Annotated in this window: 396 protein-coding genes, 2 tRNA genes, 2 other RNA genes, 2 pseudogenes and 1 riboswitch (1 of these 403 only partly in view); of the genes and pseudogenes, 219 read left to right on the top strand and 183 right to left on the bottom strand. The window is 69.4% G+C overall.

Annotated elements, in window-relative coordinates:
- The 4 genes and pseudogenes from EV685_RS02305 to EV685_RS02290 form a co-directional block, all read right to left on the bottom strand.
- Positions 1 to 451, bottom strand: partial view of a PEP-CTERM sorting domain-containing protein gene (locus EV685_RS02305; RefSeq protein WP_130480354.1) — the 5' portion only. The gene continues 281 nt to the left of window position 1, outside the view; 451 of the gene's 732 nt are visible here — the first part of the coding sequence; its start codon is at positions 449 to 451; its stop codon lies off the left edge, out of view.
- Between the two features lie 221 nt (positions 452 to 672).
- A pseudogene (locus EV685_RS21295) lies at positions 673 to 771 on the bottom strand (FxDxF family PEP-CTERM protein); the annotation flags it as partial.
- 759 nt (positions 772 to 1530) lie between these two features.
- On the bottom strand, positions 1531 to 2232 hold the full coding sequence (locus tag EV685_RS20870) for a PEP-CTERM sorting domain-containing protein (RefSeq protein WP_242615379.1): 702 nt from the start codon (positions 2230 to 2232) through the stop codon (positions 1531 to 1533).
- Positions 2233 to 2382: 150 nt separating this feature from the next.
- On the bottom strand, positions 2383 to 3981 hold the full coding sequence (locus tag EV685_RS02290) for an esterase/lipase family protein (protein WP_130480353.1): 1599 nt from the start codon (positions 3979 to 3981) through the stop codon (positions 2383 to 2385).
- Positions 3982 to 4256: 275 nt separating this feature from the next.
- On the opposite strand from EV685_RS02290, the gene EV685_RS02285 reads away from it, so the two are divergent.
- Positions 4257 to 5579 (top strand): UDP-glucose dehydrogenase family protein, encoded by a 1323-nt coding sequence (locus EV685_RS02285; RefSeq protein ID WP_130480352.1) that lies wholly within the window; start codon positions 4257 to 4259, stop codon positions 5577 to 5579.
- Positions 5580 to 5652: 73 nt separating this feature from the next.
- On the opposite strand, the gene EV685_RS02280 is transcribed toward EV685_RS02285, so the two are convergent.
- The 8 genes from EV685_RS02280 to metG form a co-directional block, all read right to left on the bottom strand.
- Positions 5653 to 6219, bottom strand: a complete 567-nt coding sequence (locus EV685_RS02280; protein ID WP_130480351.1) for a CZB domain-containing protein — start codon at positions 6217 to 6219, stop codon at positions 5653 to 5655.
- A 162-nt stretch (positions 6220 to 6381) separates the two neighbouring features.
- Positions 6382 to 7563, bottom strand: coding sequence for an MFS transporter (locus tag EV685_RS02275; RefSeq protein ID WP_130480350.1), 1182 nt, complete (start codon positions 7561 to 7563; stop codon positions 6382 to 6384).
- A 70-nt stretch (positions 7564 to 7633) separates the two neighbouring features.
- On the bottom strand, positions 7634 to 10717 hold the full coding sequence (locus tag EV685_RS02270) for an EAL domain-containing protein (RefSeq protein ID WP_130480349.1): 3084 nt from the start codon (positions 10715 to 10717) through the stop codon (positions 7634 to 7636).
- A gap of 192 nt (positions 10718 to 10909) precedes the next feature.
- On the bottom strand, positions 10910 to 11815 hold the full coding sequence (locus EV685_RS02265; protein WP_130480348.1) for a Dyp-type peroxidase: 906 nt from the start codon (positions 11813 to 11815) through the stop codon (positions 10910 to 10912).
- A 58-nt stretch (positions 11816 to 11873) separates the two neighbouring features.
- Complete coding sequence (locus EV685_RS02260) at positions 11874 to 12794, bottom strand: segregation and condensation protein A (RefSeq protein ID WP_130480347.1); 921 nt, start codon at positions 12792 to 12794, stop codon at positions 11874 to 11876.
- On the bottom strand, positions 12791 to 12991 hold the full coding sequence (locus tag EV685_RS02255; protein ID WP_130480346.1) for a DUF3460 family protein: 201 nt from the start codon (positions 12989 to 12991) through the stop codon (positions 12791 to 12793). Before EV685_RS02255 ends, EV685_RS02260 begins: the two co-directional genes overlap by 4 nt.
- A 70-nt stretch (positions 12992 to 13061) precedes the next feature.
- The gene (locus EV685_RS02250) at positions 13062 to 13838 is read right to left on the bottom strand and encodes a YoaK family protein (RefSeq protein WP_130480345.1); all 777 of its coding nucleotides are present in this window, start codon (positions 13836 to 13838) and stop codon (positions 13062 to 13064) included.
- A gap of 52 nt (positions 13839 to 13890) precedes the next feature.
- The gene (metG, locus tag EV685_RS02245; RefSeq protein ID WP_130480344.1) at positions 13891 to 15966 is read right to left on the bottom strand and encodes a methionine--tRNA ligase; all 2076 of its coding nucleotides are present in this window, start codon (positions 15964 to 15966) and stop codon (positions 13891 to 13893) included.
- Positions 15967 to 16006: 40 nt separating this feature from the next.
- Between metG and EV685_RS02240 the strand changes: the two genes are divergently transcribed.
- Positions 16007 to 16339: a 2Fe-2S iron-sulfur cluster-binding protein gene (locus EV685_RS02240; protein WP_338054423.1), complete on the top strand. Its 333-nt coding sequence runs from the start codon at positions 16007 to 16009 to the stop codon at positions 16337 to 16339.
- A 109-nt stretch (positions 16340 to 16448) separates the two neighbouring features.
- Positions 16449 to 17540 (top strand): iron-sulfur cluster carrier protein ApbC, encoded by a 1092-nt coding sequence (gene apbC / locus EV685_RS02235; RefSeq protein WP_130480343.1) that lies wholly within the window; start codon positions 16449 to 16451, stop codon positions 17538 to 17540.
- Between the two features lie 68 nt (positions 17541 to 17608).
- On the opposite strand, the gene EV685_RS02230 is transcribed toward apbC, so the two are convergent.
- A complete protein-coding gene (locus EV685_RS02230) occupies positions 17609 to 18226 on the bottom strand; it encodes a hypothetical protein (RefSeq protein WP_130480342.1) in 618 nt (205 codons plus the stop codon).
- 125 nt (positions 18227 to 18351) lie between these two features.
- Between EV685_RS02230 and EV685_RS02225 the strand changes: the two genes are divergently transcribed.
- The gene (locus EV685_RS02225; RefSeq protein ID WP_130480341.1) at positions 18352 to 19326 is read left to right on the top strand and encodes a LysR family transcriptional regulator; all 975 of its coding nucleotides are present in this window, start codon (positions 18352 to 18354) and stop codon (positions 19324 to 19326) included.
- 75 nt (positions 19327 to 19401) lie between these two features.
- Here the strand turns inward: EV685_RS02225 and EV685_RS02220 are convergent, their stop codons facing one another.
- Entirely contained in the window at positions 19402 to 19779 is a 378-nt protein-coding gene (locus EV685_RS02220) for a type II toxin-antitoxin system PemK/MazF family toxin (RefSeq protein WP_242615378.1), read from the bottom strand.
- Positions 19776 to 20117 carry an AbrB/MazE/SpoVT family DNA-binding domain-containing protein gene (locus EV685_RS02215; RefSeq protein ID WP_242615377.1) on the bottom strand — a complete coding sequence of 114 codons (342 nt, stop codon included), beginning with the start codon at positions 20115 to 20117 and terminating at the stop codon, positions 19776 to 19778. Before EV685_RS02215 ends, EV685_RS02220 begins: the two co-directional genes overlap by 4 nt.
- Positions 20118 to 20323: 206 nt before the next feature.
- Between EV685_RS02215 and EV685_RS02210 the strand changes: the two genes are divergently transcribed.
- The 4 genes from EV685_RS02210 (at position 20324) to EV685_RS02195 (ending at position 25758) form a co-directional block, all read left to right on the top strand.
- Complete coding sequence (locus EV685_RS02210) at positions 20324 to 20872, top strand: formate dehydrogenase subunit gamma (RefSeq protein WP_130480340.1); 549 nt, start codon at positions 20324 to 20326, stop codon at positions 20870 to 20872.
- Between the two features lie 32 nt (positions 20873 to 20904).
- On the top strand, positions 20905 to 22521 hold the full coding sequence (locus EV685_RS02205) for a formate dehydrogenase beta subunit (protein WP_130480339.1): 1617 nt from the start codon (positions 20905 to 20907) through the stop codon (positions 22519 to 22521).
- 10 nt (positions 22522 to 22531) lie between these two features.
- Complete coding sequence (fdhF, locus tag EV685_RS02200; protein WP_130480338.1) at positions 22532 to 25444, top strand: formate dehydrogenase subunit alpha; 2913 nt, start codon at positions 22532 to 22534, stop codon at positions 25442 to 25444.
- Positions 25445 to 25545: 101 nt separating this feature from the next.
- Entirely contained in the window at positions 25546 to 25758 is a 213-nt protein-coding gene (locus EV685_RS02195; protein WP_242615434.1) for a formate dehydrogenase subunit delta, read from the top strand.
- A gap of 21 nt (positions 25759 to 25779) precedes the next feature.
- On the opposite strand, the gene EV685_RS02190 is transcribed toward EV685_RS02195, so the two are convergent.
- On the bottom strand, positions 25780 to 26142 hold the full coding sequence (locus EV685_RS02190) for a response regulator transcription factor (RefSeq protein WP_130480336.1): 363 nt from the start codon (positions 26140 to 26142) through the stop codon (positions 25780 to 25782).
- Positions 26143 to 26327: 185 nt separating this feature from the next.
- Between EV685_RS02190 and EV685_RS02185 the strand changes: the two genes are divergently transcribed.
- Entirely contained in the window at positions 26328 to 27791 is a 1464-nt protein-coding gene (locus EV685_RS02185; RefSeq protein WP_130480335.1) for a methyl-accepting chemotaxis protein, read from the top strand.
- Between the two features lie 13 nt (positions 27792 to 27804).
- A complete protein-coding gene (locus tag EV685_RS02180; protein ID WP_130480334.1) occupies positions 27805 to 29031 on the top strand; it encodes a sensor histidine kinase in 1227 nt (408 codons plus the stop codon).
- On the opposite strand, the gene EV685_RS02175 is transcribed toward EV685_RS02180, so the two are convergent.
- Together EV685_RS02175 and EV685_RS02170 are read right to left on the bottom strand one after the other, a co-directional pair.
- Positions 28989 to 30122 carry a c-type cytochrome gene (locus tag EV685_RS02175; protein WP_242615376.1) on the bottom strand — a complete coding sequence of 378 codons (1134 nt, stop codon included), beginning with the start codon at positions 30120 to 30122 and terminating at the stop codon, positions 28989 to 28991. The two genes, EV685_RS02180 and EV685_RS02175, sit on opposite strands and share 43 nt — an antisense overlap.
- On the bottom strand, positions 30119 to 31066 hold the full coding sequence (locus EV685_RS02170) for a c-type cytochrome (RefSeq protein ID WP_207224745.1): 948 nt from the start codon (positions 31064 to 31066) through the stop codon (positions 30119 to 30121). Before EV685_RS02170 ends, EV685_RS02175 begins: the two co-directional genes overlap by 4 nt.
- Before the next feature lie 55 nt (positions 31067 to 31121).
- Here EV685_RS02170 and EV685_RS02165 point away from each other — a divergent pair, with 55 nt between their 5' ends.
- The 15 genes from EV685_RS02165 to ccsA all read left to right on the top strand — a co-directional run bounded on the left by EV685_RS02165 (position 31122) and on the right by ccsA (position 48376).
- Positions 31122 to 32294: a 6-bladed beta-propeller gene (locus tag EV685_RS02165; protein WP_242615375.1), complete on the top strand. Its 1173-nt coding sequence runs from the start codon at positions 31122 to 31124 to the stop codon at positions 32292 to 32294.
- A gap of 337 nt (positions 32295 to 32631) precedes the next feature.
- The gene (locus EV685_RS02160) at positions 32632 to 33561 is read left to right on the top strand and encodes a hypothetical protein (RefSeq protein ID WP_207224744.1); all 930 of its coding nucleotides are present in this window, start codon (positions 32632 to 32634) and stop codon (positions 33559 to 33561) included.
- A gap of 13 nt (positions 33562 to 33574) precedes the next feature.
- Entirely contained in the window at positions 33575 to 34645 is a 1071-nt protein-coding gene (locus EV685_RS02155) for a peptidylprolyl isomerase (protein WP_130480331.1), read from the top strand.
- Positions 34646 to 34685: 40 nt separating this feature from the next.
- The gene (locus EV685_RS02150; protein ID WP_130480330.1) at positions 34686 to 36824 is read left to right on the top strand and encodes a porin family protein; all 2139 of its coding nucleotides are present in this window, start codon (positions 34686 to 34688) and stop codon (positions 36822 to 36824) included.
- A gap of 82 nt (positions 36825 to 36906) precedes the next feature.
- Positions 36907 to 37380 carry a c(7)-type cytochrome triheme domain-containing protein gene (locus EV685_RS02145; RefSeq protein WP_207224743.1) on the top strand — a complete coding sequence of 158 codons (474 nt, stop codon included), beginning with the start codon at positions 36907 to 36909 and terminating at the stop codon, positions 37378 to 37380.
- Positions 37381 to 37390: 10 nt separating this feature from the next.
- Positions 37391 to 38581, top strand: coding sequence for a c(7)-type cytochrome triheme domain-containing protein (locus EV685_RS02140; RefSeq protein ID WP_130480329.1), 1191 nt, complete (start codon positions 37391 to 37393; stop codon positions 38579 to 38581).
- Entirely contained in the window at positions 38578 to 39498 is a 921-nt protein-coding gene (locus EV685_RS02135) for a coiled-coil domain-containing protein (RefSeq protein WP_130480328.1), read from the top strand. The genes EV685_RS02140 and EV685_RS02135 overlap by 4 nt, the downstream gene beginning before the upstream one ends.
- An 83-nt stretch (positions 39499 to 39581) precedes the next feature.
- Positions 39582 to 40550, top strand: a complete 969-nt coding sequence (locus EV685_RS02130) for a hypothetical protein (protein WP_130480327.1) — start codon at positions 39582 to 39584, stop codon at positions 40548 to 40550.
- An 8-nt stretch (positions 40551 to 40558) separates the two neighbouring features.
- Complete coding sequence (locus EV685_RS02125) at positions 40559 to 41185, top strand: c(7)-type cytochrome triheme domain-containing protein (RefSeq protein WP_130480326.1); 627 nt, start codon at positions 40559 to 40561, stop codon at positions 41183 to 41185.
- The gene (locus tag EV685_RS02120; RefSeq protein WP_242615374.1) at positions 41182 to 41586 is read left to right on the top strand and encodes a c(7)-type cytochrome triheme domain-containing protein; all 405 of its coding nucleotides are present in this window, start codon (positions 41182 to 41184) and stop codon (positions 41584 to 41586) included. The genes EV685_RS02125 and EV685_RS02120 overlap by 4 nt, the downstream gene beginning before the upstream one ends.
- A complete protein-coding gene (locus EV685_RS02115) occupies positions 41586 to 42662 on the top strand; it encodes an NHL repeat-containing protein (RefSeq protein WP_130480325.1) in 1077 nt (358 codons plus the stop codon). Before EV685_RS02120 ends, EV685_RS02115 begins: the two co-directional genes overlap by 1 nt.
- On the top strand, positions 42659 to 43822 hold the full coding sequence (locus tag EV685_RS02110) for an NHL repeat-containing protein (protein ID WP_130480324.1): 1164 nt from the start codon (positions 42659 to 42661) through the stop codon (positions 43820 to 43822). The genes EV685_RS02115 and EV685_RS02110 overlap by 4 nt, the downstream gene beginning before the upstream one ends.
- A complete protein-coding gene (locus EV685_RS21140; protein ID WP_275938332.1) occupies positions 43819 to 46425 on the top strand; it encodes a cytochrome c3 family protein in 2607 nt (868 codons plus the stop codon). The genes EV685_RS02110 and EV685_RS21140 overlap by 4 nt, the downstream gene beginning before the upstream one ends.
- Positions 46422 to 47498: a cytochrome c biogenesis protein ResB gene (locus tag EV685_RS02100; protein ID WP_130480323.1), complete on the top strand. Its 1077-nt coding sequence runs from the start codon at positions 46422 to 46424 to the stop codon at positions 47496 to 47498. The genes EV685_RS21140 and EV685_RS02100 overlap by 4 nt, the downstream gene beginning before the upstream one ends.
- On the top strand, positions 47495 to 48376 hold the full coding sequence (gene ccsA, locus EV685_RS21135; protein ID WP_130480322.1) for a cytochrome c biogenesis protein CcsA: 882 nt from the start codon (positions 47495 to 47497) through the stop codon (positions 48374 to 48376). Before EV685_RS02100 ends, ccsA begins: the two co-directional genes overlap by 4 nt.
- A gap of 247 nt (positions 48377 to 48623) precedes the next feature.
- Here the strand turns inward: ccsA and EV685_RS02090 are convergent, their stop codons facing one another.
- Positions 48624 to 49172: a tetratricopeptide repeat protein gene (locus tag EV685_RS02090; protein ID WP_207224742.1), complete on the bottom strand. Its 549-nt coding sequence runs from the start codon at positions 49170 to 49172 to the stop codon at positions 48624 to 48626.
- Positions 49173 to 49362: 190 nt separating this feature from the next.
- Between EV685_RS02090 and EV685_RS02085 the strand changes: the two genes are divergently transcribed.
- From EV685_RS02085 to EV685_RS02040, 9 genes are all read left to right on the top strand, one after another.
- Positions 49363 to 50832, top strand: coding sequence for a histidine kinase dimerization/phospho-acceptor domain-containing protein (locus EV685_RS02085; protein WP_130480321.1), 1470 nt, complete (start codon positions 49363 to 49365; stop codon positions 50830 to 50832).
- A 15-nt stretch (positions 50833 to 50847) separates the two neighbouring features.
- On the top strand, positions 50848 to 52362 hold the full coding sequence (locus EV685_RS02080; RefSeq protein ID WP_130480320.1) for a sigma-54-dependent transcriptional regulator: 1515 nt from the start codon (positions 50848 to 50850) through the stop codon (positions 52360 to 52362).
- A 40-nt stretch (positions 52363 to 52402) separates the two neighbouring features.
- Positions 52403 to 52726, top strand: coding sequence for a c-type cytochrome (locus EV685_RS02075; protein WP_130480319.1), 324 nt, complete (start codon positions 52403 to 52405; stop codon positions 52724 to 52726).
- On the top strand, positions 52723 to 53868 hold the full coding sequence (locus tag EV685_RS02070) for a ligand-binding sensor domain-containing protein (RefSeq protein WP_130480318.1): 1146 nt from the start codon (positions 52723 to 52725) through the stop codon (positions 53866 to 53868). The genes EV685_RS02075 and EV685_RS02070 overlap by 4 nt, the downstream gene beginning before the upstream one ends.
- 229 nt (positions 53869 to 54097) lie before the next feature.
- The gene (locus EV685_RS02060) at positions 54098 to 55174 is read left to right on the top strand and encodes a ligand-binding sensor domain-containing protein (protein WP_242615373.1); all 1077 of its coding nucleotides are present in this window, start codon (positions 54098 to 54100) and stop codon (positions 55172 to 55174) included.
- Positions 55175 to 55188: 14 nt separating this feature from the next.
- Entirely contained in the window at positions 55189 to 57846 is a 2658-nt protein-coding gene (locus EV685_RS02055) for a response regulator (protein ID WP_130480316.1), read from the top strand.
- 2 nt (positions 57847 to 57848) lie between these two features.
- Positions 57849 to 58913, top strand: coding sequence for an FAD:protein FMN transferase (locus EV685_RS02050; RefSeq protein ID WP_130480315.1), 1065 nt, complete (start codon positions 57849 to 57851; stop codon positions 58911 to 58913).
- A gap of 120 nt (positions 58914 to 59033) precedes the next feature.
- Positions 59034 to 59498: a hypothetical protein gene (locus tag EV685_RS02045; protein ID WP_130480314.1), complete on the top strand. Its 465-nt coding sequence runs from the start codon at positions 59034 to 59036 to the stop codon at positions 59496 to 59498.
- A gap of 274 nt (positions 59499 to 59772) precedes the next feature.
- Positions 59773 to 62997 carry an EAL domain-containing protein gene (locus EV685_RS02040; protein ID WP_130480313.1) on the top strand — a complete coding sequence of 1075 codons (3225 nt, stop codon included), beginning with the start codon at positions 59773 to 59775 and terminating at the stop codon, positions 62995 to 62997.
- On the opposite strand, the gene EV685_RS02035 is transcribed toward EV685_RS02040, so the two are convergent.
- The 4 genes from EV685_RS02035 to EV685_RS02020 all read right to left on the bottom strand — a co-directional run bounded on the left by EV685_RS02035 (position 62969) and on the right by EV685_RS02020 (position 66782).
- Positions 62969 to 63502, bottom strand: a complete 534-nt coding sequence (locus EV685_RS02035; protein ID WP_130480312.1) for a dihydrofolate reductase — start codon at positions 63500 to 63502, stop codon at positions 62969 to 62971. The two genes, EV685_RS02040 and EV685_RS02035, sit on opposite strands and share 29 nt — an antisense overlap.
- 24 nt (positions 63503 to 63526) lie before the next feature.
- On the bottom strand, positions 63527 to 64363 hold the full coding sequence (locus EV685_RS02030) for a thymidylate synthase (protein ID WP_130480311.1): 837 nt from the start codon (positions 64361 to 64363) through the stop codon (positions 63527 to 63529).
- An 85-nt stretch (positions 64364 to 64448) separates the two neighbouring features.
- Entirely contained in the window at positions 64449 to 64817 is a 369-nt protein-coding gene (locus EV685_RS02025; RefSeq protein WP_130480310.1) for a PilZ domain-containing protein, read from the bottom strand.
- Between the two features lie 108 nt (positions 64818 to 64925).
- Positions 64926 to 66782, bottom strand: a complete 1857-nt coding sequence (locus tag EV685_RS02020; RefSeq protein WP_130480309.1) for an ABC transporter transmembrane domain-containing protein — start codon at positions 66780 to 66782, stop codon at positions 64926 to 64928.
- Positions 66783 to 66911: 129 nt separating this feature from the next.
- Here EV685_RS02020 and EV685_RS02015 point away from each other — a divergent pair, with 129 nt between their 5' ends.
- The 8 genes from EV685_RS02015 to EV685_RS01980 all read left to right on the top strand — a co-directional run bounded on the left by EV685_RS02015 (position 66912) and on the right by EV685_RS01980 (position 74306).
- Positions 66912 to 68939, top strand: a complete 2028-nt coding sequence (locus EV685_RS02015) for a putative bifunctional diguanylate cyclase/phosphodiesterase (RefSeq protein WP_130480308.1) — start codon at positions 66912 to 66914, stop codon at positions 68937 to 68939.
- Between the two features lie 25 nt (positions 68940 to 68964).
- Positions 68965 to 69417 (top strand): hypothetical protein, encoded by a 453-nt coding sequence (locus EV685_RS02010; protein WP_130480307.1) that lies wholly within the window; start codon positions 68965 to 68967, stop codon positions 69415 to 69417.
- Between the two features lie 114 nt (positions 69418 to 69531).
- The gene (locus tag EV685_RS02005; RefSeq protein ID WP_130480306.1) at positions 69532 to 69858 is read left to right on the top strand and encodes a hypothetical protein; all 327 of its coding nucleotides are present in this window, start codon (positions 69532 to 69534) and stop codon (positions 69856 to 69858) included.
- Positions 69855 to 71303: a TolC family protein gene (locus EV685_RS02000; RefSeq protein WP_207224741.1), complete on the top strand. Its 1449-nt coding sequence runs from the start codon at positions 69855 to 69857 to the stop codon at positions 71301 to 71303. Before EV685_RS02005 ends, EV685_RS02000 begins: the two co-directional genes overlap by 4 nt.
- Before the next feature lie 35 nt (positions 71304 to 71338).
- Positions 71339 to 72808 carry a multicopper oxidase family protein gene (locus tag EV685_RS01995; protein ID WP_130480305.1) on the top strand — a complete coding sequence of 490 codons (1470 nt, stop codon included), beginning with the start codon at positions 71339 to 71341 and terminating at the stop codon, positions 72806 to 72808.
- Between the two features lie 105 nt (positions 72809 to 72913).
- On the top strand, positions 72914 to 73429 hold the full coding sequence (locus EV685_RS01990) for a cupredoxin domain-containing protein (RefSeq protein ID WP_130480304.1): 516 nt from the start codon (positions 72914 to 72916) through the stop codon (positions 73427 to 73429).
- A 29-nt stretch (positions 73430 to 73458) separates the two neighbouring features.
- Positions 73459 to 73965: a DUF411 domain-containing protein gene (locus tag EV685_RS01985; protein WP_130480303.1), complete on the top strand. Its 507-nt coding sequence runs from the start codon at positions 73459 to 73461 to the stop codon at positions 73963 to 73965.
- A gap of 20 nt (positions 73966 to 73985) precedes the next feature.
- Positions 73986 to 74306 carry a copper-binding protein gene (locus EV685_RS01980; protein WP_130480302.1) on the top strand — a complete coding sequence of 107 codons (321 nt, stop codon included), beginning with the start codon at positions 73986 to 73988 and terminating at the stop codon, positions 74304 to 74306.
- 590 nt (positions 74307 to 74896) lie between these two features.
- On the opposite strand, the gene EV685_RS01975 is transcribed toward EV685_RS01980, so the two are convergent.
- The 12 genes from EV685_RS01975 to EV685_RS01920 all read right to left on the bottom strand — a co-directional run bounded on the left by EV685_RS01975 (position 74897) and on the right by EV685_RS01920 (position 89423).
- Positions 74897 to 76558, bottom strand: a complete 1662-nt coding sequence (locus EV685_RS01975; protein WP_130480935.1) for an ABC transporter ATP-binding protein — start codon at positions 76556 to 76558, stop codon at positions 74897 to 74899.
- An 80-nt stretch (positions 76559 to 76638) separates the two neighbouring features.
- A complete protein-coding gene (locus EV685_RS01970; protein WP_420820797.1) occupies positions 76639 to 77664 on the bottom strand; it encodes an ABC transporter permease in 1026 nt (341 codons plus the stop codon).
- Between the two features lie 8 nt (positions 77665 to 77672).
- Positions 77673 to 78710, bottom strand: coding sequence for a microcin C ABC transporter permease YejB (locus EV685_RS01965; protein WP_130480300.1), 1038 nt, complete (start codon positions 78708 to 78710; stop codon positions 77673 to 77675).
- A gap of 58 nt (positions 78711 to 78768) precedes the next feature.
- The gene (locus EV685_RS01960; protein WP_130480299.1) at positions 78769 to 80718 is read right to left on the bottom strand and encodes an extracellular solute-binding protein; all 1950 of its coding nucleotides are present in this window, start codon (positions 80716 to 80718) and stop codon (positions 78769 to 78771) included.
- A gap of 171 nt (positions 80719 to 80889) precedes the next feature.
- Positions 80890 to 81468, bottom strand: coding sequence for a YceI family protein (locus tag EV685_RS01955; protein WP_130480298.1), 579 nt, complete (start codon positions 81466 to 81468; stop codon positions 80890 to 80892).
- 49 nt (positions 81469 to 81517) lie between these two features.
- A complete protein-coding gene (locus EV685_RS01950) occupies positions 81518 to 82726 on the bottom strand; it encodes a lipocalin-like domain-containing protein (RefSeq protein ID WP_130480297.1) in 1209 nt (402 codons plus the stop codon).
- Positions 82726 to 85293: an ABC transporter permease gene (locus EV685_RS01945; protein WP_338054422.1), complete on the bottom strand. Its 2568-nt coding sequence runs from the start codon at positions 85291 to 85293 to the stop codon at positions 82726 to 82728. Before EV685_RS01945 ends, EV685_RS01950 begins: the two co-directional genes overlap by 1 nt.
- Positions 85290 to 86051, bottom strand: coding sequence for an oxygen-binding di-iron domain-containing protein (locus tag EV685_RS01940; RefSeq protein WP_130480296.1), 762 nt, complete (start codon positions 86049 to 86051; stop codon positions 85290 to 85292). The genes EV685_RS01945 and EV685_RS01940 overlap by 4 nt, the downstream gene beginning before the upstream one ends.
- 80 nt (positions 86052 to 86131) lie before the next feature.
- Entirely contained in the window at positions 86132 to 86836 is a 705-nt protein-coding gene (locus EV685_RS01935; protein ID WP_207224740.1) for an ABC transporter ATP-binding protein, read from the bottom strand.
- Positions 86833 to 87819 carry a tRNA (adenosine(37)-N6)-dimethylallyltransferase MiaA gene (miaA, locus tag EV685_RS01930; protein ID WP_242615372.1) on the bottom strand — a complete coding sequence of 329 codons (987 nt, stop codon included), beginning with the start codon at positions 87817 to 87819 and terminating at the stop codon, positions 86833 to 86835. The genes EV685_RS01935 and miaA overlap by 4 nt, the downstream gene beginning before the upstream one ends.
- A gap of 4 nt (positions 87820 to 87823) precedes the next feature.
- On the bottom strand, positions 87824 to 88114 hold the full coding sequence (locus EV685_RS01925) for a hypothetical protein (RefSeq protein WP_130480295.1): 291 nt from the start codon (positions 88112 to 88114) through the stop codon (positions 87824 to 87826).
- Between the two features lie 73 nt (positions 88115 to 88187).
- The gene (locus EV685_RS01920) at positions 88188 to 89423 is read right to left on the bottom strand and encodes a multidrug effflux MFS transporter (RefSeq protein WP_130480294.1); all 1236 of its coding nucleotides are present in this window, start codon (positions 89421 to 89423) and stop codon (positions 88188 to 88190) included.
- A 187-nt stretch (positions 89424 to 89610) separates the two neighbouring features.
- On the opposite strand from EV685_RS01920, the gene EV685_RS01915 reads away from it, so the two are divergent.
- The 4 genes from EV685_RS01915 (at position 89611) to EV685_RS01900 (ending at position 92129) form a co-directional block, all read left to right on the top strand.
- A complete protein-coding gene (locus EV685_RS01915) occupies positions 89611 to 89865 on the top strand; it encodes a type II toxin-antitoxin system Phd/YefM family antitoxin (RefSeq protein ID WP_130480293.1) in 255 nt (84 codons plus the stop codon).
- Positions 89866 to 89985: 120 nt separating this feature from the next.
- Complete coding sequence (locus EV685_RS01910; protein WP_130480292.1) at positions 89986 to 90426, top strand: PA2779 family protein; 441 nt, start codon at positions 89986 to 89988, stop codon at positions 90424 to 90426.
- Between the two features lie 5 nt (positions 90427 to 90431).
- The gene (locus EV685_RS01905; protein ID WP_130480291.1) at positions 90432 to 91499 is read left to right on the top strand and encodes a PA2778 family cysteine peptidase; all 1068 of its coding nucleotides are present in this window, start codon (positions 90432 to 90434) and stop codon (positions 91497 to 91499) included.
- 132 nt (positions 91500 to 91631) lie between these two features.
- A complete protein-coding gene (locus tag EV685_RS01900; RefSeq protein WP_130480290.1) occupies positions 91632 to 92129 on the top strand; it encodes a hypothetical protein in 498 nt (165 codons plus the stop codon).
- Between the two features lie 28 nt (positions 92130 to 92157).
- On the opposite strand, the gene EV685_RS01895 is transcribed toward EV685_RS01900, so the two are convergent.
- Positions 92158 to 92589, bottom strand: a complete 432-nt coding sequence (locus tag EV685_RS01895) for a DUF1841 family protein (protein WP_130480289.1) — start codon at positions 92587 to 92589, stop codon at positions 92158 to 92160.
- A gap of 73 nt (positions 92590 to 92662) precedes the next feature.
- On the opposite strand from EV685_RS01895, the gene EV685_RS01890 reads away from it, so the two are divergent.
- From EV685_RS01890 to EV685_RS01870, 5 genes are all read left to right on the top strand, one after another.
- Entirely contained in the window at positions 92663 to 93262 is a 600-nt protein-coding gene (locus EV685_RS01890) for a malonic semialdehyde reductase (protein ID WP_130480288.1), read from the top strand.
- A complete protein-coding gene (locus tag EV685_RS01885; RefSeq protein WP_130480287.1) occupies positions 93259 to 94020 on the top strand; it encodes a sulfite exporter TauE/SafE family protein in 762 nt (253 codons plus the stop codon). Before EV685_RS01890 ends, EV685_RS01885 begins: the two co-directional genes overlap by 4 nt.
- A gap of 75 nt (positions 94021 to 94095) precedes the next feature.
- Positions 94096 to 95118: a Bug family tripartite tricarboxylate transporter substrate binding protein gene (locus EV685_RS01880; protein WP_242615371.1), complete on the top strand. Its 1023-nt coding sequence runs from the start codon at positions 94096 to 94098 to the stop codon at positions 95116 to 95118.
- A 61-nt stretch (positions 95119 to 95179) separates the two neighbouring features.
- Complete coding sequence (locus tag EV685_RS01875) at positions 95180 to 95977, top strand: enoyl-CoA hydratase/isomerase family protein (protein ID WP_130480286.1); 798 nt, start codon at positions 95180 to 95182, stop codon at positions 95975 to 95977.
- Positions 95978 to 96032: 55 nt separating this feature from the next.
- The gene (locus EV685_RS01870; protein ID WP_130480285.1) at positions 96033 to 97565 is read left to right on the top strand and encodes a malonate--CoA ligase; all 1533 of its coding nucleotides are present in this window, start codon (positions 96033 to 96035) and stop codon (positions 97563 to 97565) included.
- Between the two features lie 22 nt (positions 97566 to 97587).
- Here EV685_RS01870 and EV685_RS01865 read toward each other — a convergent pair whose 3' ends face one another.
- The 4 genes from EV685_RS01865 to kefF form a co-directional block, all read right to left on the bottom strand.
- Complete coding sequence (locus EV685_RS01865) at positions 97588 to 98511, bottom strand: SPFH domain-containing protein (protein ID WP_130480284.1); 924 nt, start codon at positions 98509 to 98511, stop codon at positions 97588 to 97590.
- Between the two features lie 30 nt (positions 98512 to 98541).
- Positions 98542 to 98973, bottom strand: a complete 432-nt coding sequence (locus tag EV685_RS01860; RefSeq protein WP_130480283.1) for an NfeD family protein — start codon at positions 98971 to 98973, stop codon at positions 98542 to 98544.
- Positions 98974 to 99047: 74 nt separating this feature from the next.
- A complete protein-coding gene (gene kefC, locus EV685_RS01855; protein WP_130480282.1) occupies positions 99048 to 100862 on the bottom strand; it encodes a glutathione-regulated potassium-efflux system protein KefC in 1815 nt (604 codons plus the stop codon).
- A 10-nt stretch (positions 100863 to 100872) separates the two neighbouring features.
- Entirely contained in the window at positions 100873 to 101523 is a 651-nt protein-coding gene (kefF, locus tag EV685_RS01850; RefSeq protein WP_130480281.1) for a glutathione-regulated potassium-efflux system oxidoreductase KefF, read from the bottom strand.
- Positions 101524 to 101587: 64 nt separating this feature from the next.
- On the opposite strand from kefF, the gene EV685_RS01845 reads away from it, so the two are divergent.
- The 14 genes from EV685_RS01845 (at position 101588) to phoR (ending at position 114458) form a co-directional block, all read left to right on the top strand.
- Positions 101588 to 102256 (top strand): ParA family protein, encoded by a 669-nt coding sequence (locus EV685_RS01845; RefSeq protein ID WP_130480280.1) that lies wholly within the window; start codon positions 101588 to 101590, stop codon positions 102254 to 102256.
- 94 nt (positions 102257 to 102350) lie between these two features.
- Complete coding sequence (locus tag EV685_RS01840) at positions 102351 to 103220, top strand: response regulator transcription factor (protein WP_130480279.1); 870 nt, start codon at positions 102351 to 102353, stop codon at positions 103218 to 103220.
- 10 nt (positions 103221 to 103230) lie between these two features.
- Positions 103231 to 103986 carry a sensor histidine kinase gene (locus EV685_RS01835; RefSeq protein WP_130480278.1) on the top strand — a complete coding sequence of 252 codons (756 nt, stop codon included), beginning with the start codon at positions 103231 to 103233 and terminating at the stop codon, positions 103984 to 103986.
- Between the two features lie 51 nt (positions 103987 to 104037).
- The gene (locus EV685_RS01830) at positions 104038 to 104970 is read left to right on the top strand and encodes a branched-chain amino acid transaminase (protein ID WP_130480277.1); all 933 of its coding nucleotides are present in this window, start codon (positions 104038 to 104040) and stop codon (positions 104968 to 104970) included.
- A 36-nt stretch (positions 104971 to 105006) separates the two neighbouring features.
- Positions 105007 to 105213, top strand: coding sequence for a zinc-finger domain-containing protein (locus tag EV685_RS01825; RefSeq protein ID WP_130480276.1), 207 nt, complete (start codon positions 105007 to 105009; stop codon positions 105211 to 105213).
- A 156-nt stretch (positions 105214 to 105369) separates the two neighbouring features.
- A complete protein-coding gene (folP, locus tag EV685_RS01820) occupies positions 105370 to 106152 on the top strand; it encodes a dihydropteroate synthase (RefSeq protein WP_130480930.1) in 783 nt (260 codons plus the stop codon).
- 105 nt (positions 106153 to 106257) lie between these two features.
- Positions 106258 to 107592, top strand: a complete 1335-nt coding sequence (glmM, locus tag EV685_RS01815) for a phosphoglucosamine mutase (RefSeq protein ID WP_130480275.1) — start codon at positions 106258 to 106260, stop codon at positions 107590 to 107592.
- Between the two features lie 184 nt (positions 107593 to 107776).
- Complete coding sequence (gene pstS / locus EV685_RS01810) at positions 107777 to 108826, top strand: phosphate ABC transporter substrate-binding protein PstS (RefSeq protein ID WP_130480274.1); 1050 nt, start codon at positions 107777 to 107779, stop codon at positions 108824 to 108826.
- A 139-nt stretch (positions 108827 to 108965) separates the two neighbouring features.
- Entirely contained in the window at positions 108966 to 109943 is a 978-nt protein-coding gene (gene pstC, locus EV685_RS01805; protein WP_130480273.1) for a phosphate ABC transporter permease subunit PstC, read from the top strand.
- A gap of 2 nt (positions 109944 to 109945) precedes the next feature.
- Positions 109946 to 110809: a phosphate ABC transporter permease PstA gene (gene pstA / locus EV685_RS01800; RefSeq protein WP_130480272.1), complete on the top strand. Its 864-nt coding sequence runs from the start codon at positions 109946 to 109948 to the stop codon at positions 110807 to 110809.
- A 25-nt stretch (positions 110810 to 110834) separates the two neighbouring features.
- Positions 110835 to 111620 (top strand): phosphate ABC transporter ATP-binding protein PstB, encoded by a 786-nt coding sequence (pstB, locus tag EV685_RS01795; protein ID WP_130480271.1) that lies wholly within the window; start codon positions 110835 to 110837, stop codon positions 111618 to 111620.
- 14 nt (positions 111621 to 111634) lie between these two features.
- A complete protein-coding gene (gene phoU / locus EV685_RS01790) occupies positions 111635 to 112342 on the top strand; it encodes a phosphate signaling complex protein PhoU (RefSeq protein WP_130480270.1) in 708 nt (235 codons plus the stop codon).
- A gap of 21 nt (positions 112343 to 112363) precedes the next feature.
- Positions 112364 to 113065 carry a phosphate regulon transcriptional regulator PhoB gene (gene phoB, locus EV685_RS01785; RefSeq protein ID WP_130480269.1) on the top strand — a complete coding sequence of 234 codons (702 nt, stop codon included), beginning with the start codon at positions 112364 to 112366 and terminating at the stop codon, positions 113063 to 113065.
- 31 nt (positions 113066 to 113096) lie between these two features.
- Positions 113097 to 114458, top strand: a complete 1362-nt coding sequence (gene phoR, locus EV685_RS01780) for a phosphate regulon sensor histidine kinase PhoR (RefSeq protein ID WP_207224738.1) — start codon at positions 113097 to 113099, stop codon at positions 114456 to 114458.
- Between the two features lies 1 nt (position 114459).
- Here phoR and EV685_RS01775 read toward each other — a convergent pair whose 3' ends face one another.
- The 4 genes from EV685_RS01775 to trxA all read right to left on the bottom strand — a co-directional run bounded on the left by EV685_RS01775 (position 114460) and on the right by trxA (position 118510).
- Positions 114460 to 116226, bottom strand: a complete 1767-nt coding sequence (locus EV685_RS01775; protein WP_130480268.1) for a hypothetical protein — start codon at positions 116224 to 116226, stop codon at positions 114460 to 114462.
- Between the two features lie 109 nt (positions 116227 to 116335).
- Positions 116336 to 116593 carry a type B 50S ribosomal protein L31 gene (locus EV685_RS01770; protein ID WP_130480267.1) on the bottom strand — a complete coding sequence of 86 codons (258 nt, stop codon included), beginning with the start codon at positions 116591 to 116593 and terminating at the stop codon, positions 116336 to 116338.
- A gap of 89 nt (positions 116594 to 116682) precedes the next feature.
- Positions 116683 to 117945: a transcription termination factor Rho gene (gene rho, locus EV685_RS01765; protein WP_130480266.1), complete on the bottom strand. Its 1263-nt coding sequence runs from the start codon at positions 117943 to 117945 to the stop codon at positions 116683 to 116685.
- Between the two features lie 235 nt (positions 117946 to 118180).
- Entirely contained in the window at positions 118181 to 118510 is a 330-nt protein-coding gene (gene trxA / locus EV685_RS01760) for a thioredoxin TrxA (protein WP_130480265.1), read from the bottom strand.
- 195 nt (positions 118511 to 118705) lie between these two features.
- Here trxA and EV685_RS01755 point away from each other — a divergent pair, with 195 nt between their 5' ends.
- Positions 118706 to 120487: an HDOD domain-containing protein gene (locus EV685_RS01755; protein WP_207224737.1), complete on the top strand. Its 1782-nt coding sequence runs from the start codon at positions 118706 to 118708 to the stop codon at positions 120485 to 120487.
- A 379-nt stretch (positions 120488 to 120866) separates the two neighbouring features.
- Here EV685_RS01755 and ffs read toward each other — a convergent pair.
- Positions 120867 to 120965: signal recognition particle sRNA small type (ffs, locus tag EV685_RS01750), an RNA gene on the bottom strand.
- A gap of 132 nt (positions 120966 to 121097) precedes the next feature.
- Here ffs and EV685_RS01745 point away from each other — a divergent pair.
- Positions 121098 to 121424 carry an H-NS family nucleoid-associated regulatory protein gene (locus tag EV685_RS01745; protein ID WP_130480263.1) on the top strand — a complete coding sequence of 109 codons (327 nt, stop codon included), beginning with the start codon at positions 121098 to 121100 and terminating at the stop codon, positions 121422 to 121424.
- Here the strand turns inward: EV685_RS01745 and ybiB are convergent.
- Positions 121396 to 122337, bottom strand: coding sequence for a DNA-binding protein YbiB (gene ybiB, locus EV685_RS01740; protein WP_130480262.1), 942 nt, complete (start codon positions 122335 to 122337; stop codon positions 121396 to 121398). The two genes, EV685_RS01745 and ybiB, sit on opposite strands and share 29 nt — an antisense overlap.
- 249 nt (positions 122338 to 122586) lie before the next feature.
- On the opposite strand from ybiB, the gene EV685_RS01735 reads away from it, so the two are divergent.
- From EV685_RS01735 to EV685_RS01720, 4 genes are all read left to right on the top strand, one after another.
- Positions 122587 to 123009 (top strand): rubrerythrin family protein, encoded by a 423-nt coding sequence (locus EV685_RS01735; protein WP_130480261.1) that lies wholly within the window; start codon positions 122587 to 122589, stop codon positions 123007 to 123009.
- Between the two features lie 85 nt (positions 123010 to 123094).
- Positions 123095 to 124459 (top strand): (Fe-S)-binding protein, encoded by a 1365-nt coding sequence (locus EV685_RS01730; RefSeq protein ID WP_130480260.1) that lies wholly within the window; start codon positions 123095 to 123097, stop codon positions 124457 to 124459.
- A 26-nt stretch (positions 124460 to 124485) separates the two neighbouring features.
- Complete coding sequence (locus EV685_RS01725; RefSeq protein WP_130480259.1) at positions 124486 to 125079, top strand: DUF3501 family protein; 594 nt, start codon at positions 124486 to 124488, stop codon at positions 125077 to 125079.
- Positions 125080 to 125237: 158 nt separating this feature from the next.
- Complete coding sequence (locus tag EV685_RS01720) at positions 125238 to 126260, top strand: GGDEF domain-containing protein (protein WP_130480258.1); 1023 nt, start codon at positions 125238 to 125240, stop codon at positions 126258 to 126260.
- A 19-nt stretch (positions 126261 to 126279) separates the two neighbouring features.
- Here the strand turns inward: EV685_RS01720 and EV685_RS01715 are convergent, their stop codons facing one another.
- The 5 genes from EV685_RS01715 to EV685_RS01700 form a co-directional block, all read right to left on the bottom strand.
- Positions 126280 to 127092, bottom strand: coding sequence for a sulfite exporter TauE/SafE family protein (locus EV685_RS01715; protein WP_130480257.1), 813 nt, complete (start codon positions 127090 to 127092; stop codon positions 126280 to 126282).
- Positions 127089 to 127580 (bottom strand): EVE domain-containing protein, encoded by a 492-nt coding sequence (locus tag EV685_RS01710; protein WP_130480256.1) that lies wholly within the window; start codon positions 127578 to 127580, stop codon positions 127089 to 127091. The genes EV685_RS01715 and EV685_RS01710 overlap by 4 nt, the downstream gene beginning before the upstream one ends.
- 18 nt (positions 127581 to 127598) lie before the next feature.
- Positions 127599 to 127778: non-coding RNA, 6S RNA (gene ssrS, locus EV685_RS21320), on the bottom strand.
- Between the two features lie 45 nt (positions 127779 to 127823).
- Positions 127824 to 128159 (bottom strand): cell division protein ZapA, encoded by a 336-nt coding sequence (locus EV685_RS01705; protein WP_130480255.1) that lies wholly within the window; start codon positions 128157 to 128159, stop codon positions 127824 to 127826.
- Complete coding sequence (locus tag EV685_RS01700) at positions 128156 to 128383, bottom strand: DUF904 domain-containing protein (RefSeq protein WP_130480254.1); 228 nt, start codon at positions 128381 to 128383, stop codon at positions 128156 to 128158. The genes EV685_RS01705 and EV685_RS01700 overlap by 4 nt, the downstream gene beginning before the upstream one ends.
- Before the next feature lie 130 nt (positions 128384 to 128513).
- Positions 128514 to 128754: riboswitch (cobalamin riboswitch) on the top strand.
- Positions 128755 to 128824: 70 nt separating this feature from the next.
- On the opposite strand from EV685_RS01700, the gene EV685_RS01695 reads away from it, so the two are divergent.
- Genes EV685_RS01695 through EV685_RS01650 form a run of 10 tightly spaced genes read left to right on the top strand, consistent with a single transcriptional unit; the run spans position 128825 to position 138761 of the window.
- Positions 128825 to 130735, top strand: a complete 1911-nt coding sequence (locus tag EV685_RS01695; RefSeq protein ID WP_130480253.1) for a TonB-dependent receptor domain-containing protein — start codon at positions 128825 to 128827, stop codon at positions 130733 to 130735.
- A 25-nt stretch (positions 130736 to 130760) separates the two neighbouring features.
- Positions 130761 to 131318 (top strand): bifunctional adenosylcobinamide kinase/adenosylcobinamide-phosphate guanylyltransferase, encoded by a 558-nt coding sequence (locus EV685_RS01690; protein WP_130480252.1) that lies wholly within the window; start codon positions 130761 to 130763, stop codon positions 131316 to 131318.
- Complete coding sequence (locus EV685_RS01685) at positions 131315 to 132163, top strand: ABC transporter substrate-binding protein (RefSeq protein WP_130480251.1); 849 nt, start codon at positions 131315 to 131317, stop codon at positions 132161 to 132163. Before EV685_RS01690 ends, EV685_RS01685 begins: the two co-directional genes overlap by 4 nt.
- A gap of 1 nt (position 132164) precedes the next feature.
- The gene (locus EV685_RS01680; RefSeq protein ID WP_130480250.1) at positions 132165 to 133175 is read left to right on the top strand and encodes a FecCD family ABC transporter permease; all 1011 of its coding nucleotides are present in this window, start codon (positions 132165 to 132167) and stop codon (positions 133173 to 133175) included.
- A complete protein-coding gene (locus EV685_RS01675) occupies positions 133172 to 133951 on the top strand; it encodes an ABC transporter ATP-binding protein (RefSeq protein ID WP_130480249.1) in 780 nt (259 codons plus the stop codon). Before EV685_RS01680 ends, EV685_RS01675 begins: the two co-directional genes overlap by 4 nt.
- Positions 133948 to 135501 (top strand): cobyric acid synthase, encoded by a 1554-nt coding sequence (locus EV685_RS01670; protein WP_242615370.1) that lies wholly within the window; start codon positions 133948 to 133950, stop codon positions 135499 to 135501. Before EV685_RS01675 ends, EV685_RS01670 begins: the two co-directional genes overlap by 4 nt.
- A 17-nt stretch (positions 135502 to 135518) precedes the next feature.
- Entirely contained in the window at positions 135519 to 136562 is a 1044-nt protein-coding gene (cobT, locus tag EV685_RS01665; RefSeq protein ID WP_130480248.1) for a nicotinate-nucleotide--dimethylbenzimidazole phosphoribosyltransferase, read from the top strand.
- Positions 136559 to 137362, top strand: a complete 804-nt coding sequence (locus EV685_RS01660) for an adenosylcobinamide-GDP ribazoletransferase (protein ID WP_165396687.1) — start codon at positions 136559 to 136561, stop codon at positions 137360 to 137362. The genes cobT and EV685_RS01660 overlap by 4 nt, the downstream gene beginning before the upstream one ends.
- Positions 137359 to 137958: a histidine phosphatase family protein gene (locus tag EV685_RS01655; protein WP_242615369.1), complete on the top strand. Its 600-nt coding sequence runs from the start codon at positions 137359 to 137361 to the stop codon at positions 137956 to 137958. Before EV685_RS01660 ends, EV685_RS01655 begins: the two co-directional genes overlap by 4 nt.
- A complete protein-coding gene (locus tag EV685_RS01650; protein WP_130480247.1) occupies positions 137955 to 138761 on the top strand; it encodes a cobalamin-binding protein in 807 nt (268 codons plus the stop codon). Before EV685_RS01655 ends, EV685_RS01650 begins: the two co-directional genes overlap by 4 nt.
- 32 nt (positions 138762 to 138793) lie before the next feature.
- Here EV685_RS01650 and nth read toward each other — a convergent pair whose 3' ends face one another.
- Positions 138794 to 139432 carry an endonuclease III gene (gene nth / locus EV685_RS01645; RefSeq protein ID WP_130480246.1) on the bottom strand — a complete coding sequence of 213 codons (639 nt, stop codon included), beginning with the start codon at positions 139430 to 139432 and terminating at the stop codon, positions 138794 to 138796.
- Between the two features lie 218 nt (positions 139433 to 139650).
- Here nth and EV685_RS01640 point away from each other — a divergent pair, with 218 nt between their 5' ends.
- The gene (locus EV685_RS01640) at positions 139651 to 140193 is read left to right on the top strand and encodes a hypothetical protein (RefSeq protein ID WP_130480245.1); all 543 of its coding nucleotides are present in this window, start codon (positions 139651 to 139653) and stop codon (positions 140191 to 140193) included.
- Here the strand turns inward: EV685_RS01640 and EV685_RS01635 are convergent.
- Positions 140154 to 140582: a YchJ family protein gene (locus EV685_RS01635; RefSeq protein WP_165396686.1), complete on the bottom strand. Its 429-nt coding sequence runs from the start codon at positions 140580 to 140582 to the stop codon at positions 140154 to 140156. The genes EV685_RS01640 and EV685_RS01635 overlap by 40 nt on opposite strands.
- A gap of 87 nt (positions 140583 to 140669) precedes the next feature.
- Here EV685_RS01635 and yaaA point away from each other — a divergent pair, with 87 nt between their 5' ends.
- The 3 genes from yaaA (at position 140670) to EV685_RS01620 (ending at position 142988) form a co-directional block, all read left to right on the top strand.
- On the top strand, positions 140670 to 141452 hold the full coding sequence (yaaA, locus tag EV685_RS01630) for a peroxide stress protein YaaA (protein ID WP_130480244.1): 783 nt from the start codon (positions 140670 to 140672) through the stop codon (positions 141450 to 141452).
- 76 nt (positions 141453 to 141528) lie between these two features.
- On the top strand, positions 141529 to 142395 hold the full coding sequence (locus EV685_RS01625; RefSeq protein ID WP_242615368.1) for a 2OG-Fe(II) oxygenase: 867 nt from the start codon (positions 141529 to 141531) through the stop codon (positions 142393 to 142395).
- 65 nt (positions 142396 to 142460) lie between these two features.
- Entirely contained in the window at positions 142461 to 142988 is a 528-nt protein-coding gene (locus EV685_RS01620; protein ID WP_130480243.1) for a hypothetical protein, read from the top strand.
- 28 nt (positions 142989 to 143016) lie between these two features.
- Here EV685_RS01620 and EV685_RS01615 read toward each other — a convergent pair whose 3' ends face one another.
- Entirely contained in the window at positions 143017 to 144414 is a 1398-nt protein-coding gene (locus EV685_RS01615; protein WP_130480242.1) for an MBL fold metallo-hydrolase RNA specificity domain-containing protein, read from the bottom strand.
- 303 nt (positions 144415 to 144717) lie between these two features.
- Here EV685_RS01615 and EV685_RS01610 point away from each other — a divergent pair, with 303 nt between their 5' ends.
- Positions 144718 to 145326: a GNAT family N-acetyltransferase gene (locus EV685_RS01610; RefSeq protein ID WP_130480241.1), complete on the top strand. Its 609-nt coding sequence runs from the start codon at positions 144718 to 144720 to the stop codon at positions 145324 to 145326.
- A 156-nt stretch (positions 145327 to 145482) separates the two neighbouring features.
- On the opposite strand, the gene EV685_RS01605 is transcribed toward EV685_RS01610, so the two are convergent.
- Positions 145483 to 146946, bottom strand: a complete 1464-nt coding sequence (locus EV685_RS01605) for a DEAD/DEAH box helicase (RefSeq protein ID WP_130480240.1) — start codon at positions 146944 to 146946, stop codon at positions 145483 to 145485.
- 406 nt (positions 146947 to 147352) lie between these two features.
- Here EV685_RS01605 and EV685_RS01600 point away from each other — a divergent pair, with 406 nt between their 5' ends.
- Positions 147353 to 148555, top strand: coding sequence for an ammonium transporter (locus EV685_RS01600; protein ID WP_130480239.1), 1203 nt, complete (start codon positions 147353 to 147355; stop codon positions 148553 to 148555).
- 56 nt (positions 148556 to 148611) lie between these two features.
- Here EV685_RS01600 and EV685_RS01595 read toward each other — a convergent pair whose 3' ends face one another.
- Positions 148612 to 150933: a TonB-dependent receptor plug domain-containing protein gene (locus tag EV685_RS01595; RefSeq protein WP_130480238.1), complete on the bottom strand. Its 2322-nt coding sequence runs from the start codon at positions 150931 to 150933 to the stop codon at positions 148612 to 148614.
- 145 nt (positions 150934 to 151078) lie between these two features.
- On the opposite strand from EV685_RS01595, the gene coaBC reads away from it, so the two are divergent.
- Both coaBC and dut read left to right on the top strand, forming a co-directional pair.
- The gene (gene coaBC, locus EV685_RS01590) at positions 151079 to 152353 is read left to right on the top strand and encodes a bifunctional phosphopantothenoylcysteine decarboxylase/phosphopantothenate--cysteine ligase CoaBC (protein ID WP_242615367.1); all 1275 of its coding nucleotides are present in this window, start codon (positions 151079 to 151081) and stop codon (positions 152351 to 152353) included.
- 58 nt (positions 152354 to 152411) lie between these two features.
- On the top strand, positions 152412 to 152864 hold the full coding sequence (gene dut / locus EV685_RS01585; RefSeq protein WP_207224736.1) for a dUTP diphosphatase: 453 nt from the start codon (positions 152412 to 152414) through the stop codon (positions 152862 to 152864).
- Positions 152865 to 152887: 23 nt separating this feature from the next.
- Here dut and EV685_RS01580 read toward each other — a convergent pair whose 3' ends face one another.
- The gene (locus tag EV685_RS01580; protein WP_130480236.1) at positions 152888 to 153409 is read right to left on the bottom strand and encodes an FKBP-type peptidyl-prolyl cis-trans isomerase; all 522 of its coding nucleotides are present in this window, start codon (positions 153407 to 153409) and stop codon (positions 152888 to 152890) included.
- Between the two features lie 46 nt (positions 153410 to 153455).
- Here EV685_RS01580 and EV685_RS01575 point away from each other — a divergent pair, with 46 nt between their 5' ends.
- Together EV685_RS01575 and EV685_RS01570 are read left to right on the top strand one after the other, a co-directional pair.
- Positions 153456 to 154679, top strand: a complete 1224-nt coding sequence (locus EV685_RS01575; protein ID WP_420820796.1) for a JmjC domain-containing protein — start codon at positions 153456 to 153458, stop codon at positions 154677 to 154679.
- A 308-nt stretch (positions 154680 to 154987) separates the two neighbouring features.
- A complete protein-coding gene (locus tag EV685_RS01570; protein WP_130480235.1) occupies positions 154988 to 155170 on the top strand; it encodes a hypothetical protein in 183 nt (60 codons plus the stop codon).
- 131 nt (positions 155171 to 155301) lie between these two features.
- Here the strand turns inward: EV685_RS01570 and bamC are convergent, their stop codons facing one another.
- The 6 genes from bamC to EV685_RS01545 form a co-directional block, all read right to left on the bottom strand.
- Positions 155302 to 156504: an outer membrane protein assembly factor BamC gene (bamC, locus tag EV685_RS01565; RefSeq protein WP_242615366.1), complete on the bottom strand. Its 1203-nt coding sequence runs from the start codon at positions 156502 to 156504 to the stop codon at positions 155302 to 155304.
- Between the two features lie 8 nt (positions 156505 to 156512).
- On the bottom strand, positions 156513 to 157394 hold the full coding sequence (gene dapA, locus EV685_RS01560) for a 4-hydroxy-tetrahydrodipicolinate synthase (RefSeq protein ID WP_130480234.1): 882 nt from the start codon (positions 157392 to 157394) through the stop codon (positions 156513 to 156515).
- Between the two features lie 83 nt (positions 157395 to 157477).
- Positions 157478 to 158011: a class I SAM-dependent methyltransferase gene (locus EV685_RS01555; RefSeq protein WP_130480233.1), complete on the bottom strand. Its 534-nt coding sequence runs from the start codon at positions 158009 to 158011 to the stop codon at positions 157478 to 157480.
- Between the two features lie 10 nt (positions 158012 to 158021).
- Positions 158022 to 158192 (bottom strand): hypothetical protein, encoded by a 171-nt coding sequence (locus EV685_RS20525; protein ID WP_165396673.1) that lies wholly within the window; start codon positions 158190 to 158192, stop codon positions 158022 to 158024.
- A complete protein-coding gene (locus tag EV685_RS01550) occupies positions 158189 to 159412 on the bottom strand; it encodes an MFS transporter (protein WP_130480232.1) in 1224 nt (407 codons plus the stop codon). The genes EV685_RS20525 and EV685_RS01550 overlap by 4 nt, the downstream gene beginning before the upstream one ends.
- An 89-nt stretch (positions 159413 to 159501) precedes the next feature.
- On the bottom strand, positions 159502 to 160221 hold the full coding sequence (locus EV685_RS01545) for a hypothetical protein (RefSeq protein WP_130480231.1): 720 nt from the start codon (positions 160219 to 160221) through the stop codon (positions 159502 to 159504).
- Between the two features lie 186 nt (positions 160222 to 160407).
- Between EV685_RS01545 and EV685_RS01540 the strand changes: the two genes are divergently transcribed.
- The 4 genes from EV685_RS01540 (at position 160408) to parC (ending at position 166468) form a co-directional block, all read left to right on the top strand.
- On the top strand, positions 160408 to 162387 hold the full coding sequence (locus EV685_RS01540; protein WP_130480230.1) for a DNA topoisomerase IV subunit B: 1980 nt from the start codon (positions 160408 to 160410) through the stop codon (positions 162385 to 162387).
- 230 nt (positions 162388 to 162617) lie between these two features.
- Entirely contained in the window at positions 162618 to 163493 is an 876-nt protein-coding gene (locus EV685_RS01535) for an OmpA family protein (RefSeq protein ID WP_130480229.1), read from the top strand.
- A gap of 34 nt (positions 163494 to 163527) precedes the next feature.
- Positions 163528 to 164058, top strand: coding sequence for a hypothetical protein (locus tag EV685_RS01530; protein WP_130480228.1), 531 nt, complete (start codon positions 163528 to 163530; stop codon positions 164056 to 164058).
- 76 nt (positions 164059 to 164134) lie between these two features.
- On the top strand, positions 164135 to 166468 hold the full coding sequence (parC, locus tag EV685_RS01525) for a DNA topoisomerase IV subunit A (RefSeq protein ID WP_420820795.1): 2334 nt from the start codon (positions 164135 to 164137) through the stop codon (positions 166466 to 166468).
- Positions 166469 to 166523: 55 nt separating this feature from the next.
- Here parC and EV685_RS01520 read toward each other — a convergent pair whose 3' ends face one another.
- The 6 genes from EV685_RS01520 to EV685_RS01495 all read right to left on the bottom strand — a co-directional run bounded on the left by EV685_RS01520 (position 166524) and on the right by EV685_RS01495 (position 176553).
- On the bottom strand, positions 166524 to 166829 hold the full coding sequence (locus EV685_RS01520) for a hypothetical protein (RefSeq protein WP_130480227.1): 306 nt from the start codon (positions 166827 to 166829) through the stop codon (positions 166524 to 166526).
- Positions 166830 to 166966: 137 nt separating this feature from the next.
- On the bottom strand, positions 166967 to 169594 hold the full coding sequence (locus EV685_RS01515) for a fibronectin type III domain-containing protein (RefSeq protein ID WP_130480226.1): 2628 nt from the start codon (positions 169592 to 169594) through the stop codon (positions 166967 to 166969).
- 18 nt (positions 169595 to 169612) lie between these two features.
- Positions 169613 to 170989 carry a hypothetical protein gene (locus EV685_RS01510; RefSeq protein ID WP_130480225.1) on the bottom strand — a complete coding sequence of 459 codons (1377 nt, stop codon included), beginning with the start codon at positions 170987 to 170989 and terminating at the stop codon, positions 169613 to 169615.
- A gap of 566 nt (positions 170990 to 171555) precedes the next feature.
- A complete protein-coding gene (locus EV685_RS01505) occupies positions 171556 to 173262 on the bottom strand; it encodes a cytochrome c/ABC transporter substrate-binding protein (protein WP_130480224.1) in 1707 nt (568 codons plus the stop codon).
- Positions 173262 to 174485, bottom strand: coding sequence for an SCO family protein (locus EV685_RS01500; RefSeq protein ID WP_130480223.1), 1224 nt, complete (start codon positions 174483 to 174485; stop codon positions 173262 to 173264). Before EV685_RS01500 ends, EV685_RS01505 begins: the two co-directional genes overlap by 1 nt.
- Positions 174486 to 174552: 67 nt before the next feature.
- Complete coding sequence (locus EV685_RS01495; protein WP_130480222.1) at positions 174553 to 176553, bottom strand: YVTN family beta-propeller repeat protein; 2001 nt, start codon at positions 176551 to 176553, stop codon at positions 174553 to 174555.
- 524 nt (positions 176554 to 177077) lie between these two features.
- Between EV685_RS01495 and EV685_RS01490 the strand changes: the two genes are divergently transcribed.
- From EV685_RS01490 to EV685_RS01480, 3 genes are all read left to right on the top strand, one after another.
- On the top strand, positions 177078 to 181784 hold the full coding sequence (locus tag EV685_RS01490) for a copper oxidase (protein ID WP_242615365.1): 4707 nt from the start codon (positions 177078 to 177080) through the stop codon (positions 181782 to 181784).
- Positions 181785 to 181982: 198 nt separating this feature from the next.
- Positions 181983 to 182729 (top strand): winged helix-turn-helix domain-containing protein, encoded by a 747-nt coding sequence (locus tag EV685_RS01485; protein WP_242615364.1) that lies wholly within the window; start codon positions 181983 to 181985, stop codon positions 182727 to 182729.
- 2 nt (positions 182730 to 182731) lie between these two features.
- The gene (locus EV685_RS01480) at positions 182732 to 184315 is read left to right on the top strand and encodes an ATP-binding protein (RefSeq protein WP_130480221.1); all 1584 of its coding nucleotides are present in this window, start codon (positions 182732 to 182734) and stop codon (positions 184313 to 184315) included.
- A 90-nt stretch (positions 184316 to 184405) separates the two neighbouring features.
- Here the strand turns inward: EV685_RS01480 and EV685_RS01475 are convergent, their stop codons facing one another.
- From EV685_RS01475 to EV685_RS01410, 14 genes are all read right to left on the bottom strand, one after another.
- The gene (locus EV685_RS01475) at positions 184406 to 185047 is read right to left on the bottom strand and encodes a type II secretion system protein (RefSeq protein ID WP_130480220.1); all 642 of its coding nucleotides are present in this window, start codon (positions 185045 to 185047) and stop codon (positions 184406 to 184408) included.
- Entirely contained in the window at positions 185047 to 185547 is a 501-nt protein-coding gene (locus EV685_RS01470) for a type II secretion system protein (protein WP_338054421.1), read from the bottom strand. The genes EV685_RS01475 and EV685_RS01470 overlap by 1 nt, the downstream gene beginning before the upstream one ends.
- A 47-nt stretch (positions 185548 to 185594) precedes the next feature.
- On the bottom strand, positions 185595 to 186089 hold the full coding sequence (locus EV685_RS01465) for a type II secretion system protein (RefSeq protein WP_130480219.1): 495 nt from the start codon (positions 186087 to 186089) through the stop codon (positions 185595 to 185597).
- A gap of 5 nt (positions 186090 to 186094) precedes the next feature.
- Entirely contained in the window at positions 186095 to 188197 is a 2103-nt protein-coding gene (locus EV685_RS01460) for a secretin N-terminal domain-containing protein (RefSeq protein ID WP_130480218.1), read from the bottom strand.
- Entirely contained in the window at positions 188194 to 188817 is a 624-nt protein-coding gene (locus EV685_RS20730) for a hypothetical protein (RefSeq protein ID WP_207224735.1), read from the bottom strand. The genes EV685_RS01460 and EV685_RS20730 overlap by 4 nt, the downstream gene beginning before the upstream one ends.
- A complete protein-coding gene (locus EV685_RS01450; RefSeq protein WP_130480217.1) occupies positions 188814 to 189440 on the bottom strand; it encodes a hypothetical protein in 627 nt (208 codons plus the stop codon). The genes EV685_RS20730 and EV685_RS01450 overlap by 4 nt, the downstream gene beginning before the upstream one ends.
- Entirely contained in the window at positions 189437 to 190006 is a 570-nt protein-coding gene (locus EV685_RS01445; protein WP_130480216.1) for a PilN domain-containing protein, read from the bottom strand. The genes EV685_RS01450 and EV685_RS01445 overlap by 4 nt, the downstream gene beginning before the upstream one ends.
- Positions 190003 to 190866: a hypothetical protein gene (locus tag EV685_RS01440; protein ID WP_130480215.1), complete on the bottom strand. Its 864-nt coding sequence runs from the start codon at positions 190864 to 190866 to the stop codon at positions 190003 to 190005. Before EV685_RS01440 ends, EV685_RS01445 begins: the two co-directional genes overlap by 4 nt.
- Positions 190844 to 192598 (bottom strand): GspE/PulE family protein, encoded by a 1755-nt coding sequence (locus tag EV685_RS01435; RefSeq protein ID WP_130480214.1) that lies wholly within the window; start codon positions 192596 to 192598, stop codon positions 190844 to 190846. The genes EV685_RS01440 and EV685_RS01435 overlap by 23 nt, the downstream gene beginning before the upstream one ends.
- 5 nt (positions 192599 to 192603) lie before the next feature.
- Entirely contained in the window at positions 192604 to 193752 is a 1149-nt protein-coding gene (locus EV685_RS01430; protein WP_130480213.1) for a type II secretion system F family protein, read from the bottom strand.
- A 23-nt stretch (positions 193753 to 193775) separates the two neighbouring features.
- A complete protein-coding gene (gene gspG / locus EV685_RS01425; RefSeq protein WP_130480212.1) occupies positions 193776 to 194261 on the bottom strand; it encodes a type II secretion system major pseudopilin GspG in 486 nt (161 codons plus the stop codon).
- A 136-nt stretch (positions 194262 to 194397) separates the two neighbouring features.
- Positions 194398 to 195177 carry a lytic transglycosylase domain-containing protein gene (locus tag EV685_RS01420; protein ID WP_242615363.1) on the bottom strand — a complete coding sequence of 260 codons (780 nt, stop codon included), beginning with the start codon at positions 195175 to 195177 and terminating at the stop codon, positions 194398 to 194400.
- A gap of 186 nt (positions 195178 to 195363) precedes the next feature.
- On the bottom strand, positions 195364 to 195873 hold the full coding sequence (locus EV685_RS01415; RefSeq protein WP_130480211.1) for a disulfide bond formation protein B: 510 nt from the start codon (positions 195871 to 195873) through the stop codon (positions 195364 to 195366).
- Between the two features lie 15 nt (positions 195874 to 195888).
- Complete coding sequence (locus tag EV685_RS01410) at positions 195889 to 196347, bottom strand: RidA family protein (RefSeq protein ID WP_130480210.1); 459 nt, start codon at positions 196345 to 196347, stop codon at positions 195889 to 195891.
- A gap of 131 nt (positions 196348 to 196478) precedes the next feature.
- Here EV685_RS01410 and EV685_RS01405 point away from each other — a divergent pair, with 131 nt between their 5' ends.
- The 6 genes from EV685_RS01405 (at position 196479) to EV685_RS01380 (ending at position 209494) form a co-directional block, all read left to right on the top strand.
- On the top strand, positions 196479 to 199208 hold the full coding sequence (locus EV685_RS01405) for a ComEC/Rec2 family competence protein (protein WP_242615362.1): 2730 nt from the start codon (positions 196479 to 196481) through the stop codon (positions 199206 to 199208).
- Positions 199205 to 200641: a circularly permuted type 2 ATP-grasp protein gene (locus EV685_RS01400; RefSeq protein ID WP_130480209.1), complete on the top strand. Its 1437-nt coding sequence runs from the start codon at positions 199205 to 199207 to the stop codon at positions 200639 to 200641. The genes EV685_RS01405 and EV685_RS01400 overlap by 4 nt, the downstream gene beginning before the upstream one ends.
- 76 nt (positions 200642 to 200717) lie before the next feature.
- Positions 200718 to 201674: an alpha-E domain-containing protein gene (locus tag EV685_RS01395; protein ID WP_130480208.1), complete on the top strand. Its 957-nt coding sequence runs from the start codon at positions 200718 to 200720 to the stop codon at positions 201672 to 201674.
- A gap of 167 nt (positions 201675 to 201841) precedes the next feature.
- Positions 201842 to 205360: a transglutaminase family protein gene (locus EV685_RS01390; protein ID WP_130480207.1), complete on the top strand. Its 3519-nt coding sequence runs from the start codon at positions 201842 to 201844 to the stop codon at positions 205358 to 205360.
- A 133-nt stretch (positions 205361 to 205493) separates the two neighbouring features.
- Positions 205494 to 208349 carry a circularly permuted type 2 ATP-grasp protein gene (locus EV685_RS01385; RefSeq protein ID WP_207224734.1) on the top strand — a complete coding sequence of 952 codons (2856 nt, stop codon included), beginning with the start codon at positions 205494 to 205496 and terminating at the stop codon, positions 208347 to 208349.
- The gene (locus tag EV685_RS01380; RefSeq protein WP_130480205.1) at positions 208346 to 209494 is read left to right on the top strand and encodes a transglutaminase family protein; all 1149 of its coding nucleotides are present in this window, start codon (positions 208346 to 208348) and stop codon (positions 209492 to 209494) included. The genes EV685_RS01385 and EV685_RS01380 overlap by 4 nt, the downstream gene beginning before the upstream one ends.
- Here EV685_RS01380 and EV685_RS01375 read toward each other — a convergent pair.
- On the bottom strand, positions 209463 to 210173 hold the full coding sequence (locus EV685_RS01375; protein WP_130480204.1) for a glutathione S-transferase N-terminal domain-containing protein: 711 nt from the start codon (positions 210171 to 210173) through the stop codon (positions 209463 to 209465). The genes EV685_RS01380 and EV685_RS01375 overlap by 32 nt on opposite strands.
- A gap of 52 nt (positions 210174 to 210225) precedes the next feature.
- Here EV685_RS01375 and EV685_RS01370 point away from each other — a divergent pair, with 52 nt between their 5' ends.
- Complete coding sequence (locus EV685_RS01370; protein WP_130480203.1) at positions 210226 to 211143, top strand: hypothetical protein; 918 nt, start codon at positions 210226 to 210228, stop codon at positions 211141 to 211143.
- Positions 211144 to 211162: 19 nt separating this feature from the next.
- On the opposite strand, the gene EV685_RS01365 is transcribed toward EV685_RS01370, so the two are convergent.
- From EV685_RS01365 to lptF, 6 genes are read right to left on the bottom strand one after another with little or no spacing between them, the layout of a single operon-like run.
- Positions 211163 to 211867 carry a Crp/Fnr family transcriptional regulator gene (locus EV685_RS01365; protein ID WP_130480202.1) on the bottom strand — a complete coding sequence of 235 codons (705 nt, stop codon included), beginning with the start codon at positions 211865 to 211867 and terminating at the stop codon, positions 211163 to 211165.
- Positions 211868 to 211886: 19 nt separating this feature from the next.
- The gene (locus EV685_RS01360; protein WP_130480201.1) at positions 211887 to 213074 is read right to left on the bottom strand and encodes a methionine aminotransferase; all 1188 of its coding nucleotides are present in this window, start codon (positions 213072 to 213074) and stop codon (positions 211887 to 211889) included.
- Between the two features lie 28 nt (positions 213075 to 213102).
- A complete protein-coding gene (locus tag EV685_RS01355; protein WP_130480200.1) occupies positions 213103 to 214068 on the bottom strand; it encodes a CysB family HTH-type transcriptional regulator in 966 nt (321 codons plus the stop codon).
- Positions 214065 to 214448, bottom strand: coding sequence for a sirohydrochlorin chelatase (locus EV685_RS01350; protein ID WP_130480199.1), 384 nt, complete (start codon positions 214446 to 214448; stop codon positions 214065 to 214067). Before EV685_RS01350 ends, EV685_RS01355 begins: the two co-directional genes overlap by 4 nt.
- A 53-nt stretch (positions 214449 to 214501) precedes the next feature.
- Positions 214502 to 215608, bottom strand: a complete 1107-nt coding sequence (gene lptG / locus EV685_RS01345) for an LPS export ABC transporter permease LptG (protein ID WP_130480198.1) — start codon at positions 215606 to 215608, stop codon at positions 214502 to 214504.
- 15 nt (positions 215609 to 215623) lie between these two features.
- Complete coding sequence (gene lptF, locus EV685_RS01340) at positions 215624 to 216700, bottom strand: LPS export ABC transporter permease LptF (RefSeq protein ID WP_130480197.1); 1077 nt, start codon at positions 216698 to 216700, stop codon at positions 215624 to 215626.
- 27 nt (positions 216701 to 216727) lie between these two features.
- Here lptF and EV685_RS01335 point away from each other — a divergent pair, with 27 nt between their 5' ends.
- The 5 genes from EV685_RS01335 to EV685_RS01315 all read left to right on the top strand — a co-directional run bounded on the left by EV685_RS01335 (position 216728) and on the right by EV685_RS01315 (position 220614).
- The gene (locus EV685_RS01335; protein WP_130480196.1) at positions 216728 to 218209 is read left to right on the top strand and encodes a leucyl aminopeptidase; all 1482 of its coding nucleotides are present in this window, start codon (positions 216728 to 216730) and stop codon (positions 218207 to 218209) included.
- Positions 218210 to 218247: 38 nt separating this feature from the next.
- Positions 218248 to 218691: a DNA polymerase III subunit chi gene (locus tag EV685_RS01330; RefSeq protein WP_242615360.1), complete on the top strand. Its 444-nt coding sequence runs from the start codon at positions 218248 to 218250 to the stop codon at positions 218689 to 218691.
- 1 nt (position 218692) lies between these two features.
- On the top strand, positions 218693 to 219079 hold the full coding sequence (locus tag EV685_RS01325; RefSeq protein ID WP_130480195.1) for a hypothetical protein: 387 nt from the start codon (positions 218693 to 218695) through the stop codon (positions 219077 to 219079).
- A 129-nt stretch (positions 219080 to 219208) separates the two neighbouring features.
- The gene (locus EV685_RS01320; RefSeq protein ID WP_130480194.1) at positions 219209 to 220402 is read left to right on the top strand and encodes a branched-chain amino acid ABC transporter substrate-binding protein; all 1194 of its coding nucleotides are present in this window, start codon (positions 219209 to 219211) and stop codon (positions 220400 to 220402) included.
- A 122-nt stretch (positions 220403 to 220524) separates the two neighbouring features.
- Positions 220525 to 220614, top strand: a tRNA-Ser gene (locus tag EV685_RS01315).
- 71 nt (positions 220615 to 220685) lie between these two features.
- Here EV685_RS01315 and hpaR read toward each other — a convergent pair.
- Positions 220686 to 221186 (bottom strand): homoprotocatechuate degradation operon regulator HpaR, encoded by a 501-nt coding sequence (gene hpaR, locus EV685_RS01310; protein ID WP_130480193.1) that lies wholly within the window; start codon positions 221184 to 221186, stop codon positions 220686 to 220688.
- Between the two features lie 77 nt (positions 221187 to 221263).
- On the opposite strand from hpaR, the gene EV685_RS01305 reads away from it, so the two are divergent.
- The 9 genes from EV685_RS01305 (at position 221264) to EV685_RS01265 (ending at position 228419) form a co-directional block, all read left to right on the top strand.
- Positions 221264 to 221929 carry a fumarylacetoacetate hydrolase family protein gene (locus EV685_RS01305; protein WP_242615359.1) on the top strand — a complete coding sequence of 222 codons (666 nt, stop codon included), beginning with the start codon at positions 221264 to 221266 and terminating at the stop codon, positions 221927 to 221929.
- Positions 221926 to 222693 (top strand): fumarylacetoacetate hydrolase family protein, encoded by a 768-nt coding sequence (locus tag EV685_RS01300; protein ID WP_130480191.1) that lies wholly within the window; start codon positions 221926 to 221928, stop codon positions 222691 to 222693. Before EV685_RS01305 ends, EV685_RS01300 begins: the two co-directional genes overlap by 4 nt.
- 26 nt (positions 222694 to 222719) lie before the next feature.
- Complete coding sequence (hpaE, locus tag EV685_RS01295; protein WP_130480190.1) at positions 222720 to 224177, top strand: 5-carboxymethyl-2-hydroxymuconate semialdehyde dehydrogenase; 1458 nt, start codon at positions 222720 to 222722, stop codon at positions 224175 to 224177.
- A gap of 1 nt (position 224178) precedes the next feature.
- Positions 224179 to 225102, top strand: coding sequence for a 3,4-dihydroxyphenylacetate 2,3-dioxygenase (gene hpaD, locus EV685_RS01290; protein WP_130480189.1), 924 nt, complete (start codon positions 224179 to 224181; stop codon positions 225100 to 225102).
- Between the two features lie 25 nt (positions 225103 to 225127).
- Complete coding sequence (locus EV685_RS01285; protein WP_130480188.1) at positions 225128 to 225595, top strand: 5-carboxymethyl-2-hydroxymuconate isomerase; 468 nt, start codon at positions 225128 to 225130, stop codon at positions 225593 to 225595.
- A 12-nt stretch (positions 225596 to 225607) separates the two neighbouring features.
- Positions 225608 to 226411: a 2-oxo-hept-4-ene-1,7-dioate hydratase gene (gene hpaH / locus EV685_RS01280; RefSeq protein ID WP_130480187.1), complete on the top strand. Its 804-nt coding sequence runs from the start codon at positions 225608 to 225610 to the stop codon at positions 226409 to 226411.
- Between the two features lie 29 nt (positions 226412 to 226440).
- On the top strand, positions 226441 to 227211 hold the full coding sequence (locus EV685_RS01275; protein WP_130480186.1) for a class II aldolase/adducin family protein: 771 nt from the start codon (positions 226441 to 226443) through the stop codon (positions 227209 to 227211).
- Between the two features lie 81 nt (positions 227212 to 227292).
- Positions 227293 to 228072: a 4-hydroxy-2-oxoheptanedioate aldolase gene (hpaI, locus tag EV685_RS01270; protein ID WP_130480185.1), complete on the top strand. Its 780-nt coding sequence runs from the start codon at positions 227293 to 227295 to the stop codon at positions 228070 to 228072.
- Between the two features lie 74 nt (positions 228073 to 228146).
- Positions 228147 to 228419 carry a type II toxin-antitoxin system HicB family antitoxin gene (locus tag EV685_RS01265; RefSeq protein ID WP_130480184.1) on the top strand — a complete coding sequence of 91 codons (273 nt, stop codon included), beginning with the start codon at positions 228147 to 228149 and terminating at the stop codon, positions 228417 to 228419.
- A gap of 15 nt (positions 228420 to 228434) precedes the next feature.
- On the opposite strand, the gene EV685_RS01260 is transcribed toward EV685_RS01265, so the two are convergent.
- From EV685_RS01260 to EV685_RS01245, 4 genes are read right to left on the bottom strand one after another with little or no spacing between them, the layout of a single operon-like run.
- A complete protein-coding gene (locus tag EV685_RS01260) occupies positions 228435 to 229061 on the bottom strand; it encodes a YitT family protein (RefSeq protein WP_130480183.1) in 627 nt (208 codons plus the stop codon).
- Complete coding sequence (locus EV685_RS01255) at positions 229058 to 231034, bottom strand: bifunctional chorismate-binding protein/class IV aminotransferase (protein ID WP_130480182.1); 1977 nt, start codon at positions 231032 to 231034, stop codon at positions 229058 to 229060. The genes EV685_RS01260 and EV685_RS01255 overlap by 4 nt, the downstream gene beginning before the upstream one ends.
- Complete coding sequence (gene recJ, locus EV685_RS01250) at positions 231031 to 232782, bottom strand: single-stranded-DNA-specific exonuclease RecJ (protein WP_130480181.1); 1752 nt, start codon at positions 232780 to 232782, stop codon at positions 231031 to 231033. Before recJ ends, EV685_RS01255 begins: the two co-directional genes overlap by 4 nt.
- On the bottom strand, positions 232782 to 233789 hold the full coding sequence (locus tag EV685_RS01245) for a hypothetical protein (protein WP_130480180.1): 1008 nt from the start codon (positions 233787 to 233789) through the stop codon (positions 232782 to 232784). Before EV685_RS01245 ends, recJ begins: the two co-directional genes overlap by 1 nt.
- A gap of 124 nt (positions 233790 to 233913) precedes the next feature.
- Here EV685_RS01245 and EV685_RS01240 point away from each other — a divergent pair, with 124 nt between their 5' ends.
- Together EV685_RS01240 and EV685_RS01235 are read left to right on the top strand one after the other, a co-directional pair.
- The gene (locus EV685_RS01240; protein ID WP_130480179.1) at positions 233914 to 235170 is read left to right on the top strand and encodes a lipoprotein-releasing ABC transporter permease subunit; all 1257 of its coding nucleotides are present in this window, start codon (positions 233914 to 233916) and stop codon (positions 235168 to 235170) included.
- The gene (locus EV685_RS01235; protein WP_207224733.1) at positions 235163 to 235906 is read left to right on the top strand and encodes an ABC transporter ATP-binding protein; all 744 of its coding nucleotides are present in this window, start codon (positions 235163 to 235165) and stop codon (positions 235904 to 235906) included. The genes EV685_RS01240 and EV685_RS01235 overlap by 8 nt, the downstream gene beginning before the upstream one ends.
- On the opposite strand, the gene EV685_RS01230 is transcribed toward EV685_RS01235, so the two are convergent.
- Complete coding sequence (locus EV685_RS01230; RefSeq protein ID WP_130480178.1) at positions 235907 to 237235, bottom strand: class I SAM-dependent methyltransferase; 1329 nt, start codon at positions 237233 to 237235, stop codon at positions 235907 to 235909.
- A gap of 106 nt (positions 237236 to 237341) precedes the next feature.
- Between EV685_RS01230 and EV685_RS01225 the strand changes: the two genes are divergently transcribed.
- The 5 genes from EV685_RS01225 (at position 237342) to EV685_RS01205 (ending at position 242847) form a co-directional block, all read left to right on the top strand.
- The gene (locus tag EV685_RS01225) at positions 237342 to 237851 is read left to right on the top strand and encodes a Crp/Fnr family transcriptional regulator (RefSeq protein ID WP_242615358.1); all 510 of its coding nucleotides are present in this window, start codon (positions 237342 to 237344) and stop codon (positions 237849 to 237851) included.
- 43 nt (positions 237852 to 237894) lie between these two features.
- Entirely contained in the window at positions 237895 to 238314 is a 420-nt protein-coding gene (locus EV685_RS01220; RefSeq protein ID WP_130480177.1) for a hypothetical protein, read from the top strand.
- Positions 238311 to 239321 (top strand): CapA family protein, encoded by a 1011-nt coding sequence (locus EV685_RS01215; protein ID WP_207224732.1) that lies wholly within the window; start codon positions 238311 to 238313, stop codon positions 239319 to 239321. The genes EV685_RS01220 and EV685_RS01215 overlap by 4 nt, the downstream gene beginning before the upstream one ends.
- 171 nt (positions 239322 to 239492) lie before the next feature.
- Positions 239493 to 241247: a DUF1800 domain-containing protein gene (locus EV685_RS01210; RefSeq protein ID WP_242615357.1), complete on the top strand. Its 1755-nt coding sequence runs from the start codon at positions 239493 to 239495 to the stop codon at positions 241245 to 241247.
- Positions 241248 to 241260: 13 nt separating this feature from the next.
- Positions 241261 to 242847: a DUF1501 domain-containing protein gene (locus EV685_RS01205; protein ID WP_130480176.1), complete on the top strand. Its 1587-nt coding sequence runs from the start codon at positions 241261 to 241263 to the stop codon at positions 242845 to 242847.
- An 85-nt stretch (positions 242848 to 242932) separates the two neighbouring features.
- On the opposite strand, the gene EV685_RS01200 is transcribed toward EV685_RS01205, so the two are convergent.
- Positions 242933 to 243739 carry a SapC family protein gene (locus tag EV685_RS01200; RefSeq protein ID WP_165396684.1) on the bottom strand — a complete coding sequence of 269 codons (807 nt, stop codon included), beginning with the start codon at positions 243737 to 243739 and terminating at the stop codon, positions 242933 to 242935.
- A complete protein-coding gene (locus EV685_RS01195) occupies positions 243736 to 245043 on the bottom strand; it encodes a hemolysin family protein (RefSeq protein WP_130480174.1) in 1308 nt (435 codons plus the stop codon). The genes EV685_RS01200 and EV685_RS01195 overlap by 4 nt, the downstream gene beginning before the upstream one ends.
- Before the next feature lie 64 nt (positions 245044 to 245107).
- Between EV685_RS01195 and EV685_RS01190 the strand changes: the two genes are divergently transcribed.
- Both EV685_RS01190 and EV685_RS01185 read left to right on the top strand, forming a co-directional pair.
- Positions 245108 to 245929 carry a symmetrical bis(5'-nucleosyl)-tetraphosphatase gene (locus EV685_RS01190; protein WP_130480173.1) on the top strand — a complete coding sequence of 274 codons (822 nt, stop codon included), beginning with the start codon at positions 245108 to 245110 and terminating at the stop codon, positions 245927 to 245929.
- 36 nt (positions 245930 to 245965) lie between these two features.
- A tRNA-Ser gene (locus EV685_RS01185) sits at positions 245966 to 246053 on the top strand.
- A gap of 178 nt (positions 246054 to 246231) precedes the next feature.
- Here the strand turns inward: EV685_RS01185 and EV685_RS01180 are convergent.
- Positions 246232 to 246867, bottom strand: a pseudogene (locus tag EV685_RS01180) (IS3 family transposase); the annotation flags it as partial.
- Positions 246868 to 247089, bottom strand: a complete 222-nt coding sequence (locus EV685_RS21290) for a hypothetical protein (protein ID WP_420820794.1) — start codon at positions 247087 to 247089, stop codon at positions 246868 to 246870. It abuts the pseudogene before it with no gap.
- A gap of 475 nt (positions 247090 to 247564) precedes the next feature.
- On the opposite strand from EV685_RS21290, the gene EV685_RS01175 reads away from it, so the two are divergent.
- The 12 genes from EV685_RS01175 (at position 247565) to EV685_RS01120 (ending at position 257525) form a co-directional block, all read left to right on the top strand.
- Positions 247565 to 247792: a hypothetical protein gene (locus EV685_RS01175; protein WP_130480172.1), complete on the top strand. Its 228-nt coding sequence runs from the start codon at positions 247565 to 247567 to the stop codon at positions 247790 to 247792.
- A gap of 65 nt (positions 247793 to 247857) precedes the next feature.
- Entirely contained in the window at positions 247858 to 248331 is a 474-nt protein-coding gene (locus tag EV685_RS01170) for a DUF3293 domain-containing protein (RefSeq protein WP_165396683.1), read from the top strand.
- A gap of 617 nt (positions 248332 to 248948) precedes the next feature.
- A complete protein-coding gene (locus tag EV685_RS01165; protein WP_130480170.1) occupies positions 248949 to 250280 on the top strand; it encodes a PcfJ domain-containing protein in 1332 nt (443 codons plus the stop codon).
- A 54-nt stretch (positions 250281 to 250334) separates the two neighbouring features.
- Positions 250335 to 250760, top strand: a complete 426-nt coding sequence (locus EV685_RS01160) for a hypothetical protein (RefSeq protein WP_130480169.1) — start codon at positions 250335 to 250337, stop codon at positions 250758 to 250760.
- Positions 250761 to 250843: 83 nt separating this feature from the next.
- On the top strand, positions 250844 to 251116 hold the full coding sequence (locus EV685_RS01155; RefSeq protein ID WP_130480168.1) for a Rap1a/Tai family immunity protein: 273 nt from the start codon (positions 250844 to 250846) through the stop codon (positions 251114 to 251116).
- Between the two features lie 236 nt (positions 251117 to 251352).
- Positions 251353 to 252213, top strand: coding sequence for a restriction endonuclease (locus EV685_RS01150; RefSeq protein ID WP_130480167.1), 861 nt, complete (start codon positions 251353 to 251355; stop codon positions 252211 to 252213).
- A 118-nt stretch (positions 252214 to 252331) separates the two neighbouring features.
- Positions 252332 to 252517: a hypothetical protein gene (locus EV685_RS01145; RefSeq protein ID WP_130480166.1), complete on the top strand. Its 186-nt coding sequence runs from the start codon at positions 252332 to 252334 to the stop codon at positions 252515 to 252517.
- Positions 252518 to 252606: 89 nt separating this feature from the next.
- Complete coding sequence (locus EV685_RS01140) at positions 252607 to 253374, top strand: hypothetical protein (protein ID WP_130480165.1); 768 nt, start codon at positions 252607 to 252609, stop codon at positions 253372 to 253374.
- 264 nt (positions 253375 to 253638) lie between these two features.
- The gene (locus EV685_RS01135; protein WP_130480164.1) at positions 253639 to 254142 is read left to right on the top strand and encodes a hypothetical protein; all 504 of its coding nucleotides are present in this window, start codon (positions 253639 to 253641) and stop codon (positions 254140 to 254142) included.
- Complete coding sequence (locus EV685_RS01130) at positions 254139 to 254708, top strand: hypothetical protein (protein ID WP_130480163.1); 570 nt, start codon at positions 254139 to 254141, stop codon at positions 254706 to 254708. The genes EV685_RS01135 and EV685_RS01130 overlap by 4 nt, the downstream gene beginning before the upstream one ends.
- Before the next feature lie 34 nt (positions 254709 to 254742).
- Positions 254743 to 255978, top strand: a complete 1236-nt coding sequence (locus tag EV685_RS01125; protein WP_130480162.1) for a GTPase family protein — start codon at positions 254743 to 254745, stop codon at positions 255976 to 255978.
- A 41-nt stretch (positions 255979 to 256019) separates the two neighbouring features.
- Positions 256020 to 257525, top strand: coding sequence for a GTPase family protein (locus EV685_RS01120; protein ID WP_165396681.1), 1506 nt, complete (start codon positions 256020 to 256022; stop codon positions 257523 to 257525).
- Between the two features lie 204 nt (positions 257526 to 257729).
- Here the strand turns inward: EV685_RS01120 and EV685_RS01115 are convergent, their stop codons facing one another.
- Positions 257730 to 258194 (bottom strand): hypothetical protein, encoded by a 465-nt coding sequence (locus tag EV685_RS01115; protein WP_130480160.1) that lies wholly within the window; start codon positions 258192 to 258194, stop codon positions 257730 to 257732.
- 199 nt (positions 258195 to 258393) lie between these two features.
- Here EV685_RS01115 and EV685_RS01110 point away from each other — a divergent pair, with 199 nt between their 5' ends.
- Entirely contained in the window at positions 258394 to 260064 is a 1671-nt protein-coding gene (locus EV685_RS01110; protein ID WP_130480159.1) for a GmrSD restriction endonuclease domain-containing protein, read from the top strand.
- A 57-nt stretch (positions 260065 to 260121) separates the two neighbouring features.
- Here the strand turns inward: EV685_RS01110 and EV685_RS01105 are convergent, their stop codons facing one another.
- The 12 genes from EV685_RS01105 to EV685_RS01050 form a co-directional block, all read right to left on the bottom strand.
- Positions 260122 to 262149 (bottom strand): DEAD/DEAH box helicase, encoded by a 2028-nt coding sequence (locus EV685_RS01105; protein ID WP_130480158.1) that lies wholly within the window; start codon positions 262147 to 262149, stop codon positions 260122 to 260124.
- Positions 262146 to 263456 carry a BREX system ATP-binding protein BrxD gene (brxD, locus tag EV685_RS01100; RefSeq protein WP_130480157.1) on the bottom strand — a complete coding sequence of 437 codons (1311 nt, stop codon included), beginning with the start codon at positions 263454 to 263456 and terminating at the stop codon, positions 262146 to 262148. Before brxD ends, EV685_RS01105 begins: the two co-directional genes overlap by 4 nt.
- Positions 263453 to 266218 (bottom strand): BREX-2 system phosphatase PglZ, encoded by a 2766-nt coding sequence (gene pglZ / locus EV685_RS01095; RefSeq protein ID WP_130480156.1) that lies wholly within the window; start codon positions 266216 to 266218, stop codon positions 263453 to 263455. Before pglZ ends, brxD begins: the two co-directional genes overlap by 4 nt.
- The gene (locus EV685_RS01090; protein ID WP_130480155.1) at positions 266215 to 269949 is read right to left on the bottom strand and encodes a DUF6079 family protein; all 3735 of its coding nucleotides are present in this window, start codon (positions 269947 to 269949) and stop codon (positions 266215 to 266217) included. The genes pglZ and EV685_RS01090 overlap by 4 nt, the downstream gene beginning before the upstream one ends.
- A 16-nt stretch (positions 269950 to 269965) precedes the next feature.
- A complete protein-coding gene (locus EV685_RS01085) occupies positions 269966 to 271501 on the bottom strand; it encodes a Fic family protein (RefSeq protein WP_130480154.1) in 1536 nt (511 codons plus the stop codon).
- Between the two features lie 105 nt (positions 271502 to 271606).
- Positions 271607 to 272875 carry a DUF6161 domain-containing protein gene (locus EV685_RS01080; RefSeq protein WP_130480153.1) on the bottom strand — a complete coding sequence of 423 codons (1269 nt, stop codon included), beginning with the start codon at positions 272873 to 272875 and terminating at the stop codon, positions 271607 to 271609.
- A 3-nt stretch (positions 272876 to 272878) separates the two neighbouring features.
- The gene (gene pglX, locus EV685_RS01075) at positions 272879 to 276634 is read right to left on the bottom strand and encodes a BREX-2 system adenine-specific DNA-methyltransferase PglX (protein ID WP_130480152.1); all 3756 of its coding nucleotides are present in this window, start codon (positions 276632 to 276634) and stop codon (positions 272879 to 272881) included.
- Entirely contained in the window at positions 276631 to 281019 is a 4389-nt protein-coding gene (gene pglW / locus EV685_RS01070) for a BREX system serine/threonine kinase PglW (RefSeq protein WP_130480151.1), read from the bottom strand. The genes pglX and pglW overlap by 4 nt, the downstream gene beginning before the upstream one ends.
- Positions 281016 to 281237 (bottom strand): helix-turn-helix domain-containing protein, encoded by a 222-nt coding sequence (locus tag EV685_RS01065; protein WP_242615356.1) that lies wholly within the window; start codon positions 281235 to 281237, stop codon positions 281016 to 281018. Before EV685_RS01065 ends, pglW begins: the two co-directional genes overlap by 4 nt.
- Positions 281238 to 281475: 238 nt before the next feature.
- On the bottom strand, positions 281476 to 282333 hold the full coding sequence (locus tag EV685_RS01060; protein ID WP_130480149.1) for a sugar phosphate isomerase/epimerase family protein: 858 nt from the start codon (positions 282331 to 282333) through the stop codon (positions 281476 to 281478).
- Positions 282334 to 282373: 40 nt separating this feature from the next.
- On the bottom strand, positions 282374 to 284164 hold the full coding sequence (locus EV685_RS01055; protein WP_130480148.1) for an FAD-dependent oxidoreductase: 1791 nt from the start codon (positions 284162 to 284164) through the stop codon (positions 282374 to 282376).
- A gap of 8 nt (positions 284165 to 284172) precedes the next feature.
- Entirely contained in the window at positions 284173 to 284961 is a 789-nt protein-coding gene (locus EV685_RS01050; protein WP_242615355.1) for an IclR family transcriptional regulator, read from the bottom strand.
- A gap of 148 nt (positions 284962 to 285109) precedes the next feature.
- Between EV685_RS01050 and EV685_RS01045 the strand changes: the two genes are divergently transcribed.
- From EV685_RS01045 to EV685_RS01030, 4 genes are all read left to right on the top strand, one after another.
- Complete coding sequence (locus EV685_RS01045) at positions 285110 to 285964, top strand: shikimate dehydrogenase family protein (protein WP_130480146.1); 855 nt, start codon at positions 285110 to 285112, stop codon at positions 285962 to 285964.
- Between the two features lie 73 nt (positions 285965 to 286037).
- A complete protein-coding gene (locus EV685_RS01040) occupies positions 286038 to 287201 on the top strand; it encodes an acyl-CoA dehydrogenase family protein (RefSeq protein WP_130480145.1) in 1164 nt (387 codons plus the stop codon).
- Between the two features lie 16 nt (positions 287202 to 287217).
- The gene (locus tag EV685_RS01035) at positions 287218 to 288834 is read left to right on the top strand and encodes an acyl CoA:acetate/3-ketoacid CoA transferase (protein WP_130480144.1); all 1617 of its coding nucleotides are present in this window, start codon (positions 287218 to 287220) and stop codon (positions 288832 to 288834) included.
- Between the two features lie 50 nt (positions 288835 to 288884).
- The gene (locus EV685_RS01030; protein WP_130480143.1) at positions 288885 to 289499 is read left to right on the top strand and encodes an NIPSNAP family protein; all 615 of its coding nucleotides are present in this window, start codon (positions 288885 to 288887) and stop codon (positions 289497 to 289499) included.
- A gap of 30 nt (positions 289500 to 289529) precedes the next feature.
- Here EV685_RS01030 and EV685_RS20845 read toward each other — a convergent pair whose 3' ends face one another.
- The 5 genes from EV685_RS20845 to aroE all read right to left on the bottom strand — a co-directional run bounded on the left by EV685_RS20845 (position 289530) and on the right by aroE (position 294399).
- Complete coding sequence (locus EV685_RS20845) at positions 289530 to 291212, bottom strand: thiamine phosphate synthase (RefSeq protein WP_130480142.1); 1683 nt, start codon at positions 291210 to 291212, stop codon at positions 289530 to 289532.
- Positions 291213 to 291217: 5 nt separating this feature from the next.
- The gene (locus EV685_RS01020) at positions 291218 to 292030 is read right to left on the bottom strand and encodes a thiazole synthase (RefSeq protein ID WP_242615353.1); all 813 of its coding nucleotides are present in this window, start codon (positions 292028 to 292030) and stop codon (positions 291218 to 291220) included.
- Positions 292031 to 292105: 75 nt separating this feature from the next.
- Positions 292106 to 292345, bottom strand: coding sequence for a sulfur carrier protein ThiS (gene thiS / locus EV685_RS01015; protein WP_130480141.1), 240 nt, complete (start codon positions 292343 to 292345; stop codon positions 292106 to 292108).
- Complete coding sequence (locus EV685_RS01010; protein ID WP_130480140.1) at positions 292332 to 293576, bottom strand: FAD-dependent oxidoreductase; 1245 nt, start codon at positions 293574 to 293576, stop codon at positions 292332 to 292334. Before EV685_RS01010 ends, thiS begins: the two co-directional genes overlap by 14 nt.
- Entirely contained in the window at positions 293566 to 294399 is an 834-nt protein-coding gene (aroE, locus tag EV685_RS01005; RefSeq protein ID WP_130480139.1) for a shikimate dehydrogenase, read from the bottom strand. Before aroE ends, EV685_RS01010 begins: the two co-directional genes overlap by 11 nt.
- A 124-nt stretch (positions 294400 to 294523) precedes the next feature.
- Here aroE and EV685_RS01000 point away from each other — a divergent pair, with 124 nt between their 5' ends.
- Entirely contained in the window at positions 294524 to 295159 is a 636-nt protein-coding gene (locus EV685_RS01000; protein ID WP_130480138.1) for a hypothetical protein, read from the top strand.
- Between the two features lie 12 nt (positions 295160 to 295171).
- On the opposite strand, the gene paaY is transcribed toward EV685_RS01000, so the two are convergent.
- Positions 295172 to 295780, bottom strand: a complete 609-nt coding sequence (paaY, locus tag EV685_RS00995) for a phenylacetic acid degradation protein PaaY (protein WP_130480137.1) — start codon at positions 295778 to 295780, stop codon at positions 295172 to 295174.
- A gap of 154 nt (positions 295781 to 295934) precedes the next feature.
- On the opposite strand from paaY, the gene EV685_RS00990 reads away from it, so the two are divergent.
- From EV685_RS00990 to EV685_RS00955, 8 genes are all read left to right on the top strand, one after another.
- Positions 295935 to 296765 carry an enoyl-CoA hydratase-related protein gene (locus EV685_RS00990; protein ID WP_130480136.1) on the top strand — a complete coding sequence of 277 codons (831 nt, stop codon included), beginning with the start codon at positions 295935 to 295937 and terminating at the stop codon, positions 296763 to 296765.
- A gap of 1 nt (position 296766) precedes the next feature.
- Positions 296767 to 297240 (top strand): hydroxyphenylacetyl-CoA thioesterase PaaI, encoded by a 474-nt coding sequence (paaI, locus tag EV685_RS00985; RefSeq protein ID WP_130480135.1) that lies wholly within the window; start codon positions 296767 to 296769, stop codon positions 297238 to 297240.
- Between the two features lie 32 nt (positions 297241 to 297272).
- Positions 297273 to 298583: a phenylacetate--CoA ligase PaaK gene (gene paaK / locus EV685_RS00980; protein WP_130480134.1), complete on the top strand. Its 1311-nt coding sequence runs from the start codon at positions 297273 to 297275 to the stop codon at positions 298581 to 298583.
- A 35-nt stretch (positions 298584 to 298618) separates the two neighbouring features.
- Positions 298619 to 299236 carry a TetR/AcrR family transcriptional regulator gene (locus EV685_RS00975; protein ID WP_130480133.1) on the top strand — a complete coding sequence of 206 codons (618 nt, stop codon included), beginning with the start codon at positions 298619 to 298621 and terminating at the stop codon, positions 299234 to 299236.
- A gap of 88 nt (positions 299237 to 299324) precedes the next feature.
- Positions 299325 to 300479, top strand: a complete 1155-nt coding sequence (locus tag EV685_RS00970) for an ABC transporter substrate-binding protein (RefSeq protein ID WP_420820806.1) — start codon at positions 299325 to 299327, stop codon at positions 300477 to 300479.
- Between the two features lie 20 nt (positions 300480 to 300499).
- The gene (locus EV685_RS00965) at positions 300500 to 301366 is read left to right on the top strand and encodes an alpha/beta hydrolase (RefSeq protein WP_130480131.1); all 867 of its coding nucleotides are present in this window, start codon (positions 300500 to 300502) and stop codon (positions 301364 to 301366) included.
- A 35-nt stretch (positions 301367 to 301401) separates the two neighbouring features.
- Positions 301402 to 302682: a kynureninase gene (kynU, locus tag EV685_RS00960; RefSeq protein ID WP_130480909.1), complete on the top strand. Its 1281-nt coding sequence runs from the start codon at positions 301402 to 301404 to the stop codon at positions 302680 to 302682.
- A gap of 75 nt (positions 302683 to 302757) precedes the next feature.
- A complete protein-coding gene (locus EV685_RS00955; protein WP_130480130.1) occupies positions 302758 to 303816 on the top strand; it encodes an aldo/keto reductase in 1059 nt (352 codons plus the stop codon).
- Positions 303817 to 303862: 46 nt separating this feature from the next.
- On the opposite strand, the gene EV685_RS00950 is transcribed toward EV685_RS00955, so the two are convergent.
- The gene (locus EV685_RS00950; RefSeq protein ID WP_130480129.1) at positions 303863 to 304318 is read right to left on the bottom strand and encodes a hypothetical protein; all 456 of its coding nucleotides are present in this window, start codon (positions 304316 to 304318) and stop codon (positions 303863 to 303865) included.
- A gap of 70 nt (positions 304319 to 304388) precedes the next feature.
- Here EV685_RS00950 and EV685_RS00945 point away from each other — a divergent pair, with 70 nt between their 5' ends.
- From EV685_RS00945 to EV685_RS00940, 3 genes are read left to right on the top strand one after another with little or no spacing between them, the layout of a single operon-like run.
- Positions 304389 to 305525, top strand: a complete 1137-nt coding sequence (locus EV685_RS00945; protein ID WP_130480128.1) for a tRNA dihydrouridine synthase — start codon at positions 304389 to 304391, stop codon at positions 305523 to 305525.
- A complete protein-coding gene (locus tag EV685_RS20515; protein WP_165396679.1) occupies positions 305485 to 305886 on the top strand; it encodes a hypothetical protein in 402 nt (133 codons plus the stop codon). The genes EV685_RS00945 and EV685_RS20515 overlap by 41 nt, the downstream gene beginning before the upstream one ends.
- Positions 305883 to 307043, top strand: a complete 1161-nt coding sequence (locus EV685_RS00940; protein ID WP_165396678.1) for an acyltransferase family protein — start codon at positions 305883 to 305885, stop codon at positions 307041 to 307043. The genes EV685_RS20515 and EV685_RS00940 overlap by 4 nt, the downstream gene beginning before the upstream one ends.
- Before the next feature lie 22 nt (positions 307044 to 307065).
- On the opposite strand, the gene EV685_RS00935 is transcribed toward EV685_RS00940, so the two are convergent.
- Positions 307066 to 307824, bottom strand: a complete 759-nt coding sequence (locus tag EV685_RS00935; protein WP_130480126.1) for a TetR/AcrR family transcriptional regulator — start codon at positions 307822 to 307824, stop codon at positions 307066 to 307068.
- A gap of 151 nt (positions 307825 to 307975) precedes the next feature.
- Here EV685_RS00935 and EV685_RS00930 point away from each other — a divergent pair, with 151 nt between their 5' ends.
- The 9 genes from EV685_RS00930 to EV685_RS00890 all read left to right on the top strand — a co-directional run bounded on the left by EV685_RS00930 (position 307976) and on the right by EV685_RS00890 (position 317902).
- Entirely contained in the window at positions 307976 to 309157 is a 1182-nt protein-coding gene (locus EV685_RS00930) for an isovaleryl-CoA dehydrogenase (RefSeq protein WP_130480125.1), read from the top strand.
- Positions 309158 to 309183: 26 nt separating this feature from the next.
- Positions 309184 to 310950 carry an AMP-binding protein gene (locus EV685_RS00925; RefSeq protein WP_130480124.1) on the top strand — a complete coding sequence of 589 codons (1767 nt, stop codon included), beginning with the start codon at positions 309184 to 309186 and terminating at the stop codon, positions 310948 to 310950.
- Positions 310947 to 312569 carry a carboxyl transferase domain-containing protein gene (locus EV685_RS00920; RefSeq protein ID WP_130480123.1) on the top strand — a complete coding sequence of 541 codons (1623 nt, stop codon included), beginning with the start codon at positions 310947 to 310949 and terminating at the stop codon, positions 312567 to 312569. The genes EV685_RS00925 and EV685_RS00920 overlap by 4 nt, the downstream gene beginning before the upstream one ends.
- A gap of 45 nt (positions 312570 to 312614) precedes the next feature.
- Positions 312615 to 312929 (top strand): type II toxin-antitoxin system VapB family antitoxin, encoded by a 315-nt coding sequence (locus EV685_RS00915; protein ID WP_130480122.1) that lies wholly within the window; start codon positions 312615 to 312617, stop codon positions 312927 to 312929.
- A complete protein-coding gene (vapC, locus tag EV685_RS00910) occupies positions 312916 to 313320 on the top strand; it encodes a type II toxin-antitoxin system VapC family toxin (RefSeq protein WP_130480121.1) in 405 nt (134 codons plus the stop codon). Before EV685_RS00915 ends, vapC begins: the two co-directional genes overlap by 14 nt.
- 21 nt (positions 313321 to 313341) lie before the next feature.
- Positions 313342 to 314130, top strand: a complete 789-nt coding sequence (locus tag EV685_RS00905) for an enoyl-CoA hydratase/isomerase family protein (RefSeq protein WP_130480120.1) — start codon at positions 313342 to 313344, stop codon at positions 314128 to 314130.
- 52 nt (positions 314131 to 314182) lie between these two features.
- Positions 314183 to 316222: an ATP-binding protein gene (locus EV685_RS00900; RefSeq protein ID WP_130480119.1), complete on the top strand. Its 2040-nt coding sequence runs from the start codon at positions 314183 to 314185 to the stop codon at positions 316220 to 316222.
- A gap of 62 nt (positions 316223 to 316284) precedes the next feature.
- Positions 316285 to 317193 carry a hydroxymethylglutaryl-CoA lyase gene (locus tag EV685_RS00895; protein ID WP_207224763.1) on the top strand — a complete coding sequence of 303 codons (909 nt, stop codon included), beginning with the start codon at positions 316285 to 316287 and terminating at the stop codon, positions 317191 to 317193.
- A 19-nt stretch (positions 317194 to 317212) separates the two neighbouring features.
- Entirely contained in the window at positions 317213 to 317902 is a 690-nt protein-coding gene (locus EV685_RS00890; protein ID WP_130480117.1) for a glutathione S-transferase family protein, read from the top strand.
- A 9-nt stretch (positions 317903 to 317911) separates the two neighbouring features.
- Here EV685_RS00890 and EV685_RS00885 read toward each other — a convergent pair whose 3' ends face one another.
- The 5 genes from EV685_RS00885 to EV685_RS00865 are packed head-to-tail and all read right to left on the bottom strand — an operon-like array spanning position 317912 to position 322597.
- Positions 317912 to 319201: an O-acetylhomoserine aminocarboxypropyltransferase/cysteine synthase family protein gene (locus EV685_RS00885; RefSeq protein ID WP_130480116.1), complete on the bottom strand. Its 1290-nt coding sequence runs from the start codon at positions 319199 to 319201 to the stop codon at positions 317912 to 317914.
- Positions 319202 to 319222: 21 nt separating this feature from the next.
- Positions 319223 to 319687: a CoA-binding protein gene (locus EV685_RS00880; RefSeq protein WP_130480115.1), complete on the bottom strand. Its 465-nt coding sequence runs from the start codon at positions 319685 to 319687 to the stop codon at positions 319223 to 319225.
- A 39-nt stretch (positions 319688 to 319726) separates the two neighbouring features.
- Entirely contained in the window at positions 319727 to 320311 is a 585-nt protein-coding gene (locus EV685_RS00875) for a DUF1415 domain-containing protein (protein WP_130480114.1), read from the bottom strand.
- A gap of 15 nt (positions 320312 to 320326) precedes the next feature.
- Complete coding sequence (locus EV685_RS00870; protein WP_130480113.1) at positions 320327 to 321055, bottom strand: riboflavin synthase subunit alpha; 729 nt, start codon at positions 321053 to 321055, stop codon at positions 320327 to 320329.
- Positions 321056 to 321091: 36 nt separating this feature from the next.
- Complete coding sequence (locus EV685_RS00865) at positions 321092 to 322597, bottom strand: PIN domain-containing protein (RefSeq protein ID WP_130480112.1); 1506 nt, start codon at positions 322595 to 322597, stop codon at positions 321092 to 321094.
- A 178-nt stretch (positions 322598 to 322775) separates the two neighbouring features.
- Here EV685_RS00865 and EV685_RS00860 point away from each other — a divergent pair, with 178 nt between their 5' ends.
- The 3 genes from EV685_RS00860 to EV685_RS00850 are packed head-to-tail and all read left to right on the top strand — an operon-like array spanning position 322776 to position 326145.
- On the top strand, positions 322776 to 323240 hold the full coding sequence (locus EV685_RS00860; protein ID WP_130480111.1) for a DUF2846 domain-containing protein: 465 nt from the start codon (positions 322776 to 322778) through the stop codon (positions 323238 to 323240).
- Between the two features lie 29 nt (positions 323241 to 323269).
- Positions 323270 to 324247: a DUF1993 family protein gene (locus tag EV685_RS00855; protein WP_130480110.1), complete on the top strand. Its 978-nt coding sequence runs from the start codon at positions 323270 to 323272 to the stop codon at positions 324245 to 324247.
- A 14-nt stretch (positions 324248 to 324261) separates the two neighbouring features.
- Complete coding sequence (locus tag EV685_RS00850; protein ID WP_130480109.1) at positions 324262 to 326145, top strand: caspase family protein; 1884 nt, start codon at positions 324262 to 324264, stop codon at positions 326143 to 326145.
- Positions 326146 to 326254: 109 nt separating this feature from the next.
- Here EV685_RS00850 and EV685_RS00845 read toward each other — a convergent pair whose 3' ends face one another.
- A complete protein-coding gene (locus EV685_RS00845) occupies positions 326255 to 328183 on the bottom strand; it encodes a PhoX family protein (RefSeq protein ID WP_130480108.1) in 1929 nt (642 codons plus the stop codon).
- Between the two features lie 110 nt (positions 328184 to 328293).
- Here EV685_RS00845 and EV685_RS00840 point away from each other — a divergent pair, with 110 nt between their 5' ends.
- A complete protein-coding gene (locus tag EV685_RS00840) occupies positions 328294 to 329427 on the top strand; it encodes a DNA alkylation repair protein (protein ID WP_130480107.1) in 1134 nt (377 codons plus the stop codon).
- A gap of 20 nt (positions 329428 to 329447) precedes the next feature.
- On the opposite strand, the gene EV685_RS00835 is transcribed toward EV685_RS00840, so the two are convergent.
- From EV685_RS00835 to EV685_RS00730, 21 genes are all read right to left on the bottom strand, one after another.
- The gene (locus EV685_RS00835; RefSeq protein ID WP_207224731.1) at positions 329448 to 330845 is read right to left on the bottom strand and encodes a sensor histidine kinase; all 1398 of its coding nucleotides are present in this window, start codon (positions 330843 to 330845) and stop codon (positions 329448 to 329450) included.
- Between the two features lie 10 nt (positions 330846 to 330855).
- Positions 330856 to 332346, bottom strand: coding sequence for a nickel-dependent hydrogenase large subunit (locus EV685_RS00830; RefSeq protein ID WP_130480106.1), 1491 nt, complete (start codon positions 332344 to 332346; stop codon positions 330856 to 330858).
- A 10-nt stretch (positions 332347 to 332356) separates the two neighbouring features.
- Positions 332357 to 333361 carry an NADH-quinone oxidoreductase subunit B family protein gene (locus tag EV685_RS00825; protein ID WP_130480105.1) on the bottom strand — a complete coding sequence of 335 codons (1005 nt, stop codon included), beginning with the start codon at positions 333359 to 333361 and terminating at the stop codon, positions 332357 to 332359.
- Positions 333358 to 334956, bottom strand: coding sequence for a sigma-54-dependent transcriptional regulator (locus tag EV685_RS00820; protein ID WP_130480104.1), 1599 nt, complete (start codon positions 334954 to 334956; stop codon positions 333358 to 333360). Before EV685_RS00820 ends, EV685_RS00825 begins: the two co-directional genes overlap by 4 nt.
- Before the next feature lie 52 nt (positions 334957 to 335008).
- On the bottom strand, positions 335009 to 336067 hold the full coding sequence (gene hypE, locus EV685_RS00815; RefSeq protein ID WP_130480103.1) for a hydrogenase expression/formation protein HypE: 1059 nt from the start codon (positions 336065 to 336067) through the stop codon (positions 335009 to 335011).
- A gap of 15 nt (positions 336068 to 336082) precedes the next feature.
- Positions 336083 to 337258 (bottom strand): hydrogenase formation protein HypD, encoded by a 1176-nt coding sequence (gene hypD, locus EV685_RS00810; protein ID WP_130480102.1) that lies wholly within the window; start codon positions 337256 to 337258, stop codon positions 336083 to 336085.
- Positions 337255 to 337548 (bottom strand): HypC/HybG/HupF family hydrogenase formation chaperone, encoded by a 294-nt coding sequence (locus EV685_RS00805; RefSeq protein ID WP_130480101.1) that lies wholly within the window; start codon positions 337546 to 337548, stop codon positions 337255 to 337257. Before EV685_RS00805 ends, hypD begins: the two co-directional genes overlap by 4 nt.
- Complete coding sequence (locus tag EV685_RS00800) at positions 337539 to 338684, bottom strand: Kae1-like domain-containing protein (protein ID WP_130480100.1); 1146 nt, start codon at positions 338682 to 338684, stop codon at positions 337539 to 337541. The genes EV685_RS00805 and EV685_RS00800 overlap by 10 nt, the downstream gene beginning before the upstream one ends.
- Positions 338685 to 338698: 14 nt before the next feature.
- Positions 338699 to 339694, bottom strand: coding sequence for a hydrogenase nickel incorporation protein HypB (gene hypB, locus EV685_RS00795; protein WP_130480099.1), 996 nt, complete (start codon positions 339692 to 339694; stop codon positions 338699 to 338701).
- 119 nt (positions 339695 to 339813) lie between these two features.
- Positions 339814 to 340155, bottom strand: a complete 342-nt coding sequence (gene hypA / locus EV685_RS00785) for a hydrogenase maturation nickel metallochaperone HypA (protein WP_130480097.1) — start codon at positions 340153 to 340155, stop codon at positions 339814 to 339816.
- On the bottom strand, positions 340148 to 341320 hold the full coding sequence (locus EV685_RS00780) for a nickel-dependent hydrogenase large subunit (RefSeq protein ID WP_130480096.1): 1173 nt from the start codon (positions 341318 to 341320) through the stop codon (positions 340148 to 340150). Before EV685_RS00780 ends, hypA begins: the two co-directional genes overlap by 8 nt.
- Before the next feature lie 4 nt (positions 341321 to 341324).
- Positions 341325 to 341828 (bottom strand): [NiFe]-hydrogenase assembly chaperone HybE, encoded by a 504-nt coding sequence (gene hybE / locus EV685_RS00775; protein ID WP_130480095.1) that lies wholly within the window; start codon positions 341826 to 341828, stop codon positions 341325 to 341327.
- Between the two features lie 7 nt (positions 341829 to 341835).
- On the bottom strand, positions 341836 to 342078 hold the full coding sequence (locus tag EV685_RS00770) for a rubredoxin (RefSeq protein ID WP_130480094.1): 243 nt from the start codon (positions 342076 to 342078) through the stop codon (positions 341836 to 341838).
- Entirely contained in the window at positions 342075 to 342998 is a 924-nt protein-coding gene (locus tag EV685_RS00765; protein ID WP_130480093.1) for a hydrogenase expression/formation protein, read from the bottom strand. Before EV685_RS00765 ends, EV685_RS00770 begins: the two co-directional genes overlap by 4 nt.
- Before the next feature lie 35 nt (positions 342999 to 343033).
- Entirely contained in the window at positions 343034 to 343531 is a 498-nt protein-coding gene (locus tag EV685_RS00760; RefSeq protein ID WP_130480092.1) for a thioredoxin domain-containing protein, read from the bottom strand.
- 15 nt (positions 343532 to 343546) lie between these two features.
- On the bottom strand, positions 343547 to 343867 hold the full coding sequence (locus tag EV685_RS00755; protein ID WP_130480091.1) for a HypC/HybG/HupF family hydrogenase formation chaperone: 321 nt from the start codon (positions 343865 to 343867) through the stop codon (positions 343547 to 343549).
- A gap of 11 nt (positions 343868 to 343878) precedes the next feature.
- Positions 343879 to 344523 (bottom strand): HyaD/HybD family hydrogenase maturation endopeptidase, encoded by a 645-nt coding sequence (locus EV685_RS00750; RefSeq protein WP_130480090.1) that lies wholly within the window; start codon positions 344521 to 344523, stop codon positions 343879 to 343881.
- Complete coding sequence (gene cybH / locus EV685_RS00745; RefSeq protein ID WP_130480089.1) at positions 344520 to 345263, bottom strand: Ni/Fe-hydrogenase, b-type cytochrome subunit; 744 nt, start codon at positions 345261 to 345263, stop codon at positions 344520 to 344522. Before cybH ends, EV685_RS00750 begins: the two co-directional genes overlap by 4 nt.
- Before the next feature lie 61 nt (positions 345264 to 345324).
- On the bottom strand, positions 345325 to 345531 hold the full coding sequence (locus EV685_RS00740; protein ID WP_130480088.1) for a hypothetical protein: 207 nt from the start codon (positions 345529 to 345531) through the stop codon (positions 345325 to 345327).
- Between the two features lie 22 nt (positions 345532 to 345553).
- On the bottom strand, positions 345554 to 347410 hold the full coding sequence (locus tag EV685_RS00735; RefSeq protein WP_130480087.1) for a nickel-dependent hydrogenase large subunit: 1857 nt from the start codon (positions 347408 to 347410) through the stop codon (positions 345554 to 345556).
- 26 nt (positions 347411 to 347436) lie between these two features.
- Positions 347437 to 348510 (bottom strand): hydrogenase small subunit, encoded by a 1074-nt coding sequence (locus tag EV685_RS00730; RefSeq protein WP_130480086.1) that lies wholly within the window; start codon positions 348508 to 348510, stop codon positions 347437 to 347439.
- 270 nt (positions 348511 to 348780) lie between these two features.
- Here EV685_RS00730 and EV685_RS00725 point away from each other — a divergent pair, with 270 nt between their 5' ends.
- Complete coding sequence (locus tag EV685_RS00725) at positions 348781 to 349110, top strand: ArsR/SmtB family transcription factor (protein WP_130480085.1); 330 nt, start codon at positions 348781 to 348783, stop codon at positions 349108 to 349110.
- Between the two features lie 14 nt (positions 349111 to 349124).
- Positions 349125 to 349640, top strand: coding sequence for an ArsI/CadI family heavy metal resistance metalloenzyme (locus EV685_RS00720; protein WP_130480084.1), 516 nt, complete (start codon positions 349125 to 349127; stop codon positions 349638 to 349640).
- A 37-nt stretch (positions 349641 to 349677) separates the two neighbouring features.
- On the opposite strand, the gene EV685_RS00715 is transcribed toward EV685_RS00720, so the two are convergent.
- Positions 349678 to 350265 (bottom strand): TlpA family protein disulfide reductase, encoded by a 588-nt coding sequence (locus tag EV685_RS00715; protein WP_242615352.1) that lies wholly within the window; start codon positions 350263 to 350265, stop codon positions 349678 to 349680.
- A gap of 201 nt (positions 350266 to 350466) precedes the next feature.
- Between EV685_RS00715 and EV685_RS00710 the strand changes: the two genes are divergently transcribed.
- From EV685_RS00710 to arsB, 4 genes are read left to right on the top strand one after another with little or no spacing between them, the layout of a single operon-like run.
- Positions 350467 to 351510, top strand: coding sequence for an ArsJ-associated glyceraldehyde-3-phosphate dehydrogenase (locus EV685_RS00710; protein WP_130480083.1), 1044 nt, complete (start codon positions 350467 to 350469; stop codon positions 351508 to 351510).
- Positions 351511 to 351512: 2 nt separating this feature from the next.
- Positions 351513 to 352829: an organoarsenical effux MFS transporter ArsJ gene (gene arsJ, locus EV685_RS00705; RefSeq protein ID WP_130480082.1), complete on the top strand. Its 1317-nt coding sequence runs from the start codon at positions 351513 to 351515 to the stop codon at positions 352827 to 352829.
- Between the two features lie 16 nt (positions 352830 to 352845).
- Entirely contained in the window at positions 352846 to 353340 is a 495-nt protein-coding gene (locus tag EV685_RS00700) for an arsenate reductase ArsC (protein ID WP_130480081.1), read from the top strand.
- The gene (arsB, locus tag EV685_RS00695) at positions 353341 to 354396 is read left to right on the top strand and encodes an ACR3 family arsenite efflux transporter (protein ID WP_130480080.1); all 1056 of its coding nucleotides are present in this window, start codon (positions 353341 to 353343) and stop codon (positions 354394 to 354396) included.
- Here arsB and EV685_RS00690 read toward each other — a convergent pair.
- Genes EV685_RS00690 through EV685_RS00675 form a run of 4 tightly spaced genes read right to left on the bottom strand, consistent with a single transcriptional unit; the run spans position 354366 to position 358358 of the window.
- Positions 354366 to 354725, bottom strand: a complete 360-nt coding sequence (locus EV685_RS00690) for an ArsC family reductase (protein ID WP_130480906.1) — start codon at positions 354723 to 354725, stop codon at positions 354366 to 354368. The genes arsB and EV685_RS00690 overlap by 31 nt on opposite strands.
- A 37-nt stretch (positions 354726 to 354762) precedes the next feature.
- On the bottom strand, positions 354763 to 355662 hold the full coding sequence (gene queF, locus EV685_RS00685; RefSeq protein WP_130480079.1) for an NADPH-dependent 7-cyano-7-deazaguanine reductase QueF: 900 nt from the start codon (positions 355660 to 355662) through the stop codon (positions 354763 to 354765).
- 1 nt (position 355663) lies between these two features.
- The gene (locus tag EV685_RS00680) at positions 355664 to 356701 is read right to left on the bottom strand and encodes a ligase-associated DNA damage response exonuclease (protein ID WP_130480078.1); all 1038 of its coding nucleotides are present in this window, start codon (positions 356699 to 356701) and stop codon (positions 355664 to 355666) included.
- A 40-nt stretch (positions 356702 to 356741) separates the two neighbouring features.
- On the bottom strand, positions 356742 to 358358 hold the full coding sequence (locus EV685_RS00675; protein ID WP_130480077.1) for an ABC transporter permease: 1617 nt from the start codon (positions 358356 to 358358) through the stop codon (positions 356742 to 356744).
- A gap of 115 nt (positions 358359 to 358473) precedes the next feature.
- Here EV685_RS00675 and EV685_RS00670 point away from each other — a divergent pair, with 115 nt between their 5' ends.
- The 5 genes from EV685_RS00670 to rocF all read left to right on the top strand — a co-directional run bounded on the left by EV685_RS00670 (position 358474) and on the right by rocF (position 363872).
- On the top strand, positions 358474 to 359553 hold the full coding sequence (locus EV685_RS00670) for an ABC transporter ATP-binding protein (RefSeq protein ID WP_130480076.1): 1080 nt from the start codon (positions 358474 to 358476) through the stop codon (positions 359551 to 359553).
- Positions 359554 to 359705: 152 nt separating this feature from the next.
- On the top strand, positions 359706 to 361163 hold the full coding sequence (locus EV685_RS00665) for a S41 family peptidase (protein ID WP_130480075.1): 1458 nt from the start codon (positions 359706 to 359708) through the stop codon (positions 361161 to 361163).
- Positions 361163 to 361933: a HesA/MoeB/ThiF family protein gene (locus EV685_RS00660; protein ID WP_130480074.1), complete on the top strand. Its 771-nt coding sequence runs from the start codon at positions 361163 to 361165 to the stop codon at positions 361931 to 361933. The genes EV685_RS00665 and EV685_RS00660 overlap by 1 nt, the downstream gene beginning before the upstream one ends.
- Positions 361934 to 362014: 81 nt before the next feature.
- Positions 362015 to 362935, top strand: coding sequence for an LOG family protein (locus EV685_RS00655; RefSeq protein WP_130480073.1), 921 nt, complete (start codon positions 362015 to 362017; stop codon positions 362933 to 362935).
- A gap of 1 nt (position 362936) precedes the next feature.
- Entirely contained in the window at positions 362937 to 363872 is a 936-nt protein-coding gene (rocF, locus tag EV685_RS00650; RefSeq protein ID WP_420820793.1) for an arginase, read from the top strand.
- A 33-nt stretch (positions 363873 to 363905) separates the two neighbouring features.
- Here rocF and EV685_RS00645 read toward each other — a convergent pair whose 3' ends face one another.
- On the bottom strand, positions 363906 to 365786 hold the full coding sequence (locus tag EV685_RS00645) for a TolC family outer membrane protein (RefSeq protein ID WP_242615351.1): 1881 nt from the start codon (positions 365784 to 365786) through the stop codon (positions 363906 to 363908).
- 182 nt (positions 365787 to 365968) lie between these two features.
- On the opposite strand from EV685_RS00645, the gene EV685_RS00640 reads away from it, so the two are divergent.
- Both EV685_RS00640 and EV685_RS00635 read left to right on the top strand, forming a co-directional pair.
- A complete protein-coding gene (locus EV685_RS00640; RefSeq protein ID WP_242615350.1) occupies positions 365969 to 366736 on the top strand; it encodes a transglutaminase-like cysteine peptidase in 768 nt (255 codons plus the stop codon).
- A 25-nt stretch (positions 366737 to 366761) separates the two neighbouring features.
- Positions 366762 to 368663 (top strand): bifunctional diguanylate cyclase/phosphodiesterase, encoded by a 1902-nt coding sequence (locus tag EV685_RS00635; RefSeq protein WP_130480071.1) that lies wholly within the window; start codon positions 366762 to 366764, stop codon positions 368661 to 368663.
- Positions 368664 to 368732: 69 nt separating this feature from the next.
- On the opposite strand, the gene EV685_RS00630 is transcribed toward EV685_RS00635, so the two are convergent.
- The 4 genes from EV685_RS00630 to EV685_RS00615 form a co-directional block, all read right to left on the bottom strand.
- The gene (locus EV685_RS00630) at positions 368733 to 371870 is read right to left on the bottom strand and encodes a tandem-95 repeat protein (protein WP_130480070.1); all 3138 of its coding nucleotides are present in this window, start codon (positions 371868 to 371870) and stop codon (positions 368733 to 368735) included.
- 261 nt (positions 371871 to 372131) lie between these two features.
- Positions 372132 to 373643, bottom strand: a complete 1512-nt coding sequence (locus EV685_RS00625) for an HlyD family type I secretion periplasmic adaptor subunit (RefSeq protein ID WP_242615349.1) — start codon at positions 373641 to 373643, stop codon at positions 372132 to 372134.
- On the bottom strand, positions 373640 to 375850 hold the full coding sequence (locus EV685_RS00620) for a type I secretion system permease/ATPase (protein ID WP_130480069.1): 2211 nt from the start codon (positions 375848 to 375850) through the stop codon (positions 373640 to 373642). The genes EV685_RS00625 and EV685_RS00620 overlap by 4 nt, the downstream gene beginning before the upstream one ends.
- A gap of 64 nt (positions 375851 to 375914) precedes the next feature.
- Positions 375915 to 376460 carry an NUDIX hydrolase gene (locus EV685_RS00615; RefSeq protein ID WP_130480068.1) on the bottom strand — a complete coding sequence of 182 codons (546 nt, stop codon included), beginning with the start codon at positions 376458 to 376460 and terminating at the stop codon, positions 375915 to 375917.
- A 58-nt stretch (positions 376461 to 376518) separates the two neighbouring features.
- On the opposite strand from EV685_RS00615, the gene maiA reads away from it, so the two are divergent.
- On the top strand, positions 376519 to 377160 hold the full coding sequence (gene maiA, locus EV685_RS00610) for a maleylacetoacetate isomerase (protein WP_130480067.1): 642 nt from the start codon (positions 376519 to 376521) through the stop codon (positions 377158 to 377160).
- Positions 377161 to 377246: 86 nt separating this feature from the next.
- Complete coding sequence (gene pgeF, locus EV685_RS00605; protein ID WP_130480066.1) at positions 377247 to 377993, top strand: peptidoglycan editing factor PgeF; 747 nt, start codon at positions 377247 to 377249, stop codon at positions 377991 to 377993.
- Here the strand turns inward: pgeF and EV685_RS00600 are convergent.
- Positions 377916 to 378221 (bottom strand): hypothetical protein, encoded by a 306-nt coding sequence (locus EV685_RS00600; RefSeq protein ID WP_130480065.1) that lies wholly within the window; start codon positions 378219 to 378221, stop codon positions 377916 to 377918. The two genes, pgeF and EV685_RS00600, sit on opposite strands and share 78 nt — an antisense overlap.
- Positions 378222 to 378386: 165 nt before the next feature.
- Between EV685_RS00600 and phaC the strand changes: the two genes are divergently transcribed.
- Positions 378387 to 380144, top strand: coding sequence for a class I poly(R)-hydroxyalkanoic acid synthase (gene phaC / locus EV685_RS00595; RefSeq protein ID WP_130480064.1), 1758 nt, complete (start codon positions 378387 to 378389; stop codon positions 380142 to 380144).
- A 172-nt stretch (positions 380145 to 380316) separates the two neighbouring features.
- Complete coding sequence (gene phbB / locus EV685_RS00590) at positions 380317 to 381054, top strand: acetoacetyl-CoA reductase (RefSeq protein ID WP_130480063.1); 738 nt, start codon at positions 380317 to 380319, stop codon at positions 381052 to 381054.
- 119 nt (positions 381055 to 381173) lie between these two features.
- Here the strand turns inward: phbB and mnmH are convergent, their stop codons facing one another.
- From mnmH to lexA, 3 genes are all read right to left on the bottom strand, one after another.
- Positions 381174 to 382238, bottom strand: coding sequence for a tRNA 2-selenouridine(34) synthase MnmH (mnmH, locus tag EV685_RS00585; protein ID WP_130480062.1), 1065 nt, complete (start codon positions 382236 to 382238; stop codon positions 381174 to 381176).
- Between the two features lie 35 nt (positions 382239 to 382273).
- Positions 382274 to 382651 carry a hypothetical protein gene (locus EV685_RS00580; RefSeq protein WP_130480061.1) on the bottom strand — a complete coding sequence of 126 codons (378 nt, stop codon included), beginning with the start codon at positions 382649 to 382651 and terminating at the stop codon, positions 382274 to 382276.
- Positions 382652 to 382831: 180 nt separating this feature from the next.
- The gene (gene lexA / locus EV685_RS00575) at positions 382832 to 383521 is read right to left on the bottom strand and encodes a transcriptional repressor LexA (RefSeq protein ID WP_130480902.1); all 690 of its coding nucleotides are present in this window, start codon (positions 383519 to 383521) and stop codon (positions 382832 to 382834) included.
- A 90-nt stretch (positions 383522 to 383611) separates the two neighbouring features.
- On the opposite strand from lexA, the gene EV685_RS00570 reads away from it, so the two are divergent.
- On the top strand, positions 383612 to 384622 hold the full coding sequence (locus EV685_RS00570) for an asparaginase (RefSeq protein WP_130480060.1): 1011 nt from the start codon (positions 383612 to 383614) through the stop codon (positions 384620 to 384622).
- A gap of 17 nt (positions 384623 to 384639) precedes the next feature.
- Here the strand turns inward: EV685_RS00570 and EV685_RS00565 are convergent, their stop codons facing one another.
- The 5 genes from EV685_RS00565 to mltB form a co-directional block, all read right to left on the bottom strand.
- Positions 384640 to 385068 carry an organic hydroperoxide resistance protein gene (locus tag EV685_RS00565; protein ID WP_130480059.1) on the bottom strand — a complete coding sequence of 143 codons (429 nt, stop codon included), beginning with the start codon at positions 385066 to 385068 and terminating at the stop codon, positions 384640 to 384642.
- A 98-nt stretch (positions 385069 to 385166) separates the two neighbouring features.
- Positions 385167 to 385637, bottom strand: a complete 471-nt coding sequence (locus EV685_RS00560; RefSeq protein ID WP_130480058.1) for a MarR family winged helix-turn-helix transcriptional regulator — start codon at positions 385635 to 385637, stop codon at positions 385167 to 385169.
- An 89-nt stretch (positions 385638 to 385726) separates the two neighbouring features.
- The gene (locus EV685_RS00555) at positions 385727 to 386965 is read right to left on the bottom strand and encodes a radical SAM family protein (protein ID WP_130480057.1); all 1239 of its coding nucleotides are present in this window, start codon (positions 386963 to 386965) and stop codon (positions 385727 to 385729) included.
- A 79-nt stretch (positions 386966 to 387044) separates the two neighbouring features.
- On the bottom strand, positions 387045 to 389030 hold the full coding sequence (locus EV685_RS00550; protein ID WP_130480056.1) for an ABC-F family ATP-binding cassette domain-containing protein: 1986 nt from the start codon (positions 389028 to 389030) through the stop codon (positions 387045 to 387047).
- 31 nt (positions 389031 to 389061) lie between these two features.
- The gene (gene mltB, locus EV685_RS00545) at positions 389062 to 390156 is read right to left on the bottom strand and encodes a lytic murein transglycosylase B (RefSeq protein WP_130480055.1); all 1095 of its coding nucleotides are present in this window, start codon (positions 390154 to 390156) and stop codon (positions 389062 to 389064) included.
- Positions 390157 to 390303: 147 nt separating this feature from the next.
- Between mltB and EV685_RS00540 the strand changes: the two genes are divergently transcribed.
- The 4 genes from EV685_RS00540 (at position 390304) to bcsG (ending at position 397295) form a co-directional block, all read left to right on the top strand.
- On the top strand, positions 390304 to 391980 hold the full coding sequence (locus EV685_RS00540) for an acyl-CoA synthetase (RefSeq protein ID WP_242615348.1): 1677 nt from the start codon (positions 390304 to 390306) through the stop codon (positions 391978 to 391980).
- Positions 391981 to 392058: 78 nt separating this feature from the next.
- Positions 392059 to 392841 (top strand): enoyl-CoA hydratase, encoded by a 783-nt coding sequence (locus EV685_RS00535; protein WP_130480053.1) that lies wholly within the window; start codon positions 392059 to 392061, stop codon positions 392839 to 392841.
- Between the two features lie 195 nt (positions 392842 to 393036).
- Positions 393037 to 395727: a UDP-forming cellulose synthase catalytic subunit gene (gene bcsA, locus EV685_RS00530; RefSeq protein ID WP_242615347.1), complete on the top strand. Its 2691-nt coding sequence runs from the start codon at positions 393037 to 393039 to the stop codon at positions 395725 to 395727.
- 2 nt (positions 395728 to 395729) lie between these two features.
- Positions 395730 to 397295, top strand: coding sequence for a cellulose biosynthesis protein BcsG (gene bcsG, locus EV685_RS00525; protein ID WP_130480051.1), 1566 nt, complete (start codon positions 395730 to 395732; stop codon positions 397293 to 397295).
- Between the two features lie 34 nt (positions 397296 to 397329).
- Here bcsG and EV685_RS00520 read toward each other — a convergent pair whose 3' ends face one another.
- The 4 genes from EV685_RS00520 to EV685_RS00505 form a co-directional block, all read right to left on the bottom strand.
- Positions 397330 to 401262 (bottom strand): cellulose synthase subunit BcsC-related outer membrane protein, encoded by a 3933-nt coding sequence (locus EV685_RS00520; RefSeq protein WP_130480050.1) that lies wholly within the window; start codon positions 401260 to 401262, stop codon positions 397330 to 397332.
- Positions 401250 to 402407 carry a cellulose synthase complex periplasmic endoglucanase BcsZ gene (gene bcsZ / locus EV685_RS00515; protein ID WP_130480049.1) on the bottom strand — a complete coding sequence of 386 codons (1158 nt, stop codon included), beginning with the start codon at positions 402405 to 402407 and terminating at the stop codon, positions 401250 to 401252. The genes EV685_RS00520 and bcsZ overlap by 13 nt, the downstream gene beginning before the upstream one ends.
- Before the next feature lie 3 nt (positions 402408 to 402410).
- Positions 402411 to 404777 (bottom strand): cellulose biosynthesis cyclic di-GMP-binding regulatory protein BcsB, encoded by a 2367-nt coding sequence (gene bcsB, locus EV685_RS00510; protein WP_130480048.1) that lies wholly within the window; start codon positions 404775 to 404777, stop codon positions 402411 to 402413.
- Positions 404778 to 405099: 322 nt separating this feature from the next.
- Positions 405100 to 406770: an electron transfer flavoprotein-ubiquinone oxidoreductase gene (locus EV685_RS00505; protein ID WP_130480047.1), complete on the bottom strand. Its 1671-nt coding sequence runs from the start codon at positions 406768 to 406770 to the stop codon at positions 405100 to 405102.
- A 389-nt stretch (positions 406771 to 407159) separates the two neighbouring features.
- Here EV685_RS00505 and EV685_RS00500 point away from each other — a divergent pair, with 389 nt between their 5' ends.
- The 6 genes from EV685_RS00500 (at position 407160) to EV685_RS00475 (ending at position 414223) form a co-directional block, all read left to right on the top strand.
- Entirely contained in the window at positions 407160 to 409295 is a 2136-nt protein-coding gene (locus EV685_RS00500; RefSeq protein ID WP_130480046.1) for a putative bifunctional diguanylate cyclase/phosphodiesterase, read from the top strand.
- A gap of 124 nt (positions 409296 to 409419) precedes the next feature.
- Positions 409420 to 410202, top strand: a complete 783-nt coding sequence (locus EV685_RS00495) for an SDR family oxidoreductase (RefSeq protein WP_130480045.1) — start codon at positions 409420 to 409422, stop codon at positions 410200 to 410202.
- Positions 410199 to 410903, top strand: coding sequence for a YceH family protein (locus tag EV685_RS00490; protein WP_242615346.1), 705 nt, complete (start codon positions 410199 to 410201; stop codon positions 410901 to 410903). Before EV685_RS00495 ends, EV685_RS00490 begins: the two co-directional genes overlap by 4 nt.
- An 84-nt stretch (positions 410904 to 410987) precedes the next feature.
- Entirely contained in the window at positions 410988 to 411413 is a 426-nt protein-coding gene (locus EV685_RS00485) for an acyl-CoA thioesterase (protein ID WP_130480044.1), read from the top strand.
- A gap of 87 nt (positions 411414 to 411500) precedes the next feature.
- Entirely contained in the window at positions 411501 to 412832 is a 1332-nt protein-coding gene (locus tag EV685_RS00480) for a DNA recombination protein RmuC (protein ID WP_130480043.1), read from the top strand.
- A complete protein-coding gene (locus EV685_RS00475) occupies positions 412829 to 414223 on the top strand; it encodes an MFS transporter (RefSeq protein ID WP_130480042.1) in 1395 nt (464 codons plus the stop codon). The genes EV685_RS00480 and EV685_RS00475 overlap by 4 nt, the downstream gene beginning before the upstream one ends.
- 10 nt (positions 414224 to 414233) lie before the next feature.
- On the opposite strand, the gene mnmC1 is transcribed toward EV685_RS00475, so the two are convergent.
- Positions 414234 to 415985, bottom strand: a complete 1752-nt coding sequence (gene mnmC1, locus EV685_RS00470; RefSeq protein ID WP_165396677.1) for an FAD-dependent 5-carboxymethylaminomethyl-2-thiouridine(34) oxidoreductase MnmC1 — start codon at positions 415983 to 415985, stop codon at positions 414234 to 414236.
- A 179-nt stretch (positions 415986 to 416164) separates the two neighbouring features.
- Between mnmC1 and rimO the strand changes: the two genes are divergently transcribed.
- Positions 416165 to 417550, top strand: coding sequence for a 30S ribosomal protein S12 methylthiotransferase RimO (gene rimO / locus EV685_RS00465; protein WP_130480040.1), 1386 nt, complete (start codon positions 416165 to 416167; stop codon positions 417548 to 417550).
- 19 nt (positions 417551 to 417569) lie between these two features.
- Positions 417570 to 418847 (top strand): PLP-dependent transferase, encoded by a 1278-nt coding sequence (locus EV685_RS00460; RefSeq protein ID WP_130480039.1) that lies wholly within the window; start codon positions 417570 to 417572, stop codon positions 418845 to 418847.
- Positions 418848 to 418862: 15 nt separating this feature from the next.
- Here the strand turns inward: EV685_RS00460 and smpB are convergent, their stop codons facing one another.
- Positions 418863 to 419330 carry an SsrA-binding protein SmpB gene (smpB, locus tag EV685_RS00455; protein ID WP_130480038.1) on the bottom strand — a complete coding sequence of 156 codons (468 nt, stop codon included), beginning with the start codon at positions 419328 to 419330 and terminating at the stop codon, positions 418863 to 418865.
- Between the two features lie 57 nt (positions 419331 to 419387).
- Between smpB and EV685_RS00450 the strand changes: the two genes are divergently transcribed.
- Together EV685_RS00450 and EV685_RS00445 are read left to right on the top strand one after the other, a co-directional pair.
- Positions 419388 to 419855 carry a type II toxin-antitoxin system RatA family toxin gene (locus tag EV685_RS00450; protein ID WP_130480037.1) on the top strand — a complete coding sequence of 156 codons (468 nt, stop codon included), beginning with the start codon at positions 419388 to 419390 and terminating at the stop codon, positions 419853 to 419855.
- A complete protein-coding gene (locus tag EV685_RS00445; protein WP_130480036.1) occupies positions 419842 to 420285 on the top strand; it encodes an RnfH family protein in 444 nt (147 codons plus the stop codon). Before EV685_RS00450 ends, EV685_RS00445 begins: the two co-directional genes overlap by 14 nt.
- Before the next feature lie 12 nt (positions 420286 to 420297).
- On the opposite strand, the gene EV685_RS00440 is transcribed toward EV685_RS00445, so the two are convergent.
- On the bottom strand, positions 420298 to 420813 hold the full coding sequence (locus tag EV685_RS00440) for a DUF4124 domain-containing protein (RefSeq protein ID WP_130480035.1): 516 nt from the start codon (positions 420811 to 420813) through the stop codon (positions 420298 to 420300).
- A 68-nt stretch (positions 420814 to 420881) separates the two neighbouring features.
- On the opposite strand from EV685_RS00440, the gene guaB reads away from it, so the two are divergent.
- From guaB to EV685_RS00420, 4 genes are all read left to right on the top strand, one after another.
- Complete coding sequence (gene guaB, locus EV685_RS00435) at positions 420882 to 422354, top strand: IMP dehydrogenase (RefSeq protein ID WP_130480034.1); 1473 nt, start codon at positions 420882 to 420884, stop codon at positions 422352 to 422354.
- Between the two features lie 97 nt (positions 422355 to 422451).
- Positions 422452 to 423738 (top strand): TCR/Tet family MFS transporter, encoded by a 1287-nt coding sequence (locus EV685_RS00430; RefSeq protein WP_130480033.1) that lies wholly within the window; start codon positions 422452 to 422454, stop codon positions 423736 to 423738.
- 53 nt (positions 423739 to 423791) lie between these two features.
- The gene (gene guaA / locus EV685_RS00425; protein ID WP_130480032.1) at positions 423792 to 425396 is read left to right on the top strand and encodes a glutamine-hydrolyzing GMP synthase; all 1605 of its coding nucleotides are present in this window, start codon (positions 423792 to 423794) and stop codon (positions 425394 to 425396) included.
- A 442-nt stretch (positions 425397 to 425838) separates the two neighbouring features.
- On the top strand, positions 425839 to 427125 hold the full coding sequence (locus EV685_RS00420; protein WP_130480031.1) for a tyrosine-type recombinase/integrase: 1287 nt from the start codon (positions 425839 to 425841) through the stop codon (positions 427123 to 427125).
- Between the two features lie 268 nt (positions 427126 to 427393).
- On the opposite strand, the gene EV685_RS00415 is transcribed toward EV685_RS00420, so the two are convergent.
- From EV685_RS00415 to EV685_RS00405, 3 genes are all read right to left on the bottom strand, one after another.
- Positions 427394 to 428182 (bottom strand): IS30 family transposase, encoded by a 789-nt coding sequence (locus tag EV685_RS00415; RefSeq protein ID WP_165396676.1) that lies wholly within the window; start codon positions 428180 to 428182, stop codon positions 427394 to 427396.
- A 97-nt stretch (positions 428183 to 428279) separates the two neighbouring features.
- Positions 428280 to 428519 (bottom strand): hypothetical protein, encoded by a 240-nt coding sequence (locus tag EV685_RS00410; RefSeq protein WP_130480029.1) that lies wholly within the window; start codon positions 428517 to 428519, stop codon positions 428280 to 428282.
- A gap of 42 nt (positions 428520 to 428561) precedes the next feature.
- The gene (locus EV685_RS00405) at positions 428562 to 428888 is read right to left on the bottom strand and encodes a hypothetical protein (protein ID WP_130480028.1); all 327 of its coding nucleotides are present in this window, start codon (positions 428886 to 428888) and stop codon (positions 428562 to 428564) included.
- Between the two features lie 419 nt (positions 428889 to 429307).
- Here EV685_RS00405 and EV685_RS00400 point away from each other — a divergent pair, with 419 nt between their 5' ends.
- A complete protein-coding gene (locus tag EV685_RS00400; RefSeq protein WP_130480027.1) occupies positions 429308 to 433084 on the top strand; it encodes a ComEC/Rec2 family competence protein in 3777 nt (1258 codons plus the stop codon).
- A gap of 1023 nt (positions 433085 to 434107) precedes the next feature.
- On the opposite strand, the gene EV685_RS00395 is transcribed toward EV685_RS00400, so the two are convergent.
- A complete protein-coding gene (locus EV685_RS00395) occupies positions 434108 to 434854 on the bottom strand; it encodes an IS5 family transposase (protein WP_242615345.1) in 747 nt (248 codons plus the stop codon).
- Between the two features lie 24 nt (positions 434855 to 434878).
- Entirely contained in the window at positions 434879 to 435034 is a 156-nt protein-coding gene (locus EV685_RS20840) for a transposase (protein ID WP_242615344.1), read from the bottom strand.
- A 472-nt stretch (positions 435035 to 435506) separates the two neighbouring features.
- On the opposite strand from EV685_RS20840, the gene EV685_RS00390 reads away from it, so the two are divergent.
- The 3 genes from EV685_RS00390 to EV685_RS00380 all read left to right on the top strand — a co-directional run bounded on the left by EV685_RS00390 (position 435507) and on the right by EV685_RS00380 (position 439470).
- Positions 435507 to 436805, top strand: a complete 1299-nt coding sequence (locus EV685_RS00390; RefSeq protein ID WP_130480026.1) for a T6SS phospholipase effector Tle1-like catalytic domain-containing protein — start codon at positions 435507 to 435509, stop codon at positions 436803 to 436805.
- A 1180-nt stretch (positions 436806 to 437985) separates the two neighbouring features.
- The gene (locus tag EV685_RS00385) at positions 437986 to 438504 is read left to right on the top strand and encodes a single-stranded DNA-binding protein (protein ID WP_130480025.1); all 519 of its coding nucleotides are present in this window, start codon (positions 437986 to 437988) and stop codon (positions 438502 to 438504) included.
- 72 nt (positions 438505 to 438576) lie between these two features.
- Entirely contained in the window at positions 438577 to 439470 is an 894-nt protein-coding gene (locus tag EV685_RS00380) for a DUF932 domain-containing protein (protein ID WP_420820792.1), read from the top strand.
- A 193-nt stretch (positions 439471 to 439663) separates the two neighbouring features.
- Here the strand turns inward: EV685_RS00380 and EV685_RS00375 are convergent, their stop codons facing one another.
- From EV685_RS00375 to EV685_RS00365, 3 genes are read right to left on the bottom strand one after another with little or no spacing between them, the layout of a single operon-like run.
- Positions 439664 to 440125 (bottom strand): hypothetical protein, encoded by a 462-nt coding sequence (locus EV685_RS00375; RefSeq protein WP_130480024.1) that lies wholly within the window; start codon positions 440123 to 440125, stop codon positions 439664 to 439666.
- Complete coding sequence (gene stbB, locus EV685_RS00370) at positions 440122 to 440871, bottom strand: StbB family protein (RefSeq protein ID WP_130480023.1); 750 nt, start codon at positions 440869 to 440871, stop codon at positions 440122 to 440124. Before stbB ends, EV685_RS00375 begins: the two co-directional genes overlap by 4 nt.
- On the bottom strand, positions 440868 to 441236 hold the full coding sequence (locus EV685_RS00365) for a hypothetical protein (RefSeq protein WP_130480022.1): 369 nt from the start codon (positions 441234 to 441236) through the stop codon (positions 440868 to 440870). The genes stbB and EV685_RS00365 overlap by 4 nt, the downstream gene beginning before the upstream one ends.
- Before the next feature lie 623 nt (positions 441237 to 441859).
- Here EV685_RS00365 and EV685_RS00360 point away from each other — a divergent pair.
- The 5 genes from EV685_RS00360 to EV685_RS00340 all read left to right on the top strand — a co-directional run bounded on the left by EV685_RS00360 (position 441860) and on the right by EV685_RS00340 (position 447142).
- Positions 441860 to 442123, top strand: a complete 264-nt coding sequence (locus EV685_RS00360; protein ID WP_130480021.1) for a hypothetical protein — start codon at positions 441860 to 441862, stop codon at positions 442121 to 442123.
- 7 nt (positions 442124 to 442130) lie between these two features.
- Positions 442131 to 442292, top strand: a complete 162-nt coding sequence (locus EV685_RS00355) for a tannase/feruloyl esterase family alpha/beta hydrolase (protein WP_165396675.1) — start codon at positions 442131 to 442133, stop codon at positions 442290 to 442292.
- 165 nt (positions 442293 to 442457) lie between these two features.
- Positions 442458 to 443702 (top strand): helix-turn-helix domain-containing protein, encoded by a 1245-nt coding sequence (locus EV685_RS00350; RefSeq protein ID WP_130480019.1) that lies wholly within the window; start codon positions 442458 to 442460, stop codon positions 443700 to 443702.
- Between the two features lie 181 nt (positions 443703 to 443883).
- A complete protein-coding gene (locus EV685_RS00345) occupies positions 443884 to 445647 on the top strand; it encodes a GMC family oxidoreductase (RefSeq protein ID WP_130480018.1) in 1764 nt (587 codons plus the stop codon).
- Between the two features lie 43 nt (positions 445648 to 445690).
- Positions 445691 to 447142 (top strand): aldehyde dehydrogenase, encoded by a 1452-nt coding sequence (locus EV685_RS00340; RefSeq protein ID WP_130480017.1) that lies wholly within the window; start codon positions 445691 to 445693, stop codon positions 447140 to 447142.
- Positions 447143 to 447227: 85 nt separating this feature from the next.
- Here the strand turns inward: EV685_RS00340 and EV685_RS00335 are convergent, their stop codons facing one another.
- A complete protein-coding gene (locus tag EV685_RS00335) occupies positions 447228 to 448139 on the bottom strand; it encodes a LysR family transcriptional regulator (RefSeq protein WP_130480016.1) in 912 nt (303 codons plus the stop codon).
- Positions 448140 to 448260: 121 nt separating this feature from the next.
- On the opposite strand from EV685_RS00335, the gene EV685_RS00330 reads away from it, so the two are divergent.
- The 4 genes from EV685_RS00330 to EV685_RS00315 all read left to right on the top strand — a co-directional run.
- Positions 448261 to 449244, top strand: a complete 984-nt coding sequence (locus tag EV685_RS00330) for a 2Fe-2S iron-sulfur cluster-binding protein (RefSeq protein ID WP_130480015.1) — start codon at positions 448261 to 448263, stop codon at positions 449242 to 449244.
- Positions 449245 to 449255: 11 nt separating this feature from the next.
- Positions 449256 to 450305, top strand: a complete 1050-nt coding sequence (gene gtdA / locus EV685_RS00325) for a gentisate 1,2-dioxygenase (RefSeq protein WP_130480014.1) — start codon at positions 449256 to 449258, stop codon at positions 450303 to 450305.
- Between the two features lie 39 nt (positions 450306 to 450344).
- Positions 450345 to 451040 (top strand): fumarylacetoacetate hydrolase family protein, encoded by a 696-nt coding sequence (locus EV685_RS00320; protein WP_130480013.1) that lies wholly within the window; start codon positions 450345 to 450347, stop codon positions 451038 to 451040.
- 35 nt (positions 451041 to 451075) lie between these two features.
- Positions 451076 to 451563: Rieske 2Fe-2S domain-containing protein (locus EV685_RS00315; RefSeq protein WP_165396674.1), on the top strand; the 488-nt coding region annotated here is incomplete at its 3' end.

Below are 451563 nucleotides of genomic sequence, written 5' to 3'. Positions count from 1 at the left end.
TGCTGGCCAGCGTGCCAGCGAGATCCTGCGTGGCCAGCACGTTGCTGGTGATGCGCAAGGCCATGCCGTCGCCACCGTCGTTGGCGCGGTGCGCGGCATAGAGGAAGGACAGGCCGAGGTCGTAGACCGTGCCGGCGACCAGGTGCGCATAGGTGTAGCGCACCCGCTCGCCACCATCGAGCCAGAGGAACTGGTTGCCGTCGACATCGGCCAGCATGAGCGTCGAACCGGCTTCGCTCACCTGCGGGCTGCTCCAGCCATTGCCCGAAGAAAAGGCGCCGAGCGTGGTGACCGTGTCGGTGTCCACCGGCAGCCATAGCTGGCCCGGCTCGAAGGTCGTCAGGACCGTCTCGGACTGGGCCTGTGCCGGTCCGGCCAGCGCCAACATCGCCAGCAGGGCCAGGCCAGTCGCTGCAGCGCGGGCTCGCGTGCGCAAGGGGCAATGCGTCATCGTCGGTCTCCTCGTTTAGGCAGAGGGCGGAGGGGCCGCAAGGCCGATCCGAACAAAACCATCATGAGCGCGTGAACCGTTGCTGAACATCCCCGAACAAGGTGGTCGGGTCGGCATGACGGTGGCATCTTCAGCACAAAAAGCTGAAGGCGTCCCGAAGGACGCCTTCACTTGTCTCGTGGTCGAGAAGCTCGGTCCGGCGCGCGCTGGCGCCGGTCGAATCAGGCCTGCAGGGCCTTGCGGCGACGCGACAGGGCGCCAACGACGCCCAGGCCGGCGAGCAGCATGGCGTAGGTCTCGGGTTCCGGCACGGCGGTGACGGTGGCCGAGAAGTTCGTCGATGCGACCGGGTTGTTCGTCAGGTTGTTGCTGTCGAGCAGGCGCACGCTGTAGGTGCCAGCGGTCAGGCCGGTGAACGAGGCGCTGAAGTTCGTCAAGTTGCCCAGGACCGGGAAGCCGAAGAACGTCAACGTGGCGGGGACGCCAGACGAGCCCATGCCCAGCAGCTGGCCCGGGCCGCTCGGGGTCAAGGAGATCGACAGCGTGGGGCTGACGCTCGACAGCCCAGGGACCGTGAACAGCGAGAAGCTGACCAGCGCATCGCTGAGAGCCGCCGCTGCGATGAAGCTGCCGATGGGCAGGTTCACCGTGGAGTTGCCGTCGATGTCGGAGTAGAAGTTGCTGTCGACGGGTGCCGCATGGGCACCGAAGCTGCCGACCGCGAAGGCGGCAGCGAGGATGAGTTTCTTGAACATGAGGGGGTCCTTTCCCTGGCCGTGGTGGAGGCGGTTGGGCCTGGGGCCGGTTCCGCTGGAATCGTGACGGACTGCGCGTGCAGCCTGAACGAAGCTGAAGGCATCGTAGGTGCGGGACCTGTGACCGGGTCGCCCGGGAAGGCCCATGAACACGGGGTGTTTCGTGGGTCACGCGCCACGCAGCCCATGAACAGGGGGGGCTTGGGCCGCCAGATCGGGCATCGCCGCACGGGAGCGTGGTGGTCGGCCATGAAAAAAGGCGTCCCGAGGGACGCCCTTGAACCACCGCCAGGTCAGCGTCGGCGCGCGTGCGCGCCGGGTCGATCAGCCGTGTGCCGGCTTGCGACGACGCGACAGGAAGCCGATGGCACCGAGGCCCGCCAGCATCATCGCGTAGGTCTCGGGCTCGGGCACGGCCGTGACGGTGGCGCTGAAGTCGTCGATGCGCAGCGTGCCGCTGTTGGCTTGGTTGCTGCGCGCCCAAGTGAAGAAGTGGTTGCCCGCGCCCAGGCCGTTGAAGGCTCGCGTGTAGGTCTGCGAGTTGTTGCTGAAGCTCGGGTTGCCGGTTCCAGCAATGGCCGTGTTGTCCAGCGAGCTGCTTTCCGAGTCCATCGTCCACGAGTTGGTGGCCACGTTGACGGTGATCGGCTGACCTTGCGCGTTGGTCGGGTTGCCGTTGGTGTTGGAGTACGCAAACGCGATCACCACGTTCGACACCGGCGCCGTGAGGCTGAAGTTGAAGGTGAACGAGTCACCGCGGCCCAGGACCAGGAAGTTGTCGGCTTCGATGCCGCCGACCGTGATCTGGGTGTTCTCGAACCACGAGCCGTTGACCAGGCCGTAGGAGAACGTCGGCAGCACGTTGGCGCCGTCGTAGGCATTGGTGGTGCCACCCGTGATCGGTACCAGGGCCGACAGGCCGTTGAAGTTCTCGCTCACGACCTGCTGCGCCTGTGCGCCAAAGCCGATGAACAGGGCGGCAGCGGCCAGGGCTGCGGCGCGGATGGGGTGATGGATGGACTGCATGCTTCCCTTTCGGAGGAGTGGGGTGTCGCCGCCGTCCTTCAGCCAAAGAGCCTGTGGCGGCGACCTGTCCTCAGATTAAGGAAGCCTTGCGGGTGTCGCCATCCCCGAATGGGGGTTGCCCCCCGCGTTTGCGGGGTCGGCGTGTCGCGCTCAGCCCTCGTTCCAGCCGCTGACGATCAGCCGGACCTTGCCCTTGATGCCCGGTGCCTTGCTGTTCTCGAAAGGCACCAGCACCTGGACCTTGCCCTGCTTGAGCTGCTTGAAGCTCAGGTCGGCCTTGGCGCTGGCCTCGGGCTGGCCTTGCCAGGTGGCTGTGAACTGCCACGTCTCGCCAGCCACCTTGGGCGGCACCAGCTCGATCACGGCGGTGTCGCGGAACAGGTGGTTGCCTTCGTAGTGCTGGTCGGGCCAGAAGGTCTTGACCTGCTGGTAGTCGGGCGTGCGCACATTGAGCGTCATCGCGTAGGCCAGCGATGGGCGCTCGCGGTTGACGCGGGCGTTGTTGGACAGGAAGACGGTCGACAGGTAGATGCTGCGGCGGTCCTTGGCGGCCGGGTCGGTCAGTTCCTGGTGGGTGCGGCAGGCCGGCGAGTCTTCCTCGGTGACGCGACGTGTCAGATACCAGCGCTTGCCACGCGGGCTGGCCAGGAACTCGATCTGGTAGAGCGCCTGGATGTTCTTCTCGCCCTGCAGCGGCGTGGGCAGCGTGACCGCGTCGATGTCCAGCCAGATGTCGACCCGCACGTCGCCGAACAGGAAGCGGGTCAGGTTCTGGTAGCCCTCCTCGCTGTTGACGATGCCGTAGACGCCCGAGTGGGCCCGGTAGGCATAGGCGCAGGCGGCGGGCTCGACCGCGTCGCCCTTGGCGTTGGCGCCCCAGACGGTGGCGTTCTCGATGCGCACCAGGCCGTCACTGCCGTGGCCGGCGAAGGCGCGCGACAGGCCCATCGCGACCTCGTAGTCGCTGCGGTTGGTGCCGACCATGCAGAAGAAGCGGCTGGCCGGGAAGGTGGCCGGCGGCAGCAGGTCGACGCGGCCGCTGCGGGTGTGGGCCGGGTGGTCCTTGACGCCGAGGTAGTCGGCGATGCGGCTGCGGTTGAAGTTGTTGATGTCGTTGACGCCCAGCCACTTCGGCACGTTGAAGCCCAGCGTGTCGATGCCGTTGTGCGGCGTGCCGTAGGTGAAGACCTTGTCGACGCTCTTGCGCAGCTCTTTGTCGCCCAGTGCGGGGTTCTGCAGAAAGGCCCGCACGACCAGGCCACCCATCGAGTGGGCCACCAGGTAGCAGCGGAAGTCCTGGGGCTTGACGGCGTTGGCCGGCCGCGCGCAGACCAGCTCGCGCACCCGCGCGATCAGGTCCGACAGGCCACGGGCGTAGTGCTCGACCGACTCGGCCTCGCCTGTGCCGTGCAGGCGCGAGCCCTCGTCGTAATAGCGGTAGACCACGATGGAACGCGCGCCGATGCCGGGCTCCTGCGTGCCGTCGTGGGCCACCGGCGGGGCCCAGTCGGGGTCGAGGATGTCCAGGCCGTTCTCGTAGATGTCGCGGTAGCCGTGGTCCGAGCCCAGGCGCAGCACCGGCGACTCGAAGATGAACTTCTTGGGCGGTGCCTTCTTGTCGGGCGTCGCCCGGTAGGCGGTCGATCCCAGGTTGAAGCCGCAGAACGGGTCGGCGGCGGTTTCGTCGCGTTCGCCGGCGGTCATGGCGTAGCCACGCACGTAGATGATGGGGAAGAACGGTGCGTCCATGGTGTCTCCTCGGGCGGTCGGCCCGGGTCCGGGCGTGCGCCGCATTCCAGCGCGGCTTTGCCGCTTTGGGAACCACCAAGGGGACGGGCGGCCTGCACGGCTTCATCGGTTTGCCACAGATGCCACGGCATGATTGCTCACCTACCGGCCTTCACCGCGCGGGGCGGTCGGCATGAGGGTTCACACGGGGTGCGATCTGCTAGAACCTCGGCTGTCCGCGCCGGACCGCCTCGTGCAGGTCGGCGCCACTTGAACTTGATGAGGGAATACCGCGCATGAAAGTCACCGTCGTCGGCACCGGTTATGTGGGCCTGGTCACGGGCGCCTGCCTGTCCGAAATGGGCAACCACGTGCTGTGCCTGGACCTGGACGCCAGCAAGATCCAGACGCTGCTCGATGGCGGCATCCCCATCCACGAGCCGGGACTGGAAGAGGTCGTGCGCCGCAACGTCAGCGCCGGCCGGCTGGAGTTCACGACCGACGTCGAACGCGCGGTCTCGCACGGCACGATCCAGTTCATCGCCGTGGGCACCCCGCCCGACGAGGACGGCTCGGCCGACCTGAAGTACGTGCTCGCAGCGGCCCGCAGCATCGGCCGCACGATGACCGACTTCAAGGTCATCGTCGACAAGAGCACCGTGCCGGTGGGCACCGGCGACAAGGTCCATGCGGCGGTCGTCGACGAGCTGGCCAAACGGGGCGTCAAGCTCGACTTCGCGATCTGCTCCAACCCCGAATTCCTCAAGGAAGGTGCGGCGGTCAAGGACTTCATGAGCCCCGACCGCGTGGTGATCGGCGCCGAGGACGAGCGCGCCATCCTGCTGATGCGTGCGCTCTACGCGCCCTTCATCCGCAACCGCGAACGCATGATGGTGATGGACGTCAAGAGCGCCGAGTTCACCAAGTACGCCGCCAACGCCATGCTGGCCACCCGCATCAGCTTCATGAACGAGCTCTCGCGCCTGGCCGAGAAGGTCGGCGCCGACATCGAGCTGGTCCGCCAGGGCATCGGCTCGGACCCGCGCATTGGCACGCACTTCCTCTACGCCGGCGCCGGCTACGGCGGCAGCTGCTTCCCCAAGGACGTCAAGGCGCTGGCCCGCACCGCTGCCGACAACGGCATGCCGAGCAAGCTGCTGACCGCCGTCGAGGCCGTCAACGACGAGCAGAAGCAGGTGCTGGTCCAGAAGGTCGTGGACCGCTATGGCGATGACCTGAGCGGGCGCACCTTCGCGCTCTGGGGCCTGGCCTTCAAGCCCAACACCGACGACATGCGCGAGGCCCCGAGCCGCGTGATCATCGAGGAGCTGGCCATGCGCGGTGCGCGCATCCAGGCCTATGACCCAGTGGCGATGCCCGAGGCGGCCCGCGTGATGCCGGCCAGCGAGGCGCTGAACTACGCCAGCGGTGCCATGGCGGCACTCGAAGGTGCCGACGCGCTGGTGATCGTCACCGAGTGGCGCGAGTTCCGCACGCCGGACTTCGACGCCATCCGCGAGGCTCTGAAGGACAAGCTGGTGATCGACGGCCGCAACATGTATGACCCGACCCTGATCCGCACCTTCGGGCTGGAGTACCGCTGCATCGGCCGGCCCTGAACTGCTTGCAAATCGCAAGCATTGAATGAACAACGCCGGCTTCGTGCCGGCGTTGTTGTTTCAGATTGGGCGGTCAGGCCATCAGGCGGTCGCCCGGCCGCTGCGCCGCATGCACGGCCGGGTGGGCGGCGTCGAGGTCGTCCAGGCAGCCGAAGCTGCTGACGCTGATGCGCCCGCCACGGTCCAGGAAGAACTGCGACAGCTGGGCGCAGACCTGTTCGGCGTAACGCGCGTAGAGGCCGTTCTGCATCAAGGCGCGGGCCTCGCGCGGCTGACCGGCGCGCAGCAGTTCGAGCACGTCAGCGGCGGCCAGGTGCAGGTTGCGGTGGCTGACGATCAGGCGGCGGTAGGCGGGCAGCACGCCGTAGAGCATGTAGCCGTCGCCGTGCAGCCAGCGACCGAGCCGGCCGGTGTCACAGCGGCGAATCAGGTCGATGTCGAGGCGGGGATCGTCCTGCCCGGCCAGCGCCGATTCGAGCCGGCGCGTCAGGGCGCCGTGGGCGCGCATGGCGGTGCCGAAGTCCATGCCGTCGGCACAGCGGGTGTCGTTGCGGCGGCGGGAGTGCACCGACTGGCTCTCCAGGGGATCCAGCAGGTAGAGCCTTGCGGCGATGCTGGCGAGTCCGTGGATCATGCTCATGTCGAAGCCCCTCAAATCGGTAGTTGCTGCCCCTGAAACAAGGGGTGGCAGACAGCTACAAATTGTGTATTTCAGGCTGACGCGAAACTTGCAAAACCAGTTTGTTTTTTGCGGCTTGCTTACCGAGGGGGCTATCGCTCGCCCTTGATATGGCGCAACCGTTCAGGTTTCGTCCAGTGTTTGTCGAATCTTGGCCAACCACAGGATCGCCGCACCCAGCAGCAGCAGCGGCAACAGCGTGGCGGCGTTCATCGCTTGCCAGCCACCCTTGACCACCAGGGCGCCCGAGCCGAAGGCGGTCAGCGTCATCACGACATAGACCCAGAAGTCGAGACCGGCTTGGGCGGTGGTGCGTTCCTCGGGCCGGTAGCACTCGGTGGCCAGCGCGGTGCCGCCGATGTAGAGGAAGTTCCAGCCCAGGCCGAGCACAAACAGCGCGACCAGGAAGTGCATCAGGTCGACACCGGACAGCGCCACCTTCACGCAGGCGACGTTGAGGACCAGCCCGGCGCTGAGGATCTTGACGGTGCCGAAGCGCTTGATCAGGTTGCCGGTGAAGAAGCTGGGCACGAACATGCCCAGCACATGCCACTCCAGCACCAGCGCGGCGTCCTTGAAGGGCAGGCCGCACTGCGACATGGCGATCGGCGTGGCCGACATCAGCAGGTTCATGACGCCGTAGCCCATCGAGCAGGCGGCAATCGCCACGATGAACTTCGGCTGCCGGGCGATCTCGCGCAGCGGCCGTCCGCGTGCCACGCTGCCATCGGCGGCCAGCGGTGCGGCGATCGTCGGGAAGTGGATGAACTGCATCACCACGATGCCGGCGGCGGCCAGCACCATCAGCGCCAGGTAGGGGCCGACGAAGGGCACGACCAGCGCCTCACGGGTGGCGCTGGCCAGGTTGGGGCCGACCACCGCGCCGATGATGCCGGCGGCCAGCACCCAGGAGATCGCCTTCTCCTTGTAGGACGGCTCGACCAGTTCGGCGGCGGCGAAGCGGTAAAGCGAGGCGTTGGCGTTGAAGTAGCCGTTGATCAGCGTGGCCAGCGTCAGCAGCCAGAAGCTGCCGATCCACGCCGCCCAGGCCGCCAGTCCGGCCGCGCCCACACCCACCAGCAGGCCGGCCTGAAAGGTCCGTCGACGGCCCCAGGCCCTTTGGTGACGCGCCACCAGCGGCGTCGCCAGCGCGCCGCCAGCGACATAGGCGGCGATCGGCAGCGTGGCCAGGAAGGCCGACGGCGCAAGGCTCAGGCCGAGCAGGCCATTGACCGCCACCAGCGTCACATTGGTCGACAGGAAGAGGCCCTGGCAGATCGCCAGCAGCAGCAGTTGGGAATTCATCGTGCGCCTTGGTTGAAGCGGCGCAGTGTAGGAGCGGGGGTAACGCAGGGCTGTCGGCCCGTGGCCGTCGTCAGGCGGGCAACAGATCCAGCGGTGCCGGCTCGGTCGGTGCGGGCAGGCTGCGGGCGCGGGACATCGGCAGGCCCCCGGCGACACGCTCGCGGAGCAGGGCGGCGATGGTCTCGCAGTCCTGCGCCTGGGCGTAGAGGTAGCCCTGGGCGATGTCGCAGTGGTGTTCGGCAAGGAAGGTCATCTGGTCCTCGGACTCGACACCCTCGGCCACCACCGGCAGGCCCAGGCCGTGGGCCAGCGCGATGGTCGCGCGCACGATCGCCGCGCCGTTCGGGTCGCGGCTGATGTCGCGCACAAAGCTCGGGTCGATCTTGATCTGGTCGACCTGGAAGGCGCGCAGGTGCGACAGCGACGAGAAGCCGGTGCCGAAGTCGTCCATCGAGACCTGCACCCCCATCAGGCGCAACTCGGCGAGCAGGCTGCGCAACTGGCCCAGGTCGGCCATGGCGGTCGATTCGGTGACCTCGATCTTGAGCAGCGATGCGGCGATCTGGTGTTCGGCCAGGGCTTGCGCGACGACACCGACCAGGCGGCGGTCCAGGCACTGGCGGGTCGACACATTGACCGACACCGGCACCAGCGGCAGGCCTTGCGCGCGCCAGCGGGCGAGCTGGCTGACCGCCTCGCGCACGACCCATTCGCCGATGCGCAGGATCAGCGAGGTTTCCTCGGTGACCGGCAGGAAGCGCGCCGGTCGCCACAGCGATCCGTCCGGCTGACGCCAGCGCAGCAGGGCTTCGAGGCCGACCACCTGACCGCTGCGCAGGTCGACCTGGGGCTGGTAGTGCAGCACGAAGGTGTCGAGGTCCAGCGCGTGGCGCAGCCGGGTTTCCAGCGCCAGCCACTCGCGCGTCCAGGCCGGCGTGTCACTGGCGTGGAACTCGAAGCGGCGACCGCCACGCGCCTTGCCGCGGTACATGGCGGTGTCGGCCTTGGCCAGCAGCGCATCGGCGGCGAGACCGTCGTGGGGCGCCATGGCGATGCCGATGCTGCAACCGCAGGCCACGTCGATGGCACCGGTCTCGGCCGACTCGATCCGGATCTCGCGCGTGACCGCATCGATCATCTGCGCGGCCCGGGCGGCGACCACCTCACGGTCGAGGGCATCTTCGAGCAACACGACGAACTCGTCGCCGCCCCAGCGGGCCAGCGTGTCATGCGCCCTCAGGCAGCGTTGCAGCCGTTCGGCGATGGTGCGCAGGACCTGATCGCCCTGACGGTGGCCCAGGCTGTCGTTGATGCGCTTGAAGCGGTCCAGGTCGATGAAGAGGATGGCGACGCTGCGGTGCCCCGCGTCTGCGCCCAGCACGGCCTGCTGCAGGCGGTCGCTCAGCAAGGCGCGGTTGGGCAGGCCGGTGAGCGCGTCGTGTGTGGCGTCGCGCTGCAGTCGCTCGGCGACGGCAAGGCGCTCGGTCACGTCCGACAGCGCCAGCACGACCGCGATGACCCTGCCGCCCAGATCGGTCGGCAGGCGGCTGTCGCGTGGCGACCGATGCCGCGTGTCACCGCCCCGGAGCGCCGATGGCGCGGCGGCCTGCTCGAAGACCGGGCTGACGACGACCTGCACCCGGCAGTCGCCCCGTTCTGTGCGCAGGTGCAAGGCGTGGCCGATGTCGACCACCCGGCGGCCGGTCCGGCAGCGTTCGAGGGCCTCCGACAAGGTCTTGGCGTCGTCGGCTTCCCACGGCAGCGCGAGCGTCACCGACAAGCCCAGCAGCCGTTCGGCCGCTTGTCCGCACAGGCGTTCCGCGCTCGGATTGAGGTAGCGCATCCGCCCGGTTGGGTCGACCGTCAACACGCCGTCGGTGATGGCCTGCAGCGTCGCAGCGGCCTGTCCGCGTTCCTGGCGCAGGGCCCGTCGGGCAAGCCGGAGTTCGCGGTTGCGCACCAGCAGCAGCCCGAGCCCGATGCCCAGCGTCAAGGCGGCGGTGGGCATCCACACATGCGTCAACGTCAAGACCGCTGCGCTGGCCAGCGTCGGCAAGGGCAACAGCCAGAGGCCGTGCTGGCGCAGCCGGGTCGGGCGCAGCGACTGCCAGACCGCCAGCAGCGCGAGAGGCAGCAGGTTCAGGACATGGCACAGCCATTCGGGCAGGGGCCGCACGAGCTGGCCCCGCTGATGGGCCAAGCTCACCAAGGCCTGCCACTCGACGCCGCTCAGGCGCTGCTGAGGCTGAGCGGCCGGCACGCCCAGCACGGGCGAGAGGCCTTGGGCGGTCAGTCCGACCCAGACCACGGCGTCCTTCAGGCGCGACGCCAGCGCAGGGTCGGCAAGGACCCGGGCGGCGGCATGGCGTTCGATCTCGGGCAGCCGGCCGGGCAGCATCAGCATGGCTGGCGGGTTGGCCGCGCTGGCGTTCGAGGCCAGGGATGAGGCCAGGGACGAGGCCAAGGACGAAGGCGAAGCGGGTGGCGATGCCGCACCGGCTCGTGCGAGCGTGTCGCCGAGCACCAGGGGCAGGGCACGCCAGCGCGCGTCGGCGGGGCCGATCGAGGGCTGAAAGCGCCGGACCATGCCGTCGTCGTCGATCTGCACCGCCACATGGCCCAGGCCCGCCAGGGACTGTTGCAGCAGCGGCCCAGGGGCCAGCGTGCGCGCCAGGCCGCTGACGGCGTCGTGCGACGCGGTGACCGGCATGAACACCTGCCCATGTCGCGCCACGGCCGCCGCGAGCACATCCTCATCCTGGGCGGGCGTCGTGAGCAGGACGTCATGCACGATGGCGCGCGCACCGGCCGCCGTCAGCCGATCGATCAGACGGGCCTGCAGCGCCGCCGGCCATGGCCAAGGGCCCAGTTGCTGCAGGCTCGTGTCGTCGATGGTGACCAGCACATGGCGCGGCACCTCGTGGGCCGGGGCCCGGCTTGGCAGCCAGGTCGCCAGTGCGTCATGGCTCTGAAAGTCCAGCCGATGCACCAGCGGGTCGGCCAGCAGCAAGGTCAGCGCGACCGACAGCAGGGCCAGCCACCAGGGCCGTTGCAGGCCGCGCCAGACGGTGGACCCGCAGGTCCGAAAGCGATCAAGGGTCGACGCGAAGAGACGCGGAGTCTGAGGCGGCGTGCTGGGCTGGAGGGGTGACATCGAACGACCATTAACCTGAAGCGCAGGTTAATGCGGGAGGGTCGTTCGGGCCGGTTCATCCCTTGGGGGGATTGCCGGATTTATCACATATGGGGGCGACTTCTATTTTTGCCGGTTTGATCTTGCGCAAGCTGGCGTCGCGGAAGCAGGGGCTGCACCGTCGGCCCGACCCGATCGCGCGATCCGCCGGGCTCAACGTGGCGGGCGGTCCGGCGACAGTGCCCGCAGGTCGATGCGGCCGTCGTGCATCGGCGGGCACCACAGCGTCGCGCCGGTCAGCGGGTGGCTGAAGGTGAACAGGGCGTCCACCTCGCCGTCCTCGGCCCCGCTCATGCGGGCGAGCTGGGCCTCGAAGGCGTCCAGGCTGCGGGCGAAAGCCGTGAAGTAGAGGCCGCCGGCAGCGCCGTCCAGCCAGGGCATCGAGCGCCGCAGCACAAAGGCCTCGGGGTCGAAGTCTTCCTGGGCGGTGCGCTTGACGTGGGCGGTGGCGGGCGCGTCCTCGATCTCCTCGTTGTCGACGAGGCGGCGGCCGATGGCGAGGTCGCGGCGGGCGGGCGTCATGGCCCGAAAGGCGCTCAGGTCGTGTTGCCAGCGTTGCAAGGCCAGCAGGCTGGCGCCGTCCAGGCCCGGGCCTTGGTGGTCGACAAAGGCGGCGGCCAGGGCGGCCTCGCCGACCGGGTTCTCGGTGCCATCCTCGTAGCCGGTCAGGTCACGGCCGTCGCCGTGGCGGAAGGCGGCCAGATCCTCGACGACGACAAAGGCCGGCGCCAGGCGCTCGCGCAGGGCGTCGGCCTGCCACAGCAGGGCGGCGGGGTCCTCGCCGCGCAGCCACAGCCACAGGTCGAAGCGGGTCTCGGGCAGGGCGACCCGGCTGTCGGCCGGGGCGTGAAAGTCATGCAGGCCGGGCACCGCATCGGCGCCAGCCAGATGCGTCACCAGCCCGGCTCCGAGGCCGAGCACGATCTGCCGGCCGTCGACCTCGGCGGCCAGCGCCTGCAGCAACGCGCGCACGTCGGCCCGGTCAGCAGACGGCTGGCGCGCCAGGCCCAGGTAGCGGCCGTGGGCCGGGATGGGTTCGAAGATGCCGGTCTGGTACATGGGGAAGAGACGTTGAAGAACGTGGCGAGAGTGTCGCGAGAGGGTGTCTTGGGCAGGTTCAGCCGCTGACGAGCGCGTCGTCTTCGTCGTCAACCTCGGCCGCGAGGTCCTCGATCACCGTGCTCTGGTAGGCCAACCGGACATAGACCGGCGCAAAGGCCTCGGCCTGGGTGATCTCGAGCAGGCGTTCGCGGGCCAGTTCCAGCATCGCGATGAAGGTGACGACGACGACCTGCGTGCCGTGGCCGGTGTCGAACAGGTCCTGGAACTCGACGAAGCGCTGCCCCTGCAGCTTGCGCAGCAAGATGGTCATGTGCTCGCGCACCGACAGCTGCTCGCGGCTGATGCGGTGGTGCTGGGTCAGCGTGGCGCGCTTGAGCACGTCGGCCCAGGCGTCGCGCAGCTCGGCGATGCCGACCTCGGGCCAGCGTGGTTCGAGGGCCTGCTCGATGGCGACGTCCGCGCGCAGGAAGTCGCGGCCCAGCACCGGCAGCCGGTCCAGCCCGGCGGCGCCTCGCTTGATGCGTTCGTATTCGAGCAGCCGGCGGACCAGCTCGGCGCGCGGGTCCTGGACCTCGTCCTGGCCCTCCACCTTCTTGGGCGGCAGCAGCATGCGCGACTTGATCTCGATGAGCATCGCCGCCATCAGCAGGTACTCGGCCGCCAGTTCGAGGTTGTGCTCGCGGATCTGGTCGACGTAGTCGAGGTACTGGCGCGTGACATCCGCCATCGGGATGTCGAGGATGTTGAAGTTCTGCTTGCGGATCAGGTAGAGCAGCAGGTCCAGCGGCCCCTGGAAGGTCTCCAGGAAGACCTCCAGCGCATCCGGCGGGATGTAGAGGTCCTGCGGCATCGAGAACAGTGGCTCGCCGTAGAGACGTGCCACCGCGACGTGGTCGATCACGTCGGGCGTGTTCTCGCCCGGCCCCTCAGCCAGAGCGCGGGCGCTGTTCGCCGGGGCGCTGTCGGTTTGGCTCAAGCCTTGGTCTGGTAGACGTAGGGTTGCTGCGGCACGCGGGCGTCCTTGAAGTCGGTCTCGGCCACGTGGTCGATCGGGCGGTCCCACAGCAGGTTGCGGCCTTCACGCTGACGGGCCTCGAGCTTCGGGTCCTGCTGCTTGAGCGACTCGATGAACTGGGTCGTCTCGGACTTGTAGTGCTTCCAGAAGAGCGGCATGTCGGTGCGGCCCGTGGGGCCGTTGTGCGTTAGGGGGAAGCCCGCGATTTTAGGACGCCGGACCCTGCTGTCAGGCTGACGTTCGTGGTGCCGCGCGCAGATCGTCCAGCACGGGCAGGGCGGCCAGCACGACCAGCACCAGCGCCAGTGGCACCGTGGCGACGAAGCCGAAGTGCTTGAAGGCCAGCGCGCCGGTCAGGCCGCCGACGAAGAACAGGCCGGCGATCAGCGCCAGCAGCGCCAGCCGGGGCCGGTTGGCCAGCACCGGGGCGAGCGCCGGGTCGGCCGGCATGGCGCGGTTCCAGTACACCAGCCGGCCCAGCTCGATGCCCAGGTCGGTGATGACGCCGGTCATGTGGGTGGTGCGGATCTCGGCCTGCGAGATCTTGGTCACCACCGCGTTCTGCAGACCCATGATGAAACACAGCAGCAGCACCGTGGCCGGCAACAGGGCCTGCGCGCCGACATGGGCTGACCAGAGCGCCAGCGTGCCACCCAGCAGGCCGAAGACCAGCAGCAGCAGCGCTTCGAGCAGCAAGGCCAGCGCGTACTCGCTGTGCATGGCGCGGCGACGCGCCCAGTTGGTCAGGATGGCCGTGACCATCGCCCCGCCGATGAAGGCCAGCAGGGCCAGCAGACCGGCACCGGCGGCGACCCAGGCGCCCAGCACCAGGTCATCGGCCAGGGCCGAAACCACGCCGGTCATGTGCGAGGTGTAGCGCTGCACCGCCAGGAAGCCACCGGCATTGATGGCGCCCGCGTTGAAGGCCAGCAGCGCACCGAGCTGCCGGTTGGCGCTGCGGGTGCGGTGGCGGCCGGTCAGGCCGCGCAGGAAGGCGGCAGGCATCGGGTTGGCGGGCGGGGGTCGTGGGCGTGGGGGCGTTGGCGGCGAGCGCGCCTCAGCGCACGCGCATGCCCGGCACAGCACCCGCGTGGGGTTCGAGCACGAACAGGCCCGGCGCGGCCTTGCCGTCGGCATGGCTGGCGGCCAGCACCATGCCTTCGCTGAGGCCGAACTTCATCTTGCGCGGTGCCAGGTTGGCCACCATCACGGTCAGCTTGCCTTCCAGGTCCTCGGGCCGGTAGGCGCTGCGGATGCCGCTGAAGACGTTGCGGGTGCGGCCCTCGCCGACGTCCAGCGTCAGGCGCAGCAGCTTGTCCGAGCCGTCGACCGTCTCGGCCTTGACGATGCGGGCGATGCGCAGGTCCACGCGGCTGAAGTCGTCGATCTTGATTTCCTCGGCGATGTCCTCGCCGCCCGGCACCTGCTTGTCGACCACGGCGGGCGGGGGCTCGAACAGGGCGTCCAGCAACTTCGGGTCGACCCGTTGCAGCAGGTGGCTGTAGTTGCCGATGAGGTGTGCGCCCAGGCGCCGATCGGCGTCCGCGAAGGTCATGGGCTCGACCTGGAGGAAGGCCTCGACCTGCTCGACCACGCCCGGCAGCACCGGCTTGAGGTAGATCGTCAGCAGCCGGAAGGCCTCGATGCAGACGGTGCAGACATCGTGCAGCACGGCGTCCGCGCCGGCTTGCTTGGCGAGTTCCCAGGGCTTGTTGCGGTCGACGTATTCGTTGACACGATCGGCCAGCGCCATGATCTCGCGCAGCGCCTTGCCGAACTCGCGCGTCTCGTAGAGCGTGGTGATGGTGTCGCGGTGGGCCTGCAGGCCATCGAGCAGCACATTGCCTTCGACGCCGACCTCGCCGGAGAGCTGGCCGCCGAAGCGCTTGGCCAGGAAGCCGGCCGCGCGCGAGGCGATGTTGACGTACTTGCCAACCAGGTCCGAGTTGACGCGGCTCGTGAAGTCCTCGGCGTTGAAGTCGATGTCCTCGACCCGGGCATTGAGCTTGGCCGCGATGTAGTAGCGCAGCCAGTGCGGATCCATGCCCAGGCTCAGGTACTTCAGCGGGTCCAGGCCGGTGCCGCGGCTCTTGCTCATCTTCTCGCCGTTGTTGACGGTCATGAAGCCGTGCACAAAGACATTGGTCGGCGTCTTGCGGCCGCTGAAGTGCAGCGTGGCCGGCCAGAACAGCGTGTGGAAGTAGGTGATGTCCTTGCCGATGAAGTGGTACTGCTCGACGGCCGGATCGGCGATGTAGGCGGCGTAGTCGCGTGTCTCGCCGTACTTGGCCTTTGGGCCACCCTTGTCGAAGTAGTTCTTCAGCGAGGCGAGGTAGCCGATCGGCGCGTCCAGCCAGACGTAGAAGTACTTGCCCGGCGCGTCCGGGATCTCGATGCCGAAGTAGGGCGCGTCGCGGCTGATGTCCCAGTCACCCAGACCGCCCTGGCCGTTCTCGTCCTTCGTGAACCACTCGCGGATCTTGTTGAGGACCTCGCTCTGCAGCTTGCCGGACTCCTGCGTCCACTGCTGCAGGAACTCGACGCAGCGCGGGTCGCTGAGCTTGAAGAAGTGGTGATCGCTGGTGCGCAGCACCGGCGTCGCGCCCGACAGCGCCGAGTACGGGTTCTTCAGTTCGGTGGGGCTGTAGACCGCGCCGCAGGACTCGCAGGAGTCGCCGTACTGATCCTTGGTGCCGCACTTGGGGCACTCGCCCTTGATGAAGCGGTCGGGCAGGAACATGCCCTTCTCAGGGTCGTAGAACTGCTCGATCGGGCGGACCTCGATCAGGCCGTTGGCACGCAGGCCGCGGTAGATGTCCTGGGCCAGCTCGTGGTTCTCGATGCCGTCGGTCGAATGCCAGTTGTCGAAGGCGATGCGGAAGCCGTCGAGGTATTCCTGGCGACCGGCCGCGATGTCGGCGACGAACTGCTGCGGCGTCTTGCCGGCCTTCTCGGCGGCAATCATGATCGGCGCGCCGTGGGCATCGTCGGCGCCGACAAAATGGACCTGTCGGCCCATCAGCCGCTGGTACCGCACCCAGATGTCGGCCTGGATGTATTCCATGATGTGGCCGATGTGGAACTTGCCGTTGGCATACGGCAGGGCGGTCGTGACGAAGAGCTGGCGGGTCATGATGGAGGCTCGGACTGCGCGGGGAAGGGCGGGATTCTAGGTGGGCGATCTTCAGCAAGACACCGCACGGCGGACCTGGACGGTGCGGTTGGAACCGGCCGGCGTGGCCTTTGACGTCCCGCCCGGCATGGACCTCGTCAGCGCCGCCCGCGCGGCCGGCTGGCGCTGGCCGAAGTCCTGCCGCAACGGCACCTGCCGGACCTGCCGCGCGCGTGTCGTCGAGGGCCACGCGGTGCACCGCATCGACTGGCCGGGCCTGAGCCGCGAGGAGCTGGCCGAGGGCTGGGTGCTGGCCTGCGTGGCCGAGCCGCGTTCGGACCTGGTGGTCGACGCGCTGTGCCAACCTGACACGATGTCGCTCAAGCCCCGCTGAACGCTGGGGTCTGTCCCTGGGCGGCGGGCCGGGGGTGTGCCGGTAGACTGACCGGTTGTCGTTTGCATCACTTCAACGTCGACCCTCCAACTGCCGACCGCCACCCATCATGTCCCTGACCGATAGCGCGATCCGCGCCGCCATCCAGACCGTCACCGATCCCAACACCGGCCGCGACTTCGTCAGCGCCCGGCAGGTCCGCAACCTGAGCATCGACGGCCAGGACGTCGCCTTCGACATCGAGCTGGGCTACCCCGCGCGCAGCCAGCACGCCAGCCTGCGCAAGCTGCTGATCGACGCCGTGCGCACCGTGCCGGGCGTGGGCAACGTCAGCGTCAACGTGTCCAGCAAGATCATTGCCCATGCCGTCCAGCGGGGTGTGCAACTGCTGCCGGGCGTCAAGAACATCGTCGCCGTGGCATCGGGCAAGGGCGGCGTCGGCAAGAGCACGACCGCCGTCAACCTGGCGCTGGCCCTGGCCGCCGAAGGGGCGCGTGTGGGCATCCTCGACGCCGACATCTACGGCCCCAGCCAGCCGATGATGCTGGGCGTCTCGGGCAAGCCCGACAGCCACGACGGCAAGACCATGGAACCGCTGGTCGGCCATGGCATTGAGGTCATGTCCATCGGCTTCATGGTCGACCCGGACCAGGCCATGATCTGGCGCGGCCCGATGGCCACCCAGGCACTGGAGCAGCTGCTGCGCCAGACCAACTGGCACGACCTCGACTACCTGATCGTCGACATGCCCCCGGGCACCGGCGACATCCAGCTCACGCTGTCGCAGCGCGTGCCGGTGACCGGCGCGGTGATCGTCACAACGCCGCAGGACATCGCGCTGCTCGATGCTCGCAAGGGCGTGTCGATGTTCCAGAAGGTCAGCGTGCCCATCCTCGGCGTGGTCGAGAACATGGCGGTCTACTGCTGCCCGAACTGCGGCCACACCGCCCACATCTTCGGCGCTGACGGTGGCAAGAAGATGGCCGCCGAACAGGGGCTGGCCTACCTGGGCGCACTGCCGTTGACGCTCAGCATCCGCGAACAGGCCGACAACGGCCGGCCGACCGTGGTGGCCGAGCCCGATGGCGAGATCGCCGGCCTGTACAAGGGCCTCGCCCGTCAGGTGGCGATCCAGATCGCCGACGCGGCCAAGGACTACTCGTCCAAGTTCCCGACCATCACGGTCAGCAAGTCGACCTGATCGGAGGCGCGGGGCTCTTGGCGCTGGGCGCCGATCCCCCCCTCGACCTCCGCGCTCCCGTGACGGCCTCACTGGCCGTCGCCGTTCGCCCCGGGCTTGAAGACCCGCACACGGTGCCACTGCGCCCGGCTCACCGCCGCGATCACGCAGGGCCGCATCTTGGGCTGCACACCCGTGTGCAGCGGGTTGCCGGGCAGGTCCCGCACGGGCCACCACAGCACGCCCGACTTCAGGCGCAGCAGGTCGGTGGCCGATGCCAGCTGGCGGCCAGTTGCCGGCTGCAGGTCCTCGGCATAGACCAGCACCTTCTCTCGCGACCACAGCACGCGCCGACCGAGGCCGCCGGACTCGTCGGTCGTCAGCGTGTCGGACCACTCATTGCGCGAGTCGATGGTGCGCACCGTGCGCGAGGTGCCGCCGATCGGGCAGAAGCCGTGCGCGCGGCTGGCCAGCACCTTGATCGGCCGGTTCAGCGCCGCCTTGCGGGCGCGTGCGTCCGGCTGGGCACGCGGGCCGGATGGCGTCACCGTGTCGGCCCGCGCGGCCTTGCCCGTCAGGCCCATGCCCAGACCGAGGCCCAGGCTCAGCACCAGCAGCAGCCAGATCCGGCGGCGTGCCGGTCGGCGACGTGTGGCGGGCGATGAACGTGCCCGGGGCACGGCGATCGACATGGCGATTCGAGTCATGGCGGTGGCCGGCCGGGGCCGGTGAAGTGTGAAGAAAATCATAAACGGTCGACCCGGCCAGGCACTGAACCACAGGGCCTGGAAGGTGTGGGGGCCCTGCAACCTCAGCCGCGACAATCTCGTGCATGAACCTCCTGGACGCCATGCGCTACCTCGCGGCGCTTGAACAGCACCGCCATTTCGGCCGCGCCGCGCAGGCCTGCCACATCACGCAGCCGGCGCTGTCCAACGCGCTGCGGTCGCTCGAGACCAGCCTGGGCGTGCCCATCGTGCGGCGCGGTCGCCAGTTCGAGGGCCTGACGCCCGAAGGTGAGCGTGTGCTGGCCAGTGCCCGGCGCATGCTGCACGAGCAGGAGCGCCTGACGCAGGACCTCGCCAGCTTCATCGGCCGGCCGCGCGGGCGCCTGCAGATCGGAGTGGTGCCCACCGCCTTGCCGGTGGCGATGCGGCTGGCCGCGCGCCTGCATGAACGCTGCGACGGCATCCAGCCGGTGGTGCGCTCGCTCAGCTCGCAGGCCATCGAGGCCGGGCTGGAGAACCTGACGCTGGACCTGGCGCTCGGCTACACCGACCGACAAGAGGTCGCCCAGCGGCGCCTGACCGTGTGGCCGCAGTACACCGAGCGCTACTACCTGGTCGAACGCGATCGGGCCGAACGCCCTGGTGACGCTGGCCCGTTGGAGGCCACCGGCGCGACCTGCCGCTGGTCGGATGCCGCCGCGCGGGCGCTCGTGCTGCTGACCCCCGAGATGCACAACCGCGCCATCGTCGACCGCGCCCTTCAGTCCGCCGGAGCCCAGGTCCAGGCCGCCGTCGAGACCGACACCGTGCTGGCCTTGCTGCAACCACTGCTGGACGACGGCCCCGGCGCGCTCGCCGCCATCCTGCCCGGCGCCCTGGTGGCCACGCTGCGCAGCGTGCCCGGCCTGCGCGTGCGTGCGCTGGTCGACCCGCTGGTCGAGACCCCCATCGGCCTGTTGAGCGCCTCGCACGTCCAGCCCACACCGGCCCTGTCGGCGGCACTGGCGCTGGCGGGCGAGGCCGAATGGCTGGTCGACGTCGCGGCACGCACCGGGGGTGGGGTGCTGGCGGTGGGCTGAGCTGCCAAGCCGGCCATCGCAGACCCTGCCAAGCCAGGATCCGCACGCGGACTTGTGCGAGCCGAGCCGCTCAAGCTAGCCGATCTGGACGATCTGGTTCAAGCCGGAGCAGGCTTCCTGGAACAGCGTTTCCGGCACCTGCTGCCATGGGTGCGGCCGTGCGCCACGCAGTCGCCAATCGAAGGACTTGGGCTGATGGGTCAGCACATAGCCAGCCAGACCGTCACCGCTGATGTACTTCAGTGCAAAGGGATTGCTCTCGTTGCTCGTCGCGTGGGTCATCGGCAAACCGATGACCCAACCGGTACGGGCGTTGAAGGCGGCGCTCGACAGCACCAGCATCGGGTGCTCGTCGCGCATCTCCTGGCCGACCTGCGGGCTGAACGCGATCCAGATCATGTCGCGGCGCTCGGGCACCCAGAGTGCCGGTGTCGTCTGACGGCGGGTGCTCACGGCGCTTCGACGCCGACCGGTCCGTCGGCCATGGCCTCACCGCCGTGCAAGACGGGGTCATAGGCTGCGAGTTTCTGTGCCAGCGTCAGCCGGTTCAGACCGACGGGCCGGATCAACAGGCCGTCCTCGACCACCTCGACCACGACGGCACTGCCGCGGCTCAGTCGCGCCGCCTTGGCGACAGCTGCCGTCACGCGGATGCCAAGGCCGTTTCCCCAGGCTTGCACCGTCTGTTCGGACGTCTTGAAATGGCTCATGTCGATGTTCCGTGGTCGCGTGTTTATACGAATATAGACATGACGATCCAGGGCATCCTTGTCGCGCCGGGTCGCAGGCATGGGTGGATCCTTGGGCATGTGGATGAAGCCGAAGAACTTAGCGCCGGCTTGGCGGGCACGGTCTCCCTCCAAAGAGGGTGGGCGGGCTGTTTTGCCACCCTCGATTCACGCCCCGAATGCCCCCTTGTCCTTTTCCCATTGGACAGGTGCTGCCCCTCGGCGGGATAGTTGTCGACGGTCCGTCGAGGCGGAATCCTGGAGACACGATGACGACAAACCAGAGCGCGGATGCGCCGACCTTCCCCTTGAATCCTGCGCAGGAACAGGCGCTGGAACAGATCCTGGCGGCGCACGCCGGGCAGCCCGGGGCCTTGCTGCCCATCCTGCATGACGTACAGCACGCCTTCGGCCATGTGCCGCGTGCCAGCCTCGCGGTGATCGCCCGGGCGCTGAACCTGTCGCGGGCCGAGGTGCATGGCGTCGTCACCTACTACGACCACTTCCGCACCGAACCGGCTGGCCGGCATGTGATCCAGGTCTGCCGGGCCGAGGCCTGCCAGGCGCGCGGCAGCGAGGCGCTGTGGGCACACGCCTGCCAACGCACCGGTTGTGACGAGGACCGCGCCCACTCCGCCGACGGCCAGTGGACGCTGGAGCCGGTCTACTGCCTGGGCTTGTGCGCGTCCGGGCCTTCGGTGCAGGTCGACGAGCGGCTGCATGCCCGCGTCAGCCCGACCAGTTTCGATGCCACGCTGGCAGCGGTCGAAGCGGCCGATGCGTCCTTGGCGAACCAGGGTTCGGAGGTGTCAGCATGACAACGGGCATGAAGGCGGGCATGAAAACGGGCATGAAAGCCATCCAGGTGTTTGTGCCGCGTGACAGCGCGGCGATCGCGGTCGGTGCCGACGAGGTCGCCGACGCCATCGTGGCCCAGGCCGCTGCGCGTGGTGCCTCGGTCGAACTGGTGCGCAACGGCTCGCGTGGCCTGCTGTGGCTGGAGACGCTGGTCGAGGTCGCCACGCCCGCTGGCCGCGTGGCCTACGGCCCGGTCGGTGTCGACGACGTCGCCGGGCTGTTCGAGGCCGGCTTCCTGAGCGGTGCGGCCCATGCCCTGTGCCACGGCCTGACCGAGCAGATCCCGTATCTGGCGCGCCAGCAGCGCCTGCTGTGTGCCCGCATGGGTGTGACCGACCCGCTGTCGCTGGCCGACTATGCCCAGCATGGCGGTTGGGCCGGCCTGCAGGCCGCCCTGCAGATGCCGGCCGACGCGGTCTGGCAGACCGTGCTCGATTCGGGCTTGCGCGGTCGTGGCGGTGCGGCCTTCCCGGCCGGCATCAAGTGGCGCACGGTGGCGCAGGCCCAGTCGCCGCAGAAATACGTGGTCTGCAATGCCGACGAGGGCGATTCGGGCACCTTCGCCGACCGCATGGTGCTGGAGGACGACCCCTACATGCTCATCGAAGGCATGACGCTGGCCGCGCTGGCCAGTGGTGCGACGCAGGGCTATGTCTACATCCGCAGCGAGTACCCGCTGGCCTTCGATGTCTTCAGCCAGGCGATCGCGCGGGCCTCGGCTGCGGGCTTCCTGGGCGACAACATCCTGGGCAGCGGACTGGCCTTCCATCTGGAAGCCCGGCTGGCCGCCGGCAGCTACGTCTGCGGCGAAGAAACCGCGATGCTGGAGAGCCTGGAAGGCCGCCGCGGCATCGTGCGGGCCAAGCCGCCAATCCCGGCGCTGTCGGGCCTGTTCGGCCAGCCCACCATCATCAACAACGTGCTGACCTTCGCATCGGTGCCGTGGATCCTGGCCCACGGGGCCGCCGCCTACAAGGCCTACGGACGCGGGCGTTCGACCGGCACCTTGCCCTTCCAGCTGGCCGGCAACATCGCCCGCGGCGGCCTGGTCGAGCTGGCCTTTGGCACCACGCTGCGCGAGCTGGTGTTCGACTGGGGCGGCGGCACCGCCAGCGGCCGGCCGGTCAAGGCGGTGCAAGTCGGTGGCCCGCTGGGCACCTACCTGCCCGCGTCGCAATGGGACATCCCGCTGGACTACGAGGCCTACGCCGCCGTTGGTGCGGTGGTCGGTCACGGCGGTCTGGTCGTGCATGACGACCGGGCCGACCTCGCCAAGCTGGCCCGCTACGCCATGGCCTTCTGCGCCCACGAGAGCTGCGGCAAGTGCACGCCCTGCCGCATCGGCAGCACGCGCGGCGTCGAGGTGATCGACCGCATCCTGGCCTTGCAGCCAGTCGCGCTCCCCGACGGGGGCCACGCCGAAGGCGCCATGGCGCAGCAACGTCAACAGGTCCATCTGCTGCGCGACCTGTGCGACACCATGGTCAACGGCAGCCTGTGCGCGATGGGCGGCATGACGCCCTATCCGGTGCTGTCGGCGCTGAACCATTTCCCGGCCGACTTCGGCATGGGCCTTGCCCCTGCCACCGCCGACCGCACGACGGTCTGAGGAGACTGCGATGAACCATCCCTACCCGGTCTTCAAGATCCACGAGATCGACCATGGCACGCCCGCGCGGGTGTCCGACCAGCTCGTGACGCTGCAGATCGACGGCAAGTCGGTGACGGTGCCGCGAGGCACCTCGCTGATGCGCGCAGCCGTCGACGCGGGCGTGCAGGTGCCCAAGCTCTGCGCCACCGACAGCCTGGAGCCGTTTGGCTCCTGTCGCCTCTGCCTGGTCGAGATCGACGGCCGCAAGGGCTATCCGGCGTCCTGCACCACGCCGGCCGAGGCTGGCATGACCGTGCGCACCCAGAGCCCGAAGCTGCAGGAACTGCGCAAGGGCGTGATGGAGCTCTACATCTCCGACCACCCGCTGGACTGCCTGACCTGCGCGGCCAACGGTGACTGCGAGCTGCAGGACATGGCCGGCGTGGTCGGGCTTCGCAACGTCCGCTACGGTGTGGGCGACCAGGCCGTCGCCGGCGTGACCGGCAGTCACCACACCAAGAGCAAGAAGGACGAATCCAACCCCTACTTCACCTACGACCCGAGCAAGTGCATCGTCTGCAACCGCTGCGTGCGGGCCTGTGAAGAGGTGCAGGGCACCTTCGCGCTGACCATCTCCGGGCGCGGCTTCGACTCACGCGTGTCACCGGGCATGGACGAGCCCTTCATGGACAGCGAGTGCGTCAGCTGCGGCGCCTGCGTGCAGGCCTGCCCGACCGCGACGCTGCAGGAGAAGACCGTCATCGAGCTGGGCCAGCCCGAGCACAGCGTCATCACCACCTGCGCCTACTGCGGCGTGGGCTGCGGCTTCAAGGCCGAGATGAAGGGCAACCAGGTCGTGCGCATGACGCCCTGGAAGGATGGCAAGGCCAACGAGGGCCACAGCTGCATCAAGGGCCGTTTTGCCTGGGGCTATGCGACCCACAAGGACCGCATCACCCAGCCCATGATCCGCGAGAAGATCACCGACCCGTGGCGCGAGGTGTCGTGGGACGATGCCTTCAACCACGCGGCCAGCGAGTTCCGTCGCATCCAGAAGAAGCACGGCAAGGACTCGATCGGCGGCATCACCTCCAGCCGCTGCACCAACGAGGAAACCTACCTGGTACAGAAGCTGATCCGCGCGGCCTTCGGCAACAACAACGTCGACACCTGCGCCCGCGTCTGCCACAGCCCGACCGGCTACGGCCTGGGCCAGACCTACGGCACCTCGGCCGGCACGCAGACCTTCAAGTCGGTCGAACAGGCCGACGTGATCATGGTCATCGGCGCCAACCCCAGCGAGGCCCATCCGGTCTTCGGCTCGCGCCTGAAGAAGCGGCTGCGTCAGGGCGCCAAGCTGATCGTGGTCGACCCGCGTGTGATCGACCTGGTCGGCTCGCCGCATGTCCAGGCCGATGTGCACCTGCAGCTCAAGCCCGGCACCAACGTCGCGGTCATCACCGCGCTGGCGCATGTGGTCGTCACCGAAGGCCTGATCGACGAGGCCTATGTGGCCGAACGCTGCGACGCCCACAGCACCGGCATCTGGCGCGACTTTGTGTCACGTCCAGAGAACTCGCCCGAGGCCCTGAGCGCCGCCTGCGGCGTACCGGCCGAGCTGCTGCGCCAGGCCGCTCGCCTCTACGCCACCGGCGGCAACAGCGCCATCTACTACGGCCTGGGCGTGACCGAACACGCGCAGGGCTCGACCATGGTCATGGGCATCGCCAACCTCGCCATGGCCTGCGGCATGGTCGGCCGCGAGGGCGTGGGCGTGAACCCGCTGCGCGGCCAGAACAATGTGCAGGGCAGCTGCGACATGGGCAGCTTCCCGCACGAGTTGCCGGGCTACCGCCACATCTCCGACACGACGGTGCGCAGCCAGTTCGAGGCCGCCTGGGGCGTGACGCTGGCCGCCGAGCCGGGGCTGCGCATCCCCAACATGTTCGATGCCGCGCTCGAAGGCAGCTTCATGGGCCTGTACTGCGAGGGCGAGGACATCGTGCAGTCCGACCCCAACACGCAGCACGTCGCGGCGGCGCTGTCGGCGATGGAATGCATCGTCGTGCAGGACATCTTCCTCAACGAGACCGCCAAGTACGCCCACGTCTTCCTGCCCGGCGCGTCCTTCCTGGAAAAGGACGGCACCTTCACCAACGCCGAGCGCCGCATCAGCCGCGTGCGCCAGGTCATGCCGCCGCTGGCCGGGCTGGCCGACTGGGAGGTCACGCAGCGACTGGCCAATGCGCTGGGCTATCCGATGGCCTATGCCCATCCCGAGGAGATCATGGCCGAGATCGCCGCGCTGACGCCGAGCTTTGCGGGCGTCAGCTACGACAAGATCGACCGCCTGGGCAGCGTGCAATGGCCCTGCAACGAGCACACCGACGAGGCCGGCACCGCCACCATGCACATCGGCAGCTTTGTGCGCGGCAAGGGCCGTTTTGTGCCGACGCAGTACGTGCCGACCGATGAGAAGGTCACCCGCAAGTTCCCGCTGTTGCTGACCACCGGCCGTGTGCTGAGCCAGTACAACGTGGGCGCCCAGACCCGTCGCACCGAGAACAGCCAGTGGTACGACGAGGACAGGCTGGAGATCCACCCGGCCGATGCGCAGGAGCGCGGCATCTCGGCCGGTGACTGGGTCGGCATCGCCAGCCGGGCCGGCCAGACCGTGCTGCGGGCCGATGTGACCGAGCGGGTCCAGCCGGGCGTGGTCTACGCGACCTTCCACTTCCCCGAGTCGGGCGCCAACGTCATCACCACCGACAGCTCGGACTGGGCCACCAACTGCCCCGAGTACAAGGTGACGGCGGTGCAGGTCAGCAAGGTCAGCCAGTTGAGCGCCTGGCAGCAGCAATACGCCCGCTTCGACCGCACCCAGCAGGAACTGCTGGCTCAGGCCGGGCAGGGCGTGCCGGCGATCGTGGAGGGCAAGTGATGAGCCGCGCACCGTTTGATGCACCCGATGCCTCCGATGAGGCGGCCGACGCCGGCCATGCCCACGACTTCCATGCCGGCGTGCTCGACAACCTGATCCGCATGGCCAACCGCATCGGCCAGTTCTTCGAGATCTACCCGGACCGCGAAGAAGCGATCGACGGCGTGGCCCTGCACATCCGCAAGTTCTGGGAGCCCCGCATGCGCCGCCAGCTCTACGCCCACCTCGACGGCCCGGCGCAGGGCGCGGGTCTCAGCGCCTTGCTGATCGAGACGGCGCAGGCGCGGCGGGGTGAGTTGCTGCCCAAGGGCTGATCCGCCTCGGGCGGCGCTGTCTCAAAGCACCTTGTTGACAACCTGCAAGAGCTGGCGAGGGCTGAAGGGCTTGGCCAGATGTTCGTCGGCCCCTGCGCGCAGGCCGGTGGCGCGGTCGGCGGCGCTGTCGCGGGCCGTCAGCATGACGATGCGGGTGCGCTTGAAGCGGGCATCGGCGCGCACGCGCCGGCAGACCTCGTAGCCGTCGATGCCGCCGGGCATCATGACGTCGAGCAGCATCAGGTCGGGCATCACACGCCCGACGAGATCCATGGCGACATCGCCGCGTTCGGCCTCGTGCACGTCGTAGTCCTCGATCTCCAGGGTCATGCGGATCAGCTCGCGGATGTCGGGCTGGTCTTCGACGATCAGGATCTTCTTCATGGCAGCGCTTGTGGGGGACGGGGGGGCGGGACAGGGCGGACGACATCGAGGATGGCGTGATCCGCACTCTAGGCATCCGGCGCAAGAAGCAAGGCAGGAAACGGCCGGTCAGAGCGCCCCACTTCGGGGCTTGGATCGCGCGGCATCGGCCGTAAGGTGGCACCTGTTCACCGAGCAGGAACCCGATGCCGTCCAGTTCAAACCCCTTCTTTCGCAACAGCAACCAAGTCGATCTGCTGATCGCCACGGTGCTGGGCTGCCACGCCGCGTTGGCGCTATTGCTGTGCGATCGGGCGGGGCTGACGACGTATTGGTGGTTGTGGGTCGCAGCCATCGCACCGTTGACCTTGTTGGCGCTCTGGCGTTGGCGCGGGACGGTCACGTCGCGCTCACTGCTGGGATTCGGTCTGGTGTCGGCCATCTTCCTGCAAGGTGCAACTGGGGCTTCATTGACCGGCGGCGATCACGAGATCTACATGGGCATGCTGGTAACAGCCGGCCTGCTGTCGTTCTACCGGAGCTGGCGCTACATCGTCGCAGTCACCTTCTGGCTGCTGGTCTCGACGGCGGTGATTCAAGCCGGTCTGGTGCCAACCGTCCATCCGGGCATGAGCTACTCGGTGCTGGCATTGCTGGCGACGCAAGGGGCCTTGCAGGCCTTGATCGCGCGCTGGGACGAACACCGCGAGCGCGAGCGCTTTGACATCGAGTTCCTGATCCGCGCGATGGGCCGCGAAGGCCCGATCCGCCTCAGCCTGGACGTGGTCAAGGCCGAGTCGGCGCTGGGTGCGCGCCTTAAGCATGTGCAGGAACGCATGGCCGCCGCGATGCGCCAGGTGAGTCTGGCGGCCGGCGGCGTCAGCGACGCGTCGGCCGTGCTGGGCGACAGCAGCCGCGAGCTGATGAACCGCACCGAGACCAGCGCGGCCGGTCTGCAGGATGCGGCCATGTGCCTCGACCAGATCACCGTGATCGTGCAGAGCAGCGCCGAGGCCACGCAGGAGGCCCGCAAGATGGCCGCGCGGGCGTCCGGGCTGGCGGCCGAGGGCGGCGAGATCTTCGAGCAGGTGATCGCCAAGATGGCGGCGATCGACAGCGCCTCGCGCCAGATCACCGACATCGTCGCGGTGATCGACGGCATCGCCTTCCAGACCAACATCCTGGCGCTCAATGCCGCGGTCGAAGCCGCCCGAGCCGGTGAGCAGGGCCGTGGCTTCAGCGTCGTCGCCGCCGAGGTCCGCAACCTCGCGCTGCGGGCGTCCGAGTCGGCCCGTGAGGTCAAGCAGCTGATCGGCCACACGGTCGACACGGTCGAGAGCGGCACCTCGCTGGTCAACGCGGCGGGCCAGACCATGAAGGACGTGGTCAGCTCGGTCCGGCAGGTCGGCGAGGTGTTCGAGAACCTGTCGGCCGACACCAGCGAGCATGCCGCCGGCATCAACGCGGTGACGCAGTCGGTCAAGGAACTCGACGAGGTCACGCGCCAGAACGTCGCGGTGGCCGAACGCGCCAACGAGATTGCCAAGCAGTTGCACGAACACGCCGAACGCCTGACACGGGTGCTCAGCTCCTTCCAGCTCGGCACCGCGCAGACGAGCGGGCGTGCGCTTGATGACCTGCTGATCGGCGCGCCAGCGCAGGTCCGTTAAACGGCCACGGACCATGCCGAACGTCACCCCGCCGACCGACGCGATCGAGGCCCTGAGGCTGCAGATCGAGGACATCGGCGGGCCGCTCGACCTGCCGGCGCTGTTGCCGGACCAGCCGCCGGTCGACGCGATCCTGACGCGCTTCGAGCAGCTCACGCTGCAGGCCAGCGTCCACCGGGACCAGTTCGAGGCCGTCTTCGCCCTCAGCCCCGACGGCCTCGTGCTGTTCGACGAGCACGGCCGCGTGCGCCGTGTCAATGCCGCCTTCTGTGCCTTCACCGGCCTGCCGGCCGACGCCTTGCAGGGCCTGGAGGAGGTGGTCTTCCTATACCGCCTGAACGCCCGTTGTGCGCCGCCCTCGATGGTTCACAGCCTGGAGGACCTGCGCGAGATCAGCACCGCCGGGCCGGCCGACCGCGCCGGCCGCGACGTGCTGCAGTTGCTGCGCCCACAGGAACGCACGCTGCGGCTGCGCCTGTACCGCGGCTTTGACGCCGCCTGGTCGCAGGTGCTGCAACTGCGCGACATCACCGCCGAGGCGCAGGTCGACCGCCTCAAGTCCGAGTTCCTCGCCATGGCCGCGCACGAGCTGCGCACGCCCATGGCCAGCATCTACGGGTTTGTCGAGCTGATGCTCACCCGCGAGCTGTCACCGGCCAAGCAACGCGACATGCTGGAACGCATCCACCGCCAGTCGGGCGTGATGGTGCGCATCCTCAACGAGTTGCTCGACCTCGCCCGCATCGAGTCCGGCGGTGGGCTGGACTTCGCCTTCGAGCCGCTGGAGATCGGCCGCTGGCTGGAACACCTGAAGCACCAGCACGCCGCGCCGCCGGGCCGCGAGGCCTTCCGGCTCGAACGCCCGCAGCATGAACCGATGCGGGTGCGCGCCGATGCGGCCAAGCTCGAACAGGCCTTGGGCAACCTGCTGTCCAACGCCTACAAGTACTCGCCGCCCGGCAGTCCGGTGCGCGTCACCGTCTGGAACGACCGCGACACCAGCGGCGGCCCCTGGGTCGCCATCGCGGTCAGCGATGCCGGCATCGGCCTGAGCGACGAGGAAAAGGCCCGCGTTGGCGAACGTTTCTTCCGCGCCGACAAGTCCGGCCAGACCCCCGGCACCGGTCTGGGCATCAGCATCGTCCAGCAGATCGTCGAACTGCATGGCGGTCGCCTGTCGATCCACAGCGTCCTGGGTCAGGGCAGCACCTTCACGCTCAGGCTGCCGCTGCAGGACTGAGCGCCGGCTGTGCTTGCGCCTTGGCTGCTGCTGGCGCAGGCCAGCCGGCGACGCAGGTAGGCGACCAGATCGTTGACTTGCCGCTCCGACAGGACCGAACGCCAGGCGGGCATCGAGGTGCCCGGCAGGCCCGCGCGGATGACCGCGCGCAGGTGGCGGGGCGTGCGGGCGCTGGCGCTCAGGGTGGTCAGGTCGCGGGCGGGGGGCTCGATGAACTGGCCGATCCAGTTGCGGCCGGTCGCATCGGCGCCGTGGCAGAAGGCGCAGTTGGCCTGGAACAGGGCCTCGCCGGCCCGTTCGCGGCGGCTCAGGCCGGGGATGTCCGGGGCGCGGTCGTGGCGGGCGTAGGCGCTCGCGGCGCTGATGGCGTCAACCTCGCGGGCGGCCGGCGAGTCCGGCCCGATCGCATGTTGGCCCGGGGCAAAACCCGGGCGCGGATAGGACAGCGGGCGGGACTGCCAGACCGGGCCGGGGTCGTCCTGGCGGCTGCGGTCGTGGCAGCTGATGCAGGCCGACAGGAACAGGCTGCGGCCGGCGCGCTGGCTGTCATCGAGCGTGTCGACCGGCACGTCCAGGCCGATGCGGCCATCGGCAAACGGGTAGGCGGCGGCATGGCGGTCGTGCGCGGGCCAGCCGTTCTCGGCGCTGTGATAGCGCGACCGCCGGGCGCGCTGCTGGACGAACTCGCGCACCACATAGTCGGCCAGCACGGCCATGCCGTCGGCATCCAGCCGGCTGGTGAAGGCGGTCATCGCGGTGCCGGGCCGGCCTTCGCGCAGGGCTGTGACGATGCGGGCAGCGTCCAGATCGGGCGTGGCGGTGAAGTCGCGCGGTGGCGGGCTGAGCAGCGTCGCCGCCAGCGTACGGGCGTCGCCGGCATAGCCGTGGCAGAAGTAGCACAGACCGTCGTAGAGTCGCCGGCCGCGCTCGTGGCGGGCCTCGGCGGCCGGGTCCGGTTCGAGCGCCTGGGCGGGCAGGGCGGTGAAGGTGGTGAGGGTGGTGACGACGGTGAGGACCGTCACAACGGTGTGGGCGTTCAGCCAGGCCAGCCACAGTGCGGACCGGCGGGCCAGGACATGGCCGACGCTCACGGCGTGACCGGCCGGCGCGGTGCCTGGATGTAGCGCGTCAGCACATGTTCGGCCAGGTCGGCGATCTGCTGGGCGTCCAGCACCTGCCGCCAGGCCGGCATCTCGGTGCCCAGCCGGCCGTCGGCGATGGCCTGCCAGACCCGGGCGCGGTCCCAACTCGCGGCATCGGGCAGGTTGACGAAGTCGCGCGGCACCGGGCGGATGAAGTAGGCCCGTGGGCCTTGCCCGTCGCCACGTTCGCCGTGGCAGGCGACGCAGTTGAGCCGGTAGTAGGCGGCGCCCCGGCTGGCATCGCCTTGCAGGCCGTCGGGATAGGGCCTTGGCGCGGCACCGGCCGGCAAGGCACCGGGGGCGGCATGGCCGCCGTGGGCCCGGGTGCCGGATATCGCGTTCGGGCTGGTGCCGGTGCCTGTGCCGGTGCCGGTGCCGGTCCCCATGCCGCCATGGGCCGCTGCGGGTGCCGGCCGGGGTTCAAGGAAGTTGACGCGCAGGTGTTCGGCCAGCGCATCGATGTCGGCGGCCGACAGCTGGGTGCGCCAGCCGACCATGGCCGTGCCAGGGACGCCGAAGGTGACCGAGCGCACGATGCGCGCGCGGTCGAGGTCGCGGCGCGAGGCGGCCGAGGTGAAGTCGCGCGGCGGCGTCGACAGCGCGGCGGTGGCGCGGCTGCGGCCGTTGCCCTGGTCGCCGTGGCAGACCGAGCAGTAGTGGTGGTAGAGCACCGCGCCGTCCGCGCCGCTGTGGCGCCGCTCGCCGCGGTCGCCGCCGTTGGCTGGGGCCAGCGCCGCCCCGGTCGGCTGCGCGGCGGCCGGCTCCGGCGCGCCCAGTGCCAGGACCACGGTCAGCAGGCCGGCGGCCAGGCGGCAAACATGTGTCGGCAGGTTCATCGGATGCGGTGGGGTCGGGCGGTCGGCACGCGCCGTGTCGAGCAAGTTGCCTGCCATGTGGCGGGTTTTGGCCAACACCTTGGCTGGCACCCCGGAGACATTGGCACATGGCGTGCATGTTGTCGTCTTGATGACGCAGATCAAGACCCCGCACACACGCTGGCCGGCAAGCAGCCGCCGGACCTGTCTGACGACGCTCGGCCACGCGCTGGCCTTGGGCGCCGTGGCCCCGCTGGCGGGTTGCATGTTGCCGCCGAAGGCGCCGGTCGCGGCCGGGCCGGCGACGCTGCCGGTCTTCCCGCCTGCACCGGACGAGCCGCGCTTCCACTTCGAACGCAGCATCCGCTCCAGCGCCGACATCCTGCCCGGCAGCCAGGCCAGCGAGCTGCGCCGCTTCGTGACCGGCGAGCAGGTCGTGGGCGAGCCGCTGGCCAAGCCCTATGCGGTGGCGGTCTGGCGCGGGCGCATCTATGTCTCCGACACGGTCGCGCGGCATGTGCGTGTGTTCGACGTCGGCGCCGGCCAGCACCACCGCATCGGCGAGGAGGACGGCGAAGGCCAGCTCGTCAAGCCGATCGGGCTGGACGTCGATGCGGCCGGGCGGCTCTATGTCGCCGACATCGGCACCCGCACCATCCAGGTCTATGGCCCGGACCGGCGCTTCCTGCGCCGCATCGGCGGGGCCGGGTGGTTCTCGCGCCTGACCAGCGTGACGGTCGATGCGGCCGGCGAGCGGGTCTATGCGGTGGACATCGGCGGTGTCGGCAGCGAGCTGCACCGGGTCCGCGTGTTCGACGCCCGCAGCGGCGCGCACCTGCAGGACATCGGCCGGCGCGGCAGCGGCGAAGGCGAGTTCAACCTGCCGCGCGACATCGCCATCGGCCGCGATGGCCGGCTCTATGTGGTCGACGGCGGCAACTTCCGGGTCGTGGTGTTCGACGCGCAAGGCCGCTACCTGCGGCACTTCGGCAGCGTGGGCAAGCAGTACGGCCAGTTCGCCCGGCCCAAGGAGATCGCCACCGACCGCGACGGCAATGTCTACGTGGTCGACACCGCCTTCGGCAACTTCCAGATCTTCGACCCCGACGGCGCGCTGCTGTTGTTCGTGGGCGAACGCTCCGAGCGCGACGCGCCGGCGCGCTACATGCTGCCCTCGGGCATCGCGGTCGACGAGGACGGCCGGGTCGTGCTGGTCGACCAGTGGTTCCGCAAGATCGACGTCTACCGGCCGGCCGCCCTGGCCGCCGGGGCCGGGCTGCTGGCCGGTCCGGCACGGCCGCGCTGAGGCCCTGCGTCGCCCGCGCCGGTTCCCGATCTCGGGAAGCCCGCTTCCTGATTGCGGGAGCTTGCGGCTCGGCATTCCCGGCCTTGCACACCGCAGAGCGCAGACCCATCCGGGGCACCGTTTGGGGCTTCGGGCGAGTCAAAAAGCCCATGTCACAACTCGTCCGCATGGGGTCTTCGCCGCACTGCAACACAAGACACGTCGGGTCACACGGGTGGCGCGGACCTGACGGGGTCGCGTGACGAATGGCACAGAAGGTGCAGAAACAGGCCTCATGTCGCGGGCTGGGATCGCCTCGAACGGGCGAGGTCCGCGACGCGCCGTGCGGAGGCATGGAATGCAAAGACTACTCAACCGTCCCCAGGTTCACGACGATCGTGCCGGCAGCGTGCCGGCCTGGCGTCGCCTGCTCGTCGCGGTCGGCGCCTTGCTGGTGCTGGCCACCGGGGTGATGCAAGCCGACAGCGTGTCGGCCGGCATCGCCGACACCCGTCACAACCTGGGCTCCGGACCGGGTCTGGCGGGTCGCAACAGCACGTCCGACACGGCCGAGGTCTGCGTGTTCTGCCACACCCCGCACGGCGCGGACGTCAACGCGCCCGCGCCGCTGTGGAACAAGCGCCTGGGCGCGGGCGGTGCGCCGGCCGGTGGTGGGGCCTACACCACCTACGACACGCTGCAGACGCCCTCGCTGGACGGCACGGTCGCGCCGGTCGGCTCCATCTCGATGGCCTGCCTGTCCTGCCACGACGGCACGCAGGCGATGGACAACGTCATCAACGCACCCGGCTCCGGCGGCTTCGTGGCCGACGGCGGTGGCGTCGACGGCCGGGCCTACACCTGGACCGGCAGCAGCGTCAGCGCCACCGGCCGCATCAGCGGCGGCCCCGGCCTGCTGGGCACCGACCTGTCCAACGACCACCCGATCGGCATCCAGTACTGCGGCGGCGGCCTGACCGGCAGCGGCACCACGGTCTCGGGCACCTGCAACGACGGCGACTTCCGCCAGCCGCAGACCCAGTCCATCAATGGCAACCAGGTCTTCTGGGTCGACACCGGCGGTGCCGGCAAGCAGCGCACCGACCTGCCGCTCTACCAGCGCGCCACCGGCGGCCTGGGCCCGCTGGTCGAATGCGCCAGCTGCCACGACCCGCACGTCTCCAGCGGCCAGAGCGGCCCGGCCGGCACCGGCCAGGTCGCGGGCGAGACCTTCCTGCGCATCTCCAACGCCTCCAGCGCGGTCTGCACGACCTGCCACGTGAAGTGACGGGGCTGGCGGCATGACACGACGACCCAGCGGCCTGCGGGCCAGGCGGACGCTGCGGGCCGGCCTGCAAGCCGTCCTGCTGTGTCTGCCGCTGCTGGCAGGCGCGCAGGCCTTGCCGGCACCCTCCGCCGCTGCCACCGCCACCGCCGCCGCCGCCGCCGATGGCTTGCCCTTCGCCCGCATCGGCGAGCAGGTGCTGACCCGCGGCGACTACCGCCGCGCGCTGGGCGTGGCGATGCGCCAGAAGTACTACCACGCCCAGCCGCCCGAGGCCGAGGTGGCGGCCTTCCAGCGCGAGATCGGCCAGGCCCTGGTCGACCGGGTGCTGCTGCTGGCCGAAGCCCGTCGACGCGGCCTGACGCCCGATGCCGCCCGGGTCGAGGCCCAGCTTGCCCCGCAGGCTCAGCGACTGAGCCAGGCCGCCGGCCTGGATGCCAGCCACCGCGAGCGCATGCTGTCGGCGTGGCGGACCCAGTTCGAGGGCGACTCGCTGATCGGCCGCCTGCAGGCCGAGGTGCGCCGCCCGGACGCGCCCGACGAGGCCACGCTTGCGGCCTGGCATGCCCGCCACCGCGAGCGCTTCACCGAGCCCGAGCAGGTGCGCCTGAGCGTGATCTTGCTGAAGGTCGAACCCAGTTCGAAGCAGGCCGTCTGGGATGCCGCCCATGCCGAGGCCCGCACCCTGCACACCCGCCTGCAGGCCGGTGCCGACTTTGCCGAGACCGCGCGGCTGCAGTCGGCCGATGCCTCCGCCGCCGCCGGTGGCCGGCTGGACTACATACACCGGGGCATGCTGCCCGAGGCGCTGCACGGCGTCGTCGACGGCCTGCAGCCGGGCCAGCTGTCGGCGCCGGTGCAGGTGCTCGAAGGCGTGGCGCTGCTGCGCCTGGACGATCGCCGCGCGGCGCGCGAGCGGCCGCTCGCCGAGGTGCGTGGCCGGGCGGTCGACCTGTGGCTGCGTGACCAGGGCGAGGCCGACTGGCTCGCGCTGATCGAGCGCCTGCGGGCGGCCACGCCGGTCCAGATCGACGAAAGCGTCTATGCGCCGTTGCCGGCCCAGGACACGAAGGCGCGGGCCGGCTGAGCGCCGGTCCGGCCGCAACCCGGTGTCACGGATGGCAGCGATGCACCGGGGCTCATCCTGCAGCGTGCCCGGACGGCGCGGGCGCGGTGCCGTGCGCCGCTTGCCGATCGCGGCGGCGGTCACCCTGCTGTCGCTGCTGATGCTGCGTGCCGGCGGCGTGCAGGCAGCGGCGTTCGCGCCGGGGCCGGTGATCGGTGCCGTCGACGCGGCCGCCGCCGACGCGCTGGAGAACGGCTCACCCGGCGTGGCCGACCCTGCGGGCGTGGCGCCGGCCGGCAACGGCATCGTCTGGGGCTTCGCGCCGGTGCGGCTGGGCGGCAGCGTCTCGCTCGACCTGCGTCGCCAGCGCCTGGAAGACGGCCGCCGCAACACCCAGGGCCTGAGCTATGCCGAACTGCAGTGGTCCACCCACCTGTGGGAGCCTTGGTTTGTGCAGCTGCGGGGCGGCTTCGGCGCGCTGGTGGCACGCGACGTCTCGCGCCAGGTGGACAGCTCGACGACGTCGACCAGCCGAGGCGGCACCGGCCATGTGGCGGTGTCGGTCTTCCCGCAGAGCCGCTTCCCGTTCGAGCTGCGCGCGGACGTCAGCGACAGCCGGGTGCGTGGCGACCATGTCGGCAGCGACTACCGGCTGCGCCGGCTCATCGTCGACCAGAGCTGGCGGCAGCTCAACGGCACCGACAGCTATGCGATCAACCTTGAACACAGCACGCTGGAGTCGCTCACCGGCACGCTAGCGGGCGTCGCCGACCGGGTCGACAGCCTGCGTGCCCAGGCGCTGCAGCAGCGCGATGACCACCGCTTCGAATGGAGCGGCCAGCTCAGCCGCAACCAGCGCAGCGACAGCGAGAACCGCAGCCGCTACGCCAACCTCAGCGCCCGCCATGCCTGGCAGCCGGTTGGCGATGTCCAGCTCGACACGCTGGCGACCTGGAACGAGGTGCGCCTGCACGCCGGCCTGCTGGGCAACCGGCAGGACAGCGAGACGGATATCCGCCAGATCGCCAGCTTCGCCAGTTGGCGCCCGGCGTCCGACCGCAGCGACGGCGAGCCGCTGCGCTCGCCGCTGCAGCTGACCGGCAGCGTCCGGCTGATCGAGGCCGACACCGGCACCGACAGCCTCAATGCCGGCCTGTCCAGCCGCAGCCGCACCGGCCTGCGGGCGGCCAATGTCGCGCTCGGTGCGTCGCGCGAGCTGTCGCCAGCCTGGCGCCTGTCGGGCGGCTGGTCGGGCACCCGCATCGAGACCGAGGCCGGCGGTTCGGCGGCGTTGACCCCGTCGACCGCGACGGCGGCAAGCACCGTGCAGACCGGCAACCTGACGCTGGCCTGGGCGCCGGTCGGCGTGTTGCTGGGCAACGCCCAAGGCGGCGCGGCCTGGCGCTACACGCCGGGCGTGTCGGCCAGCCTGGGTGCCAGCCGCAGCAGCGGCGTGGTCGCCACGCCCTCGGGGGCGGCACCGGCCGGTCGACGCCTGACCCAGGGCCTGCAGCTCAACCACGGCCTGGGCCGCGACTGGCTGGGCGACGACGGCGGCAGCCTGTCGCTGCAGCTGGGCCAGAGCCTCGGCGCACTGCACGACAGCCAGGTCGCCGGCACCGTGCGGGCGCTGGCCCACACGCTCGGGCTGGCGTGGCAGGGCGGCCTGAGCGGCGAGGGCAGCACGGCGTCCTACGGCTATGCCAGCGCGTCCTACAGCGACTCGCGCACGCTGGGCGGTGGCGCGCCGGGCCTCGGATCGACAGGCGGACGCTTCCAGCTCGTCAACCTGCAGCTCAGCCGCCGCACCGGCCTGAGCCGCCACAGCAGCTGGAACGGCAACCTGACCGCCCAGGGCAGCCGCAGCGACACCCAGCAGCTCGATGTCTTCACCGGCCAGACGCGGCTGGGCGGACCGGGCTGGCTCCCCTTCTACAGCGGCTCGCTGAGCTATGAGCACCTGCGCGTGGCCGACGTGCCCCGGCTGCGCTACACGGCCACGCTGACCGTCAACAGCCAGGCCTTCGAGAGCCGCTCGACCGGCGACATCGACGCGCTGCATGAACGTGTCACCGCCTCGGTCGAGAACCGGCTGGACCACAGCATCGGCCAGCTCGAACTGCGCCTGCTGGCACGAGCCGCGCGGGTCGACGGCCGGCCGGTCGGCCTGATCGGCGCGCGGGCGCTGCGGCGGTTCTGACCGCACGAACGTCGAACGAACGTCACCCGAACGTCACCCGAACCTTGATCACCCACCCCACCCGAACCGCAGGAGAGCTTCCTTGACACCACACCGACCCAGCCCCTTGCGCCTGCTGCGATGGCTCGCGCTGGCCCTGCTGACGCTGTGGCTGGGCGCGGCCGGCCCGGCCCGGGCCGAGTACGGCGACATCGTCATCAACAACTACTCGGACGCGGCCGGCATGCGCCCGGTGGTGTTTCCGCACTGGTTCCACCGGGTGCGCTTTCGCTGCAAGGTCTGCCATGCCGACCTGGGCTTCCAGTTCAAGGCGGGCGGCAACCAGATCAACATGCTCAAGATCATCGACGGCCAGTACTGCGGCGCCTGCCACAACGGCGAGGTGGCCTGGTCGGCCGAGAACTGCAACCTCTGCCATGCCGGCAAGCCCGGCACGCCGACCCAGGTGCACGAGAGCACTCTGCAGCGCTTCGGCGTGCACCTGCCGTCGTCGGCGGCATCGGCCGCGCTGCCTGCGGCACCCGCCGCCCCGGCCGCTCCGGCCAACAAACGCTAGGTCGACCGCGATGCAAGCCCACCTCACTCCCGCCTCCCGCGCCCCGCACACGGGCCGTCTCCGCTGGGCCGTCGCCGCTGCGGCCGCCCTGACCCTGTGGTCCGGCGCGGCGCTCGCCCAGGCGCCCGATCGCGCCTTCGCCAAGCAGGTCTACGACGGCATCTGCGCCGGCTGCCACGCCAGCGGTGTGCTCAACGCGCCCAAGTTCGGCAACGCCGCCGACTGGGGGCCCCGCGCCAAGGCCGGCATCGACGCCCTGGTCAAGAGCGCCACCGCCGGCACCGCCAAGGGCATGCCACCGAAGGGCGGCCGACCCGACCTGTCGGCCGAGCAGCTCAAGGCCGTCATCGGCTACATGATGAGCGGCGGCACCCAGCCGGCCGATGCGGCGGCGGCCAAGCCGGCCACAGCGGCTGCAGCGGCTGCAGCGGCTGCAGCGGCCAAGCCAGCGGCAAGCCCGGTCGCCAAGATGAGCGCGGCGGCGGCGACCGCTGCAGCTGCCGTGGCACCTGGCGCGGCAACGACGGCTGTTGCGGCCGCAGCAACGACCGCAGCGCCTGCAGCGGCACCCGCCGCCGCAACGGCCGTGACCACGGCTGCCGCGCCGGCCAGCACCGAGCCGCCCGCCGCGCCGCCGGCCACCCGGGCGGTGGTGCCCACGCCGACGCCATCGCGCGAGGTCAATGCCTTCAACCGCCTGCTCAAGCCAGCGGCTCGGCACAACCGGCCGGCGGTCGACTCCGGCATCCACGACCCGGCCAACGACATGACGCTGCAGCTGCAGCCGCCGGCCACCGCCTTCGCCGACTTGCCCAAGAGCCCGGCCGGCAACCACGTCGACTGGGTCAAGGCGCTGGACGGCAAGACCATCGCGCCGCGCTGGGACCGGCTCGACCCGACCGCCAACGCGGTCGTGATGGACCTGAACATCGTGCGCGAGGTCAAGGGCTCGATGCCCGACGTGGTCTACCCACACAAGCAGCACACCGAATGGCTGGACTGCTCGAACTGCCACCCGGCCATCTTCGTGCCGCAGAAGGGCGCCAACCAGATCAGCATGGCCGCCATCCTGCTGGGCCAGAAGTGCGGCGTCTGCCACGGCAAGGTGGCCTTCCCGGTGTCCGAATGCCGGCTCTGCCACTCCAAGAAGAAGACCGAGCCGGCCGCCGCCAGCGCTGCCGCCGTGGAGCGCAAGCCTTGAGGCAGACGGCGCGACCGCATCGACCCCGCAGCGGCTGGGGCTGGCAGCGCATGGCGGCGGCCTGCCTGCTGGCCGCCTCTGGCGTGTTGCCGGCTCAGGCCCAGGAAGACGCCGCGCAGCGTGCCCAGCTGGAGCAGAAGCTGCGCCTGGCGGCGATGCTGATCGCCGATTCGCCCACCGCCCAGCGCATCGTCGCCAGCGGCCATGCCGAGGCCCGCGCCCACCTGGAGGAAGGCCGGGCCCACCACGCCCAGGCCGCCGAACTGCTCGCCCGCGGCGAGCTGGCGGCCGCCCGCAAGGCCATCGACGACGCCCTCAAGCACCTCGGCAGCGCCCGCCGCCTGGTGCCCGACCATGCCGCGCGACAGGCCCAGTTGCAGCGTCGCCATGCCGAGCTGCAGGCCAGCACCGAGCGGCTGGTGGACGCCTGGCGTGGTCGCCAGGCCGATCTGTCGGCCCAGGACAGCGCCGACCTGGCCAGCGCCGCCGACCTGCTGGCGGGCGCCCGCCAGCAAGGCTCGCAAGGCCGCCACGAGGAGGCCATCGCCACGCTGTCGCGGGCCGAGAAGCTGCTGCTGGCCGGCTACTACCGGGGCGTGCAGAACGCCACGCTCGACTACACCCAGCGCGCCGGCACCCCGGCGGAAGCCTGGACGCTGGCGCTGACCCAGTACCACGCGCTGGCCGATCTGGTGCCACTGGCCGTGCGCGACCTCAAGCCGGCGCCGGCCGCGCTGGCGCTGGTCGAACGCTATGGCGCCGCCGCATCGGCGCTGCTGGGTCAGGCCCAGCAGCGCCACCAGGCCGGCGACCTTGACCAGGCCCTGGCCGACCTGCGCCTTGCCGTGCTGCAGATCCAGCGCGCCCTGTCCACCGCCGGGTTGGCCACACCCGCGCCCACCGGGATCTCGCCATGAAGGCCACAACCTTCGCTGATGTCTGTTTTGTTCGCGTTGTTCGCGTTGCCCGCGTTGTTCACGTCGGGCCTGTCGTGGCTGTCATGGCACTTGCCATGGCGCTGTCGATGCTGACCGTGGCGGGCCTGCCCGCACAGGCGCAATCGGCGAGCCCGCCGGCCGCACCGGCCGCCGCGACCGCATCAGCGCCCCCACCCCCGCGTTCGGCCCAGCCGCACGATCCCGTCATGCTGGCGCGTCGGCTGCAGTCCATCGGCATCCTGATCGAGCGCTCGTCGGCGGCCCAGCAGATCGACCGCAGCGGCGATGCCGCCGCGCGCGAGCGGCGCGACGACGCCCGGCTGATCCACCGCGAGGCGGGCCAGGCGCTCGATGCCGGCGAGGTCGAACGCGCCGCCCGGCTGCTTGACGAGGCGGCCCGCGAAATGATGGCCGGGGTGCGTCTGGCCAGGCCCGAACAGGTGGCCGGCGAGAAGGCCCGGCGCGACTTCGACGCCCGGCTGGACAGCACCCGCGCGCTGCTGGCCGCGCAGCAGCGCATCACCGACGAGAAGGCCGCCAGCGCACCGTCGGCAACCAGCCGCCCGATCACCCGCGAGGCCCGCGACGCGACCCGCGAGATCGAACGCCGGCTGGCCGAGGCCCAGGCGCTGGCGCGGCAAGGCCGCATCGACGAGGCCCGTCCGCTGCTGGACCGGGCCTACCTGACGGCGCGGGTGTCGATCGAGTCGCTGCGGCGCGGCGACACGCTGGTGCGCTCGCTGAACTTCGCCACACCGCGCGAGGAATACGACTACGAGATCGACCGCAACGACACCCACCGGATGCTGATCACCGTGCTGCTGGCCGACCGCAAGGACGCCCAGGGCACCCCGTCGGCCGCGATGCCGCCGGTCATGCAGCCCTACGTCGACAAGGCCGCTGCCTTGCGCGCCGAGGCCGAGGCGCAGGCCAAGGCCGGCGATCACCCGGCGGCGATCCGGACGCTGGAGAACGCGACCCGCGAACTGGTCCGCGCCATCCGCGCCGGCGGCATCTACATCCCCGGATGAGACCCGCCATGGCACCGACGTGGCTGACCTGCACCGTCGCCCTGGCCGTGTGTCTGGGCTTCGTGCCGCTGCCGGTCCAGCCCCAGACCCCGGCGGTCCGGGCGGCGGCGGTGCCGGCGTCCGCGCCCCGGCCGGCGTCGCCGTGGACGGCGCTGGCCGACGACGGCCTGCATGACCCGGCCAACCCGGCCCTCGGGCTGCTGCAGCAACCGGCCGAGGCGCTGTCGACCTTGCCGCGTGACACGGCCGGCAACCAGGTGCGCTGGGTCCAGGCGCTCGACCAGGGCGTGATCCAGCCGCGTGCCAACCTGAGCGCGGCCACGCCGGTGCGGGTGCGCGACCAGGACATCATCATCAGCAAGTACGGCTCGATGCCGGCGGTGCTGTTCCCGCACCGCCAGCACACGCTCTGGCTGGACTGCGCCAACTGCCACGACGGCCTGTTCAAGCAGCAGGCCGGCGCCAACCGCTACAGCATGCAGCGCATCCTCGACGGCGAGCAGTGCGGCGTCTGCCACGGCGCGGTGTCCTTCCCGCTGACCGAATGCAACCGCTGCCACAGCGTGCCCAACAGCGCCTTGCGCGGCCGGCCCGATGTCGGCCCGGTGCGGCCGGTGGTGGAGGGCCGGCCATGAGTCGCATGTCCGGATGGCTGCCACTCACCTGGCCCCTGTTGCTCGGGCTGATGGCGTTGTGGCTGGCCGTGCTGCCGTCAGCGGCGCGGGCCGAATACGGCGACGTCGTCATCAACCAGCGTTCGGACGCCGAGGGCGTGCGGCCGGTGGTCTTTCCGCACTGGTTCCACCGCATCCGATTCCGCTGCAAGGTCTGTCACCAGGAACTCGGCTTCGAGATGCGGGCCGGCGCCAACGCCGTGCGCATGAACGACATCGTCGACGGCAAGTTCTGCGGCGCTTGCCACAACGGCCAGGTCGCCTGGGGCCCCGACCGCTGCGACCTCTGCCACTCGGGGTTGAAGGGCCTGTCCAGCGGCATCCAGGGCGGCGCACAGACGTCAGGGCCGGGGAGATGGTGATGGCCTCTGAAGACTTGCCTCGCATGACCGGCGACACGACGCGCCGCCGCTGGATCGCGGGCCTGGCGGCGCTCGCCGCGATCGGGGCGGGCCCCGTGTTGACCGGCTGTTCCGGCCCGCCGACCCGGCCCGACGATGCGCCGCCGCCGCGCCCGCCCGGGCCTGCCGTGCTGCAGCACTGGCGCACCATCGGCAGCGGCCAGCTGGCCTTGCCCGGTGGCGCCTTCGGGGTGCCCACATTGCCGGGCCTGCCGGGCCTGCCCGGCCTGCCGGCGCCGATGGGCGGGGCGCCGATCCGGCTGGTCGGCCCGGTGGCGCTGGCCTTGCGCGCCGGTGAACTGGTGGTGGCTGATGCCGGGCTGGGCCGCCTGATCCGCATCCCCCAGGCCTCGGCGGTGGCCAGTGCGCCGGCCTGGACCGTGCTGCCGCCGATCGCCGGCCTGGCCATCTCGCCGCGCACGGTGCTGGCGCTGGGTTCGGACGCCAGCCTGTGGGCGCTCGACGGGCCGAGCCGGGAGCTGCTCCAGCTCACGCCGGGCGGGCAGTTGATCCGGCGCGTGTCATTGGCGGACCTGACCTCGCCGGTCGGCTTCGCGCTGGCGGGTGTCGCCAACCGCGTCGTGGTGGCCGACGACGCATCGGGTCGCTGGGCCGAGTGGCGCGGTGCGACGCTGGCCGAGCCGCTCGGCACAACCGGCGAAGGGGGCGCTGACGCCATCGCCGCCAGCCTCGACCGCGTCTACCTGCTCGACCGCCGGCAGGCGCGCATCCGCGTGTTCGCCCTCGGCGATGGGCGCCCGCTGGGCCTGATCGGCGCGGGCGAGCTGCGACAGCCGGTGGCGCTGGCCGCCGATGTGCGTGGCCGGGTCGCGGTGCTCGATGGGCAGGACGGCTCGGTCGTGTTCTTCGTGCCCGGCCAGCCCGCGCTGCGCCTGTTGCCCGCCGACCTGCGGGTGATGCAGCCGGCCGCCCTCGCGCTCGACGACGGCTGGCTGGCGGTGGCCGACCGGGTGGGTGGCGTGGTGCAGCTGTTCCGGGTGCGCGAAGGCCGCGTCGGTGAGGGGCTCACGCAATGAGCTTGTGGCGACGCCTTCCGCGCCTGCTGGCCATGCTGGCAGCCAGCGTCTGGATCGGCCTGGCCGGTTGCGCCAGCGAGCCCGTGCGTGGCACCTGGCGCTACGCCATGGACGGGGCGCTGGGCACCGAGGATGCCGGCCCCGCCGCGCCCGCGCTGGTCTGGCCGGCGGCACCCGAGCCGCCCCGTTACGCCTGGGCCGGCCACCTGACCGGCGAGCCCGAGCTGCACCGGCCTGAGTCGGCCGGCAGCGCCAGCGTGTGGCGGCGCGTGGGTCGCTGGATCGCCGGGCTGGACGGCGCCGACGAGGCGCCGCTGCAACTGCAGCGCCCGAGCGCCGTCAGCGGCGACGGCGCGCCGGGCGGTGGCCGGGTCTTCGTCAGCGATGCCGGGCGGCGCGCGATTTTTGTCTTCGACCTGGCCGGCGGCACGCTGGCGCTGTGGGAGCGCGCCGGCCCGGGTCTGAACTGGGTCTCGCCGGTGGGCCTGGCGCCGACGCCGGACGGCGGCCTGGATGTCGCCGATGCCGAACTCGGCTGGGTCGTCCGGCTCGACCCGCAGGGCGAGCCGCGTGGCCAGATCGGCCGTGGCGTGCTGCAGCGCCCGACCGGCCTGGCGCGCGATCGGGCGAGCGGCCGGCTCTATGTCGCCGACACCCGCGCCCACGACATCAAGGTCTTCGATGCGGCTGGCCAGCTCGAAGCGACGCTCGGCGGGCCGGGCAGTGCGCCTGGCCGCTACAACGCGCCGACCCACTTGGCGCTGGCGGACGGCCTGCTCTATGTCACCGACAGCCTCAACGCCCGCGTACAGGTGCTGCGCGCGGCCGATGGCCAACCGCTGCGGCAGATCGGCTCGCGCGGCGTCGTGCTCGGCCAGCTGGTGCGGCCCAAGGGCGTGGCGGTCGACCGGGCCGGGCGCGTGCATGTGGTCGAGTCCTACCACGACACCGTGCTGGTCTACGACGCCGACGGCCAGCTGCTGCTGCCGATCGGCCCGGCCTCGGCGGCCATGCCGCCGGTGGCCCGCTTCCTGCTGCCCTCGGGCGTGTGGGTGGCGCCCGACGGCGATGTGCTGGTCGCCGACATGTTCAACGCCCGGTTGGCGCGCCTGCGTCCGACCCCAGAAGTGAGCGCGCCCCCGCGCGTGCGCCTGCCGTGACCCTGCTCGCCGCCGTCTTGCCGAACCGCCGTGCCGTGCTGCTGCTGGCCAGTGCCGCCGTGGCGCTGCTGCTGGCCGTCGCGAGCGTCGACGCGCCCCGTGCGCAACGGGTCTCGGACGTGCGGGGCACGCGCCACAACCTGTCGGTCGACGGGCCCGGCGCGGCCCATGCGGGCTCCGGCGGCACCGACCAGGTCTGCGTCTTCTGCCACACCCCGCACGGCGCCAGCCAGACCGACGACGGCGGCGCGGCGCTGCGCTCGCCGCTGTGGAACCGGCGCGTGCCGGCCGGCTCGACCTACACGCCCTATGCGTCCGAGTCGCTCGACGCCCAGGCCATCGTCGACGGCTTCAGCGGCCTGCCCGGTGGCAGCAGCAAGCTCTGCCTGTCCTGCCACGACGGCACGCTGGCGCTGGGCAACGTCAACGTGCTCAACGGCCTGGCGGGGGCCTCGATCCCGATGGTGGGCACCGGCCCGGGCGGCACCATGCCGGTGGGCGAGGGCACCGCCAGCGGCTTCACCCGCAACCTCGGCACCGACCTGCGCAACGACCACCCGATCTCGCTGACCTTCAACAGCGCGCTGGCCCAGCGCGACGGCGAGCTGCGCGGCGTCGACGCCCAGCAGCGCTGGCCCGGCGGCAGCGGCAGCGTGGTGGGCGTGCGCGCACCGGGCTACAAGCCGCAACTGCCGCTGCAGCCCACCGGCGTCAACGGCGCCGGCCAGGTGCAGTGCGCGACCTGCCACGACCCGCACATCCGCGAGCTCGACAGCGCGCGCGGCAACCAGAAATTCCTGCGTGGCCAGCGCTTCCAGGAGGCCGCACCGTCGGCAGCGCACAACCCGGCCACCGACATGGTCTGCCTGGGCTGCCACGACAAGAACCTGGCCTCGGGCAGCTGGGCCTATTCGGCCCACGCCCGGCCGGATGTCGCCGACGAGACCTACCGCGACGCGGCGGCCACGCTGCGCGAGTTCCCGCTGGCCTTGCCGGTCTGGAAGGCCGGCTGTCTGAACTGCCACGACACCCACACGGTGCCCGGCGCGCGCCGGCTGACCCGCGAAGGCACCGACGCGCCGCGTCCGGCCGCCAACCTGCTGGCCGCCCGCCAAGGCGGCAACCCGGCCCAGGAACAGACCTGCTTCCAGTGCCACACCAGCACCGCCCGCTCGGTGCTGAACAACGGCCTGCAGGTGCCCGACATCGAGACCGATTTCAGCGCGCCCATCCGCATGCCCATCACCAGCGCCGACCAGGGCAACGCGGGCGAGGAGGTCCACGACATCGGCGGCAGCTTCATCGACCCGGGCGTGGACTGCACCGGCCCGGCCAACCGCTGCGGCGCCGACTTCATCGAGTCGCGCGCCCGGCTGGCCCGTCGCCACGCCGAGTGCACCGACTGCCACAACCCGCATCGCCTGATCAAGGCGCGCCTGTTCACCGGCGGTGCCGGCGGCCTGGCCGGCCCGCCCGATGCGGCCGCCACCCACCGCCACGACGAGGCACCCGGCTACACCCACACCAACCTCGCCTCGGGCGCGCTGCGCGGCACCTTTGGCGTCGAACCGGTCTATGGCTCGACCTCCTTCCAGCAACTGCCCAGCGGCTACACCGTCAAGCGCGGCGACCCGGGCAACAGCGTGGACACCGCCGTCACCGCGCCCTATGTGACCCGCGAGTACCAGGTCTGCCTGAAGTGCCACTCGGACCACGCCTACCCGGACAACAACGCCCACCCGCTCGGCAGCCGGCCGGCGCTGGGCCATCCGGGCGGCACGCCGCCGGGCACCAACAACCTGACGGTCTACACCAACCAGGCGCGCGAGTTCCAGGCGCCGCTCACGCACAAGGGCGACACCACCTCGGCCAACTCCGGCGCGGGTGCCAACTTCGCCACCAACAACCACCGCTCCTGGCATCCGGTGATGGACGGCACCGGCCGCAGCGGCGCCAACGCGGCGGCCTTCCGCGCGCCGTGGGGCAATGCCATCGGCAGCCAGACCATGTACTGCAGCGACTGCCACGGCAGCAGCACGGCACCCACCACCGTCGTGCCCAACGGCGGCGAGGACGGCTCGGCCTGGGGGCCACACGGCTCGTCCAACGCCTTCTTGCTCAAGGGCGTCTGGAACAGCAACGTCGGCAGCGGCGGCGCGGCCAATGCGCTGTGCTTCAAGTGCCACAACGAGTCCACCTATGCCGGTGCCGGCGCCGGGCAGACCGGCTTCTCCAACACCGACAAGGGCAACCTGCACGCCTTCCACACCGAGAAGATCGGCCGCATCCGCTGCAACTGGTGCCATGTCGCGGTGCCACACGGCTGGAAGAACAAGGGCCTGCTGGTCAACCTCAACGACGTCGGCCCCGAGGCCGGTCGGGCCGGCAACGAAGAATGGCGCGAGAACGCGCCCGGCCAGGCCTACAACCAGGAGCCCTACTACCTGAACGCCAAGCTCAAGGTCCGCACCTTTGCCACCAGCGGCAACTGGACCGACAGCAACTGCGGCTCGGCGGCGTCGGCCACCACCTTCGGCACCAATGGCAACGCCGCACTGAGCGGCAAGGACTGGATGAAGGACGTCTGCAGCAACCCGCCATGAACCCGCCATCGTCCAGCCCCACGTCCCCGCCCACGTCTCCACCCACGCCGCCGGCCTGGCTGGCCCATTTCGGCTCGCTGCGCACGGCGCTGGCGGGCATGGCGCTGCTCGGCGTGGCCGTGCTGATCGGGCGTTTCCGCAGCGACTGGCTGGGCGTCGGCCTGATCGTGGCGCTGCTGTTCCTGGCGCTGAACCTGCTGGTCGCGCTGGTCGTCCACCCGTCGCTGCGGCGGCGCGTGCCGCTGCTGGTCTTCCACCTGGCGCTGCTCGGGCTGGTGCTGGCCAGCGGTCTGGGTCGCATGACCGCGCTGGACGGCCGCTTCGAGCTGACCGAGGGGGTGCCCTGGGACGGCGTGCTGATGGACGGCGTGGCCGGCCGCTGGCACCCCGACCGGCTCGGTCAGCTGAGCTTCGTGCACAGCGGCTTCGAGATCGACTACGCGCCCGGCCTCAAGCGCGGTCCGACCCGCAACCGCGTGCACTGGACCGATGCCGACGGCCAGCCGCAGGATGCGGTGATCGGCGACCACCACCCACTGGTGCTGCGCGGCTACCGCATCTACACCAGCCCCAACAAGGGCTACGCGCCGCTGCTGCGCTGGACACCGGCCGGCGGCGAGGCGGCGATCGGCGCTTTGCACCTGCCAAGCTACCCGGCCCATGCGCTGCAGCAGTCGCTGGACTGGCAGCCACCCGGCGGTCCGGCCCTGTGGCTGCAACTGCCGGTCGACCCGTCCCTGATCGACCCGGACCGCGCCGGCCGCTTCCGCCTGCCCGAAGACCGCACGCTGGTGATCCGCCACGGTGGCAACGGCGGGGCGGTCGAACAGCGCCTGACGCTCGCGCCGGGCGGCTCGCTCGACCTGCCCGGGGGACGGCTGGACTACCTGGAGCTGCGCACCTGGATGGGCTACCGCGTCAGCTACGACCTCAGTCTGCTCTGGCTGCTGGGTCTGGCCATGCTGGCGGTCGTCGCGCTGGGCTGGCACTACGCACGGCAGTTCACGGCAGCGCCCTCGCGTGGCGCCAGCCCGGCCCGCGCGGTTGATGCCGGCGCGCTGGAGGCCCGATGAACACGGACCTGTCGGCCCCTCTAGCCATTTTGGCGCCGCTGTCGCCGAGCCTGATCGACCAGCCCTGGCTGCATGCGGCGCTGCTGCTGTATGCGCTGTCGGCCGTGCCGGGCCTGTGGTCGCTCCTGGCGGTTGCGGGTGGGTCGCGGCGGCCGGACTGGACGCGCTGGAGCCTGGGCCTGGCGACGCTGGCCGTGGCCGTGCACACCGTGTCGCTCGGCCTGCGCTGGGTCACGCTGGGGCATGGGCCGTTCACGACCATGCACGAGATCCTCAGCAGCAACCTCTGGAGCCTGTCGCTGGTCTATGGCGTGTCGGCCTGGGCCCTGCCGCCGCTGCGCCGGCTCTGGCTGGTGGTGCTGCCGGTGCTGGCCCTGCTGGCGGGCTGGCTGCTGATGGCCGATGCCCGCCCCGGCCACCTGCCGCCCACCTACGCGACCGTGCTGCTCTACCTGCACACGCTGGTCGGCAAGCTGTTCCTGGGCCTGCTGCTGACGGCGCTGGCCTGGTCGGCCGTGCCGCTGCTGCGGCTCACGCCGATCGGCCGGCGTCTGGGCATGTCATTGCCCGATGACCGCCGCTGCGACGCGCTGGCCCACCGCTACGCCGCCTTCGCCTTCGTCTTCGAGGGCGCCATGCTGATCGTCGGCGCCGTCTGGGCCCAGGACGCCTGGGGCCGCTACTGGGGCTGGGACCCGCTGGAGACCTGGGCCTTCCTGACCTGGCTCGCACTGGCCGCCACGCTGCACGCCCGCGTCACCTTTCGGCCGTCACCCGTGCGCTTCTCGCTCTGCCTGATCACGGTCTTCGTGCTCGCCTTCCTGACCTTCTTCGGCGTGCCCTTCGTCTCGACGACGCCGCACCAAGGGGCGATCTGAGTGCGCTGAAGATCACCCGAAAAACGTCACCAGAACCCATGCGGCCCCCACTCGCCGTCCCACCTGACCGCCGGCTCGCCGTGCTGCGCCGGTCCGGGCCGTCGCGGCATGCTGGGCGCGGGCCTGATCGGTCCGCTTGAGCCGGCGCGGGTCCTGCCCACAGTCGGGAAGCGCGTCCTGTTTCTTCCCGTTTCCGGGAAGCCGATTCCCGACTGTGGGTCGGGCGCTGGCCTGATCCCTGGGGGCGTCAGCGTCCCTTGAGGTAGAGCCCCGCGTCGGCGTGGCCCTGTTCGGCGGCCTTGCGGATCCAGCGCTCGGCTTCCTGGGCATCCTGGATCACGCCGGTGCCGGTCAGAAAGAGGATGCCCAGGCTGTACTGGGCGTTGGCATGACCCTGCCGGGCGGCCTCGAAGTACCACTGGGCGGCCAGCCGGGCCGGGTCCCGGTCGTTGCCCGGGTCGGCCAGACCATAGGCATACATGTTGCCGAGGTGGACCTGCGCCTCGGCCTGACCTTGCCGGGCGGCGCGCTCGAACCAGGTCAGCGCGGCGTCGTTGTTCTCGGCCACGCCGTGGCCGTGGTAGTACAGCTCGCCGAGCCGCAATTGCGCCACGGCGTGGCCGTTGCGGGCCAGCGGTTCGAGCAGCTTGACCGCGACGGCGTAATCCTTGCGGCGGATGGCGGCCTGACCCTCGTCCAGCGCATCGGCATGCGCGGCGCCGCCGAGCGCCAGCAGGCAGGACAAGACGGCGCCACACAGCGTGGTGCGAACCAGGGACCGAACGACAGACGTCATGACAGGGCTCTCCGAAACGTCACCGGACGTTGCAAGCGGTGTACCCGCGGCACGAGTCGGTGCTTCATCCAGCACCTCACCCGGTCCTTCACGCGGTCCTTCACCCGGTCTTGCACCCGGTCTTGCACCCGGCACCGCAGCCGGCGGCTGGCGAGCGGCCCGTTCGCTGCGGGCGCAGGCCGGCTGGGCCTTGCTGATCCTGCTGGTCTGCCTGGCCGGCTCGGCGCTGTTTGTGTCGGTCGAGCGCTCGCAGCTGGACGCGCAGTTGCAGGGTCTGCAGTCGGTCAGCCGCCATGAGCGGGCGCTGGCGCTGGCCTTGGCCGCCGTGGAGACCGCCCGGCTCGATGCCAGCGAGGACCTGGCGCTGGTGCACCCGCTGTCGCCGGCCGAGGCCGCCGCGCAGCATGGCCGCTCCCGCGCCGCGCCGCCGGATCTGGCGGTCTACATCGAGACCTGCGAGCGCCTGTTCGAGGATCTGCGCCCGTGGGATGCCGGCTACCTGCTGCTCTACCGCGAGGTCGAGGACCGCTGGCAGGCCCTCAAGACAATGCCCAGCGACGCCGCCTGGCAAGGCCTGCGCACGGCGCTGGCCGACGCCAAGGCCGACCTGACGCTGCGGCATGACCGCCTGCTCGTGCTGCGCGAGGAGCAGGCCCAGGTCTACCAGCGCCAGTTCGACGCGGTGACCGCCGAGACCGGCCTGCTTGCCGTTGCCGGCGGGCTGTTGATGGGCGTGCCGGTGCTGCTGTTTGCCGGCCGGCTGGCGCGTGACATCGGCCGGCTGGAGGCACACGCCCGTGGCCTGGTGGGCGGTCTGCGAGGGACGCCGCTGGCGGTGACCCGGCGCGACGAGGTCGGCGCGCTGATGGCCTCGGTCAACCAGCTGGCCGAAGACCTCGCCGCCCGCGAACAGGCCCTGGAGGCCGACCGCGAGCGGCGCGCCCACGACGACAAGATGCATGCGCTGGCGGCCCTGGCGGCCGGCGTGGCCCACGAGATCAACAACCCGCTGGCGGTGATCGCCGGGCTGGCCGACCAGCTGGTTGACGACGCCGAGAGCCGCCCGCAGGCGCCGGTCGACCCGCAGGCGGTGGCCGCCGCTGCCCGAGAGATCGTGCGGCAGACCCGCCGTGCCGCCATTGCCGCGCAACGCCTGACCGAGGCGGCCACGCCGCAGCCAGGCGATGCGCGCTGGCTGGACCTTGCCGCGCTGCTGCGCCAGGCGATCGTGCTGACCGGCCACGACCGGCGTTTTCGGCATCTGCAGGTGGAGGTCCGCGCCGATCCGGACCTGCCTGCCGTGCACCTGGAGGCGGCCCGCCTTCAGCAGCTGCTGATGCAGTGGCTGCAGGTCATCGGCGAGACGCTGGCCGACCGGTCGACCGACCGGCCGCTGTGCCTGTCGCTCGATGTGGAGCCTGCCGGTGGCCACCCGGCGGCCCAGGTCCGGCTGAGCGTGCCGCTGAACATGCCACTGAGCGTGCCGCTGAACGTGCCACCGAGCGGCGCGGAACGCGCGCCGTCCTGGTCGGCCTGCATGGCGGCGGCTGAAACACTTGGCGGAACTCTTGCGTTTGCTCAAGATGTCGCTTCGGTTCCGTGCATTACGCTGCGGCTTCCCGTCGATGGCGTCCGGCCTGAAGGCGCCCACGCAGAGTGATCCAGGAGTGTTCCCATGCCCGAGCTGCAGGTGCTCGTGGTCGACGACGAGCCCGCCGTCCGCCAGGTGATGGCCGCCGCCATCGGCAAGGCCGGCTACACGGTCGACAGTGCCGCGAGCGCCCAGGAGGCGCTCAACCGGCTCGACCAGACCCCCTACGACGTCGTGCTCAGCGACGTCTTCATGCCGGTGATGGACGGCATCGAGCTGCTGCGGCGGGCGCGCGAGCGTGGCCATGCGGCGACCTTCATCATGGTGACGGCCTTCAGTTCGGTCGATTCGGCCATCGACGCGATCAAGGCCGGGGCCTGGGACTACATCACCAAGCCGGTCCGGCGCGAGGAGATCGTGCACCGGCTCGAACAGATCGAGGCCATGCGCGGCCTGCGCGAGGAGAACCGGGCGCTGCGCTCGATGGTGCTGGTGGGCGGCGCGGCCGGTCAGCCCTACACCTTCCAGGCGCAGGCGATGCTGGCCACCGAACGGCTGATCAGCCGGGTCGCGCCGACCGATTCGACCGTGCTGGTGACCGGCGAGAGCGGCACCGGCAAGGGCGTCACCGCGCGCCGGCTGCATGAGCTGTCGGCCCGTCGCGAAGGGCCTTTTGTGCCGGTCAACTGCGCCGCCATCCCCGACAACCTGCTGGAAAGCGAGCTGTTCGGCCACACCAAGGGTGCCTTCACCAGCGCCGACAAGGCCCGTCGCGGCCTGTTCGTGCAGGCCGACCACGGCACGCTCTTCCTCGACGAGATCGGTGAGCTGCCGCTGGGCCTGCAGACCAAGCTGCTGCATGTGCTGGAGGCCAAGGAGGTGCGTCCGCTGGGGGCCGAGCAGAGCCGCAAGGTCGACGTGCGCATCGTCGCGGCGACCAACCGCGACCTGCCGGCGATGGTTGAAGCCGGCACCTTCCGCGAGGACCTGTTTTTCCGCCTGTCGGTCTTCCAGATCCCGATGCCACCGCTGCGCGAGCGCCGGGCCGACCTGCCGGCCCTGCTGCGCCATCTGCTGGCCCAGCGCAGCCAGCCGTCCGGCGCCCGTCAGGTGCTGGGCATCGACCCGGAGGCCGAGGACCTGCTGCTCGCCTATGCCTGGCCGGGCAACCTGCGCCAGCTTGAAAACGTCTTGCACCGCGCCGCCATCCTGGCCGACGGCGACAGCATCACCGTGGCCGATCTGGCGCCGGAGGTCGTGCGCGCCGCGACCCTGGCCGGCGCCGTGACCTCACCCGGCGCAGCCCCGGCCACCCGCCCTGCGGAGGCCGGCACGGGCCTCGATGTGGCCGATCCGCCGCCCGAGGCCACGCTGCGCGAGCGCGTCCGGCGCTTCGAGATCGGCCTGATCCGCCGTGCCATCGACGAGGCCGGCGGCGACCGGCGGCTGGCCGCGCAGCGCCTGGGCATCGGCCTGTCCAGCCTGTATCGCAAGCTGGAGGAGGACGAGCGCGGCGACAAGGCCGACCGGCTCCGCAAGGACGAGGACGATCCGCGCGCGGCCCTCATCGGCGAACGCCCGGTGCTGGCTCGGGACTGACCCGGGCCAGGCTGGCACGGGATTCGCAAAACGGCGCTGGATGCCTCGATTCCGCCCCCTGTTCACCACCACGGTCTGGACCGCCCTGGCCGTCCTCGTGCTGCCTGCCCATGCCGCCGATCCGTCCAGCGGCGGCGCGACCTACCAGCGCCTGTGCGCCCAGTGCCACGGCAGCCGCGGTGTGCCGGTGCTGCCGGTGGCGCCCGACTTTTCAGCCCCGACCGCCTTGATGAAGGGCGACGGCGCGCTGCTGGCCGTGATCCGCGATGGCCGCGGTGCCATGCCGGCCTACCAGGGCCAGCTCAAGGAGCGCGACATGCTCGACGTCGTCGCCCACCTGCGCACGCTGCGGGGCCGGCGATGAATGCGGCGTCACCCACCACCCTGAGCCGCCGCGCCGTGCTGGGCACCTTGCCGCTGGCGGTCTGGCCGCTGGCCGCCCGTTCGGCCGACGCACCGGTCAAGCTGCGCGTGCAGGACAGCTTCGAGGTCGGCCCGGCCGTCTATGTGCGCTCGCTGGCGATCGAGCCGGCGCGCGGCGCCGTCTGGGTCGGCACCTCGGCGGGTGTGCACGAGGTCGACCTGCGCGACGGCCGGCGCCGCCAGACCTTCACCCGCGCCGAAGGGCTGGCCAACGAATACGTCTTCGCCATCGGCATCACCCGCGACGGCCACAAGTGGTTCGGCACCAACGCTGGCGGCGTCTCGCGCTGGCGCGATGGGCGCTGGAAGACGTTTTTCCCGATGCACGGCCTGGCCGACTACTGGGTCTACTGCTTCGCCCAGCAGCGCAACGGCGACCTGTGGATCGGCACCTGGGCCGGCGCCAACCGGGTCGACGCCAAGACCGGTGCCTTCACGACCTACCTGAAGGAACTCGTCAACGAATGGGTCTACGGCCTGGCCGTCGATGCGCAGGACCGCGTCTGGTTCGGCACCGAAGGGGGCGTGTCGATGTTCGACGGCCAGCGCTGGCAGTCCTGGACCCATGCCGACGGCCTGGGCGCGCCCAACGACGAGGGCCTGCCGTTCTCGGACAACACCGGCCTGGGCACACGCCGCCGCCATGACCTGACGATCTCCGCCGGCCCGCAGGGCGCGCGGGCGACCCAGGCGACCTACAACCCGAACTACGTCTTCTCGATGCTGTCGGCGGCCGATGGCTCGATCTGGGCCGGCACCTGGGGCGGCGGCGCCTCGCGCTGGGATGGCCAGCGCTGGACCTCGCTCAGCCGGCGCGACGGCCTGGCCGGCAACATCGTCTATGCGCTGGCGCAGACCGGCGACGGCGCGTTCTGGTTCGGCACCGACCAGGGCCTGAGCCGCTGGCAGCCGGGGCCGGACGGCCTCGGTGGCGGCCTCAGTGGTGGCCTCAGTGGTGGTCACTGGCAGACCTTCGGCGTGGCCGACGGCCTGCCCGACCGCCATGTCTACACGATCGCGGTGGCGCCGGACCAGCGCGTCTGGGCCGGCACGCGCGGCGGAGTCGTGAGGGTCGGGCCATGAGCGCGCCGGGCCGCTCCCAAGCGCTCATCCCGGAGCACGCCGTGCGGAGGGTCGTCCAGTGACCGCACACAGCCCGCTCGATCGCCGCCGCCTTCTCGGGACGCTGGGTGCGCTGTGCCTGTCGCCAGGATGGTCCGGGGCGCAGACACCGCCACAGACACAGTCACAGACACCGCCACAGACGCCGCCACAGACGCCGCCCCGGGCAGCGGGCCCGAAATCGCTCGCGGTGCGCCACTTCAACCACTTCCGCGTCGGCAACAAGAACGTCAAGCGGCTCTACCTCGACGGCGAGGTGCTCTGGGCCGGCACCTACGGCGGCGCCGTCCGGCATGACCCGCGCGACGGCTCGGTGCGGCTCTACGACACGCAGGCCGGCCTGCTGTCCAACGGCATCTTCCACGTTGGCCACATCGACCTGGGCAGCGGTGGCCGGCGTCTCGCGCTGGGCACCTACGGCGGCGGTCTGGCCCTGCTGATGGATGAGGCCGAGCGCCCGTCGCGCTGGCGCACCTACAACGTGCCCGAAGGCCTGGGCGATGCCTTCGTTTACGACTTCCTTCAGACCCGCGACGGCGACCTCTGGATCGCCACCTGGTCGGGCGTCAACCGGATCCGCGCCAGCCGGCTGGACGACCGCCGCGCCTGGGGCCTGCACACGGTCGACAGCACGGCCGGTGGTCTGCCCAACGACTGGGTCTATGGTCTGGCCGAAGGCCCGGACGGCACGCTCTGGCTGGCCACCGAAGGCGGCCTGGCGGCTTTCCGCGATGGCCGTTGGCAACACTGGCGCCATGCCGACGGGCTGGGCGCGCCCTACGAGCGGGTGCGGGGCTCGCTGGCGTCCAGCGTCGACCCGGCCAGCGTGTCGCAGCACCACGCCCGCCAGAAGGCCGAGATGGGCCTGAGCGAGGTCAAGGACGCCTACAACCCGAACTACATCGTCTCGCTGGCGGTCGACCGCGTGGGCGTGGTCTGGGCCGGCACCTGGGGTGCCGGGCTGTCGCGCTTCGACGGCCGGACCTGGCGCCACCTGACCGTGGCCGACGGCCTGCCGGGCAACCATGTCTTCATGCTGCAGCTCGACCCGGCCGGTGTGCTGTGGATCGGCACCGATCAGGGCCTGGCGCGCATGACGCCAGCAGGCACCGGTGGCGCGGCCGGCCAGGACCGCTTTGACGTGTTGACCACCCATGACGGGCTTTACGGCAACGCCGTCTTCTCGATGGCAACCGGCCCGGATGGCAGCCGCTGGGTTGGCAGCTACGGCGGCGTGGCGCGCTTGCAGTTGCAGGCCGGCGGCTAGCGCAGGCACGCGACATGGCGCCGCCACCGTCTTCACGCCCGCCGCACGGCCCCTCGGCCCACCGGCTCGACCCGGCCGAGCTGGGCCTCTTGCTGGGCCGGCTGCTGGCGATCGCCGATGACGCGCTGGTGATCTGCGACGCGCAGCACCGCGTGGTGGTCTACAACGAAGGGGCCGAACGCATCTTCGGCCACCCCGCCGAGGCCGTGCTGGGTCATGGCCTGGACCTGCTGCTGCCCGAGGCGGCGCGGGCCGTCCATGCGCAGCATCTGGCGGCCTATGCCCGCTCCGGCGTGCCGGCCCGGCGCATGGCCGAGCGGCGCGAGATCCAGGGCCGGCGTGCCGACGGGGCGCTGTTCGACGCCGAAGCCTCGATCGCCCATGTCGAGCTGGACGGCAGGCCCTACTTCGCGGCCATCTTGCGCGACGTGAGTCTGGTGCGGGCCTCGGCCCGGCTGCTGGCCCAGGCCAAGGCCGAGGCGGAGACCGCCGCGCGGGCCAAGAGCCTGTTCCTGGCCAACATGAGCCATGAGATCCGCACGCCGCTGAATGCCGTCATCGGCATGACCACGCTGCTGATGGACACGCCGATGTCGCCCGAACAGCGCGACTGCGCGGCCACCATCCGCGCCAGCGGCGAGGCGTTGCTGGCCATCGTCAACGACGTGCTGGACTACTCCAAGGCCGAGGCCGGCAAGCTCGATCTGGAGCAGCAGGTCTTCGGCCTGCGTGCCTGCATCGAGGCGACGCTGGACGTGGTCGCCCAGCGCGCCCGCGAGAAGGGCCTGAGCCTGGGCTATCTGGTCGAAGACGACACGCCCGAGTGGCTGGTCGGCGATCTGGGCCGGATCCGCCAGATCCTGGTCAACCTCTTGTCCAACGCGGTCAAGTTCACCCACGAGGGCGAGGTCCATGTGGCGGTGTCCAGCCACCAAGTCGATGGCAGCGACGGCTGCGGCGAGCCGGGCCAGCGCCGGCTGACCCTGACCGTGCACGACACCGGCATCGGCATCGCCGAGGCGCACCGGCCGCAGCTGTTCCAGTCCTTCTCGCAGCTCGATGCGTCGACCACGCGCAAATACGGCGGCACGGGTCTGGGGCTGGCGATCTGCAAGCGCCTGGCCGAGCTGATGGGCGGCCACATCGGGGTGCGCAGCGAGCCCGGCCGGGGCAGCGATTTCCAGGTCGAGCTGCAGGTGCGTGCGGCCGCCCCGCAGGAGGCCGGCCTGCCCGAACCCGACTGCCTGCGCCGCGAAGTGCCGGGGCTGGTCGGCCGGCGCGTGCTGATCGTCGACGCCAACCTGACCCAGCGCCGCATCCTGACCCGCTGGGCGCTGCACTGGGGGCTGGTGCCCGCCACCTTCGCCTCGGCGCTGGAGGCGCAGGACCGGCTGCGCCATGGCGAGCGCTACGACCTGGCCGTGCTCGACCTCGGGCGGGAAGGCCGCGAGCTGCGCGACGGCCGCGACGGCCGTGACGGTCGTGACCTGATCGGGCTGGTCGGCGTGGCCGAGGCACTGCGCCGCAGCGGCGCCGAGGTGCCGGTCGTGCTGCTGTCCGGCCAGCCACTGGGGCAGGGCGGCACGCCGGTGGGCGGCGGCCAACTGGCCCGGCTGGGCGTGTCGGCGCTGCTGACCAAGCCGCTGAAGATGGCCGTGCTGTTCGAGACCCTGCAGGCCGCCTTGCGGCCCGCGCCGCAGGATCGCCGGCCCGCCCCGCCGTCGCGGCCGGCACCGCTGGGCTGGCGCGGGCCCTGGGTCGACCCGCAGCCGGACGGCCGTCTGCCCACCGATCGCCGGCCCACCGAGACAGCGCCGGACCCTGCCGCCTGGCCACATCCCCGCGTGCTGATCGCCGAGGACCAGGACGTCAACCAGCGTGTCGCCCAGCAGCTGGTGCGCCGGCTGGGCTATGCCGCCGACGTGGTCAGCAACGGCCTCGAAGCCATCGACGCGGTCGAGCGGCAGGACTACGACGTCGTGCTGATGGACCTGCAGATGCCGGAGATGGACGGCCTGCAGGCGGCCCGCTGGATCCGCCAGCGGCGTGGCCCCGGCAGCCGGCCGCGGCTGGTGGCGATGACCGCAAACGCCTTGCCCGGCGACCGCGAGGCCTGTCTGGCCGCCGGCATGGACGGCTACCTGCCCAAGCCGATCGAGCTGGCCGCACTGGCCGCCGCGCTGCGTGGCGCGGGCCTTGCACCGGTGCCACCCGATGTGCCGCCCGACATGCCACCCGACGCGCCGCCGGCCCGGGTCAACGAGCTGCCGCCCTGGCGGCGCCTGGACGGCCTGGGTGTGGACGATCCGGTGCTGGACCGCTCGCGCCTGGCCGAACTGCGCAGCCTCGACGACGACGAGGTGGCCGCGCCCCTGCTCATGGACCTGGTCGCCCGCTTCCTGGCCGACACACCCGGCCATGTCGAGCTGCTGCGGCGGGCGCTGCAGGGCGGCGACGGCGCGGCGTTGGCGGCCAGCTCGCACCGGCTGCTGTCGGTCACCGACAACCTCGGCGCCCGCCGCATGGCGCTGCTGTGCGCCGAGATCGAACAACACGCCCGGATCGGCCGGCTGGCGGCTGCGGCCGTGCTGTTCGAACGCCTGGAGCACGAGCACCTGGCCGCCTGCGCGGCGCTGCAATCGGGCTGGCACCACAGCAGCCGGGCCGGCTGACGATGGCCGATCGGGCGCGGCGCCGGCTGCTGGGCGCGATGTGGCTGGCGCCGGGTCTGTGGTCGACGCCTGTGTCTGCCGCTGCGGCCGCCGGCGGGGTTGCCGACACGATCTGGCGGCATCAGCCCTGGCGGCATGACCGCCGGGCCCTGTTCGGCAGTTGGGCCGAGCTGGTCGTGGTCGCACCGGACGCGGTCGCCGACCGGGCGCTGGCCGCCGCCTGGGACCACCTCGCGCGTTTCGACCGCCACGGCAACGCCTGGAAGCCCGGCGCGCTGCAGCGCATCAATGCCGCCTTGCGGTCCGGCCGTCGCACGCCGCTGCCGGCCGGGCTGGCGCCGCTGATCGAACAGGCCCGGCTGCTGGAGGCCGCCAGCGGCGGCGCCTGCAACATCGCCCTGGGCGCGGCGGTGGGTGCCTGGGGTTTCCATGCCGACCGCCTGACGGACGGGGCACCGGCGCCGTCCATCCAGCGCTTGCGGGACTGGCAGGACAACCCGCCGTCGACCCGCTCGCTGCGCCTGCAGGGCGGCCAGATCGCCAGCGTCGACACGCGGGTGCAACTGGACCTGGGGGCCATTGGCAAGGGCCATGCGGCCGATCTGGCGCTGGACACGCTGCGCGCGGCCGGCGTCACGGCGGCGCTGGTCAACCTCGGCGGCAACCTCGCGGCCATGGGCGAACCCGCCGGGCGGCCCTGGCGCATCGGCATCCGCCACCCGGCTTCCGAAGGCCGACTGGCCGCGACGCTGGAGGTCGACGGCCGCGAGGCGGTCATCACTTCGGCGCAGTCCGAGCGCCGCCGCCGCCTGCCCGATGGCCGCTGGATCGGCCATGTGCTGGACGCCCGCACGCTGCGGCCGGTCGACAGCGCCGCAGGCGTCACGGTGGTCGACACCGACGCGACCCGCGCCGACGCGATGGCGACCGCCTTGCTGGCCGCCGACCCGGCCGAACCGTGGGTGGCGCTGGCCGCCCGCCTCGGCGTCGCCCAGGCGCTGCGGGTGCAGGCCGATGGCCGCATCGAGGCCACGGCCGCGCTGGCGGCTCGGCTGCGGCCGGTCTGATCGGCATCAAGGGCAGGTCCGAAAGGACGGACTTCACGGCCGGCCCGCCGGCGTGCGTGGCGCCGCTCAGGTCGAGCACGGTGGTGGCCGAAACAGCGGCACCAGCCCTGGAGTGCCGCCATGCCGACCTTGTCCGACCGTTCCTCTGTTGACCGTTCCTCGGCCGACCGTTCCGCCGCCGCCCAGGGTCCTGCACAGGCCGCGCTGCTGCGCTCGATGCCGGTCTGGATGGGTGTCAGCCTGGCCACCGCCCTGATCGCACTGGCCAGCGTCCCGGCACCGGCCGAGGCGCAGGAAGCCGCCGCCCGGCAGGCAGCGGCCGAAACCACGCTCTGGCGTTGCAGCCTGACCGAACAGGCCACCCGGCTGCTGTGTGTGGCCGAGCGCGCACCGGAGCCGTCGGCGGACACCGGCACCGCCACGGTCCGCAACGCCAGCGGCATCCCGGCGCGCTACCCGCTCGACCCGGCCCGCCCTTACACCATCGACCTGCTGGGCCCGGCCACCGACATGCCGCTGGTCGAGCAACTGGCGCAACTCACCTTGTGCGTGAAGACGCCGAACTGCCGGGCGGTGTTGGGCTGAAGCGCTGGGTTCCCGTCTGCTGTCCGGCCTGATCGGCGCTTGTCCAGCGCGTGTCGGGTACGTGTCGGGTGCGTGTCCGTCGTGTGTCCAGCGTGTTCAGGCCGCAGCAGGCCGTCCGGCCACGCGCCGGGCATGGCGTGAGCGCCGGCATGAAGGAATCCGCAAGGCCCCGGTCCTTGTCCTGATCACCCTCGTGTGATGGGCGTGTCGGGCCCAGAATTTGCGCTTTCGCCGCGATGCCCACCTGCTGCGCCCTCACCCCCGCGTCCGCCCGATGCTGACCTTGCTTGCTCGTCTGGTTGCGCGACTCACGGTCGGTCGCAAGCTGATGCTGATCTACCTGCTCGACCTGAGCTCGGTGTTCTATGTCGCGGGTTTCCTGATCAACGAGAAGTACCTGGCCATCGACTTCGCGCGCAAGGAGCTGGCCGGCAGCGCCTATGTGGCGGTGGTGGCCGATGCGCTGGTCGATGTCGCGGGAGCGACGCCGGCACAGCGGCTGGCCGATCACCTCGCGCGGCTGGAGGCCGTCGCCGCGCAGCACGACGCGACCATGCGCAGCGCCGATGCCAGCGGGCTGTTTGCAGCGGCCTTGCGCAGCCGCGTCGAAGCGGCCACCACCGCCACCACGGCCGACACGGCGCCGTCGCCCGGACAGGCGCTCGCCATGGGGCGCGACCTGCTGACGCGGCTGGGCAACCAGTCCAACCTGATCCTCGACCCGGACCTGGACAGCTACTACACGATGTCGATCGTGGTGCTGCGCCTGCCCGAATTGCTCGATGTGGTGCAGGGCATCGCCGAGCCGCCCCCTCTCGGTCGTGGCGTGGACCTGTTGAGCACCTATCTGGTGCTGGAAGGGCGTCTCGATGCGGTGCGCAAGGGCCTGCGCAGCGACCATGACGAGGCCTATGCGGCTGGCACCGCCGAGCTGGTCGACGAGCTGCGGCCGGTGCATCTGGCCCTCGAAGGGCGCATCGAGGCCTTCCGCGTCCAGGCGCGTGCCTGGGTCGACGCCGGCATGACTGCGTCAGGCCGGCCGGCGATGCTGGCCGCGCGAGATGCCTTGCTGCAGGCGCTCGACCTCGCCTGGCAGAACGACCTGCAGGCACTCGACGGCCTGCTGCAGCGGCGCATCGACACCCTGTTCGGTCGGATGTGGCTGCACCTGGGCACGGCGCTTTTCCTGCTGCTGTGCATCTTTGGCCTGGTCAGCTTCGTGGCGGGCCAGATCGCCCGGCCGCTGCGCCGCTTGTCGGACCTGGCCGACACGGTGCGCCAGACCGGCCAGCTCGACGGCCGCATCAGCTGGCAAAGCCATGACGAGATCGGCCGGCTGATCGATGCCTTCCACGACATGCTCGGCCAGCTCGACGCCGAGCGCGAACGGCAGAAAGAACGCGCCGCCCGGGAACGTGCCGCCGAGGCCCAGCGCAGCCTGCTGGAGACCCTGCCCGTGGCCCTGCTGGTGACGGCGGTGCCGGGCCACGAGGTGCTGCATGCCAACACCCCCGCGCGGGCCTGGATCGGCGAGCGTGACGACGACCCCTGGGCGCGCTGCCTCGATGCGACCGTGCGCGCCCGCTTCTTCCAGTCCCTGCACGACCGCGATGCGATCGACGAGTTCGAGGTCCACTGGCGCGGCCCTCAGGACCTCGCCTGGGCGGTGCTGTCGGCCCGGCGCATGACCTTCCAGGGCCGCGACGCGGTGCTGACCGCGCTGGCGCCGATCAACCACCTCAAGCAGCTGGAGCAGCGGCTGGAGCTGTGGGCCAAGGTGTTTGAGACCTCGGGCGAGGGCATCTTCATCGTCGACGCGCAACGCCAGCGCCTGCTGACGGCCAACCGGGCGCTGACCCACGGCACCGGCCACGACCTGGTCGACCTGATCGGCAGCGACCCGGCCGAGCTGCTCGGTGGCGAGACGGCCGCACGCGCCTGGCAGGTCGTGGTCGACGGCTTGCGCCTGCGCGGCAGCTGGCAGGGTGAACTGCGCATCGCGCGGCGCGACGGTGGCCACTACCCGGCCTGGCTGATCGCGAGTTCGGTGCGAGACCGCGCCGGCGCGGTCTCGCACTGGGTCTGCACCACCATCGACATCAGCGACCGCAAGGAGAGCGAGCGCCGCATCCGCTTCCTGGCCGAACACGATGTGCTGACCGAACTGCCCAACCGCGCGCTGTGCCGCGAGCGGCTGCGCCTGGCGATCCAGCAGGCCGGCCGCAACGGCCAGAAGGTGGGTGTGCTGTTCATCGACCTGGACCGCTTCAAGAACATCAACGACTCGCTCGGCCATCACATGGGCGACGGCCTGTTGCGCTCGGTGGCCCTGCGCCTGACCGAGGCAGTGCGTGCCGGTGACACCGTCAGCCGGCTGGGTGGCGACGAGTTTGTCGTGGTGCTCAACGGCGTCGTCGACATCGAGGAAATGGCCCATGTGGTCGAGCAGCGCCTGATCCCGCTGGTGCGCCGGCCCCATGCGGTGCAGGGTGCCGAGATCCACGTCTCCTGCAGCGTTGGCGTGGCGGTCTTCCCGGACGATGGCAACGACCTTGACGAGCTGATGCGGCTGGCCGATGTGGCGATGTACCAGGCCAAGGCCCAGGGCCGCGACAGCGCCCACTTCTACACGCCCGAGCTGAACCAGCGGGCCCAGCAGCGTGCCCTGATCGAGACCCAGCTGCGCCATGCGGTGCAGGCTCAGGAGCTGAGCCTGCACTACCAGCCGCGCATGGCGGTCGATGCCAGCGGCGAGCGCTGCGTCAGCGGTGTCAGCGGCATGGAGGCGCTGCTGCGCTGGCACAGCCCGGTGCTGGGCCAGGTCGGGCCGGACCGCTTCGTGCCGATCGCCGAGGAGACCGGCCTGATCGTCGAGATCGGCAACTGGGTGATCGAGACCGCCTGTGCGCAGATCGCGGCGTGGCGTGCGGCGGGCGTGCCCGGCCTGGCGGCAAGCGCCGCGCCGCCCTTGTGTGTCTCGATCAACCTGTCGGCCGTGCAACTGGGCGCGCCCGACCTGATCGAGCGCCTGCGGGTCAGCCTGCACCGCCACGCCATCCCGGCCGGCCAGCTGGAGATCGAGATCACTGAGTCGACGCTGATGGACCGCGTCGACACCCACCTGCGCACGCTGCACGCGATCCGCGCGCTGGGCGTGCGGCTGGCGATCGACGACTTTGGCACCGGCTATTCAAGCCTGAACTACCTCAACCGCTTCCCGATCGACCTGCTCAAGATCGACCGCAGCTTTGTGCGCGACATGCTCGATGACCCACGCGACCTGGCCATCGTCAAGGCCATCATCGGCCTGGGCCACACGCTGGACCTGCGCGTGGTGGCCGAAGGTGTCGAAGGCGAGCTGGAAGCCCAGGCCCTGCGTGCGGCCGGCTGCGATGAGCTGCAGGGCTACCACTACGCCCGGCCGATGCCGGCCGAGGCGCTGGCGGACTGGCTGGGCGCGAGCGCTGACCTCAGTCTGCGCGAACCCGCTGCAGGCTGACGAAGGCGTAGCCGAAGTCGTTGGGCGCGCCGGCCTGGTGGTGCTCGCGCGAACGTTCGCGCCAGTCGGCCGGATCGAGCGCGGGGAAGCGCACATCGCCGTCGTAGTCGCGCTCGATCACGGTGAGTTCGAGCCGGTCGGCCTGGGCGATGGTGGCGGCGTAGAGCTGCGCGCCGCCGATCACGAAGACCTGTTCGACCGGACCCGCCGCGCTGGCTGCGGCCCAGGCCTTGTCCAGCGTCGTCACCGCCGTCGCCCCTTCGGCGCGCCAGTGCGGGTCACGGGTCAGCACGATGTTGTGGCGGCCGGGCAGGGGTCGGAAGCGCGCGGGCAGCGAGTCCCAGGTCTTGCGGCCCATCAGCACCGGCCGGCCGGTGGTCAGGCGGCGGAAGTGGGCGAGGTCCTCGGGCAGGTGCCAGAGCAGCTGGTTGTCGGCGCCGATCGTGCCGTTGCGGGCAAGGGCGGCGATCAGCACGATCTCGGGGCGCGTCGGCGAGGGGCTCATGGCGGGCGCTTCCGGGTCGCCCGCTCAGACCGCCACCGGCGCCTTGATGGCCGGGTGATGTTGGTAGTCCAGCACCTCGAAGTCGTCGTAGGCGTAGTCCAGGATGGACGCCGGCCGGCGCCGGATCTGCAGCGTCGGGTAGGGGTAGGGCGTGCGCGCGAGCTGGGTCTCGACCTGCTCGACGTGGTTGTCGTAGATGTGGCAGTCGCCGCCGGTCCAGATGAAGTCGCCGACGTCCAGGTCGCATTGCTGCGCCAGCATGTGGGTCAGCAGGGCATAGCTGGCGATGTTGAAGGGCACGCCCAGGAAGATGTCGGCGCTGCGCTGGTAGAGCTGGCAGCTGAGCCGGCCGCGCCCACCGGGCTCGGTGGCCGGTGCGACGTAGAACTGGAAGAAGGCGTGGCAGGGCATCAGCGCCATCTTCGGCAGGTCGGCGACGTTCCAGGCGCTGACGATGATGCGGCGCGAATCGGGGTTGCTGCGCAGGGTCTGGACGACCTCGGCGATCTGGTCGATCGCGCCGCCATCGGTGGTCGGCCAGCTGCGCCACTGCACGCCATAGACGGGCCCGAGGTCGCCGTCGTCGGCGGCCCATTCATCCCAGATGGTGCAGCCACGTTCCTGCAGCCAGCGCACGTTGCGCTCGCCACGCAGGAACCACAGCAGCTCCAGGATGATGGACTTCAGGTGCACCTTCTTGGTCGTCACCAGCGGGAAACCTTCGTTCAGATCGAAGCGCATCTGGTGCCCGAACACGCTGCGCGTGCCGGTGCCGGTGCGGTCGCCCTTGGCCACGCCGTGGTCCCTCACATGGCGCATGAAGTCTTCGTACTGGCTACGGGCGGGGCGCGTGTCGGTCATGGTCGGGCAGGTGAGCAGGGCGGTTGGCCGCAACGGTGCAGCGGGGCGTGGCGCGCAGGGGCGGGTCCGACGGCGTCGGGCGGTGTCAGCCGTATCTTATTTTCTGGATCCACTGCTCCAGCAGCTTGCGTGCGGGTGGCGTGAGGTGGGCCCAGGTGCCGCCGACGCGCCACTCGCCCTGGCTCATGACCAGGAAGGCCACGTTCATCGTGCCGGGCACGGCCTGCAGCCGGCGCGGGTCGACCAGGTCGGGCACGCCCAGGGTCAGGTCGAAACGTTCGCGCTGCGGGATCGGATGCTCGCTGCGCAGGCCGATGCCGTTCTCGGACAGGTCACGCACCTTGACGTCGATCTCCTGTCCCGGTGCCAGCGTTAGACGGGCCGGCCAGGCGACCGGGTAGCGCGGTTCTCGACGGTTGTCGATGCTGTCGGGGGTCAGCAGGTTGCGGCTCATGTCTCGGGTCTCCGGGGCGGGCTCGGGCGGGTCATCCGCCGGTCATCCGTGATTCTTCGACCGGCCGGCCGGGCGCTTGAGCGTGATGCCGCCTGGGCTTGTTGCAGATCAAGAGGCGACCGGCGCCAGGGCTTCTTCGGTGTCCTCGGCGCTGGCCGTGTCGACCTGGAACTGCTGCGCCGCCAGCTTGGCGTAGACCCCGCCTTGCGCGACCAGCTCGGCATGGCGGCCGGTTTCGACGATGCGGCCCTCGTCCAGCACGACGATGCGGTCGGCCTTCTGCACCGTCGCCAGCCGGTGGGCGATGACGATCGTCGTGCGGTGTGCCATGGCCGCTTCCAGCGCGGCCTGGACCAGCCGTTCGCTCTCGCTGTCCAGCGCGCTGGTGGCCTCGTCGAGCAGCAGCAGCGGCGTGTTGCGCAGGATCGCGCGGGCGATGCTGATGCGCTGGCGCTGGCCGCCCGACAGGCGCACGCCGCGTTCGCCCAGGAAGCTGGCATAGCCCTCGGGCAAGGCGCGGATGAAGCCGTCGGCATGGGCGGCGCGGGCGGCGGCGATGACCTCGGCCTCGCTCGCGTCCGGCTTGCCGTAGCGGATGTTCTCCAGCGCGCTGGCCGAGAAGATCACGCTGTCTTGCGGCACCAGGCCGATGCGGCTGCGCAGGTCCTCCAAGGACACCGCGTCGACACGCCGACCGTCGATCATCACGTCACCCTGCTGGGCGTCGTAGAAACGCAGCAGCAGCTGGAAGATGGTGGTCTTGCCCGCGCCGCTGCTGCCGACCAGCGCGACGGTCTCGCCAGGCGCCACGCTCAGGTCGATGCCCTGCAGCGCGGCGGTCTTCGGCCGCGACGGGTAGTGGAAGGTGACGCCGCGCAGCGTCACCGACGAGCCACCGGTGACCGGCGGCAGGGCCAGCGGCGCAGCGGGTTCGGCCACTGGCGACTCGGCCGCGAGCAGCTCCATCAGGCGCTCGGTCGCACCGGCCGCGCGCAGCAGGTCGCCCCAGACCTCGGACAACACGGCGATGCTGCCCACCAGCAGCACAACGTAGACGACGGTCTGGCCGAGGTGGCCGGCGCTGATGTCGCCGCGGATGACGGCTTGCGTGCCCTGATACAGGCCCCACAGCAGCGCGCCGAAGGTGGCGCTGATGATGAAGGCGACCAGCATCGCGCGGGTGCGGGTGCGGCGGCGGGCGACGTCAAACGCGGCCTCGGTGGCGGCGTGGTAGCGGGCCTCTTCGCGCGCTTCCTGGGTGTAGCCCTGCACCACCGGAATGGCATTGAGCACCTCGGCGGCGATCGCGCTGGTGTCGGCGACGCGGTCCTGGCTGGCGCGGCTCAGGCGCCGCACGCGGCGGCCGAAGTACATCGACGGCGCGACCACGATGACCAGGATGCCCAGCACCTGCACCATCACCGTCGGGTTGGTCAGCACCAGCATGATCAGCGCGCCGATGCCCATCACCGTGTTGCGCAGGCCCATGCTCAGGCTGGAGCCGACGACGGTCTGCACCAACGTCGTGTCGGTGGTCAGGCGCGACAGCACCTCGCCGGTCTGGGTGGTCTCGAAGAAGGCGGGGCTCTGACGCAGCACCCGCGCGTAGACGGCGTCGCGCAGATCGGCGGTGATGCGCTCGCCCAGCCAGCTCACCGTGTAGAAGCGCGCCGCCGAGAACAGCCCGAGCGCCACGCCCACGCCGAACAGCGCCACGAAATGCTCACGCAGCGCCATCACGCGCGCGCCAGGGTCGCCGCTCATCACGTCGCCGCTGACGAGGCCCTGGTCGATCAGCTGACGCATTGCCACCGGCACAGCCAGCGTCGCGCCGGCCGCCAGCAGCAGGAACAGCAAGGCCGCGCCGACCTCGCGGCGGTAGGGTGCGATGAAGGGTGCCAGTCCGCGCAGCGATCGGGGTGTGTGCGCGCGGGGGCGTTCGGTGACAGTGCTCGTCTTGGCCATGGCCGGGCAGTTTACGCAGTGCCTGCTGCATGCAGAATCTGCGGCTCTGTCCGACCCTGCGTGATCGCCTCTGCCGTTCTCGATGTTCACGTCTGAAGCTTCTGACCTGCGAATCGAAAGTGGCCGCGCATGAGCGTGCTGCGCGTGACCTTGTCGATCCGCACGACCCTGGTGCTGGCGGTGCTGGTGGCCGTGATCGCGCCGCTGGCGATCTGGCTGACGGTGCAGCAGAACCTGTTCCGTTCGGCCTTCCAGCCCCTGGTGGTCGAGAACCGCCAGGCCCAGCTCAACCTGGCGGTGTCGGCCCTGGTCGAGCCGCTGTGGACACTCAACGAGACCGGCATCACCGCCGTCCTGGACCGCACCGTCGCGCAGCCTGGCGTGCTCAGCCTGCGCCTGGAGGAGACCCGGCCGACGGACGATTCGCATCTGGTCGTGCACCAGCGGGTCCGGGCGGACCTGCCGCCCGGCACGGTGCCGCCACCCGGCGCGGTCTGCCTGCAGGCGCCGGTGCTGCGCGAGGGCCAGTCGCTCGGCGAACTGCAGGTCTGCTACGACCCCGATCAGCTCGATCGTGCGATGGCCAGCCGCCGATGGGAGCTGTTCAAGCTGGCCGCGCTGCAGGCCGCCATGGCCGCCTTGCTGGTGATGGGCGTGCTCTACCACCGCCTGATCCGGCCGCTGGACCGGCTCAAGGCCCAGGCCAGCCGCATCGCGCTGCGGGGCGAGGAAGCCACCATGAGTTGGCGGCACATGGACGAGATCGGCGAGCTGGGTGAGCACCTCAACGACGTGCACCGCCAGTTGCACACGCTGTTCGGCCAGATCGAGCGCCAGCAGCAGGCGCTGGAGAAGCTGGCGCTGCACGACCACCTGACCGGCCTGCCCAATCGCCTGCTGTTCCGTGAGCTGGCCCAGGCGGCCTGCGCCACCGCCCTGCGCGACGGCCACGCGCTGGCGGTGCTGTTCATCGACCTGGACCGCTTCAAGGTCGTCAATGACACGCTGGGCCATTCGGCCGGGGATGCCCTGCTCAAGACCATCGCGCAGCGCCTGAGCAGCTCGGTGCGGGCCTCGGACGCCGTCTGCCGCCACAGCGGCGACGAGTTCCTGCTGCTGCTGCAGGACTACGGCTCGCTCGAACAGTTGATGCAGACCGTCGAACGGATCCAGCGCGAGGTCGCCCGGCCGATGATGCTGGAGGGGCGAGAGGCCCATGTCACCGCCAGCATCGGCATCGCCCTGCTGCCCGATGACGCCCGCGAGCCCGACGAGCTGGTGCGCCACGCCGATCTGGCCATGTACGAGGCCAAGAAGGCCGGCAGCAACGGCCACGGCTTCTACCGGGCCGAGCTGAACCAGCGCGTGCAGGCGCAGATGGAGGTCGAGCGCGAGCTGCGCGAGGCGCTCGCCCGTGATGAGTTCGAGCTGCACTTCCAGCCGCAGATCGGTGCGGCGCGCGGCGAGCTGCTGGGCTGCGAGGCGCTGATCCGCTGGCGTCACCCGCAGCGTGGCCTGGTGCCGCCGCTGAGCTTCATCCCGGCGGCCGAACAAGCCGGCCTGATCGGCGAGATCGGGGTCTGGGTCGTGCGGGCGGCCTGTGCCCAGATCGCGCGCTGGAAGGCCGAAGGGCTCGCCTTCGGCTGCGTGGCGGTCAACCTGTCGGCCAACGAGTTCCGTGACAGCGCCCTGGTCGACACCGTGCGCGACGCGATGCAGCAGCACGGCGTGCGACCCGACGAGTTCGAGATCGAGATCACCGAGACCGTGCTGATGACCGAGGCCGCCGCGCTGCGCATCGTGGCCGACCTGCAGGCTCTGGGCATCAGCATCGCGGTCGACGATTTCGGCACCGGCTATTCCTCGCTGGCCTACCTCAAGCGGCTGCGCCCGCGCACCATCAAGATCGATCGCGGCTTCCTCAAGGACCTGCCCGAGGACGAGGAGGACCGCGTCGTGGTCGAGGCCATCGTCGGCATCGCCCAGGCCCTGGGCATCGAGGTCGTCGCCGAGGGCGTCGAGACCGAGGCCCAGCGTGACTACCTGTGCGGCGCCGGCTGCCACATCCTGCAGGGCTACCTGATCGCCCGGCCAGCCGATGCGCAGCAGTACGCGCAATGGCTGGCTGCGCGTCCCCCTGACATCGTGTCCGCCTGACGCGCCTGCTTATACTTTTCGGGTGATGTCCACCTTCCTTCGTCCCGGCTGGCGCCTCCTGGTCGCCGCGCTGCTGCTGCTGGCCCTGCCGCTGCAGGCGGCCGAGCTGGCGCGCATGGTGGTCTGCCCGCCGGCCGCATCCAGCGCGGTCCACGAACACGCCCCAGGCCTAGACGACGCGGGCGCGCATCACCACGACGACCTGCAGGCTGCCGAGGCCGACCTGGCCGAAGGCGATATCCAGACCGAGAGCCATACCGGGAGCCAGACCGGGAGCCAGACCGAACACCATGCCCATGCGGGCAGCAGCTGCTGCAAGACCTGCCTGGCCGGCTGCGGTGGCTGGGTCTTGGCCACGCCGCTGGACTGGCCGGCCCCTGGCTGGACCATGGCGAGCTTTCCGCGCCTGACCACGGCCAGCGTGCCGGAGCCGCTGCCGCGCGGCCTGGAACGACCTCCTCGGACCTCGACGGCCTGACGCCGTGGTGGCACCGCACCTGACCCGGGAGGGGCAGGGTGTTGCGGTGGTCCACCGTCGTTCGACCCGGCCGGCGGCCCTGTGTCGCCGTGGCCGTCGCAGACCGAGGTCTCCATGTTTCCTTTCCTGTCCGCCGCACGCGGCCTGCTGGCTGTGGCGCTGCTGGGTGCAGCCGGCCTGACGCTGGCCGCGCCCGCCGGATCGCCGCCCCGCGTCGATCCGCTCGACCCCGATGCCCCGAGCCGCCCGCTGCCTCACCGCAGCGTCTGGCACCACCAGGGGCCGCTGGCCGAATCCGAACCCGTCGACTGGCGGGCCGCGCACACGGCGGTCCAGAAGGCGGGTGGCTGGCGGGCCTACGCCCGTGAGGTCGCCCGAGAGAACGCACGCCAGAACGATCGCCAGAACGCGCGCCAGAACGACCTGGAGGGGCGACCATGACGCGCCGCACCGTTCCCCGATCCCTGCCGATGCGGGCCACTGTGCTGGCCGTGGCCTTGACGCTGGCGGGCTGCGCCACGCTCGACGACGCGCCTGGCGGCCGTCGCGCCGAAGGCCCGGTGGCCGACGCGGTGCAACGCCAGCTGCGCCTGCCCGCCGATGCGCTGCGCCTTGCCCGTGACGAGCAGGCCCTGGCCGAGGTGCGCCGCGAGGTCGATGGGCTGCTGGGCCAGCCGCTGACGTCCGACGCCGCCTTGCGCATCGCCCTGATCAACCACCGCGGCTTGCAGGCCCGGCTGGCCGATCTGGGCGTGAGCCAGGCCGACTGGCTGGCCGCTGCCCGTCTGCCCAACCCGCGGTTCAGCTTCGGCAAGGTCCGGCGTGGTGATGAGCGCGAGATCGAGCGTGGTCTGTCCTTCGAGCTGGGCCACTGGCTGATGCTGCCCTGGGCGCGCGAGATCGAGGCCCGCCGGCTCGGTGCCCAGCAACGCAGCGTCACCGCCGACGCGCTGGCGCTGGCCACGCAGGTCCGCAAGGCCTGGGTCCAGGCGGTGGCCGCGCGTCAGCTGGAGGACGCCGCCGCGCAGGTCCGCGACAGCGCCAGCGCCGGTGCCGAGATGGCCGACCGGCTGCGGGCGGTGGGCAACTGGAGCCGTCTGCAACAGGCCCGCGAACAGGGCTACAAGGCTCAGGCCGAGCTGCAGCATGCACGCGCACGCCAGGCCGCATTGGCCGCGCGCGAACGCCTCAACCGCCTGCTGGGCCTGTGGGGCACGCAGACCGGCTATGCCTTGCCCGATCGCCTGCCCGACCTGCCGCAGAGCTTGCCCGACCGGGGCGATCTGGAGCGCCAGGCCATGGCGCAGCGCTTCGACATCCAGGCGGCCCGGCTGCAGCTGGAGGCGACCGCCCGCAGCCTGGGTCTGGCGCAGGTCGAAGGCTGGGTCAACGGCCTGGAGCTGGATCTGGCCCACAACACGTCCAACGAAGGCCCGCCGCAGGATGTCATCGAGCTGAGTCTGGAACTGCCGCTGTTCGGCGGCGGACAGGCCCGCAGCGCCCGGGCCGAGGCGGTCTGGCTGCGCAGCCTGCACCAGGCCGCCCAGGTCGCCATCGAGGCCCGTTCCGAGGTCCGCGAGGCCGACGCCGCCGCACGCTCGTCCTGGGAGATCGCCCGCCACCACAGCGAGGTGCTGGTGCCGCTGGCACGGCTGGTCTCCGAGGAAAACGTGCTGCGCTACAACGGCATGTTCATCGGCGTGCTGGACCTGCTGGCCGATGCGCGCAGCCAGGCCGTGACGGTCGCTGCGGCGATCGAGGCGCAACGCGATGCCTGGCTGGCCCAGGCCGATCTGGAACTGGCGCTGGTCGGCAAGCCCGACCTGATGGTGGGCGGCGGATCCGCCCTCTCCGGTGCCACCAACAACGGCGGAGGTGCGCATTGACCGCCGCCCGCCCACCTGAACAGGACCACCCCACCATGGTGACTCGACGCGATTTCATCCGCGGTTCCGGCGTGAACGTGGCCGCCACTGCTGCGGTGATCACCGCAGCGGTCGGCACCTCGGCCGTCAGCCGCGTGGCCATGGCCGCGCTGCCCGAGCCGGTCAGCCAGACCAGCGCCGCGACCCAGGGCCCGCTGATGCCACCCGACGGCCGGCCCTATGACCCGGTCGTCACGCTCAACGGCTGGACGTTGCCGTGGCGCATGGTCGATGGCGTCAAGGAATTCCACCTCGTCGCCGAGCCCGTCGTGCGCGAACTCGCGCCGGGCATGAAGGCCCATCTGTGGGGCTACAACGGCCAGAGCCCCGGCCCGACGATCGAGGTGGTCGAGGGCGACCGCGTGCGCATCTTCGTGACCAACCGCCTGCCCGAACACACCAGCGTGCACTGGCACGGCCAGCGCCTGCCCAACGGCATGGACGGCGTCTCCGGCCTGACGCAGCCGGCCATTCCGGCGGGCAAGACCTTTGTCTACGAGTTCGTGGCGCGCCGTCCCGGCACCTTCATGTACCACCCCCATGCCGACGAAATGACGCAGATGGCGATGGGCATGATGGGCTTCTGGGTCACGCACCCGAAGCGCGACGGTGCGCGCACCTCGCACCCGCTGATCGACCGGGTCGATCGCGATTTCTGCTTCCTGCTCAGTGCCTACGACATCGAGCCGGGCAGTGCGACGCCCAAGATCATGACGATGACCGACTTCAACCTGTGGACCTGGAACAGCCGCGTGTTCCCGGGCATCGACAGCCTGAACGTGCGGCTAGGTGACCGGGTCCGCATCCGGGTCGGCAACCTGACCATGACCAACCACCCGATCCACCTGCACGGCCACGAGTTCAGCGTGACCGGCACCGACGGTGGGCCGACGCCGGTGGGCAGCCGCTGGCCCGAGGTGACAACCGACGTTGCGGTCGGCCAGATGCGGCAGGTCGAGTTCATCGCCGACGAGGAGGGCGACTGGGCCTTCCACTGCCACAAGAGCCACCACACCATGAACGCGATGGGCCATGCGGTGCCGACCATGATCGGCGTCGACCACAGTGGCCTCGCCGGACGCATCGCCCGGGTCGTGCCCGACTACATGGTGATGGGCGAACGTGGCATGGCCGACATGGCCGAGATGACCATGCCCCTGCCCGACAACACCCTGCCGATGATGACCGGCACAGGTCCCTTCGGCTCGCTGGAGATGGGCGGCATGTTCACCACGCTGAAGGTGCGGCGTGATCAGAAGCCCGGTGAATACGGCGATCCCGGCTGGTTCCAGCATCCGGCCGGCACCGTCGCACGCGAATGGACCGGCAGCCTGGCCGAGCCGGTGCGCGCGCCGGCCACGTCTGCAACCACCACGACGCCGAACGCCTCGACGACCCCGACCCAACCGGTCACCCCGGCCGTCGAACTGAAGGCCCGCAAGCCTTCTGGCCATGCCGGGCATTGACGCCACCCCCTGGCAGCAGCAACACACCCCACACCCCACACCCCACACCCCACACCCCACACCCCACACCCACACCCACACCCCTCAAACCGAACAGGAAACCCGATGAACACGCACAACCCGACCCGGCGACACCTGGCCCTGGCCGTTGCGCTGGCCTGCACCGGCCTGGTCAGCCTGCCCGCCAACGCCCATGGCGAGAAGGCCCATGCCGATGCGCCCAAGGAACTGCGGCTCGAACAGAAGCCCTGGGGCATCGCCGCACCGGCCAAGGCCGCCACCCGCACGATCGAGATCCGCATGAGCGACAAGATGCGCTACAGCCCCGATCGCATCGAGGTCCGCGAGGGTGAGACCGTTCGCCTCGTGCACCGCAACCGCGGCAAGCTGATGCATGAGTTCGTGCTCGGCACGGCCGACGAACTGGCCGCCCATGCCGAGCTGATGAAGAAGTTCCCGAACATGGAACACGACGAGCCCTACATGGCGCATGTGCCGGCCGGCCAGCGGGCCGAGATCGTCTGGACCTTCAACCGCCCCGGCGAGTTCGAGTTCGCCTGCCTGCTGCCCGGCCACTACGAGGCCGGCATGGTCGGCCGCGTGATCGTCAAGCCGCGCTGATGACATCCACCGCTTCGAGGAGAACCCCGATGAACACGCGCAACTCGCTGGACCAGCCCTCTGCGGACCTGCGCCGCAAGCTGCTGGCGCTGGCCGTCTTCGGCCTGGCAGCACCCGTGGTCGGCGCCGCCGGCAAGTTCGGCAAGGACGCCCTGCCGACGGTCGACGTCTGGAAGAGCCCGGACTGCGGCTGCTGCAAGGACTGGGTGCGCCACCTGGAGGCCAATGGCCTGCAGGTGCGCGTCCACGACGACGGCAACCAAGAAGCCCGCGCGCGGCTGGGCATGCCGATTCGCTACGGCTCCTGCCACACCGCCAAGGTCGGTGACTTCGTGCTCGAAGGCCATGTGCCGGCGCGCGAGGTGCTGCGCCTGCTCAAGGACAGGCCGGCCGGTGCGCTCGGCCTGGCCGTGCCGGCGATGCCGATCGGCTCGCCCGGCATGGACGGCCCCGAATACAAGGGCCGCAAGGACCCGTACGACGTGCTGCTGGTCCAGCGCGACGGCGGCGCCAGCGTCTACCAGTCCTACCGATGAATCAACGAGAGACCCCCACCATGACATCCACGATCTCACGCCGCCTGGCCTTGGCAACGATGCTGGCGGTGACGGCCTTGTCCCCCACGCTGTCGACCGCCCAGACAGCCAACGCCGCCGACATGAGCGAGGCCGAGGTCCGCCGCGTCGACAAGTCCGGCGGCAAGCTCACCCTCAAGCACGGCGAGCTGCGCAACCTCGACATGCCACCGATGACCATGGTCTTCGTCGTGCGCGACCCCAAAGGCGTCGAAGGCCTCAAGGCCGGCGACCGCATCCGCTTCATGGCCGGCCAGGACGGCCCGGTCTACACGGTGCAGGCGTGGGAGTTGGTGAAATAAAGGGTCGGACGCGGGGTGATGGATGCGCGGCATGGCGGTGGCAACCGGTTGATGCGACCTGTCATTTCGGCAACAACCATCGGTAGGTCGGACACCCCGTGTCCGACGGGCTGGTGCCGATGGGCCTCCTCATCGAAACCTTGCCGAACGCGCCCGCCGAATGAATACCGCCTTCTTCGTTCGACAGCCCCAACGCATCTGCGCTCGACAGCCCGTCGGACACGGGGTGTCCGACCTACCGGGTTGAGGACATGCGGTGTTCGATCAGATTGAGGACGCGGGGTGCGGGTTGCGCGAAAGGGCGGTGGCAACGGGTTGAAGCGACCGGTCGTTTCGGCAACAACCATCGGTAGGTCGGACACCCCGTGTCCGACGGGCTGGTGCCGATGGGCCTCCGGATCAAAACCTTGCCGAACGCGTCCGCCGAATGAATGCCGCCTTCTTCGTTCGACAGCCCCAACGCATCTGCGCGCGACAGCCCGTCGGACACGGGGTGTCCGACCTACCGGGTTGGGGACACGGGTGTTCGAGCGGGTTGAGGACGCCGGGTGTTCGACGGTCAGGCGACGCGCAGAACGGCCCCCTGTCGACTATTTGGGCTCTGCCGCCAGCGCTGCCGCGAGCAGCGTTTGCGTGTACGCGTGCTTGGGTGCGTCGAAGACCTGGGCGGTGGGTCCGCGTTCGACCACCTCGCCGTCTTTCATCACCAGCACCTGGTGGGCCACGGCGCGGATGACCGCGAGGTCGTGGCTGATGAAGACGTAGCTCAGGCCCTGTTCGCGCTGCAGGCGCAGCAGCAGGGCGAGCACCTGTTGCTGGACCGAGGCGTCAAGGGCCGACGTGGGCTCGTCGAGCAGCAGCAGCTCGGGCTTGAGGATCAGCGCGCGGGCGATCGCGATGCGCTGGCGCTGGCCGCCGGAGAACTCGTGCGGGTAGCGCTGCAGCAGGTCCGAGCCGCCCCGGGTGTCGCTGGCCGCCGCCTGGGTGTCCAGACCGACCTCGGCGAGCGCGGCGCGGATGCGGGTGTCGCGTTCGGCGGCACTCAGGTCCGGGTGGTGCAGGGCCAGGCCCTCGCCGACGATCTGGCCGACGGTCATGCGCGGCGACAGCGCCGCGAACGGGTCCTGGAAGACCACCTGCATGCGACGCCGCAGGGCGCGCAGCTCGCCGCCTTCGGCCAGGTCGACCCGCTGGGTCGAGCGCTGCTGGCTGGTGTTCATGACGTCGCTGGCGACCTGGTTGTGCAGCGTGACCTCGCCAGCGGCCAGCGGCTGCAGCGCCAGCAGGGCCATGCCCAGTGTCGTCTTGCCCGAACCCGACTCGCCGACGATGCCAACCGTCTGGCCGCGGGGCACGCTCAGCGAGGCCTCGCGCACGGCGACGAAGTCCTTGCGGCGCCACCAGCCGGCCGGCTGGCTGAAGGTCACGCGCACGCCCTGGGCTTGCAGCAGGGGCGTCTGGCGGCTGTCGCGTTCGGCGCTGGTCAGCGGCTGCGGGCGGGCGGCCAGCAACTGGCGGGTGTAGGGATGCCTGGGGCGGGCGAAGACGCGGGCGGTGATGCCGTCTTCGACGATCTTGCCGCGCGACATCACCGCGACACGATCGGCGTAACGGCCGACCAGGTTGAGGTCGTGGGTGATGAAGAGCAGCGCCATGCCCATTTCCTGCTGCAGCTCGTCGAGCAGGGCCAGGATCTGTGCCTGGATGGTCACGTCCAGCGCGGTGGTCGGCTCGTCGGCGATCAGCAGGCGTGGCCGGCAGGCCAGGGCCATGGCGATCATGGCGCGCTGGCGCTGGCCGCCCGAGAGTTCGTGCGGATAGGCGTCGACGCGCCGCGCGGGCTCGGGGATGCCGGTGCGATCAAGCAGGGCGATGGCGCGTTCGCGGGCCTCGCGTGCGCTCAGGCCCTCGTGCAGTTCGAGCACCTCGCCGATCTGGTTGCCCACGGTGTAGAGCGGGTTCAGGGCCGTCATCGGCTCCTGGAAGATCATGGCGATGTCGCGGCCGCGCAGGCCACGCATCTGGCGCTCGCTGGCGGTCATCAGCTCGGTGCCGTCGAAGCGGATTGAGCCGCCAATGTGGCTGGCGCCGTCGACCAGGCGCAGGATGGACAGGGCGCTGATCGACTTGCCCGAGCCCGATTCGCCGACCAGCGCGAACTTCTCGCCCACGCCGATCTCGAAGCTGACCTGATCGACCACGGTCTGGCCGGCGAAGGCGACGCTGAGCTGATCGACCTGCAGAAGCGGCATGCCGGCGACTTGCGGCAACTGGCTGTTGGGCGGGGTCTGCGTGCTCACGCTCGGGGTCGCGGTCAAGGTCGAGGTGCTGCTCATGACTTGCGGGTGTCGAAGGCGTCGCGCAGCGCGTCGCCGATGAAGGTCAGCAGCAGCATCGTGACGGTCAGCAGCAAGAAGGTCGGGACGATGATCCACCAGGCGTCGAGGTTGGCCTTGCCTTGCCGCAGCAGCTCGCCCAGCGACGGCACCGAGGCCGGCACGCCCAGGCCGAGGAAGTCCAGCGAGGTCAGCGCCAGGATGGCCGCGCTCATGCGAAAGGGCAGGAAGGTGATGACCGGCGTCAGCGAGTTGGGCAGCACATGGCGCCAGATGATCTGGGCATTGCCCAGACCCAGCGCGCGCGCCGCCTTGACGTATTCGAGGCTGCGGTTGCGCAGGAACTCGGCCCGCACATAGTCGCCCAGGCCCATCCAGCCCCACAGGCTCAGCAGCACCAGCAGCAGCAGCAGCGAGGGCTCGAAGATCGACGCGAAGATGATCAGCAGGTAGAGCTCGGGCACGGCACCCCAGATCTCGATCAGGCGCTGCGACACCAGGTCGACGCGACCGCCGAAGTAGCCCTGCAGCGCACCAGCCGCCACGCCCAGCACGGTGCCGGTCAGCGTCAGCGCGAGCGCGAACCAGATGCTGACGCGAAAGCCGTAGATCAGCCGGGCCAGCATGTCGCGGCCCTGTGCGTCGGTGCCCAGCAGGTTGAGCGCGTTCGGCGGCATCGGGCTGGGCAGTGGGTCGAAGTAGTTGAGCGACGTCGCCGAGTGCGGATTGAGCGTGAACACGGCCCAGTTGCCGTCCTCTTGCAGCTTGCCGGTGATGTAGGCGTCCTTCCAGTCGGTCGGCGTGCGGAAGTCGCCGCCAAAGGCCGTCTCGGGCGGGTTGTCGACGATCGGCAGGCTGATCTGGCCCTGATAGGACACCAGCAGCGGCCGGTCGTTGCTGACCACCTCGGCCAGCGTGCTGAGCACCAGCAGCACCAGGAAGATCCACAGCGAGGCATGGCCCAGCCGGTGGCGCCGGAAGCGCGCCCAGGCGCGGGCGTTGGGAGAGGTCGAAGAGGACATCGGTGACATCACTTGGCCGCCTTGCCGAACTGCACGCGCGGGTCGACCACCACGTAGAGCAGGTCCGACACCAGCTTGACCACCAGCCCGATCAGCGTGAACAGGTAGAGGGAGCCCAGCACGACCGGGTAGTCGCGCCGCACGACGGCCTCATAGCCGAGCTGGCCCAGGCCGTCGAGCGAGAACAGGTTCTCGATCAGCACCGAGCCGGCAAAGAAGGCACCGACAAAGGCCGCCGGGAAGCCGGTGATCAGCGGGATCAGCGCATTGCGGAAGATGTGCTTGTAGAGCACGCGTGCGGGCGACAGGCCCTTGGCACGCGCGACCTTGACGTACTGCTTGCGCATCTCTTCGACAAAGGTGTTCTTGGTCAGCAGCGTCATCACCGCGAAGCTGCCGATGGTCATGCAGGTCAGCGGCAGTGCCAGGTGGTGGAAGTAGTCGGCGATGCGCGCCGGCCAGTCCAGGCTGGCCCAGTTGTCAGACGTGAGCCCACGCAGCGGGAACCAGTCCCAGTAGGTGCCGCCCGCGAACAGCACGATCAGCAGCACGCCCAGCACGAAGCCGGGGATGGCATAACCCACCAGCACCAGCAGGGTGGTCAGCGTGTCGAAGCGCGTGCCCTCATGCACCGCCTTGGCCACGCCCAGCGGGATCGACACCAGGTAGGCGATCAGGAAGCTCCAGACGCCCAGGCTGATCGACACCGGCAGCTTCTCCAGGATCAGCTGCGTCACGTCCTTGTTGAACATGAAGCTCTTGCCCAGGTCGAAGCGCAGGAAGCGGCCCAGCATCTCGACATAGCGCACATGCGCGGGCTGGTCGAAGCCATAGAGTTTTTTCAGCGCGTCGATCTGCTGCTTGTCGACATCCCGGCTGGCCTTATAGCCGCCGCTGTCGCCCCCCTTGTCGGATGTTCGTGCCTCAGCCATCACCTGCTCAACCGGCCCGCCCGGCACGAACTGGATCACCACGAAGGTCAGCGTCAAGGCGCCCAGCAAGGTGGGCACCATCAGGAGGATGCGCTTGAGGATGTAGGCGAGCATGAGGGGCTTCAGGTGGGGTCAGACCGTGCGGTGGGCCAGGCGAGAACGTCGGACTGACTCACGGCCGCTGCTCCCGCTCCACCCACCAGGTCCACAGCGGCCAGGGCTCGCCGCCGTCGATGGAGATGTAGCCGGGTTGCACGGCGGGCTTGCCGAAGCGGTTCCAGTAGGAGACCCGTTCCTTGCTGAGGTACAGCTCGGGGATCTGCCAGTGGTTCCACATGACGATGCGGTCCAGTGCCCGGGCGGCGGTGCGCAGCTGGGCGATGTCTTTGGCGTCGGCGATGGCCTGGATCAGGGCGTCGACGGCCGGGCTCTTCACGCCGCGGAAGTTGTTGCCGCCGGGCTCGTCGACGGTGGCACTGCCAAAACCGGCCTTGAGGTCGGTGGCGCTTGGCAGCGTGAAGTCGCCCTCGACGATGGTGATCAGGTCGTAGTCGTAGGTCTCGAGCCGGCGGCGGTAGAGCGCGAAGTCGACCACACGTTCCTTGAACTCGATGCCGAGCTTGGACAGGTTGTGCTGGAAGTCGGTGTTGCGCCCGGGCTGGCTGGGCTCCAGGTACTCGACCACGAAGGCCTCGCCCTTGGCGTTGCGCAGCTTGCCGTCGTCGGCGACCTTCCAGCCGGCTTGCGCCAGCAGGTCGCGGGCGCGCAGCAGGTTGGCGCGCAGGCGTTGCGCGTCGCCCTGCACCGGGGCGACGTAGGACGGGCCGAAGACCTGCGGCGGCAGCTGGTCCCGGAAGGGTTCGAGCAGCGCCAGTTCCTCGGCCGACGGTGTGCCTTGTGCGGCGAAGGTGGAGTTGTTGAACAGGCTGTGCGAGCGCTGGTACTGGCCGTAGCGGTTCAGGCGCTCGAAGTCCCAGGCCAGCGTCAGGGCCTCGCGCACGCGGGCGTCCTGGAAGATCGGCCGGCGCAGGTTGAAGTGGGTCGACTGCAGGCCCTGGCCCCAGGCGGTCGGCAGCTCCGCCTTGACGATGCGGCCCTCGCGCCACTTCACGCCCTGGTGCTGGCGGACCCAGGCGCGTGCGCTGTATTCCTTGAAGAAGTCGAACTCGCCGGCCTTGAAGGCCTCGGCCGCCACGGCCGGGTCGGCGTACATGCGGTAGACGATGCGCTCGAAGTTGAAGTGACCGCGCCGCACGCCCAGGTCGCGTGCCCAGTAGCGCGGGTTGAGCTTGAACTCGATGCGGCGCGGCATCTCGACCTGGTCGATCAGGTAGGGGCCGCTGGTGATCGGGTGTTCGCTGACGATCTGGTCGAAGGGCTTGGCCTTGCCGCCGACCGCGCCCCAGGCTTTCGAGAACACCGCCATGCCGCCGGCCGCGAAGACCGCGTCGATCTTGCGTTCCTTGAGCGTGAAGCGCACGGTGGCCGCGTCGAGTGCCGTCACCTCGCCGATGTCCGACAGCCCGATGCGCACACCCGGCGAGGACTGCGGGCTGGTCAGCATCTGGTGGCTGTGCACGACATCGGCGGCGGTCACCGGGGTGCCGTCGGAAAAGCGGGCCAGCGGGTGGATGCGGAAGGTCACGCTCGACAGGTCCGGCGCGACCGACATCTGCTCGGCCAGCAGGCCGTACATCGTCTGCGGCTCGTCCATCGAGCGGGCGGCCAGGCTCTCGAACATGAACAGGCCAACACCGGCCGGCGCGTTGCCCTTGATGGTGAACGGGTTGAACTTGTCGAAGCTGGAGCGCCGGTCCGGGTTGCGCAGCCACAGCGTGCCGCGCTTGGGCGCATCGGGCCGGACGTAGTCGAAGTTCGCGAAGCCGGCCGGGTACTTGGGCGTCGTGTACGCCGCGTAGGCATGGGTCCAGGTCTCCAGGGCCTGGGCCTGGGCCGCAGGCGCCGCGATCGGCTGGACCGTTGCCCGTGTCTCCGCCGGCGCGGCTTGCAGGCCCGATGCCAGGGCCAGTCCGAGCAGGGCCGTCAGCCCCATGGCCAGCAGGCGTCCGGCGTGACTCGGCAGGGGGTGGTGCGGCGGGCGGGCAGGGCGCAGGAGGGGCATGGGCCGGACAGTGGCGAGCGTAGGAGCGGGGAAGGGCAACAGGACGCGGGGCGCTGGGCGCTGGGCTTGGGCCGTGAGACGTGAGACTTCAGACGTGGCGTCGCCGCTTCAAATCATTCTAGGCAGCGGCCCCGTGTTGTCTCCTGGCGGAAAGTCCGCGTTTGCGGGGTGTCAGTCACGCGCCACGGCTTCGACCTGGATGCGCAGGGTCGTCTGCATCGAGAAGCCCCAGTCGCGGCCCACGTCGAAGCCCCAGTCGGCCCGCGAGAACGTCGCCATCGCATCGGCGCCGCACCAGTCGCGCTTGTTGAGCGGATGCGGCTGGCACTTCCAGCGCGACACCTCCAGCGTCAGCGGCCGGGTCACGCCGCGGAAGTCCAGCGTGCCGACCACGCGCGGTGTGCCACCGGGCATGAAGCCTTCGAGCGTGCCCTTGTAGAAGGCGTAGGGGTACTGCTCGACGTTGAACATTTCCGGGTTCTTCGCCACGCTGTTCATTTGCGCCATGCCGAAGTCGATGCTGCCGATGTCGATCTTCAGGTCGACCGTGCCGTTGCCGGCGACCTTGTCCAGCCACAGCGTGCCGGAGTTGGTGTTGAACTTGCCGCGCCAGGTCGACATGCCCATGTGGTCGGCCTCGAAGCTCGGGTAGGTGTGGTCCGGGTCGACCTTGTATTCGACCGGCGCGGCGTGGACGCTGGCGCCGGCCAGGCCGGTGGCGAGCAGGGCGGTGACGAGGCGGAAGGTCATGGCAGGTTCCGGGTCGGTTTGAGCGGGCGATTGTGTCGGCTGCCCGGTTTCATCGCAGTGTCAGGGGCTGGGCGTAGCCGGTCATCTCCAGGTAGCCCAGGCCGAGGCGCTGACGGCCGTCGGCATCGAGCAGTTCGCTCAGGCCCTCCCAGTAGACCGTGCCGGTGCTGGCGCGGCTGTCGAGTTCCTGGGCGTCGAACAGGGCCCGGACGGTGTATTCGGTGCGGCCACGTTCGACCTTCCATTCGACCGGATAGCGGGCCTGCGTCGACGGGCTGGTCCAGTGGCGCAGCGGGGTCCAGCGCAGGACGTCGGCTTCCTCGTGGCGAAAGGCGTGGCCAGAGGTCGATGTGGGTTCATACCAAACGTCGGCGCTGGGCTGACGCAGCGAACCGCCCGTCCAGAGTGTCGCGTCGGCCGGATCCTGCCCGACCGCCTGCCGGTTGTGGCGACGCAGCCGGAAGGCCGTCAGGGCATCGCCATTGAAGCGGTTGATGCCGATCCAGTCCCAGCCTACGGCCTCGGGAGGCAGCAGGCTGTCGCTCCACTCGTGGTCCATCCAGGCGCGTCCGGTCAGCATGAGGTCGCGGCCGTCGCGTCGCAGGCGGGCCTGTACCGTCAACTGGGGCTGGCTGTAGTACAGGCTCGCGTGGGAGGGATCGGGCCCCTTGCGTGACCAGCCGCCCAAGCCTTGTCGCAGGATCGGGCTGGTGGTGCTCGCGATCAGCTCGATGCGTTCGGCCAGCGTGCTGCGCCCCAGGTCGATGCGGTAGACGCTGGCCTCCTCGGCGGTCTTGCCGGGGACCGCCTCACGGCGCAACGACCAGTCGCGCAAGCGCATCTCGGTGTCGCCGACGCGCGCAACGGCCTGACCCAGGTTGGCCCGCGCGATGCGCTGGTCATGCACCAGGCGACCGGCCCGCACATCGCTGAGCGCGGCATGCGCCATGACCAGCTGCGTGGCCGCGAAGGCGCTCGGGTGGTTGGCGCGGACTTCCGTGCGAGATCGGAAGAAGGTCAGCTGGATGCCATACAGCGGCTGCCAGGGTTGGGCCGGATCGGCCAGCCAGCCCGTCAGATACCACCACTCGATGCGCTGATCGGGGTGGGCACCGAAGTCGACCGGCACATGCACCCTCACCGGGTCGGGCGGTCTTTGCGGAAGGAGTCGGGAGGCCAGCGCCGGACCCGCCCAGGCGACCTGGGCCAGCATCGCGAGCGCGGTCCTTCGCTGGCTTGGCGGCATCACGTTCACCATCACCAATCCTCCTTCACCGCCCGCACCATGTCGCCCAGATCGCGCCCGGCGGCCATGCGGGCCGACAGCCAGGCCGTGACGCTGCCGGCCAGCACGACCGCGCCGCTCAGGGCGGCCAGCCGGCCGGCGGGCAGGCTCAGGTCCATGGTCCAGTGGAAGCTCTGCGGGTTGACGAGCCAGACCAGCACGCCGCTGACCGCCAGGCCGAGCAACAAGCCGAGCAAGGCGCCGACGCCGCTCCAGAGTGCGCCTTCGGCCGTCACCAGCGTCATCACCTCGCGGCGCGACAGTCCCAGGTGCAGCAGCGTGCCGAACTCCTTGCGCCGGGCCAGGACCTGGGCCGAGAAGCTGGCGGCGATGCCGGCCAGGCCGATCGCGATGGCGACCGCCTGCAGCCACGTCGTGACCGCGAAGCTGCGGTCGAAGATCGCCAGCGAGGTCGCCCGGATCGCCGCTGGCGTGGCGAACTCCAGCAGCCCGGCGGTGTCGCCGGCGACCCGACGGATGCCGGCCTGAACGTCTGACGGATCGGCATCGGGCTGCAGCCACAGCGCCAGGTCGTTGACGCGCCGATCGCCGCTCAGCGCGATCCAGTCGGCCCGGTCGATGGCCAGCGAGCCGTGCTGGCGGGCGTAGTCGCGCCAGACGCCACGGACCCAGACGGTGGCGCTGCGGCCATCGGGCAAGGGCAGGCTCAGCGTGTCGCCGGGCCGTGCCAGTTGGCGGGCCAGCAAGCCTTCGCTGGCATAGACCGCCGGCAGGCCAGGGTGCCTTGAGGGGTCCAGCAGGCTGCCGACCAAGGGCAAGGCCTGCGCCGGGTCGCCGATCTCGCGGGCGATCAGGGGCACGGCCGGCCCATCGGCATCCAACTGCAGCGGCACCACCCGCAGCGCCTGCAGCAGGCGCACGCCGGGCAAGGCGCCGATGGCATCGACCAGCGGCGGCTCCAGGTAGACCGACTCGGCCTGCGACGAGGACGTCGCGGTGCGCGCATACAGGTCGGCCGGCAGCACCTGGGTCAGCCAGTCGCTGACCGAGTCGCGGAAGCTCGCCACCATCACCGTCAGCGCCACGCTCAGGGCCAGGCTGGCGATCACGCCGGCCACCGCCACGGTCGCCTGCTGGCGCTGGTCGCGGGTGCGTTCGACCGCCAGCAGCGCCAAGGGCTGGCGTGGCGGCCGCAGCCGGGCCAGCACCGCGTCGACGCCGGCCGGCACACAGGCGATGCCGCCCAGCAGCAGCAAGGCGACCGCCAGGTAGGCCGCCAGCGGCAGGCCGAACACCGGCGGCGCAGCACACAGCGCCAGCGCCACGACCAGCATCAGCGGACCAGGCCAGCGCCGTTGCGGGCCTTGGCCGTCACCGCCCAGGCCCTTGAGCGCCAGCGCCGGGGCGATGCGTTCGGCCTGCCGCGCCGGCTGCCAGCCGCCCAGCAAGGCCGCCAGCACACCCAGGCCGGCATAGAGCAGCGCCGCGCCGGTCGACCACTGCAGCGGCGGTGGCGTGCCGCCGCCGAACACGCCGCTGCCCAGGTCGCCGCCCAGGCGTTGCAGCGCCAGCCAGGCCAGCGCTGCGCCCAGACCGGTGCCGAGCGCCGCACCGATCAGGCCGATCAGCGCCGACTCGGCCAGCACGCCGCGCCGCCGCGTCGCGGCGTCCAGCCCCAGCACCCCCAGCAAGGCCAGTTGCGGCACCTGCTTGGCGACGGCCAGGGCCTGCACCGCGCCGACCAGGAAGGCGCCGGTGAACAGCGCCACCAGCGCCAGCACCGTCAGGTTGACCCGGTAGGCGCGCGACAGGTTGGACAGGCGCTGGGCGCCGTCCTCGGGTGCGGCAAGGCGCAGGGGCAGGGCGCTGTCGATGTTCAAGGCGGCCTGCAAGGCATCGCGGTCCGTGCCCGGCGCCAGCCTCAGGTCGATGCGGCTGAGCTGGCCGAGCCGGTCGAGGTGCTCTTGCGCACCGGCGATGTCCAGCACGGCCAGCGGCGGGCCTTCGGCGCTGACGCTGCCGCCGACGCGGAGCTCGACCGTTCGGCTGCCGACCTGCAAGACCACGCTGCGGCGGCCCGGTGCCAACAGGGCCTGCGCGGCCGGGTTGAGGAAGACCCGGTCCGGGTCCAGCAGGGCCAGCCGGGGCGCGTCGTCATCCGGTCGCGGGAACAGGTCCGGCGCCAAGGCCGGTGCGATCAGCGCATCCAGGCCCAGCACCTTGATCGGTGTGCGTGCCCCGGTGGCCGTGCGCATCAGCGTGTCGACCTCGATCACCGGGCTGGCCAGCAGCACCTCCGGCCGGGCGGCGAGCGTGGTCAGCAGCGACTCGGGCAGACGTGTGCCGCGCACCGGGCGCAACTCGGCATCGGGCTGGCCATTGACGCTGCGCACGGCCGCGCCGAACTCGGCCAGCGCCGAGCGGTTGATCAGCTGCACCGCCAGCGCCAGCGCCACGCCCAGCGCGATCGCCAGCACCGCGATCAGCAGCCGGCCCGGGTGGTGGCGCCATTGCTGGCCGATCAGGCGCAGCTGGCCCTGCCAGCCCATCCCCGTGGCCGCCGGTTCGGGCCCGATCAACGCGGGACCGTGTAGTGGCCCTGCTGCATCAGGTCGATGCCGCAGGGCAAGGTCTGCACCCAGTCGATGAACTCGGCCACGGCCGGCCCGACGATGGGCGCGCCGTGCTGCGGCACCAGCATCCGGATCGGCAGGGTGCGGACCATCTCGGCCCACAGCCGCAGGATCTTGTTGCTGACCATGTAGCGCCGATGGAAGGGCTCCATGCGCGGGATGTGCGCGTTGAGCGACTGGATCGGCACGCGCGGGTCGACGCCGATGGACGCGCCGAGGTCGCCGGTGAACAGGATGCCGCTGGGCGCATCCCAGAAGTGGAAGTTGCCTTCGGCGTGCAGGAAGTGCGCCGGCAGCGCGACCAGTTCTTGCTTGCCGATGGGGATGCGCGCGCCCCGGTCGGGGATGCCGATGATCCGCCCGCCGGTCTTGCCCGGCTTGCAGAAGTGGGGGATGAAGCGCTCCCACACGGTCGAGATGTAGACCGGCGCGGCGCTGGCGGTCATCCAGCGGTCCAGCGACGCGATGATGTCCGGATCGGCATGCGAGGCCACGATGGCCGACAGCTGCTGCGGCGGGAAGTGCTGGGTCATGCCCAGGTACAGCTCGTTGTAGGCCAGGTTGCCGCCCGGGTCGATGATGGCGCCGGTGTCGTCGTTGACGATCAGGAACTGGTTGGCCTGCACCGCCTCGCCATGGTGCTGGTGCAGGTCACAGAACATGAGGCGCTGCAGGCCCCCTTGGCGAAACAGTTCGACGGGCATGTGGGACCTGTTCTGGACCGGCGCAGGGCCGGCGAAAGTTTCACTTTCGGTCAATTCTGGCGTGGCAGCCTTGACCGTGCTCAATCGATTGGGATCCTAGCGTCGACCCCGTCACTGCGCAGCCGCAAGACGCGGTCAGCGCGCTGCGCGGCGTCGCTCGCATGGGTCACGATCAGACAGCCCGCGCCTTGCTCGCGGGCCTGCCGGCACAGCAGGTCCAGCACCTGGGCGGCGCTGACCGGGTCGAGGTTGCCGGTCGGCTCGTCGGCCAGGATCAAGGCCGGCTTGTGCACCAGCGCCCGCGCGATCGCCACCCGCTGCAACTGCCCGCCCGACAGCTCGCGCGGATGGCGGCGCTGGTAGCCCGTCAGGCCGACGCCGTCGAGCACCTCGGCCACGCGGGCGTCGACGGCGGTGGCCTCGCGCTGGCCCAGCAGCAACAGCGGCAGGGCGACGTTGTCGGCCACGCTCAGGTGCGGCAGCAGGTGGAAGGCCTGGAAGACAAAGCCCAGCGAGCGCCGCCGCAGCGCGGCCGCATCCGGCTCGCTCAGCCGGTCGACCCGTTGGCCCAGCAGCACGATCTCGCCGGCATCGGCCGCGTCCAGCCCGGCGATGCAGTTCAGCAGGCTGGACTTGCCCACGCCCGAGGCCCCCAGCAGCGCCACCACCTCGCCGGCCGCCAGATCCAGGTCGATGTGGCGGAACACCGGCGTGGCGCCGTAGTGCTTGGCCAGGCCGCGCACGGCTAGCAGTGGCGGCGGGGTTCTACGCAGGTCGTCGTTCATGGGCTGGGCATGAGGAAGTCGGCCTGCTCGGCCAGGCTCAGGACCTGAGCCAGCAGGTCCGGCGCATCGCAGGCGAGCACGCGCCGGGCGGGCATGCTGCGCAGCCAGGTCAGCTGGCGCTTGGCGAGTTGACGGGTCGCGGCGATGCCACGTGGCGCCAGCTCGGCGGCGGGGAACTGGCCGTCGAGCATCTCCCAGGTCTGCCGGTAGCCGACGCAGCGCATCGAGGGCAGAGCGGCATCGAGGTCACCCCGCGCGCGCAAGCGCCGCACCTCGTCGACCAGGCCGGCATCGAGCATCTGCGCGTAGCGATCGGCGATGCGCTGGTGCAGCCAGGCGCGCGAGGCGGGCTCCAGCGCGATCAGCGTGCCCGGCCCGGCGGGAGAGGGCGCATCGGGCTGGTGTTGACGCTGGTGCAGGGCCGACAGCGGCTGGCCGGTCAGCGCGTGGACCTCCAGCGCCCGCTGCACCCGCTGCGCATCGGCCGGTGCCAGGCGGGCGGCGGTGACCGGGTCGATGCGGGCCAGTTCCGCATGCAGGGCCGGCCAGCCGAGCCGGCGGGCGCGCTCGTCGATGTCGGCCCGCACGGCGGGGTCGGCGGCGGGCAGCGGGTCGATGCCCTCGAGCCAGGCCTTGAAGTACAGCATCGTCCCGCCCACCAGCAAGGCCCGCGCGCCCCGCGCATGGATCTCGTCGACCAGCCGCGTCGCAGCCTGCGCGAACTCGGCCGCCGAATACGCGCCGGTCGGCTCGATCAGGTCGATCAGGTGATGCCGCACCTCCGAGCGCTCCGCCGCGCTCGGCTTGGCCGTGCCGATGTCCATGCCCCGATAGACCAGCGCCGAGTCGACGCTGATGACCTCGACCTCGGGCCCGCCCCGCGCCCGCTGCGCCCGCACGATGGCGAGTGCGGCGGCGGTCTTGCCACTGGCGGTGGGGCCGGCGATGGCGAGCCAGGGGGGGCGGTGAACAGAGGCGGTCATCACCTCATCGTCCCCCGAGTTCATGGCTCAACAAGTCGCGCAGGCGCGGCAGGTCCACGATCCAGCCCTGTCGAACCACGTCTGCGGACGCCAGCCGCGTGTCAGGGTGGGCCTCGACGTAACGCTCGCTGGCCTGCAGCAGCCGTGAGGACTCGACCGGAAAACGCGATTGAACGACCCGGGCAGCCAAAGGGAACACATGGGCTTCACAAGGGTCCGCCGCTGGCGGCGCGACGTCACGCGCGACGGCGGTGCATCGGATCAAGAGCTGGGCTTCTCGTTGCCGGGCGTCCATGGGTGGTCTCTCATGAGCGGTCGATCGGATGTGGTGCTGGATGGCTTGATTCTCGGGCCGGCCGCCCTGCGCATCAGCCCTGCCCAAACCGTCTCACCATCGTCCACCCCACCCCCGCCGTCAGCACCGACGCGATCGCGATGCCCAGGGCCAGCGGGCGGGTGGTGTGGTCGAGCGTGATGCCCAGCAGGTTGCCGACACCGAAGGCGACGGCGGCGAGCAGGAAGCCCGCGAGGGCTGATGCCGCGCCGGCTTCGCGCGGGAACTGGCTGACCGCGCCCGCCTGACCGCAGCTCTGGTGGGTGGCGTGGGCGAAGGCATAGGCCAGCTGGGGCAGCAGCACGGCCCACACGGTCTGGATGCCGGCGAGCGACAGGGCAGCGAGCGTCAGGCCGCCGGCCAGCGTCCACCAGGCCGCCCGCTGGACCGCGCCGACGGGGCCGTGGCGGACCAGCCAGCGGCGGCACATGAAGGTGCCCGCCAGGTAGGCGACCGAGCTGCTGCACAACGCCAGGCCAAAGGCGGCCGGGCTCAGGCCCAGCACGTTGATGTAGACGAAGGGCGAGCCGGCCAGAAACAGGAACAGGCCGGCGTAGGTGGCGCTGGTCAGTCCTGACCACGCCAGAAAGTTTCGGTGGGCCAGGATGCGCCGCCAGCTTGCCAGCAGCGGGCCGATCTGCAGCGCGGCGGGGTTGGTCTGCGGGATGGTCTCGGGCACGACGCGCCAGATCCAGGCGGCGATGGTCAGGCCGAACAAGGCGACCACCGCGAAGGGCGCGCGCCAGCCCCAGGCCGACGTCACCCAGCCGCCGAGCAAGGGGCTGCCGATGGCGATCAGGCCCAGTCCCGACATGGCCCAGGACATGACCCGCGTGCCTTCGGCCGGCGCGTAAAGGTCACGCACCATGGCCCGGGCGACGACCACCAGCGCGGCCAGCGCCGCACCTTGCGCGCCTCGGGCGACGATCAGGAAACCGATGTTCGGCGCGCTCATGCCCGCCAGCACCGCCAGCGTGTAGAGCACGATGCCCAGCAGCAGCACCGGCCGACGCCCATAGCGGTCGGCCACCGGGCCCCAGACCAGCTGCGCCAGCCCGAAGGCCAGGATCAGCGTCGACATGGTGAGCTGCGCGGTCGACACCACCGTGCCCAGCTCGCGCGTCAGCAGCGGCAGGGCGGGCAGATAAAGGTCGGTGGTGGCCGGCTGCAGGCCCAGGCAGAGCGCGAGGGTGATGGCGGCTTGGGTGGCGGTGAAGGTGGCGCGCGAAGGCCGTGCTGAGGCAGTGTTCGCAGGTGAGGAGAACGACATGCCCGGAAGCGTATCAGCCGGCCTTGGAAGCCCGCGCGAACGTGAGGGTGCGAAGCCGCGTTGTGGGCACGAGGTCCGTCAGGCGAGCGTGTCTGGACCAGAAACCGGAATCGGCAGCGGACTGATCCATTGCGGGCGGATCTTTTGCGGCAACTAGCATGGCTGGTCAAAACATCGAGGGGTCCACATGTCACGCGCCATCATGGCTTCCAGCACCGCCAGCATCTCCGATTTCAGGCGCAATCCTTCGGCGATCCTGGCCGCTGGTGAAGGCTGTCCAGTCGCCATCCTCCGTCGCAACGTGCCGGTCTTCTACTGCGTGCCGGCGCCCGCCTACGACGCCTTGATGGATCGACTTGAGAATTTCGAGCTGGACGAGCTGGCGTCAACAAGACTGGCGGCTGGCGAGGTGCCTGAGGCCGTCGACCTCCAGAACCTTTGACCCGACGAGCGTGCAAGTCGTCACACCCCACCCCTCCCACTGCGCTAGATTCCTGCTCGGATGCCGCTTGGGTTTTCGGGCGGCAAGCATCGCCAACGTGACCGTTTCAGGAGTCTTGCCATGTGTGCTGACCGCACCCCGTCGTTCGCCATCCAACGTCCTTCGATCGCCCGTCGCCTGCTTGCCAGCCTGGTCATCACCAGCCTGAGCTTCGGCGGTGTGGTGGGCACGGCGCAGGCCGGCATGGTGGGCGCCGAGGTCTTGGCCGATGCGCAGGCGCAGGCCAGCCTGGGCCCGGCACAACGTCAGTTGCTGGCTGCCGTCGACCGGCCCGAGGTTGTGCAGGCACTGGTCGACCGGGGCGTCGATCCTGCCCAGGCCCGCTTGCGCATCGCCGCCTTGAGCGACAGTCAGGCGCAGGCCCTGGCCGCCGAGATGGATCAGGCGCCCGCTGGTGCGAGCGGGGTGCTCGACACGGTGGTGTTTGTCTTCCTGGTGCTGCTGGTGACCGACATCCTCGGCTTCACGAAGATCTTTCCGTTCACCCGCTCGATCCGCTGAGCCTCATGCGATCCGCCGTGCCGGCCTGGGTCGGCACGAGCCTGCTGGTGCTCACGCTCGGACTGGGTGGCTGCGCCAGCTTGTTTCCGCCGCCGCAGACGGCCGAACTGGTCGCGCAGATGCGTTCAGCCGGGCGTTCAGCCGGCCCGCCGGCCGGGCGGCCGCTGCGCACCGAACTGGTCGATGTGCCGTTCTTCGCGCCGACCGATGCGGCGCAGGCGCGCCATTGCGGGCCGCTGGCGCTGGCCAGTGCGCTGGCGGCCATCGGTCGACCGGCGGATCCGGCGGTGCTGGCCTCGGCCTCCTACCTGCCGGCACGCGGCGGCAGCCTGACCACCGAGATGCTGGCCGCCGGCCGGCGCTACGGGGCCTACACGCTGCGCGGTCCGCAGACCTTGTCCGGCCTGTTCGATGAACTCGACGCTGGCCGTCCGGTGGTCGTGTTGCAGAACCTGGGCCTGGGCGGGCCGGGCGCCTGGTATGGCCCCTGGTTCGCGCGCTGGCACTACGCGGTGCTGGTCGGCCATGACCGCCAGACCCGCGAGCTGATCCTGCGCAGCGGTGACGAACCGGCGCAGCGCCTGCCGTGGGAGACCTTCGAACACACCTGGGCGCGCGCCGGCCACTGGTCGGCGCTGCTGTTGAAGCCCGGTGAACTGCCGCTCGATCAAGACGTGGTGGCGCTTGAACAGGCCGCGCTGGACGTCGACCGCGTGGCCGCGCCGGCCGATGCGCTGGCGGTGTGGCTGGCCTTGGCCGCGTCGTCGACGGATGCCGCACTGCGTCCCGTGGTGGCGCTGGGCGCGTCCAACCGGCTGGTCGACGCGGGCCGGCTGGACGAGGCTGCGGCGCTCCTTCAGCGCGCGCTGGCCGCGTCGCCCGGCGCGGCGCTGGCCAACAACCTTGCACATGTCGAGGCCCGTCGCGGTCGCCCAGCCGAGGCACGCGCCGCGCTGGCCCGGGCGGTCGAACAGGCCCAAGTCGCTGCTGCGACCGGCGAGCCGCGCTGGCTGACCGTCGTGCGTGAGAGCGCGGCCGAGCTGGGCCTGCTCGACCTGCTCCCGCCGCCTTGATCTGAAAGCTTCCGCAAGCGCCTCCCTAGACCTGGGGAGCCGATGCTCGGGTTTGCCTCAAACGTGTCATTGAGGCCGTTCGTCCGACCGAGAAAAGTTCATCCCTGCTGAAGCACTTTTCGAGGACGGACGATGACGACAACTTTCAGGGCCCGATGGGGTCGGTGGACTCGGGGCCTGGTCCTGCTGGCCACCCTGGCGCTGGCGGCCTGTGGCGGAGGGGGCGACAGCGGCCGAGCTTTCCCGGACGACGACGAACTGGCCCATGCCAACGACGAGCCGAAGAGCCCGGAGCAGCCGTCCTGGACCGCGCCGGTGCAAGGCTCCTGGCGGGTTCACGCCCAGGTGGCGGGCGGCCAGGTCAGCTTCGCCCCGGTCGTGGCCACGGCCGATCCACCCACCCCGCAGACCGAACCGCTCCGGCTGGCTGCCTGGCGGCTTCGGCTCACGCTGGTCGACGGTCAGACGGTCGATCACGAGGTCTGGCCGGTCGACCTCGATCCGCCCGAGATCGGCAGGCGCGACCTGCGGGTCTTGCTGCCCGTCCCGGCTGCCGGCTTGCTGGAGCTGGACCTGTACGACGATCAGGGTCGACGGCTGCCCAAAGCACAGCCCCAAACACTGCGCTGAGGGCGAGGCGACGCGGGGCGGGTGTTGTTCAGCGCGTCGCGCGCCGCCGCACCGCGTCGAGGTAGGCGTGCGGATCGGGCGGCAGGCCGCTGCGCTGGGACTGCCAGAGCATCTCGCCGAGGCAGTCCATCACCTCGTGGTGCGCGTCATGCAGCTCGCCACGTTTGGCGGCCAGCAGCTCGACCGCCTGACGGATGCCGCGCGGCTGGTCGATCGAGCACTGTTCGCTGATCGACAGGTGCATGGACAGGTGCAGAAAGGGATTCGTGCGGCCGTCGTCGACCGTGTAGACGGCGGCCAGCGCGGCGGCTTCGTCGGCCAGGTCGGCGTGGTATTCGGGGTGGCGGGCGATCCACTCGGCGGCCAGCGTCTCCATCGGCGACAGGGGCTCGCTGGCCTGGTGCTGGCGCCAGGTCTTGCAGAAGAAACGGCGGACGTCGTGCTGGCTGGGGGTGAACATCCGAGAATTGTGCAGTGCACCGGTCGCGCGTTCCGCGCGGCGGGCCCTTCCCCCTTCATCCGAACCCATCCCCATGTCCTTTGACACTGCCCTTGACGATGCCGCGCTGGCGCGCCTCTACACCGATGCACGCACCCACGGCACCTGGCTGGACAAGCCGGTCAGCGACGCCCAGTTGCGCCAGCTCTACGAGCTGACGAAATGGGGTCCGACGGCCATGAACTTCTCGCCGCTGCGCGTGCGCTTCGTCCAGAGCCCCGAGGCCCGCGCCCGCTTGCTGCCGCTGATGGCCGATGGCAACCGCGCCAAGACCGGCCTGGCGCCGGCCGTGGCAATCCTGGCCCGCGACGTCGACTTCCACCAGCATCTGCCGACGCTGGCCCCGCACCGCGAAGGCCTGCGCGAGCAGCTGGCCGACAAGCTCGCGATGCGCGAGGGTGCCTCGACCTTGAACGCGGGCCTGCAGATCGGCTACTTCATCCTGGCGGTGCGCTCTCTGGGCCTGGACGCGGGTCCGATGGGCGGCTTCGATGCCCCCGGCGTGGACGCCGAGTTCTTCGCCGGCACCGGCCTGAAGTCGATGGTGGTCTGCAACATCGGCCACGGTGATCCGGCGGCCCTGCGCCCGCGCGCGCCGCGGCTGGACTTCGACACGGCCTGCGCCATCTTGTGACCGGCGTCATCACCGATCCCGCCTTCTGGTGGGTGGCGCTGCCGGCGGTGCTGCTGCTGGGTCTGTCGAAGTCGGGCTTCGCCTCGGGCATGGGCTCGCTGGCGACGCCGCTGCTGGCGGTCGCCATGCCGGTGCCGCAGGCCGCTGCGGTGATGCTGCCGCTGCTGGCGGTGGCCGACGCGATGGCGCTGTGGAGCTTGCGCCGCTCGCTCGACCGAGCAGTCCTGAGGCAGTTGCTGCCCGCCGGGCTGGCCGGCATCGTGATCGGCTGGCTGAGCTTCGGCCTGCTGCCCGGGCATGTGGTGGCCGGCATCGTGGGCGTCATCACCTTGCTGTTCCTGGCCCAGCAGCTGGTGTGGCCGCCGCGCGCCGATGCACCGCTGCCCGGCCACGGCCAGACCGCCACGCTGGCGCTGCTGTCGGGCTACACCAGCTTCGTCGCCCATGGCGGCGGACCGCCGATCGCGATGGCCCTGCTGCCGCGCCGGATGGAACCGCTGGCCTATGCCGGCACCTCGGCGGTGTTCTTCGCCACCATCAACCTCGCCAAATGGGTGCCCTATGCGCTGCTGGGCCTGTTCGACGCCCGCAACCTGGCCACCTCGGCGGTGCTGGTGCCGGTCGCGGCCGGCGGCGTGATCCTGGGCGTCTGGGCAACCCGGCGGGTGTCGACCCGCTGGTTCTATCGCCTGGTGCAGCTGGGCATGCTGCTGACCGGTCTGAAGCTGCTGATGGACGGGATCTGGCCGCACGGCTGAACGAACGGCGGGTGAGCCCGGATGGGCAGGGGCGGGTGGCCTGCCTAGGATCGCGATCCCAACCCAGGAGCCTCCATGCCACCGTCGACGCAGCCGTTCTTCCAGACCCTTGATCGACCGGCGATGCGTCGTCGCTTGCTGCTGGCCACGGGGCTCGGCTTGGGTGCCTTGCTGGCCGCGGGCGGCGTGCAGGCGCAGGCGTGGCCGAGCAAGCCCATCACCTGGGTCGTGCCCTTCCCGGCCGGCGGTGGCACCGATGCGTTTGCGCGTCCGCTGACGGCCCAGCTCACCAAGCAGCTGGGCATGCAGGTCATCATCGACAACAAGGGTGGGGCGGGCGGCAACGTCGGCGCGACGCTGGCGGCCAAGGCCGCGCCCGATGGCTACACCTGGTTCATGGGCGCGGTGCACCACGCGATCGCACCGGCCATGTACCCGAAGCTGGACTACAAGCTGCAAGAGGACTTCGTGCCGGTTGCCCTGCTGGCCAGCGTGCCGCAGGTCATCGTCGTCAACCCGCAGAAGGTGGCTGCGACCAACCTGATCGATTTCCTGAAGGAAGTGCGCAGCAAGCCGGGCAAGCTGAACTACGGCTCGGCGGGCAACGGCACCTCGCACCACCTGGCCGGCGAGCTGTTCAAGCTGCAGACGCGCACCTTCATCACCCACATTCCGTACCGCGGCGCGGGACCGGCCCTGCAGGATCTGATGGCCGGTCAGGTCGACGTGATGTTCGACGGCCTGGGCTCGTCGGCCGCGCACATCAAGGGCGGACGCATCAAGGCGCTGGCGGTGGCCGGCAGCCAGCGCGCACCTGGTTTCCCGGACGTGCCGACCGCCGCCGAGGCCGGTGTGCCGACCTATCAGGTGGCGACCTGGTACGGCCTGTGGGCCCCCAAGGGGACGCCGCCCGAGGCCATCGCGCGCATGACCGAGGAGCTGCGCAAGGCCTACGCCACCCCCGAGATCAAGGCGGTCTGGAACGGCCTGGGCGCCGAGCTGCCCAACCAGTACGGCAAGGCCTATGCCGACTTCGTGACCAACGAGCTCAAGCGCTGGGCCGAGGTGGCGAACGCCTCTGGCGCCAAGCTGGACTGAGGCGGGCGTCGCCGTCCGCGCCGCGATACTGGCGCGCTGTCGTCGACCCAGGAAGTCCCGCATGACCGTCGCCGCCGAGGTCCGCCTCGAACCCCACGCCAGCCTGCCCGACGTGGCGGTGCTGACCTTGTCCCACCCCGGCAAGCTCAATGCGATGAGCGTGGCGATGTGGCAGCAGCTGCGCGAGCGGCTCGACGGTTTGGCCGAGCGCTCGCCGGCGCTGCGTTGCCTGATCGTGCGGGGCGAGGGCGGCACCTTCGTGTCGGGTGGCGACATCGAGGAGTTCCCTGCCTTCCGCTTCGAGCCCGAGCGGCTGCGCCATTTCCATGAGCAGGTGGTCGGCCCGGCGCTGGATGCGCTCTACCGCTGCGACATCCCGCTGGTGGCGCAGATCGAGCGGGCCTGCGTGGGCGGTGGGCTGGAGATCGCCTGCCAGTGCGACCTGCGCATCGCGGGCGCGAGTGCCCGCTTCGGCGCACCGATCGCGCGGCTGGGCTTCCCGATGGCGCCTGACGAGATGGCCGGCGTGGTGCGCGTGGCGGGGCTGGCGACCGCCGCCGAGATCCTGCTCGAAGCCCGCCTGCTGGACGCCAGCACGGCGCGCCAGCGCGGCCTCGTTCACCGCGTCGTCGCCGACGAACTGGTGGCCGACGAGGCCGCCGCGACGGCCCAGCGCATCGCCGCCGGTGCGCCGCTGGCCGCCCGCCTGAACAAGCGCACGCTGCGCCTGGTGGCGGCCCAGTTCACCTTCACCGAGACGCAGCGCGCCGCGCTGGCCGAATACGCCAGCGGCCCCGATCACCGCGAGGGCATCACCGCCTTCATCGAGAAGCGCATGCCCCGCTTCAAGGGCGCGTGAGGCGACGCACGCGCCACTGCATCCACCGTTCCTGCCTGTCCTTCGACGACCCGACATGACCGCCAACGCCAACCTGTTCGCCGCCCTGCGCGCCGCCTTCCCGGCCGACCTCGATGCCGCCGCGATCGAGACCGACACCGGCCTGGTCTATTCCTGGCGCGACCTCGACCGCGCCAGCGCGATGCTCGCCAACCTGCTGGCCTCCCTGGACATCCCCGCCGGCAGCCGCATCGCCGCGCACACCGAGAAGTCGGTCGAGGCGTTGCTGCTCTACCTCGCCACGCTGCGTGCGGGCTTCGTCTACCTGCCGCTGAACACGGCCTACCAGCAGGCCGAGCTGGCTTATTTCATCGGCAATGCCGAGCCGGCCGTCGTGGTCTGCGCCTCGCGCAACTTCCCGTGGCTGAGCAAGCTGGCCTTCCAGCATGGCGTGGCCCATGTCTTCACGCTCGACGACGACCGCAGCGGCACGCTGCTCGAACGCGCCAGCCACTTCAGCGACCAGCATGAGATCGCCCGTCGCGGGCCTGACGAACTCGCCGCCATCCTCTACACCAGCGGCACGACCGGGCGCAGCAAGGGCGCCATGCTCAGCCACGCCAACCTGCTGTCGAACGCGCAGGTGCTCAAGGACGTGTGGGACTGGCAGCCCGGCGATGTGCTGATCCATGCCTTGCCGATCTTCCATGTGCATGGCCTGTTCGTGGCCAGCCACGGCGCGCTGCTCAATGGCAGCAAGATGCTCTGGCTGGCGAAGTTCGACCCGCGCGCGGTGATCGAACGCCTGCCGCGCGCGACGGTTTTCATGGGCGTGCCCACGCTCTACGTGCGGCTGCTGCAGGAAGGCGGCCTGACGCGCGCGGCCTGTGCCCGCATGCGGCTGTTCGTCTCGGGCTCGGCACCGCTGCTGATCGAGACCTTCCGCGACTGGGAGGACCGCACCGGCCACGTCATCCTGGAGCGCTACGGCATGAGCGAAACGGTGATGCTGACCTCCAACCCCTGCCGCGCCAGTGACGGCGAACGGGTGGGTGGAACGGTCGGACCAGCCTTGCCGGGCGTGGGCGTGCGGGTGGTCGACGATGCGGGTGCCAACCTGCCGGCCGATGAGATCGGGCATGTGCAGGTGCGCGGCCCGAACGTCTTTGGCGGCTACTGGCGCATGCCCGAGAAGACCGCCGAGGAGTTCACCGCCGATGGCTGGTTCAAGACCGGCGACGTCGGCCGCTTCGATGCCCGGGGCTACCTGACCATCGTTGGCCGCAGCAAGGACCTGATCATCAGCGGCGGCTACAACGTCTACCCGGCCGAGATCGAGGGCTACCTCAACGACATGCCCGGCGTGGCCGAGTCGGCGGTGATCGGCGTGCCGCACCCGGACTTCGGCGAGGGCGTGGTGGCCGTCATGGTGCCCAAGGCCGGCGTGACGCTGGACGCGGACGCGCTGGTGGCGGCGCTCAAGTCGCAGATCGCCAACTACAAAGTCCCCAAGCGCGCCTTCGTGGTCGCTGACCTGCCGCGCAACGCGATGGGCAAGGTGCAGAAGAACCTGTTGCGCGAACAGCACCAGGGTCTGTTCGCGCGCTGAAAGGGCCGAGAGGGCTGCTGCCTCAGGCCTTGGGTGCTGCGTCGCCCTGCTTGAACAGCGCCATGGCCGTGCCGATCAGCCCGGCGACCTCGCCCATGTGGCCCGGCACGATCATCGTGTTGTTGGTCTTGGCCAACTGGCCGTAGGCGTCGACCGCCTTCTCGGCGACCTTGAGCTGGACCGCCTGCGTGCCGCCGGGTTGCTCGATGGCAGCGGCGATCTTGCGGATCGCGTCGGCGGTGGCCTCGGCCACGGCGGTGATCGCGGCGGCCTCGCCCAGCGCCTTGTTGATTTCGGCCTGCTTCTCGCCTTCCGAACGGGCGATGAAGGCCTCGCGCTGGCCGGTGGCGATGTTGATCTGCTCCTGGCGCCGGCCTTCGGAAGCGGCGATCAGCGCGCGCTTCTCGCGCTCGGCGGTGATCTGGGCCTGCATCGACCGCAGGATCTCGGCCGGCGGCGTCAGGTCCTTGATCTCGTAGCGCAGCACCTTGACGCCCCAGTTCAGCGCCGCCTCGTCCAGCGCGGCGACGACCGCCGCGTTGATCAGCTCGCGCTCCTCGAAGGTCTTGTCCAGCTCCATCTTGCCAATCACGCTGCGCAGCGTGGTCTGCGCCAGCTGGGTGATGGCCATGACGTAGTTGCTGCTGCCGTAGCTGGCCAGCTTGGCGTCGGTGACCTGGAAATAGATGATCCCGTCGACCTGCAGCTGGGTGTTGTCGCGCGTGATGCAGACCTGGCTGGGAACGTCCAGCGGGATCTCCTTGAGCGAGTGTCCATAGGCCACGCGGTCGACGAAGGGGATGACGAAGTTCAGGCCGGGCGTGAGCGTGGCGTGGTAACGGCCCAGGCGCTCGACCACGATGGCGTGCTGCTGGGGCACGACCTTGATGGTGCGCACCACGAAGATGATCGCGACGACCAGCAGGACAAGGGCGATGGTTTCCATGGAGGTTCCAGTCTTGAGTGGCCGGACGCCTCAGCGTCCGACGATGAAGCGGTTGCCGCGCAGCGCGCGGATCGTGTAGGTGCCGGGACCGGGCGGTGGCTCATTCGGTGAGCCATCCCACAGCACCGTCCAGTTGGCACCACGGTGGTGGACGCGGGCGCTGCCATCGGCGTCCCAGCCGGTGACGTGCACCGTCTCGCCGATGTCGAGGTTCAGACCGGGGTCGGCCGTGGCCGCCGGTCCGCCGGGCGTCTGGCCGCGCCGCCAGGTCCACAGCGCGACCGCGCCGGCGCCGACGACGGCGGCGCTGACGATCTGGCCGGTGAGGCCCAGTCCGCCGTGCGCCGCCAGCGCCCCGGCGGCCAGCCCGATCGCGAGCATCAGCAGGTAGAAGGTGCCGGTGGCCAGCTCGGCCGCCACGGCCAGAGCCGCAGCGATCCACCACAGGTGGGCGGGTTGCATCGTGTGTCCTTCCGCGTGGGTTGAAGAGCCGGTTCAGTGTAGGAGGCGGGTCATGACAGCCGGCGCGGTCGGACTCAGTCTTCCCATGCACCCCGCCGTGGTCGTTCGCGGGCGGCGCGTTCCTGGGCGAACAGGTCTTCGAGCTGGGCGCTGCCTTGCTTGGCCAGCGCGATCAGCTTGTCGCGGTCGCCACGGTGGTGGCGACTGGTCTCGAGCATGCCCCGGTTGAAGCGGCGAAAGCTGGTGGCGAGCTGCCAGGCGTGGTGCCGTTCGTGGCCCAGCAGTTCGAGCACGCTGCGGCCACTCGACAGCGCGGCCTCGAAGGTCTCGCGCTCGATGTGCTCGACACCGCGTGCGCGCAGCTCGTAGAAGTGCTGGACATTGCGGGCCCGCGCCACCAGGCGAGCCTGCGGGAAATGGGCTTGCACCAGGTCGACGATCTTCAGGCTCTGCTCGACGTCATCGACCGCGACGACGATGACACGGGCCTCGGCCGCGCCGGCCTTGCGCAGCAGGTCCAGCCGGGTCGCGTCGCCGTAGTGGGTGCGAAAGCCGAATCGGCGCATGACCTCGACCTGTTCGGGGTCGTGGTCCAGCAGCGTGGCCTTGAAGCCGCTGGCGTAGAGCAGCCGACCGACGATCTGGCCGTAGCGGCCGTAGCCGCAGACGATCACCGGCGCCTCGGCCGGTTCGTTGTCCAGCGTCTGCGCGTCCGGGTCGACGGCGGGCGTCTTCGGTGCCGGCAGCCAGCGGTCCAGGGCCACCAGCAGCAGCGGCGAGACCAGCATGGACAGGGCCACCGCGCCGACCAGCAAGGAAGCGGTCGCGGCATCGAACACGCCCGCTCCGGCGGCCTGCTGGAAAACCACGAAGGCGAACTCGCCGCCTTGCGCCAGCAGCAGCACCCAGACCGGCCGCTCGCCCCGCGCGATGCCCATGGCACGGGCCAGGGCGATCAGCGCCACGGTTTTGACCAGCAGGAACCCCAGCAGCAGCCCGGCAACGACCCAGGGCTGTTCGAGCAGCACCGCGAAGTCGATGCTCATGCCCACGGCCATGAAGAACAGGCCCAGCAACAGGCCCTTGAAGGGCTCGACGTCGGTCTCCAGCGCGCGCTTGTATTCGCTCTCGGCCAGCAGCACGCCGCCGAGGAAGGCGCCCAGCGCCATCGACAGGCCGACCGCCTGCATCAGCGCGGCGATGCCGACCACCAGACCCAGCGAGGCGGCGGTGAAGACCTCCGGCGTGCGACTCGACGCCACCCAGCGCAGGCCGTGGCGCAGCAGCAGCCGGCCGCCCAAGACGATGGCGGCGATCACGACGATCGCCTTGCCGGCCTCGACCCACGGATTGCCTGCCGCCGCCTGGCCACTGCCCAGCAGCGGCAGCAAGGCCAGGATGGGGATGGCCGCGACGTCCTGGAACAGCAAAATCGCAAAGGCCGACTGCCCTGCCGGTGCGTTCAGCAGGTTGCGTTCTTGCAGCACCTGCAGGGCCACGGCGGTGGACGACAGGGCCAGCCCGAGCGCGCCGACCAGCGCCCAGCGCCACGGCAGTCCCAGCAGCAACGCGACCCCGGTCAATGCCAGCGTGCAGCCCAGCAACTGCGCGCCGCCCCAGCCGAAGATCGGCCGGCGCAGGGACCAGAGCCGGCGCGGCTCCAGCTCCAGTCCGACCAGGAAGAGCATCAGCACCACGCCGAACTCGGCCACATGCAGGACGGTCTGCGGGTCGCCGATCAGACCGAGCCCCGACGGGCCGATGACGATGCCGGCGATCAGGTAGCCGATGATGGCGCCGAGCCCCAGCGCACGGGCCAAGGGCACGCCGACCACGGCGGCGGCGAAGAAGATCAGGCTGGTCAGCAGCCAGTTGTCGTGGGCGTTCATGGGCAGGTGTTCATGACAGGGCGGCGACGTCGCCGCTGCGGGGGCGGTCCTGATCCGGCGTGACGCAGGCCTCACAGTCCGGCAGGGTGGCCAGTTCGGGCCAGTCCGGGTAGCTGGCCAGACGTTGTGCGAACAGCGCCGCGTGGGCCTCGATTTGCGGCGCGTCCAGCGCATGTGCGCCGTGCAGCACCAGCGGCGGCAGGAAGCGCAGGCCGCACAGCGCGGCGGTCTGTTCCAGCGGCGGCAGGAAGGCGTCGAAGAAGTGGCGGTTGTAGCCGGTGGGGTGGTAGGCCTCCTCGCGGGCGCCGGTGGAGCAGGCCAGCCACAGGTCCTTGCCCTGCAGGGCGTCGCCGCCATGGCCGTAGGCCCAGCCGAGCGTCAGCACCTCGTCGATCCAGAGCTTCATCAACGCCGGTGGGGCGTACCACTGGATCGGGTGCAGCCAGACCACCAGATCGGCCGCGCTCAGAGCGGCCTGTTCGGCGGCCACGTCGAGCGCGTAGTCCGGGTAGAGGGCGTAGAGGTCACGGACCTCAACGCGGCCGGGCGGCAGGTCGCGGGCGGCCTGGGCCAGCCGGCGGTTGACGCGCGAGCGGTGCAGGTCCGGATGGGCCAGCAGCACCAGGACGCGGGCGGAGGAGGGCGGGTCGGTTGGCTTCACGTCGCTAACATAGCTCAGGAATCGGCGGCCGAGCGGCGCTGCCGTCACGAGGAGGAGCGCGGCGATGAGCGTCTACGTGGTGGCGAACCCGAAAGGCGGGGTCGGCAAGTCGACCCTGTCCACCAACCTGGCCGGCTACCTGGCCCGGCGCGAGGCCGATCGGGCGAACGCGTCCCCCGACGACGACCGGACGCCGGTCGTGCTGGCCGACGTCGACCGGCAGGAGTCCGGTGCCTTGTGGCTGTCGCTGCGGCCACCTGAGCTGCCCCGCATCGGCCTGTGGACGACCGACGCCGAGGCGCTGGGAAAGCTGCCCAAGGGCGCGCGCCACGCCGTCATCGACACGCCCGCCGGCCTGCAGGGCAAGCGCCTGGACGCGGTGATGAAGGCGGCCGACGCCATCGTGGTGCCGCTGCAGGCCAGCGTGTTCGACATCTACGCCACGCGCGAATTCATCGTCGAGCTGCGCCAGCGCCGTCGCCATGCCGAGGTGCCGATCGCCGTGATCGGCAACCGCGTGCGTGAGCACACCCACGCAGCCGAGCAGCTCGAACAGTTCCTGGCCAGGCTGCACGAGCAGATCGACGTGCCGGTGCTGGGTCTGCTGCGCGACACCCACAACTACGTCCACCTCGCGGCGCACGGCTCCAGCCTGTGGGATGTCGCGCCCGGCCGGGTCGCGCGGGACCTGGAACAGTGGGCGCCGCTGTGTGACTGGGTCGACCGGCACTGAATCGCCCGGACCCTGCAATCCCCGCAAAGGGGGAAGCCCCCATCGGCAGGATCCCTAAACTGGCTATCCCGCTGCCGCGCCCGAGAGTCCCGCCATGAAGGTCCTGATGATCGACGACCACCCGCTGATCCTGGCGGCGATGCAGAACGTCGTGCGTGGACTGGGTGAGGGGGTTCGGGTGGTCGGTGCCGAGACGGTCGACGAGGCCCGCAACCTGTTGTTCGGCTCACACGGCTTCGACCTGGTCCTGCTGGACCTGTTCCTGGGCGCACACGACGGCTACGACTTCCTGGTCGAGCTGCGCGCGGCCCACCCGCAACTGCCGGTCGTGGTGGTGTCGGCCTCCGAGGACCCGGCCGACCTTGACCGCTGCATCGACGGCGGCGCGATGGGCTTCGTGCCCAAGCGCGCAACCAACGAGATGCTGTTCGAGGCCCTGCTGCTGGTGATGTCGGGCGGCGTCTTCGTGCCCGAGATGTTCAGCGGCGCCGGTGGCCTGGGGCCGACGATGGTCGCCTGGCCCGTCGGACAGGACCCTGCGGTTGACGGCCGCACGGCGCAGGCGGGCGTGTCTGGCGCCGCGCTTGATGTGGATCCACCAGTCGTCGCCAGGACCTTGCGCGCCAGCCCGTCCCAGCCCTTGCTCGATGCCGGGCTGCCGATGGCGCCGACGCCGGTGGACCGGGTTGCCGCCCGGGAGGCGCTGATCAGCCCGACCTCGCTGGAGTCGCTGGGCCTGACCCCGCGCCAGTCCGAGGTGCTGGCGCTGCTGCTGGAGGGCAAGCCCAACAAGCTGATCGCGCGCGAGATGGGGCTGTCGGTCGAGACCATCAAGGACCATGTCGCGGCCGTGCTGCGCTGCCTGGGCGTCAGCTCGCGCACACAGGCGGTGATCGCGGTGCGGCATCAATTCAGTCCGCAAGCCTCAGGCGTGACCGCAACGCCTGTGGCCGCGTCTCACTGAGCGCCTGACGATGCCACCGGATGGCGCCGGCGCGGAGCCCTTGCCCTTGCACTCGCCCTTGCCATTAACCCCGCAACAGGCCGGCGTCCTGTTGCAGGCCGTGGCGGCCGCCAGCCACGACCTGCGCCAGCCCATGCACGCGATCGGACTCCTGGTCCACGCCCTGAAGGCCCGCCCTCTGGATGCCACCAGCGCCGCCATCGTTGGCCAACTGGGTGCGACGCTGGCGGCGCTCGAACACCAGATCGACGACCTGCTCGACTACAGCCGGGGCGCCACCGGCACCTTGCAGTCGCAGAGCGTGCCGCTGCGGCTGGGCGAGCTCTACCAGCGCCTGCAGCCGGCCCTGCAGCCGCTCGCTTTCGACCGTGGCCTGGACCTGCGCTGGCGTGGCGCGCACCTGCGGGTCGACGCCGATCCGCGCCTGCTGGAGCGGGTCATGCGCAACCTGATCGGCAATGCCGTGCGCTACACCGACGATGGCGGCGTGCTGGTGGCCGCGAGGCGGCGGGGCACGCAGGTGTTGCTGCAAGTCTGGGACAGCGGCGTGGGACTGCGCGAGGACGAGGTCCAGCGCCTGTTCGAGCCCGGCCACCGCGGCACGGCCGCAGCACGCCGGCCGGGCGAGTCGCGTCGGGGTGTCGGCCTGGGCCTGAGCATCGTCCGGCAGATGGTCGACGCGATGGGGCTGGGCCTGGCGCTGCGTTCGACGCCCGGTCGAGGCACCGTGTTCACGGTGGTGCTGCCGCTGGCCGCCGAGCCCTGAGCGACGAAATCACCCAAAAGGCCCGACTTACAATCGCGGCCCCGAAAGAGGATGCAACCCATGTCGATGCACGACCGAGACGGAAAGATCTGGATGGACGGCGAGATGGTGGACTGGCGCGACGCCAAGATCCACGTGCTCAGCCACACACTGCACTACGGCTGCGGCGCCTTTGAAGGCGTGCGCGCCTACAAGACGGCCCAGGGCACGGCGATCTTCCGCCTGCGCGAGCACACCGAACGGCTGTTCAACAGCGCCAAGATCCTGCGCATGAAGATCCCGTTCACGCAGGAACAGGTCAGCGCCGCGCAATGTGCCGTCGTGCGTGAGAACGGCCTGGAGAGCGGCTACATCCGCCCCCTGACCTGGATCGGCTCGGAGAAGCTCGGCGTCAGCCCGCGCGGCAACACCATCCACCTGATGGTCGCAGCCTGGACCTGGGGTGCCTACCTCGGCGAAGAGGGCCTGCGGCGCGGCATCCGCGTCAAGACCTCCAGCTACACCCGCCACCACGTCAACATCACGATGACGCAGGCCAAGGCGGTCAGCAACTACACCAACTCGATCCTGGCCAACATGGAAGCGGTCGATGAGGGCTACGACGAGGCCCTGCTGCTGGACCCGTCGGGCTTCGTCAGCGAAGGCGCGGGCGAGAACCTGTTCATCGTCAAGAACGGCGTGATCTACACGCCCGACCTGTCGGCCGGTGCGCTCAACGGCATCACCCGCAACACCATCTTCCACATCGCCCGTGACCTGGGCATGGAGATCGTGCAGAAGCGCATCACCCGCGACGAGGTCTACATCTGCGACGAGGCCTTCTTCACCGGCACCGCTGCCGAGGTGACGCCGATCCGCGAGCTCGACCGCATCGAGCTGGGCATTGGCTCGCGCGGGCCGATCACCGAGAAGATCCAGTCGGCCTTCTTCGACATCGTCAACGGCCGCAACCCGAAGTACGCCGAGTGGCTGACCCCGGTTTGAGCCTCGCTTGAGCAACACGCAGCAAGGAACGCACCCATGAGCACCCCGAAAGCCGTTGTCGAAGTTGTCGCTGCCGACCTGCAAGGTCCCGGCGTGGTGGCCTGCCCGAACCCGAAACAGGACCTCTGGAGCAACCACCCCAAGGTCTACATCGATGTGGTCAAGAACGGCGAAGGCAAGTGCCCCTATTGCGGCACGGTCTACCGCCTGAAGGCCGGCGAGAAGGTTCACGCCCACCACTGATGCCGCGCTGGGCCTGACGAACGACACCCTGCGGGACGGCTGAGCCGTCCCGCAGTCGTTTGTGGCCTTGTATCCATCCGCAACCTGGAGGACGACACGTCCGTGAAGATCTGGCAGACCACCCGGCATGACATCGACCTGAGCCACCCGCGCGTGATGGGCATCGTCAATGTCACGCCCGATTCCTTCTCCGATGGCGGACGCGGCGCCGCTGAGGCGCTGGCGCACGCCGAGCGCTTGCTCGATGAGGGCGCCGAGATCCTCGACATCGGCGGCGAATCCAGCCGCCCCGGCGCGCCGGCGGTCAGCCTGGCCGACGAGTTGGCGCGTGTGCTGCCGGTGCTGCGGGGCGCGTTGACGCTCGGGGTGCCGGTCTCGGTCGACACCTGCAAGCCGGCGGTGATGCGCGCCGCGCTGGACCTGGGGGCGGACATCGTCAACGACATCCGTGCCTTGCAGGAGCCGGGCGCGCTGGACCTGGTGGCCGCCCACCCGCGTTGTGGCGTCTGCCTGATGCACATGCAGGGCGAACCGCGCTCGATGCAGGCGGCGCCGCAGTATGTCGACGTGGTCGCCGAGGTGGCGGATTTCCTCTGGGCCCGCGCCGAGGCCTGCCGCACGGCGGGCATCGCGGCGGCGCGCATCACGCTCGATCCGGGCATCGGCTTCGGCAAGACGGTTGAGCAGAACTTCGCCCTGTTGCCGGGACAGCGTTCGCTGCTGGCGCTGGGCTATCCGGTGCTGGCGGGCTGGTCGCGCAAGTCCTCGGTCGGTGCGGTCACGGGACGGGCGGTCGGCGAGCGGGTGCACGGCAGCGTCGCGGCGGCCTTGGCTGCGGTGCAACATGGCGCCCGAATCATTCGTGTGCACGATGTGGCGGCAACGGTCGATGCGCTGGCGGTTTGGCGTGCCGCCGGCTTGTTCCCCACCGAGGCTTGACCTAGGCTGGCGGCCTGACGGTCGCGAAGGCCGATCACCGGGTGGCGCGCCACCCACCGGCGGACCCGCCTGTCGCGGGCAGCCGCAACGACCCAGCGAGCAGACATGAGCAGAAAGTATTTCGGCACCGACGGCATCCGCGGCGAAGTGGGTGTCTCGCCCATCACCCCCGACTTCGTGCTGCGCCTGGGCCACGCCGTCGGTCGCGTGCTGAGCGGCACCCACGAGCGCCCGGTGGTGCTGATCGGCAAGGACACGCGCATCTCCGGCTACATGCTGGAGTCGGCACTGGAGGCGGGCCTGAACTCGGCCGGCGTCGACGTGATGCTGACCGGCCCGCTGCCCACGCCAGCGGTGGCCTACCTGACGCGGGCCCTGCGCCTGAGCCTGGGCGTGGTGATCAGCGCTTCGCACAACCCCTACATGGACAACGGCATCAAGTTCTTCTCGGCCCGGGGCGAGAAGCTGTCGGATGCCTGGGAGCTGGAGGTCGAGGCTGCCATCGACCTGCCGCCGCAATGGGCCGATTCCTCGCGCATCGGCAAGGCGCGCCGGCTGTCGGACGCGCCCGGCCGCTATGTCGAGTTCTGCAAGTCGACCTTCTCCAACGAGCTGTCGCTCAAGGGCCTGAAGATCGTCGTCGACGCGGCCCACGGTGCCGCCTATCACGTCGCACCGGATGTCTTCCACGAGTTGGGCGCCGACGTCATCCGGATCGGCTGCGAGCCCGACGGCATCAACATCAACGACGGCGTGGGCGCCACCTCGCCACAGGCCCTGGTCGCTGCGGTGGCCCAGCACGGCGCCGACTACGGCATCGCGCTCGACGGCGATGCCGACCGCCTTCAGCTGGTCGACCGTTCCGGCCGTCTCTACAACGGCGACGAACTGCTCTACGTCATGGTGGCCGACCGGCTGGCCCAGGGCGAGCCGGTGCGCGGCGCGGTCGGCACGCTGATGACCAACATGGCCGTCGAACTGGCGCTCGGCCGCCGGGGCGTTGATTTTGTGCGTGCCAAGGTCGGCGACCGCTACGTGCTCGAAGAGCTGGTTCGCCACGGCTGGCAGCTGGGCGGCGAGGGCTCGGGCCACCTGCTGGCGCTGGACAAGCACACGACCGGCGACGGCATCGTCAGCGCGCTGCAGGTGCTGCAGGCGCAGCAGCGCAACGGCCGCTCGATCGCCGAGCTGCTGGAGGGCGTCGAGCTGTTCCCGCAGACGCTGATCAACGTCCGCTTGAAGAACGGCTCGGACTGGAAGACCAACACCGTGCTGGCCGAGGAACAGGCCGCCATCGGCCGCGAGCTGGGGCAAACGGGCCGGGTGCTGATCCGCGCCTCCGGCACCGAGCCGGTGCTGCGCGTGATGGTCGAGGCGCAAGACGCCAGCGTGGCCAGGGCCTGCGCCGATCGTCTGGCCGCTGCGGCCGTCGCCGCATGACGGCTTTGTGACCGTTGCTGCCGGTCATGTGACGGGCCCGGGCGGGGGCCCGGTGTGGTTTGTGCAGCATTCCCGCTGAGGAAGCGGTCATCGTGACAACGACTGTCACATGACCGTCATGGAGCCTTTCTACAGTCCAGACGTCGACGCAAGTTGCGTCCTGGACTAGAAAGGTCGATCCACCATGAAGAACGTCAACTGGCTCTCCTCCTTCGCTTCCGGCCTGACCGCCGTGGCGCTCTTCGGCGCTGCCGGCTCGGTCGCAGCCCAGGACGTGACGGGCGCGGGCGCCTCCTTCCCGGCGCCGGTGTATGCCAAGTGGGCCGATGCCTACAACAAGGCGACCGGTGCGCGCATCAACTACCAATCGGTCGGCTCCGGTGCTGGCATCCGCCAGATCAAGGGCAAGACCGTCGACTTCGGTGCCTCCGACGCGCCGCTGACCGATGAGGAACTGGCCAAGGATGGCCTGATCCAGTTCCCGACGGTCATCGGCGGTGTGGTGCCGGTGGTCAACATCAAGGGCATCCAACCGGGCCAGATCAAGCTGACCGGCGCTGTGCTCGGCGACATCTACCTGGGCAAGATCACCAAGTGGGACGACAAGGCCATCGCCGAGCTGAACGCCGGCGTGCCGTTGCCGGACGCCGCGATCTCGGTCGTGCGTCGCGCCGACGGTTCGGGCACCAGCTTCATCTTCACCAACTACCTGTCGAAGGTGAACGCCGAGTGGAAGGCCAAGGTCGGTGAGGGCACCGCCGTCAACTGGCCGACCGGTGCGGGTGGCAAGGGCAACGAGGGCGTGTCGGCCTTCGTGCAGCGCCTGCCCAACTCGATCGGCTATGTCGAGTACGCCTACGCCAAGCAGAACAAGATGTCGCACGTGCAGCTGAAGAACGCGGCTGGCAACTACGTGTCGCCCGACGATGCCAACTTCAAGGCGGCTGCTGCCGGTGCGGACTGGAACAAGTCCTTCTACCAGGTGCTGACCGAGCAGCCGGGCAAGGACAGCTGGCCGATCACGGGCGCCACCTTCATCCTGATGCACGCCAAGCAGGACAAGCCGGCCCAGGCCAGCGCCTCGCTGAAGTTCTTCGAGTGGGCCTACACCCAGGGCGACAAGATGGCCAGCGACCTCGAGTACGTGGCGCTGCCCGACCCGGTCAAGGCACTGGTGCGCAAGCAGTGGGGCGTCATCAAGGGTGCAGACGGCAGCGCCGTCGCCTACAAGTGACGCGGGCGCTCCGGCGCTGATTTACCCCCTACACGGCCCGGCGGGCGCAAGGCAAGATGCCTCGCCGCCGGGCCTTTCAACGTGATGCGCACCTGGAGGTTCCGTGGCAGCCACCCTACCCGCCGCTTCCTTGCCGACCATGACTTCTGACAACGTGACATCCGGCTCGCCCGCGCCGCGACCGGTCAAGCGACTGCGCTGGGCCGACGCGGTGTTCGCGGGCCTGGCCCAGGGCGCCGCATGGCTGACGCTGGCCCTGCTGGCCGGCATCCTGGGATCCCTGGTGATCGGGGCGATGCCGGCGATCCGCGAATACGGCCTGTCTTTCCTGTGGACGGCGGAATGGGATCCGGTCCAGAACCGCTACGGCGGCCTGGTGATGATCTACGGCACGCTGATGACCTCCATCATCGCGCTGCTGATCGCGGTGCCCGTGAGCTTCGGCATCGCGCTCTTCCTGACCGAGCTGTCGCCCGGCTGGCTCAAGCGGCCGCTGGGCATCGCGGTGGAACTGCTCGCGGCCGTGCCGTCGATCGTCTACGGCATGTGGGGCCTGCTGGTCTTCGGTCCGGTGCTCGCCACCTATGTGCAGCAACCGCTGCAGGCGCTGACCCAGGGCATGCCCTTCATCGGCTCGCTGTTCAGCGGCCCGCCGGTGGGCATCGGCATCTTCTCGGCCGGTGTCATCCTGGCCATCATGATCATTCCCTTCATCGCCTCGGTGATGCGCGACGTCTTCGAGGTCACGCCGCCGATGCTCAAGGAATCCGCCTACGGGCTGGGCGCGACCACCTGGGAGGTTGTCTCCAAGGTCGTCCTGCCCTACACCAAGACCGGCGTGGTCGGCGGCGTCATGCTTGGACTTGGCCGCGCGCTGGGCGAGACCATGGCGGTCACCTTCGTGATCGGCAACATGAACCAGCTCGACTCGCTGTCTGTCTTCGAGGCTGCCAACAGCATCACCTCGGCGCTGGCCAACGAGTTCGCCGAGGCCGCCGAAGGCTTGCATCAGGCTTCGCTGATCTATTTGGGTCTGGTGCTGTTCTTCATCACCTTCGTGGTGCTGACCTTCTCGAAAATCCTGCTGGCCCAACTCAAGAAGGGCGAGGGACGCTGATCATGGACGCCACCCTGCACGCCACCCGTCTGGCCCGGCACCGCAGCCGCAAGCTGGTCAACCAGATCGCGCTGACCCTGTCGCTGGGGGCCATGGCCTTCGGCATCTTCTGGCTGATGTGGATCCTGGTGGAGACCATCACGCTGGGCATCGGCGGGCTGAGCCTGTCGCTGTTCACCGAGATGACCCCGCCGCCGCAGGCCGAGACCGGGGGTCTGGCCAACGCCATCTTCGGCAGCCTGATCATGGTCACGCTGGCCACGCTGATCGGCACGCCGGTGGGCATCCTCGCGGGCATCTACCTGGCCGAATACGGTGTCGACACCTGGCTGGGCCGCACCACGCGCTTCATCAACGACATCTTGTTGTCGGCGCCGTCCATCGTCATCGGCCTGTTTATCTACGCGGTCTGGGTCGCACGCTTCAAGAGCTTCTCGGGCTTCGCCGGCGTGCTGGCGCTCGCGTTGATCGTGGTGCCGGTGGTGATCCGCACGACCGAGAACATGCTCAGCCTGATCCCGAACGCGCTGCGTGAGGCGGCCTATGCGCTGGGCACGCCGAAGTGGAAGGTCATCCTGACCATCACCCTGAAGTCGGCCCGTGCCGGCGTCATCACGGGCGTGCTGCTGGCCATTGCCCGCATCTCGGGCGAGACCGCGCCGCTGCTGTTCACGGCGCTGTCCAACCAGTTCTTCACCGCCAGCCTGGTCGAGCCCATGGCCAGCCTGCCGGTGACCATCTTCAAGTTCGCGATGAGCCCCTACGAGAACTGGCAGAAGCTGGCCTGGGCCGGCGTCTTCCTGATCACCGTGGGCGTGCTCGCGCTCAACATCGTCGCGCGTGTCTTCCTGCGCAACAAGCACTGAACGAACCCGTCGGAGATCCCAGACCATGGACGCCAAGGTGGACAACAGCGTGACCGGCCAGACCAAGCTGGCGGTGCGCAACCTCAACTTCTACTACGGGCACTTCCACGCCCTGAAGAACATCAACCTGGACATTCCCGAGAAGAAGGTCACTGCCTTCATCGGGCCGTCGGGCTGCGGCAAGTCGACGCTGCTGCGCACCTTCAACCGCATGTTTGAGCTCTACCCCGAGCAGCGCGCCGAGGGTGAGATCCTGCTGGACGGCGAGAACATCCTGACCTCCAAGGACGACGTCTCGCTGGTCCGTGCCCGCGTCGGCATGGTGTTCCAGAAGCCCACGCCCTTCCCGATGTCGATCTACGACAACATCGCCTTTGGCGTGAAGCTGTTCGAGAACCTGCCGCGGGTCGAGATGGACGAGCGGGTCGAATGGGCCTTGAAGAAGGCCGCCTTGTGGAACGAGGTCAAGGACAAGCTCGACAAGAGCGGCTCGGGCCTGTCGGGTGGTCAGCAGCAGCGCCTGTGCATTGCGCGCGGCATCGCCATCAAGCCCGAGGTCCTGCTGCTCGATGAACCCTGTTCGGCGCTGGACCCGATCAGCACGGGCAAGATCGAGGAGCTGATCGACGAGCTCAAGAGCGACTACACGGTCGTGATCGTGACCCACAACATGCAGCAGGCCGCGCGCAGCTCGGACTACACCGCCTACATGTACCTGGGCGACCTGGTCGAGTTCGGCGCGACGAAAGACATCTTCATGCAGCCCAAGCGTCGCGAGACCGAGGACTACATCACCGGCCGCTTCGGCTGAAGCGCCAGGAGCCCATCATGGAAAAGCATCTGTCCAGCCAGTTCGACGCCGAACTCAGCGCCATCTCGACCCGCGTGCTCGAAATGGGGGGGCTGGTCGAGTCCCAGGTCGTCCAGGCCGTCTGGGCCCTGGCCAACTTCAGCAGCGACGTGGCCGCGCAGGTCATTTCGACCGAGGAACGGGTCAACCAGCTCGAGGTCGAGATCGACCGTGACCTGTCGACCATCATCGCCCGGCGTCAGCCGACGGCGCGTGACTTGCGCCTGCTGATCGCGGTGTCCAAGACCATCGGCAACCTCGAACGTGTCGGCGACGAGGCCGCCCGCATCGCCCGCACCGTGGAGCGACTGGTCAACACCGGCGTGTCCAGCCGCCTGCGTCTGCCGGTCAGTGACGTGACCTTCGAATCGCAACTGGCCGCCGCGCTGTTGCGCAAGGCGCTCGATGCTTTTGCCCGTCTGGATGCCCAGCAGGCGCTGGAAGTCATCAAGCAGGACAACGAGATCGATGCCGAGTTCGACGGCCTGATGCGCAAGCTCATCACCTACATGATGGAAGACCCGCGCACGATCTCGGCCTCGATCGACCTGGTTTTCGTGGCCAAGGCCATCGAGCGCGTGGGCGACCACGCCAAGAACCTGGCCGAGCAGATCATCTACATCGTCAAGGGCACCGACGTGCGCCACAACCCGCTCGACGTCGTCGAGTCGGTGGTGCGCTGACAAGCCCCGGAGCCGAGACTCATGAGCCGAGTTCTGGTGGTTGAAGACGAGGCTGCGATCGCCGAGCTGGTGGCGATCAACCTGCGCCATGCTGGCTACGAGGTGACGCTGGCCGCCAGTGCCGAGCAGGCCCAGGCAGCGGTCGATGCGGTGTTGCCCGATGTCGCCCTGCTGGACTGGATGCTGCCCGGCCAGTCGGGCGTGTCGCTGGCCCGCAGCTGGCGTGCCAGCGCGCGCACCCGCGAGCTGCCCATCATCTTGTTGACCGCACGGGCCGAAGAAGCCGACAAGGTCCTGGGCCTGGACGCCGGTGCGGACGACTACCTCACCAAGCCGTTTTCCCCGGGCGAGCTGCTGGCGCGCATCCGCGCCGTGCTGCGGCGTCGCCTGCCTGAGGCGCTGGACAGCGCGGTCGAGGTCGGCGCGCTGCGGCTCGATCCGTCGACCCGCCGCGTCACCGGGATGGCCGGACAGGAGATCAAGGTCGGCCCGACCGAGTTCCGCCTGCTGCACTTCTTCATGACCCACCCCGAGCGTGTCCACAGCCGGGCCCAGCTGCTCGACCGCGTCTGGGGCGACCACGTCTTCATCGAGGAGCGCACGGTCGACGTGCATGTCAAGCGCCTGCGCGAAGCGCTGGCGCCGGCGCAATGTGCGCAGATGGTCGAGACGGTGCGCGGCGCTGGCTACCGCCTGACGCGCGCGGTCGCGACGGCCAGCTGATGCCGGTTGTTGTTCGAGAGGCGGGCGTTCCATGAGCGCCCTGTTCGGTCGCTGGCTTTGGCTGGTCACTTGGATGAGCATCGGCGCGGCCGTTGGTGGCTGGCTGGGCGAGTCCTTCTTCCACCGCCTGGAGCTTGGCGCCTGGATCGGCGCGGCGCTGGGCATCGCCGTGGGCAGCGCCCGTGACGTCCTGCGGGCCTACCGGGTGCTGCGTTGGCTGCGTGACCCGAGCGTCGGCTCGGCCCCGCGCGGTGGCGAGCTGTGGGGTGAGCTGGCCTACTACATCGAGCGCGCGCTGCAGTCGCGTGACCGCATGCTGGCTCAGGAAAAGCGCCAGTTGACGCAGTTCCTGTCGGCCATCGAGGCCTCGCCCAACGGGGTGCTGATGCTCGACGCGGACGAGCAGATCAGCTGGATGAACTCGGCCTCGGCCGATCACTTCGGCCTCGATCCGCAACGTGACCGCGGCCAGCGCATCACCAACCTCGTGCGCTCGCCGGGCTTCGTCGGCCATTTGCAGAGTGGTGACTACGAAGAACCGGTCACCGTGGTCAACCACGGCCGAGACCTGACGCTGATGGTGCTGCTGCGCCGATACGGCGACGGGCTCAAGCTGGTCATCTCCAGCGACGTCACCGAACGGCTGCGCGCCGAAGGCATGCGGCGCGACTTCGTGGCCAACGTCTCACACGAGATCCGCACGCCGCTGACGGTGCTCTCGGGCTTCGTCGAAACGCTGGTGAACCTGCCGCTGGGCGATGCCGAGCGCCGCCATGTTTTCGGCCTGATGACGCAACAGACCCAGCGCATGCAGCTGCTGGTGGGCGACCTGCTGACGCTGGCCCAGCTCGAAGGCAGTCCGCGTCCGCCGGTCGATCGCTGGGTCGACCTGGGCGGTCTGCTGGCGCAGGTCGAGGTCGAGACGCGCGGGCTGTCCAACGGTCGCCATGTCGTCGAGGTGCGCCTGGGCATTGCCCCTCAGGGCGACGAGGACGAGCAGGAGCTGTTCCTTGCGGGCAATCCGACCGAGCTGATGTCGGCCTTCACCAACCTTTGCAGCAATGCGGTGCGCTATACGCCCGAAGGTGGCCGCATCGCCTTGGCCTGGAAGCGGCGCGACAACGGCGACGGCGTGTTCGAGGTGCGCGACTCCGGCATCGGCATCCCGCGCGAGCACATCCCGCGTCTGACCGAGCGCTTCTACCGCGTCGACGGCAGCCGCTCGCGCGAAAGTGGCGGCACCGGCCTGGGCCTTTCCATCGTCAAGCATGTGATGCAGCGCCACGGCGGGGCCATCGAGGTCGACAGCGAGCCGGGCGCGGGCTCCAGTTTCCGGCTGGTGTTTCCGGCGGCCCGGATCCGGTCGACCCGGACGCAGGCGACCGAGGACTGATCTAGCGAGCGCGCCGCCGGTAGACGAGCACCGCCTCGTTGCGGTCGGTCGGCCGGCGGACCTTGTCGACGTAGCGCCAGCCAGGCAGTTGCGGCAGCGACACGCCCTCGCGGCTGCGCCGGTCGTCCCAGGACACCAGCAGCCAGTTGCAGCCAGCCGGATCCAGGCTGGTCTCGTCGACGGCGCCATCGTCCGTCGCCTCGGGCGCCTCGCTCGATTCGGGCGCCCGGTCGATGGCCGGCTCAGCCCGGTCGATGCGTGCATCGGCGGGCAGCACCTCGACCCGATGCTGCGTGTGCACCAGCACCGCCGCGATCTGCGGCAGGGTCAGGCCGCGGTGCAGCACGCAGGCCTTGGGCGGCAACACGGTGGCCAGTCGCTGCATCATCGGCCGGTAGCTGCGCGCATAGTCCAGCAGGGGCAGCCACAAGGTCATCAGCAGCATCCAGCACAGCGCCACGCCACCGGCGGGCAGCACGAGGCTTTTCCACAGCGCGTGGCGGTGCCGTCCGGTGCGCCAGCGCACCAGCCACAGCCAGGCCAGCGTGGCCGCCAGTGCCAGCAGGAGCTGCACTGGGTGGCTGCTGGCTTCGAAGCCCGGGGCGAGCTTCGTGACGTTGGCGGCGATCTTGGGTGGCGTGCCCGTCTGCATCGCGGCGTAGATCACCCAGATCGCGATCGCGCAGGCGCTGAAGAAGAAGACCGAGAACCAGTCGATGGCCGCACCGACACTGCGCCGCAGCGTCGGCAGTGCGAAGGCGGCCAGCACCGCCAGCGCCGGCAAGGCCAGCATCAGCGCCCGATCCGAGCCGCCCATCGCGAGGCTGACACCTGTGGCCACGCTGGCCACCGCAAGTGGCACCGCCACATGCCGTCGCAACATCTGCCGGCGCCATTGCCAGAGCGTCCACAAGGCCATCGGCCAGACCGGCCAGGTGAACCAGGCCAGCAGACGCAGGACGCCGACGATGTCGAACCGTGTCGCAACCCGCCACACCCAGGCGTCAAGTGCCCATCCAGTCAGACCCGCCAGCAGGCCGGCGACGGCGACCCAACCCACCAGGCGCCGCATGGCTTCGTCGCGTGAGCCCAGGCAGATCCACAGGCCGGCGGCGGCCAACAGCAAGGCCGTCGTCACCGCCCCGCTGGCGGCCAGGGCCGGCAAGGCCACGACCAGGGCCAGGCGGCTGCGCCTGGGCTTGTAGGGGCCGGCTGCAAGTCCGTAGAGCACCATCGAGGTGGCCAGCAGTTGGGTCAGCTCGGGGGTGGTCTCGTGGCCCAGCTGCAGCAGGCCCAGGGCCGAGATCAGCGCCAGCACAGAGGCGTCGGCGATGGTGCGCGCATAGTCGACCGGTGCGGCTTCGCCCCCGAACGCGAAGGCCAGTGGCTGGGCTGCCTCGGTGCGAGCCAGGTTCAGCGTGCCGTACCAGACCAAAGCAAGCGTGCCGGCCAGCATCAACGCGAACGGCACCCGGGCGGCCACCGTCAGGTCCAGCCACCCACCCAGCAACTGCATCGCGCCGGCGCCGATCCAGTAGGGCAGCAGGCTGCCGGTGCTGCCCACGCCGGCCAGCATCGGCTGCAGCCAGTTCGCATCGCCCTGATGCAGGGACAGCATGTAGCCGACCGCCATCACATCGGCGTTCTTCCACGGGTCACGTCCGAAGATGCCGGGCAGCACATAAGCCGCGCACAGCAGCCACAGGGCCAGGCGCGGCAGGGCCTGGACGGCCCGTTGGGTCACGAGGGCAGGGTTGGGCGTGTTCACGGGGGCAGGCGAGCCTCAGGGCGGCGGGAGATTCTTGCAGCAGCATCCGGCGCGACCAAGAAAAAAGGCAGCCGAGGCTGCCTTCGATCGTTCCGGCGCGAGCGCCGTGTCAGCGCTTGATGCCGACCTTGAACTTGTTGCGGAACTTCTCGACGCGACCACCGAGGTTGTCCACGCTCTTCTGCTGGCCCGTGTAGAACGGGTGGGTCTCGCTGGTGGTTTCCAGCTTGAACAGCGGCAGTTCGCGGCCGTCTTCCATCTTGATCATTTCGCGAGCCGGCGCGCAGGAGCGGGTCACGAACTTGAAGCCGTTGGACAGGTCGACGAAGCAGACGTCGCGGTAGTTCGGGTGGATGCCGTCTTTCATGGGGAACCTCGCTGTGTGCCAGCAGCCACGTCGCACCATGCGAGCGCACTTTCTGACAGCGGAAAAACAAAAATTATAGCTTGTCGGACTCAGCCGCCTCGCCGCATGAGATCGAAGAAGTCGACGTTGCTCTTGGTGGCCTTCATCTTCTCGAGGATGAACTCCATCGCCTCGATCTCGTCCATCGGATAGAGCAGCTTGCGCAAGATCCACGTCTTCTGGAGGATTTCCGGCTTGAGCAGCAGTTCCTCGCGCCGCGTGCCGCTCTTGTTGAGCAGGATCGACGGATAGACGCGTTTCTCGGCCATGCGGCGATCGAGGTGGATCTCGCAGTTGCCGGTGCCCTTGAACTCTTCGTAGATGACCTCGTCCATGCGACTGCCGGTGTCGACCAGCGCGGTGCCGATGATCGTCAGCGAGCCGCCTTCCTCGACATTGCGAGCGGCGCCGAAGAACCGCTTGGGGCGCTGCAGCGCGTTGGCGTCGACGCCGCCGGTCAGCACCTTGCCCGATGAGGGCAGGACGTTGTTGTAAGCGCGGGCCAGACGGGTGATGGAGTCCAGCAGGATCACCACGTCCTTGCGCAACTCGACCAAGCGCTTGGCGCGCTCGATCACCATTTCTGCGACCTGCACGTGGCGGGCGGCAGGCTCGTCGAAGGTCGAGCTGATGACCTCGCCGCGCACCGTGCGCTGCATCTCGGTCACTTCCTCGGGACGCTCGTCGACCAGCAGGACGATCAGGTGCACGTCCGGGTGGTTGGCGACCATCGAGTGCGCCAGGTGCTGCATCATGACCGTCTTGCCGCTCTTGGGCGGCGCGACGAGCAGGGCGCGTTGGCCTTTGCCGATGGGGGCGATCAAGTCGATGATCCGGCTGGTGATGTTTTCCTCACCGCGGACGTCACGCTCCAGCCGGAACTGTTCCTTGGGGAACAGCGGCGTGAGGTTCTCGAACATGATCTTGTTCTTGTTCTCCTCGGGCGTCAGGTCATTGACCCGATCGACCTTCACCAGCGCGAAGTAGCGTTCGCCGTCTTTCGGGACACGAACCTCCCCTTCGATCATGTCGCCGGTGTGGAGATTGAAGCGCCGGATCTGGCTCGGCGACAGGTAGATGTCGTCAGTGCTGGCCAGGAAACTCGCGTCCAGTGCCCGCAAGAAGCCGAAACCGTCGGGCAGGACTTCCAGCACGCCGTCTCCGAAGATCTGCTCGCCCTGGCGGGCGCGCTTTTTCATGATCGCGAACATCAGTTCCTGCTTGCGCAGGCGGCTGGCGGCCTCGATCTCCAGCGTCTCGGCCATCTGGACGAGGGCCGAAATGTGCAGGGCCTTGAGTTCGGAAAGATGCATGGGATTGAACCCGGAAAGTCAGCGTGTGGGGAAGCCCGTGCCGGATCGGTACGAGCCATGTCACCGAGTCGGCCACGGGCCGTTCGGGATGGCAGCGATCCGCAGTGGGATCCGGGGGAAGCTCAGGGATAGGGTTCGATCGACCACCGGATGACCCTGGGAGGGGTCGCCCCGCGTCATGTGCGGGCGGGTGGACGATCGGGCGACGGATGACTCCGACGCCCGATGGAAAAGATTATAGGTGCGCGTCGATGAAGGCCGTCAACTGGGCCTTGGACACGGCGCCGACCTTGGTTGCGGCGAGCTGGCCTTCCTTGAAGATCATCAGCGTCGGGATGCCGCGGATGCCGAAACGTGCTGGCACTTCGCGGTTTTCGTCGACGTTCATCTTCGCGATCTGCAAGCGACCCTCGTAGTCCTTGGCGACTTCGTCGAGGACCGGAGCGATCATCTTGCAGGGGCCGCACCACTCCGCCCAGTAATCCACCAGGACGGGCTTGCCATTCTTGACGACATCGCCGTCGAAGGTCGCATCGGAAACGTGTTTGATGAGATCGCTGCTCATGGGGGATCCGCAGATGGAGTCCGCTCGGGATTGCGGACGGAAGCCCGGATTTTTGCACGTTCACGAAAACGTCGCCGACCTGCGGATGGGACGTGGATGAATCGCCGCCAACGTGGCTGGAATCTGGCGACATTTCCGACCTTGTTCTGCGCTTGAAGTGGGCAGGCCAGGCGGTTCAATCAGGACATCCGAACCGTGCCATCGACGCGCATGCCGCCTCCGTCTCCTCCTTCACGCGCCCCGACCGACGCATCGCCCCGCGCGGCGACAGCGCTGGCGCGCACGTTCGGGCGCTTCGAACTGCGCGAGCTGATGGGGCGAAGCTCCCAGACCATGGCCTGGCTGGCCCGGGATCCGCGCGTCCAGCAGGACGTCTGGCTGCTGATCGCGCGGCATCCCATCGACGACCGTCTTGAACTGGCCGCGGCGGTGGACAACCTGCGTCGTGCGGCGCGCCTGGAACATCCGCGCCTGCTGACGTCGGTGGAGAGCGGTGCGCACGCTGGTCGTGCCTTTGTTGTGTGTGACCGGCCCCAGGGCGCCACGACGCTGGCCCAGCAACTCGCCGAACGCAAGCCGGGCCCTCCGGTGGAGGTGGCTGGCTGGGCGATCGATGCACTCGAAGGGCTGGCCTACGTACACGACGCCGGCTTCGCCCATGGCGACGTGGGCCTGCACACCCTGTTCGTGACCAAGAACGGGCGGCTGATGGTCTGGGGCTGCGGCATGCCCGGCTCGCGCACGCCGCTGTCGGCCGACACCGTCAGCGGGGATCCGGAAGACCCGATCTCGGCCCGCCGGCACCTCACCACCGACCGCGACGTGCTGGCGATCGGCCTGCTGCTCTACGGCTGGATCGCCCAAGCCCCTGCGCTTGACGAGACCGATCTGCCCAGCGCCATCAACCGGCTGGGCCAGGACATCGTGCGGCTGCCCTGGTCCTTGCCAGCTCCAGTCTCTGACGCGTTGCGGGCGATCATCAACCGCGCAACCGACCGCCACGAGCGCCGCCGTTACCTGGGGGCTCGCAGTCTGGAGCGGGCACTTTCGGGTTGGCGCCAGGTCGAGTCTTCCGACCGTGGCGGACCGCTGGCCCTGCTGCTCGACCGCTTGCGCGTCAATGGCCACCTGCCCGCCTTGCCGGGTCTGGCGCAGCGCGTGGTGCAGCTCTCGCGCATGGAGACTCGCCGGCTCGACGAGCTGACCGACGTCGTGCTGGAGGATCCGGCGCTGTCCTTCGAGCTGCTGCGCAGCGTCAACTCGGCCAGCATCGGCCTGATGTCCGACGATGGCGTGACCACCGTGCGGCGCGCCATCCAGCTGATTGGCCTGACCGGTGTGCGGCGGGCGGCTTCAACCCTGCGCGCCTGGCCCGGTCCGCTGCGCGACGGCGCGGCCGAGCGGCTCGAACGCGCCATGCGCCGCGCCTGCATGGCCGGGCATCTGGCGGAGGTGCTGGTGCCGGCGGGCCTCGATGCCGAAGGCGCGCTGATCGCGGCGCAGCTGCAGCATCTGGGCCGTCTCGTGACCTACTACCACTTCCCCGACGAGGCGGTGCAGATCCGCCAGCTGATGCAGCCCGGTCCGCCCCTGCGCGAGGGTGACCCGGTGACGCCGGGCCTGAGCGAGGATGCTGCGGCCATGGCGGTGCTGGGCGTGGACCTGCAGTCCATGGCCAACGCATTGGCGCGCCACTGGGGCCTGGACGAGTCGGTGCAGGAGACCATGCTGCCGCTGCCGCCGGGCCAGTCGGTGGTTGCACCCCACACGGTCGACGGTTGGTTGCGGGTGGTGTCGAGCTGCGCCAACGAGACCCTGCAGGCCTTCGACGCGCCAGTTGCTGCACAGCCGCGAGCCCTGGCCCAGGTCGCCAACCGCTATGCGCGGGCGCTGGGTGTCAGCGTGGAAAGCCTCAAGCAGGCCTACCTCGACGCCCGCGACAAGCTCGCGCGCCACCTGCAGGTCAAGGCCGCCTGAGGCCAGCCTTCAGGCACGTGACAGCGGGCGCCGGTGTGCTGGCGCCCCTTCTTCGGCACATCCCCGAACTCGTCGGCGTCCCCACGCCAGCGCCCCTGCCAGTGCGAGGAAGCCCACTGCCGTCGCGACCGAGACCGCGCAGCCCAGCCGCCCCTCACGAGCGACATGACGAGGTGCCCGTGCGGGCATGAAGCATTCAGGTGGGCGTTCGGTAGAACGATGCGCAGGCAGCAGGGAGCGCCGCGCCAGGAGGGACCTGCGAGCTGTGTTGCGGACGCTCACCATGAAGGGTGAGGTGACACAGCGATGCGATGCATCCGGATCCTCGGGGGCCCGGAGGGGCTTAACCCGTGGATCTGCGCGTGTTTTCTGGAAGAAGGGTGACGAGCCTGAACCCCGGCACTGAACAGAATCGGTTAGGGCTGCTTCGTTCCCGACCTGACCCGTTTGGCCGCCTGCCCATGCGGGGAGGCCCGTCACGGACGATTGTAGGCGAGCCGTCCCGGCCGCTCGCTCCGGCGGGTTTGCGGGGTGTGGCGTGTGCCATGATTGCCGGTCATTGCGGCACACCATCGGTGTGTGCCGGTCAGGCAGCACCTCATCCCAGCAGATGCACGACGACGACGCAGATCTCGAGAAGCTGGCGGCCATCCGCAAGATCCGCCGCTTGATGGAATTCTGGAAGATTGAGCCCGAGGAACTCGCGGGTGTCCCGGTGTCGGCTGCTCCCGTCGTTCGGCGCCGGGTGGTGGCCGAGGTCCGCTACCGGCACCCCGTCAGCGGCGAGACCTGGGACGGCCTCGGCAGCCAGCCCGACTGGCTGCGCCAGGCCTTGATCCGAGAGGGCTACACGGTCGACGAGTTGCGCTGTTCGACCTCGGTTGAGGCGGACCTCGGCGCAACCGGCCTCAGTGATCCGGGGTCATCCTCGACCTGATCGCCAGCAAGGTCTCGACCTGCATGAGGATCGGCGTGGGCACCGGCCTGTCGCCCTCCAGCATCAGGCCGATCAGTGCGGCCGTGCTGGTCGCATCGATCGACGGCGGCAGGTCCGGCACGTCGATCAGAACGCCCTCTTGTGGGGCCACGTCCAGGTCCGGGCGACGTTCGCCCTTCAGGTGAACCTGCAGGCGCGGCTGGCGGCGCGCATCGGCCACCGGTTCCCCTTCGGTGCCGCGCATCAGCACCGCATCGGCGCGGCTGTCGCCCAGGAACTGCGTCAGGCTGACGGCGTATTCGGGATGCGTGTGGTTGACCACCCGCAGCGCGCCCGGCACGGCGGGCAGCAGCTTGGCGACGGTGTGGCCGCTGTTGCGCAGACCCAGCACGCGGCGGATCGCCAGCAGGCCGGCCAGTGGCCGGTTGAGGGCCTCCAGCGCCATGAACGCCGGCTGGCCATCGGACCAGCGTTGCGCGACCGCGCTGGCATCGCCCACGGGTGGAAGGCCGAGGGCCGTGAAGATCGCCGCGCTGGTGATGCGACCGGGATCGTCCAGCACGCCATGAACGAGCACCGGCACGCCCGCACGGGCCAGCAACATCGCCAGCAGCGGGGTCAGGTTGGGCAACTTGCGCGCACCGTTGTAGCTGGGCAGCAGCACGGCCGGGCCCTGTTCAGCGGAGGGCGCAGGCAGGCTCAGCATGTGAGCCATCGTCGCGTCGATGAAGCCCGCCAGCTCGTCGGCACTTTCGCCCTTGATGCGCATGGCCAGCGCGAAGCCACCCAGTTCGAGATCGCTGACACGGCCGTCGAGGATCAGCGCCATCAGGGTGCGGGCCGCCTCGCGGTCGAGTGGACGGGCGCCGTCCTTGCCTCGGCCGATGGTGCGCAGGTAGGGGGCGATGCTCATGGGGATCAGGGTGGATGCAGGGTTCGGGTCAGGCCGGATTCTCGCTGGCATGGGCATCCGGCAGGGCTTGCCGTCGCCTGGCGAGGTCATTGCCTGCAGCCCCATCCAGGCATAGAGAAAACCTAATCGGCCTGTTTTTTCCATCGGCTATCGTGAGGTTCACGGCCCCCAGTCGGTCGTGCAGGCAGCCCCCCGGCAGATGCCGCTGTGGCGCCCCCATCCACCACGCAGGTCCCAACGGAGAGACAGATGAGCACACTCAAGGGTTCCAAGACCGAGCAGAACCTGAAGGACGCCTTCGCCGGCGAATCCCAGGCCAATCGCCGCTACCTGTACTTCGCGAACAAGGCTGACATCGAAGGCCAGAACGACGTCGCCGCACTGTTCCGCTCGACCGCCGAGGGCGAGACCGGCCATGCGCACGGCCACCTCGAGTTCCTGGAGGCCGTTGGCGATCCGGCGACCGGCCTGCCGATCGGCTCCAGCCGCCAGAACCTGATGGCCGCCGTCGCTGGCGAGACCCACGAGTACACCGACATGTACCCGGGCATGGCCAAGACCGCCCGCGACGAGGGCTTCGACGAGATCGCCGACTGGTTCGAGACGCTGGCCAAGGCCGAGCGTTCGCACGCGAACCGCTACCAGAAGGCGCTCGACGCGCTGGTCGACTGAGTCGAGTGGGCGACCGGTGGCGTCCAGCCGCCGGTCGTCCCACCGATCTTCTGATCCTGCCCACCGCCGCGTGGAGGAGCGTCCGATGAGCACCCGTGAAGGCAACCTCGAGGCACCGACCCGTCACCCGCTGGACTGGCTCAGCGCCGACTTCCACGACGAGGACAAGTGCAACGCCGAACTGGAGCGGGTGTTCGACATCTGCCACGGCTGTCGCCGCTGTGTCAGCCTGTGCCAGAGCTTTCCGGCGCTCTTCGATCTGGTCGACGAGACCGATGACGGCGAGGTTCACGGCATCCCCAAGGCCGACTACGGCAAGGTCGTCGAGCAGTGCTATCTGTGCGACCTCTGCTACATGACCAAGTGTCCGTATGTGCCGCCGCACGCTTGGAACCTGGACTTCCCGCACCTGATGTTGCGTGCCAAGGCGATCCGCTTCAAGAAGGGCGAGGTCAGCAAGGCCGACCAGTTCCTGGCCTCGACCGACAAGCATGGCCAGTTCGCCGGCATCCCTCTGGTCGTTCAGGCGGTGAACGCGATCAACGCGACGCCTTTGGCACGCAAGGCCATGGACCGTTTTCTCGGCGTGCACCCGGATGCCTGGATGCCCAGCCTGGCCACGCAGCGCTTTCGCTGGGGCGCGGCCGAGAGCCCCGCCCGCACCGTCACGAACGGCCAGCGCACACCCGGCAAGGTCGCGGTCTATTCGACCTGCTACATCAACTACAACGAGCCCGGCATCGGCCATGACCTGCTCGCCGTGCTCGCGCACAACGACATCCCCTACGAACTGGTCGACAAGGAACGCTGCTGCGGCATGCCCAAGCTCGAACTGGGCGACCTGGACTCGGTGGCCCAGGCCAAGGAAGCCAACATCCCCGTGCTGGACCGGTATGCGCGCGACGGCTGGGCCATCGTGTCGGCCGTGCCGTCCTGCACGCTGATGTTCAAGCAGGAACTGCCGCTGATGTTCCCCGGCGATGAGGCCGTCTTGCGCGTCCAGCAGGCCATGTGGGACCCGTTCGAGTACCTCGCCGCGCGCCACCGCGACGGCCTGCTCAAAACCGACTTCAAGCGTGATCTTGGCCGAGTCAGCTACCAGATCCCCTGCCACGGCCGGGTCCAGAACATCGGGCGCAAGACCGAGGAAGTGCTCAAGCTGATCGGCCAGACCGTCAAGGTGCAGCTCAACACGGTCGAGCGCTGCTCCGGCCACGCTGGCACCTATGGCGTCAAGAAGCCCTACCACGCCCTGGCGATGAAGATCGGCAAGCCGGTGTTCAAGGCCATGGGCAAGCTCGATGCCGAGGGCAACGGCCCCGACTGGATCAGCTCGGATTGCCCGCTGGGCGGCCATCACATCGCCCAGGGCCTGATCGTCAACCAGCTTCCGACGGCGCCACTGGCTCATCCACTGAGCCTGGTGGCGACGGCCTACGGCCTCAAGTGAATCTGACCTTTCCGAGGACACCCGCCATGACCCGCACCGCCTGTGCCATCACCCGCGATAGCCTGCTGACCCTCGAAGCCTATGCCCGCCAGCGCAAGGAAATGCGCGCGGCCGTGATCGAACATCGCAAGCTGCGCTCGGTCCACCTCGGGGAGCACATGACGCTGCAGTTCGAGGACGAGAAGACGATCCGCTACCAGATCCAGGAGATGCTGCGCATCGAGAAGATCTTTGAGGAAGAGGGCATCCAGGGCGAACTGGATGCCTACGCGCCGCTGCTGCCCGATGGCAGCAACTGGAAGGCGACGATGCTGCTGGAGTACCCCGACGTCAACGAGCGCCGGCGCGAGTTGGCGCGTCTGATCGGCGTCGAGGACCGCGTCTTCGTCGAGGTCGAAGGCCATCGCCGGGTCTACGCCATCGCTGACGAGGACCTGGACCGAGAGAACGCCGAAAAGACCTCGGCCGTGCACTTCGTGCGCTTCGAGTTCGACGAGCCGACCCGTGCCGCGATCCGCGCCGGGGCGGGCGTCAAGGTCGGCTGTGATCATGCGAACTACCCGAGCCACGTCAGCTTGACGCCCGAGACCCTGGCCAGCCTGGCCGGTGACCTGCGCTGAGCCCGACATCGGCGGCGACCGCGTCGACCGCAGCGCCGCACCAGTGACCCAATTCACGCCCGCCGCCGGTGAAGGTGAGCGGGCTGGGTGTGCCATGAGCATCTGGCCTTGAGGCGCTGCCTATCATCATTGGCCGCCTTCCCCATCGCGCCACGCCCATGACCGAACTGCCACCCGATCTCGACGTCGCGACCTTGTCCGACCGCCTGCTGGCGATGCTGGATGTGGCCGGCGTGATGGTGTCGCTCAAGGCCGTCGACGGCACGCAGCCCGGCGCCGCCTTGCGCTACCGCTGGGCCAATGCCGCCTGGCTGGGCTTTCTCGGCCGGGATGCGGCGCAGGTCGTGGGGCAGGAAGACATGCAGGTCCTGCCGGCTGCCGATGCAGCGGCGGTGCAGGCGGCCGACCGGCGGGCGCTGGAGGCGCGCGCGGTGGCGGTCGAGCAGCACCGCTTCGAGCGCAGCGGCCAGCGCCTGGACATCCAGACCTGGCGCAGCGAGCTCTCCGGCCCGACCGGTGAACGCCTCTTGCTGACGATCTGGCGACTCGATCCGAAGGCGGCCCTTGAGGTCCGGCTCGACCAGGCGCTGCAGCAGATCGAACGCCAGCAACTGCTGCTGGACCGCTTGCGCGAGGACACCGCCGGTGACCGGCCCGATGCCCTGTTCCGGCGTGACCACTTCGAGGCCACGCTGCAGAGAGAGGCCGCCTTGTCGCAGCGCGAAGGCCGCGAGTTCGCGCTCGTGCTGCTGGCCGTCGACCGGCTGCCGGAGATCCAGCAGCGCCTGGGCGACGCTGCCGTGTCGCGCCTGGGCGAGACGCTGCAAGGGTTGATGCGGGCCAACACGCGGGCGATGGATGCCCTGTCGCAGCTCGGGCCGGAGCGCTTCGCGATCCTGTTCTCCGGCATTGGCCTGGCGACCGCCCATGCCCGTGTCGAACAGCTGCGGCGGGCCTGCGCGGCCGAGGTGCTGGTGCAGGACGGCCAGTCCTATGGCTTCGAGATCTCTGCCGGTGTGGCCAGCTTCCCGCACAGTGCCAAGCGGCTCGACGACCTGAGCGCAGCCGCCATCCGAGCACTCAACGAAGCTCGCCACCGCGGCGGCAATCTTGTGCTGCCTGCCAGCATCTCCTTGGCGGAAAGCCGGCTGGCCATGGGCAAGCCAGCGGCGTCGCCCTGAGCGTCGGCGCGCGAGAGGTTCAGGCCAACGCCCGGCTGGCCATGTAGGCAGCCAGCAGGTAGAGCACACCTGCAAAGGCCTTCTTGAGCTGGGCGACGTCCATCGCATGCGCGACCTTGGCGCCCAGCGGTGCGGTCAGCACGCTGGCACTGGCGATCACCGCCAGCCCCGGCAACCAGAGGTAGCCCATGGCGCCGGGCAGGGCGGGCGGCAGGTTCCAGCCGCCGACGACATAGCCGACTGTGTTGGCCAGCGCGATCGGAAAGCCCAAGGCAGCCGAGGTGGCGACCGCGTGGTGCATGGCCACGTTGCACCAGGTCATGAACGGCACCGAGATGAAACCGCCACCGGCACCCACCAGGCCGGAAACAAAGCCGATCAGACCCCCTGCGCCCAAGCTGCCGGCCGTGCCGGGCATCTGGCGCGACGCGGCCGGCTTCTTGTTGCGCAGCATCTGAGTGGCCGAGAAGGCAACGAAGACCGCAAACACGGCGGCCAGGGCCTGTCCCTTGATCGCCGCGAAGGCGCCCGCACCGGCGACGAGGCCCCCGCCGACGATGCCCGGCGCGAGCTGGCGCACGAGGTCCCAGCGCACGGCGCCCCGGCGGTGATGGGCCCGCACGCTGGAGACGGAGGTGAACAGAATCGTCGCCATGGAGGTCGCGATCGCCATCTTCACCGCAGGCCCCGCATCGACCCCGCGATGCGACAGGATCAGTGTCATGAAGGGCACCATCAACATGCCGCCACCGATGCCCAGCAAGCCGGCGAGGAAGCCGGTGCCAACGCCCAAGGTCAGCAGTTCAAGGACCAGCAGGGGATCGAGGTTCATGTTCGGGAAGGACGGTCGTCGGGGACACCGAGCGTGGCCAGCACCGCCCGCCATTGGGTAGGCGTCACCGGGGTGATGGACAGGCGGCTGCCGCGCTGCAGCACCACCATGTCGGCCAGGCTGGGCGTGGCGCGCATCTCGGCCAGGCCGAGCAGGCGCGTCTTGCGCACGAAGCGCACGTCGACATGGACCCAGCGCGGTGTGGCCGGGTCGGACTTGGCGTCAAAGTAGGGACTGGCCGGGTCGAACTGCGTCGCGTCCGGGTAGGCCGTGCTTGCCACCTCGGCCAGGCCGGCGATGCCGGGCTGCGGGCAAGACGAGTGATAGAACAGCACGCCGTCCCCGATGCGCATCGCGTCGCGCATGAAGTTGCGGGCTTGGTAGTTGCGCACCCCGGTCCAGGGGAGGCACTGGCTCACCGATTGAGCCAGCGTGTCGATCGAGGCCTCATCGGGCTCGCTCTTCATCAGCCAGTAGGCACGTTCCATCGGTGCAGGAAAGAGAGGGTGTCCGCCGCGAACCAAAGGTCGCATTCCTGAACCCAGGGGGATTCAGGTGGGCAAGGTCAGCCAGGCTTCGGGTTCATCTGACGCGAGACGATCACACCAGCCTGGAGATGTTCCAAGCCCTGGCTCGCGAGAGCATCGGTTCAAGGAAATATAAAACCTTCGCGAACGCAGCGGACGAGTCCATTCTAGAACCCGAGCGAGTCCCTGCGGGGCGCATGGGGCTCAAAGCAACTGGCCGTCGTGACCCAATGCAGCATCGACGCGGCGAACCAGCGCGTCGACGTCGATCGCCCCCGATTCAGGGCTTGCGACCGGGCCAGCGGCCGGCGCAGATGCGGCGGCCGACGCGCCGGCGCGGTCCTGTTCGGCCAGCGCATAGGCCAGGTTGAGAGCAGCCAGCACGGCGATGCGCTCGCGGGCCTTGACCCGGCCGGCATCGCGGATGCCGCACATCTCGCGGTCGACGCTGCTGACGGCTTCGAGCAACTCGGTCTCGTGCCCTTCGGGACAGGCGAGCACATAGGTCTGGCCCATGATGCTGACTTCGATCTGCTTCATGCGTCGCTCCCGGAGGCCTGCGCCGCGTCGTTTTCGTTGGCCGGCAGGCGTTCGATCAGGGCGTCGATGCGGTGGCGCGCCGCAGCCAGGCGCGAACGCAGGTTGTCGCGTTCGGCCAGCACCGTGGCGAGCTGCTGTTCGAGCAGCGTGTTGGTGCGCTTGAGCTCGTCGTGCCGCAGCAGCAGGCGGTCGACGCGGTCGGCCAGGTCTTCGAGGTTGGACATGCGCGGAGGGGTTGCGGTGCAGTCGCAACAGCTGCGGGCACCGAGCCCATCGATTGTAGAGGGGGGCCTGCGCCGCCGCGCGGCTACAGCGGCCTTGCCAAGGTCGTCAGCCGGGCGTCGGTGACGCACGGATACACTCGGCTCCGTTGGTGCTCGGGCCCTCCTCAAGGGGCCCGGTTAAACGGGAAGCAGGAAGGCAAAGCCCCACGGGACAAGCCCAACCTGCGCTGCCCCCGCAACGGTAAGCGGACGGTCGAAGGCATGCGCCCAGACCCGCTTCTGCGTTCAACCACTGGTGTCGCTTGCGGCGCCGGGAAGGTCGCAGAGGTTGTTCCGTCAGCCCGGATACCGGCCAACGGGGGGCGGACACGCGTGCGTGTCCTCCATGTGGTGCAGGCCTGCGGGGACGCTGGCGTGCACGTCTGATCCGTGGTTCTTCCGATGTCTTCTACTTTCCGTACCAGCCGCCGCCCGGCGGTCTCTTCGCGCCTGTTCGTCCTCGCGCCGCTGGCCTGGGCCGCCGGCCTGTGTGCCAGTGGCGCCGTCCAGGCCCAAGCCGATCTCGGCACCCGTCTGGCCTTGGCCGACAGATTGCCTCAGGTTGTCATCACGGCCAGCCGGATGCCCCAGCGCATCGACCAGGCGATTGCTGATGTCACGGTCATCGACCGCGACCAGATCGACCGCTCCGAAGGCCTCACGCTGGCCGAGCTGATCGCCCGACAGGCCGGCGTGCAGTTGTCGTCCAACGGCGGTCTGGGTAAGGCCAGTGCCGTGTTCATGCGCGGCCTCGAGGGGCGACACGTCCTGCTGTTGGTCGACGGTGTGCGCTACGGCTCGGCCACTCTGGGGGAGCCTGACTTCGCCAACCTGCCGCTGGCCGGCATCGAGCGCATCGAGATCGTGCGCGGACCGATGTCGGGCCTCTACGGCAGCGACGCGGTCGGCGGCGTCATCCAGGTTTTCACGCGCCAGGCCACGCCCGGCGAAGGCTTGCGCGTCAATGCACGCAGCACCGCAGGTAGCCATGGCCATGGCCAGGTCGGCGCCGGCCTGTCCTTTGCGGGCGATGGCTACAGCGGCGGGCTGCAACTTCTGCACACCGAAGAGGACGGCTACTCGGCGACCAATGCCGGCGTGCCGTTCGGCAACTTCAACCCCGATCGGGACGGCATCAACCAGAACGCCGCTCGCCTGCATCTGCGGCGGGACTGGAACGCTGACTGGTCGACGCGTGCGCAGTTGTTGCAAGTCGACGCCCGCACCCAGTACGACGATGGTCCGGGCGCCGATGCGCTGGCCAGCCTGGGCACGCAGGTGTCGTCCCTGGAGGTCGAAGGGCGCGTGCTGCCCGGTTGGCGTTCGCAGTGGCGCTTCGCCCGCAGCGTGAACGACTACGGCACGCTGGTCTCGGCCCCCACGAGCTTCAATGACCTCGGCACCATCCACACCGATCAGCGCACTCTGGCGTGGGAGAACGTCGTCTCGCTGCCACTGGGTTCGCTCGTCGCCCTGGTCGACCGGCTTGAGCAGCGGGTCAGCAAGCCGGTCCAGAACTACGACGTCACCCGGCGCACGATCCAGGGTCTGGCGCTGGGCTACAACCTGCAAGCGGGCGACCACAGCCTGCAGACCAGCCTGCGCCGCGACCTCAACTCCCAGTTCGGCGGCCAGACGACCGGTTCGGCGGGCTACGGCTACGCATTCACGCCGAGCTGGCAGGGCCATGCCCAGGTGGGCACCAGCTTCGTGGCGCCGTCGTTCAACCAGTTGTACTGGCCGGGCTTCGGCAATGCGCTGCTGCTGCCCGAGCGCGGCCGTCATGCCGAACTCGGCATCCGCCACGTCGAGGGTGATGACCGCTTTGGCGCCACGCTCTACGCCAACCGAATCCGCGGCTACATCACCGAGGGCGCCAACCCGGTCAACCTGCCGTATTCACGCTCGACCGGACTGACACTTCAGGGCGAGCAACGCTGGGGCGTGCTGAACCTGAGCAGCTCGGTCGATCTGCTGCGCCCGGTGAACGACAGCGAGGGCAACGCGAACGAGGGCAAGCTGCTGCCGCGACGCGCCCAGCGCACGTTCAAGCTTTCGGCCGACGTCGACCGCGGCGCTTGGCGCTACGGCACGTCGATCCAGGCTCACGCCCATCGCTACGACGATGCAGCCAACCTGCGCCGGCTGGCGGGCTATGCGACGGTGGACCTGCACAGCGCCTGGAGCGTTACGTCCGACTGGCAACTGAGTGCACGCCTGAACAACCTGGCAGACCGGACCTACGAGACGGCACGCGGGTTCAACCAGGCCGGTCGGGCGCTGTACGTCGGCGTGCGCTATTCGCCGCGTTGATCGAGACCCCGCAGAGGCCCGCGCCATGACCCACACCCTCATCCTCGGCGGCCAAAAAAGCGGCAAGTCGCGTGCGGCCGAGCAGCTTGCAGGGGACTGGCTGTCGAGCGGGCAGGGGCGTGGTGCGACCTTGGTGGCGACGGCCTGGCCCGGTGACGAGGAGATGCGCATGCGCATCGCCCGTCACCAGGGCGACCGCACCGAGCGGGTGCCGGGCCTGGCGTTGCATGAACTGGCGGGAGATCTGGCCCATGCCCTGCAGATGCTCAGCACCGTCGACCGCCTGCTGGTGGTCGACTGTCTGACGCTGTGGCTGACGCAGCTGGCGATGCCGCCGCCGGGTGTGGATGCTGGCGACGTGGACGGCGCCATCGAGCGCCTCTGCGCCGTCTTGCCCGGCCTGCCTGGTCCGGTCGTGCTGGTCTCCAACGAGATCGGCCTGGGCGTGATGCCGATGGGGGCCGAGACGCGCCGTTTTCTCGACCGGCTCGGGCTGCTGCATCAGCGCCTGGCGCGGGTCTGCACGCGGGTCACGTTGATGGTGGCCGGCATGCCGCTGGTGGTGAAGGGCGGTGCGGCATGACGCGCGCTTGGGCCTTGCTGCTGGTCCTGCTGTCGACGCTGACACAGGCTCAGGCCGCGCCGAGCGATGCACCCGTCGACCCGCCACCTCGGCGCATCGTCTCGCTCCTGCCTTCCATCACCGAAGCCGTCTGCGCCCTCGATGCCTGCGACCGGCTCGTCGGCGTCGACCGCTATTCCAACTTCCCGGCGTCGATCGCCGGCTTGCCACGGCTCGGGGGCATGGACGATGCGCAGCTCGAACGCATCGTCGCGCTGCGGCCGGACCTCGTGCTGGCCTCGCCTTCGACCCGTGTCGTCGACCGCCTGCGCGTGCTGGGCCTGCGCGTGGTCACCCTGCAGGCCGAGAGCCATGCCGATGTGCGCCACGCGCTCGAGCGCATCGCCGCCGTGATCGGGCGGCCCGAGAGGGCCGACGCCTTGTGGCGTGCCATCGAGGCCGACCTGAGCGCGTCCGCGCAGCGCGTGCCGGCGGGCTGGCGCGGCCGGCGGGTCTATTTCGAGATTGCCACCACGCCGTACGCTGCGGGCGCCGCGTCCTTCATCGGGGAGACGTTGGCGCGCCTGGGGCTGCGCAACATCGTCGATGCGGGCATGGGCCCCTTCCCGCAGCTCAACCCCGAGTTCATCTTGCGCGCCGCGCCCGATCTGGTGATGGCCGCCGCGCAGCCGCTGGCCGAGATGCCGCGTCGGCCGGGTTGGGGCCGGCTCGTGGCCTTGTCCTCGCGCCAGACCTGCGCCTTCGCAGCGGCGCCCTACGACATGCTGGTGCGGCCCGGTCCGCGTCTGGGCGAGGCCGCCCGGCTGATCGCCGATTGCCTGGCGGCCTTGCCGCCGCCGCGCTGACATGTCCGCCGCCGAACGCCGCCGTCGCCTGCGCCTGGCGCTGATCCTTTTGCTGCTGGGCGCGGCCGGCCTGCTCGCGGGTCTGATGGCCGGCAGCGAGGGCTGGGACCTCGCGGCGTTGAGGCTGTCGCCCGGCGGCGAACTGATCCTGTGGGACATCCGCGCGCCGCGCAGCCTGGGTGCCGGGCTGGTGGGCGCCCTGTTCGGGCTGTCCGGCGCGCTGGCGCAGGGGCTGTTCCGCAACCCGCTGGCCGACCCGTATCTGCTGGGTTCGGCGGCCGGGGCGTCGCTGGGCGTGGTGATCGTGCTGGCGGCCGGCGGGCTGCTGGGTGCGGCCATTCCGATGGCCGGTGCGGACCTGATCCAGCGGCTGGGCCTGGTGGGCGCGGCCTTCGTCGGTGCGCTGGCTGGCGTGTCGGCCACGCTGGCGCTGGCACGCGGGGCCGAACAAACCACCCGGCTGCTGCTGGCTGGGGTTGTGGTTGGCGTGCTGCTGGGGGCGCTGAACGATCTGGTCACGCTGTTCTCGCCCGATGCGCTGCGCGGCAAGCAGTCCTTCCTGCTTGGTCAGACCGGCCTGCTGGGTTGGCCCAGCGTGACGGTGCTGGCGCTGTCGCTGACGGCCACCTTGCCACTGGCCTGGCGGCTCTCGCGGGTGTTGGACGCGCTGGCGCTGGGCGAGGACAGCGCGCGCAGCCTTGGCCTGGCGCTGCCGCGCCTGCGCGTGGCGCTGGTCGTGCTGATGGCGCTGGCCACCGGCACGGCGGTCGCGCAGGCCGGGCTGGTCGCCTTCGTCGGGCTGGTCGCGCCGCACCTGGTCGCCCGCTTTGTGCGGGCGCCGCATGGCTACCGCCTGGTCGCCAGCGCGGCCATGGGCGGCGTGCTGCTGTTGTGGGCCGACGTGATCGCCCGCAGCGTCATCGCGCCGCAGGAACTGCCGGTGGGCGTGTTCACCGCCGTGCTGGGCGGCTGCTACCTGCTGGTGCTGCTGTGGCGCAGGGGCTTGCGATGACGGCGCTGCTCGACTGCATCGACCTCGCGCTGGCGCCGACTGGCAGCGCCGACCCGGTGCTGCAACACGTCCACCTGTCGATCGGCCCGGGCTGGACCGCCATCGTCGGCCCCAACGGCGCGGGCAAATCGACCTTGCTTCGTGGCCTGGCCGGCTTGCTGGCGCCACGCGCAGGACAGATCCGGCTCGAAGGCCGTGACCTCGCCGCGATGACCTCGCGCGAACGCGCCGTGCGCATCGCCTGGCTGGCCCAGCAGGCCGAAGCCGGCGGCGACCTGACGGTGCGCGACGTGGTCATGCTCGGCCGCCTGCCGCAGCAGGGCCTGTTCGGCGCGGCCAGCGCACAGGACCACGCGGTGGTCGCCCAGGCCATGTCCGACACCGAATGCGCCGACTGGGCCGATCGTCGGCTGGTCGACCTGTCCGGCGGCGAACGCCAGCGGGCCTTGCTGGCGCGCGCACTCGCCGTGCAAGCGCCGGTCCTGCTGTTGGACGAGCCGACCACGCACCTGGATGCCCCGCACCAGGTCGCGCTGGTCCGCCTGATGCGCCAGCTGGGCGCGAGCCGCACGGTGGTCAGCGTGCTGCATGACTTGGGGCTGGCGCTGGCCGCCGACCGGCTGGTGGTGCTGGCGCACGGCCAGGTCCGCGCCGTGGGCCGGCGCGACGACCCGGCCGTGCACGCGGCGCTGCGCGAGGTGTTTGGCGGCGCGATCCGCATCGAGCGCCTGGGCGACGAGTGGCTGGCCTTGCCGGACCTGAGGCTCACGCGATGAGCCAGACCGATGTGAGGCGCGGCAAGGCCGTCATGGTGCTGGGCACCACCAGCGGCGCCGGCAAGAGCTGGCTGGCGACCGCGCTGTGCCGCTGGTATGCCCGGCAAGGCCTGCGCGTGGCACCGTTCAAGGCCCAGAACATGAGCAACAACGCGCGGGTCGTGCCCGGCCTGCCGGGGCCGGACGGACGCAGGCGGCTGGGCGAGATCGGCAGCGCGCAGTACTTCCAGGCCCTGGCCGCACGCTGCGTGCCCGAGGTCCGCCACAACCCGGTGCTGCTCAAGCCCGAGGCCGACACGCGCAGCCAGGTTGTCGTGCTGGGCGACGTCCGCCGCGACCTCGCCGAGGTGCCGTGGCGCGAGCGCAGCGAGGCGCTCTGGCCGCATGCCCGCGACGCGCTCGCGTCTTTGCAGGCAGAACACGACGTCGTGGTGATCGAGGGCGCGGGCTCGCCCGCCGAGATCAACCTGCACGCCAGCGACTACGTGAACATGCGCACCGCCCGGGCGGCGCAAGCGGCCTGCCTGCTGGTCACCGACATCGACCGCGGTGGTGCCTTCGCCCACCTCTACGGCACCCATGCGCTGCTGCCGCCGGAGGAGCGCGCGCTGATCCGCGGCTTTGTGCTGAACCGCTTCCGGGGCGACGCCGCGCTGCTGTCGCCCGGCCCCGAGCAGTTGCAGGCCCTGACTGGCGTGCCCACGCTGGGCGTGCTGCCGATGTGGCATGGCCACGGCCTGCCCGAGGAAGACGGGCTGCATGACCTGGGCGGCGGACCTTCGGGCCAGGGCGCGCTGACCCATCGCATCGCCGTGGTCGTGCCGCCGCGCATCAGCAACCTCGACGAGTTCCAGCCGCTGCGCAACCTGCCCGGCGTGCGCCTGGTCTGGGCCCGCACGCCGGCCGATGTCGACGGCGTCGACTGGATCGTGTTGCCCGGCTCCAAGCACAGCCGCGCCGACCTGGCCTGGCTGCGCGCCCAGCGGCTCGATGCGGCCATCGCTCGCCATGCGGCGGCCGGTGGTGCGGTGCTGGGCCTCTGCGGCGGGCTGCAGATGCTGGGCGAGGCGCTGATCGATCTGGCCGGCGTCGAAGGCGCGGCAGGTCCGACCGCCGATCCGGTCGTCGACGCCTGCATGCCTGGCCTGGGCCTGCTGCCGCTGGTCACGCGTTTCGAGCCCGACAAGCTGCTGCGCCCGACGACCGCGACCTTCGAGGCCCTGCATCCCGACGGACCTTGGGCGGCGCTGTCGGGCCTGGCCTGGCAGGGTTACGAGATCCACCACGGCCGCAGCGTCGCTCACCCGGGCATGGCCGCGCCGCAGCCCGCCGTGCGCGATGCCGTCGGCGCGCCGATCGGCTGGCAGGCGGGGCCGCGCGGCAATGTGCTGGGCCTGTACGCGCATGGCCTGTTCGAATCGCCCGATGTGCTGCGTGCCCTGTTCGGTGCAGAGGTGCGCACGCTCGATGCCGTCTTTGACGGGCTGGCCGACTTCATCGACACCCACCTCGGACCTGCGGCGCTGTTGAGCGTGCTGCAAGCCCGTTGAACACGGACCTACCGCCCATGTTTGCCTTCGAACTTCCTGATGTCGCCGCGCTCAACGATCCGGACCTGGCCGCGCGGGTGCGGCACGCCATCGACCACAAGACCAAGCCGCTTGGTGCGCTGGGTCAGCTCGAAGCGCTGGCCCTGCAGCTGGCGCTGATCCAGGGCCGTGACCTGCCGGTGCTCGACCAACCGCAGCTGCTGGTCTTTGCCGCCGACCACGGTCTGGCCGCACGCGGGGTGTCGGCCTACCCGTCGGACGTGACCGCGCAGATGGTCTTGAACTTCCTGCACGGCGGCGCGGCGGTCAGCGTGCTGGCCCGGCAGCATGGCCTGGCGCTGACGGTGGTCGATGCGGGCGTGCGGCAGGACTTCGAGCCACATCCGCGCCTGCGCCGCTGCAAGGTCGCGCCGGGCACCGCCGATGCGTCGCAGGCTCAGGCGATGAGCTTGTCGCAGTGCGCGCAGGCCATCGCGGTCGGCCGCGAGGTGGTCGCCAGCCTACCCGGCAATGGGGTGCTGCTGGGCGAGATGGGCATCGGCAACAGCTCGGCCGCCGCCCTGCTGGTCGCCCGCCTGACCGACAGCCCGATCGCCGCCTGCACCGGCCGCGGCACCGGGCTGGACGATGCCGCGCTGGCGCACAAGACCGCCGTGCTGGCCGAGGTCCTGGCGCTGCATGCCGATGCCGTCGAGCCGCTCGATGCGCTGGCCGCCTTCGGTGGTCTGGAGATCGCGGCGCTGGTCGGCGCGGTGCTGCAGGCCGCTGCCGAGCGCCGGGTCATCGTCGTCGACGGCTACATCGTCAGCTCGGCCGTGCTGGTCGCCAGCCGCCTGCAGCCGGCCGTGCTGCAACGTTGCGTGTTCGCGCACCGCTCGCAAGAGCCCGGCCACCGCCGGCTGCTGGCGCACTGGGGCGTGCGCCCGCTGATCGACCTGGACCTGCGCCTGGGCGAAGGCTCCGGCGCGGCGCTGGCCTGGCCGCTGCTCGAATCGGCCTGCCGCATCCTGGCCGAGATGGCGAGCTTCGAGTCGGCCGGCGTCAGCGGGCCCTCGCCATGAAGCGGTTGGTCCACGAGCTGCGGCTCTACCTGATCGCGCTGCAGTTCTTCACCCGCGTGCCGGTGCCGGCCTGGGTCGGCTACACGCCCGAGTGGATGCATGCCAGCGCACGCCACTACCCGGGCGTCGGGCTGCTGGTCGGCCTGTGCGGCGCGGCGGTGCTGGCGCTGGCCGCGTCGATCTGGCCGGCGCCGGTGGCGCTGGGCTTGTCGATGGCGGCGACCGTCTGGCTCACCGGCGGCTTCCATGAGGATGGACTGGCCGACACCTGCGACGGACTGGGTGGCGCCGTCACGCGTGAGCGGGCGCTCACGATCATGAAGGACTCGCGGTTGGGCAGCTACGGTGCGCTCGGCCTGGTGCTGGTGCTGGGACTGAAGGCTGCGGCGCTGCATGGCCTGATCGGACTTTCGCTGACTCAGGTGCTGCTGGCCAGCGTCTGGGCCCATGCCGCGTCGCGCGCGGTGCCGGTGCTGCTCCTGGCGTGCTTGCGCTATGCCGGCGATGCCGAACATGCCAAGGCCAAGCCGATGGCCCAGCAGGTCTCGCGGGCCGGCCTGCTGACGGCCCTGGCCTGGGTGGTCGCACTGAGCCTGCTGGCCGGGTGGATGGGGGCGGGCTGGCCGGCATTGGCCGGTGCGCTCGCCGCGCTGCTGCTGGTTGCCGCTGTCTGTCGGCGCTGGTATCGGCGCCGCCTGGGCGGCTACACCGGCGACACGCTGGGCGCCGCGCAGCAACTGAGCGAGCTGGGCGCCTTGCTGGGCTGGCTGGCGCTGGCGAGACTGGCGGGCCAGACATGACGGTCGATGGGTTCGAGACCACCCCGATGGCGCTGGCCGAGCTGCGGGTCTGGCGCCATCCACGCGCCATCGCTGCGGCCGGTCGCTGCATCGGCCGCACCGACCTGGCCGTCGACCCGCGCCGCGCCAAGCGCCTGGCGCACCGCATCCGCGAGGCGCAGCGGCGCACGGGCGCGGCACGGACGATCCTCACCTCCGACCTGCGCCGCGCCGCCGACGTTGGCCGCTGGCTGCGCCGCTGGGGCTGGGTCCACCGCATCGATCCGCGTCTGTCCGAGGCCGATTTCGGCGCCTGGGACGGCCGGCGCTGGGCCAACATCGACGCCGTTGAATCGGCTGGCTGGACCGACGACTTCGCCACCTTCCGGCCCGGCGGCGGCGAGAGCGTCGTGATGCTGCGCGCACGGGTCCGTACCCTGCTGGACGACCCCGCGCTGGCCGCCTCGGTCGTCTGGGCGGTCGGCCATGCCGGCTGGCTCAGTGCGCTGCGCACCCTGCAGCGCGATCCACCGCGTGCCGCCGATTGGCCCGCCGCGATCGGCCATGGCGCCTTGTTGACGGTTCGGCCGCCCCCCAACGAAGGAAGCTCGCCATGACCGTCGACCGCCACCCGCGCCGCATCGTCTGCCTGACCGAGGAGACGACCGAGACGCTCTACCTGCTGGGCGAGCAGGACCGCATCGTTGGCATTTCCGGCTACACCGTGCGGCCGCCGCAGGCGCGTCAGGAGAAGCCGAGGGTCAGCGCCTTTCTGAGCGCCAAGATCGACCAGATCCTGGCGCTGGAGCCCGATCTGGTGCTGGGCTTCTCGGACCTGCAGGCCGACATCGCCAGCACGCTGATCCGCGCCGGTGTGCCGGTGCATGTCTTCAACCACCGCACGGTCGACGGCATCCTCGCCTCGATCCAGATGGTCGGCGCGATGGTCGGTGCGCAGGCGCGCACGGCCGCGCTGATCGCCGAGTTGCAGGCCGGGCTGGATGCGGTCGCCGCCCGCGCGGCCCTGCTGCCGCGTCGGCCACGGGTCTATTTCGAGGAATGGATGGATCCGCTGATCTCGGGCATCGGCTGGGTCAGCGAGCTGATCGTGCATGCCGGGGGCGAGGAGTGTTTCCCGGAGCTGGCTGGCCGGTCGCTGGGGCGTGACCGCATCATTGCCGACCCTCAGGAGGTGGTGCGGCGCTCGCCCGAGCTGATCCTCGGATCGTGGTGCGGACGCAAGTTCCAGCCGGCGACGGTGGCAGCGCGACCGGGCTGGGACACGGTGCCGGCGGTGCGCGACGGTCAGGTCTTCGAGATCAAGTCCAGCGAGATCTTGCAGCCCGGCCCCGCCGCGCTGACCGACGGCCTGCGCCGCATCGAGGCGCGCATCCAGGCCTGGGCCGAGCGCGAGGCCTGAGCGTCGAGCCCAGAAGGTCGGCTCAGGCCAGCTCAGCCCGCCGTCGTCTTGGGCGTGAAGTCGCAGCAATCGGCCACCGAACAGGCTGCGCAGCGCGGCTTGCGGGCCTGGCAGACATAGCGCCCATGCAGGATCAGCCAGTGGTGGGCGTCGACCCGGAAGCGTTCGGGGATGCGCTTGACCAGCGTCAGCTCGACCGCCAGCGGCGTCTTGCCGGGCGCCAGGCCGGTCCGGTTGCTGACCCGGAAGATGTGGGTGTCAACCGCACAGGTCGGCTCGCCAAAGGCCACGTTGAGCACCACATTGGCGGTTTTGCGGCCGACGCCGGGCAGGGCTTCTAGCGCCTCGCGGCTGCGCGGCACCTGGCCGCCGTGGCGCGCCAGCAAGATCTCGCAGGTCTGGATCAGGTGGCGCGCCTTGCTGCGGTACAGGCCGATGGTGCGGATGTGCGCTTCCAGCCCGTCCAGCCCGAGCGCCAGGATGCGCGCGGGCGTGTTGGCCACCGGGAACAGCCGCCGCGTTGCCTTGTTGACGCCGACATCGGTCGCCTGGGCCGACAGCAGCACGGCCGCGAGCAGCTCGAACACCGAGCTGTATTCCAGTTCGGAGGCCGGCAACGGGTTGGCGGCCTGCAAGGTCGTGAAGAAACGCTGAATCTGCTGTTCTTGCATGCGTCAAGTCTAGTTTGGCGATCCGGTCGGCCGATATCAGGGCAAGTGGGTGGCAGCAGAGGGCTGTCACCGGTGTTGGAGGTGGGATGACGTAACCTGGGGTGAACACCTGCAACCGTTTGTGGTGGTTGCGTCAAACTACAACACATGTAGGTAGGTTTCATCCGGACGTGCTTCGGTCATCCTGATGAAGATCTCCCCCTAACGGATGAAGCAACATGTCCCGCGCGCGCCTGACCTCGCCTGACCGACACGCCTCGAGCCCTGCCACTCGGCTCGCCGACAGCGACCGCGCCCGCGACATCAGCGCCTTGGCCTGGACCCTGCTGCTGATCGGTCTGGCGGCCCTGGCCGGCGCCCTGGTGCTGCCCGACCGTCCGCCGATGCTCGCGCCGATGGCCGGTGCGCTGGCCCTGGTCGGCCTGGGTCTGCTGCGCCGTGCGCCGTGGTCACGGACCACCGCCATTGCCCTGTTCGCTGCGCTGATCCATGGCCAACTGAGCCGGCGCTGGCTGGAATCGGACCTGATCCACCCCTTCATCGATGCCCTGAGTGGCGTGCACCATGCGAGCGCGGCGATGCCGATGCTGTCAGCGCCGGTCGTGTCGTCGTCGCTGGGCTTGGCCGGCGCGGTCAGCGGGGCCTTGTTGTGCCTGGTGATGGGCTGCTTCGGTGTCCGCCTGGCGTCCCGAGCGGTGCGCTGCGAATTCCAGCCTCGGACTCAGGTCCGGCGTGGCGTCCCGACCTGGCCGTCGAGGTAGAGCCAGCGGCCATCGCGGCGTTCGAAGCGGCTGGTCTCGACGAGTCGGTGGGCCTTGCCGCCGAACTTGCTGCGGGCGACGAAGCTGACCTCCTGGTGATCGGCGTCAATCAGGCGATGACTGCGGATCTCCAGCCCCAGCCAGCGCAGCCCCGGTTCGTTGGCCGACAGGTCGACCGGGCAGCAGGACGCGTCCCAGGTCGCCCGTAGGTAGTCCAGCCGGTCCAGCACATAGGCGCTGTAGCGCGAACGCATGAGGGCCAGCGCGTCCGGGGCCTGCAGGTGCAGCGGGCCGGCGTGGTAGCGCCCGCAGCAGTCGGCCAAGGTGACGCCGCGGGTGGTGCCGAGGTCGCAGGGGCAGGGCGCCCGATCGGGGTCTGGGAGGTTCATGGCGGGATCGTCGGGGACAAGGCCGGAGGCCACGAAGGATAGGACGGCCACCGCGATAATCCGGGCCGCCTTCGCTTGCCTGCCACCATGCTGTTTGTCCTCTCGCCCGCCAAGTCGCTCGACTACGACACACCGACCCGCGTGAGCGCCAGCCAGCCGCGCTATGTGGCCGAAGCGGCCGAGCTGATCGACATCCTCCGCCAACGCAGCCCCGCCCAGATCGCCGAGCTGATGGACCTGTCGGACCCGCTCGCCAGCCTGAACGCGGCCCGCTATGCCGCCTGGCAACCCGAGGCCGACCGCCGCAACAGCAAGCCCGCCGTGCTGGCCTTCGATGGCGACGTCTACACCGGCCTGGACGCCCGCAGCCTGAGCGCCGCCGACCTGCGCTGGGCCCAGTCGCATGTGCTGATCCTGTCGGGGCTTTATGGCCTGCTGCGCCCGCTTGATGCCTTGCAGCCCTACCGGCTGGAGATGGGCACGCGGCTGCCCAATCCGCGTGGCAAGGACCTGTACGACTGGTGGGGTGACACGATCTCGCTCGATCTGGCCGAGCGCCTGGCCGGCGAACGTCAGCCGGTGCTGGTCAACCTGGCCTCGCAGGAGTACTTCAAGGCCGTGCGCCGTTCGGTGCTGCAGGCCGCCGGGCCGGTCCGTGTCATCGACTGCGTGTTCGAGGACTGGAAGGACGACGGCTACAAGATCATCAGCTTCCACGCCAAGCGAGCCCGTGGCCTGATGGCCCGCTACGCGATCACCAAGCGGTTGGCACGGGTCAGCCAGCTGGGCGATTTCGACCTGGGCGGCTATGCCTATGCGGCCGAGGTGTCCGGACCCGACCGGCTGGTGTTCCGGCGCCGTCAGGCTTGAACGGACGGTGACAACTCGTCGCACTCCCGGCCGCGCCGCCCGGTGAGGCAGTGATGGCCGGCGCGACAATCCTTCGATGACGACGACCACCATGACCCGCCAGACCGCGACCCCCGAACTGCGCCAGTGGATCATCGAACAGGCCCGCGCCGGCCACGGGCCGGAAGCTGTCCTGGCATCGATGCGCGAAGCCGGCTGGCAAGAGGACGTCGCCATTGCGGCGCTCGAGGAGACCCTCAGCACCTACCTGGCCGAACAGGGGCGCGAGGCGGAGTTGCCCGCAGGCTCGGCGGTGCCCGAACCTTCGCTGGAGGGCGCACCCGCCTCGCTGGAGGTGCTGGGCCACCGGGTCGCCGTGTTGACCCAGATGCACCTGCCGCGCGTGGTGGTCTTCGGCGGCTTCCTGTCCGACGAGGAATGCGACGCGCTGGTGGCGCTGGCCGATCCGCGTCTGGCCCGCTCCGAGACGGTCGACAACGACACCGGCGGCAGCGAGGTCAACGAGGCCCGCACCAGCGAGGGCATGTTCTTCGGACGCGGCGAGAGCGAGCTGATCAGCCGCATCGAGGCACGCATCGGCGCCTTGCTGAACTGGCCGGTCGAAAACGGCGAAGGCGTGCAGGTGCTGCACTACCGGCCGGGCGCCGAATACAAGCCGCACTACGACTACTTCGACCCGGCCCAGCCCGGCACGCCGACCATCCTCAAGCGCGGCGGCCAACGTGTCGGTACCTTGGTGATGTACCTGAACACGCCCTTGCGCGGCGGCTCGACGACCTTCCCGGACGTGGGCCTGGAGGTCGCGCCGGTCAAGGGCAATGCCGTTTTCTTCAGCTACGACCGGGCCCATCCGGTCACGCGCACGCTGCACGGCGGCGCGCCGGTGCTCGAGGGCGAGAAGTGGGTTGCCACCAAGTGGCTGCGCCAGGGCCGCTTCGACTGAACCGACCAACCTCAGCGGCCACCGCCCGCCCGATTCCCCAACGATCCGATCCTGGACCCTCGCCGATGACCCGAACCCACCTTGCGCTTTCCCTGCTGGCCTTGTTGATGACGACCATGCCGGCGCATGCGCAGACCTCGGGCGGCACGGCCGCCAAGGGCACGACGACCATCGTCCTGCCGACCCCCGTGCCGCCGCAGCCGATCCAGCCTGCGCCGCCACCGGCACCCTCACCAGTACCCGCACCGACCGCGCCTGCGGCGGCGTTGGGCGAGATGCCCCGCCAGGGCGCTGCCGCCGTCGGCAAGACCGGCGCGGCCGCCGATGCGGGCAAGCCGGCCAAGGCCGTGAAGCCTTCAGGGAGCCGGAAGACCGTCAAGGCTGACAAGGCCAGCAAGGCCAGCAAGACGGGCATCGCCAGCAAGAAGAACACCGCGCGCCAGGCGGACCGCAAGGCGACGCGCAAGTCCGCCCGGGCGGTCCAGGCGAACAAGGCCGCCAAGGTGGTCAAGGCCACCCAGACGCCTCGGCCGCAGAAGCCGGCCCGGACCGAACGACAGCGGCCTCCAATCGACGACGGCTCGCGCCCCTGAGGCCGAACGTCGGGCTCGGGTTGCCCTGTCAATCCGGCTGCTCAAGTGCCGACAGGTCAACCGCCAACGGCACGGTCTCGCCAGGCCGTGGCACCCGAGCCGACCAGCCCAGGTCACGCCCGATGCGCAGCCGCAAGGCGTCGGCCGCAGCGGGTTCGCCGTGCACCACCAGCACCTGCGCGGGTGCGGCCGGCAACTGGCGCATCCAGCCGATCAGGCCGCTCGCATCGGCATGGCCGGACATGCCCCGCAGGTGATGCACCTCGGCGCGCACCGGCACGATCTGGCCCATCACCTTGATCTCGCGCGCACCGTCGATGAGTCGTCCACCGCGACTGCCCGCCACCTGATAGCCCGGGAAGACGATGCTGTGGCGAGGCTCCGGCGCCATCGCCGCCAGGTGGGTCAACACCCGCCCGCCAGTGGCCATGCCGCTGGACGACAGGATCACCGCCGGCGTCTTGCGGCGCGCCAGCCGGCGTGAATCGGCCGCGTCCTCGACGGCGGTGACCCCCTCGCACAGCGTGCGCAGCTCAGCCTGCGACAGCCGCATCAGCCGGGCATGCGCCAGGTGGATGCGGGTGGCGGCCTGCGCCATCGGGCTGTCCAGGTAGATCGGCAGCGAGGCGGGGATCTCGCAGCTGCGACGCAGGCGCTGCAGCAGCAACATCAGCGCCTGGGCCCGGCCCACCGCGAAGGTCGGCATCAGCACGCTGCCGCCCCGTTCGACGGTGTCACGAACGATCGCGGCCAGGCGGGCCTGCTGGTCGCTGTCGTCATGCTGGCGGTCGCCGTAGGTGCTCTCGACCAGCAACAGGTCAGGCGCGTCGGGCACCGCCTGCGGCGCGCGCATCAGCATGTCGTCGGAACGGCCGATGTCCCCGGAGTAGACAAGGGTGTGCAGCCGGTCGCGCAGCGTCACCGAACAGGCGCCGAGCAGATGGCCGGCCGGGGTCAGACGGGCGGTCATGCCGGTGACCGGGCTGAAGTCCTTGCCCGGCGTGATCGGTCGCATCGATTCGATGGCGCGGGCGGCGTCACGGCGGGTGTAGAGCGGCTGGGCCGGCAGGTGCCGGCTCCAGCCGCCCCGGTTGGCGCGCCGGGCGTCTTCTTCCTGCAGGTGGGCCGAATCGAGCAGCAGCACCTCGGCCAGATCGCGGGTGGCGGGGCTGCACCAGATCCGGCCTCGGAAGCCCGCGCGCACCAGCGCTGGCAGCCAGCCGCTGTGGTCGAGGTGGGCATGGCTCAGGACGACCGCATCGAGTGACGGCGGCGCAACACCCAGCGGCAGCCAGTTGCGTTCACGCAGCGGTTTCCAGCCTTGAAAGAGGCCGCAATCGAGCAGCACCAAGCCACCATCGACACCCCTCACGAGGTGGCGCGAGCCGGTCACGCAATCGGCTGCGCCGAGGATCTGCACCAGCATGTCGCACTCCGCCTGGACTGGGTGCTGCGAGCTTGGCCCACCGGCGTCGTCCGCCGCAAGCTGGGGCAGGCCCGGGACTGCGCTGCATCAATTTCGGGCTAAATCACGCCGTTTGATTTGCTTGCCACGCCCAGAAGACAATTGGACACGGCATCGACAAAGATGAACGACACCCGAACTCATGGGAAAAACACCCAGCACAAGCCTCTGGTGTTACAGGACGCTACCTGACATGATCCGTTCATTGCAGTTGTGAACAATCGCACAAAGTTCAGGAACGCAATCCCCCATTCGGAGGTACCCATGGCAGCCCTTCCCGCGTTTTCCGACAGCAGCATGTTCCCTCCCGGCGCGCCGGTTCGGGTGCGTGCGGCGCGGATTCGCGACTGGTCGCGTCTGCAGGGCTTGATCGCTGAGCTGTTCCCGGACGTCGAATCGGCCACGATTGGACACTGGTTGTGTGATGAGCGTCACAAATTGGCGGTAGCCTTCAACGAATCGGGCCTCGTCGGCCTGGTTCGGCTGCAGGTGCATCCGGGTGAACGCGTGACCGAGGTGTCGGCGCTGGGCGTGTTGCCTGCGGCCCGTGGCCAGGGGGTCGCCCGTTCATTGATGAACTATTGTGAAGAGGTTGCCTGTGCTTGCGGGGCGCCGAGCTTGGAGCTGGAGTTGCCGGCAGAAGCTCACGACACGCAAGCCTTTTTCGAGCATCTGGGTTATGTGACCCAGATGCGCAAGGGTCGCGAGACCCAGTTGGGGTCTGTGCGCTGGGTGCGCCGGGCGCCGGTGCCGACCTGGCCGGACTGGGAGCTGCGCCGCGAACACGCGCCGCGGGTCCCGCCGGCCACCTTGCAGCGACTGGCCATGCGGGCGCTCTACGGGGCCTGGATCGGCAGCGCAAGGGCGAACTGAGCCCCGTGCGGGTCCCGCCTGAGTCCCGTCTGAGTCCCTTCTGAGCGGGTCCGCAGCGGACAAGAAAAAAGACGCCCCGAGGGGCGTCTTTTGCTTGGGTCCGGCACCTGGATTCCGGGAAACCGCAGCCGCGGCCGCAACCGCAGCGGCAACCGCTCAGCGACTGCCGGTCTTCGGACGGTTCAGCGCCGGGGCCGCGCCGCGCGGGCTGGCCGAGCCAGCGCCCGGGCCACGGCCCTGCGGGGCACGCTGGCCACCGCCACCGCCGCCACCACCTGCCGGGCGACCGCCGCCCGAGCCCTGCGGGCGTGCGCCAGCCTGGGCCGGACGGCCCTGGCCCTGCCCACCACCACCGGACGGACGTGCCGGCGGACGAGCGCCGCCGCCGCCACCACCACCACCTGCCGAACCACCCCGGCGCGGACCGCCGTTGAGGGTGCGGCGACCGACCTGGATCGGCTCCGGACGCTCGCCCGGATCGGGCTCGTAGCCAGCCACGACCTCGCTCGGGATGCTGCGCTTGATCAGCTTCTCGATGTCGGCGAGGAAGCCTTCTTCGTCGACGCAGACCAGCGACAGCGCCTCGCCCTGCGCGCCGGCCCGGCCGGTGCGGCCGATGCGGTGCACATAGTCCTCGGGGACGTTGGGCAGCTCGTAGTTGATGACGTGCGGCAGCTGGTCGATGTCGATGCCGCGCGCGGCGATGTCGGTCGCCACCAACACGGTCAGGTCACCGGTCTTGAACTCGGCCAGCGCCTTGGTGCGGGCACCCTGGCTCTTGTTGCCGTGGATGGCCATGGCGCTGATGCCGGCCTTGTTCAGGAACTCGCACAGGCGGTTGGCGCCATGTTTCATGCGCGTGAAGACCAGCACCTGGTGCCAGTTCTGGCTCTGGATCAGGTGGGCCAGCAGGTCCTTCTTGCGCTCGCGGCCGACCCGGATCACGCGCTGGGCGATGGTCTCGGCGGTGGTGTTGCGGCGCGCGACCTCGATGACCTGCGGCTTGTTGAGCAGGCGGTCGGCCAGGGTCTTGATCTCGTCGCTGAAGGTGGCCGAGAACAGCAGGCTCTGCTTCTTGGCCGGCACGATGGCCAGCACCTTCTTGATGTCGTGGATGAAGCCCATGTCGAGCATGCGGTCGGCTTCATCGAGCACGAAGAACTGGACCTGGCTCAGGTCCAGCGTGCCCTGCTGGTGGTGGTCCAGCAGGCGGCCGGGGGTGGCCACCAGGATGTCAACGCCACGGCGCAGGCGATCCACCTGCGGGCCCATGCCGACACCACCGAACATGACCATGCTGCTGAGCTGCAGGTACTTGCCATAGGTGCGCACGCTTTCCTCGACCTGGGCCGCAAGTTCGCGGGTGGGCGTGAGGATCAGCGCCCGGATCGCCGGGCGGCCATTGCGGTTCTTGACCGGCTCGCCGGCGGCGAGCTGGTGCAGCAGGGGCAGGGTGAAGCCTGCGGTCTTGCCGGTGCCGGTCTGTGCACCGGCCAGCAGGTCACCACCGGCCAGCACGGCGGGGATCGCCTGGCGCTGGATGGGGGTGGGCGTCTCGTAGCCTTCCTCGCGCACGGCGCGCAGGATGGGCTGGGCCAGGCCCAGGTCGTCAAAACTCATGGAGGAGTGGTTTCCCGCTCGGTGGCGGGGCGACGGGCTGCAGGCTTCCAAGGCGGAAGCGCCAGTCGTGGAGCCCATCGGTGCAGGAAGGTCGGAGGTGACCGACGCGGCCAGACTGGAGTGGCTGCATCTGCGCGCGATTGTAGAGGCTTGATGCGGCGCAGCATCGCAACGGCCGAAGGGGAGTTCCCAGGCTGTTCTTCAGCTGCGTGATGCACTTAAACGGTGCAAACGTTCGGCGCTGGTGCGTTTTCCTCGGATGGGTGCCGCGTCATGGTGCGTCTGTGCGGTGATGGTGGCGGTCTGCACCGCTGCGCGGCATGGGGCACCGACATGGGTACGGCACTTGCTATGTTGGTGCGTTTTCCCGCCGCTCCTCGACACAACCTCGCTCCCCACCCACGCCATGACACCGAACTCACCGGGCGCCGACGCGCTCTTCATCCTGCTGGGCGCCATCATGGTGCTGGCCATGCACGCGGGCTTTGCCTTTCTGGAACTGGGCACGGTGCGCAAGAAGAACCAGGTCAATGCGCTGGTGAAGATCCTGGTGGACTTCGCGGTCTCGACCATCGCCTATTTTTTCGTCGGCTACACCGTCGCCTACGGCATCGACTTCTTCACCGGCGCTGACACGCTGGCGCAGAAGAACGGCTACGAGCTGGTCAAGTTCTTCTTCCTGCTGACCTTCGCGGCGGCCATTCCCGCCATCGTCTCGGGCGGCATCGCCGAGCGCGCCAAGTTCGGCCCGCAGCTGATGGCCACGGCGCTGATCGTCGCCTTCATCTACCCGGTGTCCGAAGGCGTGGCCTGGAACCGCCTGCTGGGCTTGCAGGATTGGCTCAACGCGACCTTCGGCGCCGACTTCCACGACTTTGCCGGCAGCGTGGTCGTGCATGCGGTGGGCGGCTGGATCGGCTTGGCTGCCGTGCTGCTGCTGGGCGCACGCGCGAACCGCTACCGCAAGGACGGCGCGATGAGCGCGCATCCGCCGTCGAGCATCCCCTTCCTGGCGCTGGGCGCCTGGATCCTGGCGGTGGGCTGGTTCGGCTTCAACGTCATGAGCGCGCAGACGCTCGAGAAGATGTCGGGCCTCGTCGCCGTCAACTCGTTGATGGCGATGGTCGGCGGCACGCTGGTCGCGGTGCTGATGGGCCGCAACGACCCGGGCTTTGCCTACAACGGCCCGCTGGCCGGGCTGGTGGCGGTCTGCGCCGGTTCGGACCTGATGCACCCGATGGGCGCCCTGATCGTCGGCGGCGTGGCCGGCGCGATCTTCGTGCAGCTGTTCACCCTGACCCAGAACCGCTGGAAGATCGACGACGTGCTGGGCGTCTGGCCGCTGCACGGCCTGTGCGGCGCCTGGGGCGGCATCGCCTGCGGCATCTTCGGCCAGCAGGCCTTCGGAGGCCTGGGCGGCGTCAGCTTCATGAGCCAGCTGATCGGCACCTTGCTGGCGATCGCCTGGGCGCTGATCGGCGGCTTCCTGGTCTACGGTCTGCTGCGCAAGGTCTTCGGCCTGCGCCTGAGCCAGGAGGAGGAATACGAAGGCGCCGACCTCTCCATCCACCGGATCGGTGCGACGCCGGACCGCGACGTCAACTGGTGATCGCGCGGGCCGCCATCCGCCATCCGCCATCCGCCATCCGCCTTGTGGCTTGAAGCTCAGAGCTTGAGTTCGAGCCGCAGGCTGACGCTGGTCCGGCTCGGCTCGAAGCTGGTGGTGGTCGACTGGATCGCATCGGTCGCATCGCTTGACGCGACCGCGGTGGTCGAGGTCTCGTCGCGCGGCACCAGGTTGCTGGCCGACAGGCGCAGCTGGGCCGCCGGGCTGAAGCGCCAGAGCGCGTAGGCATCGAGCACGCGTCGCGCATCGGTCGTGCTGCGCTGGCTGGCGGACTGCTGGACGGCATAGGCCGGTGTCAGCGCCAGATGGCCGCCGATGGTCAGCGGCAGGCCGCGCAGTCGGTAGTCCGCACCCAGACCGGCGGTCCAGCCGGGTTGCTGGTCGAGCCGGTTGTCCGGCCCGGCGATGTCCTCCACGCGCGAACGGAACACCGCGCCATTGATGCGCAGGTCGACCGGCGTGGCTTGGGCCACGGCCTCGTCGAGGCGGAACTTGGCCTCCAGCTCGATGCCTTGGGTGGTGGCGTCGCCGACGTTCTGGGGCCGTGAGACATGGCGCGGCACGCTCGACCAGCTGACCGTCTCGAGCTGGGTCTGGTTGCGGATCAGGTCCTGGATCTGGCGGCGGAACACGCTGGCGCTCAGCACGCCACCGCCGTCCAGGTAGCGCTCGAAGGCGATGTCCAGGCCGGTTGCCAGTTCGGGCCGGATGTCCGGGTTGCCGGCCCGGTCGGGCGTGCTGGCGCTGTTGGCGGTGTTCACCGGCGCGCTGCTGTTGATCGACGGCCGGGCGGCGATGTTCTGCAAGGTCGGCGCGCGGTAGCTGCGGGTCAGGCTGGCGCGGATCTGGTCACGGCCGCCTTCTTCCAGCCGGTAGATGGCATGCAGCAGCGGGCTGAGCACCTGGCTGCGGTTGTTGACCGCGCCGCTGCTCAGGTCGCTGCGGGTGGTGATGCCCTCCCAACGCAGGCCGCCGTGCACGGCCCACTGGCCGGTGATGGACCATTCGTCTTGTGCCCAGGCGGCGCTGCGGGTGGTGCGCGCGCTCAGGTTCTCGCCGAAGTCGGCCAGCAGCGAGCTGCTGGTGCCCGCAGGCAAGACGGTCTGGATGCTGCTGCGGCCGTCGTCGCGCTGGCCGCGCTCCAGTTCCCAGCCAGCGGCGAGTTGGTGGTCGGCGCCCAGGTTGCGGGTGTATTTGCCGCCGGCGCTCCACCACTGCTCGTCCAGCAGGCTGAGGTCCTGCTGGGCCCGGTTGTCGATGCCGCCCAGCGACTCGACGCGGCGACTGTCCCCGTCGAAGTTCGAGCGGCTCAGGCCGGCCCGGGTCTCGAGCCGGGCGCCGCCATCCAGGCGGGTGTTCCATTGACCGTTCAGGCGCAGCAGCCGGTAGTCGCGTTCGGCCTGCTGGCGGGTGGCGTCGAAGGTGCTGGTCCCGGCATCGACCTGGCGCACGCCGTCGGTCTGGCCACCGCCACTGGACAGGATGGCGAACGGCATCAGGGCCAGCGTGTCGCCGCCGCCGAGCTTCCACTGCAGCCGGCCGCCCAGGTGGGCCGCGTTGCGCCAGTCGCGGCTCTCGCTCTGGTCGGTGCGATCCAGGCTGACGACTTCAGCGCCACCGGCCAGCGGCGTGCGGGTCTCCTGCGTGCGGCTTTGGCTGGTGCTGAGGCGGTCGCTGCGCATCAGGTGGGCGTTGAAGTTGTAGCTGACGTCGCCGATCTGGTCGGAGCGGCTCCAGTTGGCGCTCGGCTGCAGGTGGCCGTCCTCGTCGCTGAGGCCCAGGTTGACGTTGTTCAGGCGCTTGCGCACGTCCTCGCGCAGGATGATGTTGATGGTGCCGGCGATGGCCTGTGCGCCGGTTTCGGCGGTCGGCGCGCGCAGCACCTCGATGCGTTCGAGCTGCTCGGGCGTCAGGTCATCGAGCGACAGGCCGGCGCCCAGGCGCTCGCCGTTGATCAGGATCTGCGTGTAGCCACTGCCCAGGCCGCGCATGCGCACCGCGCCGCCCCGGCCGGGTCGCCCGCCCAGCGTCACGCCGGGCAGGCGCTTGAGCACCTCGGCAACGCTCTGATCGGCATAGCGGTCCAGCTCGTCGCGGCCGATGATGGTCTTGGCGGCGGTCGACTCGCGCCGCACGGCCGTCTCGACCGCTGTGCCGGTGATCTCGACCCGCTCCAGGCGGGCGGCGCCATCGTCGGCCGCTTGAGCGGAGTCGGCGGAGGGCGTGACGGGTGTGGGAGGCGTGGTCGGCGTGGAAGGCGTGGCAGGCGCCGTTGGGGCCTGCTGGGCCCATGCGCCGATCGGCAGCAAGGCCGTGGCCAGCAACAAGACGGACGGGCGAGGGAGGAACAGTGGGCTCATGGCGCGGATCGTTGTCGTTCTGTGGATCGGTGGACGCGTTCATTGTCCGTGGCCGGATCTGTCGCTGCAGGCTTGGGTTCATGACAGATGGAACGTTGGCAGGCCCCGTTTAGACTCGCGGCCCATGACTGCGCAGCCCCAGAACGTGCCCCAGAACGTTGCCGAGAACGACGCCCCGAACGCCCCCCGCCGCGATCTGGCCGGTCGGCGCATCGTGCTGGGCCTGAGCGGCGGCATCGCCTGCTACAAGTCGGCCGAACTGCTGCGCCTGCTGGTCAAGGCCGGTGCGGACGTGCAGGTCGTGATGACCGACGGCGCGCGCCGCTTCATCACCGCCGAGACGATGCAGGCCTTGTCCGGCCACCCGGTGGCCACCGAGATCTGGGATGGCCGCGAGCCCAACGGCATGCCGCACATCAACCTCACCCGCGGCGCCGATGCCATCCTGATCGCGCCGGCGACCGCCGACTGCATCGCCCGGCTGGCCCAGGGACGCGCCGATGACCTGCTCGGCCTGACCTGCCTGGCGCGGCCCTGGGGCAGTGGCGCGGACCGCGTCCCGCTGGTGCTGGCACCGGCGATGAACCGCGAGATGTGGGCCCACCCTGCGACCCAGCGCAACCTGCGCCAGGTCGTGGCCGACGGCGCCGTGGCGCTCGGCGTCGATGCCGGCGAGCAGGCCTGCGGCGAGATCGGCGACGGCCGCATGCTGGAAGCCGCGCCGATCGTCGAGGAGCTGATCGCCGTGCTGTCGCCCAAGCCGCTGGCGGGCGTCTCGATGCTGATCACGGCCGGCCCGACCTTCGAGGCCATCGACCCGGTGCGCGGCATCACCAACTTGTCCAGCGGCAAGATGGGTTTCGCGATCGCGCGTGCGGCCCGCGAGGCGGGGGCTGCCGTCACGCTGGTGGCCGGTCCGGTCCACCTCGACACGCCGCGTGGCGTCCGGCGCATCGACGTGCGCTCGGCCGCCCAGATGCACGATGAGGTGCTGCCGGCGGCCTCGCGCCACGATGTCTTCGTGGCGACGGCGGCCGTGGCCGATTGGCGACCGGCGGCGCTGAGTCAGCACAAGATCAAGAAGGACGGCAAGAAGGTCGCACCGACCTTCGAACTGAGCGAGAACGCCGACATCCTGGCCGCCGTCGCCGCCTTGCCGCAGCCGCCGTTCTGCGTCGGCTTTGCCGCCGAGAGCGAGAAGCTGGCGCTGCATGCGCGCGAAAAGCTGGTGCGCAAGAAGGTCCCGCTGATCGTCGGCAACCTGGGTCCGGCGACCTTTGGCCGCGACGACAACAGCTTGCTGCTGGTGGATGCCCACGGCGAACAGCCGCTGCCGGCCGACGGTCGGGCGCTCGACAAACTGGCGCTGGCCCGTGAGCTGGTGCGCGAGATCGCCTCGCGCCTGCCGCGTCGCGTCTGACACCGGCTCGGAATCCCTGCCCGTGACGATCCCTGTGACGCTCCCCGTGACGACCCCCATGACGACCCGCATCGACTTCAAGATCCTCGACCCACGCCTGCGCGAGTCCCTGCCGGCCTACGCCACGCCTGGCGCGGCCGGCCTGGACCTGCGCGCCTGCATCGACGGACCGCTGGAGCTGGCGCCAGGCGCCAGCGTGCTGATCCCCACCGGCATGGCGATCCACATCGCTGACCCCGGGCTGGCGGCGGTGATCCTTCCGCGCTCCGGTCTGGGCCACAAGCACGGGCTGGTGCTGGGCAACCTGGTCGGCCTGATCGACAGCGACTACCAGGGCCCGCTGATGGTCAGCGCCTGGAACCGCAGCGCGACGGCCTACACGATCGCCCCGCTGGAGCGCATCGCCCAGCTGGTGATCGTGCCGGTGGTTCAGGCCGCCTTCCGCGAGGTCGACGACTTCGGCGTGTCGGCGCGGGGCGAGGGCGGTTTCGGGTCGACCGGACGAGGCTGAGGCCGGGCCGAGGCTCCCGGACGTCAGTGCAGGTGCTGGTTGGCCGGCGCGAGGCTGAGCAGGCTGAGGCCGTCCTTGTCGACGCTGCGGTTGTCGGACTCTTCCTCGGTCGCTTCGCGCACGTCGCGGACCTGCAACTGCAAGACCAGCGCGATGCCGGCCAGCGCATGGTTGCCGTCCAGCACGACATGGCTGTCGTAGACCTCGGTGACGGTGTAGATGACGTCGCGCGGCAGGTCGGGCGTCAGGCTGCCTTCGGGCGGACCTTCGAACTGCATGCCGGTGGCGATCGCCTCGGGGAAGATGTCGCGGGCCTCGAAGAAGACCAGCTTGGCGTCGTACTCGCCAAAGGCATGTTCGGGTTCCAGGTGCAGCGTGGCCTCGAAGCCGGCGCCTTGTCCGGCGATGACCTCCTCGACCTTGGCGAGCAGGTCATCGCCGCCGTAGAAGAATTCGACGGGTTCGTCGAGGTGGTCGATCAGGTTGCCGTGGGCGTCTTCAAGTCGCCAGCTCAGGCTGACGACGCAGGGTGCGGTGATGAGCATGGCGGGAATCATCGCATGCGTGCCGGGGCCCGGCAGAATCCGTGCCATGCCCAAGAAGAACCCAACGTCCCCCCAGAAGACCGCTGTTGCCCCGGCGCAGCGCCCCCATCCCGATGCCGCCGTCGCGCCGCTGGACGTGGGCAGCGAGCTGCTCGGCGGTCTCAGTGCCGAGGCCTTCATGCGCCGCCACTGGCAGCGCAAGCCGCTGCTGGTGCGCCAGGCGCTGCCCGGCGTGGTGCCGCCGCTCAGCCGGGCCGAGCTGTTCGCGCTGGTCGAGCGTGACGACGTCGAATCGCGCCTGATCCGGCGTGAAGGCGAACCCGGTCGCGAGGCCTGGCAGCTGCGTCGCGGCCCGATGCCGCGTCGCGCCCTGCCGTCGGCCAGCAAGCCCGGCTGGACCGTGCTGGTGCAGGGCCTGAACCTGCATGTGCCGGCCGCCGAAGCCATCCTCAACCGCTTCCGTTTCGTGCCCCAGGCCCGGCTGGACGACCTGATGGTGTCCTGGGCCAGCGATGGCGGCGGCGTGGGGCCGCACTTCGATTCCTACGACGTCTTCCTGATCCAGGTGCAAGGCCAGCGCCGCTGGCGCATCGGCCGCATGCCCAACGCGGAGCTGCGCCCAGGCCTGCCGCTCAAGATCATCGACGGCTTCGTGGCCGAACAGGAATGGGTGCTCGAGGCGGGCGACATGCTCTACCTGCCGCCCGGCTGGGCGCACGACGGCGACGCGGTCGGCGGCGACTGCATGACCTGCTCGGTCGGCTTCCGCTCGCCGGGCCGCAGCGAGCTGGTGCGCGAAACGCTGCTGCGTCTGGCCGATGCGGTCGACGACGAGGCCGATGGTGGCGCGCGTCCGCCGGTCTACCGCGATCCGGGCCAGCTCGCAACCGATGCGCCCGGACGCATCCCGGCGGCCCTGCACGACTACGCCCAGGCGGCGCTGACGCGCGCGCTGGCAGAGCCGGGTGCGCTGGCGCAGGCGCTGGGCGAGTACCTCAGCGAGCCCAAGGCGCAGATCAGCTTTGACCCGGGCCGCACGATGCCCGAGGGCTGCGGTGTGCGGCTGGATCCGCGCACCTGCCTGCTCTATGACGATCGGCGTGTCTACTGCAACGGTGAGTCCTGGCGCGCCGCCGGGCGTGATGCCCGCGCCTTGCAGCAGCTGGCCGATGCCCGCGCGCTGGACGCCGCCAGCGTCGCCAAGGCCAGCCCGGAGCTTCAAGAGCTGCTCACGCAATGGGTCGAGGACGGCTGGCTGTTGCCCACCTGAACGCCTTGGCCCGCGGCTCTGCTGGCCCCAGCGCACCCCGGGTGTGCATGTCTGCCGAGGTTCTGCACCATCTTCGCGTTTCGGATCAGCAACAACCCGTACTGTCAACCCGTCGCGTTTTGACCCGTTATTCCTCGCAGGTCAGCTTGTCAACCGGGTTGACCATGTATCATCGCGGGCTGGACGCGAATTCATTCTGAAATTTCGCGCCTGACCTGGTCCAAAGCGGACGGCGCAAGCTGTATGCCCTCCAGCCAGGATCGATTCCGCATCGTCACCACTGCAATTTACTGTCTGAGGACACAAGCATGAACAAGTCGCTCCTGATGGCCGCCCTGATCGCTGCCGCTGCCCTGGCCGCGTGCGGCAAGAAGGAAGAAGCCGCCCCGGCCGCGCCGGCCGCTGCCCCCGCCGCTGAAGCTTCGGCTCCGGCTGCTGCGCCCGCCGCTTCCGAAGCCGCTGCCCCGGCTGCTTCCGCTGCTTCGAACTGATCCTCTTCAGTCAAGCAATGCCAAGCCGCCTTCGGGCGGCTTTTTTGCGTCTGCTTGAAGGCCGTTGCAGGCCCTGAAGCGAAAAAGCCACCCCTGGGGGTGGCTTTTGACCGTCTGGTGAAGGCTGTGCTTCAGCGCAGTTCGTTGAGCAGCAGCTGCGCGATGTTGCGGGTCGATTCGTCGCCGGCCTTTGCGGCGACGCCATCGGCCTCCAGCACGGCCACCGTGCTGGCGCTGTTGCCCTGGGCGGAAACCTTGACCCGGTAGCGACGGCCCGTGGCATCCGGCTTGTCCTTGCCAAACAGGCGGGACAGGAAGTTGGGCTGCTCGGCACCGGCGAGCTTCGGATCGATGTAGCGCACGAAGTAGGTGCCCTGGCTGCGGTCACGGTCCTCGACCGTGAAGCCGCCGCGATCGAGTGCCAGACCGACCCGGCGCCAAGCGCGTTCGAAGCCATCGTCGACCTGCAGCGTGGTGGAGCCGGTGGGGCCTTCGAAGCGGGCTCGCGGCGGGCTGACGGGCGCAGAGGCCACAGACTTGCCGGCCTCGGCGACGGCCGCTGCGCTGGGCGCGGCAGCCGTGGCGGGACTCAGGGCGACCAGCAGGCGCGCAAGCATTTCGGCTTCCATGCTGGGATCGCTGGGACGTGACTGCCAGCGGACCTGGTCGGCCGATGACGTGTTGCCCGCCATCACGACCTGCGAGGCGCCTGTGTGCGTGATGGTGATCTCGCTGCCCTGCGAGCTGCGTTCCACCAGCATGCGGTAGCGGTCCCGCTCACCGCTGTCGGTCAGGCTGTCGAAGACGCGGTTGAGCAGCCGGTTCAGGCCGTCTTGCGGCAGCTTGGCGCGGTTCTCCAGCCAGTCGGTCTCCATCAGGCCGAACTGGGGCTGGTCGAGGGTCAGCGTGAAGCCGTTGGCACGCCAGTAGTCCTGCAACTGCGGCCAGAGCTGTTCCGGCGTCTGGTTGCTGACGAGCCAGCGCTGGTTGCCGACCCGTTCGATGCGCAGGCTGGGCGTGCCCGCTGGTGCAACGGGAGCGGTCGCCGACGGTGCGTTTGCGGTGGCGGCCCGGGCGGCTCCTTGCAGCGCGTTGGCGCTGATCGGCGCGCCGGTCGGTGGCTGGTAGCGCGGATCGCTGGACAGCTGGGTCAGGTCCGGGGGCACGTCCAGCGGCGTGGCTGGCTGGGCCTTGGCGCGGTAGTCGACCTTGCTGCTGCCGAAGGTGTTGGAGAGGGCCTGACAACCCACCAGGCCCTGGGCGACCAGCAAGGTCAGCACGGAGGCGGTCAGCGGGCGCAGGCGCGGGGACTTCGTCGAGCGGGACATCGTCATCGTGGTCGTCAGATCAAGCCGGCGTCGTGCATGGCCTGCTCGAGGCCTGCCTCGAGGTGGGCGCTCATCGGCACCATCGGCAGGCGCAGTGCGCCACCGCACAGGCCCATGCGGGCCATGGCCCACTTGACCGGCGTCGGATTGGGCTCTGCGAACAGCAGCTTGTGCAGGCCCAGCAGCTTGAAGTGGATCTCGGTGGCGGTGCGGGCATCGCCAGCGACGGCGGCGCGGCACAGGTCGGCCATGGCGCGCGGGGCGACGTTGGCCGTGACGCTGACATTGCCGTGGCCACCGAGCAGCATCAGCGCGACGGCGGTGCCGTCGTCACCGGAGTAGACCGAGAAGCCCTTCGGCGCCTGCTTGATGAGCCAGCAGGCGCGCTCGATGTTGCCGGTGGCTTCCTTGATGCCGATGACGCCGGGCAGCGTGGCCGCGCGCAGCGTGGTCTCGGGCAGCATGTCCGCGACGGTCCGGCCGGGCACGTTGTAGAGCACCGACGGGATGTCGACCGCCTCGGCGATCGCGCGGAAGTGCTGGTAGATGCCTTCCTGCGACGGCTTGTTGTAGTAGGGCACGACGCTCAGCGTGCAGTCGGCGCCGACCGACTTGGCGAACTTGGCCAGTTCGATCGCCTCGCGGGTGGAGTTGCCACCCGCACCGGCCATCACCGGCACGCGACCGGCGGTCTGTTCGACGGCCACGCGGATGATCTCGCAGTGCTCGTCGACCGACACCGTCGGCGACTCGCCGGTGGTGCCGACCACGCCGATGCAGGCGGTGCCTTCGGCGATGTGCCAGTCGATCAGGCGGCGCAGTGCGGGGTAGTCGACGCTGCCGTCTTCTTGCATCGGCGTCACGAGCGCGACGATGCTGCCAACAATCGGATTCATGGGCTGGGTTCCTTGCGAGCCGGCGATTCTAGCGGTGGGGGTCACACGAGCCTGACGGCGCGCACGGGGCGACAGGTGTCGTGTCAGAGCCGCAGAACGGGCGCGACGCCATCGGCGCCGACACGGTCGAGGACGATGCGCTGGACCCGTCGCAGCGGGCCGTCGAGCAGGCCTTCCTCGTAGGCGCCGACCTGCAAGCCAGGTTCGGCCAGGCCCAGCAGCTCGCCGGGGCGCAGCAGGAAGTCGGGCCGGGTCGGGCGACCGTGCTGCTCATGGCCGAGCGCGAAGGTCTCGTAGACCAGCCGCCCGCCCGGTGCGACGCAGGCGGTGATCTGGCTCAGCAGCGGGCGCCACAGGTAGTTCGTGACGACGACCAGGTCGAAGCGCCGGCCGTGCAGTGGCCAGGGGCCGCCTTCGATGTCCGCCTCGATGCATTCGGCGGCGACATCCGCCAGCGTGGCGAGGGCAGCGGCATCGCGGTCCAGCGCGGTCACCGCATGGCCTTGTGCGGCCAGCAAGCGCACATGCCGGCCGCTGCCGCAGGCGAGGTCCAGCACGCGGCGGCCGGGCGCCAGGTCACGGGTGTGGCGCAGCACCCAGTCCGAGGGCATCGTCATCGGGATCCGATCAGAAGCAGGACCAGAAGCGGTTGGCGAGGTCGACCACCATGCCGGTGCTCAGGTAGCTCAGGCCGACCGCTGTCAGCACCCCTGCGACGGCCAGTCCGGCCATCGCACGTTTGAGCCAGCGGGGCAGGCCGGGCACCGGATCGGGCGTGTGCAAGGGGTTCGGGTTCATGCGCCCGCCACGGCCGGACGCACGATCGCGGTCTCGCGCACCGGCAGGTTGATCAGCGCGGCGAACACGCCCAGCGCGACCGCGATCCACCAGACCACGTCGTAGCTGCCGGTGCTGTCATAGAGGCGACCGCCCAGCCAGACGCCCATGAAGGAGCCGATCTGGTGGCTGAAGAACACGAAGCCGCCCAGCATCGACAGGTAGCGCACGCCAAAGACCTGGGCCACGATCGCGTTGGTCGGCGGCACGGTCGACAACCACAGAACGCCCATCACCGCCGAGAAGACGTAGACCGACAGCGGCGTCAGCGGCACGCTCAGGAACACCACGATGGCGACCGAACGTGCGCCGTAAATCGCGGCCAGGATGTGGCGCTTGGCCAGCTTCTGGCCCAGCGCGCCGGCCGCATAGGTGCCGAAGACGTTGAACAGCCCGATCAGTGCCAGCGCGCCCGTCGCCACCTCGGGCGCCAGACCGTGGTCCTTGAGGTAGCTGGGCATGTGCACGCCGATGAAGACCACCTGGAAGCCGCAGACAAAGTAGCCCGCCATCAGCAGCTGGAAGCTGCGGTAGCCAAACGCCTCGCGCAGCGCCGCGCCGATGCTTTGCTGGACGCCGCCAGGGCCCGGGCCGGCCTTGGGCTCCTTCAGGCCGAAGGACAAGGGGATGATCACCAGGGCGAGCAGGGCCAGCGCATAGAGCGCCTGCTGCCAGCCCAGGCTGGAGATCAGGTAGTTCTCGACCGGCACCATCAGGAACTGGCCGAAGGAGCCGGCGGCTGCCGCCACGCCCATGGCCCAGGAGCGCTTGGCCGGGTCGATCTGGCGGCCGATCACGCCATAGACGATCGCGTAGGTGCAGCCCGACTGCGCGATGCCCACCAACAGGCCGGCGCTGCCGGTGAAGGCCAGGCCGGTCGGCGCCATGGCCATCAGTGCCAGGCCCGCCGCGTAGAACAAGCTGCCGCCAATCAGGACACGCAGGGCGCCGAAGCGGTCAGCCAGCATGCCGGCAAAAGGGCCGGCAACGCCCCAGGCGAGGTTCTGGACCGCCAGTGCGAAGGCGAAGGTCTCGCGGCTCCAGCCTCGCTCGGTGGTGATCGGGCCCAGCCACAGGCCGAAGCCGTGGCGGATGCCCATGGACAGCGTGACGATCAGGGCGCCGCACAGCAGCACCTGTTGCATCGACAGGCGCGGCGTGGAATCTGGGGTTGAACTCATCCGGGCAATGTAGCCAAACAAGCCACGGGGCGCTCGATGGCGCCCCGTGTTGTGTCGTGGCCCCGCGCAGCGCGGGGCACCGAGCAGGATCAGAAGCGCAGGCCGACCTTGGCGCCGTAGCTGGTGGCCTCGCCGGTCTTGTCGGTCTCCAGGGCCAGGTTGACCAGGCCGAGGTTGACGTTGACGCCCGCGAAGATCTTCTTCTGGTTGAAGGACTCGCCCGCCAGCGTGGTGCCGGGTGCGGAGGTCTTGACCTTGACGGTGCCCACGCCCGCGTACGGGGTGAACATCACGAAGCCCTTGGAGATCGAGACGTCCAGGCTGGTCGTGTCGACCTTGAGGCTGTCCACGCCGGCCAGGTTGTTGATGGCCGCACGCACCGCGATCGCCGGGGTCAGCATGCCGCCGCCGACAAAGGCCCAGCGCAGCTCGCCACCGCGGGTGCGCACATTGCTGCCGGGCACCGAGCCGAGCGCGACGCCGACGTCCACGCCGAAGGGCAGGCCCTTGACCGCGCGCACGCTGACCAGCGGCAGCGTCGAAGGAACGTCCGAACCACCGGCTGCGGCGATCAGGGCGCTGACGTTCTCCAGCTTGGTGCCGGTCACGCCCACGCCGATGTCGAAGCCGATCAGGCCGAGGCCTTCGGCCGGCGTCATGGCTTTGTAGGCGATGGCCGAGCCGAGGTCTTCGCTCAACAGGCGGAACTGGCTCTGCGTCAGGCTGCCGACCGCATTGATGTCGGCGGCCTGTGCCGCGCCGCAGGCCAGCAGGGTGGCGCCGGCGAGAAACTTCAGACGAGCTTGCATGGGGGATCCTTTCGGGTTTGCTGCAGGTGCATGCAGGAACGCGCATTTTGCTGCGTCTGCACAAAACGGCCGGAGGCTAGCACCTGGCTGACCGGCGCATGGCCGGCCGGACGGCGCCAGATGTGTCTTGGCGTGACAGGCACAGCGCTTCGGGTGGCCCCAACCGGCTGCCTAGAATCCGCCGCCATGGCGACCCCCCCGAAGTCCACCCCCGCCTATGGCGAAGCCTCGATCCGTGTCCTCAAGGGCCTCGAGCCGGTCAAGCAGCGACCGGGCATGTACACCCGCACCGACAACCCGCTGCACATCGTGCAGGAGGTCATCGACAACGCCGCCGACGAGGCCCTGGCCGGCCACGGCAAGCGCATCGCGCTGACCCTGCACGTCGACGGCTCCGTCAGCATCGATGACGACGGCCGCGGCATCCCGGTGGGCCTGCACCCGGAAGAGCAGGTGCCGGTCATCGAGATCGTCTTCACCCGGCTGCATGCCGGCGGCAAGTTCGACAAGGGCTCGGGCGGCGCCTACAGCTTCTCGGGCGGCCTGCACGGTGTGGGCGTGAGCGTCACCAACGCGCTGTCGACCCGCCTGCTGGTGCAGGTCCACCGCGACAAGCAGGTCGCCACGCTGGTGTTCTCCGGTGGCGACGTGATCGAGCCGCTGCAGATCCGCCCGCTGGCCAGCGGCGAGCGCCGCAGCGGCACCTCGGTGCGGGTCTGGCCGGACGCGAAGTACTTCGAGAGCGCCGAGTTGCCGCGTCAGGAGCTGATCCACCTGCTGCGCAGCAAGGCTGTGCTGATGCCGGGCGTGAGCGTCACGCTGACGACCGAGAAGACCGGCGAGACGCTGACCTGGCTCTACCAGGGCGGCCTGGGCGACTACCTGCGCCAGAACCTGACCGGCGACGCGCTGATCCCGCCCTTCGAGGGCGAGCAGTACGCCGGTGCCGGCGAGACCGAGAACTTCGCCGAAGGCGAGGGCGCCGCCTGGAGCGTGGCCTTCTGCGAGGACGGCGCCAACCTGCGCGAGAGCTACGTCAACCTGATCCCGACGGTGGCCGGCGGCACCCATGAGGCCGGTCTGAAGGACGGTCTGTTCCAGGCGGTCAAGGGCTTTGTCGAGCTGCATGCCTTGTGCCCCAAGGGCGTCAAGCTGATGCCCGACGACGTCTTCGGCCGCGCCAGCTTCGTGCTGTCTGCCAAGGTGCTGGACCCGCAGTTCCAGGGCCAGACCAAGGAACGACTGAACAGCCGCGACGCGCTGCGCCTGGTCACCGCCTTCGTGCGGCCGGCCTTCGAGCTGTGGCTCAACCAGCATGTCGACCATGGCAAGAAGCTCGCCGAACTGGTCATCCGGCAAGCCCAGGCGCGCCAGCGTGCCGGCCAGAAGGTCGAGAAGCGCAAGGGCTCCGGCGTGGCGGTGCTGCCCGGCAAGCTGACCGACTGCGAGAGCCGCGACCTGGCCTTCAACGAGGTCTTCCTGGTCGAGGGCGACTCGGCCGGCGGCAGCGCCAAGATGGGCCGCGACAAGGAGACCCAGGCGGTGCTGCCCTTGCGCGGCAAGGTGCTGAACTCGTGGGAGGTCGAACGCGACCGGCTGTTTGCCAACACCGAGATCCACGACATCGCGGTGGCCATCGGCGTCGACCCGCACGGCCCGGACGACCAGCCCGACCTGAGCGGGCTGCGCTACGGCAAGGTCTGCATCCTCAGCGATGCAGACGTCGACGGCTCGCACATCCAGGTGCTGTTGCTGACGCTGTTCTTCCGCCACTTCCCCAAGCTGATCGAGACCGGCCACATCTACGTCGCCAAGCCACCGCTGTTCCGCGTCGACGCCCCGGCGCGCGGGCGCAAGCCGGCGGTCAAGCTCTATGCGCTCGACGAGGGCGAACTGCAGGCGACGCTGGACAAGCTGCGCAAGGAAGGGGCCCGCGAGGGCAGCTGGACCATCAGCCGCTTCAAGGGCCTGGGCGAGATGAATGCCGAGCAGCTGTGGGAGACCACGCTCAACCCCGACACCCGCCGCCTGCTGCGGGTCGACTGGGGCACGGTCGCCTTTGCGGACACGGTCGAGGCCATGGACAAGCTGATGGGCAAGGGCGAAGCCGCTGCCCGGCGTGCCCTGATGGAACTGCACGGCGACTCGGTCGAGGTCGACATCTGAGCCTGTCGCCACGGCCACCAACCACTGCCCCGAGTGCCCCCACGCCACACCGTTTCTGCCTGAATCTTGCAAACCGGTGCTCCATCACGCCGACAGGCCCCCGTGGGCACGGGGCGGTCGCTTGGGTAGGGCCGAAAATCCCGCCTGAACTCGCTACATTTTGTTGCGGCGGCCCGCTGGGGTGATAAAGCGGCGCCGGAACTGAACAAGCGTGTTGGGGGTAGCAGAACGTGGAAAGAGCCCGAACGGGGCGCGGTGTGGGGTGGGATGTCTGGCTGTGCGCGCTGGGCGTCGTGGTCTTGGGCTGGGCGGTGTTTGCCCACGGCGCAGGCCGACCCGATACCTTGCGCCAGCTGGCAGAAAGCCGCATCAACCAGAGCCTGGCCGATGCGGGCTACGGTTGGGCGAACGTCAAGGTCGAAGGCAGCACCGGTGTGCTGTCGGGCACGGCGCCCGATCCGATCAGCCGCACCGCGCTGGTCGACCTCGCCCATGAGGTGGTCGAGCCCTATGCCGGACTGCCGGGCGTGTTCTGGGCCCTGGAAGACCACACCCGCCTGAACGAACAACTGCCGCCCCGGCCGCCCAAGCCGGCGCCCGAGCCCGAGGTCGACCTGCTGGCCGACCTGCCGGCGCCCGGTGCCGGCAAGAGCCGCGGCAAGGGCCCCACGCTGGCGGCCTGCAGCAAGGCCTTCCAGACCGTGCAGGAAACCCGTCCCGTGCGCTTCAGGCCCGGTTCGGCAAGGCTGGACCGCGCCAACAGCCAGTCGCTGCAGCAACTGGCCGCCCTGGCCCTGCGTTGCAGCAACTGGCGCGTGATCGTCGAGGCGCCGCTGGACAGCACCGGCGCGCGGCGTGGCGATGTCGCGCTGGGCGAACGCCGGGCGGCCGCGATTGCCGCCGCGCTGATGGTCGACGGCGTGCCCGCTGGCCAGATCGAGGCCCTGGCCCAGGCGCCGGAGGCGATCGAAACGGCCCTGGCCGAAGCGGCCGCCAGCTCCTCGGCCCCTGCCGCATCGACCGCGAGCGTCGCGGTCCGCCCTGAAGCCCGCCTGGCCAGCCGCAACCGGGTCGAGTTCCGGCTCGCTGCGCTGACGCCGCGCTGAGGCGTCCCCCACCGAGATTGAACGAGGTTCCGCCATGTTCCTGCTTGCCCAACTCTGGATCTACCTGTTGCTGGTCGCCGTGCTCGGCGTGCTGATCGGCGTGTCGGTCGCGCGTCGTTTCTGGAGCGCCAGGACCGAGGCGACCCGCATGGAGCTGGAGTTCCGACACACCGAGCAGCTCTACAGCGTCAGTGCCGAGAACGACGCGGCGCTGGCCGCCCTGGAAGCCGCGCGCTGGGAGGCCAACGTCGCGCTGGAGCAGACCACCGCCGATGCCGCCGGCATGCAGGCACGCATCAACGAGCGCGATCGCCAGATCCGCGAGCTCAGCCAGATGCTGATGCGCGTCAATGGCGACCTGGCCAAGGCCGAGGGCGTGCGCCGTGCGCTGATGACCGAACGTCAGAAGAACCGAGAGGAACTGGAGACGCTGCGCAAGCAGGTTGCCGCCGGACGCGCCGAACTGGCGCAGGCGCTGGGCCACCACGAGCGCGACCGCCAGAACCTGCAGGAGCAGCTGGCCGCCGAACGTTCCTTCCGCCTGCAGGGCCCCGTCGCGTCCTGACAAGTCGGGACGCTAAGATCCCGCGCCTTTCCAGCCTGGCCCTGCCGCAAGGCACATGGGCCGACCTCGCGGGACGATGCAACAGACTCCGATGGATTTCGCGCCGCCGCCGCCGCCCGCCCCGGGCAGCAGCGCCGACGCCCTCACGCTGGCCCACTACGCCGAGCGGGCCTATCTCGAATACGCGCTGAGCGTCGTCAAGGGCCGGGCCCTGCCCGACGTCTGCGACGGCCAGAAGCCGGTGCAGCGCCGCATCCTCTACGCGATGCAGCGCATGGGCCTGTCCTTTGCGGGCAATGCCGGTGCCAAGCCGGTCAAGAGCGCCCGCGTCGTGGGCGATGTGCTGGGCCGCTACCACCCGCACGGCGACACCGCCGCCTACGACGCGCTGGTGCGCATGGCGCAAGACTTCAGCCTGCGCTACCCGCTGATCGACGGCCAGGGCAACTTCGGCTCGCGCGACGGCGATGGTGCTGCCGCGATGCGCTACACCGAGGCGCGGCTCGCGCCGATCTCGCGCCTGCTGCTCGACGAGATCGACGAGGGCACGATCGACTACGTGCCCAACTACGACGGCTCGACCGAGGAGCCGCGGCAACTGCCGGCCCGTCTGCCCTTTGTGCTGCTCAATGGCGCTTCGGGCATCGCGGTGGGCATGGCGACCGAAGTGCCCAGCCACAACCTGCGCGAGGTCGCCGCCGCCGCCATCGCCCTGATCCGCGACGAGGCCCTGGGCGATGACACGCTGGCCGACCTGCTGCCCGGCCCGGACTACCCCGGCGGTGGCCAGATCATCAGCAGCCCGGCCGACATCCGCGAGGCCTACCGCAGCGGCCGCGGCTCGCTCAAGGTGCGCGCGCGCTGGAAGATCGAGGACCTGGCACGCGGCCAGTGGCAGCTCATCGTCACTGAGTTGCCGCCCGGGACCAGCAGCCAGAAGGTGCTGGAGGAGATCGAGGAGCTCAGCAACCCCAAGATCAAGGCCGGCAAGAAGGCCCTCAGCGCCGAGCAACTGCAGCTCAAGACCACGCTGCTGGCGGTGCTCGACGGCGTGCGTGACGAGTCCAGCAAGGACGCCGCCGTGCGCCTGGTGTTCGAGCCGCGCAGCCGCACCGTCAGCCAGCAGGAGCTGATCACCACGCTGCTGGCGCACACCAGCCTGGAAAGCTCCGCGTCGATCAACCTGACGATGGTGGGCGCCGACGGCCGACCGACGCAGAAGAGCCTGCGCCAGAGCCTGGTCGAGTGGGTCGGCTTCCGCCAGACGACGGTGCGCCGCCGCACCGAACACCGGCTCGGCCGTGTGCGCGACCGCATCCATGTGCTCGAAGGCCGGCAGCTGGTGCTGCTCAACATCGACGAGGTCATCCGGCTGATCCGCGAAAGCGACGAGCCCAAGCCGGCGCTGATCGCCCGCTTCAGCCTGAGCGACCGCCAGGCCGAGGACATCCTCGAAATCCGGCTGCGCCAGCTGGCGCGGCTCGAAGGCATCAAGATCGAGCAGGAACTCGCCGAGCTGCGCGGCGAGGAGGCCAAGCTCAGCGACATCCTCGCCAACCCAGGCTCGCTCAAGCGTGTGCTGATCCGCGAGATCGAGGCCGATGCCAAGGCCCATGGCGACGAGCGCCGCACGCTGATCCAGGCCGAGAAGAAGGCCGTTGCCGAGGTCAAGGTGGTCGATGAGCCGGTCACCGTCGTGGTCAGCCAGAAGGGCTGGGTGCGGGCCCGCACCGGCCACGGCCATGACGCTGGCGCTTTCGCCTTCAAGGCCGGCGATGCGCTCTACGGCACCTTCGAGTGCCGCACCGTCGATCCGCTGATCATCATGGGCAGCAATGGCCGGACCTATTCGGTGCCGGTCAGCCAGTTGCCGGGCGCCCGTGGCGATGGCGTGCCCATCACCAGTCTGATCGAGCTGGAGAGCGGCACCCAGGTGCTGCACTACCTCGCCGCACCACAGGACACCACCTTGCTGATGGCCCACAGCGGCGCGACCGGCCTGCTGGCCAAGGTCGGCGACCTCATCAGCCGCAACAAGAGCGGCAAGGCCTTCCTGACGCTGGAAGCCGGCGAGACCTGGCTGGCGCCCGTGCGTGTGCTGGCCGAACACCGCCAGGTGGCCTGCCTGAGCGTCAAGGGCGCGCTGCTGACCTTTGCGCTGGACGACCTCAAGCACCAGCCCGGCGGTGGCCGTGGCCTGATGCTGATGTCGCTGGACGACGGTGACACGCTGGCCGGCGCGGTCAGCTATGCCGGCGGCGTGCGCATCACCGTGATCGGCCGCAATGGCCAGCCGCGTGACGAGGACCTGCGCACCGTCGCGCTGCAGCCCTATGCCAACAAGCGCGCCCGCAAGGGCCGCGACTGGTCGGGCCGGCTCAAGGTCCAGGCCATCCAGGCATTGGGCTGATCTGGCCTGATCCGGCCTGATCTGGCGGTGCCGGCTCGCTGGCCGGCCGGTGGGTTCAGTGGTGGCGCTGTGCCGCTGCCCGCGGCTTGCGGGCGGGCGCGGCCTTGGGGGCGACCGCTGCGGTGTCCTGTGACGGGACCGCGTGTTGGGTCGGCGGCGTGGCGTGGCGGACCGGCTGAGCCGGCGGCAAGACCGTGCCGGCTGGCGGCCAGTTGACCGGCGGCAGGGTCGACACCCACCAGGACAGCCAGAGCTGGCCGGCCTCCATCCATTCATGCCAGTAGCGTTGCTGCTGCTGGGCCCAGGTCTGCAGGCCTTCGTGCAGATCGTGGGCGGGGTTGGGGGCGGGGCGCTGTTCCATGGTGCGATCTCCTGCGCTTGGGATCTTGGGCAGAACGATGTTCTCACCGTCCCCGAGCGTTTGCACCAAGAAAAAACGCGCCCCGGAGGGCGCGTTCGCAAGAGACCGGGGTGCGGGCACCTGGCCCGCATCGGCGATCAGGGCCGGGTGATGACCGGCGCGCTGGACGACATCGCCCACAGCGAGCTGCCGCCGATGTTGTCGACCGTCAGGCTGCGCACGCGGAAGCGCACGTTGCCCCGGCCCGCCGGCAGGCTGGTGGTGGGCACCGAGACCGTCGTGCCGACCTGCGTGCGGCCGGCGTTCGGGTAGGCCTCCCAGTTGCTGGACGTGGCCGTGCAGGTGTTGATGGTGCCCAGGCAGTACTGAACCTCGTAGGACGTGACCCCTGCGTTTGCAGCACCGGCCGCCACCGTGAACGTCATCGGACCGGTCTGCGCCACCCGGACGGCGCGCGGGACGGGCACGGCGCCGTTGTAGTAGCGCACGGTGGCCGACACGGCGCCAGCCGCAGCGCCGTTCATCGGCGTGACGATGTAGTCGTAGATGCCCGGTGCGGCCAGGCCCGCCGCCAGGTTCGTGCCGGTGTGCGCCGTGGTGGCGTTGTAGGCCGACAGGTTCGGCGTGTTGACCGTGCGATTGGCCAAGGCGCCCGAGTTCGCCAGCGTGTTGGCGGCGTTCAGGGCCAGGCGCTGACGCCCGATCCGGTAGCCGGTTTCGCCGTTGGCGGCGTCGGTCCATGCCAGCGCGACCGAATTGGCAGCGGCGCCAGCGGCGATGCGCAGATCGCTCGGTGCCGTCAGCGTGACCTCTGCCGCACGGGTCTTGCCGCTCATCGTCGCCGACTGGTTGGCGCCGTTCTGGGCCACCACCTCAACCCGGTAGGTGTAGGTCGTGTCCGGGCTCAGGCCCGTGTCGGCGAACTGGAGGGCTGCGCCTGCGTTGCGGGTGCCGGCGAGGACTTCGTTCTGGCCGTTGGCATCGCTGCGGTAGATGTTGTAGGCGCGAAGGTTGGTCGAAGCGCGGGTCCAACGCACCACCAGGGCGGTGGTCGGGTTGGCGGCCTGCGGCACCACCGACGTCATCACCGGGGCGATCACCGGTGTGGCCACCGCGTTGGACAGCGTCGACTCCGCCGTCTCGGCACCGCGAACGGAAACCACCTTGTAGGCGTAGCTCATGTCGTCGGTGACGCCGGTGTCGGCGTATTCCACGACGTTGGTGCCGATCGCGGCGGCCAGCGTGGTGCCGGTCGTCTCGCCGTTGACGAAGCGCTGCAAGCGGTACTCGATCTCGTTGGACGCGTCGGTCCAGGTCACCAGCACGGCGTTGCCCTGCACCGTCGCCGTGGCGCCGGTCGGGGCCTGCAGCACGGTCTGGTCGACCACGCGCACCTGGGCGGTGTCCGAGCCACCGGCCGGCGACTGGACGGTGACGCTGGCCGGCGGAACACGGGTCGAGATCGGCGTGCCGATGGCGGCCGTGGCGGTCTCGTCGATGATCAGCGCGGACGGGGCCACCGCCGCATCGCTGGACGTGGCGCGCACGGTCAGCGTGCCGGCGACGGGGTCGTAGTCGGCCTGGCTGATGACGACCGAGTCCTTCAGGCCACGCACCAGGCGGGTGGTCTGGCCGGCGCTGCCGTTGGCGTTCACGCCGTTGGCGACCAGCTCCAGACCCAGCGGCAGGTTGGCCGCGCCCGGTGCCTTGGCGCCGATGCCCTGGGCGGTCGAGAACACGCCAGCGTCCTTGTCCAGCGTCACGGCCGAGGTGATGCCCGTGCCCTGGGCGGCCGTGGTCGTCACGTCCTTGACCGTGACGGTGCTGTCGACACCGGAGACCGCGAAGGCATCGACGCGGGTCTGGTTGGTGCCGGCATCGCGGCGGTAGGTGATGCGGTCCGAGGCAAGGATGGCCTGGGTGTCGCCGTCCCACTTCTGACCCTGCACCACGAACAGCGGGTTGAAGATGGTGTTCGTCGGCAGGCCAGCCGCGTCAACCGCGAAGTTCACCGGCGTCTCGTCGAGCAGACCGACCGCTTCGATCATCACGTGGTTGCGATCTGCGCCCTTGACGGTGTGCGGCGTGCCGCCGTCACCGATGAAGCCGGGGGGCAGGTCGCTGGCGGGGCGCTCGCCCGGCAGCAGACCGGCGTCGCCGGTGTCGGTCCATTGCAGCCACGGGCCGACCTTGCCGCAGGCATCGGTCTGACCGGGGCGGAATGCGATGTCGAAGGTCTCGTTGATCTCCCAGCCGGCGGCGTCGATCACCTGGACCTCGACCTCATGCGTGCCCCACGGGTGGTGGATGCGGTAGCGGCCGGGCTGGTCCGTGTTCATGCGGATGCGAAAGCGCGTGAACGTCAGCTGCTCGCCGGGCGTCGGTTCCTCGACCGTGTAGGTCGCCTCGGCGGCCATCACGAAGCGCAGCTCGAAGCCGGTGACGGCGTCGAGGGTGATGCTGTCGGCCAGCCAGAAGAAGGACTCGCCGCCGGTGCCGGTCTGCTCGGACTGGAGGTTGCCGGGGACTTGCGGGTCGAAGAAGCACATGCCGGGGTCCTTGCAGATCTGCAGGGCCAGGCCGTTGCTGTCCTTGACGTATTCGCCGTAACCCGTGACCGGGTTCAGCGCGCCAACGGTGAAGAACTGGGCGCTCGGGGCTGCGGGATTGGCCGCAGCGGCACAGGAAACAGTCTGCGCCGCGACCGAACCGGCGTAGATCTCGAGCGCACCTGCGACCAGGGCGGCAATGAGTTTGCGTTGCATGTCAGTGTCTCGCGGTGATTAGTTGATCGTCAGCGGCTTGCTGGCAGAACCCTTGCGGTCGGAGCTGACCTTGACGCGGGCAGGCAGCCCGCTCAGGCCGGTGACCGTGAAGGAGGCGCCGGCAGCAGCCGAGGCGTTGAACGTGCGGCCACCGCCGATGTCCAGCGTCAGCTGGGCATCCGGGTCGCTCGACGTCGCCGTGACGTTGACCGTGCAGTTGGTGGTGTTGGCCGCGCAGGAGGCGCTGGCCGTGCCGATGGTCACCAGGTCGGTGACGGCCAGGCGCTGCGAGCGGGCCGGGCTGATCGGCAGGTTGGAGGCCTGCACGATCACCGACTCGGGCAGGTTGCCGACATCGGAGACGCGGAAGGACTGGTAGAAGCGGCCGGTGTTCTCGGTCAGCAGCGGGCCGGCGACCATCTCGACTTCGCCCGTGGGGGTGACGTCCATGGCGCGGGCGTTGACGCTCGCGGTGGTCGGAGCCGTCGTGAAGACGTGCAGGTCGACCTGGCTGCCGTTCTTCGAGTAGTAGGCGTTGTCGATCACCAGCGGGGTGATGCGCTCGGCGTCCGGCGCCATCAGGCCCTGCACCGTGAAGCGGTCGGTGCGGAAGCGGGTGATCTCGGCGCCGGTGACCAGGTCGGTCACCGTCAGCTCGGCGTAGTTGGTGCCGCAGGGGCTGCCGACCACGGTGTGCGGCGTCGCGCCGTCACCCAGGAAGCCGGCCGGTGCTTGCTGTTCGCCCGGCTGCAGGCCATTGGCTTCGGACGTGCTCCAACGCAGCCAAGGGCCAACGACGCCCTGATTGGTGCGGGCCGGCACATCGCCTTCTTCGAGCACCACGTTCGGCGCGGCGAAGAACTGGATGTCGGCGGTGTCGTTGATCGCGCGGCGACCCGGGGCGGTCACGACCCATTCCTTGCTGCCGTAGGGGTGGGTCAGCTTGTAGACGCCGGCCACCGGTGCGTCGATGCGCACACGCAGGCGGGTGAACGGGAACTGTTCGCCCTGGGCCGGGTTCTCGGCCGCGAAGGCCGCTTCCGCGCCCATCACGATCAGCACGTTGTAGCCAGCACCCTGCGGGTCGGCGAAGTTGGCTTCGGACAGGAACCAGAAGCCTTCGGCACCGAAGCCGATGGCCTCGGAGAAGGCGTTGCCGGGAATCACCGGGTCGAAGAAGCAGCCGCCGACGTTGCCCGGGTCGGACAACGGGTTGCAGATCACCAGGCTGACGCCTTCGGAGTCCGCGATCACGCGCGGGAAGCCGTTGACGGCATCCGGTGCGGAGGCCGAGAACGGCGTGGCGGCGTTGGGCTTGCAGACCGCCGCCATCAGCGGGCTGGTCGCGACACCCAGGATCAGGGCGATCGCTGCGGCGAGTTTTCTTTGGGTCATCGGAGTTCCTTCAAGAAACGAGGAGACGTCGTGTCGGGTTCGGCTGGAAGGGCTGGGGACTTCAGGATCGGCAGGATTCTTGGGTCACCCAGTTGGGCCTTCAGTGGGCCTTCAGAACGGTTGAACGGAGTGTGGATCGAATGTTTTGGTTTCTTCAAGATCCTTAACCTGAATCAAGGGGGGTAAATGATTCAGGTTTTGTTCAGAATCTCGAAAATGCATCAGTTTCAGATTCGGCAAGGTCGGCTCCGTGCTTCCGTTTCGAGGGCTTTTATCAACAAATTCAACGACTTGCCGTGTTGACGGATCGTCGAACCGTGGCGCCGAAAAGGTCTGGAACGTGATTTCAGGCGTCGCCGGTGTTATCGGTATGGCCCGAAATTCCTGAAGCAGGTCTTCAGATGAACGCAGTGTCGGCGTGAAATAGCCGGCTGAATCGGGCTTAGGCGTTCTTAAAGAAGATCAGACCCACATGGTGTGATGAAGTGCCCAAGTGGGTCATCGCAGGGCGCAGATGACCCCATGGATGCAGCAAGGGCGCTGCATATTCCTGAATCAGAAATGAATCACCAGCTTTGCGGCGTGCGCCATTCGCGCACGGTTTCCAGGCGACGGCCGTCGGCGGAGATGCGCACGATGGCGCTGCCGACGGTGCCCAGGTGGCTTTGCCGCGAGTAGTTCAGCGGTCCGACCACACCCGTGCGGAAGTCCCGCACCGATTCCAGGGCGACGCGCAGGCGGGCCCGGCTCGGGTCTCGTCCGGCGCGCTTGAGGCCGTCGATGGTCAGGCAGGCGGCGGCGTGGGCCAGGCTCTGCACGGCGGGGTGGCTGAGGCTGGCGTCGACGCTGGCCAGCGCCTGCCGCAAGGGGCCCGGATCGAGCGGGGCATCCTCGGGCACCGTGTGGCTCAGTCGCAGCCGATCGCGCAGGCTGGCCGGCCAATCCAGGACGGCCTGCCCCTGTTCGGCAAACGCGCCCAGGATCAGGGGGCCTTGCGCGCTGCCCGACGGGGACTTGTCGGCCTCCGCCAGCGGCTGGCGGCCACGGCCTGACTGGGTCACCGATCGCATCCAGTTGGACGGGCCGAGCACCAGCACCGCATCCTGCCGGGGTTGGGCGGCGAGCCAGCGCAGCGCGTCGGCGAGCTGCCCGGCGTCCGACAGTCCCAGCTTGGGTTGCCAGATCGACAGCGTCAGGTTGGGATGGTTCTGGGCCTGTCGCTGGCTGCTGACCAGCGCCGCCCGGTGGTGAGCGGCAGGGCTGGCGATCACGCTCAGGCGGACGTTGTCCGGGCGGTGCACCGACACCTGTTCGGCGAGTTCACCGAGCGCGACCGCGTCGACCAGGTTGCGGACCTGCTGGCTGAGCTGCGGGGCGACAGCGAAGAGCGTGGGCTGGGGCTGATCCAGCTCGGTGGCCGCGCCGAGCGGTCCGATCAGCGGCACCCCGGCCAGCCGCTCGACCAGGTCCTGGCTGCCCAGATCGCCCCACCAGGGTGCGACCACCGCGAAGCTCTGCTCACGCAGCTGCCGGGCGATCTCGGTCGGTGCCAGCTTGTGGGCGTCCAGCGCCTGCCACGCGAGCTGGCGACCGTGGATGCCACCCTCGCGGTTGGCCTGTGCGACGCAGGAACGGATCGCCGCGTCGGCGGCCTGACCGGCTGCGGCCAGCGGGCCGCTCAAGGGCAGCACGCCGCCCAGGACCACGCGGTCAGGGGTCAGGCCGGGGTCGATGTCGAGCGACTGACCAAGGCTGCGCAGATAGGTCAGCAGGTCGGCTTCCTCGCGTGGGGCGAGCGTGAAGCGCGGCATCGCCGTGGACAGAGGCCGGCCTTCCACATCGACGCCCTGGCGCAGCGCACGCAGCACCGCGACATCGTCGTAGCGACTGCGCGGCAGCAGGCCGGGGCTGGCGCTGCGGGCCTGGCTGAGCGAGTTCCAGTCCAGCGCGGGCGCGGTCAGGCCGCCTTCGCGGTTGCCGGCGCCTTCCGGACCGTGGCAGCGCGCACAGGCCACGGCGTCACCCTGCAGCGCGAGGCCGGAACCGACGCGCGCCTGGATGGCCTCGCCGTGGCGGTTGCGGCCTTCCAGGAAGATGGTGCGACCGGCCTTGCGGGCCTGCTCGGCCGGATCGCTGTCGACCGCCACGACCGCCACGACCGGATCGGCCGCGATGGCAGCCGTGCCGAACAGGCCGGTCCAGGTCAGCAACAGGGACGCGACGATCAGGCGGCGGACCAGCGGGCGCTGGGCATGCGGGGAACCTCCCAGCATCAAAGCACCTTGCGCACGGCGGCCACGATGGCCTCGGGCGGGGCCAGCGCGTGCAGCTTCAGCCACGCGCCGGTGCGGTCATTGCCGACCCACAGGACGGCGGTGTGCTGCTCGGGCTTCTCGTTGTAGAGGCCCAGCTTGTGCAGCACCCAGTCGACGTTTTCCTTCTTGCCGGTGACGAAGGACCAGCCCGGGCCGGCGCTGTGCCGCTCGGCGTAGTCGCGCAGCACCTCGGGCGTGTCGAAGCCGCTGTCGGTGGTGATCGAGATGAGTTGGACGGGTGTCTTGACCGAATCCTGCAGTTGCTCCTGGACACGCGCGAGGTTGTGCGTGACGGGCGAGCAGACGTCCTTGCAGCTGGCGTAGAAGGAGGTGATCAGCACCACCCGGTTGCGGATCAGGTCGTCGTAGAAGCGCACGCGGGGGCGTTCCTGCGTCACCAGCGGCAGGTTGGTGAAGTACTCGACGCCACGGGTGCCGGGCGAGGCCTGCTGCACGCCCGCCCGGCCAGCGGCCTGGCTGGCCACCTGGCGCATCCGGTCCAGCGCGGCAGCTTCTTCGGGCGAGGTGGCGGCCGATGCGGCGGCGGCCTTGGGCGCGGGCTTGTCCAGGCTGGTCAGTCGGTCAACCAGCAGCTTGTGGGATGCCAGCCCGTAGGTGCGGACCCAGCGCTGGCTCGGTTCATGGCCGAGCCAGACCATCGGCGAGTGGTCCTCTGCATTGCCGGTGCCGACGTCGTAGGCCTTGAGGATGGCGTCGATCGAGGCCCGCGAACCGGTCACGAAGGTCCAGTTGGCGCCGGCGTCGAACTTGCGACCGAACTTGCGCAGCTCGGCGGGCGTGTCGGTCAGCGGGTCGACGCTGATGGAGATGAACTGCACCTCCGGGCCGGCCTGCCGTCGCAGTTCCTCGTCCATGGCCTTGAAGGTCGCACTCAGCGGCGAGCAGATCGTGGTGCAGGACGTGAAGATGAAATTGATCGCCACCCGCTTGCCCGCGACCAGGTCACGGCCGAAGCGGCGCTTGCGGCCCTCCTGGTCCAGCACCTCGACATCGGGCAGCTTGACGGTCAGCTTGTCGCTGTCGGCCAACTTGGCGCTGTTGGCCGCAGCCGCAGCCGACGGAGCGGCCGACACCGTTGAGGCGGCCGTGGCGGCCACCAGCAGCGCAGCGGCGGTCAGCAAGGTGCCGAGGATGCGAGGGAACACGAGGGGCAAGGACATGCGTGGATCGATCCGGTTCAAAGGGCAGGGCTCAGGGCTCGGGGCTCGGTTGTCGGTGACGCAGGCGTCAGCGGCCCGTGGCGGCGTTGGCGACCGGCTCGGTCTTGCGCACGCCGATGTCGAGCAGCGGCGAGCGGTCGAAGGTCAGGCCCAGGCTGCGGGACTGCACCATGACGCGCCAGACGCCCTCGCGCGGGAAGGTCTGCGTCACCACGTAGACGCCGCTGCCGGCCTCGCGTTCCTTGGCGAAGGCGCGCTGCTGTGACAGGCCGGGCCGTTCGAGCGCCATCACCTGCAGGTCGGCAATCCCGCTCAGTGGCTGACCCGTCTGGCCGTCCTTCAGACGGATCGCCAGCTCGCTGGCTTGACCGGTGCGCATCTCCGCGCGGGGAGCCTGACCGGGCTTGCCGGCATCGCGCACGCTGCCCGGCAAGGTCTGGCTGGCGATGCGGGCCGAGCTGCCGCTGAAGCTGAGATCGCCGATCTGCCAGGTCACGTCGATGCGCCGGCCGTCGGTGGTCGCCCCCGTCTCGTCGACGTTGAAGGCGTAGCAGTGGGTCAGGCGCGGCTGTTCGAGCAGGGTGGGCAGCGTGTAGAGGCCGCCGCGGTCGAGCCGGACCAGGCCGGTGTAGACGCCAGGAGCAGTCTCCTTGAGGCTGCGGTCGACCACCTTGACCGCCCGCGCCGCCCGGCGATAGGTGGCGTAGGTGCCTTGCGGGGCCATCATGCCTTCGGCGTAGTAATAGAGCGCGGTGTCGGGCGCACTGCCCAGCAGCATCGTGCCGGGCTCCGGCGTGGTGACCATCAGGTCGGCCGGGCCGATGTGTTCGGGCATCTCTGCTGGCGGTTTCTGGAACACCGGCAGCTCGTTGAGCGCCAGCTTGCCGTCGTCGAGCGCGCGCAGTTCGACCATCTGGACGTTGCTGCTGCCCAGGCCCCGGATGAAGGCGAAACGCTGGGTGTAGGCGATCTGGTCGGGCTGGGCGACGACGCTGGCCTGCGCCACCAGCCGGGCGCTGGCCGCGTCGATCGCCATCAGCGTGCTGCTGGCGGTGTGGACCGCCAGCACATGGCGGCCGGACGGGTCGGCCCGCACGGCGCTGACGGGCTGGGGCAGGGTGATGCGCTCGATCGGCTGGCCGTTGTCCAGGTCGATCACCGTCAGCAGCGGCGCGTTCAGGCTGCCGATGTAGGCCCGCCGCGCCAGCGCGCTGTGGGTCACCGCCAGCGGCGTGCCGCTGACAGGGACACGCGCCAGCACCTTGCCGGCCTGGGCGTCGATCAGGCTGACCTGGTTGGCTGCCGTGCTGGTGACCACCAGACGACGGCCGTCCTCGCTGAGCGACAGGGCATGGGCGCCGTCACCGATCTTCAGCTCCTGGCTCACCGCCATCGTGGCCACGTCGACGCCGACCAGCCGGTCGCTGTCGTCGAGCGCGACCCAGACGGTGCGCTCGTCCGGTCCGATCACCAGGCGGCGCGGCTTGCCCTCGCCCAGGCTGACGGTCTTGATCAGCTTGTTGTTGGCCAGATCGACCACGGCCAGCTCGGCGCGGTCGGCCAGCGTCACGAACAGGCGGTCCAGGCCACGCGCATGGACCCAGTCGGTGCCAACGCCGGGCAGGCGGATCAGCGCTTCGAGCTTGGTGTTGTTGAGCTGCAGCAGCGGGTTGATGACCGAGATCGACGCATCGGCATTGAGCGTCAGCAACTGGAAGCTGTTGAGGTCACGGTCGGCCCGTTGGGCCAGCCGGCCGCTGGCGAAGCGACGGATCTGGGCGGTGCAGGGTTCCGCCTGATCGCCGCCCTGGCGACTCATCCACATGCGGGGCCGCAGGCCGCGCAAGGGGGTGCCGCTCAATTCGTCGGTCAGCGTCAGCGTCAAGGTCAGCGGCTGACCCAGGGGTATCGCGCCCGTTTGTTCGGCATTCAGGTTGAGTTCAGCTTTAACTCCGCCCTGAGTATGTTGCTGAACCACCGGCAGGTCATCTCCGGCCTGCGCGGACGACATCGCAAAAACCGCGATCAGGGCGGCCGAACGAATCAGTCCGGAAATGGCAGCTTGCATGAACTCACACCCAGTTGCGACTTGTTTTGAACCCAAGCGGGTCATTCTTGAAGTGTGACTGAAGTCACAAAACCTGCGGACTGTCCGGTTCATGTCGATTTCTGAAGGGCCAACGGCGCGTCGGCGGGGGACGTCATGGCGTCGGCTGGGCGACGAAAGAGGTCGATCTTGCCCATTGCTAGCCCCGGATGTCCATCCACGGAACGAAGGCCGGCGTCACGACTTGGCCAGATATCGAACCGCAAGTTGTTGATTTGTCGAATCCTTCACCGTTTGCATCTGCGTTGGACGCTGCCCTGTCACTTCGGTGGCGCGGCGTCGAACTTGAGGGGCTTGTGCGGTGCTTCACCCAAGTGCGTGAAGTGTTGCGGTTCTTGTCCACTCATCTCCGGGGAGGGTGGTTCGCAAGAATCGATGGTTAAGTGATACTGAATTTAACGAGTTCCTCAGAGAACTCACGTGGGTCGCCAGACCCACCCGTCTCGATAAATCGGCAAGCAGCCGTATCCAACTGGGGTGTGTCCGTGAATCAATTTGGCATCGTTCGCAAGGTCGGTCCTGGCGCGCTCGGCGCGCTGGCCGCAGCCCTGAGCCTCGCCTGGCCCGCCGTCGCCCAAGCGCGACCGGCCGGCACCGTGGTCGCCGACGTGGTCGCCCTCGACCAGTCCATCGTCTACAACCGCTACGGTTCGTTCAACCCGTACGGGATGATCTTTGCGCTCAAGCGCGACGTCGTCGACCTCGACACCGGCCTGACGCTGGACCAGCCGGGCGCGACGGCCAAGCCGTGCCGCGTCGCGCTGCGTTCGGACCAGCGGCCGCGTCCGCTGGTGCTGCGCGGCAACATCGGCGACAAGCTCGAGGTGAACTTCACCAACCTGCTGTGCGAGGACGCGCCCGGCACGCCGGGCAATGACCCGTACGCGGAGGCTGCGCCGCTGGTGCCCGAGGTGCCTGAGCCGGGTGCCGCGCCGGAAGTGGCGAACGGCTTCAGCCGTCCGGCCACCCGCATCGCCTCGATGATGTTCAACGGCCTGACGCACGACACGTCCTTCCCGGGCTACAACACCTGGGACCCGCGCGTCACCGGCATCTCCGGCATCAACCCCGGCGAGTCCATCACCTACCGCCTGGTGCTCGAACGCGAAGGTGGCCACCTGTTCCACGACAACGCCATGCCGGCGGGTGGTGAGGGCGACGGCGGCTCGACCGTGCTGGGCCTGTTCGGCACCGTCAACGTCGAACCCGCGGGTTCGAACGTCTACCGCAGCGAGGTCGGCCGCAGCGTGATGCAGGCCGCGCGCGTCAATGGCGTCTTCAACTACGACGCGCTGGATGCCAATGGCGTGCCGCTGCTGAACATGCACCGTGACCTGGGCGGCAACCGCTGGGAGCTGGTGCACCCGGACCTGAACGCCATCGTGCAGGACTATGTGGTGGTCGACGACGGCTCCGCCTCGTCCAACGAGAACTGGTTCCGCGAGTTCACGACCATCTTCCACGACGAGCTGAAGACCGTTCAGGCCTACGGCGACGCCTTCGACCACACCGGTTCGGGCGTTGGCCTGCGTGACGGCTTTGGCATCAACTACGGCGCCTCCGGCCTGGGCGCGATCGTGGCGTCCAACCGCCTGGGCGTCGGCCCCGCTGCCGGCTGCGCCGAGTGCGCGCTGGAAGACTTCTTCCTGACCTCCTGGGCCAACGGCGACCCGGCCATGGTCGTCAAGTACGACGCCGACGGCCGTCCGGTGCAGCAGTACGAGGACGATCCGGGCAACGTGCACCACAGCTATGTGGGCGACCCGGTGCGCTTCCGCGCCATGCAGGCGGGTGTCAAGGAAACGCACATCTTCCACTTGCACGCCAACCAGTGGTTCGCCAAGAGCGGTGCGGGCAACGACAAGTCCAACTACCTCGACAGCCAGACCCTGGGCCCGCGCCAGGCCTACACCTACGAGATCGCCTACACCGGCGCCAACCGCAACCTGTCGGTCGGCGACGCGATCTATCACTGCCACATGTACCCGCACTTCGGCCAGGGCATGTGGGCGCTGTGGCGCAACCATGACGTGTTCGAGGACGGCAGCCGCCGCCTGCCCGACGGCGAGCTGGGCCAAGGCACCGACCCGGTCACCGGCGAGTCCGCCGGTGGTGCCTACACGCCGGCCGTGGTGCCCATCCGCAACATGGCGCTGGCCCCGGAGCCGACCTATGGCGCGGCCGCCACGCCGGGCTATCCCTTCTTCGTGGCTGGCCAGGCCGGCCACCGGCCGCCGCAGCCCCCGCTGGACCTGACCGCCGACAGCCAGCTCGGCCCCACCGGCATCGGCCGCCACATCATCACCGGCGGCGAACGCATCCTGGGTGCGGGCGTGGCCGCAGGCGACGTCTCCTCGGTGCTGACCTCGGCAGAAATCAAGCTGCTGCCCAACCAGGGCACGCTGCTGGAGCGCGCCGCGATCGCCTTCCATGCCAAGGCCGAAGGCCATGGCACGGTCAAGCCCGACGGCTCGGCGGCGGTCTTCAAGGTCAACGGCAAGCCCGGCGCGCCGGGTGCCCCGTTTGCCGACCCTTGCCCGTCGACCGCGCCGGTGCGGCGCTATGACGTGTCGGCGATCCAGCTCGACATGGTCGTCAACAAGGCCGGCTGGCATGACCCGCAGGCCCGTATCAACGTGCTGTCCAGCGAGGTGGCCGACTACGAAGGCAAGACCCGCCAGGCCGACCCGTTCTTCTTCCGCGCCCATTCCGGCGACTGCGTCATCTTCCGCCACACCAACCGCCTGCCGGCGGAACTGGCCAAGGATGACTTCCAGGCCCGCACGCCGACCGACACCATCGGCCAGCACATCCACCTGGTGAAGTTCGACGTCATGGCCTCCGACGGCGGTGGCAACGGCTGGAACTACGAGGACGGCACCTTTGCCCGCGACGCCCTGAAGGAGCGCGTGCACGCCGCCCTGCACCACGGCACCGTCAAGGTGGTGCGCCCGAACGGCACCGAGGTCGTCAAGCCGGCTGCCGAGGTTCTGCCGCCGGCCGAGAACGTGGGCTACCAGACCACCATCCAGCGCTGGTGGGCCGACGAGGTCTTCGACAAGGAAGGCCGCGACCAGACCCTGCGCACCGTCTTCACGCACGACCACTTCGGCGCCTCTTCGATCCAGCAGCACGGCTTCTACAACGCGCTGGTGGTCGAGCCCAAGGGCACCCAGTGGCTCAAGCCGGACGGCACCCCGCTGAGCACGGGCGTCGGCCCGGTGGCCATCATCCGTGGCGCGGAAGACCGCAAGACCCACCCGAACTTCCGCGAGTTCATGCTGGCGAGCGCGGACTTCGCGCTGCTCTACACCCAGGACGGCAGGCCGGTCGACCCGCCGGTCAAGCCCGAGGCGATCTCGGCCGGTCACCACAACCCCTACCTCGTCAACTACAAGAACGAGCCGATCCCGCTGCGCCTGGCCGAGTCCGGCGACCCGACCAAGATCTACACCGACAAGCGCGGCGACCAGGCCTTTGCCTTCAGCTCGCAGGTCCACGGCGACCCGTTCACCCCGGTGCTCAAGGCCTATGAAGGCGAACGGGTCCAGCTGCGCCTGATCCACGGCGCCCAGGAAGTCCAGCAGGTCTTCACGGTGCACGGCATGCGCTGGCGCCGCGAGGTCGGCGACAACACGTCGACCTGGGTGGGCGCGCAGGAGATCGGCATCTCCGAGCACATGGAGATCAACACCGGCAAGCTCGCCCCGGTCAGCGCCGCCGAAGGCACCCGCGACTACATGTACCACTACGGCACGACCGACGCGCTGTGGAACGGTGCCTGGGGCATCCTGCGGGCCTATGACAAGCCCGGCTCGATCGACCCGGTCAGCCAGCAGGCGATCCAGAACGCGCTGCAACCGCTGGAAGAGACGGTGGCCGCCGAGGCGACCGGCCTGAACCAGCAGATCCAGGCCATGCTGGCCGCCGACAGCTGCCCGGTGAACTCGACCCGTCGCACCTACAACGTGCAGGTCTGGGCCGCCCGTGACCTGCTGCCGGGCAAGGCGCTGGTCTACAACCAGCGTGCCGGCATCACCGATCCGACCGCGCTGATGTATGTGCATGCGGCCGACGTCGCCAAGCTGCGCACCGGCCTGATCAAGCCCGAGCCGCTGGTCATGCGCGCCAATGCAGGCGACTGCATCGTCGTCAACCTGACCAACAAGCTGCCGGCCAACCTGCCGGTGCCGGATCTGCCGGGTGACGCCGATCTGCCCAACACGGTGGCGCTCAATGCCGACCACCTCAAGCCGTCCAAGTACGTCGGCATGCACGCCGGCGTGCTGAGCTTCGACCCGCGCAAGAGCGACGGTGCCAACGTGGGCTACAACCCCGAGCAGCTCGCCGGTCCGGGCCAGACCCGCCAGTACGTCTGGTACGCCGGCCGCATCAAGTCCTATGACGCGGTGCTGGGCATGCTCGATGTTGGCCAGCCGATCGAGTTCGGCACGGTGCCCATCCGTCCGATGAGCGACGTGGTCAAGCAGGGCTCGCAAGGCCTGGTGGGCAGCCTGATCGTCGAACCCCGCAACTCGACCTGGTGGAACGCGGCCAACACGTCCACCGCCGGTGCGGCGACGGCCAGCGTGGCGACCATCCGCTCGGGCGGCAAGTCCTTCAAGGAGTTCGTGGTCCATTACCAGGACGGCCTGAACCTGCGCATGAACGGCGCTCGCGCCGACGAGATCAAGCAGCACTGGATCGGCGACGACTCCTACGACTTCGGCGAGCGGGCGATCAACTACCGCACCGAGCCGCTGTGGTCGCGCATCGACTACACCGCGCAGCCGTATGCCGCCTGCCAGCAGTCGCTGGTGGTCTCGGGTGACATCAACCCCTGCGTGCTGGGTGCCAACCTGATGGTCGACAACGATGCCCGACTGGCCGGCAACCTGCGCGGCCTGCCGGTCGAGACGCCGGTGTTCGAGGCCAAGGCCGGTCAAGCCGTGCGCTTCCGCGTGCTGCAGGCCGACGGCCGTGCCCGCCAGCACAGCTTCCGCGTCATCGGCCACAACTACGCCGACCTCGGCATGGACGGCTTCCTGGCCACCGGCGCCAGCCTGATCGCCCCGGGCAAGGCGGTCACCGCCGACCTCTACGGCGGCGCCAAGCGTGGCTACTGGCACTACCGTGACGGTCCGGCCAAGTTCGTCAACACCGGCATGTGGGGCCTGTTCAAGGTCGACTGACCTGAACTGACCTGACCCATCCGAAGCCCGCGCTGGCCACAGCGCGGGCTTTTTCCTTTTCAGTTCCGGCCCGCCAGGCTTGACCTGGATCGGCCTTTAAGCACCCCTTCAGCGAACCGAGGCCTGGGTTGCGTCTTCTGCACACCTGAATTCTTAAGGCCTCTCTATGCTTCGGTTTTCTGAAGGTTTGGGGTGACCATGCGCCTGTTGCTTGCTGAAGATGACGCCCTGCTGGGCGATGGATTGCGTGCCGGCCTGCGGGCCATCGGCTTCCAGGTCGACTGGGTGCGGGACGGGCTGGCGGCCGAGCGCGAGCTGTCCAACCAGAGCTACACCGCCGCCGTGCTCGACCTGGGCCTGCCGCGCATCGACGGGCTGGACGTGCTGCAGTCGATCCGCAAGGCCGGTGTGAAGACACCCGTGCTGGTGCTGACCGCCCGCGATGCGGTGCCGCAGCGCATCGAGACGCTGGACGCCGGGGCCGATGACTACGTCGTCAAGCCGATCGACCTGCATGAGCTGGCGGCCCGGCTGCGGGCGCTGGTGCGGCGCTCGCACGGACAGGTGCAGGACCTGATCGTGGTCAACGGCGTCGAACTCGATCCGGGCGCCCGCGAGGTCAAGCTCGAAGGCCAGCCGGTCAAGCTGTCGACCCGCGAGTTCGACCTGCTGCATGCCCTGATGCTGCGGCCGGGCCGCGTGCTGACGCGCGAACAGCTGGAGAGCCATCTGTACGGCTGGGGCGAGGAGGTCGGCAGCAACACCGTCGAGGTCCATGTGCACCACCTGCGCCGCAAGCTCGGCAGCCAGCGCATCCGCACGGTGCGGGGCGTGGGCTATGCGTTCTCGCCCTCGGCCACGGCACCTGCGGTCGCGGCGGCCGATTTGGGCCCTGCCGACGAGTCGGCGATCGACATCGCACCCAGCCGGCCGGCGCCGCTCTGACCATGGCCACGCGACGTCCGACCCCTTCGCTGCAGCACGGTCTGCAATGGCGCGTGCTGGGCGCGGTGGTCGTGCTCTGGGCCGCCGTGGCGGCCACCACGTGGTACCGCATGAGCCAGCAGGTCGATGACCTGCTCGACGGCCACCTGGCACAGGGCATGGCCTTGCTGATGGCCCTGCAGGTCCAGGACCACGAGTTCGACGAGATGCTGACCGCCGACCACATCGCGGTCGATTCGTCGACGCCGGAAGGCGAGGTGCCACGCTGGTCCGGCACCCAGGCGGCCGAACTGGCGCTGCACCGCTACGCCACCAAGGCGGTGTTCCAGGTCTGGTATCAGGGCCAGCTGCTGCTGAAGTCGACCGATGCGCCGGTCGAGCCGCTGGCCGAGTTGCGGCAGGGCTTCTCGGACACCACCGTCAACGGCGTGCACTGGCGGGTCTACACCGCGCCGGCCGTGCGGCCCGAGTCCTACGTGATCATGGCCGAGTCGATCGAGGCCCGACACGACATCGTCAACGCGGTGATGCGCGACTCCTGGCTGCCCCTGATCGCCGGCCTGCCGCTGCTGGCCTTCGCGATCTGGGTGGCGGTGCGCCAGGGGCTGGTGCCGCTGAACCGGCTCGGTGCCCAGGTCAGCGCGCGCAAGCCGGAGTCGCTGGATCCGATCGACGCCGACGAGTCGCCGCGCGAGCTGGCACCGCTGATCCAGGCGCTCAACCAGCTGTTCGTGCGGATGCGCAACTCGCTCGAATCCGAACGCCGTTTCACCTCGGACGCCGCCCACGAGCTGCGCACGCCGATCGCCGGCATCCGCGCCCAGGCCCAGGCGGCGCTGACGGTCAGCGATGCCGGCCAGCGTCGCCAGGCCCTCGTTGGCACGCTCGAAGGCTGTGACCATGCCGCGCGCCTCGTCGACCAGCTCTTGCAGTTGGCCCGTCTGGAGGGCGGTCGCTCGAACGGCGACGCACGCCGGGTGGTCGACGTGCATCAGGTGGCGCGCGACGAGGTGGGCGAGGCGGCGGCATCGGCCTTCGAGACGGGCCATGAACTGGTGCTCGACGCCGGTCCGGACCGCAGCGGCCCCTGGGTGCTGGCGGCCGATCCGGTTTTGCTGGGCATCTTGCTGCGCAACCTGATCGACAACGCCCTGCGCTACAGCCCGCCGGGCTCGACGGTGCAGGTGACGCTGGCCGGTCCGGACGGCAAGGGCCGGCGCTCGGTGTCGGTGGAGGACAGCGGACCCGGCCTGCCGCCGGCCCTGATGCAGCGGCTGGGCGAGCGCTTTTTCCGCGCCCGCCAGAACGATGCGCCGGGCAGCGGGCTGGGCTGGTCCGTCATCCGGCGCATCTGCCGGGCCTACGACCTGGCGGTGCAGGTCGACCGGTCGCCGCAATGGGGCGGCCTGCGGGTCACGATGAGCTGGTTGCCCGATCCGGCCTTGACGCTGGCCGACGCCGACGGGGCTCAGGGCCATCGACGGGCAAGGTCTGCGCTGAGCTCGGAGGGCGCCGCGACGTCAGGCCGCAGCACCGAGCCGGTGCTGGCCGATCCGAACGGCCCCCTGCAGGACTGGGCGATCTGAGGCCGGGCCGACAGGTCGCCGGCCGCCGCTGGACGCTGGACGCTTGACGGCGCTCGGCCCCAAGGTTCAGCGGATCAGCAGTCCAGCGGCTCAGCGGTTCAAGCCTGGCGGCGACGAGCGCAGCGGGTTGAGGACGTTGTTGCCGGCGCCGTTGGCACCGCCATTCAGGCCGGAGCCGAAGCCGCTGGACGGCGACAGGCCGACCGGCGCCGATGCGGCGCCGGGGCCCGAAGCGGCCGTCCCCGGGGCGCCCGGCAGGTTGGACACGCCGCGCACATTGGCGACGAACTCCCACTCGGCATAGTCGGTCGCCTCGGCAAACTTCTCCAGACCGACCGGGAAACCGGTGCGCCGGAAGGGCAGGCCTTTGGCCTCGCTGCGCACGCCGACCAGTTGATCGGCCCGCACGATCAGCTTGAGCGCCGCGCCCGGCCGCAGCGGATCGCCATAGGCCTGGCGCAGGTGCCGGCGCGAGGTCGGGAAGCGCTTGTCCTCCAGCAACTCCTCGACCCGCACCGGCAGCTTCTTCACGCCGCCGGGCGTGGCGTTGTAGTAGGACTCGATGGCCTGCCGGTACTGCTGGCCGACCCAGAGCAGCTCGGCCTCGGCCTCGCGCTGGCGTTCGTCAGCGGCGGCCTGGCCCCACCGGGCCGCCGTCCAGCCCGACGCCGCCAGCAAGACCAGGAAGCCGAGCAGCACGGCGCCGCGCGACGGCCGACGCAGGGGCTTCATCAACGTTCGAAGTCGGGTTGGCGCGTCACCGTCACGGTGATGCGTGCGCCGTTGGCCACCGAGGGCGTGGCTTGCGATTCGTCCTGAACCTGACGCGGGGTGCGCTCTTTGCCGTTGCTGTCCAGGCCGGTGCTGTCGACGTCGATGACGCCGCCGAGCGTCAGGTCGCTGGGCGCCACAACGACCCAGGTCGGCTTCTCCAGGAAGGGATCGGACGGGATGGCGCGCAGGTAGCGCCGTGCCACCAGGTCCTCCAGCCGGTCGGGGTATTTGCCGGTGTCGCCGTAGTGCCGATCGATGGCCTCGCGCATCAGGGTCAGGTTGCGTTCGAGCACCTTTTCCTTGCCGCGGTCGAGCGCGTCCAGGTAGCGCGGCAGCGCCACCGTCAGCAGCAGGCCGATCAGCGTCATCACGACCACCAGCTCCATCAGCGTGAAGCCGAGCCGGCTGCGGCGTGTCGGGCGTGTCGGCATCGGTCGGGACAAGGGCTTGGGAGTCATGGCGTCGATCGCTGGATGAGGCGGGCCGGCCGGCGTGCGCGCGGCGTTCACCACTTGTTGTAGGGCACGCCGTTGAGGCCCTTGCCTTCGGCCTTGGAGTGCACGTCGAAGACATCGTCGCCCGAACGTGGGTCGTCCGGCGGGCTGTCGTAGCTGCGCAAGGCCCAGGTGCGTGCGGCCGGCAGGGCCGGGTCGGCAAACGGGTCACGCGGCACGCGCCGCAGCAGGTAGAGCTTGCGGGTCTCGCCCTCGCCGATGTTCTTGGCGACCAGGTCGATGCCCTGTTCGAGCACCTCCAGGCTGGGCGGGTAGCCCGAATCGCCCGGCTTGCGAGCGATCTGGCCCTGCTCGGCCGCCTGCTTGTGGCGGTCGAGCGCGCCGCGGATCTCGCGCAGCGCGCTGCGCAGCTCCTGTTCCTTGCTGCGTTGCACCGCCAGCTCGGCCATCGGTGCGGCCACCATCGCCAGCACGCCCAGCAGGGCCAGCGTGACGACCAGCTCGATCAGCGTGAAGCCGCGGGTGCGCACCGGCCAGGTCCTCATGCGGCTCACTGCGCGACCGGAGCGGTCTCTTCCTCGGAAGCCACCGGGGCGGTGTCGACCGGCGCTTCCTCGACCGGTGCCGGGGCCGACGCGGCGGCAGCGGCGGCTGCGGCTGCGGCTGCGGCTGGCTGCGCGGGCGTGATCCCCGGCACGCGCCGGGCCGGCAGGCTGGCACGGGCCGGACCGGAGACGCGCGGCGCGGCGGGCACGCCGGCTGCGGCGGCGCCACCAGCAGCGGCTCCTGCTCCGGCTCCAGCACCACTGGCCCCGGCGCCCGAACTGCCCACCACACCCGCACCGCCGACCGGGGTGCCGGTGCGGACCGAGCCGATCGGGTCGATGCGCAGCGGCCGGTCACGCACGGTCGATTCGGTGCCCGACCAGATCTCGCCCAGGCGGGCCTCGGGCGTCGCCGTCGCCCGCACGATGCGCGGCGTGATCGACAGGATGATCTCGGTCTTGCCGCCCGACGCATTGGTCGAGCTGAACAGCCGCCCCAGGATGGGCAGCTGGCCCAGACCCGGCAGCTTGCTGGCCGTGCTGCGGTCCTGGTCGTTGATCAGGCCGGCCAGCACCTGGGTCTCGCCGTCACGCAGGCGCAGCGCGGTGGTCGCGTTGCGGGTGCCGATCTGGTAGGCCACGCCCGACGCGGTGGTGATGGTCCGGGCGATGTTGCTGACCTCGAGGTTGACCTTGATGCCGACGTCCGAATCGGCATAGACCTGCGGCTCGACCTCCAGCTTGATGCCCACGTCGACGTACTGCACCGAGCCGGTGATGACCGAGTTGGACCCGTTCTGCTGCGGCGAGATCAGGTTGGTGATGACCGGCACCTTGTCGCCCACCAGGATGCGGGCCTTTTCCTTGTTGCGGGCGCGGATGCGCGGGCTGGCGAGGATGTTGGTGTCGGTGTCTTGCAGCAGCAGGTTCAGGCCCAGGCTCAGGCTGCTGGCGGTCAGGTCATCGGTGCCCAGGCCGCGCAGGGCGCCCAGCGTGGTGGCGGTCGACGGGGTCGACAGCGAGAAGGAATCGGGGAACTTCAGGCCGAGGTTGGAGCTGCGGTCGGCCGAGACCTCCAGCACCTGCACCTCCAGCATCACCTCGGGATCGGGCACGTCATTGGCCGCGATCAGCTTCTCGGCCACCGCGATCGCGGCCGGCGTGTCGCGCATGACCAGCGAGTTGGTCTTGGCGTCGGTCACGACGTCGCGCGTCTTGAGCATGGTCTTGATGATCGTGGCCATCTGCGTGGCCTCGATGTTGCTCAGCTGGAAGCTGCGCACCTTCAGCTCGTTGTACTCGCGCTGCTTGGCCGCCGTGGCCGGGTAGATGAACAGCGTGTTGCCGTTGAGCACGCGCTTTTCCAGCTGGTTCTGCAGCAGGATCAGGTCGAGCGTGTCCTCGACCGAGGCGTTCTGGACATAGATCGTGGTGCGCAGGTCGGCGCGCACGTCGCGGTCCAGGATGATGTTGATGCTGGCCGTGCGCGACAGCGCCTCGAACACCATCTTCACGTTGGCATCGCGGAACTGCAGCGTGACCGGGCGCTTGAAGGCGGCCTCCAGGCCGGCGCTGCGCTCGCGCTCGACGCGGTCGGCCTCGATGCGTTCATCGACCAGACGCGCCAGCGCGGTCAGCTCGGCCCGGTTGGGCAGCTCGCGCTGGGCCCGCCGCACGGCTTCCAGCGCCTGCTCGTTCTGCTTGCCCTTGAGGAAGGTGTCGACCTGGTTGCGCACGCCCTCGATGCGGCGCTGGTCCTGCACCGCCTGCAGGCCACGCTGGGCGCGGTCGCTGGAAGGGTCGAGCATCAGCGCCTCGCGGTAGAGCTTGGCGGCCTCATCGAACTGGCCGGCGCTGCGGGCGTCGTCGGCCTTGCTGCTCAGGCCATGCGTGAGCAGGGTGCGCTGGGACAGGTAGTCGATGCGGTAACGGGCGTTGCCCGGCTCCATCTCGGCGGCCTGGCGCAACTGCTGCAGGCCTTCGGCGCTGCGGCCGCTGGCCATGGCATTCAGGCCGTCTTCGTGCACGCGCTGGGCGGCGCAGCCCGACAGCACCACGGCACAGGCCAGGGTCAGCCGGGTCAGGGGGCGGCGATAGGTACTCTTCACGAGGGAGCTCCGGAAAGGGGCATGCGCACGGTCACACCCTGCTGCACGTGGATGAAGACGAGTTCGGTGGGCTTGATGGCATCGAGGCGGAAACCGCCCTCGAGCGCATCGCCCGGGCCGGCGACCAGCAGCTTGTCGCCCACCGACAAGAAGACCTGCGGCTTCTTGCTGGGCAGCGTCTCGAGCATGCCGACGAACTTGTAGGGCAGGGTGGGCAAGGGCGGCGCGGCCGGTGCGGCGGCGACCACCGGTGCGGCCGGCGGCGGTGGTGCGGCCACCACCGGGGCGGCCTTGGGCGCCGGGGGCGGCGCGGGCTCGAAGCTGCGCGCGCCGAAGGCATCGGCCTGGGCGCGGGGTTCGAGCCGGGCGGCCTGCATGGCCGTGCCCGAGGCGGATGCGGACAGGCCCGGCGCGGCCGGCAGGGCCTCGCGGGCGCCGGCCGGGCTGGTGGCGCTCATGCGCTCGACCGGCGTGGCCGGACGGCGATTGGCGCGGTCTGCCTTGGCGACCGGTTCGACCGTGTCCTCGCCCTTCAGCACGATCCAGCCCGACCAAGCGACGACGGCCGCAGCGGCCGCCCACAGCCAGGTCTTGCTTCTGGCGGGTGCCGCGCGGCTCATGAGCGCCCCCGGTAGAAGAAGGTGATGCGCAAGGTGGTCTCCAACTCGGCCTGCTGGGTGTCGGGCCGGTCGATCTGCAGGCCGTCCAGCGCCACGTGCGGCATCGTGTTGAGCATCTCGGCGGTGTAGCGACGCAGCTGCGCGTAGCTGCCGCGCACCGGCAGCTGGAGGCGCCACTGCGAGATCGCCTCGTCGCCCAGCGCGGCGGCATCGGCCGCGCCGTCCAGGCGCTCGACCGCGTAGTCGCCACGGGCCAGCTCGACCTTGAGCTGCTGCGACAGCTCAACCAGACGGGTCAGGTCGGCACCGCGCTGGCTCGGCGGCGGCAGGCTCTCCAGCAGCGCGATGGCGTTGCTGACGGCGGCCAAGCGGGCCGGCCGCTGGCCGCCAGTCGGCGCCTTGGCGGCCTCTTCCTGCAAGCTCGCCTGGCGCTGGGCCAGTTCGGCCTGACGCTGCTTGAGCGACGGGCCCTCGACGGCCAGCAGGTAGATCGCCGCCAGCAGGCCGACCAGGCCGATCAGGCCCGGGCGACCGACGTGCAGGCGCCAGGCCACGCCGAGGCGGCGCAGCAGCGGCGGACCGCTCCGGCCCGTCGCCGGCAGGGGGTTCAGTTGTTCGCTCAAGGGGTCACCTCCGTGCCGCGCTCGGCCACGCGCAGCGGCGCCGCTGCGGCGCCGCGCCAGCGGGCGACGATGTTGAAGCGCACCGGGCGACCGGGCTGCTGGTCCTCGATCTGGTGCTGCACGATCTGCACATCGGCCAGCCGCGGGTCCTGTTCCAGGCGGCGCAGCCAGCTGGCCATCGCACCCAGGTTGCGGGCCAAGGCCATGACGCGGATCTGGCCGCTGGCGGCGTCAGGCTCCAGCCGCAGCAGGCCGACCTGCGGGTCAGCGTTCTGCTCCAGCAGGTTGAACAGCTCGTTCCAGGGGGCTTCGAGCTGCACCAGCAGCCGACGCGCCTGGGCCTGTCGACGCCGGTCGTTGGCCGACAGCTCGATCGGCGCATCGGCCGCCGCGCTGGCGCGTCGCACCGCGTTGACCGACTGTTCGCGGGCCTCGATGTCGGCACGCAGCGGCAGCAGCGGCAGCAGCGCCACGGCGGCCAGCAGCAGCCCTGCAGCGGCCAGTGCCCAGCCGCCCCAGGGCGTGTGGCGGTCGTTGAGCAGGTCAACGGCGTGGATGCGCTTCATGCCGCACCTCCCTGACCACCGGCACCCGCGTCCAGCGAGGCGGCTGCACCCCGCGCGCCCAGCGGCATGTTGCTGGGCCGGGGCATGCCGTCCAGCGGTGCGGGCACCAGTGCGCCGACCTGGCTGTGGGCGTGGCCGAGGGACTGGCCCTGGCCACCGCCCCAGACATAGCGGCACAGCGCCTGGCTCTCGGGCAGCAGGTAGACCACACACTCGTCGGCCTGCGGCACGCTGCGCACGAAGGCGCGCAGGCGCTGTTCCATCGTCACCGCATCGGCGGCCTCGAAGCGTTCCCAGGCCAGCTGCGTCGGCAGGCCGTCGCGGATCAGCACCAGGGACATGCCTTCCTCGCGCAGCAGGGCCAGCACGGCATCGTTTTCCGGAATCTGCGGCGCCAGCCGGCGCAGGTCCTCGACCAGCGCGGGATGCAGGCGCTGCAGCTGCACGCCCGACAGCGCCAGCGCCTCGGTCCAGGCGGCCACGTCCGGCTCGGCGGCGGCGACGGCCAGCCAGCGTTCGCCGTTTTTCAGCGGCGTGACCTGCACACGCAGGTCGTCACGACCCAGGTCGGCGGCGAAGCGCAAGGTGGCTTCCTGCAAGGCCTGGCCCCAGCCGAGGTCGTCGTCGAGCAGCAGGTAGTACAGGTATTCGTCGGCGACCGTGAGGGCGGCCTGGCGCGGCAACTCCTCGATGTCGGCCAGACGCAGCGCCGACAGCGCCGCCGTCAGCGCGCTGGCGCCTTCGCCGGAGCCACTGGCCACCGCCACCGGGCGGCTGTTCCACCCGGCCGGCAGCAGCTCGGCCTGGCAGCTGCGCATGCGCAGGTTCAGGCTCAGCTCACTCTTGAACCGCAGTGACACGATTGGCTTCCTCCAGGGTGGTGACGCCGGCCTTGACGAAGTCGAGGGCGGCTTGTCGCAGCGTGATCAGGCCGCGCTTCTCGGCGGCCTCGCGCAGCCGCGCAGGGCTGGCGCGCTCGGCGATCAGGCTCTTGAGTTCGATGTCCAGCGCCATGGTCTGGGCGATGGCGCGGCGGCCCTTGTAGCCCGTGCCACGGCAATGGCTGCAGCCGCGGCCTCGCTGGAAGCGCCACGGCAGGTCAAAGACGGTCTCGTCCAGGCCGCTGGTGGTCAGCAGTTCCAGGTCGGGCTTGACCGGCTCGGTGCAGTGCGGGCAGATCACGCGCACCAGGCGCTGGGCGACCACGCCGTTGAGCGCGGCCACCAGGTTGTAGGGGTCCACGCCCATGCTGGCGAGGCGGCCGATGACGTCGAACACGTTGTTGGCGTGCACCGTCGCATAGACCTGATGGCCCGTCAGCGCCGCCTGCACCGCGATCTGGGCGGTCTCGGCGTCGCGCATCTCGCCGACCATGATGCGGTCCGGGTCGTGGCGCAGGATCGAGCGCAGGCCGCGCGCGAAGGTCAGGCCCTTGGCCTCGTTGACGGGGATCTGCAGGACGTCGGGCAGCTGGTATTCGACCGGGTCCTCGATGGTGATCATCTTGTCCTGGCCGGTGTGGATCTCCGACAGCACGCCGTAGAGCGTGGTGGTCTTGCCCGAGCCGGTCGGGCCGGTCACTAGCAGCAGGCCGTAGGGCATCTGGGCCAGCCGGCGGATGAAGGCGGCGGCGTGGGCATCGAAGCCCAGGTGGTCGACCGACAGGGTCTGGTCGGCCGCCAATTGGTAGCGGTCGAGGATACGCAGCACCGCGTCCTCGCCGTAGCTGCTGGGCATGATCGAGACGCGCACGTCGATCTCGCGGCCCGAGCGGCTGAGCTTGAGGCGGCCGTCCTGCGGCACCCGGCGCTCGGAGATGTCGAGGTCGGCCAGCACCTTCAGGCGCGAGATGACCCGGTCGGCGAACTCGCGGCCTTCGGGCCGGCTGACGCTCTGCAGCACGCCGTCGAGGCGGTACTTCACCACCAGGCCGCGCGGGCCGCATTCGAGGTGGATGTCGCTCGCCTGGGCCTGCAGCGCGTCGTAGAGCGTGCCGTTGAGGAAGCGCACCACGGGGCTCTCGTCGGCGCTGATCTGCGCCAGCGACAGCTCCAGCGTGCCGCTGTCGCCCCGTTCGCCGTCGCCGGTCAGGCCGCCGGTGTCGGCCGCCAGCGCGCGGGTCTCGCGCTCCAGCCGGCCGTAGAAGGCCTGCACGTCGCCGGTCGTGGCGACGTACCAGCGCGTGCGCGGGTGGCCGCCTTCGCGCAGGCGCGATTCGATCCACTGCCGCGTGCCACGGTCGAAGGGGTCGGCCAGCACCAGGTCGATGGCGTGGTCGGCACGGCGCAGCGCCACGCACAGGCGGCGCTGGCCTTGCGCGAACGGGATCAGCGTGAAGTCGGCCAGCTCGGTGCGGGCCTGGCGCAGGTCGCCCAGCAGCATGCCGCTCGCCTCGCCCAGCCAACGCCGGAAGGCGGCCTCGCGCACGGGGGCGTGGGCCTGGCTGCTGATCTGCGACTCGGCCTCGAAGCGGTCGAGCAGACGCTGCTGGACCGCGTTGACCTGCTCCTGCATCAGGTCGGCACCGCCGTCTTCCAGCGTGTAGCCGGAGTCGTTGCGGTCGCCGCGGACGTTCTCGTGGGGGGTTTCCATGGGGCTCAGCGGATGCTCGCGGCGAGTTGGAAGATGGGCAGGTACATCAGCACGACGATGCCGCCGACGACGCCGCCGATGAACAGCATCAGCACCGGCTCGATGACGCGGCCCAGGCGCTCCAGGGCCCGTTCGACGACCGCGTCGTGCACGTCGGCCAGGCGGTCCAGGGCGGTGTCGAGTGCGCCGGTCTGCTCGGCCACGCGCAACACGCGCAGCCCGAGGTTGTCGACCAGGCCGCTGTCATGCAGCGACTGCGCCAGCGGCGCGCCGCCGGTGGCTGCCGCCAGTGCGCGGTCCAGGCGGGGCTGGTCGGGCGCCGACAGCAGCGCCCGGCACATGCCCAGCGCCTTGAGCGCCGGCACGCCCGAGCGCGCCAGCATCGCGCCGGTGCGCGCCAGCTGGGCCTGGCCATAGGTCCGGACCAGGCCACGCAGCCAGGGCAGCCGGCCGGCCGCGTTCATCATCATCGAGCCCAGCCGGCCAGCCCGGGCGGCCCGCAGCAGCACCCAGACCAGCAGACCGACGCTGCCCAGCATGGTCGCCAGCAAGGGGCCCTGCACGGTCGACAGCGCCATGCCGACATCGATCAGCAGGCGCGACATCGGCGACATGTCGCGCGCCGCGCCTTCGAGCACCAGCGCGAAGCGCGGCACCACGTACATCAGCAGGAACAGCACCACCAGCGTCGCTACCGACACCAGCAGGGCCGGGTAGACACAGGCCGAGATCAGCTTGCTGCGCAACTGGCGCAGCCGGGTCGCGTTGGTGGCGTAGCGGGTCAGCGCGTCACCGAGGTCGCCGGTCAGCTCGCTGGCCTTGACGCAGGCCAGCATGGCGGTGCTGAAGTGGCCGCTGGCCTGCAGCGCGGTCGACAGGGTCTCGCCTTGGCGCAGTGCTTCGAGCAGGCGGTTCATGGCCTGGGCCGCGCCGCCGCTCTGGCGCTCGGCGACGGTGCGCAGGGCCTCGATCAGGCTCAGGCCGGAGCGCAGCATCAGCGCCAGGTCGTGGGCGAACTGTTCCTCGTCGAGCCGGCTTTCCTTCAGACCGCCGGTGAGCAGCGCGCCCCTTGCGGCGGCCGCACGCAGGCCGGTCGCTGCGCGAGACGGGGCCTGGGCCGGACGGCCGGGCGGCAGGGAGCTCGGGGCGTTCATCGTGTGCGGGGCGGCAGGGCGGGTCACCAGCTGTTGACGTCGGCGGCTTCGCCTTCGCCACCGGGCTGGCCGTCGCTGCCCAGGCTGGTCAGGTCGTAGTCGCCATGCTGGCCGGGCGCGGTGTAGACATAGGCACGGCCCCAGGGGTCGACGGGGATGTCGCGCTTGAGATAGGGGCCCTGCCAGCGCGGCAGGTCGGCCGGCGCGGCGCGCAGCGCGGCGAGGCCCTGCTCGGTGCTCGGGTAGCCGCCGACGTCCAGCCGGTACTGGTCCAGCGCCTGACCGAAGGACTCGATCTGGGCCCGCGCCACCTTGGCGTTGGACTTGCCGAGCTGGGTGAAGTACTGCGGCGCGACGATGCCGGCCAGCAGGCCGATGATGACCATCACCACCAGCAGTTCGAGCAGCGTGAAGCCGCGCGTGATGGTGCCCAAGCCTCGTGCGGCTGAGCGTGAGCCCCGGCGCGAGGCAAGGACAGGGCGGCTGGCGGCGGGAAGGACGTGGTTCATGGCGTGAGGCATGGGGCGGTCGGTCAGCGAGACGGGTTTCGATGCGGGCCAGCGGCGGGCAGCGGGACGTTAGGGGCGGAACGTGGCAGCCACCGGTGCGAGGCAAGGCGGCCGTGATGGATTGCTGTCATGCCCGTCACGGTGTTCGGATCCGTGGGGAATCGGCTGCTGCGGTGGCGGTCTTGAGCAGCGGCCTGGACTTTTTCGACGCCAGCGTGGCCTTGGGCACGTCGTGGTGCTGGTAGTGACGCTGCCAGGCCAGCACCTTGGGCACGTACAGGCGCGTTTCCTCGTAGTCGGGGATGCGGTTGCCGGCCCGCTGGACCGCGCCTTCGCCGGCGTTGTAGGCCGCCAGCGCGAGCGGCAGGTCGCCAGAGAAGCGCTGCAGCAAGGCGCGCAGGTAGCTCGCGCCACCGCGCAGGTTGTCGCCGACCGACCAGACCTGTCGCACGCCGAGCTGGCGGGCGGTGCCGGGCATCAGCTGCATCAGGCCCTGGGCGCCCTTGGGCGAACGGGCACGCGGGTTGAAGCCGGACTCGGCCGCAGCCACCGCCAGCAGCAGGCTGACCGGCACGGCCTGTTCACGGCCCACATGCTGGAACCAGGGCAACAGGCCCGCCGGGACACCTGGGGCGCGCACGGACATGCCGGCATCGACCGGATCGGGCAAGGGCGTGGCTGGGGAGGTGGTGCCAGCGGCCGCGGCTCGCGGCGCGACGACCGGCGCCACCGCCGGTGCGTCGATCAGCAGCGTGGGCGTGTCATCGCTGGCGAAGTTCGACAGCACCAACGGCGCGGCAAGGTCGTCGCCGGGCGCGCTGGCATAAACCTGCGCCTGCAGCGGAAGTGTCAGCAGGCTGCCGACGGCCAGAGCGAGCCAGGTCGGAAGGACGCGGCGCCACGGCGGTCGGATCAATACCAAGGACAGAAAGACGGGCAACACGTGACGGAGCGACCTGCAACTTTGAGTGAAAAACACTCAAAGAAGTAGACCATAGCTCCGTCGGCAGACCGCTATCTGACGTGGTTGGCAGAGCGTCCGGATGTGGAAGGTGCCCCGATTCCCCGCCTGCTTTCAGGCCGTACAGAAACCGTTCAGGATTCAGCCCGGCCGGCGCGCCGACCAGCGCAGACCCGCCACCGTGGCGAGCGCGACGAACAGCGCCAGGCTCCACAGCTCGAAGGGCACGCCGAACAGGTCGACGGCGGCGTCTGCACAGGAGGCACGAACCTCGAACAGCTCGGGCCACTGCGCATCCAGGCCGAGGCCGCTGATCACGCGGTCAGCCAGCGTCAGGTCGCAGCTGGGTGACTTCGACGCCACCCGGTTCTGGTAGAGCGCGGCGGCGATGCCGGCCAGCGCGAAGGCACCGGTCAGGGCCACCAGCACCCGCCGGCCCAGCGCGGCCAGGCCGTCGCGGACATCGGGCACAGCCGCCAGGGCGATCAGGCCGGCGCCCACCACCAGGAACAGGATGCGCTGCAGGATGCACCAGGGGCAGGGCAGCATTTGCAGCACGTGCTGGGCGTAATAGGCAGCGCCGACGCTGCCCCAGGCGGCCAGGCCGGCGAGCAGGCAGAGCCGCCGGGCGCGGGAGGAGGACAGGTCCATGCTGACGGTCCTGCCTCAGGCCACTTCGGCAATCAGCTCGATCTCGACGCAGGCCCCCAGCGGGATCTGCGCGACGCCGAAGGCGCTGCGGGCGTGGGCGCCGCGTTCCGGGCCGAACACCTCGACCAGCAGTTGCGAGGCGCCGTTGGTGACCAGGTGCTGCTCGGTGTAGGTCGGCACGCTGTTGACCAGGCTCATGACCTTGACGATGCGCCGCACCTTTTCCAGGTCACCCAGCGCCGCCTGCAGCGTGCCGAGCAGGTCGATCGCGACCGCGCGGGCGGCTTGCTGGCCGGTGGCGGTGTCGATGTCGCGGCCGAGCTGTCCGGCCCAGACCTGACCGTCGCGCTTGGCGATGTGGCCAGACAGGAACAGCAGCGGGCCGCTGCGCACAAAGGGCACGTAGGCGGCGGCCGGCACGGCGATCGGGGGCAGGACGATGCCGAGATCCTGCAGGCGTTGGGCGATGGACATGGCGTGGCTTTCAAGGGGGTTTGGGGCGTTCGGCATTCGGCCATCCCCCTGAAGGGGGAGCCGGCCGGCGCGTGCGGAGCGGGATCCTAACGCGGCACTTCCGCCCGTCTGGCGCCCCAGGGCGACCCGCCATGTCCGAGCCTTCCACCACCCGCCCCGTGGCCACGCCACCCCGCCACGGCCTGCCGCTGCACCTGCTGGCCGGCTTGGCCGGGCTGGGCTGGCAGCTGCAGCAGGCGCGCCTGCTTGATGGTCCCGAGCGCGCCGGCCTGCTGGCCGCCGCGCTGTTCGGCTTGCTGCTGGCCGTGGGTCTGTCTCGACGCGGCTGGCGCGGATCGGCGACCGGCGCCGGCCTGATCTCGGCGGCGCTGGCCGGCTGGCTGGCCTGTGACCTGCGCGCCGGCTGGCGGCTGGACGACCGGCTCGATCCGGCCCTCGACGGCGCGGTGGTGCAGCTCACCGGCGTGGTGCGCGGCCTGCCGGTGCAGCGCCCGGATGGTGCACGGGCCGTCGTGGAGATCGAGTCGGCGACCCTGGCCGGGCGCACGCTGCGACCGGGGGTTGAGCTGCCGCGCCGACTCTGGCTTGCCTGGCATGCGCCGCTGGACGGCACGGCCTCGGCCGGGAGCAGCCTGCAAAGCGGACAACGCTGGCGCTGGCCGGTGCGGCTGCTGCTGCCGCGCGCGCGCCTGAATCCGCACCTGCCCGACGGCGAACTGTGGTTGTTCGAACAAGGCCTGCGGGCGACCGCCTCGGTGCGCGAGGCCGGAGGCCCACCGCAGCGTCTGGCCGACGACGGCAGTGCCTTCGACCCGCTGGGCCCGATCGACCGCTGGCGCGACCGGGTCCGGCGCGACATCCGTCGCGAGGTCGGCGACCGCCGCCAGGCGGGTCTGCTGGCCGGCCTGGTGATCGGCGACCAGACCTCGGTCGTCGCGCGCGACTGGGCCAGCGTGCGCGCCACCGGCACGGCCCATCTGCTGGCGGTCAGCGGCTTGCACCTGACGATGTGGGCCCTGATCGCCCGGGCCGTGGCCGACCGGCTGTGGCGCCGCAGCCGTCGCGCGATGCGGGCACTGCCAGCCCCGCGTGCGGCCCGCTGGATCGGCCTGCTGGCCGCGCTGGCTTATGCGCTGGCCTGTGGCTGGGGCGTGCCGGCCCAGCGCACGGTGCTGATGCTGGCAACCTGGACGCTGCTGCGCGACCGCGCCCGGCGCTGGCCGGCACTGCGGGTGCTGGCGACCTGCGCGGCCGTGGTGCTGGCGGCCGATCCCTGGGCCGCGCTGCAGCCGGGCTTCTGGCTGTCCTTCGTCGCGGTGGCCTTGTTGATGGCTGGCGGCGACAGTCGTTTCGAGGGAGATGTCGAGGCCCGTGCCAAGGCGCGCGCGTCGGACGTGCTGGAGGGCGGCCAGCAAGAGGCCAGCCTCTCTCACCGGATCGGGCGATCGGCCCTGCGCTGGCTTCGCGCGTCGTCGCGCAGCCAATGGATCGCCAGCGTCGGGCTGGCGCCGTGGACGCTGATCTTCTTCAACCAGCTGGCCCCCGTCGGCCTGCTGGCCAATGCGCTGGCCATACCGGTCGTGACCGTGCTGCTGACGCCGCTCGCGCTGGCCGGCCTGCTGTGGCCCGCCTGCTGGTCGATCGCCGGGCCGCTGGCAGCGGCCGGGGTCGACGGCCTGGGGCTGCTGGCGGAGATGTTTGGCGACTGGCGTCCGGGCGCCGCGCCGCCGGCCTTGCAGCTGCTGGGCGCCGTCGGCGCGGCGGCGGTCGTGGCGCCTTGGCCGTGGGCCCTGCGCCTGGCCGGTGCCTGGATGGTGCTGGCCATGCTGAGCCCGCCGCTGGCCCGGCCGGCCGAAGGGCAGGTCGAACTGATCGCGCTGGACGTCGGTCAGGGTCAGGCGGTGCTGGTGCGCACGGCCCGCCATGTGCTGCTCTACGACAGCGGTCCGGCCGGTCTGCGCGCCGGTCGGGACGATGCCGGCGCAGCGCTGTCCGCCGGCTTCGCATCACCGGCGGACAGCGCCTGGCAAGCCGCCACCGCGCCGCCCGCGCCCTTGGACGCCGAGCCCGGCGAGCGCCTGCTGCTGCCCCTGCTGGATGCGCTGGGCCATCAGCGGCTCGACCTGCTGATGCTGTCGCACCGCGACAGCGATCACGTTGGCGGTGCGTCCGCGCTGCTGCGCGCCGGCCGGGTGCACGGCTTGATGACGTCGCTGGAAGCCGGCCACCGCCTGCGGCGGCTGGCACCGCACCAGCCTTGCACGGCGGGGCTGCGCTGGCGCTGGGACGGCGTCGACTTCGAGCTGCTGCACCCGACGCCGGCCGACCTGGACCTGCGCGAGTCCGGCCGTCTGCCGTCCAACGCGGTCAGCTGCGTGCTGCGGGTGGCAGCGGCCGACGCCCGACCCGATGGCCACGGCGTGCTGCTGCTGACCGGCGACATCGAGCGGCGTCAGGAGCTGGCGATCACCGAACGCGCCAGCGCCTCGCCCGCTGCGGTGCCCTTGCGGGCCGAGCTGATGCTGGTGCCGCACCACGGCAGCCGGACCTCGTCGACCGATGCGTGGCTGGCCGCCGTGCAGCCCCGGCTGGCGCTGGTGCAGGCCGGCCACCTCAATCGCTACGGCCACCCGTCCGCCGAGGTCATGGCGCGCTATCGTGCGCACGGGATCGGGGTGATCCGCACTGATCGGTGCGGGGCCTGGCACTGGCGCAGTGCGTCCGACCGCTTGCCTGCGCCAGAAGGGTGCGAACGCTGGCGCCGATACCGCTACTGGCATGTGCCGCTGGACGTCGTGGCCATGGCCGGCGATGGCCTTGAATTTGCTAATGACTTGCCGTCCAACAGAGCCACACCATGAAATCGAAGTTCGACGAGATGTTTGCCCAGGGTGCCGACGTGCGCGAGCACTATCAGGCCTACGACCGCTGGTTGCGCAGCCAGCCACGCGACATGATGAAGGACCGGCGCGAAGAAGCGGAGATGATCTTCCGCCGCGTTGGCATCACCTTCGCCGTCTACGGTGACAAGGATGCCGGCGAGGGCACCGAGCGGCTGATCCCGTTCGACCTGATCCCGCGCGTGATCCCGGCGCACGAGTGGCGCGACATGGAGCGCGGCCTGCGACAGCGCGTCAATGCGCTGAACCGGTTTATCCACGACGTCTACCACGGCCAGGAAATCATCAAGGCCGGTCTGGTGCCCGCCGAGCAGATCACCCGCAACGCCCAGTTCCGCCCCGAGATGATCGGCGTGGACGTGCCAGGCGGCGTCTACTCGCACATCAGCGGCATCGACATCGTGCGGGCCGGCAATGCCGATGGCAGCGGCAGCTACTACGTGCTGGAGGACAACCTGCGCGTGCCCAGCGGCGTGAGCTACATGCTCGAGAACCGCAAGATGATGATGCGGCTGTTCCCCGAGCTGTTCGCCCAGCACCGCGTCGCGCCGGTGGCCCACTACCCCGACCTACTGCTGGAGACGCTGCGCAGCGTCGCGCCGGGCGGTGTCAACGAGCCGACCGTGGTCGTGCTGACGCCGGGCATGTACAACTCGGCCTACTTCGAACACGCCTTCCTGGCCCAGCAGATGGGTGTCGAGCTGGTCGAGGGGCAAGACCTGTTCGTCAAGGACAACTTCGTCTTCATGCGCACCACCCGCGGTCCTCGCCGGGTCGACGTGATCTACCGCCGGCTGGACGACGACTTCCTCGATCCGCTGGCCTTCCGGCCTGACACGACGCTGGGTTGCCCCGGCCTGCTGTCGGCCTACCGGGCGGGCAATGTGACCCTGTCCAACGCCATCGGCACGGGCGTGGCCGACGACAAGTCGATCTACCCGTATGTGCCGAAGATGATCGAGTTCTACCTCGGCGAAAAGCCCATCCTCAACAACGTGCCGACCTATCTGTGTCGGGTCGAGGATGACCTCAAGTACGTGCTGGCCCACCTGGGCGAGTTGGTGGTCAAGGAAGTCCACGGTGCCGGCGGCTACGGCATGCTGGTGGGCCCTGCGGCCACCCAGGCCGAGATCGAGGACTTCCGCAAGCACCTGCTGGCCAACCCGTCGAACTACATCGCGCAGCCGACGCTGAGCCTGTCGACCTGCCCGACCTTCGTGGATGCCGGCATCGCGCCGCGCCACATCGACCTGCGGCCCTTCGTGCTGTCGGGCGGCAAGGGGGTGCAGATGGTGCCGGGCGGCCTGACCCGGGTCGCGCTCAAGGAGGGCTCGCTGGTCGTCAACTCGTCACAGGGTGGCGGTACCAAGGACACCTGGGTGCTCGAGGACTGAGGCCTTCGAGGCCCCCGCCGCACCCCGCCACGCCTGACCACACGAGAACGAAGCACACGTCCCAAGGATCATTCCCATGCTGTCGAGAACCGCCGATCACCTCTTCTGGATGTCGCGCTACATGGAGCGCGCCGAGAACACCGCCCGCATGCTGGACGTCAACTACCAGACCTCGCTGCTGCCGCAGTCCGACGCCGTCAGCGAACTGGGCTGGCGCGGCCTGCTGAGCATCTCCGAGCTGAGTGGCGACTATGGCGCGCGCTACGGCGCCGTCGATGGCCGCAAGGTCATGGACTTCATGCTGCGCGACGAGCGCAACCCGTCGTCGATCTTCTGCTGCCTGCGGGCCGCGCGCGAGAACGCGCGGGCCGTGCGCGGTGCGCTGACCACCGAGGTCTGGGAGACCACCAACCAGACCTGGCTGGAGTTCAACCGCCTGCTGCGCGAGAAGTCCTTTGACCGCGACCCGGCCGCCGTGTTCGAGTGGGTCAAGTTCCGCTCGCACCTCTCGCGCGGCGTGCAGGTCGGCACCATGCTGCAGGACGAGGCGCTGCACTTCGTGCGCATCGGCACCTTCCTGGAGCGGGCCGACAACACCGCGCGCCTGCTGGACGTGAAGTTCCACGCTGTCGAGAGCGACTTCTACGGCGCGGCCGATGCGCGTGACCTCGAATACGACTTCTATCACTGGACCGCGATCCTGCGCTCGGTCTCCGGCTTCGAGGTCTACCGCAAGGTCTACCGCAACGTGATCCAGCCGGAGAAGGTGGCGGAGCTGCTGATCCTGCGTCCGGACATGCCGCGGTCGCTGGCGGCCTGCACGCATGAGGTCACCAGCAACCTCGCACTCGTCGCCAACGACCAGTCGTCCGAAACCTTGCGCCGCGCCGGTCGCCTGCAGGCCGACCTGCAGTACGGCCGCATCGACGAAATCCTGGCCACCGGCCTGCATGCCTACCTGACCCAGTTCCTCGACCGCGTCGGCGACCTGGGCGCCGGCATCAGCCGCGACTTCCTGGTGGCGGCGCACTGATCGCCAGATCCTCAGAACACTCACAACAGGGTCCAGGCAGATCGCCTGGACACAGCTCATGACGAATCAGAAGTACAAGCCAAGCGGGCCGAGCGCCGGGCCGCTCCCAAGCCGGCCCGCATCCCCTCGCGGGATCGATCGACGCAGCCGTCGAACGAGGGGCTGAGATGTCCATTCACGTCGCACTGAATCACGTCACCCACTACAAGTACGACCGCCGGGTGAACCTCTCGCCACAGGTCGTGCGCCTGCGTCCGGCGCCGCATTGCCGCACGCCCATCCTGAGTTATTCCCTGCGGGTCGAACCGGTCGGCCATTTCGTCAACTGGCAGCAGGACCCGTTCTCGAACTACCAGGCCCGACTGGTTTTCCCGGACCCGACCACCGAGTTCAAGGTCACCGTCGACCTGGTGGCCGAGATGTCGGTCTACAACCCCTTCGACTTCTTCCTCGAACCCGGCGCCGAGACCTTCCCCTTCGGCTACGACGAGGTGCTGGCCGAGGAACTCGCGCCTTACCGCGTGCCGGCCCCGGCCACGCCGCTGCTGCAGGCCTTCCTCGACAACGTGCCGCGCGAGGAGATGCGCACCATCGATTTCCTGGTCTGGATCAACCAGAAGCTGCAACAGGACATCGCCTACACCATCCGCCTCGAACCGGGCGTGCAGACGCCCGAGGAGACGCTGACCAAGCGCAGCGGCTCCTGCCGCGACACGGGCTGGCTGCTGGTGGAGGCGCTGCGCCATCTGGGCCTGGCCGCTCGCTTTGTCTCGGGCTACCTGATCCAGTTGAAGCCGGACGTGGAGGCGCTCGACGGCCCGAGCGGCTCGGAGGTCGACTTCACCGACCTGCACGCCTGGTGCGAGGTCTACCTGCCCGGCGCCGGCTGGATCGGCCTGGACCCGACCTCCGGCCTGCTCGCCGGCGAGGGCCACATCCCGGTGGCCTGCACGCCGCAACCGTCCAGCGCGGCGCCGATCAGCGGTGCGGTCGACGAGTGCGAGGTCGAGTTCGGCCACCTGATGCAGGTCACGCGCATCCATGAGTCGCCGCGTGTCACCAAGCCCTACACCGAGGACCAGTGGCAGCAGGTGCTGGCGCTGGGCGAGCAGGTCGATGCCGACCTGTTGAAGGGCGACGTGCGCCTGACCATGGGCGGCGAGCCGACCTTTGTCGCGGTCGAGGACCGTGACGGCGCCGAATGGAACACCGACGCGCTCGGCCCGACCAAGCGCATCTACGCCCAAGAACTGGTGCAGCGCTTGCGTGCGCAATACGGCGACGGTGGCTTCCTGCACTTCGGCCAGGGCAAGTGGTATCCGGGCGAGCAACTGCCGCGCTGGGCCTTGTCGGTCTACTGGCGCGAGGACGGCCAGCCCTGCTGGCACGACCCGAGCCTGTTCGCCGACGAGCGCGACCCGCACGCCTACACCGCCGAGGACGCCAGCCGCTTCCTCAAGCACCTGACGACCAAGCTGTCGCTGCCCGATGCCTACATCCAGACCGGCTACGAGGACACCTGGTACTACCTGTGGCGCGAGCGCCGCCTGCCGGTCAACGTCGACCCGTTCGACAGCCGGCTGGAGGACGAGCTTGAGCGCATGCGCCTGCGCCGCATCTTCACGCAGGGCCTGGACGCGCCGGTTGGCTATGTGCTGCCGCTCAAGCGCGAGGGCGCACCCGGCCTGGCTGGCTCGCACTGGGTCACCGGCCCATGGTTCTTCCGCGACGAACGCATGTACCTCTTCCCGGGCGATTCGCCGATGGGCTACCGGCTGCCGCTGGACTCGCTGCCCTGGGTCGCCTCGCATGAGTTCCCCTACCTGATCGAGCAGGACCCCTTCGCCGACCGCAGCGCGCTGCCGGCCGCCGCACGGCTGCGCAGCCAGTACGCCGCGCATGTCATCGGTGGTGGCTTTGCCGAGGGTGGCACCGTGGCCCGACAGGGACCGGTCACGCCCGGCGACTACGGCGACAGCGACGGCGACGCGGGCTGGCCGGCCCAGGGCGATGCGGTGTTCACCGCCGGCCCGGCCAAGGCCGCCGCGCGGGCACCGCTGCGTCAACTGAGCAGCGAGGAACTGGCCAAGGCGCCCGAGCGCTACCAGTCGGCCTACTGGATCACCCGCACCGCGCTGTGCGTGGAAGCGCGTGACCCGCGCCGTGCCAACGGCCCGAAGGCCGAGAAGGTCGGCGAGGCCAGCGGCGTGCTCTACGTCTTCATGCCGCCGCTGCAGCACCTGGAGGACTACCTCGACCTGCTCGCGGCGGTCGAGACCACGGCGGCCGAACTGGGCGTGAAGATCGTGCTGGAGGGCTACCCGCCGCCGCGCGACCCGCGCCTGAAGATGCTGCAGGTCACGCCCGACCCGGGCGTCATCGAGGTCAACATCCACCCGGCCCACAACTGGGGCGAGCTGGTCGAGCACACCGAGTTCCTCTACGACGCGGCCTGGAAGACCCGCCTGTCGAGCGAGAAGTTCATGCTCGACGGTCGCCACACCGGCACCGGCGGCGGCAACCACTTTGTGCTGGGCGGCGCCACGCCGGCCGATTCGCCCTTCCTGCGCCGGCCCGACCTGCTGGCCTCGCTGCTGACCTACTGGCACAACCACCCGAGCCTGAGCTACCTGTTCAGCGGCATGTTCATCGGCCCGACCAGCCAGGCCCCGCGGGTCGACGAGGCCCGCAACGACCAGGTCTACGAGCTGGAGATCGCGCTGGCCGAGATCGAGCGCAACAAGGCCGTCTACGGTGCCGACATGCCGCCGTGGCTGGTCGACCGCACGCTGCGCAATGTGCTGATCGACGTCACCGGCAACACCCACCGCAGCGAGTTCTGCATCGACAAGCTCTATTCGCCCGACAGCGCCACCGGTCGCCTGGGCCTGCTGGAGCTGCGCGCCTTCGAGATGCCGCCCCATGCGCGCATGAGCATCGTCCAGCAGCTCTTGCTGCGTGCGCTGGTGGCGCGTTTCTGGGCCGAGCCCTACCGCGCGCCGCTGGTGCGCTGGGGCACCGAGCTGCACGACCGCTACCTGTTGCCCAGCTTCGTCGAGATGGACTTCGAGGACGTCATCGACGAGATGGGCATGGCCGGCTACGGCTTCGACGCCGACTGGTTCGCGCCGCACTTCGAGTTCCGCTTCCCCAAGGTCGGCGAGATCAGCGCCCGCGGCGTGCACCTGAGCCTGCGCAACGCGCTGGAGCCGTGGCATGTGATGGGCGAGGAAGGCTCGCCCGGCGGCACGGTGCGCTACGTCGACTCGTCGCTGGAGCGCATCGAGGTCAAGGTGACCGGCCTGGTGGATCCGCGCCACATCGTCACCGTCAATGGCGAGCCGCTGGCGCTGCAGCCGACCGGGCGGGTTGGTGAGTTCGTCGGTGGCGTGCGCTACCGCGCCTGGCAGCCCTCGTCGGCGCTGCACCCGACCATCGGCGTGCATGCCCCGCTGACCTTCGACCTGGTCGACAGCTGGATGAAGCGTTCGCTGGGCGGCTGCCAGTACCACGTCGCCCACCCGGGCGGTCGCAGCTACGAGACCTTCCCGGTCAACTCCTACGAGGCCGAGAGCCGCCGCCTGGCGCGCTTCTTCACGATGGGCCACACGCCCGGCCGCATGGAGGTGCTGCCGGCCGAACGCAGCCTGGAGTTCCCGTTCACCCGGGACCTGCGCCGACGTTGAGCCCGCGCGTGCGGTGCGCGTCCTTGCCGGACGCCCACCGCACGCTGCACGCCGCACGCCTGCTGCTCGCCCCACGTCCAGCCCTGGCCTACCCGCATGACCGGCGCTGCGGCCCCGAGGCATCATGCCGCCCATGCAATCGAGCCTCCTGTCCGACGATGACCTGCCCGACCCCGCTGCGCTGGCCGCAGCGGCGGCCGGCCGTGGCACGCCGGGCCACTACGACGAACTGCGCGGCACGCTGAGCCGCGCCGACCACAAGGTCGTTGCCGACTCGGCTGCGGCCGTCACGTCCGCCCTGACCGGCGCGACCGCTGTCGACGCCGATGCAGACGACGCCGACGACAGCGACAGCGACAAAGACGACGAGCCCACCGACCCGCCCGAGGCCGCCGAGGACGTCGACGCAGCCGCCGGCGCCTTGCCGGCGCGTGGCCTGGCGCCGGTCTGGCGCGACTTCTTTGGCAGCACCGGCCTGGACGGCTGGCAGGACCTGGGCTCACGTCAGGCCCGCGTGCAGCGCCGCGTGCGCGACGACGGCGCGACCTACAACGTCTACGCCGACGGTAGCCACAGCGAGCGCACCTGGCCGCTGGAGATGCTGCCGCTGGTGATCTCCGCGCCCGAATGGGCCCGCATCGAACGCGGCGTGCGCCAGCGCGCCCGCATGCTGGAGGCAGCGCTGGCGGACATCTACGGCCCGCAGCACCTGCTGCGCGAGGGCGTTCTGCCGGCCTCGCTGGTGCTGGCCCATCCGCAATACCTGCGGCCGATGCATGGCGTCAAGCCGGCCGGTGGCGCCTGGCTGCACCTGCTGGCGATCGACCTGGCGCGTGGCCCCGATGGCCACTGGTGGGTGGTCGACCGCCGCACCCAGGCGCCGTCCGGCCTGGGCTATCTGCTGGAGAACCGGCTGATCATTGCCCAGCAGTTCCCGGAGGCCTTCCGCGACATGAAGGTCCAGCGCGTGGCGGCCACCTTCCGGGCCCTGATGGATGGCCTGCTGCGGTCCAGCCCGGCGGGCGAGCGCTCGCGGGTGGCGCTGCTGACGCCCGGTCCGCGCAACGAGACCTACTTTGAACATGTGTTCCTGGCCCGCTACCTCGGCGTCAGCCTGGTCGAGGGCTCGGACTTGACGGTGCGCGACCAGCGCCTCTATCTCAAGACCCTGCACGGCCTGGAGCGGGTGCATGTGCTGCTGCGCCGGGTCGACGACGAGTGGCTGGACCCGCTGGAGCTGCGGCCCGAGTCGGCGCTTGGCGTGCCCGGCCTGCTGCAGGCGGTGCGCGCCGGCGAGGTCGTGCTGGCCAATGCGCCCGGTGCCGGCGTGCTCGAAACGCCCGGCCTGACCGCCTTCTGGCCCGGCGTCGCCCGGCGCCTGCTTGGCGAGGAGCTGAAGCTGCCGGCCACCACCAGCTGGTGGTGCGGCGAGGCCAGCGTCTGGGCCGCCAGCCGCGACCGCCTGGCCGACTACGTGATCGTGCCGACCTTCCCGGCCGGCCCGGTCACACAAGGCTTCGAGCCGGTGCTCGGCAGCGAGCTGGACGCCGCCAGCCGGCGCGCTTGGCAAGCCCGCATCGATGCCAACCCGTCGGCCTACACCCTGATGGGTCGTGTGCGGCCGTCCGAACTGCCGGTTTGGCGCGACGGCCGGCTGGAGCCCCGTCCGGTCGTCCTGCGGGTCTATGCGATGAACGACGGGCAGGGCGGCTGGTGCGTGCTGCCCGGCGGTCTGACGCGGGTCGGCCTGCGGCCGGGCGAGTCCCCGAGTGCGGCGCCTGCTGCGCCCGTGGCTGGCGCTGCCGCTGGCATCGGCGCTGGCATCGCCACTGGGGCGGGCGTGCCGTCCGGCAAGGGCGGGGCCGATGTCTACCTGTCGATCCAGCGCGGCAGTGCCAGCACCGACACCTGGGTGCTGACCGACGGCGAGGTTGACCCGACCAGCCTGCTGCCGCCGCCGCTGGCGCCGATCGAGCTGGCCCACTGGCACCGCGTCATCACCAGCCGATCGGCCGAGAACCTGTTCTGGCTGGGCCGCTACACCGAGCGGGCCGAGAACACCGTGCGGCTGGCCCGTCTGGCGCTTGAAGGCCTGCCCGGCGCCAGCCCGCAGGTGCTGGAAGTCCTGCACGCGCTGCTGCTGCGCCATGGCCTGATCGGGCCGGGCGTGCCGTCGCCGGCCCTGCCTTCGCCGCAGGCGGGGCGGCTGTTCGAACGTGCGCTGGTGCGCAGCCTGGGCGACGCGGTCGCGGGTCCGAGCGTGGCCTACAACCTGCGCGCGCTGCGCGGCTGCGCCGAGGCCCTGCGCGAGCGCTTGTCGACCGAACACTGGGCCATGATCCAGGAGCTGGAGCAGCGCTTCTCCAGCGAGATGGCCGAGGTGCTGGCCGCCGAGGGCCACGAGCCGCTGTCGGACGTGTTGACCGTGCTGGGCGGCGCGATGATGCGGCTCAGTGCCGTCACCGGCGCGCAGACCGACCGCATGACCCGTGACGACGGCTGGCGCCTGCTCAGCGTCGGCCGCCAGATCGAGCGGCTGGACATGCTCTCGCATGCGCTGGGCCTGTGTTTCGAGCGCGGCCTGAGCCGGCTCGATGACGGTTTTGCGCTGATGCTGGGCCTGTTTGAGAGCACGATCACCTACCGCGCCAACTTCCAGGCCCGCCGCGAGGTGCTGCCGCTGGTCCACCTGCTGGTGCTCGACACCGACAACCCGCGCTCGCTCGCCTGGGTCGCCCGCACCATGCGTGACCGGCTGAAGAAGCTGGCCCGCCACGACCCGGTCTGGGCCGATGCCATCGCCGAGCGCCTGCCGCAGCCCGGCACCTGGTCGCTCGAAACCCTGGCCGGGGCCGACGAGGCCGGCCAGCATGTCGCCCTGATCGCCGCGCTGCGCAGCTGCAGCCAGGCCGCGCTGGACCTGTCCAACGAGATCAGCCAGCACCTGTTCTCGCACGTGGGCTCGGCCGACCGGGCGGTGTGGCAATGAGCGCCACGGCCAAGCAACGGGTCGCCCGCACCCTGCGGGTCCTGCACGAGACCCGCTACGACCATGACCGGCCGGTCGAGCTGGCCCACCACGTCGCCTACCTGCGCCCGCGCGACACCGAGGTGCAGCGGGTGCGCGACTGGTCGCTGCACATCAGCCCCTGGCCCGACGGCGTCGACGCCCAGGCCGCCGCCCGGCTGGATCACGAACTGGAAGACGCCGCGCAGGGCCTGCTGCCGCCGGTCGATGCCGCCTTGCGCGAGGCGCTGGACCCGGCGCCTGGCGTGCAACTCAGCGTCGACCCCTGGGGCAACTGGCGCGCGGTGTTCTCGCATTCGCGGGTGCACCGCCGCTTGATCGTGCGGGCCAGCTTTCTGGCCGAGCTCAAGAGCCAGCCCGGTCTGCGCCCGCACGCCAGCCCGGCCTGGGAAAGCGTGGCCCAGCGCCTGCGCTACCAGCCCGGCCAGGCCTTCGACGAGGCGCTGGAGTTCATGCTGCCGTCCTGGTTCGCGCCGCGTGACGCCGCACTGGCGCGTCTGGCCAGCGAGGTTTTCCTGCCCGGCACGCCGCTCTTGTCGGGCGCACTGGCCCTGATGCACCTGGTGCACCGCCGCTTCGAATACCGGCCGGCCGCAACCTCGGTGGCGACCCGCGCGACCGATGCGCTGGCGCAGCGCCGTGGCGTCTGCCAGGACTTCGCCCACGTGATGATCGGCGCGATGCGCTCGATCGGTCTCGCCGCCCGCTACGTCAGCGGCTACCTGCTGACCCAGCCGCCGCCGGGCCAGCCCCGCCTGGTTGGCGCCGACGCATCCCATGCCTGGGTGGCGGTCTGGTGCCCTGTGCATGGTTGGGTGGCGCTGGACCCGACCAACGCGGTGACCGCCGGCCCGGACCATGTCACGCTGGCCTGGGGCCGCGACTACGGCGACGTGGCCCCGCTGCGCGGCGTGATCCGTGGCGGCGACGGCGCCGAGCCGCGGGTGTCGGTGACCGTGGAGCCGGTCGATCCGGTCGACCCGGTGCAGCCGGATGCTGCGGGCGACGGGCGGGACGACGGTGACAAGGGCGACAAGGCTGACAAGGGCGGCTCCAATCCCGCGCCGCCCCGCCTCAGCGCTTCTTCGGCGCGAGGTGCTGGCTGAGCTGCGAGGCGCCGAACAGGACCTCGCGGGCCTGGTCGTCCATCAGCGGCTTGCGCTCGCTGGCCAGCACCTCGACGGCGCGCTGCACGGCAGGCCGCTTGCCGATCTCGTCGTACCAGCCCTTGAGGTGCGGGAAGTCAGCCCAGTCGATCCCCTGGTTCTTCCAGGACCGCAGCCACGGCCAGACCGCCATGTCGGCGATCGAATAGTCCGGCCCGCCGATGTAGGTCGACCTGGCGAGCCGCTTGTTCATCACGCCGTAGAGGCGCTTGGCCTCGTTGGTGTAGCGATCGATGGCGTAGGGCACCTTCTCGGGCGCATAGATGCGGAAGTGGTGGGCCTGTCCCAGCATCGGTCCCACGCCGCCCATCTGGAACATCAGCCACTGCAGCACCTCGTACTTGCCGGTCGTGCTGTCGGGCAGGAAGCGACAGGTCTTGCCGGCCAGGTAGAGCAAGATGGCGCCGGACTCGAACAGCGAGATCGGCTGGCCGTCCGGGCCGTCCGGATCGCTGATCGCGGGGATCTTGTTGTTCGGGCTGATCGCGAGGAAGTCGGCTTCGAACTGTTGGCCCTTGCCGATGTCCACGGCGTGAACGCGGTAGGGCAATCCGCACTCCTCCAGCATGATGTGGACCTTGTGACCGTTGGGCGTCGCCCACGAATACAGTTCAATCATGTGGTTCTCTGGTCGATAAGGAAGTGGGAAAGCCACTTTATTCGATATCGCCATGTTCGAAGCTCTCACACGCCTGCTGCGGGAATCCCGCCTGCGACCCTGGATCTCGCGCGACACGCGGCTGCTGCGCGACTGGGCGCGTGACCGTGGCGCCGTCTACAAGGTGCCGCGCCAAGGTCATGGCTGCGTGATCGAGAACTGCAGCCGCCACTTCCCGGCCCGGCTCGAATGGGGCGACAGCCAGCGCGACTACATCCGCGGCGCCGAGTTGCGCCTGCGCCTGGAACTCGGCCTGCCGGAGTCCTTCGAGGCCCTGGTGATGACGCGCACGCTGGCCGAACGCCTGGAGCAGCAGGCCTTCAAACAGCTCACGCGCGGCACCCAGACCGGCATCGACGCGAGCATGCCGGAGGAAGCCCGCTGGCTCGCGATGTTCGAGCCGGTGGCGATCGACGACCCCGAGTTCAGCCACCACTTCGTGCTGCTGGCGGCGTCGAAGACCGCTGCGCGGGCCTGGATCGATGCCGACATGGTCGCCCGGCTGCTGCGGGCGCGTGACAAGTGGCTGGGCAACGACACCGCCTTCGTGATGATGGCGCTGCGCGGCCGGCTGATGCTGCGGGTCGAGGCCCGTCACCTCGAAGAGACGGCGCTGGACGGCCTGTGCCTGGTGGCCGAGAGCGCGGCCAGCCATGCCCAGCAAGCCACCCGGCGCGGCGGCGCTCGGGTCGACCCGGCAGCGGTCCGGCGAGGCGCCGTGAGCAACATCCAGGGCGTGACCCACCTCAGTTCGCTGGACGAGCCCTTGCCGACCGGCGAGGTCAGTGACGGCGATGCGACCGCGATGTCGCCAGACCCCGGCCCATTGTCCAACCTGATGACGCCGACCGAACTCGGCGACGCCACAGGCATGGTCACCGGCGACAGCCTGGATCGGCAGCCGGACGGTCCCGGGCGCCAGCGGCGCTGAGGCCCGGGGGTCGCGGACCTCAGCGGTCCATGATGGCCGCGAGCTTCTCGCGCGACAGCACCACCAGCCGGGTGGGCTCGACCCGCAGCGCCCCTTCGCGCTCGAAGCCCTTGAGCTCCTGGTTGACGCGCTGGCGCGAGGCGCCGACCAGATGGGCCAGGTCTTCCTGGGCCAGTTGCAGGCCAATGCGGATTTCCTCGCCCTCGGCCTGCCCGTAGCTGCGCGCCAGCATCAGCACCTGCCGGGCCAGCCGTGCGGCCAGCGGGCGTGAATTGATGTCCTCCAGGTTGCTGAACATCAGCCGCAGGCGCCGGCAATTCAGGCGCAGCAGCGCCTCGTACAGCTCGGTGTGGCGCGCCAGCAGGCCCTGGAACTCGGACTTGCGCACGACCAGCAAGGTCGTGTCGCCATGCGTGACCGCGTCATGGGTGCGCGGCAGGCCGTCGAACAGCGCGATGTCACCGAACCAACTGCCGGGTTCGACATAGGTCAGCGTGATCTGCTTGCCACCCAGCGAGACCATGCCGATGCGCACCGCGCCGCTGGCCACGCCCATCCACTCCTGCGGTTCGCCGCCGCGGGTGGTGATCTGCATGCCGTCGCGGTAGCGCCGGATCGAGGCGTGGGCCAGGATGTCGTCGCGCAGGTTCGTCGACAGGCTGGCGAACCAGCGGCCTTCGTCGATCTGGCGGCGCTCCTCGGGGGTCAGGATCTGGCTGGTCATCGGAGGCCCCGCGCCGCCATCAGCTCAGGCTCTCGACCAGCCGGCCGAGCGCGCGGTCCAGCGTCTCGTCGCGCTTGGCGAAGCACAGCCGGGCGATCTGCTGGTTGACGCCGTCGCGGTAGAAGGCGCTCATCGGAATGGCCGCCACGCCGACCTCGGTGGTCAGCCAGCGGCAGAAAGCGTTCTCGTCCAGCGCGGCGATCGGCTCGGGCAAGGCGCTGTAGTCGACGCTCTGGAAGTAGGTGCCCTCGCAGGGCAGCAGCCGCAGCGCGGTGCCGGCCAGTCCGGCGCGGAAACGGTCGCGCTTGCGCTGGTAGAAGGCCGCCAGGTCCAGGTAAGGCCGCGGGTCGGCCATGTAGCGCGCCAGCGCGTGCTGCATCGGCGTGTTGACGGTGAAGACGTTGAACTGGTGGACCTTGCGGAACTCGGCCATCAGCGCGGCCGGTGCCGCTGCGTAGGCGACCTTCCAGCCGGTCACGTGGTAGGTCTTGCCGAAGCTCGAGATCAGCACGCTGCGCGCGGCCAGTTCCGGGTGGCGGGCGACGCTCTGGTGCGCCACGCCGTCGTAGACCATGTGTTCGTAGACCTCGTCGGCGATCAGCACGATGGGCGTCGGCCGCAACAGCGCGGCGAGCTGGGCCATTTCGGTCTCGGTCCAGACCGTGCCGCTGGGGTTGTGCGGTGTGTTGACGATCAGCGCCCGGGTGCGCGGCGTGATCGCGGCGGCGATGCGGTCGAAGTCAGGCCGGAACGTGCCGGGCGTCAGCGGCACCCGCACGCTGCGCGCGCCGGCCATCTCGATGCTGGGCTCGTAGCTGTCGTAGGCCGGCTCCAGCACGATCACCTCGTCGCCCGGCTGCGTCAAGGCCAGCACGGCGGTCAGGATGGCCTGGGTCGCCCCGGCGGTGATGGTGATCTCGCCGACCGGGTCATAGGCCGTGCCGTAGAGCGCCGCGATCTTGGCGGCGACCGCCTCGCGCAGGGCCGGCAGGCCGGCCATCGGCGGGTACTGGTTGTGGCCAGCGTCGAGCGCGTCCTTGACCGCCTGCATCAGCACCGGATCACTGTCGAAATCGGGGAAGCCTTGGCCGAGGTTGACCGCGCCGGTCTCGCTGGCGAGCGCCGACATGACGGTGAAGATGGTCGTGCCGACCGAGGGCAGTCGGCTGGCGGGCGTGGCGAGGGCGGCGGGGAGGGCGAGGGTCATGGTCGTGCGAGGTTCAGGTTCTTCGGGATCACATGGCGTCGGCGGCCGCGTCGCCGCCGGTAGGGCCGTGCATGGCCCGCTCGATCAGCGCACGGTTGAGCCGATCGGACAGCAGCTCGGCGAAGGCGAAGACGAAGTGGCGCAGGTAGGCGCCACGCTTGAAGGCGATGCGTGCGACGTTGGCGCCAAACAGGTGACCCAGCGGCATGGCGACCAGCTCGCCGCCGGGCGCGCACATCGGGTCGTCGCGCACGGCCATCTCGGCGACGATGCCCACGCCCAGGCCAAGCCGGACGTAGGTCTTGATGACGTCCGAGTCGATCGCCTCCAGCGCGATCTGCGGCTTCAGGCCGCGTTGCTCGAAGGCCGCGTCGATGCGGCCGCGTCCGGTGAACGACGGGTGGTAGGAAATCAGCGGATGCTTGACCAGATGCTCCAGCCCGATCCGTTCGAGCTGCGTCAGCGGGTGATCCGCCGGCATCACCGCGACATGGCGCCATTCGTAGCAGGGCAGGGTGACGAGGTCGTCGTACTGCGTCAGGCGCTCGGTGGCCATGCCGATCTCGGCGGCGTCATCCAGCACCATGCGGGCGACATCGTCGGGTGTGCCCTGGTGCAGGCTGACGGCGACCTTGGGCCAGGCCGTGCGCAGCGCGGCGACCGGTGCGGGCAGCACGTAGCGGGCCTGGGTGTGGGTGGCCGCGATCGACAGCGTGCCGGCGTCCTGGCGCGAGAAGTCCTCGCCGATGCGGCGCAGGTTGGCCAGCTCGCGCATGATCGATTCGATCGACTTGAGCACCAGCTGGCCCGGCTCGGTCACCCGCTTCAGGCGCTTGCCGTGGCGCGCGAAGATGTCCACGCCCAGCTCTTCCTCCAGCTCCAGGATGGCCTTGGAAATGCCCGGTTGCGAGGTGTGCAGCGCCTTGGCGGTCTCCGTCAGGTTGAGGTTGCGGCGCACCGCTTCCTGGACGAAGCGGAACTGGTGAAGGTTCATGGCGCCGGCCGGTCCTGGGTCGCCAGTTCGAGCGCGGCCAGCGCGATCGCGCGGGTCACGACCTCGGTCTCGCCGATGGCCGGTGTGGTGCGCAGCGCCAGCCCGGGATGGGTGACGCGCAACTCGTCCAGCAAGGCCGGCAGATCGCGCTTGACATGGCCGCCAGCGCCCAGGAACAGCGGCACCACGGTGATGTCGTCGCAGCCGCGGGAGCGCATCGTCGTGACCGCGTCCTTCAGCCCGGGTTGCATGAGTTCCAGAAAGGCCAGCTCGACGGCATGGTCCGGAGCGGCCGCGCGCATCTGGGCGGCAATGGCCTCGAAAGGCCGGGCCCACGCGGGGTCGCGGGCGCCATGGGCGAACAGCAGGATGCCTTGCATCGTCGGGTCTCGTCGGGGTTGGGGTCAGCGGCAGGTCGTGCCGCCAACCGGATTCATCGGTAGCGGACCAGCCAGCTGAAGGCGGCCATCGACAGCAGCAGGTAGATCGCGCTGGGCGCGCTGGCCGCGATCCACGGGGTCCAGTTGTTGAGCAGGCCGAGGTGGCCGCTGACGTTGTTGAGCAGCACGAAGCTGATGCCCAGCATGATGCCGCCGAACACCATCAGGCCGATGCCGCCGCTGCGGCCGTGCAGGTAGGCGAAGGGCAGCGCAAGACCCATCATCACCAGACAGGCAAAGGGGTAGAGCGCCTTCTTCCAGAACTGGATCTCGTAGCGCTGCGCCGCCTGGTCATGGTCCTCCAGGTGGCTGGTGTAGGTGTAGAGCGCCATCGTGGTCATGGTGCGCAGCGGCAGCACGGCCGAGGCGACCACCGCGCGGGTCAGACCGGAGCGCCACTGCAGTTCGTCGCGCACCTCGTCGTCCGCCAGCTTCGGCGTGCGGTCCGCGTCCCAGTGCGAGACCCGCACGCGCTGCAGCGTCCAGACGCCTTCGTCGTCGATGCGGGCCAGTTCGGCCTGGGTGCGCTGACGCAGCTCGCCGCGCGGGCCGAACTCGAAGATGCGCACCTGTTCGAGCGTGCCGTCGTCGCGCGCCGACAGGAAGTTCACCGTGTAGCGGTGCTCCCCGTCGGCCTGCACCGTGCTGTCCTTGAGCCAGGCGCCGCCCTGGGCCACCGTGAGCCGGCCCGACACGCTGGCCTGCAGAAGCGTGGCGCGGGTGTCGCACCAGGGCGCGATGAAGTCGCCGATCACGAAGGTCAGTGCCGCATAGCCCAGACCCAGTCCGGCCAGGAGCTGCAGCGCCAGGCCCGGGCCCAGGCCGCCGGTGCGCAGGATGGTGAACTCCGACGAATGGGCCAGCCGCGACAAGGCATGGATCGCGCCGATCAGCACCGCGATCGGTGCCAGCTCGTAGACATGGCCGGGCACCTGCAACAGGCAGCTCAGACCCGCATCGGCCAGCGTGTAGCCGTTGCGGCCTATCTGCTGTAGCTCGTCCATCAGGTCGATGAAGAAGAACAGGCCGAGGAAGGCCGCCATCACGAAGGCGGTGGCGCCCAGGATCTCGCGGTAGAGCAGGCGACGGACGGTGCGCATCGATCGGCTCCGGCTTCAGCGCCCGCGCGTGGCACGGCCACGCACGCGCCACCAGAACAGCGTCGCGGTGATCGCGGCCATGCCGCCATGCACCAGCAGCAAGGCACCGCCCAGCGACATCCGCCCGCCATTGACCCAGCTCTGGCTGAGGGTGACGAGGTTGAAGTAGACGATGAAGGCGAGCAAGGCCGACATCAGCGTCCAGGCACTGCCGGTGCGTGCGCTGCCTTGCGCCAGTCCGACACCGAGGAAGGCGAGGTTGATGCCAGCCAAGGACATGCCCAGTCGCCAGGCCAGCTCGCCCCGGGCGCGCGGCTCGTGGTCATCGAGCAGATCGAGCGTCGATCGGGCCTGCGGTCGCTGGGTCTCGGCCTGCGTGATCGCACGTTCCTCGATGCGGATGCGGTAGCTGTCGAAGCGCGAGATCGTGCGGGTCGTGCCGTCGAGGTCGAGGTCGGTGCGGGCGCCGTCGCGCAGCACCAGCTGACGCGAGCCCTCGTCGGGAACCTCGATGCGGCCGGCCAATGCGCTGGTCACCGACTCGCGGTCGGGGCGCTGGTCGACGATGAAGATGTTGCGGCCGGTGGTCGCGTCGGGCGACTGCTTGTCGATGAAGAAGACCCGCTGGCCATTGCTGGAGATCTGGAACTGGCCCGGCGCCACCCGTGACAGGTCCGAGCGCTGTTCATAGCGGGCCCGCAACTCGCTCGACTGGCGATTGGCCCACGGCCAGGTCACCAGCATCATCGCCACCACCATCAGCAGCACGGGTGTGGCGAAGCGCAGCACCGGCCGCAAGAAGCGCAGCAGCGACACGCCACTGGCGAACCAGACGGCCATCTCGCTGTCGCGGTAGAGCCGTGTCAGCGTCGCCACGATGGCCACGAACAGCGACAGGCAGAGGATGGTCGGCACATGGCCCAGGCCGGTGTAGCCCAGCAGCAGCACCACGTCCTGCGGCGAGACGCGACCCAGCGCGGCCTGTCCGAGCGTGCGGATCAACATCATCGTCAGCACGATGGTCAGGATGACCGTCAGGGTGCCGCCGAAGCTGCGCGACAGCTCCTTGCGTAGGGTGGAATCGAATAACATCATTGCGTCTTGTGACCGTACGGAATTATGGACGTTCGAGCCCTTCCCCTGATGCCTGAAGACTGGTCCGGACATGCCACACCGGCGTGGCTGATCGTGCTGCCGTCAGACCCCAAGACGTGGCGTCCGATGGGTGCCATTGCCGATCTGGCCCACGATGCCGTCCGGCACGGCGACCTCGAACTCAAGAACGGCAAGCAGCTCTACCTGCATCGGCCCGCTGGGCTGAAGGCGCAGCGCCTGGTCTTCGTGGTCGCCAGCGACCTCGGTGCCAAGGCCTGGCGCGGCGCGGTGGCGGCTGGCGTCGCCACCTTGAAGAACTCTGGCGCGTCCGCCGTCGTGATCGGCTGGGCCGGTCCCGAACCGTTGGGCGACCTGCACGGTGAACTGGCCACCACGGCCTTCGCCGACGCGCTCTACACCTACCGCCACACCAAGCCGAGCGCGCCTGCCGCTGCCGCACTGGGCAAGCTTGCCATCGCGGTCGACAAGACCGACAAGGCCCAGCTGGCCGCCGTGCGTGCGGGACTGGCACGTGGCACGGCCATCGGAGCCGGCGTGACCCTGGCCCGTGAATGTGCCAACCGTCCCGGCAACCACTGCACCCCGACGCAACTGGCCGCACAGGCCCGCGCCCTGGCCGAAGAGCAGGGCCTGGCCATCGAAGTTCTCGACCGCAAGGCCATGGCCAAGCTCGGCATGGGGGCGCTGCTGGCGGTCGCCCAGGGCTCCGATGAGCCGCCACAGTTCATCGTGCTGCGCTACGAAGGGGCCACCCGCAAGTCCGCGCCGATCGTGCTGGTGGGCAAGGGCATCACCTTCGACACCGGCGGCATCTCGATCAAGCCGGCGGCCGAGATGGACGAGATGAAGTTCGACATGGGCGGCGCCGCGAGCGTGCTTGGCACGATGCGCGCCGTCGCCGAGCTCAAGCCCAAGGTCAACCTGATCGGGGTCATCCCGACCTGCGAGAACATGCCCGATGGCCGTGCCGTCAAGCCGGGCGATGTCGTCACCAGCCTGTCGGGCCAGACCATCGAGATCCTCAACACCGACGCCGAGGGCCGGCTGATCCTGTGCGACGCGCTGACCTATGTCGAGCGCTTCAAGCCCACCGCTGTGGTCGACATCGCCACGCTGACAGGCGCCTGCGTGATCGCGCTGGGCCACCAGCACAGCGGCCTGTTCAGCGCCGATGACGCGCTGGCCGACAGCCTGCTGGGTGCCGGTCGCCGCAGCCTCGACAGCGCCTGGCGCATGCCGCTGGACGACGAATACGCTGACGGCCTCAAGAGCAACTTCGCCGACGTTGGCAACGTGGGTGGCCGGGCCGGTGGCGCGATCACCGCTGCGCTGTTCCTCAAGCGCTTCACGTCCGCCTACCGCTGGGCCCACCTCGACATCGCTGGCACGGCCTGGAAGAGCGGTGCGGCCAAGGGCGCCACCGGCCGGCCGGTGCCGCTGCTGACCCACTTCGTGCTCGACCAGGCCGAGGGCAAGGCCGGCTGAGGCCGGTCCCGCCCCACAGCGCCACGAGCGTCCTGACCATGGCACTGGCCGCTGTCGCCTTCCATTTCAACGTGCCCGACCGGCGCGAGTACACCTGCCGTCTGCTGCGCAAGGCCTGGCGTCAGGGGGCGCGCGTCGCGGTCACCGGCACGTCGCACGCGCTGGACGACCTGGACCGCTTCCTGTGGACCTTCGACACGCTCGAGTTCGTGCCGCACTGGCGTGCCGCCAGCCAGGATCGCCTGCCCGAGCGACTGCGCAGCCGCACGCCGATCGTGCTGTTGGACCAGCCCGGCCCGGAAGCGGGTCACGGTGTGCTGGTCAACCTGGGTCAGGACGTTCCCGAACCAGCGGCCCGCTTCGACCGGGTGATCGAGATCGTTGGCCTGGGCGACGAGGAGCGCGCCCACGCGCGTTTGCGCTGGCGCCACTACAGCCAGCTTGGTGTGCCCATCGAGCGGCACGACGTCAAGGCGATCTGACATGCAGCCGCCGCCCAAACTGGTGCCCACGCTCACCGATGTGGTGGGTTTCTCGCTCGACGGCGAACATCCGCCGTCCGACCCGGGCGCCGATCCGTCGTCGCTCGCCAGCCCGCGCAGCGCCGACGTGATGCAGCTGCGGCCGCATCAGAATCCAGCGGCAGCCGATGGTGTCGACGAAGAAGAGCTGACCCAGCGGGTGCTGATCGACGTCCAGCGGCAGATCGACCGGATGTTCGAATTCCGCATGCGCGAGAGCGTTGGCCCGGTCTTTGCGAGGCTGCTCGATGCCTTCCTGACCGAGACCCGTGAGGAACTCAACAAGACCTTGCACGACGTGGTTCGCCGCGCCGTCGCACAGGAACTGGCCCGTCACCGACCGCGCTGACACGCCATCCCGGCGGCGCGGGCGCAAACCTGAGCGAGCGACCCGAGGGGTTGTCATCTCAGTGTCTGCGCGTATTTCCCGGGTGCATTTGGTCCACTATCCTTACCGCTTCTATCAACGAGGGTTCACATGAATCGTTCTATTTTTGCTCTCTCCCTGGTCAGCGTCGCCATGCTCGCAGCCTGCGGCAAGAAGGAAGAAGCGGCTCCGGCTGCTGCTGCCGCTTCTGCCGCGCCTGCTGCCCCGGCTGCCGCCGTCGTCAAGATCGGCCACGTCGGCCCGACCAGCGGCGCGATTGCACACCTGGGCAAGGACAACGAGAACGGCGCTCGCATGGCGATCGACGAGCTCAACGCCAAGGGTGTGACGATCGGTGGCGCCAAGGTCACCTTCGAACTGCTGGCTGAAGACGACGGCGCTGACCCGAAGCAGGGCACGGCCGCTGCGCAGAAGCTGGTCGACTCGAAGGTTGCTGGTGTGGTGGGTCACCTGAACTCCGGCACCTCGATCCCGGCCTCGAAGATCTACAGCGATGCGGGTATCCCCCAGGTCTCGCCGTCGGCCACCAACCCGACCTTCACCCGCCAGGGCTTCAAGACCACCTTCCGCGTCGTCGCCGATGACGTGCATCTGGGTGGCACGCTGGGCAAGTACGCCGTCGCCGAGCTGAAGGGCAAGTCGATCGCCGTCATCGATGACCGCACCGCCTACGGCCAGGGCGTCGCTGACGAGTTCGAGAAGGGCGTCGCTGGCGCGGGTGGCAAGACCGTTGCCCGCGAATTCACCAACGACAAGGCCACGGACTTCACCTCCATCCTGACCAAGATCAAGGCGTCCAAGCCGGACGTCGTCTTCTTCGGCGGCATGGACGCTGTCGCCGGCCCGATGATCCGCCAGATGAAGCAACTGGGCATCAAGGCCAAGTTCATGGGCGGCGACGGCATCTGCTCGGGCGAACTGCCCAAGCTGTCGGGTGGCGCCATGGCCGACGGCCAGGTCGTCTGCGCCGAAGCCGGTGGTGTCGAAGGTGAAGCAAAGGTCTCGATGGACGACTTCAAGGCCCGCTTCAAGACCAAGTTCAACGCCGACGTGCAGATCTACGCGCCTTACGTCTACGACGCGACCAACGTGCTCGTGGCGGCGATGGTCAAGGCCGACTCGTCCGATCCGGCCAAGTACCTGCCGGTGCTGGCCCAGACCGCCGATTACAAGGGCGTGACCGGCACCATCTCGTTCGACGAGAAGGGCGACATCAAGAACGGCGCGCTGACCCTGTACACCTACAAGGCCGGTGCCCGCGAACAGATCGCCGTCGTGCGCTGATCCAGCGCCACGCCTGACGCGTCAGGTGTGACGTCGGCGCCGCAAAGCGCCGACCGATCGATCAAACGCCCGCCTCGCGCGGGCGTTCTTGCGTCTGAACCCGCTATACTTGCGGGCTTCGCGGAGAGGTGGATGAGCGGTTTAAGTCGCACGCCTGGAAAGCGTGTGTGGGCTAATCCCCACCGCGGGTTCGAATCCCGCCCTCTCCGCCAAAGACCTTGCAAAAAAGCCCAAGTGATTGATTCACTTGGGCTTTTTTCATGGCTTGTCGGAACTGGCTGACTCACTCCGGGCTGTCAGGCTCCAGACCCTCCATCAGCTCGATCAGCTCGTCCAGCGTGGCGTAGAAGCGGTCGATGAAGTCGCGGCCGATGTGGGCTTCGAGCGTCTGGTAGACCGCCTCGATCTGCGGCGCCATCGCGGCGGCGAGGGCGCGGCTGCGGTCGGTCAGCGTGACCGAGACGCGGCGGGCGTCGTTGGCGTGGCGTTCGCGGTGGACCAGGCCCAGGTCGTCCATGCGCGCGAGCACGCCTGCCAGGCTGGGGCTGGAGATGCGGCAGACGTCGACGATCTGGCGCGGCTCCAGCGGGCCGCGTTCGAGCAGCGCGCGCACGATGCGCCACTGCTGCTCGGTCACGCCATGCGCGTTCAGCACCGGGCGGAACTGCGCGATCACGCTCTCGCGCGCATGCAGCAGCAGCAGCGGCAGGTTGCGGTGGCGCAGGCCGGTGTCGCGACCCTTGGCGGATCGGCTGCGGCCCTGGGGTTTGTTGTCGGTTGACATGCTCACATCTTAGCGAATACATTGCTAACACATTAGTGAATGTGCCGGCCATGCCTCCCTTTCCTGACTTGCCAGACATGGATGTCGCCCCTTACCGCCTCAGCGGCGTGGTGGTCGCGGCGCTGCTGAACCACCGACCGCAGTGGCAGGCGCTGGGCGATGCCGTACACCTGCCGCCCTACAAGGCGCCCGCGCGTGCGCCGGTGCTGGCGGTGCGCCCGCGCAACACGCTGACGGGGCCCGGCGCGCGCGTCGCGGTCGGCGCTGAGGGCGTGATGGTTGGCGCCTCGCTGGCCATCGTCATCGGCCGCGCCGCCTGTCGCGTCGATGTGGCCGAGGCCCTGGCCCATGTTGCGGGCTACACGATCGCCGTCGACCTGTCCGTGCCGCATGACAGCCACTACCGGCCGGCGGTGCGGCTGCGCGCCCGCGATGGCTCCTGCGTGATCGGCCCGGCGGTCGTGCCGGCCGCCCGCATCGCCGCGCCCGATGCGCTGACCGTCAAGGTCGACATCGGCGGCAACACCGTCCAGGCCACCGACACCGCCGACCGGGTGCGTGGCGTCGCGCAACTGATCGCCGATGTCAGCGAGTTCATGACCCTGCAAGCCGGTGACCTGCTGCTGCTGGGCGAGCCCCATGGCGCGCCCGTGGCGCATGCCGGCGACGATGTCGCCGTGTCCATCGAGGGCCTGGGCCGCTTGTCCTTCGGGCTGGTGAACGACCTCGGGAGCCCCGCATGAAGACCGCCCGCGTCGCCTTTGCCGGCGCCATCCACACGGCCCATCCGCACCCCACCGGCCTGCAACTGGTCGATGGTCGCGTCTTGTCCGAGGATCAGGTCGTCTGGCTGCCACCGTTCGAGGTCGGCAGCGTCATTGCGTTGGGCCTGAACTATGCCGACCACGTCAAGGAACTGAGCAAGGAACTCACCATAGGCTCAGCCGATGAGCCACTGGTCTTCCTCAAGAGCGCGGGCAGCCTGCTGGGGCATCGTGGCGTGACACGCCGGCCGGCTGGCGTGGCCTTCATGCACCACGAGTGCGAGCTGTCCGTAGTGATTGGCAAGACCGCCCGGCGTGTCAGCCGCGAACAGGCGATGGACCATGTCTGGGGCTACACCGTCTGCAACGACTACGCGATCCGCGACCACCTCGAGAACTGGTATCGCCCCAACCTGCGCGTCAAGAACCGCGATGGCGGCACGGTGCTTGGCCCCTGGTTCGTCGATGCATCTGACGTGCCCGACCCGCATGCGCTGGCCTTGCGAACGCTCGTCAATGGCCGCGTGACGCAGCAGGGCAACACGGCGCAGATGATTCACGACATCCCCGCCTTGATCGCCTATCTGAGCGATGTCATGACGCTGCGCGCTGGTGACGTGATCCTCACCGGCACGCCCGACGGCGTCGTCAACGTCGACGAGGGCGACGAGGTCGTCACCGAGATCGACGGCATCGGCCGGCTCGTGAACCACATCGTTGGCGACGCCGTGTTCGGCCGCTGACGCACACCTTCCGTTTGGAGACTGCCATGCGCATCCAGCACCTGATCGGCGGACGACCCGTCGACAGCACCGCCACCTTCGAGACCGTCAACCCGGCCACCCAGGAAGTCCTCGCCGAGGTCGCCCGTGGCGGCAAGGCCGAGGTTCAGGCCGCCGTGCAGGCCGCCAAGGACGCCTTCCCGGCCTGGGCCTCACGCCCGGCCACCGAACGGGCCGCGCTGATGCGCAAGCTGGGCGAACTCATCACGAAACATGTGCCCGGGCTGTCGCGCACCGAGACGCAAGACACCGGCCAGACCATCTCGCAGACCGGCAAGCAGCTGGTGCCGCGCTCGGCCGACAACTTCAACTACTTCGCCGAGATGTGCACCCGCGTCGACGGCCACACCTACCCGACGCCCACGCACCTGAACTACACGCTGTTCCATGCGGTGGGCGTGTGCGCGCTGATCAGCCCGTGGAACGTGCCCTTCATGACGTCGACGTGGAAGGTCGCACCCTGCCTGGCCTTTGGCAACACCGCCGTGCTGAAGATGAGCGAGCTGAGCCCGCTGACCGCCGCACGCCTGGGCGAGCTGGCGCTGGAGGCCGGCATCCCGGCCGGCGTGCTCAACATCGTGCACGGCTACGGCAGCGAGGTGGGCGAGCCGCTGGTCGCGCACCCGGATGTGCGTGCCATCTCCTTCACCGGCTCGACCGTGACGGGCAACCGCATCGTCCAGAGCGCGGGCCTGAAGAAATTCAGCATGGAGCTTGGCGGCAAGAGCCCCTTCGTGGTCTTTGCCGATGCCGACCTGGACCGTGCGCTCGACGCCGCGATCTTCATGATCTTCAGCAACAACGGCGAGCGCTGCACCGCCGGCAGCCGCATCCTGGTCGAACGCAGCATCTACGCCGACTTCGCCGAGCGCTTCGCCGCACGGGCACGCCGCATCACCGTGGGCGACCCGATGGATGAGCGCACCATCATCGGCCCGATGATCAGCGCAGCCCATCTGGAGAAGGTGCGCCGCTACATCGAGCTGGGCCCGAAGGAGGGCGCCACGCTGCTGTGCGGCGGGCTCGATGCGCCCGATCTGCCAGCCCCTCTGCAACGCGGCAACTTCGTGCGCCCGACGGTCTTCGCCGACGTCGACAACCGCATGCGAATCGCGCAAGAAGAGATCTTCGGCCCGGTGGCCTGCATCATCCCGTTCGACGACGAGGCCGATGCGATCGGCCTTGCCAACGACATCGCCTACGGCCTGTCGAGCTACGTCTGGACCGAGAACATCGGCCGCGCCCACCGCGTCGCCGCCGCGATCGAGGCGGGCATGTGCTTCGTCAACAGCCAGAACGTGCGCGACCTGCGCCAGCCCTTCGGCGGCACCAAGGCCAGCGGCACCGGCCGCGAAGGTGGCACGTGGAGCTACGAGGTTTTCCTCGAACCGAAGAATGTTGCGGTGTCGATGGGCTCGCACCACATTCCTCACTGGGGAGCATGAGATGGGCCAAGTCGCCCTCGCCGCCAAGATCACCCACGTCCCGTCGATGTACCTGAGCGAGCTGCCCGGTGCCCGCCACGGCACGCGCCAGGACGCCATCGACGGCCACCGCGAGATCTCGCGCCGATGCCGTGAGCTGGGCGTGGACACGCTGGTTGTGTTCGACACGCACTGGCTGGTCAACGCGAACTACCACATCAACTGCGCGCCGCATTTCAAGGGCAGCTACACCAGCAACGAGCTGCCGCACTTCATCGCCAACCTGGCCTTCGAGGCACCCGGCAACCCCGAGCTGGGCCAGTTGCTGGCGCGCGCCTGCACGGCCGAGGGCGTCGAAACGCTGGCCCATCATGCGACCACCCTGAATCCGGAATACGGCACCCTGGTCCCCCTGCGCTACATGAACGCCGACCAGCATTTCAAGGTGATCTCGGTCTCGGCCCTGTGCACGGTGCACTACCTCAACGACAGCGCCCGGCTGGGCTGGGCGATGCGCGAGGCGATCGAGCGCGAGTACGACGGCAAGGTTGCCTTCCTGGCCAGTGGCTCGCTCAGCCACCGCTTCGCGCAGAACGGCCTGGCGCCCGAGTACGGCTTCAAGGTCTGGAGCCCCTTCCTGGAGACGCTCGACCGGCGCGTGGTGCAGATGTGGGAGAACGCCGAATGGCCGGCCTTCTGCGAGATGCTGCCGGAGTACGCCAGCAAGGGCCACGGCGAGGGCTTCATGCACGACACCGCGATGCTGCTGGGCGCCCTGGGCTGGAGCGGCTACGACGGCCGCGCCGAGGTCATCACGCCCTACTTCGGCGCCTCGGGCACCGGCCAGATCAACGCCGTCTTCCCGGTCACGCCGCAGACCGGGGCGACGGTGCCGCAGCCGCAGGCCTCGCGGGCCACCGGCTACCGCGACATCTCGCGGCTCTGACAAGAACCTGCAAGGGAAGGCCGCCATGCCCCATCTCGTGATCCTCTACACCGCCACGCTGGACCGCCCGGCGGACCAGGGCGGAGCCGACATGACGGCGCTGTGCCGCGCGCTGGCCGACGCCATGGTCGAGCAGCGCGACGAGACCGGCAAGGCCGTCTTCCCGGTCGGCGGCGTGCGCGTGCTGGCCTACCCCGCCGCCCACCATGCCGTGTCCGACGGCGGTGCGGCCGGGCGGGCCGCTGGCGGCGATGGTGTCTACGACTTCGTCTACCTCAACCTGCGCATGGCACGCGGGCGCAGCGCGGCCGTGCACCGGCAGGTCGGCGAGGCGTTGACGACGTGCGCCCGCAGCCACTTCGCGCCGCTGCTGGCCACGCGCCACATCGGCATCACGCTGCAGGTCGATGAAGGCGCGGAAGTCTTCGATGCCAAGACCAGCACGCTGCATCCGCTGTTCCAGCCGCCTGCCGGCACCACACCGAAAGCCTGAGGCCACAGAACCATGCTCGCCCCCGACCTGATCGAAGAACTGGCTCAGCAGCTGAGCCAGGCCCGACGGACCCGCACGCCGCTGCGCCAGTTCTCGCGCCAGTACCCGGAGATGACGATCGAGGACGGCTACGCCATCCAGCGCGCCTGGGTGCGGCTGGAGCTGGCCGCCGGCCGCACGATCAAGGGCCGCAAGATCGGCCTGACCTCGCGCGCCATGCAGCTGTCCAGCCAGATCACCGAGCCCGACCACGCGCCGCTGATGGACGACATGTTCTTCGAGTCCGGCGGCGACATCCCCTTCGATCGCTTCATCGCGCCGCGCGTCGAGGTCGAGCTGGCCTTCATCCTCGGCAAGCCGCTGCAGGGCCCGGGCGTGACGATCTTCGATGTGCTGTCGGCGGCCGACTACGTCGTGCCGGCCATCGAGATCATCGACGCCCGCATCGAGCAGTTCGACCGCGAGACCCGCGCCATGCGCAAGGTCTTCGACACCATCAGCGACTTCGCCGCCAACGCCGGCATCGTGCTCGGCGGCCGGCCGGTGCGACCGCTGGACGTCGACCTGCGCTGGGTCGGCGCGATGCTGCACAAGAACGGCGTGATCGAGGAAACCGGCCTGGCCGCCGGCGTGCTGGGCCATCCGGCCACGGGCGTGGCCTGGCTGGCCAACAAGATCGCCCCCTACGGCGAGGGCCTGCGGGCCGGCGACGTCGTGCTGGCCGGCTCCTTCACACGGCCGACCCCGGCGCTGGCGGGGGACAGCTTCCACGTCGACTACGGGCCGCTGGGCTCGGTGTCCTTCCGATTCGCCTGAAGCCTGATCCACAGACGAGGAGCCCCGACATGTCCGATGCCCACGTGCGTCCGGCCCGCTTCAGCGCCGAGGAATGGGCGGCCCGCGTCCAGCTCGCGGCCTGCTACCGCATCTTTGCCCACCTGGGCTGGTCCGAGCTGATCTACAACCACATCTCGCTGCGTGTGCCGGGTGGTGACAGCGGCGAGTCCCATTTCCTGGTCAACCCCTTCGGCCTGCACTACAGCGAGGTCACCGCCTCCAACCTGGTCAAGGTCGACACGGCAGGACGCATCGTCGGCCACAGCGATTGGCCGATCAACCCGGCCGGCTTCACCTTCCACGGCGCCATCCACGCCACGCTGCCCGATGCCCACTGCGTCATGCATGTGCACACCACGCCGACGCTGGCGGTGTGCTGCACGCAGGACGGCCTGAGCTACACCAACTTCTACGCCGCGCAGCTCTGGGGCAAGGTGGCGTATCACGATTTTGAGGGCATCACGGTGCACCTCGACGAGGGCCGCCGCATCCTCGCCAGCGCCAATGGCAAGCCGGTGCTGCTGCTGCGCAACCACGGCCCGGTGGTGATCGGCCACAGCCTGGCGCAGGCCTTCAGCCTGATGTGGCTGGTGCAGCGCGCCTGCGAGGTGCAGATCGCGTCGCAGGCGCTCGGGCCGCTGCGCGTCATTCCCGTGCCGGTGCTCGAAGGCTGCGTGCGCGACTCGCTGAACTTCGACCCGCGCTTCGGCGCCGGCCAGGACGCCTTCGCCGCGATGCAGCGCCTGATCGACCGCATCGACCCGGGCTACAGGGCCTGAGGTCGCTGCGCTGCTGCCGCGAACCCCACGACCCCACGACCCCACGACCGTTCGACCGCACGACCCCACGAGGACACCGCCATGCTCCCGATCCCCCGCAACACCTTCCGCGACGCCTTGCGCGCCGGCCAGCCGCAGATCGGCCTGTGGGTCGGTCTGGCCGATGCCAACGCGGCCGAGGCGCTGGCCTGCACCGGCTACGACTGGCTGCTGATCGACGGCGAGCACGCGCCCAACGATCCTCGTTCGGTGCTCGACCAGCTGCGCGCCGTCGCGCCCTATCCCTGCCACGCGGTGGTACGGCCGGTTCAGGCGGACGTCGCGCTGGTCAAGCAGTACCTCGACATCGGCGCGCAGACGCTGCTGGTGCCGATGGTCGACACGCCCGAGCAGGCCCGCCTGATGGTGCGGGCCATGCGCTACGCCCCCGAGGGCATCCGCGGCATGGGTGCGGCGCTGGCGCGGGCCTCGCGCTGGAACCAGGTTGACGACTACCTTGAACAGGCCAACGGCCAGATGTGCCTGCTGGTGCAGGCCGAGAGCACCGAGGCGATCGCCAACCTGCGCGCCATCGCCGAGGTCGACGGCGTCGACGGCGTGTTCTTCGGCCCGGCCGACCTGTCCGCCTCGATGGGCCTGCGCGGCCAGCCGAACCACCCGGACGTGCAGCGCGTGATGCTCGACGGCATCGCCACGGTGCGCGCGGCCGGCAAGGCCGCCGGCATCCTCAGCGCCGACCCCGCCACGGCGCAGCGCTACCTCGATGCCGGCGCGCTGTTCGTCGCCGTCGGCGTCGACACCAGCCTGCTGGTCAAGGCGGCCAAGGACCTGCGGCAGCGCTTCCGGCCCACCTTGTCGTGAACCTGACAAGCCTGTGCAGGTGCAGGGTTTCGACCGTCAGACGTCATTCATGGGGGGGGTGGCAAACTTGACGCATGTCATTTTTCATATATCCCGTCGTCGTCGACCTGCCCACCGACCGGACAGGCTGGGCGGTCGTGGTGCCTGACCTGCCGGGCTGCTTTGCGGGCGGCAACTCATTGGCCGAGGCCATGGCGGCGGCGCGGGGTGCCGTGATCCGGTGGGTGGTGACGGCCCGGGCCGAAGGCCTGGCGGTGCCGCCGCCGTCGTCCATCGAGGCCCTGCAGGCGATGCCCGACTACCGGGGCTGGGTGGTGCGCACGATCCAGGTTGAACTGCCGGACTGAGCGGGCCTCACGGGGTCACGACAGACCCCGATAGCGGCCCGGCTTGTGGTTCATGGCCAGCACCAGGTTGACCGCAACGGCGCCCAGCACCGACCAGGCCACACGGCTGACGTCGGTGGCCGCCAGGGCGCCCAGCACGATGCAGACGTCCACGCCCATCTGGAAGGCGCCGGCCCGGATGCCGTGGCGTTCTTGCAGCCACAGCGCCAGGACCCCGATGCCGCCCAGGCTGGCGCGGTGGCGGAACAGCACCAGCAAGGCCGTGCCCATCAACACACCGCCTGCCAGCGCCGCGTAGCCGGGGGCGACACGGTCCAGCGCGATCCACTGCGGCGTGGCCTCGCTGAGCGCCGAGATCAGCCCGACCGCCGCCAGCGTGCGCAGCGCGAAGGCGCGGCCCAGGTGGCGCCAGGCCAGCCAGGCGAAGGGCAGGTTGATGGCGAAGAAGATCGCACCCAGCGGCCAGCCGCTGCGGTAGTGCAGCAAGAAGGCCAGGCCGGCCGTGCCGCCGGTGTAGAGCCCGACCTTCTGGAACAGCACCAGGCCCAGCGACATGAACAGCGTGGCCGACAGCAGCGCCATGCCGTCCTCGACCGCGCCGTGGCGCTGGTCGTCGTCAGGCTCTGTGCTTGTCTGGCTCATGCACCGAGCCCCTGCGTGTCGACACGCACCAGCATCAGCCCACGCAAGCTGTTGCAGACCGCGACGGCTTCGGCGCGCATCAGGTCGGCGCGGCTGATCTCGCGTTCGACCGGCAAGGGCGAGAGCACGCAGCCGGGCTCGCCGGCCAGCACCGCCGCGCGCATCACGCCGGGCAGCAACTGGCCACGCGCGGGCGGCGTCAGCCATCGGCCGTCCAGGCGGATGAAGACGTTGCTGCGCGAGCCTTCGCTCAGTTGGCCGTCGGCGTCGACGAACAGCAGGTCGAAGGCACCGGCCAGTTCGGCGTCATGCATCGCCGCGTCGTAGGCGGCGCGCCGCGAGGTCTTGTGGCCGAGCAAGCCGGCTTCGGTCGGCGGCACCTGCTGGGTCGACAGCAGCACGCGGCGCGCGGCGGCCTTGAGCGGTGCCAGCGGCGCATGGCGCAGCGTCACGCCGCCGTCGGCTGACAGGTCCAGGCGGACGCGGTGGGGCGTGCGCGGCAGGTCGCGCAGGGTCGCGAGGAGGCGCGCGCGGACGTCGTCGGCGTCCAGCGTGAAACCGAGTTGTCCGGCGCTGCGGGCCAGCCGGGCCAGATGGGCATCCAGACGCAGCAGCCGACCGTCTTCGGCACGCAAGGTCTCGAACAGCGTGAAGCCGGGGTCGAAAGCGGTGACAAAACGGGCCTTGAGCTGGACCTCATCGGCCTCGGCCGTGGCGATGGAATCGAGCACGATGCCCGCGCCAACGCCCAGCGTGGCCGGGCGCCGGCCGCCGTCGTCGGGTGACACCGGCGGGTCCAGCGTCAACGTGCGGATGGCGACGTTCAGGCAGAAGGGCCCGACCGCCAGGCCACTGCCAGCCGGTGCCGCGTCGACCCAGCCGATGGCACCGCAGTACAGGCCGCGCGGCTGTGGCTCGATGCGGTGGATCAGTTCCATCGTGTGGCGCTTGGGCGCGCCGGTGATCGAGCCGCAAGGGAAGAGCGCGCGCAGCACCTCGGCCAGGCCGGTGGTGGGTGGCAGTTCAGCTTCGATGGTCGAGGTCATCTGCCAGACCGTGCGGTAGGGCTCGATCTCGAACAGCTTGGGCACCCGGACCGTGCCGGTGCGGGCGATGCGGCCGAGGTCGTTGCGCAGCAGGTCCACGATCATCAGGTTCTCGGCCCGGTTCTTCGGGTCGGACTGCAGCCGCTCGGGGCTCCAGGCGTCGGCCAGCGGATCGGGCTGGCGTGCGGCGGTGCCCTTCATCGGCTTGGCGGTCAAGATGCCGACCGGGCCGTGGCCCGTCTTGCCGTGTTCATCGGCCTTGTCGTGAAGGTCGTGAAGGTCGCGAAGATCGTGTCGCACGAACAGTTCCGGCGAGCAGCTGAGCACCCAGCGCCCGTCGGGGCGGTGCATCAGCGCGCCATAGGGCACCGGCTGGCGCTGGCGCAGGCGCCGGTAGAGCGCACGCGGGTCGCCCCAGGCCTGCGCGGCGAGCCGCACCGTGTGGTTGACCTGGTAGGTCTCGCCCGCGCGGATCCAGGCGTGGATCTGCTCGATCGCCGCGAGGTAGGGCGCGCCGAAGGTGTCATCGCCACGCACGTTCGCGCGTTCGCCTTGCCAGCGGCTGAAGCCCGCCGGCGTGTCGGGGGCATGGGCATCCAGCCAGCGCGACACGCCGTCGGCATCCAGGTGTTCACAGCGCTCGAACAGCAGCACGCTGAAGGCGCCGCCTTGCGCGGGCGCGGCATGGGCCGAATCGGCGAACTGCAGGCGCACGCCCCATTCGTAGTCGGCCAGCACGATGGCGTGGGCGCCCTCGGCCAGCGCGTGGGTCAGCGCGGCACAGGTGGCCTCCAGCGTGGCCGGGTCGTCGCAACGCAGCTCGCGCAGGAAGCCGGTGCACAGCCGGCTGCTGGGCGACGCGGCCGTGGCATGCGCGTCGTCGAGCAGGGCGAAGACCGGTGCGCGGGTCGGGTCGTCCGGGCTCATGCGGCACCGGCCGGCACAGCGGCTTCCACCACCATCTGCACCCGTTGCCGTCCTTGGTACTCGTCGATGTTGAGGCGATAGGCCAGCCGCACGCGCGGGGGCAGGGCGTCGGTGTGGCCGAACCAGATCGCGTCGCGCAAGGTGCCGGCATGGCGCACGCTGAGCTTGAGGTGCTTCTCGCCGACCAGGCGCTGGTTGACCACGTCGACCTCGTCGCTGAACAGCGGTGCCTCGAAGGCCTGACCCCAGACCTCGGCGTCCAGCAGGCGCACCAGGGCCGGCTCGAAGCTGGCGGCGTCCAGCGGGCCGTCGGTGGCCAGCCGGCGTTGCAGCGCGGCGGCGTCCAGCCATTCGGCGGCGACCTGTTGCAAGGCGCTGGCGAAACGCTCGACGCCATCGGCCGACAGCGTGCAGCCGGCGGCCATGGCGTGGCCGCCGAACTTCTTCAGCAGCTCGGGCTCGCGCTTGGCGACCAGGTCCAGCGCGTCGCGCAGGTGGAAGCCGGGGATGGAACGGCCCGAGCCCTTGAGCAGGCCGTCGCCACCGCGCGCAAACACGAAGGTCGGGCGGTGCAGGCGTTCCTTGAGCCGGCCGGCGACGATGCCGACCACGCCCTCGTGGAAGTCCTCGTCGAACAGCACCAGCGCGGCCGGCGGCTCGCCTTGTGGCATCAGGCGTTCGAGCAGGCGCTCGGCCTGGTCCTTCATGCCGGACTCGACCTCGCGGCGCTCGCGGTTGATCGCGTCCAGCGCCTGCGCCAGTTCGGCGGCGCGGCGCGGTTCCTCGCACAGCAGGCAGGCGATGCCCAGGCTCATGTCGGCCAGACGGCCGGCGGCATTCAGGCGCGGGCCCAGCGCAAAGCCGAAGTCGGCCGCGCTGGCACGCGTCGGATCACGCCCGGCCGCCGCAAACAAGGCGGCGATGCCGGCCTGCATGCGACCGGCGCGGATGCGCTTCAAGCCCTGCGCCACCAGCCGCCGGTTGTTGGCATCGAGCCGGACCACGTCGGCCACGGTGCCGAGCGCGACCAGGTCCAGCAGGGCGTCCAGGCGCGGTTGGCTGGCGGCATCAAACGCGCCGCGACGGCGCAGCTCGGCACGGGTGGCCAGCAGCACGTAGAACATCACGCCGACACCGGCGATGGCCTTGCTGGCGAAGCCGCAGCCTGGCTGGTTGGGGTTCACGATCACGTCCGCCTCGGGCAGCGTGACCGCGCCGCTGGCGTCGCAGGCCGGCAGGTGGTGGTCGGTCACCAGCACACGCAGGCCGCGGGCCCGGGCATGGGCGACGCCAGCGAGGCTGGCGATGCCGTTGTCGACGGTGATCAGCAGGCGAGGGCGGTCGGCCTCGGGCCGGTCCATCGCCAGGTCGACGATGGTGGGCGTCAGGCCGTAGCCGTGCACGGCCCGGTCCGGAACGATCTGCTGCAAGGTGCCGGGCTGCGCGCCCAGCATGGCCAGGCCCCGCAGCGCCACCGCGCAGGCCGTCGCGCCGTCGCAGTCGTAGTCGGCCACGACGACCAGGCGCTCGCCGGCCTGCAGCGTGTCGGCCAGCAGCATGGCGGCCTCGCGCGCGCCGAGCAGTTCGTCGGGCGGCAGCAGGCGGGCCAGGCCGTCGTCCAACTCGTCGGCGCTGCGGATGCCGCGGGCCGCAAACAGCCGCGCCAGCAGCGGGTGCACGCCGGCCTGTTCGAGCGCCCACACCGCGCGGGGCGGGACATCGCGGGTGGCGATCTGGGGTGAGCTCATCACAGGTCTTTCAGGGTGTCGACCACGGCCACGCCATCGGCCTTCAAGAAGCGTTCGCGCAGGCCGTGACCCAGGCGTTGCCAGGTCCCGGCGCTGTCCTGCCGCCAGGTGCGCGCCCGGCGCTCGCCGCACAGGCTGATCGCCAGCGGCAGTCCGGCGCGGGCGCGGGCCAGCAGGTCGGCCAGCGTGCCGGCTTCGAGCGCCTGCCAGGCGGCGACCCAGCCGGGCCAGTCGCCAGCCAGCAGGGTGCTGCGCAGGCGCTCGTCGACCGTCACGCCAGGCAGCGGTGCGGCCGGCTGGGCGATGCCGCAGCCGCTCAGCCAGAAGGAGTTGACGGTCCATTGCCGCGCGGCGTCGCGGGCCTCGTTGAGCGGGTGTTCATGCCACAGCATCTGGGCCTCGACCTGCAGGCGACGGGCCCGGCGCGCCTCGGGCGTCTTGCCCAGCCAGAGGTCCAGGCTGCGGCCGATGGCGCGGTCCGGCGAGGCCAGGGCCAGCGTCGCCAGGCCCGGGTGACGGGCATACCAGCGCAGCGGCGCGCCCCACAGCAGTTGCCAGCCTTCGGCCTCGAAGGACGGCCGCAGCAGCTCGAACAGCGTGCGCGATTCGGCCTCGGTCAGCTGCAGCTGCGCCGGGTCGATGAGGTTGACCGAGTCGCTGCCGACCTGCCAGTGCACCGGCGTGACCAGGCCCCAGGGCAGCGGATCGCCGGGGACCACATCCAGCCCATCAGCGGCCGCTGCATGGGCCGCCAGCGGCCACAGGCCGTCGGCGCCTTGCCAGCCGTGCAGGTGGGCCAGCAGGGTCTCGTGCGGGGCGCTGAGGGTGTATTCCTCGTCGCCGCGCTGGGCCTCGGAGAGATGCCGGTCGGTGTCGTCGACCTGGCTCAGGCGGGCCAGCAGCGCCTGCAGCGTCGGCAGGCGCAGCGTGTTCAGCGCCGCCAGCGCGGCATCGGACAGGGCGCTGGCATGGGGCAGGATCAGGTGAGGGCAGGCGTCAGGGCTCAAGGCGGGCGGGCTCGGATGGAAGGACGGCGGACAGCGCCAAGCGGTGTCGATCGGTCGGCAAGGCCGGCGGATTATCGGCGTCGACCCCGGGCCAGCCGGGGCCCTCGGGTAGCATCGCCGCCCCATGAACTGGCCCTATGAAATGCGCATCGGTTGGCGCTACACACGCGCTGGCCGAGGCGGTCGCCGCAACGGCTTCATCTCCTTCATCTCGGGCGTGTCGATGCTGGGCATCGCGCTCGGCGTGGCCGCGCTGATCATCGTGCTGAGCGTGATGAACGGCTTCCAGAAGGAGGTCCGTGACCGCATGCTCAGCGTCGTCGCCCACGTCGAGGTCTACGGCGCCAGCGGCCAGCCGATCGAGGACTGGGCCGCGCTCGGCGAGCGCCTCAAGCAGAACCCGCAGGTGCAGGGCGCGGCGCCCTTTGTGGCCGCGCAGGCGCTGATCGCCCGGGGCGAGGACATGCGCGGCGTGATGGTCCGCGGCATCGACCCGGTCCACGAGGCCGACGTGACGCCGCTGGGCGCGCAACTCAAGGACGGCGTGCTCTCGCGCCTGCAGCCGGGCGAGTGGGGCGTCGTGCTGGGCAGCCAGCTGGCCCGCAGCCTGGGCGTGCAGGACGGCGACTCGATCACCCTGGTGACACCGAGCGGCCAGACCACGCCGGCCGGTGTCGTGCCGCGTCTGAAGCAGGTCCGCGTGGTGGGCATCTTCAACGCTGGCCACTACGAATACGACAGCGGCCTGGCGCTGATGCACATCGACGACGCCGCCCGGCTGTTCCGCACCGGCGGTCCGCAGGGCGTGCAACTGCGGCTGGCCGACCTGCAACAGGCCCGCGCGCTGGCCGCGCAGATCGGCGGCGAGCTGGGTCTGGACTATCTGGTGCGCGACTGGACCCGCACCAACGCGACCTGGTTCGATGCCGTGCAGATCGAGAAACGCATGATGGGCATCATCCTCACGCTGATCGTCGCGGTGGCGGCCTTCAACCTCGTCTCCACGCTGGTGATGACGGTGACCGACAAGCGCGCCGACATCGCCATCTTGCGCACCCTGGGCGCCAGCCCGCGGTCGGTGATGGGCATCTTCATGGTGCAGGGCGCGACCTCGGGCGTCATCGGCACGTTCGGCGGCCTGGTGCTGGGGCTGCTCGTGGCCTTCAACGTCGACGTGATCGTGCCCGCCATCGAGCGCCTGCTGGGCCTGAGCTTCCTGCCCGGCAACATCTACCTGATCAGCCGCATGCCCAGCGACCCGCAACAGGCCGACATCCTGCCCATCGTCGTGACGTCGCTGCTGCTGGCCTTCGTCGCCACGCTCTACCCGAGCTGGCGCGCCAGCCGCGTCAACCCGGCCGAGGCGCTGCGCTATGAATGAGCCGAAGGATGTGAGCGACGCGGGCCCGGTGATCCGCGCCACCGGCCTGACCCGGCGCTATCAGGAAGGCGGCGCCGCAGGGCTGGACGTCACCGTGCTGCGCGGCGTCGACCTGACGATCTCGCGCGGCGAGGTCGTCGCCATCGTCGGTGCCTCCGGCTCGGGCAAGAGCACGCTGCTGCACCTGCTGGGCGGCCTGGACGCGCCGAGCAGTGGCAGCGTCGAGCTGCTCGGCCAGCGCCTGGACCGGCTCGATGCCACCGAGCAGGGCCGCTGGCGCAACCGCCACCTCGGCTTCATCTACCAGTTCCACCACCTGCTGCCCGAGTTCAGCGCGGTCGACAACGTCGCCATGCCGCTGCTGATCCGGCGCGAGCGCCCCGATGTCGCCCGCGACACCGCCGCCCAGGTCCTCGCCGCCGTTGGCCTGGGCCCGCGCATGTCGCACCGGCCGGGCGAACTCTCGGGTGGTGAACGTCAGCGCGTGGCCATCGCCCGCGCCCTGGTCACCCGCCCGGCCTGCGTGCTGGCCGATGAGCCGACCGGCAACCTCGACCGCGAAACCGCCGGCCAGGTCTTTGACCTGATGCTCAGTCTGGCCCGCCACCAGGGCATCGCCTTTGTGCTCGTCACCCACGACCTGACGCTGGCCCAGCGCTGCGACCGGGTGCTGCGGCTGGACAAGGGCGCGATCGTGGGTGGGGCGCAGACCCAGCCAGGGACGTCTGCGGCTTGATCAGCCCCGCTCGCCCACCAACCGCTCCAGACACTGCTCCCGGATCCCGTAGAAGGCCTTGATCTCGGCGATCTGGCTGCGGATCTTGTCGGCGTGGGTGGCGTCGTGGCGGGCGCGCTTGACGGCCAGGATCATCTTGTTCTTGTTGGTGTGCTCCAGCGACACGAACTCGAAGACCTGGGTGTCGTAGCCGGCGGCATCCAGCAGCAGGGCGCGCAGGCTGTCGGTGACCATCTCGGCCTCCAGGCCCAGGTGGACGCCATGGCGCAGCAGGGCGCGCAGCGGGCCGGGGGGCTGGAGCTGGCCGCGCAATTCCTTGTGGCAGCACGGCGAGCACATGATGATGGACGCGCCCGCGCGCAGGCCCAGGTCGATGGCGTGGTCCGTGGCGATGTCGCAGGCATGCAGGGCGACCATCACATCGAGTTGCGGCGGGGTGTAGTCGCGCACGTCGCCCGCGTCGAAGCGCAGGCCGTCGCAGGCGTGGCGGCGGGCACTGGCCTCGCACAGCGTCACCAGCTCCTGCCGCAGTTCGACCCCGGTGACCTCGGCCCGGCGGCCTTGCGCCACCAGCCACTGGTGCATCGCAAAGGTCAGGTAGCCCTTGCCGCAGCCGAAGTCGATGACCCGCACCGGCTCGCCCGAGGCCACGCGCTGCGGCGCGCCCAGCGCTGAGCGGCCCAGGGCATCGGCCAGGATCTCGGTGAAGCGGTTGATCTGTTTCCACTTGCGCGCCATCGACGGCACCAGCCGGGCATCGGCGCTGGCCAGGCCCAGGTCGACCCAGGCTGGCTGGGCGATGTCGAGCAGGCGGTGCTTGCTGCGGTTGTGGCCGTCGCCCGGCGTGGCGGCAGAGGCCGACTCGGCTGCGTCGTCATCGACGGCAGCCGCCTGCGCATCGGCCACCTTGCGCTTGCCGACCTGCAGCCGGAACTTCCAGCCGCCACCCTTGCGGCGCGCGCCGAACTGGATCTCGTGGCGGCGGGTGTCGAGGTGGGCATGGGCGAAGCCGGCGGCATCCTGCGGGTCCAGCAGGCTGGCGACCAGGGCCAGGCCTTCGGCCGGGGTGAGGTTCTTGGTGATGTCGCGGGTGGTGTGCCGCCAGACGAACTGCAGGGCCGCCTCGCCGCGCAGCATCAGCGGCCGGACGATGACCCGGTCCAGGTCGGCCGGCTCGCCGTGGTGCTGGCTCAGGATCAGGCGCTGCAGCGGATCGGCGGCGGTCGCGCCGCCCAGCGTGGCGGTTTCGAGCAGGCGCAGGAAGCGGGCGCGGTCGTCCGGGGCGGACGCGGTGGCCGTGTCGGCCGCCGGGATCAGGTTCGTGAACATCGCGCGATTGTCGGTGTGGACGCGGCGCGTTACCCATCGGATGCGGGTTCGGCGCTATCTTTGCGGGCTGTCCCAGCCCCGTCACGACAACATCCAGGAGACCGAGATGCAGGTCCCTCGCATCGAAGCGCAACGTCTCGAACGCATGCAGGCCATGCCCGTCTTCGGCGCGGTCAGCGCCCGTGCGCTGGAAGACCTGCTGACGCCGCTGCGGGTCCGGCAGGTCGCGGCCGGCGGCTACTTCTTCCGCCAGGGCGAGGACGCCTGCTCGATGTATGTGCTGGAGTCCGGCACGGTCGAGGTCCGCAAGCGCTGGCATGGCCACGACTACCTGCTGCGCACGCTCGGTCCGGGCGACGTGTTTGGCGAGATGGCGCTGATGGACCCGTCACCCCGCAACGCCTCGGTACGGGCCGCCGACGCGTGTTCGGCCATCGAGGTCTCGCCCGACGACCTGCTGCGCCTGTTCGAGCACGATCCGGAGCAGTTCGCGCTGATCCAGATGAACCTCGGCCGCGAGGTCTGCCGGCGCCTGCGCGCCACCGACGAGCAGTTGTTCCGCGCCACGGTGGGCGAGGGGCCGGCCACGGTCGACAGCGTCTTCCAGGCGCTGTGAGGCCCGCGTCGCTGGGCGTCTGGCGACCTCGACAATCGCGCACATGAGCTTGCATCTGCCCTGGCGCCTGGCCGCCTTCATCGTCCTGAGCGGCTCGACCGCTGCGCAGGCTGCGGCGCTGGCGACCTGCCACGTCACCTACGGCGGCGAGACCGTCGACCATGCCGTCGCGGCCGTCGACGATCCGCACGCGGTGCCGACCGTCGCGGTCGGCTCCTACTTCCTGATCCGCTTCGTGCTGCAGACCCGGCCGGTTGCGCTGGCCGCCTTCAAGGCCTATGTCTACGCCGACCGCAGCGATGCCCCGGTGCTGATCCACCAGCTCGACGTGGCCTGGCCACCGACGCCTTCGCCGCGCGGTCGACCCGGGGGCTACACCGGCCTGCACCGCGTCTACGAGCCGGTGCGCGATGGCGAACTGCAGTACTGGTGCGAACGACGTCCCGCGCAGGAGGCCCGATGAACACGCGCGACCTGACGATCTCGCTGCTGGCCGGCATGGCGCTGCTGCTGTCGTGGCCGACCCATGCGGCGCCGCCCGAGCCTGCGCCGCAGGCGGTGCGCCTGCTCTTCGTCGGCGACCTGATGCTCGACGACGGGCCGGGCCGCACCATCGCCGCCGGTGGCGACCCGCTGGCGGCCTTCGACCCCTGGTTCCGCGCCGCCGATGCTCGCATCGGCAACCTCGAACTGCCGGTGGCCCGCAGCGGCACGCCGCTGGACAACAAGATCTACACCTTCCGCGCAGACCCGGCCGCGCTGCGGGTGCTCAAGGGCCGCTTCGACGCGCTGGCGGTCGCCAACAACCACTCTGGCGATTACGGGCCTGCCGCCTTCCTGGAGACGCTCGACCATGTGCGCGCCGTCGGCATCCTGCCCTTCGGCGGCGGGCGCAACCTGCATGAGGCGCACCGGCCGCTGTGGCTCGAGCGGGGCGGGCTGCGCATCGCCGTGCTGTCCTACAACGAGTTCAAGCCGCGCCGCTTCGAGGCCGGCCCCGACTGGCCCGGCATCGCCTGGAGCGAGGACAGCCAGGTGGTGGCCGACATCCGCGCCGCCCGCCGCGCCGGCGCCGACCTGGTCATCCCCTTCATGCACTGGGGCTGGGAACGCGAGCCGCAGCCCGATGCCCGCCAGCGTGCGCTCGCCCGGCTGATGATCGACGCGGGCGCGGATGCGGTGGTGGGCGGCCATCCGCACGTCACGCAGGGTGCGGACGTCTACCGGGGCAAGCCCATCATCTGGAGCCTGGGCAACTTCGTCTTCGACGGCTTCGAGCTGCCCGCCGCGCGCGAGGGCTGGCTGCTGGCACTGACGCTCGACCGGCGTGGCGTGCGGGACTGGCACACCGTGCTGGCGCGCATGGACGAGGCCGGCACGCCGACCCCCGACCTGACCGTGCCGACCCCCTGCGGCCGGCGCGGCTGGCCGACGGTGCGGACCTGCGTGGCGGTTCGACCGGTGCGCTGATCGGCTGCCCGGCCATCGCAAAGTCGCCGCGGACGCCATCCCGCGTTCGCGGGACGGCAAGCCGTGACATCGGTAAGGGCATGGAACGGCTGTGTCCGGCGTGACAGATGCACGCTTTCCGGCGCCTCGCGCCGCGCAAGATCGGCGCCTTCGCAGACCTGGAAGTGCCCGATGCCATCCCACCGATCTTCTGCCCAGACCCGAGCCAGCCGGCTGGCCGCAGGCTTGCTGACGGTCGTGGCGCTCATGGCGCTCATGACGCTGGCTGCTTGTGGCGGCGGCTCGTCGGGCAACAACGAAGCGCCGATCCGCTCAGACGCCGAGGCGGTGCGCTTCCTCGACCAGGCCAGCTTCGGTGCCACCGAGGCCGACATCGCGGAGGTCCGGCGGCTGGGTGCGGGCGGCTGGATCGACGCCCAGCTGGCGATGCCGGCGACGTCGGCACGCGCCTTCTGGGAAGGGCTGGATGCGGCCAACCGGGCGACGGACCCGGCGGCCGTCAGCCGCAACGAGGTCCAGTTCACCTTCTGGCGCAACGCCGTCACGGCGCCTGACCAGCTGCGCCAGCGGGTGGCCTGGGCGCTGTCGCAGATCTTCGTGGTCTCGGCCGCCGACTCGAACGTCGGCGAGCAGCCGCGCGGGATCATGGCCTACCACGACCTGCTCGCCAGCGCCGGCCTGGGCAGCTACCGCGAGCTGCTGCGCCAGGTTTCCCTGAGCCCGGTGATGGGCGCCTACCTCTCGCACCTGCGCAACCAGAAGGACGACCCGGCCACCGGCCGCGTGCCCGACGAGAACTACGCCCGCGAGGTCATGCAGCTGTTCTCGATCGGTCTGGTCGAGCTGAACACCGACGGCAGCGTGCGCCGCAACGGCACGGCCGCGATCGAGACCTATGACGCCGCCGACGTCAGTGGCCTGGCGCGTGTCTTCACCGGCTGGAGCCTGCCCTGCGGCGACCAGAGCAATGCCTGCTACTTCGGCTGGAGCAGCGCGCCCGCGCCCGATCCGGATGCGTGGATCAAGCCGATGTCGCCCTACGGCCGCTTCCATGCGACCGGGCCCAAGGCCTTCCTGGGCAGCACCGTGGCCGACCAGGGCAGCACGCCGGACGCGCAGGCCAGCCTGAACCGGGCGCTCGACACGCTGGCCTCGCATCCCAATGTCGCGCCCTTCATCGGCCGCCAGCTGATCCAGCGCTTGGTGACCAGCAACCCGAGCCCGGCCTATGTGGCCCGCATCTCGGCGGTCTTCAACCGCACCGGCGGCCACCTCGGCGCGGTTGTCAAGGCCATCTTGCTGGACGAGGAGGCGCGCCGCGCGCCCGACGTGGCCGATGTCGAAGCCGGCCGGCTGCGCGAGCCGGTGCTGCGGCTGGCGCGGCTGCTGCGGGCCTTCGGTGCGCGCTCGGTCAGTGGCGCCTGGCGCATCGGCAACACCGACGATCCTGCCAACTCGCTGGGCCAGTCGCCCTGGCGCTCGCCCTCGGTCTTCAACTTCTACCGGCCCGGCTACGTGCCGCCCAACAGCCGGGCTGGTGCGCTCGGGCTGACCGTGCCGGAGATGCAGATCAGCCACGAAACCAGCGTGGCCGGCTATGCCAACCACCTGCGCAGCGTGCTGCAGAACAACGGCGTGGGCGACATCCCGACCGGCCAGACGCTGCGCGATGTCCAGCTGCCGCTGGACAACGAGCGGGGCCGCGCCGAGCAGCCCGACGGCCTGGTCGGCTGGGTCGATGCGCGCCTGTTCGGTGGGGCCATGCCGGCGGAACTGCGAAGCGAAATCGTCGCGGCGGTCGCCAGCGTCAACGTCCCGGCGCTGACTGCGAGCAATGCCGACACCCGCAACAACGCGCTGCAGAACCGGCTGCGGCTCGCGATCTATCTGGCGATGGTCTCGCCCGAGTGGCTGCTGCAGTCCTGAGGAGTACACCGCCATGACACGTTCAACACGCACCCAAGATCCCCTGCACGGCCTCGGTCCGCAGGCCCGCCGGACCTTTCTGCGCCAGTTCGCGGCACTGGGTGCCGGGGTTGTGCCCAGCGCCTTGCCGCTGGCCACCTTGCTGGCGGCCAGCACACAGGTGTCGGCCCAGACAGCCGGCGGCTACAAGGCACTGGTGTGTGTCTTCCTGGCCGGCGGCAACGACGCCTGCAACACCGTGCTGGACACCCGCACAGCGCCCTGGGCGGCCTACCAGTCGGTGCGCAACCAGGCACCCGACAGCCTTGCCTTGCTGGCCGCCGGCACTCCCGCAGACACGTCGACGGGCGCCAGCGTGCTGGCCCGGCTGGGCGGCGTGCGGCCACTGGCCATCGCCGGCGCGGGCCTGGCGCTGCACCCGAGCCTGGCGCAGCTCGCGCACATCCACGACACCCGCCGCCGGCTGGCCGTTGTCGCCAATGTCGGGCCGCTGATCCGCCCGACCACCAAGGCGCAATACGCCAGCGCCACACACGCACGTCCGCCCAAGCTGTTCAGCCACAACGACCAGCAGAACTGGTGGCAGGCCCTGTCGCCCGAAGGCGCTCGCAGCGGCTGGGGCGGGCGCATCGCCGATGCGCTGATGGGCGGCAACTCGCAGGCCATGTTCACGGCGGTGTCGGTCAGCGGCTCCAGCATCTGGCTGGCTGGCGAACAGGCGCGCCAATACCAACTCAGCAACAACGGCGCGATCCGCATCGGCGGCAGCGGCACCACGCTGTTCGGCTCGGCCCAGGCCAAGACCGCGATGGCGCGTGTCATGACCGGGACCCGTGCGGACGGCAGCCGCCGGGTATCCAGCCTGCTGGCGCTGGACCATGCCGACGTGGTGCGTCGCTCGATCGACGCCGAAGCCACCTTGAGTGCCGCGCTGCAGGCCGCCGGCACGGCACCCTGGGGCACGCCGGCCGGTGGCACGGCGACCTACTCGGCCGATGCCGATCCGCTGCTGCGCTGGACCCATCCCTTGACCGGCAACGTCGCCACCAACGGCCTGGCACGCCAGCTTCAGATGGTGGCGCGCTGCGTGCAGGCCGCTCCGGCGCTGGGCATCACGCGGCAGGTCTTCTTTGTCACGCTGGGCGGCTTCGATACCCACGACGGCCAGAACCGCCGCCATGCCGAGCTGATGGCCCAGCTCGACCACGGCCTGAACTACTTTGACAACGTGCTGGCCGCCATGGGCCAGTCGGCCAATGTGACGACCTTCACCGCCTCGGACTTCGGCCGCGCCTTCACGAGCAACGGCGACGGCACCGACCACGGCTGGGGCGCCCACCACCTGGTCATGGGCGGCTCCGTCCGGGCTGGTCTGCATGGCCAGTGGCCGGTGCTGGGCGTGAAGAACACGGCCAACAACGACTTCGACAGCAGCCCCGACCAGTTGCGCAACGGCGCCTTGCTGCCGAGCAGCTCGGTCGACCAGATGGGGGCCACGCTGGCGGGCTGGATGGGCGTGGGCGCGAGCGATCTGGCGACGATCTTTCCCAACCTCGCCAACTTCGACACGGGCGTGCGCAACCTCGGCTTCATGGCCTGAACGCCAAACAAAAAAAGGGCCTGCATCGGCAGGCCCTTCGTGTTCATCGGCCTTCGCGGCCGATGCGCTGCGGCGTTCGCGCGCCTCAGGCCGCGGCGGTCTTGGCCGGCTTGCGTGCTTCCAGGCGCTGGGCCAAGGCCTGCACCTGGCCCATCGAGACCAGGTGGGTGTGGATCAGCGCCATCATGCCGGTGCGGTGCAGCGCCAGCACCTCGGCATCGGGCAGCTTGCCCAGCTTGTCCTCGTCGACCATGAAGAAGCCGGTCGCGTTGACCTTGTCGCCGTCGGGCATGTCGCCCTTGATCTCGGCACCGCGCAGCAGTTCAAGCTCGACCAGGCGGGCGCAGAAGACCTCCGTGCGCTGCTGTTCCAGCTCGTAGCGATCGAGGAAACGCATGATGTTCTGCAGGTACTCGGTGGGCTCGCCATCGGCCGCGATGAGCAGTTCGCCCTTGCTGTCGTTGAGGCCACCGTAGGCCTCGTCGATCACCAGCGTGAGCTTCTCGCCGCCTTGCGTGCGCACATAGGCGAAGGGGTAGCGGCGCAGCGTGGCGGGCACGAAGCGGGCGTCCCAGCGGCCATCGGCGCTGACCAGCAGGTTGTCCTTCTCGCGCAGACCCATCAGGGCCATCGGCACGAGCTTGGGCTTGTCATTGGCGTCCTTGCCGACGTACACGAAGCCGATCGGCATCTCGCGTGCGGCTTCGCCGAACTCGACGCCGGTCAGCGGCACCGCGTTCGCGTCGCGGGCAAATGCCCAGTCGGTGATGGGTCGCACACGCTTGCCGGCGTGGCGCTTGCGGTCGACCAGTGCGATGCGCTGGCTGGCCGATGCGCCTTCGTTGGCGGCGGGTGCTGCAGCGCCGTTGGCGCTCTTGAGTGCTTCAGTCAATCGTCTTCTCCGGAAGGTTCCTGCGTCCGACTGGCCAGCACCTTGTCCACACGCTTGCCATCGAGGTCGACCACCTCGAAACGCCAGCCGTCCCAGGTGACGACATCGGTGGTTTGAGGCAGGCGACCCAGCAGCAGCATGATCATGCCGGCCAGGGTGTTGTAGCGCCCGCGATCTTCATCGGGCAGCTGCTTGAGGCCCAGGCGGTCCTTCAGCTCGGGAACCGGGATCAGGCCATCAACCAGCCAGGAACCGTCCTCACGTTGAACCGCCCAAGCATCTTCAGCCTGAGCCGGGGTGAATTCTCCGGTGATCGCCTCCAGCACGTCGCGCAAAGTAATCACACCTTGCACGACCCCGTACTCGTCGACCACAAAAACCATCTGCACTTCAGAGCCCCTGAAGTGTTCGAGCAACTCCATGCCCGACAAGGTCTCGGGCACGAAGACGGCCGGCTGCAGCGCGTCCTGCAGCGACAGCTCGGCGCTGCGGGCCAGTTGCATCAGCAGTTGCTGCGAGGTGACGACACCCAGCACATCGTCCAGACCCCCCTTGCACACGGGATAGCGCGAGTGGCCGTGTTCGGTCAGCACCGCCAGGATGGCCTCACGCGGCGCGCTCGCTTCCAGCCAGGCGATGTCGCCGCGCGGAATCATCATGCTGCCCACTTGGCGGTCATCGAGCCGGAACACATTGCGCACCATCTGATGCTCGTGGGCCTCGATCACGCCGGCGTCCAGGCCCTCTTCCAGGCTGGCGGCGATCTCCTCTTCCGTGACGCCGCGGTTGCCGCTTTCGCGCGCGCCGATCAGGCGCAAGATGGTCTGCGTGCAGGTCGACAGCAGGCGCACAAAGGGTCGGGCACCGATGGACAGCCAGTGCATCGGCTGCGCCGTCAGGCGGGCAACTGTCTCGGGGTAGAGCTGGCCGACGCGCTTGGGCACCAGCTCGCCGAAGATGATGGTGAGGAAGGTGATGATGACCACCACCAGGGCCGTGGCGCCGATGTCGGCTGCGCCGTGCGGGATCGCCGCGAAGGTCGACGTTAGCCATTCGGCCAGCGGGCCCGAGAAGGCGGCATCGCCGACGATGCCGTTGAGCACGCCGATGGACGTGATGCCGATCTGCACGGTCGACAGGAACTGCGTCGGGTTGTCATGCAGCGCCAGTGCCACGCCGGCGCCACGATCCCCCGATTCGACCAGCACCTGCAGGCGGGCCTTGCGACTCGTCGACAGGGCCATTTCAGACATGGCGAACACGCCATTCAACAGGATCAGGAAGACGAGTAAGGCCAGGTCCATGGTGGGCACGAAGCAGTATCCGCGCCAGAGTTCAGGGAGCGTGGGAGCGTAGCAGAATCACCCCATGATCCACCTTGTCGGCGACCTCCAGGGCTGCTGCGACGCCTTCGACCGGCTGCTCGCGGAGATCGGTTTTTCACCCTCGCGTGACCAGCTCTATGTGCTGGGCGACCTCGTCAACCGCGGCCCGGAATCGCTGCGCACGCTGGAGCGTCTGGCCAGCTTCGGCGCCTCGGCCATCTGCCTGCTCGGCAACCACGACCTCAACTTGCTGGCGGTCGACCTGGGCGTGCGACGTGTGCACCGCAGCGACACGCTCGACGACATCCTCGCCAGCCCGCATCGTCGCCACTGGATCGACTGGCTGCGTCACCAGCGCCTGGCGGTGCAGGCCCATGGCTGGCTGATGGTGCATGCCGGCGTCGTGCCGCAGTGGGATGCGGCCCAGACCCTGGCGCGGGCCGCCGAGGTCGAGCAACTGCTGCAAGGCCCCGATCTGGCCGACTTCCTGCCCGTCATGCACGGCAATGAACCGGCCTGCTGGGACGACACGCTGACCGGTCCGGCGCGCTGGCGCTTCATCATCAACACGCTCAGCCGCATCCGCTTCTGCACGTCCGACGGCCGGCTGGACTTCAAGCTCAAGGAAGGCGCCGACACCGCACCGCCCGGCCTGATGCCCTGGTTCGACGTCCCCGGCCGCCGCTCCGCATCAACCCCGATCGCCTTCGGCCACTGGTCGACCTTGGGTGACCTCGACCGGCCCGACCTGCTGGCCCTCGACACCGGCTGCGTCTGGGGCGGCCGCCTGAGCGCCGCCCGCATCGACGGCGGCCGCCGCGAGATCGTCAGCGTGGGCTGCGCACAGGCCCAGGCACCGGGCTGATCGACGCGGATGGCCATGCCACAATCCGCGCCCTCAGGAAGCTTGGCAGAGTGGTCGATTGCACCGGTCTTGAAAACCGGCAACCCGCAAGGGTTCCAGGGTTCGAATCCCTGAGCTTCCGCCATGAAGTGGCGTTAAGTACTTGATTTAAGCGGTATTTTCGGTTGGTTCTGAATGTCTCGATCATCAGACCCATCATCGCCAGAATGTCGGTTTCCGCCCCCCTTGTGAGCACCCTGAATGAAGCGGCCGCGTGTCCTAACTGAACCGCCCCGGGTCTCGCGGAAGCCCCTTCGTTTAAGTCAGACGGTCCTGGCCTGACAAGCGCGTGGTCGGTGGTATATGTGGTCGAACTCTGCGGGCGGTAGGTATCCCAGGGGTTCCATCAGCCGTTGGTGATCGATCCGATACACCCACGGCAACATTGCCATCTCGACGGCCCGCTTGGTCTTCCAGGGGCGGCGTCGGTGGATCACTTCGGCGTTGTAAAAGCCATTGATGGTCTCGGCCAGGGCATGGTCGTAACTGTCACCCGTGGAGCCGACCGAAGGCTCGATACCCGCCTCGGCCAGGCGCTCGGTGTAGCGAATCGACAGGTATCGCGACCCCCTGTTGGAGTGGCAAATGACGCTGTTCTGCTCGGTCGGTCGACGCGCCTACAGCACTTGCCCCAGCGAGTCGATCGCGTATTCGGTGTGCATCGAACAGCTTTGTCGCCAACCGACGATGCGCCGGCTGAAGACGTCCACGACGAAGCCTACGTAGACCCAGCCCTGCCAGGTCGAGACATGGGTGAAGTCCGCGACCCAGAGTTGGTTGGGCCACTCGGCCCGGAACTGGCGATTGACCCGGTCCAGCGGACACGCTGCATTTGGATCGGGCACCGTCGTGTGCATCGACATGCCCCGGCCCGCGCCACGCCAGCCGAGCCGACGCATCTACTGGTCGACCACGCAGCCCGCCTCGGCCGTGGTCATCCCATCATGCATGCCGCCAACGCGCTCATGCTGCTTGTCCCAGTTGTCCAGCGTCTGCGCCGTGCAGCAGATCTTGCTGGCAATCGACTCGATGCACGCCCAATGCGAAGCGTGCTCGCCGCGGTGCTCAAACACCCTCCGCACGGGGCTCACGCACCTCGGGGAGAACTTCGACTTCCTCATGATGGCTCCATGTTTTCACATCATCGAGCCTCCGCGGAACGTGGGCGGTCCATGGGCCCTGAACCAATCCAGCTGAGTCCGAAGCGAGGCCGTCATGGTCCTGGCAGGGCGGGCTCGGGGGTCCGAGAAAGTCGCGCCTCGAACGACGTCGCCTGTGCCAGCAAGGCATAGAGGGAACTGACGGTGACGGGGTCGGTCAGGGCCAAGATGTTGGTTCAGTCAGCCCTTCGTCACGACCCCTCATTCGCGGGCGTCCGGCGCGATTGCCTTGTGCCACAACAGCCGTCTACACTTCGTCATCGCCGATTTACTGCTACTTGCGGGCGATTCACAAATGCAGCTAAACGGACCAACCCGTCGATGCTGTTGCGTGACGGGTTTTTTCGTTTTGGGTTGATCCACCTCACGGATCCGGGTGATTTGTTTCGATTGTCGACCCGGGCCTTCGCCGAACCGACTAAACCGGAGACGCGCCATGCGCACCCAGATCCTGCACGCCACCCCGGCGTATGAGCTGTCCGCACAGCTCCAGAGCACCCCCCACGGCCATCATCTGCAGTTCGTCAGCTTCGTGCCGACCGCGCGTCGTCCCGAGCCGCAGGTTCGCTTCCAGACCTTGCTTTCGCGGACGGAACTTCTGGCCCTGCGTGCACTGATCGACGCGCAGCTGCAGGTCATCGTGCCGGCGGAGACCGGCGCCTGAGGACTGGCTCACGAGCTGAGCCAGCCATGTCACACCATGATCCATCGATTTTCAGGGAGAACCACATGACCGATACCCGCGACACCGGCGGCGCGAAGGTGCCGACCGTCGACGCTGGCCTGGTGTCCGCCTACGAGGCCACGAACTTCGAGGTGCTCGGCGCGCACCCTCTTGTGCTTCACGTGAAGGATGGCCCTGACGAGGTGGCCGCTGCGGCCGCGTGGCTCGCCAGCTTCGGTGCTGGCTCGGCCGTCATCATCACCGCGTGGAACCCGTTCAGCCAGTCCTGCTCGTCCGAGTGGAACGCGGCCGCGAACGGGAGCCTTCTGGCTGCAGTGAAGGCCGCAGGTCTGCGGTGGGAGCCCGCGCGTGGCGTCGGCTTGGACGGCCTCTGGTCCGAAGAGAGCTACTGCGTCTTCGACGTGCCTCCGGATCTGGTCGACGCGTGGCTGCTCGAGTACCGCCAGAACGCCGTCCTGCTCGCTCGGCGAGGCGAGGCACCGGTGCTGCTCTGGCATCCAGACCACCGCCGCGCCTGACCTCCCACGAGGGCGGAACCATGGATGGGCCCACCTCACGGACCAGGGGGATTTGCCCGCTTGCCGGCCCCGACATCGCGTCAAACACGGCTAAACCGGAGACCCACATGTCGCCATGCTTCGCCGCCATCCAAGCGCGGCGCTCTTCTCGTCTGGCCTCGACCTTCGCCAAGCAGCCATCGTCGACGCAGCCCATCACCCGCTCCGTTCCTTCGGCGCCGACCCGCGAGCCCGACCTGGACGCTGACATGCGCGCAGCGGGGGGCCGGTGGCAGTTGCCGCCTGGACTGCGCCGCCATCCGGCGCTCCGACAGGCCTTGTCTGGCGATGTCGGCGCCCGACTGGCAGGCCTCGCGCTGTAGCGCGTCTTGGCACACGTCCGATCGCCACTCAAGGCCGTCCTTCAAGACGATCGACCGGCGACCGAGATCTGCGGCTGGCTGCGGGTGGCTCGCGCTGCGCGCCAGCCTTGGCTGCTTTGCTGGGTGAGGACAGGCGCCTCGTGGTCCAAGGCGCTGCCGGCCGACGTCGTCCTGACGCCGCTGCCGACGCGACCCTGGGTCGAGGTCGTGGCACGCGAGCAGGCACAGCGTCTAGCGATCTGGCTGAGCTCCGACATGGACCGCTTGGTGGCCGCCTTGACGGATTGGCTGCTGCGCGAACTGCGCCGCCGAGGGGGCGTTCGTGAGATGCGCCTGGCGGTCGTGCGCGAGCTGCTGCCCGACGCCGGGGTTCTGGCGCTGGCTCGCCGGGTCCACGCGCGCGACCAGCATGTGCGGTGGACCGAGATCACCGCGCAGGCCTGGAACACCGCCGTCCGGCATCGGCGACGTCTGCAGGCGATCCAGGCCGAGGCGCCGGCGCTGCTGCCGGTGGCGGCCAGCCTGTACGCGATCGACGGCCTGCCGCTCGTCCGCCCCCGGGATGCCGTTGCGGCCGTCAAGACCTGGCTGTCGGCGGGGGGCCTCAGCCCCAGCGGCTGGCGGCTGCTCTTGCGCGGCGGTGCGCGACTGGCGTTGACGGTGCGGCCCCACTACCGGGGTGCCGTGCACGATGCCGTGCGGCACCACCTCGTCACGCTGCAATCCTTGCGCCTGAGCCAGCCGCCCGCGCGCGAGGTCGTTCGGTCAATCTGGAGCCGCGATGGCAACGTCGACTACCGCTGGCCGGAGTTCCACGAACAGGTCAGGCCACAGGGTGCCGTCTACGGCCACGTGGCGCGCTGCTACGCCCAGGTGAAGGGCAAGACCCCCGTACAGGCTCAAGCGGCCCTGCGCGAGGCGCTCCACGAGGTCATCGGCTGGGTGCACGGCGCGAAGCTGACCCGCCTCGAGAAGAACCAGCGACGCGCTGGCTGGCCCTTGCTGCTGGCCAGCGCGACGGCCTGGCGTCTGCAGTTCGAGCAACTGGCCCGGGCCCAGGCCAGTTGGCCGGCCCCACCCGCCTGGAGCGAGGAGGGGATGGCCTTCGTGCCGATCGCCGATGAACACGGACTGATCGACGAAGGTCACCGCATGCACCATTGCGTCGCAGACCGAGCGGCCGCGTGCGAGGCGCGTCGTGTGCTGATCCTGTCGATCCGGGATGGCGCCGGTCGGCGTCTTGCCACGGCGGAGTACCAGCTGACCCAATCCCTGCCGCGCAGTCTCGCGACGATGCGCTTGTCGCTGGTCCTCGGTCCGTTGAATGCAGCGGTGACGCCGGCCGTGCGCAAGGCGGCCGAGCGGGCGATCGAGGCCATGCGCGCGTGGTGGCGACGAAGCGATCCGGGCAGCCGGGTGATGCTGCTGGGCTGCGACAGCGACAACCGGCTGTGGGACCTTCAGTGCATGACCACCAGCCATCGGGAGCTGATCACCCGTCCTGGGGGCTGGCGCCTGACGGAGGTCGACAGCTTTCGACACGCCCTCGGGTTGCCGGGTCTGCGCCGCCGGGCGATCGACTGCTAGGCGGCGGTGCGGGCGGAGCTTCGGGAGCTGGCGACGGACCCCGCTCAGCCCGCGTTGCGCCGAAGTGGTCTGCAGGCGTGGCTGGACGAGACCGAGGGCCACCCCATCGAGTCCGTCGAGGCGCTCGTGCGCTGGTGGTCCGTGCTCGACAAGCGCCAGCGTCGGCGGCTCTGCAGCGAGCTGGAACCGGCGCTGGATGAGCCGGCGGACTGGGTGCAGTGCGGCCTGTTCGAGCGAACCTGGTTCGACGGCCGTGATCGCGCCCTGTGGTGGCTGACGCCGCGCATCGAGGGCCTGCCGGGCTGTCCGATCGACGAAGACAAAGGTCATCACGGTCGCCGGCCCTTCGCGCTGCTGTGCGTTGGTGTGGAGGAGGCCAACGCCTGGGCGCAGGAGGTCGGCCTGCTGGCTCGCTTCGTGGAGTTCAGTCCGTCAGCGGACCTGGTCGATGCGATCGGCTGGATCGGAGGTGATGTGTGAGCCCGCCCCGCGTTCAACGGCGGTTCTCGCACATCACGGTGGCGCTCGCGCTCCTGATGCCGAGCTCAGAGCCCTTCGCCGCCATGGCCGACACCCACTTCGTCACATCGGTCGATCTGGTCACCGAGCTGAAGAACAAGGAACGTCTGATGCTCGGCTTCGTGACCGGCGTGCACGACACGCTCAACGGCGTCGCGTTCTGCGTCCCGAACGAGACGATGCCGCTCGAGCTGGTCGATGCGATCCTGCGCTGGGCCCCAGGGCGAACGTCGGTGAGCGTGTCGGGTGCGCGGATGACGACGCAGGCGCTGGCGGCTGCCTGGCCGTGCCGGCGTGATCGCATGGGGCAGTACTGACGTCATCGCGTCCATGGCTTTGTGGCCTGGCTTAGCGTCGTTGCGGCGACGCGGTCCTGGGGCGTCCGTCGTTGCATGCACGGGGTCATCCGACACACGTTGCCGGGCTGCCTTCCTTTGCCTCAGGTCGGAACGATTTCATGGTGATCGGTGGTGGTCGGCGGACATCCCCCGCTGACTGAGGACCGGGAAACGCAAGAATCTGCGCCGGTCCGAAATCAACCACAGGGAGAACCATGTCCAGACGCCGAGCGACGAAGAAGAGCAACGCCGAGTTCCTAGTTGATCTGATGGCACGACTGCCTTGGTGGGCGGGTGTGCTGTTGGCGGTGCTGAGCTACCTGCTGCTGCACCGCATCGCCGAGTTGCCGATGACAGCTACAGCGCAGTCCGGGCACATGGGCGCCTTCGCGACACAAGCGATGGGCCGCTCGCTCGCGTCCTTTGGCCAGTACGTGCTGCCGTTGATCTGTCTGGCCGGCGCGGCGATATCGGCATGGCGCCGTCGGGAACGGCGCCAATTGGTGGCGGTGGTGGCCGATGTGTCGGCGACGGGGGGTGCTGCAGCGCTCGACGACATGACCTGGCAGCAGTTCGAAAAGCTGGTCGGCGAAGGCTTCCGGCTGCAGGGCTACCGGGTCGCGGAAACCGGTGGCGGCGGGGCCGATGGCGGTGTGGACCTCGTTCTGACCCAGGGTAGCGAGACCACCCTGGTGCAGTGCAAGCAATGGCGCGCCCTCAAGGTCGGCGTCACCGTCGTCCGCGAGCTCTATGGCGTGATGGCCGCGCGCGGCGCAGCAGGGGGCATCGTGGTGACCTCGGGCCAGTACACCGCCGACGCGAAGGCCTTCGCCGAGGGGCGCAACATCCGGCTTGTGGATGGCAAGGGCCTGCAGTTGCTCATCCGGTCGGCACGACAGAACAGACCCTCCAATCCACCGAAGGCGGTAACCGTGCCTGACGCCCGTGCTCCGTCTTGCCCGTTTTGCGCCAAACCGATGACCCAGCGCATCGCCAAGCGCGGTGCAAGCGCTGGCTCGGCCTTCTGGGGCTGCACGGGTTACCCGACGTGCAAGGGAACGCGGGTGATGGGGTGAGCCCCGACCGATCGACGGGTCGGTTCGCCCGCGCCGTTGAACTGGATACCCATCCAGGTCACCTCCTGAGCCATCAGCGATCTATCGTTGCTGGCACATCAAACGGGAGAACAGACCGATGGATTGCTTCGAACGCATCACCAGCTTCGCCGAAGGCGCCGCCACCGAGGTGAGGTCACGCCTGAAGGTCTGCGGTGACGCGATCGTCCGCGCTGTCACCGATCGGCGCGTGTGCCGCATGGGCGCTTCAATGGCTGCGGGCGTCACTCGCCCATGCCGCACCATTCGGAGCGATGTCATCTGATGTCCCGGTACGAACAGCCTTGGCCCGATGACCTTGTTGGCGATCTGACGCAACCCCAGTTGTGGGTGATCCGACAGTCGCCGGGTCACTTGAGCGACAACCAGCCACTGTTCGGCGCTCTCGCGGTCGTTCTCATCGACTTCAGCCGACTGGCCGACGACCGAGCCACCTTCGCCTTGCTCGACCATGCCTGGGCGGGTGCTTCGGCGACACGGTCGGCCTGGTCCCCGGACTTCCTCGAAGGCATGCGCCTGCGGGATGGGGACGCCTGCCGATTGCTCGGCGTCGTGCTTCACGCTCCTGCGCAGACCTCCGCAACGGCCGTGCAAGAGGCCGTGCGGGCAGTGCACGCCGCGCAGCCAGGACTCAGCCTGCTCGTGAGCGACGAGCCTATCGCGACCCTGCCGCCCGGGATGACCGGTGTCGTGCGGTCGGCATTCGGTCACAGCGCGGTCGATGCGCTGGCGCTGGTTCGGATGTTGGTCAGCCTGGCTTCGCCGAACGAGTGGGCCTGCCTGGACGTCGAGGATGTGCTGGAGGTCTGCGTCCCGGTCGACACGTCGAGTCAGATGCCATTGCGGCTGATGACCGGCGCCTGGCTTGCCGATGCGGGTCAGTTGATGTTGCCGGGAAGGTTCGATGCCGAGGTGCTCTCGCGCGCCGAAGCCGTCTGGCTGCATGTGGATGCCTTGTGCCTGAAGGGCGATGTTCTCCGTCAGATCCTCCAGGCCCTGCGCGCACATTGCGATGCCGACATGACGTTGGTGTTCAACGCACCATTTCGTCATGCGCTGGCGTCGGCATGGGGGGGCCGCGCGACGAGCTTGGTGTTGCTGGTCCGTGAAGCTGAGTCGTGAAATCGTTCACGATTTGCGGGTTGATGCCTCGCCAGTCGCTCCGCGATCATGCCCCCGGGTCGGAATGGTCAGCGCAGACAGGCCGACGACCCGCACAAGAAGGCCAACAAGGTCTGTGTCGACAGGGAGCGTGGCGGTGTCGTCCATCGACACAAGGCCACGGGCATGTGACCCCGCCAATCATGGGCGAGGCGGGGTCGCGTCGTTGCTGTCGAGCGTTGACCGGACGGGCCGTGAACCCTCGATCACCTGGACGCACTGCCCATGAATCACGCTCTCACGCTCAGCCAACCTCAGGCTCTGCTCCAACTCAACCTGATGCAGGCCGAGACGCCGACTGCGACCTTCGAGGCCTTCGTGGCCGAGGCTGCTCGGTCGGACCTGCCAGCTGAGTTGCTGACCCGCCTCAAGCCGATCTGGACAGCCTGCAGGCGCATCGGCACGGAAGTCATCGAGGTCGGCAAGATCGTTCTGGTCAAGGTGCTCGATTTCCTGCGTGCGCATCCTGCGATCCAGTGGGGTTTGCTTCTGGGGGCGGCCGTGTCGCTGCTGGTGTCGGCCATACCGTTCCTGGGCGCGGTGCTCGCACCACTGGTCTCGTTTGTCGGACCTTTCAGCGGCATGGCATTGGGTGCCTCGGTCGACGCTGGCGAGCTTCCCACGGATCTGCTGGGCGGGATGTACCGTCTGGCGCAGCGATTCTTCGAGTTGATGCTCGACGTGTTCGTGACCTTGCGCGAACGTTGGAGCGATGAGGCATCGGCATGAGCGTGGCTGACCCGAAGCGCACCTCTGGCGAGCAGGACCCGTCCACCAAGACGAGACGACGATTGCTCGACAAGTTCAAGGGGCCCGATCGCGTGGCCAGCCTGAGCCAGGCTGCTGGCACCGTTGGCGGCACCGCTGCCGGCGTGGTGGCCGCCGGAACGCTCGCCTCTGCAGCGGGCGCCAGCACCTTGCTCGGTTCGTCCACGTTGGCCGGCGTACTCGGAGGAATCTTCGTGACCTCCACCCCGATCGGCTGGGTGCTGGGCGCTGCGGCAGCTGGCGGCGCGCTGGGCTTGGCCGTCGTCAAGCTGGCGCGATCGGGCGGACGCAACGAGGAGCGGCGCGACAACATCGTCGCGCACCTCAAGCAGCAAGCCGACGAAGCGGCAAGCGTGACAGCCGCGTCCGAAGCCTCCGTTTGGCGCGATCGGCTTGAACAGAGTGTTCGAATCGGCGCGATCGATGCCGCCGCTGCTGGGCGTCTGCGCGCGGCGGTCATCCAGGGTCGCCTGTCGACAGAGAAGGCCCTGGCCCTGATCGACGGCGTGCTTCAAGACAGGGTCTGAACTCGAACTTCCCCATGGCTGCCTCCCACTGAGCATGACCCTCAAGACCACTTTCTCGCGCTGGCTCCGGCGCGACGCGTCTGATGTGCCGACACCCGTCGAAGCGTCGGCCGAGGCACCGTTTGATGGCGACGCCATCCCCGACCCCATGACCGCGCCGGATGAACTGCCGGTCGTTTGGCTGCTGGGCAAGACCGGGTCCGGCAAGTCTTCCATCGTGTCGGCCCTGACCGGTGCCAGTCAGGTCGAGATCGGGCAAGGCTACGTGCCTTGCACCCGCACCGCGAAGGCGTTCGACTTTCCGCCGGAACAGCCGCTGCTGCGCATCCTGGACACCCGGGGTCTCGGCGAGAAGGGTTACGACCCGAGCGAGGACCTGTCGGTCAATGAGAGCCGGGCGCACCTGTTGATCCTGACCCTGCGCGTGCGCGACGACGCCCAGGACGCGCTGATCCGCACCGTCCACGAGATCCGTCGGCGTCACCCCGCCTGGCCGCTGATCGTGGCCCAGACCGGCCTGCATGACCTCTACGACGGCACCGACGACCATCCCGCCGACTACCCGTTCGCCGGTACCGACGCCGACGACCTCTGTGCAGACGTGCCACGTGCGCTGCGAGCGGCCTTGAAGAACCAGCGCGACAGCCTCGCTCACCTGCCCGGTGCTGCGCCCCTGTTTGTGCCGCTGGACCTGACTCGGCCGATGGAGGGCTACACACCCGCCGACTACGGTCGTGACGCTCTGATCGAAGCCATCCTGCGGGCTGCGCCAGATGCGGCTGCCACCATCGCCGCGCTGCAGATGCGCCGGCAGGTCGGCGACTGGAAGGAGATCGAGCCGCAGGCTCATCGGCTGATCCTGTCGTTGGCGGCAGGCGCCAGCGGCGCCGGCATGATCCCGGTGGTGGGCGTCGGCACGGTCGTCGTGGCCCATGTGGGCATGGTCTGGGCGCTTGCCCGACAAATGCAGGTGCCGATGACCCGCAAGGACGTCGTTACCTTGTTCAGCATGCTGGGCACGGCGACGCTCGCGCGGCAAGGCGCCTTGCTGGGCTTGCGTCAGATTGCCAAGATCGCGCCCTTCCTGATTCCGGTGATGGCCGTGCAGGACTACGCCGTGACCTATGCGCTGGGCCGTGCTGCCTACGTCTACCTTCGCGGACGCCAGCAGGACATCGCGGTTGACGCCGATGCCGTCAAGGCCGCGTTCCGGCAAGGCCTGGCCCAAGCCTTCGCTTTCCGCAGCGACAAGAAGGGGGCTGCGTCATGACGCTCGGACGCTCGTTGCTGCGACGCCATTGGCGCCTCCTGGTGAGGCTGCTCGCCATCGTCGTGCCATTCCTGGGACTCGCCGGACTGGGGCTCTGGCATCTCTACCTGGATGACGCCCTGCTGATCTGGTTCGCCGCGCTGGCCGCACTGGCCGTGATCGCGTGGCTGGCGACGCTGGACTGGAGCGGTGAGCGAGCGCTCCAGGAGGCGACGCCGCCGACGCCCGCCAAGCCGGAGTGGACGCCGCTGGAACAGCAGGCCTGGGCGGACCTGACGGCGGACTTCGAGGCGATCGAGTCGTCGCCACCCGCATCGATCGAAGAGGTCCGCCTGGCCGCCATGCGGATGATGGAGACTGCCGCGCGGCGTCTGCATCCAGACGCCTCGGTGCCAACCGCACGCTTCACCGTTCCCGACGTGCTGCGGGCGGCCGAACGGGGGCTTGGCGACCTGCGCCGGCAGATGGTGCAGCGTGTGCCCGGTGCGACCGCTGTCCGGGTGTCGGACCTGCTGGCCGTTCACGGCCACTACCGTCGCCATGGCGGCTGGCTGCGCGGCGCCTGGTATCTGTGGCGTGTCGCCCGGTTCGGCATGAATCCGCCGCAGGCCGCCCTGCAGGAACTGCGTGGTGTCCTGGAGGGTGGGGCGACCTCGGCCGCCTGGCAGCGCGTGCATGGCCAGTTCGCCCGTGCCATGGCCGAAGAGTTCGCGCGCCTGGCGATCGACCTCTACGGCCGGCGCTTCTCGGTCGAGGTCGAGCAGTTGCAGGCCGAAATCATCGAGGCCGCGCCCGAGGCTCCACCCGAGGTGCCGGTGCGCGTGTCCTTCTTCGGCCAGGTCAACGCCGGCAAATCCTCGCTGGTCAACGCGCTGCTCGGTGAGGTGCAGGCGCCTGTGTCCGAGCGTCGCACGCCGGCCGGCGAGACCGAGTTCCGGCTGCAGTCCGAAGGCCGTCCGGACCTGGTGCTGATCGACACCGCCGGCCTGGGCACTGATGTGTCGCCGACCGCCGAGGCCAGGGCGGCGTCGGATGCCCGCTGGGTCGCCGCGAATGCCTGGGCCTGCGATCTGGTGGTCTGGGTGGCCTCGGCCATCCAGCCGGCGCGTGAGGACGATCACCGCCTCCTGAGCGCCTTGCGTATCGAATGGGCCACTCACCCTGAGCGCCGCACGCCGCGCGTGCTGTGTGTCGTCACCCATGCCGATCGCTTGTCGCCGATGCGCGAGTGGCAGCCGCCCTACGACCTCGACGGCGCCGCCAGCGGCAAGGCCGCATCGATCCGCGACGCCTGCCGCGCCGTCGCCACCGACCTCTGCGAATCCGACGAGCCCGTGGTACCGATCGCGATGCGCCCAGGCACCGCGCCCTACAACGTCGACGCTCTTTGGCTGGCCATCTCAGAAGGCCTGGACGCCGCACGCCAATCGGCCCTGCACAGGGCCTTGTTCGACCGCACGCGCTTCAAGTGGGGCGAGGTGGCCCGGCAGGTGGGGCAGGGCAGTCGATACCTCGGCAAATTGATGTTCAAGGGAGTTGGTGCGTGATGGACAGCCAATGCAATGACCGTGCTCGCCACCCTGCTCAAAACTAACGGGGCGCGTCCCACTTGTGCAGATCAGCTGACCGGATGGAAAGCGAAAGAATCGAATGGTGAGGACAAGGAGTGATTGAACCTGCCGTAGTGAATCAATTGATTTGACCGGGTCAGCCCGAGGATTTGGGGATCAGCTTATATCTGATGAGTTAATTCAATCCTTTTGAGGAGATTTTTGACTTTTATCGTAGTCGACTGGGAAATGGCCTGCCGGCTTTCTGAGTGGGTTCAACTTTTCGATGGACCGGATGAATTCATCGTCATTGTTCAAGACGAGCGCCTGTTCGAATGTGAGTGCGTGACGGCCATCTGGAAGCTGAGTTTGACCGAAGTGGTTGTATTTCGCGAAGACTTCCCGAATTCCGGACTTCTTTCGAGCTCTGAGGTTCAAGACAAGTTTGTAGTTGGCGTTGATTTGTTCCACGCGCCCAAGCCGAAGATTTCCGGTTCTGGCTGCTTTTTCCTTGATGCCCCAGCAAATCGACTTGTCGGCGATGAACCAGTCGATTCCATTCTTTGAGATGGCGTCGGCCAACTTTGCGAAGGCTTCAAGATCAATCGTTGACATGTTCTGTAGAGACTTGTGGTTGACGAAATTTTCCTTGATTGCATCGTTCACGGTAACTCCTGTGCGGGAAGAGTTTTGAGCAGGTTATTTTTCATGTTCACGAGAGGAGTGGGGTGCGGGTTTTTGAGCAACAGTTCACGATGTGCCATGCTTCGTCGCACTGAGTCAACAGGCATCATCCCAGCCAAGTCTGGCAGTTGCGCGTAGACATCAAGGTCCTTCAGGTAAATTTTCTTTCTGGGAGTATTTTATGAAAAATCACAAGGAAACCATCCGTAAAATAGTCGGTTACCTAAATAATGCCGACGAAGAAGGTGGATTCTGGTTGCCTAATATTCAACGGCCCTTCGTGTGGGATCAGCAACAGATTTGTCGACTGTTCGATTCCATACTGCGTGAATACCCGATCAGCACGTTGCTGGTTTGGAAGACCATCAGTGGCATTCGTCGTCGCAAGTTTATCGACAACTGGTCTGGTTCGCTCAAGCTCAGCACATTCTATGTTCCGGAAGACAGCAAGCGAAAGTGCCTTGTGCTGGACGGGCAGCAGCGCTTGCAAAGTCTTTACATCGGCCTCTGCGGCAGCTTCGATGGCAGAGAACTTTATTTCAATGCACTCAGCGGCATGGCTGCGCTGCCTGACGACATAAAGTACCAGTTCGATTTCCTGGGGGCAGCGGATGCGGATTTCCCCTGGGTCAAGTTCAAGGATCTTGTCTTCACCAATCGACGCAAGCGTGAGCTGATCAAGGACATCGAGGCCAAAGCGGATCGTGAGCTCACGGACGATGAAGTTGACCGCGTCGACGCGAATCTTGAATTGATCGATCGGACCTTCAAGATGGATGAATCGATCACCTATCAAGAGCTCGACAGCATCGACAACCCCGACCTGTATTCCGAAGACGACGTGGTCGAGGTCTTCATTCGCGCCAATTCGGGCGGCACAAAGCTTGAAAAGTCCGACCTGCTGTTCTCGCTACTGAATGCGACCTGGGACGTGGCTGATAACCAGATGGAAGTCCTGCTGGATACCCTCAATCGGCATGGCTTCGCGTTCGATCGCGACTTCGTACTGAAGACCTGCCTCGTGTTGCTCGACCAAGGCGCGCAGTACGAGGTTTCGAAGTTTCGCAAACCGGGCGTGCGTGAATCCATCGAGCAGCGCTGGGATTCGCTGTCTGACTCCATTCGCGCTGTCGTCGACTTCATGCGAAGCAAGACCTACATCCAATGCGACAAGGCCTTGCCCTCGTATTTGGCCTTGATCCCCTTGATCTATGTGCGGCACCACTTCCCGAAGGCCTGGGCTGCGGCGACCCAGGTAGAGAACTTTCTGGTTCGCTCGCTACTTGCAGGTGCTTTTGGTGGCCAATCCGACCGGCTCCTTGATGCGCTGGTGAAGCGCTTCAAGGAGCTGCAGCGTTTCGACGCTGAGGAGGGCTTCCACGTGATCCGCTCGCAAGGTCGCAGCTTGGAAATGACCCAAGACCGCTTTTTTGGCATGGGTTATGGCTCCAAGACGTTGCACCTCGTCCTCAACCTCTGGTACCCCGCCTTCACACACGTACCAGCCTACGACAACAATTTGCCTCAGGTCGACCACGTCTTTCCGCAGAGCCGATTGAAGGCGATCAAGGATGTGAGTCCCGAGACTGGTCGGCCTGTCATGCGATATCGCGACGATGCGCGCAATCAGTTGGCCAATTGCATGCTTCTGACCCGCTCTGAGAATGGTGCCGGCGGCAAGGGAGACACTTCGCCGGAAGACTGGTTCGACGGCAAGCCTGCCGCCTACCTCGAACTGCACTTGATTCCCACCGATCGCAGTCTCTGGTCAATGGACCGCTATGACGACTTCATCGAAGTCCGAAAGCAGCTGATCGCCGACCGGTTCAACTGGTTGTTGACGGGCGCTTGATATTCGACGCCAAGGCCACGTGCACGACTCTGACTGGTGATGTTCTGCCCAGCCTACTCACCCACCGCCCTCACCCAACAGCCTGCGGAACACCAACTCCCGCCTCGCCACTGCCGGCAGCATCTCGGCGAACTTGAACGACGTCGCGAGTTCCGCGACCTCCGCGTCGTCCAGTTCGGGATCTTCCGGCGTCAGGTCGCCCAGCAGCCTCGGGTCGATCCGCCACTGGATGGACAGCCCATCGGCGGTGCTCGCACCGTGGGCTCGATGGCTCAGTTGCGTCTTGCGGTTGCGGGCCGTGCCGGCGTAGGTCCACATGAGGAATCCTGTGGGAACACGCGCCTCGACAGCGGGCGGGTGAGTCTGGGTCGGCATGACGTCGCGCAGGTCGTCCAGGGCGGCAACCGCGCGTTTGGACAGCTTCGCCGCGCCCGCATCGCCATTCACCAGCAACTCGCGAATCTCGTGCGCGACCGCTGCGCTCATGTCGCGGCCTCCGCCCATCCAGCGGGCCTTGCCGCCTTCGGTCGCCGGTTCCAGCCAGACGACGCGGCGCTTCCAGTCGACGTCACGGGCGAGCCAGCGCCGCCCGCCGAGCAGCAGCCGGATCGGCTTACCCGGCTTGCCCATCAACACCGCCGGGTCGAGGTAGCCGACCTCGCTGGCACCGTGTTTGCCCACCAGCAGATCCGGGCCGGTGAAGGTCACCAGCAGGTCCATGTAGTGACTGCGCTCATGTTCCGCCTGGGTCTTCGGGCCGATCTGCACTAGGTCCGGGTCGTCAGGGCAGGCCAGCCAGGTCGCGTCGACGAGATGGTCGAGGCAGGTCTCGATGCCCGGCGCGGGCAGTTCCGGGAAGGCGAACAGCAGGGCATCCAGCAACTCGTGTCGCGGCATGCGTCCGCGTTCGAGGACCATCAAGAGCGATTGCTGCACCAGCACGTTCCAAGGACTGGCCGGTGGCGTCACGGCTTCGACCCACGCCCGTGACCACAGCCGGCAGATGGCGCCGGCCGTGAGCAAAGCCGTGTCGCTGGTGGTCAGGAACAGGCAGTTGCGGCGTGTGCCGGTGCGGCGACCGCTGCGGCCCATGCGCTGCAGGAAGGACCCGACCGTGGCGGGCGCGTCGATCTGGATGACCCGGTCAAGGTCGCCGACGTCGATCCCGAGTTCGAGCGTGGAGGTCGCCACGATGACGCAATCGCGCTCCTCGGCGAATGCAGCCTCCGCATGCCGCCGTTCACTGGCCGACAGCGAGGCGTGGCTGACGAAGGTGCGCACGCCCAGTTCGCGCAGCCCCGCGCCCAGCTTCTCTGCCGAACTGCGGGAATCGCAGAACACCAGGCGCTTCTCGCCGCGATGCAGGCGCGAGATGACGATGGCCGCGTTCTCCAGCGTGCTGACATGGTCGATGGTCACGTCGGCGTCCGTGCTTACGTGCGAACTGCCAACCGTCTGTCGTGTGCCGGCCGGTGCGAACCAGGCCAGCAAGTCGTCGGGATTTGCGACGGTTGCCGACAGGCCCAGGCGCTGGACGGGGGCCTGGGCGTACGGGTCGATGCGATGGATCACGCTGCGCAGGTGCCAACCCCGATCGCCAGCGGCGAAGGCGTGCAGTTCGTCGGCGATCACGCAACGCAGTTGACCGAGCCAGGCCTCGCGTTCGATCCGGGGCGAGATGAGCATGCCTTCCAGCGACTCGGGCGTGGTCAGCAGGACGTCCGGCGGGTCCGTCAGCAACCGGCGCTTGCTTGCCGGAGAGACGTCGCCATGCCAGACCTCGACGCGTCGACCGACCAGAGCGGCGTAGTGCTGCAGCCGTGGCGCCAGGTTGTTCAGCAGGGCCTTGATCGGGCAGACATAAAGCACGCTCACGCCTCGCCATCCCTCGCTCAGCATGCGCGACAACACGGGCAGGAAGGCGGCTTCAGTCTTGCCGCCTGCCGTCGGTGCCAGCAGCAGGACGTGAGCGCCGTCCAGGATGGGCCCGATCGCTTCCAGCTGCGTCGGCCTCAAGGTCGACCAGCCCAGCGAGTTGACGATGTGGTGCTGCAGGGCAGGGTGCAGCCGATCGAAAGGGTTCACAGCTCGATGTCGTCCACAGAAGCCGCACCGGCTGCTGCACGTTCGTTCACCGACATCTCGGTTTCCGACAGCGTGAGCTGGTAGTGCTGGCGCGGGTCGAAGGCCTCGTGCAGGTCGACCCGGTCCAGCACGTCGGCCACCAGCTTCTTCAGGAACAGGCGGGGTGCCACACCCACCTTGCCACCCAGTCCGCCGGTGACGGCGCGCCCGAGCTGCTCGACATAGGCATCGTCGACCAGCGAACGAAGTCGCGGCTCCTGCGTTCGTCCTTCGGCATAGAGGTCCCGCACCTTCCGGCCGACCTCCAGCAGGGCACCTGGGTCAAACGACTGCAGTCGGATCTGCACAGCTCTCGGGTTGTCAAAACGACGCTCCGTGCCGAAGTCGACGTGCAGTCGCTGAGCCAGTGGCAGGAGCCGCTGTACCCCTTGGGCACCATCGAAGAAGGCGGGCGTGCCGGTGATGACCAGGTAGAGACCGGGATAGCGCCCCGCGTCGATCTCGTCGATCCACTGGCGCAGGGCGTTGAGGCCCTTCTCGCGTGCGTCCGCTCGCATGCGCTGCAGGGTCTCCACCTCATCGAGCACCAGCAGCAAGCCGCTGTAGCCGCTGTCGCGCAAGATGGTGAGCAAGCCGGCCAGGAAGTTGGCGGCGGCGAAGTGGTCCAGGTCGCCCTTGATGCCGGCCACACGCTTGACGCTCGCGGCCACGTTGGGCTGACCCGCCAGCCACGCGATCAGGCCGTCGGCGACTTGCTGGTCTCCGTCTGCCTGAGCCTGCCGGTAGGCCCGCAGCACGGCCGCAAAGGCGGGTGCCGCACGGCTGATGCTCGCCAGCCTCGATTCCATCAGCTCGTTGCTGCGCACGAGCAGTCCGGCGGTGTCGTCCGGATCGACCGTGGCATCGGCCAGCACGTCCTGCTCCAGGGCGAAGAACCAGCCGTCAATGACGTTGCGGAAGGCGCCCTGCGGCGTGTCGGTGGTGGAGAGTTGCTCCACCAGGCGTCGATAGACCGTCTCCAGACGGTGCAGCGGCGTCTCCGTCTCGTTGATCTGCACCTCGCTGGTCGCAAAGGCCCGAGAGCGGGCACGCTCCTGCAGCCAGCGACCGAAGAAGGTCTTGCCGCTGCCGTAGTCGCCACGCACGGCCTTGAAGCCGGCCTTGCCGGCGGCGACGCGCTGCAGCTCGTCGTCAATGACGGGCGCCAGAGACTGGATGCCGACGGCCAAGGCATCCAGGCCCGCATTCGGGACGGTGCCGCGCCGCAGGGCCGAGACGATGTCTTCTCGACGGGTTGCGCTGATCATGGGGCGCCTTTCCTGGTTCTTGACGGGGTGTCGAGCTGGAACTGCGCCATCAGCAACTCGCGATTGAGTTCGACGACGCCGGCGTCTTCATCCACGCTCAACACCGGCGCCTGATCGACGTTCAACAGGCGTCTGGCGACGCTGAGGAAGCCCGCCAGGCGCATCTCCTGCAGGCTCATTCGTTGAGCCAGAGCCGCCTTCCCGAGCTTGCCGCCGCGTTCGTCCAGGGCCCACAGCAGTCGGCGCATCTGATCATCGGGCATGGCCATGCGCGCGGCCAGTTGGCGCTGCGACGCATAGACGCTGGTCGACAGCAGGTTGCTGATCCAGTCGGCGCTGGTGGCCGCATGTGCCACTTCGGCGGCGGGCACCGGCACGGGGGCCTCGTCGGCGGCGAACAGCGTTGCCTGGGGTACGGGCGCCGCGGTTGGCGTGGCCGGGTTGCGCCGACCGGTTGCCTTGGCCGACAACTTGGCGGGCGTCGCCGCCACGGCGCTGCCGGGCAGGTCCCACCATTCCGGCTGCTGCGGTGGGGCAGGTTGCCAATCGACAAGCGTCAGGCCGAACGGCGCGAAGACGCTCATCGGCACAACGACCTCGGCAGGCGATGCCCCGCCGTGATAGCCGTTCTTGCGCCCGGTGTAGCGAGCCTTCTCGCTCCACAGCGTGACCACGGCGTCATCGCCATCCGGGGTCCGAACGCGATGTCCCTTCAGCACCAGCTCTTCGGGCACGCTGGCCTGTCGACCTGTGCGCCAGCGATCGCCGTCAGCCGGTCCGGCCGTGCTGACCGCGCGACTGCCGTCCTCCAGCACGTGACCGTGATCGGCCGTCACCACCAGCACCCGACGCGCCGCCTTCGCTTCCTGCAGCATGGGCAGGAGCAGGCGCAGGTCTTCCAGGCGCCAGCGTTGCTGCAGTTGTTCGGGGCCACTCAGGTGATCGTCGACCGCGTTGTAGACCACGCCGACGACGCGGTGGGCCACGTCGCCGATGACCTGTCGGACCTCGGTGGCCAGGTGGCCGTCCTCGCTCAGATCTCCCTTGTGGAACAGGCGCGGTTTCTGTCTGCCCGTGCAGGACTGCACCAGCGCACCGTGCGTGCTGAAGCCTTGTCTTTCCAGGGTCTGCTGACCCTGCGAGACGCGCCCGGTCAGAAGGCTGGTGCGGCTCACCATGGTGATCGTGGGCAGCACCGCGATGCCCAGGTGGGGTCGGGTGGCGTCCGAACGGACCCGCTCGCTCCAGCCTTGTCGCTCGATGCGCTCGAACAGCTCCCGGAAGATGGACAGGCTCAGGCCATCGACCACCAGCAGCAAGACGGGATGCTGACGCGCCAGCGGTGCCACCAGGCGGTCCAGCGTGTCCTCCAGTCCGATGCTGCGCGTCGTGCTGCCCCTTGCCGAACTCAGCGCCTGCGAGAGGCTGGCTGCGAAGACCTGGTTGTTCGCTTCCCGCCGGTCCTGCACACGGGCTCGCAGTTGGGCGTAGGCGCTCGACAGGCTCGCCAACTCGTCGCCACCGAGCAGCTTGCTGCGCGCCCAGTCCACAAAGGCCGCATCGTCGGCCTGCTGCGCGGCCAGGCTGTCCAGATCCGTGGGACCGGCCCACGCGGGGCGCAGCCACCAGCGTGCCAGCCGTCGGGCCATGCGCACCCGTTCCATGCGCAGACCATGGCTCGTGCCCAGGTGATGCAACAGGACGCTGTTGCAGGTGTCCTCCACCTGGGCAATGGTCGATTCGGACGGACGTTTGAGGTGCGCCTGGAGTGCCTCGGCATAGCGCGCCAGCCGCTGCTCCAGGCCGGACGGCAGGAGGTCGCTGAGGTGGGCGTGTTCGGCGATGTGCAGATCCCGCAGGATCAGATCGGCCCGATCCAGCGCACCTTGGCAGGTGTCGATCGACAGCGTCTGAACCAACTGGCGGGCATCGGCGGCCCAGCGACGACCCGGCTCGATACCGATCGGTTGCTGGCCAACGTAGCGCTCCAGGCGCACCGCTGCGGCCGACAGGGACTGTTCACCTTCCCCCTCAGGTGCAAACACGACGCCGCACACCAGCCCGAGCGGCAGCACATCGGCCAGCCGGCCTGCATCGATGCAGCGCAGGACCATCTCGCCGCTTGGGCCCGCGTGGCGCGTCATCCAGCCGAGCGTGGCTTGCCGCGCCTTGTCCGGCAGACCAGACAAGCGCACGTTCGCATCGGGACGCAACGACCACGTCAGGAGCATCGCGATATCGGGTCGTGCGCTGTCGAGTTGCAGATGGCGGGTGAGCACTTCTCGCCAGGCCGTGTCCGCATCCAGGAAGCCGCTGGTGACTGGCGTGTACGGACCCTGCCGGGCAGCATCGACCAGCACTTGCGGCATCCAGTCGTGTTCGCCCAGACGGGCATCGGTGCCCTGGGCGCTGAAGAGTTCCCGCACGATGGTCCAGCCCTGAGGCTGGAAGACCTTGCCTCGGGCCAGCCGCGCGATCACATCGGCTGGCACATCCTGATCGCCCAGAGGCGTCAGCAGCACAAGGCCGTCGCGGGTGTCGGCATCGGTTTCCTCTTGTGCCAGCAAGGCCTCGCGCAGCGCGAGCCGGCTTTCGCACCAGCGCAGCTCAAAGCGCCGGTCCCGCCGCGTGAGCATCGGCGGCCAGTCCAGCTGCCGCGCGCTGCGGATTGCCAGCGTGCGCACCTCCGGATCCTTGGCCATCAACGCATCGATCTGCGCCGTGATATGGGCCTCGCTGGCCGAGAGTCCGAGCGTGTTCATGTGCGCGTCCCCGGCCGCACCAGTCGCCAGCTGACGGTGAGCTCCAGCGCCGGATCGCGCGACAGTTGCTCTTGCAGTTGACTCAAGGCGACGGTCGCGGCCTGCGCATTCATCACCACCGCCTGACGCTCGTCGACCACGACATCTTGCTGCGCCGCCACCGGCAGTTCGGCCACCGGCGGCTGCGGCTGCGGCTGATGGATGAGCTGAGACGTTGAAGGCGTTGATGCCACAGGCGTGGGCGCGGGCGCATGGGTCAGCAGATCCGTCGCCACCTGCTCCAGCCCCTGCAGACCCGCCTTCAAGCCGGCGACGTATTCGTCGGCCTGCAGCAGCGTCGCCAGTTCCGACAGCACCGCCGATGCCCGAGACGCGCGCTGATCGGTCAGCCGGCCCAGGCCCTCGAACAGCGCCCAGCGCGTGTTGGCGAGCGTGTCGATCATGGCCTGTGACAGCGCGATGGATTTCGCCATGGCCGTCTCGGATGTCTGTACCTCCAACTGCGCCAGGGTCAGCACCAGCTCGGCCTCGTCCGCGGCCGTGAGGGCTGACAAGGCCGACTTCGCAGCGCGGGCCGTGCGCCAGCGGGCGCTGTCCTGCGCGGCGCCCAGGCGTTCCAGGCGCTGCAGGGCCTGGACCAGTTCTGCCGCCGGCCCTTGCTTCTCACGCGCTGCCCGCTTCACATCGGCGACGAGCTTGCCGACGTTGCCCGCGCTCAGGCCCTGCGGCGTCACCACACCCAGCAGCGACCCCGCGCGCCGGCCGGCCAGGGCCCAGTCTTCGGGGTGCGGCAGGGCCTGTTCGCGCAGTTCCACGTCATCGGCCAGGCGATCCACATCGGCCTCGTAGGGCCCGCCGTTCTGCACCAAGCGGCGGTTGGTCATCAGGGCCCAGGCCAGGATGATCAGGTTCTGCAGTTCGTGCGGCAGCCCCATCGCGCGGGGCTGGTCGATCCATCGGCGGACCCGGGCGACGGTCACCGGGCCGGCCTCGGCATCCCGGGCGGCCTGTTGCGAAAAGTGCGACTGCCAGTGCGTCTCGATCTGCAGCGGCGTCTCGCCCATCTTGCCCAGCTGCAACGGGTTGACGATCGAGCGCAGCAGCTTGCGCGTGGCCGCATCGGTCACGACGATGCGGCGCTCCGGTGCCTCGATGGCGGCCTTGATCTCCGGCCAGATCTTGCGCAACGTCGGCAAGCGGATGTTCTCTTCGAAGTGCGGATGCGCCGGGTAGCGGTGCGTGAAGAGCTGGTTGAGCAGGTCCTCGAACGCCGTCTTGAAGTTCACGCCCACCGGCGGCCGTGGGGCCAGTGTCGGGTCGAGCGAGTGGAACTGCTGTTCGGCGCTCAGCTCATGGGTGATGGCGTCGCGTGGTTCCTCGCGCACCCGGTAGGCAACTTCCAGATGGCCGATCAGCTTGATGCGCAGCGAGTCGCGCTGGTTCTTGGCCAGCGCCTTCGCCTGCACCCGGTCGACGTAGTTCAGGTGGGTCGAGTAGGTCTCGAAGCGATCGCCCTGCAGGATGTGATCGAGCACCACGTAGCGCTTCAGGTCCGCCTCCGACCGGGCGCTCAGGAAGGCCGTGAGCCAGACCAGCGTGTGGGTTGCGCCGCCCCGGTAGTTGCCCAGCCACGCCAGGTGGTCGGTGGGGCTGCGGTGCGGTTCGTCGAAGGGCAGGTCCAGCACGACGGTCCAGGCGCCGGTGCGGTCACGCAGGCGCTCGTCGGCCATCCCGCGCACGTTCTCGTAGACCACCTCCACCTCCCTGCGCGTGCCGCGCCATTGGTGGTCGACGTGGTGGAACATCGTGCCCTTGTCCTCGATGCCCAGTTGGTCGAACAGCAGCTCGCGCACCGTCTTGCGCCGGTTGCCCGGGTTGTCGACCACCTCGGCGGCCTTGAGCACCGGTTCCAGGTCCACGCCGGTGATCTGGATCGACACGACCGGGTTGGCATCGTCGCTGACCTTCAGCTCGCCGACCTCGCCGGCCCAGTCGCGCAGCTTGCGCAGCACGTGCTGGGCCTCCTGACCGGGGATGGGCGTGCGGAAGGTGCCGTGGTTCAGGGCCGTCAGCCGCGCCGCCGTCAGGGCCCGGAGGGCTTCCACCTCCGGCACCAGCGCGGCCAGCAGCAGCGTCTTGAGCAGGCGCGCATCGTTGCGCAGCGCCTTGGCGCGTGCGGGCTCGGCCTGGCCCAGCCGGATGGCTTCCCAGGTCGTGCCGGCCTTGCTTTCGAGCATCGGCAGCAGGCGCTGCTGGTAGAGGCGCTTGGCGTTCTCGAAATGCATGCGCATGGCTTCCGAGAAGGGCTCGTCACCTTCTGCGATGACGTCCCACAGGTCGCCCACGGGGATCAGCTGGCCCAGCTCCAGATCGGCGCGCCGGTCCACCAGCAACTGCATCATCAGCTTCAGGGCCGTGCGCTCGCGCTGCAGCGCGGCCGACACGGCGATCAGCGCCTGCACCAGGGCGGGGCTGAAGGGGTAGACCTGGCGGAACATGTCCCGGTCGGCCTCGGTCGTCAGCAGCGTGTCCAGCACGTCGCGGCGCAGGCGCAGCACGTCGTCGAAGGCGTTGGCCAGCGTGCGGCGGGCATCGTCACTGACCGGCCGCAGCACGCGCTTTTCGGCGATGGCGGGCAGGTTGCGGTCTTCGAGCGTGATCTTGTGGAAGCGCGCTTCCCAGAACTTGAGCACGTCGCTGAACTGCACGCCGGTGGCACCGGTCAGGTGTTCGCCGACGAGGTCGCGCAGGTCGCGCTGGCGGGCCACGAAGCTGATCAGCGGGATCGGCCGGTCGGCGTGCGTGGCCTCCACCAGCTTGACGAGCTTGGTGCCCTCTTGGCTGACGAAGGCCACGTCGCCGGCCCGGCTGGCCAGCCACAGCACCATCTCGTCGAGGAACAGGATGACCGCGTCGTAGCCCAGGTCGCGCGCATGGCGGCTCATGATCGCCAGCCCGGCATCCAGCGGCACAAAGGCCTCGCCGGAGCCCGCCAGCGCCTGGAAGGCGGTGAAGAACTGGCTGATCAGGGCACCGACCAGCCGGCCGCGCTCCTCGCCGGCGGGCGGCTCCAGCATGGCGGCCTCGAAGCTGATCGCGTCCCAGCCGCCGTCCATGTCGCCCCAGCCCCCACCGCTGTCTGGCTCGCTGTCTGCCTTGTTGGCGCCTCCGCCGCCCTGGCTGGTCGGGGCCTCGTTGAGCTTGGCGAAGAAGTCCTCGTCACCCAGCCGCAGCCGCATTGACCGGGCATCGTTGAACAGGTCATCGGCCAGGTAGAAACCGGGCACTGGCGCGCTCGGGTGCAGGCGCCGGACGTGTTCGGCGTAGCCGCCCAAGATGGCCGATTCCATGTCGGTCGAGCCGATCATGTGATACGGGACCATCAGGAAACGCTTGGACCGCGCCCAGTCCGACTGCGCCACGGCGCTTGCCAGTTCCGGCATCGCACGCGCCTGGGCATGGCCCGCCAGCAGCAAGTTGAGCACGGCCATGAAATGGCTCTTGCCCGAGCCGAAGGAGCCGTGCAGGTAGGCCGCCTTGCTGCTGTTGCTGGCGACGGACTGCTGGATGAAACCCAGCGCGTTCGCGAATGCATCGGCCAGCTGCGGCGTGACGACGTAATCGCGCAGCGTCTGGTCGGCGTGGGCCACGCCGTCCGACAGCTTGAGCACGAAGTCGCCTTGGTGCACCCGCTCGGGGATGCTGATGAGGTCGCGGATGGGGGTGGTCATGGACGGTCTGGCTCCCTCAGGCTTCGTTGGCCTGTTGTGGTGATGTCGGTGGCGCAAGCGATGTGAGCTGGAAGCTCGTCGCCACGATGGCCTCGATGCGATCGATCTGTTCAGCCTTCATCAGTGCCAGTTCACTGGCCTGACGACGGCGTGCCGGCATGCGGCCACCGTTCTGCTGGATCCACTGGATCAGCAGGTTGATGGTGCGGTTGGGCAGGTCGAACTCGCGGTCGATGCGTTCGAAAGCGCGGTCGTGGGACTGGATGAACAGCGTCTCGTCGATCAGCGACTGCGTCAGGGCCTGTTCGGCGCACGCCGTGACGAAGCGGGCCGCCGAATCGCCGTCCCAGTGCGCATAGATCTGCGGCGTGGACATGAACTCGAAGGCGAACACGTTGTCCGCCAGATAGGTGACGTCCCACAGGCCGCGTGCCGGCCGGCTGAACGACTCCAGCGTAGCGAGGTAGAGCGCCTCGTGGCGCTTCATGGCCACCGACAGCGGAAGCAACGTGGGTTGTTCGCCGATGACCGGCAGCACCTGCTGCAGGTTCAGGCTGTGATGTGCCAGCAGGCGAGACAGGCGTCCGTTGCCGTCCATGAAGGGATGCAGGTAGACAAAGCCGAAGCTCACCAGCGCCGCCCGCACGAACGGTGGCACGTCCCCACCCTGGCTGTTGGCCATTCGCATCCAGCCGTCCATCAGGGCGGGCAACCGGTCGGGCGGGGGCGGCACATAACGCACCGCCAGGGCGCCGTGCCCACCGCGCTGCAGCCAGTTCTGCTCGATGCGGAACTGTGCCTCCACCCGCAAGGGGCTGGAGATCACCGTGTTCTGCAGTTCGACCAGGTAGTCCTCGCTCAAGGGCCGGCGATCACGCAGGTGAGCCAGGGCCTGCAGGAAGGCCCTTTCCTTGTCGGGCGACGGCGTCTCCTGCTCGATCGCGAAGGAGTCGCGCGTCTCGGACAGGTAGGCCCAGCTCAGCACCCGCTCCAGCGTGCCCTGATGACCCGGGTCGCTGGCCCAGGCCTGCAAGCGGTCCAGCACCTGCTGCCCGCGCTGCGCGAGCGCGTCATCGCGGCGGACCACCGGGCAGAAGTCGAAGGGCCCGATGCCGTTGAAGTTCACCCGCAGTCGCTGACTTCGCTCCCAAACCGGTCCGACGTAGTGGTCCGTCGCATCGAACAGGTCGACGTAGTTGCCGCCCGTGCTGTCCCAAGGCATCGGCAGTTCGCGACCGTGGGCCTTCTCCCACAGGAAGGCGGCCTTGCGCAGGTAGCTGCCGGTGCGCTGCGCGCTGAGGGCCGCCGTCAGTTCCTCGGCGCTGACCAGGCGCAGGGCCTCCAGCAACAAGGCCATCTGCATGTCTTCATGCTTGAGGGCAAAGAGGACATGTTCCAGGATCGTCGCGTCAGCCCCCGGCGCCACATGGCGCGGCACAGCCAGCAGATCAGCCAGCCGTTCGATGCGCGTCACCGGCCGCACCTGCGCTGGCCGCGCCACAGGTGGCAGGCGCAGCGGGATCCGGGTGCTCAGGAATTCATAGCCGATCATGGGGACTCGATTTTTTCAGTCGGGCGACCGCTTTTTCTTTAGGTGCGGCATCTCTGCGAAGTTTTTTGATTCTGCGTGGGGTTCGACCGTGGCCAGTCCCGGGGCTCATCCCTTGCCGTTGCGCGTCAGGACTTCGAGCGCTCCCGGCGGAATGCCTTCGTCCTTCACGATGCCATCGGTCGCCGGTCGGAACAGGGCCTGCAAGATCATCTGACGGTCCTCCTGTTCGGGCAGCTTGTCGCCTTCCAGCAGCGCAAGGTAGGTCTTGACCATGACCACCCTCTCGGCGGCATCGGTGGCCAGGTGGACCTGGCTCAGGTAGATGCGGACCAGAAGTCGCACGGCCCACACGGCGAACAAGCCCACCAGCGCCAGGATCGCCAGCCGCCAGCTGGCTGGGGCCTTGTCGACCGGCGTGTCCTTCAGCACATCGTGGATCCAGAAGGCGAGGGCTGCCGGTGTGGCAATCAGCGCGAGCACCGACAGAACGCCTGCAATCCACATGTTCTGTTTGTGCTTTTCACCCTTCTTCTCCCAATAGGCCACCGGCGCACGCAGGGTCATCTCGGTATTGAACTTGGCTTGCAGCGCGGCCATTTCTGCTTGGTGTCGACGCTTCAGCTCATTGAACTCGTCGTCACGAGCAGTCTGGGCCTCGTCGAAGGCGTCGCTCTGCTCGTCCTTTCTAAGACCGACCGCCTCGGTCAAGCTGCGGTAGTCGCGGTGCAGCGCTTCGTAGACCTGCTTCTTCTCGCCCAACAAGGCCTCCGCCTTGGCACGCAGTTCGTCGAGGGCCAGGTGCGTGGCTTGCGCGGATGGATCCAAATGCGACTCAGTCATTGCGCCAAAGCGAGCGTTCAAACCCTCCAAAAAACCGCGCCATCCGTCGAGGCCTTCGGGCCGGAATGTGTGCTCTCCTTGAGGGGGAACGAACACGCTCGCGAAGTAGTTCGCCGCATGGTCACCATGGGCAGTGCGGTAGGCCGCAATCTGTTTTGCCAGTGGCGTTGCACTGTGGGGCAAGTTCGTCGATAGAAGTGCCGCCTGAAGGTGGTTCTGCGCCTGAACCACCAAGGCCTGGAAATGCCCGAAGTTTGACGATCGAAACCCTTCTGCTTGCTGCAAGGTGTTCAGCGCTTGGTGCAAGGAACTGTAGGCACTGCGCAGTCCTTGGTCCTGCCCGCCGTTTCTATGACGGTGCCCATTGACCCAATCCCAGAAACTGATTTCAGCCTGAATCCAGCCAACAGCTTCTTCGATCGAGGTCGGGGCCAGCACGCCCCCATTCGCACCCAGGTCGAGCGTGAACAAGGGCGGCGGCGGGGGGGTGGGCACCGCGTGGTTGATCTGGGCTTGTGCGTCTTGGTCGGCCATGGCTCAGGCCTCCTTCTTCGGCCGCCCGCCGCGCCGCTTCGCACCCGCCTGCGGCTTCCACCCGCGCAACTCCTCCAGCGTGCACCCCAGCTCGCGCGCCTGGTCGGTGACGAAGCCCTGGAAGTAGTCGCCCATGCACACGCCGTCGTAGCGGGGGTCGGGCTCGTTGTGCCATTGCCGCAGCCAGGGCACGAGTTCGTCCAGGCCGGTGAGCAGGGGGAGCAGGCGGGCGCTGTCCCAGCCTTCGTTGTCCTTCATGTCCATCAGGTAGCCGGCCAGGGCGGTGGCCTGCTGCAGGTGGTTCCAGCCGGCCCAGGCCAGCGGGGTGCTGCCGTCTGCCCCGCGTTCGCAGCCGGGGTAGCTGATCCAGCGTTCCTTGGGCACGTCCAGGCCGCCGCGCAGGCGCCAGATGTCGGTCTTGAGGAAGTCCTTGCCCTGGTACTTCGGCGGCACGGGGATGGGGCCGATGCGGGCGGCCTTTTCCTCGGCCTGCTGGCGGGCGATCTCGCTGGCGAGCTGCTGTCCGATCCACGCCTTCGCATCGCTCAGCTCGGCGCTGCCGAACTGCTCGCGCGCCTGGGCCGTCAGCTCGGCGCGCCAGTCCTCGGCGTTGTTGGCCACGACCTGGGCGTCGATGGCATCTTCCTGGCGCTGCAGTTCCCAGGTCGCCTGCCACTGCGCGCGCTTGCGCAGGCCGGTCTCGCTGTAGCGCAACACGGGCAGAAACGGCACGCTCTCCGCCGCCGTCAACTCGGCCACCAGGCGCTGCAGGTCGAAGCCGGCTTGTCCGGCATACAGCTCGGCCACCTGCAAGAACGCCGCATCCCGCGCGACCGCATCGGCCAGCTTGCGCACGCTGCTGATCTGCGCCGTATGCTCATCGCTGGCGGGCCACAGGGCGGGCGCTTCCAGCCGGTCGAGCAACCAGTCGCGCAGGGCGGCTTGTTCCAGTTCCTGCCAGCTCGGCAACTCCCATCGGCGCTTGCAGCCGAACGACTCGATGAGGCCAACGTTGCGCTCGGTCTCGATCAATTGAATCCGGCGCTGGACCAATTGCTGGTAGTCGTCGGGCCAGTGCTCCGGAACCTCCGTGGTGGTTTCGACGTTCAGCCATTCAAACCAGCGCGTCTGCAACTTGCCAGCTGCCATACGGCGGGCCATGACGATCTCGAATGCGCGTTCGCCAGGACGCACCATCGGTGGGTTGGCGTGCGTCATGTCGATTTCCAACACGCCGTAGAGCTGATAGGCGCGCCAGTCGAGTTCCTCTTGCAAGGCGACCATTTGATGAACGATGCGAGTGGCCTCAGCCTTCGCAGCATCGAGGCTACTGCGGTCTGGAAGCACCGAACGCAGCAAGACCGCGTTCGGCTGTATCGCACTCAGTGCTTGCGCCAGGTTGTCGATCCGACGAGCCAGTTCAATCGGTCGAGAGTCCACGAGCGGGAACTCAGCGACTTTGGTGGAATTGAAAGCATAGAAGTCGTGCCACTTCTCGTCTTTGCTGCTGCCGCCACCCGGGCCGCCCTTGTTATGGCAAACCTGTTGAAACCAAAAACACGCCACCGACGAATTCAACAACCCGAGCAACCCCAGGTGTTCATCTTCACTGCTGCCAGCGGGCAGCTTGATGACCGGGGCCGTCTGCTTGAACACCTTGCCGCCGCGGTCAAGGACGAAGTGGTTGTGGGTGGCGATTTCGCTGAATGCGATGATGTTGTTGTAGTAAAGTCGATCAACAGTAACCTGGTGCCAGCCCCACCAAGGGCGCCCCTCCTGCGCATACGTCGTGCGCCCGAAAGTGATTCGAGCCCCGAGCGATGTACGTACTGGCCAGAGCCACTGCAGGGCCCGAGGCAATTCTTTCTGTGGCAACAGTCCTTCCTCGCCATAGGGCGTGAATACTGTTTCGCTGGCTGTCAGCGTCCAGTCCCGAACCTTGTCACCCTCAACCAGAGAACCGAACGCATTTTTCTCCAGGTCCAATCGTCGTGGTATCGATGCAGGTACAACGAATGCTTCGTCAGCACTTGTTCTTCCAGTACCTGATACAACTGAGCCACGCGGAAAGCGAGCTGAAAAACGATCGTCGAGTTCATCCGAAAGTTCAGCCGCGCCGCCGCCGCCGATACGCCACGGGTGTCGGTGGAACTTGACTCGCGCCATGTCGGTTGCGCTGACGTAGTCGTTCTCGAAGCCGGGTTGATCAATACCGCTTAGGATGGAATTCCAAACGAGGCCATTGGCTGGATCGTCTGGCTGGGTTGGCTCGCCCTTGATGCCAAGGACTGCGCGAACTGATTCGCTCAGTGGCGAGCGACTTCGTCCGAAAAGAATAACTGTAGGTGTTCCGTGGCCAGGGATGTATGCGCCTGATGTGTCGACGACGTGCGTCAGATCGAACATTGGGAGAATTGTTTTGACCAGTTTGGGGCCAAACTCCCGTTTCATGAAGGAGTTGGTTGTGATTAGGCCGACAAATCCGGCGTCTGATCGATTGGTCTTTTGAATTGCTAAGTCAAATAATCGCTCGGTGAATGGCACGCCAAGAGAATACTGGCCTTGGCAACTTGAATAACGTTTGCGATACGCTGCATTCAGTTTGGCGTCGTCCACCACGATGTAAGGCGGGTTACCGACCACAGCGTGGTATTGGCGGCCGAGGATCTCGTTCACCTGGGCCAGGTCTTCACTCACGTAGGCATGGTGCAGCCCATAGCCGGCAAGGGTTTCGGATTCATCAAGTAGCGAGTCGGATTCGCTCAGGCCGAAGCGGCTGCCGTGCAGCAGGCTGTCGCCGATGGCGACGTGGACCGTGAAGTCGGGGGCGTCGGCCAGGCGGCGGACCTCGGCGACCTGGAGGGCGGCGACCCAGAGGCGGAAGCGGGCGATGGCGACCGCGAAGGGGTTCAGGTCGACGCCAGCCACGCCGTGCAGCGCGCGCTGCGCCACGTCCTTCGGGTTGCGGCCGGGTTCGGCCTGCAGCCATTCGGCCACCAGGCGATGGAAGGCGCCGAGCAGGAAGTGGCCGCTGCCGCAGGTCGGGTCGATCAGGCGCACCTCGCGGAAACCGAACTCGCGGATCGCGGGGGTCAGCGTGCGGTCGAGGATGAATTCTTCGACGAACTCGGGCGTCTGCAGCAGCGCATAGCGCTTGCGTGTGGCCTCGCTCAGGTCCTGGTAGAGGTCGCCCAGGAAACGCGTGTTGCGCGCCGCGTCACAGAAGTCGTGCACCAGCTCGCCGGTGTCCGGGTCGACCTGCTGCCAGAACTGGCGCAGCGCCAGAGCGGCATCGCCGCTGATGGGCAGGCGGAAGACGGGGTTGTGGGCGTCGTCGAAGAAGGTGTGCAGCCCCGGCAGGCTGCCGGCCTCGTGGAAGGCGGCCAGCAGGTAGTCGCGGTCGTTTTCCAGCGGATGGGCGCGGAAGTAGGTCTCGTGCCGGTCCTGCGCCAGCGCCAGCCGGCCGCTGGCGGGCGGGCCGGCCAGCCAGGGGCGTTCGATCAGCTCGTTGTCCTCGATGAAGCGCAGGAACACGCCGCTGAGCAGCCAGTGCACCCCCGCCTGCGTCAGCACCTGCTCGACCCAGCTCTCGAAGGTCTCGGCACAGCGTTCGGCATCGCGCGCGGCCTGCCATTCCTGCCTCAGCTCGGTGGCCAGCTCGGGCAGCTCGGCGTCGGTGAACAGGCGCTGGCGCAGGTCGTCTTCCAGGCGCTTGAGCTGGCGGGTCAGGTCGTCGAGCAGGCTTCGGGCGTGGATCAAGGGCGCTCTCCCATCGTGTTGTTGTGGTGCAGGTGTGTGTGGCCTTGCAGGTGTGTGTGGCCCAGCAGGTGCGCGCTGCGGTGTTCGTTTCCGATCCAGGCCGGCTGCAGCGCGGCGACGGCCTGGGCGTGGACCAGCGGCACCGGCGTGCCGTCGATCTCGGCCACGCCGGGCCGCTGGCCGGGCAGCAGCAGCCAGGCGGCGGGCGTGCGGCCCGGCCGGCCGGACTGGTCTTCCAGCTCGGTCACCAGCCGCATCAGGCCGTAGCGCGCCAGCAGGCCGGCATGCACCACCAGCAGCGGCGCGGGGCTGTTGAGCAAGGCCTGTTGCAGGGCGGGCAGGGTGAGCTGCACCAGGCGCAGCAGGTTGGTCCAGTCGCGGCTGCCGGCCGGCGCGGCATCGGCGCGCAGCACGGTGGCCCAGTCGACCCTGCGGGCATAGGCCTGGGTGCGCAGCTCGCGCAGCAGCAGGGCATCGAGGCTCAGGCGTTGCAGGCCGGGCTGACCGGTCGATGCGGGCCCGAAGCGGCGCAGCAGCTCGGCCTCGGCATGGCGGGCCAGACGGGGCTCGACGGTCAGGCTGAGCAGGCCACCCTGCTGCAGGTGGTGTTGCAGGCGCTGTTCCAGCGCGCTGGCATCGGCCAGCCGGGCCAGGCGGGCCTCGTCGTCGGCGCTGGTGGCGCTTGCGCGGGTGCGGCCGGGCAGGCGGGTGGCGTGGCGACCGAGGTAGGTGCTGGTGCCGGCGCTGGCGTGGTCGTCCACACGCAAGGCGTCGTAGTGCCGAGCCGCCTCGTCCCAGATCAGCGGCGCGCCGACGGCCTCGATCAGGCGGTCCAGCAGCGGGCGGCCGGGCAGGGGTTCGGCCTCGGGGTAGCGGCCGCGCACGCGGTCTTGCAACTGGCTTTCGGTCAGCTTCACGCCCACCAGGGCATTGATCGACTGGCGCAGCGACTGCAGCGCGGGCATGCCGCGGGGGTAGATCTCCTGCCGGGCCGACAGCGCGGCGTTGCGCGAGGCGTTGGTCGCCAGGCGCAGCAAGCGGGTGGCGTTGAGGGGTGCGGCAGCGGCCGATGTGTGGCCCGGGCCCGCGTTCACGGCGGCGCGCGGCGTGCCGAACAGCTCGTCTGCATCGGCACCCTCGGCGGTGATCTGGCCGGGCGCGCGCACGGCTTCCAGCGCCTGCAGCGCCCGTTCGGGCGGCAGCAGGGGGTCGGCCATCGCACAGGTGTCGGCGGCCAGGCCAAGCTGGCGGGCGTAGTCGGCCCAGGCGACGCTGGCGGCGATCAAGGGGCCGGCCTCGCTGGGGTGGGCCTCGTAGCGCGGTTGTTCGGTCTGGGCATCGGCCTCGACGGCGGCGCGCAGGGCGGCGCAGGCCATGCGCAGGCGGCTGTCGTCGTCCTGGGCGGCACAGCCGCGCAAGGCCAGCAGGGCGAGGGCGGCCTCGTGCAGCGTCATCACCTGACCCTGGGACTGCAGCAGCTCGTGCAGGTCCTTGCGCAGCGCCGTGAAGAACTTGTTCTTCAGCCAGCGCTGACGGGCCCGGGCGATCTCCTCGATCAGCACCGCCCGGTCCACCCGCGCAGCCAGGGCGGCTTCGCCCGGCGTGGGCCAGCGGCCGGGGGCCTGTTCACCTTCCAGGCCGAGGTAGATCGCCAGCGCAGCCTCTTCGGGGCGGTCATCACCGGCCGGGCGACTGGGCAGCAGGGCGTCGGCCAGTTCATTGACCGCGCGTGGCAGTTGCAGGTCTTCGGGCTCGCTCTCGTCGCCCTCGTGCAGGCTGCCGCGACCCTTCATCAGGTCGGGGCGCAGGCGGGCCAGTTCCTTGGCCTTGAGGCGGATCTCCTGCCGCAGCTTGTTGCCCACGCCGCGCAGGTAGCGAAAGCGCACCCGATCGACCGCCAGCAGCTCGACGGCGTTGTGGATGCCCATGCGGTCGAGCACGTCGATGGCCTCCAGGCTGTAGCCCAGTTCGGCCAGCGTGGTGGTGGGCGTGACGGTCAGCGCCAGCGCCTCGAAGCCCTGGGGCGCAGCCACCGGATGGGCGGTGCTGGCGCGCTCGAACACGGTGCGCCAGGCGCGCAGCAGGTCCTCGGCGTTGTCGTGGCGTTCGCGCGCGTGCCGCGCCAGTGCCTTGGTAAAGAAGGCACGCAGCGGCTCGCGCACGGCGGGGTCGAGCCGGTCGATCTCGAGCGTGGCTTCGGCCTCGCTCAGCTCGGCGGCGGTCTGGCCGTCACCCCAGCGCGGCACGCGGCCGACGGCCATCTCGTAGAGCGTCACGGCGGCGGCGAAGCGCTCGGCCTGCAGGTCCCAGCGGCGCTGCGGACGCAGGCCCAGGAAAGGGTCGAGGTAGGGCGGCGTGCCGGCCTTGAGGTTCTCGGGCGGGGTGCGGGTCAGCGAGAAGTCGAACAGCACCAGCGTCAGGCGCCCCGTGCGGTTCTTGCTGATGCCGATGTTGTCGGGCTTGATGTCGCGGTGCACGACCGCGTTCTCTTCGAGCAGGCGCACGGCATCGAGCAGTTCCTCGCCCCAGCGCTGCAGCATCTCCAGCGTCAGGCGGCCATCGGCCTTGATGCGCTGGGCGAGTGTCTCGTCACCGGCGCTCTTGAGCAGCAGTGCGGTGCGGCCGGCCACCTGGGTGATGCCGCGCAGCTCGACGATGTTGGGGTGGCGCAGCTTGCCGAGCGCCTCGGCCTCGGCCAGCAGGTTCTCGTTGTGGCTGCCGTCGACGGCGATCTTGAGGACCAGCTCGTCGTCACTGCCTTCCGGGCGCACCAGCAACGCGTCGCTGGACGAGCCGCGGCCCAGGCGGCGGACGACGGTGTAGCCGCCTTCGAGCCGGTCGCCCAGGTTGGCCAAGCTGGGGTCGACGGTGGCCTCGGGGTCCGGCCGGGTGAGTTCTTCCTCGACCTTGTCGAGCTCGTCGAGGAACTCCTGGATCGTGCCGTAGCGGGTGACGACCGCAGGGTTGGTGGCGAACTGCACCAGTTCCTGCAGGCGGGTGGGGCAGCCGTCCAGCGCGGCCGACAGCTGCAGGCCCTGGCCACGTCGCAGCTTGTCGTGCAGGTCCAGGATGGACGTGGCCGGAGGCTGGCCGGTGAAGATCAGCCACGTCAGGCAGCCGAGCGAAAAGACATCCAGCTCGGCACCATGGGCCGGATCATCGCGCGCGGTCTCTGGGGCCAGGTAGACGAGGCCCGGGTCCTCGACGTAGGACTGGACATGGGCGGTGCCAGTGTGCCGGTGCAGCGTGGTCGATGAACCGGTGCCCGCGCCGTCGGCCTCTCGTGCGGCGGTCTGCCAGTTCATCAGCTGCACGCGCGGCGCGGCGGTCTCGATGTCACGCACCAGCACGCTCTGCGGCCCCAGCGCGCGGTGGTGGAGGCGGCGCGAGTGGGCGTACTTGAGCACCTCGGCGATCTCGCGCACCAGTTGCAGGCGCTGGCTCAGGCCCAGGCGTGCGCCGTGGTCGCGCATCAGGTGATCGAGCCGCACCGCGCGGTCATCCAGGTCGAAGACGAGGGCGGGACCGAGCTCGCTGTCCTTGTACTCGCGGCAACGCAGGATGCCGCTGTGTTCGATGCCTTCGAGCATCTTGAACTCGCGCTGGGCCTGCCGCACGAGGCTCAGTCGGGCCTCGGGGCTGGCGGCGTTGGCGAGGTTGTAGATGCGCACCCGGCGCTGCACGTCCACGCCGACATGGCGGGCCTGCCATTCCTGGTAGCTGTCGCCATCGACGATGAGCTTGTCGAGCCGGTAGTCGCCGACCTGGCGGTGCTTGTTGGACGGCCTCACGCCCGCTTCGGCGAGGCCCTTGGCCAGCGCCTTCACGGCGGCGCTATCCAGCGGGGCGGCGCTGATCTCGCCACGGCTGCCAAAGGTCAGGGCCGCGACGATGCCGTCGTCGTGATCCTGCTGCGGCCGGCCCCGCAGGTAGACGCCGCTGCGGGCCTGCCCTTGCAGCCGGCAGGCCAGCGAGGTGGACGACAGGAAAACCAGCGGCGTCACGAAGGGCAGCCGCATCTTGGCCTTGACGATGGCTGGCTGGCGCCTGAGCAGGCTGGCCAGGCGCTTGGACTTGCGGTCGGTCAGCAGCAGCGGGTTGTCGACCGAGCGCTCACGGCCGTCGGTGCTCCAGGTCCAGGTGTGGGCGTCACCGCTGACGCTGCCCGGACGCGACTTGATCTCGACCAGGAACAGCCCGGCGGGGGTCAGCGCGAGCGCGTCGACCTCGTTGACCTTGCCCTCGTCGTCGATGAACTCGAAGTTGGTCCAGACGTGCCAGGGCTCGCGATCGGGCAACTGGGCGCGCAGCCACTCCAGCGCCTCCTGTTCCCACGGGTAGCTGGATGGGGCGATGACATGCCAACGGTTGGCGCTGAGGCTCATGGATGACGCTCCCCTTCGGATCGGGTCAGCACCGGCTGCTGCCCGTCCGCGATGTATTCGAACAAGTCCCCGACGGTGCAACCCAGCAGGCCGCACAGCGCCTCCACATGGGGCAGCTCGATCCGCGTCGCACGTCCGCGAGCCAGGGCCGTGACGGTGCTGCGGTTCAGGCCGGTGGCCCGGGCGACATCCGCAACCCGCAAGCCGTCACGGGCCATGAGGCGCCCCACGTGGCATTGGATCATCTGGCGTCCTCTTGAGGTCGGGGTGTTGCGCAGAATAGCATTCAAGATCGTGCGCCGAGGGCCTGTCGCGGCGTGTTGATCGGCCCTCATCCCCGGGGGGGCGAACCCAGGCTGACGCGGATGTCTCGGGTCCCGGCCTGACGCTTGCGATCACCGAGTCGCCGATGGCGCCGCATGGCTCACACCCTGAGCCACCATGCCCCGCGTTTGATCAGCCGCCGGGCTGGGCCTGTGCCGCTGACCGCTGCGCGCGACGTGCATCGGCGGCGGCGAGTACTGGGTCGGTGGCGGCGATGGCCAGGCGGGCCCAGGCTTTGTGGCCCAGGGCGGCGCTGCGCGATTCGCTCGGGACCTCGATGCTGATGGGCAGGTCGGCCGGCAGGCGGGCGAACAGTTCGACCAGGTCGATGCCGCCTTCGCCGGGCAAGAGGCGTTCGCAGCGGGCGTCGTGGATCAGGCCGGCGACGGTGCTGGGGCCGGGCACGAGGCCGTCGCAGATCTGGGCGTAGTTCAGGCGTTGGCGGGGCCAGCCGGCCAGGTCGTCGAGGTTGCTGGGTGAGCGGGCAAAGTGCAAGGCGTCGACCAGCACCGCCGCGTTGGGCTGGTCGACGGTCTGGACGATGCGCTGCGCCACGCCCAGCGACGGCACCGCCGTCCAGGGCATGAACTCCAGGTTGGCGCTCAGGCCGTGGCGGGCGGCGGCGGCGCAGAAGGCGGCGAAGGACGCGCTCAGGCGGGCCTCGTCCGGGTCGTCGCCAGCGACCAGCACATGGGCCGCACCGAGTTCGGCGCCGCAGGCCAGGAAGGGCTCGAAGCGGCCGACGTCGAAGTCGGTGTCGATGCGTGCGACCTCAAGGTCCAGCACCCGCACACCGGTGTCGCGCATCGCGGCGAGGGCCTCGCGGCGGCCTGCGGCGTCGTGCATCAGCGGGTGGTGGATGCCGCCTGGCGCGGTCGGCAGCAGGCGGATGCCGACGGCGCTGCAGCCGGTGTCGGCGGCGAGCTGGATCATCTGCGCCGGGTTCAGGGGCAGGGCCATCAGCTGGGCCAGGGCATAGCGACGGGTCATCGTGCGGCTCGAAAGGTCAAGATGTCGAGAGGTCAAGAGGTCAAGAGGTGGACGGTGGCATGGCGTCCGACATGGGCATCGGCATGGGCATCGGCAGGGCCCGCCCGGCTGCATGGTGCGCCAGCACGTAGCCGAAGGTCATCGCTGGGCCCAGCGTGATGCCGCCGCTGGGGTAGTGGCCGCCCATCAGGCTGGCCATGTCGTTGCCGGCGGTGTAAAGGCCTGGCACGACGTCGCCTTGTGTGTCCAGCACCCGGGCGTGTGCGTCGGCCCGCAGCCCGGCGAAGGTGCCGAGGCTGCCCGGCACGATGCGCAGCGCGTAGAAGGGGCCGTGTTCGATCGGCGCGACGCAGGGGTTGGGGCCGGCGTGTTCGGCGTCGCCCTGCAGGCGCTCGTAGGCGCTGCTGCCACGGCCCCAGGCCGGGTCGTGGCCGTGGCGGGCATGCACGTTGTAGCCGGCCACCTCGGCAACCAGGCCCTGGGCGTCGATGCCGCAGCGGCGCGCCAGCGCGGTCAGGCTGTCGGCCCTTTGCAGGTAGCCGCTGTGCAGCCACGGTGCCAGCGGGAAGGGCCAGGGCTTGCTGTGGCCCAGGCCGTAGCGGCGCTGGAAGCGGTGGTCACAGATCAGCCAGGCCTGCAGCGGCTGGCCGGGTTGGGCGCTGTGTTCGCCGAGGCGGTCAAACAGGCCGCGCATGACGCTGTGGTAGCTGCCGGCCTCGTTGGCAAAGCGGCGTCCGCTGGCGTCGACCGCGATCAGGCCGGGCTTGCCGCGGTCGACCAGGTGCACGAACGCATCGAGCGTGCCGGTCGATCGTGGCAGCAGGGAGACTGGCGCCCAGGCCCCTGCATGGGCCATGCGGGTGTCGATGCGCGCGCCGATGGACTCGGCCATGCGCAGGCCATCGCCGGTGCTGCCGGGTGCAGCGGCGCTGGGGTGTTCGCGGCCGGTGGGGGCGTGTTTGAACAGCGCGGCCTTGCGGACGTCGTCGTGCGCAAAGCCGCCGCTGGCGAGCACGACGCCGCGTGTTGCCTCGACGCGATGCGCGTGGCCATCGGGGGTCTGGACGATCACGCCGCTGACGCGACCGCGCTCGTCACGCAGCAGGGCGCTGGCGGCATGGCTGTGCAAGAGCGCCACGCCCGCCGCTTTCGCGGACGCCAGCAAGGCGGCGACCAGCGCATTGCCGCCCATGCGCAGCCGGCCTTGTCCGTGGGTGAGGTGGTCCAGCGCATGGCGCAGCAGCCGGCGGCTGACGTAGGCGAAGGCGTCCCAGGACCGGTTGGCACGCATGAAGTGGCGCAGGTCACTGCCGATGCTCATGCCCAGCCAGCTGAGGATGTCGCGCGGCGGACGCAGGCGCGCCATCAGCGCGCGCCCCAGCTGGGCGGCATCAAAGGGCGCGGCGCAGACCGAACGGCCACCGTCGAGCGCGCCGGGCACGCCGCCGTGGAAGTCGGGGATGTGGTTGCCGTCGATGAAGCGCAGGGCGCTGTGGTCGAGGTGGAACTGCACCATGTCCGGCGCATGGGCGAGGAAGGCTTCGATGCGCGCCGCATCGCCGCGATCACCCAGGATGTGGCGCAGGTAGGTGCGTGGACCGTCGAGGTCTTCGACGATGCCGGCGGCGCGGGCCAGCGGGTTGCGCGGCACCCACATCCAGCCGCCGGACCAGGCGGTGGTGCCACCGAACAGCGGCTCCTTCTCGATCACGACGACGGACAGGCCGAGGTGGGCGGCGGTCACGGCCGCGCTCAGGCCACCGGCGCCGGAGCCGATCACCACCAGGTCGCAACGGGCGGGCAGGGCCGCGTTGGCGCGGGCTTGGTTCATCGCGGCGATCAGGCCGAAGGCACTGGCGCGTAGGCCCGGTTGAACAGCGGCGAGGCTGCGCTGATCGCAGCCAGCTCCTGCGCAGCGGCCATCAGGTCGGGGGCCCACTGCAACATCTTGGATTCGGTCAGACGCACCGCCGGCCCCGACATGGCCAGCACGCCGACCGCCCCCTTGCCCGCCGGCACGATGGCGGTCGACATCGCATTCAGGCCGGGTGCATAGGTCTCGCAGGTCAGCGCATAGCCTTGCTTGCGGACCGCGCGGACCTGCTTGAGCAGCGCCTGCATCGAGGTCGGCGCGTTCGGCCCGTAGGCCGGCGGCAGGCCCAGGCCTTGCCGGCTGACCAGCGCGATGGCGTCGTCCTCGGGCAGCGTCGACAGCCAGGCCAGGCCGGACGAGGTGCAGGACAGCCGCACGTCGATGCCCTGGTCGGGGTCGTAGCGCAGGCCCGAGCGGGTGCCTTGCGACAGCGACACCCAGGTGATGTGGTCGACGTCGACGACGCCCAGCCGCACCAGCTCGCCGCTGGCCTCGGCGAGGCGGTCGAGGATGGGCTGGCACAGGTCGATCACGCCGGAGGCCTTGAGGTAGTTCATGCCCATGGACACCAGCTTGGTGGTGAGCATGTAGTCGCCACGCTCGCGCGACTGGCGCACCCAGCCCAGCTCGGCGAGTTCCATCAGCAGCCGGTGCGCGGCGCTGCGCGGGATGTCCAGCTCGTCGGCCAGCGTTGCCAGTGGCACGCCTTGCACCTCGGCGGCCAGACGTTCCAGGATGGCCAGGGTTCTTTGCATCACGCCGGACATGGCTGCTCCATCGTCGGTGTTGGGTTCATTGCATGGATTTCCGGAATGCTATTCCACAATTGAACGAAAGTCTATTTATACTGATGTGAACGAAGACGAACGGCCGCCGCTGCGGCCCCTCTGCATGAGCATGAGGATGAGCATGAGCTTGAGCATTGACTTGCCCCCGAACGACGACGCCTTCCTCGCCCACTACAGCGGCGCCACCCGCGTGATCCTGATCGTCGGCGATCCGATCGCGCAGGTGAAGTCGCCGGCCGGCGTGACCGCGCTGATGCGTGCGCGTGGCGCCGATGCGGTCTGCGTGCCGGCCCATGTCGCGCCGGACGATTTGGCCGACTGGTGCGCCGCGATCCGCTGCCAGCGCAATGTCGACGGGATCATCGTGACGGTGCCGCACAAGTTCGCGGTGCTGCCCTTGTGCGATGCGCTGACGCCGCGCGCCCGCTCGATCGGCGCCGTCAACATCCTGCGACGCCACGCACCCAGCGGTGGCTGGTTGGGCGACATGTGCGATGGCGACGGCCATGTCGCGGGCATGCGGGCCGCCGGCGCGGTGCTGCAGGGCCGGCGCGCGCTGCTGGTCGGTGCCGGTGGCGCGGGCTCGGCGATCGCCCACGCGCTGGTCGATGCCGGCGTGGCCACGCTGGACCTGCACGAGGCCGATGCTGCCCGCCGCGAGGCCTTGGCCGACAAGCTGCGCCGCTACGCCGCCGGCCGTGCCGAGCCACTGCGCGTGGGCATTGGCGGTCTCGACCCGACCGGCTACGACCTCGTCACCAATGCCACGCCGATGGGCATGACACGTGGCGACCCGCTGCCGGTCGACGTCACGCGCCTGGCCGCGTCGACCTTTGTCAGCGATGTCGTGACCCAGCCGGCCATCCCGCCGCTGATCGAGGCGGCCCGCGCACGCGGCTGCGCCACGCTCACCGGCATCGGCATGTTCGAGGCGGTGCGCGACCGCATCGTCGACTTCTACCTGGCCTGAGGCTGTGGACCGCCCGCACGCCCTCACGCACGCTCACCTGCCCACCCCTCTCGACACGCCCTACGGACCCATGATGGACTTCGCCCTCGACGACGAACAGAAGATGATGATCGACACGGTGCGTCGCTTCATCCGTGAAGAACTGCAGCCGCTCGAAGAGCGCCTGGAGCAAGACGGCGAGCTGGACCGCGACACCGCCATGGCCGTGTTCGAGAAGTCGCGCAGCCTCGGGCTCTACGCGATGAACATGCCCGCTGAGCTTGGTGGCGGGGGTCTGTCGACGCTCGACCGCATCCTCTGCGAGGAGCAGTTCGGCCACACCAGCGACTACCTGATCCGGCGTGCCTTCGGCAACGTCTACGAGCCCCTGCTCGAATGCCGTGGCGAGCAGATCGAGCGCTGGCTCCGGCCGGCCATCGACGGCCGACGCACCTGCGCGATCGCCATCACCGAGCCAGGTGCCGGCTCCGACGCCCAGGGCATCCGCACGACGGCCCGGCGCGATGCCAGCGGGCGCTGGGTGCTCAACGGCAGCAAGCACTTCATCAGCGATGGTCTGTGGAGCGACTTCTTCCTGGTCTCTGCCCGCACCGGCGAACGCGAGATCAGCATGTTCATGGTCGACAAAGGTCTGCCGGGATTCACCGTGGGCAAGGACCAGAAGATGATGGGCCTGCGCGGCACGCCCCACGTCGAGCTGTTCTTCGACCAGGTCGTGCTGGAGCCGCTGGCCCTGCTGGGTGCCGAGGGCCAGGGCTTCAAGCTGGCCATGGGTGCGCTCAATGTCGTGCGCCTGGCGCAGGTCGGCGCGCGTGCGGTCGGCAAGGCCAGCCATGTGCTGGAACAGGCCAGCGCCTACGCACAGGACCGCCAGCAGTTCGGCAGCAAGATCGCCGACTTCCAGATGGTCGGGCAGATGCTGGCCGACAGCGTCATCGAGATCAACGCCGCGCGCCTGATGGTCTGGCAGGCGGCCTGGATGATCGACCGCGGCATCGATGCGCGCGACACCATCGCGATGGTCAAGGTCCATGCGGCCGAGACGCTGGGCCGGGTGGTCGACCGGGCGGTGCAGGTCTTCGGTGGCATGGGCTACTGCAAGGAACTGCCAATCGAGCGCTACTTCCGCGATGCCCGCATCTACCGCATCTTCGACGGCACCTCGGAGATCCACCGCAGCGTCATCGCCCGCAGCCTGGGCAAGAAGGGCGCGGCGCTCTACGACGTGCACCGCTGAGCCGGGGATGATGACCATGCACGACAAGTTCATGAGCGCCGATGCGGCCGCAGCCTTGATTCCCGATGGCGCGACCGTCGCGCTGATGGGCGGTGGCGGCGGCCTGATGGAGGCGACCTGCGTCTTCCAGGCCATCGAGCGCCGTTTCCTCGCCACCGGCGCGCCGCGCGGCCTGACGGCGGTGCATGCGCTGGGCATCGGCGACAAGGCCAGCCGGGGCATGAACTGCTTTGCCCATGAAGGTCTGGTGCGCAAGGTGATCGGCGGCCACTGGGTCTGGTCGCCGCGCATGCAGCAGCTCGCCCGCGACAACCGCATCGAGGCCTACATCCTGCCGGGCGGCGTGTCCTCGCAGCTGTTCCGCGCCATTGGTGCCGGCCAGCCCGGCCTGATCACGCACGTCGGCCTGGGCACGGTCTGCGACCCGCGTCACGGCGGCGGGCGCATGAACGAGGCCGCCCGCGACGAGCTGGCCGAGCTCATCCGCCTCGATGGCCGCGAGTACCTGCGCTACAAGCCCTACCGCGTCGACGTGGCCATCGTGCGGGCATCGGCCGCCGATGAGGACGGTCACATCAGCTTCGAGCATGAGGCCGCCAACCTCGATGCCCAGGCCATCGCGCTGGCCGCCCGCAACAGCGGCGGGCGTGTCATCGTGCAGGTGCGCGAACGCTTGCCGCGTGGCGCGCTCAAGGCCCGCGAGGTCCGCATCCCGGCCGCCTGGGTCGATGCCATCGTGGTCGACGCGAACCAGCGCACCAGCTACGACATCCCCTTCGACGCCAGCCTGTCGGGCGAGCTGACCGGCGCGGCGCGTGCGGCGGCGGTGGCCGAGGCGCTGGCCGATGAGCCCTTCAGCGAACGGCTCGCGGTGGCGCGTCGTGCGGCCTGCGAACTGGTCGACGGCGCGGTCGTCAACTACGGCGTGGGCGTGCCCGACGCGGTCGCCAAGCTGGTCGTGCGGCGTGGCGAACTCGACCGGATCCACCAGACCATCGAACACGGCACCTATGGCGGCAGCCTGCTCGACGGCGTGCTGTTCGGCTATGCCCGCAACGCCAGCGCCATGCTGGACGCGCCGACCCAGTTCGACTTCTACGGCGGCGGCGGGCTGGCTCTGGCCTTCCTCGGCTTTGGCGAGTTCGACGCGCTGGGCAATGTCAACGTCTCCAAGCTTGGCGGCCTGGCCGTCGGTCCGGGCGGCTTCATCGACATCGCCCAGAACGCCCGCAAGGTCGTGTTCTGCGGCACCTTCGCGGCCAAGGGCGTCCAGCTCGAAACCGGCGACGGCCAGATGCGCGTGACGCGCCAGGGCCAGGTGCGCAAGCTCGTGCGTGCGGTCGAACAGATCACCTTCAGCGGCCCGCAGGCCCTGCAGCGCGGCCAGAGCGCGCTCTACCTGACCGAGCGCGCCAGCTTCCGGCTGGTCGACGGCGGGGTCGAGCTGTTCGAGATCGCGCCCGGCATCGACCTGCAGCGCGATGTGCTCGACCAGATGGACTTCAGCCCGCGCATCGCCAGCGACCTGCGGGTCATGCCGGCCTCGCATTTCTTGCGCGAGGACGACGGCCATGGCTCGCTGACCTCGCGAGCTGCGGCATCGGCATCGGCTGCGGCATCCGCATCGGCCTGAGCCGGACACCACCACCTCCCTCGGTTCCCTTTGTTGATCGGACTTCTCCCATGACCACCCTGTACGACGTCACCACGCTCGAGATCAAGGTCTTCAGCAATGCCTCGGTCTATGCCGCGCTGAAGAAGGCCTTGCCCGATGCCGGCGGCACGCTGGTCGGCGCCTTCGCCTCCGACATCGGCGAACTCAGCCGCGTGCTGATCCTGCGCGCGTTCGACGACGCCAACGCGCTGGTCGCCGCGCGCCAGAAGCTGCTGCTGTCGGCCGACCCGCTGGGCTGCGCCGAATGGCTGGTCTCGCTGCGTTCGCAGAGCCATGCGCTGTTCCCCTTCCTCAACCCGCCGCAGGCCGGTGCCCACGGTCGCTGGTACGAGTTCCGCACCTATGGTCTGCGCCAGGGCCTGCTCGGCCAGACGATTGAGGCCTGGAAGGAAGCCGTGCCTGCACGCCACGCCATGTCGCCGCTGATCGGCGCCTTCACCGCGCTGGACGGCGAGCAGCCGCGTTTCCTCAACATCTGGGCCTATGACAGCCTCGAACAGCGCTCGCAGTTCCGTGCCGATGCCGTCAAGCAAGGCATCTGGCCGCCCAAGGGCGGACCGGCCTCGCTGACGACGATGACGTCCTGGGTGTGCGCGCCGCTGGCGTTCTCGCCGATGAGGTGAGCGCGCCGGTTCGCGGCGCTGCCTGACCTTCTACAGGGCGCCCCGGCAGTTCGGCACGCCACAGCGGCAGGTGAGCTTGCCCTCGTGGTGTGTCTCGCCATAGTCGGCCACCAGTTCCTCACCCGCCGCGATCGCGCGCATGGCGTAGAGCTCGACCCGACCGCCGCGGATGCGCAGCACGGCGTTGGGCTGGCAGGAGTGGTTGGTGTAGCGCAGCGGATCGCTCGAATGGGTCGCGTCGATGGCGCGCTTGTCGCTGATCTCGACCATCATGATGCGGGCCTGGCCCTTCACGCGCTGGCGGGCCTCGCGCACGCTGATGGCCTCGCCGCGGATCTCGCCGATCTTCTTGTAGGCGGGGATGTCCTCGCCCGCGAAGGCGCCGGTGCCGTCGATCGCGCTGGGGCGGTTCTCGACCGTGTACTTGTTCGGATCGGCCGGTGCTTTCTTGCGCGGCGCGGCGAGGGGCGCGAAGGGGCCGGGCAGGCTGGGATGCGGCCAAGCCACGCTCGGGCGGCTGGCGCTGGCGCGCCGTCCTTCGGTCCAGGCGTCTTGCCAGGCCGACCACTGGGCCAGTCCGTCGTCGTTCAGGGCCCGCACCAGACAGGCGACCGGCGCACCGGTGGACGCGGCCGAACGCAGCTGCGCGGGGCTCAGGATGCCGCCGATCGCGACCACCGGCAGGCCGGCCATGGCCGTCCACCAGGCCAGGTTGTCCAGCCCCTGCGCGCGCCAGGGCATGGCCTTGGTCAGCGTGGGCCAGACGGGACCGCAGGCGACGACGGCCGGGCCCATGGCGCGGGCGCGGGCGAGTTCCCACAGGCTGTGCGAGCTCAGGCCCAGCGCCAGCGGCCGTTGTGGGTCGGCGTGCAGCAGGGCCTGCAGTTGGGCGCGGCCTTCGCGGCCCAGCGCGGCCAGGTCTTCCTGACCCAGGTGCATGCCGATGCGCACCGCCGCCCGCCGCGCATCGCCTTGCCAGGCGGCGACCAGTTGGCCGGCCACGCGCCAGTGGTCGTTGATGACCAGCACGATGTGGCCCGTGGCACGGTGGGCGATCAGGGCGTCGGCGGCGAGCGTGGCCTGGGCCCGCACATGGGCCTCGAAGGCCGCATCGTCCAGGCCGGCATGGGCCTCGCGCTTGATGCGCAACTGCAGGGCACACAGATCGTCGCCCGCCACCGCCAGGATGGCGTCGACCCGCGCCGCCTCGTCGACCAGCGCATAAAGGCCAGGCCCGAAGGGCGGGGCCGGGCGGGGCGCCGGAGGCTCGACATCGTCGGCGCCGTCGAGCATCGGCAGCAGCTCCGGCTGCTGCATGAAGCGGTGGATCGGCGTGTCCGTGGCGACCGCTTGCACGGCCATGGCGGCGATCACCGCCGCATCGGCGTCGACAAAGCCCCGGGCCAGCGCGGCCGCGTGGGCCGTGGCGACGATGCGCCGGCTCGCCGCGCTGGTGTCGACTGGCGTGGGCAGCCAGAGCCGGCCGCTGGCATGCGGCGTGTCCAGCCGCAAGGCGCGGCCGTCGTCGCACAGCTCCGGCGCAAGGATGGACGGGCCTTGGTGGCCGTCGATCCGTGGCTGGGTCAGCGTCGCATCGGGTCGGACCGTGATGTCGCAAGCCGCTGCGAGCGCCTGCACGTGGGCGTCGTCACACCAGGTCGACGGCAGATCGACGCTGGGGTGGATCGGCGCATGAGCCATCGCCTTGGCCATGACTGTCAACCGATCAGGAAGGGTCGGCCGCCGACCGGCGTGCTGGCCACCGCCATGTCCTGCGGGGCCATCACGCCGGACTCGCGCGCCAGCCGTCCGGCACGCACGGCCTGACCGAAGGCGGCGGCCATGCGCACCGGGTCGCCGGCCTGCGAGACCGCCGAGTTCAGCAGCACCGCGTCATAGCCCAGTTCCAGCGCCTGCGCCGCATGGGAAGGCGCGCCGATGCCGGCGTCGACGATCAGCACGGCGTCGGGCAAGCGTTCGCGCAGCGTGCGCAGCGCCCAGGGGTTGAGCAGGCCCTGTCCGGAGCCGATCGGCGCACCCCAGGGCATCAGCACCTGGCAGCCGGCATCGAGCAGGCGCTGGCAGGTCACCAGGTCATCGGTGCAGTAGGGGAAGACGTCGAAGCCGTCGCGGATCAGCGTGCTGGCCGCCTCGACGGTGCCCCAGGGGTCAGGCTGCAGCGTGTGTTCGTCGCCGACGACTTCGAGCTTGAGCCAGGTCGTGCCGTACAGCTCGCGCGCCATGTGGGCCAGCGTGATCGCCTCATCGGCCGTGCGGCAGCCGGCGGTGTTGGGCAGGAGCCGGGCGCCGCGTTCGACCAGCGCACGCTGGATCGCCGCGATGTGGCCGTTGTCGCCACCAGCGGCCAGCGTGCGCTTGAGGCCCACGGTGACGACCTGCGTGCCGCTGGCGGCAATGGCGTCGTGCAGCACCTGCGGCGAGGGGTAGCCGGCGGTGCCCAGCAGCAGGCGGCTGTCGAGGCTGACGCCATAGGCGGACCAGGGGCGTGCGTGCATCAGGGTGTCGGTCATGTTCGGTGCGGCGGGTCGTGTCGGGTCAGGTCAGGTCAGGTCGCGTCAGGTCACGCCAAGTCGTTGCAGGGCGGCTCAGCCGCCGACGATGGCCTGGAACAGCGTCACGGCGTCGCCGTCCTGCAGGGTGTGGCTCAGGCGGCGAGCCCGTGCCACGAAGGCGCCATTGACGGCGGTGGCGTAGCGCTCCGGCGCCAGTGCGGCGCTGGCGGGGTGTTGCGCCAGCAGCTCGGCCAGCGTCGTGCCGGCGGCGGCGCTCAGGCTCACGCCGTCCAGCGTCAGGTGCAGGACGGCGGCGGATTCATGCGTGTTCATCGGCGCTTCCTTCGATCAGGGTGTCCAGGGCGCTGGCCAGACCGACGCGTCGCAGGCCGTCTTGCAACAGGGCCGGCGCGATCAGCCAGCCGTGCCGGAACAGGCCGTTGATGCGCAACAGGCCGTCGCAGGCCTCGGTGCGCGGCGCGTGGTCGGGCAGGGCGGGGCGCAGATTGGTTTCGAGGTGGACGATGCGCGCCTCGGCGAGCGAGGGCAGCACGCTGTGCGCAGCAGCCATCAGCTCGACGGCGCTGCGCAGGCTGGCGGGCGAGCGGTCTTCACTCTCGATCTCGCTGGCGCCGATGACGACCCGCTCGCCCGGTCGCGGCACGATGTAGACGCGGTGACGCGGGTGCAGCAGGCGCAGCGGACGGTCCAGTCGCAGGCCGGGCGCATGCAGCCAGACCAGCTCGCCGCGCACGCCGCGCATGTCCGACAGGCCGGCGGCGGCATCGGGCCGCGCGCCCAGGCCGCGCAGGTCCAGCGCCAGGTCGCAGCGCAGCCCCTCGCCACCGGCCAGCCGCAGCAGGCCAGGCTCGACCGCGTCGACCGAGGTGGACCAGCGCCAGCGGAGGTCGGCGGAGGTCGCTGCGGCCAGGCCCGCCAGCATCATGGCCGGCACCAGCTGGCCTTCGTCGGGCAACAGCCAGGCCCGCAGGGCGGGGTCGACGGCGGGTTCGAGCGCCCGCAACGTGGCTCGGTCCAGGGCTTGTGGCTGCGGCCAGTCGGTGCGCAGCCCGGCACCGAGGCGGACACGGCTCAGGACCCGTTCGGCCGCGCCCAGGTCACTGCCATGGGCCAGCAGCAGGCTGCCTTGTCGACGCATCCCGATCGGGCCGAAGGCGTCGTGACCGGGCACCTCGGGCGCGTCATGCTGGCCAAGTCGAAGGCTGTCGGTGCGCGCCTGTGCGGCGGCCGCACAGGCATCGGGCGCGGCCGCCAGCCGGGTCGCGACGGCCTGCCACAGCGCCAGCGAACGCCAGCCGAGTTCGGCCACCTCGGGCCCGGCGTTGTCCAGCTCGGCCAGCGGGCTGAGCATGCCGGCGGCGGTCTGCGCCGCTGCGCCGCGACCGTCATGGCGCGCGCCCGGACCCGTCGCCGGATCGACCACCGTGACGGCATGGCCGGCCCGCGCCAGCGCCCACGCGGCCAGACGTCCCAACACGCCGGCACCGGCGATGGCGATGTGCAGGCGCGCTGCGGCCCGGGCGGCCGCTGCCTCAGGCGGCATCGACCTCGGCCCGCAGTGCGGCCAGGATGCCGTCGGTCGACGGGCGCACGCCGCGCCAGAACTGGAAGGCCTCGGCGGCCTGTTCAACCAGCATGCCCAGACCGTCGCGGGTGACGGCCCCTTGCTCACGGGCCCAGGCCAGGAAGGGCCGGGCGGCCGGGCCGTACATCATGTCCAGCACCAGACAGCCGGGCCGCAAGGCGCTCGCAGCCACGGGGCTGCCGGCACCGGCCAGGCTGGCCGAGGTCGCGTTGACGACGATGTCGTGGCCACTGCCAGCTTCTTCCAGCGCACCGGCCCGCAGGCTCACGCCATGAGCCTGTGCCAGCGCCGCATGGCGGGCCACCGCCTCTTCGGCCTTGGCAATGGTGCGGTTGACCATCACCAGCTCGGCCACGCCAGCCTCGATCAGCGGACCCAGGGCGCCCAGGCCGGCACCACCCGAGCCGATCAGCAGCACACGGGCGCCCTTGAGCGGCACGCCGGCATTGACGGTGATGTCGTGCACCAGGCCGGCACCATCGGTGTTGTCGCCGGCCCAGCCGTCGGCATCGAAACGCAGCGTGTTGACCGCATGGGCCAGCTCGGCGCGTGGGGTGCGGCGCACCGCCGCCTGCCAGGCTTCGAGCTTGTAAGGCACGGTGATGTTGCAGCCCTTGCCGCCATCGACGGCGAAGGCGCGGACCTGGGCGGCGAAGGTGCCCGGTGCGATCTCGAGCCGGTCGTACTGCACCGGCTCGCCGGTCTCGGCAGCAAAGCGGCTGTGGATGGCCGGCGAGCGGCTGTGCTTGACCGGGAAACCGGCGATGACGTAGCGGTCCATCTTGTGCGTCTTCGGGTGGGCGTTGTCGATGCCGCATCGACCGTGGTCGACGCAGGTGTATCAGGTGGTTCCAAGGGGCCACTTGGAGCGGTCCGGCAGGCTCTGGGGACGACAGAATCGCGCCATGAAGAACCTGACCGACGTCGATTGTCGCGGAGCCGCTGATCCGGCCCGCCGTGCCCACCTGCTGCGCGCCCTGAGCTGGGCGGGCGCGGCACCGCTGCTGGCCCTGGGCGGCTGCGCCAGCGCGGGCGCGCAAGGCATTCAGGGCATCCAGCGCGAGTGGAACCTCAGCCAGATCGACCTGCTCAACGCGGTGGCCCCGCGCTTCCCGCTCAAGCGCCGGGTCGGCGAGATCTTCGACCTGCACCTGCTGCGCCCGAAGCTCAAGCTGCGGCCGGCCGACAACAAGCTGGTGTTCGGCTGCGACGTCGGCGTCGACGAGACACTGTTTTCCCGCCGCACCTTCGACGGCAACCTGACCTTCGCAACCGGCCTGCGCTACCAGGCCAGCGACGGCACCGTGCGTCTGGACGGCGTGCGCGGCGAAACCTTCAGCATCGCCGGCCTGCCCGGCCGCATCGCCGAAGCCGTCGAACGGGTCGGCCCGCGCGTGGTGGAAGAGGTCCTGCAGGACCACGAGGTCCACCGCTTCAACGACCGCCTGCGCGAAGGCATCAAACTGCTCGGCATGCAGCCGGGGGACTTCAGGGTGACGGATGCGGGCGTGCGGATGAGGCTGGTGCCGATACCGCTGTGAGCCGGTCGGGGCTCACCCCCCATCCCGCTTCGTCGCCACCAGCGGCTTGACATCCGGGGCTGGCATGCGTGGCCGGTCGGGTTCGACCGCTTCGAGCGGGGTGCATTCGACCAGGCTGGCGTGGCAGCGCAGGGTCAGGTCTTGGTAGACGCCGGTGCCTTCGCGCTTCCAGGCGATCTCGGTGGCGGTCAGTTCGCGCACGACCTTGGCGGGCAGGCCGGCGACCAGTGAGCGGGGGGGCAGTTTCAGGCCGGCGCGCACGAAGGCGCAGGCGGCGACGATGGTTTGCTCGCCGACTTCGGCCTCGTCCATCACCACCGCGTTCATGCCCACCAGCGCGTCGCGCCGGACCACGCAGCCGTGCAGCACGGCGCCGTGGCCGATGTGGCCGTTTTCCTCGACCACCGTGTCGCTGCCGGGGAAGCCGTGCATCACGCAGGTGTCCTGCACATTGGCACCCCGCTCGATGACGATGCGGCCGAAGTCGCCGCGCAGGCTGGCCAGCGGGCCGATGTAGGCGCCGGGGCCGACGATGACGTCGCCGATCAGGACGGCGGTCGGGTGGACATGGGCGGTCGGGTCGACGACCGGGCGGATGCCGTCGATGGCGTAACAAGGCATGGGCGGGGCTCCTGGAGCGGGTGGGTGCGGCCGGGCGGGCGGCCGGGCTGGCGGTACTGCGGGTTGATCCCGAGGCCGCTCGTCTTGTTGTGGATCAAGGCCGAGGCTACGATTTACCTACCGGTCGGTCAAGAATGTTTCGGAGCCCCCACCCGTGTCGAATGCCGAGTCCCAAGCCCTGATCCTGGTCAGCCAGGAAGGTGCCGTCCGCACCCTGACGCTGAACCGCCCGCAGGCGCTCAACAGCTTCACCACCGCCATGCATGGCGAGCTGCTGGCGGCGCTGGAAGCCGCTGCGGCCGATGCCGGCGTGCGCTGTGTCGTCATCACCGGTGCCGGGCGCGGTTTCTGTGCCGGGCAGGACCTGGGCGATCCGGCCGTCGCGCCGGTGATGGTCGACGGCCAGCTCGCGCCGAGCGCGCAGCAGCCCGACATCGGCGACCTGATCGAGGCCACCTACCGCCCGCTGGCGCTGCGCATCCGTTCGATGCCGGTGCCGGTCGTCGCGGCGGTCAATGGCGTGGCGGCAGGTGCCGGCGCCAACCTTGCGTTGGGTTGTGACCTGACGCTGGCGGCGCGCTCGGCCAGCTTCATCCAGGCCTTCGCCAAGATCGCGCTGGTGCCCGACTGCGGCGGCACCTGGCTGTTGCCGCGCCTGACCACCCGCCAGCGTGCACTCGGCCTGGCGATGCTGGGCGACAAGCTGCCGGCACAGCAGGCAGCCGACTGGGGCCTGATCTGGCAATGTGTCGATGACGCCGAATTCACCGCGACGGTCGCCGCGCTGGCGCAGCGTCTGGCCGCGATGCCGGTCAAGGCGCTGGTCGAGACCCGGGCCGCGCTCGATGCCGGTGCCGCGTCGACCCTTGACCAGGCCCTGACGCACGAGGCCCAGCTGCAACGTCGACTGGGCCGTTCGGCCGATTACGCCGAGGGCGTCGGAGCCTTCTTCGCCAAGCGCGTCCCCACCTTCACGGAGCGTTGAGATGAACCCGCAGCAGACCGCCGAACATGTGCGCGACGGCATGTACGCCAAGGACCGCGCCGCGCAGGCGCTGGGCCTGGCGATCACCGCCATCGCGCCAGGCCGCGCCACGGTCGAGATGACGGTGCGCGAGGACATGCTCAACGGCTTCGCGATCTGCCACGGTGGCATCGTCGCGACGCTGGCCGACACCGCCTTTGCCTACGCCTGCAATGCCGCCAACGAGGCCACGGTGGCCTCGGGCTTCTCGATCGACATCGTGGCGCCGTCGCATGAAGGCGACCGCCTCAGCGCCGTCGCCCGCGAGGTCCAGCGCGCCGGCCGCACGGGGGTCTACGACATCGAGGTCCACAACCAGAAGGGCGCGCTGATCGCGGTCTTCCGTGGCAAGTCCTATGCGATGAAGGGCCGGCAGACGGTGCCGGTTTCGGGGCCGGTGCCGGTGTCGGGGCCAGTGTCCGAACCTGCCGCCTGACCCCCATCCCACCGCCTTCCAGGAGACACCCCATGCCCGTCAAGCAACCTGCCCCCGGGGACCTCGAACCCATCGAGACCGCCAGCCGCGACGAGCTGCAGGCCCTGCAGCTCCAGCGCCTGAAACAGACGCTGGCGCATGCCTATGCCAACGTGGCGCACTACCGCGAGGCCTTCGACGCCAAGGGCGTCCATCCGGACGACCTGAAGACGCTGGCCGATCTGGCCAAGTTCCCGTTCACCGGCAAGGCCACGCTGCGCGACCACTACCCCTTCGGCCTGTTCGCGGTGCCGCGCGAGCAGGTGGTGCGGGTGCATGCCTCGTCGGGCACGACCGGCAAGCCGACCGTGGTGGGCTACACCCGCCAGGACATTGACCACTGGGCCGACCTGGTGGCGCGCTCGATCCGCGCAGCGGGTGGGCGGGCGGGCGACATCGTGCACGTGGCCTATGGCTACGGCCTGTTCACCGGCGGCCTGGGCGCGCACTACGGTGCCGAGCGGCTGGGCTGCACGGTCATCCCGATGTCGGGCGGCCAGACCGAGAAGCAGGTCCAGCTGATCACCGACTTCAAGCCCGACATCATCATGGTCACCCCGAGCTACATGCAGGTGATCGTCGAGGAAATGCGCCGCCAGGGCCTGGATCCGGCGGCCAGCTCGCTCAAGGTCGGCATCTTCGGTGCCGAGCCCTGGACCGAGGCGATGCGGCGCGAGATCGAGGCCAGCGCCGGCCTCGATGCGGTCGACATCTACGGCCTGTCCGAGGTGATGGGCCCGGGTGTGGCCAGCGAATGCATCGAGTCCAAGGACGGCCCGGTGATCTGGGAGGACCACTTCTATCCCGAGATCATCGACCCCGAAACCGGCGAGGTGCTGCCCGAGGGTTCCGAGGGCGAGCTGGTCTTCACCACGCTGACCAAGCAGGCGCTGCCGGTCATCCGCTACCGCACCCGCGACCTGACGCGGCTGTTGCCACCGACTTCGCGCAGCATGCGCCGCATCGGCAAGATCGTTGGCCGCAGCGACGACATGCTGATCATCCGCGGCGTCAATGTCTTCCCGACCCAGATCGAGGAGATCGTGCTTCAGCACGGCCAGCTGGCCGGCCAGTACCAGCTGGTCGTCAGCCGCGACGGCCACCTCGACGAGCTGGAGGTGCGTTGCGAACGGCTTGCCGGCGCGCCGGCCATCGTCTCGCAGGAGGCTGCGAGCTGGCTGCAGCAGCGCATCAAGACGCTGGTGGGCGTGACCGCACGGGTGGTGGTCGGTGAGCCCGACAGCATCGAACGCACGCTGGTCGGCAAGGCCCGCCGCGTGGTCGACAAGCGCCCGCGCGGCTGAGCCACGCCGTCCACACACAGACGCCCGATCCCGACATGCCACGCGGCCGTTCCGCCACCTATGCCGATCAGCACGAGGCCATCCTCGCGCATGCGGCCGAGCTGTTTGCCGCACGCGGCTATCCCGGCACGTCGATGAACGAGGTCGCCATGGCCTGCGGCCTGACCAAGCCGGCGCTCTACCACTATGTGCGCGACAAGGAAGCGCTGCTGCTGCAGATCTGCCAGCAGCACATCGCCCGGCTGCAGGCCCTGGTGGCCAGCGTGCAGGCACAAGGGCTGCTGGGCGAGGCCCAGCTGCGCGCGCTGATCCTCGCCTTTGTGCGGGCCTATGCCGATGCCCAGGGCGAACACCGCGTGCTGACCGAGGATGTGCGCTTCCTCGGCGAGGCCGAACGCAGCGTGGTGCTCGACGGCCAGCGCCAGGTCGTCGCGGCCTTCGCCGATGCGGTCGCGCAGGTCCGCCCGGCGCTGGCGGCCGCCTCGCTGCACAAGCCGCTGACGATGCTGCTGTTCGGCATGATCAACTGGATGTTCACCTGGCTGCAGCCCGATGGGCCGCTGACCCATGACGACATGGCCCCGGTGGTCGCCGACCTCTTCGTCGGTGGGCTGCTGGCCCTGCAGACACCGGCGCTGCAGGCCTCCGCCTGAGTCCTGCCTGTTCCTCGATCTGTTTGCTTTTCTGTTCCCGTTCCCGTTCCCGTTCCCCGCCCACGATCCCCAAGGAGACAAGACCATGATGATTCGACGCACCCTGATCGCCACCGCCGCGCTGGCCCTGCTCGGTTTCAATGCTGCCGTGGCGCAGGCCCAGATCAAGGTCGGTGTGACCGTCTCGGCCACCGGCCCGGCCGCCTCGCTGGGCATCCCGGAGAAGAACACCATCGCGCTGATGCCCAAGTCCATCGGCGGCAAGACGGTCGAATACATCGTGCTCGACGATGCGTCGGACACCACCAAGGCGGTGGCCAACACGCGTCGCCTGATCACCGAGGACAAGGTTGACATCGTGCTGGGTTCGACCACCACGCCCAACTCGCTGGCCATGATCGATGCGGTCGCGGAGGCCAAGGTGCCGATGATCTCGATGGCCGCCTCGGCCCGCATCGTCGAGCCGATGGACGACAAGAAGCGCTGGGTCTTCAAGACGCCGCAGAACGACATCATGATGTCGCTGGCGATCGCCACGCACATGGCCGACAACGGCGTGCGCAAGGTCGGTTTCATCGGCTTTGCCGATGCCTACGGCGAAGGCTGGTTCAACGAGTTCAGCAAGGCCGCCGCGCTCAAGGGCATCCAGATCGTCGCCAATGAGCGCTACGCCCGCAACGACACGTCGGTGACCGCACAGGTCCTGAAGCTGCAGGCCGCCAACCCGGACGCGGTGCTGATCGCCGGCTCGGGCACGCCCGCCGCGTTGCCGGCCAAGGCGCTCAAGGAGCGGGGCTACAACGGCAAGCAGTACCAGACCCACGGCGTGGCCAACAACGACTTCCTGCGCGTCGGTGGCAAGGACGTCGAAGGCACCATCCTGCCCAGCGGCCCGGTCCTGGTGGCCGACCAGTTGCCCGCCAATCACCCGGTGCGCAAGAGCGCACAGGCCTATGTCGCGGCCTATGAAGCGGCCAATGGCAAGGGCAGCGTCAGCACCTTCGGCGCCCATGCCTGGGACGCCGGTGCGCTGATGGCGGCGGCGGTTCCGGCCGCGTTGAAGAAGGCCCAGCCCGGCACGGTCGAGTTCCGCGCCGCGCTGCGCGACGCGCTCGAAGGCGTGAAGGACCTGGCCGGCGCACACGGCATCTTCAACATGTCGGCCGGCGACCACCTGGGCCTGGACCAGCGCGCCCGCGTGATGGTCAAGATCGAGAACGGCGCCTGGACCTACCTGCCCTGAACGACACGACGGCGCCGCCCATGCCCACCCTCTACCGGACGTTCGAGACGCAGGCGCAGATCGACGCCCAGTACAACCCGTCGCTGCCGGTGGCCGATCCGGCCGCCGAGCTGCGCCACTACGTTGAACGCAGTGCGCAGGCGCGGGCGGCGCATCCGTCGCTGCGCACGGGAGTGGCCTACGGGCCGACGCGGGCCGAGACGCTGGACATCTTTCCGGCCGACCGGCCCGGCGCGCCGGTCTTTGTCTTCATCCACGGCGGCTACTGGCGGGCGCTGTCGGCAGGCGACTTCAGCTGCGTCGCCCTCGGCCCGCAGCGACGCGGCTTTGCCAGCGTGGTCGTCAACTACGCGCTCTGTCCGTGGGTGACGCTCGACGAGATCGTGCGCCAGGTGCGGGCGGCGCTGGCCTGGACGTGGCAGCACGCGGCGGACTTCAACGGCGACCGCGAGCGCATCGTCATCGCGGGCCATTCGGCCGGTGGACAACTGGGCGCAATGGCCCTGCACACCGACTGGGCCGGCGACTACGGCCTGCCGGCCGACCCGCTGCGTGGCGCCTGGCTGGTCAGCGGCCTCTATGACCTCGCACCGCTGCGCTGGAGCTACCTGCAGCCGGTGATCCAGCTCGACGAGCGCACCATCGCCCGCCAGTCGCCGATCCACACGCTGCGGCCTTGCCAGACACCGCTGCGGCTGGTCTGGGGCGCCCTGGAGAGCAGCGAGTTTGCGCGCCAGTCGACGGCCTATGCCGAAGGCTGGCGCGGCGCCGGCAACACGGTCGAGACCGAAGCCTTGGACGGCCTGCACCACTACACCGCCATCCACGCCTTCGAGGACGCCGACAGCGCGGCTTGCGAGTGGCTGGATCGCCAGGCACGCGGCTGACGTCGCGGCCTGTCCCACCTGGAGCGACGATGAGCCTGACCCACCGCGACGAGGCCCTTGCGCTCGACGCTGCCGATCCGCTGGCGGCCTTGCGTGATCAGTTCGATCTGCCGCCGGGCATCTACCTGGACGGCAACTCGCTCGGCCAGTTGCCGCGCCGCACGGCGGCCCGGGTGGCTCAGGTCGTGAGCCAGGAGTGGGGCGTCGACCTGATCCAGAGCTGGAACAAGGCCGGCTGGATCGCCCTGCCCACGCAGGTCGGCGACAAGATCGCCCGGCTCATCGGCGCCGGGCCGGGCCAGGTGCTGGCGGCCGATTCGACCTCGATCAATCTCTACAAGGTGCTGGCGGTTGCGTTGCAGCTGGCGCTGAGCGACGAGCTGGGATCGGCGTCGGAGCGACGCCGCATCGTCTCCGAGCGCGACAACTTCCCGACCGACCTCTACATCGCCGAAAGCCTGTGTCGCCAGCTCGGCTTCGAGCTGGTGCTGGCCGATGTCGACGAGATCGCCGGCCTGCTCGACGAGCGCGTGGCGGTGCTGATGCTCACCCAGGTCAACTACCGCACCGGCCAGCTGCACGACATGGCCGCCGTGACCGCGCAGGCCCATGCGGCCGGGGCGCGGGTGCTGTGGGATCTGGCGCACAGCGCCGGTGCCGTGCCGGTTGATCTGCTGGGCAGCGGGGCCGACTTCGCGGTTGGCTGTGGCTACAAATACCTCAACGGCGGGCCCGGTTCGCCGGCCTTCCTGTGGCTGCATCCGCAGCATCTGCGCCGTCTCGATGACGAAGCGATCTGGCAGCCGTTGTCGGGCTGGCTGGGCCATGCCGCGCCGTTTGCCTTCACGCCCGACTACCGTCCAGCGCCGGGCATCGCCCGCTTCATCTGCGGCACGCCGTCACCGCTGGCGCTGGCCGCACTGGACTGCGGCGTCGACACGGTGCTGGCGGCCGACGCCTTGGGCGGCATGGCCGCGCTGCGGCGCAAGTCGCTGGCCCTGTCTGACCTTTTCATCGAGCGGGTCCAAGCCCGTTGCGCCGGACAGGGCCTGAGCCTGGTGACGCCGAGTGAGCAAGCCCGGCGTGGCAGCCAGGTCAGCTTGCGGCGCGACGAGGGCGGCTACGCCATCGTGCAGGCGCTGATCGCGCGCGGCGTGGTCGGCGACTACCGCGAGCCCGGCATCCTGCGTTTCGGCTTCACGCCCCTGATGCTGCGCTTTGTCGACGTCTGGGACGCGGTCGAGCAGCTGGGCCAGGTGCTGGATGCCGGCGAGTGGCGCGACGAGCGCTTCCAGCGTCGCGCGGCGGTGACCTGACGGGCGGCGGGCAGGGCGCCGGTCCTTGCGGCAAACTCGCCGCCGTCGCATGTTTCCCCTTCTGAAGGACCCCGCATGAACCTCGTCACCCTGGGCCGCAGCCCGCTGCAAGTCACCCCGATCTGCCTTGGCACGATGACCTTTGGCGAGCAGGTCGGCGAGGACCTGGCCCATCGCATCCTGGACCACGCGGTCGAGCGTGGCATCAACTTCATCGACACGGCCGAGATGTACGCCGTGCCGCCGCGCCGCGAGACCTATGGCGCGACCGAAGCCATCATCGGCAACTGGCTGGCCGCCCGGCCCGGCCTGCGCGAGAAGCTGGTCATCGCGACCAAGGTGGCCGGCCCGTCGCGCGGCATGGACTGGATCCGCAACGGCAGCGCCGACCTCAGCGCCGACGACATCGTGCGGGCCTGCGAAGCCAGCCTGCGCCGGCTGCACACCGACGTCATCGACCTCTACCAGATCCACTGGCCGGTGCGCCATGTGCCGATGTTTGGTGCGCTGTACTTCGACCCCGCGCGCGACAAGGCCAGCAGCTCGGTGGAGGTCCAGCTCGAAGCCCTGCAGCGCCTGGTGCAGGCCGGCAAGGTCCGCGCCATCGGCCTGAGCAACGAGACGCCCTGGGGCGTCAGCGAGTTTGTCAAGGTGGCCGAACGGGCCGGTCTGCCGCGTGTGGCCACCGTGCAGAACCCGTACTGCCTGATCAACCGCGTGGTCGACAACGGTCTGGACGAGGTGTTGTGGCGCGATCAGGTCTCGCTGCTGGCCTACTCGCCGCTGGGCTTCGGCCTGCTGACCGGCAAGTACGACGCGCTGGGCCTGTACGACCCGGACAAGCCGGGCCGGCTGGCCCTCTTCGACAGCATGAAGAAGCAACGCTGGGGCCGCGCCGAATCGCTCGATGCTTCGCGCCGCTACAACGCGCTGGCGCGGGCCCACGGTCTGACGCCGACCCAGCTCGCGCTGGCCTTCTGCTACCGGCGCTGGAGCGTCGCCAGCACCATCATCGGCGTGACCAGCGTGGCCCAGCTCGATGAGGACCTCGACGCCTGGAGCGTGCAGCTCGACGAGGCCGTGCTGGCCGAGATCGACGCGATCCGCTGGACCTTCCGCGATCCGGGGCAGTGATGTCTCGGTGAAGGCGCCGAGAACGTCCGCCCAAGGCGCCGCGTGGTCAGCGCGGCACCAGCGACGGATCGATCGGCGCGGCCTCGCGCAGCACGCAGCGTCGGGCCTGGCAGGTGGCGCCGGGGTCGGGCAGGACGTTGCAGGTCGACATCCGGCCGCTGGCGCGGTGTTCGGCTTCGCGGACCTGGGCGTGCTGGCGGGCGAGGTCGGCCAGAGCCTGCTGGCGGGCCGGCGAGGTCACCGTCTTCACGGACCAGGGCAGGTAGGCCTCGGGGCCGCCGCAGGACTTCTGGCCGATCGGCAGGGTGCGGCAGTCGCTGTCTTGCTGGCAGCTGGGTGAGCCGATGGCCTGTTCGATGCGCTGCTGCAGCGCAGCCGCGCTGTGGTCCGCACCCAGGACCGGCGGGCTGGCGCAGGCGCCCAGCACGCAGGCGAGGGTGAGGGCGAGGGCGCCGTTCAGGCCGCCGTGGCGGAGGGCGTGGCGTCGAAGAGGGTTCGTCATGGCTGGACTTTAGCGAGCCGACCCGCGACGACAATGCCGCCTCGCTTCAGATGAATCCAAACGTTTCCCGATGAGACTGCTGCTTGCCCCGATGGAGGGCCTCCTGGATGCGCCGCTGCGCGACGTGCTGACCCGCGTCGGCGGCGTCGACCGCTGCGTGTCGGAGTTCATCCGCGTCACCGGCACGCTGTTGCCGGAACGGGCGCTGCTGCGGGTCGTCCCTGAACTGGCCCACGCCAGCCGCACGCCGGCAGGCGTCCCGGTGCGTCCGCAACTGCTGGGTTCGGACGCGGCCTGCCTGGCCGACAACGCCGCCCGGCTGGCCGAGATGGGTGCCGAGGGCGTCGACCTGAACTTTGGCTGTCCGGCGGCGGTGGTCAACCGTCATGGCGGCGGTGCCGCCCTGTTGCAGGACCCGGCACAGCTGGCGCCGCTGGTGGCCGCCGTGCGGCGCGCCGTGCCGGCCCATCTGCCGGTGTCGGCCAAGATGCGGCTGGGCTATGCCGACGACAGCCTGGCGCTGGACTGCGCCCGGGCGCTGGTCGACGGCGGGGCCACCGAACTCGTCGTGCACGGCCGCACCAAGGCGCAAGGCTACCGGCCACCGGCCTGGTGGGACCGCATCGCGGCGGTGCGCGAGGCGGTCGGCGTGCCGGTGGTCGCCAACGGCGAGATCTGGACCGCCGCCGACGCCCTGCGCTGCCAGCGCGAGAGCGGCTGCACCGACCTGATGCTCGGCCGCGGCATCGTCGCCGACCCGGGCCTGGCTTGGGCCGTGCGGGCGGCGTTCGCGCCGGCCCCGGGTCAGCCGGGTGGCTGCGACTGGGCCACGCTGGAGCCGCTGCTGCAGGTCCACTGGCAACGCATCGAACCCCGGGTCGCGCCGCGCCACCGCGCCGGCCGCCTCAAGCAATGGCTCAATCTGCTGCGCCGGGTCCACCCCGAAGCGCAAGCCGCTTTCGACGAGCTGCGCACCGTCAACGACCCGCGTGCCATCGAGCCGGTGCTGCGGCGCGGCTGGCTGACCGGCCCGTTGAATGCGCAAATGCACGCGCCGATCCACGCGCCGGTCAGCCTGACGATGTCACCGCCCGTTGCAGGCGGGGCGGAACTGCCGGTGCGCCGCGTGGATCCCACCTGGACCTCAACCCCCACACCCCCATCCGATGAAGGCCAAGCTGTCGATGAAGCCGATGTCCTGTTCTGACCTGAAGAAGCCTTTGTTCGTGTTCGCCTGCCTGGGCGGCTTGCTGATGGCCGCGCCGGCCTGGAGTCAGGCCACGTCCGACACCGCCGCCAGCGGCGCCGGCCTGGGCGACAAGGCCCGCGAGGCCGGCGGTGCCATCGCCCGCGACGCCAAGACCGCCGGCAAGGCCGTGGCCGAAGGGGCCAAGGGCGTGGGTGGCGCGGCGGCCTCGGCGGCCAAGGAAGTCTGGGGCCTGGCCAAGGACGGCGCCAAGGCGGTCGGCGCGGCGGCCAGCTCCGGCTACCGGGCGGCCAAGAAGGAGATCGTCGGCAGCGGCGGCCAGAGCCCCGCGCCGGTCGAAGACCGCAGCGGTTCGCGTTGAGCGCCGGCACGGACCGGCAGGCGGTCCTGGCCCCCGAGCCGCCGTCGACCCTGATCGACACCGCCAAGGCGCTGGCCTCGCAGCTGATCGTTGCCCACCACCTGGTGATCTACGGCCCGATGAGCCGGCAGGTCCAGCCGCTGGCGCCGGACCTGTGGGCCTGGCTGGCCGATCCGGCCCGGCAGGTGGTGCAGGTCTTCCTGGTGATCGCCGGCTTCCTGGCGGCCCGTTCCTTGATGCCCACGCCGGCCGCTGCCGGACGCGTGGGCATGGCCCGCTTGCCACGTGTGCTGCGAGATCGGGTGATGAGGCTGGCGCCGGTCTACTGGCTGGCCATCGCGCTGGTGCTGCTCACCTCGGCCGTCGCCCGCATCGGGATGGACGATGCCGACACGCCCGCGCTGCCGCAGCTTCCCCAGCTGGCGGCCAATGTGCTGGCCCTGCAGGACGTGACCGGTCAGGACGCGCTGTCGGCCGGGCTCTGGTATGTCGCCATCGACCTGCAGCTCTATGCCTGTCTGGCTTTGTTCGGGGCCGTCGCCGGCTGGCGGACACGGCTGACGGCGCAGACCCGCGCGGTGCTGGTCGTCCTGGCGATGCTTGGCCTGGTCGGGCTGTCGCTGCTGCTCGTCAACCGCTTGCCGGACTGGGATGCCTGGGCGCCGTATTTCTTCGGCGCCTACGGCCTGGGCGTGCTGGCGCATTGGCTGGGCCGCATGAGCCAGCCGGCCTGGCGCGGCATCGGCCTGGCGGGCCTGTGTGTGCTGGTGGGCGTGGCCCTGGTGGTGGACTTCCGCTCGCGCATCGCGGTGGCCGGGGCCGTCGCGGTGCTGCTGGTCCTCAGCCCGGCCTGGTTGAGCTGGCTGGGCCTGACGCGCCCGCCGCTGCGCGCCCTCATGGCCTGGCTGGCGCGGCTGTCCTACGCGGTCTTCCTGCTGCACTACCCGATCAGCCTGGTGGTGGCGACGGCGGTGACGGCGCTGGCACCGGACTCGCTCGAACTCAACCTGCTGGGCCTGATCGGCACCTGGCTGTTGACGCTGGCCGCCGCCCAGGTGGCCGAGCGGCGCATCGGCGCCTGGCAACAACGCCGCCGGACGCGCCGGGACGATGTCGTCCTCGCCGCCCGGCGTGGCGCGGTGCCGGTGACCGGTTGATCGCTTGACCGCTTGACCTGATTCAGCCCAGCGGCCCGCTGCGGGCCAGCGCGCCGGCCACGTCGGCGCGCAACTGGCGCAGCGCGGCCAGCTCGGCCTCGGGGGCGGCCAGGGCCGACCACAGCAGGTCGACCAGCTGCGCGGCGGCCTGGTCGATGTCGGGTGTGCGGCCCTGCGCGATCACCTCCCACAGCAGGTGCTCCATCGGTCCCAGCACCAGCGCCCGCAAGGTGCGCAGTGGCATGTCCGCGCGCACCTCGCCGCTGGCCTGACCACGCGCCAGCAGGTCCATCAGCGGCGCGGTGTAGCGGCGCTGCAGTGGCAGGAAGCTGTCGGCCAGCTCCTGCCCCGGTCCGCCTTTGGATCGACCTTCGGACAGCACCAGCGCGCACAGACCCGTGCCCTGCACCAGGAAGAGGTGCAGGTGGGTGCGGATCAGGAAATGCAGCTGGACACGGATCGGCTCGCCGCGTGGCAGCCCGCCTTCCATCGCCGCGATGATCTCGTCGTACCAGTCGCCGATGACCCGCACGCACAGCTCGCGCTTGCCGCGGAAGTAGGTGAACACGGTCGCCTCGCTGATGCCCAGGCGCTGCGCGATCTCGGTTGTCGTGGTGCGCTCGTAGCCCTTCTCGGCAAACACCTCGCGGCCGGTGCGCAGGATGTCGCGGATGCGCTGCTCGCTCTTGGCGCTGGCCGGCGCGCGGCGGGTCGCGCGCGGGGCAGCGGGGGCGGTGGCGCTGGTGGTGGCGTTGGCGAGAACGGCGCTGTCGTTGGGCATGAATTGAGTATCACTCAGAAATGCTTGTGCGACACCCTTCGTGCTGCTAGATTGGCGTCCGGTTCAGGGCTGTACGTCGGCCTTGTCAGGGTTTGTATTGAGTCATGCTCAAGACCGCCGTTACCGCGCGGCCGGGCACAGGAGACACCGCATGTTCGAGTCCACCTTCCAGTTCAACCATGGCGAGGACATCGCCGCGCTGCGCGAGGCAGTGCGTGACTTCGCCCAGCACGAGCTGGCGCCGCGCGCCGCCCAGGTCGACCGCGACAACCTGTTCCCGGCCGACATGTGGAAGAAGCTCGGCGACCTGGGCGTGCACGGCCTGACGGTCAGCGAGGAAGACGGCGGCACAGGCATGGGCTACCTCGCGCACATGGTGGCGATGGAGGAGATCAGCCGCGCCAGCGCCTCGGTCGGCCTGAGCTATGGCGCCCACAGCAACCTGTGCATCAACCAGATCAACCGCAACGGCACGGCCGAACAGAAGCGCAAATACCTGCCCGGCCTGATCGCCGGCACCCAGGTCGGTGCGCTGGCCATGAGCGAGCCGGGCGCCGGCTCCGACGTCGTCAGCATGACGCTGCGTGCCGAGCTGCGGGGCGACCGTTATGTGCTCAACGGCAGCAAGATGTGGATCACCAACGGCGGCGACGCCGACACGCTGGTGGTCTACGCCAAGACCGACCCGCAGATGGGCGCGCGCGGCATGACCGCCTTCCTGATCGAGAAGTCCTTCAAGGGCTTCAGCAAGGGTGAGCACCTCGACAAGCTGGGCATGCGTGGCTCCAACACCTACCCGCTGTTCTTCGACGGCTGCGAGGTGCCGGTGGAGAACGTGCTGGGCGGCGAGGCGAACGTTGGGCAAGGCGCCCGTGTCCTGATGAGCGGCCTGGACTACGAGCGCGTGGTCCTGAGCGGCGGCCCGCTGGGCATCATGGCCGCCTGCCTCGACGTGGTCGTGCCCTTCGTTCACGAGCGCAAGCAGTTCGGCCAGAGCATCGGCGAGTTCCAGCTGATGCAGGGCAAGCTGGCCGACATGTACAGCACCTTCCAGGCCTGCCGAGCCTATGCCTATGCGGTGGCGCAGGCCTGCGACCGCGGTGACCACTCGCGCGCGCTGCGCAAGGACGCGGCCGGCGTCATCCTCTACACCGCCGAGAAGGCCACCTGGATGGCCGGCGAGGCGATCCAGGCCCTGGGCGGCGTGGGCTACACCAACGACTACCCGGTCGGCCGCCTCTGGCGCGACGCCAAGCTCTACGAGATCGGCGCGGGCACCAGCGAGATCCGCCGCATGCTGATCGGGCGCGAGCTGTTTGCCGAAACCTGCTGATCCAGCGACCCCAGCCGGGAGCCACCATGGCCACATCCGTCTCTGTCCCCGTCTCTGTCCCCGTCTCTGTCCCCGTCTCTGTCCCCGTCTCCGAATCCGACTCGAACCCCGCACCGCGCCTGAGCCTCAGCGAGGACCACGGTCGCACCGACCTGCCGCTGATCACGCAGACCCTCGGCGCGTTCTTCGATGCGATGGCCACACGCCAGCCCGACCACGAGGCGCTGGTCAGCGTCCACCAGGCTCAGCGACTGAGCTACCGCCAGCTGCAGATCCGCGTCGATCAGCTCGCCAGCGCGCTGCTGCGTTCGGGCCTGCAGCGCGGCGAGCGCATCGGCATCTGGTCGCACAACAACACCGAGTGGGTGCTGATGCAGCTGGCCACGGCCAAGGTCGGTCTGGTGCTGGTCAACATCAACCCGGCCTACCGGGTGGCCGAGCTGGAATACGCGTTGACCAAGGTCGGCTGCGTGGCGCTCGTGACCATGGCGCAGTTCCGCACCAGCGACTACCTGGCGATGCTGCGCGAGGTGGCACCGCGCCTGCCGCTGCTGCGCTGGGCGGCCTGGATCGACGTGGCCGGGCAGGGCGACGATCAGCCCGGCCTGCTGCGTTTCTCCGAACTCATCGCCCGGGGCGATGCGGCCGATCCGCAGGTGGCCGCAGTGGCTGCGACGCTGGACGCGCACGACCCCATCAACATCCAGTTCACCAGCGGCACCACCGGCTTCCCCAAGGGCGCCACGCTGACGCACCACAACATCCTCAACAACGGCCACTTCATCGGCGAGGCGATGAAGCTCACGCCGGCCGACCGGCTGTGCATCCCCGTGCCGCTCTATCACTGCTTCGGCATGGTGCTGGGCAACCTGGCCTGCCTGACGCATGGCGCGACCATCGTCTACCCGAACGACGGCTTCGACGCCCTGAGCGTGCTGCAGACCGTGCAGGCCGAGCGCTGCACCGGCTTGCACGGCGTCCCGACCATGTTCATCGCTGAACTGGACCACCCGCGCTTCGCCGAGTTCGACCTGTCCTCGCTGCGCACCGGGATCATGGCCGGCTCGCCCTGCCCGATCGAGGTGATGAAGCGCGTGGTCAGCCAGATGCACATGGCCGAGGTCACGATTGCCTACGGCATGACCGAGACCAGCCCGGTCAGCTGCCAGAGCTCGACCGACACGCCGCTGGCCCAGCGTGTGGCCTCGGTCGGCACGGTGCAGCCGCATCTGCAGATCCGCATCGTCGACCCGGAAACCGGCGCGGTCGTGCCGGTGGGCGAACGTGGCGAGTTCTGCACCCGCGGCTATTCGGTCATGCACGGCTACTGGGACGATCCGGCGCGCACCGCCGAGGCCATCGACGCCGAAGGCTGGATGCACACCGGCGACCTCGCCACGATGGATGCCGACGGCTACGTCAACATCGTCGGGCGCATCAAGGACATGGTCATCCGCGGCGGCGAGAACGTCTACCCGCGCGAGATCGAGGAGTTCCTCTACCGCCATCCCAAGGTGCAGGACGTCCAGGTGGTCGGCGTGCCCGATGCGCGCTATGGCGAGGAACTCTGCGCCTGGGTGGTCGTCAAGCCCGGCGTGCAGACGGGCCCCGAGCCGCTGACCGCCGACGAGCTGCGGGCCTTCTGCCAGGGCCAGATCGCGCACTACAAGGTGCCGCGTCACATCCGTTTCGTCGAGGGCTTCCCGATGACCGTGACCGGCAAGATTCAGAAATACAGGATCCGCGAGGCCATGAAGGCCGAGCTGGGCCTGTCGGAGGAGAAGACCGCATGACGACGCTTGTGAGCAAGCTCAACCCGCGCTCGGCCGAATCCCAGGCCAATGCCGCCGCGATGCGGGCACTGGTCGAGGACCTCAACGTGCAGCTCGCCCGCATCGCCCTGGGCGGCGGCGAGGTGGCGCGCGCGCGGCACCTCTCGCGCGGCAAGCTGCTGCCGCGCGACCGCGTCGAAGGGCTGCTCGATCCGGACACGCCCTTTCTGGAGATCGCCCCGCTGGCGGCGATGGGCGTCTACAAGGAGAAGGACGGCAGCGATTCCGCGCCGGCCGCCGGCGTCATCGCCGGCATCGGCCGGGTCAACGGCGTCGAGTGCGTGATCGTCTGCAACGACGCCACCGTCAAGGGCGGCACCTACTACCCGCTGACCGTCAAGAAGCACCTGAGGGCGCAGGAGATCGCGCAGCAGAACCGCCTGCCCTGCCTCTACCTGGTCGACTCCGGCGGTGCCAACCTGCCCAACCAGGACGATGTCTTCCCCGACCGCGACCACTTCGGCCGCATCTTCTACAACCAGGCCAACCTGAGCGCCCAGGGCGTCCCGCAGGTGGCCGTGGTGATGGGCTCCTGCACGGCGGGCGGCGCCTATGTGCCGGCCATGAGCGACGAGACCATCATCGTCAAGAACCAGGGCACGATCTTCCTGGGCGGTCCGCCGCTGGTGAAGGCCGCCACGGGCGAGGTCGTCAGCGCCGAGGACCTCGGCGGCGGCGATGTGCACACCCGGTTGTCGGGCGTGGCCGACCACCTGGCCGACAACGACCTGCATGCGCTGGCGCTGGCGCGCCAGATCGTCGGCAACCTCAACTGGCGCAAGGACAACCCGCTGCGCACGGTGGCCCCGCGCGCACCGGCCTGCGACCCGGCCGAACTGCTGTCGGTCATCCCTACCGATACCCGCAAGCCCTTCGACGTGCGCGAGATCATTGCCCGCATCGTCGACGCCAGCGAATTCGACGAGTTCAAGGCCCGCTACGGCAGCACGCTGGTCTGCGGCTTCGCCCACATCGAAGGCATGCCCGTGGGCATCGTCGCCAACAACGGCATCCTGTTCACCGAGAGCGCCAACAAGGGCGCCCACTTCATCGAACTCTGCTGCCAGCGCAAGGTGCCGCTGGTCTTCCTGCAGAACATCACCGGATTCATGGTTGGCCAGAAGGTCGAGAACGAGGGCATCGCCCGGGCTGGCGCCAAGATGGTCACCGCGGTGGCCTGTGCCAACGTGCCCAAGTTCACCGTGATCATCGGCGGCAGCTTTGGCGCCGGGAATTACGGCATGTGCGGCCGCGCCTACAGCCCGCGCTTCCTGTGGATGTGGCCGAACGCGCGCATCAGCGTGATGGGCGGCGAACAGGCCGCCAGCGTGCTGGCCACCGTCAAGCGCGACGGCATCGAGGCCAAGGGCGGCGCCTGGTCGGCCGACGAGGAAGAGGCCTTCAAGTCACCGATCCGCCACCAGTACGAGGTCCAGGGCCACCCCTACTACGCCAGCGCCCGCCTGTGGGACGACGGCGTCATCGACCCCACCGACACCCGCCGGGTGCTGGCACTGGGCCTGTCGGCCAGCCTGAATGCACCGATCCCGGATGCGAAGTTCGGGGTGTTTCGGATGTGAGGGTCTGGCGTACGATACACACGATACGCTGGAGTCATACACATCATGCGCACCAACATCGTCATCGATCCCGACTTGCTGGACGCCGCCATGAAGGCGGGTCCCTACAAGACCAAGAAGGAGGCCGTCGAAGCCGGGCTGAGGCTGCTCGCGAGGCAGGCGAGCTACCGGGAGATCCTGAAATGGAAGGGCAAGCTCAAGTGGGAAGGCGACGAGGACATCGACTGGACGCAGCCCCGGGTCGAGGACGAGGTGACGCCGGCCGAACGGCCCGAGACCGTCGAGGAGCCGGCCGGACGCTATCAGGTCAAGGCTGAAGCAAAGACCAGGACCAAGGCGGGCTCGCGTGCTCGTCGTTGATTCCAGCGTCTGGATCCAGCTTTTCCGTGGCGATCCGCCGACCTTGCCATCCCTCGAGCTGGAGCGACTGCTGGCAAGCGGCGGGGTGCGTCTCGTGGTGCCTGAACTGGTGCTCTACGAAGTGCTTCGTGGCTTCGTGCCGGAAGCGACGTACCGCCGAGCGCGTGTGCTCATGGAGAGCCTGGACATCGAGTCGACGGGAGGCCATCAGCTGGCCTTGCTCGCGTCCCACCACTATCGCCAGCTGCGTTCGAAAGGCATCACCGTGCGCAGCGCCATCGACGTGTTGATCGCCACGTTCTGTATCGAGAACGACTACATGCTGCTGCACAACGACCGCGACTTCGACGCTTTCGCCCAGCACTGCGGCCTGCGCGTCTGGCAACACTGAATCCTTGAATGCATCCGGCCCATGACCACCACCCTCGACATCCGCCGCACCCGCCCGCACGTCGCCGAGGTTCACCTGAACCGCCCCGACTTCCGCAACGCCTTCAACGACGCGGTGATCGCCGAGCTGAGCGCGGCCTTCGCGGGCTTTGCCGCCGAACCCGAGTTGCGCGTGGTCGTGCTGGGCGGACATGGCAAGGCCTTTTGCGCCGGTGCCGACCTGAACTGGATGCGGGCCATGGCCGACTACAGCTGGGACCAGAACCGCGCCGATGCGCAGGGCCTGGCCGACATGCTGTGGACGATCCACCGCTGCCCCGTGCCGGTGATCGGCCGCATCCACGGCGACTGCTATGCCGGTGGCGTGGGGCTGGCCGCCGTCTGCGACATCGTGGTGGCGGGCGAGGGCGTGGGCTTCTGCCTCAGCGAAGCCAGGCTCGGCCTGCTGCCGGCCACCATCGGCCCCTATGTCGTGCAGGCGATCGGCACGCGGGCGGCGCAGCGCTATTTCACGACCGCCGAGCGCTTCGACGCGGCCGAGGCGCGCCGCATCGGTCTGGTCCACGAGGTCTGTGCGGCCGATCAGCTCGATGCGCGGGTGCAGGCGCTGGTCGACACGCTGGTGGCCAACGGCCCGGCGGCTGTGCGGGCCTGCAAGCGGCTGGTGCAGGACCTCGCCGGCCAGCCCCTCAGTGCCGAGCTGCGCGCGGACACCGCACGCCGCATCGCCGACATCCGCGGCAGCGCCGAAGGCAAGGAGGGCGTGTCGGCCTTCCTGGGCAAACGCAGCCCGGGCTGGCTCATCACCTGAGCCCGCCGCAGCACCATCGATCGCAACGACCGCACCGCATCCTGGAGAACCCATGTTCAAGAAGATCCTGATCGCCAACCGGGGCGAGATCGCCTGCCGCGTCGCCACCACCGCGCGCCGCCTGGGCGTGGCCACCGTCGCGGTGTACTCCGATGTGGATGCGCAAGCCGCGCATGTGCGGGCCTGTGACGAGGCCGTGCACATCGGCGGCGCGGCGGCGCGCGACAGCTACCTGCAGTGGCAGCGCATCCTCGACGCGGCGCTGGCAACCGGTGCCCAGGCGGTCCACCCAGGCTACGGCTTCCTGAGCGAGAACGAGGACTTCGCCCGCGCCTGTGCCGCCGCCGGCCTCGTGTTCATCGGTCCGCCGGCCGAGGCCATCGCCGCGATGGGCAGCAAGTCGGCCGCCAAGTCGCTGATGGAGAAGGCCGGCGTGCCGCTGGTGCCCGGCTACCACGGCCGTGACAACGACCCCGCGCTGCTGCAGCGCGAGGCCGACCGCATCGGCTACCCGGTGCTGATCAAGGCCAGCGCCGGCGGTGGCGGGCGTGGCATGCGCCGGGTCGACCGCGCCGAGGACTTCGCGGCCGCGCTGGCCTCCTGCCAGCGCGAGGCCCAGGCCAGCTTCGGCGACGACCATGTGCTGGTCGAGCGCTATGTGAGCCGGCCGCGCCACATCGAGATCCAGGTCTTCGCCGATGGCCATGGCCAGTGTGTCTACCTGTTCGAGCGCGACTGCTCGGTCCAGCGCCGCCACCAGAAGGTGCTGGAAGAAGCGCCCGCCCCGGGCATGAGCGCGGCGCGACGGGCCGAGATGGGGGCGGCGGCGGTGGCCGCCGCGCAGGCGGTGGGTTACGTGGGCGCGGGCACGGTCGAGTTCATCGTCGAGCCTGAAGCGGGTGCCGACGCTGGGTCGGAGGTCGGCCGCTTCTATTTCATGGAGATGAACACCCGGCTGCAGGTCGAACATCCCGTGACCGAAGCCATCACCGGCCATGACCTGGTCGAGTGGCAGTTGCGGGTGGCCTCGGGCGAGCGCCTGCCGGCCACGCAGGACGCGCTGCGCATGCGGGGGCACGCGATCGAGGCTCGCATCTGCGCCGAGAACCCCGACGCCGGCTTCCTGCCCGCCACCGGCAGGCTGGACGTGCTGCGCTGGCCGGCCCATGTGGCCTTCACGCGCCATGCCAGTGGCTCAGGCCATGAGCCATCGGCCGCCGTTCGGGTCGATGCCGGTGTGCGCGAGGGCGACGCCATCAGCCCGCACTACGACTCGATGGTCGCCAAGCTGATCGTCTGGGGCGAGGACCGCGCCCAGGCGCTGGCCCGGCTGGACGCGGCGCTGGCGCAGACCCACATCGTCGGCCTGCAGACCAACGTCGCCTTCCTGCGCCGCGTGGTGGCGAGCCGCTCCTTTGCCGAGGCCGATCTGGACACGGCACTGATCGAGCGCGAGCGTGCCGTGCTGTTCGACCAGCAGGGCCTGCCGCTGCACTGGGCGGCAGCCGGCGTCATCGCCCAGGCGCTGCAGGCCGAGTCGGCCTTGCAGGGCGCGGACCCCTGGTCGCGCCGCGACGGCTGGCGCATCCATGGCGGTGCGCGGCGGCGCTTCGACCTCAAGCGGGGCGAGGTCCACCACATCGCCACGCTGGAACGCCACCACGACGGCCGGCTGCAGCTGGCGATGGGCGAAGCGTCCTGGCCATTGGCCGTGACGGCGCTGGGTGGCGACCGCCACGACATCACGCTGGGCGGCGAGCGCCGCACGCTGGCCGTGCATGCGGTGGGCGAGACGGTGGCGGTGTTCGGCACCGAAGGCTCGGTCGAGTTGCAGGACTTCGACCCGATCGCCCATGCCGGCGACCATGCCGAGGCCGGCGGGCGCCTGACCGCGCCGATGCCGGGCAAGGTCGTGGCGCTGCTGGCCCGGGCCGGCGACACGGTCGAACGCGGCCAGCCGCTGGCGGTGATGGAGGCGATGAAGATGGAACACACCATCGCCGCGCCGCGAGATGGCGTCGTCGCCGAGTTGCTCTATGCCGTGGGCGACCAGGTTGGCGAAGGCGCGGAACTGCTGCGGCTGGCAGACTGAACAACGCTGGTCGACGCTGGACGACGCTGAACGACCGACAGGACCCACCGATGAACAAGCCCATGAACCTTCCCGCGCACGTCAGCATCGTCGAGGTCGGCCCGCGCGACGGTCTGCAAAACGAGAAGCAGGCGGTGGCCGCCGCCGACAAGATCGCGCTGGTGCATGCCTTGCAGGACGCTGGCCTGCGCGAGATCGAGGTCACCAGCTACGTCAGCCCGAAGTGGGTGCCGCAGATGGCCGACAACGCCGAGGTCATGGCGGGCATCACCCGCCAGCCCGGCGTGCGTTATTCGGTGCTGACGCCCAACCAGAAGGGCTGGGAGGCCGCCCGGCTCGGCCAGCCCGACGAGATCGTGGTCTTCGGCGCGGCCAGCGAGGCCTTCAGCCAGCGCAACATCAACTGCTCGATCGCCGAATCGATCGAGCGCTTCGCGCCGGTGGTCGAGTCCGCCTTGGCCGAGGGTGTGCGGGTGCGTGGCGCGATCTCCTGCGCCGTGGGCTGCCCCTACGAAGGCGAGATCGCGCCGGAGCGGGTCGAGCTGGTGGCGCGCCTGATGCGCCAGATCGGCGTGCAGCATGTCGGCGTGGCCGACACCATCGGCGTGGGCACGCCCCGGCGGGTGCAGGCGGCGCTGGACGCGGCCCTGAAGCACTACCCGATCGACGCGGTCAGCGGCCATTTCCACGACACCTACGGCATGGCGCTGGCAAACGTCTACGCCAGCCTGGAGGTCGGCATCGCGACCTTCGACACCAGCGTCAGCGGACTGGGCGGCTGCCCCTATGCCAAGGGCGCGACCGGCAACGTCGCCACCGAGGACGTGGTCTACCTGCTGCACAGCCTGGGCATCACCACCGGCATCGACCTCGACCGCCTGATCGACGCCGGCCAGGGCATCCGCGCGGCGCTGGGCCAGGCCAATGGCTCGCGGGTGGCGCGGGCCATGCTGGCCAAGCGGGCGGCTTGAACGCGCACGGGCTCCAACCATGATCCACCTGCACCACTGCGTCGCCGCCCGATCCTTCCGCGCCCTGTGGCTGCTGGAGGAACTGGGCCTGCCGCACCGCCTGACGGTCTGGCCCTTCCCGCCGCGTGTGCACGCCGCTGGCTACCTGGAGGTTCATCCCCAAGGCACCGTTCCGCTGCTGATCGACGGCGACACGCGGCTGGCCGAATCGGCCGCCATCTGCGAGTACCTGGTGGCCCGCCATGGCGGTGACACGCCCTTGAAGGTGCGGCCCGACGAGGCCGACTTCGGCGCGTGGCTGCAATGGCTGCACTTCGGCGAGGCCACGCTGACCTTTCCGCAGACGCTGGTGCTGCGCTATGCCTGCTTCGAGCCGCCCGAGCGGCGTCAGCCCCAGGTCGTGGCCGACTACACCCAGTGGTTCTTCGCACGCCTGCGCACGCTCGAAGCCGCCCTGCAAGGGCCGGGCGCCGGCCCGGACCATGTCTGTGCCGGCCGCTTCACCGTCGCGGACGTGTCGCTGGGCTATGCCTTGCTGCTGGCCGACGAGCTGGGCCTGTCCAGTCGCTTCAAGCCGCATGTCGCGGCCTATTGGCAGGCCCTGCAGCAGCGGCCTGCATATGTTCGCGCCCGGCTGGCCGAACGCGCTGCGGCCATCGCGCAGGGCGTGTCGCCCGAATCGGCGGTGCCGCGCTTGCCGGGGCTCTGAGCGCTGGCGTCAGCCGGTCCGGGTCGCCCGATCGAGGGCCTGATCGACATCCCACAGGATGTCGTCGATGTGCTCGATGCCCACCGAGATGCGGACCATGTCGGGGCCGACGCCCGCAGCGCGTTGCTGGGCCTCGTCGAGCTGGCGGTGGGTGGTGCTGGCCGGGTGGCTGATGAGGGTGCGGGTGTCGCCGATGTTGACCAGGTGGCTCATGAACTGAGCCCCTTCGATGAAGCGGATGCCGGCGGGCATGCCGCCCTTGACGCCAAAGGCCAGCAAGCCTGACGCACCGCGCATCTGGCGCTGCAGCAGCGCGTGTTGCGGGTGGTCTTCCAGGCCGGGGTAGTTGACCCAGGCCACGCGCGGGTCGTCGCGCAGGTGGCGGGCCAGGGTCAGCGCATTGGCGGTGTGACGTTCCATGCGCAGGTGCAGGGTCTCGATGCCCTGCAGCAACTGCCAGGCGCTGGTCGGTGCGAGCGCGGCGCCTTGGACACGCAGGGTTTCCATGCGGCAGCGCATCGAGAAGCCGAAGTTGCCGAAGGTCTCGTAGAACTTCACGCCGTGGTAGCCCGGCGAGGGCTCGGTCATGCCGGGGAACTTGCCGTTGTCCCAGGGGAAACGGCCGGCTTCGACGATCACGCCGCCCAAGGTCGTGCCGTGGCCGCCGAGGTATTTGGTGGCGCTGTGGATGACGATGTCCGCGCCCAGGTCGAGCGGGTTGCACAGGGCCGGCGAGGGCACCGTGTTGTCGATGATCAGCGGCACGCCGTGGGCATGGGCGACATCGGCCACGGCGGCGATGTCGAGCACCACCAGGCTCGGGTTGCCCAGGCTCTCGGCATAGACCGCGCGGGTCTCGGGCCGCATCGCTGCGGCAAAGGCCTGCGGGTCGGTGGCGTCGACGAAGGTGGTCTCGATGCCGAACTTCTTCAGGTTGACCGCCAGCATCGTGACCGTGCCGCCATACAGCGCGCCGGCCGCGACGACATGGTCGCCGGCCTGCAGCAGCGTCATCAAGGCGGTGGCTTCGGCCGCCATGCCCGAGGCGACCGCCAGCGCGGCGCGGCCGTGTTCCAGGGCGGCCACGCGTTCTTCCAGCGCAGCGACGGTCGGGTTGGACAGGCGCGAGTAGACGTTGCCGAAGGTCTGCAGGTTGAACAGGCCGGCCGCATGTTCGGCGCTGTCGAACACGAAGCTGGTGGTCTGGTAGATCGGCAGGGCGCGTGCGCCGGTGGCGGCATCGGGAATCTGGCCGGCGTGGATGGCCAGGGTCTCGGGCTGGAAGGTGTGGTCGGCCATGTGGATGCGCTCGGGAAGGGCTCAGACCGGCCGCTGGGCCGAGATCACGCCGGTGTTGACGCCTGCCCAGTTCAGGCCGCCGTAGAGGCGCGCGTGTTCGATCTTCACGCAGCGGTCCATGACGCTGAGCAGACCGGCGGCGCGGGCCAGCGCGTCGGCCTCCAGGTTCATCACGCCGAGCTGCTGCCACAGGCATTTGGCGCCGATGGCGACGGCACTCTTCGCGATCGGCAGCACGTCCTCGGGCTTGCGGAAGACGTCGACCATGTCGATGGGGAAGGGGATGTCCTCCAGCCGCGCATAGCTGGTCTCGCCGAGGATGTCCGGGTAGCGGGGGTTGACCGGCACGATGCGGTAGCCCTTGGCCTGCATGTACTTCGCGGCGAAGAAGCTCGGCCGGTGCCAGTCGGCCGACAGGCCGACCACCGCCACCGTGCGGCAGGTCTTGAGGATGTGGCGCAGCGTGGCGATGTCGTCGTCTGCCATGGGCGGGGCTCCGTGCAGGATCGGGGGGATCAGGTCGGATCAGGTCGGATCGGTCAGCAGCTTGCGCCAGCCGTCGCTGCCCAGCCGGCGCAGCGTCTCGATGTTGCGGTCGTAGATGTCGGCGGCATCCGGAAAGGCGTCGACCGCCGCCTCGATGCTGGCCTCGCGCAGCAGGTGCAGCGTGGGGTAGGGCGAGCGGTTGCTGGCGTTGTCGACGTCGTCGGGCTCGGTGCCGTCGAACTGGTAGTCGGGGTGGAAGCTGGCCACCTGCAGGTCGCCTTCGTAGCCCAGGTCCTCGATGGTGGCGTCGACCACTTCGAGGAAGTCGTTGTAGTCCAGGAAGTCGCCCAGCACCTGCGGGTGGATCAGCAGCGTGGTCTCGATCTGTGCCGGATCGGACTCGGCCAGCCGGTGCAGCTCCAGCGCCAGTTCGGCCTGCAGCGCCTCGGGCGTGGTCGCGCTGCTGACGACCCAGCGGATCTGGTCCTTGATGTGCACGGCCTTGGCGAAGGGGCACAGGTTGAGGCCGATCACGGCGCGTTCGAGCCAGCGCCGGGTGGCGGCCAGGACCTCGTCGGACGAGGGCAGCGCAGGGGCCGTGTCGGTCGGGATGTTCGTGTTCATCGGGGTCGGCGTCATTCAGCGAAGTTGCAGCGTGGCCGTCGCTGCGGCCACGTCGATGCCACGGGCCTGCAGGCGCGCGGCGATGTCGGGTTCGGCCAGCAAGGCGGCCAGCGCGGGCAGCAGCGGGCCCAGGCGCTCGTCGATGGTGTCGCGCACGGTGTCGACCATGACCTGGGTGCCGCGCTCGATCTCGAGGTTGAGCGCGTCGCCCTCGGCCTTGTCTCCGAAGGTGGTCTGGCGCAGCGTCTCGGGGATCAGCCAGACCTCGAACCAGCCCGCTGAGCGGTCGGCCTCGGCCACCGTCAGGCTGGCGCCGTTGACGGCGATGTAGCCCTTGGGGAAGACATAGCGCATCCAGGCCGGCGGCACCGCGATGCGCAGCACGTGGTTGTTCTCGGGCCGGCGCACCGAGGCGACCCGGGCCTGGCAGTCGATGTGGCCGGAGATCGGGTGGCCGCCGATCTCGACGCCGTCACGCGCGGCGCGTTCGACGTTGATGCGGCTGCCGACCTGCAGGCCGCCCAGGGTCGTGAGGTTCAGGCTCTGCTGCATCACGTCGAAGTCGGCCCGCTGCGGGCCCTGATGACGGGTGACGGTCAGGCAGCAGCCGTCGCAGGCGACGCTGGCGCCGATCTCCTGGCCGTCCAGGAAGCCGGGCGGGAATTCAAGCGTGAAGGTGCGCAGACCCGGTCGATCGTCGATGGCGACGACCTGGGCGATGGACTGGACGATGCCGGTGAACATGGAAGGTCGTGGTTTCTGGTCGGTTGCAAGAGGGGTTCAGGGCAGCTGGTAGGCCACCTTGCCGTGGTCCAGCTCGCTGATCCAGCCCTGGGCGCGCATGGCGTCCAGCAGGGCCTCGACGCCGGCCTCGCTCAGGTCGGCACGCAGGTGCGAGCGCAGGTGGGCGCGCAGCGAGCCGATCTTGACCGGCCGCTTGCCATCGCCCAGGCGCTTGAGGCTGTCCAGCGCCTTGCGGGTGTCGGACGGCATCGGCTCGTCGCGCAGCTGGCGGGTCGACGGGGTCGGCGCCGGGGTCAGGGCGGGCGGCGCTGATGGAGCGGTTGGTGCGGTTGGGGCCGGTGCGGCCGGCGTGGCAACGACATCCGGCGACGTGACGGCCACCGCAACGGTCTTGCGCGCGGCCGACTTGCGCGCGGCTTTCTTGGCAGGCGCCGGCGCGGCGGCGGGTGCTTCGGCCGGTGCTGCGACCGGCGCCTCAACCGGCGCTGCGGTCACGGCCTTGGCGGCCACCTTCTTGGTCGCCGCTTTCTTGGCCGCAACCTTCTTCGCAGCGGCCTTCTTGGCGACGACCTTCTCAGCCGGAGCCTTCACGGCGGGTGCGCTCGCTGCCGATGCGCTCTCGGTCTGTGCGCTCTCGGTCGGTGCCTTTTTGGCTTCGACCTTCCTCGCCGCCGCCTTCTTGGCTGGCGCCTTCTTCGCGACCGGGGCGGGCTCGGCCACAGGTGCCGCGACGACAACCGGTGCATCGCTGTCCGCGTCCTCGTCCGAGGCGACGATGTCGGCCATCAGCCGTTCGACCTGCACGCGCACATCCTCGTCGGCCTGCGGCGGCGTCACCGGGGCCGGTGCGGCGACCGCCGCTTGGCGCGCCGTGTCGCGGCGAGGTGCGCCGCGGCCGGCTTCACGCGTGGTGTCCCGCGAGGGATCACGGGCGCTGTCCCGTGTGCCGTCGCGAGTGACGTCCCGAGCGCCTTCCCGAGTGCCATCCCGCACCGCCTCGCGTCCGCCGCCACGACGCTGCCCTTGCGGTGCCGGCGTCGCCGCGCTGCGGCCTGGCTTGCTGCCGGCGCGGCTGCGCGGTGCGCGGGGTTCACGCGGCTCACGGGTTTCGCGGGTCTCGCGCGGTGCGCGGCTGGCGGCCGGTGGCGTCACTGGCGTGCCGTCGTCGTTCATGTCCTCGTCGCGCAGCGAGGGCACCAGCGTGACCTTGATGCCCAGCTTGCTGCCGTGTTCGATCAGCTGCGAGAAGCCCTTGCGGTCGCGCGAGACGATCACGTACTGGGCCTGCGGATGCTGCACCGACAGCCGGCCGAAGTGGAAGGACAGGTGGAAGTCCAGCGCGTCCTTGCCGGCCTTCTCGCACTGGATGAACTCGACCGCCGCGCCAACCGGCATCAGGGTCGTCGCCAGCTTGATCGGCATCGAGTTCTGGCCCGGCCCGTGGAAGACCTTCAGCAGGTGCTTGCCGACTTCCAGATCGGCCAGGTCCTCGGCCGCAGGTTGCACGTTCTCGTAGTCGACGAGGATGATGAGTTCGATCACGGTGGGCTTTCGGCGTTGACGCCGCCATTGCGGCGCGCGGGGTGGCAATGATCGTTCATCCGCCGTGGCCTTGTCGTCGCTCGCGCGGGAGGTCCGGTACACGGCCTGCGGCAGGTCATGGACAGAGGCAGGCCCGACGCTAAGCTTGCAGCCCTCATCACACCAAGGAGGACTTCTCATGCGCACCACCCTGTTGACCGCTGCGACCGCCACGCTGCTCTTGAGCGGCTGCGGCACGATCCAGTTCGGAGACGCGACGGCCGAGCAGCCGCTCAAGACCTTCCAGCCCGTCGCTGGCAAGTCCAGTCTCTATGTCTGCCGCGAGAACGCCTTGCTGGTCGCTGCTGGCGTGAAGTCCACCGTGCTGGTCGATGGCCTCGACATCGGCACCGTCAAGCCCAACACCTTCGTGCATGCGGTGATCGAGCCGGGTGCCCACAAGGTCCAGATGAAGAACGATGGCATCGCCGGCATGTACAACCCGGCCATCGACATCCAGACCCAGGCCGGCGCGCTGTCCTACCTGTGGATGGGCGTCAACGGCGGTGGCTTCGGCACCTACACCATCGACCACTTCCAGTCCGACGAGCAGGCCCAGGCCTGCGTCAAGGGCGCACGCTACGTCGTGCCGGCTGCCCGCTGAAACCGGTCAGCCCGGTGGACCGCGATCCCGTGAAGACCGATCGGCGCGAGCCGGCCCACCAGCACCCGCGTGTCGGCGTGGGCGTGCTGGTCGTCGATGCGGCCGGCCGTGTGTTGCTCGGGCTGCGGCGTGGGGCGCATGGGGCGGGGACCTGGTCCGCGCCGGGAGGGCACCTCGAATGGGGCGAGTCCTTCGAGGACTGCGCCCGCCGCGAGGTCGCCGAGGAAACCGGTCTGCAGCTTGGCGAGTTGCAGACCGGCCCGGTCACCAACGACGTCTTCGCCGCCGAAGGCCGCCACTACGCGACCATCGTCATGCTGGCCCGCCACACCGGTGGCACGCCGCAGCGGCTCGAGCCCGACAAGTGCGAGGCCTGGGCCTGGTTCGACTGGCAGGCCCTGCCGCAGCCGCTGTTCGCGCCGCTGGCCAGCTTGAAGGCGATGGGGTGGACGCCTGCGGCCGTGATGCCGCCCGTGCTGTTCGATGCGGCGGTGCCGGTCTTCTTGCATTACCTCGAACGCCTGGACAGCATCGTCGCCAAGGTCGAGCAGGCCTGCTTGGCGGGCGGCGCCGACGCGGCGCGGGCCGAGGCCGACTGGTTGGCTGCGCGTCTGGCGCCGGACATGCTGCCCTGGGGCCTGCAGGTCGAGGTGGCGGCCAACTTTGCGCTGCGCGGCTGTCGGCCGCTGGTGGGCCGGCCGGTGCTGCCGGGCGTGACGCCGGTCAGCGTGGCCGGCCTGCGCGAGCGCATCGGCCGCATCCGGGCGGAACTGGCGGCGCTGGTCCCGCAGGACTTCGTCGGCGCCGAGGCACGACAGATTCGCTGCCAGGCCGGCGAGGTCGAGCGGGTGTTGCCGGCCGGCGAGTTCTTGCAGCGCCACCTGCTGCCCAACTTCTTCTTTCACCTGACGATGGTGCACGCCATCGCCCGCGCCCGCGGCCTGGCGATCGGCAAGGCCGACTACGACGGCTACCACGTCTACCCACCCCCTGTCGGCGCGGCCTGACCGCGGAGTCCACCATGACCCTGAAGATCCTCTGCGTGCACGGCATCGGCCGACATGAGCCCGGTCAGGCCTGGGAAGAGCGCTGGCGGGCGTCCATCGTCGAGCCGCTGCAACGGCTGGCGCCCGGGCGCGAGGTGCAGCTCGAATTTGTGCACCTCGATGCCGAGTTCGGCGCCCGCGAGATCAGCGCGGGCGACGTCGCACGGGCTTTGCGCATGCTCGTTGGCAGTGCGCTGGACCCGCTGTTTGGCCGGCGCGAGCGCAACCTGCTCGGCACGGTCGTCGACCGGGTGCGCTGGACCGCCGGCATGGTCGTGCAATGGGTCGAGGACGCCGGCCTGCGCCGGGCCACGCGGACGCGGCTGGCCGCGCGCATCAAGGCCTTCCAGCCCGACGTGGTCGTGGCCCACAGCCTGGGCACGCTGGTCGCCTACGACACCTTCACCGATCCGAAGACCGCTGGCCTGATCGCCGGGCGCACGCTGGTGACCTGTGCCTCGCAGATCGGCAACCCCTTTGTCATCGGCCAGTTCGCCGCTGGTCGCCTGCTGCCGCTGCCGCAGGCGGCGCACTGGTTTCACCTGCACAACCCGGAGGACGCCGTGTTCACCGGGCCGATCCGGCTGGCGGGCGCCGATGCCGACAACTACACCCAGCTGCGCACGCTGTTCGACATCGAGGGCGTGGCCGACCACGACGTCGAGCCGTATATGCGGCATCGCCTGACCGTTGACCACGTCTGGGCCGGCCTGGCGCAGGGCGGAGAGCAGGGCGGAGAGCGGGGCGGTGAGCCGGTGGGCATGGCAAGCCTGGAGACGGTCGCCCCGACCGGCGCGGCGCCAGTCAGATCCAAGCCGCGCGTCGCGGCCGTGGCCTCACGCCCGCCGCGCAAACGGGCCCTGCTGGTGGGCATCAACGAATACGCCGATCCTGCCGCCAACCTGGCGGGCTGCGTCAACGACGTCTGGCTGGTCAGCGCGATGCTGCAGGAGTCGGGCTATGCGGCGGAGGACATCCGCATCGTGCTCAACGACCGCGCCACCACGGCCGGCGTGATCGAGCGCATGGACTGGCTGCTGGACGATGCACGCGGTGGCGACACCTGCTTTTTCTACTACTCCGGCCACGGCGCCCAGGTGCCGACCTATGGGGCCGACGGCAAGGTCGACCGCCTCAACGAATCGCTGGTGCTGCACGATTTCGACTGGAGCGCCGGCAAGGCCTTCAGCGACACCCAGTTCCATGCGCTCTACAGCCAGCTGCCCTACGACCTGCGGCTGGTCTGCCTGTTCGACTGCTGCCACGCTGGCGGCATGACCCGTGCGGCGGCCCAGCGCGTGCGCGGCCTGAACCCGCCCGACGACATCCGCCACCGCATGCTGCGCTGGGATGGCGCGCGCGAGATGTGGCTGCCGCGCAGCTTCGAGGCGCCCAGCAAGGCCTATGACGAACGCTTCAATGGCAAGGCGCCGACACGAGCGGCCGGCAGCGGTCGCGACGACACCCCCCTGCGTGCCACCCACCGGCTCGGGCAGGCGATGGACCTGCGCGCGGGCAGCGCACCGGCCAGCACCCGCAAGGCCGGCACGGCGCAGGCGCGCGGCCACCTCGGACCGTATCTGCCGACGCTGATCTACGCCTGCAGCGATGCCCAGTTCGCGCATGAGTACGAACACGGCCCGATCGCCCACGGCGCCTTCACCTACAGCCTGGTCAAGACCCTGAGGCGCGACCGCCGCGAGGCCGCCGGTCGACGCAAGGGCGCCGCCCGCACGCTGAGCTTCGCCCAGCTGGTCGAGGCGGTCGGCCGCGAACTGGCCGACCTGGGCTATGCCCAGACGCCCAGCCTGATCGCGCCGCAGGTGGTCAAGGACATGGCGGTGCCACTGCTGGCCTGACGATCCGGCCGGCGCCACATGCAGCGAGCCCGCCGGGTCTCCCCAGGCGGGCTCGTGGTGTCGAGGGGCTGGCTCATGCGCTGAGCCAGTCCAACGGTCCTGAGTGGGCTCAGGTGCCGATCAGGCCGCCATCGGCCTTGCGCACCACCACGGTGGCCGAACGCGGACGGCCGTCGGCACGCTGGTCAGGCCAGTTCGACACCGCACGCGGGTTGGCCGGGTCGTTGCGCTCGCTGGCCGGCTCGCCGGGGTGCTGCACGTTCAGGAACATCGTGCGGCCGTCCGGCGTGATGGTCACGCCGGTGATCTCGCAGCCCTTCGGGCCGGTCAGGAAGCGACGGGTCTCACCCGTGGCCGGGTCGGCGGCCAACATCATGTTGTTGCCCATGTTGACCAGATCGCCCTTGCCCATGGCCGAGGTCGACATGTCAGTCTGGATCCACAACACGCCACGCGCGTCGGCCCACAGGCCGTCCGGGCAGGCGTAGGCATCGCCCTTGATGTTGCCCTTGGCCTCGGCGCGGGCCAGCGTCGGATCACCGGCCAGCACGAAGTGCTTCCACGCGAAGGTGGTGCCGTCGAAGTCGCCGCTGTCGATCCACTCGATGATGTTGCCCATCGTGTTGTTGGCGCGCGGGTTGGCGGCGTCGGTGGCAGCGTTCGTGCCAGTGCCGCGGTTGCTGTTGTTGGTCAACGTGCACCAGACCTTGCGCGACTTCTGGTCGACCGCCGTCCATTCCGGGCGGTCCATCTTGGTGGCGCCCAGCAGGTCGCTGGCCTGACGGGTCTTGATCACCACCTCGCCCTGATCGGCAAAGCCGTTGGCCGCCGTCAGCGGGCCTTGGCCATGCACCAGCGGGATCCAGGTGCCCTTGCCATCGGCGTCGAAGCGCGCGACGTAGAGCGTGCCGTGGTCCAGCAGCGTGGCATTGGCGCGGGCACCGCCGGCCTTGATCGCATCGCGGCTGACGAACTTGTAGATGTACTCGAAGCGGGCGTCCTCGCCCATGTAGACGACGGCACGCTGGTCACGCGTGACGGCAATCGTGGCGCCCTCGTGCGCGGCGCGGCCCAGGGCGGTGCGCTTGACCGGCGTGGAGCTGGCGTCCATCGGGTCGATCTCGACGACCCAGCCGTGGCGGTGGATCTCGTTGGGGTGCTTGACGGCGTCGAAGCGCTCGTCGTGCTCATGCCAGCGGTAGAGCTTGGCATCGACCTTCTGCAGGCCCCAGCGCTTCTGATCGGCGTTCGGCGTGGCCGGGCCGTTGAAGTAGTTGATGAAGTTCTCTTCGCAGGTCAAGAAGGTGCCCCAGGGGGTCTGACCAGTGCCGCAGTTGTTGATGGTGCCGAGGATCTTCATGCCCTTCGGGTCGGCAGCGGTCTGCATCAGCTTGTGGCCGGCGGCCGGGCCACCCACGCCCATCGGCGTGGTGGCGGTGATGCGGCGGGCCCACGGCGACGGCGAGACCTTGGTCCACTTGCCGTCCTTGAACTCAACCTCGATGACGGACACGCCGTGTGCGGCTTGCGACTTCTTGACCTTCTCGGCCGACCAGGTGGCGATGCCGTCGGCATGCAGCAGGCCGTCGTCGACGTATTCGTGGTTCATCACCAGCAGGCCGCTCTTAGTCGCGTCGGCCGAGCCGTCCTGCACAAAAAAGTGGATGCCGTCGTGGTGCATGCCCATTTGGGCGGCCTGCTCGGCGGCGGTGTTCTTGCCGTCAAACTTGAAGGCCGGGGTCTCGCCCGACAGGCCGACCGGCTCGCCCCAGGCGGCGATGACCTGCGCGACATAGCCCTTGGGCACGGTGACAGCGTCAGCGGTCGACAGCGGCACGCTCTCGAAACCGATCAGCTTGCCGCCCATCATGCCGCCCATGCTGGCGCAGCCGGCCAGCGAGCCCAGGCCGAGCGAGCCGCCCAGCAGGGCACCCAGACCGCCCCGCAGCAGCGTGCGGCGCGACGGGTCCGAGACCTCGTGGAAGCTCGGGTTGGCCGAGCGGTTGCTGTCTTCCATCGTGTCGAAGTCTTTTGCCATCGTGTTGCTCCAGTGGGTTGGTGTTGCAGACAGCCCGCGAGGCTCGCAGCCTTCCGTGACGGCGCTGTGACGGATATCACGGCTGTGGCGTTGTCGCCAGAATGCACACCATGGCCGAACCCCTGAAGAACCTGCTGGACGACGCCAGCATCGCCGCGATGGCGCAACACCTGTCGCGCGTCTGTCATGACTTTGACGCGGAGACCTTCGTGCGCGTGGCCAGCGTCGACCTGGACGCGCTGGCCTTCAAGGCCCGCGCGATGCAACTGGCCGACGCGCTGCAGGCCAGCTTGCCGACCCACTTCGAGCGCGCCGCCGATGCACTGGAAGCCGCTCTCGCGCCGGCCGACGCGGGCGACTTCGACGAGCCCGCTGCCTCGCGCACCGGCGCGCAGGGCCTCGCCGGCTGGCCCGTCTGGGCCATGGCCGAACACATCGCCCGCCACGGTCAGCAGCAGCCCGAACGGGCCTTGTCGGCCTTGCACGCGATGACCCAGCGTTTCACCGCCGAGTTCGCGATCCGGCCGTTCATCGTCCGGCATCCGGCGCTGGTCTACGCCACGCTGCAGCGCTGGACGACGGACCGCAGCGCGCATGTGCGCCGCCTGGTCAGCGAAGGCAGCCGGCCGCGCCTGCCCTGGGGCTTGCAGCTCAAGGCCTTGGTGGCCGACCCGTCACCGACGCGGCCGCTGCTCGAAGCCCTTCAGGACGACGCCAGCGCCTATGTGCGCCGCTCGGTGGCCAACCACCTCAACGACATCGCCAAGGACCATCCCGAGCGCATCGCCGACTGGCTGGCCCGTCACCTGCCCGACGCCAGCGAAGCCCGCCGTGCCTTGCTGCGCCACGCCAGCCGCACGCTGGTCAAGCAGGGCGACCTGGCCGTCTTGCACGCCTGGGGCCTCGGCCAGCCCCTGCAGGGCCATGCCCGGCTGCGCATCGCGCCCGCCAGCATCTGCCTGGGTGAGTCGGTCGAGCTGGGCCTGACGCTGATCTCCACCTCGCCCGAGGCGCAGACCCTGCTGGTCGACTACGCCGTCCACCACGTCAAGGCCAACGGCAGCACCTCGCCCAAGGTCTTCAAGGGCTGGAAGCTCGACCTCGCCCCGAACGAAAGCCGCGCCTTTGTCCGCCGCCATGCGCTCAGGCCGATCTCGACCCGGACCTATCACCCCGGCTGGCATCGGGTCGTGGTGCAGGTCAACGGCGTGGCGGTGGCGGAGGCGGGGTTCGAGCTGGGGTGAATGCGCCGGCTTGCGCTGTGTCAGCCCATGTCGATGGGCAGGTTCAACACGAACACCGCGCCGCCCTCGGGCGCGTTCTCGGCCCGCAGCTCGCCGCCGTGCTGCTCGACGATGGCGTAGCTGATCGACAGGCCCAGGCCGGTGCCCTTGCCGACCGGCTTGGTGGTGAAGAAGGGGTCGAAGACACGCGGCAGGTGTTCGACCGGGATGCCCGGGCCGTTGTCGCGCAGGCGGATCTCGACCTGGCGGGTGGTGGCGTCGAGCTGGCTGCTGATCCAGAGCTCGGGCGGATCGCTGGCGTCCGGATGGGCCGTGCTGGCCGCGTCCAGCGCGTTCTGGACCAGGTTCATCAGCACCTGCTGCAGCCGCCCGGCGCTGCCGCTGACCGTCACCGGCTCGCCCAGGTCGCGGTGGACCAGCAGGTGGCTGGGGCTGGCCTTGGCGACCCAGTGCAGGGCCCTGTCGATGACGGCGTGCAGGTTCACCGCCTGGCGTTCCTCGCGGTCCATGGCCGAGAAGCGGCGCAGGCCCTGCACGATGTCGGCGGTGCGCTGGGCGCCTTCGAGCGTGCCCTCCATCAGCGAGGGCAGGTCCTTCAGGATCGGGTCGATGCGCAGCGCGCTGCGTTGTTCGGCCAGCGCCTCCAGCGGTGTCCCGGCATGGACCTGATCGAGGTAGCGGCCGAGCCGTTCGCTGTAGCGCTGCAAGGCATGCACATTGGCCAGCACGAAGCTGATCGGGTTGTTCAGCTCATGCGCGACGCCGGCCACCAGGCGGCCGAGCGAGGCCATCTTCTCGGCATGCAGCAGCTGCTGCTGGGTGCGCTTGAGGGCCTCGTGCGCCTCTTGCAGCTCGCGGTAGGCGCGCTTGATCTCGCCCATCGGACGGCCGACCCAGACATGGCCGACGCGGCGCCCGCCCGCGTCGAAGCGGGCGGTGCAGTTGAAGTCCACCGGCACGGACTGGCCTTGTGCATCGACCAGCTGCAGCTCCACCGACAAGGCATCGCGGCGCGCCTGCACGGCCTGCGTCAGGGCTCGCAAGCGGGCCTCGGGTGCGGTCGCGTCGGCGTCGTCGGGCGATGCCATCAGCTCGGCCATCGGGCGGCCACGCAAGGCCGCATCCTGACGGCCGACCAGCGTGCACAGCGCCGCGTTGGTCTCCTCGATGCGACCGTCTTCGCTGCAGGCCAGCAGCACATCGCTCATCGAGGCCAGCAGGCTGAAGATGAAGCGCTGCGACTGTTCGAGCTGGGCGTTCTTCTCCTCCAGCGCGACCTCGTCAGCGACCAGCTGCGAATAGACCTCGTCCATCTTGTGGATCACGTCCAGCCAGGTCGACTCGTCGATGCCCTCGGCGCCCGCCGGCATCGCCGGCATGGCCGGGGGCAGGGGACGCGGGGCGCTGCGCTCGGTCATGGCCAGGCGATCAGTGGACCGTGCAGACCATGCAAGGGTCGAAGGAGCGCACGATGTGCTGCACCGACACCGGCGTCGTCTCGCCGGGCTCGACCCGCGCGCCGACCAGTGCGGCTTCGAGCGCACCGGGAGTGCCTTCGGCGTCGCGCGGCGAGAAGTTGATGCTGGTCGGGGCGACGATCTGCCAGCGGGCGATGCGGCCGTCGCGCACCTCCGCCCAATGGCCCAGCGCGCCGCGTGCGGCCTCGGTCAGGCCGACGCCGACGCCGTCCTCGGGCAGGCGGAAGGGGGCGCTGTAGGGCTCGCCCGGGCGCAGCGCGGCCAGCCAGCCGACCATCTCGGGCAACACGCGGGCGATCTCGATCAGGCGGGCCAGCACGCGGGTGCGCACGCTGGTGCCGTCACGTCGCACCGCCTCTTCGATCAGGCGCTGGCCACTGGCGAGCTGGCGGGCGACCGCACCGGTCTCGACCACCCGACCGGCCAGCCGGGGCGCCTTGTTCCAGGTGTAGGCGCCGGGCTTGTCCGGCTGCGGCTGGGTGTGGCCGTGTCGGGGCGAACGGGCCGGATCGGCATGGGGCTCGTCACCGGGTCGTGTGGCCAGCCAGGCGTGGGTGGCGTCCTCGGTCAGCTCGGCGCTGTAGCGGGCGGCATCGAGCGGCTGCACGGCGGTGTCGGCGGTCCAGACACCCGCCGCCAGGCCATGCGAGCCATCGGCCTGCCGGTAGGCCCCCACGCTCAGCGTGCGGCCTGGCCCGATGCCGGCACGGCCCAGGTCCAGCGTGTCGGCGCAGCGCAGGAACAGCGCCAGATCACTGGCCGCGCCCGGGCCATCGGCCCAGGCCGACAAGGCGTCTTCATCGGCCAGATGGGCAATGTGTTCGAGCGGCGCGCCGAACAGGGTCTGCTCGCAGAAGGCCTGCAGCTCGCGCACCTTGGCGAGCAGACGCAGGCGCTCGGAGGCGTCGATCGCACGGCTGCTGCCGCCCGGGTGGATGCTCTGCGTGTGGGGCCACTTGCCGCCCAGCGTGCCCATCAGCGTGAACCAGCGCTGGCGTGCGGCGGTGGCCGCGCGGGCATGTTCGCCCCTGCCGGCAGCGAAACGCCGTTCGACCTCGGCAAACCACGGCTGGGACGCGTAGACCGGCCGGGCGAAGTCGGGCATGAAGAACAGGTGGAAGTGCGTCAGGTGATCGGCCAGGTTCTCGCAGGCCAGCATCAGGTTGGTCGCGATCAGCCCGTTGGGCGGCACCTCCACGCCGGCCAGATCGGCCAGCGCGCGCGCGGCGGCCACGCTCTGCGAGACCGAACAGATGCCGCAGATGCGCGGCACGATGAACAGCGCGTCCATCGGATCACGGCCGACCAGCATCTGCTCAAAGCCGCGGTACATCGGCGCGTTGACGCGGGCCGACTGCACACGGCCGTCGACGATGTCCAGGCGCACCTCCAGGTCGCCCTCGACGCGGTTGAAGGGTCCGACGACCAGCGTGCGGCTCATGACGAGGCCTTCACTTCAAGCGGGTTTTCCGCGCCACCGGCGGCACCACGACGTGGTCGGCGTTCGCGTTTTGCCGCACCCGCTTCGGCGTCGCGCTCTTGGACAGCGAGGCCAGCGCGACGAACCATGCCTTGGGCATGTCGGTCGGCAGGCCGATGGGGATGCCGGCCAGCTTGGGCGTCTGGTGATACGGGTGGCCGGGGTCCTGGAAGCCGGGCTCGGTGCAGCTCACGCAGGCATAGCCGCCGCGTGTGCAGGAGCCCTCGCCATTCCACAGCCGGGTGTTGCAGTCGGCATGGGCCTGGGTGCCCTTGCAGCCCATGTGTTCCATCATGCAGCCGAGGTCGGACGGCTTGTCGGCGCTGGCCTTGAACTCGTAGAACTCGTTGCGGGTGCAGCCATGGTGGACCAGCTGGTCGGCATAGAAGCGCGGGCGGCCCAGCGCGTCCAGGTCGTTCGAGCCGAGCAGCCCGGCGGCCAGCGCCGACAGGCTGTCGATGACCCAGCCCGGGTGCGTCGGGCAACCGGCCACGTTGATGACCGGCAGGCCGCCGCGCGCGATGAAGTCGGCGCCCAGCAGGCCGCCGCGGTGTTCGTCCTCGAACTGCAGGCCGCAGGCATCGGTCGGGTTGGGGCCGCTGGCGCTGATGCCGCCCCAGGCCGCGCAGCTGCCGATCGCCACGACATGCCGCGCGACGGCGGCAAGCTGGCGCACCCAGTCGACCATGGCCACGTCCGTGCCGGCCAGCACGTGGAAACGGCCGCTGCCGTGCGGGCCGCGCAGCAGGGCACCTTCGATGCACAGCGCGTCCAGCCGGACGCGGCCGGCCAGGCAATCGGCCAGCAGCGCCTGCAGCTCGACACCGCCGTCCAGCGACAGCGACGGGTGCCACAGCAGCTCGATGCCGGCCTGCCGCAGCGTGGCCTGGAAGTCGGGCGTGTCGGCGCACAGCAGCGACATGCTGCAGCCACCGCAGCCACCCGATTGCAGCCAGAGGGTGTTGAGGCGGGTCATGGCGATGAGCGGTCGGCGATGTCGATCGCGGCCATGGTGTCGATGGTGTCCATGCTGTCGACGGCATCGTTGGCATCAGCGGCATCAGCGGCATCAGTGGCATCGGCGTGACCGGGCAGACGCGCCGGCTTGTCGCCCAGGCCGAAGCGCTGCATCTTGGCGCGCAGGCCGACCCGCGATAGCCCCAGCTCGTCGGCCACCCGGGTCTTGTTCCAGCGCTGGCGCAGCAGGGCTTCACGCAGGAGCCGGGCCTCGATCGCATCGAGTCTTTCCTGCAGGGTGCCGTTGGCGGGCAGGCCGTTGTCGCGGCCGCCGTTCGAAGGGCCGGCCTGGCCATGCAAGACGGCCGCCGAAAAGGCGTGGGCATCGAGCGTGTCGTCGTCGCTCAAGGCGATGGCGCGGGCGATCTCGTTGCGCAGCTCGCGGATGTTGCCGGGCCAGGGGTAAGCCAGCAGACAGGCCAGCGCATCGGGGCCGAAACACAGGCCGCTGCGGCCGAGTTCGCGGCCCACGGTGTCCAGCAGTCGGGTTGCGATGGGCACGATGTCGCCGGGCCGCTCGCGCAGCGGCGGCACCTGCAGCGTGACGCCGGCGATGCGGTAGTAGAGGTCTTGACGGAAGCGACCGGCGCGCACCTCGTCGGCCAGTTGCCGGTGCGTGGCCGCGACCACCCGCACATCGACCGCCACGGCGCGCGAGGCACCGACCGGGCGCACCTCGCCTTCCTGCAGCACGCGCAGCAGCTTGACCTGGAAGGCCGGCGAGGTCTCGCCGATCTCGTCGAGGAAGACGGTGCCGCCGTGGGCGCGCTGGAACAGGCCGACATGGTCCTCGAAGGCGCCGGTGAAGGCACCGCGCTTGTGGCCGAACAGCTCGCTTTCGAGCAGCGTGTCGGCCAGCGCGGCGCAGTTCTCGACCACGAAGGGCCCCGTCGCACGCGGCGAGGCGACGTGGATCGCGCGGGCCAGCAGCTCCTTGCCAGTGCCCGACTCGCCCAGCACCAGCACCGGCAGGTCATAGCGGGCGACCCGCGCGGCCAGCTCGCAGATGCCGTCCAGCGGACTGCCGGGCGCACGTTCGATGCGCTGGAAGTCGAACGACGCGCGCACCTCGCGCTGGCGTTCGGCCCGGCGCGCCCGCAGCGCCGGGTTGCCGGCACGCAGGTCCAGCTCCAGCCGGTCCAGGCCGTGGCGCAGCGTGCGGGCCTCGACGGCCTGGCGCACGGTGGCCAGCAGGTGGTCGGGCACCCAGGGCTTGAGCAGGTACTGGAAGATGCCGGCGTCGTTGATGCCGGCAATGATGTCCTCGCTGTCGGTGTAGCCCGAGATGACGATGCGCACCGCCTCGGGCCAGTGCAAGCGGGCGTCCTTGAGGAAGTCGACGCCGCTCTGGCCGGGCATGCGCTGGTCGCACAGGATGACGTCTACCGGCTCGGCCTCCAGCAGCCGGCGGGCGTCCGCGGCGGACCCGGCGGTCAACACGCGGAAGTCTTCTTCGAGCGTGCGGCGCATCGCATCGAGCGAACGTGGCTCGTCATCGACCAGCAGGACGCTGGGCAGCTCGTCGGGATCGGGGGACGGGGACAGCGGCTTCATCGGGGGTGGAAAGGGCGAGCGCGCATTCTCCGCGCCCGGCCTGCGCGGCACATCAGCAGATCCTCGGCAGCGGTTCGCCGCTGAGCCAGTCGACCATGCGCCGGCCGCCGAAGCGGGTCCGCATCTGCACGAAGTGCTGGGCGTCGACGCCGACCGTGCCGATGCGTGCGGACTGTGCACCCAGCGGGTGAGCGCGCAGGGCGGCCAGCGCCGCATCGGCCGCCTCGGGCGCGACGACGGCGACCAGCTTGCCCTCATTGGCCATGTAGAGCGGGTCCAGCCCCAGCAGCTCGCAGGCGGCTTCGACCTGGGCGCGGATCGGCAACGCCGCCTCGTCCAGCGTGATGCCCGCGCGTGACTGGCGGGCGATCTCGTTGAGCGTGCTGGCCAGGCCGCCGCGGGTGGGGTCACGCAGCGTGCGCACCGCCCCTTCGGGCACGCTCGCCAGCAGTGCGGCGACCAGGCCGTGAAGGGCGGCGCTGTCGCTCTCGATCGTGGTCTCGAAGGCCAGCGATTCGCGCAGCGACAGCACCGCCACGCCGTGATCGCCCAGCGTGCCCGAGACCAGCACCACGTCGCCCGGCCGGGCCTGTGCGCCGCCGATGCGCCGGCCAGGTGGCAACGCGCCGATGCCGGTGGTGGCGATGAACACGCCGTCGCCCTTGCCCTGTTCGACCACCTTGGTGTCGCCGGTGACAACCGGCACGCCAGCCGCCCGCGAGGCCTCGGCCATGGAGCGCACGATGCGGACCAGGTCGGCCAGCGGCAGGCCTTCTTCGAGGATGAAGCTGGCCGACAGGTAGAGCGGCGTCGCGCCCAGCATGGCGACGTCGTTGACGGTGCCGTGCACGGCCAGCGCACCGATGTCGCCACCGGGGAAGAACAGCGGCGAGATCACATGCCCATCGGTTGCCATGACCAGGCCGTGGCCGGGCGGGGGCGGCGGCAGGCGCGCGGCGTCGTCGCCCTGGCGCAGGAAGTCGTTGTCGAAGGCAGCGGCGAAGACCTCTTCGATCAGCTGCAGGCTGGCCCGGCCGCCAGCGCCGTGGTTCATGTCGATGCGGCCGTGGCGCAGGTCCAGCGGGCGGATGTAGTCGGGCTTGATGGCCATGTCTCGCTCCTTGCGTCAGGCGTTGGCGGCAGCCGTGCCGGTCTCGACCCGGATGGGGATGTCGCGGAAACGGCCGTAGCTGTAGTGCGCCGCGCAGGCTCCTTCGCTGGAGACCATGCACGAGCCGATCGGGTTGTCGGGCGTGCAGACCGTGCCGAACAGCGTGCAGTCGGTCGGTCGCTTGACGCCGCGCAGGATCTGGCCGCAGGCGCATTGCTTGTGGTCGGCCACCGCCTGGTAGCGCAGATCGAAGCGACGTTCGGCATCGAAGCGGGCCAGCGCCGGACGCAGCCGCAACGCGCTGTTCGGCACCTCGCCCAGGCCACGCCATTCGAAGGACTCGCGCGGCTCGAAGACCTCGGCCACCAGCGCCTGTGCGGCCCGGTTGCCGTCGCGGGTGACGGCGCGGGTGAACTCGTTTTCGACCACGCCGCGGCCGTCGTTGACCTGGCGCACCAGCATCAGGATGGCCTGCATCACATCCAGCGGCTCGAAGCCGGCGATGACGACGGGCTTGCGGTAGTCGGCCGCGAAGCCCTCATAGGGCCGCGAGCCGATCAGGATGCTGACGTGGGCCGGGCCGACAAAGCCGTCCAGCGGCACGGCGCCGAGCGTGTCGCGGATGTCGCGGGCCTCGGCCGCATCGAGCAGGTGGGTGATCGCCGCAGGCGTCAGCACATGGCAGGCCAGCAGGCTGAAGTTGTCCAGCCCCTCGGCCTGGGCGCGCTTGAGCGTCAGCGCGGTCGGCGGCGTGGTGGTCTCGAAGCCGATGGCGAAGAACACCACCTCGCGATCCGGATGCTGGCGCGCCACCGCCAGCGCATCGGCCGGCGAATAGACCATGCGGATGTCCGCGCCACGGGCCTTGGCCTTGATCATCGACAGCCCGCCCGAGGCCGGCACGCGCATCGTGTCGCCGTAGGTGCAGACGATCGCACCCCGGTTGAGCGCCAGGTCGATGGCCTGGTCGACCCGGCCGATCGGCAGCACGCAGACCGGACAGCCGGGGCCGTGGATCATGCGCACCTGCGGTGGCAGCAGTTCGGCGATGCCGTAGCGGGCGATGGCATGGGTGTGGCCGCCGCAGAACTCCATGAAGCGGTAGTCGCGCGCCGGATCGGCCTCGGCCGCGATGCGTTCGGCGATGCGGCGGGCCAGTTCACCGTCGCGGAACTCGTCGACGTATTTCATGCGCGGTCTCCGGCGGGGGCGGTCATTTGGGGATCTGAGTTCGCGGCTGACATGGCGGCTGACGTGGCGCCCGACACGGCATCCATCTCGGCAAACAAGGCCAGCGTGCGCGCGGCCTCTTCCGGGTCGATCAGGCCGATGGCGTGGCCGACGTGCACGACCACGTAATCGTCGACACGGGCTTCCGGCACCAGCGCGATGTCGACGGGCTTGCGCACACCGCCGAGGTCGACCAGGGCTTGCTGGTCGGGCAACAGGGCGACGATGCGCGCGGGCAGGGCTAGGCACATGGCGTGGGCTCCAGCAAGGAGATCGGGGACGGGTTGGCGTGCGACAGCCGTTGCCCGGCGATCCAGGCCTGACCGAGCGCCAGAGCGGCGTCGCCGCAGCTGTGGGCGACCGGGCGCAGCACGCGTAGACGGCGCCGCTCAAGCATGGCGCGCAGCGCTGTCGACAGCAGCCGGTTGAAGAAGCAGCCGCCCGCCAGCACGATGGTGTCGGTGCCGGCCGCGTGGGCAGCGGATGTGGCGGCGCGGGCCAGGCCATCGGCCAGCGCGAGGTGGAAGTGGTGCGCCAGCCGGGCCGGCTCGGCGCGGGCATCGAACAGGTCGGCCAGCACCGGCGCGAGGTCGATGTGCTCGTCGACCAGGCGGGCGGTGCTGAGCGCGGGTTGGCCGCTCGATGCCGGGTCATGCTGCGCGGCCAGCGCCTCCAGCGCCTGCGCGGCCTCGGCCTCGTCGTGCTGCTGCCAGCACAGGCCCAGCGCGGCGGCGGCGGCGTCGAACCAGCGGCCGGCACTGGACGTGGGCGGGCAGTTCAGGCCACGTTCGAGCATCTGCTTCAGGCCCTGTGCCCGTTCGAGGCCGACATGGCCGGCGTGGCGCGAGACGATCTCGTCGCCCCGGCCCAGCCGGTGCAGCACGGCGCTGGCCATGCGCCAGGGCTCGCGGGCGGCCCGGTCCGCGCCGGGCAGCGGCAGCTCGGCGAGGTGGCTCACGCGCCGAGCCTGTCCGCGGTCGACCCGCAGCAGCTCGCCGCCCCAGGCGCCGCCGTCGTCGCCGCGCCCGTAGCCGTCCAGCACGATGGCGATAACGGGGCCGTCGACAGGCGTGCCCGCCAGCGCCTGCTCGGCCAGCACGACCCCGACATGCGCGAGGTGGTGCTGCACGCCGATGGCGGGCACGCCCAGCCGGTCGGCCAGCGCCTCGGCCAAGCGTGTGCTGTGGAAGTCCGGATGCAGGTCGTGCGCGATGCCGTCGAGCCGATGGCCGGCGCGCGCGACCAGCTGGTGCAGGGAAGCCTCCAGCGCCCGGCAGGCCTGCGGCGTGCCCAGGTCGCCATGCGTGGGCGACGCGGTCCAGCACCCGTCCAGCCACAGGCCGGCGGTGTTCTTCAGGTAGGCACCAGTGGCGAGGAGGCGGGCCATGTCGTTGCGGCGTGTCACGCGATGCCGGCACGCAGGGCGGCCAGCTCGGCCTCCAGCACGGCGATGCGGGCCAGCAGCGCGTTGGGGCTTTCGGCCGGGGCTGCGTGCGGGGCGGGACTCACGGCGGTCAGCGCGCTGTCCACGTCCTCGTCCAGCAGCCAGTCCAGCCAGGCGTCCAGGCCCTGCCCGGTGGTGGCCGAGACCAGCAGCACCTCGATGGCCGGATTGACCTGACGGGCCGCCGCGATGCAGGCCGCGACATCGAAGCGCAGGTGCGGCAGCAGGTCGACCTTGTTGATGACCATCAGCTGTGCGGCCGCGAACAGGTCGGGGTACTTCAGCGGCTTGTCCTCGCCTTCGGTGACCGACAGGATCGCGACCTTGGCTGCCTCGCCCAGGTCCCACATCGCCGGGCAGACGAGGTTGCCGACGTTCTCGATGAACAGCAGCGAGGCGTCGTTGGCATGGGCATGTGCGTGGTCATGGTCGTGGACGTGACGGTGGTCATGTCCATGTCCGTGTCCATGTTCATGCCCATGCCCGTGATGAGGCTCATGCCGATGCAGTTGCCCGAACGCGGCGGCGACCATGGGCGCGTCGAGGTGGCAGCCCTTGCCGGTGTTGACCTGGATGGCTGGCACGCCGGTGGCGCGGATGCGGTCGGCGTCGTGGGCGGTCTGCTGGTCACCTTCGATGACCGCGATCTCGCGCATCGGTGCGCGCTGGCGCAGCGCGGCGATGGTGGCGCACAGCAGCGTGGTCTTGCCCGATCCGGGGCTGGAGACCAGGTTGAGCGCGCGCACGCCGTGGGCCGCGAAGTGGGCCCGGTTGGCGTCGGCATGGCGCTGGTTCTCGCCCAGCACATCGGCCTCCAGCGCGATGGTGCGGGCGCTGCTCATGCCCGGCACCGAGACACGCGCCGCGCCGGCACCGAAGTGCAGATCACCGTTCTCGGCAACCGCCGGTTGATCGCCGCGCATCTCGCCGGCACAGCCACAGACGACGCACATGGTGGGCTCCTGTCCTTGTTGTTGATGTTGTGGGGGATGTTGTGGTTGACGTTGTGGCGGATGTTTTGGCTGATGTTCTGGCTGATGTTGCGGCTGATGTTGCGGCTGAAGGGATCGCCTCAATCAACCTGCAGGTCGACCAGCCTCATCTCGGTGCCGCCGGTCACATGCAGCCGATGGCCACCGCAATGCGGGCAGGGGTCGATGCGCTGGCTCAGCGTCACCGAGGTGGAACAGCTCATGCACCAGGCCTGACCCGGTGGCTCGTCGATGTCGACGGCCGCGCCGGCCAGCAGCGTTCCCGGCGCGATCGATTCAAGCGCGAAGCGCAGCGCCCGGACCTCGACGCCGGCCAGCGCCGGCACGCTCAGACGCAGGCGGCGCACACGCTCGAACGGGTCACGTTCGGCGGTCTGTTCGACCAGGCGCAGGATGCCGCCCGCCAGGCTCAGCTCATGCATGTGGGGTGCGCTCCACGGTGGTCATTTCGATCTCGCAGGCCATGCACGGATCGTAGGCGCAGGCCAGCAGGCGCACGGCCTCGGGCGTGTCCGGATGGTCGGCTGGCCAGGCGGCCAGCGCATGGGCCAGCGTGCCATGCGGGTGGAAGTTCCACTCGGTCGGCGCCAGCACCTGCCAGTCGGACACCCGGGTGTCGGGTCCATGGCCTTGCAGGCTCACACGATGAGCCAGCAGGCCGCGCGAGGTCTCGACCCAAGTCAGCGCGTGCCCCTCACCCAGCGACACGGCGCCGTGGGCTGGCCGCCAGCCGCCCGCATCCAGGGGCAAGGCCAGCCGCAGCAGCTCGACCCAGCGCGACAGCAGGCGCACGGCGACGGTGGGTGCGGTCGTCGCTGGGGGGCGCTCCAGCCGGTTCCAGGGCCCGGTGTCGGGCACGGTGGTCGGCGCGTTGTCCGTCACGGTGTCGACCCAGGTCGGCGCGCGGCAGTAGCCGGGCGTGGTCATCGCGTGGCCCAGGGCGCGGGCTTGCGCCGGGTCTTCCAGCCGCAAGGGTGCGCTGATCGGGCCGGGCGTGAAGGGCAGGGCCAGGCAGCGTTGCACGGCCAGCACGAGCGGCGCGGCGATGCCGGCCGGACAGGCCTGCGCGCTGCGTTGCAGGGCCGCGATGAGGCGGGGCAGGTCGCGGCCGACGTCGATCGTGCGGTCGGGCCCGACCATGTCCTGCAGCCATGTCGACGGAGGCAGGCCCAGCCATTCGCTGGCGAGCCAGTCGGCCAGCACGTGCGCATCGGCCTTGCGGGGCAAGCGGGACAGGGCGCCGGCCTGTGACACGCCACCCCAGGCCAGGGCCCAGTCGTGGCCGATGCGGCGGGCGTGTTCGCGGGCGATGTCGGCAGCCAGCCTGTCGATCGTGGCGGCATCCGGTGCGGCGTCCGGTGCAGCGTCCTGACTGCTCATCGCCAGCATGACCGCGCGCTGCGCCACCTGCCGATGCGCCGTCGCGCAGAGCGTGTGCAGCAGGGCCACACGCTCGATCGCTGCGCCGGGCGTCTGGCCCCGCAGCAGCGCGGCGCTGACGTCCGCACGACCACCCAGGATGCCTTCGGGCGGTGCCACACCGGGGCGCAGGCGCAGCGAGCCAAGAAGGTCGAGGGGGGCGGACATGGCCTCAGGCGCCCCGCAGGCCGAACAGGAAGCCGCGACGGCTGGGCGCGGCCGGGCGTTCGGATGCAGCAGGTGGCGCGGCGACGACCGGGCGACGCAGCTCGGCCAGCACCTCGCGCGCGGTATCGCGGGCGCTGCTGGCGTCGGCGAAGGCCTGCATCGGCGAGAACAGCGAGCAGGTCTCATAGCCGCCGATGGCCTCGTCGAAGGCGCCGATGAAGGTGACGTCGCCGTCACCGACGGTTCGGCTGGCCTTGTGGCCCACGGCCAGCGTGGCGGCGTCGGCCAGACAGGGCAGGCGAACCAGGTTCATGCACCAGGGCGTCAGCAGCACGCCGAGCGCCCAGTCCGGGTCGGCCGCATCGGGCTCGAAGCCGATCGCCTCGACCGGCAGACCCGGGTGGTTCAGCGGCAGATCCCGCATCGGACCGGCCGCAATGGCGCGAAAGCGCGCCTGCAGCATGCGCACGCGTGCATCGAGGGTCGACCGGAGGGCAATAGCGCGCATGTCGTTGTCACGACGCCTGGGCGTCGATCACCATGAACTGGTCGGCGGCGCCGTCGCAGGTCGGGCAACGCCAATGGTCAGGCAGGTCCGTGAAGGCCGTGCCCGGGGCCACTTGCCAGACCGGATCACCCTGCGCCGGGTCGTAGACCCACCAGCAGATCTTGCATTCGAGCCGCGCATCGGCCGGCAGCCGGGCGGCGTCGCCCAGGTAGCTGCCTTCGAAGCGGCTGGCGTCGACGGCCGGGTTCACGACTGGCGCACCCAATGCAGCACGTCAGCCAGGCGCTCGACGCTGTCGTGCAGGTCTTCGGGCGCGGCGCAGGCGACCTCGGGCAGGGGGCCGATCTCGATGGTGTTGAGAATGACCTGGTCCTGGGAGTTGTAGTAGACGAGTCGCCAGGTGCCCGCAGCCAGGCAGTTGGTGATGCGGCAGTTGCCATAACCGCGCGACAAGATCACGACGCGGCCGGTGCCCAGGTGGTGGTCCAGCCAGCCGATGTCTTCGGACGTGACCGGCAGCAGCGTCAGGTTGACGACATGGGGCTCGGCCGCCGCACCCAGCGTGGCACGGGCCGCGCGCTGCTCGTCCAGTTCGACGCGCAGGGCCTGGGCGTTCAACACGCCGGGAGTGGGCGCGACCTCGCTTGGTGATGGGCGCAGGCTGTCGGCCCAGGCCGCGTCGCGCAGGATCTGCGGCACGCTGCCGACCTCGATCAGGTCGAAGGCTGCGCCGCTGGCATCTCGCCCGACCACGCGCCAGACGCCCGGGAAGACGGATTCCTGCACCTGTGCGACCGGCGCCTCGGGCAGATCCGGATCGGCCAGCACCTGGGCGCTGACCTCGCCCTCGCCCAGCACCTGGTTGAGCAGGGCCAGGTCCTGCTCGTTCAGGCCCAGGTGGTGCAGGGCGACGGGTTCGACCCGCTCGCCGTCGACGGCGGCGCGGGCGGTGGCCAGCACGGCATCGAGCGCACGGATCGCGCCGTCGTGGCCGGCCAGTTCTTCCGGCTCGGGCAGGCGTGGTGCCGTCCAGGTGCTCATGCCTTGTGGCATGACCAGGTAGTCCAGCGTGCCGTCCTCGTCGTCGATCTGGCTGCCGGGGCCGATGGGCAGACCCTCGGCAACGACCGGGATCGGGAAGGGGCGGGCGGTCGTGGGTGTCGTGTTCATCGGTGTTCTCGTTGAGTCGATCGGGGCCGGCGCGGTCAGTGGCAAGCCGGGCCGTTCTGCCCTGCGGCGACCAATGGGATGCCGACACCCGGCACGCGCCGGGTCGGCTGGCTCAGCATCTGAGCCACCTGGGCGACGTAGTCGGTCCAGTCGTGCATGCCGGCGATCACGCCGACGTATTGCCCGTCACGCAGGAAGACCAGCGCCGGCCAGCGTGTGCTGGCAAAGCGGCGCGCCAGCGCGTCTTCATCGGCCCTGCAGGCCACGGCGATGCCGAAGGGGCGCGCGGCGACGCGCTGCAGCTCGGGCAGCACGACGGCCACGTCCAGCACCTCGGGGAAGCGCACCGGATCACCGTGGAAGAACAGCACCTGGTCGCCGGGTTGCGCCAGCACGGTGTCCAGCGTGGCGTTGGTGGCCCAGACGGCGCCGTGTTGCGTCACCAGCCGGCAGACCAGCGGGGCACTGCCGGCGGCGGGGTCCTGTGTCGGTGGGTCCAAGGTCTGCGGGGCGTCGAGGATGTCGAGGGTCATGGGGCAACTCCGTCTTCAGATGCGGTGCTGGCCGGTCAGGGCCGCCAGCGCGTGGGGATCGATGGCGGACGGCAGCGCGAAGGCAAGCGCGTCGTCATGCCTGCGGCCGTGCATGACGTCCTCCAGCTGGTCGAGCAGGGCAGCGACCTCGGCGGCCCGAGTCGGCGTGATGGCCTCGCGGGCCTGGTCGAGGAAGACCAGCAGCCAGTCGCCCGGCTGAGGTGGTTCGACCAGCAGCGTGCCGACCTCGCGCGGCACGGCACGCGGGCCGTTGCCGGCCACGGTGGCAAAGCCCGGTCGGGTGGCGATGACCTGCAGGGGCAGTCCGATGCACATGGCGTGGGCTTTCAGCGGGGCGTCGCGGTGACGAGGAAACGCTCGTCGCCGATCCGGCAGGCCTGCTCGGCCGGCGGCCGGCCGGATTCATAGGCACCCAGGGCCAGCGTCGGCACCGTCACCGCATCGTCGGTGGCCAGCGGCGCGCGGCGGTCGATGGCGATGTGGCCCCAGTCGCGCAGGGTTTGCAGGCCCAGCGCCAGGGCTGGCTCCATCGCGGCGCGCACGACCGGGCGCAGGCTGCCGCCGTAGTCCTCGAGCTCTTCGGGCTGACAGCCAATCAGGCGGATGCGCGACGGGTAGTGGCCGGTGAGGCGGGCCAGCATCAGCACCTCCTGGAAGCCGGTCTGGTGCAGGCTCATCTTCTTGGCACCCAGGAAGCGCGGCACCTCGTCATCGTCGACGACCTTGAGCGTGCCAGGCGGCAGGCCGTAGTCGATCGCGTCGAAGATCAGCAGGTGGCTCGCCGCCTGCACGTGCTGGATCAGGTAGAGGCCCTGCGTGCCGCCGTCGATCAGCTGCGGCTCGGGCGTGAAGTCCCAGCGCTGCTGCAGCGCCTCGACACAGCGCACGCCGAAGCCCTCGTCGGCCCACAGTACGTTGCCGATGCCCAGCACCGTCGTGCCCATCGGCGACGGGTCGTGGGGGCCGGTCATCGCTTGAAGGTCCGGAAGCCCGAGATCATCGTGCTGACGATGCTCTGCCGACCCATGATGTCTTCGCGGATCGCCGCGTAGACGTGCAGGATCACGAAGATCACCAGCGACCACATGCCCATGCGGTGCCAGGTGTGCACGTCCTGGCTCTGGCCCATCAGCGGGATCACCCAGCCGAACAACTGCTCCTGCCACGAGCCGGCCTGTGAGCCCTCGCCGTAGAGCGCAAAGCCGGTGCAGACCATGAAGAGCGTGACCAGGAAGTAGCCGAAGAACATCGCCAGCCGTGCCATGGGGTTGTGGCCGACGTACTGGTTGGGCTGCGGCACCAGGAAGGCGTACCACTTGAGCATGGTCAGCACCTCACGCCAGTAGGCACGGCTCAGGATGGGCAATGTGAACAGCTCGCGGGCATGGGCATTGCCGACGATGGCCCAGTAGATGCGGCCCAGCAGGCCGACCGCCAGCACATAGCCCGACGCGAAGTGGGCGAAGCGGATGTAGCCCATCAGGAAATGGTCGCTGGCCTCGCCGGGCATCGTCGGCAAGGGCGCGCCGATGAAGTAGCCGGTGAGGGCCAGCACGCTGATGGCCAGTGCGTTGACCCAGTGCCACAGGCGCACGGGGGCCTCGTAGACATAGACCGACTTGATCGACGGCGCGGCAGCGACGGCGGCATCGTCGATGCCGGTGGCATCGGCCAGACGCCGGGCCGGCGCATCGAGGGTGGCGTGGCTCATGGGGCCTCCTTCGTGGATGGCGATGGGAAAGTGCTTGGTGCTCAGGGCTCAGGGATCAGGCTCAGCGGCCCTTGCGGGCCAGCAGCAGGCCGACCGCGATGGCGCCGACCACCAGCCACAGCGTCAGCGACGGTTCGGCCTGCAGCGCACCGAACAGCTCGGCCAGCAGGTCATGGACATGACCTTCCGAGCCATGCCCGCCATGCGCCGCAGCGCCCCCCGCCAGCGTGAGACCGATCGTCGCGGCCAGGAACTGGGTGCTTCTCATGGGTGTCTCCTTCTTGTTCGTTTCAGCGCACCTTGACGGTCGCCAGCTCGGCACCGTCGGGGCTCATGACGTGGGTCGAGCAGGCCAGGCAGGGGTCGAAGCTGTGCAAGGTGCGCAGGATCTCGACCGGCTGCTCGGGGTTGACCATCGGCGTGTTCATCAAGCTGGCCTCGAAGGCACCGATCTGGCCCTTGCCGTCGCGCGGGCTGCCGTTCCAGGTGGTCGGCACGACGCACTGGTAGTTCTCGATCTTTCCGTCCTTGATGCGGATCCAGTGGCCCAGCATGCCGCGCGGTGCGGCCACGGTGCCCACGCCCTTGGCCTCCTTGGGCCAGGTGCTCGGGTCCCACTTCTCGACGTTGGCGGTGGCGCGGTCGCCGGCCTTGATGTTGGCCACCAGCTCCTTGAAGTCGTCGACCATCATCTCGCCGCAGTACTGGCTCTCCAGCGCCCGGGCCAGCGTGCGGCCGATGGTGGTGGGCAGCAGTTGCTGGGCGGTGTACTGGGTCTCTGGCAAGCCCAGGGCCTTCGGGATGGCGCGGTTGATCGCCTCGGCCGACTGGTCGATCTGTTCCTTGGGGCGCTGGGCAAAGGTGTTGCCCTGCTTCGCGTGGGCATAGGCCAGGATGTAGCGCGACAGCGGGCCGACCTCGACCGCATGGCCGCGCCAGCGCGGTGCCTTGATCCAGGAGTACTTCGCGCTCTCGTCGATCTGGTCGATGGCGGTGCGTGTGCCCTTGGTCTTGGCGCCCAGCTCGTAGTGGGGTTCGGTCACGCCGTCCCAGGGGTGCAGGCCCTTGGTCTCGTCGGCGTACTGGTACCAGCTGTGGCTGACGAACTCCTGCACCTGTTCCGGGTCACGCGGATCGATCGGGTGGATCTTGTCCCAGTTGCCGTCCAGGATGACGCCGCCGGGCAGTTGCTGCGTGGCGGCGTCGTAGGCGACCTTCTCGTAGGTGCCGTAGTCGGCCACGTTGGTGGCCGACAGGCCGCCGCCGTGCAGCCAGCCGGCCTGTTTGTAGATCGTGCCGATCGCCAGCACATCGGGGACGTAGACGTTCTTGTTGAACTCCACCATCTCGTCGATGCGGGCCTTGACGAAGTTCAGCCGCTCCATGTTGATCGGCGCCCCGGCAGCGCCGTCGCCGTCGATGTTGATCGCGCAGGGCACGCCGCCCACCAGGTAGTTCGGGTGCGGGTTCTTGCCGCCGAAGATGGTGTGGACCTTGACCCATTCCTTTTGCAGGTCCAGGGCCTCCAGGTAGTGGGTCACCGCCATCAGGTTGGCTTCGGGCGGCAGCACATAGGCCTTGTTGCCCCAGTAGCCGTTCATGAAGGGGCCGAGCTGGCCGCTCTCGACAAACTTCTTCAGACGGTTCTGGATGTCGCGGAAGTAGCCCGCCGAGGACAGCGGGTGCGAGGGCGAGACCAGCTGCTGCAGGTCGCTGGTCTTCTTCGGATCGGCCTTCAGCGCCGACACCACGTCGACCCAGTCCAGCGCATGCAGGTGGTAGAAGTGGACCGCGTGGTCGTGCACCTGCAGCGTCTTGGCCATCATCTCGCGGATGAGGTGGGCGTTCTTCGGGATGCGGATGCCCAGCGCGTCCTCCACCGCCCGCACCGAGGTCAGCGCATGGCAGCCGGTGCAGACGCCGCAGATGCGTTCGACGAAGGCCCATGCATCGCGCGGGTCGCGGCCCTTGAGGATGACCTCCAGCCCGCGCCACATCGTGCCGGTCGACACGGCGTTGCGGATGACGTTGTTGCTGTCGAGGTTGACCTCGCAGCGCATGTGACCCTCGATGCGGGTGACCGGGTCGACGACGATGCGTCGGCCGGTGTCGTCGAGCTTGAAGCCCTGTGTCTCGTAAGCGCCCATGGCGTCATGTCTCCTGGTCTGGGTGTTCAGCGTTGGCCGTCGGCCGGGGCGGTGTTCGCGCGCTTGATCGCCGAGACGGCCGCATGGGCCACGGCGGCGGCGCCCACCACGCCGGCTGCGGTGCCGCCGATCTGGTCGGCATTGGCTTCGACGCCGAAGGCATGGATGTTGGTCAGGCGGTCGTAGAACGAGCCCTTGTCCCAGAAGCCGTCCTCGCTGCAGCCGATGCAGCCGTGGCCGGCCTTGATCGGGAAGCTGGTGCCCTCGTTCCACATCACCGTCGAACAGGCGTTGTAGGTGGTCGGGCCCTTGCAACCGACCTTGTAGAGGCAGTAGCCCTTGCGTGCGGACTCGTCGTCGAAGTGCTCGACGAACTGGCCGGCGTCGAAGTGCGGCCGGCGGTAGCACTTGTCGTGGATGCGCTGGCTGTAGAACATCTTCGGCCGGCCCTGGCGGTCCAGCTCGGGGATGCGGTCGAAGGTCAGCATGTAGGTGATGACGCCGGTCATCACCTCGGCGATCGGCGGGCAGCCGGGCACCTTGATGATGGGCTTGTCGGTGATCACCTGGTGGACCGGCGTGGCCCGCGTCGGGTTGGGCTTGGCCGCCTGCACGCAGCCCCAGCTGGCACACGAGCCCCAGCTGATGATGGCCTTGGCGTCCTTGGCGACGTGGCGCAGCTGGTCGACGAAGGGGCGTCCGCCGATGATGCAGCTCATGCCGTCCTGGTTGAGCGGCGGGTTGCCCTCCACGGCCAGGATGTAATTGCCCTTGTACTTCGTCATCACCTCTTCGAGGATGGCCTCGGCCTGGTGACCCGCGCTGGCCATCAAGGTGTCGTCGTAGTCCAGCGAGATCATCGACAGCACGACATCCTTGGCCAGCGGGTGCGCGCTGCGGATGAAGCTCTCCGAGCAGCAGGTGCATTCCAGCCCGTGCAGCCACAGCACGGGGGTGCGCGGCTTGGTTTCCATCGCATGGGCGATCTGCGGCACAAAGGCCGGCGACAGCCCCAGCGACGTCGCGGTCAGCGAACAGTATTTGAGAAAGCTGCGCCGCGAAATGCCCTGGCGCCGCATCACCTCGTAGAAGGTCTCCATCGTCTTGTCTCCTCGCCCACCACTCCCGGGTGTGCCGGCTTCTGTTTCACAAGAGCCGTGCCGGAACCCGCCGCCCTCGGGTAAGTCCGGGGCGGTGCGGGCAAGTGTTTGATTTGTCGCATGTTTTCGGCGCCGTCTGCGGCGGCCTGGGCGACCATCGCCGGCGGGGTGGTCAAGGACCTTCCGTTCGTGCGCCGGCACCGGAAGGCGGCTGACCGGTCGGCGCAGCGCCTCTTGACGGCGCTTCGACATTTCAACGAAGATCGAAACATGGAAGATCAAGACGTCATCCGCGCCCTGGCCGCACTGGCCCAGGCGCATCGCCTGCGGCTGTTCCGCGCCCTGGTCGTCGCCGGCCCGGACGGGCTGACGCCAGGCACCCTGGCTGCGCAGCTGGAGATCCCGGCGAACACCTTGTCCTTCCACCTGAAGGAGCTGACGCAGGCCGGGCTGATCACCCAGTCGCGCGACGGCCGCAACCTGATCTACCGGGCCGCCTACGAGCGCATGAACGCGCTGCTCGGCTACCTGACCGCCCATTGCTGCGAAGGCGCCGCCTGTGCGGTGACCGACGGCAACCCACCTGCCTGCCACTGCTGAAAGAGGACCCCGCCATGAAGCGTTTCCACGTCCATGCCCATGTTGACGACCTGTCGACCAGCATCGCCTTCTACAGTCGCATGTTCGGCGCCGAGCCGACCCGCGTCGAAGCGGACTACGCCAAGTGGATGCTGGAAGACCCGCGCATCAACTTCGCGATCTCGACGCGCGGCAGCACGCCCGGCATCGACCACCTGGGCATCCAGACCGACAGCGCCGAAGAGTTGGCCGAATTGAAGGCCCGCGCCGAATCGGCCGACCTGGCGCTGCACGACGTCGGCGAGACCACCTGCTGCTACGCCCGCAGCGACAAGCACTGGCTGACCGATCCTCAGGGCATCGCCTGGGAGCACTACCACACGCTCGACAGCATCCCGGTGTTCAGCGAGAAGCCCGCTGCCGTCGTGGTTGCGGCCGCACCGGTGGCTGCCGACGCGTCGTCCTGCTGCGCCCCGCGTGCGCCACGCGGCAAGCCGATCGGGATTGCCGTGAACGGTGCGGCGGCGAAGGCGGGCGGCAGCTGCTGCTGAGCGGCTCGCCCGGCCCGGTGATGTCGCGCCAGCCGGCTCAGAGAAACCGGGCGATGCCTTCGATGTCTTCGGGAAACAGCTGGCCGGATTCGCTCATCACCACCCGCCCGTCGCGTCCGAGCACCACCGTCACCGGCAGGCCCTTGGGCTTGGGCAGCGTGCGGGCCAGTTCCGGCGAGACCCAGGCTGACGTGTAGGCGTAGCCCTTGCGCGCGAGATGGGCCGAGGCTTCTTCAGGCTTCTTGTCGATCGACAGGCCGACGACACGCAGACCCTGTCCGCGATGGGCACGCTGCAACTGGTCGATCAGTGGTGACTGCACCGCGCAGAAGGGGCACCAGCTGGCCCACCAGTACAGCACGACGACCTGACCGGCCAGCTCCGACGCGGCCAGGCGGCGGCCGTCCAGCAGCGTGAAGTCGGGCAGTGGCAGGCGCGAGCCGACGGGCGGTGGCGGTGCGGCCGTCTTCTCGCTGGCGGGCGGGGACTGGGCCCATGCCGGGCTAGGGCTGAGGGCCGCTCCGGCGGCGCTCAAGCAGGCGATCGTCAGGAGCTGACGCCGGTCCTGACTGACCTTGGCGTGCCGGTCCTTCGGCGCGGTGCGCTGGCGCTGCGTGTTGTCCATGGCGTGCTCCCGAAGGGGGGGGGTCTGTCAAATATTCAGATCTGCTGATATATGGAGACGATACCTGAGCGTGGTGGCCCGCCTGCACCGGATCTACCCGATCCCGACCGGCAAGCGTCACGCCGCTGTCACAAGCCGCCGCAATCATTCAACTAAACTGGAATTGTTAGATCAATTCCTGCACCCTGGAGAACCGCAGTCATGAAGGTGGGCATCAATGGCATGGGCCGCATCGGCCGTCTGGCGCTGCGCGCCGCGATGGGCGCGGCCGAGCGGGGCGCGGACGATCCGCGCGCGGGCAATCGCCTGGAGGTCGTGCACCTCAACGAGCTGAAGGGCGGCGCTGCGGCCACCGCGCACCTTCTGGCCTTCGACAGCGTGCAGGGCCGCTGGCGCGCGGACATTGCCGCCGAGGGCGAGGACACGGTGCGCATCGGCGACCGGCGTCTGGCGTTCTCGTCACACGCCACGTCCGCCGAGATCCCGTGGGGCGATCTGGGCGTGGACGTGGTGCTCGAATGCACCGGCAAGTTCCTGACGCCCGAGACGCTGCAAGGCCATCTGGACCGCGGTGCCAAGCGGGTCATCGTGGCCGCACCGGTCAAGGTCGGCGGTGTGCTCAACATCGTCGTGGGCATCAACCACGAGCTGTATGACCCGGCGCGTGACCGCATCGTCACGGCGGCGTCCTGCACCACCAACTGTCTGGCGCCGGTGGTCAAGGTCGTGCATGAGGCGATCGGCATCCGCCACGGCCAGATCACCACCATCCACGACCCGACCAACACCAACTTGGTGGTTGACGCGCCGCACAAGGACCTGCGACGTGCCCGCAGCGCGATGCAGAGCTTGGCACCGACGACGACCGGCAGTGCCACCGCTATCGCGCTGATCTATCCCGAACTGAAGGGCAAGCTCAACGGCCATGCGGTGCGCGCACCGGTGCTCAATGCCTCGCTGACCGACTGCGTGTTCGAGATGAAGCGCGAGACCAGCGTCGACGAGGTCAACGCCCTGTTCGAGGCCGCCGCGCGCGGTCCGCTGGCGGGCATCCTGGGCTATGAGACGCGACCGCTGGTCAGCGCGGACTACGCCCGCGACACCCGCAGCTCGATCGTTGACGCGCCCTCGACGATGGTCACCGACGGCACGCTGCTGAAGGTCTACGCCTGGTACGACAACGAGATGGGCTATGCCTGCCGGATGGTCGATCTGGCCTGCCACCTGCAGCAGCGCGGCCTGTGACCATGCAACACGACGCCACGCAAGGGCCGAGCGCCGGGCCGTCTCAAGCCGGCCCGCATCCCCACGGGGGATCGCCCGTCGTCGCCGACGGGCGAGGGGCACGCAACTACGCGATCGTGACGGCCGCGTATTGGGGCTTCACGCTCACCGACGGCGCCTTGCGCATGCTGGTGCTGCTGCATTTCTACCGGCTGGGCTACTCGCCGTTCACGCTGGCCTTCCTGTTCCTGCTTTACGAAGCGGCGGGCATCGCCGCCAACCTGATCGGCGGCTGGCTCGCCACACGCTACGGCATCGCGCGGATGCTGGCGGTGGGCCTGGCCACGCAGATCACCGGCTTCTTGCTGCTGTCGGCCCTGTCGCCGGACTGGACGGTGGCGATGTCGGTGGCCTGGGTGGTGGGCGCCCAAGGCATCTGCGGGGTGGCCAAGGACCTGACCAAGACCGCGAGCAAGTCGGCCATCAAGCTGACCGCTGGCGAGGCGTCGGGTCAGCTCTTCAAGTGGGTGGCCTTCTTCACCGGCAGCAAGAACGCGATGAAGGGCGTGGGCTTCTTCCTCGGCGGGCTGCTGCTGGAGGCGCTGGGATTCCAGCAGGCGCTGTGGCTGATGGCGGGTCTGCTGGTCCTGGTCTTCATCGGCGTGGTCGGCTTCGTGCCGCGCCTGATGGGCAAGGCCAAGGCGTCGAAGTCGGCGCGTGAGCTGTTCGCCAAGAGCCGCGGCATCAACGGCCTGGCCGCCGCGCGGGTGGCGCTGTTCGGCGCGCGCGATGTCTGGTTCGTGGTGGGTGTGCCGGTGTTCCTGTATGCCTCGGGCTGGACCTTCACGATGGTCGGCGCCTTCGTCGCGCTGTGGACCATCGGCTACGGCGTGGTGCAGGCGAGCGCGCCGGCCCTGGTGCGACGCAGCGCCGATGGCCTGAGCACCGAGGTGCCGGCCGCGCGGCTGTGGTCGGCGCTGCTGGCGGTCGTGCCGCTGGTGCTGGCCGGGCTGGTGGCGATGCAGGTGCCACACCTGGAGTGGGTCGTGGTCGCCGGTCTCGGGTTGTTCGGCTTTGCCTTCGCGGTCAACTCGTCGGTGCATTCCTACCTGGTGCTGGCCTATGCCGGCTCGGAGAAAGCGGCCGAGGACGTCGGCTTCTACTACGCCGCCAACGCGCTGGGCCGCTTCCTGGGCACCTTGATGTCGGGCCTGCTTTACCAGTGGGGCGGGCTGATGGCCGCGCTGCTGGGCTCGGGCCTGCTGCTGCTGATCTGTTGGCTGGTGACGCTGAACCTGCCGCTGCGCCGCGAACTTCCTTCAACCCCTGTCGCATCCTGAGAACCGGAGCCTTGCCATGTCCGACAAGACCTACCACGTGCTGTTCGTCTGCACCCACAACTCGGCCCGTTCGATCATGGCCGAGGGCCTGCTCAACGGCCTGGGCCGTGGCCGTTTCCAGGCCTGGTCGGCGGGCAGCCAACCGGCCGGCCGGGTGCACCCGTTGGCGCTGCAGACCTTGCGTGAACTGGGCTTGCCGGTTGACGGCTACCGCAGCAAGGACTGGAACGAGTTCGCCCAGCCCGGCGCACCGGCCTTCGACTTTGTCTTCACCGTCTGCGACAACGCCGCCGGTGAGGTCTGCCCGGTCTGGCCGGGTCAGCCGATGACCGCGCACTGGGGCGTGGCCGATCCCTCGGCCTTCGACGGCAGCGAGGCCCAGCAGGCCAAGGTGTTCTGGGACACCGCGCTGGTGCTCAAGCGCCGCATCGAGCTGATGCTGGCACTGCCGCTGGCCTCGCTCGACAGCCTGGCGATCCAGCGCGAGGTCGATGCGATCGGAAAGCTCTGAATGAGCTTCTTCGAACGCTACCTCTCGGCCTGGGTGGCCCTGTGCATCGTCGCGGGCATCGGGCTGGGTCAGCTCTTGCCAGGGCCCGTGCAGGCCATCGGTGCGATGGAGGTGGCACGGGTCAACCTGCCGGTCGGGCTGCTGATCTGGGTGATGATCATCCCGATGCTGCTGCGCATCGACTTCGGCGCGCTCGGCCAGGTGCGTCGCCACTGGCGCGGCATCGGCGTGACGCTGTTCGTCAACTGGGCCGTCAAGCCCTTCTCGATGGCGCTGCTGGGCTGGATCTTTGTGCGGCACGTCTTCGCGCCCTGGTTGCCGGCCGAACAGCACGACAGCTACATCGCCGGCCTGATCCTGCTGGCCGCCGCGCCCTGCACCGCGATGGTCTTTGTTTGGAGCCGTCTGACCGGCGGGCACCCGTTGTTCACGCTGTCGCAGGTCGCCCTCAACGACAGCATCATGGTGTTCGCCTTTGCGCCCATCGTCGCGCTGCTGCTGGGGCTGTCGGCGATCAGCGTGCCGTGGGACACGCTGGTCACCTCCGTGGTGCTCTACATCGTCATCCCGGTGGTGATCGCACAGGTGATCCGGCGCGCGCTGCTGGCCCGTGGTGCGGCCGCGCTGGAGGCCGCCCTCGCACGCATCGGCCCGTGGTCGATCGGCGCCTTGCTGGCCACCCTGGTGCTGCTGTTCGCCTTCCAGGGCCGGGCCATCCTGACGCAGCCGCTGGTGATCGCGATGCTGGCGCTGCCCATCCTGATCCAGGTGGTCTTCAACGCCGGCTTGGCCTATTGGCTCAACCGGCGCGTCGGCGAGGCGCATGAGGTGGCGTGCCCGTCGGCCCTGATCGGTGCGAGCAACTTCTTCGAGCTGGCGGTGGCTGCCGCGATCAGCCTCTACGGCTTCGAGTCCGGGGCCGCGCTCGCCACCGTGGTTGGCGTGCTGATCGAGGTCCCGGTGATGCTGGTCGTCGTGCGCGTGGTCAATCGCACACGCGGCTGGTATGAAGCCGGCGGGGCCGCTCAGGCCAGCGAGGCCAGCCGCACCGCATAGGCCTCGGCGCTGTAGCCGACGGTGGTGACGCCGTCTGGCCAGCGGGTCACCGGGCGCTTGATCACGCTGGCCTGGGCCAGCATCAGGGCCCGGGCGCTGGCCGCGTCGACCACCGCCGCGCGCACGGCCTCGTCGAGCTTGCGCCACGTTGTGCCGCTGCGGTTGAGCAGGCGCTCCCAGCCGACCTCGGCAAGCCAGCGGTCGAGCTCGGCTTCGGGCACGCCCATCTTCTTGAAGTCGTGGAAGGCATAGGGCCGGCCGTGTTCCTCCAGCCAGGCGCGGGCCTTCTTGACGGTGTCGCAGTTGGGGATGCCGTGCAGCGTGATCACGTCGAGGTCTCCTGCCGTCAAGGCTGGTGGGTGGGCGTCACTGCCGCGCGGTGCGCAGGTTGCGCGGCGGCGTGGCGGGGTGGCTGGTGCGCCAGGGGTTGATGTCCAGTCCGCCGCGCCGGGTGTAGCGGGCGTAGACCTGCAGCTGGACCGGCTTGCAGCGCGTCAGCACGTCCATGTAGATGCGTTCGACGCACTGTTCGTGGAACTCGTTGTGCTGGCGGAAGCTGACCAGGTAGCGCAACAGGCCGGCCTGGTCGATCTGCGGGCCGCTGTAGCGGATCTGGACGCTGCCCCAGTCGGGCTGGCCGGTGACCAGGCAGTTGCTCTTGAGCAGGCCCGAGGTCAGGGTCTCGGTCACCGGCTTCTCGTCGAAGGCGGCGGTGAGCAGTTCGGGCGCGGGCTCGTAGGCATCGCAGTCGAGGTCGAGCCGGTCCAGGTCGACGCCGTCCAGTTCCTCGATGCGCTGGGCCGCGAAGTCGTAGGCGCTCAGCACCTTGACGCCCACGCGCTGGCCGAAGGCGGCGCTCAGGTCGCGCTGCAGCAGCTCGCGCACGACATCGGCCGACTCGAAGCGGCTCATGTTGAAGCTGTTGAGGTAGAGCTTGAAGGACTTGCTCTCGACGATGGCCGGCGACTCGCAGGGCACCGTGAACTGCGCCAGCGCCACCTGGGGCTTGCCACGCAGGTTCAGCCACGACAGCTCGTAGGCGGTCCACAGGTCGCAGCCCATGAAGGGCAGGGCGCCGATCACGCCGATCTCGTCGCGCTTGGGCTGGCGCTCAATCGGGTAGAGCAGCTCGGGGGCGTAGGTGTCGCGGTAGGCCGAGACGCGGCCCAGCGGCGAATCGGCCGGGTCGTGGTGCGGCGGCGTGTGCGTGTGCGTGTGCGCGGCGAGCAGACTGGGCGCGGCGGTCGTGTCGTTCAGGTCGTTCATATCAGTCATTGTCGGATGCCTCGTCCTGGCCGTAGGGCGTGGGGAAACGGCCAGCGTCCAGGCCCTGTTCGCGCAGCCAGCGGACCATCACCTCCTCCTGACCGTGGGTGACGATGACACGCTCGGCGCCGGTGGCCGCGATGGCGCGTTGCAGGCCGGGCCAGTCGGCGTGGTCGCTGAGCACGAAGCCGCGGTCCAGCCCGGGTCGGCGCCGCGCTGAACGGACCGCCATCCAGCCACTGGCGAAGGCCACGGCGGGCTCGGGCCCCGCGTCGGCGCGCTCGCCCAGCCAGAGGCCTTGCCGCGCCGACGGCGGCGTGATCAGCAGCGCACGGCCCCGCTCGGCCGGACTCAGGTCGTCGATGCGGCGGGTCGCCGGCAGGTCAACACCGGCGTCCCGGTAGGCCCGGTTGATGGCGTCGACCGTCGGATGCACGGCGATCGGGCCGACGGCGGGGTCCACCCCGGCGAGCAGGCGCTGGGCCTTGCCGAAGCTGTAGGCCTGCAGCAGGCTGGGCCGGCCGGCGGCGGCGTTGTCGCGCCACCAGGCGTCGATCTGGCCGAACACCTCAGCCTCGGGACGCCAGCGGTAGATCGGCAGGCCGAAGGTCGATTCGGTGATGAAGGTGTCGCAGCGCACCGGCTCGAAGGCGTCGCAGGTCGGGTTGGCGGCCTCGCCGGGTGGCGCGTCGCCGCGCAGGTGGTAGTCGCCCGACGCGACCCAGACGCGTCCACCGTGTTCCAGCCGCACCTGGGCCGAGCCCAGCACATGCCCGGCCGGATGCAGGCTGACGCGCACGCCGTGGTGCTCGATCACCTCGCCATAGGCCAGGCCCTGCAGGCGGATGTCGCCCAGCCGGGCCCGCAGCACACCGGCGCTGACGGCGGTGGCGAGGTAGTGGCCGTGACCGCTGCGGGCGTGGTCGGCATGGGCGTGGGTCACGATGGCGCGGTCCACGCGGCGCCAGGGGTCGATCCAGAAGTCGCCGGGTGGGCAGTACAGGCCTTGCGGGCGCAGCACGACCAGGTCGTCGGACATGGCGGTCGGGCGGGCGAGGTGGGGCCGACGGCGCGCCGCGTCAGCGGTCGGCGCGCCGGATCGCGCGGGCCAGCATCAGCACGGGGATCAGGCCGACGGCCACGATGGCCAGCGAGGGCAGCGCCGCCTCGGCCAGGCGCTCGTCGCGCGCCAGCTGGTAGGCGACCACGGCGAGCGTGTCGCTGTCGAAGGGCCGCAGCACCAGCGTGGCGGGCAGTTCCTTCATGACGTCGACAAAGACCAACAGCGCAGCACCCAGCACCGACGGCAGCAGCAGCGGCCCATGCACCTGCACGAACAGCCGCCAGGGCCCCGCGCCCAGCATGCGCCCGCTCTCGTCCAGGCTGGTCGGCAGGCGCGCCATGCCGGCCTGCACCGACTGCAGCGCGACCGCCGAGAAGCGCACCAGGTAGGCATAGACCAGGCCGAGCGTCGTGCTGGTCAGGATCGTTCCCCAGGTCGAGCCCGGGAAACGCTGTTGCAGCCAGCCGGCCGGCAGCAGCAGGCCGATGGCGATGACCGCGCCGGGCACCGCATAACCCAGCGAGACCACCCGCACGCCCGCCTGCAACAAGGGAGCCGGACGCCAACGCAGCGCCAGCGCCAGGGCCAGCGCCAGCAGCGCAGCCAGCACCGCCGCCGTGCCGGCGAGCTGCAGCGTTGACCAGGACCAGCCGAGGAAGCGGTCCCAGGGCAGGCCGAACTCGCCATACAGCGCTTCGCGCACCACCAGCCGCAGCAGCAGCAACACGGGGATCACGAAGCCGGCGAGCACCGGCAGGGCGCAGACCAGCACCGCGATCGCCGCCGGCAGGCCGCGCAGGCGCAGCGGCTGGGCATCCGCGCCGCGACCGGCCGGTCGGGTCGTGGCGTAGCGCAACCGAGCCTGGGCCTTCTGTTCGGCCCAGGCCAGCAGGCCGACGACCACCAGCAACACGGTGGCCAGCTGGGCGGCCGCGAGCCGGTCGCCGAAGGAAAGCCAGGCCCGGTAGATGCCGGTGGTGTAGGTCTGCAGGCCGAAATAGGCGCCGACGCCGTAGTCGGCCAGCGTTTCCATCAGCGCCAGCGACACGCCAGCGGCGATCGCCGGGCGGGCCAGCGGCAGGGCGATGGTGACGATGCGGCGGACCAGCCCGGCGCCCAGCAGCCGGGCGGCCTCCAGCAGCGTCGAACCCCGTCCGGCCAGCGCCGTGCGGGTCAGCAGGTAGACGTAGGGGTAGAGCGCCAGCACGAACAGCACCACGGCGCCCCACAGGCTGCGCACGTCCGGCCACAGCGCACCGCGGGCGCCGGTCAGGCCGCGCAGCCAGATCTGCAGCGCGCCGCTCGATTGCAGCGTGTCGGTGTAGACGTAGGCCAGCACATAGGCCGGCATCGCCAGCGGCAGCAGCAGCGTCAGCTCGAACAGGCGCCGGCCGGGGAAGTCGAACAGCGTCACCGCGACCGCCGCGCCGGTGCCAACCATCGCCACGCCCACGCCCACCGCCACGGCCAGCATCAGCGAGCCGCGGGTGTAGTCGGCCAGCACGGTGGTGAATTGATGGCGCAGCACCTCCAGCGCGGCGGCATCGAGTGCCAGCCAGGCGCTCGCCAGGCTGATCACCGGCAAGGCCAGCAACAGGCACAGCAGGCCCAGCGCGAGGCTCGCGCGTCTCATGGTCGGCCCCCGCCGCAGATCTGATCGAGAATGATTTTCATTGTGATTGGCCTCGTTATGATAGGGCGAGACCACCGGCACCGGCCGGCCGATCAGGGTATCCAGGCACCTTGCGATGTACCTCCAGCTCGACCAGATCTCCGTCCAGTACGCCGGCGCCCCGCGGCCGGCCGTCCACCACGTCAGCCTGGGATTGCGGCGTGGCCAGATCGGCGCTTTGCTGGGGCCTTCGGGCTGCGGCAAGACGACGCTGCTGCGCGCGGTGGCGGGGCTGGAGCGCCTGCAGGCCGGCCGCATCGTGCTCGACGGCCGCCCGGTCAGCGAGGCCGCGACCGGACTGCACCTCGACGCCCGCGAACGCCGCGTCGGCATGGTCTTCCAGGACTACGCCCTGTTCCCGCACATGACCGCCTCGCAAAACGTCGCCTTCGGCCTGCACGGCCTGTCGCGCGCGGAGCAGCGTGAGCGTGTCACCCAGATGCTCGATCTGGTCGGCCTGGGCGGCGCAGCGCGCCGTTACCCGCACCAGCTGTCGGGCGGACAGCAGCAGCGCATCGCGCTGGCTCGTGCGCTGGCGCCGCAGCCGCGCCTGCTGCTGATGGATGAGCCGTTCTCCAGCCTCGACGTCGATCTGCGCGAGCGGCTGGCGCAAGAGGTGCGCGCCATCCTCAAGCAGACCGGCACGACCGCGCTGTTCGTCACCCACGACCAGCTCGAAGCCTTTGCGCTGGCCGACGAGGTCGGCGTCATGCAGCACGGCACGCTCGACCAGTGGGACGAGCCCTATGCGCTCTACCACCGGCCGGCCACGCGCTTCGTCGCCACGTTCGTGGGCCATGGCGTGTTCACGCCCGGACAGGTCAGCGTCGACGCGCAGGGCTTGCGTGTTATGACGCCGCTGGGCGAACTGGCCGATCCGCAGGAGTGCCCGCTGCCCGATGCCAGCGGGCGCTGCGAGGTGCTGCTGCGGGCCGACGACATCGTGCACGACGACGACAGCCCGGTGAAGGCGCGCATCCAGGCCAAGGCCTTCCGCGGCTCCGAGTTCCTCTACACGCTGCAACTCGTCAGCGGCGAGCAGGTGCTCGCGCACGTGCCATCGCACCACGATCACGCGGTCGGCGAGTGGATCGGCGTGCGGGCCCAGGTCGACCATGTCGTGACCTTTCCGCCAGCCCCCGGATCCGGGGGGTGAACGTTGCCACGGAAACAGCATGAAACAGCCGGGAAGGCCGTGTTGATCGACCTTTCCAGAGGCCTGCAAGTGATGGTGGGCATGGGCCCGACACCTATACTCCGACAGCATGCACAAGGGGCCTGAGGTCAGGCCCGGCAAGGACGCAAATCATGGGTAGCAAGTTGAAGGTGGCAGGCTGGGTCCTCGCAGGTGCGGTGGCCGGAGCCTTGGCGACGATGCAGTTGCAGGCCACCGCGCGCAGCGCGATGTCGCCGTTGCCCATCGAGGACATGCAGCAGCTCGCAGCGGTCTTCGACCTCGTCAAGCGCTCGTATGTCGAACCGGTCGACGAGAAGAAGCTGATCCGTGACGCCATCGGCGGCATGGTCGCCGGGCTCGACCCGCATTCGGCCTACTTCGAGGGCCAGGCCTTCAAGGAATTCCACGAGGGCATCAGCGGCAAGTTCACCGGCGTGGGCATCCAGATCGAGATGGAGGACGGCCTGGTCAAGGTGGTCTCGCCGATCGAGGGCTCGCCCGCCTTCCGTGCCGGCCTGCAGACCGGTGACCTGATCACTCGCATCGACGACACGGCCGTCAAGGGCCTGACGATGGACCAGGCCATCAAGCGCATGCGCGGCCCGAGCAACACCAAGGTGATGCTCACCATCCTGCGCAAGTCCGAGAACCGCACCTTCCCGGTCAGCATCGTGCGCGAGGAGATCAAGACCAAGAGCGTGCGTTCCAAGGTGGTCGAACCCGGCTACGCGTGGATCCGCATCAACCAGTTCCAGGAGCCGACGCTGCGCGACTTTGCCGAGCAGCTCAAGGACATCTTCAAGCAGGAGCCCGGCCTGAAGGGCCTCGTGCTCGACCTGCGCAACGACCCGGGCGGCCTGCTCGATGTTGCCGTGGGCGTGTCGGCGGCCTTCCTGCCGCGTGACGCGATCGTCGTCACCACCAACGGCCAGATCGCCGAGTCGCGCAGCACGTTGCGGGCTGCGCCGGCCTATTACTCGCGCGATGGCAACGATGTGCTGGCCAGCATCCCGGCGCTGATCAAGAACGTGCCGGTGGTGGTGCTGGTCAACGAAGGCTCGGCCTCGGCCAGCGAGATCGTCGCCGGCGCCCTGAAGGACCACAAGCGCGCCGTCATCATGGGCTCGCAGACCTTCGGCAAGGGCTCGGTGCAGAGCGAGCTGACGCGCCTGCCCATGCCCAACACCTCCTTGAAGATCACCACGGCGCGCTACTACACGCCGTCGGGCCAGTCGATCCAAGCCAAGGGCATCGTGCCGGACGTGCTGGTCGACGAGACCGCCGAAGGCAGCCCCTTCGCCGCCCTGCGCATGCGCGAGGCCGACCTCGACCGTCACCTCGGCGCGTCCAGTGGCGCCAGCGATGCCAAAAAGGACGCTGCACGCGAGAAGGCCCGCGAGGAAGCCCTGCGCAAGCTGGAAGAGGCCAACAACGCCGCCGGCAAGGACAAGGCCCAGCCGCGCCTGCCCGAGTTCGGCTCGAACGAGGACTTCCAACTGCAGCAGGCGCTCAACCGCCTGAAGGGCAAGTCGGTGCAGGTCAGCAAGACCCAGGTCGAACGCAAGGCCGGCGAGGCGACCAACAACTGATGGTCGTGGTCGACGATCTCGACGACGACCAGCTGCTGCGCTACAGCCGGCACATCCTGCTCGACGACATCGGCGTCGAAGGCCAGCGGCGCATCGTGCGCGGTCATGCCTTGGTGATCGGTGCGGGCGGATTGGGCTCGCCGGCCTTGCTCTACCTCGCCAGTGCGGGTGTGGGCACGATCACGCTGGCCGACCACGACACCGTCGACCGGACCAATCTGCAGCGCCAGATCGCCCACACCGACGCCCGGGTGGGCTGGCCCAAGGTGACGTCTGCGGCAGCCACCGTCGCCGCGATCAATCCAGAGGTGCGGGTTCGTCCGATGCAGCAGCGCGCCGACGCGGCCCTGCTCAATGCCTGGGTCGCCGAGGCCGATGTCGTGCTCGACTGCAGCGACAACTTCGCCACCCGCCATGCCGTCAACGCGGCCTGCGTGGCGCACCGCAAGCCGCTGGTCTCGGGCGCCGCGATCGGCTTTGACGGCCAGATCTCGGTCTGGGACAGCCGTGGCGAGGACCACCCCTGTTATGCCTGCGTCTTCCCGCCCGATGCCGGCATGGAAGAAGTGCGCTGCGCCACCATGGGCGTGTTCGCGCCGCTGGTGGGCATCATCGGCACGATGCAGGCGGCCGAGGCGCTCAAGCTGCTCGCGGGCATCGGCACCTCGCTGGCCGGGCGGCTACAGATGCTCGATGGCCGCACGCTCGAATGGACCGAGATCCGGGTCGGCCGCGAGGCCGCTTGCCCGGTCTGCGGCAAGCGTCACTGAGTCGGCCACGACGCGCTCGCCGACCCGCCGTCGAGCGCCTGCTGACCTTGTCTTGACACCGTGCGCCGCTATGCTGCGGCCATGGACAAGCCACCCCACAAGAACCTGTCCGGACGCTCTGCCGTCCGCAACTTCCCGTCTGCCGAGGAAGAGGCCCAAGCCCTCACGCTGCCCTCGCGCTACAGCGGTCCCGAGAGTGCCTACAGCCTGGCCTTCTCCGACACCGCCTTCTTGCTGCGCGAGGAACTGCGGCCGGTGCGCATGCAGCTCGAACTCCTCAAGCCCGAGCTGATCCAGCAGGAACTGGGCATCGAGCAGACCATCGTGATCTTCGGCAGCGCGCGCATCTTGCCCTTGGACAGTGCCACCGAGCGGCTCGCACAGGCCGAGGCCGATGGCGATGCGACGGCCCTCGCGCGGGCCCGCATGCAGCTGCAGATGAGCCGCTACTACGAGCAGGCGCGCCGCTTCGCCAGCATCGTCGCCGAGAAGTCGCGCCGGCTGGAGACGCCGATCTATGTCGTCACCGGCGGTGGCCCCGGCATCATGGAAGCGGGCAACCGCGGGGCCCACGAGGTCGGCGGCAAGAGCATCGGGCTGAACATCGTGTTGCCGCACGAGCAGGAGCCCAATGCCTACATCACGCCGGAGCTGTGTTTCCAGTTCCACTACTTCGCGCTGCGCAAGATGCACTTCGTGATGCGCAGCATCGCGCTGGTCTGCTTCCCCGGTGGCTTTGGCACGCTCGACGAGCTGTTCGAGACGCTCACGCTGATCCAGACCGGCAAGTCGCGGCGCCGGCCCATCCTGCTGTTCGGGCGCGAGTTCTGGACCCGCCTGATCAACTTCGACGTGCTGATCGAGACCGGCATGATCAGCCCCGACGACGTCCACCTGTTCCAGTTCGTCGAGACCGCCGAGGACGCCTGGGCGCATCTGTCGGCCTACTACGACCTGGACCGCGACGTGCCGCTTGACGGGCGCCATGCGGAGGACGTCTGACATGCCGCTGCACACGCACACGCCACCCCGCATCGTCGACCTGATCGGCGTCCCCACCGATGTCGGCGCGTCCGCGCGTGGCGCCTCGATGGGCCCGGAGGCCCTGCGCGTCGCGGGCATCCGCCAGCGCCTTGAAGCGCATGACCTGGTCGTGCATGACCGCGGCAATGTCAGCGGCCCGGCCAATCCTTGGCAGCCCCCGGTCGACGGCTACCGGCACCTTGCCGAGGTGGTGGCCTGGAACCAACTTGCGCACGATGCCGTCTATGCCAGCCTGCGGGCCGGGCACCTGCCGATCATGCTGGGTGGCGACCACTGCCTGGGCGTTGGCTCGATCAGCGCGGTGGCGCGCCATTGCCGCGAGACCGGCCGCAAGCTGCGGGTGCTCTGGCTCGATGCGCACGCGGACTTCAACACCTCGACCATCACGCCCAGCGGCAACATCCACGGCATGCCGGTGGCCTGTCTGTGCGGCCTCGGGCCGGCCGCGTTGACGGGCATGTCGGGCGCGGTGCCGGCGATCTCGTCCAAGGCGATCCGCCAGATCGGCATCCGCAGCGTCGACGAAGGCGAGAAGCGCCTGGTGCACGAGCAGGACATCGAGGTCTTCGACATGCGCTACATCGACGAGATGGGCATGCGCCACGCGATGGAACTGGCGCTGGCCACGCTCGACGAGCGCACCCACCTGCATGTGAGCTTCGACGTCGACTTCCTCGATCCCGGTATCGCCCCTGGCGTGGCAACGACGGTGCCCGGCGGCCCGACCTACCGCGAGGCCCAGTTGTGCATGGAGATGGTGGCCGACACCGGCCGGCTCGCCTCGCTGGACGTGGTCGAACTCAACCCCGCCTTCGACCTGCGCAACCAGACGGCCGAACTGGCCGTCGACCTGGTCGAAAGCCTGTTCGGCAAGAGCACCCTGATGCGCAAGTGAGTGGCGCCCAGCCCGGGCGCGCGGGGAAGAGCCTCAGCGGCTCGATTCCTTGACGATGTACCACTCGCTGCCGCGACGTTGCCAGACGAGGACCTTCTGGCTCTTGTCCTTGACCGAACCCGAGGCGTAGTCCTGGTCGAAGCGGGTCTCGACCTGGGTCGGCGAGAGGGTCTTGCGCTGCACGTTGGAGATGCGCAGGTCGATCGGACCGGCCTTGCGCAGCAGCTTGGTGCGGTTGTCGAACCACTTCTTGCGCGACACGCTGGTCGGCTGGAACTTGGCGTCGTAGAAGCTCAGGTAGCGCGTCACGTCCTTGGTCGACCAGGCTGCCGACCAATCGAGCAGGCGTTGCGACACCGAGGACACCGCCGGTTCGGCCTGGCGCTCGACCGGCGGCAGTGCGCGGGCCGTCGACGCGGCAGCCAGGGTGGGTGCAGCGGAGACGGCTGAGACCTCGACCGGCGCCGTCTGCCGGGCGCGAGCGTCCAGGTCAGATTTGGTCGCCAATGCCAGCTCGGTGGCGCTGATCGGGCAGCGGGCGGCGCCATCGTCACCGGCTTGCCAGAAGCGGCCGTCTTCGGGTTCCTCATTGGCCTCGCTGGCGCGCACCAGGCCCAGCACCGCGACCAGCGTGCTGGCCGATGCGTGGGTGCGGGCCTTGGCGATGCCCAGGTCGTGTTCGGCCGAGGTCAGCGCGCGGCGCGCCACGTAGAGCTCGTTCTCGGCGTTGAGCACGTCCAGCAGACTGCGCTGGCCGATGTCGAACTGCTGGCGGTAGGCGTCGCGGGCCTTGACGGTGGCCTGCACGTTGCGGTCGAGGTAGCCGATCTGCTCGGTCTGGGTGCGCACGTCGTTGAAGGCGATCGCGGCGGTCTGCCGGGCCTCGCGGCAGACCTTGTCGCGCTGGTCGGCGGCTTGGTTGAGCAGGTTGGCTGACTGGCGGATGCGCGACTGGTCGGCCCCGCCGTTGAACAGGTTCCAGTTGAGGTAGACGCCTGCGGAGGTCTCGCGCTTCTGGTCTGGCACGCCGTCGAAGTTGTTGCCTGCGCCACTGCGCAGCCGGGCTTCGACGCGCGGGTGCCAGAGGCCGTCGCGCTCCTTGCTCTGCGACTGCGAGGACCGAAAGTTCTCGACCGCCGCCGCCACCAGCGCATTGCGCTTGACGCTCTGGTCGACCGCCTGGGCGGCCGACGCGGGCAGGCTGCGATCGAGCGAATTCACCATCGGCAGTTCCGCCGGGGGCAGGGCGCCGACGACACGGCGGTAACGCTCGGTGACGTCGTGCAGGTTGGCGGTCTCGGTGGCGAGGTTGGACTCGGCCAGCGCCAGACGCGCACCGACCTGTTCGAGGTCGACGCCGCGGCCGACACCGGCCTTCACACGCGACTGGATCTGTTCGAACACCTGACGGTGCTGCACATAGTTGTCCTCGGCAAGCTGGACCAGCTTGCGTGCACGCGACACGTCGAAATAGGCCCGGGCACTTTCCAGGGCGGTCTGCTCGCTGGCGTCGATGAACTCGAAATACCTCACCAGGCGCGCATGGTCGAGGCGCTGAACCTGGTTTACGGTGGCCAGGCCATCCCACAACAACTGGGTTGCGGTCAACGCGATGCCGGTGCTGGTCATCGAACCGTTGGGCGGCGTGCGCGAGTCGATGCGATCCCGGATGCGCGCTGCATCGGCGCTCAGGTCGACCCGTGGCAAATACGCGCCGCGAGCGACGCCGACCTCGTCGACCGCCGCCCGAAAGGCATTCAGGCGGGCCGTCACTTCGGGATTCGAGGAAATCGCGCGTTGCGCTGCATCCTTCAGCGGATCGGCTGCAGGGCCTTGGGCCCAGGCCGGGAAAACCATGGCCAGCTGGCAGGCCAGCGCCATTTTTCCAATCATCGGGAAGGACGGCTTGATCATGGTGGGGGCGGATGCGCAAGCGCATCGATATTAGTTTGGTCCAGTATCCCACAGCCCCATCGGCTTGGGCAAGGCAACCCAAGCGAACGGCCGGATAAGCGACGCCTTTTGGGGCCTGCTGTGTCTGCAGGGCCAGCCGGGTTCATGGTCAACTCGCCGGACTGCCGACCCATAAGGTAGCAATGCCGAGATTCCTGAGCCCGCCGCAAACCGCCACGTGGTCACAACTTGTGACCGGATCGTGGGTTTTCGGCATTTTTCCGCGACGTCGCTCGGGTCGGCGGGCGATTCTGGCCGGGCTGGCGCTGGCAGTGCTCGGCGTGGTCCTGATGCTGGCCTGGCGGGAATCTTCGGCCTGGGATGTGGATCGCCTGCGACAGTCGGCCCTCCGGCACGGTGGATCGACACCGGATTCGGTGCGCGCGCTGACCGATCTGGTCAGCCAGTTGGCGGGGCAGGACGACGAGGTCCGGCTGCAGCAGGTCAACCAGTTCTTCAATCGCCGCGTGACCTTTCGCGACGATATCGACGTGTGGAGCCAGATCGATTATTGGGCGACCCCGATCGAGATGTTCGGACGCGGTGCCGGCGATTGCGAGGACTATGCGATCGCGAAGTACTTCAGCCTGATCGCCGCCGGGGTGCCGACGGCGCGGCTTCGGCTGGTGTATGTCAAGGCCACGCTGAACGGCTCGGGCGGTTCGAGCCAGCAGGCCCACATGGTGCTGGCCTACTATCCGGTGGCGGGTTCGAGCGACCCGTCGATTCTTGACAATCTGGTCCCGGAAATTCGCCCGGCGTCGCGTCGACCCGATCTGGCGCCGGTATTCAGTTTCAATGCCGAAGGGCTCTGGACCGGTACTCAGGGTCCGGGCGCGGGGGATCCGCTGGCGCGCCTGTCGCGTTGGCGTGATTTGCTCGCAAGGGCCCGTGAACAGGGTTTTCTGTGATGTCTTGTAACTCCATGGGTGGCTTATGTCCTTGATACGCCAGGTGCAGGCCTTGGTGGCGACCCTGATCCTGTTCGCGCTGGTCGGCAGTGTCCTGGTGACAACCTGGACCGCGCGCAGTTACCTGCAAACCCAGCTGGCGCTGAAGAACAGCGACAACGCCCAGTCGCTGGCGCTGACACTGACGCAGCAGGGCGGGGATCGCGGCCTGATCGAGCTGGCGATCGCCTCGCAGTTCGACATCGGCCACTACCAGTCGATCCGGCTGCTGTCGCCGGAAGGGGGCGAGCTGTTCGCGCGCCGTGCGGCCCCGCGACTGGCTGACGTGCCGGCGTGGTTCGAGCAGCTGGTCCCGATCGCCTCCATCCCGGGCCGCGCCGAGGTCACGTCCGGCTGGGCCGCCATCGGGCATCTGGAGGTGGTCAGCCAGCCGGTCTTTGCTTATGCCGACCTGTGGCGTGGTGCCGTCAGCACGACGGTCTGGATGCTGGTGCTCGGCCTGGTCGGAGGCCTGATCGCGCACCTCGCGGTGCTGCGCCTGCGCCGCCCGCTCGATGCGGTCGTGGCCCAGGCCGAGGCCCTCAGCGAGCGCCGCTATGTCACCACCGACGAGCCGGCGACGCCCGAGTTGCGGGCGCTGAGCCGGGCGATGAACACCATGGTCGAGCGGGTGCGCAGCCAGTTCACCGAGCAGACCACGGCGCTGGACCACTTGCGCCGGGTTGCCAACGAGGATGCGCTGACCGGCCTGTCCAACCGCAGCCACTTCATGGCCCAGCTGCAGCAGCAGCTCGACCACGAAGGCCACGGCGGCGGGCGGCTGCTGCTGTTGCGGGTAACAGGTCTGGCCGAGCTGAACCGCCAACGCGGCCACCTCGCCACCGACGCCATGCTCAAGCTGCTGGCCGACCGCTTGCGCCTGCCGCTGGTCACGCTCGTGCCGCTGTTCTCCGGTCGACTCAACGGCAGTGACCTGGCCGCCGTGCATGGTGCCGCCGGCTGGCATGACGCCGTGCCGGCCGAGCTGATGGCACGGCTGGGCGAGCGGCTGCAGGCCTATGACGGCGTGTCGGTCGTGCTGGCGGTGCAGCCGCTGGCGCTCGGGCAGGTCCTGCATGAGGTGCTGGCCGGCGCCGACGCGGCGCTGGCCCGAGCCGAAGCCGCCGGGCCTTTCTCGATCGAGTTCGGCGCGCCGGCCGCGACGCCGACCCAGCTGAGCGGTGAGCAGGCCTGGCGCCAGGCGATCCGCCAGGCGGTGGTGGACGGCAGGGCGCGGCTGGGCGAGTTTCCGGTGGTCGGCCGTGACGGCCAGCAACTGCACCTCGAATGTCCTTTGCGCCTGCAACTCGTTCCGGGTGGGCCCCATGAGGTGGCCGCGCACTGGTTGCCACATGCCCTGCGCACTGGGCTGATGCCCGAGATCGACCTGTGCGTGCTTGAACTGGCGCTGCGCGCCATCGCGGCCGACGGCCAGGCGCGCTGCGTCAGCGTGTCGCCGGTGTCCTTGCTGACCACCGGTTTCATCGCCCGTCTGCTGGCCCGGCTGCGGGCGGCCGGCTCGCCAGCATCGCGCCTGTGCTTTGACATCGACGCGGTGCAGATCGCACGTCACCCGGAGGCGCTGGTCGAACTGGGTCGACAGGTCCGGGCGCTGGGCGTGCGGGTCGGCCTGGAACATGCCGGTGAACAGGTGCCCGACTTCGCGCTGGCCGCGCAGGCCGGCATCGACTACGTCAAGCTCGCGCCCTCGCTGGTGCATGAACTGGCCGATCAGACGGCGCGCCAGCAGTTCGTCCGCGGTCTGGTCTCGACGCTGCGCGGCCTGGGTCTGCAGGTTGGTGCCGAAGGCGTCGCCCGGGTCCAGGATCTGGAGACCGTGCGCGACGTCGGCTTCGACACCTGGACCGGCCCGGCGGTGCGGCCCTGAAACGACGAGGCGCCCACATCGGGCGCCTGGTCGTTTAGACGACACAGCCTGGGAACAGGCCGCCGTCCTTCAGGTCGACGTGATGTCGGCCAGCAGCTTGCCCTGCGCCACCATGCTCGCGACGATCTGCACGTCGGTCGCGTCCGCGCCCAGGCCGAGCGCAGCGTTCAGATCGACGCCCTGCAGCGTGATGCTCAGGTTGGCGGCGCCCTGGCCGTCGTTGTTGACCGTCAGCACGGTGTCGCCGCCGATCCGGCTGAAGTCCAGGTAGGACCCGATGTTGTCGTTGCTGGCACCGACCAGAAGGTCGCGCAGGTCCAGCACGTCGCCGTTCTGGCTGGCCGGCGCCACGTCGTAGCCCTGCACCTGCCAGGTCTTGGGCGCTGTCTCGGTGCCGGCCTCGGCCAGCGTCCACGCGAACACGTCGGTCTGGCCGGCCAGGCCGGTGAGCGTCTCGGCGACCGGTGCCACAGCGCTCAGGATGCCCGCGTTCGGCGTGTCGGCGACCTGCACGTTGTACAGGGTCGATTCCGTGGAACCGCCGGCCTGGACGGTGAAGATGAACTGGCCGGGGATCAACACGTTGCTGACGACCGGCGAGATGAAGTCGGTGGTCGGCGTGTAGGTGATGTTCTGTGCATCGTCGAGGCGAACGGTGCCTTGGCCGTTACTGAGCACGATGGATTGGCCGATCGCGATGGCTTGTCCATCGATGCTGGTGATCAACGCGCTCGGATCCTCGAAGCCACTTGTCAGGTTGACGGAAAAGGCCTGATTCTTGTCCGTCAGACGGGTTGCCGAAACGATGTCCGCGAGCGACTGAACGACCAGGTTGGAGGTCGGGCTGTTAACCGTGGTGATGCCGTCGTTGACCGACAGGCTCAGCGTTGGCGTGGGCTGACCGGGTGCCGCCACCAACAATCCACCGCTGACGACGTGGCTGTACTGGTCCGGGTTGTTGAGGAAGCTCGAGCCCTCCAGTGCGGCGTTGATCGCGGCAGCCGTGCCGGTCATGCGCACGCTGGTGCTGCCGTCACCGGTCACTTCGGTCAGCTCGCCAAGGGGTGTGGCGCCCAGTGTGAAGCTGCCCTGGGAGACGTTCACGGTGACCGACAGGATCGTGTCCGGCCCATCGGCGTCGCTGACGGTGAGGGCATTGCCGGTCGCAGACGAGAACACCCGGGCTTCGTCCTCCCGGGTCGTCAGCCCGGCCGATCCGGTGCTGGGCAGCGTGATCACCGGGAGGTCGTTGACCGAGGCAACGTTGACTGTCGCGGTGGCCGGCGGGCTGACCAGGCTTCCGTCGCTGATCGTGTAGGTGAAGGTTGCCGCACCGTTGAAGTTGGCATTGGGCGTGAAGGTCACGGTGCCGTCGGCGGTGTTCAAGGTGGCGGTGCCGCCGGTGCCGCTGCTGACCGAGACGACGCGCAGGTCCGCAGGCAGGTTGTCGACGTCCGTGTCGTTGCCCAGCAGTTGCGCGACGGTGAAGGTGGCCACCGTGTCCTCGGTCGCCGGCAGGCTGTCGTCGTTGGCGACCGGGCGGTCGTTGATGGCCGCCAGGTTGATCGTGGCCTGGCCGGGCGTCACGTTGACGCCATCGCTGACGCTGTAGCTGAAGCTGCCGGCCGGCGTGCCCGCCACGTGGTCAAGCGGCGGGCGGTACTGCAGGCCGGCGAGCTGTTCGGCCGTGAGCACGGTGTTGTTGCCCACCGGCGTGCCATCGGCCAGCAGCACGGTGCCGATGGTCGGCAGGCCGGTGACCGTGATGGTCAGCGTGGAGCCGGCGTCGGCATCGGTCGGCGCGGCCAGGCCGAGGTTGACGTTGGGGCCTTCCTCCTGCGCCTGCACGGTCGTCGTGGACACGACCGGCGAGCTGTCGTCGTCCAGGATGGTGACCAGCTGCTCGACGCCGCCGACGGTCAGCGCGAAGGTTTCGTGGGTCTCGTCGACCGCGTCCGGGCGGGTCAGGATCTCGATGACGAATTCGGTCACGCCTGCCGGCACGGTGATCGAGCCGCCCGTCACCGGGATCGGCGTGCCGCCCGGGTATGTCACGGTCATCTCGGCGAGGTCGCTGGCCGGATCGGCCGCCAGCGTGTTGCCACTGGCCCGGCCGGCCAGGCTGACCGCGAAGGGGGTCGGCGTGCTCGACGGGTTGCGCAGCACCACGTCGTAGGTGACGGTGTTGGCGGTTGCCGTGCCTTCGAGCACGTCGGCGATGTTGTCGGCGCCCTCCGAATCCGGGTTGCGCGGCGTGACCGTCACCACCGTGGGCACCGGGTCGTCGTTGACGATGGTGCCGATGCCGCTGCCGCCGCCGCCGGGCAGGTCGGTGACCGGGTCGGTGATGGTGCCGATCAGCGTCAGCGTCTCGTCGGGTTCGTGGATGTTGTCGGGCACCAGCGTCACGCGGACCTGGATCTCGGTCGTGCCGACGGGCACCGTCACCGTGGTGCCCTCGGTCCAAGTGACGCCGTCGAGGGAATGCTCGATCACGCCGTAGTCGGCGATGGGCGTGGCGGTGTCGCCGGGCGCGCCGGTGTCCAGCGTCACGACCAGCGGCCGATCGGCCGGCTGGGTGAGCGTAACGGTGAAGGGCAGGGTGCCGTCACCCTCATCGGCCGTGCCGTTGGTGATGTTCAGCGCCGGCACGACCGTGCGCACGCCGGCGTTCACGTCCGCGCTGACGTCCTCGTCGGTGCGCAGGTCGCCGATGCCGCGCTGGTCTTCACCGACGCCTTCGATGTCCCAGCTCTGGCCGGCGACGGCCTCGTTCAGGCGGCCGATGCGCAGGCCGGGTCCGAGGGAGCCCGGGTCGCTCGGACCGGCCGAGGGCGGGTCGATCAGCAGGTCATTGCCCATCGGGCTGCGCGCCAGGCGGCTGCCTTCGGCGTTCATCTCGACGATGCCGTCCTGCGACGTCAGGATCATGTCGCCCTTGCGGATCTCGTCGCCGACCTTGAGCTGGCGCAGCGTGCCATCAGGCGTGCGGATCACCACCTCGCCGGTGATGCCCAGCACGATGCCGGCCGGCAGTCGGGCGGGCATGTAGTCGGGGATGAGCTGGACGTCCTTCAGGCTGGCGATGGTCTCCGGCACGGCGGCGGCCGGCACCGCCACCTCGGCTGCGGGCTCGATCGGGGCCACCGGCACGATCGCAGGGATCGCGGCGTTCGGGGTGACCTGGGTTTCAGTTTGTTCAGCCATGACGTCGTGCACTCCTACCGGCTGTGGGGCGACAGGCGCAGCGGGAGGCTGCGCGGCCAACTTCAAGTAAAGGATGAAGTCACCCACATATGGATATGAAGCATATCGCTTGGGATCTTCGGCGACGCATCAGAAAGGGCGCGATTGATACGCGTCACACACCTCGACACACATAAATGGTGCATCTGGCGCGTGAATAAGTCACGGCGCGCGATGGGGCGCGGTTTTCAGTTCCAGACCCCTGTTTCAAGGGGTGGCGGGTCAGCGTTCCCGCAGGGCGTAGGCGCGGGCCTTCAGGATGGGCTTGAGCAGGTAGGACAGCACCGACTTCTTGCCGGTCAGGATGTCCACCGTCGCCGTCATGCCCGGAATGATCGGCTGATCGGCCCCGAACTCCGGTCGGTTGGTGCGCACCCGGACGAGGTAGTAGGCATTGCCGCGCTCGTCGATCAGCGTGTCGGGGCTGATGTTCTCGACCACCGCCTCCAGCCCGCCATAGATCGAGAAGTCGTAGGCGGTGAACTTCACCGAGGCCGCCTGGCCGGGGTGGATGAAGGCGATGTCCTTGGGCTCGACGCGGGCCTCCAGCACGAGGGTGTCGTCCAGCGGCACGATCTCGACGATGTCCTTGCCCGGCTGCAGCACGCCGCCGACGGTGTTGGCCAGCAGGCGCTGGATGCGTCCGCGCACCGGCGAACGGACCTGGGCCTTGTTGACCTTGTCGGCCAGCGCGACGGCGCCCTGGTTGAGCGCACTCAGCCGGCCCAGCACATCGGACAGTTCGCGCCGGGCCTCGTTGCGGAACTGCAGCTCGGTTTCCTGACGCTTGCGGCGGGCCTCCGAGATGGCGGCCTGCACGCGGGCGATCTGCGAGGCGGCCTGCTCCACGTCGCCGCGGTTGCGGCTGACCTCGCGGTCCAGCCGCAGCACCTCGACCTCGGAGATCGCGCCGGTCGACAACAGCGGCTTGGTCTTCTGCAGTTCCTGGCGCGAGATCGCCAGCGCGCGCTGGGCGGCCGACTGGCGCGCCCGGGCCTCGCCGAACTCCTGCTCGCGCTGGTTGAGCTGCTGTTCGCTGACCGACAGCGTGGCCTGCAGCTCGCTGACGCGGGCGTTGTAGAGGTTGCGCTCCTCGTCGACGATGCGCGCCTCCTCCGTGTTGCCCGGCTGGGGCGCCGGCGGGTTGAAGCTCGCGCCTTCGGCCAGCGCCTTCAGGCGGGCCTGGCGGACCTTCAGCGCGAAGACCTGCGCGGCGCTTTCGCGCACGCCGGAGGTGGCGCGGGTCTCGTCGATGCGCAGCAGCAGCTGGCCTTCTTCGACGTTGTCGCCCTCGCGCACCAGGATCTCCGAGACCACGCCGCCGTCGAGCGACTGCACCACCTGCAGCTGGCGCGAGGGAATGACCTTGCCGTCGCCGCGCGTGACCTCGTCGATCTGGCCGATCGCCGCCCACAGCAGCAGCACCAGCACCGTCAGCGCCACCACGCGCACGATCAGCTGGGCGCGCGCGGTGTCTTCGCGGCTCATCAGGTCCAGCGCCTCGTATTCGTAGTTGAAGCGGTTCTGACGGGCGCGCTGCTCCGCCCCGGGGTCGGGCTGGTCGGCGACGGTGCGGCCGAACAGGTGCTTCATGACCTTGCCGAAGAAGACCTGGGCACGTTCGATGCGGCCGGGGGCCGTGCTGGCTTCGGCCGTGGCCATGCCGACCTGGGTGGCCGGGGCGCTCTCGCTGCGCGGCGCTTCGTCGCGCGCTTGGGGTGGGACGGCGTTCATGCGGCCCTCGTGATGCGGCCCGACTGGAGGGCCTCCAGGATGCGGTCGCGCGGACCGTCGGCGACGATGCGGCCACCGTCGACCACGATGACGCGGTCGACCAATGCCAGCATCGAGGTGCGGTGCGTGACCAGCACGACGGTGCGGCCGATGGCGAAGTCGGCCACTTGGCGGGTGACCTGCGCCTCGGTCGAGAAGTCCATCGCGCTGGTCGGCTCGTCGAGCAGCAGCAGCGGCGCGTTGTGCAGCAGCGCCCGGGCCAGGCCCACGCTCTGACGCTGGCCGCCCGACAGCAGCTCGCCCCGTTCGCCCACCGGCAGGTCGTAGCCGCGCGGATGGCGGTGGATGAACTCGGTCAGGCAGGCGATCTCTGCGGCGGTGGCCACGCTCTGGTCGTCCGCATAGGGCATGCCCAGCGTGATGTTCTCGCGCAGCGTGCCGTAGAACAGCGTGATGTCCTGCGAGACATAGGCCATGTTGCGGCGCACATCGGCCGGGTCGAGCTGGCGCAGGTCGATGCCGTCGAGCAGCACCGCGCCGGAACGTGGCTGGTAGAGCCCGAGCATCAGCTTCTGCAGCGTGCTCTTGCCCGAACCGACCCGGCCGATCAGCGCCACCCGTTCACCGGGCTGGATGCGCAGACTGACGCCGTCGATCACCGCGTCGTCGCGGCCGGGGTAGGCGAAGTGCACGTCGCGCAGCTCGATCTCGCCGCGCAGCTCGCGGCGGTGCAGGAAGTTCAGGCCGGCCTCGCGCTCGATCGGCTGGTCCATCACGCCGTTGAGGGCCTCCAGCGCCGTGCGTGCGCCCTGGTACTGCATCAGCAGGCCGACGATCTGGCCGGCCGGTGCCAGCGCCCGCGAGGCCAGCGTGGTGCAGGCGATCAGGGCGCCCATGGTCAGCTGGCGGTCGTTGATCAAGTAGACGCCGATCACGACGATCAGCAGCGACACCGCCTGCACCAGCGTCGAGGTGCCGTAGCTGGCCCGGTTGGCCAACCCGCGCATGGCGACCTGGGCCTGGGCCAGGAACTGGTTGCCGCGTTCCCAGCGCGCCTGGATGACGCTCTCGGCAGCCTGCGTCTTGAGCGTCTCCAAGCCGGTCAGCGCCTCGACCAGCGTGGCATTGCGCTGGGCGCTGGCCTGGTGGGTCGACTTGGCCAGTCGGTGCAGGCGGCCTTGCAGTGACCAGCCCATGAACAGGATGGCGCCAAAGGCCAGCAGCACCGGCAGGGCCAGCCAGCCGGAGATCCAGCTCATCGCCAGCAGGAACAGCAGCGCGAAGGGCAGGTCGATCAGCGTCGTCACGGTGGAGGCGGCGATGAAGTCGCGCACCTGCTCGTAGCCACGCAGGTTGGCTGCGTAGCTGCCGACAGAGGCGGGGCGGTTCTCCAGCTTCATGCCCAGCACCCGTTCGAGCAGGCTGGCCGACAGCTGCAGGTCGATGCGCGCACCCGCCTCGTCGACGAAGCGGCTGCGCAGCAGGCGCAGGTAGAGATCTGCGCCCAGCACGATCAGCAGGCCGATCGCCAGGGTCCACAGGGTCTCGGTCGCGTGGTTGGGCACCACGCGGTCGTAGACGTTCATCGTGAAGATCGGGAAGGCCAGCGCGAACAGGTTGATCAGCAGCGCGGCCCACAGCACGTCGCGGTAGACGCCGCGCTGGCTGCTGACGGCCGACCAGAACCAGTGACCCTGATCGGCCGGCGGCGGCTGCGCGGTGCGCTCGTCGAAGCGGAAGTGCGGCCGCACGAACAGCACCACGCCGGTGTAGCGCCGCCGCAGCTCGTTGCGGTGCATAACGATGGCGCCCTGGCCGGTCTCGGGCAGCAGCACACGGGCATCGCCGTCGGCGGTCCAGCCCAGCAGCACGCAGGCATTGCCGCCCTTGAGCAACAGGATGGCCGGCAGCGTGGCCGGGTCGATGCGGGTGCGGCGCAGGCGCTGCAGGCGCGTGCTCATGCCGGCGCGGGCAGCGGCTCGATCGGCCAGGGCCAGCGTCAGGCGACCGTCCTCCAGCGGCAGGCCGGCGCTGAGCGCGGCGCGCGACACGTTGACGCCGTGCAGCCGGCAAACCTCGATCAGGCAGTCCAGCAGCGGATCGGGGTGGATCAGGTCCTCGCGCAGCCGGGCGATGACCGGGTCGGACGCCTCGTCACCGCTTGGGTTTGAGGGATCGGAGGCGGGCGAGGGCGCGGCGTCGTTCATGGCAGGGGAGGTGGGGCGGCGCGCGGTCCGGCGTCGTCCGTCAGGAGGCCGAGGTCGGCAGGGCTCAGGTGATGTCGCCGTGGTGCATGCCGAAGTGGCCGCTGCGGCGGTCGGCGAAGTAGTGCTCCAGCGTCACGCGCACGGTGCGGAAGGCCAGCTCGTGCCAGGGCAGGTCGGCTTCGCTGAACAGCGCCACTTCAATGGTCTCGGGGCCCGGGTCGAAGGTGAGGTGCTGCAGCGCGGCCCGGTAGAACAGGTGGACCTGACCGGCCCGCACCACGTTCAACACGGTGTAGAGCGGCAGCATCTCGATGGCCGCGCCGGCCTCCTCGATGGTCTCGCGCAGGGCCCCTTCGGCGGTCGTTTCACCCAGTTCCATGAAGCCGGCAGGCAGGGTCCAGAGGCCGCGCTGGGGCTCGATGTTGCGGCGGCACAGCAGCACCTTGTCTTCCCAGTGCGGCACCGTGCCGACCACGTTGCAGGGGTTCTGGTAGTGCACCTCGTGGCAGGCCGGGCAGACCGCGCGCTCCCGGTTGTCATCGACCGGCACCCGGTAGTCGACCGGCGTGCCGCAGGCTCGGCAGTGCTTGATGCGGGGCGTAGGAGGCATCGATCCAGTGTAGCGGCGAGGGTCTGCGTGGCATGATCCCGCCGCCCTCTGGAAGACCATGCAGCTCTACAACTATCACCGCTCATCGGCCTCGTTCCGGGTCCGCATCGCCCTGGCGCTGAAGGGCCTGCCCTACGACTACCAGCCGGTCCATCTGGTGCGCAACGAGCAGCTCGCGGCGGACTACGCGGCCCGCTCGGCCCAGCGCCTGGTGCCGCTGCTGGTCGACGGTGACCATGCCATCAGCCAGTCGCTGGCCATCATCGAATACCTCGACGAGACCCACCCGGAACCGGCGCTGCTGCCGGCCGATGCGCTCGGACGCGCGCGGGTGCGCTCGCTGGCGCTGGACATCGCCTGCGAGATCCATCCGCTCAACAACCTGCGCGTGCTGCGCTACCTGGTCAAGGACCTGGGCGTCAGCGAGGACGCCAAGAACGCCTGGTACCGCCACTGGGTCGAAGGGGGACTGGAGGTGGTCGAGCGCCGCCTGACCAGCGAGCCGCAGACCGGCCGCCATTGCCACGGCGACACACCCGGCCTGGCCGATTGCCTGCTGGTGCCACAGATCTTCAACGCCCAGCGCTTCGACTGTCGGCTCGATGGCCTCCCCACCGTCATGCGCATCTTTGACGCCTGCATGGCGCTGCCCGCCTTCCAGGCCGCGCAGCCCTCGGCCTGCCCGGACGCGCAGGATTGAAGCCGACGACACCCGCGTCGCCGACGACGCGGCAGGACGATCGCGGCCTCTGGCCGGTCTTCAGCCACCCGCGCATCGGCGCCTTCATGAGCAGCCGAGCAGGCGGCGTCAGCGCGGCGCCTTTTGATGGGCTCAACCTCAAGGTCGAGGTTGGGGACGACCCGGCAGCCGTCACCCTCAACCGCGCACGCCTGCAAGGCTGGATTGGCGCCCGCCCGGTGCGGCTGAACCAGGTCCACGGTGTGCTGGTGCAGGCTCTGGAAGAGCTTGAGGGGCTGGAGGAGTTTGATGCGCCTGACGACGACCGCCCCGTGCCGGTGGCCGACGCATCGGTGTGCGGCCGGCCCGGTCTGGCCTGCGAGGTCCAGGTGGCCGACTGCCTGCCGGTGTTGTTCGCCGACCGCGATGGCCGCGCCGTGGCCGCCGCGCACGCCGGCTGGCGTGGCCTAGCCGGTGGTGTGCTGGACGCGACGCTGGCGGCGCTGCACGCGCGCCATGGTGTCGCGCCGGACCGCGTCGAGGCCTGGCTGGGTCCCTGTATCGGGCCGGCGGCCTTCGAGGTCGGTGCCGACGTGCTGGCTGCTTTCGGTGGCTCGGTCGATGAGCCAGGGGCCTGTTTCAGGCCGCGCCTCGGTCATCCGGGCAAATGGTGGGCCGACCTGCCGCAGCTTGCGCGGCTGCGTCTGGCGCAGGCCGGCGTGTCTGCCGTGGGGGGCAACGACGGCGGCACCGGCTGGTGCACCGTCACCGACGCGTCACGGTTCTTCTCTTACCGTCGCGACCGGACCACCGGCCGCATGGCGGGCCTGGTCTGGCTGCGCGAGCGGGCCTGATGCGGCGTCTGCCGAGCTGCGCGGCGCTGCGGCGTCCTGTTGTTCGGCCTGGCGACGGGCCTTGGCGCGCATCGGCGTGCCCAGCAGGTAGAGCACCAGCGCGACCGGCCCGATGCCGTAGAGCAGCATCGTGAAGAAGGCGCCCAGCACCGTGCCGCCCGGGTGCATGGCCTCGGCCGCAGCCATCATCAGGACGACGTACAACCAGGCGATGGCAACGAGATACATCGAAGTTTCCAGTGGGTTTCTCGGGTGTCGCGGGCGCGACAGCTACAGTTTCATGCAAGGCTCACGACCCATAATCATTTTCACTGTCCAGACCTTCTCGGTCCGGACCAACGGTTTTCCCGACGCATGGCCCGCGCCATGCACCGTGACGCGATGGAGGAGACGATGAGTGCATTCCTCGGGCAAATGCCCGGATTGGGCGGGCCGATGGGCCTCAACCTCGAAGAGAGCCTGAAGCAGGCGTTCTCCATGGCCGGTGCGCCGCAGTTCGGTGAGACCGGCCAGCAGATCGGCGAACTCGGTGCCAGCCTGGGCGAATCGCTCAAGGGCTTCTCGCAGCTGAAGATCGCGCCGGCGGAGCTCAACCGCATCCAGTCCGAGTACATGGCCGCTGCCGGCCAGCTCTGGAACGGCGCGATTTCTGGCTCCTTCCAGGCCATGGCCGGAGACCGTCGTTTCTCCAACGAAGCGTGGAAGAGCAACCCGCTGTCGAGTTTCTCGGCCGCTGTCTACCTGCTCAATGCCCGCACGATGATGCAACTGGCCGAGGCCGTCGACGGCGACGCCAAGACCCGCGCACGGGTTCGCTTCGCGGTCCAGCAGTGGATCGATGCTGCGGCGCCGTCGAACTTCCTGGCGACCAACCCGGAAGCGCAGAAGAAGGCCATCGAAACCAAGGGCGAGAGCATCGCGCTGGGCATGCAGCACCTGCTCGACGACATCCGCCAAGGGCATGTGTCGCAGACCGACGAGAGCCTGTTCGAGGTCGGCCGCAACGTCGCCACGACCGAGGGCTCGGTGGTGTTCGAAAACGAGCTGTTCCAGCTGATCGAATACAAGCCGCTGACCGAGCAGGTGCATGAGCGCCCGATGCTGTTCGTGCCGCCGTGCATCAACAAGTTCTACATCCTTGACCTGCAGCCGGACAACTCGCTGATCCGCTACACCGTCGCGCAAGGCCACCGCGTCTTCGTGGTCAGCTGGCGCAACCCGGACGAGAGCCTCGTCGCCAAGACCTGGGACAACTACATCGAGGATGCCGTCATCAAGGCGATCTCGGTGGTCGGCGAGATCTCCGGCAGCGAGAAGTTCAACATGCTGGGCTTCTGCGTCGGCGGCACGCTGCTGAGCACCGCCCTGGCCGTGCTGGCCGCGCGCGGCCAGCAACCGGCCGCCAGCGTCACGCTGCTGACCACCTTCCTCGACTTCAGCGCCACCGGCGTGCTGGACCTGTTCATCGACGAGGCCATGGTCAAGGTCCGCGAGATGACCATCGGCGAGAAGGCGCCCAAGGGCCCGAAGCTGCTCAAGGGCAAGGAACTGTCGGCCACCTTCAGCTTCCTGCGTCCGAACGACCTGGTCTGGAACTACGTCGTCGGCAACTACCTCAAGGGCGAGACGCCGCCGCCCTTCGACCTGCTGTACTGGAACTCCGACAGCACCAACCTGCCGGGCCCGATGTACTGCTGGTACCTGCGCCACACCTACCTCGAGGACAAGCTCAAGGTGCCGGGTGCGACGACGGTCTGCGGCGAGAAGGTCGACCTGGGCAAGATCGAGGCGCCGTTCTACATCTACGCCTCGCGCGAGGACCACATCGTCCCCTGGGACTCGGCCTACCTCAACACCCAGCTCCTCAAGGGCAAGCTGCGTTTCGTGCTGGGCGCCTCCGGCCACATCGCCGGCGTGATCAACCCGCCGGCCAAGAAGAAGCGCAACTTCTGGACCAACGACAAGCTGCCCAAGACCGCTGACCAGTGGCTCGAAGGCGCCACCGATCAGGCTGGCAGCTGGTGGCCGGATTGGTCCGACTGGCTCAAGGCCCACGGCAGCAAGCTCAAGGCCGCGCCCAAGACGCCGGGCAATCGCAAGTACAAGGCGATCGAGCCGGCACCGGGCCGCTACGTCAAGCAGAAGGTCTGAGGACCTTCGGCAGGAAATTCCGGCGCTGACCGTCGAGCGCCGGACAGGAGACCGGCCTGTCCCCAACATGGGACGGGTCGCAAACGATACGGGGTGAGTACGGACCCGTGAACCGATCTGGCCGCGCGATGATGCGGCCGTCCAAGATCGACTTGCACAGAGGAGCAGAGCAATGGCACAGAAAGTGGCGTATGTGACGGGTGGCATGGGTGGCATTGGTACCGCCATCTGCCAGCGACTGGCGAAGGAAGGCTTCAAGGTCATCGCAGGCTGCGGCCCGAGCCGTGACCACGTGAAGTGGATCGAGGAGCAGCGTGTCCTCGGCTACACCTTCTACGCATCGGCCGGCAACGTCGCCGACTGGGACTCGACCGTCGAAGCCTTCGCCAAGGCCAAGGCCGAACACGGCCCGATCGACGTGCTGGTCAACAACGCCGGCATCACGCGTGACCGCATGTTCCTGAAGATGAGCAAGGAAGACTGGGAAGCCGTCATCAGCACCAACCTGACGTCGATGTTCAACGTCACCAAGCAGGTGGTTGCCGACATGGCCGAGCGTGGCTTCGGTCGCATCATCCAGATCTCGTCGGTCAACGGCGAGAAGGGCCAGGCGGGTCAGACCAACTACTCGGCCGCCAAGGCCGGCATGCACGGCTTCACGATGGCTCTGGCGCAGGAACTCGCGTCCAAGGGCGTCACCGTCAACACCGTGAGCCCGGGCTACATCGGCACCGACATGGTCCGCGCGATCAAGCCGGAAGTGCTCGAGAAGATCGTCGCCACCATCCCGGTCAAGCGCCTGGGCACGCCCGAAGAGATCGCTTCGATCGTCGGCTGGCTGGCTGGCGACGATTCGGGCTTCACGACCGGTGCGGACTTCAGCTGCAACGGCGGCCTGCACATGGGGTGAGTCAGGACCGGAAAGGGTCCTGAGGACCTTTTCCAGCCCGGCGTGGGGCGAGTGGTGGCGTCAGCACCAACGACCTCCCTAAAGAACGGCGCACCTTCCCAGGTGCGCCGTTTGTCCTTTCAGCCCTCGTTGTCCAGCAACTCGCGCGCCGCCGCATCCAGGCTGGTCACGCCGCCATCGGCGAGCAGCAGCGTGCGCGCGCTTGCCAACCCTTCGAAATGCTGACCCAGCGAGCTCATGTAGCCCGGGTCGTAGTGCTGGTGCATCAGGTCGCGGAAGACGGCCGCGGTCTCGCCGGCGCGGGACTGCGCCTGCCATTGCTTGACGCGCTCGCGCCCTCGCAACTCCGCCAGGCCGTCCAGCAAGCGGCAGAAGTTTTCGGGGTCACGATGCAGGTGGTCGTAGTCCTCCAACAGCAGCGCCAGGCGGGCCTCGTCGCTCATCGTGACCAGCACGCAGCGGCCATGGGCGCGCATGCGATGGACCAGGGCCTCGGGCAGCCAGCGCTGGCCGAGCTTCTTGCTTTCGCTCTCGACGTAGACCGGCCGGGCCGGATCGAAGCCGCGCAGCGCCTGCCAGATGCGGCTGTCCAGCATCTTCTGGCTGGGTTGGGTCTCGCCCGGTGGCAGGCCGAGGATCGAGCCGCGGTGGACCGCCAGACCCTCGAGGTCCAGCACCTGGGCGCCTTGACGGGCCAGCGCGTGCAACAAGCGGGTCTTGCCCGAGCCGGTCTTGCCGCACAGGACCCGCCACTGGAAACGCTCGGGCCAGTGATCGAGGTCGTCTCGGATCTGCTGGCGGTAGGCCTTGTAGCCCCCGTCGATCACGCTGGTGCGAAAACCGATGCGGTCGAGGAACCAGGACATCGTCCCGGACCGGTCGCCGCCGCGCCAGCAATAGACCAGCGGTTTCCAGTGTTTGTCGACCGGGGCAACCCACTGGTCGATGTGATCGGCGATGCGCCGGGCCACCAGTGCGGCACCGCGCTTTCGGGCGTCGAAGGCAGAGACCTGCTTATAGAGGGTGCCGACGACGCGGCGCTCCTCGTCGTCCAGCACCGGCCAGTTGATCGCGCCGGGCAGGTGGTCCTCGGCGAACTCGGAAGGGGAGCGCACATCGATGATGGCGCTGTAACGATCCAGCGCCTGCAGGACCTCGGGCGCGGCGACACGTTGAAGACTCATGCCGCGATTGTCGTGCGGCGCGGCGGACGGTGCCTTCAGTCGGCCGACGTGTGGGCCTGCACCAGCAGCGCGGCGTCGCGGGCGGCCTCCCGTGCGATCAAGGCATCCAGTGCATCGCAGACATCGGCCATGCGGCCGCAGATGCGGGTGCGGCCGCCATCGCTCGGGTCAACACGCAGGCGCACGCGGCTGGCGTTGTCCAGGCTGATGCCTTCCAGCACCCGTCCGGCAGCGGACGGCAGTGTCGTGACGACGATGGCCCGGCGGGTGCGGCTGCGGCGCGGTGAGGCATGGGACGCCTGGCCTCGGGCGGCCAGCGGGCCTGGCCCGCGCGGTTCGATGGCGGGCGAGTCAGCCTGCAGCTTGAAGCCGGCGCCGAGTTGAAAGAAATACTGTTGCAGCCAACGTTGCATGACGAACTCCGGTCGGATGGGGGCGGGACGGAAGTCATGCGCTGGGGCTCTCGTGTTGCCACGTTGCATCCTTGCGGGCTGCCGTCTGATTGCTCTTGACGTTGTATCGGCAAAGCCGGAACCACATGCAGGGTTCCCCGTCGACTCCGGGGGGCCCGTACCGGCACGACGTCACGGTGCCTACATCAGCATCGTGTTTCGGATCAAGCCCACGGCCAGGCCCTCGAGCGTGAACTCGGGGCTCTGTTCGTCGACGTGGATGATGTCGAAGTCGGGGTTCTCGGGGATCAGCTCAATGCCCGACTTGCTGCGCTTGAAACGCTTGACCGTCACCTCGTCACCAAGCCGGGCCACGACGATCTGGCCGTTCTTGGCGTCGTTGGCGCGTTGCACCGCGAGCAGGTCGCCGTCGAGGATGCCGGCGTCACGCATGCTCATGCCGCGCACCTTGAGCAGGAAATCCGGCTTTCGGGCGAACAGGTGGGCTTCGACGGTGTAGGTCTGGTCGACGTGTTCCTGGGCCAGGATCGGGTGGCCGGCGGCGACCCGACCGACCAGCGGCAACGTGAGCTGGGCCAGCGCGGCCAGGGGCAGATTGAACTGCTGACCGATGCCCTTCAGGCGTGACTCGTGGATCGAACGCAATGTGTCAGACTGCAGACGGATGCCTCGCGAGGTGCCGCCCAGCAGCTCGATGACGCCCTTGCGGGCCAGTGCCTGCAGGTGTTCCTCGGCGGCGTTGGCGGACCTGAATCCGAGTTCGGCGGCGATCTCGGCCCGGGTGGGCGGCGCACCGGTGCGCTCGATGGTGCTCTGGATCAGGTCGAGCACCTGCTGCTGTCGCGCGGTGAGTTTGGGGCTGTCGTTCACATCGGCCTCGCCGGCAAGACGCCCGACGCCGGCTGACGCGGGGCACTGGCTGTTCATCCAGTACATGTATTTTTATCCAGTTCCATGGCCATGACAAGCAAAGCGATCGAGGGAACCCAGGCGAGCGTTGCCCATGTGCACGAACCGCGTCGTGGCGGCTGTGTGGTGGTGCTCGGAACCGGGGGCACGATCTCCGGCAAGGCGGGCAGTGCGCGCGACAACATCGGCTACAGCGCCGGTCTTGTCCGGGTGGCGGACCTGATCGATGGCGTGCCGGGAATGGACACGCTGTTGGCCGCGGGCCTGAGGCTTGAAGCCGAGCAGATCGCGCAGGTCGACAGCAAGGACATGAGCCACGCGGTCTGGCGCCGGGTGGCTGAACGGGCCGCGTTTCATCTGGCGCGTGACGAGGTCGACGGCATCGTCGTCACCCACGGCACCGACACGCTGGAGGAGACCGCCTATCTGCTGCAGCGCGTGCTGGCACCGAACAAGCCGCTGGTGCTGACCGCTGCGATGCGGCCGGCCAGTTCGTCCGAGGCCGATGGCCCCCACAACTTGCGCCACGCCATTGAGCTGGCCAGCCTGTCCGGCGCGCGCGGTGTGCTGGCGGTGGTCGCTGGCACGGTCTGGTCGGGTTTGGAGGTGCGCAAGGTCCACCCGTACCGCACGGATGCCTTCGGCGCGGGCGATGCGGGCGCGATCGGCTACATCGAGGAAGGACGCCTGCGCCGGCTGCGCGACTGGCCGGCCGGCGAGCCGCTGGGCCTGGCCGTGCTGGCGGCCGAGGTCTGGCCCGAGGTCCAGATCGTCGTCAGCCACGGGGGCGCGGACGGTCGTCTGGTCGACCTGCTGCTGGATGCGGGCGTGCAGGGCATCGTGGTGGCCTGCACCGGCAACGGCACCATCCACGACGACCTGCGGTCCAGCTTGATGCGAGCCAGCCACCACGGCGTGGCGGTGCTGCGGGCCTTGCGCCACGGCGCCGGCGTGATCCTGCCGGGCACGGCCGAGGCCCTGCCCAGCGCCGGTGGCCTGACGCCTGCCCAGGCCCGGGTCGAGCTGCTGCTGCGCCTGCTGGCGGACCGCAGCCGGGCCTGACCGGGCGGTTCGGACGCTCAGACCACGGTGGTCAGCGTCACGTCGATGTTGCCGCGCGTCGCATTCGAGTAGGGGCAGACGATGTGGGCGGCCTGAACCAGTTCGTCAGCTTGGCCCTGGGCCATGCCCGGGATCGAGATCGTCAGCGCGGCCTGGATGCCGAAGCCGGTCGGAATCGGGCCGATGCCGATGTCGGCCTTGATCGACACATCGCCCGGCAGGGCGACCTTCTTCTGGCCGGCGACAAACTTCAGCGCGCCCAGGAAGCAGGCCGAATAGCCGGCGGCGAACAGCTGTTCCGGGTTGGTGCCGGCGCCGTCGTCGCCGCCGAGGCCCTTGGGCACCGACAGCTTGACCGCCAGGCGACCGTCGTCGGAGTTCGAGCTGCCGTCGCGGCCGCCGGTGGAGGTGGCGTGGGCGGTGTAGAGCACTTGCTGGAGGGACATGGCGTTTCCTTCTGTGGACGTGGTGACGTGCCGGGGTCGGCGGTGGGTGTGCCCAAAAGGCGGGCGGGAAAGTCGAAGGCGGGTGTCGGACGACGCGTTCAGCGGTCCTGCAGCGTCTGCCGCAAGGCCTGCAGCCGGCGGGTGAGTGATCCCAGCTCGGCGACGGTGCAGCCCGCGCCTTCCAGGATGCGGGGCGGGATGGCGCGGGCCTGCTCGCGCAGCGCGCGACCGTCGTCGGTCAGGCTCACGTCGACGCGGCGTTCGTCGCTGGCGCTGCGTTCGCGGGCGATGCGGCCTTGTCCCTCCAGGCGCTTGAGCAGCGGCGTCAGCGTCCCGGAATCGAGGTTCAGGCGTTCGCCCAGTTCGCCGACAGAGACGCTGCCGTGTTCCCACAGCACCAGCATGACGAGGTACTGCGGGTAGGTCAGGCCCAGCGTGTCGAGCAGGGGCCGGTAGAGCTTGGTCATCGCCAGCGAGGCGGAATACAGCGCAAAACACAGCTGCTGGTCCAGCCGCAGGCCGTCGTCGGGCAAGGGCAGGTCGGTGGCGAGCGGTGCAGCGGAAGTCATGCGCTGGACTTTAATTGCACACAATCTAATTGTTCAAAATATGGTCTTTCGACCCTGACGCCACCAAGGCCATGCCGCGCCCGCCCGATTCAGAACAAGGTGACCTGACGCGGGCCGCTTGGCAGCACCGCAGCGGGCGCCACGAACGGCCGCACGTCGAGCGTCGGCCATGGGCCGGACAGGCCGGCCGCCGCCGCCAGGTCGCCGAGCGCGAGCGCGTCGGCCAGGCGATCGGTCGGCAACGGGCAGCGCCAGAGCGTGGCCCCCGCTGCGCGCAGTTGCGTGAACAGCGCCAGCCAGGCCGCGCGACGGGCGGGATCGCCGTCCGGGGCCAGCAGGCTGCGGGTGTCGAGGCCATCGGCGGCCAGATCGAGCACCACCCCGACCGGCACACCCGCTGCCGCCAGGCGCGCCAGCGAGTTCAACCACGGGCTGGCGGCGAGTTGGTCGCGCTGGGGTGCGCCGGGTGCGGCTGGTACGACTGGCGCGGCCTTGCGCCCTCGTTTTGCGGCGGCCGGGGCCGCTGGGGCTGTCGCGGGCTCACCGACCAGGCCCAAGGGGCAGACTTCCGGGGTGATGCGCATCAGCACCAGCGCCTGCTGGCGGCTGGCCAGATCGGCCAGCAGGTCGAGGTCGCGCACCACGGCGGGAGATGCGGTCAGCAGGCCGACCGGGTGGCGCGCCTCGGCCAGGATCTCCAGCAGCGCGCGGGTCAGGCGCTGCTCGCGTTCGACGTCCAGGTAGGGATCGGCCAGCGTGCCGAGCTGGATCGGTCGGGCGACCAGGCCGGGTCGGCGCAAGGCCTCGCGCAGACGCTGTGGGGCGTTGACCTTGGCGAGGACGCGCAAGGGGCCCTCCGCCGCGTCCTCGGTCCGGTAGGCATTGGCCACCAGCGGGCAGGGCAGCTCGTGGCGGTCGTTGGCGCGCAGCAGGCTCAGGCAGGTCTCGGGGATGACGACGGCGGGGCGCTCGTCGGTTGCGGCATGGGCGACCGCGGCCTTGGCGACCGTGGCTTCGCCCCGTCGCCGGCTGACCGGCCAGGGCTGTTCGCGCAAGCCAGTCGCTGCGACCGGGTCGTCGAGCCCCTCGGCGCGTCGCGGGCGACCCCGTCGGCGGCTGGCCGGTGTGTGGGCTTCAAGCGGGTCGAACAGCGTGAGCGTCGGTCCGTGGACCGGCTCAAGAACGGGGGCGGCGGTTTCTGGCTGGACGGCGTCTGGCAGCACCGCGTCTGGCAACACTGCGTCGGGCAGCACCGCCTTGGGCAGTCGACGTTGCGGGGCGACGCGGCCGGGGGCGCGCTGGACACGGCGTGGGGAGGCACGGCTCATGGGCCGTCAGTCTGCCACAAAAGACTGTATGAACATCCAGTCTTTTGTGGCCAATCCGTCGCTGGATCGATCTGTCGCCTCAGGCCCGGTCGATCGCCTCCAGCGCCTCGCCCAGCTCCAGCCAGCGCAGCTCCAGCGCCTCGATCTCGTCGGCCAGCGCCTTGACGCGGCGACCCTGCTCGGCCCGGTCGGCGGGGCTGAGCGTGGTGTTGCCCAGGCCGGCCAGCAGGGCGTCGTGTTCGGCCTGCGCCTTGGCCATGCGGGCCTCGACGGCGGTCTGTTCCTTCTTGATCGGGCGGACCTGTTCGGCGCGCTTCTGGCGCGCCTCGTTGGCCGCCTTGCGGTCCTCGCGGCTGGCGGCAGGTGCGGGGGCGGCGGCCACCGGCTTGCTGGCGGCGGCCGGCGGCGCGACGTTGGCCGACTTGCCCTCGTTTTGCGCCTGACGCGCGGCGCGCTGGGTCTCGCGGCTCTGTTCGAGCAGCCACTTCTGGTAGTCGTCCAGGTCGCCGTCGAACGGTTCGACCTTGCCGTGTGCGACCAGCCAGAACTCGTCGCAGACCTCGCGCAGCAGCGCGCGGTCGTGGCTGACCAGCATGACCGAGCCTTCGTACTCGTTGAGCGCCAGGCTGAGGGCCTCGCGCGTCGTCAGGTCGAGGTGGTTGGTCGGCTCGTCCAGCAGCAGCAGGTTGGGGCGCTGCCAGACCAGCATGGCCAGCACCAGCCGCGCCTTCTCGCCACCCGAGAGGCTGCCCACGGCCTGCACGACCATGTCGCCGACGAAGCGGAAGCGGCCGAGGAAGTCGCGCAGTTCCTGCTCGCGGGCCTGCGGGCTGACCTCGCGGGCCAGACGGACCATGTGCTGAAGCGGGCCTTCATCCGGCCGCAGCACGTCCATTTCCTGCTGGGCGAAGTAGCCGATCGCCAGGCCCTTGCCCTCCTGCACGTGGCCGTCGAGCATGGGCAGCGCACGCGCCAGCGTCTTGACCAGCGTCGACTTGCCCTGGCCGTTGGCGCCGAGGATGCCGATGCGCTGTCCCGGCAACACGCTCTTGTTGATGCGGTGGACGATGGGCGTGTCGGGCGCGCCGTCGACGCCGCGGTAGCCGACCTGCAGGTCGCTCATCACCAGCATCGGGTTGGGCAGGCTGGCCGGCTCGCGGAACTCGAATTCGAAGTCGGCGCTGGTGAGGATGGGCGCGAGCTTCTCCATCCGGGCCAGGGCCTTGACGCGGCTCTGCGCCTGCTTGGCCTTGCTGGCCTTGGCCTTGAAGCGGTCGATGAAGCGCTGCAGCTGCGCCACCTTCTCCTGCTGGCGGCTGACGGCCGATTGCAGCTGTTCCATGCGCTCGGCGCGCATGACCTCGAAGCTGCTGTAGTTGCCGCCGTAGCGGGTCAGCTTGCGCTCCTCCAGATGCAGCGTCACGCGGGTGATCGCGTCGAGGAACTCGCGGTCGTGGCTGATGACCAGCATCGTGCCTTCATAGCGCTGCAGCCACGCTTCCAGCCAGACCAGCGCGTCAAGGTCCAGGTGGTTGGTCGGCTCGTCGAGCAGCAGCAGGTCGCTCGGGCACATCAGCGCGCGGGCCAGCTGCAAGCGCATGCGCCAGCCGCCGGAGAAGCTGTTCACCGGCGCGTCGACCTGGGCCATCGTGAAGCCCAGGCCCAGCAGCAGTGCCTGGGCGCGCGCCGGGGCGTCGAAGTCGCCGGCCTCGGCCAGCGCGACGTGGGCGTCGCCGATCGCATGGCCGTCATCGGCGGCTTCGGCCGCTTCCAGGGCGGCGCGGGCGGCCATCAGCGGCGTGTCGCCTTCGAGCACGAAGGCGGTCGCGGGCATGTCGGTCTCGGGCATGTTCTGCGCGACCTCGGCCAGGCGCCAGCGTGGCGGCATCTCGACGTCGCCGGCATCGGACTGCAGCCGGTCGGTCAGCAGCGCGAACAGGCTGGACTTGCCCGCGCCGTTGCGCCCGACCAGGCTGGCCTTTTCGCCCGGTTGCAGCGTGAAGCCGGTGCTCTCGAGCACGACCTTGGTGCCGCGTCGCAGCGTGATGTTCTTGAGTTGAAGCATGGGGACCGGGAAGGAAGGGAAGGTCGTGCGCTCAGCGGGCCTGGGCCACAGCGCGGCCCAGTTCGAGCACGGCGCTGGCGTAGTAGGCCGACCAGTTGTAGCGGGTCAGGACCCAGAAGTTCTGGGTGCCGGCGACGTAGGTGGGTTCGGCGCTGTCACCGTTTTCGAGCCGCACCAGCGCGAGCGGGCCGTCGTGGTTGATCGCGGCCTCGTCGAGCGCCGCGCCGAGCTGCGCCATCACGATCGGCGCGAAGCTGGGCTTGATGTCGGGCGCCAGCAGCGTGGCCAGCGCATCTGCCTGGCTGGGCGGCGTGACGCTGTAGGTGCTGGGCAGGCCGGTCTGCCAGCCATGGGCGGCCAGGAAGTTGGCGACGCTGCCGATCGCGTCGACCGGGCTGGTGTGCAGCGCGATGCGGCCATCGCCGTCGAAGTCGACCGCGTGGCGCAGCCAGGAACTGGGCATGAACTGCGGCCAGCCCAATGCACCGGCATAGCTGCCGCGCAGCGTGTCGAGCTCAATGCCGTCGCGCATCGCGAGTTCGAGCAGGGCGGCCAGTTCGCTGCGGAAAAAGGCGCTGCGGTCGCTGCGGCCGGCGGGGAAGTCGAAGGCCAGCGTGGCCAGTGCGTCGACCGTCTTCAGCCGGCCGGTGTGGCGACCGTAGAGCGTCTCCACGCCGATGATGCCGACGATGACCTCGGCCGGCACGCCCCAGCGGGCCTCGGCGCCAGCCAGCGCTTGGGCGTGTTCGCGCCAGAAGGCGACCCCGGCGGCGATGCGGCGGGGCTCGACGAAGCGGTCACGGTAGACGGCCCAGTTCTTGGCCGTGCCGACCGGCGGCGGCATGATCAGTTGGGTGACCTGCGGGATGTGGCGAGCGCCGCCGATGGTGCGGGCGACCCATTCGGCCGGCCATTCCGGGTGGGCCGCCTGCTGCTCGCGGATCCATGACTGCACGTCTTCGCGCAGGCCGTAGGGCGGCGTGTCGACAACGGCGACGCGGGCGGGCTTGCGGGCCTTGGCGCGGGACGTCTCAGCGGCGTCGGCCGGCTGTGGCAGCAGGGCGCTCAGGCCCAGGAGCAGGGCCAGCGCCCAGGCGGGCTTGGACGCGGCAGGGAAGACGGACATCGGCAGGAACGGCAGGGTGGGGCGCGTGCCGGGAACCGACAACGCAAACGGCGCGGCAGTGTACGTGGCAGGCGCCTGGCCAGCGGCTGGCAAGCCACGGGACCGATGCCTTCGGTAGAGTCGACGCTTTCGCTCCAGGAGCCACCGTTGAACCCCGCACCGCCACCCTTCGTGACCACGCCCGGCATCTACGACCAGGACCTGCCGCGCAACGCCGCCAACCATGTGCCGCTGAGCCCCGTCAGCTTCATCGAGCGCAGCGCCGAGGTCTACCGCGACCGCACAGCCGTGATCCACGGGGCGCGGCGCTACACCTGGGGCCAGGTGCGAGAGCGCAGCGCCCGGCTGGCGGCAGCGCTGCGTGCCCTGGGCGTCGGCAAGGGATGCACCGTCAGCGCCATGCTGCCCAACACGCCGGAGATGGTCGAGGCCCACTACGCCGTGCCCGCCCTGGGCGCTGTGCTCAACACGCTCAACACCCGTCTGGACGCGCCCTTGCTCGCATGGCAGATGAACCACTGCGAGGCGATGGTGCTGATCACCGACAGCGAGTTCGCCCCTCTGATGGACAAGACGCTGGCGCTGCTCAAGGCCACGCATGGCCGCGAGATCGTCGTCATCGACGTCTGTGACAGCGAGTCCACCACGCCGCACGAACGCCTGGGTGCGCACGAGTACGAATCGCTGCTGGCCGGCCACGCCCCGCTGGACCGTCTGGAAGGGCCGGCCGACGAGTGGGACGCCATCGCGGTCAGCTACACCAGCGGCACCACCGGCGACCCGAAGGGCGTGGTCACGCACCACCGCGGCGCCTACCTGAATGCGGTCAGCAACAGCGTGACCTGGACCATGCCGCACTTCCCGGTCTATCTGTGGACGTTGCCGATGTTCCATTGCAACGGCTGGTGCTTCCCGTGGACCGTGGCGCTGCTGGGCGGCACCCACGTTTGCCTGCGCAAGGTCGACGCCAGCGCGATCCTTGCCGCGATGCGCGAGCACGCCGTCGACCACTACTGCGCCGCACCCATCGTGCACAGCCTGCTGATCAACGCGCCTGCCGAGCAACGCGCGGGGCTGGGCCGGGTGCGCGGCCTGGTGGCCGGTGCCGCGCCGCCGGCCGCGATGATCGAGGGCATGGCCCGGCTCGGCTTTGACATCACCCATGTCTACGGCCTGACCGAGGTCTACGGCCCGGCCGCCGTCGCGGTCAAGGCGCCTGAATGGGCTCAGGCCGACCTGTCCGAGCAGACCCGTCTGAACGGCCGTCAGGGCGTGCGCTATGAACTGCAAGAAGGCATGGCGGTGTTCGACCCGGAGACGCTGTCCGAGCTGCCGGCCGACGGCACGACCATGGGCGAGATCATGTTCCGCGGCAACATCGTCATGAAGGGCTACCTGAAGAACCCCAAGGCGACGCTGCAGGCCTTCGAGGGCGGCTGGTTCCACACCGGCGACCTGGCGGTGATGGAGCCCGACCGCTACGTCAAGATCAAGGACCGCAGCAAGGACATCATCATCTCCGGCGGCGAGAACATCAGCTCCATCGAGGTCGAGGACGCCCTCTACCGCCACCCCGCCGTGATGGCCGCTGCGGTGGTCGCCAAGCCCGATCCCAAGTGGGGCGAGACGCCACTGGCCTTCGTCGAGCTGGCACCGGGTGCGCTGGTCGATGCGGCCACGCTGATCGCCCATTGCAAGACCCTGCTGGCGGGCTACAAGGTGCCGCGCGAGATCCGCTTCGAGGCCATCCCGAAGACGTCGACCGGCAAGATCCAGAAGTTCCAGCTGCGCGAGCGGGCGCGGTCGAACGCAGCGATCGAGTGACTCGCCGACTCGCCGACTCGCCAATTCGCCAACTCGCCGCCCCACTGACCCACCGATTCGGTCCCCCAGGAAATAGCCATGCTGACCCTCGACGACCCCCTGCTGCTGCGCCACCTCGACGACCGTGGCGTGCTGACGCTGACGCTCAACCGGCCGCAGGCCTTCAATGCGTTGAGCGAGGCCATGCTGGCGGCGCTGCAGGCCGAGCTGGATGCCATCGCCCGCGATGAGCGGGTGCGGGTGCTCGTGCTGGCAGCGCAAGGCAAGGCCTTCTGTGCCGGGCATGACCTGAAGGAGATGCGTGCCGAGCCTTCGCTGGCGTACTACCAGCAGCTGTTCGCGCGCTGCACCAAGGTCATGTTGGCGATCCAGTCGCTGCCGGTGCCGGTGATCGCGCGGGTCCAGGGCATCGCCACGGCGGCGGGCTGTCAACTGGTTGCGCAGTGCGATCTGGCCGTGGCCGCCGACACCGCGCGCTTCGCGGTCAGTGGCGTCAACCTGGGCCTGTTCTGCGCCACGCCCAGCGTCGCGCTGGGACGCAACGTCGGGCGCAAGCAGGCGTTCGAGATGCTGGTCACCGGCGACTTCATCGGTGCCGAAGAGGCGCGTGAACAAGGCCTCGTCAACCGGGTCGTGCCGATGGAGGCGCTGGACGCCGAGGTCGAACGGCTGGTCGCGCGCATCGTCGCCAAGCCGCGCGTCGCACTGGCGATGGGCAAGGACCAGTTCTACCGCCAGCTGGAAATGGGCATCGCCAGCGCCTACCAGCTGGCTGGCCAGGCGATGGCCTGCAACATGATGGATGCGGCGGCGCTCGAAGGCGTGCAGGCCTTCATCGACAAGCGCGCGCCGAAGTGGTGAACGGCCCGGCGTGCCCGGGTGCGTGTGAGATCCGCTTGGGTTCTGTGGCGTCCGCCTTGAAAATGTCTTGAAATCGGCCAGTCCGGGTCTGCGCGAAGGCAGGATCGGCGGACACGTCGTCCCTTGGGTTCGGCGTTCGGTGACAATTTGTTTCCACCACGGACGAGCCAGGCACAGCGGATGACGGTCGGAGTCTTGAAACGATGGGCGCGCGCGCTGCAGGTCGAGCGCCCCGACGACTGGCGTTGCTGGCTGACCCGGCTGTTCGTGCTGCCGCCGCAGCGGCGCCGCATCCGTCTGGCGCCGACCCACCGGACGGCGCCACAGCCTCGCCCTGACGAGGTCGCCGGCGGCGCCGCGTCGTGGCGGCGCGACCGCTCGGCAAACGGTGCCGGTCCGACGACGGCACCGGGGCCGCTGGGTGCGTCCGGGGCGCCGATCCGGCGTCAGCGCATCGGCGTGTTGCGGCGCGGCAATGGCAGGCAGGATGCCGGGACGCGGCGGATGGCCTTTGGCCAGACCGGTCCTGCGGTGCCGCCGATGCCGGGCTTGCCGCCGCTGGCCCCGGTCGCCACATCCGCCGCACCCACGGGGCCGCTGCCGGCCTGGCGCCGCGTGCTGGCCGCCGTGTCGCCGGGACGGCTCTGGGATCGTTACCTCGAACACTGGCGCGCCATCGACTTCGCGCCGGTGAGCCGGGTGCTCGAACGCTGGTCGGACCTGCCGCTGTGGCGCCGCCGCCCGGTGCGCATCGGCCTCGGGCTGGTGAGCGTGCTGGCGTTCTGGCTGGCCGCCAGCACGCCGATGAGTCCGTTCAGCCAGTTCATGTTCTTCATCGCCATGCTGCTGCTGGTGCTGCTGGTGCGGCGCATCCCCGGCAACCTGCCGACGCTGGCGCTGGTCTCGCTGGCCTTGCTGGCGTCGTGCCGCTATGGCTGGTGGCGGGTGACCGAGTCGCTGGACTTCGACTCGGCCTGGGAGTCGGTGCTGGGCTACGGCCTGCTGCTGGCCGAGCTGTACGCCTGGCTGGTGATGGTGCTGGGTTTCCTGCAGACCTCGCGACCGCTCAAGCGGCCGATCGTGCCGATCGAGCTGCCGCGCGACCAGTGGCCGACGGTGGACGTCTACATCCCCACCTACAACGAGCCGCTCAGCGTCGTGGGCCCGACGGTGCTGGCCGCGCGCGACATGGACTGGCCGGCCGACCGGCTGCGCATCCATCTGCTGGACGATGGGCGTCGCCCGGAGATGCGCGCCTTCGCCGACGAGGCCGGCGTGCACTACCTGACCCGCAGCGACAACCGCCATGCCAAGGCCGGCAACCTGAATGCGGCGATGAAGGTGACCGACGGCGAGTACATCGCCATCTTCGACTGCGACCACATGCCGGTGCGCGGCTTCCTGGTCAACACGATGGGCTGGCTGCTGCGCGACGAGCGCTGTGCGCTGGTGCAGACGCCGCACCACTTCTTCTCGCCCGATCCCTTCGAGCGCAACCTCGACACCTTCCGGCGCGTGCCCAACGAGGGCGTGCTGTTCTATGGCCTGGTGCAGGACGGCAACGACGTCTGGAACGCGAGCTTTTTCTGCGGTTCCTGTGCGGTGCTGCGCCGCTCGGCGCTGGAGGAGATCGACGGCATCGCCGTGGAGACCGTCACCGAGGATGCCCACACCGCCCTGAAGCTGCACCGGCGCGGCTGGCGCACGGCCTACCTCAACGAGACGCTGGCCGCTGGTCTGGCCACCGAGAGCCTGGCCGGCCATGTGCGCCAGCGCATCCGCTGGGCCCGTGGCATGGCGCAGATCTTCCGGGTCGACTGCCCCTTGCTGGGACCGGGCCTCACGCCGATGCAGCGGCTGTGCTACTCCAACGCGATGCTGCACTTCTTCTACGGGCTGCCCCGGCTGGTCTTCCTGACCGCTCCGCTGGGCTACCTGTTCTTCGAGTTCCACATCATCCACGCCCAGGTCGGCACGCTGCTGCTCTACCTGCTGCCGCACCTGGTGCTGCCGCACATCGCCAACGCCCACATCGCCGGCCCGCACCGCCACACCTTCTGGTCAGAGCTCTACGAGACGGTGCTGGCCTGGTATGTGGCCGTGCCCACGACCGCCGCGCTGTTCAACCCGCGTGGCGGCAACTTCGATGTCACCGCCAAGGGCGGGCTGATCGAGCAGACCCACGTCGACTGGCACATCGCCCGACCATATTTCGCGCTGGTGGTGCTCAACGCGGCGGGCGTGCTGTTTGGCCTGGGCCGGCTGGTGGTCTACCCGACCGAGTGGGGCACGATCACCTTAAACCTGGCGTGGACGGTCTACAACCTGCTCGCGCTGGGCGCGGCGATCGGCGTGGCGCGGGAGCGCCGCCAGGTGCGCCGCAACACCCGCGTCACCAGCCGGCTGCGTGCCGAGCTGATGACACCCGACGGCGAACTGCTGCCCTGCGAGACCGAGGACTACGCGCTGGCCGGTGTCGGTCTGCGTGGCGTGCCGGCCGATCTGGCACTGCCGTCCGGCCAGACCCTGGGCCTGCGCCTGTTCGACGAGGGCCGACCGCAGCTGCTGCCGGTGCAGGTGGTCAGCCACCGGGGTGACCGGCTGGCGCTCAAGTTCGGTCGTCTCAACCTGGACCAGCAGGCCGCCCTGATCCGCTGCACCTTCACCCGCAAGGACGCCTGGGTCAACTGGCAGCTCGCGCCCGAGAGTGACCGCGCGATGCACGGTCTGATCGAGATCGCCCGGCTGGGCTGGAGCAGCTACGCGCTGCTGATCCGCAACGCGCTGGGCCATGTGCGCGACGGCGCCGCCGGCTGGCGCAGCGATGCCGGCGCGTGGCTCGGCGACCGCGCCGCGCGCATGCGCCGGGCCCTGGAGCGGAGCTGACCATGGGTGCCTGGTCGATCTATTTCCTGCTGAAGTTCGGCCTGCACCTGAGCGGCCTGATCGAGCTGGCGCTGCTGGCCAACGTGGCGCTGGCGCTGCTGCTGTCCTGGCCCTGGCCGGGTGGCCTGCACCGCCTGCTGCGCTGGCTGGCCGTGCCGGCCGGCGCCGCCTTGCTCTACCGCGAATCGCCATGGCCACCGCTGTCGCGGCTGTGGGACAACTGGCAGGCGGTCAGCGACTTCAGCCTCGCCTACCTGTTCGAGCTGGGCACCCGCTTTGTCAACGCGCCGATGCTGGCGGCGCTGCTGGTGGCCGGGGTGGTGCTTAGCGGCCTCGCGACCCGCCTGCGTCTGTCGACCTGGGTTTTTGTGGGGCTGGCGGTCTTTGCCTTGCTGCCGTCGCCGGCCCAGCGTGCGCGTGACGAGCAGTTGGCCCAGGCCGTCAGCGTCGACGGCGCTGGCATGGGGCCGATCGACCTTGAACGGCTCGACCTCACGCTGCAGGCCTTCCACGATGGCGAGCGTGCCAAGACCCTGAAATTCCCGGTCGACGCTGGACCGCCGCCGTTCGACCTGGTGATCCTCAGCGTCTGTTCGCTGTCCTGGGACGACCTCGACCACGCCAAGCTGACCGACGCACCCTTCATGCGCCGCTTCGACGTGGTCTTCGACCGCTTCAACAGCGGCGCGACCTACAGCGGACCGGCCGTTCTGCGCCTGCTGCACGCCAACTGTGGCCAGGTGCCGCAGTCCGAGCTCTACGGCGGCGCGCGGGGTGAATGCCTGCTGATGCGCAGCCTGGAACAGGCCGGCTACCAGCCCGCCGTGCTGCTCAACCACGATGGGCGCTTCGACGGCTTTGCCGACACGCTCAAGCGCGACAGCGCCTTGCCGTCCTTGCCCGAACAGGTGCTGGATGCGCCGGTGGCGATGAACGGCTTTGACGGCAGCGCCATCCGCGACGACGGCGAGGTGCTCGGCCGCTGGTGGCGCGCCCGCGCCGAGGCGGCTGGGCCGGGCCGTCTGGCTCTGCTCTACAACACGATCAGCCTGCACGACGGCAACCGGGTGCCCGGCATCGCGTCGATCTCCAGCCTGGACACCTACGCGCCGCGCGCCCGCAAGCTCTTCGCCGATCTGGAGCGTTTCGTCGACGGCATCGAACGCAGCGGGCGTCCGACCGTGGTCGTGCTGGCGCCCGAACACGGCGCGGCGGTCCGGGGCGATGCCCAGCAGGTGGCCGGCTTGCGCGAACTGCCCACGCGGGTGATCACGCATGTGCCCGCTGGCGTGATGCTGCTGAACTTCGGCGTCAAGCGGGCCGCCGATGCGCCGCCGGTCCATGTGACGCAGAACGCCAGCTACCAGTCGCTGTTTGCGGTCGTTGCCGGTCTGCTGCATGGCGGGCCGGAGGTCACCCAGCCCGAACGGCTGGTCGAGCTGGGCATGGCCCTGCCGCCGATCGAATGGGTGTCCGAGAACGACCGCCACATCTACCTGCAGCGGGGCCCCTACGGCTACCTGCGCACGCCCGAAGGTCGCTGGAGCCTGATGACGGCCCAGCCCTGAGCCGGCGCGCGTGGCGCCGGCCACGCGGCGGCGTTCAGCGCCGGATGTAGGGTTCCAGCATCTCCGGCGGCCAGCCCAGCGGCGGTGGCACCCGGCCCATCCAGTGGCGCAGGTAGATGCTGGCGCGGTTGGGCGCGTAGTCGCTCGAACGTTCCAGCGACAGCGCCGTGCCGATCGCCCAACTGGGCGCGGCGCGCCATTCCGTCACCAGACGGGCGGACGCGCCGAAGCCGCCGCCGGGTCCGCCGATGTGCAGCGGATTGCCAGAGCTTGCCTGTGCTTGCGGATCGTTCGGGTAGTACGGCGCATCGTTTTCATGCGTCACGCTGTGGCTGACGGCCAGCCGCAACTGCCAGGCCAGCCGACCGCTCATGCCTTCGTGCACCCAGGGCATGCTGACCGCGTGGTAGAGCTGGGGGCTGTAGTAGCCGCCGTGGCCGTCGGTGTGGAAGTTCTGGTTGTTGCCGTAGGTCTGGATGTCGACGGTCGCGCCGAGGGTCTGGCGTTGGGTCATGCTCTCACGCAGCACGCGGCGGTAGGAGAAGCCGGTCTGCACCGTCCAGTTGTCGGCCACGCCCTGACCCCGCAACAGGCCGGCCCGCCAGCTGCCCGACAGGGTGTGGACGTCACCCAGGGTGGACGTGATGCGGGCGCTCAGTGCCGTCAGCGTGACGCCGCCCCAGACATGCCCGTCGACCGGATCGCGCGCACCGCCCCAGGCCAGCAGGCTGCCGGTGACCAGACGCCGGTCGATGCCGATGCGCCAGCCCAGTGCGTCGTCGCCGCCACTCAGGCGCCAGCCGCCCAGCCAGTTGCGCACCCGCAGGTCGACCACGCCCAGGTCGACTTCCTGCTTGCCACCGCGCCAGCCCAGGCCGAGGGCCAGGCCTTGGCTGGATTGCGGCGAGCCGTTCGCGAGGCCACCGGGCGAACTCAGCAGCGTGCGGCCCAGCAGCGTCGAACTGCCGGCCGCCGCACCCAGGGTGCCGGCGTCCAGCGCGATCTGGTCGACCTGTGCGAAGAACTCGCCGCGGCCGATCATGGGCCAGGTCAGCCGGGCGGTGGCCTCGCGGCTGTCGAGATCCGACCGGCCAGCGCTGCCGGCATTGCTGCCGCTGTGCAGCGCCATGTCGACGATGGGCTGGTTGTCGGCCTCGATCGCGTCTTGCACCCGCTCGACCTCCAGCGCGGTCTCGCTGCCGGGCAGGACACGCCGCCGGGCGACGTCCAGGTGCCGCAGGGCGCTGGCCTCGTCGTCGTCCAGACGGGCTTGGCGGGCCGCCTCGATGCGCACCAGTGGCTCAGTGGGCGCCTGCGTCAGCAGACGGCCCAGCGTGTCGCGTGCGGCCGCGTCGTTGCCCATCCGGCGCTGCAGGCGCAGCAGCGACAGGCGCGGCTCGATGGCGTCGTCAGGCAGGAGCGCGTCGATCTGGTCGGCGTCGATGCGGGCCGTGCCGGGCAGGTCCAGATCGAGCGCCAGCCGGCCATGGGCCAGCAGCACCTCGGCCCGTTCGGGCGGCGTCCAGCCGACGCTGGCGGGCTCGGCGGCCAGCGCCTGTTGCAGGCCGTCGAGGGCGGTCTCGGCTTGGCCGGCATCGGCATTCAGGCGCGCCCACTCCAGCAGGGCCTGGACCTGCGAGGCCAGCGCCAGTGGCGGCAACAGGCCAAGCCGGTCGCGGGCCGCGCGGCCTTGCTGGGTCGCCAGCCGCATGCGGGCGATGGCCAGGTCGGGCCAGGGTTCGGCGCCGGCCGGGTTGGACGAGGCCATGGCGCTGCCGCCGTCGCGGCTGGCCAGCACGACCGCACGCTGGTCGATGACCTGTTCGGCTTCGTCCAGCCATGCGCGGGTGCGCCCCATGTCCTGCGCCAGCAAGGCGGCGCGGGCACCGGCCAGCGCCCGCTCGCGTCGGGCCCGCTGGACAAGGTCGCGCTGCGGCCCGTCGGCGACGGCCGAGGGAAGGCCGTCAAGGATCTCGACGGCGCGCTGGGGCGCGTCGCCGGCCAGCGCGATCAGGGCGGCGGCCTGCAGCAACTCGGGGTCGCTGGCCTGTCGGGCCATGCCCTCGTCCATCACCGCCAGCGCCAGTCCGGGCAGACGGAAGTCGGCATAGACCCGGGCGGTGTCGTAGCGCAACCAGGTGTCGCTGGGCGCCAGCGCCAGGGCCTGCTCCAGCAGACGCAGGGCGGCACCGTGGCGGCCTTCGGCGCGGCGTTGATCGGCGACCCGGCGGACCGCCGCGACGTCAACCGCGTCGGCGGGATCGATCGCCAGGGGCGTGGCGGTTGTCAGGGCTGTTGGGGCATCGGCGTCCGAGCGGGGCGGTGTCCCGTTGCCGGCGGCCGCCGATGTGTCGATGCCGTAGCGCTGCGCCAGCATCGCCAGGGCGGCCTCCGGGTCTTGGCGCATGGCCAGGGCGGTCAGGCCGCGCCAGGCCCGGGCTTCGCTGGGGGCGCGGACCAGCACGCGTTCGTAGAGCCGTCGCGCCGCCGCCTCGTCGCCTTGCCGGGCCCGCGCGCCGGCCAGCAGCAAGGGGCCTTCGATGGCATCGGGTTGGGTCTCGATCAGTGCTTCGAGCAGGGCGATGACGCTCACGTCGTCACCCGCATCGGCTGCACGGCGGGCCTCGGTGACGCCGGCCCAGTAACGTGCGGTCAGAGCCAGGCTGCGCCAGCGGTCCGTGTCGCTCGGGTCGCCGGCCAGGGCCCGGTCGAAGGCCGGCACGGCGGCGGCATGGTCGCCTTGGCGCAAGCGGGCGATGCCGTAGTAGCCCCAGGCGCGCGCATCGTCGCCGTGCTGGACCAGCGCGGCAGCCAGCAGGGCTGCGGCTTCTGCGTCTGCGCTCGCGGTGCCCTGTTGCAGCAGGCGATCGGCCGTTTCCCGCACGCTGGCCATGGCCAGTTCAGCCGCCGTCGGGGTGGGATCGGCTGCGGCCGGTGCGGTCGATGCCGCCGGTGCCGTCGGTTTGGCAGCTGCCGCGCGTGCGGCGACGGCCGCCGCCTTCGCAGCCTCTGCCCGTGGCGCAGCGGTGGGCGACGGGGTCCTTGCCCTTGCCGCCACGGCTGGCCCGGTCGGTGTGCTGGGGGGCGCGACCGATCGAGCGGCGGGCGGTGTGGCGAGGGAGGCTGCAGGAGGTGCTGCAGCCGGTGCGGTGGTCGCAGCCCCGGCCACGGCCGCCCGGCCATTGCTGTTCGGGCCGGCGTCGTCGCCGAGCGCGCGGCGGTAGTCGTCCCACAAGGGGCCGACGGCGACGTCGTCTGGCTGCAGCCGGATGGCCCGGCGCCAGGCGCCGGCGATGACCTCGCGTGGCAGCACGCCCTCGGCCACCAGCGCGTGCAGGCGCACCCAAGCCTGTTTGCGGGTCGCTGGCGAGAGGGCCAGCACCTCGGCCAGCGCCAGTCGGTCCAGCGCGGTGCCGCTGCGGTCAACCCGGCGTTCGACCTGGCGGCGGCTGATCTCCCAGCCGCCCGGCGTGGCGGCGATCAGGCCGGCCATTTCCGCGCCCAGCAGCCCGGGCGCCTCGCCGGTCGGGAACATCTGGCGTGCCAGCTTGCTGGCCTCGTCGAGCTTGCCCAGCTCGCGCAGCTGCTGCAGCCGGTTCAGGCGCAGGAGGTCGGTGTTGTGCAGCTGCGCAAGCTGCTGCAGCTGGCGCAGCTCCGGGCTGTCCGGATGGCGGGCCTGCAGCTGCGTCAGCTCGGCCAGGGCGGCATTGCGGCGGCCGGCGCGCAGGTCCAGCTCGCCCATCATCAGCAGCGCGCGGGGCTCGTCGGCCTGCACCGCCAGGACCTTCTGCAGCACGCTGCGGGCGAGGTCGGGGCGCTTGCGGGCCTGCCAGAGCTGGGCGCTGTCGATCAGCGCGTCCAGGCTGCGACGGGCAGGATCGCTGCTGGGCGGTGGCGCGGGTGCCGCCACACCCGGCAGCGCCAGCGACGACGCCAGCGCCAGCAGCAGCCCGCTCAGGCGTCGCATGGCGCCCAGCTCGTCTGCAGCGTGCCGTTGGCGCTGAACTGGTAGCGCCCGGACAGGTAGCCCGAGGCGAACAGGTTCAGCACTTGGTCGTAGTAATGCCGTGGCTGGATTGGCCGGGCGGCCATGCGGGTCTTGAGCTTCTCGCTGATGCTGCGGTCGCCCAGGCGCGCGAGCAGGGGCAGCAAGGCGGCCTGAAAGCCGGCCGGGCCGTCCGGGCTGGTGGCCAGCGCGTCACCCGCCGCCGGGTCGACCACCTCGGGCACGGCGCCACGCTGGCCACTCAGCCGCGCCATGGCGGCGTACTGGCGCAGCAGCGCGGGCAGGGCCGGGTCGTCCGGATGGGTCAGGCCCAGCCACAGGTAGACCCGGATGGCGTTGTAGCTGCCGACCCGGTCTTCGACCGTCAGCCGGTCGGCGACAAAGCCGCGATCGCGCACATGCACCGTCCATTCGGGTGCCAGGCCACGCGGCGCGCTGCCCGACAGCACCTGCATGGACGAGCTGCGCAAGCCCTTCCAGACGGCCTCAGGCCGGTGCGCCGCGAACCACGCCAGCACAGGCGGCGGCAGGTAGCTCGGGTTGAGCCGGTGGCTGTCCTCGTCGAGGCGGAAGCCCTTGGGGCCGGGCAGCAGCGTCGGACCCAGCCCGGCCAGCTCGACCACCTCGTCGGCCAGGATGCGCCGACCCAGCACCTGCGACAGCGCCTCGTAGCGGCGGTTCTTCCACAGCCGGCCGGCCTGGGCGAGCGTGTAGGCGATCCACAGGTCGGCGTCGCTCGCGGCGTTGGCGTCGATCACGTCCCAACGACCATCCTCGCGCCGGCCCCATTGCCAGGCCGGCAGCCGGGTGGCCATGTCGCCGCCGCAGAGGTTGTCCTCGGTCCAGCGCAGCAGGCGATCGAACACCGCCTGCTGTCCGGCCACGAGCGCGAAGAACAGCGCGTAGGACTGGCCTTCGGACGTGGTCGTGTCCTTGCTCATCGGGTCGATGACCCGGCCGTCCTCGCTGACCAGGGCGCGGCGGAAGACCTCCCAGTCGGTCCATTCCCCGCTGTCACCGGACACACAGCCGGCGGGAGCCTTGGCACAGGCGGCCAACGGCAGCCCGAAGGCCAGCGCGGCCAGCAGTTCACGTCTCGGGATCACGGCTCAGGATTCACCTTGGACGCGACGTTCGGCGCGGGCGCGCAGGGCGCGGTAGATCGTCAGCGCGAGCAGCAGCGAGATCAGCCCCACCAGCGCCACCAGCAGCAGCGGATGACCGCGCATCTGGAACCACATCCAGCGCCACCAGCGCAGGTCGCCGACCTGGTAGACGTCGCCGACGCGGAAGGCTTCCATCTGGGCGCCACGCAGCAGCACCAGGTCGCCCTGCATGCCGGCGACCTTGCCGGGATCGAGCATCGCCGCGCGCATCGCGCCCAGCACCGCCGGATCGGTCGCCTGCAGCGCGACGACGCTGCGCCCGGCCGACAGCGGCGACTCGAAGGCCATCAGCGCGGCCAGCGGGCCTTCGGACTTCCACTCCGCCCAGGCCGTGCCGGGGTATTTGCGAGGCAGGGCGCCGGTGAACCATTCGGAGGCGGTGTCGCTGAAGCGTGTCAGCGGGGCATTGCCACGGGCGTCGCCGTCGAGGTGGCTGGGCAGGGCCTGACGCCAGCCGTCCAGCGGCGCCGGCGCGTCGCCGGTGGCGATGACCAGCAGGTCACGGTCCGCGACGGTCTTGACCTGGCTGGCGCCGATCACCTGGACCCGCGTGCCGGCCACGCCGGTCGCCGCGCCCATCTGACCCAGCAGGCCCAGCGCGGTCTCGATCACCTGGGTGCCCGGCACATCGGGCAGCACCAGCGCGGTCTCGGCCAGATCGGCGAACTTGGTGAAGGGGAAGCCGCTGTTGGCGTACATCGCCAGGTTGGGCAGCGTCGCGTAGTGCTCGAGGTTGCGCAGGTCGATGGTCGAGTCGGCGTCGATGCTGGCCTGCGAGACCAGCACGGTGTCGCGGCAGCGCGAGCTCTCAACGGGCGGGATCTCGAAGCGGAACTGCAGCTCATTGGTGCTGCCGAGCTGGAAGGCCGGCACGATCAGCGCCTGCCGGTCGAAGGTGCCGCCGATCTCCAGGAAGGGCAGCAGCATGCGCTGCGACTGCGAGTTCGTTGCCCCTGCCGGGCGCAGCAAGAAGGACTCGACCAGCTGGTCATTGATCTGCACCGCCAGCCGCGCCGTGCCGAGCTGGGCCGGCGGCGTGTAGCGGTAGCGCAGCTCGATGGGCACGCCCTCGGTGCGCCAGGCAAAGGTGTCTGCCGGCAGGCGCAGCGGCATGCGGATCACCGGCAGGGTCGTGCCGGTGACCTGCAGTGCCTGCGCATTGCCCACCAACTGGCCGAGCTTGAGCACCGTGCCGGTCTTGACGATGTTGGGCGCGTCATGGGCGGCCAGCCGGGCCGGCAACTCGACCTTGCCAACGCTGGCCTGTTCGCCACTCAGCGCCGCCTGACCCAGCACCAGCGCGTCGACCGCCTGCGACAGCTGGGCGGCGTCACGGCCCATCACCAGCAGCACCTTGGCGCCCGGGTCGCTCGGGTGGTCGACCATCTTCAGCGTGGGCGCTTCGACCTGCGGGATCTCGACCCCGGTCGGGCGGTGTTCATTGGTCGCCAGCACGATCGAATGGCCGGCCGGCAGCTTGTCCGAGACCGGGAAGTCGGCACCGCGGTAGCTAGCCATCGCGCCGAACCAGCTGCTCAGCACACCGGCGCTGCGCACGACATCCAGCGGCGGTGTGCCGGCCATGACGAAGGGCAGGCGCACGCGCGAAGCGTCGCGCACGTCGAAGAAGGGCGTCGGCAGCAGCGACAGGTCGTTGCGCAGCGGCAGCCGGCGGGTCGTCAGCTCCAGCACGCTCTGGTTGCTGACCTGGGCCCACAGCGACGTGTGGAAGGGGTATTCGCAGTCCATCGTGTAGTGCCCGATGAACTGCAGCCGCAGCTTGGCGTATTCGGTGAAGTAGCGCGGGTCGAGGTCGATGTCGAGGGTCTGCGGACTGCCCAGCTTGCCCTTGACCGCCGGCACCGTGCCGAGCACCTCGTCGTTGATGAAGACCTTGATCTGAGAGAGATCGGGCAGCAGGCCCGGCGAGAAGGTGTAGTTCAGGCGCAGCCGCGCCTTCTGCACGGTCTCGTCGAGCCGCACCGACAGCGGCAGGTAGACGCTCTGGTCGATGCCACGCAGCTCGATCGGGGTCTGCAGGCCCAGGTCACGCAAGAGGAACTGCTGGGTCCGCACGGAGGTGTCGGCCGGCCCGGCGCCGGTCGGCGTGGCCAGGGCCTGGTCGATCACGTGGTCGGCCACGCTGGAGGCTTGCGCCAGGCTCAGCGATGCGTTGCCCACCATCGGCGCGGGGCCGGTGGTGCCGGCGGCCGGGGTCGACTGCAAGGGCGCCAGACTGGCTCCGAGCGCAGCCAGCAACACGGCCAGTTGCCGGGGACGGACTCGGGAAGTGGAACGAAGGTCGGGCATGGATGGCGCTGCAACGAGGTTGAACGAGTCTGTCACGCGGAACTGAAAATCCGGACCTTGCGGGCGCGCCACAAAATGTCCGTGGCGTAACAAGATGATACCTTCGTGCTTGGGATATGTATTAGACGAAAAACCGTCCCGAAAATGACAAATTCACGCACTTGAATGAAGGGGTTTCGTGGCGGATGTGTCAATCGCCTCAGTGACCGTCACCGCAAAACACCAAGGGGGACCAAGCCACAGCTTCGTCCCCCTTGTCATGGGCGTGTCCCGACACTTGCGCAGGTCGGCCTGCGGCGGCGCCGGAGATATCCCAGCGGTGTTACATCCCGCCGTAGTTGGGTCCGCCGCCACCTTCTGGCGTGACCCAGACGATGTTCTGGGTCGGATCCTTGATGTCGCAGGTCTTGCAATGCACGCAGTTCTGCGCATTGATCACCAGCTGGTCGGCGCCGTCCTTGTTGACAAACTCATAGACGCCCGCCGGGCAATATCGGCTCTCCGGTCCGGCGTATTTCGCCAGGTTCACGGAAACCGGCACCGAGGCATCCTTCAGGGTCAGGTGGGCGGGCTGGTTTTCCTCGTGGTTGGTGTTGCTGATGAAGACGCTGCTCAGGCGGTCGAAGGTCAGCTTGCCGTCGGGTCGGGGATAGCGGATGGGCTCGCAGGCGGATGCGGCGTGCATGCGGGCATGGTCCGGGCCATGGCGATGGATCGTCCACGGCGGGCGCTTGACGCCGAGCTTGGGCAGCAGCCATTGCTCGATGCCGGTCATCACCGCGCCCACGGTGTTGCCCTTCTTGAACCACTGCTTGAAGTTGCGGCTGCGGTCCAGTTCGGCGTGCAGCCAGCTCGATTCGAAGGCGGCCGGGTAGGCGGCGAGTTCGTCGGCGCGGCGGCCGGCGGCCAGCGCGTCGGCGGCGGCGTCGGCGGCCAGCATGCCGGTCTTGATGGCCGCGTGACTGCCCTTGATGCGCGCGGCGTTGAGCGTGCCCGCGTCACAGCCGAGCAGCGCACCGCCGGGAAAGGCCAGCTTGGGCAGGCTCAGCAGGCCGCCGGCGACGATCGCGCGGGCGCCATAGCCGATGCGCTTGCCGCCCTCGATGTGGGCGCGGATGGCCGGGTGGGTCTTCCAGCGCTGCATCTCCTCGAAGGGACTGAGCCAGGGGTTCTGGTAGTCCAGGCCGACCACGAAGCCCAGCGTCACCAGGTTGCCTTCGAGGTGGTAGAGAAAGCCGCCGCCGTAGGTCTGTTCGTTCATCGGCCAGCCGGCGGTGTGCACCACCTTGCCGGGCTGGGCCTTGTCGGCCGGCACTTCCCAGAGTTCCTTGATGCCCAGGCCGTAGCTCTGCGGGTCGCGGCCTTCGTCGAGTCCGAACTTGGCGATCAGCTGCTTGCCCAGGTGACCGCGCGCGCCCTCGGCGAAGAAGGTGTAGGCGCCCAGCAGCTCCATGCCGAGCTGGAAGCTGTCGGTCGGCTCGCCGTCCTTGCCCACGCCCATGTTGCCGGTGGCCACGCCACGCACCGCGCCGGCCTCGTCGTACAGGATCTCGGCGGCGGTGAAGCCGGGGAAGATCTCCACGCCCAGGCCCTCGGCCTGTGTGGCCAGCCAGCGCACGACATTGGCCAGGCTGACGACGTAGTTGCCGTCGTTGTGGAAGCAGTCAGGGATCAGCGCCTGCGGCGTCGTGGTGGCGCTGGTCTCGTTGAGGAACAGAACCTCGTCGCCGGTCACCGGCTGGTTCAGCGGCGCGCCCCGTGCCTTCCAGTCGGGCATCAGCTCGTTGAGCGCGATCGGGTCCATCACGGCACCCGACAGGATGTGGGCGCCAGGCTCCGAGCCCTTCTCCAGCACCACCACCGACAGCTCGGCGTTGCGCTGCTTGAGCCGGATCGCCGCTGCCAGGCCGGCGGGCCCGGCGCCGACGATCACGACGTCGTAGGCCATCGATTCGCGCGGGCCGAACTGGGCCAGGATCTCCTCGGGACGCATGGTGTTCCTTGTCTTGCTGATGATCGAGCGGGTGGGCATGCCCTGGGACAGGCGGGCAGCGGTCCGGCGGCGACGCCGGGGCGGCGCGATTCTAATCAGCCGCACCGCAGCAAAAGCACGGTCGTGCTTTTTTGATGAAACGCTGACAGCCTGAACCGAAACGTGCGCTCCGTCCGGTCAAGCTGGGCTTCCTTGGGTATTTCTGGCGATCGACTGACCTGCCTCGGGCTAACCTTGCATGAAACGGACAGCTTGCTCGGCTGGTCCGCTTTCCGTCACTTGTCGCCTCTTTGCATCGATCCCAAGTTCTCCATGCCCGCTGGATTCCACCTGTTGCCGAGCCCTGCCACCCGCAGAACAGGCCGCTCCACGAACGTGGGAGCGAGCCGGTGAGCGTGAGCCAGGAACACGCGGACCTGCTGGCCGCGCAGCTGAGCGCGGCGCATCAGGCGCTGGACGCGGCGCGCCTCGACCTCGAACGCAGCCGCGACGCGGAGCAGCGCTTGCAACGCGCGCTGTGGGCCAGCGGTGAGGCCGTCTGGTCCTGGTCGGCCGACGACCAGCACTTCCGCGTCGAGCCCTTCGTCAACGAGCACGGCCAGCGTGTGGCCGTTCCGGCGCTGACCAAGTCCGAGCTGATCGCGCGGGTCCATGCCGAGGACATCGAGACCTTTCGCCTGACCTGGCGCATGCACGCCAGCGGGCTGCGCCACGACCTGGACGTGGCCTTCCGACTGAACCTGCCACAGGGTCTGCGCTGGGTTCGTGCGCGTGGACGGGCGGTTGAACGTGATCCGCAGAACCATGCGCTGCTGGTCAGCGGCACGGTCAAGGACATCACCGAACAACGCGAGGCCGAGGAGTCGCTGCGGCTGATGGCCCAGGCCTTCACCAGCACCCGCGATGCGATCGCGGTCACCGACGGCAACTGGTGCATCCAGGAGACCAACCAGGCCTACAGCACCTTGTGTGGCCTGAGCGCCGATGAGCTGTCCGGCCAGTCGCTGGCGCTGCGGCTGTCGCTGCCTGCCGACATCGAGGTCGAGCTGGTCGAGCGCGGTGGCTGGGCCGGCGCGTCCGAACTCGCCACGCTTCAGGGCGAGTCGATTCCGGTCGACGTCAACATCACGCCGCTGTCGCATTTCACCGAAGGCGGGCGCGGCTACATCGTCTCGCTGACCGACCTGCGCGAGCAGATGCGCGCCGAAGCACGGATGGCCCGCATGGCGCTGGCCGATGCGCTGACCGACCTGCCCAACCGCTCGGCGATCGAGCAACACCTGGCAGCCCGCCTGGGCGAGGTGACGCCATCACCGTTTGCGGTCATCTTCATCGACCTGGACGGCTTCAAGGAAGTCAACGACTCCTACGGTCATGAGGTCGGCGACCAGTTGCTGCGCTCGGTGGCGCGACGCCTGACCGCACTCTTGCCCGCCGATGCGCTGGTCGGCCGTTGGGGCGGTGACGAGTTCGTCATCGTGCTGGGCCCAGGCTCGGGCGACAACGAGGTTCGCTCCGTCGCCCAGGTCGTGCTGGCGGCCTTGAACCAGCCGGTCATGCTGGAGGCCCACGAGGTCACGGTCACGCCCAGCATCGGCGCCACGCTGGCACCGCGCGACGGCAACGACCCGGGCACCCTGTTGCGCAAGGCCGATGCGGCGATGTACGTCGCCAAGGAACGCGGTCGCAACGGGCTGGCCTTCTACGACCCCGAGCTGGACACCGATGTGCAGCGCCGCGTGCGCATGCAGTCGCTGCTGCGCACCGATGCCGAACGCAACGGCTTCACCTTCGTCGCCCAGCCCAAGGTGGACCGTGACGGCCACGCCGTGGGCGTCGAGCTGTTGATGCGCTGGTCCACGCCGGCCTTTGGCAACGTCTCGCCGGTCGAGTTCATCCCGATGGCCGAGAAGACCGGCCTGATCGGCCTGATGGGCCGGCATGCCCTGCACGCCGCTGCCCAGCTGGTGCGGCGCGGCCAGGATGCCGGTCACCCCTTCACGGTGGCCGTCAACCTCTCGCCCAAGCAGCTGTTGCAGCGGGGCCTGGAACAGCAGCTGATGGTGGCCTGCCAGCGCGCCGGCATCAGGCCCGACCAGATCGAGCTGGAGATCACCGAGTCGGCCCAGGTCGACAACATGGCGGTGGTCGAGCCCCTGCTGCGGCGCCTGCGCGAGATCGGCTACACGCTGGCGCTGGACGATTTCGGCACCGGCTATTCGTCGCTGAGCTACCTGCGTCACCTGCCGTTCAACAAGATCAAGATCGACCGCAGCTTCGTGATGGACATCGACCACGACAGCCGCGCCGCCAAGCTGCTGGCCCACATGGTCCAGCTCTGTGCCGCGCTGGGCATGTCGACGGTGGCCGAAGGGGTCGAGACACAGGCCCAGTTCGAGGCCTTGCGCGACCTGGGCGTGCAGGAGTTCCAGGGCTATCACTTCGCTCGCCCGATGCCGATCGACCAGTGGCTGCTGCGGCTCGAGGACGAGGCCCGGGAGCGCGCCGGCAGCCCGTCTCCCTGAGCCGGATCAGGCCTCGCGCGGGGGGCCTTCTGCTATCGTGATGCGATCCCTCCCGGGGGGCTGAAAGGCCATTCGGCGAGCAGCTTCTCGATCGTTTTCCCGTCGTCCCACACCGACCCACACCATGAGCTACAGCATCGACCTGTCGGGCCGCGTCGCCCTTGTCACCGGCGCGTCCAGCGGCCTGGGCGAACAGTTCGCCCGCACCCTCGCCAAGGCCGGCGCGGCCGTCGTCCTGGCCGGCCGCCGCACCGAGCGGCTCAAGACCCTGCGCGCCGAGATCGAAGGGCAGGGTGGCGATGCCCACGTGGTCGAGCTGGATGTGACCGACACCGAGAGCATCGCCTCGGCCGTGGCCCATGCCGAGACCGAGGTCGGCACGCTCGACATCCTGATCAACAACTCCGGCGTGAGCACGACCCAGAAGCTGCTGGACGTCGGCCCCGAGGACTTCGACTTCGTCTTCGACACCAATGTGCGCGGCGCCTTCTTCGTGGCCCAGGAAGTTGGCCGGCGCATGGTCGCGCGGGCACGCGGCGCGGCACCGGGCACCTACACCGGCGGGCGCATCGTCAACATCGCGTCGATGGCCGGGTTGCGCGTCATCAGCCAGATCGGCGTCTATGCCATGAGCAAGGCCGCCGTCATCCACATGACCCGCGCGATGGCGCTGGAATGGGGCAAGTACGGCGTCAACGTCAATGCCATTTGCCCCGGCTACATCGACACCGAGATCAACCACCACCATTGGGAGACCGAGGGTGGCCAGAAGCTGGTCAACATGCTGCCGCGCAAGCGCCTGGGCAAGCCGGCCGACCTCGACACCAGCTTGCTCATGCTCTGCGCCAATGAGAGCCATTTCGTCAACGGCGCGGTCATCCAGGCCGACGACGGGTTCGGGCTGTGAGCGAGGGCGTCGCAAGCCCGGCGGGTCGTCAGCTGCGTGACCTGACCCCCGTCGAAGCCCGCGTGCTGGCCGTGCTGGTCGAGAAGCAGGCGACGGTGCCCGACACCTACCCGATGTCGCTCAACGCGCTGCAGTCGGGCTGCAACCAGAAGACCGCACGCGATCCGGTGATGGCGCTGACCGAGCCGCAGATCCTGGCCGCGCTGGACGAGCTGAAGTCGCTCAGTCTGGTGGGCGAGGTCAGCGGCAGCCGCGTCGTCCGCTACGACCACAACCTGCCGCGCGGCCTGGGCGTGCCCGGCGCGGCCGGTGCGCTGCTGGCCACGCTGATGCTGCGGGGCCCGCAGACCGCCGCCGAGCTGCGCGCCAACGCCGAGCGCCTGCACCGCTTTGCCGACGTGTCCTCGGTCGAGGGCTTCCTTGAAGAGCTGGCCGAGAAGACGCCGCCCCGCGTCATCAAGCTGGCCCGTGCGCCGGGCGCGCGCGAGTCGCGCTGGACCCACCTGCTGTGCGGCCCGGTCGATCCGGCCTTGCTGGTCCAGAGCGCCGGCACGTCCAACACCAGCCACGGGTCGTCCAGCGACGAGGAACTCGCCCTGCTGCGCGCCGAACAGCGCCAGATGCAGGCCGAGCTGGCTCGTCTGCGCACGCAGGTCGCCAAGCTGGCCGGCGAGCTGGGCGTGTCGCTGGATGACACCTGAGCGGCACCTCAGCGACACCTGAGCAACGCCTGAGCGGCACCTGACCTTTCACCTCCACCGGTCCCACCCCGGGCCTGCACACCGATGCGCTTCGACCTGCCCGAGGACAAGGTCCTCGTTCACACCAGCCAGTTTCCCGTTCGCTGGGGCGACATGGACGCGATGGGCCATGTCAACAACAGCGTCTATTTCCGCTACCTCGAGATCGCACGCCTGGACTGGCTGGCCTCGACCGGCCTGCAGGTGGAGCCGCATGGCATCGGGCCAGTGATCGTCAACGCCTTCTGCAACTTCCACCTGCAGCTGGCGTTCCCCGCCGAGGTGCTGGCTCGCATGTACGTGCGCCGGCCCGGACGCAGCAGCATCGAGACCTACACGACGATGGAAAGGCTCGACGAGCCCGGCGTGGTCTATGCCAGTGGCGGCGCCTTGATCGTCTGGGTCGATCAGCGGCTGCGCAAGTCGGTGCCGCTGCCCGATGCGCTGCGCGCATTGGCGGTGCCGGGCTGATGGCTGCGGGCGTGGAGACGCGCTGGCTCATCGCCTGAGCCACAGGGCTGGCAGGCTCGCAGACTTCGCGAGCTTGCAAGGACGACCATGACCGATGCCCTGAACCTGCCTTGGTGGTACGCAGCCCTCGGGGTTGCCAATCTGCTCGTGCTGATCGTGGTGCTGCTGCTGGCGCTGCGACCACCGACCGACCCGTCCGACAGCGACTGGGCCCGCCGCCTGGAAGGCGAGCTGGAGCGCCTGGAGCGTGGCCTGCGCGATGCCGTGCAGGGCTCGGCCCGCGACACCCGACTTGAACTGGTGGCCAGCCTGGGCGAGTTGCGGGCCAGTCTGGACCGGCGCGTCTCGGCGATGCAGGCGGGCGTCGAACAAAGGCTGGCAGCGCTGCAGGCCGACAACGAGCGCAAGCTCGAACAGATGCGGGTGACGGTCGACGAGAAGCTGCACGCCACGCTGGAACAGCGCCTGGGCGAGAGCTTCCGCCAGGTCGCCGAGCGGCTGGAACAGGTCCACCGCGGCCTGGGCGAGATGCAGACGCTGGCCCAAGGCGTGGGCGACCTCAAGCGTGTGCTGGGCAACGTCAAGACGCGTGGCGTCTACGGTGAGCTGCAGCTGGCGGCCCTGCTCGAGCAGGTCTTCACGCCCGAGCAATACGCGCTCAACGTGGCCACGGTGCCGGGCAGCAGCGAGCGGGTCGAGTTCGCGCTGCGCCTGCCCGGGCGCTTGCAGGCCCCGACCGGTGCGGCCGGCGAGACCGCACCGGTCTGGTTGCCCATCGACGCCAAGTTCCCGCGCGAGGACTACGAACGCCTGCTCGACGCCCAGGACCGGGCCGATCGCGAAGGCGCCGAGGCCGCGTCGCGTGCGCTCGAAGGCCGCATCCGTGACGAGGCCCGCAGCATCCGCGCCAAGTACGTCAGCCCCCCGCACACGACCGACTTCGCGCTGCTGTTCGTGCCCACCGAAGGCCTCTACGCCGAGCTGCTGCGCCGGCCCGGCCTGAGCGAGGCGCTGATGCGCGAACACCAGGTCACGCTGGCCGGTCCGACCACACTGCTGGCCCTGCTCAACAGCCTGCAGATGGGCTTTCGCACCCTGGCCATCGAACGTCGAAGTGCCGAGGTCTGGACCGTGCTGGGTGCCGTCAAGACCGAGTTCGGCAAGTTCGGCGATGTGCTCGCCAAAGCCCGCAAGAAGCTCGAAGAAGCCCACCACACGCTGGACCAGGCGGAGGTCCGCACACGCGCCATGGGCCGGCGCCTCAAGGGCGTCGAGGCCTTGCCCGAGCCCGCTGCACGCCGCTTGATCGGCGAGGCCGGGCTTGACGGGGTCGATGGGCTGGCCAGCGACAACGACAACGTCAACGGCGACGACAACGACAACGACAACAACCGCACACCGGAGAATCCGCCCGGATGAGCTTGAACGCCCCGCCGCCGGACGCACCCCTGGCCCGCCACCAGATCCTGTTGGCGCTGGTGATTGGCCAGATCTGCTTGCATGCCGCCATGGCGGGCCTGCGCATGGCCTTGCCGCTGATGTTGCTGCGCCAGGGCGGGCTGGGCTGGCTGGGCGGCGAGGTGGCGGCCGGCCTGCTGCTGGGCCTGTTCTCGATGGTGCCGGTGGTGACCGCCGTGCGCGCCGGCCGCTGGACCGACCGGCGCGGCTACCACCGGCCGGTGCGCAGTGCCGTCGTCATCGTCGTGGCGGCCGGCCTGGTGGCCGTGCCAGCCGCCGCCTGGTCGCTGCTGTGGCCGGAGGTCGGCTCACTGGACGGCTCACCCGTCGCCACACCCGTCGCCTCACAAGGCGGCCTCGGGCTGGTTCAGCTGCTGTTGCTGGGTCTGGCGGCATCCCTGGCGGGCACCGGCAGCAACTTGGGCCTGATCGCGATCCAGCGCAGCGCCGGCCGGCTCGCCAGCCATGGCCGGGACGTGGCTTCATCCGGTGCGACCGACCGCGACGAGGCGACCCGGTCCGAGCTGAAGAAGGTGTTCAGCTGGCTGGGCATCGCACCATCCCTGAGCAATGTGATCGGTCCGATGCTGGCGGGCTTCCTGATCGACGCCATCGGCTTTCCCGGCGCCTGCGCGGCCATGGCGCTGTTGCCGCTGGGCACCCTGCTGTGTGCGGCCCGGGTGCCGGTCGGACTGGCGCCGGGCTCGCAAACGGCTTCAACGAAGGCGAGTGCGACAGCTGCCGCCTCAGCCGGTCAGCGTGCGGTGGCGCCGCGCCAAGGCGTGCTGGCGCTGCTTGCCCTGCCGGGCGTCGGCGGCATCTTGCTGGCCAACTGGTTTTTCTCGACCGCCTGGGACCTGCACACCTTCCTGATCCCGCTGATGGGCCATCAGAACGGCTTGAGCGCCTCGGCCATCGGCACGGTGCTGGGTGTGTTTGCGCTGGCCGTGACGGCGATCCGGCTGCTGGTGCCGCTGCTGGCCGAGCGCTTGACCGAGCGCCATGTCATGAGCGGCGCCATGCTGGTCATCGGCGCGGTCTTCCTGGTCTATCCCTGGGCGACCACGCTCGGGACCATGGTGGTCTGCGCGCTGGTGCTGGGTCTGGCCCAGGGCATCGTGCAGCCGATGATCCTGAGCACGCTGCACCAGCTCGCGCCCCCGGACCAGCAGGGCGAGGTGATCGCCCTGCGTTCGGCCGTGATCAACCTGTCCAGTGCCGTCCTGCCGCTGGTCTTCGGCCTGCTGGGCGGGGCGCTCGGGCCGGCGCTGCTGTTCCGCGCCATGGCCGTGCTCCTGTGGGTCGGTGCGTGGTTGCCGCAGCGGCTGGCGCCGCACCGGCCGTCCGCCTGATCGAGGCCCCTCAGCCCAGGTCGCGGGCCGGGTCGAGCGCGTCGCGCAGGGCCGTGTCGACCGGCATCGGGTCACCGCTCACCCAAGCCGCCAACAAGCGCCCGGCCAGCAAGGCCGAGGTGATGCCGCGCGAGCCCAGGCCCGTGCACAGGTAGAGCCCATGGCCGGGCCCGACCCTGCGGGGCTGCTGGCGCGGGCCATCCAGGCGGGCCCGGCCGGTCGCCAGCAAGGCCGCCCGGGCCATCGCGTCGACCACCGGACCGACCAGCGGCAGCCGGTCCGGCGTCACCGCCCGCCAACCGGCACGGCCGGGCAGCAGGGCGTCAGACGCGTCCAGACCCGCCGGCACGATGCCCAGCGCGGCGGCGCGGCGCAGGTTGTGGCGCTGGTCGTCCAGCCGCAGGGCGCGGCCGGACGCATCAGGCGCCTCGTGCTGCGTCGTCGCGCCGATCAGCACCTCGCCGCTCGGCAGGCTCAGGCCATAGCCCTGCCCGGACAGCGGCAGCGTGGGTCGCAGCAGGCCCGGCAGGTCGGCTGGCAGACGCGTGACCTGGCCGCGCACCGACGAGATCTGCGGTGCGACCGAGCCGTCCGGCAGGAGCCGGTTCGCGTCCAGCGCATTGGCCAGCACGACCACCGGTGCCTGGGCGATGACATGGCCTTGCGCATCGAGCGCGGTCCAGCCGTCCATGTCGCCGCGTGGCGGCAACAGGCGCGCGACCGCGCAGCCGCCGATCCAGCCCCGGCCGCTGACCGCGTCGACGCCGGCCTGGGCCAGCATCCAGCGCGTCCAGCCGGCCGGGTCCAGCCAGCCGGCGGCACGTTCGAACAGCCACGCGCCGGTCGTCAGCGGCAAACCGGCGAGCGCGGCGGCGTCGGCCGGTTCGCGCCAATCGACCAGCGCCTGCGGCAGGCCGACCCCTGCACGCTGCGACTGGGCCTTGCCCGCATCCAGGCGTGGTTCCAGCCGCAGGAAGCCATCGAGCGCACCGGCCACCTCGCCGGTCGACAAGGGCCCGGCGGCGGCCTGGGCGGTGGCGAGTGCGGCGGCGCGGAACCAGCGTGCGTGCAGGCTGTCGGGCGCGTTGAAGATCATGTGCACCAGGCCACCCGCATTGCCCGAGGCCTCTTGCGCGGGCTGCGCATGGCGATCCAGCACGCTGGCCTGCCAGCCCGCACGCGCCAGTCCCCAGGCCGCAGCCGCGCCGGCCAGACCGGCACCGATGACCAGCGCCTCGCGCCGCGCCGGGCTCGTCGGGCGGGCCCAGCCGCGCGCGGCAACCGGGTGGAAGCGCGGCGCGTAGCGGTCGTCGACGAAGCCGTGCCGCGCCAGCGACGCGCGCAGGGCAGGGCTCACGCCCTCGCTCACCAACCGCGCCCCAGGTGCGGCGAGCCGCGCCAGGCGGCGGCAAGCGTCGTCGTCCCACGGGTGCGCGCCCTCGTCGAGCGCGAGCGTGTCGAACGTGAGTTGCAGCCCGTCCAGCACCTGGGTGGGCTCACCCCAGCCCAGCAGCAGCTGAACCCGGCCGTCTTCCAGGTCGATGCCATGTGATCCCGGCGTGGCTGGCGGCCAGGCCGTGATCAACCGTTCTGCCAGTGCGGCGTGAGGCCCAGCTTGATGCGAGCGCGCCAGCTCGGCGGCGGCCAGCGGATGCGCCGCCAGCGCCACCCAGATCAGGCGATCACAACGCTGCGCATCCTCGCGCCACGCCTGCCACGTCGCCAGGAAGTCATGCCCTTGCCCGAAGCTGGTCGCCAGCACAACGTGACGAGGTTGCCCCGTCCAGGGGTGTGGGGGTGTGGCGAGGGGTGCGGCGAGGGATGGGCGCGTTGCCGTCGAGGTCCCGGAGCAAGCCGTCGGGCGGGGCGTGGAGCGACTCATGGGCCGGCATTGTCCTTGGCATGTGCGGCCGGTCGCGCCGATCACGGACAATTCACGCCATGAGTGATACCGCCACGCCCACCCCCCTCGCCGCACCGAAGATCGGCTTTGTCAGCCTGGGTTGTCCCAAGGCCTTGACGGACTCCGAGCTGATCCTGACCCAGCTCAGCGCCGAGGGTTATGCGACCAGCAAGACCTTCCAGGGCGCCGACCTGGTGATCGTCAACACCTGCGGCTTCATCGACGATGCCGTCAAGGAAAGCCTCGACACCATCGGCGAGGCGCTGGCGGAGAACGGCCGGGTGATCGTCACCGGCTGTTTGGGCGCGAAGGCTGGCGAGGACGGCGGCAACCTCGTGCGCCAGGTCCACCCGAAGGTGCTGGCCGTGACCGGGCCGCATGCGACGCAGGAGGTCATGGACGCGGTCCACCTGCACGTGCCCAAGCCGCACGACCCCTTCATCGATCTGGTGCCGCCGGCCGGCATCAAGCTCACGCCGCGCCACTACGCCTACCTGAAGATCAGCGAGGGCTGCAACCACCGCTGCACCTTCTGCATCATCCCCAGCATGCGTGGCGATCTGGTGTCGCGGCCGATCGGTGACGTGCTGACCGAGGCGCAGCGGCTGTTCGAGGGCGGCGTCAAGGAGCTGCTGGTCGTCAGCCAGGACACCTCCGCCTACGGCGTGGACGTCAAGTACCGCACCGGCTTCTGGAACGGCGCACCGGTCAAGACGCGCATGCTTGACCTCGTGGCCAAGCTCGGCGAAATCGCCAAGCCCTTCGGTGCCTGGGTGCGGCTGCACTATGTCTATCCCTACCCGCACGTCGACGAGATCCTGCCGCTGATGGCCGAAGGGCTCGTGCTGCCCTACCTGGACGTGCCCTTCCAGCACGCCCATCCGGACGTGCTCAGGCGCATGAAGCGTCCGGCCAGCGGCGAGCGCAACCTCGAACGCATCCAGGCCTGGCGGGCGGCCTGTCCGGAGCTGGTGGTGCGGTCGACCTTCATCGCCGGCTTCCCCGGCGAGACCGAGGCCGAGTTCCAGATGCTGCTGGACTTCGTGCAAGAGGCGCAGATCGACCGCGCCGGCTGCTTCGCCTATTCGCCGGTCGAAGGCGCGACCGCCAACGACCTGCCGGGCGCCTTGCCCGACGAGGTCCGCGAAGAGCGCCGCGCCCGCTTCATGGCCGCCGCCGAAGCGGTGTCGACCGCGCGTCTGACGCGCCGGGTGGGTGCGACCCTGCAGGTGCTGGTCGACCGTGCCCCGGCGATGGGCCGCAAGGGCGGTGTCGGACGAAGCTATGCGGACGCGCCGGAGATCGACGGCACCGTGTTGATCCAGCCGCCGAGCAAGGCGTCGAAGACGATGAAGGTCGGCGAGTTCGCCCGTGTTCGCGTCGTTGGCACGTCCGGTCATGACCTGATCGGCGAGCTGGTCTGACCAGGGCAGGGCGGGCGCGATGACCGATCCACACGATGAAAATGGCCGCAACGGCCGCAACGGCCGCAACAGCCGCAACGGCCCTCCCGACGGCACCACGCCGCTCAGCACCGCGCTGATCCACCACGCCTACCGCGCACCGCCCGAGTGGGACGCGATCGCCGTGGGCGTGCACAAGGCCTCGACGGTTTTCTTCCCGAATGTGAAGGCGCTGCGCGAGCGGCGCTGGATCGACAAGAGCGCCTACACCTACGGTCTCAAGGGCACGCCGACCAGCTTCACGCTCGAGGCCCGGCTGGCGACGCTCGAAGGCGCCGAGCACGTCATCCTGGTGCCCAGCGGGCTGGCGGCGATCACCCTCGTTGACCTGACGCTGCTGAAGGCCGGTGACGAGCTGCTGCTGCCCGACAACGTCTACGGTCCCAGCCTGTCGCTGGCCCAGCATGAGCTGGCGCGCTGGGGCATCACGCACCGTTTCTACGACCCGCTGGACGCGGCTTCGCTGGCGCAGGCCATCACGCCGGCCACGGCGCTGATCTGGCTGGAAGCGGCCGGCTCGGTCACGATGGAATTTCCCGACCTGCGCGGCCTGATCCGCACCGCCCGCGCACAGGCGCCGCAGGCCCGCATCGCCATCGACCACACCTGGGGCGCAGGCCTGGCCTTCAACCCCTTCCAGCTCGGTGAGCCGGGCGTCGATGCCGAGGACTTCGGGGTCGACATCGCCGTGCATGCGCTGACCAAGTTCCCGTCCGGCGGCGGCGACGTGCTGATGGGCTCGGTCGCTTGCCGCGACGTGCGCCTGCACGACCAACTGGCCTGGACCCACAGCCGGCTGGGCATGGGCGTGGGGTCTGACGATGTCGCGGCCGTGCTGCGCGGCCTGCCGACGATCGAGCTGCGTTACCAGGCGCAGGACCTGGCCGCCCGCCGCATCGCGGCCTGGGCGCAGGCGCAGCCGGCCTTCGTGCGGGTGCTGCATCCGAGCCTGCCGACGTCGCCCGGCCATGCCCACTGGGCGGCCCTGTGCACGCAGGCGGCGGGACTGGTGACGGTGGAGGTGGACCCGGCGATCGCCCCGGCTCAGGTCGATGCCTTCGTCGATGCCCTGCGGCTGTTCCGCATCGGCTGGTCCTGGGCCGGTCCGGTCAGCCTGGTGGCGCCCTACAACCCGGCCACGCTGCGGCAACGTCCGAGTCTCTACAAGGGCCAGCTGGTGCGGCTGTGCATCGGCCTGGAGAACGTCGACGAGCTGATCGCCGACCTGACGCAGGCGCTGGCGGCGCTGAACCGCTGAACCGCTGAAGGTCGCTCAGTCCTTGTGGCCCGAGGACGAGACCTTGGTGCGCATCATCCGGCCCTTCTCGCGTTCCCACTCGCGGTCCTTGATGGTGTTGCGCTTGTCGTGTTCGGCCTTGCCCTTGGCCAGCGCCACATCGACCTTCACGCGACCGCCCTTGTAGTGCAGGTTCAGCGGCACGAGGGTGTGGCCCTTTTGCTCGACCTTGCCGATCAGCCGGCGGATCTCGGCCTTGTGCATCAGCAGCTTCTTGGTCCGGTCCGGCTCGGGCTTGACGTGGGTCGACGCGCTGCGCAGCGCGTTGATGCGCGCGCCGATCAGGAACAGCTCGCCGTCCTTGATCACCACATAACCATCGGTCAGCTGGACCTGGCCCGAGCGGATCGCCTTGATCTCCCAGCCGCTCAGCACGATGCCGGCCTCGAAGCGTTCCTCGATGTGGTAGTTAAAAAAGGCCTTCTTGTTCTCGGCGATGCTCATGGCGTTCCTGCCGATGCGTCGGCGCTGGTCGGGTCGTTCTTAGAATGATCGGATTGTATGAAGCACGTCAAGAAGTCCGTCCTCCTCTGGTACTCGCCGCGCGAGATGTACGACCTGGTCGTCGATGTCCCGGCCTACCCGCAATTCCTGCCCTGGTGCCAGAAGGCGGAACTGCTCGCGCAGTCTGATCACGACGTCACCGCGCGGCTGCACCTGTCCTATGGCGGCGTGCGGCACGCCTTCACCACCCGCAACAGCCATGTCGACGGTGCGCAGGTGTCGATGGCGCTGGTCGACGGGCCCTTCTCCAGCCTGGAAGGCGCCTGGCGCTTCGTGCCGATTGGCACGCCAGCGGCCGCCACACCCGGTGCGGGTGCGCAAGCCTGCCGGGTCGAGTTCGAGCTGCGTTACGCCTTCTCCAGCCGGCCGCTGGAACTGGTGGTCAGCCCCGTGTTCGACCGCATCGCCAACACCTTCGTCGATGCCTTCGTCGCCCGGGCCGAGCAGGTCCATGGCAAGCGCTGACGTGGGTGCTGAAGGTGGTGCTGAAGGCGGTGCTGACTCGGGTGAAGAAGCGGTTGATGACTCGGGCGCGGTGAGCCTGACCATCCACGTCGTCGCCAGCCCGGCGGCCCGTCAGACCGTGTCGGTGACCCTGAGCATGCCCGTCGGTGCGACCGTTGGCGACGCGGTCTCACGCAGCGGCCTGCTGGCCGACCACCCGCTGTTGCGTGAGCTGGCGTCGCAGCCATCGGGCCAGACCGGCGTGATCGGCGCGCTGACGGTGGCGGTGTGGGGCAGGGCGGCGGCACCGGACCGTCTGCTGGACGACGGCGACCGCGTCGAGATCGTGCGCGGCCTGCAGGTCGATCCGAAGGAGGCGCGCCGGCTGCGCTACGAGGTCCAGGGCGACCGCGGCCGGGTCCGGCGCAAGGTTGGCTCGCTCAAGCCCTGACCGGGCGCTGCCTCAGCGGCAGTCCGACGTGACGATCTCGCGCGCCCGCCTCAGCTCGGCATCGCGATCGGCACTGGGCACGCTCTCGCGCTCGCCCTTTTCATTGACACGCGCCAGCGGCACGCCGGTCTCCAGCACCCGCAGGTAGTCGCGGGCCCGCGTGCAGTTGGCCTGGCGCTCGCGGGCCAGCTTCTCGTCTTCCGCCTTGCGTTCGGCCGCCTCGGCCACCTTCTTGCGGGCCAGCAGTTCGGGGTCGACCGTGGCCGGGCCAGACGCCGCCGCCGGTGCTGCGGCCGATGCCGCCACGGCGGCCGGACGCGCCACCATCGGCGCCGGTGCGGCCGGCTTGGCCAGCACGTTCCTGGACGGGATGCCGGGCGGCGGCGGGCGGTCGCTGTACTGGATGCGACCGTCGGCATCACGCCATTTCCATTGCGCCATCGCCGGTGTTGCGAGGCTGGCGAAGGTGCCGAACAGGAGGGTGCAGAGCAGCAGGCGGAGCGCCTCGGGGCGGTGTGTGCAAGCCATCGTTCGAGTGTACCGGCGGCACCTTGGCGGGCTTTCTATAATCTCCTTTTGCGTCTGGAGCTCTCCTCATGCGCCTTCTAGGCAAAGCGCTCACCTTCGATGATGTGCTGCTCGTTCCGGCCTACTCGCAGGTGCTGCCGCGCGACACCAGCCTCGCGACCCCGCTGTCCCGCAACATCCGCTTGAACCTGCCGCTCGTCTCGGCAGCCATGGACACCGTCACCGAGGCCCGCCTGGCGATCGCGATTGCGCAGGAAGGCGGCATCGGCATCGTTCACAAGAACCTCAGCCCGAAGCAGCAGGCCGCCGAGGTGGCCCGCGTCAAGCGCTACGAATCGGGCCTGCTGAAGGACCCGATCACGATCTCTTCGGGCGTGCCGGTGCGGCACGTGATCGAACTGTCGCGCCAGCACGGCATCTCCGGCTTCCCGGTCGTCGACGACGGCCGCGTGGTCGGCATCGTGACCGGTCGCGACCTGCGCTTCGAGGTCCGCCTCGATGCCCCGGTGCGCGAGATCATGACCCCGCGTGAGCGCCTCATCACCGTGCGCGAAGGCGCCACGTTGGCCGAGGCCAAGGCGCTGATGCACCAGCACAAGCTCGAACGTGTGCTGGTCCTCAACGACCAGAGCGAACTGCGCGGCCTGTTCACGGTCAAGGACATCACCAAGCAGACCAACTTCCCCAATGCCGCCCGCGATGCGCACGGCAAGCTGCGCGTGGGCGCGGCGGTCGGTGTGGGTGACGGCACCGAGGAACGCGTCGAGCTGCTGGCCCGTGCCGGCGTTGATGCCATCGTGGTCGACACCGCCCACGGCCACAGCGCCGGCGTCATCGAGCGGGTGCGCTGGGTCAAGAAGAACTTCCCGCAGGTCGATGTCATCGGCGGCAACATCGCCACCGGCGCGGCGGCGCTGGCGCTGGTCGAGGCCGGCGCCGACGGCGTCAAGGTCGGCATCGGCCCGGGCTCGATCTGCACCACGCGCATCGTCGCTGGCGTGGGAGTGCCGCAGATAACCGCGATCGACAACGTCGCCACGGCCTTGCTTGGCACCGGCGTGCCGCTGATCGCCGACGGCGGCATCCGCTACTCGGGCGACATCGCCAAGGCCATTGCCGCAGGTGCCAGCACCGTGATGATGGGCGGCATGTTCGCTGGCACCGAGGAAGCCCCGGGCGAGGTCATCCTCTACCAGGGCCGCAGCTACAAGAGCTATCGCGGCATGGGTTCGATCGGTGCGATGAAGGCCGGCTCGGCCGATCGCTACTTCCAGGAAAACGACGAGAACGCCAACCCCAACGCTGACAAGCTCGTGCCCGAAGGCATCGAGGGTCGTGTGCCCTACAAGGGCTCGGTGGTGGCGATCCTGTTCCAGATGGCCGGTGGCATCCGCGCCTCGATGGGCTACTGCGGCTGCGCCACGACCGACGAGATGCGCAACCGCGCCGAGTTCGTCGAGATCACCGCCGCCGGCATCCGCGAGAGCCACGTGCACGACGTGCAGATCACCAAGGAAGCGCCGAACTACCGCATGGAGTGAGCCCGCCTCGCACCATAGACCGTCGCCCGGCCTCGGCCGGGCGCGGTCGTTTTGGCGTTGACCGGATCCTTGTCCTGCACCCGACCGAAAGGCCCGCTTGACTCCCAGCCTCAGCACCGCTGAACCCGTCGACGCTTCGGCGCCGACACCCGGCCGCAGCCCGCGCCAGGCGGCCATGCCCTTCATCATGGTCACCGTGCTGATCGACATGATCTCGATCGGCCTGATCATCCCGGTGCTGGCGCCGCTGGTCGGCACCTTCACCGGCAGCCAGGCCGACCATGCGTTCTGGTACGGGGTGGTCACCTTCGCCTTTGGCGTGGCCAGCTTCGTCGCTTCGCCCATCCTGGGCGGCCTGTCCGACCAGTACGGCCGCCGTCCGGTGCTGCTGCTCGGCTTCAGCGGGCTGGCCTTGAGCTTCTTCGTCACGGCGCTCGCCAGCGCCCTGTGGATGCTGGTCGTGGTGCGCCTGTTCAGCGGCGCCATGCAGGCCAATGCGGCGATCGCCAACGCCTACGTCGCCGACATCACCCCGCCCGAGGACCGCGCCAAGCGCTTCGGCATGCTGGGCGCCATGTTCGGCCTGGGCTTTGTCCTGGGACCGGTGATGGGCGGCTTGCTCGGTGCCATCGACCTGCACCTGCCGTTCTATGTCGCTGGCACGTTGGCCATCGTCAACGGCGTGTATGGCTGGCGCGTGCTGCCCGAGTCGCTGCCGCCCGAGCGCCGCAAGCCGATGGACTGGCGCCGCGCCAACCCGGTCAGCGCGCTGCGCAAGCTCAACGCGCTGCAGGGCATCGGCCCGCTGGTTGCGGTCGTTGCGCTGACCAGCCTGGCGCAGTTCATCCTGCACACCACCTGGGTGCTCTACACCACCTTCAAGTTCGGCTGGGGCCCCCGCGAGAACGGCTGGTCGCTGTTCGCCGTCGGCGTCATGTCGGTGCTGGTGCAAGGCGGCCTGATCCGAGTCGCGCTCAAGCGCGCCCGGCCGCACCGCATCGCGCTGTGGGGCCTCGTCTCGTCGACCCTGTGTTACGCCCTCTGGGGCGCCGCCACCGAGGGCTGGATGATGTACGTCGTCATCGGCCTGAACGTCTTCGGCTTCATGACCGCCGCCGTGATGCAGAGCATCGTCTCGGGCGCCGCCGACCCGCAGTCGCAGGGCGAGGTGATGGGCGCCGTGGCCTCACTCAACAGCGCCACCCAGGTCTTCGCGCCGGTGCTCGGCTCGGCCCTGCTGGCCGTGGTCTCGCACCTGCCGCAAGGCGACTGGCGCATCGGTGCGCCGTTCTTCCTCTGTTCCCTGTTGCAGGCCACCGCCCTGGTGCTGGCGCTGCGTCATTTCAGTCGCGATGCCTCGCGGCGCTCCTCTCCGACGCTCTGACCCACCCGTCAGACCGACCCGTCAGACCGACCCGAACCCCACGCGGACACGCCATGCAACACGACAAGATCCTCATCCTCGACTTCGGCTCCCAGGTCACCCAGCTGATCGCCCGACGCGTGCGCGAGGCGGCGGTCTATTGCGAGATCCATCCGAACGACGTCTCCGAGGACTTCATCCGCGCCTTCAACCCGCGCGGCATCATCCTCAGCGGCAGCCACGCCAGCACCTACGAGGACCACCAGCTGCGCGCGCCGCAGGTCGTCTTCGAACTGGGCGTGCCCGTGTTGGGCATCTGCTACGGCATGCAGACCATGGCCGTGCAGCTCGGCGGCACCGTCGAATGGAGCGACCACCGCGAGTTCGGCTATGCCGAGGTCCGCGCCCACGGTCACACCCGGTTGTTCGATGGCATCGAGGACTTCAGCACCGCCGAAGGCCACGGCATGCTCAAGGTCTGGATGAGCCACGGCGACAAGGTCACCACCCTGCCGCCCGGCTTCAAGCTCATGGCCAGCACGCCCAGCTGCCCGATCGCCGGCATGGCCGACGAGGTGCGCCGCTGCTACGCCGTCCAGTTCCACCCCGAGGTCACGCACACGCTGCAGGGCCAGGCCATGCTGACGCGCTTCGTGCGCGAGATCTGCGCCTGCCAGGGCGACTGGATCATGGGCGACTACATCGCGGAGGCGGTCGCCCGCATCCGTGAGCAGGTCGGCGACGAGGAGGTCATCCTCGGCCTGTCCGGTGGCGTCGACTCCAGCGTGGCCGCTGCGCTGATCCACCGCGCCATCGGCGATCAGCTCACCTGCGTCTTTGTCGACCACGGCCTGCTGCGCCTCAACGAAGGCCGCATGGTCATGGAGATGTTCGCCGGCCGCCTGCACGCCAAGGTCGTGCACGTCGAGGCCGCCGAACAGTTCATGGGTCACCTCAAGGGCGTCACCGACCCCGAGCAGAAGCGCAAGATCATCGGCCGCGAGTTCGTCGAGGTCTTCAAGGCCGAGGCCGCCAAGCTCAAGGCAGCGGACGCCGGTGCCAAGGGCGCCAAGTGGCTGGCCCAGGGCACGATCTACCCGGACGTGGTCGAGAGCGGTGGCACCAAGACCAAGAAGGCCACCATCAAGAGCCACCACAACGTCGGCGGCCTGCCCGAGCAGCTCGGCCTGAAGCTGCTGGAGCCGCTGCGCGAGCTGTTCAAGGACGAGGTCCGCGCGCTGGGTGTCGCCCTCGGCCTGCCGCACGACATGGTCTACCGCCACCCCTTCCCGGGCCCCGGCCTGGGCGTGCGCATCCTCGGCGAGGTCAAGCCCGAGTTCGCCGCGCTGCTGCAACGCGCCGACCACATCTTCATCGAGGAACTGCGCAAGACCGTCGACGAGGCCACCGGCAAGACCTGGTACGACCTGACCAGCCAGGCCTTCACCGTCTTCCTCCCGGTCAAGAGCGTCGGCGTGATGGGCGACGGCCGCACCTACGACTACGTCGTCGCGCTGCGTGCCGTCCAGACCAGCGACTTCATGACTGCCGACTGGGCCGAGCTGCCCTACAGCCTGCTCAAGCGCGTCTCCAGCCGCATCATCAACGAGGTCCGCGGCATCAACCGCGTCACCTACGACGTGAGCAGCAAGCCGCCGGCGACGATTGAGTGGGAATGACCTAATCTGCTTCCAGGTCGTTCCAAGCCGTCCCGATGGACGGATGAAAGCGAGTCCTGACAAGGACTTGCTGTCCTGGCAGGTCTCAGCGCGTTCCAGAGGTTCCCACCGGTACTGAAGGTATCTGTGACGGTATCGGCTGAGTCGGGTGAAATCACCCGTCTCGATACCGTCAGAGCCGCTGACGGTATCGGGGGCGAGTTGTCCACAGGACATTTCGGTCACTTTTCGCTATCGAAAACGCCCTTGATCACTCGTTGAATCAATGGAAAGTTGTGATGCGACAAGGACTTAGCGTCTGATGGTATCTCAGGTCGTCCTAGACGATCCCAGCGAATGAAGCGCTGGTCTGACGGTATCTGGCAGGGCCTCACTTGGGCGATTCAGGTCGATACCGTCAAATCAGCTGACGGTATCTTTGACGGTATCGCGGGGAGGCAGGATGCTCACCGATCTGGAAGTCCGAGCGCTCAAGCCCACGGGGAAGATCTACAAGGTCGCCGACCAGCAAGGGCTGTACGCCGCCGTGCTGCCGTCCGGCCAGGTGAGCTTCCGTTTCGACTACCGCGTCAATGGTCGGCGCGAAACGCTGGTGGTCGGCAAGTACGACCCCAACCTCGGCGCACGTCGGCCCCGGGAGGTCGAAACCCTCGACTTCGGCATGGCCATCACCCTGGCCGAGGCCCGGCTGTTGCTGACCAAGGCCCACCGATCGGTCGAACGCGGGGAAAGCCCTTCGCGTGCCAAGGTTCAGCGTCGGGGTGACGTCGTGGCCGCGAAGACGTTTGGCGAGTGGGCCGATCTCTACTTCGCGGAGGTCAAGCTCGCGGATTCCACCCGCGCCATGCGTCGCTCGGTCTACCAGCGCAACCTGCGCGCTGAATTCGGACGCTTGAAGCCCGAAGAGATCACGCCACGCCTGCTGCTGTCGCGCTGCCAGAAGATCAAGGAACGAGGTGCAGCTGCACCGGCGGTTCAGGCCCGTGAGATCGTTCAACAGATCTTCCGGTTCATGGCCGCCCGAGGCATCGCCGTGGACAACCCAGCAGAAGCCATCCGCCCCAGCGCGATCGCGACCTTCAAACCGCGTGACCGTGCGCTGTCGCCGTCGGAGATACACATCTTCTTCAACGCCCTCGAGCGCACGGCAACCATGCCGACGCTTCGACTGGCGGTGCGCTTCCTCCTCCTGACGATGGTGCGCAAGACGGAGTTCATCCAGGCCACCTGGGACGAGATCCACTTCGACACCGAAACCTGGACGATTCCGAAGGAACGCATGAAGGCGGGCAGGGCGCACAACGTCTACCTGAGCCAGCAGGCGCTCGACATCCTGGTCGCCTTCAAGACGTGCTTTGCTGCCAGCACCTACCTGCACCCCGGCCGCTACGAGATCCGCAAGTCCATCAGCGCCGCGACGCTCAATCGCGTCATCGACGCCACGGTCGAGCTGATCCAGGCTGACGGTCAAGCCTTCGAACCTTTCACCGTCCATGACCTGCGCCGCACCGCCAGCACCTTGCTGCACGAGTCAGGATTCAACAGCGACTGGATCGAGAAGTGCCTGGCCCATGAGCAGGGCGGCGTGCGCGCGGTCTACAACAAGGCCGAGTACGCCGACCAACGACGCGGCATGCTTCAGGCGTGGTCCGACATGGTGGATGCGTGGATCAAGATGGATCAGATGGCGGCAATGGTGGCGAAGGTGCGGCGGTTGAAGGCTGCTTGAACGGTGTGAAGGTCGGGAGGGAGCGTGACGAAGCCATTGGCGTTCGGGAGGAGCGATCGGCGGCTTGAGACTGTATGCAGCCGCTCAGATTTGGCTGGCGAATGTCGGCGAACGCCGATACCTGACCCTGACAGGCTTGCCAGAAGGCTGTCAGGTCTTCCTTGGAACCAGACCTTCGCTGGCGGCAGACCTCGCAGCGGACTCAGCTGTCCGGCGGCAACGTCCGACCGATGACCGCTCAGGCTGGCCGCGAACTGGCCCGGCGGTTTCAACCCTGAAGTGCAACACCAGTCGGGTATTGCTTGACTCTTGACGCGAGGTTGTTTTGGACCAGCTCGGTATAAACCTCACGAGGCGTGCGGAAGTCCAGGACCTTGCGCGGCCGGTCGTTGAGCATGGCTTCGATATAGGCGAGCTTCTGTGGCGTGATGGTGGACAGGTCCATGCCCTTCGGAAGGAACTGGCGCAGCAAGCCGTTGAGGTTCTCGTTGGACGCGCGCTGCCAAGGGCTGCGCGGGTCGCAGAAATAGATCGGCATGCCGGTGGCCGCAGTCAGTTCCTTGTGACGGGCCATTTCCGATCCGCGGTCATAGGTCAGACTCTGGCGCAGTTCAGGGATGACGCCGGCAAATCGGCGACTGAAGCCTGCGAGCGCGTGGGACGCCGTGCAGCCGTTCATCTGCGTGAGCAGCACGAAGCGGCTGGTGCGCTCGATGGCCGTTCCGATGGCGCTGGCGTTGCGCGCGCCCTTGACGAAGTCGCCCTCCCAATGACCCGGTACGCGACGGTCGTCGGCTTCGGGGGGGCGCTCGGCCAGCGGCACGATGTCGGCGATGTTGGTCTTGCGCGAGACGCCACGCGCTCTGGGCATGCGCTTGGCATGCGCCTGGCGCAGTGCCTCGATCATCTGTGTTCGCAACTCACCTCGGGGCAGCATGTACACGCCGCTATAGATGGTCTCGTGGCTGACGTGCTGGCTCGGGTCGGTGGGGTTCATGCGCTTGAGTCTGCCGGCAATCTGTTCAGGCGACAGGGCCCGCTGAAGTTCAAAGCGCACCCAACGCCCCAACGGCGTATCGAACGAAGTGCCGAGCTTTCAGCTCTTCGCACGCGCCGTCGCCCGGCGCTGCACAGCCGCAGCCTGGGCGTGGGCCTCACGGTACGGCCTGCCCGGTGCGCGTCAGCCTGTGCTCGATGCCCAGCGCCTGGCAGAGTTCATCGAACTCGTGCGACCCACTGGCATCCTTCTCCCGACAAACGACGGCCCAGTCGGTGAACTCGCGCCCGTTGGCCGTCAGCAGCGTGCGGATCTTGAACGGGGCGGCCTTGTGCAAGGCGTTGAGGAAGGAGCGCGCCGCCTCGGCAGTCTTGTTGCCCTTGATTGGGAGGAACACCTAGCGCGTGGTCCGGTCGATGATGGCCAGGAACATGTACCGCTAGGCATCTTCATCGTGCATCTGAGGCAGATACTTCACGTTGATGTGGACGTAGCCCGGTTCATACGCATGAAAGGACTTGACCGCTGTGGGCGCAACTTCCGGCTCGGGCTGACGATTGACGCGGCGCCGGCGCAGCAATCGGTCCAGCGCCGATCGGGTCATGGCCGGCGCAATGAACTCCCGCACCACCACCTGCAGGTCGTCCAGCGACAGGCTGAATTGCCTGCGCAGGTAGACGACGATCTCTTCCTGCCCGGCGTTGAGCGTGGTCTGTGGCGGTGGGGCGTATGGCTGCAGTCTGCGACTGTGCTGCGAAGGCGCCACTTGTGGATGGTGTCACGCTCCACGCCAAAGCGCTGGGTGATTTCCACGTCGGAGGCGTGCGCATGCTGGATCGCCAGTCGCGTGGCTGGCGTGGTCGTCGCATTCTTGTGCAGGTTGATCAGCATGACGTCCCGCGTTGCCTCAACTGTGCCAACAGACCTCACATGATGGCACGTCCTTCAAGGATCGCATGCCGGCCGCCAAGTAGCCATTCATCCGGCACCCGACAACGAACTGCAAACCTCGACTACCACGGAGACGCTTCCCCTAAACTGGGGATGCCGTCAAACGTCATTTCAGGCAGCATTGATCAAGGGCGTGTTCGTGCAATGGACTAACACGCAGGCTAGCGAACCAATAGACGGGGATGTCCAATGTTCCAGTGTTGCCAACGATGGGTCGCTGTCGCAGTTCTGATTTTGGCGCTGCCGTTAGCCTGCGAACCTGCAAATGCGCAGGAAATGTACCATTTACCCTTGCAGCGTGAAGGGCAAGCTAGCGTCACGATTGACGACCAGTCACGAACCGCGTTCATCGTTGACCTCGGAAAGAGCGGCGATGGCAATCAAGTGGTGATCAATGGTAAGCCCTTGGTGGACTTCGTGGCTCTCGAAAAAAAAGTTGAGAACTTCGTCGTCGCCTGCTCGCATCCGCATGCGGACCATATGGGTGGAATCGAGGCCCTGTTCAAGAATGCCAAGCGCAGTTTCTACTTTGATGGGGATCTTTCCAAGCCGAAGTTCAAGTCTATCACTGTGATTGACGACGGCGTGTCCAACTCGCTGGCGAAGCTTTACGAGAGTTTTGCCAAATCCGTTGACGGTAGAACGGACATCAAGTTCACGCGGATCGCAGTCACAGATGCGGCGGGCCGCCCGGGAAATGCATACCGACAATTGGCTGATCTACAGAAGGCGCTGACGATCGAGAACGTTGCCTACGACCGTAAAGGCAAGGCCAAGGAGCACGGACGATCCATCGTCACGCTGACCAGATTCAAGGACGGACCGGTGATTGCGGATTTCGATGACGCGGATTCAGCAGCGATCCGCTCCGCAGTGGACAAGTTGAAGGCGTCAGGAATCAATAAGATCGATGTCTTTGTTGTGCCGCATCATGGGTCCAAGTACCACGACATATCTCCTATCCTTGAGTTAAATCCGCATCAGGCCATAATCGCGGTGAACCCGAATAATCGGTTCGGCCACCCAACCTCGCCCATCCTCGCTCGGCTGATGAAGGGACTTGGTGCAGAGAATGTTATTTTCACGGGCTCGCTGGAGAGTGTCGTAATAGACAAGGGCGGTGTTCGCCCCTCGATGCACACAGCCGCAAACCGGGACAGCTACGCGCTGTTTGTCGAACACGCACGGTCTCGAGTCGAGAAACAGGCGCCATCCAAAGCTAAGGCCGAGGAGCTTGCGCTCTTTGACGAGATCCGCACGATGATGTTCAAGGCGCCACCTGAGTCATTCGGTCCAGGTACCAGCCCTATTCCGCCTTCGCCGAGCCCGAACCGGCCCTCCGGCGGTGCCGGTTCGAGCGGCGGCGGGGGGGCGACAGAAATACTGGATGCGCGTTTGGCATCGCACGGCAGCATATTGACGCCAGGTTTCGAGGCTGGCTATCTGCCGCCCCGCGGAATGCCGGCGCAGGACCTGAAGAAGAACAGGCCGTTTTCTCCAGCTACGTCCCAAGCTACCCAACCGGTTGCATATGTTTCGGTAGCAACAGAGGAAGCTGCGAGAGCTCCTGTTGCGCTCGCTACGGCCCCTGCCAACACTGCGGTGCGATACCTCTCGCCGACCGGTCTGGACAGTGCGGTGGTACCGACAAACTGGAGCGTCCCGGGCACCTCGACGACCGCCCGCAAGCAAAATGCCTTGCCAGATGGCGGCATGGTCTATCTCAATGGCGGTGCAGTCACCCTCGTAGGCAACGACACGAGTCTGGTTGATGCAACTGTGGACACATGCGGCACGCGCGTATGTCTGCGCACGCCGAAGATCTCGTTTGAATTGCCTTTTGGCGACGTCCAACTGTTCAAAGAAGTCTGGCACCGGGTAAGCGTTGGAGTGGACGCGTTCTATCTCAGCATTAATCCGCGCAATGAATATCTGAAGGATCCGGCGCGGTTCAAGGACATTCCTGCTGGAAGGATGCGCTTCGGAAGCGGAGTTCCGATGGCAAGCGACGGCGCGATGAACGAGGTTGTCACTGCTGGCGGAATCGCTAGGTCGAGGATCGGCATGATTCTCTGGGACGCCGACGTCGCATTCAAGTCCGCTGCGCTCGGCGTGGACGCGAAATCAGGCACCAAGTCTGCTGCCTACGCGTCTGTGGGTGCTGAGGAAGGCGAAGCAGGCAACGTCCAGGCTGACTTGGCGGTGGGTACGGACAACCGCTGGTGCCGTCTCTACTGGACCAGTGGATCACCAAGGCTGGTACTAAACACGGCGAGCAAGCGGGTCGTGTTTTCTGGTGATGCCGTTGTGGCAAAGTCCGAAGCAATGAAATTGGTCGCAGGGGATCTGCGGCCCTACGCACAGGGTACTTGGTGCCAGCGCGAGAAGCGTCTGGCCGCTAGGCTGCAGCGCGAGGCAAACACTACTGCACAAGGCTCGGCCAGTCTGCAACGCCTGCGCGAGTTGTCGCAAATGCAGGCGTTCGCGGTTTGGGCGAAGGCAAGAAACTTGGCCGGTACTCCTGCCATTCAGTGGAACGAAACGCAGAGCGGATCTGCTGCCGTGCCAACCTGGACATCAGGCATTCGCTCGGCGCCCGTTTTCCAAGTGCAGGTGCAGCGCTCCAAGCAAGGGGGTAACAGTTCGCACGCCGTTCACATGCACTTCGATGATGGGAAAACCTACATCGAGTGCTTCGCGAAGCCTTGGCGCAATGTCGATGTCGAGTGGAGAGCGTTGGGTTTGCGCAAGGAGGGGGATGCCTGGCAGATCACGAGTAGCAGGGATTCGGAAGCGATTTCCAACTGGTTGACGGCTTTCGCGTCTAAGGTCGCTCGTTGTGGAAATGGGGTCCTTCTCCCAACCTTGACTGTCGACGGGCTTGGCGAGGACGACGCATTTGAGGGCACGTCAACAATCGGACCGGTCCAGCATGTAATGTCCTCCCAGATTCACGGTGGCGTGCTGCTGGCAATGCTGGCAGAGCGCAACTTCGCTGAGGCATTTGAACCTGAAGCTGCTTTGTGGTCCCCGGCAGGCTCGCTTTTCCTTCGCCGGCAGGCGGGCGAGGTCTCGTTCTGGAGTGTTCCTCCAGTTTCCAGTGGCGCGCACGCTGTTGCGCAACGTATCGTGTTCTCCGACGCCAAGATTACGGAGATTCGGGCGGATGAGGGAAAAGTGCGGATCGCTCTAAGCACCGCTGCGGGCTCGATCGTTCGCAAGGAAACACGTGCGAAGGCAGCGGACCCTGTCGGACCGGGTCTGGAAGTCCTCGAGGCCTATCACGCAAGCACGGGGGATTCAGTCCTACAGAAGGCTGTTCGCAGTTGCCCCGCAGGCGAGACGCAGGAGCACAGCCAGACCGGGTGCCTTCAGCGGGCGGACATGTCGGCCAAGGAAGCGCTACACGCTACTTTCAAGGATGAGGCGCCTCCGCAAGTCGCTGTCATGCGCATGGTTGGCGATGGAGTCTGGGTCGTCGAACTGGACATGCGGCATGTCCAGGCTGCTATTGATGAACAGTGGAAGGCCGGCGATCAGAAGGAGATAAACCACGCTTTGCACATTTCGCGTAGCTACGCGCTGTGGGGATTCCGCGTTGAGGCAGCCTCAATATTGATCCAAGCGAGCAAGGACATTTCAGCCGAGTCACAGGACACTATCCTCCTTGCGCAAGTACTTCGGATGGGCGATGGTGTCGATCCGGCGCAGTGGCGGCGGCTCAACTCGATCGTCCGGGAACTGTTCGATATTGAACGTGGCTTGAAAGCAAAGACCGTTACTGCAGACGCCGCTGCGACGCGCATCTCCAAGTTGTCTGCTACCCTGGACCTACCAACCATGCGCGTAGATGGATTGCTGATGGGGTTGGCGAGTGATATATCTGAATCGATAGCTGTGCAAGTGAGGAGTGCAATCGTTCGGGAGCGGATGACTGCTCTAGCGAAGTCTTGGAAAATTAAGGCTCAGACGCTGGCTGCCCTCGATGCAGGAATTCTCGACGAGGAATAGCGCCTCCACGCGAGATAAGTAGGTGAGCATGCGGGCCGCGGAAAGGTGACTGGCCCGGTCGTGGTGAGTCTGCTTGCTCGGAATACTCGCAAGGATGCATCGCAATTCTATCCAGCGTCGAGCCGACGGGCGGACCAAAGGTGGAGTATCTAATGCATTTCGCTAGGCATCAATTGCCGCCGCCCCATGCTCCCGTTTGATGAATTGTTTGGGTCGTATTTCCTGCCATTGCTTTAACATCTGCACGGATGACAGGTGATTGAGCAAAGGCTGGGGGATGCGGTGGTTGTACGTGGCTAGGTGTCCGCCCTGAACTACCCGCGGCCCCGATTAACACGATCAAGTTGGGGCGTCTGCGGATGGACTGGGTTGCGAGGATTAAATCGAGTGTTGACGATCACCTAGAACAGACCCGGAGGTGCGGACAATTTCTTGGACTTATTGGGGAGGTTCAAGTTTTCATAGCATACGTGGACGAGGTTCGAGCCATTCAGTTCTACGTCAAGCTGGACAAGCGCATTGGCTAGATCATTCTTCATCTTGGCTATCCGTCGAAGAACGAGCTCTTGAGTTGGCATCGCGAGTACGAGCATTGCCTTAACGAGCCTGCCGGCAACGTATGCCAGCCAAGATACTCGCAGGCGCACAAGGATCTGGTCGTTCGGCATTACCGCGAACACGGCCGTTGCATCGCTGCGACCATCAGGGCGCTGGGCTATCCAGCGAGGCTATTGCTGTCCGAGTCGCTGCAGGAGATCTATCCGCAGGAGCGCACAAGCGACCTCGGTTGATCCCGAGACCTGGCTCCTGCAGCCAAGCAATCTGCCGTGTTTTGATGCGTGCCCCGTAGGTCGCCAAGACCAGTTGGGCAGTTCCTAAAACCATCGCGCCGACCGTTTTTGGCAGGTGATCTACGTCTTGACGGCTTGCACAGTGTCATCGCATGTCGAATTCGAAGGTCAGTCCTACCCTGCGGCCTGTCTTTCAGCCCTTCGCTCGGGGGCGCGAAGGGCTTTTCTGCCCTCACACCGGCCTCGCAGACGCACCCGTGCTCTTGACCAGCCACACCAGCCTGCGCGCGTTGTACGCCGCGCTCTGCAACGTGATGGCCAGCGCATTGCGTGCCAGCGTCATCGCCCGCACGCACTTGCCGCCTTGCTGGGCCAGGCTGGCGAAGATGTGCTCGACCCGCGAGCGGGTCCGGTTGATCGTGCGGTTGCGCCGCTTCAGCCGGGTCTTAGCGGTCTGCCCCGGCTTGGCCCGCCGAGCGATGCCGTCGACCAGGCCGTGCTGGGCCAGCACCTGCCGATTGGCCTGGCTGTCGTAGCCCCGATCAGCCAACAAGCGGTCGCGCGTGTTGGTCGCCTGCAGCACGTCGGGGAGTTGCTGGCCGTCATCGGCATTCGCCGCCGTGACCTTGATCGTGCGGATGAGCTTGTAGCGGGCATCCGCGTTGGCATGCAGCTTGTAGCCGTAGTAGCTCTTGCCGTGCTTCTTCGTCCAGCGCGCATCGCCGTCGGTGTGTGCCATGCGCTTCTTACTCCAGCCCTCGGGCGTCTCGTCCCGGTTGAGCGCCTCGCGCTCGGCGGTGTTGGCCTGGGTGATCGGCGCGGCCACGATGCTGGCGTCGACGATCTGCCCGCCACGCGGGATGAAGCCGTGCTGCTGCAATTGCTGGCTCAGGGTCTCGAAGATCGCCCGTCCGCCCAGCCCGCCTTGCGCCAGGCTCTGCCGGAAGCTCCACAGCGTGCGGGCATCGGGGATGTTCAAGGCACCGTCGAGCCGACAGAAGCGCTAGAAGCTCAGCCGGTCGAGCACCTGGTGCTCGCACTGCTCGTCCGACAGGTTGTAGAGCCCTTGCGGGAAGACCATGCGCACCAGCACCCCGGTCGGCGGGTACGGCGTGCGCCCGCCCGCCCTTCTTGCGATCCGCGCGCGGACAGGCCACATCAACTGCCACGACCATCGCCGCGAAGTCCACCAGCGCATCGATCGCCGCCAGCGTCTGCCCGTAGCCCTCGAGCTTGGCCCTGCGCTGGCGCGCCAGGAACAGGTCGTGGAAACACTTCTTCCTCAGGGAAGAAGCCCGAGGGCTTGATGCGTCGCGTGATCATGGCGCCGATGGTGCAGGTTCAGGCTGCGGGCGAACATGGAGGTTTAGAGAAGCGCCCTGTTGGGTGACGGAGGGGTCCTAGGTACCGAAAGCAATCATGTTGGAGTCTCGACCGCGGAGTGATGCGGCTGTCGTGAATGCGATCTTGGCAGTGAGAGCACCCTGCGTGCTTGACTGACGCTCGGCTGAAAGAATTGCGCCGCAGGTCGGCGATGTCATCGGGTTCGGGGGGAGGGGGGGCGGGCGCCTTGACACAGCGCGTGTGGCGCGATCAGCATCGGCTACGCCCGCCACTTCTGCTTTTGCCCCATGGCCCTAGACACCGCGCCCGACGACAACCGATCGCCCGCGCCGCGCAACCTGATCATCTGCTTCGACGGCACTAACAACAAGTTCGGCAGCGAGAACACCAATGTCGTGCGCCTTGTGCAGTCGCTCGAGCGAGATCCGCGTCGGCAGCTCGTCTACTACGACCCGGGCGTAGGTACGCTCCCCGAACCAGGCCTGTTCACGGGCATTGGCAAGAAGATCTCAGAGATCGCGGGCTTGGCGTTCGGGGTCGGCCTCAACGGAAAGATCACCGGCGGCTACCGCTACCTTATGGAGCACTGGCGCCCGGGCGACCACATCTACATCTTTGGCTTCAGTCGTGGCGCTTATACGGCGCGCGCGCTTGCCGCGTTGCTGCACTTGTTCGGCCTGTTGCCTGCGGGCAGCGAGAATCTGCTTCCTTATCTGATGCGCAAGTTCATGTCGTCGAGCCGCGAGTACAAGGCGGCCGGTACGCAAGGGGCAGTCAAGCCCGGCGTGGAGCCCTCTGGTCCCTACCGGGACTTCTGCGCGGCGTGGCGCGATGCCTTTGCGCGCGACGTGCCTGGCCAGTCCGAGCGGCGCTTGCCGGTTCACTTCATTGGCGTATGGGATACGGTTAAGTCGGTCGGCTGGTTCTGGGAGCCATTGAGCCTGCCGTTCACCGCGTTCAATCCGGGTGTGGCGATCGTGCGTCACGCGATCGCCTTGGACGAGCGCCGTGCCTTCTTCCGGCAGAACCGCTTCAGCGCCGGGCCCGCCGAGTTTGGGCAAGACTTGGTCGAACGCTGGTTTCCCGGGGTACATGCCGACGTCGGCGGCGGGTATCCGCCGGAGCAAGGTTCGCTCTGGCGCGTCGCCTTCTGCTGGATGGTGGCTAATGCGCATTTGCATGGCTTGGCTTTCGACGTGGCGCGTCTCGAGCGTGTGATCCGCGTCGGCCTCACGCCAGAAGTTGGTGCTGAGGCGCCCGGCAGCGTTGAAGCCGTTCTGGCCGACGCTGCGGCGATGCAGTCCTGGGTCGAGCCGGCCCACGTCTCGCTTACCAAGGTTTGGTGGCCCGCTGAGGTCTTTCCTAAGCTGGTGAGTGAGCGCGTGCAGGTAGGAAGTGCTTGGGTCTGGAAGAACCGACTGCGGTTGAATCTCGGTGCGTATCGGACGTTGTCGAAGAATTCAATGCTCGACGATTCGGTTGTTCAGAGGATTCTGGCACTGCCCGGCTATCGCCCGCGACATGCACGCTTGGCAACATTTCCGGAAACTGGGCAAAGTTCAGAGGCAAGGTCGCTCCTAGGTTAATGAGCGTACGCGGTCTAAGCACGGAGTAATGGAGACGCGCCGGTCGGACTCAATCTTGCAACGGCTGCTGCCGGCCAGTGTCATGTGATTATTTGCCATAAGATGGTTGCCACTATGGGGAGAATCTTCTGGGATCGTCAGCCCCAATCGTCGTTGACGAGCCGCCCGAGGGTAGCCGCGCTGCCGCGTATGTTGTCGAGAAGACTGGGCTGCTGCCGGTTTCATGGATACCTGGCGGTCATTGACCTGGTTGCGACGATGCCGGCCCGATCCCGGCACCCGATATGTCAGCAGCACCTCACATTGCTGTCGCTCGGGCCAGCCCTGACGGCCAAACCAAACGTCTGCTTGATGGAACTGAGTGAGTTCACAGGCCGGCCGCGACCGGCCGCACCCGCTGCATAGCAGTCCTTCACCATGGACACCGGGCGTCCCCTCGCTCAGCTCGGTCGGGCCGTTGCGCTTCGCGTCGAGTCTTCGGACTGCGTCCTGCGTCTCGCCCCTCCCGGGCGGCCGTCCCTGACGCAACTCGGCCAGGCCGGCGGTGCCAGCGGTCATGAGGTGCGTGGCCTGTTCCGGTGCCCGGTGATCGCTGGCCTGAAGCCGGAAACCGCCTGAGCAGCTGCGCCGCCCAGGCCGGCCCGCTGGCCGAACAGCCGGTCGGCGCTCTTCGTTTACCTCGCGGCTGATCGGCATCACCGATCACCCGCCACGCTCACTCCCGGGCCGCGCGAACACCCACCCCAACAGCCGAACAGCCGAGCCGGCTCGCCCCGTCTCGCCCGCCGCGCCAGTCGTCCGCTGTCGCTCCCTCGGGGGCACGTCGGCCGCAGAGCCGCCGGGGTTCAGGTCATCGCGGTCGGCTCCGATTCTCTGCGCCGCCCGCACACAGGAGGCAGCCCTGCGCCAGACCGGCCCACCGCGCTCCCCCCACAAGCCCCCGTCCTGTGGGCGAGGGGGACTTGTGGGGGGATCTTTCAGCGGTGGGCCAGGAGACTGGCGCACCGCGTCGGCTGCTGGGCACAACCCCACCCATCCCCAACCCCTTCCCGTGAGGGAAGGGGCCCTGCCCACCCCCCGCCCGCCCGTGGGCGGGTGCGAGGAAGGTCCAAGCGAGAGGATCGGTTTCCAGGACTCCCGGATCGGGATCCGGCCGATGCGCTCACCCTTGGAGACCGTCATGGCCCACGTCCACGTCACCCAGCGCCACGCCCACCTGGCCGGCGCCGTCAAGCTCGACACCGTCAATGGCCGCGAAGGCCCGATCGCCCGCGCCGTGCTCACCGCGATCAGCAACAACCGCCGCGGCTCCGGCGACAACCGCAACGAGGAAGCTACCGCGATCCAGTGGACCTTGTGGGGCGCCCAGGCCGAGAACGCGGCGCGCTACCTCGGCAAGGGCTCGCACGTCAACATCATCGGCCGGGTCCGGAACCACCGGTACGAGAAGGACGGAGAGACCGTGCACACGCTGACCTTCACGGCCGACGAGATCGACTACCTCGACAGCCGCGCCGAGTCCGAAGCGCGCCGCGAGCGCGAAGGCCAGTCGGAGCCGCACGAGGACGCCGACACCCGCACGGATGCCCGCATGGATGCCCGCACGCCGGCCACCGCCGCCAGCGCCCACCAGACCCGCGCCCCGCGCGGAGCGCACAAGCCGCGCGCCGACCGCCAGCCCGCCCAGTCCGCCGCCTGAAGCCGCTCGACCGGGTCGGCCCCCTGAGAGATCGCCGGCCCGGTCCTTCCACCGCACACCGAAGGAACCGCCATGTTCACGACCACGACCAGCCCCGCGCCCATCCCCATGTTCAGCCAGGGCCGCGCCCAGCTCGCCACCCGCTTCGCGCGCAACACCCGGGTGGTGCGCAGCGAGACGCCGATGGACGACGACCAGATGCGTCGCACCGCGCCGTCGATCTTTGCCGAAGGCAAGCACGCCAGCCGCTCCGAGCGCTACGCCTACATCCCAACCATCGATGTCCTGCGCGGCCTCAAGCGCGAAGGCTTCGAGCCCTTCATGGTCGCGCAGAGCCAGAGCCGGATCGAGGGCAAGACCGCGTACACCAAGCACATGATCCGCATGCGCCACGCCGGCCAGGTCCAGGCGCGCAGCGAGGCCCACGAGATCATCCTGATCAACAGCCATGACGGGGCCAGCGCCTACCAGATGCTCGCGGGTGTCTTCCGTTTCGTCTGCTGCAACGGCCTGGTGGTCGGCCAGACCGCCCACGACATCCGCATTCCCCACAAGGGCAACGTCCAGCACGACGTCATCGAAGGCGCCTTCCGGGTGCTCGACGACTTCCAGGCCGTCGGCGAGTCGACCCAGGCGATGAAGGCGCTGACGCTGGACGATGACGAGGAACACGCCTTCGCGACCGCCGCGCTGGCCCTGCGCTTCGGCGAGACCGTCGACGGCCTCAGCCCCGCGCCGATCACCGCCGCGCAGCTGACGATGCCGCGCCGCATCGAGGACGTCGGCTCCAGCCTGTGGAACACCTTCCAGCGCGTGCAGGAAAACGCCCTGCGCGGAGGCTTGCCTGGCCGCAGCGCCCAGGGTCGCCGCATCGAGACCCGCCCGGTCGGCAGCATCGACCGCAGCGTCAACATCAACCGGGCTTTGTGGATCCTGGCCGAGGAGATGCGCAGGCTCAAGGCCTGAGCCACCCCGCCCCACGGGTAATGCCATCGAACGTGCCGGCTCCGACGAGGGGCCGGCGCGTCGTCGTGCGCGCCCGAGACGGTTGGGTCACCCAAAAAGCGGCTCGCCGGCCGCATGGCGGCCAGCTCGCGAGGCCCGGCCGCGACCCGTCGAGGGTCGGCCGCCGGGCAGAGGTCCGTGGCTTGCCGAGACCTCAGCGCCGGAGCAGGTAGACCGTCACGGCCCAGGTCATCGTCGACGAGCACAGCGCCGTCGCGGCGTGCAGCATCCACCGTTCCCAAGGTCGTTCCAGTCGATCGTGCAACCGGTTCAGGGGCTGCACCAGCCGCTGGATCTGTGGCTCGATTTGCTGGGCGAAGCAGGTGCGCGTGGTCTCGTTCATCGCCTGGGTCTGCACCGACACCATCTCCTCAAGCGTGCGCGTCGCCTGCTTGGCGATGTGAAGCCCGAGCTCGACCTTGGCGCGGCTGCTGCCCTGGGCCACGGCAGCCTGGAACTTGGTGGACTGCTGCACCAGCGTGGCGGCCGACTCCTTCAGCGCGAGGTCGGACGCCCGCAAGGCTGCCTGGGTCTGCTCGACCTGTTGCAGCAGCTGACCCAGGTCGCCGATGGCCTCGGCGATCAGGGCCTCGCGGGTGGTGCTGGGGCGGCTCACGGTGCGGACCTCGACGGGTGATGCCGCTGAGAGGTGTCCGAGGTCGATGCCCCGAGGCGCAGCGCTGCAAAGCAGGCATCGAGCTCGGGCACGACGCCGATGGCCAGGCGGCGGATGGCCAGCCGCTGCGCCAGCGCCAGACGCTCGGTGCTGTCGGACGTTGCTGCGATCTGCGCCTTGTAGTCGGTCGGGTCGGCGGCCAGGGTCGCCAGGTCGACACCACTGCCCTTGGCGTGCCCGTAGACCTCGTTGCTGCCAAGCCTGCACTCGGGCGTGACCCGGGCAAGTGACGTCATCCGCGCGAAGGCCAGCACCGGCTCGAACACCCGCTCGAGCTCGCGCTCGTCTTCGACCATGTTGAAGACCACGCGCACCTTGTCGGGCGGGATGCCGATGCGCGAGAGCTCGGCCAGCGTGGCGATGGTGTCCTGCTGCTGCTTGGCCGCCGGCACCGTCGGGACGACGTAGTGGTCGAAGTCCTCGTGGCTGCCCCGGTAGCGGCGCATCAGGCCCAGCAGCTCCTCGACGTTGCTCGCGCCGATGTCGACGACGGCGTCGTCGACCACCTGCAGGAACTCCTGCAGCTCGGCGAACTGGCGGCCCCGGATGACGTGGTCTTCGCCCTCGCCCGCGTTGATGCTCTCGATGGAGACGAGCGACGCACCGGGCAGACGGGGGGCGAGCAGGTGGCGGGCGATCGTGGTCTTGCCCACGTTCCCGGAGAAGCTGATCACGGCGACTTTCATCGTGGGTTCCTCACTTGCATCAAGGGGTTGGTGATGTGGCCCTTCATGAAGGCCTCGGCGATCTCCTTGCCACTGCGCGGGTCGGTGGCAAAGGGCGTCGGACCGAGCCACGGCACCGCCGCAGCGGGCGCCGGGATCGGTGGGCCGACGGTCGACGCGACTGGAGGCGGTGTCGGCACGCGGGCGTCGGGCCGTGTCACCTCGCGATGGACCGTGGAGCGGCTGACCACCACGCCGACGGCCGCCAGCATGTGGCGGATGGCCTCCAGGCTGTAGCCGCTCGCCCGCAGCCGCCGGATCTCGGCGGCGTGGACCAGGGCCTTGCGGTTGGCACGGCCTGGCGGGCGTGTGGGTTGCAGGTGCATGCGATCGGGCTGCATCGGTGACGCATCGAATCTCGACCGGAACGAGGCCCAGAGGAGCGATGGATTCGGGGTCCGATCTGTCGCGCGAACCGCCTGGGACGACCTGAGACAAGCGCGTGGTGATCGGCTGTTTCGGATCTGTTCCGGTTTTGTGCCGGTTGTGCGCCGGATCTGTTCCGGATGCGGATCGGAAGCGGTTCGGTCCTGTTCCGGTTCTGCTCCGGATTTGCTTCGGATGTGGATCGGATTCGGGTCGCCAACAGGTCCCGGGGTGCGCGAAAACGGTGATTCGAGACCGGACGTCATCGGTCTTGAGGCCTTGAATCGGGTCCAGACTTCAGACGGAGGTGAGTGCAGAGATAGGCGGTCTGCCGCCGATTTCACAAGTCCCTCGATCCGTCCCTTATCCGTCCATCCCCACCATGAACCTCGACTTCGTCGCCGTCGACATGCGCGGCCTGAAGGCCGTACTGGTGGCGCGTGCCCAAGTTGATCGCATGACCGTGTAGGTGCTCTTGAGAACGGCTGTGGCCCGTGAGTTGGGTCTGGCGGGAGAGTGCATCATCGCGGCGCGGTCGGACGTGTAGGCGGCATCGACTGGGACGGTCAAACTGACAATCCGCATGAAGGCCGAAGAGGTGCGACGGATGGACGAGGTCGCACCCAGTGCAGGCCTGCCACGTGCGGCCTACCTTGTTGGATTGCTCGCCCAGGTGCCGATCTTGGTAATTGGTGGACGTCACGCCGAGAGCGTCGCTGCGTTGGTCCGAGCCAATTCCGAACGCGTGGACTTCACGCAATCCTTCTTCCGCCACTACCACGTGCCGGGCTTCGCGCACACCGGCCGGCTCGAAGCCGGTCCAGCAGTCGGCGCGAGGTCGCGATGAGATGTTCATGGCGCTGAAGGACTGGGTGGAGCAGGGCACTGTGCCCGACGCCATCACCGTCAGCTCGTCGAACAACGTGGTGTCGCTGCCGCTGTGCGTGTATCCGAAGAAGATCACCTATTCGGGCAGCGGTGCGGTGACGGCGGCTGCGAGCTACGGCTGTCATTGAACGGGGTGGCCGGCGCGCGAGGGTCGGCCAACATCACAACCGGTGATGTGCCACATCGCCGTTTGTGCATTGTGACGAGCCGACCGATACCGGACGATCCGCTGCCTCGAACGGCAGACCATCCGGTGCGGAAGGTTCGCGCACGGATGGCATCGGAGTCCCGCCATGTCACCCTACGCCGCCAGTCCCTTCTTCTCCTCGCGCCACGCCGTCGTCGAACTGGCGAGGCGGCGCTGGTTCGAAGAAGGCGTGCCGCCGACCGGCGTGATCAGCGAGGCGGTGTTCCAGTCGTGGGCGCGGTGCCAGCGCACGCATGCCAGCCCCTCGGGCGACGTCGAGTTCCAGCCCGTCACGGTCAGCCGGGCCCATCTGGCCCTGCAACGCAACCGGGCCCTGACGCAGGCCTGGGATGCGGAGATCGCGCAGCTGCAGATGCTGCTGGGCACGACCAGTTGCGCGGCGATGCTGTCGGACGCGAGCGGCGTGATCATCGGCGCGACCTGCGCCGGCCGGCCACACGAGTCGCTGATGCCGGTGGCCACGCGCATCGGCGTGGACCTGTCCGAAGAGGCGGTCGGCACGACCGCGCCGGGTGTGGTGATCCGCACCGGGCGTTCCGTCAACGTCCAGGGTGTCGAGCACTTCTTCGAAGGCGTTCGACAGATGCACTGCGCGGCCGCGCCGATCCGCGACGTGCGCGGGCGGGTGGCCGGCGTGTTCGACATCTCCAGCGAATCCATCCCCTTCCAGTTCGACGCGGCCGCCGTGGCGTCGCACTTCGCCAGCGCCATAGAGAACCGGCTGCTGGTGGCCCAGTCCGACGATCATCTGGTCATCCGCGTGCAGGTCTCGCCGACCTTGCTGGATTCGGTCACCGTGGGGCTGATCGGGGTTGATCGCAGCGGTCGAGTGGCCTGGTTCAACGACGTGGGCGCGCGCATTCTCGGGCTCTCGTCCGGGCCGGTGCCGGATCTGGTGATGCCGCTGGCCGAACACGCCTTTGCGCTCTCGCTCGATCGACTGGCCTCGCTGCCTTCCAGCGGTGCGGCACCGCTGCCGCTGCCCAACGGGCTGACGGTGTGGGCCCGGGCCGACATGACGGCCCGTGACGGTCGCCGTGAGCTGCATGCGGCCGTGCCCCCGGTCGTGACCGAAGAGGTCATGCCGGCCATGCAGGTATCCGCCGCCGCTGTGGAGCCGGTCGCCTGCCAGGAGGGGGGCGCCCTGGCCGCGCCGCTCGACCTCGCGGACCGCTCGCTGCGTGACCTCAATGACGAGCTGATCCAGCAGGTCTTGCGCGAGTGCGGCGGCAACCTCTCGGCGGCGGCTCGCCGGCTGAAGGTCTCGCGCGGCTGGATCTATCGCCGCCTCAAGGACGTTGCGGGCCACGGTCCGCTCGGTCCGCACTGAGTTCGCAACCCTGGGCACCTGGCCGGTTGTTCTCAATCGGAACAGGTAGTGCCTGGGGCAAACCCGATGTGCGTGCGAGCGGCATGTGGCACCTAAGGTCACGTCCAACGCACATCTTCGACGCACAGCTTCGACGCTGAATCAGACGCACCTCGCGTCGCCCACAACAGGAGACCTCAACATGGTGAACCCGTACCTTCCGCAAGGCCCTTCGGCCGACCTGAGCCCCGATGCTGACCGTCTGATGGACCGACTGGAGCAGGGCCTGATCGCAGGACGCCTGAGCCGTCGCGGCTTCATTCAGGCGGTCACCGCAGCCGGTCTCGCGACCACCGGCCTGAGCGCGCTGGCCGATGAACTCGACGCGATGCGCGCCAATCAGGACGAGCGTGCGGCCAAGCTGCAAGGTGCCTACGACTACATCGTCGTCGGCACCGGCAGCGCCGGCTCGGCATTGGTCGGCCGCCTGGCGGCCCGCACCGATGCCAGCATCCTCGTGATCGAGGCCGGTGACTGGGACACCGCGCCGTCGGTGCTGGACCCGAGCGTGTGGTTCACCAACCTGGGCTCCGATCGCGACTGGAAGGACGTCGCCATCGCCTCGCCGTCGACCAATGGCCGCGCGATCCCCGAGCACATGGGCAAGGTCGTCGGTGGTGGCAGCAGCATCAACGCGACCATCTGGGCGCGCCCCTTCAAGGGCGACCTCGAGTACTGGGCGCAGGAAGCCGGTGACGCCCGCTGGGGCTACGAGCAGGGCCTGGCGATCTACCGCCGCATGGAGAACTGGCAGGGCACGCCCGATGCGCGCTATCGCGGCAAGGGCGGTCCGGTGTGGTGCCAGCACGCGGCCAATCCGCACCCGATGGCACCGGCCATGCTGGCGGCCTGCCGCAGCCTGGGCATGCCTGTGCTGGACGACCTCAACGGCGCGCGTGAAGAGGGCTCGGGCGGCTTCGCGCTGATGAACCAGATCATCCGCGACGGTCGTCGCCAGAGCATGGCGCGGTCCTATCTGTACCCGGTGCTGGCGCGCAAGAACGTCACGCTGCTGGTGCGCAGCCACGTCGACCGCCTGACCTTCGACGGCAACCGCGTCACCGGCGTCGAACTCAACATCGGCGGCAAGGTCCGCACGGTGCAGGCCAAGTCCGAGGTGATCGTCAGCTCCGGTGGCATCAACACGCCCAAGCTGCTGATGCTCAGCGGCATCGGCCCGGAAGAGCAGCTGCGGCAGCACGGCATCAAGACCCGGGTGAACGCACCCGAGGTCGGCGAGAACTTCCAGGATCACCTGCTGCACGGCGGCTGCCTCTTCGAGCCGAAGGAGCACATGCCCCATCGCAACAGCGCGGCCAACGCGTCCGGCTTCCTCAAGAGCGCCGCCTCGCTGGTGACGCCGGACGTGAACCTGGTGCAGATCGAGCTGCCCTATGCCAGCGACGTGGTCGGCAAGCAGTACGCGCCCCCGCCGACGTCATGGGCCCTGTGCGCCGGTTTGGTCGGCCCCAAGAGCCGCGGTGCGGTGCGCCTGCGCTCGGCCGATCCGGCCGATCGCCCGATCGTCGACGCCCGCTTCCTGAGCCACCCGGACGACGTCAAGGCGCTGGCCTACGGCATCGAGGTCAGCCGCGAGATCGGCAACTCGGCGGCGATGCGCGACTTCGTCAAGCGCGAGGTTGCACCGGGCAAGAAGCTCACCGGCGCGGACATGGAGAACTTCGTGCGCGACGGCGCCACCACCTACTTCCACCAGGCCGGCACCTGCCGCATGGGCAAGGACGGCAAGGCGGTCGTTGACGCCCAGCTGCGCGTCAATGGCGTGAAGGGCCTGCGCATCGCCGACAGCTCGATCATGCCGCGCATCGCCTCGGTCGCGACCATGGCCACCTGCGCGCTGATCGGCGAGCAGATGGCCGACATCCTCGCGCCCGTCAAGGCCTGAACCCGAACGCATCACCGATCAACACCAGATCACGGAGCACACCATGGAAACCCAACTTCTCATCGACAACGAGGCGCGTGCCGCCACCGGCCAGGCGACTTTCGAGCGGCGTCACCCCGCCACTGGCGAACTCGTGACGCGCTCGGCCGCCGCCAGCGTCGCCGATGCCACGGCCGCCGTCGAATCGGCCCATGCGGCCTTCCGCAAGTGGCGTCTGACGGGGCCGACCGAGCGCCGCCGCGTGCTGCTCAAGGCCGCCGACGTGCTGGAGTCCAAGACCCCCGCCTTCATCGAGGCGATGGCTGCTGAAGTCGGTGCTTCGGCGCTGTGGGCCGGCTTCAACGTCTACCTCGCCGCCAACCTGTTCCGCGAGGCCGCATCGCTGGCCACGCAGATCCAGGGCGAGACCATCCCGACCGACAAGCCCGGCGCGATGTCGATGACGGTGCGCCAGCCAGCTGGCGTGGTGCTGAGCATCGTGCCGTGGAACGGCCCGGTGGTGCTGGCCGCGCGTGCCATCGCCTACCCGATCGTGTGCGGCAACAGCGTGGTGTTCCGCGCCTCCGAGACCAGCCCCCGCACACACATGCTGGTGGCCGAGGCGCTGGTCGAGGCTGGCCTGCCCGCCGGTGTCCTGAACGTGCTGACCAACGCACCGCAGGACGCGCCCGAGGTGATGGACGCGCTGATCGCCCACAAGGCGGTGCGTCGCATCAACTTCACCGGCTCGACCCGCGTGGGCCGCATCATTGCCCAGAAGGCCGCGACCCATCTGAAGCGCTGCCTGCTGGAGCTGGGCGGCAAGTCGCCGCTGGTGGTGCTCGACGACGCCAACATTGACGAGGCCGTCAAGGCTGCCGTGTTTGGCTCCTTCCTGTACCAGGGCCAGATCTGCATGTCGACCGAGCGTCTGGTGGTCGACGAGTCGATCGCCGACGAGTTCGTCGCCAAGTTCGCCGCCCGCGCGAAAGAACTGCCGGCCGGTGATCCGCGCCGCGAGGCCATGTGCGTGATCGGACCGATGGTGGCCAAGGAATCGGGCAACCGCCTGAACGCCATGATCGACGACGCGCTGGCCAAGGGCGCCACGTTGGCCTGCGGCGGCCGTGCGGACGGCGCGCTGATGCCCGCGACCATCGTCGACCACGTCAAGCCCGGCATGAAGATCTACGACGAGGAGACCTTCGGCCCGATCACCACCATCGTGCGCGTGCGCGGCGTCGATGAGGCGATCGCGGTGGCCAACGACACGGCCTACGGCCTGTCGGCCGGCGTGTTCGGCCGCGACGTCAACCGCGCACTGGCCGTCGCCATGGAGATCGAGACCGGTTCCTGCCACGTCAACGGCGCGACCGTGCAGAACGAGGCCCAGGCACCCTACGGCGGCACCAAGGACAGCGGTTACGGCCGCTTTGACGGCCGTGCGGTGATCGACGAGTTCACCGAGCTGAAGTGGATCACCATCGAGCCGTCGGTCCAGCAATATCCGGTTTGATGACCGTTTGATGCCGGCCTGACCGGACATCCCGACGCCCCGTCACCTCTGCAGGTGGCGGGGTGTCGTCACGTTCGCGGGCGCCTCAGCCCTCGTCGTCCGCGAACAGGTCCACCACCACGCCGCGCAGCCATTGGCTGGCCGCCGAGCGGTGTGACTTGGCGTGCCAGAACAGGTTGATCGCGATTTCCGGCAGCTTGACCGGGTGGGTGACGTAGCGCAGGCCGAAGGGCTCGACCAGATGCTTGGCGAGCCGCTCGGGCACGGTGGCCACGAGGTCCGAGCCCTGCAGGATGTGGCCGACGCTGACGAAGTGCGGCACCGTCAGGCTGACCCTGCGGTCCACGCCCGCGCGCTTGATCAACTCGTCGACCTTGCCGTGCCCGGTGCCCGGCGACACCACGACCAGGTGTTCCGCGCGGCTGTAGTCCTGCAGCGTGATGCGGGCCTTGTCCAGCGCATGGCCGCGCCGGAACAGGCAGACATAACGCTGCTGGAACAGGCGACGCTGGAAGAAACCGGCCTTGAGCTGCGGCAGCAGGCCGATGGCCAAGTCGACCTTGCCGGCCTCCATCTCGTCGCGCAGGTTGACCACCGCATTGCGCACGGTGCTCAGCGTGACGCCGGGCGCCTCCTGTCGAACGCGGTCCATCAGCGCGGGCAGGAAGACGATCTCGCCGATGTCGGTCATGCCAATGGTCACGGCGCGCTTGTAGGACGCCGGGTCGAAGCGGGTCTGCTGGTTCAGGCCGCTCTGGATCATGCCCAGCGCATAGCCCACCGACTCGGCCAGCTGCTCGGCAAACGGCGTGGGCAGCATGCCGGCCGGCGTGCGCAGGAACAGCTCGTCGCCGAACTGGCGCCGCATCTTGGCAAGCGTGTTGCTCACCGCCGGCTGCGTCAGCCCGAGCGTCTCGGCCACCCGCGAGACCCGGCGTTCGACGATCAGCTGCTGGAAGACGACCAGCTGATTCAGGTCGATGTCCTTGAGCTCCATGGCTGTCTCCTATCACTGTCCATGATGATCAATATACGGCGGATGTTATTGGCTGAATGACGGCCTCCCACGACCATACGGGCCATCCCAGACAAGCCGCACAGGCCAGACCAAGGTCCCCATGGAAGTCCTGATCCAGCCGCTGAACCGCATCCTCCAGGTCGAAGCCGGCGACAACCTGCTGGAAGTCCTGCGTGCGGCCCAGATCCCGATGTCGTACTCCTGCCTGGCTGGGCGCTGCGGCACCTGCCGCTGCCGGCTGGTCGATGGCGAGGTGCTCGAAGGCGGTCAGGCCCAGCAGCATCCGCTCGGCGAGGGCGACCACATCCTCGCCTGTCGCACCTTCATCACCGAACCCTGCACGATCGAGATCCCCGAACCGGACGAGGTGGTCGTGCATCCGGCGCGCATCATCAAGGCCACCGTGCTGGCCATCGAGGACCTGACCCACGACATCAAGCGCCTGGTGCTCAAGCCGGCCAAGCGCATCGAGTTCTCGCCCGGCCAGTACGCGCAACTGCAGTTCACGGCCGAGCATGTCCGGCCCTATTCGATGGCCGGACTCGACAGCGATGACACGCTCGAGTTCCACGTCCGACTGGTGCCCGATGGTCGCGTCACCGGCTACATCGCCCAGCAGCTCAAGGTCGGCGATGCGGTCAAGGTGAGTGGGCCGCTGGGTTCGGCCTTCCTGCGCCGCAAGGGCGAGATGCCCATCCTGTGCGTGGCCGGTGGCACGGGGCTCGCGCCCATCCTGTCGATCGTGCGCGGCGCCATCGCGGCTGGCATGGCCAACCCGATCCACATCTACGTCGGTGTGCGCTCGCCGCGCGACATCTACGGGCTGGACTGGCTGCAGCAGCTCCAGCGCGACCACCCGGCCATGAAGGTCCACGCTGTGGTCACCTCCGGTGGCGACCCGCGCGTGCACCGCTGCGGCATGGTCACCGACGCGATCGAGCAGGATTTCCCCGACCTGACCGGCTGGCGCGCCTACCTGTGCGGCTCGCCGCCGATGGTCGAGGCGGCCACGGTGCTGGCGCGCCGCAAGGGCATCGACCCGCGCCACGTCTACGCCGACGCCTTCTACGCACAAGGAACTTGAGGATCCCCACCATGCATGCACCCCAGAACCTGAGCCCGGAGGCGCGGCAGCAGCGCCAGGCCTTCTACGACCGCATCGGCCAGAAGAACATGACCCCGCTGTGGGAGGTGCTCGGCGCGCTGGTGCCGCCGCAGCCGCGTTCGCCCGCCCAGGCCGCCCATTGGCGCTATGCCGAGCTGCGCGACCAGGTGCTCGAAGCCGGTCGGCTCATCACCGCCGAGCAGGCCGAACGCCGCGTGCTGATCCTCGAGAACCCGGCGCTGCGCGGCCAGTCGTGCATCACGCAGTCGCTCTATGCCGGCCTGCAGTTGATCCTTCCGGGCGAGGTGGCTCCGGCGCATCGCCACACCCAGTCCGCGCTGCGGCTGGTGATGGACGGCGAGGGCGCCTACACGGCGGTGGACGGTGAGCGCACGACCATGCGACGCGGCGACTTCATCATCACGCCGGCCTGGACCTGGCACGACCACGGCAACCTGGGCAATGAGCCGGTGGTGTGGCTGGACGGGCTGGACATCCCCATCGTGCGCTTCCTCGATGCCGGCTTCGCCGAGCGCAGCGAGCAGAGCTCGCAGGATGCGCTGCGGCCCGAGGGTGATGCGCTGGCGCGCTACGGCTCGAACATGCTGCCGATGGACTACCAGCCGAAGCTGGCTGATCCGACCAAGGTGTTCGTCTACCCGTTCGAGCGCACCAAGGCCTCTCTGGCCGGCATCGCGGCCGGCCCGATCGATGCCCACCACGGCCACAAGCTGCGCTACGTGAACCCGGCCACCGGCGCCTCGCCGATGCCGACCATCGGCGCCTTTGCCCAACTGCTGCCCGCTGGCTTCGAGACCTGTCCCTATCGCTGCACCGACGGCACCGTGCACGTCTGCCTGGAAGGCGGCGGTGAGGTGCAGGTCGGCGACCAGTCCTGGTCCTTCGAGGAGAACGACGTGTTCGTCGTGCCCTCGTGGCACACGCTGACGCTGCGTGCGCGGCGTCAGTCCATCCTCTTCAGCTTCTCGGACCGGCCGGTCCAGCAGGCCCTGGGCCTGTGGCGCGACGAGCGGCTCTGATCCGCGACGTCGAACAGCATCTACCTTCAAGGAGACCCCATGAAACTTGCCATCGAGGCACCCCGCCAGCACACGCTGGCCATCGCCGGGCGCGACGAGCGCTTTCCCGTCAACCGCGTGTTCTGCGTCGGCCGCAACTACGCCGCCCACGCCCGCGAGATGGGCAAGGACCCGGACCGCGAACCGCCGTTCTTCTTCATGAAGCCGGCCTCGGCCGTGGTCGATGCCGCCTCGCCGACGAGCGTGCCCTATCCGCCCAAGACGGCGAACTACCACCATGAGATCGAGCTGGTCGTGGCGCTCGGCAAGGGCGGCCGCAACATCCCGATCGCGCAGGCGCTCGAACTCGTCTACGGCTATGCCGTGGGCCTGGACATGACGCGCCGCGACCTGCAGCTCGACGCGCGCGACAAGGGCCGGCCGTGGGAGTTCGGCAAGTCGTTCTCGCTGTCCGCACCCATCGGCGCGCTGCACCGGGCCGAGGACATCGGTCATCCGGCGTCGGCCACGATCTCGCTGACCGTCAACGGCGCGCCGCGCCAGTCGTCGGACATCGCCAAGCTGATCTGGTCGGTGGCCGAGTCGATCGCGTATCTGTCCGAGTACGAGGACCTGGAGCCCGGCGACATCATCATGACCGGCACGCCCGAGGGTGTGAACGCGGTGGTGGCCGGCGACGTGATGCTCGGCCAGATCGACGGCCTGGGCGCCATCGAGGTCCGCGTGACCGCCTGAGACCACGCCCTACAAGACGACAGCAGGAGACAGCCATGAGCGAGCCTTCCACCGCATCGAAGGTCTTCCCGATCACCCCGCAATGGGAGGGCGACGGCACCCACCGCATCCCCTTCCTGGCCTACACCGATGCGCAGATCTACCAGCGCGAGCTGGAGCGCTTCTTCTACAAGGGCCACTGGTGCTACGTCGGCCTGGAGGCCGAGATCCCCGAGCCGGGCGACTACAAGCGCACGGTGGTCGGTGAGCGCTCGGTCATCCTGGTGCGCGATGCGGACGGCTCGATCCACGTGGTCGAGAACGTCTGCGCCCATCGCGGCATGCGCTTCTGCCGCGAGCGCCACGGCAAGGCGAAGGACTTCGTCTGCCCCTATCACCAATGGAGCTACGGCCTCAATGGCGACCTGCAGGGCGTGCCCTTCCGGCGCGGCGTCAAGCAGGACGGCCAGGTCCACGGCGGCATGCCCTCGGACTTCAAGACCAGCGACCATGGCCTGACCAAGCTGAAAGTCGCCGTGCGCGG

Source organism: Sphaerotilus mobilis (assembly GCF_004216565.1).
In the GTDB taxonomy this organism is placed as follows: Bacteria; Pseudomonadota; Gammaproteobacteria; order Burkholderiales; family Burkholderiaceae_C; genus Sphaerotilus; species Sphaerotilus mobilis.
This window is presented reverse-complemented; position numbering and strand designations above follow the sequence as displayed.

What these genes read in the sequence shown, in the direction of transcription:
- EV685_RS00320 (WP_130480013.1), top strand. Translation starts at nt 450,345, where the DNA reads ATGAAACTTGCCATCGAGGCACCCCGCCAGCACACGCTGGCCATCGCC.
- EV685_RS00440 (WP_130480035.1), bottom strand. Translation starts at nt 420,813, where the DNA reads ATGGCTTGCACACACCGCCCCGAGGCGCTCCGCCTGCTGCTCTGCACC.
- EV685_RS01745 (WP_130480263.1), top strand. Translation starts at nt 121,098, where the DNA reads ATGCACGACGACGACGCAGATCTCGAGAAGCTGGCGGCCATCCGCAAG.
- trxA (WP_130480265.1), bottom strand. Translation starts at nt 118,510, where the DNA reads ATGAGCAGCGATCTCATCAAACACGTTTCCGATGCGACCTTCGACGGC.
- EV685_RS01220 (WP_130480177.1), top strand. Translation starts at nt 237,895, where the DNA reads ATGAGCTTGCATCTGCCCTGGCGCCTGGCCGCCTTCATCGTCCTGAGC.
- EV685_RS01150 (WP_130480167.1), top strand. Translation starts at nt 251,353, where the DNA reads ATGTCCAGACGCCGAGCGACGAAGAAGAGCAACGCCGAGTTCCTAGTT.
- hypE (WP_130480103.1), bottom strand. Translation starts at nt 336,067, where the DNA reads ATGGCCATCAAGCCCGACTACATCCGCCCGCTGGACCTGCGCCACGGC.
- hpaR (WP_130480193.1), bottom strand. Translation starts at nt 221,186, where the DNA reads ATGTCAACCGACAACAAACCCCAGGGCCGCAGCCGATCCGCCAAGGGT.
- EV685_RS01715 (WP_130480257.1), bottom strand. Translation starts at nt 127,092, where the DNA reads ATGAACCTCGATCCCCTGCTGGTCCTTGAACTGCTGACCTTGGGCGTT.
- EV685_RS01465 (WP_130480219.1), bottom strand. Translation starts at nt 186,089, where the DNA reads ATGAGGACCTGGCCGGTGCGCACCCGCGGCTTCACGCTGATCGAGCTG.
- EV685_RS02185 (WP_130480335.1), top strand. Translation starts at nt 26,328, where the DNA reads ATGCCGTCCAGTTCAAACCCCTTCTTTCGCAACAGCAACCAAGTCGAT.
- EV685_RS00535 (WP_130480053.1), top strand. Translation starts at nt 392,059, where the DNA reads ATGCTGACCCTCGACGACCCCCTGCTGCTGCGCCACCTCGACGACCGT.
- EV685_RS01435 (WP_130480214.1), bottom strand. Translation starts at nt 192,598, where the DNA reads ATGGAAACCCCCCACGAGAACGTCCGCGGCGACCGCAACGACTCCGGC.
- EV685_RS01725 (WP_130480259.1), top strand. Translation starts at nt 124,486, where the DNA reads ATGACCCGCACCGCCTGTGCCATCACCCGCGATAGCCTGCTGACCCTC.
- EV685_RS00390 (WP_130480026.1), top strand. Translation starts at nt 435,507, where the DNA reads ATGGCCCTAGACACCGCGCCCGACGACAACCGATCGCCCGCGCCGCGC.
- hpaE (WP_130480190.1), top strand. Translation starts at nt 222,720, where the DNA reads ATGCGCATCCAGCACCTGATCGGCGGACGACCCGTCGACAGCACCGCC.
- EV685_RS01575 (WP_420820796.1), top strand. Translation starts at nt 153,456, where the DNA reads ATGCCCAAGAAGAACCCAACGTCCCCCCAGAAGACCGCTGTTGCCCCG.
- hypD (WP_130480102.1), bottom strand. Translation starts at nt 337,258, where the DNA reads ATGAAATACGTCGACGAGTTCCGCGACGGTGAACTGGCCCGCCGCATC.
- EV685_RS00350 (WP_130480019.1), top strand. Translation starts at nt 442,458, where the DNA reads ATGTCACCCTACGCCGCCAGTCCCTTCTTCTCCTCGCGCCACGCCGTC.
- glmM (WP_130480275.1), top strand. Translation starts at nt 106,258, where the DNA reads ATGAGCAGAAAGTATTTCGGCACCGACGGCATCCGCGGCGAAGTGGGT.
- EV685_RS00925 (WP_130480124.1), top strand. Translation starts at nt 309,184, where the DNA reads ATGGCCACATCCGTCTCTGTCCCCGTCTCTGTCCCCGTCTCTGTCCCC.
- EV685_RS01685 (WP_130480251.1), top strand. Translation starts at nt 131,315, where the DNA reads ATGACGCGCGCTTGGGCCTTGCTGCTGGTCCTGCTGTCGACGCTGACA.
- EV685_RS00635 (WP_130480071.1), top strand. Translation starts at nt 366,762, where the DNA reads ATGTCCTTGATACGCCAGGTGCAGGCCTTGGTGGCGACCCTGATCCTG.
- EV685_RS01655 (WP_242615369.1), top strand. Translation starts at nt 137,359, where the DNA reads ATGACGGTCGATGGGTTCGAGACCACCCCGATGGCGCTGGCCGAGCTG.
- gtdA (WP_130480014.1), top strand. Translation starts at nt 449,256, where the DNA reads ATGCATGCACCCCAGAACCTGAGCCCGGAGGCGCGGCAGCAGCGCCAG.
- EV685_RS01205 (WP_130480176.1), top strand. Translation starts at nt 241,261, where the DNA reads ATGACACGTTCAACACGCACCCAAGATCCCCTGCACGGCCTCGGTCCG.
- EV685_RS01705 (WP_130480255.1), bottom strand. Translation starts at nt 128,159, where the DNA reads ATGAAGCAGATCGAAGTCAGCATCATGGGCCAGACCTATGTGCTCGCC.
- EV685_RS01860 (WP_130480283.1), bottom strand. Translation starts at nt 98,973, where the DNA reads ATGCAACCCGCCCACCTGTGGTGGATCGCTGCGGCTCTGGCCGTGGCG.
- EV685_RS00860 (WP_130480111.1), top strand. Translation starts at nt 322,776, where the DNA reads ATGCGCACCACCCTGTTGACCGCTGCGACCGCCACGCTGCTCTTGAGC.
- EV685_RS02080 (WP_130480320.1), top strand. Translation starts at nt 50,848, where the DNA reads ATGCCCGAGCTGCAGGTGCTCGTGGTCGACGACGAGCCCGCCGTCCGC.
- EV685_RS01615 (WP_130480242.1), bottom strand. Translation starts at nt 144,414, where the DNA reads ATGCTGGTGCAGATCCTCGGCGCAGCCGATTGCGTGACCGGCTCGCGC.
- EV685_RS01235 (WP_207224733.1), top strand. Translation starts at nt 235,163, where the DNA reads ATGAATGAGCCGAAGGATGTGAGCGACGCGGGCCCGGTGATCCGCGCC.
- EV685_RS20525 (WP_165396673.1), bottom strand. Translation starts at nt 158,192, where the DNA reads ATGAACCCGAACCCCTTGCACACGCCCGATCCGGTGCCCGGCCTGCCC.
- EV685_RS02280 (WP_130480351.1), bottom strand. Translation starts at nt 6,219, where the DNA reads ATGAGCATGATCCACGGACTCGCCAGCATCGCCGCAAGGCTCTACCTG.
- EV685_RS01870 (WP_130480285.1), top strand. Translation starts at nt 96,033, where the DNA reads ATGACCGCCAACGCCAACCTGTTCGCCGCCCTGCGCGCCGCCTTCCCG.
- phoR (WP_207224738.1), top strand. Translation starts at nt 113,097, where the DNA reads ATGAGCGCCCTGTTCGGTCGCTGGCTTTGGCTGGTCACTTGGATGAGC.
- hpaD (WP_130480189.1), top strand. Translation starts at nt 224,179, where the DNA reads ATGGGCCAAGTCGCCCTCGCCGCCAAGATCACCCACGTCCCGTCGATG.
- EV685_RS00975 (WP_130480133.1), top strand. Translation starts at nt 298,619, where the DNA reads ATGCCACGCGGCCGTTCCGCCACCTATGCCGATCAGCACGAGGCCATC.
- EV685_RS02035 (WP_130480312.1), bottom strand. Translation starts at nt 63,502, where the DNA reads ATGAGCCCCTCGCCGACGCGCCCCGAGATCGTGCTGATCGCCGCCCTT.
- EV685_RS00970 (WP_420820806.1), top strand. Translation starts at nt 299,325, where the DNA reads ATGATTCGACGCACCCTGATCGCCACCGCCGCGCTGGCCCTGCTCGGT.
- EV685_RS00765 (WP_130480093.1), bottom strand. Translation starts at nt 342,998, where the DNA reads ATGAACACGACACCCACGACCGCCCGCCCCTTCCCGATCCCGGTCGTT.
- EV685_RS01390 (WP_130480207.1), top strand. Translation starts at nt 201,842, where the DNA reads ATGTCCATTCACGTCGCACTGAATCACGTCACCCACTACAAGTACGAC.
- paaI (WP_130480135.1), top strand. Translation starts at nt 296,767, where the DNA reads ATGAACCCGCAGCAGACCGCCGAACATGTGCGCGACGGCATGTACGCC.
- EV685_RS02290 (WP_130480353.1), bottom strand. Translation starts at nt 3,981, where the DNA reads ATGGACGCACCGTTCTTCCCCATCATCTACGTGCGTGGCTACGCCATG.
- EV685_RS00505 (WP_130480047.1), bottom strand. Translation starts at nt 406,770, where the DNA reads ATGCGTCCCGAGGAGATCCTGGCCCAGTTCGGCCCGCGCGAATCGATG.
- EV685_RS00880 (WP_130480115.1), bottom strand. Translation starts at nt 319,687, where the DNA reads ATGGCAGACGACGACATCGCCACGCTGCGCCACATCCTCAAGACCTGC.
- ybiB (WP_130480262.1), bottom strand. Translation starts at nt 122,337, where the DNA reads ATGAGCATCGCCCCCTACCTGCGCACCATCGGCCGAGGCAAGGACGGC.
- EV685_RS01900 (WP_130480290.1), top strand. Translation starts at nt 91,632, where the DNA reads ATGACGACAACTTTCAGGGCCCGATGGGGTCGGTGGACTCGGGGCCTG.
- EV685_RS00820 (WP_130480104.1), bottom strand. Translation starts at nt 334,956, where the DNA reads ATGAAGCCGCTGTCCCCGTCCCCCGATCCCGACGAGCTGCCCAGCGTC.
- EV685_RS01355 (WP_130480200.1), bottom strand. Translation starts at nt 214,068, where the DNA reads ATGAACCTTCACCAGTTCCGCTTCGTCCAGGAAGCGGTGCGCCGCAAC.
- EV685_RS01230 (WP_130480178.1), bottom strand. Translation starts at nt 237,235, where the DNA reads ATGTTCACGAACCTGATCCCGGCGGCCGACACGGCCACCGCGTCCGCC.
- EV685_RS01700 (WP_130480254.1), bottom strand. Translation starts at nt 128,383, where the DNA reads ATGTCCAACCTCGAAGACCTGGCCGACCGCGTCGACCGCCTGCTGCTG.
- EV685_RS01320 (WP_130480194.1), top strand. Translation starts at nt 219,209, where the DNA reads ATGAATCGTTCTATTTTTGCTCTCTCCCTGGTCAGCGTCGCCATGCTC.
- EV685_RS02015 (WP_130480308.1), top strand. Translation starts at nt 66,912, where the DNA reads ATGAGCGTGCTGCGCGTGACCTTGTCGATCCGCACGACCCTGGTGCTG.
- EV685_RS00955 (WP_130480130.1), top strand. Translation starts at nt 302,758, where the DNA reads ATGAACCTCGTCACCCTGGGCCGCAGCCCGCTGCAAGTCACCCCGATC.
- recJ (WP_130480181.1), bottom strand. Translation starts at nt 232,782, where the DNA reads ATGAGCTCACCCCAGATCGCCACCCGCGATGTCCCGCCCCGCGCGGTG.
- EV685_RS01430 (WP_130480213.1), bottom strand. Translation starts at nt 193,752, where the DNA reads ATGAACGCCCCGAGCTCCCTGCCGCCCGGCCGTCCGGCCCAGGCCCCG.
- EV685_RS01380 (WP_130480205.1), top strand. Translation starts at nt 208,346, where the DNA reads ATGAGCGCCACGGCCAAGCAACGGGTCGCCCGCACCCTGCGGGTCCTG.
- EV685_RS00550 (WP_130480056.1), bottom strand. Translation starts at nt 389,030, where the DNA reads ATGCTTCAACTCAAGAACATCACGCTGCGACGCGGCACCAAGGTCGTG.
- EV685_RS01890 (WP_130480288.1), top strand. Translation starts at nt 92,663, where the DNA reads ATGTCCTTTGACACTGCCCTTGACGATGCCGCGCTGGCGCGCCTCTAC.
- EV685_RS01690 (WP_130480252.1), top strand. Translation starts at nt 130,761, where the DNA reads ATGACCCACACCCTCATCCTCGGCGGCCAAAAAAGCGGCAAGTCGCGT.
- EV685_RS01285 (WP_130480188.1), top strand. Translation starts at nt 225,128, where the DNA reads ATGCCCCATCTCGTGATCCTCTACACCGCCACGCTGGACCGCCCGGCG.
- EV685_RS01720 (WP_130480258.1), top strand. Translation starts at nt 125,238, where the DNA reads ATGACCGAACTGCCACCCGATCTCGACGTCGCGACCTTGTCCGACCGC.
- EV685_RS20845 (WP_130480142.1), bottom strand. Translation starts at nt 291,212, where the DNA reads ATGGCCAAGGCGATGGCTCATGCGCCGATCCACCCCAGCGTCGATCTG.
- EV685_RS20840 (WP_242615344.1), bottom strand. Translation starts at nt 435,034, where the DNA reads ATGTGGCCTGTCCGCGCGCGGATCGCAAGAAGGGCGGGCGGGCGCACG.
- EV685_RS01555 (WP_130480233.1), bottom strand. Translation starts at nt 158,011, where the DNA reads ATGACGATGCCCTCGGACTGGGTGCTGCGCCACACCCGTGACCTGGCG.
- EV685_RS00715 (WP_242615352.1), bottom strand. Translation starts at nt 350,265, where the DNA reads ATGGACAACACGCAGCGCCAGCGCACCGCGCCGAAGGACCGGCACGCC.
- EV685_RS00625 (WP_242615349.1), bottom strand. Translation starts at nt 373,643, where the DNA reads ATGAACGCCGTCCCACCCCAAGCGCGCGACGAAGCGCCGCGCAGCGAG.
- EV685_RS01980 (WP_130480302.1), top strand. Translation starts at nt 73,986, where the DNA reads ATGACATCCACGATCTCACGCCGCCTGGCCTTGGCAACGATGCTGGCG.
- arsJ (WP_130480082.1), top strand. Translation starts at nt 351,513, where the DNA reads ATGCAACACGACGCCACGCAAGGGCCGAGCGCCGGGCCGTCTCAAGCC.
- EV685_RS02230 (WP_130480342.1), bottom strand. Translation starts at nt 18,226, where the DNA reads ATGACTCGAATCGCCATGTCGATCGCCGTGCCCCGGGCACGTTCATCG.
- EV685_RS01995 (WP_130480305.1), top strand. Translation starts at nt 71,339, where the DNA reads ATGGTGACTCGACGCGATTTCATCCGCGGTTCCGGCGTGAACGTGGCC.
- EV685_RS01370 (WP_130480203.1), top strand. Translation starts at nt 210,226, where the DNA reads ATGTTCGAAGCTCTCACACGCCTGCTGCGGGAATCCCGCCTGCGACCC.
- EV685_RS01350 (WP_130480199.1), bottom strand. Translation starts at nt 214,448, where the DNA reads ATGCAAGGCATCCTGCTGTTCGCCCATGGCGCCCGCGACCCCGCGTGG.
- EV685_RS00340 (WP_130480017.1), top strand. Translation starts at nt 445,691, where the DNA reads ATGGAAACCCAACTTCTCATCGACAACGAGGCGCGTGCCGCCACCGGC.
- arsB (WP_130480080.1), top strand. Translation starts at nt 353,341, where the DNA reads ATGAGCTTCTTCGAACGCTACCTCTCGGCCTGGGTGGCCCTGTGCATC.
- EV685_RS00570 (WP_130480060.1), top strand. Translation starts at nt 383,612, where the DNA reads ATGACAAGCAAAGCGATCGAGGGAACCCAGGCGAGCGTTGCCCATGTG.
- EV685_RS01695 (WP_130480253.1), top strand. Translation starts at nt 128,825, where the DNA reads ATGTCTTCTACTTTCCGTACCAGCCGCCGCCCGGCGGTCTCTTCGCGC.
- EV685_RS00890 (WP_130480117.1), top strand. Translation starts at nt 317,213, where the DNA reads ATGATCCACCTGCACCACTGCGTCGCCGCCCGATCCTTCCGCGCCCTG.
- EV685_RS01335 (WP_130480196.1), top strand. Translation starts at nt 216,728, where the DNA reads ATGGACGTTCGAGCCCTTCCCCTGATGCCTGAAGACTGGTCCGGACAT.
- kefC (WP_130480282.1), bottom strand. Translation starts at nt 100,862, where the DNA reads ATGAACGCCCACGACAACTGGCTGCTGACCAGCCTGATCTTCTTCGCC.
- cobT (WP_130480248.1), top strand. Translation starts at nt 135,519, where the DNA reads ATGTTTGCCTTCGAACTTCCTGATGTCGCCGCGCTCAACGATCCGGAC.
- rimO (WP_130480040.1), top strand. Translation starts at nt 416,165, where the DNA reads ATGAGTGATACCGCCACGCCCACCCCCCTCGCCGCACCGAAGATCGGC.
- EV685_RS02030 (WP_130480311.1), bottom strand. Translation starts at nt 64,363, where the DNA reads ATGACCGACACGCGCCCCGCCCGTAGCCAGTACGAAGACTTCATGCGC.
- mltB (WP_130480055.1), bottom strand. Translation starts at nt 390,156, where the DNA reads ATGTCCGTCTTCCCTGCCGCGTCCAAGCCCGCCTGGGCGCTGGCCCTG.
- EV685_RS02055 (WP_130480316.1), top strand. Translation starts at nt 55,189, where the DNA reads ATGGCGCCGCCACCGTCTTCACGCCCGCCGCACGGCCCCTCGGCCCAC.
- hpaI (WP_130480185.1), top strand. Translation starts at nt 227,293, where the DNA reads ATGCTCCCGATCCCCCGCAACACCTTCCGCGACGCCTTGCGCGCCGGC.
- aroE (WP_130480139.1), bottom strand. Translation starts at nt 294,399, where the DNA reads ATGGACCGCTACGTCATCGCCGGTTTCCCGGTCAAGCACAGCCGCTCG.
- EV685_RS01875 (WP_130480286.1), top strand. Translation starts at nt 95,180, where the DNA reads ATGACCGTCGCCGCCGAGGTCCGCCTCGAACCCCACGCCAGCCTGCCC.
- EV685_RS02130 (WP_130480327.1), top strand. Translation starts at nt 39,582, where the DNA reads ATGGCACTTGCCATGGCGCTGTCGATGCTGACCGTGGCGGGCCTGCCC.
- EV685_RS02270 (WP_130480349.1), bottom strand. Translation starts at nt 10,717, where the DNA reads ATGTCACCCCTCCAGCCCAGCACGCCGCCTCAGACTCCGCGTCTCTTC.
- EV685_RS00520 (WP_130480050.1), bottom strand. Translation starts at nt 401,262, where the DNA reads ATGCGACGCCTGAGCGGGCTGCTGCTGGCGCTGGCGTCGTCGCTGGCG.
- EV685_RS01010 (WP_130480140.1), bottom strand. Translation starts at nt 293,576, where the DNA reads ATGCCGCCTGAGGCAGCGGCCGCCCGGGCCGCAGCGCGCCTGCACATC.
- EV685_RS01215 (WP_207224732.1), top strand. Translation starts at nt 238,311, where the DNA reads ATGAACACGCGCGACCTGACGATCTCGCTGCTGGCCGGCATGGCGCTG.
- EV685_RS00750 (WP_130480090.1), bottom strand. Translation starts at nt 344,523, where the DNA reads ATGACCGGCCCCCACGACCCGTCGCCGATGGGCACGACGGTGCTGGGC.
- EV685_RS01275 (WP_130480186.1), top strand. Translation starts at nt 226,441, where the DNA reads ATGTCCGATGCCCACGTGCGTCCGGCCCGCTTCAGCGCCGAGGAATGG.
- EV685_RS01365 (WP_130480202.1), bottom strand. Translation starts at nt 211,867, where the DNA reads ATGACCAGCCAGATCCTGACCCCCGAGGAGCGCCGCCAGATCGACGAA.
- EV685_RS00330 (WP_130480015.1), top strand. Translation starts at nt 448,261, where the DNA reads ATGGAAGTCCTGATCCAGCCGCTGAACCGCATCCTCCAGGTCGAAGCC.
- EV685_RS01190 (WP_130480173.1), top strand. Translation starts at nt 245,108, where the DNA reads ATGATCCACCTTGTCGGCGACCTCCAGGGCTGCTGCGACGCCTTCGAC.
- EV685_RS01135 (WP_130480164.1), top strand. Translation starts at nt 253,639, where the DNA reads ATGAATCACGCTCTCACGCTCAGCCAACCTCAGGCTCTGCTCCAACTC.
- EV685_RS00835 (WP_207224731.1), bottom strand. Translation starts at nt 330,845, where the DNA reads ATGACCGAGCGCAGCGCCCCGCGTCCCCTGCCCCCGGCCATGCCGGCG.
- EV685_RS00385 (WP_130480025.1), top strand. Translation starts at nt 437,986, where the DNA reads ATGGCCCACGTCCACGTCACCCAGCGCCACGCCCACCTGGCCGGCGCC.
- EV685_RS01635 (WP_165396686.1), bottom strand. Translation starts at nt 140,582, where the DNA reads ATGAACCTCCCAGACCCCGATCGGGCGCCCTGCCCCTGCGACCTCGGC.
- EV685_RS02120 (WP_242615374.1), top strand. Translation starts at nt 41,182, where the DNA reads ATGAGTCGCATGTCCGGATGGCTGCCACTCACCTGGCCCCTGTTGCTC.
- EV685_RS01925 (WP_130480295.1), bottom strand. Translation starts at nt 88,114, where the DNA reads ATGGACGCCCGGCAACGAGAAGCCCAGCTCTTGATCCGATGCACCGCC.
- EV685_RS00710 (WP_130480083.1), top strand. Translation starts at nt 350,467, where the DNA reads ATGAAGGTGGGCATCAATGGCATGGGCCGCATCGGCCGTCTGGCGCTG.
- EV685_RS01550 (WP_130480232.1), bottom strand. Translation starts at nt 159,412, where the DNA reads ATGAGTTCAACCCCAGATTCCACGCCGCGCCTGTCGATGCAACAGGTG.
- EV685_RS00450 (WP_130480037.1), top strand. Translation starts at nt 419,388, where the DNA reads ATGAAGCACGTCAAGAAGTCCGTCCTCCTCTGGTACTCGCCGCGCGAG.
- EV685_RS01520 (WP_130480227.1), bottom strand. Translation starts at nt 166,829, where the DNA reads ATGGAACAGCGCCCCGCCCCCAACCCCGCCCACGATCTGCACGAAGGC.
- EV685_RS00720 (WP_130480084.1), top strand. Translation starts at nt 349,125, where the DNA reads ATGAAGCGTTTCCACGTCCATGCCCATGTTGACGACCTGTCGACCAGC.
- EV685_RS01405 (WP_242615362.1), top strand. Translation starts at nt 196,479, where the DNA reads ATGTCCGAGCCTTCCACCACCCGCCCCGTGGCCACGCCACCCCGCCAC.
- EV685_RS01895 (WP_130480289.1), bottom strand. Translation starts at nt 92,589, where the DNA reads ATGTTCACCCCCAGCCAGCACGACGTCCGCCGTTTCTTCTGCAAGACC.
- EV685_RS01045 (WP_130480146.1), top strand. Translation starts at nt 285,110, where the DNA reads ATGAGCATGAGCTTGAGCATTGACTTGCCCCCGAACGACGACGCCTTC.
- EV685_RS00730 (WP_130480086.1), bottom strand. Translation starts at nt 348,510, where the DNA reads ATGGAGACCTTCTACGAGGTGATGCGGCGCCAGGGCATTTCGCGGCGC.
- EV685_RS02225 (WP_130480341.1), top strand. Translation starts at nt 18,352, where the DNA reads ATGAACCTCCTGGACGCCATGCGCTACCTCGCGGCGCTTGAACAGCAC.
- EV685_RS01640 (WP_130480245.1), top strand. Translation starts at nt 139,651, where the DNA reads ATGTCCCGCGCGCGCCTGACCTCGCCTGACCGACACGCCTCGAGCCCT.
- EV685_RS01600 (WP_130480239.1), top strand. Translation starts at nt 147,353, where the DNA reads ATGACACCGAACTCACCGGGCGCCGACGCGCTCTTCATCCTGCTGGGC.
- EV685_RS00335 (WP_130480016.1), bottom strand. Translation starts at nt 448,139, where the DNA reads ATGGAGCTCAAGGACATCGACCTGAATCAGCTGGTCGTCTTCCAGCAG.
- EV685_RS00740 (WP_130480088.1), bottom strand. Translation starts at nt 345,531, where the DNA reads ATGAGAAGCACCCAGTTCCTGGCCGCGACGATCGGTCTCACGCTGGCG.
- EV685_RS00360 (WP_130480021.1), top strand. Translation starts at nt 441,860, where the DNA reads ATGAAGGCCGAAGAGGTGCGACGGATGGACGAGGTCGCACCCAGTGCA.
- EV685_RS01510 (WP_130480225.1), bottom strand. Translation starts at nt 170,989, where the DNA reads ATGACCCAAAGAAAACTCGCCGCAGCGATCGCCCTGATCCTGGGTGTC.
- EV685_RS02100 (WP_130480323.1), top strand. Translation starts at nt 46,422, where the DNA reads ATGAACCCGCCATCGTCCAGCCCCACGTCCCCGCCCACGTCTCCACCC.
- EV685_RS00725 (WP_130480085.1), top strand. Translation starts at nt 348,781, where the DNA reads ATGGAAGATCAAGACGTCATCCGCGCCCTGGCCGCACTGGCCCAGGCG.
- lptG (WP_130480198.1), bottom strand. Translation starts at nt 215,608, where the DNA reads ATGCGCACCGTCCGTCGCCTGCTCTACCGCGAGATCCTGGGCGCCACC.
- EV685_RS01580 (WP_130480236.1), bottom strand. Translation starts at nt 153,409, where the DNA reads ATGCTCATCACCGCACCCTGCGTCGTCAGCCTGAGCTGGCGACTTGAA.
- EV685_RS01880 (WP_242615371.1), top strand. Translation starts at nt 94,096, where the DNA reads ATGCCACCGTCGACGCAGCCGTTCTTCCAGACCCTTGATCGACCGGCG.
- EV685_RS01830 (WP_130480277.1), top strand. Translation starts at nt 104,038, where the DNA reads ATGCAACCCATGTCGATGCACGACCGAGACGGAAAGATCTGGATGGAC.
- guaB (WP_130480034.1), top strand. Translation starts at nt 420,882, where the DNA reads ATGCGCCTTCTAGGCAAAGCGCTCACCTTCGATGATGTGCTGCTCGTT.
- EV685_RS01620 (WP_130480243.1), top strand. Translation starts at nt 142,461, where the DNA reads ATGACCCGAACCCACCTTGCGCTTTCCCTGCTGGCCTTGTTGATGACG.
- EV685_RS01225 (WP_242615358.1), top strand. Translation starts at nt 237,342, where the DNA reads ATGCAGGTCCCTCGCATCGAAGCGCAACGTCTCGAACGCATGCAGGCC.
- EV685_RS01085 (WP_130480154.1), bottom strand. Translation starts at nt 271,501, where the DNA reads ATGATCGGCTATGAATTCCTGAGCACCCGGATCCCGCTGCGCCTGCCA.
- EV685_RS01240 (WP_130480179.1), top strand. Translation starts at nt 233,914, where the DNA reads ATGAACTGGCCCTATGAAATGCGCATCGGTTGGCGCTACACACGCGCT.
- EV685_RS01595 (WP_130480238.1), bottom strand. Translation starts at nt 150,933, where the DNA reads ATGAGCCCACTGTTCCTCCCTCGCCCGTCCGTCTTGTTGCTGGCCACG.
- EV685_RS02020 (WP_130480309.1), bottom strand. Translation starts at nt 66,782, where the DNA reads ATGGCCAAGACGAGCACTGTCACCGAACGCCCCCGCGCGCACACACCC.
- EV685_RS01950 (WP_130480297.1), bottom strand. Translation starts at nt 82,726, where the DNA reads ATGGTGAACGTGATGCCGCCAAGCCAGCGAAGGACCGCGCTCGCGATG.
- EV685_RS01475 (WP_130480220.1), bottom strand. Translation starts at nt 185,047, where the DNA reads ATGAAGCCCCTGCGTCGGCCGTCGCGCGGCGCCGTGCTGCTCGGCTTC.
- EV685_RS01445 (WP_130480216.1), bottom strand. Translation starts at nt 190,006, where the DNA reads ATGAAGCGCATCCACGCCGTTGACCTGCTCAACGACCGCCACACGCCC.
- EV685_RS02045 (WP_130480314.1), top strand. Translation starts at nt 59,034, where the DNA reads ATGCCGACCTTGTCCGACCGTTCCTCTGTTGACCGTTCCTCGGCCGAC.
- phbB (WP_130480063.1), top strand. Translation starts at nt 380,317, where the DNA reads ATGGCACAGAAAGTGGCGTATGTGACGGGTGGCATGGGTGGCATTGGT.
- EV685_RS01485 (WP_242615364.1), top strand. Translation starts at nt 181,983, where the DNA reads ATGCGCCTGTTGCTTGCTGAAGATGACGCCCTGCTGGGCGATGGATTG.
- hypA (WP_130480097.1), bottom strand. Translation starts at nt 340,155, where the DNA reads ATGCATGAGCTGAGCCTGGCGGGCGGCATCCTGCGCCTGGTCGAACAG.
- EV685_RS01940 (WP_130480296.1), bottom strand. Translation starts at nt 86,051, where the DNA reads ATGCCCGTCGAACTGTTTCGCCAAGGGGGCCTGCAGCGCCTCATGTTC.
- EV685_RS01395 (WP_130480208.1), top strand. Translation starts at nt 200,718, where the DNA reads ATGCTGTCGAGAACCGCCGATCACCTCTTCTGGATGTCGCGCTACATG.
- EV685_RS01415 (WP_130480211.1), bottom strand. Translation starts at nt 195,873, where the DNA reads ATGGACCTGTCCTCCTCCCGCGCCCGGCGGCTCTGCCTGCTCGCCGGC.
- maiA (WP_130480067.1), top strand. Translation starts at nt 376,519, where the DNA reads ATGCAGCTCTACAACTATCACCGCTCATCGGCCTCGTTCCGGGTCCGC.
- EV685_RS00345 (WP_130480018.1), top strand. Translation starts at nt 443,884, where the DNA reads ATGGTGAACCCGTACCTTCCGCAAGGCCCTTCGGCCGACCTGAGCCCC.
- EV685_RS00620 (WP_130480069.1), bottom strand. Translation starts at nt 375,850, where the DNA reads ATGAACGACGCCGCGCCCTCGCCCGCCTCCGATCCCTCAAACCCAAGC.
- EV685_RS02170 (WP_207224745.1), bottom strand. Translation starts at nt 31,066, where the DNA reads ATGGCAGGCAACTTGCTCGACACGGCGCGTGCCGACCGCCCGACCCCA.
- EV685_RS02160 (WP_207224744.1), top strand. Translation starts at nt 32,632, where the DNA reads ATGCAAAGACTACTCAACCGTCCCCAGGTTCACGACGATCGTGCCGGC.
- EV685_RS02125 (WP_130480326.1), top strand. Translation starts at nt 40,559, where the DNA reads ATGGCACCGACGTGGCTGACCTGCACCGTCGCCCTGGCCGTGTGTCTG.
- EV685_RS02010 (WP_130480307.1), top strand. Translation starts at nt 68,965, where the DNA reads ATGTCCACCTTCCTTCGTCCCGGCTGGCGCCTCCTGGTCGCCGCGCTG.
- EV685_RS01540 (WP_130480230.1), top strand. Translation starts at nt 160,408, where the DNA reads ATGGCGACCCCCCCGAAGTCCACCCCCGCCTATGGCGAAGCCTCGATC.
- miaA (WP_242615372.1), bottom strand. Translation starts at nt 87,819, where the DNA reads ATGACCGCCTCTGTTCACCGCCCCCCCTGGCTCGCCATCGCCGGCCCC.
- EV685_RS00760 (WP_130480092.1), bottom strand. Translation starts at nt 343,531, where the DNA reads ATGACCCTCGACATCCTCGACGCCCCGCAGACCTTGGACCCACCGACA.
- EV685_RS01030 (WP_130480143.1), top strand. Translation starts at nt 288,885, where the DNA reads ATGACCACCCTGTACGACGTCACCACGCTCGAGATCAAGGTCTTCAGC.
- EV685_RS00580 (WP_130480061.1), bottom strand. Translation starts at nt 382,651, where the DNA reads ATGCAACGTTGGCTGCAACAGTATTTCTTTCAACTCGGCGCCGGCTTC.
- EV685_RS02285 (WP_130480352.1), top strand. Translation starts at nt 4,257, where the DNA reads ATGAAAGTCACCGTCGTCGGCACCGGTTATGTGGGCCTGGTCACGGGC.
- smpB (WP_130480038.1), bottom strand. Translation starts at nt 419,330, where the DNA reads ATGAGCATCGCCGAGAACAAGAAGGCCTTTTTTAACTACCACATCGAG.
- EV685_RS00560 (WP_130480058.1), bottom strand. Translation starts at nt 385,637, where the DNA reads ATGACTTCCGCTGCACCGCTCGCCACCGACCTGCCCTTGCCCGACGAC.
- EV685_RS00460 (WP_130480039.1), top strand. Translation starts at nt 417,570, where the DNA reads ATGACCGATCCACACGATGAAAATGGCCGCAACGGCCGCAACGGCCGC.
- EV685_RS01670 (WP_242615370.1), top strand. Translation starts at nt 133,948, where the DNA reads ATGAGCCAGACCGATGTGAGGCGCGGCAAGGCCGTCATGGTGCTGGGC.
- EV685_RS00420 (WP_130480031.1), top strand. Translation starts at nt 425,839, where the DNA reads ATGCTCACCGATCTGGAAGTCCGAGCGCTCAAGCCCACGGGGAAGATC.
- brxD (WP_130480157.1), bottom strand. Translation starts at nt 263,456, where the DNA reads ATGATCAGCGCAACCCGTCGAGAAGACATCGTCTCGGCCCTGCGGCGC.
- EV685_RS00845 (WP_130480108.1), bottom strand. Translation starts at nt 328,183, where the DNA reads ATGGCAAAAGACTTCGACACGATGGAAGACAGCAACCGCTCGGCCAAC.
- bcsG (WP_130480051.1), top strand. Translation starts at nt 395,730, where the DNA reads ATGGGTGCCTGGTCGATCTATTTCCTGCTGAAGTTCGGCCTGCACCTG.
- EV685_RS01155 (WP_130480168.1), top strand. Translation starts at nt 250,844, where the DNA reads ATGGCCGACACCCACTTCGTCACATCGGTCGATCTGGTCACCGAGCTG.
- EV685_RS00665 (WP_130480075.1), top strand. Translation starts at nt 359,706, where the DNA reads ATGGGTAGCAAGTTGAAGGTGGCAGGCTGGGTCCTCGCAGGTGCGGTG.
- EV685_RS00670 (WP_130480076.1), top strand. Translation starts at nt 358,474, where the DNA reads ATGTACCTCCAGCTCGACCAGATCTCCGTCCAGTACGCCGGCGCCCCG.
- EV685_RS01660 (WP_165396687.1), top strand. Translation starts at nt 136,559, where the DNA reads ATGAAGCGGTTGGTCCACGAGCTGCGGCTCTACCTGATCGCGCTGCAG.
- fdhF (WP_130480338.1), top strand. Translation starts at nt 22,532, where the DNA reads ATGAACCATCCCTACCCGGTCTTCAAGATCCACGAGATCGACCATGGC.
- EV685_RS01360 (WP_130480201.1), bottom strand. Translation starts at nt 213,074, where the DNA reads ATGACCCTCGCCCTCCCCGCCGCCCTCGCCACGCCCGCCAGCCGACTG.
- phoB (WP_130480269.1), top strand. Translation starts at nt 112,364, where the DNA reads ATGAGCCGAGTTCTGGTGGTTGAAGACGAGGCTGCGATCGCCGAGCTG.
- EV685_RS01570 (WP_130480235.1), top strand. Translation starts at nt 154,988, where the DNA reads ATGAACAAGTCGCTCCTGATGGCCGCCCTGATCGCTGCCGCTGCCCTG.
- EV685_RS02070 (WP_130480318.1), top strand. Translation starts at nt 52,723, where the DNA reads ATGAATGCGGCGTCACCCACCACCCTGAGCCGCCGCGCCGTGCTGGGC.
- parC (WP_420820795.1), top strand. Translation starts at nt 164,135, where the DNA reads ATGCAACAGACTCCGATGGATTTCGCGCCGCCGCCGCCGCCCGCCCCG.
- EV685_RS01610 (WP_130480241.1), top strand. Translation starts at nt 144,718, where the DNA reads ATGGCAGCCCTTCCCGCGTTTTCCGACAGCAGCATGTTCCCTCCCGGC.
- apbC (WP_130480343.1), top strand. Translation starts at nt 16,449, where the DNA reads ATGTCCCTGACCGATAGCGCGATCCGCGCCGCCATCCAGACCGTCACC.
- bamC (WP_242615366.1), bottom strand. Translation starts at nt 156,504, where the DNA reads ATGACGATGTCCCGCTCGACGAAGTCCCCGCGCCTGCGCCCGCTGACC.
- metG (WP_130480344.1), bottom strand. Translation starts at nt 15,966, where the DNA reads ATGACCCGCCAGCTCTTCGTCACGACCGCCCTGCCGTATGCCAACGGC.
- EV685_RS02050 (WP_130480315.1), top strand. Translation starts at nt 57,849, where the DNA reads ATGGCCGATCGGGCGCGGCGCCGGCTGCTGGGCGCGATGTGGCTGGCG.
- EV685_RS00800 (WP_130480100.1), bottom strand. Translation starts at nt 338,684, where the DNA reads ATGGCCCGCCTCCTCGCCACTGGTGCCTACCTGAAGAACACCGCCGGC.
- EV685_RS02215 (WP_242615377.1), bottom strand. Translation starts at nt 20,117, where the DNA reads ATGCCTGCGACCCGGCGCGACAAGGATGCCCTGGATCGTCATGTCTAT.
- EV685_RS01835 (WP_130480278.1), top strand. Translation starts at nt 103,231, where the DNA reads ATGCCACCGGATGGCGCCGGCGCGGAGCCCTTGCCCTTGCACTCGCCC.
- EV685_RS01625 (WP_242615368.1), top strand. Translation starts at nt 141,529, where the DNA reads ATGACGACGACCACCATGACCCGCCAGACCGCGACCCCCGAACTGCGC.
- EV685_RS01955 (WP_130480298.1), bottom strand. Translation starts at nt 81,468, where the DNA reads ATGACCTTCCGCCTCGTCACCGCCCTGCTCGCCACCGGCCTGGCCGGC.
- EV685_RS01165 (WP_130480170.1), top strand. Translation starts at nt 248,949, where the DNA reads ATGGACCGCTTGGTGGCCGCCTTGACGGATTGGCTGCTGCGCGAACTG.
- EV685_RS00825 (WP_130480105.1), bottom strand. Translation starts at nt 333,361, where the DNA reads ATGACCCGCCTCAACACCCTCTGGCTGCAATCGGGTGGCTGCGGTGGC.
- EV685_RS01970 (WP_420820797.1), bottom strand. Translation starts at nt 77,664, where the DNA reads ATGTCCTCTTCGACCTCTCCCAACGCCCGCGCCTGGGCGCGCTTCCGG.
- EV685_RS02000 (WP_207224741.1), top strand. Translation starts at nt 69,855, where the DNA reads ATGACGCGCCGCACCGTTCCCCGATCCCTGCCGATGCGGGCCACTGTG.
- EV685_RS01035 (WP_130480144.1), top strand. Translation starts at nt 287,218, where the DNA reads ATGCACGACAAGTTCATGAGCGCCGATGCGGCCGCAGCCTTGATTCCC.
- hpaH (WP_130480187.1), top strand. Translation starts at nt 225,608, where the DNA reads ATGCTCGCCCCCGACCTGATCGAAGAACTGGCTCAGCAGCTGAGCCAG.
- EV685_RS02155 (WP_130480331.1), top strand. Translation starts at nt 33,575, where the DNA reads ATGACACGACGACCCAGCGGCCTGCGGGCCAGGCGGACGCTGCGGGCC.
- EV685_RS01260 (WP_130480183.1), bottom strand. Translation starts at nt 229,061, where the DNA reads ATGAGCCAGACAAGCACAGAGCCTGACGACGACCAGCGCCACGGCGCG.
- EV685_RS01400 (WP_130480209.1), top strand. Translation starts at nt 199,205, where the DNA reads ATGAAATCGAAGTTCGACGAGATGTTTGCCCAGGGTGCCGACGTGCGC.
- EV685_RS01060 (WP_130480149.1), bottom strand. Translation starts at nt 282,333, where the DNA reads ATGACCCGTCGCTATGCCCTGGCCCAGCTGATGGCCCTGCCCCTGAAC.
- EV685_RS00680 (WP_130480078.1), bottom strand. Translation starts at nt 356,701, where the DNA reads ATGTCCGACGACCTGGTCGTGCTGCGCCCGCAAGGCCTGTACTGCCCA.
- EV685_RS00870 (WP_130480113.1), bottom strand. Translation starts at nt 321,055, where the DNA reads ATGTTCACCGGCATCGTCCAGTCCATCGCCCAGGTCGTCGCCATCGAC.
- EV685_RS02075 (WP_130480319.1), top strand. Translation starts at nt 52,403, where the DNA reads ATGCCTCGATTCCGCCCCCTGTTCACCACCACGGTCTGGACCGCCCTG.
- EV685_RS01305 (WP_242615359.1), top strand. Translation starts at nt 221,264, where the DNA reads ATGGATGTCGCCCCTTACCGCCTCAGCGGCGTGGTGGTCGCGGCGCTG.
- cybH (WP_130480089.1), bottom strand. Translation starts at nt 345,263, where the DNA reads ATGAGCCACGCCACCCTCGATGCGCCGGCCCGGCGTCTGGCCGATGCC.
- EV685_RS00735 (WP_130480087.1), bottom strand. Translation starts at nt 347,410, where the DNA reads ATGGGCGCTTACGAGACACAGGGCTTCAAGCTCGACGACACCGGCCGA.
- EV685_RS00915 (WP_130480122.1), top strand. Translation starts at nt 312,615, where the DNA reads ATGCGCACCAACATCGTCATCGATCCCGACTTGCTGGACGCCGCCATG.
- EV685_RS01000 (WP_130480138.1), top strand. Translation starts at nt 294,524, where the DNA reads ATGAAGAACCTGACCGACGTCGATTGTCGCGGAGCCGCTGATCCGGCC.
- pstS (WP_130480274.1), top strand. Translation starts at nt 107,777, where the DNA reads ATGAAGAACGTCAACTGGCTCTCCTCCTTCGCTTCCGGCCTGACCGCC.
- EV685_RS01145 (WP_130480166.1), top strand. Translation starts at nt 252,332, where the DNA reads ATGGATTGCTTCGAACGCATCACCAGCTTCGCCGAAGGCGCCGCCACC.
- EV685_RS01545 (WP_130480231.1), bottom strand. Translation starts at nt 160,221, where the DNA reads ATGCAAGCTCGTCTGAAGTTTCTCGCCGGCGCCACCCTGCTGGCCTGC.
- EV685_RS00655 (WP_130480073.1), top strand. Translation starts at nt 362,015, where the DNA reads ATGGACAAGCCACCCCACAAGAACCTGTCCGGACGCTCTGCCGTCCGC.
- EV685_RS01505 (WP_130480224.1), bottom strand. Translation starts at nt 173,262, where the DNA reads ATGCTGGGAGGTTCCCCGCATGCCCAGCGCCCGCTGGTCCGCCGCCTG.
- EV685_RS01495 (WP_130480222.1), bottom strand. Translation starts at nt 176,553, where the DNA reads ATGCAAGCTGCCATTTCCGGACTGATTCGTTCGGCCGCCCTGATCGCG.
- EV685_RS01910 (WP_130480292.1), top strand. Translation starts at nt 89,986, where the DNA reads ATGTGTGCTGACCGCACCCCGTCGTTCGCCATCCAACGTCCTTCGATC.
- EV685_RS20515 (WP_165396679.1), top strand. Translation starts at nt 305,485, where the DNA reads ATGAAGGCCAAGCTGTCGATGAAGCCGATGTCCTGTTCTGACCTGAAG.
- EV685_RS00480 (WP_130480043.1), top strand. Translation starts at nt 411,501, where the DNA reads ATGACCGATGCCCTGAACCTGCCTTGGTGGTACGCAGCCCTCGGGGTT.
- EV685_RS02210 (WP_130480340.1), top strand. Translation starts at nt 20,324, where the DNA reads ATGACGACAAACCAGAGCGCGGATGCGCCGACCTTCCCCTTGAATCCT.
- dut (WP_207224736.1), top strand. Translation starts at nt 152,412, where the DNA reads ATGACGACCCGCATCGACTTCAAGATCCTCGACCCACGCCTGCGCGAG.
- EV685_RS00965 (WP_130480131.1), top strand. Translation starts at nt 300,500, where the DNA reads ATGCCCACCCTCTACCGGACGTTCGAGACGCAGGCGCAGATCGACGCC.
- EV685_RS01375 (WP_130480204.1), bottom strand. Translation starts at nt 210,173, where the DNA reads ATGATTGAACTGTATTCGTGGGCGACGCCCAACGGTCACAAGGTCCAC.
- EV685_RS01920 (WP_130480294.1), bottom strand. Translation starts at nt 89,423, where the DNA reads ATGTCGTTCTCCTCACCTGCGAACACTGCCTCAGCACGGCCTTCGCGC.
- EV685_RS01125 (WP_130480162.1), top strand. Translation starts at nt 254,743, where the DNA reads ATGACCCTCAAGACCACTTTCTCGCGCTGGCTCCGGCGCGACGCGTCT.
- EV685_RS02005 (WP_130480306.1), top strand. Translation starts at nt 69,532, where the DNA reads ATGTTTCCTTTCCTGTCCGCCGCACGCGGCCTGCTGGCTGTGGCGCTG.
- EV685_RS00935 (WP_130480126.1), bottom strand. Translation starts at nt 307,824, where the DNA reads ATGCCCAACGACAGCGCCGTTCTCGCCAACGCCACCACCAGCGCCACC.
- EV685_RS00930 (WP_130480125.1), top strand. Translation starts at nt 307,976, where the DNA reads ATGTTCGAGTCCACCTTCCAGTTCAACCATGGCGAGGACATCGCCGCG.
- EV685_RS01650 (WP_130480247.1), top strand. Translation starts at nt 137,955, where the DNA reads ATGACCGTCGACCGCCACCCGCGCCGCATCGTCTGCCTGACCGAGGAG.
- EV685_RS02110 (WP_130480324.1), top strand. Translation starts at nt 42,659, where the DNA reads ATGAGCTTGTGGCGACGCCTTCCGCGCCTGCTGGCCATGCTGGCAGCC.
- EV685_RS20870 (WP_242615379.1), bottom strand. Translation starts at nt 2,232, where the DNA reads ATGCAGTCCATCCATCACCCCATCCGCGCCGCAGCCCTGGCCGCTGCC.
- EV685_RS01210 (WP_242615357.1), top strand. Translation starts at nt 239,493, where the DNA reads ATGCCATCCCACCGATCTTCTGCCCAGACCCGAGCCAGCCGGCTGGCC.
- EV685_RS01110 (WP_130480159.1), top strand. Translation starts at nt 258,394, where the DNA reads ATGAAAAATCACAAGGAAACCATCCGTAAAATAGTCGGTTACCTAAAT.
- EV685_RS02190 (WP_130480336.1), bottom strand. Translation starts at nt 26,142, where the DNA reads ATGAAGAAGATCCTGATCGTCGAAGACCAGCCCGACATCCGCGAGCTG.
- paaY (WP_130480137.1), bottom strand. Translation starts at nt 295,780, where the DNA reads ATGCCTTGTTACGCCATCGACGGCATCCGCCCGGTCGTCGACCCGACC.
- EV685_RS01730 (WP_130480260.1), top strand. Translation starts at nt 123,095, where the DNA reads ATGAGCACCCGTGAAGGCAACCTCGAGGCACCGACCCGTCACCCGCTG.
- EV685_RS01500 (WP_130480223.1), bottom strand. Translation starts at nt 174,485, where the DNA reads ATGTCCTTGCCCCTCGTGTTCCCTCGCATCCTCGGCACCTTGCTGACC.
- EV685_RS01825 (WP_130480276.1), top strand. Translation starts at nt 105,007, where the DNA reads ATGAGCACCCCGAAAGCCGTTGTCGAAGTTGTCGCTGCCGACCTGCAA.
- mnmH (WP_130480062.1), bottom strand. Translation starts at nt 382,238, where the DNA reads ATGAGTCTTCAACGTGTCGCCGCGCCCGAGGTCCTGCAGGCGCTGGAT.
- EV685_RS02180 (WP_130480334.1), top strand. Translation starts at nt 27,805, where the DNA reads ATGCCGAACGTCACCCCGCCGACCGACGCGATCGAGGCCCTGAGGCTG.
- lptF (WP_130480197.1), bottom strand. Translation starts at nt 216,700, where the DNA reads ATGTTATTCGATTCCACCCTACGCAAGGAGCTGTCGCGCAGCTTCGGC.
- EV685_RS02275 (WP_130480350.1), bottom strand. Translation starts at nt 7,563, where the DNA reads ATGAATTCCCAACTGCTGCTGCTGGCGATCTGCCAGGGCCTCTTCCTG.
- EV685_RS01265 (WP_130480184.1), top strand. Translation starts at nt 228,147, where the DNA reads ATGTCATTTTTCATATATCCCGTCGTCGTCGACCTGCCCACCGACCGG.
- EV685_RS02090 (WP_207224742.1), bottom strand. Translation starts at nt 49,172, where the DNA reads ATGACGTCTGTCGTTCGGTCCCTGGTTCGCACCACGCTGTGTGGCGCC.
- EV685_RS01255 (WP_130480182.1), bottom strand. Translation starts at nt 231,034, where the DNA reads ATGAGCCCGGACGACCCGACCCGCGCACCGGTCTTCGCCCTGCTCGAC.
- hybE (WP_130480095.1), bottom strand. Translation starts at nt 341,828, where the DNA reads ATGCGCGCTATTGCCCTCCGGTCGACCCTCGATGCACGCGTGCGCATG.
- EV685_RS01515 (WP_130480226.1), bottom strand. Translation starts at nt 169,594, where the DNA reads ATGCAACGCAAACTCATTGCCGCCCTGGTCGCAGGTGCGCTCGAGATC.
- EV685_RS01735 (WP_130480261.1), top strand. Translation starts at nt 122,587, where the DNA reads ATGAGCACACTCAAGGGTTCCAAGACCGAGCAGAACCTGAAGGACGCC.
- EV685_RS01020 (WP_242615353.1), bottom strand. Translation starts at nt 292,030, where the DNA reads ATGACCGACACCCTGATGCACGCACGCCCCTGGTCCGCCTATGGCGTC.
- EV685_RS00700 (WP_130480081.1), top strand. Translation starts at nt 352,846, where the DNA reads ATGTCCGACAAGACCTACCACGTGCTGTTCGTCTGCACCCACAACTCG.
- pstC (WP_130480273.1), top strand. Translation starts at nt 108,966, where the DNA reads ATGACTTCTGACAACGTGACATCCGGCTCGCCCGCGCCGCGACCGGTC.
- EV685_RS02205 (WP_130480339.1), top strand. Translation starts at nt 20,905, where the DNA reads ATGAAAGCCATCCAGGTGTTTGTGCCGCGTGACAGCGCGGCGATCGCG.
- stbB (WP_130480023.1), bottom strand. Translation starts at nt 440,871, where the DNA reads ATGAAAGTCGCCGTGATCAGCTTCTCCGGGAACGTGGGCAAGACCACG.
- EV685_RS01865 (WP_130480284.1), bottom strand. Translation starts at nt 98,511, where the DNA reads ATGGAAACCATCGCCCTTGTCCTGCTGGTCGTCGCGATCATCTTCGTG.
- EV685_RS01385 (WP_207224734.1), top strand. Translation starts at nt 205,494, where the DNA reads ATGCAATCGAGCCTCCTGTCCGACGATGACCTGCCCGACCCCGCTGCG.
- pglZ (WP_130480156.1), bottom strand. Translation starts at nt 266,218, where the DNA reads ATGAACACGCTCGGACTCTCGGCCAGCGAGGCCCATATCACGGCGCAG.
- EV685_RS00885 (WP_130480116.1), bottom strand. Translation starts at nt 319,201, where the DNA reads ATGGCCGACCACACCTTCCAGCCCGAGACCCTGGCCATCCACGCCGGC.
- EV685_RS01470 (WP_338054421.1), bottom strand. Translation starts at nt 185,547, where the DNA reads ATGACTCCCAAGCCCTTGTCCCGACCGATGCCGACACGCCCGACACGC.
- EV685_RS01175 (WP_130480172.1), top strand. Translation starts at nt 247,565, where the DNA reads ATGCGCACCCAGATCCTGCACGCCACCCCGGCGTATGAGCTGTCCGCA.
- yaaA (WP_130480244.1), top strand. Translation starts at nt 140,670, where the DNA reads ATGCTGTTTGTCCTCTCGCCCGCCAAGTCGCTCGACTACGACACACCG.
- EV685_RS02265 (WP_130480348.1), bottom strand. Translation starts at nt 11,815, where the DNA reads ATGTACCAGACCGGCATCTTCGAACCCATCCCGGCCCACGGCCGCTAC.
- EV685_RS01055 (WP_130480148.1), bottom strand. Translation starts at nt 284,164, where the DNA reads ATGAACCAAGCCCGCGCCAACGCGGCCCTGCCCGCCCGTTGCGACCTG.
- EV685_RS00830 (WP_130480106.1), bottom strand. Translation starts at nt 332,346, where the DNA reads ATGAGCCGCACGCTGGTCGTCGGACCCTTCAACCGCGTCGAGGGCGAC.
- thiS (WP_130480141.1), bottom strand. Translation starts at nt 292,345, where the DNA reads ATGAACACGCATGAATCCGCCGCCGTCCTGCACCTGACGCTGGACGGC.
- nth (WP_130480246.1), bottom strand. Translation starts at nt 139,432, where the DNA reads ATGCAAGAACAGCAGATTCAGCGTTTCTTCACGACCTTGCAGGCCGCC.
- EV685_RS00905 (WP_130480120.1), top strand. Translation starts at nt 313,342, where the DNA reads ATGACCACCACCCTCGACATCCGCCGCACCCGCCCGCACGTCGCCGAG.
- EV685_RS01300 (WP_130480191.1), top strand. Translation starts at nt 221,926, where the DNA reads ATGAAGACCGCCCGCGTCGCCTTTGCCGGCGCCATCCACACGGCCCAT.
- EV685_RS01985 (WP_130480303.1), top strand. Translation starts at nt 73,459, where the DNA reads ATGAACACGCGCAACTCGCTGGACCAGCCCTCTGCGGACCTGCGCCGC.
- EV685_RS02025 (WP_130480310.1), bottom strand. Translation starts at nt 64,817, where the DNA reads ATGAGCCGCAACCTGCTGACCCCCGACAGCATCGACAACCGTCGAGAA.
- EV685_RS00380 (WP_420820792.1), top strand. Translation starts at nt 438,577, where the DNA reads ATGTTCACGACCACGACCAGCCCCGCGCCCATCCCCATGTTCAGCCAG.
- EV685_RS00945 (WP_130480128.1), top strand. Translation starts at nt 304,389, where the DNA reads ATGAGACTGCTGCTTGCCCCGATGGAGGGCCTCCTGGATGCGCCGCTG.
- EV685_RS00675 (WP_130480077.1), bottom strand. Translation starts at nt 358,358, where the DNA reads ATGAGACGCGCGAGCCTCGCGCTGGGCCTGCTGTGCCTGTTGCTGGCC.
- EV685_RS00355 (WP_165396675.1), top strand. Translation starts at nt 442,131, where the DNA reads ATGGCGCTGAAGGACTGGGTGGAGCAGGGCACTGTGCCCGACGCCATC.
- EV685_RS00900 (WP_130480119.1), top strand. Translation starts at nt 314,183, where the DNA reads ATGTTCAAGAAGATCCTGATCGCCAACCGGGGCGAGATCGCCTGCCGC.
- EV685_RS00840 (WP_130480107.1), top strand. Translation starts at nt 328,294, where the DNA reads ATGGCCGAACCCCTGAAGAACCTGCTGGACGACGCCAGCATCGCCGCG.
- EV685_RS00780 (WP_130480096.1), bottom strand. Translation starts at nt 341,320, where the DNA reads ATGTCCGCCCCCCTCGACCTTCTTGGCTCGCTGCGCCTGCGCCCCGGT.
- EV685_RS01770 (WP_130480267.1), bottom strand. Translation starts at nt 116,593, where the DNA reads ATGAAAGACGGCATCCACCCGAACTACCGCGACGTCTGCTTCGTCGAC.
- EV685_RS01325 (WP_130480195.1), top strand. Translation starts at nt 218,693, where the DNA reads ATGCAGCCGCCGCCCAAACTGGTGCCCACGCTCACCGATGTGGTGGGT.
- EV685_RS00850 (WP_130480109.1), top strand. Translation starts at nt 324,262, where the DNA reads ATGACCCTGAAGATCCTCTGCGTGCACGGCATCGGCCGACATGAGCCC.
- EV685_RS00555 (WP_130480057.1), bottom strand. Translation starts at nt 386,965, where the DNA reads ATGAGCCGTGCCTCCCCACGCCGTGTCCAGCGCGCCCCCGGCCGCGTC.
- EV685_RS01065 (WP_242615356.1), bottom strand. Translation starts at nt 281,237, where the DNA reads ATGGCCCGTGACGGCTTGCGGGTTGCGGATGTCGCCCGGGCCACCGGC.
- EV685_RS00640 (WP_242615350.1), top strand. Translation starts at nt 365,969, where the DNA reads ATGCCGAGATTCCTGAGCCCGCCGCAAACCGCCACGTGGTCACAACTT.
- EV685_RS21290 (WP_420820794.1), bottom strand. Translation starts at nt 247,089, where the DNA reads ATGAGGAAGTCGAAGTTCTCCCCGAGGTGCGTGAGCCCCGTGCGGAGG.
- EV685_RS01605 (WP_130480240.1), bottom strand. Translation starts at nt 146,946, where the DNA reads ATGAGTTTTGACGACCTGGGCCTGGCCCAGCCCATCCTGCGCGCCGTG.
- EV685_RS01965 (WP_130480300.1), bottom strand. Translation starts at nt 78,710, where the DNA reads ATGCTCGCCTACATCCTCAAGCGCATCCTCCTGATGGTGCCCACCTTG.
- paaK (WP_130480134.1), top strand. Translation starts at nt 297,273, where the DNA reads ATGCCCGTCAAGCAACCTGCCCCCGGGGACCTCGAACCCATCGAGACC.
- EV685_RS00895 (WP_207224763.1), top strand. Translation starts at nt 316,285, where the DNA reads ATGAACCTTCCCGCGCACGTCAGCATCGTCGAGGTCGGCCCGCGCGAC.
- EV685_RS00495 (WP_130480045.1), top strand. Translation starts at nt 409,420, where the DNA reads ATGAGCTACAGCATCGACCTGTCGGGCCGCGTCGCCCTTGTCACCGGC.
- EV685_RS20730 (WP_207224735.1), bottom strand. Translation starts at nt 188,817, where the DNA reads ATGAGCCGCGCGGCACCCGCCAGAAGCAAGACCTGGCTGTGGGCGGCC.
- EV685_RS01195 (WP_130480174.1), bottom strand. Translation starts at nt 245,043, where the DNA reads ATGGACCTGGCCTTACTCGTCTTCCTGATCCTGTTGAATGGCGTGTTC.
- gspG (WP_130480212.1), bottom strand. Translation starts at nt 194,261, where the DNA reads ATGAACCACGTCCTTCCCGCCGCCAGCCGCCCTGTCCTTGCCTCGCGC.
- EV685_RS00485 (WP_130480044.1), top strand. Translation starts at nt 410,988, where the DNA reads ATGCGCTTCGACCTGCCCGAGGACAAGGTCCTCGTTCACACCAGCCAG.
- hypB (WP_130480099.1), bottom strand. Translation starts at nt 339,694, where the DNA reads ATGTGCGTCGTCTGTGGCTGTGCCGGCGAGATGCGCGGCGATCAACCG.
- EV685_RS02195 (WP_242615434.1), top strand. Translation starts at nt 25,546, where the DNA reads ATGGCCAACCGCATCGGCCAGTTCTTCGAGATCTACCCGGACCGCGAA.
- EV685_RS01845 (WP_130480280.1), top strand. Translation starts at nt 101,588, where the DNA reads ATGAGCGTCTACGTGGTGGCGAACCCGAAAGGCGGGGTCGGCAAGTCG.
- EV685_RS00630 (WP_130480070.1), bottom strand. Translation starts at nt 371,870, where the DNA reads ATGGCTGAACAAACTGAAACCCAGGTCACCCCGAACGCCGCGATCCCT.
- EV685_RS02115 (WP_130480325.1), top strand. Translation starts at nt 41,586, where the DNA reads ATGGCCTCTGAAGACTTGCCTCGCATGACCGGCGACACGACGCGCCGC.
- EV685_RS01530 (WP_130480228.1), top strand. Translation starts at nt 163,528, where the DNA reads ATGTTCCTGCTTGCCCAACTCTGGATCTACCTGTTGCTGGTCGCCGTG.
- rho (WP_130480266.1), bottom strand. Translation starts at nt 117,945, where the DNA reads ATGCATCTTTCCGAACTCAAGGCCCTGCACATTTCGGCCCTCGTCCAG.
- EV685_RS02040 (WP_130480313.1), top strand. Translation starts at nt 59,773, where the DNA reads ATGCTGACCTTGCTTGCTCGTCTGGTTGCGCGACTCACGGTCGGTCGC.
- EV685_RS02140 (WP_130480329.1), top strand. Translation starts at nt 37,391, where the DNA reads ATGCAAGCCCACCTCACTCCCGCCTCCCGCGCCCCGCACACGGGCCGT.
- dapA (WP_130480234.1), bottom strand. Translation starts at nt 157,394, where the DNA reads ATGAATCCGATTGTTGGCAGCATCGTCGCGCTCGTGACGCCGATGCAA.
- EV685_RS00645 (WP_242615351.1), bottom strand. Translation starts at nt 365,786, where the DNA reads ATGATCAAGCCGTCCTTCCCGATGATTGGAAAAATGGCGCTGGCCTGC.
- EV685_RS00475 (WP_130480042.1), top strand. Translation starts at nt 412,829, where the DNA reads ATGAGCTTGAACGCCCCGCCGCCGGACGCACCCCTGGCCCGCCACCAG.
- EV685_RS00920 (WP_130480123.1), top strand. Translation starts at nt 310,947, where the DNA reads ATGACGACGCTTGTGAGCAAGCTCAACCCGCGCTCGGCCGAATCCCAG.
- EV685_RS01675 (WP_130480249.1), top strand. Translation starts at nt 133,172, where the DNA reads ATGACGGCGCTGCTCGACTGCATCGACCTCGCGCTGGCGCCGACTGGC.
- EV685_RS01840 (WP_130480279.1), top strand. Translation starts at nt 102,351, where the DNA reads ATGAAGGTCCTGATGATCGACGACCACCCGCTGATCCTGGCGGCGATG.
- EV685_RS01480 (WP_130480221.1), top strand. Translation starts at nt 182,732, where the DNA reads ATGGCCACGCGACGTCCGACCCCTTCGCTGCAGCACGGTCTGCAATGG.
- EV685_RS00600 (WP_130480065.1), bottom strand. Translation starts at nt 378,221, where the DNA reads ATGTATCTCGTTGCCATCGCCTGGTTGTACGTCGTCCTGATGATGGCT.
- EV685_RS00365 (WP_130480022.1), bottom strand. Translation starts at nt 441,236, where the DNA reads ATGCACCTGCAACCCACACGCCCGCCAGGCCGTGCCAACCGCAAGGCC.
- EV685_RS02255 (WP_130480346.1), bottom strand. Translation starts at nt 12,991, where the DNA reads ATGCCGCTCTTCTGGAAGCACTACAAGTCCGAGACGACCCAGTTCATC.
- phaC (WP_130480064.1), top strand. Translation starts at nt 378,387, where the DNA reads ATGAGTGCATTCCTCGGGCAAATGCCCGGATTGGGCGGGCCGATGGGC.
- guaA (WP_130480032.1), top strand. Translation starts at nt 423,792, where the DNA reads ATGCAACACGACAAGATCCTCATCCTCGACTTCGGCTCCCAGGTCACC.
- EV685_RS01330 (WP_242615360.1), top strand. Translation starts at nt 218,248, where the DNA reads ATGGCACTGGCCGCTGTCGCCTTCCATTTCAACGTGCCCGACCGGCGC.
- rocF (WP_420820793.1), top strand. Translation starts at nt 362,937, where the DNA reads ATGCCGCTGCACACGCACACGCCACCCCGCATCGTCGACCTGATCGGC.
- bcsB (WP_130480048.1), bottom strand. Translation starts at nt 404,777, where the DNA reads ATGCCCGACCTTCGTTCCACTTCCCGAGTCCGTCCCCGGCAACTGGCC.
- EV685_RS01915 (WP_130480293.1), top strand. Translation starts at nt 89,611, where the DNA reads ATGTCACGCGCCATCATGGCTTCCAGCACCGCCAGCATCTCCGATTTC.
- EV685_RS00875 (WP_130480114.1), bottom strand. Translation starts at nt 320,311, where the DNA reads ATGAACACGAACATCCCGACCGACACGGCCCCTGCGCTGCCCTCGTCC.
- EV685_RS01990 (WP_130480304.1), top strand. Translation starts at nt 72,914, where the DNA reads ATGAACACGCACAACCCGACCCGGCGACACCTGGCCCTGGCCGTTGCG.
- pstB (WP_130480271.1), top strand. Translation starts at nt 110,835, where the DNA reads ATGGACGCCAAGGTGGACAACAGCGTGACCGGCCAGACCAAGCTGGCG.
- EV685_RS00565 (WP_130480059.1), bottom strand. Translation starts at nt 385,068, where the DNA reads ATGTCCCTCCAGCAAGTGCTCTACACCGCCCACGCCACCTCCACCGGC.
- folP (WP_130480930.1), top strand. Translation starts at nt 105,370, where the DNA reads ATGGGCATCGTCAATGTCACGCCCGATTCCTTCTCCGATGGCGGACGC.
- EV685_RS01050 (WP_242615355.1), bottom strand. Translation starts at nt 284,961, where the DNA reads ATGCAAAGAACCCTGGCCATCCTGGAACGTCTGGCCGCCGAGGTGCAA.
- EV685_RS00755 (WP_130480091.1), bottom strand. Translation starts at nt 343,867, where the DNA reads ATGTGCATCGGACTGCCCCTGCAGGTCATCGCCACCCGACCGGGCTTT.
- pglW (WP_130480151.1), bottom strand. Translation starts at nt 281,019, where the DNA reads ATGAGCCTCAGCGCCAACCGTTGGCATGTCATCGCCCCATCCAGCTAC.
- EV685_RS01040 (WP_130480145.1), top strand. Translation starts at nt 286,038, where the DNA reads ATGGACTTCGCCCTCGACGACGAACAGAAGATGATGATCGACACGGTG.
- EV685_RS01975 (WP_130480935.1), bottom strand. Translation starts at nt 76,558, where the DNA reads ATGCCGCTTCTGCAGGTCGATCAGCTCAGCGTCGCCTTCGCCGGCCAG.
- queF (WP_130480079.1), bottom strand. Translation starts at nt 355,662, where the DNA reads ATGAACGACCTGAACGACACGACCGCCGCGCCCAGTCTGCTCGCCGCG.
- EV685_RS01080 (WP_130480153.1), bottom strand. Translation starts at nt 272,875, where the DNA reads ATGGCCGACCAAGACGCACAAGCCCAGATCAACCACGCGGTGCCCACC.
- EV685_RS01170 (WP_165396683.1), top strand. Translation starts at nt 247,858, where the DNA reads ATGACCGATACCCGCGACACCGGCGGCGCGAAGGTGCCGACCGTCGAC.
- EV685_RS01710 (WP_130480256.1), bottom strand. Translation starts at nt 127,580, where the DNA reads ATGGAACGTGCCTACTGGCTGATGAAGAGCGAGCCCGATGAGGCCTCG.
- EV685_RS00950 (WP_130480129.1), bottom strand. Translation starts at nt 304,318, where the DNA reads ATGACGAACCCTCTTCGACGCCACGCCCTCCGCCACGGCGGCCTGAAC.
- EV685_RS02250 (WP_130480345.1), bottom strand. Translation starts at nt 13,838, where the DNA reads ATGCCTGCCGCCTTCCTGCGCGGCCTGACCGGCCGCCACCGCACCCGC.
- EV685_RS01905 (WP_130480291.1), top strand. Translation starts at nt 90,432, where the DNA reads ATGCGATCCGCCGTGCCGGCCTGGGTCGGCACGAGCCTGCTGGTGCTC.
- pstA (WP_130480272.1), top strand. Translation starts at nt 109,946, where the DNA reads ATGGACGCCACCCTGCACGCCACCCGTCTGGCCCGGCACCGCAGCCGC.
- EV685_RS01680 (WP_130480250.1), top strand. Translation starts at nt 132,165, where the DNA reads ATGTCCGCCGCCGAACGCCGCCGTCGCCTGCGCCTGGCGCTGATCCTT.
- EV685_RS02150 (WP_130480330.1), top strand. Translation starts at nt 34,686, where the DNA reads ATGCACCGGGGCTCATCCTGCAGCGTGCCCGGACGGCGCGGGCGCGGT.
- EV685_RS00615 (WP_130480068.1), bottom strand. Translation starts at nt 376,460, where the DNA reads ATGCCTCCTACGCCCCGCATCAAGCACTGCCGAGCCTGCGGCACGCCG.
- EV685_RS01960 (WP_130480299.1), bottom strand. Translation starts at nt 80,718, where the DNA reads ATGCCCCTCCTGCGCCCTGCCCGCCCGCCGCACCACCCCCTGCCGAGT.
- ccsA (WP_130480322.1), top strand. Translation starts at nt 47,495, where the DNA reads ATGAACACGGACCTGTCGGCCCCTCTAGCCATTTTGGCGCCGCTGTCG.
- pgeF (WP_130480066.1), top strand. Translation starts at nt 377,247, where the DNA reads ATGAGCAGCCGAGCAGGCGGCGTCAGCGCGGCGCCTTTTGATGGGCTC.
- EV685_RS01935 (WP_207224740.1), bottom strand. Translation starts at nt 86,836, where the DNA reads ATGAACGACGACCTGCGTAGAACCCCGCCGCCACTGCTAGCCGTGCGC.
- EV685_RS00805 (WP_130480101.1), bottom strand. Translation starts at nt 337,548, where the DNA reads ATGTGCCTAGCCCTGCCCGCGCGCATCGTCGCCCTGTTGCCCGACCAG.
- EV685_RS00660 (WP_130480074.1), top strand. Translation starts at nt 361,163, where the DNA reads ATGGTCGTGGTCGACGATCTCGACGACGACCAGCTGCTGCGCTACAGC.
- EV685_RS01410 (WP_130480210.1), bottom strand. Translation starts at nt 196,347, where the DNA reads ATGTCCATCGCCCAACGCCTGCAGGATCTCGGCATCGTCCTGCCCCCG.
- EV685_RS01130 (WP_130480163.1), top strand. Translation starts at nt 254,139, where the DNA reads ATGAGCGTGGCTGACCCGAAGCGCACCTCTGGCGAGCAGGACCCGTCC.
- EV685_RS00445 (WP_130480036.1), top strand. Translation starts at nt 419,842, where the DNA reads ATGGCAAGCGCTGACGTGGGTGCTGAAGGTGGTGCTGAAGGCGGTGCT.
- EV685_RS01090 (WP_130480155.1), bottom strand. Translation starts at nt 269,949, where the DNA reads ATGACCACCCCCATCCGCGACCTCATCAGCATCCCCGAGCGGGTGCAC.